The sequence below is a fragment of the Streptomyces sp. 11x1 genome, from assembly GCF_032598905.1.
In the GTDB taxonomy this organism is placed as follows: Bacteria; Actinomycetota; Actinomycetes; order Streptomycetales; family Streptomycetaceae; genus Streptomyces.
The window spans coordinates 2,919,273-3,380,645 of sequence record NZ_CP122458.1 but is presented as its reverse complement, the minus strand read 5'-3'; the positions used below and the strand labels follow the sequence as shown (position 1 = coordinate 3,380,645).

The 461,373-nt window shown below is 70.5% G+C and carries 356 protein-coding genes, 5 tRNA genes, 17 pseudogenes and 2 riboswitches (2 of these 380 running past the window's edge); of the genes and pseudogenes, 230 read left to right on the top strand and 148 right to left on the bottom strand.

What is annotated here, in order from left to right; translation table 11 throughout:
* The 19 genes from prmC to P8T65_RS14415 all read left to right on the top strand — a co-directional run.
* Nucleotides 1-175, top strand: the 3' end of a protein-coding gene (gene prmC / locus P8T65_RS14505) for a peptide chain release factor N(5)-glutamine methyltransferase (RefSeq protein ID WP_251829530.1). The gene continues 665 nt to the left of window position 1, outside the view; 175 of the gene's 840 nt are visible here — the last part of the coding sequence; the start codon falls outside the window, past its left edge; the stop codon is at nucleotides 173-175.
* Between the two features lie 59 nt (nucleotides 176-234).
* Nucleotides 235-882 carry an L-threonylcarbamoyladenylate synthase gene (locus P8T65_RS14500; protein ID WP_184899436.1) on the top strand — a complete coding sequence of 216 codons (648 nt, stop codon included), beginning with the start codon at nucleotides 235-237 and terminating at the stop codon, nucleotides 880-882.
* Nucleotides 879-1,550 carry a low molecular weight phosphatase family protein gene (locus tag P8T65_RS14495; RefSeq protein WP_037695368.1) on the top strand — a complete coding sequence of 224 codons (672 nt, stop codon included), beginning with the start codon at nucleotides 879-881 and terminating at the stop codon, nucleotides 1,548-1,550. The genes P8T65_RS14500 and P8T65_RS14495 overlap by 4 nt, the downstream gene beginning before the upstream one ends.
* Before the next feature lie 241 nt (nucleotides 1,551-1,791).
* Nucleotides 1,792-3,030: a serine hydroxymethyltransferase gene (gene glyA / locus P8T65_RS14490; protein ID WP_316725807.1), complete on the top strand. Its 1,239-nt coding sequence runs from the start codon at nucleotides 1,792-1,794 to the stop codon at nucleotides 3,028-3,030.
* Between the two features lie 141 nt (nucleotides 3,031-3,171).
* Nucleotides 3,172-4,455, top strand: a complete 1,284-nt coding sequence (locus tag P8T65_RS14485) for an MraY family glycosyltransferase (RefSeq protein ID WP_316725806.1) — start codon at nucleotides 3,172-3,174, stop codon at nucleotides 4,453-4,455.
* A 433-nt stretch (nucleotides 4,456-4,888) separates the two neighbouring features.
* Complete coding sequence (locus P8T65_RS14480; RefSeq protein WP_316725805.1) at nucleotides 4,889-5,326, top strand: hypothetical protein; 438 nt, start codon at nucleotides 4,889-4,891, stop codon at nucleotides 5,324-5,326.
* A 273-nt stretch (nucleotides 5,327-5,599) separates the two neighbouring features.
* Complete coding sequence (gene atpB / locus P8T65_RS14475; RefSeq protein WP_316731587.1) at nucleotides 5,600-6,370, top strand: F0F1 ATP synthase subunit A; 771 nt, start codon at nucleotides 5,600-5,602, stop codon at nucleotides 6,368-6,370.
* 77 nt (nucleotides 6,371-6,447) lie between these two features.
* Nucleotides 6,448-6,681, top strand: coding sequence for an ATP synthase F0 subunit C (atpE, locus tag P8T65_RS14470; protein ID WP_037695385.1), 234 nt, complete (start codon nucleotides 6,448-6,450; stop codon nucleotides 6,679-6,681).
* 41 nt (nucleotides 6,682-6,722) lie between these two features.
* Entirely contained in the window at nucleotides 6,723-7,271 is a 549-nt protein-coding gene (locus P8T65_RS14465; protein WP_217177340.1) for a F0F1 ATP synthase subunit B, read from the top strand.
* Nucleotides 7,268-8,083, top strand: a complete 816-nt coding sequence (locus P8T65_RS14460) for a F0F1 ATP synthase subunit delta (protein ID WP_316725804.1) — start codon at nucleotides 7,268-7,270, stop codon at nucleotides 8,081-8,083. Before P8T65_RS14465 ends, P8T65_RS14460 begins: the two co-directional genes overlap by 4 nt.
* Nucleotides 8,084-8,217: 134 nt before the next feature.
* Entirely contained in the window at nucleotides 8,218-9,813 is a 1,596-nt protein-coding gene (gene atpA, locus P8T65_RS14455; protein ID WP_316725803.1) for a F0F1 ATP synthase subunit alpha, read from the top strand.
* Between the two features lie 21 nt (nucleotides 9,814-9,834).
* Nucleotides 9,835-10,752, top strand: a complete 918-nt coding sequence (locus P8T65_RS14450; RefSeq protein WP_316725802.1) for a F0F1 ATP synthase subunit gamma — start codon at nucleotides 9,835-9,837, stop codon at nucleotides 10,750-10,752.
* A complete protein-coding gene (atpD, locus tag P8T65_RS14445) occupies nucleotides 10,752-12,188 on the top strand; it encodes a F0F1 ATP synthase subunit beta (RefSeq protein ID WP_059083623.1) in 1,437 nt (478 codons plus the stop codon). Before P8T65_RS14450 ends, atpD begins: the two co-directional genes overlap by 1 nt.
* A 131-nt stretch (nucleotides 12,189-12,319) precedes the next feature.
* A complete protein-coding gene (locus P8T65_RS14440; RefSeq protein ID WP_230220410.1) occupies nucleotides 12,320-12,694 on the top strand; it encodes a F0F1 ATP synthase subunit epsilon in 375 nt (124 codons plus the stop codon).
* A 133-nt stretch (nucleotides 12,695-12,827) separates the two neighbouring features.
* Complete coding sequence (locus P8T65_RS14435; protein ID WP_316725801.1) at nucleotides 12,828-13,280, top strand: DUF2550 domain-containing protein; 453 nt, start codon at nucleotides 12,828-12,830, stop codon at nucleotides 13,278-13,280.
* 466 nt (nucleotides 13,281-13,746) lie between these two features.
* Nucleotides 13,747-14,787, top strand: a complete 1,041-nt coding sequence (locus tag P8T65_RS14430) for a right-handed parallel beta-helix repeat-containing protein (protein WP_316731586.1) — start codon at nucleotides 13,747-13,749, stop codon at nucleotides 14,785-14,787.
* 468 nt (nucleotides 14,788-15,255) lie between these two features.
* On the top strand, nucleotides 15,256-16,002 hold the full coding sequence (locus P8T65_RS14425) for an IPT/TIG domain-containing protein (protein ID WP_316725800.1): 747 nt from the start codon (nucleotides 15,256-15,258) through the stop codon (nucleotides 16,000-16,002).
* Between the two features lie 152 nt (nucleotides 16,003-16,154).
* Nucleotides 16,155-17,180: an IPT/TIG domain-containing protein gene (locus P8T65_RS14420; RefSeq protein ID WP_316725799.1), complete on the top strand. Its 1,026-nt coding sequence runs from the start codon at nucleotides 16,155-16,157 to the stop codon at nucleotides 17,178-17,180.
* Nucleotides 17,181-17,197: 17 nt separating this feature from the next.
* Nucleotides 17,198-18,412, top strand: coding sequence for a peptidoglycan-binding protein LysM (locus P8T65_RS14415; protein WP_316725798.1), 1,215 nt, complete (start codon nucleotides 17,198-17,200; stop codon nucleotides 18,410-18,412).
* Nucleotides 18,413-18,531: 119 nt separating this feature from the next.
* Here P8T65_RS14415 and P8T65_RS14410 read toward each other — a convergent pair whose 3' ends face one another.
* The 3 genes from P8T65_RS14410 to P8T65_RS14400 all read right to left on the bottom strand — a co-directional run bounded on the left by P8T65_RS14410 (nucleotide 18,532) and on the right by P8T65_RS14400 (nucleotide 22,319).
* Complete coding sequence (locus tag P8T65_RS14410) at nucleotides 18,532-20,355, bottom strand: glycoside hydrolase family 18 chitinase (protein ID WP_316725797.1); 1,824 nt, start codon at nucleotides 20,353-20,355, stop codon at nucleotides 18,532-18,534.
* A 138-nt stretch (nucleotides 20,356-20,493) separates the two neighbouring features.
* A complete protein-coding gene (locus tag P8T65_RS14405; RefSeq protein WP_316725796.1) occupies nucleotides 20,494-21,135 on the bottom strand; it encodes a response regulator transcription factor in 642 nt (213 codons plus the stop codon).
* Nucleotides 21,132-22,319: a histidine kinase gene (locus P8T65_RS14400; RefSeq protein ID WP_316725795.1), complete on the bottom strand. Its 1,188-nt coding sequence runs from the start codon at nucleotides 22,317-22,319 to the stop codon at nucleotides 21,132-21,134. The genes P8T65_RS14405 and P8T65_RS14400 overlap by 4 nt, the downstream gene beginning before the upstream one ends.
* Before the next feature lie 153 nt (nucleotides 22,320-22,472).
* On the opposite strand from P8T65_RS14400, the gene P8T65_RS14395 reads away from it, so the two are divergent.
* The gene (locus P8T65_RS14395) at nucleotides 22,473-23,081 is read left to right on the top strand and encodes a hypothetical protein (RefSeq protein ID WP_316725794.1); all 609 of its coding nucleotides are present in this window, start codon (nucleotides 22,473-22,475) and stop codon (nucleotides 23,079-23,081) included.
* A complete protein-coding gene (locus P8T65_RS14390) occupies nucleotides 23,078-23,299 on the top strand; it encodes a DUF5708 family protein (RefSeq protein WP_316725793.1) in 222 nt (73 codons plus the stop codon). Before P8T65_RS14395 ends, P8T65_RS14390 begins: the two co-directional genes overlap by 4 nt.
* A gap of 89 nt (nucleotides 23,300-23,388) precedes the next feature.
* Here the strand turns inward: P8T65_RS14390 and P8T65_RS14385 are convergent, their stop codons facing one another.
* Nucleotides 23,389-23,961: a cob(I)yrinic acid a,c-diamide adenosyltransferase gene (locus tag P8T65_RS14385; protein ID WP_184899471.1), complete on the bottom strand. Its 573-nt coding sequence runs from the start codon at nucleotides 23,959-23,961 to the stop codon at nucleotides 23,389-23,391.
* A 677-nt stretch (nucleotides 23,962-24,638) separates the two neighbouring features.
* On the opposite strand from P8T65_RS14385, the gene P8T65_RS14380 reads away from it, so the two are divergent.
* The 3 genes from P8T65_RS14380 to P8T65_RS14370 all read left to right on the top strand — a co-directional run bounded on the left by P8T65_RS14380 (nucleotide 24,639) and on the right by P8T65_RS14370 (nucleotide 28,992).
* Nucleotides 24,639-25,487: a 3-hydroxyacyl-CoA dehydrogenase family protein gene (locus tag P8T65_RS14380; RefSeq protein WP_316725792.1), complete on the top strand. Its 849-nt coding sequence runs from the start codon at nucleotides 24,639-24,641 to the stop codon at nucleotides 25,485-25,487.
* A 199-nt stretch (nucleotides 25,488-25,686) separates the two neighbouring features.
* On the top strand, nucleotides 25,687-26,010 hold the full coding sequence (locus P8T65_RS14375; RefSeq protein WP_316725791.1) for an STAS domain-containing protein: 324 nt from the start codon (nucleotides 25,687-25,689) through the stop codon (nucleotides 26,008-26,010).
* Nucleotides 26,011-26,337: 327 nt separating this feature from the next.
* Nucleotides 26,338-28,992, top strand: coding sequence for an ATP-binding protein (locus P8T65_RS14370; RefSeq protein ID WP_316725790.1), 2,655 nt, complete (start codon nucleotides 26,338-26,340; stop codon nucleotides 28,990-28,992).
* Nucleotides 28,993-29,194: 202 nt separating this feature from the next.
* Here the strand turns inward: P8T65_RS14370 and P8T65_RS14365 are convergent, their stop codons facing one another.
* The gene (locus tag P8T65_RS14365) at nucleotides 29,195-29,599 is read right to left on the bottom strand and encodes a DUF3291 domain-containing protein (protein ID WP_316731585.1); all 405 of its coding nucleotides are present in this window, start codon (nucleotides 29,597-29,599) and stop codon (nucleotides 29,195-29,197) included.
* A gap of 90 nt (nucleotides 29,600-29,689) precedes the next feature.
* On the opposite strand from P8T65_RS14365, the gene P8T65_RS14360 reads away from it, so the two are divergent.
* Nucleotides 29,690-30,310: a MerR family transcriptional regulator gene (locus tag P8T65_RS14360; protein WP_316725789.1), complete on the top strand. Its 621-nt coding sequence runs from the start codon at nucleotides 29,690-29,692 to the stop codon at nucleotides 30,308-30,310.
* A 527-nt stretch (nucleotides 30,311-30,837) separates the two neighbouring features.
* Here the strand turns inward: P8T65_RS14360 and nucS are convergent.
* Nucleotides 30,838-31,509, bottom strand: coding sequence for an endonuclease NucS (gene nucS, locus P8T65_RS14355; RefSeq protein ID WP_184899481.1), 672 nt, complete (start codon nucleotides 31,507-31,509; stop codon nucleotides 30,838-30,840).
* A 395-nt stretch (nucleotides 31,510-31,904) separates the two neighbouring features.
* Here nucS and P8T65_RS14350 point away from each other — a divergent pair, with 395 nt between their 5' ends.
* Nucleotides 31,905-32,297, top strand: coding sequence for an SCO5389 family protein (locus P8T65_RS14350; RefSeq protein ID WP_316725788.1), 393 nt, complete (start codon nucleotides 31,905-31,907; stop codon nucleotides 32,295-32,297).
* A 79-nt stretch (nucleotides 32,298-32,376) separates the two neighbouring features.
* Here P8T65_RS14350 and P8T65_RS14345 read toward each other — a convergent pair whose 3' ends face one another.
* Nucleotides 32,377-33,405 carry an LLM class flavin-dependent oxidoreductase gene (locus tag P8T65_RS14345; RefSeq protein WP_316725787.1) on the bottom strand — a complete coding sequence of 343 codons (1,029 nt, stop codon included), beginning with the start codon at nucleotides 33,403-33,405 and terminating at the stop codon, nucleotides 32,377-32,379.
* Between the two features lie 221 nt (nucleotides 33,406-33,626).
* Between P8T65_RS14345 and P8T65_RS14340 the strand changes: the two genes are divergently transcribed.
* A complete protein-coding gene (locus P8T65_RS14340; protein ID WP_316725786.1) occupies nucleotides 33,627-33,977 on the top strand; it encodes an ATP/GTP-binding protein in 351 nt (116 codons plus the stop codon).
* Between the two features lie 30 nt (nucleotides 33,978-34,007).
* On the opposite strand, the gene P8T65_RS14335 is transcribed toward P8T65_RS14340, so the two are convergent.
* From P8T65_RS14335 to mce, 7 genes are all read right to left on the bottom strand, one after another.
* Nucleotides 34,008-34,874 carry an ABC transporter permease subunit gene (locus P8T65_RS14335; RefSeq protein WP_316725785.1) on the bottom strand — a complete coding sequence of 289 codons (867 nt, stop codon included), beginning with the start codon at nucleotides 34,872-34,874 and terminating at the stop codon, nucleotides 34,008-34,010.
* Complete coding sequence (locus tag P8T65_RS14330; protein ID WP_316725784.1) at nucleotides 34,871-36,160, bottom strand: ABC transporter ATP-binding protein; 1,290 nt, start codon at nucleotides 36,158-36,160, stop codon at nucleotides 34,871-34,873. Before P8T65_RS14330 ends, P8T65_RS14335 begins: the two co-directional genes overlap by 4 nt.
* 198 nt (nucleotides 36,161-36,358) lie before the next feature.
* Nucleotides 36,359-37,129 (bottom strand): ABC transporter permease, encoded by a 771-nt coding sequence (locus P8T65_RS14325; protein ID WP_316725783.1) that lies wholly within the window; start codon nucleotides 37,127-37,129, stop codon nucleotides 36,359-36,361.
* Between the two features lie 2 nt (nucleotides 37,130-37,131).
* Nucleotides 37,132-38,100, bottom strand: coding sequence for an ATP-binding cassette domain-containing protein (locus P8T65_RS14320; protein ID WP_316725782.1), 969 nt, complete (start codon nucleotides 38,098-38,100; stop codon nucleotides 37,132-37,134).
* A 266-nt stretch (nucleotides 38,101-38,366) separates the two neighbouring features.
* Nucleotides 38,367-39,305: a cellulose-binding protein gene (locus P8T65_RS14315; protein WP_013000631.1), complete on the bottom strand. Its 939-nt coding sequence runs from the start codon at nucleotides 39,303-39,305 to the stop codon at nucleotides 38,367-38,369.
* Nucleotides 39,306-39,562: 257 nt separating this feature from the next.
* Nucleotides 39,563-43,414, bottom strand: a complete 3,852-nt coding sequence (scy, locus tag P8T65_RS14310) for a polarized growth protein Scy (RefSeq protein WP_316725781.1) — start codon at nucleotides 43,412-43,414, stop codon at nucleotides 39,563-39,565.
* A gap of 276 nt (nucleotides 43,415-43,690) precedes the next feature.
* Nucleotides 43,691-44,131 (bottom strand): methylmalonyl-CoA epimerase, encoded by a 441-nt coding sequence (gene mce / locus P8T65_RS14305; RefSeq protein WP_184899498.1) that lies wholly within the window; start codon nucleotides 44,129-44,131, stop codon nucleotides 43,691-43,693.
* A gap of 152 nt (nucleotides 44,132-44,283) precedes the next feature.
* Here mce and P8T65_RS14300 point away from each other — a divergent pair, with 152 nt between their 5' ends.
* The 3 genes from P8T65_RS14300 to P8T65_RS14290 all read left to right on the top strand — a co-directional run bounded on the left by P8T65_RS14300 (nucleotide 44,284) and on the right by P8T65_RS14290 (nucleotide 48,009).
* Nucleotides 44,284-45,486: an acetyl-CoA C-acetyltransferase gene (locus P8T65_RS14300; RefSeq protein WP_184899500.1), complete on the top strand. Its 1,203-nt coding sequence runs from the start codon at nucleotides 44,284-44,286 to the stop codon at nucleotides 45,484-45,486.
* Between the two features lie 44 nt (nucleotides 45,487-45,530).
* A complete protein-coding gene (meaB, locus tag P8T65_RS14295) occupies nucleotides 45,531-46,487 on the top strand; it encodes a methylmalonyl Co-A mutase-associated GTPase MeaB (protein WP_316725780.1) in 957 nt (318 codons plus the stop codon).
* 268 nt (nucleotides 46,488-46,755) lie between these two features.
* Nucleotides 46,756-48,009 carry an MFS transporter gene (locus tag P8T65_RS14290; RefSeq protein WP_316725779.1) on the top strand — a complete coding sequence of 418 codons (1,254 nt, stop codon included), beginning with the start codon at nucleotides 46,756-46,758 and terminating at the stop codon, nucleotides 48,007-48,009.
* A 271-nt stretch (nucleotides 48,010-48,280) separates the two neighbouring features.
* On the opposite strand, the gene P8T65_RS14285 is transcribed toward P8T65_RS14290, so the two are convergent.
* Nucleotides 48,281-49,000, bottom strand: a complete 720-nt coding sequence (locus tag P8T65_RS14285; RefSeq protein WP_316725778.1) for a PepSY domain-containing protein — start codon at nucleotides 48,998-49,000, stop codon at nucleotides 48,281-48,283.
* A 190-nt stretch (nucleotides 49,001-49,190) separates the two neighbouring features.
* Here P8T65_RS14285 and P8T65_RS14280 point away from each other — a divergent pair, with 190 nt between their 5' ends.
* Together P8T65_RS14280 and P8T65_RS14275 are read left to right on the top strand one after the other, a co-directional pair.
* Entirely contained in the window at nucleotides 49,191-49,859 is a 669-nt protein-coding gene (locus tag P8T65_RS14280) for a response regulator transcription factor (RefSeq protein ID WP_184899507.1), read from the top strand.
* The gene (locus P8T65_RS14275) at nucleotides 49,856-51,292 is read left to right on the top strand and encodes a HAMP domain-containing sensor histidine kinase (RefSeq protein ID WP_316725777.1); all 1,437 of its coding nucleotides are present in this window, start codon (nucleotides 49,856-49,858) and stop codon (nucleotides 51,290-51,292) included. The genes P8T65_RS14280 and P8T65_RS14275 overlap by 4 nt, the downstream gene beginning before the upstream one ends.
* 93 nt (nucleotides 51,293-51,385) lie before the next feature.
* Here P8T65_RS14275 and P8T65_RS14270 read toward each other — a convergent pair whose 3' ends face one another.
* From P8T65_RS14270 to P8T65_RS14255, 4 genes are all read right to left on the bottom strand, one after another.
* Complete coding sequence (locus P8T65_RS14270) at nucleotides 51,386-51,862, bottom strand: MarR family winged helix-turn-helix transcriptional regulator (RefSeq protein ID WP_184899511.1); 477 nt, start codon at nucleotides 51,860-51,862, stop codon at nucleotides 51,386-51,388.
* 137 nt (nucleotides 51,863-51,999) lie between these two features.
* Complete coding sequence (locus P8T65_RS14265) at nucleotides 52,000-52,797, bottom strand: AIM24 family protein (RefSeq protein ID WP_316731584.1); 798 nt, start codon at nucleotides 52,795-52,797, stop codon at nucleotides 52,000-52,002.
* Between the two features lie 2 nt (nucleotides 52,798-52,799).
* Complete coding sequence (locus P8T65_RS14260; protein ID WP_316725776.1) at nucleotides 52,800-53,450, bottom strand: AIM24 family protein; 651 nt, start codon at nucleotides 53,448-53,450, stop codon at nucleotides 52,800-52,802.
* Between the two features lies 1 nt (nucleotide 53,451).
* Nucleotides 53,452-54,084: an AIM24 family protein gene (locus tag P8T65_RS14255; protein ID WP_316731583.1), complete on the bottom strand. Its 633-nt coding sequence runs from the start codon at nucleotides 54,082-54,084 to the stop codon at nucleotides 53,452-53,454.
* Between the two features lie 165 nt (nucleotides 54,085-54,249).
* Between P8T65_RS14255 and P8T65_RS14250 the strand changes: the two genes are divergently transcribed.
* The 8 genes from P8T65_RS14250 to P8T65_RS14215 all read left to right on the top strand — a co-directional run bounded on the left by P8T65_RS14250 (nucleotide 54,250) and on the right by P8T65_RS14215 (nucleotide 60,197).
* A complete protein-coding gene (locus tag P8T65_RS14250; RefSeq protein WP_316725775.1) occupies nucleotides 54,250-54,594 on the top strand; it encodes a DUF3817 domain-containing protein in 345 nt (114 codons plus the stop codon).
* Entirely contained in the window at nucleotides 54,591-54,890 is a 300-nt protein-coding gene (locus P8T65_RS14245) for an MTH1187 family thiamine-binding protein (RefSeq protein WP_316725774.1), read from the top strand. Before P8T65_RS14250 ends, P8T65_RS14245 begins: the two co-directional genes overlap by 4 nt.
* 174 nt (nucleotides 54,891-55,064) lie before the next feature.
* A complete protein-coding gene (locus P8T65_RS14240; protein WP_316725773.1) occupies nucleotides 55,065-55,811 on the top strand; it encodes a hypothetical protein in 747 nt (248 codons plus the stop codon).
* Between the two features lie 116 nt (nucleotides 55,812-55,927).
* Nucleotides 55,928-56,584, top strand: a complete 657-nt coding sequence (locus tag P8T65_RS14235) for a DUF4166 domain-containing protein (RefSeq protein WP_316731582.1) — start codon at nucleotides 55,928-55,930, stop codon at nucleotides 56,582-56,584.
* A gap of 47 nt (nucleotides 56,585-56,631) precedes the next feature.
* On the top strand, nucleotides 56,632-57,264 hold the full coding sequence (locus tag P8T65_RS14230; RefSeq protein WP_316725772.1) for a TetR/AcrR family transcriptional regulator: 633 nt from the start codon (nucleotides 56,632-56,634) through the stop codon (nucleotides 57,262-57,264).
* Between the two features lie 250 nt (nucleotides 57,265-57,514).
* Entirely contained in the window at nucleotides 57,515-58,024 is a 510-nt protein-coding gene (locus tag P8T65_RS14225; protein ID WP_316725771.1) for a MarR family transcriptional regulator, read from the top strand.
* A gap of 57 nt (nucleotides 58,025-58,081) precedes the next feature.
* Nucleotides 58,082-58,420, top strand: a complete 339-nt coding sequence (locus P8T65_RS14220) for a DUF3817 domain-containing protein (protein WP_184899520.1) — start codon at nucleotides 58,082-58,084, stop codon at nucleotides 58,418-58,420.
* A gap of 76 nt (nucleotides 58,421-58,496) precedes the next feature.
* Nucleotides 58,497-60,197, top strand: coding sequence for a methylmalonyl-CoA mutase family protein (locus P8T65_RS14215; protein WP_316725770.1), 1,701 nt, complete (start codon nucleotides 58,497-58,499; stop codon nucleotides 60,195-60,197).
* Between the two features lie 7 nt (nucleotides 60,198-60,204).
* On the opposite strand, the gene P8T65_RS14210 is transcribed toward P8T65_RS14215, so the two are convergent.
* The gene (locus P8T65_RS14210; protein WP_316725769.1) at nucleotides 60,205-60,906 is read right to left on the bottom strand and encodes a TetR/AcrR family transcriptional regulator; all 702 of its coding nucleotides are present in this window, start codon (nucleotides 60,904-60,906) and stop codon (nucleotides 60,205-60,207) included.
* 187 nt (nucleotides 60,907-61,093) lie between these two features.
* Between P8T65_RS14210 and P8T65_RS14205 the strand changes: the two genes are divergently transcribed.
* From P8T65_RS14205 to P8T65_RS14190, 4 genes are all read left to right on the top strand, one after another.
* Nucleotides 61,094-62,071, top strand: coding sequence for a tetratricopeptide repeat protein (locus tag P8T65_RS14205; protein ID WP_316725768.1), 978 nt, complete (start codon nucleotides 61,094-61,096; stop codon nucleotides 62,069-62,071).
* 694 nt (nucleotides 62,072-62,765) lie between these two features.
* A complete protein-coding gene (locus P8T65_RS14200) occupies nucleotides 62,766-63,401 on the top strand; it encodes a DUF6230 family protein (protein WP_230220458.1) in 636 nt (211 codons plus the stop codon).
* Nucleotides 63,402-63,566: 165 nt separating this feature from the next.
* Nucleotides 63,567-64,190, top strand: a complete 624-nt coding sequence (locus P8T65_RS14195; RefSeq protein ID WP_316725767.1) for a DUF6114 domain-containing protein — start codon at nucleotides 63,567-63,569, stop codon at nucleotides 64,188-64,190.
* A complete protein-coding gene (locus P8T65_RS14190; protein WP_316725766.1) occupies nucleotides 64,180-65,580 on the top strand; it encodes a hypothetical protein in 1,401 nt (466 codons plus the stop codon). The genes P8T65_RS14195 and P8T65_RS14190 overlap by 11 nt, the downstream gene beginning before the upstream one ends.
* A gap of 129 nt (nucleotides 65,581-65,709) precedes the next feature.
* On the opposite strand, the gene pyk is transcribed toward P8T65_RS14190, so the two are convergent.
* The 3 genes from pyk to pta form a co-directional block, all read right to left on the bottom strand.
* Nucleotides 65,710-67,140 carry a pyruvate kinase gene (pyk, locus tag P8T65_RS14185; RefSeq protein ID WP_316725765.1) on the bottom strand — a complete coding sequence of 477 codons (1,431 nt, stop codon included), beginning with the start codon at nucleotides 67,138-67,140 and terminating at the stop codon, nucleotides 65,710-65,712.
* 127 nt (nucleotides 67,141-67,267) lie between these two features.
* Nucleotides 67,268-68,479, bottom strand: coding sequence for an acetate kinase (locus P8T65_RS14180; protein ID WP_316725764.1), 1,212 nt, complete (start codon nucleotides 68,477-68,479; stop codon nucleotides 67,268-67,270).
* A 29-nt stretch (nucleotides 68,480-68,508) separates the two neighbouring features.
* Nucleotides 68,509-70,620, bottom strand: coding sequence for a phosphate acetyltransferase (gene pta, locus P8T65_RS14175; RefSeq protein ID WP_316725763.1), 2,112 nt, complete (start codon nucleotides 70,618-70,620; stop codon nucleotides 68,509-68,511).
* A 243-nt stretch (nucleotides 70,621-70,863) separates the two neighbouring features.
* Here pta and P8T65_RS14170 point away from each other — a divergent pair, with 243 nt between their 5' ends.
* Nucleotides 70,864-71,889 carry an ATP-dependent 6-phosphofructokinase gene (locus tag P8T65_RS14170; protein ID WP_316725762.1) on the top strand — a complete coding sequence of 342 codons (1,026 nt, stop codon included), beginning with the start codon at nucleotides 70,864-70,866 and terminating at the stop codon, nucleotides 71,887-71,889.
* Nucleotides 71,890-71,925: 36 nt separating this feature from the next.
* Here the strand turns inward: P8T65_RS14170 and P8T65_RS14165 are convergent, their stop codons facing one another.
* Nucleotides 71,926-72,651: a helix-turn-helix transcriptional regulator gene (locus P8T65_RS14165; protein ID WP_316725761.1), complete on the bottom strand. Its 726-nt coding sequence runs from the start codon at nucleotides 72,649-72,651 to the stop codon at nucleotides 71,926-71,928.
* A 102-nt stretch (nucleotides 72,652-72,753) separates the two neighbouring features.
* On the opposite strand from P8T65_RS14165, the pseudogene P8T65_RS14160 reads away from it, so the two are divergent.
* Nucleotides 72,754-72,999: pseudogene (locus tag P8T65_RS14160) on the top strand (pyridoxamine 5'-phosphate oxidase family protein); the annotation flags it as partial.
* Nucleotides 73,000-73,019: 20 nt separating this feature from the next.
* Here P8T65_RS14160 and P8T65_RS14155 read toward each other — a convergent pair.
* The 4 genes from P8T65_RS14155 to P8T65_RS14140 all read right to left on the bottom strand — a co-directional run bounded on the left by P8T65_RS14155 (nucleotide 73,020) and on the right by P8T65_RS14140 (nucleotide 76,723).
* Entirely contained in the window at nucleotides 73,020-73,340 is a 321-nt protein-coding gene (locus P8T65_RS14155) for a tetratricopeptide repeat protein (RefSeq protein ID WP_399103077.1), read from the bottom strand.
* Between the two features lie 200 nt (nucleotides 73,341-73,540).
* Nucleotides 73,541-74,365 (bottom strand): carbohydrate ABC transporter permease, encoded by an 825-nt coding sequence (locus P8T65_RS14150; RefSeq protein ID WP_399098902.1) that lies wholly within the window; start codon nucleotides 74,363-74,365, stop codon nucleotides 73,541-73,543.
* A gap of 5 nt (nucleotides 74,366-74,370) precedes the next feature.
* Nucleotides 74,371-75,303 (bottom strand): sugar ABC transporter permease, encoded by a 933-nt coding sequence (locus P8T65_RS14145; RefSeq protein WP_316725758.1) that lies wholly within the window; start codon nucleotides 75,301-75,303, stop codon nucleotides 74,371-74,373.
* 10 nt (nucleotides 75,304-75,313) lie between these two features.
* Nucleotides 75,314-76,723 (bottom strand): extracellular solute-binding protein, encoded by a 1,410-nt coding sequence (locus P8T65_RS14140; RefSeq protein WP_399098900.1) that lies wholly within the window; start codon nucleotides 76,721-76,723, stop codon nucleotides 75,314-75,316.
* 157 nt (nucleotides 76,724-76,880) lie between these two features.
* Here P8T65_RS14140 and P8T65_RS14135 point away from each other — a divergent pair, with 157 nt between their 5' ends.
* Nucleotides 76,881-77,438 carry a hypothetical protein gene (locus P8T65_RS14135; RefSeq protein WP_316725756.1) on the top strand — a complete coding sequence of 186 codons (558 nt, stop codon included), beginning with the start codon at nucleotides 76,881-76,883 and terminating at the stop codon, nucleotides 77,436-77,438.
* 10 nt (nucleotides 77,439-77,448) lie between these two features.
* On the opposite strand, the gene P8T65_RS14130 is transcribed toward P8T65_RS14135, so the two are convergent.
* Complete coding sequence (locus P8T65_RS14130) at nucleotides 77,449-78,138, bottom strand: response regulator (protein WP_316725755.1); 690 nt, start codon at nucleotides 78,136-78,138, stop codon at nucleotides 77,449-77,451.
* A complete protein-coding gene (locus P8T65_RS14125; protein ID WP_316725754.1) occupies nucleotides 78,135-79,895 on the bottom strand; it encodes a sensor histidine kinase in 1,761 nt (586 codons plus the stop codon). The genes P8T65_RS14130 and P8T65_RS14125 overlap by 4 nt, the downstream gene beginning before the upstream one ends.
* Before the next feature lie 515 nt (nucleotides 79,896-80,410).
* On the opposite strand from P8T65_RS14125, the gene P8T65_RS14120 reads away from it, so the two are divergent.
* The 5 genes from P8T65_RS14120 to P8T65_RS14100 all read left to right on the top strand — a co-directional run bounded on the left by P8T65_RS14120 (nucleotide 80,411) and on the right by P8T65_RS14100 (nucleotide 86,851).
* Entirely contained in the window at nucleotides 80,411-81,796 is a 1,386-nt protein-coding gene (locus tag P8T65_RS14120; protein WP_316725753.1) for a cation:dicarboxylate symporter family transporter, read from the top strand.
* 289 nt (nucleotides 81,797-82,085) lie between these two features.
* Complete coding sequence (locus P8T65_RS14115; protein ID WP_316725752.1) at nucleotides 82,086-82,520, top strand: MerR family transcriptional regulator; 435 nt, start codon at nucleotides 82,086-82,088, stop codon at nucleotides 82,518-82,520.
* Nucleotides 82,517-82,849, top strand: coding sequence for a thioredoxin domain-containing protein (locus P8T65_RS14110; protein ID WP_316725751.1), 333 nt, complete (start codon nucleotides 82,517-82,519; stop codon nucleotides 82,847-82,849). The genes P8T65_RS14115 and P8T65_RS14110 overlap by 4 nt, the downstream gene beginning before the upstream one ends.
* Before the next feature lie 177 nt (nucleotides 82,850-83,026).
* Nucleotides 83,027-85,276 carry a UvrD-helicase domain-containing protein gene (locus P8T65_RS14105; RefSeq protein ID WP_316725750.1) on the top strand — a complete coding sequence of 750 codons (2,250 nt, stop codon included), beginning with the start codon at nucleotides 83,027-83,029 and terminating at the stop codon, nucleotides 85,274-85,276.
* A gap of 144 nt (nucleotides 85,277-85,420) precedes the next feature.
* Nucleotides 85,421-86,851 carry a cytochrome gene (locus P8T65_RS14100; RefSeq protein ID WP_316725749.1) on the top strand — a complete coding sequence of 477 codons (1,431 nt, stop codon included), beginning with the start codon at nucleotides 85,421-85,423 and terminating at the stop codon, nucleotides 86,849-86,851.
* 278 nt (nucleotides 86,852-87,129) lie between these two features.
* On the opposite strand, the gene glgB is transcribed toward P8T65_RS14100, so the two are convergent.
* The 5 genes from glgB to P8T65_RS14075 form a co-directional block, all read right to left on the bottom strand.
* Complete coding sequence (gene glgB, locus P8T65_RS14095; protein ID WP_316725748.1) at nucleotides 87,130-90,291, bottom strand: 1,4-alpha-glucan branching enzyme; 3,162 nt, start codon at nucleotides 90,289-90,291, stop codon at nucleotides 87,130-87,132.
* Nucleotides 90,292-90,319: 28 nt separating this feature from the next.
* Nucleotides 90,320-91,798: a maltokinase N-terminal cap-like domain-containing protein gene (locus tag P8T65_RS14090; protein ID WP_316725747.1), complete on the bottom strand. Its 1,479-nt coding sequence runs from the start codon at nucleotides 91,796-91,798 to the stop codon at nucleotides 90,320-90,322.
* A 93-nt stretch (nucleotides 91,799-91,891) separates the two neighbouring features.
* A complete protein-coding gene (gene treS, locus P8T65_RS14085) occupies nucleotides 91,892-93,592 on the bottom strand; it encodes a maltose alpha-D-glucosyltransferase (protein WP_316725746.1) in 1,701 nt (566 codons plus the stop codon).
* A complete protein-coding gene (locus P8T65_RS14080; RefSeq protein ID WP_316725745.1) occupies nucleotides 93,589-95,727 on the bottom strand; it encodes an alpha-1,4-glucan--maltose-1-phosphate maltosyltransferase in 2,139 nt (712 codons plus the stop codon). Before P8T65_RS14080 ends, treS begins: the two co-directional genes overlap by 4 nt.
* Before the next feature lie 229 nt (nucleotides 95,728-95,956).
* Nucleotides 95,957-97,168 carry a S8 family peptidase gene (locus tag P8T65_RS14075; RefSeq protein ID WP_316725744.1) on the bottom strand — a complete coding sequence of 404 codons (1,212 nt, stop codon included), beginning with the start codon at nucleotides 97,166-97,168 and terminating at the stop codon, nucleotides 95,957-95,959.
* A gap of 345 nt (nucleotides 97,169-97,513) precedes the next feature.
* Here P8T65_RS14075 and P8T65_RS14070 point away from each other — a divergent pair, with 345 nt between their 5' ends.
* Entirely contained in the window at nucleotides 97,514-100,150 is a 2,637-nt protein-coding gene (locus tag P8T65_RS14070; RefSeq protein ID WP_316725743.1) for a glycosyltransferase family 1 protein, read from the top strand.
* Between the two features lie 312 nt (nucleotides 100,151-100,462).
* Here P8T65_RS14070 and P8T65_RS14065 read toward each other — a convergent pair.
* Nucleotides 100,463-100,864 (bottom strand): annotated as a pseudogene (locus P8T65_RS14065) (transposase family protein); the annotation flags it as partial.
* Between the two features lie 593 nt (nucleotides 100,865-101,457).
* Between P8T65_RS14065 and ltrA the strand changes: the two are divergent.
* The gene (gene ltrA / locus P8T65_RS14060) at nucleotides 101,458-102,921 is read left to right on the top strand and encodes a group II intron reverse transcriptase/maturase (RefSeq protein ID WP_316723494.1); all 1,464 of its coding nucleotides are present in this window, start codon (nucleotides 101,458-101,460) and stop codon (nucleotides 102,919-102,921) included.
* A gap of 115 nt (nucleotides 102,922-103,036) precedes the next feature.
* On the opposite strand, the pseudogene P8T65_RS14055 reads toward ltrA, so the two are convergent.
* The 10 genes and pseudogenes from P8T65_RS14055 to P8T65_RS14010 all read right to left on the bottom strand — a co-directional run.
* A pseudogene (locus P8T65_RS14055) lies at nucleotides 103,037-103,390 on the bottom strand (transposase family protein); the annotation flags it as partial.
* A gap of 112 nt (nucleotides 103,391-103,502) precedes the next feature.
* A pseudogene (locus P8T65_RS14050) lies at nucleotides 103,503-103,823 on the bottom strand (IS30 family transposase); the annotation flags it as partial.
* A gap of 92 nt (nucleotides 103,824-103,915) precedes the next feature.
* Complete coding sequence (locus P8T65_RS14045; RefSeq protein WP_316725741.1) at nucleotides 103,916-105,430, bottom strand: ATP-binding protein; 1,515 nt, start codon at nucleotides 105,428-105,430, stop codon at nucleotides 103,916-103,918.
* Nucleotides 105,431-105,509: 79 nt separating this feature from the next.
* Complete coding sequence (locus P8T65_RS14040; protein WP_230220505.1) at nucleotides 105,510-106,043, bottom strand: DUF1990 family protein; 534 nt, start codon at nucleotides 106,041-106,043, stop codon at nucleotides 105,510-105,512.
* 80 nt (nucleotides 106,044-106,123) lie between these two features.
* Nucleotides 106,124-107,785: a M4 family metallopeptidase gene (locus P8T65_RS14035; protein ID WP_316725740.1), complete on the bottom strand. Its 1,662-nt coding sequence runs from the start codon at nucleotides 107,783-107,785 to the stop codon at nucleotides 106,124-106,126.
* Between the two features lie 261 nt (nucleotides 107,786-108,046).
* Complete coding sequence (locus tag P8T65_RS14030) at nucleotides 108,047-110,113, bottom strand: M4 family metallopeptidase (RefSeq protein ID WP_316725739.1); 2,067 nt, start codon at nucleotides 110,111-110,113, stop codon at nucleotides 108,047-108,049.
* Between the two features lie 341 nt (nucleotides 110,114-110,454).
* On the bottom strand, nucleotides 110,455-110,688 hold the full coding sequence (locus tag P8T65_RS14025; RefSeq protein WP_316725738.1) for a hypothetical protein: 234 nt from the start codon (nucleotides 110,686-110,688) through the stop codon (nucleotides 110,455-110,457).
* A 74-nt stretch (nucleotides 110,689-110,762) separates the two neighbouring features.
* The gene (locus tag P8T65_RS14020; protein WP_316725737.1) at nucleotides 110,763-112,565 is read right to left on the bottom strand and encodes an ABC transporter ATP-binding protein; all 1,803 of its coding nucleotides are present in this window, start codon (nucleotides 112,563-112,565) and stop codon (nucleotides 110,763-110,765) included.
* Complete coding sequence (locus tag P8T65_RS14015) at nucleotides 112,565-114,328, bottom strand: ABC transporter ATP-binding protein (protein WP_316725736.1); 1,764 nt, start codon at nucleotides 114,326-114,328, stop codon at nucleotides 112,565-112,567. Before P8T65_RS14015 ends, P8T65_RS14020 begins: the two co-directional genes overlap by 1 nt.
* A gap of 298 nt (nucleotides 114,329-114,626) precedes the next feature.
* Complete coding sequence (locus P8T65_RS14010; RefSeq protein ID WP_316725735.1) at nucleotides 114,627-115,043, bottom strand: helix-turn-helix domain-containing protein; 417 nt, start codon at nucleotides 115,041-115,043, stop codon at nucleotides 114,627-114,629.
* Nucleotides 115,044-115,142: 99 nt separating this feature from the next.
* Between P8T65_RS14010 and P8T65_RS14005 the strand changes: the two genes are divergently transcribed.
* Nucleotides 115,143-115,796 carry an NAD(P)-binding domain-containing protein gene (locus tag P8T65_RS14005; RefSeq protein ID WP_316725734.1) on the top strand — a complete coding sequence of 218 codons (654 nt, stop codon included), beginning with the start codon at nucleotides 115,143-115,145 and terminating at the stop codon, nucleotides 115,794-115,796.
* 110 nt (nucleotides 115,797-115,906) lie between these two features.
* On the opposite strand, the gene P8T65_RS14000 is transcribed toward P8T65_RS14005, so the two are convergent.
* Nucleotides 115,907-118,081, bottom strand: a complete 2,175-nt coding sequence (locus tag P8T65_RS14000; protein WP_316725733.1) for an ATP-binding cassette domain-containing protein — start codon at nucleotides 118,079-118,081, stop codon at nucleotides 115,907-115,909.
* Entirely contained in the window at nucleotides 118,078-120,054 is a 1,977-nt protein-coding gene (locus P8T65_RS13995; RefSeq protein ID WP_316725732.1) for an ABC transporter ATP-binding protein, read from the bottom strand. The genes P8T65_RS14000 and P8T65_RS13995 overlap by 4 nt, the downstream gene beginning before the upstream one ends.
* 228 nt (nucleotides 120,055-120,282) lie before the next feature.
* Between P8T65_RS13995 and P8T65_RS13990 the strand changes: the two genes are divergently transcribed.
* The 4 genes and pseudogenes from P8T65_RS13990 to P8T65_RS13975 all read left to right on the top strand — a co-directional run bounded on the left by P8T65_RS13990 (nucleotide 120,283) and on the right by P8T65_RS13975 (nucleotide 124,096).
* Nucleotides 120,283-121,278: an ABC transporter ATP-binding protein gene (locus P8T65_RS13990; protein ID WP_316725731.1), complete on the top strand. Its 996-nt coding sequence runs from the start codon at nucleotides 120,283-120,285 to the stop codon at nucleotides 121,276-121,278.
* 38 nt (nucleotides 121,279-121,316) lie between these two features.
* On the top strand, nucleotides 121,317-122,066 hold the full coding sequence (locus tag P8T65_RS13985; protein WP_316731581.1) for an ABC transporter permease: 750 nt from the start codon (nucleotides 121,317-121,319) through the stop codon (nucleotides 122,064-122,066).
* Between the two features lie 29 nt (nucleotides 122,067-122,095).
* A pseudogene (locus P8T65_RS13980) lies at nucleotides 122,096-123,411 on the top strand (sensor histidine kinase).
* Nucleotides 123,404-124,096, top strand: coding sequence for a response regulator transcription factor (locus tag P8T65_RS13975; protein WP_316725730.1), 693 nt, complete (start codon nucleotides 123,404-123,406; stop codon nucleotides 124,094-124,096). The pseudogene P8T65_RS13980 and the gene P8T65_RS13975 overlap by 8 nt, the downstream one beginning before the upstream one ends.
* A 286-nt stretch (nucleotides 124,097-124,382) precedes the next feature.
* Here P8T65_RS13975 and glgX read toward each other — a convergent pair whose 3' ends face one another.
* A complete protein-coding gene (gene glgX, locus P8T65_RS13970) occupies nucleotides 124,383-126,638 on the bottom strand; it encodes a glycogen debranching protein GlgX (RefSeq protein ID WP_316725729.1) in 2,256 nt (751 codons plus the stop codon).
* Between the two features lie 149 nt (nucleotides 126,639-126,787).
* Between glgX and P8T65_RS13965 the strand changes: the two genes are divergently transcribed.
* From P8T65_RS13965 to P8T65_RS13945, 5 genes are all read left to right on the top strand, one after another.
* Nucleotides 126,788-128,014, top strand: a complete 1,227-nt coding sequence (locus tag P8T65_RS13965; RefSeq protein ID WP_316725728.1) for an Ig-like domain-containing protein — start codon at nucleotides 126,788-126,790, stop codon at nucleotides 128,012-128,014.
* 193 nt (nucleotides 128,015-128,207) lie between these two features.
* Nucleotides 128,208-129,467 carry an Ig-like domain-containing protein gene (locus tag P8T65_RS13960; RefSeq protein WP_316725727.1) on the top strand — a complete coding sequence of 420 codons (1,260 nt, stop codon included), beginning with the start codon at nucleotides 128,208-128,210 and terminating at the stop codon, nucleotides 129,465-129,467.
* 107 nt (nucleotides 129,468-129,574) lie between these two features.
* On the top strand, nucleotides 129,575-130,342 hold the full coding sequence (locus P8T65_RS13955) for an enoyl-CoA hydratase-related protein (protein WP_316725726.1): 768 nt from the start codon (nucleotides 129,575-129,577) through the stop codon (nucleotides 130,340-130,342).
* 564 nt (nucleotides 130,343-130,906) lie between these two features.
* A complete protein-coding gene (locus P8T65_RS13950; RefSeq protein ID WP_184899603.1) occupies nucleotides 130,907-131,410 on the top strand; it encodes an anti-sigma regulatory factor in 504 nt (167 codons plus the stop codon).
* A gap of 138 nt (nucleotides 131,411-131,548) precedes the next feature.
* Entirely contained in the window at nucleotides 131,549-132,778 is a 1,230-nt protein-coding gene (locus P8T65_RS13945) for a YncE family protein (protein ID WP_316725725.1), read from the top strand.
* Between the two features lie 105 nt (nucleotides 132,779-132,883).
* Here P8T65_RS13945 and P8T65_RS13940 read toward each other — a convergent pair whose 3' ends face one another.
* Nucleotides 132,884-133,516 (bottom strand): GNAT family N-acetyltransferase, encoded by a 633-nt coding sequence (locus P8T65_RS13940; RefSeq protein ID WP_316725724.1) that lies wholly within the window; start codon nucleotides 133,514-133,516, stop codon nucleotides 132,884-132,886.
* Nucleotides 133,517-133,768: 252 nt separating this feature from the next.
* Here P8T65_RS13940 and P8T65_RS13935 point away from each other — a divergent pair, with 252 nt between their 5' ends.
* From P8T65_RS13935 to P8T65_RS13920, 4 genes and pseudogenes are all read left to right on the top strand, one after another.
* Entirely contained in the window at nucleotides 133,769-133,981 is a 213-nt protein-coding gene (locus P8T65_RS13935; RefSeq protein ID WP_013000557.1) for an EF-hand domain-containing protein, read from the top strand.
* 388 nt (nucleotides 133,982-134,369) lie between these two features.
* Nucleotides 134,370-135,095 (top strand): annotated as a pseudogene (locus P8T65_RS13930) (site-specific integrase); the annotation flags it as partial.
* 26 nt (nucleotides 135,096-135,121) lie between these two features.
* Nucleotides 135,122-135,451 (top strand): helix-turn-helix transcriptional regulator, encoded by a 330-nt coding sequence (locus P8T65_RS13925; RefSeq protein WP_316725723.1) that lies wholly within the window; start codon nucleotides 135,122-135,124, stop codon nucleotides 135,449-135,451.
* A gap of 25 nt (nucleotides 135,452-135,476) precedes the next feature.
* Nucleotides 135,477-136,589: a hypothetical protein gene (locus P8T65_RS13920; protein ID WP_316725722.1), complete on the top strand. Its 1,113-nt coding sequence runs from the start codon at nucleotides 135,477-135,479 to the stop codon at nucleotides 136,587-136,589.
* Here P8T65_RS13920 and P8T65_RS13915 read toward each other — a convergent pair.
* The 8 genes and pseudogenes from P8T65_RS13915 to P8T65_RS13880 form a co-directional block, all read right to left on the bottom strand.
* Complete coding sequence (locus P8T65_RS13915; RefSeq protein WP_316725721.1) at nucleotides 136,558-137,778, bottom strand: FAD-dependent monooxygenase; 1,221 nt, start codon at nucleotides 137,776-137,778, stop codon at nucleotides 136,558-136,560. The genes P8T65_RS13920 and P8T65_RS13915 overlap by 32 nt on opposite strands.
* Nucleotides 137,775-139,172, bottom strand: coding sequence for an MFS transporter (locus tag P8T65_RS13910; RefSeq protein ID WP_316725720.1), 1,398 nt, complete (start codon nucleotides 139,170-139,172; stop codon nucleotides 137,775-137,777). The genes P8T65_RS13915 and P8T65_RS13910 overlap by 4 nt, the downstream gene beginning before the upstream one ends.
* Before the next feature lie 211 nt (nucleotides 139,173-139,383).
* Nucleotides 139,384-141,915 carry an FtsX-like permease family protein gene (locus P8T65_RS13905; RefSeq protein ID WP_316725719.1) on the bottom strand — a complete coding sequence of 844 codons (2,532 nt, stop codon included), beginning with the start codon at nucleotides 141,913-141,915 and terminating at the stop codon, nucleotides 139,384-139,386.
* A complete protein-coding gene (locus P8T65_RS13900) occupies nucleotides 141,912-142,739 on the bottom strand; it encodes an ABC transporter ATP-binding protein (protein WP_316725718.1) in 828 nt (275 codons plus the stop codon). Before P8T65_RS13900 ends, P8T65_RS13905 begins: the two co-directional genes overlap by 4 nt.
* Nucleotides 142,740-142,873: 134 nt before the next feature.
* Nucleotides 142,874-143,548 (bottom strand): response regulator transcription factor, encoded by a 675-nt coding sequence (locus tag P8T65_RS13895; RefSeq protein ID WP_316725717.1) that lies wholly within the window; start codon nucleotides 143,546-143,548, stop codon nucleotides 142,874-142,876.
* Nucleotides 143,549-143,560: 12 nt separating this feature from the next.
* Nucleotides 143,561-144,793: a histidine kinase gene (locus P8T65_RS13890; protein ID WP_316725716.1), complete on the bottom strand. Its 1,233-nt coding sequence runs from the start codon at nucleotides 144,791-144,793 to the stop codon at nucleotides 143,561-143,563.
* Nucleotides 144,790-145,143, bottom strand: a pseudogene (locus P8T65_RS13885) (fatty acid desaturase family protein); the annotation flags it as partial. The gene P8T65_RS13890 and the pseudogene P8T65_RS13885, both read right to left, overlap by 4 nt.
* 101 nt (nucleotides 145,144-145,244) lie before the next feature.
* Nucleotides 145,245-146,084 carry an IS5 family transposase gene (locus tag P8T65_RS13880; protein WP_316725715.1) on the bottom strand — a complete coding sequence of 280 codons (840 nt, stop codon included), beginning with the start codon at nucleotides 146,082-146,084 and terminating at the stop codon, nucleotides 145,245-145,247.
* A gap of 329 nt (nucleotides 146,085-146,413) precedes the next feature.
* Between P8T65_RS13880 and P8T65_RS13875 the strand changes: the two are divergent.
* The 3 genes and pseudogenes from P8T65_RS13875 to P8T65_RS13865 all read left to right on the top strand — a co-directional run bounded on the left by P8T65_RS13875 (nucleotide 146,414) and on the right by P8T65_RS13865 (nucleotide 149,090).
* A pseudogene (locus tag P8T65_RS13875) lies at nucleotides 146,414-147,262 on the top strand (IS5 family transposase).
* On the top strand, nucleotides 147,259-147,657 hold the full coding sequence (locus P8T65_RS13870) for a hypothetical protein (protein ID WP_230213572.1): 399 nt from the start codon (nucleotides 147,259-147,261) through the stop codon (nucleotides 147,655-147,657). The pseudogene P8T65_RS13875 and the gene P8T65_RS13870 overlap by 4 nt, the downstream one beginning before the upstream one ends.
* 149 nt (nucleotides 147,658-147,806) lie before the next feature.
* A complete protein-coding gene (locus tag P8T65_RS13865) occupies nucleotides 147,807-149,090 on the top strand; it encodes a hypothetical protein (protein ID WP_316725714.1) in 1,284 nt (427 codons plus the stop codon).
* Between the two features lie 298 nt (nucleotides 149,091-149,388).
* Here P8T65_RS13865 and P8T65_RS13860 read toward each other — a convergent pair whose 3' ends face one another.
* The 9 genes from P8T65_RS13860 to P8T65_RS13820 all read right to left on the bottom strand — a co-directional run bounded on the left by P8T65_RS13860 (nucleotide 149,389) and on the right by P8T65_RS13820 (nucleotide 158,009).
* The gene (locus tag P8T65_RS13860) at nucleotides 149,389-150,954 is read right to left on the bottom strand and encodes an NADase-type glycan-binding domain-containing protein (RefSeq protein ID WP_316725713.1); all 1,566 of its coding nucleotides are present in this window, start codon (nucleotides 150,952-150,954) and stop codon (nucleotides 149,389-149,391) included.
* Entirely contained in the window at nucleotides 150,951-151,508 is a 558-nt protein-coding gene (locus P8T65_RS13855) for a phage tail protein (protein ID WP_184899626.1), read from the bottom strand. Before P8T65_RS13855 ends, P8T65_RS13860 begins: the two co-directional genes overlap by 4 nt.
* A gap of 148 nt (nucleotides 151,509-151,656) precedes the next feature.
* The gene (locus P8T65_RS13850; RefSeq protein WP_316725712.1) at nucleotides 151,657-153,615 is read right to left on the bottom strand and encodes a putative baseplate assembly protein; all 1,959 of its coding nucleotides are present in this window, start codon (nucleotides 153,613-153,615) and stop codon (nucleotides 151,657-151,659) included.
* On the bottom strand, nucleotides 153,615-154,076 hold the full coding sequence (locus P8T65_RS13845; RefSeq protein ID WP_230220950.1) for a GPW/gp25 family protein: 462 nt from the start codon (nucleotides 154,074-154,076) through the stop codon (nucleotides 153,615-153,617). The genes P8T65_RS13850 and P8T65_RS13845 overlap by 1 nt, the downstream gene beginning before the upstream one ends.
* Nucleotides 154,077-154,093: 17 nt before the next feature.
* Entirely contained in the window at nucleotides 154,094-154,273 is a 180-nt protein-coding gene (locus P8T65_RS13840; protein WP_316725711.1) for a hypothetical protein, read from the bottom strand.
* A 19-nt stretch (nucleotides 154,274-154,292) separates the two neighbouring features.
* Nucleotides 154,293-156,197 (bottom strand): VgrG-related protein, encoded by a 1,905-nt coding sequence (locus P8T65_RS13835; RefSeq protein ID WP_316725710.1) that lies wholly within the window; start codon nucleotides 156,195-156,197, stop codon nucleotides 154,293-154,295.
* A complete protein-coding gene (locus P8T65_RS13830) occupies nucleotides 156,197-156,922 on the bottom strand; it encodes a LysM peptidoglycan-binding domain-containing protein (protein ID WP_184899634.1) in 726 nt (241 codons plus the stop codon). Before P8T65_RS13830 ends, P8T65_RS13835 begins: the two co-directional genes overlap by 1 nt.
* Nucleotides 156,923-156,938: 16 nt before the next feature.
* Nucleotides 156,939-157,364 carry a phage tail protein gene (locus P8T65_RS13825; RefSeq protein WP_037695699.1) on the bottom strand — a complete coding sequence of 142 codons (426 nt, stop codon included), beginning with the start codon at nucleotides 157,362-157,364 and terminating at the stop codon, nucleotides 156,939-156,941.
* A 102-nt stretch (nucleotides 157,365-157,466) separates the two neighbouring features.
* Nucleotides 157,467-158,009, bottom strand: coding sequence for an extensin (locus P8T65_RS13820; RefSeq protein ID WP_316725709.1), 543 nt, complete (start codon nucleotides 158,007-158,009; stop codon nucleotides 157,467-157,469).
* A gap of 2,392 nt (nucleotides 158,010-160,401) precedes the next feature.
* Here P8T65_RS13820 and P8T65_RS13815 point away from each other — a divergent pair.
* Nucleotides 160,402-160,824, top strand: a complete 423-nt coding sequence (locus P8T65_RS13815) for a hypothetical protein (RefSeq protein WP_316725708.1) — start codon at nucleotides 160,402-160,404, stop codon at nucleotides 160,822-160,824.
* Nucleotides 160,825-161,127: 303 nt separating this feature from the next.
* Here P8T65_RS13815 and P8T65_RS13810 read toward each other — a convergent pair whose 3' ends face one another.
* The 4 genes from P8T65_RS13810 to P8T65_RS13795 all read right to left on the bottom strand — a co-directional run bounded on the left by P8T65_RS13810 (nucleotide 161,128) and on the right by P8T65_RS13795 (nucleotide 163,959).
* Complete coding sequence (locus P8T65_RS13810) at nucleotides 161,128-161,286, bottom strand: DUF6760 family protein (RefSeq protein ID WP_086786782.1); 159 nt, start codon at nucleotides 161,284-161,286, stop codon at nucleotides 161,128-161,130.
* Nucleotides 161,283-161,837 carry a hypothetical protein gene (locus P8T65_RS13805; protein ID WP_316725707.1) on the bottom strand — a complete coding sequence of 185 codons (555 nt, stop codon included), beginning with the start codon at nucleotides 161,835-161,837 and terminating at the stop codon, nucleotides 161,283-161,285. Before P8T65_RS13805 ends, P8T65_RS13810 begins: the two co-directional genes overlap by 4 nt.
* Nucleotides 161,837-162,280, bottom strand: a complete 444-nt coding sequence (locus P8T65_RS13800; RefSeq protein WP_033526822.1) for a phage tail protein — start codon at nucleotides 162,278-162,280, stop codon at nucleotides 161,837-161,839. The genes P8T65_RS13805 and P8T65_RS13800 overlap by 1 nt, the downstream gene beginning before the upstream one ends.
* Nucleotides 162,281-162,381: 101 nt before the next feature.
* The gene (locus P8T65_RS13795; RefSeq protein WP_316725706.1) at nucleotides 162,382-163,959 is read right to left on the bottom strand and encodes a phage tail sheath subtilisin-like domain-containing protein; all 1,578 of its coding nucleotides are present in this window, start codon (nucleotides 163,957-163,959) and stop codon (nucleotides 162,382-162,384) included.
* 260 nt (nucleotides 163,960-164,219) lie between these two features.
* Here P8T65_RS13795 and P8T65_RS13790 point away from each other — a divergent pair, with 260 nt between their 5' ends.
* The 3 genes and pseudogenes from P8T65_RS13790 to P8T65_RS13780 all read left to right on the top strand — a co-directional run bounded on the left by P8T65_RS13790 (nucleotide 164,220) and on the right by P8T65_RS13780 (nucleotide 169,357).
* On the top strand, nucleotides 164,220-166,286 hold the full coding sequence (locus P8T65_RS13790) for a DUF4157 domain-containing protein (RefSeq protein WP_399098882.1): 2,067 nt from the start codon (nucleotides 164,220-164,222) through the stop codon (nucleotides 166,284-166,286).
* A gap of 114 nt (nucleotides 166,287-166,400) precedes the next feature.
* On the top strand, nucleotides 166,401-167,858 hold the full coding sequence (locus P8T65_RS13785; RefSeq protein ID WP_316725705.1) for a hydrolase: 1,458 nt from the start codon (nucleotides 166,401-166,403) through the stop codon (nucleotides 167,856-167,858).
* A 95-nt stretch (nucleotides 167,859-167,953) separates the two neighbouring features.
* Nucleotides 167,954-169,357: pseudogene (locus tag P8T65_RS13780) on the top strand (ricin-type beta-trefoil lectin domain protein).
* 121 nt (nucleotides 169,358-169,478) lie between these two features.
* Here the strand turns inward: P8T65_RS13780 and P8T65_RS13775 are convergent.
* The 3 genes from P8T65_RS13775 to P8T65_RS13765 form a co-directional block, all read right to left on the bottom strand.
* Nucleotides 169,479-171,557: an ATP-binding protein gene (locus tag P8T65_RS13775; RefSeq protein ID WP_316725704.1), complete on the bottom strand. Its 2,079-nt coding sequence runs from the start codon at nucleotides 171,555-171,557 to the stop codon at nucleotides 169,479-169,481.
* The gene (locus P8T65_RS13770; RefSeq protein ID WP_316725703.1) at nucleotides 171,554-172,210 is read right to left on the bottom strand and encodes a DUF4255 domain-containing protein; all 657 of its coding nucleotides are present in this window, start codon (nucleotides 172,208-172,210) and stop codon (nucleotides 171,554-171,556) included. Before P8T65_RS13770 ends, P8T65_RS13775 begins: the two co-directional genes overlap by 4 nt.
* Nucleotides 172,211-172,351: 141 nt before the next feature.
* On the bottom strand, nucleotides 172,352-173,053 hold the full coding sequence (locus P8T65_RS13765; protein WP_399098879.1) for a LuxR C-terminal-related transcriptional regulator: 702 nt from the start codon (nucleotides 173,051-173,053) through the stop codon (nucleotides 172,352-172,354).
* Between the two features lie 270 nt (nucleotides 173,054-173,323).
* Between P8T65_RS13765 and P8T65_RS13760 the strand changes: the two genes are divergently transcribed.
* From P8T65_RS13760 to P8T65_RS13750, 3 genes are all read left to right on the top strand, one after another.
* Complete coding sequence (locus tag P8T65_RS13760) at nucleotides 173,324-176,998, top strand: AAA family ATPase (RefSeq protein WP_316725702.1); 3,675 nt, start codon at nucleotides 173,324-173,326, stop codon at nucleotides 176,996-176,998.
* An 80-nt stretch (nucleotides 176,999-177,078) separates the two neighbouring features.
* Nucleotides 177,079-177,516 carry a DoxX family protein gene (locus P8T65_RS13755; protein ID WP_316725701.1) on the top strand — a complete coding sequence of 146 codons (438 nt, stop codon included), beginning with the start codon at nucleotides 177,079-177,081 and terminating at the stop codon, nucleotides 177,514-177,516.
* A 125-nt stretch (nucleotides 177,517-177,641) separates the two neighbouring features.
* A complete protein-coding gene (locus P8T65_RS13750; protein ID WP_316725700.1) occupies nucleotides 177,642-178,223 on the top strand; it encodes a hypothetical protein in 582 nt (193 codons plus the stop codon).
* A gap of 423 nt (nucleotides 178,224-178,646) precedes the next feature.
* On the opposite strand, the gene P8T65_RS13745 is transcribed toward P8T65_RS13750, so the two are convergent.
* Nucleotides 178,647-178,898 (bottom strand): hypothetical protein, encoded by a 252-nt coding sequence (locus P8T65_RS13745; RefSeq protein WP_316725699.1) that lies wholly within the window; start codon nucleotides 178,896-178,898, stop codon nucleotides 178,647-178,649.
* A gap of 1,405 nt (nucleotides 178,899-180,303) precedes the next feature.
* On the opposite strand from P8T65_RS13745, the gene P8T65_RS13740 reads away from it, so the two are divergent.
* On the top strand, nucleotides 180,304-181,566 hold the full coding sequence (locus P8T65_RS13740) for an IS701 family transposase (RefSeq protein WP_198655123.1): 1,263 nt from the start codon (nucleotides 180,304-180,306) through the stop codon (nucleotides 181,564-181,566).
* A 67-nt stretch (nucleotides 181,567-181,633) separates the two neighbouring features.
* Here P8T65_RS13740 and P8T65_RS13735 read toward each other — a convergent pair whose 3' ends face one another.
* Both P8T65_RS13735 and P8T65_RS13730 read right to left on the bottom strand, forming a co-directional pair.
* Complete coding sequence (locus tag P8T65_RS13735) at nucleotides 181,634-182,743, bottom strand: IS1634 family transposase (protein WP_316725698.1); 1,110 nt, start codon at nucleotides 182,741-182,743, stop codon at nucleotides 181,634-181,636.
* Nucleotides 182,744-183,199: 456 nt separating this feature from the next.
* Nucleotides 183,200-184,517 (bottom strand): annotated as a pseudogene (locus P8T65_RS13730) (IS1380 family transposase).
* A 260-nt stretch (nucleotides 184,518-184,777) separates the two neighbouring features.
* Between P8T65_RS13730 and P8T65_RS13725 the strand changes: the two are divergent.
* From P8T65_RS13725 to P8T65_RS13695, 7 genes and pseudogenes are all read left to right on the top strand, one after another.
* On the top strand, nucleotides 184,778-188,377 hold the full coding sequence (locus P8T65_RS13725; protein WP_316725697.1) for a LamG-like jellyroll fold domain-containing protein: 3,600 nt from the start codon (nucleotides 184,778-184,780) through the stop codon (nucleotides 188,375-188,377).
* Nucleotides 188,378-188,545: 168 nt separating this feature from the next.
* Entirely contained in the window at nucleotides 188,546-195,391 is a 6,846-nt protein-coding gene (locus P8T65_RS13720) for a polymorphic toxin-type HINT domain-containing protein (protein ID WP_316725696.1), read from the top strand.
* A gap of 16 nt (nucleotides 195,392-195,407) precedes the next feature.
* Entirely contained in the window at nucleotides 195,408-195,734 is a 327-nt protein-coding gene (locus tag P8T65_RS13715) for a hypothetical protein (protein WP_316725695.1), read from the top strand.
* A 118-nt stretch (nucleotides 195,735-195,852) separates the two neighbouring features.
* Entirely contained in the window at nucleotides 195,853-196,245 is a 393-nt protein-coding gene (locus tag P8T65_RS13710) for a hypothetical protein (RefSeq protein ID WP_316725694.1), read from the top strand.
* A 301-nt stretch (nucleotides 196,246-196,546) separates the two neighbouring features.
* Nucleotides 196,547-197,321, top strand: a pseudogene (locus tag P8T65_RS13705) (IS256 family transposase); the annotation flags it as partial.
* Nucleotides 197,322-197,367: 46 nt separating this feature from the next.
* Nucleotides 197,368-199,430: pseudogene (locus P8T65_RS13700) on the top strand (ISAzo13 family transposase).
* A 7-nt stretch (nucleotides 199,431-199,437) separates the two neighbouring features.
* Nucleotides 199,438-199,902, top strand: a pseudogene (locus P8T65_RS13695) (transposase); the annotation flags it as partial.
* A 1,365-nt stretch (nucleotides 199,903-201,267) separates the two neighbouring features.
* Here P8T65_RS13695 and P8T65_RS13690 read toward each other — a convergent pair.
* From P8T65_RS13690 to P8T65_RS13650, 8 genes and pseudogenes are all read right to left on the bottom strand, one after another.
* A pseudogene (locus P8T65_RS13690) lies at nucleotides 201,268-201,455 on the bottom strand (IS5/IS1182 family transposase); the annotation flags it as partial.
* Nucleotides 201,456-201,489: 34 nt separating this feature from the next.
* Entirely contained in the window at nucleotides 201,490-201,894 is a 405-nt protein-coding gene (locus P8T65_RS13685) for a hypothetical protein (protein WP_316731961.1), read from the bottom strand.
* Between the two features lie 320 nt (nucleotides 201,895-202,214).
* Nucleotides 202,215-202,754: a transposase gene (locus P8T65_RS13675; RefSeq protein WP_316731578.1), complete on the bottom strand. Its 540-nt coding sequence runs from the start codon at nucleotides 202,752-202,754 to the stop codon at nucleotides 202,215-202,217.
* On the bottom strand, nucleotides 202,751-203,290 hold the full coding sequence (locus tag P8T65_RS13670) for a winged helix-turn-helix domain-containing protein (RefSeq protein WP_316725693.1): 540 nt from the start codon (nucleotides 203,288-203,290) through the stop codon (nucleotides 202,751-202,753). Before P8T65_RS13670 ends, P8T65_RS13675 begins: the two co-directional genes overlap by 4 nt.
* Before the next feature lie 112 nt (nucleotides 203,291-203,402).
* On the bottom strand, nucleotides 203,403-204,587 hold the full coding sequence (locus tag P8T65_RS13665) for an amidohydrolase family protein (protein ID WP_316725692.1): 1,185 nt from the start codon (nucleotides 204,585-204,587) through the stop codon (nucleotides 203,403-203,405).
* A complete protein-coding gene (locus P8T65_RS13660) occupies nucleotides 204,584-205,723 on the bottom strand; it encodes an MAB_1171c family putative transporter (RefSeq protein ID WP_316725691.1) in 1,140 nt (379 codons plus the stop codon). Before P8T65_RS13660 ends, P8T65_RS13665 begins: the two co-directional genes overlap by 4 nt.
* Nucleotides 205,723-205,950 carry a hypothetical protein gene (locus P8T65_RS13655; RefSeq protein ID WP_316725690.1) on the bottom strand — a complete coding sequence of 76 codons (228 nt, stop codon included), beginning with the start codon at nucleotides 205,948-205,950 and terminating at the stop codon, nucleotides 205,723-205,725. Before P8T65_RS13655 ends, P8T65_RS13660 begins: the two co-directional genes overlap by 1 nt.
* Before the next feature lie 296 nt (nucleotides 205,951-206,246).
* Nucleotides 206,247-206,726, bottom strand: a complete 480-nt coding sequence (locus P8T65_RS13650; protein ID WP_316725689.1) for a hypothetical protein — start codon at nucleotides 206,724-206,726, stop codon at nucleotides 206,247-206,249.
* Nucleotides 206,727-207,524: 798 nt separating this feature from the next.
* On the opposite strand from P8T65_RS13650, the gene P8T65_RS13645 reads away from it, so the two are divergent.
* The gene (locus P8T65_RS13645) at nucleotides 207,525-208,379 is read left to right on the top strand and encodes a helix-turn-helix domain-containing protein (RefSeq protein WP_316725688.1); all 855 of its coding nucleotides are present in this window, start codon (nucleotides 207,525-207,527) and stop codon (nucleotides 208,377-208,379) included.
* Nucleotides 208,380-208,771: 392 nt separating this feature from the next.
* Nucleotides 208,772-209,524: pseudogene (locus P8T65_RS13640) on the top strand (transposase family protein).
* A gap of 123 nt (nucleotides 209,525-209,647) precedes the next feature.
* Here the strand turns inward: P8T65_RS13640 and P8T65_RS13635 are convergent.
* The 14 genes from P8T65_RS13635 to P8T65_RS13570 all read right to left on the bottom strand — a co-directional run bounded on the left by P8T65_RS13635 (nucleotide 209,648) and on the right by P8T65_RS13570 (nucleotide 225,775).
* On the bottom strand, nucleotides 209,648-210,835 hold the full coding sequence (locus tag P8T65_RS13635; RefSeq protein WP_316725687.1) for a PLP-dependent aminotransferase family protein: 1,188 nt from the start codon (nucleotides 210,833-210,835) through the stop codon (nucleotides 209,648-209,650).
* Nucleotides 210,828-211,886: an isocitrate/isopropylmalate family dehydrogenase gene (locus P8T65_RS13630; protein WP_316725686.1), complete on the bottom strand. Its 1,059-nt coding sequence runs from the start codon at nucleotides 211,884-211,886 to the stop codon at nucleotides 210,828-210,830. Before P8T65_RS13630 ends, P8T65_RS13635 begins: the two co-directional genes overlap by 8 nt.
* The gene (locus tag P8T65_RS13625; protein WP_316725685.1) at nucleotides 211,883-213,877 is read right to left on the bottom strand and encodes an aconitase family protein; all 1,995 of its coding nucleotides are present in this window, start codon (nucleotides 213,875-213,877) and stop codon (nucleotides 211,883-211,885) included. The genes P8T65_RS13630 and P8T65_RS13625 overlap by 4 nt, the downstream gene beginning before the upstream one ends.
* Nucleotides 213,861-215,123 (bottom strand): LeuA family protein, encoded by a 1,263-nt coding sequence (locus P8T65_RS13620; protein ID WP_316725684.1) that lies wholly within the window; start codon nucleotides 215,121-215,123, stop codon nucleotides 213,861-213,863. The genes P8T65_RS13625 and P8T65_RS13620 overlap by 17 nt, the downstream gene beginning before the upstream one ends.
* Nucleotides 215,124-215,178: 55 nt before the next feature.
* On the bottom strand, nucleotides 215,179-216,390 hold the full coding sequence (locus tag P8T65_RS13615) for a cytochrome P450 (protein ID WP_316725683.1): 1,212 nt from the start codon (nucleotides 216,388-216,390) through the stop codon (nucleotides 215,179-215,181).
* Nucleotides 216,387-216,602 carry an MbtH family protein gene (locus P8T65_RS13610; RefSeq protein WP_316725682.1) on the bottom strand — a complete coding sequence of 72 codons (216 nt, stop codon included), beginning with the start codon at nucleotides 216,600-216,602 and terminating at the stop codon, nucleotides 216,387-216,389. The genes P8T65_RS13615 and P8T65_RS13610 overlap by 4 nt, the downstream gene beginning before the upstream one ends.
* 276 nt (nucleotides 216,603-216,878) lie before the next feature.
* The gene (locus P8T65_RS13605; protein WP_316725681.1) at nucleotides 216,879-218,027 is read right to left on the bottom strand and encodes a glycosyltransferase family 4 protein; all 1,149 of its coding nucleotides are present in this window, start codon (nucleotides 218,025-218,027) and stop codon (nucleotides 216,879-216,881) included.
* Nucleotides 218,028-218,066: 39 nt separating this feature from the next.
* Nucleotides 218,067-218,795, bottom strand: a complete 729-nt coding sequence (locus P8T65_RS13600; protein ID WP_316725680.1) for an FkbM family methyltransferase — start codon at nucleotides 218,793-218,795, stop codon at nucleotides 218,067-218,069.
* On the bottom strand, nucleotides 218,792-220,078 hold the full coding sequence (locus P8T65_RS13595) for a glycosyltransferase 87 family protein (protein ID WP_316725679.1): 1,287 nt from the start codon (nucleotides 220,076-220,078) through the stop codon (nucleotides 218,792-218,794). Before P8T65_RS13595 ends, P8T65_RS13600 begins: the two co-directional genes overlap by 4 nt.
* 114 nt (nucleotides 220,079-220,192) lie before the next feature.
* Nucleotides 220,193-221,185, bottom strand: coding sequence for a TauD/TfdA family dioxygenase (locus tag P8T65_RS13590; RefSeq protein WP_316725678.1), 993 nt, complete (start codon nucleotides 221,183-221,185; stop codon nucleotides 220,193-220,195).
* Nucleotides 221,182-222,180 (bottom strand): TauD/TfdA family dioxygenase, encoded by a 999-nt coding sequence (locus tag P8T65_RS13585; protein ID WP_316725677.1) that lies wholly within the window; start codon nucleotides 222,178-222,180, stop codon nucleotides 221,182-221,184. The genes P8T65_RS13590 and P8T65_RS13585 overlap by 4 nt, the downstream gene beginning before the upstream one ends.
* 204 nt (nucleotides 222,181-222,384) lie before the next feature.
* A complete protein-coding gene (locus tag P8T65_RS13580; RefSeq protein ID WP_316725676.1) occupies nucleotides 222,385-223,041 on the bottom strand; it encodes a response regulator transcription factor in 657 nt (218 codons plus the stop codon).
* A 14-nt stretch (nucleotides 223,042-223,055) separates the two neighbouring features.
* The gene (locus tag P8T65_RS13575; protein ID WP_316725675.1) at nucleotides 223,056-225,035 is read right to left on the bottom strand and encodes an FtsX-like permease family protein; all 1,980 of its coding nucleotides are present in this window, start codon (nucleotides 225,033-225,035) and stop codon (nucleotides 223,056-223,058) included.
* Nucleotides 225,035-225,775, bottom strand: coding sequence for an ABC transporter ATP-binding protein (locus P8T65_RS13570; protein WP_316725674.1), 741 nt, complete (start codon nucleotides 225,773-225,775; stop codon nucleotides 225,035-225,037). Before P8T65_RS13570 ends, P8T65_RS13575 begins: the two co-directional genes overlap by 1 nt.
* A 190-nt stretch (nucleotides 225,776-225,965) precedes the next feature.
* Here P8T65_RS13570 and P8T65_RS13565 point away from each other — a divergent pair, with 190 nt between their 5' ends.
* Nucleotides 225,966-227,285 carry a sensor domain-containing protein gene (locus P8T65_RS13565; protein WP_316725673.1) on the top strand — a complete coding sequence of 440 codons (1,320 nt, stop codon included), beginning with the start codon at nucleotides 225,966-225,968 and terminating at the stop codon, nucleotides 227,283-227,285.
* Complete coding sequence (locus P8T65_RS13560; RefSeq protein WP_316725672.1) at nucleotides 227,273-227,935, top strand: response regulator transcription factor; 663 nt, start codon at nucleotides 227,273-227,275, stop codon at nucleotides 227,933-227,935. Before P8T65_RS13565 ends, P8T65_RS13560 begins: the two co-directional genes overlap by 13 nt.
* 25 nt (nucleotides 227,936-227,960) lie before the next feature.
* Here P8T65_RS13560 and pheA read toward each other — a convergent pair whose 3' ends face one another.
* Nucleotides 227,961-228,899 carry a prephenate dehydratase gene (gene pheA / locus P8T65_RS13555; protein ID WP_316725671.1) on the bottom strand — a complete coding sequence of 313 codons (939 nt, stop codon included), beginning with the start codon at nucleotides 228,897-228,899 and terminating at the stop codon, nucleotides 227,961-227,963.
* Nucleotides 228,900-229,212: 313 nt separating this feature from the next.
* On the opposite strand from pheA, the gene P8T65_RS13550 reads away from it, so the two are divergent.
* The 9 genes from P8T65_RS13550 (at nucleotide 229,213) to P8T65_RS13510 (ending at nucleotide 261,084) form a co-directional block, all read left to right on the top strand.
* Nucleotides 229,213-230,547, top strand: a complete 1,335-nt coding sequence (locus tag P8T65_RS13550) for a serine hydrolase domain-containing protein (protein ID WP_316725670.1) — start codon at nucleotides 229,213-229,215, stop codon at nucleotides 230,545-230,547.
* 147 nt (nucleotides 230,548-230,694) lie between these two features.
* Nucleotides 230,695-240,972 (top strand): non-ribosomal peptide synthetase, encoded by a 10,278-nt coding sequence (locus P8T65_RS13545; protein WP_316725669.1) that lies wholly within the window; start codon nucleotides 230,695-230,697, stop codon nucleotides 240,970-240,972.
* Between the two features lie 120 nt (nucleotides 240,973-241,092).
* Nucleotides 241,093-253,515 carry a non-ribosomal peptide synthetase gene (locus tag P8T65_RS13540; protein ID WP_316725668.1) on the top strand — a complete coding sequence of 4,141 codons (12,423 nt, stop codon included), beginning with the start codon at nucleotides 241,093-241,095 and terminating at the stop codon, nucleotides 253,513-253,515.
* A gap of 13 nt (nucleotides 253,516-253,528) precedes the next feature.
* Complete coding sequence (locus P8T65_RS13535) at nucleotides 253,529-254,509, top strand: TauD/TfdA family dioxygenase (RefSeq protein ID WP_316725667.1); 981 nt, start codon at nucleotides 253,529-253,531, stop codon at nucleotides 254,507-254,509.
* A 70-nt stretch (nucleotides 254,510-254,579) separates the two neighbouring features.
* On the top strand, nucleotides 254,580-255,800 hold the full coding sequence (locus tag P8T65_RS13530; protein WP_316725666.1) for an MFS transporter: 1,221 nt from the start codon (nucleotides 254,580-254,582) through the stop codon (nucleotides 255,798-255,800).
* A 169-nt stretch (nucleotides 255,801-255,969) separates the two neighbouring features.
* Nucleotides 255,970-256,710: a winged helix-turn-helix domain-containing protein gene (locus P8T65_RS13525; protein WP_316731577.1), complete on the top strand. Its 741-nt coding sequence runs from the start codon at nucleotides 255,970-255,972 to the stop codon at nucleotides 256,708-256,710.
* Nucleotides 256,711-256,726: 16 nt separating this feature from the next.
* Complete coding sequence (locus P8T65_RS13520; protein ID WP_316725665.1) at nucleotides 256,727-257,458, top strand: alpha/beta fold hydrolase; 732 nt, start codon at nucleotides 256,727-256,729, stop codon at nucleotides 257,456-257,458.
* Nucleotides 257,459-257,583: 125 nt separating this feature from the next.
* Nucleotides 257,584-258,600: a hypothetical protein gene (locus P8T65_RS13515; protein ID WP_316725664.1), complete on the top strand. Its 1,017-nt coding sequence runs from the start codon at nucleotides 257,584-257,586 to the stop codon at nucleotides 258,598-258,600.
* Nucleotides 258,601-259,632: 1,032 nt separating this feature from the next.
* Nucleotides 259,633-261,084, top strand: coding sequence for an ATP-binding protein (locus tag P8T65_RS13510; RefSeq protein WP_316731576.1), 1,452 nt, complete (start codon nucleotides 259,633-259,635; stop codon nucleotides 261,082-261,084).
* A gap of 646 nt (nucleotides 261,085-261,730) precedes the next feature.
* Here the strand turns inward: P8T65_RS13510 and P8T65_RS13505 are convergent.
* The 4 genes from P8T65_RS13505 to gcvT form a co-directional block, all read right to left on the bottom strand.
* Nucleotides 261,731-263,098, bottom strand: coding sequence for an L-serine ammonia-lyase (locus P8T65_RS13505; protein ID WP_316725663.1), 1,368 nt, complete (start codon nucleotides 263,096-263,098; stop codon nucleotides 261,731-261,733).
* Between the two features lie 110 nt (nucleotides 263,099-263,208).
* Nucleotides 263,209-264,474: a serine hydroxymethyltransferase gene (gene glyA, locus P8T65_RS13500; RefSeq protein ID WP_316725662.1), complete on the bottom strand. Its 1,266-nt coding sequence runs from the start codon at nucleotides 264,472-264,474 to the stop codon at nucleotides 263,209-263,211.
* Between the two features lie 18 nt (nucleotides 264,475-264,492).
* Nucleotides 264,493-264,870, bottom strand: coding sequence for a glycine cleavage system protein GcvH (gene gcvH, locus P8T65_RS13495; protein ID WP_045562486.1), 378 nt, complete (start codon nucleotides 264,868-264,870; stop codon nucleotides 264,493-264,495).
* A 119-nt stretch (nucleotides 264,871-264,989) separates the two neighbouring features.
* Nucleotides 264,990-266,117, bottom strand: a complete 1,128-nt coding sequence (gcvT, locus tag P8T65_RS13490; protein WP_316725661.1) for a glycine cleavage system aminomethyltransferase GcvT — start codon at nucleotides 266,115-266,117, stop codon at nucleotides 264,990-264,992.
* A gap of 170 nt (nucleotides 266,118-266,287) precedes the next feature.
* A riboswitch (glycine riboswitch) is annotated at nucleotides 266,288-266,386 on the bottom strand.
* Between the two features lie 211 nt (nucleotides 266,387-266,597).
* Here gcvT and P8T65_RS13485 point away from each other — a divergent pair.
* From P8T65_RS13485 to P8T65_RS13435, 11 genes are all read left to right on the top strand, one after another.
* Nucleotides 266,598-267,275, top strand: a complete 678-nt coding sequence (locus tag P8T65_RS13485; protein ID WP_316731575.1) for an AAA family ATPase — start codon at nucleotides 266,598-266,600, stop codon at nucleotides 267,273-267,275.
* Nucleotides 267,276-267,349: 74 nt separating this feature from the next.
* A complete protein-coding gene (locus P8T65_RS13480) occupies nucleotides 267,350-268,126 on the top strand; it encodes an enhanced serine sensitivity protein SseB (RefSeq protein WP_316725660.1) in 777 nt (258 codons plus the stop codon).
* 204 nt (nucleotides 268,127-268,330) lie between these two features.
* Entirely contained in the window at nucleotides 268,331-269,086 is a 756-nt protein-coding gene (locus tag P8T65_RS13475) for an enhanced serine sensitivity protein SseB C-terminal domain-containing protein (protein WP_184903718.1), read from the top strand.
* Between the two features lie 573 nt (nucleotides 269,087-269,659).
* Nucleotides 269,660-270,658, top strand: coding sequence for an ABC transporter permease (locus P8T65_RS13470; protein ID WP_316725659.1), 999 nt, complete (start codon nucleotides 269,660-269,662; stop codon nucleotides 270,656-270,658).
* 57 nt (nucleotides 270,659-270,715) lie between these two features.
* On the top strand, nucleotides 270,716-272,473 hold the full coding sequence (locus tag P8T65_RS13465; protein WP_316725658.1) for an ABC transporter substrate-binding protein: 1,758 nt from the start codon (nucleotides 270,716-270,718) through the stop codon (nucleotides 272,471-272,473).
* A gap of 69 nt (nucleotides 272,474-272,542) precedes the next feature.
* Complete coding sequence (locus P8T65_RS13460) at nucleotides 272,543-273,550, top strand: ABC transporter permease (protein ID WP_316725657.1); 1,008 nt, start codon at nucleotides 272,543-272,545, stop codon at nucleotides 273,548-273,550.
* Nucleotides 273,547-274,641 carry an ABC transporter ATP-binding protein gene (locus P8T65_RS13455; protein WP_316725656.1) on the top strand — a complete coding sequence of 365 codons (1,095 nt, stop codon included), beginning with the start codon at nucleotides 273,547-273,549 and terminating at the stop codon, nucleotides 274,639-274,641. Before P8T65_RS13460 ends, P8T65_RS13455 begins: the two co-directional genes overlap by 4 nt.
* A gap of 23 nt (nucleotides 274,642-274,664) precedes the next feature.
* Nucleotides 274,665-275,837 carry an ABC transporter ATP-binding protein gene (locus P8T65_RS13450; RefSeq protein WP_399103070.1) on the top strand — a complete coding sequence of 391 codons (1,173 nt, stop codon included), beginning with the start codon at nucleotides 274,665-274,667 and terminating at the stop codon, nucleotides 275,835-275,837.
* A gap of 62 nt (nucleotides 275,838-275,899) precedes the next feature.
* Complete coding sequence (locus P8T65_RS13445; protein WP_316725654.1) at nucleotides 275,900-276,538, top strand: trimeric intracellular cation channel family protein; 639 nt, start codon at nucleotides 275,900-275,902, stop codon at nucleotides 276,536-276,538.
* 77 nt (nucleotides 276,539-276,615) lie between these two features.
* Complete coding sequence (locus P8T65_RS13440) at nucleotides 276,616-277,470, top strand: thioesterase family protein (protein WP_230220596.1); 855 nt, start codon at nucleotides 276,616-276,618, stop codon at nucleotides 277,468-277,470.
* A 150-nt stretch (nucleotides 277,471-277,620) separates the two neighbouring features.
* Nucleotides 277,621-278,073 (top strand): hypothetical protein, encoded by a 453-nt coding sequence (locus tag P8T65_RS13435; RefSeq protein WP_316725653.1) that lies wholly within the window; start codon nucleotides 277,621-277,623, stop codon nucleotides 278,071-278,073.
* Between the two features lie 75 nt (nucleotides 278,074-278,148).
* On the opposite strand, the gene P8T65_RS13430 is transcribed toward P8T65_RS13435, so the two are convergent.
* Nucleotides 278,149-278,775 carry a TetR family transcriptional regulator gene (locus tag P8T65_RS13430; RefSeq protein WP_316725652.1) on the bottom strand — a complete coding sequence of 209 codons (627 nt, stop codon included), beginning with the start codon at nucleotides 278,773-278,775 and terminating at the stop codon, nucleotides 278,149-278,151.
* Nucleotides 278,776-278,895: 120 nt separating this feature from the next.
* Here P8T65_RS13430 and P8T65_RS13425 point away from each other — a divergent pair, with 120 nt between their 5' ends.
* The 3 genes from P8T65_RS13425 to P8T65_RS13415 all read left to right on the top strand — a co-directional run bounded on the left by P8T65_RS13425 (nucleotide 278,896) and on the right by P8T65_RS13415 (nucleotide 280,710).
* Nucleotides 278,896-279,060, top strand: coding sequence for a hypothetical protein (locus tag P8T65_RS13425; protein WP_316725651.1), 165 nt, complete (start codon nucleotides 278,896-278,898; stop codon nucleotides 279,058-279,060).
* An 89-nt stretch (nucleotides 279,061-279,149) separates the two neighbouring features.
* Complete coding sequence (locus P8T65_RS13420) at nucleotides 279,150-279,434, top strand: DUF4190 domain-containing protein (RefSeq protein ID WP_316725650.1); 285 nt, start codon at nucleotides 279,150-279,152, stop codon at nucleotides 279,432-279,434.
* A gap of 106 nt (nucleotides 279,435-279,540) precedes the next feature.
* Nucleotides 279,541-280,710: a cysteine desulfurase family protein gene (locus P8T65_RS13415; RefSeq protein ID WP_316725649.1), complete on the top strand. Its 1,170-nt coding sequence runs from the start codon at nucleotides 279,541-279,543 to the stop codon at nucleotides 280,708-280,710.
* 40 nt (nucleotides 280,711-280,750) lie between these two features.
* Here the strand turns inward: P8T65_RS13415 and P8T65_RS13410 are convergent, their stop codons facing one another.
* Nucleotides 280,751-281,470, bottom strand: a complete 720-nt coding sequence (locus tag P8T65_RS13410; RefSeq protein WP_316725648.1) for a peptidoglycan recognition family protein — start codon at nucleotides 281,468-281,470, stop codon at nucleotides 280,751-280,753.
* A gap of 60 nt (nucleotides 281,471-281,530) precedes the next feature.
* On the opposite strand from P8T65_RS13410, the gene mnmA reads away from it, so the two are divergent.
* The 17 genes from mnmA (at nucleotide 281,531) to P8T65_RS13325 (ending at nucleotide 303,022) form a co-directional block, all read left to right on the top strand.
* A complete protein-coding gene (gene mnmA / locus P8T65_RS13405; RefSeq protein ID WP_316725647.1) occupies nucleotides 281,531-282,661 on the top strand; it encodes a tRNA 2-thiouridine(34) synthase MnmA in 1,131 nt (376 codons plus the stop codon).
* 405 nt (nucleotides 282,662-283,066) lie between these two features.
* Nucleotides 283,067-283,810, top strand: a complete 744-nt coding sequence (locus P8T65_RS13400) for a class I SAM-dependent methyltransferase (protein WP_316725646.1) — start codon at nucleotides 283,067-283,069, stop codon at nucleotides 283,808-283,810.
* Between the two features lie 9 nt (nucleotides 283,811-283,819).
* Nucleotides 283,820-284,359, top strand: coding sequence for a TIGR00730 family Rossman fold protein (locus P8T65_RS13395; RefSeq protein ID WP_217185295.1), 540 nt, complete (start codon nucleotides 283,820-283,822; stop codon nucleotides 284,357-284,359).
* A 20-nt stretch (nucleotides 284,360-284,379) separates the two neighbouring features.
* Nucleotides 284,380-285,069: an SDR family oxidoreductase gene (locus tag P8T65_RS13390; protein ID WP_316725645.1), complete on the top strand. Its 690-nt coding sequence runs from the start codon at nucleotides 284,380-284,382 to the stop codon at nucleotides 285,067-285,069.
* Between the two features lie 227 nt (nucleotides 285,070-285,296).
* The gene (locus tag P8T65_RS13385; protein WP_316725644.1) at nucleotides 285,297-286,313 is read left to right on the top strand and encodes a methionine synthase; all 1,017 of its coding nucleotides are present in this window, start codon (nucleotides 285,297-285,299) and stop codon (nucleotides 286,311-286,313) included.
* A gap of 14 nt (nucleotides 286,314-286,327) precedes the next feature.
* A complete protein-coding gene (gene ligA / locus P8T65_RS13380) occupies nucleotides 286,328-288,547 on the top strand; it encodes an NAD-dependent DNA ligase LigA (RefSeq protein ID WP_316731574.1) in 2,220 nt (739 codons plus the stop codon).
* Between the two features lie 228 nt (nucleotides 288,548-288,775).
* Nucleotides 288,776-291,199, top strand: a complete 2,424-nt coding sequence (locus tag P8T65_RS13375) for a bifunctional diguanylate cyclase/phosphodiesterase (RefSeq protein ID WP_316725643.1) — start codon at nucleotides 288,776-288,778, stop codon at nucleotides 291,197-291,199.
* Between the two features lie 666 nt (nucleotides 291,200-291,865).
* A complete protein-coding gene (gatC, locus tag P8T65_RS13370; RefSeq protein WP_005480000.1) occupies nucleotides 291,866-292,162 on the top strand; it encodes an Asp-tRNA(Asn)/Glu-tRNA(Gln) amidotransferase subunit GatC in 297 nt (98 codons plus the stop codon).
* Between the two features lie 7 nt (nucleotides 292,163-292,169).
* Nucleotides 292,170-293,666, top strand: coding sequence for an Asp-tRNA(Asn)/Glu-tRNA(Gln) amidotransferase subunit GatA (gene gatA, locus P8T65_RS13365; protein ID WP_316725642.1), 1,497 nt, complete (start codon nucleotides 292,170-292,172; stop codon nucleotides 293,664-293,666).
* On the top strand, nucleotides 293,663-293,905 hold the full coding sequence (locus tag P8T65_RS13360; RefSeq protein WP_184899704.1) for a hypothetical protein: 243 nt from the start codon (nucleotides 293,663-293,665) through the stop codon (nucleotides 293,903-293,905). Before gatA ends, P8T65_RS13360 begins: the two co-directional genes overlap by 4 nt.
* 15 nt (nucleotides 293,906-293,920) lie before the next feature.
* The gene (gene gatB / locus P8T65_RS13355; protein ID WP_316725641.1) at nucleotides 293,921-295,435 is read left to right on the top strand and encodes an Asp-tRNA(Asn)/Glu-tRNA(Gln) amidotransferase subunit GatB; all 1,515 of its coding nucleotides are present in this window, start codon (nucleotides 293,921-293,923) and stop codon (nucleotides 295,433-295,435) included.
* Nucleotides 295,436-295,663: 228 nt separating this feature from the next.
* Nucleotides 295,664-297,901 (top strand): MMPL family transporter, encoded by a 2,238-nt coding sequence (locus tag P8T65_RS13350; RefSeq protein WP_316725640.1) that lies wholly within the window; start codon nucleotides 295,664-295,666, stop codon nucleotides 297,899-297,901.
* Entirely contained in the window at nucleotides 297,879-298,454 is a 576-nt protein-coding gene (locus tag P8T65_RS13345; protein WP_316725639.1) for a GNAT family protein, read from the top strand. Before P8T65_RS13350 ends, P8T65_RS13345 begins: the two co-directional genes overlap by 23 nt.
* A gap of 35 nt (nucleotides 298,455-298,489) precedes the next feature.
* A complete protein-coding gene (locus tag P8T65_RS13340; RefSeq protein WP_316725638.1) occupies nucleotides 298,490-299,113 on the top strand; it encodes a hypothetical protein in 624 nt (207 codons plus the stop codon).
* Nucleotides 299,114-299,308: 195 nt separating this feature from the next.
* The gene (locus P8T65_RS13335; RefSeq protein ID WP_316725637.1) at nucleotides 299,309-299,476 is read left to right on the top strand and encodes a hypothetical protein; all 168 of its coding nucleotides are present in this window, start codon (nucleotides 299,309-299,311) and stop codon (nucleotides 299,474-299,476) included.
* 156 nt (nucleotides 299,477-299,632) lie between these two features.
* A complete protein-coding gene (locus P8T65_RS13330) occupies nucleotides 299,633-302,737 on the top strand; it encodes an AAA family ATPase (protein WP_316731573.1) in 3,105 nt (1,034 codons plus the stop codon).
* A gap of 81 nt (nucleotides 302,738-302,818) precedes the next feature.
* Nucleotides 302,819-303,022: a DUF6191 domain-containing protein gene (locus P8T65_RS13325; RefSeq protein ID WP_184899716.1), complete on the top strand. Its 204-nt coding sequence runs from the start codon at nucleotides 302,819-302,821 to the stop codon at nucleotides 303,020-303,022.
* 8 nt (nucleotides 303,023-303,030) lie between these two features.
* On the opposite strand, the gene P8T65_RS13320 is transcribed toward P8T65_RS13325, so the two are convergent.
* Both P8T65_RS13320 and P8T65_RS13315 read right to left on the bottom strand, forming a co-directional pair.
* Complete coding sequence (locus tag P8T65_RS13320) at nucleotides 303,031-304,197, bottom strand: PQQ-dependent sugar dehydrogenase (RefSeq protein ID WP_316725636.1); 1,167 nt, start codon at nucleotides 304,195-304,197, stop codon at nucleotides 303,031-303,033.
* Nucleotides 304,198-304,381: 184 nt separating this feature from the next.
* Nucleotides 304,382-305,380 (bottom strand): aldo/keto reductase, encoded by a 999-nt coding sequence (locus P8T65_RS13315; protein WP_215449143.1) that lies wholly within the window; start codon nucleotides 305,378-305,380, stop codon nucleotides 304,382-304,384.
* A gap of 76 nt (nucleotides 305,381-305,456) precedes the next feature.
* Here P8T65_RS13315 and P8T65_RS13310 point away from each other — a divergent pair, with 76 nt between their 5' ends.
* From P8T65_RS13310 to P8T65_RS13275, 8 genes are all read left to right on the top strand, one after another.
* A complete protein-coding gene (locus P8T65_RS13310; protein ID WP_316725635.1) occupies nucleotides 305,457-306,458 on the top strand; it encodes a 2-hydroxyacid dehydrogenase in 1,002 nt (333 codons plus the stop codon).
* Between the two features lie 392 nt (nucleotides 306,459-306,850).
* Nucleotides 306,851-309,991 carry an EAL domain-containing protein gene (locus P8T65_RS13305; RefSeq protein WP_316725634.1) on the top strand — a complete coding sequence of 1,047 codons (3,141 nt, stop codon included), beginning with the start codon at nucleotides 306,851-306,853 and terminating at the stop codon, nucleotides 309,989-309,991.
* Nucleotides 309,992-310,237: 246 nt separating this feature from the next.
* Nucleotides 310,238-312,085: an acetolactate synthase large subunit gene (locus tag P8T65_RS13300; protein ID WP_316725633.1), complete on the top strand. Its 1,848-nt coding sequence runs from the start codon at nucleotides 310,238-310,240 to the stop codon at nucleotides 312,083-312,085.
* Between the two features lie 25 nt (nucleotides 312,086-312,110).
* The gene (gene ilvN, locus P8T65_RS13295) at nucleotides 312,111-312,638 is read left to right on the top strand and encodes an acetolactate synthase small subunit (protein WP_184899728.1); all 528 of its coding nucleotides are present in this window, start codon (nucleotides 312,111-312,113) and stop codon (nucleotides 312,636-312,638) included.
* 118 nt (nucleotides 312,639-312,756) lie between these two features.
* Complete coding sequence (gene ilvC / locus P8T65_RS13290) at nucleotides 312,757-313,758, top strand: ketol-acid reductoisomerase (RefSeq protein ID WP_316725632.1); 1,002 nt, start codon at nucleotides 312,757-312,759, stop codon at nucleotides 313,756-313,758.
* A gap of 229 nt (nucleotides 313,759-313,987) precedes the next feature.
* The gene (gene serA / locus P8T65_RS13285) at nucleotides 313,988-315,577 is read left to right on the top strand and encodes a phosphoglycerate dehydrogenase (protein WP_184899732.1); all 1,590 of its coding nucleotides are present in this window, start codon (nucleotides 313,988-313,990) and stop codon (nucleotides 315,575-315,577) included.
* 352 nt (nucleotides 315,578-315,929) lie between these two features.
* A complete protein-coding gene (locus tag P8T65_RS13280; protein ID WP_316725631.1) occupies nucleotides 315,930-318,863 on the top strand; it encodes an AAA family ATPase in 2,934 nt (977 codons plus the stop codon).
* Between the two features lie 13 nt (nucleotides 318,864-318,876).
* The gene (locus tag P8T65_RS13275; protein ID WP_316725630.1) at nucleotides 318,877-319,365 is read left to right on the top strand and encodes a TetR/AcrR family transcriptional regulator; all 489 of its coding nucleotides are present in this window, start codon (nucleotides 318,877-318,879) and stop codon (nucleotides 319,363-319,365) included.
* Here P8T65_RS13275 and P8T65_RS13270 read toward each other — a convergent pair.
* The 4 genes from P8T65_RS13270 to P8T65_RS13255 form a co-directional block, all read right to left on the bottom strand.
* Complete coding sequence (locus P8T65_RS13270; RefSeq protein ID WP_316725629.1) at nucleotides 319,362-320,060, bottom strand: dipeptide/oligopeptide/nickel ABC transporter ATP-binding protein; 699 nt, start codon at nucleotides 320,058-320,060, stop codon at nucleotides 319,362-319,364. The genes P8T65_RS13275 and P8T65_RS13270 overlap by 4 nt on opposite strands.
* The gene (locus P8T65_RS13265) at nucleotides 320,057-321,121 is read right to left on the bottom strand and encodes an ABC transporter ATP-binding protein (RefSeq protein ID WP_316725628.1); all 1,065 of its coding nucleotides are present in this window, start codon (nucleotides 321,119-321,121) and stop codon (nucleotides 320,057-320,059) included. The genes P8T65_RS13270 and P8T65_RS13265 overlap by 4 nt, the downstream gene beginning before the upstream one ends.
* Before the next feature lie 19 nt (nucleotides 321,122-321,140).
* Nucleotides 321,141-322,907, bottom strand: coding sequence for an ABC transporter permease subunit (locus P8T65_RS13260; protein WP_399103065.1), 1,767 nt, complete (start codon nucleotides 322,905-322,907; stop codon nucleotides 321,141-321,143).
* A gap of 554 nt (nucleotides 322,908-323,461) precedes the next feature.
* On the bottom strand, nucleotides 323,462-324,952 hold the full coding sequence (locus tag P8T65_RS13255) for an ABC transporter substrate-binding protein (RefSeq protein WP_316725627.1): 1,491 nt from the start codon (nucleotides 324,950-324,952) through the stop codon (nucleotides 323,462-323,464).
* Nucleotides 324,953-325,135: 183 nt separating this feature from the next.
* Here P8T65_RS13255 and P8T65_RS13250 point away from each other — a divergent pair, with 183 nt between their 5' ends.
* Entirely contained in the window at nucleotides 325,136-325,717 is a 582-nt protein-coding gene (locus tag P8T65_RS13250; protein WP_316725626.1) for a DUF4240 domain-containing protein, read from the top strand.
* Nucleotides 325,718-325,765: 48 nt separating this feature from the next.
* Here P8T65_RS13250 and P8T65_RS13245 read toward each other — a convergent pair whose 3' ends face one another.
* Nucleotides 325,766-326,968, bottom strand: coding sequence for a helix-turn-helix domain-containing protein (locus P8T65_RS13245; protein WP_316725625.1), 1,203 nt, complete (start codon nucleotides 326,966-326,968; stop codon nucleotides 325,766-325,768).
* A gap of 128 nt (nucleotides 326,969-327,096) precedes the next feature.
* Between P8T65_RS13245 and P8T65_RS13240 the strand changes: the two genes are divergently transcribed.
* The 3 genes from P8T65_RS13240 to P8T65_RS13230 all read left to right on the top strand — a co-directional run bounded on the left by P8T65_RS13240 (nucleotide 327,097) and on the right by P8T65_RS13230 (nucleotide 330,312).
* Nucleotides 327,097-328,023 carry a proline dehydrogenase family protein gene (locus P8T65_RS13240; RefSeq protein WP_316725624.1) on the top strand — a complete coding sequence of 309 codons (927 nt, stop codon included), beginning with the start codon at nucleotides 327,097-327,099 and terminating at the stop codon, nucleotides 328,021-328,023.
* A gap of 198 nt (nucleotides 328,024-328,221) precedes the next feature.
* Nucleotides 328,222-329,853: an L-glutamate gamma-semialdehyde dehydrogenase gene (gene pruA, locus P8T65_RS13235; protein WP_316725623.1), complete on the top strand. Its 1,632-nt coding sequence runs from the start codon at nucleotides 328,222-328,224 to the stop codon at nucleotides 329,851-329,853.
* 327 nt (nucleotides 329,854-330,180) lie between these two features.
* The gene (locus P8T65_RS13230) at nucleotides 330,181-330,312 is read left to right on the top strand and encodes a hypothetical protein (RefSeq protein WP_005479955.1); all 132 of its coding nucleotides are present in this window, start codon (nucleotides 330,181-330,183) and stop codon (nucleotides 330,310-330,312) included.
* Nucleotides 330,313-330,403: 91 nt separating this feature from the next.
* On the opposite strand, the gene P8T65_RS13225 is transcribed toward P8T65_RS13230, so the two are convergent.
* Nucleotides 330,404-332,020, bottom strand: coding sequence for a metallophosphoesterase family protein (locus P8T65_RS13225; protein WP_316725622.1), 1,617 nt, complete (start codon nucleotides 332,018-332,020; stop codon nucleotides 330,404-330,406).
* Nucleotides 332,021-332,162: 142 nt separating this feature from the next.
* On the opposite strand from P8T65_RS13225, the gene P8T65_RS13220 reads away from it, so the two are divergent.
* From P8T65_RS13220 to P8T65_RS13205, 4 genes are all read left to right on the top strand, one after another.
* On the top strand, nucleotides 332,163-333,206 hold the full coding sequence (locus P8T65_RS13220; protein WP_316725621.1) for a 3-isopropylmalate dehydrogenase: 1,044 nt from the start codon (nucleotides 332,163-332,165) through the stop codon (nucleotides 333,204-333,206).
* A 251-nt stretch (nucleotides 333,207-333,457) separates the two neighbouring features.
* Complete coding sequence (locus P8T65_RS13215) at nucleotides 333,458-334,543, top strand: branched-chain amino acid aminotransferase (protein WP_230220663.1); 1,086 nt, start codon at nucleotides 333,458-333,460, stop codon at nucleotides 334,541-334,543.
* 349 nt (nucleotides 334,544-334,892) lie between these two features.
* Nucleotides 334,893-336,497 (top strand): citramalate synthase, encoded by a 1,605-nt coding sequence (gene cimA, locus P8T65_RS13210; RefSeq protein WP_316725620.1) that lies wholly within the window; start codon nucleotides 334,893-334,895, stop codon nucleotides 336,495-336,497.
* A 553-nt stretch (nucleotides 336,498-337,050) separates the two neighbouring features.
* Nucleotides 337,051-338,430, top strand: coding sequence for a hypothetical protein (locus P8T65_RS13205; RefSeq protein WP_316725619.1), 1,380 nt, complete (start codon nucleotides 337,051-337,053; stop codon nucleotides 338,428-338,430).
* Between the two features lie 160 nt (nucleotides 338,431-338,590).
* Here P8T65_RS13205 and P8T65_RS13200 read toward each other — a convergent pair whose 3' ends face one another.
* On the bottom strand, nucleotides 338,591-339,373 hold the full coding sequence (locus tag P8T65_RS13200) for a serine protease (protein ID WP_316725618.1): 783 nt from the start codon (nucleotides 339,371-339,373) through the stop codon (nucleotides 338,591-338,593).
* Nucleotides 339,374-339,808: 435 nt separating this feature from the next.
* Between P8T65_RS13200 and P8T65_RS47250 the strand changes: the two genes are divergently transcribed.
* Entirely contained in the window at nucleotides 339,809-340,117 is a 309-nt protein-coding gene (locus tag P8T65_RS47250; RefSeq protein ID WP_399098845.1) for a phosphotransferase, read from the top strand.
* Nucleotides 340,099-340,287 (top strand): annotated as a pseudogene (locus P8T65_RS47245) (phosphotransferase); the annotation flags it as partial. The gene P8T65_RS47250 and the pseudogene P8T65_RS47245, both read left to right, overlap by 19 nt.
* A 293-nt stretch (nucleotides 340,288-340,580) precedes the next feature.
* Here the strand turns inward: P8T65_RS47245 and P8T65_RS13190 are convergent.
* Nucleotides 340,581-341,198 (bottom strand): YceI family protein, encoded by a 618-nt coding sequence (locus P8T65_RS13190; RefSeq protein WP_316725616.1) that lies wholly within the window; start codon nucleotides 341,196-341,198, stop codon nucleotides 340,581-340,583.
* A 148-nt stretch (nucleotides 341,199-341,346) separates the two neighbouring features.
* Between P8T65_RS13190 and P8T65_RS13185 the strand changes: the two genes are divergently transcribed.
* From P8T65_RS13185 to P8T65_RS13175, 3 genes are all read left to right on the top strand, one after another.
* Nucleotides 341,347-343,692, top strand: coding sequence for a polysaccharide lyase 8 family protein (locus P8T65_RS13185; protein WP_399098843.1), 2,346 nt, complete (start codon nucleotides 341,347-341,349; stop codon nucleotides 343,690-343,692).
* A gap of 165 nt (nucleotides 343,693-343,857) precedes the next feature.
* Nucleotides 343,858-345,441 carry an acyl-CoA carboxylase subunit beta gene (locus P8T65_RS13180; RefSeq protein WP_316725614.1) on the top strand — a complete coding sequence of 528 codons (1,584 nt, stop codon included), beginning with the start codon at nucleotides 343,858-343,860 and terminating at the stop codon, nucleotides 345,439-345,441.
* 56 nt (nucleotides 345,442-345,497) lie between these two features.
* A complete protein-coding gene (locus P8T65_RS13175; RefSeq protein ID WP_230220678.1) occupies nucleotides 345,498-345,692 on the top strand; it encodes an acyl-CoA carboxylase epsilon subunit in 195 nt (64 codons plus the stop codon).
* 272 nt (nucleotides 345,693-345,964) lie between these two features.
* On the opposite strand, the gene P8T65_RS13170 is transcribed toward P8T65_RS13175, so the two are convergent.
* The 8 genes from P8T65_RS13170 to P8T65_RS13135 all read right to left on the bottom strand — a co-directional run bounded on the left by P8T65_RS13170 (nucleotide 345,965) and on the right by P8T65_RS13135 (nucleotide 356,576).
* Nucleotides 345,965-346,546 (bottom strand): ATP/GTP-binding protein, encoded by a 582-nt coding sequence (locus P8T65_RS13170; protein WP_013000463.1) that lies wholly within the window; start codon nucleotides 346,544-346,546, stop codon nucleotides 345,965-345,967.
* On the bottom strand, nucleotides 346,527-347,096 hold the full coding sequence (locus P8T65_RS13165; RefSeq protein WP_230220680.1) for a DUF742 domain-containing protein: 570 nt from the start codon (nucleotides 347,094-347,096) through the stop codon (nucleotides 346,527-346,529). Before P8T65_RS13165 ends, P8T65_RS13170 begins: the two co-directional genes overlap by 20 nt.
* 98 nt (nucleotides 347,097-347,194) lie before the next feature.
* Nucleotides 347,195-347,608, bottom strand: a complete 414-nt coding sequence (locus P8T65_RS13160) for a roadblock/LC7 domain-containing protein (RefSeq protein WP_004983065.1) — start codon at nucleotides 347,606-347,608, stop codon at nucleotides 347,195-347,197.
* A 10-nt stretch (nucleotides 347,609-347,618) separates the two neighbouring features.
* A complete protein-coding gene (locus P8T65_RS13155) occupies nucleotides 347,619-350,837 on the bottom strand; it encodes a nitrate- and nitrite sensing domain-containing protein (protein WP_316725613.1) in 3,219 nt (1,072 codons plus the stop codon).
* 398 nt (nucleotides 350,838-351,235) lie between these two features.
* Nucleotides 351,236-351,811, bottom strand: a complete 576-nt coding sequence (locus tag P8T65_RS13150) for an ATP/GTP-binding protein (protein ID WP_230220685.1) — start codon at nucleotides 351,809-351,811, stop codon at nucleotides 351,236-351,238.
* On the bottom strand, nucleotides 351,792-352,190 hold the full coding sequence (locus P8T65_RS13145) for a DUF742 domain-containing protein (protein WP_009314205.1): 399 nt from the start codon (nucleotides 352,188-352,190) through the stop codon (nucleotides 351,792-351,794). Before P8T65_RS13145 ends, P8T65_RS13150 begins: the two co-directional genes overlap by 20 nt.
* Before the next feature lie 111 nt (nucleotides 352,191-352,301).
* Entirely contained in the window at nucleotides 352,302-352,715 is a 414-nt protein-coding gene (locus tag P8T65_RS13140) for a roadblock/LC7 domain-containing protein (protein ID WP_005479910.1), read from the bottom strand.
* A 9-nt stretch (nucleotides 352,716-352,724) separates the two neighbouring features.
* Nucleotides 352,725-356,576, bottom strand: coding sequence for a nitrate- and nitrite sensing domain-containing protein (locus P8T65_RS13135; protein ID WP_316725612.1), 3,852 nt, complete (start codon nucleotides 356,574-356,576; stop codon nucleotides 352,725-352,727).
* A gap of 603 nt (nucleotides 356,577-357,179) precedes the next feature.
* On the opposite strand from P8T65_RS13135, the gene P8T65_RS13130 reads away from it, so the two are divergent.
* The 9 genes from P8T65_RS13130 (at nucleotide 357,180) to P8T65_RS13090 (ending at nucleotide 361,304) form a co-directional block, all read left to right on the top strand.
* The gene (locus tag P8T65_RS13130) at nucleotides 357,180-357,359 is read left to right on the top strand and encodes a hypothetical protein (RefSeq protein WP_316725611.1); all 180 of its coding nucleotides are present in this window, start codon (nucleotides 357,180-357,182) and stop codon (nucleotides 357,357-357,359) included.
* 216 nt (nucleotides 357,360-357,575) lie between these two features.
* The gene (locus tag P8T65_RS13125) at nucleotides 357,576-358,352 is read left to right on the top strand and encodes a fumarylacetoacetate hydrolase family protein (RefSeq protein ID WP_215449166.1); all 777 of its coding nucleotides are present in this window, start codon (nucleotides 357,576-357,578) and stop codon (nucleotides 358,350-358,352) included.
* On the top strand, nucleotides 358,345-359,820 hold the full coding sequence (gltX, locus tag P8T65_RS13120) for a glutamate--tRNA ligase (protein ID WP_215449167.1): 1,476 nt from the start codon (nucleotides 358,345-358,347) through the stop codon (nucleotides 359,818-359,820). The genes P8T65_RS13125 and gltX overlap by 8 nt, the downstream gene beginning before the upstream one ends.
* A 133-nt stretch (nucleotides 359,821-359,953) precedes the next feature.
* Nucleotides 359,954-360,685: an HAD family hydrolase gene (locus tag P8T65_RS13115; protein WP_316725610.1), complete on the top strand. Its 732-nt coding sequence runs from the start codon at nucleotides 359,954-359,956 to the stop codon at nucleotides 360,683-360,685.
* A gap of 90 nt (nucleotides 360,686-360,775) precedes the next feature.
* Nucleotides 360,776-360,847: transfer RNA gene (locus tag P8T65_RS13110), tRNA-Gln, on the top strand.
* Between the two features lie 40 nt (nucleotides 360,848-360,887).
* Nucleotides 360,888-360,960: transfer RNA gene (locus tag P8T65_RS13105), tRNA-Glu, on the top strand.
* 62 nt (nucleotides 360,961-361,022) lie between these two features.
* Nucleotides 361,023-361,095 (top strand) — tRNA-Glu (locus tag P8T65_RS13100).
* 20 nt (nucleotides 361,096-361,115) lie between these two features.
* Nucleotides 361,116-361,187, top strand: a tRNA-Gln gene (locus tag P8T65_RS13095).
* A 44-nt stretch (nucleotides 361,188-361,231) separates the two neighbouring features.
* Nucleotides 361,232-361,304: transfer RNA gene (locus P8T65_RS13090), tRNA-Glu, on the top strand.
* Nucleotides 361,305-361,471: 167 nt separating this feature from the next.
* Here the strand turns inward: P8T65_RS13090 and ndgR are convergent.
* On the bottom strand, nucleotides 361,472-362,188 hold the full coding sequence (gene ndgR / locus P8T65_RS13085) for an IclR family transcriptional regulator NdgR (RefSeq protein WP_020270051.1): 717 nt from the start codon (nucleotides 362,186-362,188) through the stop codon (nucleotides 361,472-361,474).
* Between the two features lie 198 nt (nucleotides 362,189-362,386).
* Between ndgR and leuC the strand changes: the two genes are divergently transcribed.
* The 4 genes from leuC to P8T65_RS13065 all read left to right on the top strand — a co-directional run bounded on the left by leuC (nucleotide 362,387) and on the right by P8T65_RS13065 (nucleotide 365,728).
* Nucleotides 362,387-363,817, top strand: a complete 1,431-nt coding sequence (gene leuC, locus P8T65_RS13080; RefSeq protein ID WP_217179710.1) for a 3-isopropylmalate dehydratase large subunit — start codon at nucleotides 362,387-362,389, stop codon at nucleotides 363,815-363,817.
* Between the two features lie 6 nt (nucleotides 363,818-363,823).
* Complete coding sequence (leuD, locus tag P8T65_RS13075; protein ID WP_184899779.1) at nucleotides 363,824-364,417, top strand: 3-isopropylmalate dehydratase small subunit; 594 nt, start codon at nucleotides 363,824-363,826, stop codon at nucleotides 364,415-364,417.
* A gap of 287 nt (nucleotides 364,418-364,704) precedes the next feature.
* Nucleotides 364,705-364,935: a hypothetical protein gene (locus P8T65_RS13070; RefSeq protein ID WP_184899781.1), complete on the top strand. Its 231-nt coding sequence runs from the start codon at nucleotides 364,705-364,707 to the stop codon at nucleotides 364,933-364,935.
* Between the two features lie 139 nt (nucleotides 364,936-365,074).
* Nucleotides 365,075-365,728 (top strand): HU family DNA-binding protein, encoded by a 654-nt coding sequence (locus tag P8T65_RS13065; protein ID WP_316725606.1) that lies wholly within the window; start codon nucleotides 365,075-365,077, stop codon nucleotides 365,726-365,728.
* A gap of 200 nt (nucleotides 365,729-365,928) precedes the next feature.
* On the opposite strand, the gene P8T65_RS13060 is transcribed toward P8T65_RS13065, so the two are convergent.
* A complete protein-coding gene (locus P8T65_RS13060; protein ID WP_184899785.1) occupies nucleotides 365,929-366,132 on the bottom strand; it encodes a hypothetical protein in 204 nt (67 codons plus the stop codon).
* 9 nt (nucleotides 366,133-366,141) lie between these two features.
* Nucleotides 366,142-366,792: a 2-phospho-L-lactate guanylyltransferase gene (cofC, locus tag P8T65_RS13055; protein ID WP_316725604.1), complete on the bottom strand. Its 651-nt coding sequence runs from the start codon at nucleotides 366,790-366,792 to the stop codon at nucleotides 366,142-366,144.
* Between the two features lie 165 nt (nucleotides 366,793-366,957).
* On the opposite strand from cofC, the gene P8T65_RS13050 reads away from it, so the two are divergent.
* The 3 genes from P8T65_RS13050 to P8T65_RS13040 are packed head-to-tail and all read left to right on the top strand — an operon-like array spanning nucleotide 366,958 to nucleotide 369,997.
* Nucleotides 366,958-367,773 carry a 1-acyl-sn-glycerol-3-phosphate acyltransferase gene (locus P8T65_RS13050; protein WP_230220703.1) on the top strand — a complete coding sequence of 272 codons (816 nt, stop codon included), beginning with the start codon at nucleotides 366,958-366,960 and terminating at the stop codon, nucleotides 367,771-367,773.
* Complete coding sequence (locus P8T65_RS13045) at nucleotides 367,770-368,780, top strand: NAD(P)H-dependent glycerol-3-phosphate dehydrogenase (protein WP_184899790.1); 1,011 nt, start codon at nucleotides 367,770-367,772, stop codon at nucleotides 368,778-368,780. The genes P8T65_RS13050 and P8T65_RS13045 overlap by 4 nt, the downstream gene beginning before the upstream one ends.
* Before the next feature lie 59 nt (nucleotides 368,781-368,839).
* The gene (locus P8T65_RS13040; RefSeq protein WP_316725601.1) at nucleotides 368,840-369,997 is read left to right on the top strand and encodes a D-alanine--D-alanine ligase family protein; all 1,158 of its coding nucleotides are present in this window, start codon (nucleotides 368,840-368,842) and stop codon (nucleotides 369,995-369,997) included.
* Between the two features lie 109 nt (nucleotides 369,998-370,106).
* Here P8T65_RS13040 and P8T65_RS13035 read toward each other — a convergent pair whose 3' ends face one another.
* Together P8T65_RS13035 and P8T65_RS13030 are read right to left on the bottom strand one after the other, a co-directional pair.
* Nucleotides 370,107-370,628, bottom strand: a complete 522-nt coding sequence (locus P8T65_RS13035) for a DUF3515 domain-containing protein (protein ID WP_316725599.1) — start codon at nucleotides 370,626-370,628, stop codon at nucleotides 370,107-370,109.
* A gap of 20 nt (nucleotides 370,629-370,648) precedes the next feature.
* Nucleotides 370,649-370,882, bottom strand: coding sequence for an Lrp/AsnC family transcriptional regulator (locus P8T65_RS13030; RefSeq protein WP_033526900.1), 234 nt, complete (start codon nucleotides 370,880-370,882; stop codon nucleotides 370,649-370,651).
* 227 nt (nucleotides 370,883-371,109) lie between these two features.
* Between P8T65_RS13030 and P8T65_RS13025 the strand changes: the two genes are divergently transcribed.
* Both P8T65_RS13025 and thiD read left to right on the top strand, forming a co-directional pair.
* Nucleotides 371,110-372,075, top strand: coding sequence for a thiamine-phosphate kinase (locus P8T65_RS13025; RefSeq protein ID WP_316725597.1), 966 nt, complete (start codon nucleotides 371,110-371,112; stop codon nucleotides 372,073-372,075).
* Nucleotides 372,072-372,881 (top strand): bifunctional hydroxymethylpyrimidine kinase/phosphomethylpyrimidine kinase, encoded by an 810-nt coding sequence (gene thiD, locus P8T65_RS13020; protein WP_316725596.1) that lies wholly within the window; start codon nucleotides 372,072-372,074, stop codon nucleotides 372,879-372,881. Before P8T65_RS13025 ends, thiD begins: the two co-directional genes overlap by 4 nt.
* Before the next feature lie 94 nt (nucleotides 372,882-372,975).
* On the opposite strand, the gene rpmB is transcribed toward thiD, so the two are convergent.
* Nucleotides 372,976-373,161, bottom strand: coding sequence for a 50S ribosomal protein L28 (rpmB, locus tag P8T65_RS13015; protein ID WP_003993230.1), 186 nt, complete (start codon nucleotides 373,159-373,161; stop codon nucleotides 372,976-372,978).
* A gap of 246 nt (nucleotides 373,162-373,407) precedes the next feature.
* On the opposite strand from rpmB, the gene P8T65_RS13010 reads away from it, so the two are divergent.
* The gene (locus tag P8T65_RS13010) at nucleotides 373,408-375,135 is read left to right on the top strand and encodes a DAK2 domain-containing protein (RefSeq protein WP_316725581.1); all 1,728 of its coding nucleotides are present in this window, start codon (nucleotides 373,408-373,410) and stop codon (nucleotides 375,133-375,135) included.
* 201 nt (nucleotides 375,136-375,336) lie between these two features.
* On the opposite strand, the gene P8T65_RS13005 is transcribed toward P8T65_RS13010, so the two are convergent.
* Both P8T65_RS13005 and P8T65_RS13000 read right to left on the bottom strand, forming a co-directional pair.
* On the bottom strand, nucleotides 375,337-378,273 hold the full coding sequence (locus P8T65_RS13005; RefSeq protein WP_316731569.1) for a tetratricopeptide repeat protein: 2,937 nt from the start codon (nucleotides 378,271-378,273) through the stop codon (nucleotides 375,337-375,339).
* 17 nt (nucleotides 378,274-378,290) lie between these two features.
* Nucleotides 378,291-380,186 carry an HSP90 family protein gene (locus P8T65_RS13000; protein WP_316725579.1) on the bottom strand — a complete coding sequence of 632 codons (1,896 nt, stop codon included), beginning with the start codon at nucleotides 380,184-380,186 and terminating at the stop codon, nucleotides 378,291-378,293.
* A 192-nt stretch (nucleotides 380,187-380,378) separates the two neighbouring features.
* Between P8T65_RS13000 and recG the strand changes: the two genes are divergently transcribed.
* The 9 genes from recG to mutM all read left to right on the top strand — a co-directional run bounded on the left by recG (nucleotide 380,379) and on the right by mutM (nucleotide 389,486).
* Nucleotides 380,379-382,592: an ATP-dependent DNA helicase RecG gene (gene recG / locus P8T65_RS12995; protein ID WP_316725578.1), complete on the top strand. Its 2,214-nt coding sequence runs from the start codon at nucleotides 380,379-380,381 to the stop codon at nucleotides 382,590-382,592.
* 154 nt (nucleotides 382,593-382,746) lie between these two features.
* Nucleotides 382,747-383,373 (top strand): 16S rRNA (guanine(966)-N(2))-methyltransferase RsmD, encoded by a 627-nt coding sequence (rsmD, locus tag P8T65_RS12990; protein ID WP_268270170.1) that lies wholly within the window; start codon nucleotides 382,747-382,749, stop codon nucleotides 383,371-383,373.
* Nucleotides 383,374-383,399: 26 nt separating this feature from the next.
* The gene (gene coaD, locus P8T65_RS12985; protein ID WP_184903734.1) at nucleotides 383,400-383,879 is read left to right on the top strand and encodes a pantetheine-phosphate adenylyltransferase; all 480 of its coding nucleotides are present in this window, start codon (nucleotides 383,400-383,402) and stop codon (nucleotides 383,877-383,879) included.
* A 100-nt stretch (nucleotides 383,880-383,979) separates the two neighbouring features.
* Nucleotides 383,980-385,089 (top strand): cell division initiation protein, encoded by a 1,110-nt coding sequence (locus P8T65_RS12980; protein WP_316731568.1) that lies wholly within the window; start codon nucleotides 383,980-383,982, stop codon nucleotides 385,087-385,089.
* A 151-nt stretch (nucleotides 385,090-385,240) separates the two neighbouring features.
* The gene (locus tag P8T65_RS12975) at nucleotides 385,241-385,885 is read left to right on the top strand and encodes a YceD family protein (protein WP_316725577.1); all 645 of its coding nucleotides are present in this window, start codon (nucleotides 385,241-385,243) and stop codon (nucleotides 385,883-385,885) included.
* A 2-nt stretch (nucleotides 385,886-385,887) separates the two neighbouring features.
* The gene (gene rpmF, locus P8T65_RS12970; protein ID WP_007493396.1) at nucleotides 385,888-386,061 is read left to right on the top strand and encodes a 50S ribosomal protein L32; all 174 of its coding nucleotides are present in this window, start codon (nucleotides 385,888-385,890) and stop codon (nucleotides 386,059-386,061) included.
* Nucleotides 386,062-386,068: 7 nt separating this feature from the next.
* Entirely contained in the window at nucleotides 386,069-386,914 is an 846-nt protein-coding gene (rnc, locus tag P8T65_RS12965; RefSeq protein ID WP_230220719.1) for a ribonuclease III, read from the top strand.
* Between the two features lie 430 nt (nucleotides 386,915-387,344).
* Nucleotides 387,345-388,556 (top strand): IS110 family transposase, encoded by a 1,212-nt coding sequence (locus tag P8T65_RS12960; RefSeq protein WP_316723618.1) that lies wholly within the window; start codon nucleotides 387,345-387,347, stop codon nucleotides 388,554-388,556.
* Nucleotides 388,557-388,625: 69 nt separating this feature from the next.
* Nucleotides 388,626-389,486 carry a bifunctional DNA-formamidopyrimidine glycosylase/DNA-(apurinic or apyrimidinic site) lyase gene (gene mutM, locus P8T65_RS12955; RefSeq protein WP_230220721.1) on the top strand — a complete coding sequence of 287 codons (861 nt, stop codon included), beginning with the start codon at nucleotides 388,626-388,628 and terminating at the stop codon, nucleotides 389,484-389,486.
* Here the strand turns inward: mutM and P8T65_RS12950 are convergent.
* Nucleotides 389,459-389,899, bottom strand: a complete 441-nt coding sequence (locus P8T65_RS12950; RefSeq protein WP_316725573.1) for a helix-turn-helix domain-containing protein — start codon at nucleotides 389,897-389,899, stop codon at nucleotides 389,459-389,461. The genes mutM and P8T65_RS12950 overlap by 28 nt on opposite strands.
* A 152-nt stretch (nucleotides 389,900-390,051) precedes the next feature.
* A complete protein-coding gene (locus tag P8T65_RS12945) occupies nucleotides 390,052-391,038 on the bottom strand; it encodes a CAP domain-containing protein (protein ID WP_316725571.1) in 987 nt (328 codons plus the stop codon).
* A 190-nt stretch (nucleotides 391,039-391,228) separates the two neighbouring features.
* On the opposite strand from P8T65_RS12945, the gene P8T65_RS12940 reads away from it, so the two are divergent.
* The 4 genes from P8T65_RS12940 to P8T65_RS12925 all read left to right on the top strand — a co-directional run bounded on the left by P8T65_RS12940 (nucleotide 391,229) and on the right by P8T65_RS12925 (nucleotide 397,506).
* A complete protein-coding gene (locus tag P8T65_RS12940) occupies nucleotides 391,229-391,510 on the top strand; it encodes an acylphosphatase (RefSeq protein WP_316725569.1) in 282 nt (93 codons plus the stop codon).
* Nucleotides 391,511-391,911: 401 nt separating this feature from the next.
* Nucleotides 391,912-392,112 (top strand): hypothetical protein, encoded by a 201-nt coding sequence (locus P8T65_RS12935; RefSeq protein ID WP_005479841.1) that lies wholly within the window; start codon nucleotides 391,912-391,914, stop codon nucleotides 392,110-392,112.
* A 253-nt stretch (nucleotides 392,113-392,365) separates the two neighbouring features.
* Entirely contained in the window at nucleotides 392,366-395,998 is a 3,633-nt protein-coding gene (smc, locus tag P8T65_RS12930; protein ID WP_316725563.1) for a chromosome segregation protein SMC, read from the top strand.
* 92 nt (nucleotides 395,999-396,090) lie between these two features.
* The gene (locus tag P8T65_RS12925; protein ID WP_316725562.1) at nucleotides 396,091-397,506 is read left to right on the top strand and encodes a sugar porter family MFS transporter; all 1,416 of its coding nucleotides are present in this window, start codon (nucleotides 396,091-396,093) and stop codon (nucleotides 397,504-397,506) included.
* Nucleotides 397,507-397,587: 81 nt separating this feature from the next.
* Here the strand turns inward: P8T65_RS12925 and P8T65_RS12920 are convergent, their stop codons facing one another.
* A complete protein-coding gene (locus P8T65_RS12920; protein WP_316725561.1) occupies nucleotides 397,588-398,559 on the bottom strand; it encodes an LLM class flavin-dependent oxidoreductase in 972 nt (323 codons plus the stop codon).
* Between the two features lie 282 nt (nucleotides 398,560-398,841).
* On the opposite strand from P8T65_RS12920, the gene ftsY reads away from it, so the two are divergent.
* The gene (ftsY, locus tag P8T65_RS12915) at nucleotides 398,842-400,038 is read left to right on the top strand and encodes a signal recognition particle-docking protein FtsY (RefSeq protein ID WP_230220733.1); all 1,197 of its coding nucleotides are present in this window, start codon (nucleotides 398,842-398,844) and stop codon (nucleotides 400,036-400,038) included.
* 114 nt (nucleotides 400,039-400,152) lie between these two features.
* Here ftsY and P8T65_RS12910 read toward each other — a convergent pair whose 3' ends face one another.
* The gene (locus tag P8T65_RS12910) at nucleotides 400,153-400,809 is read right to left on the bottom strand and encodes a bifunctional DNA primase/polymerase (protein ID WP_316725558.1); all 657 of its coding nucleotides are present in this window, start codon (nucleotides 400,807-400,809) and stop codon (nucleotides 400,153-400,155) included.
* 427 nt (nucleotides 400,810-401,236) lie between these two features.
* Here P8T65_RS12910 and P8T65_RS12905 point away from each other — a divergent pair, with 427 nt between their 5' ends.
* The 6 genes from P8T65_RS12905 (at nucleotide 401,237) to ffh (ending at nucleotide 409,881) form a co-directional block, all read left to right on the top strand.
* A complete protein-coding gene (locus P8T65_RS12905) occupies nucleotides 401,237-402,712 on the top strand; it encodes a hypothetical protein (protein WP_316725556.1) in 1,476 nt (491 codons plus the stop codon).
* A gap of 234 nt (nucleotides 402,713-402,946) precedes the next feature.
* On the top strand, nucleotides 402,947-403,774 hold the full coding sequence (locus P8T65_RS12900; protein ID WP_316725555.1) for a hypothetical protein: 828 nt from the start codon (nucleotides 402,947-402,949) through the stop codon (nucleotides 403,772-403,774).
* 318 nt (nucleotides 403,775-404,092) lie between these two features.
* Nucleotides 404,093-405,370: an ammonium transporter gene (locus tag P8T65_RS12895; protein ID WP_316725554.1), complete on the top strand. Its 1,278-nt coding sequence runs from the start codon at nucleotides 404,093-404,095 to the stop codon at nucleotides 405,368-405,370.
* Nucleotides 405,367-405,705, top strand: a complete 339-nt coding sequence (locus P8T65_RS12890; RefSeq protein WP_003997576.1) for a P-II family nitrogen regulator — start codon at nucleotides 405,367-405,369, stop codon at nucleotides 405,703-405,705. Before P8T65_RS12895 ends, P8T65_RS12890 begins: the two co-directional genes overlap by 4 nt.
* 26 nt (nucleotides 405,706-405,731) lie before the next feature.
* Nucleotides 405,732-408,182 carry a [protein-PII] uridylyltransferase gene (locus P8T65_RS12885; RefSeq protein WP_316725550.1) on the top strand — a complete coding sequence of 817 codons (2,451 nt, stop codon included), beginning with the start codon at nucleotides 405,732-405,734 and terminating at the stop codon, nucleotides 408,180-408,182.
* 148 nt (nucleotides 408,183-408,330) lie between these two features.
* A complete protein-coding gene (ffh, locus tag P8T65_RS12880) occupies nucleotides 408,331-409,881 on the top strand; it encodes a signal recognition particle protein (RefSeq protein WP_316725548.1) in 1,551 nt (516 codons plus the stop codon).
* A 272-nt stretch (nucleotides 409,882-410,153) separates the two neighbouring features.
* Here the strand turns inward: ffh and P8T65_RS12875 are convergent, their stop codons facing one another.
* Nucleotides 410,154-411,014, bottom strand: a complete 861-nt coding sequence (locus P8T65_RS12875) for an SAM-dependent methyltransferase (RefSeq protein ID WP_316725547.1) — start codon at nucleotides 411,012-411,014, stop codon at nucleotides 410,154-410,156.
* Nucleotides 411,015-411,216: 202 nt separating this feature from the next.
* On the opposite strand from P8T65_RS12875, the gene proS reads away from it, so the two are divergent.
* The 18 genes from proS (at nucleotide 411,217) to P8T65_RS12785 (ending at nucleotide 426,257) form a co-directional block, all read left to right on the top strand.
* Entirely contained in the window at nucleotides 411,217-412,632 is a 1,416-nt protein-coding gene (gene proS, locus P8T65_RS12870) for a proline--tRNA ligase (protein WP_316725546.1), read from the top strand.
* 260 nt (nucleotides 412,633-412,892) lie between these two features.
* The gene (locus tag P8T65_RS12865; protein ID WP_033526923.1) at nucleotides 412,893-413,489 is read left to right on the top strand and encodes a hypothetical protein; all 597 of its coding nucleotides are present in this window, start codon (nucleotides 412,893-412,895) and stop codon (nucleotides 413,487-413,489) included.
* 361 nt (nucleotides 413,490-413,850) lie between these two features.
* Nucleotides 413,851-414,270, top strand: a complete 420-nt coding sequence (gene rpsP / locus P8T65_RS12860) for a 30S ribosomal protein S16 (protein ID WP_316725544.1) — start codon at nucleotides 413,851-413,853, stop codon at nucleotides 414,268-414,270.
* Nucleotides 414,271-414,272: 2 nt separating this feature from the next.
* Nucleotides 414,273-414,512: an RNA-binding protein gene (locus P8T65_RS12855; protein WP_033526925.1), complete on the top strand. Its 240-nt coding sequence runs from the start codon at nucleotides 414,273-414,275 to the stop codon at nucleotides 414,510-414,512.
* A 128-nt stretch (nucleotides 414,513-414,640) separates the two neighbouring features.
* A complete protein-coding gene (rimM, locus tag P8T65_RS12850) occupies nucleotides 414,641-415,183 on the top strand; it encodes a ribosome maturation factor RimM (protein ID WP_316725543.1) in 543 nt (180 codons plus the stop codon).
* Entirely contained in the window at nucleotides 415,183-416,016 is an 834-nt protein-coding gene (gene trmD, locus P8T65_RS12845; RefSeq protein ID WP_316725542.1) for a tRNA (guanosine(37)-N1)-methyltransferase TrmD, read from the top strand. The genes rimM and trmD overlap by 1 nt, the downstream gene beginning before the upstream one ends.
* 134 nt (nucleotides 416,017-416,150) lie before the next feature.
* Nucleotides 416,151-416,501 carry a 50S ribosomal protein L19 gene (gene rplS / locus P8T65_RS12840; RefSeq protein WP_033526928.1) on the top strand — a complete coding sequence of 117 codons (351 nt, stop codon included), beginning with the start codon at nucleotides 416,151-416,153 and terminating at the stop codon, nucleotides 416,499-416,501.
* Between the two features lie 57 nt (nucleotides 416,502-416,558).
* A complete protein-coding gene (gene lepB, locus P8T65_RS12835) occupies nucleotides 416,559-417,287 on the top strand; it encodes a signal peptidase I (protein ID WP_316725541.1) in 729 nt (242 codons plus the stop codon).
* Complete coding sequence (lepB, locus tag P8T65_RS12830) at nucleotides 417,280-418,419, top strand: signal peptidase I (protein ID WP_316725539.1); 1,140 nt, start codon at nucleotides 417,280-417,282, stop codon at nucleotides 418,417-418,419. The genes lepB (P8T65_RS12835) and lepB (P8T65_RS12830) overlap by 8 nt, the downstream gene beginning before the upstream one ends.
* Nucleotides 418,373-419,281 (top strand): signal peptidase I, encoded by a 909-nt coding sequence (gene lepB / locus P8T65_RS12825; protein WP_399098824.1) that lies wholly within the window; start codon nucleotides 418,373-418,375, stop codon nucleotides 419,279-419,281. Before lepB (P8T65_RS12830) ends, lepB (P8T65_RS12825) begins: the two co-directional genes overlap by 47 nt.
* 80 nt (nucleotides 419,282-419,361) lie before the next feature.
* A complete protein-coding gene (gene lepB, locus P8T65_RS12820; RefSeq protein ID WP_316725537.1) occupies nucleotides 419,362-420,108 on the top strand; it encodes a signal peptidase I in 747 nt (248 codons plus the stop codon).
* Entirely contained in the window at nucleotides 420,098-420,637 is a 540-nt protein-coding gene (locus P8T65_RS12815; protein ID WP_316725535.1) for an NUDIX hydrolase, read from the top strand. The genes lepB (P8T65_RS12820) and P8T65_RS12815 overlap by 11 nt, the downstream gene beginning before the upstream one ends.
* 56 nt (nucleotides 420,638-420,693) lie before the next feature.
* On the top strand, nucleotides 420,694-421,002 hold the full coding sequence (locus tag P8T65_RS12810) for a DUF2469 domain-containing protein (protein WP_005311352.1): 309 nt from the start codon (nucleotides 420,694-420,696) through the stop codon (nucleotides 421,000-421,002).
* A 127-nt stretch (nucleotides 421,003-421,129) separates the two neighbouring features.
* Complete coding sequence (locus P8T65_RS12805; RefSeq protein WP_316725524.1) at nucleotides 421,130-421,525, top strand: YraN family protein; 396 nt, start codon at nucleotides 421,130-421,132, stop codon at nucleotides 421,523-421,525.
* A complete protein-coding gene (locus P8T65_RS12800; RefSeq protein WP_316725523.1) occupies nucleotides 421,525-423,147 on the top strand; it encodes a YifB family Mg chelatase-like AAA ATPase in 1,623 nt (540 codons plus the stop codon). Before P8T65_RS12805 ends, P8T65_RS12800 begins: the two co-directional genes overlap by 1 nt.
* 34 nt (nucleotides 423,148-423,181) lie before the next feature.
* Nucleotides 423,182-424,345, top strand: coding sequence for a DNA-processing protein DprA (gene dprA, locus P8T65_RS12795; RefSeq protein ID WP_316725522.1), 1,164 nt, complete (start codon nucleotides 423,182-423,184; stop codon nucleotides 424,343-424,345).
* A gap of 271 nt (nucleotides 424,346-424,616) precedes the next feature.
* Nucleotides 424,617-425,453 (top strand): RNA polymerase sigma factor WhiG, encoded by an 837-nt coding sequence (gene whiG / locus P8T65_RS12790; RefSeq protein WP_316725521.1) that lies wholly within the window; start codon nucleotides 424,617-424,619, stop codon nucleotides 425,451-425,453.
* A 246-nt stretch (nucleotides 425,454-425,699) separates the two neighbouring features.
* Nucleotides 425,700-426,257, top strand: a complete 558-nt coding sequence (locus tag P8T65_RS12785) for a helix-turn-helix domain-containing protein (RefSeq protein ID WP_316731566.1) — start codon at nucleotides 425,700-425,702, stop codon at nucleotides 426,255-426,257.
* A gap of 49 nt (nucleotides 426,258-426,306) precedes the next feature.
* Here P8T65_RS12785 and P8T65_RS12780 read toward each other — a convergent pair whose 3' ends face one another.
* Nucleotides 426,307-426,924, bottom strand: a complete 618-nt coding sequence (locus tag P8T65_RS12780; RefSeq protein WP_316731565.1) for a M23 family metallopeptidase — start codon at nucleotides 426,922-426,924, stop codon at nucleotides 426,307-426,309.
* Between the two features lie 331 nt (nucleotides 426,925-427,255).
* On the opposite strand from P8T65_RS12780, the gene rpsB reads away from it, so the two are divergent.
* The 11 genes from rpsB (at nucleotide 427,256) to P8T65_RS12725 (ending at nucleotide 438,519) form a co-directional block, all read left to right on the top strand.
* Nucleotides 427,256-428,176, top strand: coding sequence for a 30S ribosomal protein S2 (gene rpsB, locus P8T65_RS12775; protein WP_316725520.1), 921 nt, complete (start codon nucleotides 427,256-427,258; stop codon nucleotides 428,174-428,176).
* Between the two features lie 159 nt (nucleotides 428,177-428,335).
* On the top strand, nucleotides 428,336-429,172 hold the full coding sequence (gene tsf, locus P8T65_RS12770; protein ID WP_184899862.1) for a translation elongation factor Ts: 837 nt from the start codon (nucleotides 428,336-428,338) through the stop codon (nucleotides 429,170-429,172).
* A gap of 195 nt (nucleotides 429,173-429,367) precedes the next feature.
* Entirely contained in the window at nucleotides 429,368-430,126 is a 759-nt protein-coding gene (gene pyrH, locus P8T65_RS12765) for a UMP kinase (RefSeq protein WP_045561445.1), read from the top strand.
* Between the two features lie 155 nt (nucleotides 430,127-430,281).
* The gene (frr, locus tag P8T65_RS12760) at nucleotides 430,282-430,839 is read left to right on the top strand and encodes a ribosome recycling factor (protein ID WP_045561444.1); all 558 of its coding nucleotides are present in this window, start codon (nucleotides 430,282-430,284) and stop codon (nucleotides 430,837-430,839) included.
* On the top strand, nucleotides 430,839-431,957 hold the full coding sequence (locus P8T65_RS12755; RefSeq protein ID WP_316725516.1) for a phosphatidate cytidylyltransferase: 1,119 nt from the start codon (nucleotides 430,839-430,841) through the stop codon (nucleotides 431,955-431,957). The genes frr and P8T65_RS12755 overlap by 1 nt, the downstream gene beginning before the upstream one ends.
* 109 nt (nucleotides 431,958-432,066) lie before the next feature.
* A complete protein-coding gene (locus tag P8T65_RS12750) occupies nucleotides 432,067-432,243 on the top strand; it encodes a hypothetical protein (RefSeq protein WP_316725515.1) in 177 nt (58 codons plus the stop codon).
* A 51-nt stretch (nucleotides 432,244-432,294) separates the two neighbouring features.
* The gene (rlmN, locus tag P8T65_RS12745) at nucleotides 432,295-433,401 is read left to right on the top strand and encodes a 23S rRNA (adenine(2503)-C(2))-methyltransferase RlmN (protein WP_184899894.1); all 1,107 of its coding nucleotides are present in this window, start codon (nucleotides 432,295-432,297) and stop codon (nucleotides 433,399-433,401) included.
* Nucleotides 433,402-433,425: 24 nt separating this feature from the next.
* Nucleotides 433,426-433,533: riboswitch (TPP riboswitch) on the top strand.
* Nucleotides 433,534-433,623: 90 nt separating this feature from the next.
* Nucleotides 433,624-434,703, top strand: a complete 1,080-nt coding sequence (locus tag P8T65_RS12740) for a thiamine ABC transporter substrate-binding protein (protein WP_316725513.1) — start codon at nucleotides 433,624-433,626, stop codon at nucleotides 434,701-434,703.
* A 314-nt stretch (nucleotides 434,704-435,017) separates the two neighbouring features.
* Nucleotides 435,018-436,616, top strand: coding sequence for an iron ABC transporter permease (locus P8T65_RS12735; RefSeq protein ID WP_316725512.1), 1,599 nt, complete (start codon nucleotides 435,018-435,020; stop codon nucleotides 436,614-436,616).
* Nucleotides 436,616-437,653 carry an ABC transporter ATP-binding protein gene (locus P8T65_RS12730; protein WP_316725510.1) on the top strand — a complete coding sequence of 346 codons (1,038 nt, stop codon included), beginning with the start codon at nucleotides 436,616-436,618 and terminating at the stop codon, nucleotides 437,651-437,653. The genes P8T65_RS12735 and P8T65_RS12730 overlap by 1 nt, the downstream gene beginning before the upstream one ends.
* 11 nt (nucleotides 437,654-437,664) lie before the next feature.
* Nucleotides 437,665-438,519 carry a maleylpyruvate isomerase family mycothiol-dependent enzyme gene (locus P8T65_RS12725; protein ID WP_316725509.1) on the top strand — a complete coding sequence of 285 codons (855 nt, stop codon included), beginning with the start codon at nucleotides 437,665-437,667 and terminating at the stop codon, nucleotides 438,517-438,519.
* Nucleotides 438,520-438,592: 73 nt separating this feature from the next.
* Here the strand turns inward: P8T65_RS12725 and P8T65_RS12720 are convergent, their stop codons facing one another.
* Both P8T65_RS12720 and P8T65_RS12715 read right to left on the bottom strand, forming a co-directional pair.
* Nucleotides 438,593-439,357 carry an LAETG motif-containing sortase-dependent surface protein gene (locus tag P8T65_RS12720; RefSeq protein ID WP_316725508.1) on the bottom strand — a complete coding sequence of 255 codons (765 nt, stop codon included), beginning with the start codon at nucleotides 439,355-439,357 and terminating at the stop codon, nucleotides 438,593-438,595.
* A gap of 105 nt (nucleotides 439,358-439,462) precedes the next feature.
* Entirely contained in the window at nucleotides 439,463-440,629 is a 1,167-nt protein-coding gene (locus P8T65_RS12715) for a Rossmann fold nucleotide-binding protein (RefSeq protein WP_316725507.1), read from the bottom strand.
* A 58-nt stretch (nucleotides 440,630-440,687) separates the two neighbouring features.
* On the opposite strand from P8T65_RS12715, the gene P8T65_RS12710 reads away from it, so the two are divergent.
* Nucleotides 440,688-441,562 (top strand): IS5 family transposase gene (locus P8T65_RS12710; RefSeq protein WP_316725904.1). Its coding sequence is split into 2 segments (ribosomal slippage): nucleotides 440,688-441,038 and nucleotides 441,041-441,562, totalling 873 coding nucleotides; the frame shifts between segments, so codons are not numbered across the junction.
* Between the two features lie 164 nt (nucleotides 441,563-441,726).
* On the opposite strand, the gene P8T65_RS12705 is transcribed toward P8T65_RS12710, so the two are convergent.
* The 5 genes and pseudogenes from P8T65_RS12705 to P8T65_RS12685 form a co-directional block, all read right to left on the bottom strand.
* Nucleotides 441,727-442,134 carry a VOC family protein gene (locus P8T65_RS12705; RefSeq protein ID WP_316725505.1) on the bottom strand — a complete coding sequence of 136 codons (408 nt, stop codon included), beginning with the start codon at nucleotides 442,132-442,134 and terminating at the stop codon, nucleotides 441,727-441,729.
* Nucleotides 442,135-442,243: 109 nt separating this feature from the next.
* Nucleotides 442,244-443,533 carry a hypothetical protein gene (locus tag P8T65_RS12700; protein ID WP_316725504.1) on the bottom strand — a complete coding sequence of 430 codons (1,290 nt, stop codon included), beginning with the start codon at nucleotides 443,531-443,533 and terminating at the stop codon, nucleotides 442,244-442,246.
* Nucleotides 443,534-444,105: 572 nt separating this feature from the next.
* Nucleotides 444,106-444,819, bottom strand: a pseudogene (locus tag P8T65_RS12695) (ABC transporter ATP-binding protein); the annotation flags it as partial.
* A 264-nt stretch (nucleotides 444,820-445,083) separates the two neighbouring features.
* The gene (locus P8T65_RS12690; protein WP_316725502.1) at nucleotides 445,084-446,448 is read right to left on the bottom strand and encodes an aspartate aminotransferase family protein; all 1,365 of its coding nucleotides are present in this window, start codon (nucleotides 446,446-446,448) and stop codon (nucleotides 445,084-445,086) included.
* A 19-nt stretch (nucleotides 446,449-446,467) separates the two neighbouring features.
* Nucleotides 446,468-447,001, bottom strand: a complete 534-nt coding sequence (locus P8T65_RS12685) for an Lrp/AsnC family transcriptional regulator (protein ID WP_316725501.1) — start codon at nucleotides 446,999-447,001, stop codon at nucleotides 446,468-446,470.
* 177 nt (nucleotides 447,002-447,178) lie between these two features.
* Between P8T65_RS12685 and P8T65_RS12680 the strand changes: the two genes are divergently transcribed.
* The 6 genes from P8T65_RS12680 (at nucleotide 447,179) to P8T65_RS12655 (ending at nucleotide 454,154) form a co-directional block, all read left to right on the top strand.
* Entirely contained in the window at nucleotides 447,179-448,624 is a 1,446-nt protein-coding gene (locus P8T65_RS12680; protein WP_184899909.1) for a gamma-aminobutyraldehyde dehydrogenase, read from the top strand.
* A gap of 94 nt (nucleotides 448,625-448,718) precedes the next feature.
* Nucleotides 448,719-449,876, top strand: coding sequence for a spermidine/putrescine ABC transporter substrate-binding protein (locus P8T65_RS12675; RefSeq protein WP_316725499.1), 1,158 nt, complete (start codon nucleotides 448,719-448,721; stop codon nucleotides 449,874-449,876).
* 137 nt (nucleotides 449,877-450,013) lie between these two features.
* The gene (locus P8T65_RS12670; protein ID WP_316725498.1) at nucleotides 450,014-450,751 is read left to right on the top strand and encodes an MBL fold metallo-hydrolase; all 738 of its coding nucleotides are present in this window, start codon (nucleotides 450,014-450,016) and stop codon (nucleotides 450,749-450,751) included.
* Between the two features lie 247 nt (nucleotides 450,752-450,998).
* Nucleotides 450,999-451,658, top strand: coding sequence for a YceI family protein (locus tag P8T65_RS12665; RefSeq protein WP_230220799.1), 660 nt, complete (start codon nucleotides 450,999-451,001; stop codon nucleotides 451,656-451,658).
* Nucleotides 451,659-451,750: 92 nt separating this feature from the next.
* The gene (locus P8T65_RS12660; RefSeq protein WP_316725494.1) at nucleotides 451,751-452,296 is read left to right on the top strand and encodes a hypothetical protein; all 546 of its coding nucleotides are present in this window, start codon (nucleotides 451,751-451,753) and stop codon (nucleotides 452,294-452,296) included.
* 157 nt (nucleotides 452,297-452,453) lie between these two features.
* A complete protein-coding gene (locus P8T65_RS12655; protein ID WP_316725493.1) occupies nucleotides 452,454-454,154 on the top strand; it encodes a sigma-70 family RNA polymerase sigma factor in 1,701 nt (566 codons plus the stop codon).
* On the opposite strand, the gene P8T65_RS12650 is transcribed toward P8T65_RS12655, so the two are convergent.
* The gene (locus tag P8T65_RS12650; protein WP_316725492.1) at nucleotides 454,136-454,843 is read right to left on the bottom strand and encodes a glycerophosphodiester phosphodiesterase; all 708 of its coding nucleotides are present in this window, start codon (nucleotides 454,841-454,843) and stop codon (nucleotides 454,136-454,138) included. The two genes, P8T65_RS12655 and P8T65_RS12650, sit on opposite strands and share 19 nt — an antisense overlap.
* Nucleotides 454,844-454,869: 26 nt before the next feature.
* Nucleotides 454,870-455,946: an adenosine deaminase gene (locus tag P8T65_RS12645; RefSeq protein WP_399103060.1), complete on the bottom strand. Its 1,077-nt coding sequence runs from the start codon at nucleotides 455,944-455,946 to the stop codon at nucleotides 454,870-454,872.
* Between the two features lie 232 nt (nucleotides 455,947-456,178).
* Between P8T65_RS12645 and P8T65_RS12640 the strand changes: the two genes are divergently transcribed.
* Nucleotides 456,179-457,375, top strand: a complete 1,197-nt coding sequence (locus tag P8T65_RS12640; RefSeq protein ID WP_316725490.1) for a DUF4190 domain-containing protein — start codon at nucleotides 456,179-456,181, stop codon at nucleotides 457,373-457,375.
* Nucleotides 457,376-457,460: 85 nt separating this feature from the next.
* On the opposite strand, the gene P8T65_RS12635 is transcribed toward P8T65_RS12640, so the two are convergent.
* The gene (locus tag P8T65_RS12635; protein WP_316725489.1) at nucleotides 457,461-458,054 is read right to left on the bottom strand and encodes an NADAR family protein; all 594 of its coding nucleotides are present in this window, start codon (nucleotides 458,052-458,054) and stop codon (nucleotides 457,461-457,463) included.
* A 213-nt stretch (nucleotides 458,055-458,267) separates the two neighbouring features.
* Between P8T65_RS12635 and P8T65_RS12630 the strand changes: the two genes are divergently transcribed.
* The 3 genes from P8T65_RS12630 to P8T65_RS12620 form a co-directional block, all read left to right on the top strand.
* A complete protein-coding gene (locus P8T65_RS12630; protein ID WP_316725487.1) occupies nucleotides 458,268-459,803 on the top strand; it encodes a gamma-aminobutyraldehyde dehydrogenase in 1,536 nt (511 codons plus the stop codon).
* Between the two features lie 83 nt (nucleotides 459,804-459,886).
* Entirely contained in the window at nucleotides 459,887-461,131 is a 1,245-nt protein-coding gene (locus P8T65_RS12625; protein WP_316725486.1) for a spermidine/putrescine ABC transporter substrate-binding protein, read from the top strand.
* Nucleotides 461,132-461,139: 8 nt separating this feature from the next.
* Nucleotides 461,140-461,373, top strand: partial view of an ABC transporter ATP-binding protein gene (locus tag P8T65_RS12620; protein WP_316725485.1) — the 5' end (the start) only. Its footprint extends 939 nt past the window's final position; 234 of the gene's 1,173 nt are visible here — the first part of the coding sequence; it begins with the start codon at nucleotides 461,140-461,142; its stop codon lies beyond the right edge, outside the window.

Genomic DNA, 461,373 nt, shown 5'->3' with positions numbered 1-461,373 from the left:
CACGGCGCACAGGCTCCTCCGCCCCGGCGGTGTCGTCGTCATCGAGCACGCCGACACCCAGGGCGGCCAGGTGCCCTGGATCTTCACCGAGGAGCGGGGCTGGGCCGACGCGGCCGACCACCCGGACCTCAACAACCGGCCGCGGTTCGCGACCGCCCGCAAGGCGCTGCCCTGATGAGCACGCGCCCGACGACAACCCCCCAGCAGCAGTACGTGTACGAGGAGGCTCGCTAGATGGCACGGCGATACGACACCAACGACGCGACCGACCGCGCCACCGGTCTGCGCGAGGCCGCGTCCGCCATTCGCCGGGGCGAACTCGTGGTGCTGCCGACGGACACCGTGTACGGCATCGGCGCGGACGCCTTCACGTCGGAGGCCGTGGCCGACCTGCTGGAGGCCAAGGGCCGGGGGCGCAACATGCCCACGCCCGTGCTCATCGGCTCCCCGAACACCCTGCACGGCCTCGTCACGGACTTCTCCGAGATGGCCTGGGAGCTCGTCGACGCGTTCTGGCCGGGCGCGCTCACGCTCGTCGCCAAGCACCAGCCGTCGTTGCAGTGGGACCTCGGCGACACCCGGGGCACCGTCGCCGTGCGCATGCCGCTGCACCCGGTCGCGATCGAGCTGCTGACCGAGGTCGGCCCCATGGCGGTCTCCTCGGCCAACCTGACCGGTCACCCGGCGCCGGAGAACTGCGACGCCGCCGAGGCGATGCTCGGCGACTCCGTCTCCGTCTACCTGGACGGCGGGCCGACCCCGAGCAACGAACCGTCGTCGATCGTCGATGTCACGGGCAAGGTGCCGGTGCTGCTGCGTGCCGGGGCCCTGTCGGCGGAGGAGCTCCGCAAGGTCGTACCCGACCTTGAGGTGGCGAATTGACGGCCCCTGACGCGGGGCGTGGCATATGGGACGGGGAAGAGACGCGGACCTTCACGGGGCTGCCGCGGGACACCTTCCGCATCCTCCACGTCAGCACCGGCAACGTGTGCCGCTCGCCGATCACCGAGCGGCTGACCCGGCATGCCCTGGCGGACCGGCTCGGCGACCCGCTGTGGGGCGGGCTGGTCGTCGAGAGCGCGGGGACGTGGGGGCACGAGGGGGCGCCGATGGAGGCGAACGCGGAGGCGGTCCTCGCGGACTTCGGCGCGGACGCCTCCGGCTTCACGGGGCGTGAGCTGCTGGACGAGCACGTCATCCGCGCCGACCTGGTGCTGACGGCCACCCGCGACCACCGGGCGCAGGTCATCTCCATGGGGCACTCCGCGGGGCTGCGCACCTTCACCCTGAAGGAGTTCACCCGGCTGGTCCGCGCGATCGACCCGACCACGCTGCCTCCCCTGGAGGAGGGCATGGTCGTCCGCGCGCGTGCGCTGGTCCGCGCGGCGGCGGCTCTACGCGGGTGGCTCCTCGCCCCGACCGCCGAGGCCGACGAGGTCTACGACCCGTACGGCGCGCCCCTGCCCTTCTTCCGGTCGGTGGGCGACGAGATACACCAGGCGCTGGATCCGGTGGTGACGGCACTGACGGGGGTGCCGGCTCGGGCTTGATCCGGGTGGGCGTAGTCGGCGGACGGAGTCCGGCGCAGCATCTCGAAGCCGGGAGGCCCGCCAGGGCCGAGCGCCGCGAGAGATGCGTCGGGGATCGGCTCCGGTGGTGACGGCACTGACGGGGGTGCCGGCCAGGGCGTAGCCGGCGCCGGGCTCCGGTCCGTACGGCACGACACCGGGCATCCCGGGCGTCCCGGGCCTACATTGGTGCTACGTCATCGTCGACGCCCCGGAGCGCATCATGTCGGTCACCCCTGTTCTCGAGGCGGATGTCCTGCGGCGGCAGGACCCCGAGCTGGCCGACATCCTGCTCGGGGAGCGGGATCGGCAGGCGACGACGCTGCAGCTCGTCGCCGCGGAGAACTTCACCTCGCCCGCGGTGCTGGCCGCGTTGGGATCACCGCTCGCGAACAAGTACGCGGAGGGGTATCCGGGGGCCCGGTACCACGGCGGCTGCGAGATGGCGGACGTCGCCGAACGGCTCGCCGTGGAGCGCGCCAAGGCACTGTTCGGGGCCGAGCACGCCAACGTCCAGTCGCACTCGGGTTCCTCGGCCGTCCTGGCCGCCTACGCCGCCCTGTTGCGCCCCGGCGACACCGTCCTCGCGATGGGCCTGCACTTCGGCGGCCATCTCACCCACGGCTCACCCGCCAACTTCTCCGGCCGCTGGTTCGACTTCGTCGGGTACGGCGTGGAGGCCGAGTCGGGGCTGGTCGACCGCGAGCAGGTGCGCACCCTGGCCCGCACCCACCGGCCCAAGGCCATCGTGTGCGGATCCATCTCCTACCCCCGGCACCTCGACTACGCCTTCTTCCGCGAGGTCGCCGACGAGGTGGGCGCCTATCTCATCGCCGACGCGGCCCATCCGATCGGGCTGGTCGCCGGGGGAGCGGCGCCCAACCCGGTGCCGTACGCCGACATCGTGTGCGCCACCACGCACAAGGTGCTGCGGGGCCCGCGCGGAGGGATGCTGCTGTGCGGGAGCGAGCTGGCCGAGCGGGTGGACCGGGCGGTGTTCCCGTTCACCCAGGGCGGCGCGCAGATGCACACCATCGCCGCGAAGGCCGTCGCGTTCGGGGAGGCGGCAACCCCGGCGTTCACCGCGTACGCCCATCAGGTGGTCGCGAACGCCCGCGTGCTGGCCCGGGGGCTGGCCGAGGAGGGGCTCGTGGTCGTCACCGGCGGCACCGACACGCACCTGCTGACCGTCGATACCGCGCCACTCGGGATCGAAGGCCGCACGGCCAAGGGGCGGCTCGCGGCCGCCGGGATGGTCCTGGACTGCTGCGCGCTTCCGCACGGGGACGCCCGTGGCCTGCGGCTCGGCACGGCCGCGCTGACCACCCAGGGCATGGGCGAGGCGGAGATGGTGCGGCTCGCGGCGCTGTTCGCGGGGGCCCTGCGGGACGGCGGCGACGGCAAGCGGACGCGTGAAGAAGTGCGGGACCTGGCCGGAAGATTTCCGCCGTATCCGCGCTGAGGTGGGGTAGGCGCGCCACCAGGCACAGCATCACGTGCAACCATCGTCGCTACCCGGATGTCCTCCACCGTATGCGTGCATCGTCGCGCGCATCGCTAGGGTGTGAGGCTGTGATGGCCAGCGAGACCTGTGGGGAAGCCCGTGCGTGAATACCTCCTGACGCTCTGCATCACGGCCGCGGTGACGTACCTGCTGACAGGGCCGGTGCGGAAGTTCGCGATCGTGGCCGGAGCCATGCCGGAGATCCGTGCGCGTGACGTCCACCGTGAACCCACGCCCCGCCTCGGCGGCATCGCGATGTTCTTCGGGCTGTGCGCCGGTCTGCTGGTAGCCGACCATCTGACCAATCTCAGCCAGGTCTTCGCCGAGTCCAACGAACCGCGCGCGCTGCTCTCCGGGGCCGCGCTGATCTGGCTCATCGGCGTCCTGGACGACAAGTTCGAGATCGACGCCCTGATCAAGCTCGGCGGCCAGATGATCGCCGCCGGTGTGATGGTCATGCAGGGTCTGACGATCCTGTGGCTGCCCATCCCCAGCGTGGGGATCGTCGCGCTGACCCAGTGGCAGGGCACCCTGCTCACGGTCGCCCTGGTCGTCATCACCATCAACGCGGTCAACTTCGTCGACGGCCTCGACGGTCTCGCGGCCGGCATGGTCTGCATCGCCTCCGCCGCGTTCTTCATGTACGCCTACCGCCTCTGGTACAGCTACGGCATCGAGGCCGCGGCCCCCGCCACCCTCTTCGCGGCGGTCCTGATGGGCATGTGCCTCGGTTTCCTGCCGCACAACATGCATCCCGCCCGGATCTTCATGGGCGACTCCGGTTCGATGATGATCGGCCTGGTGCTGGCGGCCGCCGCGATCTCCATCACGGGTCAGGTCGACCCGGACGTGATGGGCCTGTACGGCTCCGAGCGCAGCACGGTCTACGCAATGGTCCCGGTCTACATCCCGCTGCTGATGCCGCTGACCATCATCGCGATTCCGGCGGCCGACCTGATCCTCGCGATCGTGCGCCGCACCTGGCGTGGCCAGTCGCCGTTCGCCGCCGACCGGGGGCATCTGCACCACCGGCTCCTGGAGGTCGGGCACTCGCACAGCCGGGCCGTGCTGATCATGTACTTCTGGTCCGCGGTGATCGCGTTCGGCACCCTGGCGTACACGGTGAACTCGGCGTCCATGTGGATCGTCCTCGCCATCGCCATGTTCAGCGGGGTCGGTCTCTTCCTGCTGCTGCTGCCTCGCTTCACGCCGCGTGCGCCGCGCTGGGCGGAGCGCTTCGTACCGCCCCGCTACCGCCGCCGGACGGTCCCGGCGGCCGCCCCGGAGCCCGTCGCCGACTGGACGCCCTCCCTCGACGGCGCGACGGCGATCGGCGGCCGCAGCCACGAACCGGAACGCAGCCCGGCGGGCGCGCGCCGCTGAGCGACGGCTCCGCGCGGAGCCGTCGTCGCCCCACTCGCAGAACCGGCCGGAGGCCGTGCGCGGCACCTCGCGCACGGCCTCCGGCCGTCCGTCGTGCCGGCGGAGGGGCGGCGCATCGCGCTGACGGCAAGGTAAGAATCTGACTAACACTTTGCCGATGTCATGCGAGCACGTGACGACGCAAAACGGCCTTATACCAGACAAGTCGGCGTGGATTTTGCACAGACGGGCAGCTTCACCCTCATGTGTGACACCTGGCACAGCATTCAGGTAAAGACCTCATCAAATAGTTTGTGATACGGTTCACGAGAACCCGGGACAGAGTCGAAGGACCGCACTGCGACGGTCCGTTGGCGCGAGATTCTCGCTCGCCCCCGGGGTCTACGCTCGTCCATGACGACACCCTGCCCCCTTAGCAAGCGGAGTTGCCGCCATGCCGTCCAATGACGTCCGGACCCTCCTTCAGGCCGCCGTACCCACGGCAGCCGCCGGCGCGATCGCCGCTGTCGTCAGCGGTGAGGTCGTCGGAGGCGAGGGGGCTCTCGGCGCCGTCGTGGCCGCGGTGATCACGATCCTCTTCATGGGAATCGGGCTCTACGTTCTGCAGCGCACTGCCAAATCGCTTCCTCATCTCTTCCAGATGATGGGCCTCATGCTTTACGCGGCACAGATTCTCCTGTTGTTCATCTTTCTGTCCGCGTTCAAGAACACCACTCTGTTCCACCCCAGGGCCTTCGCGTTCACGCTCGTCGCCACCACCCTCGTGTGGATCGCCGCACAGACGCGGGCGCATATGAAGGCCAAGATCCTCTATGTCGAACCCGATGCGCCGACGGGCAACAAGCCCGAAAAATCGGGGCACTCGTCGTGAGGAGTAGGGCCGGGATAAGGGCGTGTGCGAACTCCTGCTATCGTCCGGTGCCAACTGCGGCATCGCGGGCGCGGGCATCTGAGCTGACGCCTGCTCAATCGCGAGGCTTGATGCCCCCCAGCCGCCCCCACATCCGTAACACCAGTCCAGTGCCGACCCGCGGCTGCGCGCCGCGCCGACACAACGAGGTTGCCGTACCCATGCGTCACGCCGAAGGAGCCCGTGGTGAGTGCTGACCAGACCCAGCTCGCCTTTGACTGGAGCTGTCGGATCATGTCCGACAACGGCTGTGGCTTCCCGGCTCCGGGCCTGCACTCGTTCCTCTTCAAGCCGATCGCCACGGTCGGCGGGTTCGAGTTCAACAAGGTGATGCTGCTCGCCCTCGTCACCACCCTCCTGGTGATCACCTTCTTCACCCTCGCCTTCGGCAAGGCCAAGGTGGTCCCGGGCAAGCTGCAGATGATCGGCGAGGCGGGCTACGACTTCGTGCGCCGCGGCATCGTCTACGAGACGCTGGGCCGGAAGGAAGGCGAGAAGTACGTCCCGCTGATGGTCTCGCTGTTCTTCTTCATCTGGATCATGAACATCTGGTCCGTGATCCCGCTGGCCCAGTTCCCGGTGTCGTCGATCATCGCCTACCCGATGGTCCTCGCCCTGGTCGTCTACGTGGTCTGGGTCTCGCTGACCTTCAAGAAGCACGGCTTCATCGGCTTCTTCAAGAACGTCACCGGCTACGACAAGTCGCTCGGCCCGGTGCTGCCCCTCGTGGTGGTCATCGAGTTCTTCTCGAACCTGCTGGTCCGCCCGTTCACGCACGCGGTGCGACTGTTCGCCAACATGTTCGCCGGCCACCTGATGCTGGTCATGTTCACCGTCGCCTCCTGGTACCTGCTGAACAGCTGGATGATCCCGGCGGCCGGTGTCTCCTTCATCATGACCATCGTCATGATCCTCTTCGAGCTCTTCGTGCAGGCCGTCCAGGCGTACGTCTTCGTGCTCCTCGCCTGCTCGTACATCCAGGGCGCGCTCGCCGAGCACCACTGAGCACCGCCGCTTCACAAGCCCCCAGAACGTCCGGTGGCCAACCCCCGCCGGTCCATGAAAGAGAAGGAAGAATCAGCATGGCTGCCATGGAGACCCTTGCCGCCCTCGAAGGCAACATCGGTGCTGTCGGCTACGGCCTCGCCGCCATCGGCCCCGGCGTCGGCGTCGGCATCATCTTCGGCAACGGCACCCAGGCCCTGGCCCGTCAGCCCGAGGCCGCCGGCCTGATCCGTGCCAACCAGATCCTCGGCTTCGCCTTCTGTGAGGCGCTCGCCCTCATCGGCATCGTCATGCCGTTCGTCTACGGATGATCGAGCCCTGACGAGCGAACCTTTCAACGAGAGGCACTGATGTGATCGCCAACCTGGTACAGCTGGCGGCCGGGGAAGAGCAGAACCCGCTCGTCCCGCCCGGCCCCGAGCTGCTCGTGGGCGCCATCGCCTTCGCCATCGTGTTCTTCTTCTTCTGGAAGAAGGCGCTCCCGAACATCAACAAGGTTCTGGAAGAGCGCCGCGACGCGATCGAGGGCGGTATCGAAGAGGCCGACCGCATGAAGGTCGAGGCCCAGAGCGTGCTCGAGCAGTACAAGGCTCAGCTCGCCGAAGCTCGGCACGAGGCCGCGCGGCTGCGCCAGGAGGCGCAGGAGCAGGGCGCCACGCTCATCGCCGAGATGCGGGCCGAGGGCCAGCGTCAGCGCGAGGAGATCATCGCCGCCGGTCACTCGCAGCTCGAGGCCGACCGCAAGGCCGCCGCTTCGGCGCTGCGTCAGGACGTGGGCAAGCTCGCCACCGACCTGGCCGGCAAGCTCGTCGGCGAGTCCCTGGAGGACCACGCCCGGCAGAGCCGCGTGATCGACCGCTTCCTCGACGACCTCGAGGAGAAGGCCGAGGCCACGCGATGAACGGAGCGAGCCGCGAGGCCCTGGCAGCCGCACGGACGCGTCTCGACGCGCTGACGGACTCCACGTCCGTGGACGCGGCGCGGCTCGCCGACGAGCTGGCCGCCGTCACCGCTCTGCTCCACCGTGAGGTGTCGCTGCGTCGGGTCCTGACCGACCCGGCGCAGTCCGGCGAGGCCAAGGCCGAGCTGGTCGTCCGCATCCTCGGCGGGCAGGTCGGCTCGACCACCGCCGACCTGGTGTCGGGCCTGGTGCGTTCCCGCTGGTCGCAGCCCCGTGACCTGGTTGACGCGCTGGAGCAGCTGGCCGATGTCGCCGACCTCACGGCCGCGCAGCAGTCGGCCACGCTCGACGACGTCGAGGACGAGCTGTTCCGCTTCGGCCGGATCGTCGCCTCGAACACGGAGCTGCGGTCCGCGCTGACCGACCGTGCCGCCGGTACCTCCGCCAAGCGCGAGCTGCTGCGCAGCCTGCTCGGCGGCCGCGCCAAGGCCACCACCGAGCGTCTGGTGACGCGCCTCGTGACCGCGCCGCGTGGACGTAGCCTGGAGGGGGGACTCGAGTCCCTGTCCAAGCTCGCCGCCGAGCGCCGGGACCGCATGGTCGCCGTCGTCACCTCCGCGGTCCCGCTGAGCGACCCCCAGAAGCGACGCCTCGGCGCCGCCCTGGCGAAGCTCTACGGCCGTCCCATGCACCTGAACCTCGACGTGGACCCCGGCGTCCTCGGCGGGATGCGGGTCCAGGTCGGCGACGAGGTCATCAACGGCTCGATCGCGGACCGACTCGAGGACGCCGGCCGCCGCCTGGCGAGCTAGCACCAACTTCATAGCAGTACGTACGTATGTCTGCGGCCCGGTTGGGCCGTGCAGAGGATTCACCTCTTTCAGGGGGGAGTCCCCATCCCCCCAAAGTGAAACTTCGGGCCCAACAAGGAGAGCAGGGAACCCAGATGGCGGAGCTCACGATCCGGCCGGAGGAGATCCGGGACGCGCTGGAGAACTTCGTCCAGTCGTACCAGCCGGACGCGGCCTCGCGCGAAGAGGTCGGTACGGTCACGCTTGCCGGCGACGGCATCGCGAAGGTCGAGGGTCTTCCCTCGGCCATGGCCAACGAACTGCTGAAGTTCGAGGACGGCACCCTCGGCCTCGCACTCAACCTGGAAGAGCGCGAGATCGGCGCCATCGTCCTCGGTGAGTTCAGCGGTATCGAGGAGGGCCAGCCGGTCAGCCGTACCGGCGAGGTGCTGTCGGTCGCCGTGGGCGAGGGCTACCTCGGCCGCGTCGTCGACCCGCTCGGCAACCCGATCGACGGCCTCGGCGAGATCGAGACCACCGGCCGCCGCGCCCTGGAGCTGCAGGCTCCCGGCGTCATGGCCCGTAAGTCGGTGCACGAGCCGATGGAGACCGGTTACAAGGCCGTCGACGCCATGACCCCGGTCGGCCGCGGCCAGCGCCAGCTGATCATCGGTGACCGCCAGACCGGCAAGACCGCCCTGGCCGTCGACACGATCATCAACCAGCGCGACAACTGGCGCTCCGGTGACGTGAACAAGCAGGTCCGCTGCGTCTACGTCGCCATCGGCCAGAAGGGCTCGACCATCGCCTCCGTGCGTGGCGCCCTCGAAGAGGCCGGCGCGCTGGAGTACACGACCATCGTCGCCGCCCCGGCGTCCGACCCGGCCGGCTTCAAGTACCTGGCGCCGTACACCGGTTCGGCCATCGGTCAGCAGTGGATGTACGAGGGCAAGCACGTCCTCATCATCTTCGACGACCTCTCCAAGCAGGCCGACGCCTACCGCGCCGTGTCGCTGCTGCTGCGCCGCCCGCCGGGCCGTGAGGCCTACCCGGGTGACGTCTTCTACCTGCACTCCCGTCTGCTGGAGCGTTGCGCGAAGCTCTCCGACGACCTGGGCGCGGGCTCGATGACCGGTCTGCCGATCGTCGAGACGAAGGCCAACGACGTCTCGGCGTTCATCCCGACCAACGTCATCTCCATCACCGACGGCCAGTGCTTCCTGGAGTCGGACCTCTTCAACGCCGGTCAGCGCCCCGCGCTGAACGTCGGTATCTCCGTCTCCCGAGTCGGTGGTTCCGCGCAGCACAAGGCGATGAAGCAGGTCTCCGGTCGTCTGCGTCTCGACCTCGCCCAGTACCGCGAGCTGGAGGCGTTCGCCGCCTTCGGTTCCGACCTGGACGCCGCGTCGAAGGCGCAGCTGGAGCGCGGTATGCGTCTGGTCGAGCTGCTGAAGCAGCCGCAGTACCAGCCGATGCCGACCGAGGACCAGGTCGTCTCCGTGTGGGCCGGTACCACCGGCAAGATGGACGACGTCCCCGTCGCCGACGTCCGCCGCTTCGAGAAGGAGCTGCTGGAGTACCTGCACCGCAAGGAGCAGGGCCTCATGACCTCCATCAAGGAGGGCGGCAAGATGTCGGACGACACCCTGAGCGCTGTCGCCGACGCGATCGCCGAGTTCAAGAAGCAGTTCGAGACCTCGGACGGCAAGCTGCTCGGCGAGGACGCCCCGGCCGTCAACGTCTCCAAGTGACGTAAGGAAGGGACCTGACTCATGGGAGCCCAGCTCCGGGTCTACAAGCGTCGCATCCGATCCGTCACCGCGACCAAGAAGATCACCAAGGCGATGGAGATGATCGCCGCCTCGCGCGTCGTCAAGGCGCAGCGCAAGGTGGCGGCCTCCACGCCGTACGCGACCGAGCTCACCCGCGCGGTCACGGCGGTCGGTACCGGTTCGAACACCAAGCACCCGCTGACCACGGAGGCGGAGACGGCGACCCGTTCCGCGGTGCTGCTCCTCACGAGCGACCGCGGACTGGCCGGCGCCTTCAACTCCAACGCCATCAAGGTCGCCGAGCAGCTGACGGCGCGCCTTGAGGCGGAGGGCAAGGAGGTCGACACGTACATCGTCGGCCGCCGCGGTCTGGCCCACTACAACTTCCGCGAGCGCAAGGTCGTGGAGTCGTGGTCGGGCTTCACCGACGAGCCCAGCTACGCGGACGCCAAGAAGGTCGCTGCTCCGCTGATCGAGGCGATCGAGAAGGACACGGCGGACGGCGGGGTGGACGAACTCCACATCGTCTTCACCGAGTTCGTCTCGATGATGACGCAGACGGCGCTCGACGACCGGCTGCTGCCGCTCAGCCTCGACGAGGTGGCGAAGGAGGCGGCGCCGAAGGGCGAGATCCTTCCGCTGTACGACTTCGAGCCGTCGGCGGAGGACGTCCTCGACGCCCTGCTGCCGCGCTACGTCGAGAGCCGTATCTACAACGCGATGCTCCAGTCGGCCGCTTCCAAGCACGCCGCCACCCGCCGCGCGATGAAGTCGGCCACCGACAACGCGGGCGAGCTGATCAACACGCTCTCCCGCCTTGCCAACGCGGCCCGACAGGCCGAAATCACCCAGGAAATCAGCGAGATCGTCGGTGGCTCCGCAGCCCTGGCCGACGCGAACGCGGGGAGTGACAGGTAATGACGACGACAGTTGAGACGGCCGCTGCCACGGGCCGCGTCGCCCGGGTCATCGGCCCGGTCGTCGACGTGGAGTTCCCCGTCGACGCCATGCCCGACATCTACAACGCCCTTCACGTCGAGGTCGCCGACCCGGCCGAGGACGGCGCGAAGAAGACGCTGACCCTGGAGGTCGCCCAGCACCTGGGTGACGGCCTGGTCCGCACCATCTCCATGCAGCCCACCGACGGTCTGGTCCGCCAGGCCCCGGTCACCGACACGGGTGCCTCCATCACCGTCCCCGTCGGCGACTTCACCAAGGGCAAGGTGTTCAACACCCTCGGTGAGGTGCTGAACACCGACGAGAAGTACACGGGCGAGCGCTGGGGCATCCACCGCAAGGCCCCGAACTTCGACGAGCTCGAGTCGAAGACCGAGATGTTCGAGACCGGCGTCAAGGTCATCGACCTTCTCACCCCGTACGTCAAGGGTGGAAAGATCGGTCTGTTCGGTGGTGCCGGCGTCGGCAAGACGGTGCTCATCCAGGAGATGATCTACCGCGTCGCCAACAACCACGACGGTGTCTCCGTGTTCGCCGGTGTCGGTGAGCGCACCCGTGAGGGCAACGACCTCATCGAGGAGATGGCCGACTCGGGCGTCATCGACAAGACCGCGCTGGTCTTCGGTCAGATGGACGAGCCCCCGGGCACCCGTCTGCGCGTGGCCCTCGCCGGTCTGACCATGGCGGAGTACTTCCGCGATGTGCAGAAGCAGGACGTGCTGTTCTTCATCGACAACATCTTCCGCTTCACCCAGGCCGGTTCCGAGGTGTCGACCCTGCTCGGCCGTATGCCCTCCGCGGTGGGCTACCAGCCGAACCTGGCCGACGAGATGGGTCTCCTCCAGGAGCGCATCACCTCGACCCGTGGTCACTCGATCACCTCGATGCAGGCGATCTACGTCCCCGCGGACGACCTGACCGACCCGGCCCCGGCCACCACCTTCGCCCACCTCGACGCGACGACGGTTCTCTCCCGTCCGATCTCCGAGAAGGGCATCTACCCGGCCGTGGACCCGCTGGACTCCACGTCCCGCATCCTGGACCCCCGCTACATCGCGGCGGACCACTACAACACCGCGATGCGCGTCAAGACGGTCCTGCAGAAGTACAAGGACCTCCAGGACATCATCGCGATCCTCGGTATCGACGAGCTGGGCGAGGAGGACAAGCTCACCGTCCACCGTGCCCGTCGCGTCGAGCGCTTCCTGTCCCAGAACACCCACGTCGCCAAGCAGTTCACGGGCGTCGACGGGTCGGACGTCCCGCTGGACGAGTCGATCACCGCGTTCAACGCGATCATCGACGGCGAGTACGACCACTTCCCCGAGCAGGCCTTCTTCCTGTGCGGTGGTATCGAGGACCTGAAGAAGAACGCGAAGGAGCTCGGCGTCAGCTGACGCCCGGCGACTCGTGAACAGTGGGGGGGCGAGGCCACACCTGATGGGGTGCGTCCCGCCCCCCTCTGTACTCCCTCTAGAATTGACCCAACACCCGGCCGAGGCGCCGGGTGGTGACCCGAGGAGCCACCTTGGCTGCTGAGCTGCACGTCGCGCTGGTCGCGGCCGACCGAGAGGTCTGGTCGGGCGAGGCCACTCTGGTCGTCGCGCGTACCACGTCCGGCGACATCGGCGTCATGCCCGGTCACCAGCCGCTGCTCGGTGTGCTGGAGTCGGGCCCGGTGACCATCCGTACGAGTGAGGGCGGCACGGTCGTCGTCGCCGTGCACGGCGGTTTCATCTCGTTCGCGGACAACAAGCTGTCCCTGCTGGCCGAGGTCGCCGAGCTGGCCGACGAGATCGACGTCCAGGGCGCCCAGCGGGAGCTGGAGCGCGCGAAGGCGGAGGGCGACGCCGCCGCCGAGCGCCGCGCGGATGTACGACTGCGTACGGCGGGTGCGCGCTGAGCGCAGACGCCGTGTGATGCTGTACCCCAGCCGCGGCCGGGTCCGGATGTCTTCATCCCGACCCGGCCGCGGCTGAGGCGAATATGGGTGTTTTTTACGTTCCGTTACCTAGGAGACGAGGAGGTCGGTGTCGATGGTCCTCGCTCTGACTGTGTGCGGGTCGGTGATCGCGCTCGTGGTGGTCGGGCTCTTCGTTTTCGGACTGCGCCGCCGACTCATCCAGCGCTCCGGGGGCACCTTCGACTGCAGCCTCCGCTGGGACGCCCCGGAGAAACCCGGCGGCGACGAGAACGGCAAGGGCTGGGGGTACGGCGTCGCCTGCTACAACGGCGACCGCATCGAGTGGTACCGCGTCTTCTCGTACTCGTTCCGTCCCCGCCGTGTCCTGGAGCGGGCCTCGATCGAGGTGGCCGGGCGCCGCACCCCCGAGGGCGAGGAGGAGCTGGCGCTGCTCTCCGACGCCGTGATCCTCGCGTGTCTGCACCGCGGGACCCGGCTGGAACTGGCGATGAGCGAGGACGCGCTGACCGGTTTCCTCGCGTGGCTGGAGGCAGCCCCGCCCGGCCAGCGAGTGAATGTGGCGTAGCCTCCGGCCGGAATCCCGCGGCCCCGGTGCGAGGGGCTCGCGTGTCCGGGTGTGAGGTGGCGGCGGTCGGGACCCTGTTGCCGATCAGCCGACGCCGCGAACGGCACCGGCTGATCGGGATCCAAATTCTCCACGGGGGTGCCCATCGCGGTATGTCGGCGCAGTCGCCCGTGCCTCTGCAGAAAGGCGGCAGGCAGTCCGACTCCCGCACCCCCCGGTGAGAATGGGCCGCCCACCGGTCGGATCCATTTCAGTAACCCACGCTCGCGCCGACAGCCGCGAGCGTTCTTGCATATGTCACTCGAATGGTCCATCGCCCGCACCGCTTGCCGTTGCCGCTGCGTACGTACTTCTTCACCCGTCCGGATCTCACTGGGTGCCGAGGGGCGGCGCTCCCGATCAGGTTGAACCACAACGACCGAAGGGAGAACCAGTGCTGTCCTGGAAGAACACTCGGACCTTGGCCGTGGCCACACTGCTGGGCGCGGCCGTGTCCGCTGTCGCCGCACCGGCCACCGCGTCCTCGCCCGCGCTCCGGGCGAGAGCGGTGCCGTGCGGGGACGTCGCGGAGTTGATCGAGCAGGTCAACGAGGCGAACGCGCGGGGGCGGGGAAGCATCCTGCTGTCGTCGGGATGCACCTACGCGCTCACTGCTCCGGCCCTGCCGGACGGCGCCAACGGGCTGCCGACCATCACCGGCAACGTCGCCCTCACCGGTAGCCGAGTGACGATCACCCGTCAGTCACCCACGCCTTTCCGGATCGCCGAAGTCGCTCCGCAGGGAGAACTCACCCTCAACGGGATCACCGTGTCGGGCGGCAGCGCGACCGGGAACTCCGCCACGGTCGGCGGCGGCATCCTCACCGAGGGGAGGCTCACCCTGGTCGCGAGCCGGATCACCGGCAACACTGCTTCCGTCCTCGGCGGAGGGATCGCGGTCGCGTCCGGTGCGGCGGCACGTCTCGACGGCACCACCGTGTCCGGCAACGGTGCCGGTGACGGTGGAGGCGTTCATGTGGGTGGGTCCGCGCAGCTGGACATGATCGGAGGGTCCATCCAGAGCAACGAGGCGGCGTTCCTCGGTGGAGGGCTGGCCAACTTCGGCACCACGGTCCTCAACGGTGCGGCAGTCGGGGGCAACCGCACCGAGAACTTCGAGGGCGGCGGCATCTTCACGGCTCTGGGTCCCCTCACCCTGAACGGCGCCTCCGTGAGGGGTAACGAGAGCGCCTCGTACGGCGGAGGCATCGCCAACGCCGGAAGCACCCTACGACTGCTGAGAACCCTCGTGGACGACAACGAAAGCGGCCTCGACGGCGGCGGTCTCTACCAGCAGGCAGGCACGTCCGACCTGGTCGGCGGCAGGGTCTCCCGCAATGTCGCGGGCGGCCAGGGCGGTGGGATCTTCCGAGTCGGCGGCACGGTCGTCCTGACCGGAACGCCCGTCGTGAACAACACGCCGGACAACTGCGGACCGCCGCCCGGAGTCCCCGGCTGCGCGGCGTAACGGCGGCCGGCCAAGCTCCAGACCCCCCCCGGGGGCCTGGAGCTTGGCCGGCCGGTTCGACATCAGGAGAGGTCAGGAAAGGACGGAACGTTAGTCCTTTCGGGTGATGTGAAGGATGGCGTCTTGTCACTCGATTGGATGCGTGGGTCACTAAGAGTGTGAACCGGCGGGCTGCCCATCCCCGAGCCGGGGGAACGTTCGATCAGGCAGCGCTTGCCGGTTTCTCCTTGCCCAGAGGAGATGGCGGAGGTTGCCGCCCGCTCGGCCGGGCGGGCGAGGGTGCCTGTGCGGGTTCGTTCACCCGGGCGCGGACGCACTGTTGATCAGTGCTCGCCGCATCGCAAGGAGTCGGGCAGAGGCCGACGTGCGTCCTGTCGGCGGTCCCCCCTCCTGAGGACGTCTCAGTCGATGGCTGGCCGTTCCTGCCGGTTTCTCGCATGTCCCCATCAACCAGCGAGGAGCTTCCTCATGCCGATCTCTCCGAATCAGGGTTCCACCGGGGGCGGGACCCTGGTGACCATCACCGGCACCAACCTGGCCAACACCAGCGCGGTGAAGTTCGGCGGCAAGTCCGCCACGAGCGTCACCAACGTCTCCGCGACGCAGGTCACCGCCGTCTCCCCGTCGGGGACCGGCACGGTCGGCGTCACGGTGACCACCCCGGGCGGGACCAGCAACCCGGTGCCGTTCTTCTACGTCGGCGCCCCGTTCAAGTCGTCCCTGGACGCCGACTCCGGGCCACTGGCCGGCGGCAACACCGTCACCGTCAACGGTACCGGCCTGTCGACGGCCACCAGTGTGTCCTTCGGCGGGGTCACCGCCACCCCGACCGTGACCAGTGACAGCTCCCTCAGCGTCACCGTGCCCGCAGGCGCGGCGGCCGGGCCGGTGTCGGTCAGCGTCACCACCGCGGGCGGCACCAACAACGGCCTCAGCTACACCTACGTCGACACCCCCACGATCGGGACCATCGCCCCGGACGAGGGGTCGACCTCCGGTGGGACGGCCGTGACCATCAGCGGCACCAACCTGGACAGCACGGACTCGGTCACCTTCGACGGCGTCGCGGCGCCGTTCTCGGTGATCAACACGACCACGCTGTCCGCGGTCAGTCCGCCCGGAACCGCGGGAGCGGTCGACGTGGTCGTGACCAACCCCGCGGGATCGGCCACCGCGGTCGGCGGCTTCACCTACGTCGCCGGCCCCGGTATCTGACCGGTCCTCGCGCCTCCGCGACACGGAGGCGATGAACCCCCGTCCGGGCGGCAGTCCCCCCACCGCCCGGACGGGCTCGACCTCGCGGCCACGCCGCGACGCGGCTACGCCGGGACGTGGCCGCCTCCATTCCTGCGCGAAGGAGTACAGCCATGGCTCCCCCTGTGGTCTCTTCGGTCAGTCCCAACCAGGGACCGACCTCGGGTGGTACGACGGTCACCGTGACCGGATCCGGTTTCACGGGAGTGACCAACGTCCGGTTCGGAGCCAAACCGGCCACGTCGTACACCGTCAACAGCAGTACACAGATCACGGCGGTGACTCCCTCGGGCGTCGGCAGCGTGAACGTCACCGTCAGCACCACCCAGGGCACGAGCGGCCAGGTGGTGCTGTTCACCTACGTCACGACCCCCTCCCTCTCAAGCCTGTCGCCGAATCAGGGCCCGGTGGCAGGGGGGACGACGGTGACGCTGACGGGCGCGAATCTCTCCGGTGCGACGGCGGTGCAGTTCGGCGGGGTGGCGGCCACGTCGTTCACCGTCAACAGCAGTACACAGATCACGGCGGTGACTCCCGCCCACGCTGCCGGCGCGGCGGCGGTCACGGTGACCACCCCCGGCGGCACCAGCAACGCTGCCGATCCCAACGCGTTCTTCTTCTACTCCGCGCAGCCCCTGCTGACGTTCCTCGCGCCTCCCTCCGGACCCACGGCGGGCGGCACCGCGGTCACACTCACCGGCAGCGGTCTCCTCGCCGCGACGGCGGTGCAGTTCGGCGGGGTGGCGGCCACGTCGTTCACCGTCGACAGCAGTACGCAGATCACGGCGGTGGCTCCCGCCCACGCTGCCGGCGCGGCGGCGGTCACGGTGACCACCCCCGGCGGCACCAGCAACCCGGTCTACTACGTCTACCTCAACGCTCCCGCGCTGGTCTCCCTCGTGCCTGACCTGGGGCCGACGGACACCGGTACGGTCGTCACGCTGACGGGCAACGATCTCACGACGGCGACCGCGGTCCAGTTCGGCGCCCTCTCCGCGTCGTTCACCGTGGTCTCCCCGACGCAGATCACGGCCGTTGTCCCGACCGGCCCGCCCGGGCCGGTATCCGTCACGGTGACCACACCGGCCGGCACCAGCAACGGTTTGATGTACACGCGGTTCGCCGCGCCCAGCATCTGATGCGCCGGGATCACGGGATGAGGTCCTTCCACGCCGCAGTCGTTCACGCCGATCGGTCCGTCACCTACTGCGGCACCGTCGGCACGGACCATCTGCGGACCGTGCGCGCCATGGCCGCTCTGCCCGCCACGACCCACCGCGTCGTCGAGCATCCGGGCCGTCCCGGCTCGGTGTTCGTCCTGCGCGCGGACGGCGACCTGGACTGGTACCAACCCGTCGACACCGCCCCGCCCCCGGTACGCCCCTGGGCCCCGGCACCGCGCGCACACGCTGTCGGGCAGGAACGGGAAGGGGCCGGTGCGATCACCGACGAGGTTCCGCTCACCGCCCGGGACCAGGGCACGGTGTGGATCGATGCCGCGATCCGGTTCGGTGACGGAGTGATCGGCGGCCCGATGGACACGCCCCGCAATCCGCCCCGGGTGGTGCACCACACCACCGAGTCCCCGGCCGGAGGGAAGTACCTGGAGGCGGTGGCGTCGTACCTGATCGAAGTGGCCGCCGAACCGCACCTCGTGTACTGCCCGGTCACCGACCGCGTCGGGCAGTTCGGCCCCTTGCACCACTCGGCCCGCGCCCTGCGCAACGACGGTTCTCGCCGTACGAATCGCGAGGGTCTGGTCTGTGTCCAGATCGAGGTCCTCGGGCGTGCCTCCGAGCCGTGGACCGATGCCTGGAATCCACGGGAGAAGCCGGGATGGCAGCGGATCCTGGCCGCCGTCCGCTCCTGGGAAGTGCCGGACGACTGGCCGATGGGCCCTCCCGTGGCGTACCCCCCGGGCTCGTCGGCCCGCACCCGCTCGGTGTGGCAGTCCGAGGGCGGACACTTCGGCCACTGCCACGTGCCCGGCAACGACCATGGTGATCCGGGAGCGATCGACACAGCCAAGGTCCTGTCCGTGGGGACGGGCACCGGCACTCAGGGCGGGACCCGTCCGAGGGTGAGCCTCGCCCGGGTCGTGGCGGCCGCCAAAAGGGACCCCCCGGCGCCCGGCGGTCACCGCACGTATCCGAGGGACGTCCGTCCGGTGGAGGAGGCGCTCGCCGCCGAGGGACTGCTGGAACGCCGGTATGTGGACGGCTCGTTCGGTACCCGCACCCTCGCGGCCTACGCCGCCTGGCAGCGCAGCAGAGCAGGTGGCTCGTACCGGGGCGGTGACGCCGACGGGGTACCGGGCCGGGACTCCCTGACCCGGCTCGGCGACAGACATGGCTTCACCGTCGTCGGATGAACCGAAAAGGGACGAACCCAGGACCGGTTGCCTCGCATGGCGCTCCCCCGGACACGGTCCGGGGGAGCGCCACTGGCGCCTGGTCTTCCGGCAGTCGACTGCTCCAGCCGGTAGCCGGTCTACTTGAGCCCGTTGCTGATCGCGTTCACCAGCTCTCCGTTGCTCGTGTCGCCGCTGAACTCCCAGAAGAAGGCGCCGCCCAGGCCCTGGTTCTTCGCCCAGGTCATCTTTCCGGCGATGGTGGACGGGGTGTCGTAGCTCCACCAGTTGCTGCCGCAGTGGGCGTAGGCCGTGCCCGCGATGGTGCCGGTGACCGGGCAGGAGTTCTTCAGGATCTTGTAGTCCTCGATGCCCGCCTCATAGGTGCCGGGGGCCGCCCCGGTCGCCGTGCCGCCGGGGGCGGACTGGGTGACGCCGGTCCAGCCGCGGCCGTAGAAACCGATGCCGAGCAGCAGCTTGGCGGACGGGACGCCCTTCGACTTCAGCTTGGCGATGGCGTCGGCGGAGTTGAAGCCGGCCTGCGGGATCCCCGAGTACGAGGTCAGCGGGGAGTGCGGGGCGGTCGGGCCGTCCTTGTCGAAGGCGCCGAAGTAGTCGTACGTCATCACGTTGTACCAGTTCAGATGGGTTGCGGCCCCGCCGTAGTCGGCCGCGTCGATCTTGCCGCCGGAGGAGCCGTCGGCGGTGATGGCCGCGGTGACCAGGTAGTTCGAGCCGAACTCGGCACGCAGTGCCTGGGAGAGGTTGCGGAAGGCCGCCGGCCCCGAGGTGTCGCAGGTCAGACCGCAGGCGTTCGGGTACTCCCAGTCGATGTCGATGCCGTCGAAGACGTCGGCCCAGCGCGGGTCCTCCACGACGGCCTTGCAGGACTTGGCGAACGCGGCCGGGTTCTGCGCGGCCTGGCCGAAGCCGCCGGAGTAGGTCCAGCCGCCGAAGGAGTACAGCACCTTGATGTGCGGATACTTGGCCTTGAGCTGGCGGAGCTGGTTGAAGTTGCCGCGCAGCGGCTGGTCCCAGGTGTCGGCGACGCCGCTGACGGACTGGTCGGCGGTGTACGCCTTGTCGTAGGCGGCGTAGGTGTCGTCGACGGTGCACTGACCGTTCTTGACGTTGCCGAACGCGTAGTTGATGTGGGTGATCTTGGCGGCGGAGCCCGAGGTGACCAGGTTCTTCACGTGGTAGTTGCGGCCGTAGACGCCCCACTCGGTGAAGTAGCCGAGGTTGATCTTCGAGCCGGGGTTCGGGTTCGTGCCGCCCCCGGTGGTCCGGACGGCCGCCGCGCCGCTGACCGGGCCGGTCTGGTCGGCGGTGTCACGGGCCTGGACGGTGTACGAGTAGTCGGTGCCGGCGGTCAGGCCGGTGTCCGTGTAGGTGGTGCCGGTGACGGTGGCGACCTTGGTGCCCCCGCGCAGGACGTCGTAGTTCTTGACGCCCTTGTCGTCGGTGGCTGCGCGCCAGCTCAGCTTCACCGAGGTGTTGGTGACGTCCGAGGCGGTCGGGGTGCCGGGGGCGGAGGGTGCCGCGTCGCCGGGGACGCTGGGGCCGCCGTCACAACTTCCGCCGTTGAGCTTGCAGTTGGCCGGGGAGCCTGAGCCGCTCCCGTTGAAACCGAAGGAGACGGAGGCGCCGGGGGCGAGGGTGCCGTTCCAGGACTTGTTCCTGGCGGTCCAGTGGGTGCCGGACGAGGTGACGTCCGCGTCCCAGGCGGAGGTGACCGACGTGCCGGAGGGGAAGTCCCACTCGACGGTCCAGGAGCTGATGGTCGTGGTGCCGGTGTTCTTCACCGTCCATTTGCCTTCGAACCCGGAGCCCCAGTCCTGGGGCTTGGCGTAGGTGGCGGTCGCCTCCGTGGCCGCCTGTGCGGGGGTGGCGAGACCGACCAGGCCGGCGAGGGGGAGGAGCAGGGTCGCGAGACCCGCTATGGCTCTGTGCCTGAAGCGCATGTGCGCCTCCTTGTGGGGTGTCTTGTTGCATGAGCATGACGTGGCGCAGTGGGCCGAGAATAGAAAGGTCTGGACCATAGGTCAATGGGTCTGGACCACTGCGCTCGCGCCGACACCCCCGGGCGGGGCCGACGGGGGTCAGGCACCCAACTCCTGTGCCAGTACCGCCGCTTGCACGCGACTGCGCAGATCGAGCTTCCCCAGCAGTCGGCTGACGTGCGTCTTCACCGTCGCCTCGGCCATGTCCAGCCGCCCGGCGATCTCCGCGTTGGACAACCCCTCGCCCAGGCAGGAGAGGACCTCCCGCTCCCGCCGGGTGAGGGAGTCGAGGACGGACGGATCGACCGCCGGCTCCCGTACGGGCTTGGCGGCGAACTCCGCGATCAGTCGCCGGGTGACCGCCGGGGCGATCAGGCCCTCGCCGCGCCCCACCGCCCGTACGGCCTCGATGAGGTCCCTCGCCTCCGTGTTCTTCAGCAGGAACCCGGCGGCCCCGGCCCGCAGCGCCCCGAAGACGTACTCGTCGAGGTCGAAAGTGGTCAGCACGAGGACGTCGGCCAGCCCCTCGGCGACCACCTGCCGGGTCGCCGACACCCCGTCCAGGCGCGGCATCTGGACATCCATCAGCACCAGGTCGGGCCGCAGTTCCCGGGCCAGGGCCACCGCCCGTTCGCCGTCCCCTGCCTCGCCGACCACCTCGATGTCCGGCGCGCTGCGCAGGATGAGCACCAGCCCGGCCCGTACGGCGGACTGGTCCTCGGCGACGAGCACACGGATCATGCGGGTTCTCCTTGGGCGACGGGGAGGGTGGCGCGGACGCTCCAGATCTTGCCGTGCACCGAGCTCTCGGGGCCCGCTTCGAAGGTGCCGCCCAGCAGGGCGACCCGCTCCCGCATCCCGACCAGACCGGCGCCGGAACCGGGTGCGCTCGGCCCGTCGCGGTCGCCGTACGGGCTGGTGACGGAGATGGCGAGGGAGCCGTCCGGCTGCCGCAGCACCACGCAGACCCGGCCGGGGGAGGCGTGTTTGAGGGCGTTGGTGAGCGACTCCTGGACGATGCGGTAGGCCGCCAGCTCGACGGGGGCGGGGAGGGTGCCCGCGTGGTCGGCGTCCAGGGTGACGTCGAGACCGTTGGTGCGGGCGCCCTCGACGAGGGAGCCGAGGCTGTCGAGCGTGGGCGCGGCGGACGGCTCGGTGTCGTCGCTCGAATCCCGCAGAATGCCGATCAGCCGGCGCATCTCGGCGAGCCCCGCCACGCTGTTCTCACGGATGACCCCGAGGGCCTCCTTGGAGGTGTCCGGGTCGTCGAGGGAGAGGGCGGCGGTGGAGTGGATCGCGATCGCCGAGAGATGGTTGGCGACCATGTCGTGCAACTCCCTCGCCATCCGCGCCCGTTCGGAGACGACGGCCTGGGCCCGGTCCATCTCCGCCAGCAGGGCCGTCTGCTCGGCGCGCAGCCGGGCGGCCTCGGCGGCGTCGCGGTGGTTGCGCACGATCCAGCCGGTGGCGGCGGGCATGAGGGAGACCAGACCCACGACCACCCCGATGAGCAGCGCCTCCGGTTTCCGGAAGGCCGCGATCGGGACCACGGTGAAGGCGACGGTCACCAGCCCGGAGACCCAGGGCACCCGGCGGGCCGTGGCGGGCGGGCCGTACAGCACGGCCGCGTAGACCAGGTCGGTGAACATCAGGACCGTGATCAGGTTGCCCTGGGTGATGGTGTCCAGGGTCAGCGCGGCCCATCCCACCAGCAGGGCCGTGCGGGGCATCACGCGGCGCAGCGCCTCGCAGCCCGCCGTCACGACGAGGGGCGGCAGGACCCACCAGGGGCTCTCGAACACCACGATGCCGTCCTGGGGCGTGCGGGTGTCGAGGCCGAGGCCCCACAGCAGCAGACCGCCGAGGAGTCCGGCGGCGGCGATGTACAGGTCCACGCGGTGCGGGCGGGGCGGTCGTACGGCCATGCCCTCCATCCAACACGGCACGCGCCCCCGTCGCCTGGTGCTCGCGAACGGTCCTGGACTGCATCTTTCGATGTACCGCGACTTCGTCACCGCCGACGACGATTCCGGGGGCGACGGCCGGGAGCCTGGAAGGGTGAACGAGAGGAGCGCATCGTGATCGTCGCGTTGATCATCGCCTGCGAGGTCGGCTTCTGGGTGCTGCTGGCCCTGGCCCTGGCCGTCCGCTACCTACTGAACAAGCGCCGGGCCAGTGTCGTGCTGCTGCTGTGCGAGCCCGTGCTGGAGCTGGTGCTGTTCGTCGTGACCGCGATCGACCTGAAGAACGGGGCCGAGCCGAGCTGGGAGCACGGGGTGGCGGCGCTCTACATCGGCTTCACCGTGGGCTACGGCCACTACATGATCCGGTGGCTGGACGGCCACGCGGCGCATCGCCTGGCCGGCGGGCCGAAGCCGGCGGGGCCGCCGAAGTACGGCCTGGCCAGGGCCCGCCACGAGGGCAGGCTCTGGACCCGGACGCTGGTGGCGAGCGGGGTGGCGCTGGCCCTGCTCCAGCTGGCCGTCTGGTACGTCGGCGACGACGGGAACGTCGATTCGCTGAGGTCGTTCCAGTGGGTCGCCCTGCGGGCCGCCGGTATTCACGGCCTGATCGCCCTCGCCTACACGATCTGGCCGAAGAAGGAGCCGGACGTGCGGGGGGACGGGGACCGGGACGCCGGGGAGGGCCGCGACTCCGGGTACGCGAAGGAGAGGATCGGGCGATGAGCGGCACGCCGGGCAGGACGGTCGGCCGGGCGACGAGGAACCTGGTGGAGGGGGCCGCCACCTTCGTGATCGGCCTGGTGCTGTGGCTCTTCACCGAGGGGGTGGAGGTCCCGGTGGTCACCCCGACCAAGGTCGGCGTGGTGATGATGTGCGTGGGAGGCGTCCTCGTCGTCACGGGCCTCTACCGACGGGCTCGCGGAGCGACGGGCGGCGGGTGACCGCTCCGCGAAGCCGTTGCCGCTTCGCGAGGGCCGTTGCCGTTCCGTGGGGACCGCTGCCGCTTCGCGCGAGCGCGGCCCGGGAGTGACTACCGGTCGCCGCCCGGGACCCACAGCACGTCTCCGACCTCCTTGTTCGCCGTCCTCGCGAGGATGAACAGGAGGTCGGAGAGGCGGTTGAGGTAGGTCGCGGTGAGGGGGTTCATCGCGTCGGCGTGATCCTCCAGCGCGGCCCAGGTCGAGCGCTCGGCGCGCCGGACCACCGTGCAGGCCTGGTGCAGCAGGGCCGCGCCGGGGGTGCCGCCGGGCAGGATGAAGGAGCGCAGCTTCTCCAGCTCCCCGTTGAAGCGGTCGCAGTCCGCCTCCAGCTTGTCGATGTAGAACTGCTCGACCCGCAGGGGCGGGAACTCGGGGTTCTCGACGACGGGCGTGGAGAGGTCGGCACCCACGTCGAACAGATCGTTCTGTACCCGTACGAGGACCTTGACGACCTCCTCGTCCAGCCCGCCCAGCGCGATCGCCGTCCCGATCGCCGCGTTGGCCTCGTTGGCGTCCGCGTACGCCGAGATCCGCGGATCGGTCTTGGGCACCCGGCTCATGTCGCCGAGGTTGGTGGTGCCCTGGTCGCCGGTCCTGGTGTAGATGCGCGTCAGATTGACCATGTGACCAGCGTAGTTACGCCCCGGCCGTCCGGACGACCTGTGTGCCCACTGTCACGGAGGTCGTCGTGGGGAGGGGGCCGCCGGGACGTCGCCCGTCCGCCCTCGGGCAACCAGGGGGCGAGGGGCGGCGAGACCCGGCGGGACATCGGTGAGCGGTGGGCCGAGGAGGAGTCACGAGGTCTCCTGGGTGCGGCGTCGATCGAGCCGCCGTGCCGGGGGGCGGGAGCGCGCTCGATGTCGACCGCCACGACCGGACCCTGCCCGACGACGGTCCGGCGAGGCGTCGGGCCCGCGGAACGGACCCCGCCGACGACGGTCCGGCGAGGCGCCCGCCCCGCGGAAGGGATCCCGTCCACGACTCGTCTCTCTCGCTGATCGCCGGTCAGATCGCCTGGGTCCAGCGGACGGTGATGGCCGGATTGGGGCGCGAGAGACACCCTGGGAACAATTCGGGCGAAGTGCCCCGAGGGGTGCTTCTTCTCCTGGGTGGCGTGGAGGGGCTGTTGGGCGAGGAGGTGCTCAACTGCGCCGCATGCCCCTTCGCGTGGGTGCCGCCGGTGTGATGTCCGTCTGTTGAGACGTGACTCGCGTTACTAAGCGGTCACACGGCCCCTCACGGGCGCTAGTGTCCGCCGGAGAGGCAACACATCAACAGCGTGTACCAGGGGAGTCGCACAGTGGCACGGAAGCTCGCCGTGATCGGAGCCGGACTCATGGGGTCCGGGATCGCCCAGGTGTCCGCGCAGGCGGGCTGGGACGTCGTTCTGCGCGACGTCACCGACGAGGCGCTCAACCGTGGCATCGGCGGCATCGAGGCGTCGTACGACAAGTTCGTGAGCAAGGGGAAGTTGGCGGCCGGGGACGCCGAGGCGGCGCTGGGGCGGATCACCGCCACCACCGACCTCGACGCGGCGGCCGACGCGGACATCGTCGTCGAGGCCGTCTTCGAGAAGCTGGAGGTGAAGCACGAGATCTTCCGGGCGCTCGACAAGGTCGTCCGCGAGGACACCGTGCTCGCCTCGAACACCTCCGCCATCCCGATCACCAAGATCGCGGCGGCCACCGAGCGGCCCGAGCGGGTCGTCGGCGTCCACTTCTTCTCGCCGGTGCCGATGATGCAGCTCTGCGAACTGGTGCGCGGCTACAAGACGAGTGACGAGGCGCTCGCCACCGCGCGGGAGTTCGCCGAGTCGGTCGGCAAGACCTGCATCGTCGTCAACCGTGACGTCGCCGGGTTCGTGACGACCCGTCTCATCTCCGCCCTCGTCGTCGAGGCGGCGAAGCTGTACGAGTCGGGCGTCGCCACCGCCGAGGACATCGACCTCGCCTGCAAGCTGGGCTTCGGCCACGCGATGGGGCCCCTGGCCACGGCCGATCTGACGGGCGTCGACATCCTGTTGCACGCCACCAGCAACATCTACACCGAGTCGCAGGACGAGAAGTTCGCCCCGCCGGAGCTGATGCGCCGGATGGTGGACGCCGGTGACATCGGACGCAAGAGCGGGCAGGGCTTCTACACCTACTGACGCGGATCCGGCTGACGCCGGCCCACGCGTCACGGGCGGCCCCTCCCACGCATGTGAACGCATGAGCCTCTCCGGGTTCACCCCTTGAGGTGAATTCGGTATCGGTTCGCTCACAGACGGCAACCTGTCGGTGTCAAACGCCGTCAGACGTTGCATCACCCACATCACGGAGTACGAGACGCACTCACGGGGAGCGCTTATGTACATCAGGGGCGACCACGCCGAGCTGGTCGTCGGGGGCCGCCTCGACGTACGCAGCGCGGCGGACGCCCGTACGGTCCTGCACTCGGCCGTCGACGACGGCGTCGGCGACCTGGTGCTCGACCTGTCAGAGCTGGACTCCTGGGACGCCACCGGACTCGGGGTGATCATGGGAGCCCACCGGCGGGCGGGACGGTGCGGACGGCGGCTCGTGCTGCGCGATGTGCCGCCGCAGATGCAGCGGCTGCTCGTGGCCACCCGGCTGCACCGCATCCTCGCGATCGAGGGCGGAATCGGTCTGGAGTCATTGCCCCGCGTGTGAACGCGTGTGCGGGTTCGTACGTATGGCTCCGTGTGTGCGGGACATCCGTTCGGCCTGGCCCCTCCGGTCGTCATGGGGGTCATGAGACCTGATGGACCAGAGCGGACCATGAGGGCGAAACGCACCACGCTCGCAATCCTCACGAGACTGTGATGTCTCGGACGGCGCGGGACCCCGGACTGTCGGAGATACTGTGCGAAGGTTTAGGGTTCGGCTGCCCGCTGCCAGCTACCCTCGAGCGGGTTCCGGACCAGAAGCGACAGCGCGGTGTGCGACACGGCCGGGAGGGGCTCCAGCACACGAGACGCTTTTGGGGGGCTAGGACCGATGGACCCGAACAACCGGGGACCCGCAGAGCACGGCCATGACGACGGACAGGCGCCGAGCAAGCGTCCGCCACGGGACGCGCTGACGCAGGACTTCGACCGGCACGCGCCGGCGCTCGCCCGCACCGTCCAGCTCGTCTCGGGCGACTTCCTGCTCACCGTCAACCCCGTCGACGGCAGCGAGATAGAGAACTGCCCACCGGGCGAACTGCCTGGTCAGCCCGTGAAACACACACCCGCCGAGCGTGCCGCTCTCGACCGCGCCGGCCGGCCGCCGGTGCCCCCGGGCCCCTCGCTGCCCCAGCTGCCCCTGCTCCACCGCGACGAGGAGAGAGCACGGCTCGTACGGCTGCTCGCGCGCGGCCGCTCCGTGCGCCTCACCGGAGCCCCCGGCTCCGGTCGCACCACGCTCCTCGACGCGGTCGCCCAGGACTGCGCGGATCTGGCCCCCGACGGCGTCGTCCGGCTGAGCGGTTTCCGGCGCACGGTCGACGACCTGCTGTACGACCTGTTCGCAGCCGTGTACAGCACACCCCTGTTCCGGCCCGCCCGGCAGCAGATCCTCGACATCGTGAAGGACATCGGCGCGGTCGTCGTCCTGGACGACCTGGAGTTCGGCGGGATCGCGCTCGACGAACTGCTCGACGCCACCCCCGAGTGCGCCTTCCTGATCGCTGCCACCCCCGGCATCCCGCTGCCCTCCAACGACGCGCCCCTGGAGGAGATCCTCCTCGGCGGCTTCGACCGCGCCGGCAGCGAACAGCTCCTGGAGCGTGTTGTCGGACGGCCGCTCACCGAGGACGAGGCGAACTGGGCCGGTGACCTCTGGTTCGAGTCCGAGGGCCTGCCGCTGCGCTTCACCCAGGCCGGCGCGCTGCTCAGGCAGCGGGACCGGCAGCGGGCCGGCGCGGACGCCGTCGACGAGTTCGGGGTCTTCCAGGAGGCACCGCCCGTCGACCTGCCCGTCGACGCCGTCCCGGACGGACACGACCTGCCCCTGCCGTCGCTCGCCGAGGGGGCCGCGCCCGCCGCGCTGCTCGCCTCCCGGCTGAGCGCCTCGGCCCGCGAGACCCTCAGGTTCGCCGTCGCGCTCGGCGGCGAGATCCCGCACCAGGCCCACCTGCCCGCCCTGGTGGGCGACACCCACGCCGACGCCGCCCTCGGCGAGCTGGTCGGCTGCGCCCTGGTGACACCTGTCGGCGCCCGCTACCGGCTCGCCGCCGGGGTGCGGACGCAGCTGGAGGCCGCCGGGTACGCCGACGACACGGAGGCGCGCGCCCACACCGCCGCCCAGCACTACGCCTGGTGGGCCGGGCACCCCTCGGTCACCCCCGAGCGGGTCTCGGCCGAGGCGGACGCCGTCCTGGCCGCCCTCACCGCGCTCGTGCCGACGACGGTGCCGCCCGGCGAGGACGAGGAGAGCGCCGCCGTGGTGCTGGCCCGGCAGGCGGCGCCCGCGTTCGCCGCCGGGCTGCTCTGGACCGCCTGGGAGCGTTCGCTGCGGGCCGGCGCGGAGGCCGCCGGTCTCGCCGGTGAGACCGGCGAGCAGGCCTACTTCCACCACGAGCTGGGCGTCCTCGCGCTCTGCTCCGGGCAGTTGGAGCGGGCCCGGGCGGAGCTGGAGGCCTCCATCGGGCTGCGCAACGTCCTCGCCGACAAGCGCGGCACCGTCGCCGGACGCCGGGCCCTCGCCCTGGTCGCCGACCGCTCCGGGGCGACACCGCCCGGCGGGCGCACGGCGGCGGGGGAGGAGGTGCCGGACGCCCGTCACGAGGAGTCGGCCTCACCGCCCGGGGGCGTGCCGTCCGCGTACCCGCCGCCCGGCTCGACCGGCGCGGGACTCGGTACGGCGGGCCTCGGCGCGGTCGGCCACGGGGCCACGGCGTCGAACGGGACCGGTTTCGGTACGCCGACCGGATCGGGGGCGTGGGGATCGGGCGCGGCCGGGAACGGCAAAGCCGTCTCGGCGCCGGCGGCCAAGGACACGACGCTCGTCACCCAGCGGGTGGGCTCCACGTCGCCCGCGCACCGGCTGAGCAGCCTCAAGGGCCTTGTCGGCGGTGCCCGGCGCAACCTGGTCGCGGCGGGTGCCGGTGCGCTCCTCGCGGCCGTGCTGGGCACCGTCGTGACCCTCGGCGCGACCTCCGACCGCAACGGCGACACCCCGGCCGAGCGGGTCGGCGTCAACCCGTCCGCCAGCGAGGGCACCGACGATGGTGGTCTCGTCGCGGACCGCCCCAAGGCCGGGGACGAGGACGACACCCCGGGCGCCCTGCCCGAACCGACGGACCCGGGCCCCGACGGCACCTACGGCACGTCGGACGACCCGACACCGACCGACACGGCGGGGCCGTCGGACGACCCGAGCGGGACGAAGGGGCCGTCGGGCAAGCCGACGCCGTCCCCGTCGAAGACCTCGCCGAAGCCGAAGCCGACGCCGTCCGAGACCGATGACGGGTCGGAGTCGCCCTCGTCGACCCCGACCCCCACGCCGACCCCCACGCCCACCCCCACGCCCACACCGAGCGGGGGCGGAACCGAGGACCCACCGCCGGACGACACCAACAGCGCCAGTGCGTCGACCTCCGGCGGGCCCGTCGAGTCGACCACGGCGGCGGGGGCCCCGGCCGACTCGCCCGACGGCACGGTGGCCTGACGGCAAGGGCCCCTCGTGACCCGCGTGAGCGATACGTTCTCGCGGGTGGGGCCGGCCTCCGCGCCGCCTCGCGGGTACGGCTACAGGAGCGCGGGTACGGCCACCGGGCCTCCCGGTTGCGGCCTCCGGGCCTCGCGGGTCGGGGTCTCTCCTGGCGGAAGGGGCGCCGAAGGCTTGGCCGATGGAGATCAGGGACCGGTGATCAGGAACGGCTCCGCGCCTGCTCCTCGGCGAGGCGGCGGCGGGCGTCCGACCAGGGGATGGGCAGCTCGGCCACGGGGGCCCGCCAGAAGGTGAAGACCGAGTCCTTCATCGTGGGCCGGAGGCCGATCATGATCGACCGGTGCGGTTCGGTCCTCGCGTACTCGTAGAGCGCGTCCTTGTCCTCCCACGCCGACAGCGTCCAGAACGTGCGCTTCAGGGGCTCGGCGATCAGGGAGGCGCCGTAGGCACCAGGAGCGCGGGAGACCTGCTTCCACGCGGACAGGGACTGGAGGAAGAAGCGCGGTACGTCCTTGAACGAGCGGACCTCCAGCCGGGAGGCCATGACGAACGCCTCGGTGTCCGGTGCGGGGGTGCTGACCGTGGTCCAGCGCAGGGTGGGCATGGCTGTGGCCCTCTCCGGGGAGATGTTGGATACCTTCACTATCTATGTTAGACAGTGAAGGTATCCAACTTCTAGTGCGGGGGACGACCGATGCGTATCTCCGAGCTGAGCCGCCGCAGCGGAGTCTCCGTCGCGACGATCAAGTACTACCTTCGTGAGGGGTTGCTCCCGGCCGGGCGGCAGATCTCGGCGACGCAGGCCGAGTACGACGAGAGCCATGTGCGCAGGCTTCGGCTGATCCGTGCGCTGATCGGGGTCCGGGGGCTGTCCGTCAGCACCACCCGGGAGCTCCTGGGCGCCCTGGCGGAGCACGCCGGGGACACCCACCTCCAACTGGGGCTGGCCCTCGGGGCCATCAGGCTTGCGGAGGAGTCCGCCGAGGCCCCCTCCGAGACCGGGAACGTCGACGCCCTGGTCGAGGAACTGGGCTGGAACGTGCACGAGGCCGCCCCCGCCCGCGCGGTCCTCGCCGAGACCCTGTCCACGCTGCGCACCCTGGGCGCCCCGCTCGACTGGCAGGTGCTGCTGCCGTACGCCCGCCTCGCGGAGCGCACGGCGACCCTCGACCTCGACCAACTCGACGGGATCGAGGACCCGTTGGAGGCCGCCGAGCGTGCCCTGCTGCTGACCGTCCTCCTGGAGCCCGCGCTGCTGGCGCTACGGCGCATGGCCCAGGAGAACGAGTCGGCCCGCCGGTACGCCGGCGACTAGACCCCCAGCCCGCGGAGCAGTTGGGCGCCGGCTCGTGGACGGAGGGGAACCCGGCCCCGTGCGAGCCGATCTGGTCGTGGAACTGCTGATCGGAAGGGAAGTACCCGCCGCACAGCTTCACCCGGGGCCGGCGTGGGCCCCGACGGGGGCCTCAGGGCCCGTCGGCCGTTCCCCGGGCGGCGGCGTCGGCGACCGCCTCTAGAAGCGTCCTGAAGATCTTGAAAATGCGCCCGGCTTGCCCTACTTGATGGTGATTGACATTTACCGGCAATCCAGGGTGAGTCGGGCGGCCAGAGCAAGATCTTCAGCGGTCTCCTAGGCCCTGTCGTCACATTCCCGCCTGCCCCGCGACGCCATGCACGCGCTCTCGACGTACCGGGCACTGACCCGAGTACGTCCGGTACGCCGGTCAGTGCCCGGCACGCCGAGAGCGCGCTCCCCCGGTCTCGGCTGCGCTCGACCGGGAGGTACCCCCACGACGCCGCGGGGCCGCCCTTCGGGCGACGACGGGAATGTGACGACAGGGCCTAGAACAGACGCAGTTTGTCGTCCTCGATGCCGCGCAGGGCGTCGTAGTCGAGGACCGCGCAGCCGATGCCGCGGTCGGTGGCGAGGACGCGGGCCTGGGGCTTGATCTCCTGGGCGGCGAAGATGCCGCGGACCGGCGCCAGATGCGGGTCGCGGTTCAACAGCTCCAGATAACGCGTGAGTTGCTCCACGCCGTCGATCTCACCGCGCCGCTTGATCTCCACCGCCACGGTCGCGCCGTCGGCGTCCCGGCACAGGATGTCGACGGGGCCGATGGCCGTCATGTACTCGCGGCGGATGAGCGTGTAGCCCTCGCCGAGGGTCTCGATGCGGTCGGCGAGGAGTTCCTGGAGGTGCGCCTCGACGCCGTCCTTGATCAGCCCGGGGTCGACACCCAGCTCGTGCGAGGAGTCGTGGAGGACCTCCTCCATCGTGATGATGAGCTTCTCGCCCGCCTTGTTGATGACGGTCCAGACGCCCTGCTCGTCCCCGGAACCCTCCTTCAGGGTGCAGGGCGGCGACATCCAGTTGAGGGGCTTGTAGGCCCGGTCGTCCGCGTGGATCGAGACGCTGCCGTCCGCCTTCACCAGGATCAGGCGGGGGGCCGAGGGGAGATGGGCGGTGAGCCGGCCCGCGTAGTCGACGGAGCAGCGGGCAATGACGAGACGCATGGTCGGCAACGCTACTCGACGCCGACGGGTGCGCGCGATTCGACCGCCGCAACAGCCCGCGCCCGAGTTCCCTCCTTTGCCGGCGCGCCCCGGCGGGCACCGCTCGACAGGCCCGGCGTCCCCGCCCGGCGCCTGTCGCGCACCGTCACGTCCTCCCGTCTCTCACGTGGGCCTTCGTCGTCCCCCGGCATGTGCCGCTGTCAACTCCTGTTCGGCATTGGCTGATTGTGTGCGTCACACGCCCAGTCGGTGCGCGCAATCTCCTGGTGCGGTCACGTTCGGTTGCCTACCGTAGAAACTGGAGGTCGCGAAGCGTGCACTCTGCGTGGTCGCCGACCCGATCTCCGCCCTTGTCCGTCAACCCCTGTTGTCGTGGGGGTGCGAGAGGAGTACCCATGTCGCTCGACGTCTCACCGGCCCTACTCGAACAGGCCGAGCGAGGCGAGGTCGACGAAGCCGCCTTCGTCGACTGCGTCCGGACCTCCCTGCCTTACGCGTGGGAGATGATCAGCTCCCTGGTGGCCCAGCTGAAGGTCGACGGCGGAGAGTTCGCCGACAACCAGACGCCCCCGCCGGACGAGCAGGCGCGCGGGCAGTTGCTGCGCGCGCTCGCCAGTGACGCGATTCGCGGCGCGCTGCAGCGGCACTTCGGTGTACGGCTGGCCTTCCAGAACTGCCACCGGGTGGCGGTGTTCCCACTGGACCCGTCCGCGGACGACAGGCTGGCCCGCTTCACCTCGATCCGCGGCCAGCTCCTCAACCAGTCCCCGGAACTCCGGGACTGCTGAGGGCATGACGCGCCACAGCTTGCCGCTCCCATTGCGGGAGGTGCATCGGTAACCGGGGCGGCAAGCTCTCCGCAGTGGCTCAGCCGAGGTGAGGCAGCACCTCGGCACCGAGTCGCCGTACGTTCTCCTCCGTCGCCGCCAGATCGCCGGAGCCCTCGACGAGCAGGGCGAAGCGGGAGATGCCCGTCCGCTCGCTCGTCGCCGCGAGCCGGTCGGCGCACAGCCGTGGGGTGCCCACCGGGTGCAGCCCGCAGAGGAGTTCGGTGTAGGACAGCGGGTCCCGCATCGCGCGGGCGCGGCCGTCGACGGTCACATGCGCGTCGAGGCCCTGCTTCAGCCAGCCCGGCATCGCCTTGGTGAGCGCCTCCACGGCGTCGGTGCGCCGGTCCGCGATCTGGCAGACGCCGGCCGAGACATGGGCCGCGCCGGAGATCTCCTCCGGCGAACGGCCCGCCGCCCGGGCGCAGGTGCGCCACAGCGCGACCATCTCCGCCTTCTCCTCGTCCCCGACGTGCATGCCGAGGAGCATCGAAAGACCGCGCTCGGCCGCCAGTTTCACGCTCGTCGGTGAGGTGCAGGCGACGACGACCTCCGGACCCGGGGTCTCGTCCAGGTCCTCCGCGGGCCTCGGGACGACCGGGACCTCACGGAAGCTGAATCGTTCCCCCGATGCCGACACCAAGGGCTCACGCAGCCAGCGCATGAGCAGATCGAGTGATTCCGGGAAGCCCTTCTCGTACGCCTCGAGACCGGAGCCGAACACCTCCAGATCGACCCACGGCCCGCCGCGCCCGACGCCCAGGGAGAAGCGCCCCCCGGAGGTCACGTGCAGCAGCGCGGCCTGTTCGCCCAGGGCCACGGGGTGCGTGGTGGGCAGTACGCTGACCGCCGTGCCGACCCGGATGCGCCGGGTGCGCCCCAGCAGCAACGCGGCGAGCGTGATCGCCGACGGACAGGTGCCGTACGGCACGAAGTGGTGCTCGGCCAGCCAGACCGCGTCCAGGCCCGCCTCGTCGGCCACTTCCGCGGTCCGTACCGCCCGGTGGAGCGCCTCCCCCTGGCCTTGGCCGGGGAACTGGGCGCCCAGTACAAATGTTCCTACGTGCATCGCTCTTCCTGCTTCCTCGGCTCCGACTCGGGAGCTCCCCCACCGGCATAACCCCGTGACACGTGCCGAAGACACGGCCTGGCGACGAGATTTGCGGATTGTCTGCAGAATGCGCCGGGCGGAGGGCGTTCTGAGGGGATTGGCGACGTACGCGTACCCCCACCGGGCCCGCGTAGGCTGGACACCAACCCTGCTCCCTGTATAGCCCCGTGAGGTGTCCCGTGTCCCCGCGTCGCAACCGCCCCAAGGACAATGCCTCGTCGGGGCTGTCGGGTCCGTCAGGCCGCAGTGCGGAGGAGGACCGGGCGGGCCGGTACGGCGGCTGGCAGACCAGCGAGCCCTGGCGGGGCGAGGAGTGGAGCGTGCGCCATGTGGCGGGCGCGAGCGCGGCCGGCAAGACCTACCGCTGCCCCGGCTGCGACCAGATGATCCCCTCGGGGGTGCCGCACGTCGTCGCCTGGCCCGAGCACTCGGGCGTCGACGAGCGCCGGCACTGGCACAAGGCCTGCTGGAACGCGAAGGACCGCCGTACCTCGCGGGTGCAGCGGTCCCGTAACGCGCCGAGGTTCTGACACCTCGCGGACTCCCGTCGTCGTCCTCGGTCAGACGTCCCGCTTCTCCAGCAGGGCGTACGCGCCGACGAACCCGGCCGCCACCAGGGCGAGCATGATCCACAGCGGGTCCCAGCCCGACGGGCCGGACTGGCTGATCTCCGCACCGTAGAAGACGCTGAGCTGACTCGGGATCGAGTACTCCAGCAGGAACTCCTGCACGTCCCTCAGCGACTCCGAGAACATGAAGATCGCGATGACCAGCGGCGCGAGGAAGACACCGAGCATGATGGTGATCGCGCCGGCGGAGTGCCGGATCAGCGAGCCCATCAGCAGCGACAGCAGTCCGAAGAGCGCGAGGAAGAGACTCACGCCGACCGTGGCCTTGAACCACTCCTCGCCGTCGGGGCTCGCCACGCCGCTGCCCTCCAGGATCGCCACCTGGGCGAAGCCGACGAACGCGGTGGTGACCAGGGTGACGGTGAAGGTGAGCGCGAAGAACACGATGGCCTTCGCGAACAGCACCCGGCCCCGGCTCGGGCAGGCCGTCATCGTGGTCCGGATCATCCCCGTGCCGTACTCGGACGCGGTGGTCAGCACCCCGAGCGTGATGACGCAGACGCTGCCGATCATCAGTCCGAACAGACCGAGGCCCAGCGGTGACTCGCCCTCCAGGTTCATGTCCGTGGAGGCGGCGATCATGGCGAAGAGCAGACCGAGGCCGACCACCAGGACGACGAAGACGCCCAGCGTCCACAGCGTCGAGCGGACCGACTTGATCTTCGTCCACTCGGAGGAGATCGCGTGCCCGAGGTGGGTGCGCACGATCGGGATCGGTGAGGTGTACGAAGTGCCCGGCGCGCCCTGCCAGGCGGGGGCGGGCGGCTGCTGCGCGAGGTGCGGCTGGGGCGTGCTCATCGGGCGTCCTCGGACTTCGTCAGGTCGGCGGCGGGCGCGGGGGCCGCGGGTGCGGGGGAGGGGGCCGACGCCGGGGTCGGCGCGGCGGCGGGCTGCGCGGGTGCCTGGGGCGCGGCCGGGGGCGCGGACTGGGCGTACGGGTTCGGCTGGGGCTGCGCGGGCGCCGACGCGGGCGCCCCGGGCGCCGGAGCACCGTAGGGACCGGCCGGCGGCTGGCCCTGCGGCGCCGGGTGGCCCTGCGGCGCGTACGGCTGGCCGCCCTGCTGCGGTGCCGGAGGCGCGTACCAGCCCGGCTGGCCCTGTCCGGGTACCGGCATCGGCGGCTGCGCGCCGGGCGGCAGGGGCTGCTGCAGGCCTGCCTTCTGGTCGGTCGTCGAGCGGTAGTCGACGGCGCCCTGCGTCATCCGCATGTACGCCTCCTCCAGCGAGGCCTGGTGCGGCGACAGCTCCCACAGCCGTACATCGGCGCCGTGCGCGAGGTCGCTGATCCGGGGGAGCGGCAGACCCATGACACGCAGTGCCCCGTCCTGCTCGGGCAGCACTTGGCCCCCCGCCTCGGTCAGCGCCGCCGTCAGCTTCTCGCGCTGCTGCGGTTCGCTGTCCGGGGTGCGGACGCGCGCGAAGTCGGCGGAGTTCGCCGAGATGAAGTCCTTGATGCTCATGTCGGAGAGCAGCTGCCCGCGCCCGATCACGATCAGGTGGTCGGCGGTCAGGGCCATCTCGCTCATCAGGTGCGAGGAGACGAAGACCGTGCGGCCCTCGGCGGCGAGCGCCTTCATCAGGTTGCGCACCCAGAGGATGCCCTCGGGGTCGAGGCCGTTGACCGGCTCGTCGAAGAGCAGCACCTGGGGGTCGCCGAGCAGGGCGGCGGCGATGCCGAGCCGCTGGCCCATGCCGAGGGAGAAGCCGTTGGAGCGCTTCTTGGCCACGTCCTGCAGGCCGACGACACCGAGCACCTCGTCCACCCGGCGGGCCGGGATGCCCGACAGCTGGGCCAGGGACAGCAGGTGGTTGCGGGCGTGCCGGCCGCCGTGCACCGCCTTGGCGTCGAGGAGCGCGCCGACCTGGCGGGCCGCGTTCGGCAGCTTGCGGTACGGGTAGCCGCCGATCGTCACCTGCCCGGAAGTGGGATTGTCCAGGCCGAGGATCATGCGCATCGTCGTCGACTTGCCCGAGCCATTGGGGCCCAGGAAGCCGGTGACGGCCCCTGGCCGCACCTGGAAGGAAAGGTTGTACACGGCCGTCTTGGCGCCATAGCGCTTCGTCAGGCCGACTGCCTCGATCATGCTCCGCACCCATCGAACGGTTTCGTGACGTCTCGGACTCGTCTCAGGACGTCGGGGCGCACGCCCCCGTAAGGATTAGGAGCTTATCGGTGCGCTGACGGTTCCGCCCAAGAGGAAGCAAAACCTCGCAGGTCACGGGCCGGTTGCTTTGGCATGTACGTAACCGCTGGTCAGACGCCTGATCGCCTGATCGCCTGATCACGCGTCGCGTCGCTTCAGTGTCAGATATCCGCCGAGCAGGGCCGCGGCCACCCACAGCGCCATGACGGCGAGACCGCCCCAGGGCCCGTACGGGGTGTCGTCGTCCACCGGGGTGACCACCTGCATGATCTTGCTGCCGGCTTGGTCGGGGAGGTAGCGGCCGACCTTCTCGGTGGCACCGACGTTGCCGAGGATGTTGGAGATCAGGAAGAAGAACGGCATCAGGATGCCGAGCGACAGCATCGGGCTGCGCAGCATCGCCGCGACGCCCATCGAGAACACCGCGATCAGGGTCATGTAGAGCCCGCCGCCGAAGACCGCGCGCAGCACACCCGGATCGCCGATCTCGGCCCGGTACGGGCCGAGCATCGCCTGCCCCAGGAAGAACGTCACGAAGCTGGTCACGAGCCCCACCGCGAAAGCTGGTGCGGTGGCCACCGCGATCTTGCTGAAGAGGAAGGTGCCGCGCTGCGGCACGGCGGCGAGCGAGGTCCGGATCATGCCGGTGCTGTACTCGTTCGACACCACCAGCACGCCGAACACGATCATCGCCAGCTGGCCGAGGGCCATGCCCGCGAAGCTGATGAAGGTGGGGTCGAACGAGAGCCGGTCGTCGCGGCTCAGATTGTCGAACTCGTTCTTCGACAGCAGGGAGATCAGCACGCCGAGCGCGGCGGTGACGAGCCCGGCCAGCGACAGCGTCCACACCGTGGACGCCACCGAACGGATCTTGGTCCACTCCGAGCGGACGACCTGGACGGCGGCCATGGTCAGCCCTCCCGCTTCCAGCCGGCGCCCCAGGCGGGGGCGGGCGACGGGCTCGCCACCGGGGTGCCGTCGTGCGCGTGGTACTCCACCGACTCGGCGGTCAGCCGCATGAACGCCTCCTCCAGTGACGCCTGTCGGGGGCTCAGCTCGTGCAGCACGATGCCGTGCCGGCCGGCCAGTTCGCCGATCTGCTCCGATTTCCCGCCGTCCACCTCCAGGGCTCCGTCGCCCGTCTGCACGACCATGACACCGACGGTGTGCAGAGCGTCGAGCAACTGTTCGTGCTGCGGGGTGCGGATCCGCACGTACGACCGTGAGTTCTGCTGGATGAACAGAGCCATGGAGGTGTCGGCGAGGAGCCGGCCCTGTCCGATCACCACGAGGTGGTCGGCGGTCAGCGCCATCTCGCTCATCAGGTGCGACGACACGAACACGGTCCGGCCCTGGGCCGCGAGGGACTTCATCAGGTTGCGGATCCAGTGGATGCCCTCGGGGTCGAGGCCGTTGACGGGCTCGTCGAACATCAGGATCCGCGGGTCGCCGAGCAGCGCGCCGGCGATGCCGAGCCGCTGTCCCATCCCCAGCGAGAACCCCTTCGCCTTCTTCCGCGCCACCGACGTCAGTCCGACCGTGTCCAGCACCTCGTGCACGCGGGCCCTGGGGATCCCGTTGCTCTGCGCGAGGCACAGCAGATGGTTGAAGGCGCTGCGGCCGCCGTGCATGGCCTTTGCGTCCAGGAGCGCGCCGATGTACGTCAGAGGGTCCCTCAGGCGGTCGTAGTGCGTGCCGTCGATCCGGACGTCCCCGGCCGTCGGGCGGTCGAGCCCCAGGATCATGCGCATCGTCGTCGATTTCCCGGCGCCGTTCGGCCCGAGAAAACCGGTCACGAGTCCGGGCCGCACGGCGAAAGTCAGATTGTTCACCGCGACCTTCTCGCCATACCGCTTGGTCAGCCCGTCGAGCTCGATCATGCGGTCACGCTAAAACGGCCGCAGAACCCCTGCCACCGGAGTACTGATGACCACGGTCCAGCCCCCACAAGGGCCGTGGGGAACTGCGCGACCAGCCACGTACGGCCGTCAGCCGCGCGACAACAGAAGCCCCCGAGCTCTTGGGCATCGCCATCACGGCTGGGCGGCGCCCGTCACCACCCCCGAACACCAAAGGCCCGCGCCCCCCGGAGGGGAGACGCGGGCCCGAAGGTGCCTCTTCCGGCCGTGGCCGTCAGGCGACCGTGTTACCGGGACTGCTGGGCCGGAACCCCGCGGGAGATCGGCTCGTCGTCGGTGACCGGCGTGCCCGCGGCGGCGACCGCCGCACCCGTGAGGGTCGCCAGCATCTCGCGCACGTTCGTCAGCTGGGCGTTGATCGAGTCGCGGCGGTTGGTGAGCGCCGCCAGCTCGCGCTCGGATTCCGAACGGATCCGGTCCGCCTTGGCGTTCGCGTCCGCGACGATGTCCTCGGCCTGACGCTGCGCGGTCTCCACCGTCTGGCGGGCACGGCGCTCGGCGTCGGTGCGCAGCTTCTCGGCCTCCAGCCGCAGCTGCTCCGCGCGGTGCTCGATCTCCGCGAGACGCTTCTCGGCCTTCTGCTGACGCGACGCCAGGTCGCGCTCGGACTGCTCGCGGCGCTTGGCGAGGTTCGTCTCGAAGTCGGCGGCGGCCTGCGCGGCCTTCGCACGGGTCTCCTCGAAGAGGGCGTCCGCCTCCTCGCGCTTGGACTGCGCGTCCTTCTGCGCCTCGGCACGCAGCTGCGAAGCGTCGCTCTTGGCCTTCTCGACGATCCGGACGCCCTCGTCCTCGGCCTTGGCCTTGCGCTCCGCGGAGAAGGACTCCGCGTCGTTGCGCACCTGCTGGGCCGCCGACTCGGCGAGCTCACGGTGCTGCTCGGCGGCGCGGCGGGCCTCCTCGCGCAGGTCCTTCGCCTCCTCCTCGGCGAGGCGGAGGATCTTCTCGACGCGCGCGCCGAGACCGGCGTAGGACGGCTCGGCGTCGGTCACCGCCGCCTGGGCGTTCTGCGTCTCGAGGTGGAGCTCCTCGATGCGCTTCTCCAGAGCGGTGATGCGGGCGAGAGCGGAGTCACGGTCGGAGACGAGCTTGGAGATACGTTCGTCCACCTGAGCGCGGTCGTATCCACGCCGCACAAGCTCGAAGCCGTAGGGGGAAGTGTCGCTCATGGGGTTCCTGTCGAATGAGACCGGTGAGGTGATAGGTGGAATCCTAGGGGGCGAAGCGGCGTGTCATCGAGCAGATGCACGTTTGATCTGGAGAATGACACCCCTTTTGAGTGGCCGACCATCGAAATACTTGCCAGAAACTTTGCGTAAAGGCCCTGAAAGCACAGACGGCACAGATGGCAAGCACAGAACGAGCACAAATTGATGTCCGTAGCGCCAGGGCGGGGCGGGAAGATACCCGCAACGCCCCGGCACCGCTAGCCGTCTGACGACTTGCCACCCGAACGAGTCGCACCCGCCGCGGCACCCGTCTTGACTCCACCGTCCTTGCCGCTCGACGGGGCCTCAAAAGACTCCAACGCCACCAGGACGTCCTGGACACGGGAGATCTCGGCATTGATGTCCTCGCGGCGACGGACCAGCACCTCCAGCTCGCGCTTGCCCTCCTCGACCGTCCGGCGGGCCTCGCGGATCGCCTCGGCCTTCAGCTCCTCGGCCTCGCGGACGAGCGTGGACTTCTTCTGCTCGGCCTCCTTCAGCAGGCCCTCGGCCTTCTTCACCGCGGCGATACGCACCTTGCCCGCCTCGGAGTTCGCCTCGGAAACGATCTCCTTGGCCTTGGCCGTCGCCTTCTCCAACTGCTCCTCGGCGGCCTTGATGAGCGCGTCGCAGCGATCACCGGTGGATTTCATCGTCTCGGCGGCCTCACGACGGGCCCGCGTGTGCAGCGCCTCGATCTCGGCCGTGATGCGGTCGCGCAGCTCCTCGGCCCGCTCCCTTATGGCGGTCGCGTCCCGGCGCGCCCCGACCAGCAGCTCGTCGGCGTCGGTGCGGGCCTTCTCCACCCTGGAGTTGCCCTCGACGGTCGCCTCGGCGACCAGCCGCTCGGCCTCCTTGCGGGCCGCGCCGACCATGGAGTCGGCCTGCCCCTCGGCGTCCGCGGTGGTCTGCAGGGCCTGCGTCTGCGCCTCGGTGAGCAGCTTGTCGGCCTCGGCCGCCGTCTCCGAGATGAGCTTGTCGACCTGCTCGGCGGCCTCGGAACGCCGCTTGTTGGCGTCCTTGCGGGCCTGGTCAAGGGTGTTGTCGGCCTCCTCGCGGGCGTGCGCCATGAGCCGGTCGGCCTCCGCCTCCGCCTCGGCCCGCGCGCGCTCGGCGTCGGCCCGGACCCGCTCGGCGTGCGCTTGCGCGGAGCCCACCGTCTCGGCGGCCTCGGCCCGCAGCCGCTCGGCCTCGTCGGTGGCCTCGCCGACCAGCCGGTCGGCCTTGGCGACGGACTCGGCCCGGACCCGCTCGGCCTCCTCGTTGGTCTCCCGGGTGAGCCGCTCCGCCTCGGCCGTCACCTCGGTGATCAGGGTGTCGGCCTGGGTCGCCGCGTCCGAACGGATGCGGTTGGCGTCGTCGCGGGCCTCCGCACGGGTGCGCGAGGCGTCCTGGTCGGCCCGCGCGACGGTGTCCGAGGCCTCCGTACGGACCCGCTGGGCGTGCTCGGACGCGTCGCTGCGCACCCGCTCCGCCTCGGCGATGGCCTCCGCCACCGTGCGCTCGGCGAGCGACTTGGCCGCCTCCGACTCCTCCCGGGCCTCGCGGCGCACCCGGTTGGCGTCCTCGGTGGCCCGCTCCCGCTCCGCGTAGGCGTCGGCGCGAACCCGGTCCGACTCCTCCTCGGCCTCGCGGCGCATCCGGTCCGCCACGTGCTCGGCCGTGTTGCGCAGCCCGGCGATCTCCTCCTGGGCCTGCTCGTGCAGCCCGGCGACGGAGTCCCGCACCTGCTGCGCGTGCTGCTCGGCCGCCGACACCATCTCGCCGGCCCGCCGCTCGGCCTCCTCGACCAGCCGTACGGCCTCGGTCTGGGCCTCCTCGACGCGCTTGCGCGCCGAGGCCAGCAGCTCCTCGCTCTGCTCGCGGGCCCGCAGCCGCTCCTGGTCGGCCTCCTGCCGGGCCGCGCCGAGGAGCTCCTCGGCCTCGCGGCGGCGCCGGGCGGCCTCCTCCTGCGCGGCGGCCAGCGTCTCCGAGGCCTCCGTGGCGAGCCGCTCGGCCGCGGCCTGCGCCTCCGCCCGCACCCGGTCGGCGGTGTCCTGCGCCTCGGACTTCAGCCGCTCGGCCTCGGCCGCCGCCTCCGAGCGCAGCCGTACGGCGACGGCCTCGCCCTCGGCGCGGGACGCCGACGCGTCGGCCGCGGCCTCGTCGCGCAGCCGCTCGGCCTCGGCCTCGGCCTGCGCCTGGAGCGTACGGATGCGCTCGGCGGCCTCGGACCGCAGCCGGTCGCTCTCCTCGCCGGCCTCGCGGCGGATCCGCTCGGCCTCGGCGCGGGCGTCGGCGAGCGCCTCCTCGGCGGAGGCCAGCCGTGCCTCGGCCTCGCTCTGCAGCCGGGTCAGCTCCTCGGCCGCCTCCGCCTTGCGGGCCTCGACGCCGCGCTCGGTCTCCTCGCGCAGCTCACGGGCGGCCCGCTCGGCCTCGGCCTTCAGCTCCTCGGACTGCTCCTCGGCCTCGGCGCGGTGCCGCTCGGCCTCCTTGCGGGTCCGCTCCAGCGTCTCCTCGGCCTGACGGCGCAGCGTCGAAGCGCGTTCGATGGCCTCGGTGCGGACCTTCTCGCTGTCCGCGGTGGCCGTCTGCCGCAGCTCGTCGGCGTCCGTGCGGGCCTTGGCGAGCAGCTCCTCGGCGGTCTTGGCCGCCTCCTCGATCTGCTGGACGGCCTCCCGCCGGGCCTCGGAGCGGATCCGCTCGCCCTCGGCGACCGCGTCGGAGCGCAGCTGCTCGGCCTCGCCGCGCAGCCGGCGCGCCTCCTCCTGCAGCTCGACCGTCTTGGCGCGGTACTCCTCGGTGTCGTCCTTCGCCGTGCCCTTGAGCTGTTCGGCGATGTCGTGGGCCTCGGCGCGCAGCCGGTCCGCCTCGGCCTCGGCCTCGGCGCGGATGCGCTCGGCCTCCTCTATGGCGGCCTTGGTGGTGTTGCGGGCCTCCTCGGACGCCTTGTTCAGCACGTCCTCGGCGGTCTTGGCGGTCTTGGCGAGAGCGGAGGCGGACTCCTCCGCGGTGATCGAGCGGGCCTTCTCGGCGGCCTCGGCGAGCAGCTTCTCCGCCTCGGCCCTGGCGTCCGCGACGACCTCTTCGGCGGACGCCTTGGTGACCTCGGCCTCCTTGGTGGCCTCCTCGACCAGCCGGGCGACCTGTTCCTTGGCCGTACGGGTGCGCTGCTCGTTGGTCGACTCGGCGCCGGCGACGGCCTTGGCCGCGTTCTCCTTGGCCTCCGTGACCAGCTTCTCGGCCTCGGCGCGCGCCTCGCGCAGGGCCGCCTCCGCCTCCGCCATGCGCTGCTCGGCGGTCCGGCTCAGCTCGGCGGCCTGGCGGCGCGCGGAGTCCGACTCGGTGGCGGTGGAGGTGCGCAGCTGCTCCGCGTGCTCGGTGGCCTCCTGGGCCTGCGTGGACGCCGCGTTCAGCAGCCGCTCGGCCTCGGCGCGGGCCCGGCGCAGGATCTGGTCGGCCTCGCTGCGGGCGGCCTCCGAGTCGCTCTGCAGCCGCTGGCGGGCCTCGGCGGCGAGCCGCTCGGCCTCGGCACGGGCGGCGGCCAGCGCCTGCTCGGCCTCCGCGCGCGACTCGTCGACGAGCCGGCGGGCCTGGGACTCGCTGCGGGCGCGCAGCTGCTCGGCCCACGCCACGTTCTCGTTGACGTGCGACTCGACCGTCTGCCGGCGCTCGGAGAGCTCCTGGTCGAGCTGCTGGCGACGGGTGACCGCCTCCTGGTGCAGCTCCGCCTGGAGCCGCGCGGCCTGCTCGGCGTGCTCCTGGAGGATGCGCTGCGTCTGCGCCCGGGCCTGGCTCAGCTCGCGCTCGGCGTCCGCGCGCAGCTGGTCGGCCTGCATCTGGGCCTGGCGGAGCATCTGCTCGGCCTGGTACCCGAGGTCGCCGCCGCTGTCGTAGGCGGGCCGGGACATGAGGGTGCGGCGCGCCTCGTGCAGCTTGGCGCGCAGCACCTCGACCTGGTAGCCGAGGTCCTCGGCGTGCTGGATCGCCTTTTCCCGCTCGGTCTTCAGCCGCTCCATCTCGGCCTCGAACCGAGAGAGGTGGTCGACGTCAGCCGCCGGCTCTCGCTCCTGGCGTTCGTAGCCCCGCACTGCGCGGTCCCATCCGTCCCCTGGTCGCAACCTCTGGCAAACGAGCTCCGTCCAACCGCCGAACGGGGCCCCCGGGGAATGGTGTCAGATCAACGGCGGAGCACGGGCTGCCGCCCTCACCCTCGTCCCCCGAAACCTGGACCCCGGCCCTAGGACAGGCACTGATGGATCTCCGCGCTGCCCTTGGATCCCGCTCCTCGGAAGGCGGCAGGACCCGGGCCGTCCCCCTCGAAGGCGACGGCCGACCCCAACCCTACCGGCCCATATGTACGGGGGTCAGTGCTCAGGTGACTCAACTGGCGCCGAAGTGACCAGTTCTGTCAGTACGCCATGACAATCCTTGGGGTGCAGGAACGTGATCCGTGACCCCATGGAACCGATTCGCGGCTCCTCGTACAGGACGCGTACGCCCTTGTCCTTGATCGCGGCTGCCTCACCGTCGACATCCGCCGTACCGAAGGCGATGTGGTGGACCCCCTCGCCGTTCTTGGCCAGCCACTTCGCGACGGTGGAATCCTCGCGGGTCGGCTCCAGAAGCTGCAGGTAGGAGGCACCGCCGTCGTCCGTGCTGTTGATCTTGAGCATGGCCTCGCGCACGCCCTGCTCCTCGTTGACCTCGGAGTGGTACACCTCGAAGCCGTACGTGGCCCGGTAGAACTCGACGGTGGCGTCGAGGTCGAAGCAGGCGATCCCGATGTGGTCGATTCGCGTCAGCATGGTGTCAGTGCAGCGCTCATACGACGGTTACGCAACGTGCGCGCGATCACACCGACGGCCCGGTGACGGCACGGAGTGCCACTCAGTACATTCGAAGTAAACCCTCGTTCACTCACTCCTCGGCTGTGCAAGCTGGAAGGGGATCGCACCTCATGACTGGAACGAACGGCACGACCTCGGTGATCGTCGCGGGCGCCCGTACGCCCATGGGACGGTTGCTCGGTTCGCTGAAGTCCTTCTCCGGAGCCGACCTCGGCGGCTTCGCGATCAAGGCCGCCCTGGACCGTGCGGGGATCGGCGGCGACCAGGTGCAGTACGTGATCATGGGCCAGGTGCTCCAGGCCGGGGCGGGGCAGATCCCGGCGCGCCAGGCCGCGGTCAAGGCCGGCATCCCCATGAACGTGCCCGCGCTCACCATCAACAAGGTGTGTCTGTCGGGCCTCGACGCCATCGCGCTCGCCGACCAGCTGATCCGTGCCGGCGAGTTCGACATCGTGGTGGCCGGCGGCCAGGAGTCCATGACCAACGCCCCCCACCTGCTCCCGAAGTCCCGTGAGGGCTACAAGTACGGGGCGATCCAGATGCTCGACGCGATGGCGCACGACGGGCTCACGGACGCCTTCGAGAACATCGCCATGGGCGAGTCGACGGAGAAGCACAACACCCGTCTCGGCATCGGCCGTGACGAGCAGGACTCGGTGGCCGCCCAGTCCCACCAGCGGGCCGCCGCCGCGCAGAAGAACGGCCTCTTCGACGCCGAGATCACGCCGGTGGAGATCCCGCAGCGCAAGGGCGAGCCGGTCGTCTTCAGCCAGGACGAGGGCATCCGGGGCGAGACGACCGCCGAGTCCCTGGGCAAGCTGCGTCCGGCCTTCGCCAAGGACGGCACGATCACGGCCGGCTCCGCCTCGCAGATCTCCGACGGCGCCGCCGCCGTGGTCGTGATGAGCAAGGCCAAGGCGGAGGAACTCGGCCTCACGTGGCTCGCCGAGATCGGCGCCCACGGGAACGTGGCCGGTCCGGACAACTCGCTCCAGTCCCAGCCGTCGAACGCGATTCAGCACGCCCTGAAGAAGGACGGGCTGGAAGTCGCGGACCTGGACCTCATCGAGATCAACGAGGCCTTCGCCGCCGTCGCCGTGCAGTCAATGAAGGACCTCGGCGTGTCCCCGGAAAAGGTGAACGTCAACGGTGGCGCGATCGCCCTCGGGCACCCCATCGGCATGTCCGGCGCCCGGCTCGTCCTGCACCTCGCCCTGGAGCTGAAGCGGCGCGGCGGCGGGGTCGGCGCGGCGGCGCTGTGCGGTGGCGGCGGTCAGGGTGACGCACTGATCGTGCGGGTACCCAAGGCCTGAGGCCCGTCGTTCCAGGTGTACGGGCTACTCGGATCGGAGCCGTGATGCAGGACGTCCCCACGCTGGTGGCACAGGCCAGGGAAGGGCGGCCCCGGGCCGTCGCCCGGCTGATCTCCCTGGTGGAGGGGGCGTCCCCGCAACTGCGTGAGGTCATGGCGGCACTGGCGCCGCTCACGGGCGGCGCGTACGTCGTGGGCCTCACCGGCTCGCCCGGCGTGGGCAAGTCCACGTCCACGTCGGCGCTGGTGACCGCGTACCGCAGGGCCGGCAAGCGGGTCGGCGTGCTCGCCGTCGACCCGTCGTCGCCCTTCTCGGGCGGCGCGCTGCTCGGCGACCGCGTCCGGATGTCGGACCACGCCTCCGACCCCGGCGTGTACATCCGTTCGATGGCGACCCGTGGTCACCTGGGCGGCCTCGCCTGGGCGGCCCCGCAGGCGATCCGGGTCCTGGACGCGGCGGGCTGCGACGTGATCCTCGTCGAGACGGTCGGGGTCGGCCAGTCCGAGGTGGAGATCGCCTCCCAGGCGGACACGTCCGTGGTGCTCCTCGCTCCCGGCATGGGGGACGGCATCCAGGCGGCCAAGGCGGGGATCCTGGAGATCGGCGACGTCTACGTCGTCAACAAGGCCGACCGGGACGGCGCGGACGCGACCGCCCGCGAGCTGAACCACATGCTGGGGCTCGGTGAGAGCCGTGGGCCCGGGGACTGGCGGCCGCCGATCGTCAAGACGGTGGCGGCGCGGGCGGAAGGGGTCGACGAGGTCGTCGAGGCGCTGGAGAAGCACCGGGCGTGGATGGAGGAGCGGGGGGTTCTCGCGGGGCGGCGCCGGGCTCGTGCGGCGCGTGAGGTGGAGACCATCGCGGTGACCGCCCTGCGGGAGCGGATCGGGGACCTGCACGGGGATCGGCGGCTGTCTTCCTTGGCCGAGCGGATCGTGGCGGGGGAGTTGGATCCCTATCGGGCGGCGGATGAGTTGGTGGCGGGGCTGACGGAGGGCTGACGCCGGGGTTTTCTCGCCCCCGCCGCCCCTACCCTTCCCATCCTCCGGGGGCCCACGCGCCCCTTCGCCCCCGCGTCAAAGATTCGGGGCTCCGCCCCGGACCCCGTTCGCGCAGTTCCCCGCGCCCCTGAATACCCCCGCGCGCCTGCTAACTTGGCCGTATGTTCCCTCACATGGCGTAGAGGCGGCCCCCGCCCCGCACGCGACATCACGTCGCCCCGCGGGGCTCCGGTGCCCCTCGACACGCCTCCCGTGAGGAACCCTCCGCATGTCCGCGACCTCCCCGCGGCCCTCGTACGCCGCGGTGCTCCGCATCCCGTACGCCCGCCGCACCTTCGCCGCCGCACTCGTCGGCCGGCTCTCCTACGGCATGGTGCCGCTCGCCGTGCTGCTCGCCGTGACCCGCGCGACGGGGTCGTACGCCGTCGCCGGCACCGTCATGGCCCTCTTCGGGGCCACCAGCGTCCTCCTGTCGCCCGCGAGGGCGGCACTCGTCGACCGGTACGGCCCCCGCCGGGCACTGCCACCGATGGCCTCGCTGTACGCCGCGCTGCTCGTCCTGCTGGCCGTGGCGACCTGGCGGCCGGGCGCCCCGGCCCCGGTACTCGGCGCGGTCGCGGCGGCGGCGGGCGCCTGTACGCCGCCGCTCGGGCCGACGATGCGCACGGTGTGGAGCGAACTCGCCGCGGAGCGGGGGCTGTTGCCGCGCGCGTACAGCCTCGACGGGGTCGCGGAGGAACTGCTGTTCGTGTCCGGGCCGTTGGTGGTGGGCACGGTCGTGCAGTTCGCCCCTCCGGCTGTCGCCGTGGCCATGGGGGCCGTGCTGGTGGCGGTCGGGACCTTCGGGTTCGTCGTCTCCCCGGCCGTGGCGCGCCTTCCGGGGCGGGGCGCGGTGTCCGAGAAGCCGACGGGCCGACGCCGGTCGGTCGTCACCGGCATCGTGCCGCCCGTCGTCGCGGCCGGCGGTGCCGGGCTGGCGCTCGGGGCGCTCGACCTGCTCGTGCTGGCCTTCGCCGAGCAGCGGGGCCATGGGGACGGCGTGGTGGCCTGGATCTTCGCCGCGCTGTCCGCCGGGAGCGCGGTGGGCGGGCTGCTGTACGGCGCGGTCGAGTGGCGCTCCGGTGCCCGCGTACGGCTCGCGCTGCTGACGGCGGGGCTGGGGCTCGCCCTCGCGGGTGCGGGGCTCGCCCCGAACCTCGCCGTCCTCACCGGCGCCGTCGTCTGCGCGGGCCTCTTCGTCGCCCCGGCCCTCACCACCGCGTACCTCGTCGCCGACGCCTCCGCCCCGCCCACCGCCCGCACCCGGTCCGGCGCCTGGGTCAACACGGCCGTCAACGCGGGTATCGCGACGGGGGCCGCGGCCTCCGGGCTGCTGGTGGACCGCCTCTCTCCCGCCCTCGGCTTCGCCCTGGCGGGCGCCACGGCCCTTCTCGCGGCGACCGCCGTGGGAGTGGGGAGCCGACGGGACCGCGCGACCGGGCCGGAGGCGAGAGCGGAGGACTCGGTCGCGGCGCTTTCCTGACGGGCCGTCGGGGGCCATCCCCGGCAGCGTGTGCGGGCGAGGCGTCCCCGGCCGCGTGAACGGCAGTAGGGGCACCCGGTGTCGGGTGCCCCTACCTGGGGGTGAGGAAGGCCGCGTGCCTCCGGGGGGAGGAGGCGGCGGGCTTCCCGGCGTGGAGGAGGGGCGGGCTCCCGAGGTGTGGGGGAAGGAGCGCCGGTCCTCCTGGGGGTGACGTCCGGTCGAGGGGGTCGGCCGGGACGTTCCTCCCGGTGGTTTCGTCGGACCCGAGGGATCAGTCCTCCGTGCGGTCGGCGGTGAGCTTGCCGGAGTCGAGGTTCACCCGCCAGTCGCTGCCGGTGCCGTCGGCGGCGGTGGTGTCGACCTCCCAGGCCTGGTCCGCGCTCTCCTCGTCGAGGTCCACGGAGGTCACCGTGCCCTTGCCGGCGGCGGCCTCGGCGGCCTCGGCGGCGGTCACGGAGGCGCCCTTCAGCGCGGTCCGGATCTGCTGGGTCTCGGCGGCGTCGTCACCGTCGTCGTCGTGGTCGGCGTGCGAGCCGAGGACCTTGCCGGTGCCGGGGTCGACCTGGACGCTGAACCACTTGCCGCCGCCGGTCAGCACGTCGACGTCCCAGACCAGGTTCGTGCCCTCGTCGTCGAGGTCGGCGGAGACCGCCGTACCGTCCTTGTGCTTCAGCGCCGTCCTGATCGCCTCGGCGGCCGTGACCTGACCGGCCTTCGCCTCGGCCGCGTTCTCGGCCTTGTCGTCCGCGTCCTGGTCCGTGTCGCGGGCCGCCCGGTCCTCGGCCTTGTCCCCCGCCTTGTCGTCCGCCTTGTCCTGGGCCGTGCCGTCGGAGTCGTCGTTCAGGTCGTCGCGGTCGTTGTCGTCGTTCGAGACCGACACGGTCTTCTTCGCGGGCGCCTTGTCGTCACCCGCGACCGCGATGGCGGTCGCGGTGCCGCCGCCGATCAGGGCGACGGCCGTGACGGTGGCGATGACGATGTTGCGCTTCATGGGGTTCCTCCAGGATGCGACTGGCTGCAACCAGTAACGGATGATGTCGCCGGTTGCAGAGGGTTTGTCAGGCTGATCCGGCTTGCGTGCCTCGTCTGCTTTCGACGGGAACCAATCTGGACGACCGACGCTGAAGCGGACCTGAAGCCCCCTGAAGACCGCTTCAGGTTGGGTTTGCCAAGCTGAACGCATGCGCCTGTTGATCGTGGAAGATGAGAAGCGGCTCGCGGTGTCGCTGGCCAAGGGCCTGACGGCCGAGGGGTACGCCGTGGATGTCGTCCACGACGGGATCGACGGACTGCACCGGGCGAGCGAGGGGTCGTACGACCTCGTGATCCTCGACATCATGCTGCCCGGCATGAACGGCTACCGCGTCTGTGCCGCCCTGCGCGCCGCCGGCCACGACGTGCCGATCCTGATGCTCACCGCCAAGGACGGCGAGTACGACGAGGCCGAGGGCCTGGACACGGGCGCCGACGACTATCTGACCAAGCCGTTCTCGTACGTCGTCCTCGTCGCCCGGGTGAAGGCGCTGCTGCGGCGGCGCGGCCCCTCGGGCGGTGCCTCGCCCGTGCACGCGGTCGGCACGCTGAAGGTCGACACCGCCGCCCGGCGTGTGTTCCTCGCCGAGGACGAGATCACCCTCACCACCAAGGAGTTCTCCGTCCTGGAACAGCTCGTGCTGAGAGCCGGTGAGGTCGTCTCGAAGGCCGACATCCTGGAGCACGTCTGGGACTTCGCCTACGACGGCGATCCGAACATCGTCGAGGTCTACATCAGCGCGCTGCGCCGCAAGCTCGGCTCCACGCTCATCAAGACCGTACGCGGGGCCGGATACAGACTGGAGGGCCGCTCGTGAAGCGCCGCCTGGGCTCGGTACGGGCCCGTGCCACCCTCGCCGCGACCGTCGTCGTCGCCGTGGCCCTGGTCGCCGCGGGTGCCGCCGTCCTGCTGTCGCTGCGGTTCACCCTCACCGACAAGGCGGACGCGGAGGCCGACTCCGTGGCCCGCAACGCCGCCTCGGCACTGGCGAACGGGTTCGCCTACGCGGAGCTGAGGCTGCCGGACGGCGACGAGAACCCGGTCGAGGTGTTGGACGTCGACGAGAAGCCCGTCGCGGTCGGCGAGGACGTCGAGGGCATGGACGTGACCGCCATCGACTCGGACCGGCTGAACTCCGAGACCAACGACGACGCCGACGACCGCGCGGAGGGCGACCGGGACGCCGAGGACGAGGGCACCCTGAAGGCGGGCGATGTCGCCGACGAGACCTGGTACGGCGAGGGGACCGCGACCGTCGAAGGGGCCACGGCGGACTACCGGTTCGCCGGGGTCGAGGTGGTGACGCCGGCGGGTGTGCCGCTCACCGTCTACGCGGGTGCCCCGCTCTCCACCGAGAAGGACGCCGTCGGCACCGCGCTGACCACGATGCTCATCGGGCTTCCGCTGCTGCTGCTGACCGTCGGCGGGGTGACGTACGTCGTCACCGGGCGGGCACTGCGACCCGTCGAGGGCATCCGTACGGAGATGGCGGCGATCACGGCCTCCGAGGACCTCTCCCGGCGCGTCCCCGAGCCGGACACGCACGACGAGGTCGCCCGCCTCGCACGGACCACGAACGAGACGCTGGCCGCGCTGGAGGCCTCGGTGGAGCGGCAGCGCGCGTTCGTCGCGGACGCCTCGCACGAACTGCGCAGCCCCATCGCCTCGCTGCGCACCCAGCTGGAAGTGGGCGCCGCGCACCCGGAGTTGCTGGACCTGGACGGGGCGGTCGAGGACACCGTGCGGCTGCAGAGCCTCGCCGCCGACCTGCTGCTGCTCGCCCGCCTGGACGCGGGGGAGCGGCCGCCGCCGGACGCCCGGTTCGACCTGGCGCGGGTTGTACGGGAGGAGGTGGCCTCCCGGGAGGGCGTGACCCTGGACGGCGTGGACTCGGTGGAGCTGCGCGGCTCGCGCAACCAGATCTGCCGCGTCCTCGGCAACCTCCTGGACAACGCGGACCGCCACGCCCGCGACCGGGTCGCCGTCACGCTGCGGACCACGTCCGACTGGGCGGTCCTCCAGGTGGCGGACGACGGCACGGGCGTCCCGCCGGCCGACCGTGAGCGCATCTTCGAACGTTTCGTCCGCCTGGACGAGTCCCGGGCGAGGGACGACGGCGGCGCGGGCCTGGGACTCGCCATCGCCCGGGACATCGCCGTACGCCATGGAGGCACCCTGACGATCGGCGACGCCCCGGGCGGCGGAGCCCTCTTCGAACTGAGGCTGCCGATGCGACCCCCGAGCCCTTAAGGGGCGCGGGGAACTGCGCGACCGGCCACGACGAACCCGCAGCCGACACCGACCCGCAGTCCCCCGGCGCTCGACCTCACCCCGAGCGGAGCGCTACGGCTTACCGCGGTGGCTTCGGAGATGCTCCGCGATCGGGACCAGCGACTTGTGCAGCTCCGCCATCGCCTCCTCCGACAGCAGGTCGATGAAGTGCCGCCGCACGGAGGCGACATGATGCGGCGCCACCCGCTGCATCGTCTCCATGCCGTGCTCGGTGAGCACGGCGAACAGCCCGCGGCGGTCGGACTCGCAGTTCTCCCGGCGCACCAGGTCGGCGTTCTCCATCCGGGTGATCTGGTGCGAGAGGCGGCTCTTGGACTGGAGCGTGGCGGCGGCGAGGTCGCTCATCCGCATCCGCCGCCCCTCCGACTCGGAGAGGTTCACCAGGATCTCGTAGTCGTTCATTGTCAGGCCGAACGGCTGCAGGTCCCTTTCGAGCTGGTGCGTCAGCAGCCTGTTGACGTCCAGATGGGTGCGCCAGGCGCACTGCTCCGCATCGGTCAGCCAGCGCGTGGCCGTTTCGGTCTCCATGAATGAAGTCTACCTAAAATGTTGAAAGGCGAACTAGTGAGGGTTCGTCGGTGCCACTCGTACGGACAGGTCGGGTCTTACGGGTGTGGAGCATGGCAACGCGCACACGTTCGATGTCACACTCCGCAGACTACCGCTCACAGCCCGAAGCGACGCTGGAGGTCCCCCAGCTGTCCGGGAAGGCGCGGTGCCCCCGCCGGCTGTCCGGGATGCCCGGGTACCCCACCGCCACCGGGTACGCCCGGCTCGTGCGGGACCATGCCCGTGGCCTGCTCGGCCATGAGCGTCTCGGACGACTGGAGCAGCACCGTGCCCGCCCCGACGAACTCGAACTGGTGCTCCTCGCCGGACGCCCCGCCGATGCCCGTCATCGCACGTAGACCGCCCATGACACCGGCCATGTAGCTGTGGTCGTAGTGGTGGCACGGCGAGGGGCAGTCGGCCCACCCGACCAGGGCCTGCGGGTCGACCCGGATGGGGGGTTCCATGAACACCACCGGGCCGTTGGAGGCCGCCACGAACTTGCCCGTGCCGATGAGGGTCAGAAAGCCCGGGACGATGGACTGCTTCAGCGCAAGACTTGGCTGAAAAGCGAGGAGGTTGCCCGAGCGAATGGTGAGGTTGCCCTCCTCCAAGTCATACGAATTGACGTCGAAGGCCCGGTCGGCGAGGAGCATCTTGCCGGATCCCTCGGCCACGACCCAGTCGCTCGCGTGCAGAGGCGAATGGAACGACGTACGGACGAGACCGCCGAGACGGCCGTGCCCGATGCCGTTGAACTCCATCTGGCCGTAGTAGGCGATCATCTTGCCCTTCTGCAGGAACCACTGGCTCCCCTTGAGCTCCACGCAGAAGGTGTAGTTGTTGACGTTGTCGTCGGACGGCAGCGTCATCGGGTCGTGGACGGTCGGTCCGGCGACCGGGGCCCCGTACATGCTCACAGCTTCTCCTCCGAGGCCTGGACGTACACCGCACCACTGCCGCTCAGCTCCAGCTGGAACGCCTCGCCTGAGCCCCGGCCCACCATGTCGCGCCAGCCGAGCGCGGTGGACAGCTTGTTGCGTACGTCGCCGTGGTGCGCCACGTACGCCTGCGGGTCGACATGGACCGGGCGCTGGGGGGTGATCGGGACCTCGATCACCCCGCCGTGCGCCATGACGGCTACGGCGCCGTGGCCCTTGAGGGTCGTGGTGAAAAGGCCCTGGCCCGTCACCTGACCCCGGACCATGCCCATGACGCCGCCCTGCGAGCCCATGAACATCGTGCCCTGCTGGAGGGTGCCGTCGAAGGCCAGCAGGCGGTCGGCCTCGACGTAGAGGGTCTCCCCGGTCAGGTTGATCACCTGGATGTGGTGACCGCCGTGCCCGAACAGGACCGTGCCGCTGCCCTCGACGGTCATCAGCGGGGTCGCCTCGCCCGCCACCCGGCGGCCGATCATCGACGCGATACCGCCCTGGCTGCCCTGCATGTTGGGGGTGAACGACACTTCGCCCTTGTAGGCGAGCATCGCGCCGCGCTGGCTGAACAGCCGCTGGCCCGGCAGCACGGTCGCCTCGATCATCTTCGAGTTGATCTCACGGAAGGCCATGTCAGACGTCCCCCGCCACCGTGTTGCGCTCGCTGGGCTGGACATAGACGAGTCCGTCGCCCTCGAAGCGGATCTGGAACGCCTCGCCGCCGCCCTCGCCCATGAACGTGCGGAACGTCACACCGGACTGGAAGGACTGCTGGAGGCTGCCCTGGTGCGCGATGTACGCCCCCGGGTCGACCGTCAGCGGGTACTGGTGGCTCACCCGGAGCACCACCGCCGGGCCGTCGGACATGATCGCCGCCTGGCCGTGGCCCTCGACGGTCGTGGTGAACAGGCCGTTGCCCTGCGAGGCGCCGCGCAGCCCCGTGAAGCTCGTGCCCGTACGCAGCCCGGAGTCCGTCGCGAGCAGATTGCTCGACTCCACGTACAGCTTGTCCCCCTGAAGATTCACGAGGTTGATCTCGGAGGCCCGGTCCGCGAACCAGCAGGTCCCTTGCCCGGTCACCTCCATCAACGTCATCTGTTCACCCGTGAGGCGCCGCGTCACCATCCCGCGCAGGCCCTCACCGCCGCCGCTCAGCTTCTTGAACGACATCTGACCGTCGTACGCGACCATCGAGCCGTTCTTCGCCTTGACGGCGTCCCCGGTCATGTCGACGGCCAGCACCTTGCTGCCTTGAAGTCGGAACATTGCCACGGGGTGACGTTAACCGGCCGATGGCCGGACAGGACAGGGCCCAGAGGTGGATCTCGCCCCTGAAGGGACCCCAGGGGCACCCTAGGGGGCCTCCCGGAGGCGGCGGATGTCAGAATGGGCCGAGCTTGTGCTTCCGTTCACAAAGACCGAAGGTGACCCGTGGACATAAAGACCGCCTCCGCTCTCCGCCGCCTGCGCCTCGTCTCCGCCCCCGAGGCCGTCTCCTTCCTGCTGCTTCTCGTCTGCTCGGTGCTGAAGCGGACCACGGAGTTCAACGCGGTGCCTGTGATGGGCTGGGTCCACGCCATCCTCTTCATCCTGTACTTGATCTTCTGGGCCGACGCCTGGAACCGCACGAAGTGGTCGCTGAAGACCGCCGTGCTCTACTTCGCCCTCGCCGTCCTGCCCGCCGGCGGCTTCTTCGCCGAGCGCAAGCTGCGCCGTGAGGCCGAGGACGCGGTGATCGCCGGCCGTGCCCGCAAGGAAGGGGTTGTGAACGCGTGATCGTCGCCTTCTCCGTGACCCCCCTCGGGGTCGGCGAGGACGTGGGGGAGTACGTCGCCGATGCCGTACGGGTCGTCCGTGAATCGGGGCTGCCGAACCGGACGGACGCCATGTTCACCTCGATAGAAGGTGACTGGCAGGAGGTGATGGACGTCGTGCGCCGAGCGGTCGCCGCCGTCGAAGCGCGCGCGCCCCGGGTCTCCCTCGTCCTCAAGGCCGACATCCGCCCCGGTGTGACGGACGGTCTCACCTCCAAGGTGGAGACGGTGGAACGCCACCTGTCCGAGCCGTCGTAGCGGCGTCCCGCACGCGGTCTCCGTTCTGAGAACCCGACCCCGGTCCTTTCGGACCGGGGTTTTCTCGTGCCGTGCTGTTTGAGCGATCGCTCAAATCGGAGTACGGTCCTGTCCAGCAGATTGAGCAGTCGCTCAAAAATGGCTCAGCGACGGCACTGACCTGGGGGAACGGGGATGGGGCTCTACATCGAGGCGCGAGTACGGGCGGACCTGGAGGAGGTGTGGGCCCGTACCCAGGAGCCGGCCCTCCACCAGCGGTGGGACCTGCGCTTCACGGAGATCGACTACCTCCCGCGCGGCGAGGGCGAGCCGCAGCGCTTCCGGTACGCCACCCGCGTGCTCCCCGGCCTGACGGTCGCCGGGACCGGTGTCTCGGCCGGGGAGAAGGAGCGCCCGGACGGCACCCGGACCTCGGCGTTGCGGTTCGCCTCGCCGCACCCGCTCTCCCTGATCGCCGAGGGCAGCGGCTACTGGCGCTACGTCCCGGACGGCGCGGGCGTCCGCTTCCTCACCGGCTACGACTACCGCCCCCGCTGGGGCCGCCCGGGCGCCCTCGCCGACCGCGTGCTGTTCCGCCCGCTCATGGGCTGGGCCACCGCCTGGTCCTTCGACCGCCTCCGCCTCTGGCTGGAGCGGGACATCACCCCCGAACGCGCCCTGCGGCGCTGGCTGGCCGAGGCGGTCGTGCGCGGGCTGATCGTCGTGGCCGCCTGCGCCGGGCTCGCGTACGGGGCGCTGGGGGAGCCGGCGGGCGTCCTGGCGCCGCTCGCGCTGTTCGCGACACCGGTCCTGGCCGTGTCGGCGGTGCTGGCCGCCCTGCTCGTACCGCCGCTGCCCGGCACCCCGTCCGCCCGGCGCTGTGTGCGGAAGGCACCGGCACGCGCGCGTGAGCCGCGTCTGCTCGCGACCCTGAAGGGATGACCGGCATGGATGCCACGACACCGGGGACCGCCCCGATCGCATCGACTTCGGCTCCCTCGACTTCGTCGGGCTCGCCCCTCTCCCCGGGTTCCCCGGCCTCGATCTTCCGTACGGTCATGGGGGCGGACTTCGACCGGCTCCACCCCGAGCTGCGCCGCCGCTTCTCGGTCGGACTGGCGAGCGGGCAGGCGTGCACGGGCCGGGGGGTGATGGACCGCGTCTGGCACGGGCGGGGCCTGGTGAAGCCGTTCCTCGCGCTCGGGGGCACCCGGAACATCCTCGTCCCGCGCGAGGGGCGCGACGTGCCCTTCACCATCGAGAACGTGCCGTACACCGACGGGTTCGGCCGTGAGACGGTGACCTTCGTGCGTACCTTCGACCTGCCGGGCCGGCCGCGTCGGTTCGACGCCCAGATGGTGCTCAGCCCCAAGGGCGACCGCGTTCTCGACTACCTCGGCACCCATCAGCACCTCGCCAGCGACCTGCACTTCGCGGCGGAGCCCGACGGATCGCTGCTGATCCGCTCCGGCGAGCACCGCTTCCGGGAGGGGCCGGTCGACGTCCGGGTCCCCGGTCTCATCGGCGGCGACGCCGAGGTGCGGGAGCGGTTCGACGAGCGGACGGGGCGCTTTCGGATCCAGGTGCGGGTGGTGAACCGGCACTTCGGGCCGCTCTTCGGCTATGAGGGCTCGTTCGCCGCGAGCTACCAGGACGTGCGGGTGTGCGGGGTGCGGGCCGGGTTGCGGCCGGTCCGTGAGGAGGCGCGGGCATGAGCAGGGCGCGGGTATGAGCGGGGCGACGATATGAGAGGGGTGCGGGCGTGAGCGCGGCGACGCGGACGAAGCTGTTGGAGGGCGCGCTGCGGACGCTCGTCGAGCAGGGGATCGCCAAGACGTCCGCCCGTTCGATCGCGGCGACCGCCGGGGTGAACCAGGCGCTCGTCTTCTACCACTTCGGGTCCGTGGACGAACTCCTGGCGGAGGCCTGCCGGTACGGGGCGGAGCAGCGGGTCGCCCGGCACCGGGAGCGGATGGCGGCGATCGGCTCGCTCTCCGAACTGCTGGCCTTCGGGCGGGAGATGCATGTGGAGGAGCGGGCGGCGGGGCACGTGGCGGTGCTCGGTCAGCTGCTGGCGGGGGCGCAGACGCATCCTCGGCTGGCGCCGGCGACCGCGGCGGGGCTGGACCTGTGGATCGCGGAGGTGGAGGGGGTGCTGCGGCGGGTGCTCGCGGGGTCGCCGCTCGGGGAGTTCGCCGATGCGCGGGGGTTGGCTCGGGCCGTGGCTTCGTCCTTTGTGGGGCTGGAGTTGTACGAGGGGGTTGATCCGGAGGGGGCGGGGGAGGCGTTGGGGGCGCTGGAGCAGCTGGCCGGGCTTGCCGCCGCGCTGGATGGGCTTGGGCCTGTGGCGCAGCGGGCGGTTCGGCATCAGTTGCGGCGGATCGCGGGGCGGTGAGGCGTGCGTGGTGGGGGCTGTGGGCCGCTGGGAGCGCCGGGATTTCTCGCCCCCGCCGCCCCTACCCCGTCCCATCCTCCAGGGGCTGCGCGCCCCCTTCGGCCCCCCGTCAAAGATTCGGGGCTCCGCCCCGAACCCCGTTCGCGCAGTTCCCCGCGCCCCTTAAAAGAAGTTCCCCGCGCCCCATACAGGGCGACCGAAAGGCGAGACGGGGCTGACCGGGATGTGACCGGCCGGTAAGGTCGGTGCCGTGCCGAAGCCGCTCAGCCTCTCCTTCGATCCCATCTCGCGCGCCGACGAGCACTGGAAGCAGCGCTGGGGAAGCGTCCCGTCCATGGCCGCGATCACATCGATCATGCGTGCCCACCAGATCCTGCTGGCGGAGGTCGACGCGGTGGTCAAGCCGTACGGGCTGACGTTCGCGCGCTACGAGGCCCTCGTGCTGCTCACCTTCTCGCAGAAGGGCGAGCTGCCGATGTCCAAGATCGGCGAGCGGCTCATGGTGCACCCCACGTCCGTGACGAACACCGTCGACCGCCTGGTGAAGTCCGGCCTCGTCGACAAGCGCCCGAACCCCAACGACGGCCGGGGCACCCTCGCCTCCATCACCGACAAGGGCCGCGAGGTCTGCGACGCGGCCACCCGTGACCTGATGTCCATGGACTTCGGCCTCGGCGCCTACGACGCCGAGGAGTGCGCGGAGATCTTCGCGATGCTCAGGCCGCTGCGTGTGGCGGCGGGGGACTTCGAGGAGAGCTGAGCGGGCGACCGAGGGGTGCTCGAAGATCGTGCCGGACCTGTGGCTACGCTCGTGCGTATGAAAAAGAGCGTGCTGACCCGCTACCGCGTCCTGGCCTACGTCACCGGTGTGCTGCTGGTTCTGCTGACCCTGGGCATGATCGGCAAGTACGTGCTGGAACTGGACGGCGCCGCGGACTTCACGTACGTGGTCAGCCTCGCGCACGGCTGGCTGTACGTCCTGTACCTGGTCTTCGCCTTCGATCTCGGCTCCAAGGCGAAGTGGCCGGTCAAGAAGCAGATCTGGGTGCTGCTGGCGGGCACGATCCCGACGGCCGCCTTCTTCGTGGAGCGCAAGGTCAGCCGCGAGCTGGAAGCGAAGATCGAGGACAGCTCGCTCGCGACCGCCAAGGCGTAGACGATTTCACCGCCGTGCGGACGCGCACGGCGGTCTGTCGTCGACATTTACTAGGACGTCCTAGTAAATTGGTGGTATGGACGCTGACGCCATCGAAGAGGGCCGCCGCCGCTGGCAGGAACGCTACGACTCCGCGCGGAAGCGGGAGGCCGACTTCACGACGCTCTCCGGGGACCCGGTGGAGCCCGTGTACGGGCCCCGGCCGGGGGACGTGTACGAGGGCTTCGAGCGGATCGGCTGGCCGGGGGAGTACCCCTTCACCCGCGGGCTGTATCCGACCGGCTACCGGGGGCGGACCTGGACGATCCGCCAGTTCGCGGGGTTCGGGAACGCCGAGCAGACGAACGAGCGGTACAAGAAGATCCTCGCCAACGGCGGTGGAGGACTGTCCGTCGCGTTCGACATGCCGACGCTCATGGGGCGGGACTCCGACGAGCCGCGCTCGCTCGGTGAGGTGGGGCACTGCGGGGTCGCCATCGACTCCGCCGCCGACATGGAGGTGCTGTTCCGGGACATCCCGCTGGGCGACGTCACCACCTCCATGACGATCAGCGGGCCCGCCGTCCCCGTCTTCTGCATGTACCTCGTGGCCGCCGAGCGGCAGGGCGTCGACCCGGGCGTGCTCAACGGCACCCTGCAGACCGACATCTTCAAGGAGTACATCGCGCAGAAGGAGTGGCTCTTCCAGCCCGAGCCGCATCTGCGCCTCATCGGCGACCTCATGGAGCACTGCGCGGCCGAGATCCCCGCGTACAAGCCGCTCTCCGTCTCCGGCTACCACATCCGCGAGGCCGGGGCCACGGCGGCGCAGGAGCTGGCGTACACGCTCGCCGACGGCTTCGGCTACGTGGAGCTGGGGCTCAGCCGGGGGCTGGACGTCGACGTGTTCGCGCCCGGGCTGTCCTTCTTCTTCGACGCGCACGTCGACTTCTTCGAGGAGATCGCCAAGTTCCGCGCGGCGCGCCGGATCTGGGCGCGGTGGATGCGGGACGTGTACGGGGCGCGGACCGAGAAGGCCCAGTGGCTGCGGTTCCACACCCAGACCGCCGGGGTCTCGCTGACCGCGCAGCAGCCGTACAACAACGTGGTCCGTACGGCGGTGGAGGCGCTGTCGGCGGTGCTCGGCGGGACCAACTCGCTGCACACCAACGCCCTGGACGAGACGCTGGCGCTGCCGTCCGAGCAGGCTGCGGAGATCGCCCTGCGGACGCAGCAGGTGCTGATGGAGGAGACCGGGGTCGCCAACGTGGCGGATCCGCTGGGTGGTTCGTGGTACGTCGAGCAGCTGACGGACCGTATCGAGGCCGACGCCGAGAAGATCTTCGACCGGATCAAGGAGCGGGGGCTGCGGGCGCATCCGGACGGGGTGCACCCGATCGGGCCGATCACGTCCGGGATCCTGCGGGGGATCGAGGACGGGTGGTTCACCGGGGAGATCGCCGAGTCCGCCTTCCGGTACCAACAGGCGCTGGAGAAGGGGGAGAAGCGGGTCGTCGGGGTCAACGTCCACCACGGCTCCGTGACCGGGGACCTGGAGATCCTGCGGGTCAGTCACGAGGTGGAGCGGGAGCAGGTGCGGGTGCTCGCGGCGCGCAAGGGGGCGCGGGACGACGCGGCGGTGCGGTCCGCGCTCGACGCGATGCTCGCGGCGGCGCGGGGTGGGGCCAACATGATCGGGCCGATGCTGGACGCGGTGCGGGCCGAGGCGACGTTGGGTGAGATCTGCGGGGTGCTGCGGGAGGAGTGGGGGGTGTATACGGAGCCGGCGGGGTTCTAGGGGGGCGTCAGCTCGGGGGCGCGTCGTCGGGTGCGGGCGTGTGGGGGCTGGTCGCGCGGTTCCCCGCGCCCCTGGACGGAGGGGCTTCGCCCGCTCCGTCCAGCCCTCGCAGCAGCAGGGCCGTGAAGCTCCGGGCCCACTCCTCGTCCGCCGGTTCCGCGCTGACCAGGGTGCGGTGGACCACCGCACCCGCGACGACGTCGAAGATGAGGTCGACGGTGCGGGCGGCGGTGGCGGGGTCGGACTCCGGGGGGAGTTCGCCGCGGAGCTGGGCGCGGGCGCGGCCCTCCAGGACGAGGCGTTTCTGGCGGTCGACGATGGACGCGCGGATGCGTTCGCGCAGGGCGTCGTCGTGGGTCGATTCGGCGACGACGGCCATGAGGCCGCTCTTGGCCTCCGGGCGGGCCAGGATCGCCGCGAACTGAAGCACCACGCCCTCGATGTCGGCCGCGAGGCTACCCCGGTCGGGGAGGCGCAGTTCGTCGAAGAGTTCCGCCACGGCGTCCACGACGAGTTCGTTCTTGCCGGTCCAGCGGCGGTAGAGCGTCGTCTTCGCGACACCTGCCCGGCCGGCCACGCCGCCCAGGGTCAGCCCCGACCAGCCCAGCTCGACCAGCGCCGCACGGGTCGCGGCCAGGATCGCGGTGTCCGCGGTGGCGCTGCGCGGACGGCCGCCCGTGGCGCGGGGGGCGGGGGTGCTGCTCTGCATCTGCCGACCATATCCGGCCGTTGTCCAAGTCCTGCCCGTCGTCGTGAGGCAGATCACCGCGGAGTGGGTACTGAGGGATACAGGAGAGGCTCCGGGACCGTTACGCTACGACTCGTAGCGAAAGCCTGGTGGGCTCCTGGCCCAGGATGCTTTTCACCTGCGTGCTCGGAAGGGGGAGGATGTACTCATGCAGCCACGGAACATGTCCATGAGCGGAGTCGTCGACCTCGCCGCGGTGAAGGCGGCCCAGGAGGCCAAGGCGAAGGCGGAGCAGGCGCGCGCCGAAGCGGCCCGGCAGGGCGGAGGAGGGGCGGTCTCCCCGGCCGACCTGGTCATCGACGTCGACGAGGCCGGGTTCGAGAGCGAGGTCCTGCAGCGGTCCACCGAAGTCCCCGTCGTCATCGACTTCTGGGCCGAGTGGTGCCAGCCCTGCAAGCAGCTCAGCCCGGTGCTGGAGCGCCTCGCCGTCGAGTACAACGGCAAGTTCGTCCTCGCGAAGATCGATGTCGACGCCAACCAGATGTTGATGCAGCAGTTCGGGATCCAGGGGATCCCGGCCGTGTTCGCCGTCGTCGCCGGTCAGGCGCTCCCGCTCTTCCAGGGAGCCGCCCCCGAGCAGCAGATCCGCGCGACCCTCGACCAGCTCGTCCAGGTCGCCGAGCAGCGCTTCGGGCTCACCGGCCTGGTGGTGGACCCGGACGCCGAGTCCGGCGCCCCCGTGGAGGCGGCCCCGGAGATCCCGGCCGGCCCTTACGACCACCTGCTCGAAGCCGCCGTACGAGCCCTGGATGCGGGCGACTTCGGCGGCGCGGTGCAGGCGTACAAGAACGTACTGAGCGACGACCCGGGCAACACCGAGGCCAAACTCGGCCTCGCGCAGGCCGAGTTGCTGCAGCGCGTGCAAGGTGCCGATCCGCAGGACGTGCGCAAGGCGGCCGCCGAGAACCCCGGTGACGCGCAGGCGCAGATCGCGGCGGCGGACCTCGACCTCGTCGGCGGACATGTGGAGGACGCGTTCGGGCGACTCATCGACACGGTGCGGCGCACGGCCGGTGACGACCGGGAGGCCGTACGGCTGCGGCTGTTGGAGCTCTTCGAGGTGGTCGGCGGTGACGACCCGCGGGTGGCCGCGGCGCGTCGGTCGCTGGCGCGGGCCCTGTTCTGACCTGTCCGTGACCCCTGCCTCGGCTGAGCGTTGGCTGTGACGGGCCGAGGCCCCGGGGGGCTCGTGAACAACCCCGTTCCCGGGGTGCCGGGACGGGTGGTGCGCGAGTGAGAGATTTGGCGACACAGCGATACCGCGGCCGCGCTTTACCAAATCTTGGTAATCGCGGCCGCTGTTACTGGCAGTAAGAGAAACCCGTCGTTCTGTCGGACTCTGTCCGACTGTCCGCCCATGTGTCGCCTCACTCGGTGCCACCCAGGGGCGCTGGCCGGTGCCGATGGGTCGTTGTTCGGTTATCCGTCCGTTACTAGCCAGTAACGACCCCCCTTGCGGGGGCGGCGAGAATGCACCACGATCGGCGACGCTCGGTCCTGTCCCGTGCCCCGCCAGCCAGTCGGGTCAACGGGTTTTCTGGGTCCCCACCGAGTAGAGCGGGCGACAGTGGCGCCGGCTCTTGGGCAGGGGGGTCTCCGCCAACCGCGGAGCCTGTCCAGCAGGTTGTGCGTGATGCGTGTCAGGCGCGACCAGTGGTTGTCGCTCGGGGGTGATCGCCGGTGATTCGGGCGCTTTTCGCGCCACCGAGCGCGGGCGCTCTCCTTCCCGAGGACGTAGCACTTCTCCCATCCCTGTCCGGCCGAGCCGCCGCCAAGGGGCGAGCCGGTGTCAGGAGATGTACGTCCGAGAAGGAGGAAATATGGAGTCCCAGGTGCGTGGCGGGACCAGATGGAAGCGGTTCGCTGTGGTCATGGTGCCCAGCGTCGCCGCCACGGCAGCGATAGGTGTCGCCCTCGCGCAGGGTGCTCTCGCCGCGTCGTTCAGTGTGTCGGGCCAGTCGTTCAAGGTGACGGCCGGTCAGCTCGACGGCACGGGCTTCTCGCAGTACGGAGCGCTCGACGAGGGCTACACCCTCAAGGGCGAGAAGACGGTTCACCCCGTCGCCGTTTCGGCGTTCAAGTCCGCGACGATCACCAACATGTGCCAGTCGGTCGTCACCCCGGGTGTCCCGCTGCTCGGCAGCGTCAGCCTCAAGCTGACCGCCGGTACCGGTGGCAAGAAGGTCGAGGCCGAGAACCTCTACATCGACGTCGAGGACCTTGAGGCGGACGCCGTCTTCAAGGGCATCGACATCGGTGTGGCGGCCAAGGACGCCAACAAGGGTCCGGGCATGAAGGGTGGCTCGGAGCAGGCCAACCCCTACGGGTTCGCGCAGCAGGCCGACTCGGCCTCGCTGACCGGCGTGAAGCAGACGGCGTGGGCGACCACCGCCGGAACCTTCAAGCTGAGCAACCTGAAGATGTCGCTCCACAAGGGCGTCGTGGAGTGCTACTAGGCACTCCCTGGGCGGGTGAGGGGGCCTGCGCTTCCTCGCCCGCCCGTCCCTCTCGCCGTGCGCTCCACCGCGCACGCGATCTCCGTACCTGAATTCCGTACGCCGTCCTCGTACGTGACGTACGTGAACTTCTCACAGCAACACCGTTCCAGGGAGCTGTTGTCCATGAGCGCCGAGTCCACGGGGCAGAACGAAGACTATCTCCGCGCCTTTCGGCGGCGCTTTAGCGACTGGAGGGGCTCACGTCCCTTCTGGGCGGGCCTGTTGGTCCTGCTCGGCGGTTTCCCGATCATGTACCTGCCGTACGCGAACCTCCAGATCGGCCACCTGACGCTCGCCATGTCGACGACGGGCGGTGCGGGATCCCTCATCATCGGCGTGCTGCTGGTGGTGCTCGGGGTCAGCCTCTGGTTCCAGCGGCACGTACGCACCTTCGCCGGTACGGCGGCGATCCTCCTGGCGCTCGTGTCCATCCCGGTCTCCAACCTCGGCGGCTTCGGTGTCGGCTTCCTGCTCTCCCTGATCGGCGGTGCGCTGGCCATCGCCTGGGCGCCCGGTCACGAGGAGGCGGCGGTGCCGTCCACCTACAAGACCCCGTCGCGGACGCCGGTGCCGCAGGACACGGCCCCCGAGAACACGGCACAGCAAGGTGCGGTCCCCCTGCACAAGGGCGACGCCCCGGAGCCCGCGGAAGCGGGTTCGGTGAGCGGGGCGTCGAACGGCGAGGGCGACGACCTGACAGGTACCACCCCCACGAACGGGACGAACGGGAGGCACAGTGCCGGCTGACGAGGTGACCCACGGGACTTCGGTGGGAGAGTCCCGTGCGAGATCCGGACCGCGGCACGCGGCGCCCAAGAAGCCCCTTCTCACCAGGCTGAACGTGCCCGCGGGCAAGGCGATAGCCCTGGCGGCGATGCCGACGGCGGTCCTCATGGGCATGGGCTTCACGCCCACGCTGACGCTCGCCCGCGCCGACGACCCGGCGAAGCTCAGCCTGACGGCGGACGAGTACAAGGACTGCGTGGAGGCACTGGAGGCCGCCGAGAAGGGCGCCGACGCCTCCGCCTCGCCGACCCCCACCCCGTCCGCCGAGGCCTCGGAGAGCGCCGACTCCACGGACGAGGGCAAGGACGAGGACACGTCCGCGGGCGACGACACCGCCGACCACGGCAACTCCTCCGGCGACTCGGCCACCGACGACACGACCACGGACGACTCCTCGTCGTCGGATTCAGGTTCCGACGACAACGACGGCTCCGCCTCGGACGAGTCGTCGACGGACGACAGCGACAAGTCCGCGACCGACACGGCCGGTTCCGGCGAGGCCCCCTCGGCCGACACCTCCGAGACCGGCAGCGGCGGCAACGTGCTGGAGGACATCGGCACGGCCATCGAGGACCTGTTCACGCCGGACGACAAGGAGACGGAGACCCCCGCTCCGTCCACGTCCACCAGCCCGTCCCCCTCACCCTCCCCCTCGGACGACGCCTCCGGCTCCGACGAGGACGAGAAGGACGACTCGGGCTCGGACGCCGGCAAGGACGCCAAGGACACCGCCGACAACGCCTCCGACAAGGTCGAGGACGCCGCGAAGGGCGTCACCGGCGACGCCGAGGACACGGAGAAGACGGCCGACGACGCCACCGACGACGCCACCGCCACGCCGAGCCCCTCGCCCAGCGAGAGCACGGACACGGAGGGCTGCCCCGTCGCCACGGACGACGAGAGCGGCGTCGAGAAGGGCATACCGCCGCTGCCGAACGACCCCTGGTACCTGGACGCCAGCTCGCTGCTGCTGAAGGGCGCCGACTACCAGGGCGTCGTCAAGGTGAAGACCGCCGACGGCTCGGTCAAGGAGGTGCTGAAGTACGTCATATCCGACGGCACCGACATCGGCGACCTGCACCAGACGGTCGAGGACAAGCAGGCCGGCGTGACCTACCACGTCCAGGCCGGCAAGGGCACCACGTCCACGATCCGCCAGGGCAAGACGGTCATGTACACCGAGAAGATCTCCGGCAACCTGCTCGGTCTGATCCCGGTTACCTTCGACCCGAAGCACCCGCCGCCGCTGAACATCCCGCTGATCTACTTCACCAAGGTGAAGGTCGTCCAGGCGGGCCAGTTCGGCGGAACGCTCACCGTTCCCGGCATGCACCAGTTCATGACCGACTGAGCAGCCGGTCACCCCGGGCCCGGGAGACCGGGCCCCCACAGGACCCGTTCCGGGAGCCGCACAGCACTGAGGGCGCCCCCTGTTCCCAGGAGGCGCCCTCAGCGCTGTCGTACGACGGTGCCGGCCGCGTCAGTCGCGGGCGCCGCCGCCCAGGTGGTGGACCCGGACCATGTTGGTGGTGCCCGGGACGCCGGGGGGCGAGCCGGCGGTGATGACCGCGATGTCGCCCTCGTTGAAGCGGTTGAGCTTGACCATCTCGTGGTCGACCAGGTCGACCATCTCGTCGGTGCTGTTCACGAACGGCACGACGTGCGACTCGACACCCCAGCTGAGCGCCAGCTGGTTCCGGGTGGACTCGTCGGTGGTGTACGCGATGATCGGCTGCGACGCGCGATAGCGGGAGAGCCGGCGAGCGGTGTCACCGGACTGGGTGAACGCCACAAGGGCCCGCCCGCCGAGGAAGTCGGCGATCTCGCAGGCGGCACGGGCGATCGAACCACCCTGCGTGCGCGGCTTCTTGCCCGGAACCAGCGGCTGCAGGCCCTTGGCGAGCAGCTCCTCCTCGGCCGCCGTGACGATCTTCGACATCGTGCGGACCGTCTCCAGCGGGTACGCGCCCACGCTGGACTCCGCCGACAGCATGACCGCGTCCGCGCCGTCCAGGATCGCGTTGGCCACGTCGGAGGCCTCGGCGCGCGTGGGACGGGAGTTGGTGATCATCGACTCCATCATCTGGGTCGCCACGATCACCGGCTTGGCGTTGCGGCGGCACAGCTCGATGAGCCGCTTCTGCACCATGGGGACCTTCTCGAGCGGGTACTCGACGGCCAGGTCGCCACGGGCGACCATCACGCCGTCGAACGCCATCACGACGTCCTCCATGTTGTCCACCGCCTGCGGCTTCTCCACCTTGGCGATGACGGGGACCCGGCGGCCCACCTCGTCCATCACCTTGTGGACGTCCCGCACGTCCTCGGCGTCCCGCACGAAGGACAGCGCCACCAGGTCGCAGCCCATCCGCAGCGCGAACCGCAGGTCCTCGACGTCCTTCTCGGACAGCGCGGGCACGTTGACGGCCGCGCCGGGCAGGTTGATGCCCTTGTGGTCGGAGATGACACCGCCCTCGATGACCTCGGTCCGCACCCGGGGGCCGTCGATCTCGATGACCTTCAGTTCGACGTTGCCGTCGTTGATGAGGATCTGGTCGCCGGGGGAGACGTCCCCGGGCAGCCCCTTGTACGTCGTCCCGCAGATCTGCTTGTCGCCCGGCACGTCCTCGGCGGTGATGGTGAACTCGTCACCGCGCACCAGCTCCACCGGACCCTCGGCGAAGGTCTCCAGACGGATCTTCGGGCCCTGGAGGTCGGCGAGGACCCCGATGGCCTTGCCGGTCTCGGCGGCGGCGCCCCGGACCCGGTCGTAGCGGCCCTGGTGCTCGGCGTGGCTGCCGTGGCTGAAATTGAAACGGGCCACGTTCATGCCGGCCTCGATGAGGGCGACCAGTTGCTCGTGGGAGTCGACCGCGGGGCCGAGAGTACAGACGATTTTCGAACGGCGCATGGGACGATCCTATCGGTTTGTTTCGCTACGGAATATTCCGTCTGGCGGAATGCATATGGGCGGCTCGGCGCTCAATCGTGTTACCGGCGTGTATTGCCCGGTGGTGCTCAGTTGTTCTTTTCGGAGCTCAGATGTTCTTTTCGATCAGGGCGTACGTCTGTGCCGCGATCTCCAGTTCCTCGTCCGTCGGGACCACTGCGACGGCGACCCGCGCACCGGCCGGCGAGATCAGCCGCGGCGCGTCCCCCCGTACGGCGTTGAGGTCGCCGTCCACGGCCAGGCCCAGACCCTCCAGACCGGCGACGGCGGCCTCGCGCACCGGCGCCGCGTTCTCGCCGACCCCGGCCGTGAACGCGACCGCGTCCACCCGGCCGAGCACCGCGTAGTAGGCGCCGATGTACTTCTTCAACCGGTGAATGTAGATGTCGAAGGCCAGCTTCGCCCGCTCGTCGCCCTCGTCGATTCGCCGGCGGATTTCCCGCATGTCGTTGTCGCCGCACAGCCCGATCAGACCGCTCTTCTTGTTGAGGAGAGTGTCGATCTCGTCCGTGGACATTCCGCCAACGCGCATCAAATGAAAGATGACGGCCGGGTCCATGTCTCCGGACCGCGTACCCATCACCAGCCCCTCCAAAGGCGTCAGCCCCATGGAGGTGTCCACGCACCGGCCGCCCTCGACCGCCGAGGCCGACGCCCCGTTGCCGAGGTGCAGCACGATGACGTTCACCTCGGACGGGTCCTTGCCCAGCAGTTCGGCCGTCGCCCGGGACACATAGGCGTGCGAGGTGCCGTGGAAGCCGTAGCGGCGGATGCGGTGCGCGTCGGCCGTCTCGACGTCGATGGCGTAGCGGGCGGCCGACTCCGGCATGGTGGTGTGGAACGCCGTGTCGAACACGGCGACCTGCGGGAGGTCGGGCCGCAGCGCCCGCGCGGTCCGGATCCCGGTGAGGTTGGCCGGGTTGTGCAGCGGTGCCACCGGGATCAGCCGCTCGATCTCGGCGAGCACGGCGCTGTCGATCAGGGTCGGCCGGGTGAAGCTCTGCCCGCCGTGCACCACGCGGTGGCCGATGGCGGCCAGCTCGGGGGAGTCGAGGCCGAGGCCGTCCTCGGCCAGCTCCTCGGCGACGGCTTTCAGGGCGGCTTCGTGGTCGGCGATCGGCTCGGTGCGCTCGCGGGAGGCGCCCCCGTCGGTGAGCGGGGTGTGCTTCAGCCGGGAGGTCTCCTCGCCGATGCGCTCCACCAGGCCCATGGCCAGGCGGCTGCTGTCGCGCATGTCGAGCAGCTGGTACTTGACCGAGGAGGAACCGGAGTTGAGGACGAGGACACGGGTGGCGGTCACAGCGGTCGGCTTTCTGTCGTCGGTGGGGGTCACTTGGCCGCGGCTGCGGGCACGGCCGCGCCCGCGGCCGTCTGGGCCTGGATCGCCGTGATGGCGACCGTGGTGACGATGTCCTGGACGAGGGCGCCCCGCGACAGGTCGTTGACCGGCTTGCGCAGCCCCTGGAGGACCGGCCCGACCGCGAGCGCGCCCGCCGACCGCTGGACGGCCTTGTAGGTGTTGTTGCCGGTGTTGAGGTCCGGGAAGATCAACACCGTTGCCTGGCCGGCGACTTCGGAGTCCGGCAGCTTGGTCGCCGCGACACTCGGCTCCACGGCCGCGTCGTACTGGATCGGCCCCTCGATCAGCAGGTCGGGCCGCCGGGAGCGCACGATCCCGGTGGCCTCGCGCACCTTGTCGACGTCGGCGCCCGACCCGGACGTCCCCGTGGAGTACGACAGCATCGCGATCCTCGGCTCCACCCCGAACCGCCGTGCGGTGGCGGCCGACTGGATTGCGATGTCGGCGAGCTGCTCGGCGTTCGGGTCCGGGTTCACCGCGCAGTCCCCGTACACCAGCACCTTGTCGGCGAGGCACATGAAGAAGACGGACGAGACGATGTCGGCGTCCGGCTTGGTCTTGATGATCTCGAAGGCCGGCCGGATGGTGGCGGCGGTGGAGTGCACGGACCCCGAGACCATCCCGTCCGCCAGCCCCTCCTGCACCATCAGCGTGCCGAAGTAGTTCACGTCGGACACCACGTCGTACGCCAGCTCCATGCTGATGTTCTTGTGGGCGCGGAACTGGGCGTACTTCTCCGCGAACGCGTCCCGCCACTCGGAGGTCGCCGGGTCCACCAGCATGCTGTCGCCGAGGTCGATGCCCAGGTCGGCGGCCTTCTTGCGGATCTGTTCGACTGGACCGAGGAGGGTGAGGTCGCAGACGTTCCGGCGCAGGATGACCTCCGCCGCGTGCAGCACGCGCTCCTCCGTGCCCTCGGGGAGGACCACCCGGCGCCGCTCGGAGCGGGCCTGTTCGAGGAGGGTGTGCTCGAACATCATCGGCGTGATCCGGTCGCTGCTCGGTGCCGAGACCCGGCCGCGCAGCTCGGCGGTGTCGACGTGCCGCTCGAAGAGCCCGAGCGCGGTCTCCGCCTTGCGCGGCGTCACCGCGCTCAACTTGCCCTCCATGGAGAACAGTTCGGAGGCGGTGAGGAAGGAGCCGGACTTGACGGCGACGACGGGCGTGCCGGGGGCGAGACGGGCTGCGAGGGTGAGGATCTCGTCGCTGGGCCGCTCGTCGAGGGTGAGCAGCACGCCCGCGATGGGCGGGGTGCCGGCGCTGTGCGCGGCGAGGGCGCCGATGACGAGGTCCGCGCGGTCGCCGGGGGTGACGACCAGGCAGCCCGGGGTCAGGGCGTTGAGGAAGTTCGGCAGCATGGCCCCGCCGAAGACGAAGTTGAGCGCGTCGCGGGCGAGGCCCGAGTCGTCGCCGAGGAGGACCTTGCCGCCGAGCGCGTGGGTGATCTGGGCGACGGTGGGCGCGGAGAGCGCGGGCTCGTCGGGCAGGACGTAACAGGGCACGGGCAGCGGCAGCCGCGCGTCACCGAGCCGCTCGGTTATCTCGCCGCGGTCGGCGGGCGCGACCCGGTTGACGACCATGGCGAGCACATCACAGCCGAGGCCCTCGTACGCGCGGTAGGCGTTGTGGGTCTCCGCCGCGACCGACTCGGCGGTCTGCTTGCGTCCGCCGACCACCGGGATCACGGACGCGCCGAACTCGTTGGCCAGCCGTGCGTTGAGCGACAGCTCGTCCGGGAACTGCGTGTCGGCGAAGTCGGTCCCGAGGACGAGGACGACGTCGTAGTCCCGGGCGACGGCGTGGAAGCGGTCGACGAGGGTCGAGACCAGTTCGTCCGTGCCGTGCTGGGCCTGGAGCGCGGACGCCTCGTGGTAGTCCATGCCGTACACGGTCGCCGGGTCCTGGGTGAGCCGGTAGCGGGCGCGCAGCAGGTCGAAGAGCCGGTCCGGTCCGTGGTGCAGCAGCGGCCGGAACACCCCCACCCGGTCGACCTGGCGGGTCAGGAGCTCCATCACCCCCAGCTCCACGACCTGGCGGCCGTCGCCGCGATCGATCCCGGTCACGTATACGCTGCGCGTCACGTGTGCTCTCCGTTTCATATGGTTCGACTGGTTCGGCAGGGGAGGGGTGGAAATCGCCGTCACGGCGGACGGAAACCCTCTTGACAATACCCCTGACCATGGATAAGGCGCCCATCAGTGGGGAGGGGTGCCGGGCGGGGCCGGAGGGGCGCGGCGACCCCCGGGCGGCCGTGAAACAATCGGACTGGCTCATAAGTACCAGCACCGATCAGGATGATCAGGACGAGCAGGAGACACAGCACGATGCGTATCGGAGTTCTCACCGCAGGCGGCGACTGTCCGGGCCTGAACGCAGTGATCCGGTCGGTCGTGCACCGAGCGGTCGCCCAGTACGGCGACGAGGTCATCGGCTTCGAGGACGGCTACGCGGGGCTCCTCGACGGCCGCTACCGCACCCTCGACCTGGAGGCCGTCGGCGGAATCCTGGCCCGTGGCGGCACCATTCTCGGCTCCTCCCGCCTCCAGCGCGACCGCCTGCGCGAGGCCTGCGAGAACGCGCAGGACATGGCCCACCGGTTCGGTATCGACGTACTGATCCCGATCGGCGGCGAGGGCACGCTGACGGCCGCGCGGATGCTGAGCGACGCGGGTCTGCCGGTGGTCGGCGTCCCGAAGACCATCGACAACGACATCTCGTCGACCGATCGCACGTTCGGTTTCGATACGGCCGTGGGTGTCGCCACCGAGGCGATGGACCGCCTGAAGACCACCGCCGAGTCCCATCAGCGGGTGATGGTCGTCGAGGTCATGGGCCGGCACGCGGGCTGGATCGCCCTGGAGTCGGGCATGGCGGCCGGCGCGCACGGCATCTGTCTGCCTGAGCGGGCCTTCGACCCCGCCGACCTGGTGAAGATGGTGGAGGAGCGCTTCTCGCGGGGCAAGAAGTTCGCGGTCATCTGTGTAGCCGAGGGCGCGCACCCGGCCGAGGGCTCCATGGACTACGGCCACGGCGAGATCGACCAGTTCGGCCACGAGCGCTTCCAGGGCATCGGCACGGCACTGGCGTACGAGCTGGAGCGCCGCCTCGGCAAGGAGGCCAAGCCGGTCATTCTCGGGCACGTCCAGCGCGGCGGCACCCCGACCGCGTACGACAGGGTGCTCGCCACGCGCTTCGGCTGGCACGCGGTCGAGGCCGCGCACCGGGCCGACTACGGTCGTATGACCGCCCTGCGCGGCACCGAGGTGGTGATGGTGCCGCTGGCGGAGGCGGTGACCGAACTGAAGACGGTGCCGAAGGACCGGATGGACGAGGCGGAGTCGGTGTTCTAGGTTCCAGGGCTTTCGCCGGGCTCGGGTGGGCCGGGGTCAGTAGGTGGTCGTTCGCCGCACCAGTGACCAGAAATGATCGGTGATCCCGTCCAGGTAGTCGCGGCCGGCGTCGCCCGAGTCGGTCGCGGCGGTGCCGTTGGCCCAGGTGAGGGTGGCGGCCACCAGGCCCTGGTAGTTGGTGTGCATCTCGCGGAGGACGTCCTCCAGGAGGCGTCGGTCGAGGGACAGCAACTTCGCGGTGGGGCGCACATGGGCCTGCCAGCGGGTGGTCACCGCGCTGTGGAGCAGTTCCCTGAGCTTCGGCTCGCGGCCCGTGACGGTGATCAGGTCGGGCAGGGAGAGACCCAGTACGGTGGCGAGGGCGGCGCACTGCCGGTCGGTGCCGCGCCACTCCCCGGTCTCCTCCATGCGGAGGTAGGTACCGAGTTCGAGTCCGACCGCGCGGGCGACGTCCTCGGCGGCGGCCCCCTGCGCCATGCGGTGCTCGCGCAACGTCCTGGGGGAGCTGATCAGTTCACCTGCCGAGCACCACAACACGCCCGCGAGCGCGGTGAGTTCGGGGCCGGTGGGTGAGACGGTGCCGCGTTCCCAGGCGGCGACCAGGTCCGGGGTGACGTACGGGAGGCCGTACGAGGACCGCATCTGGTAGGCGACGTGTTCGGGCCCCATGCCCAGCGCCATGCGCAGCTTCCGGGCGGCGGGGGCGTTGAAGGGCGGGGTGGGGGCGGAGTCGGCGGTTTCATGCGCTGAGCGTCGGTGCACGCGCACAACGTAGGGGCGCGGGGCTGCGGTGACTACGGACTGTTCGGCCACAAACACGGATTGTAGGAACCTACGGTTGGTGAGGTGGGTAGGGATCACCGCATGACGAAGCCGGCGAAGCTGGACGGGCACATTCGTGAGCGCCTACTGGCGCCGAATTTCTGGCACTTGGCGACGGTGGGACCGGACGGGGCGCCTCAGGTGTCACCCATGTGGGTGGACATCGAGAGGGACGGGGAGGATGCCTCCGGGCCCGAGTACGTCATGGTCAACACGTCGGTGGGGCGGGTGAAGGAGGAGAACCTGCGCCGCAACCCGAGCGTCTCCCGGTCCCATATCGATACCGAGGGTGGGTGAGGGCGACGGGGTCAGGTCAGCTCGGCCTGAGCGCGGGCTTGAGCGGCTTCAGTGGGGGCGTTGGCTCGGGTGAAGGAGTCGGCGGCCTGGAGGTAGAGAGCGCGGGCTTGGGCGGGGCGGTGAGCGTCCTGGTGGGCGAGTGCCAGGTTGCCTAGGCTCTGACCTACCCCGTACCAGTCCTCAAGTTCGCGGCAGATCTCCAGACCCCTGTCGAACGCCTTGATGGCCTCCTCTGCTCGGCCTGACTTTCCCAAGGCGGCGCCGATGTTGTTCCACGCTTTGGCCTCGCCGTGGCGGTTCTTGACGCACCGGTGGAGGTCGCGGGCGTGGATATGGGCGGTTCAAAGACTGGTACAGGACGGCCCTGGCTCTGCAAAACCTGGCGATCGTTCACGAGAACGCCCGCCGCCTCACCGACGCCCGCATCCATTGGCTCCGCGCCGCCGACGCTTTCACGCGTGCCAACGCCAGCACCGAGGCTGCCCAGGTGCGAGCCCAGGCCAGGGCCCTGGAATGACGCGGTTCATTCCGTTCATCCTTTGACCGCCCCGCCCAGAGCGAACCCCCCGCCCAACCGCCTGGCCACCCCCACATACAGCAAGATCACCGGCGTCGAATAGATAACCGAGAACGCCGCCAACTGCCCATAAACCACCGTCCCCCGATTCCCGAAGAACTCGTTGATGCTCACCGCCGCCGGCAGCTGTTCCGGGGTCAGGAGCAGCATGAACGGGACGAAGAAGTTGCCCCACATCATCACGAACGAGAAGACGGTGACGACGGCCACCCCCGGGCCCATCAGCGGTAGTACGACCCGGGTCAGGGACTGGAAGGACGATGCGCCGTCCGTCCAAGCCGCCTCTTCCAGTTCTTTCGGGACGCCGTCCATGAAGTTCTTCATCAGCCAGATGGCGAAAGGGAGTTGGGACGCGGCGAAGAAGAAGATCGTGCCCTGCATGGTGTCGATCAGATTCACCTGTACGAAGAGTGCGTAGACCGGGACCATGATCGCCGTGATCGGCAGGCTCGTCGCGAAGAGGATCGTCAGGAGGAAGGGGCGGTTCAGACGGGAGCGGAAGCGGGAGAGCGGGTAGGCCGCCAGGGCCGCGCACACCACCGTCAAGGCTGTCCCTCCGCCGCACAGCAGCAGGCTGTTCAGGAGGGGGGTGAAGGTGATCTCCGGGGTCAGGACGGCGTCGAAGTTGTCCAGGGTCACGCCGTCCGGGATTTTCACCGTCAGGTTCGCCTTCGGGTCCACCGAGGAGAGGATCACCCAGGCCAGGGGGAGGACGAAGGCCGCGGCGACGACGAGGAGACCCGCGTCCGCCGCCAGCCGTCGGGAGTTCGGGGAGGCCACGGCACTCACACCTCCGTCCGCAGCAGCCGCAGATAGATCACCGAGAACAGCGAACCCACCACCAGCAACAACAGCGCCACCGCCGTGCCGTAGCCGATCATGCTCTTCTGGAACGCCTCCTCGTACATGAAGAGGGGGAGGGTCTGGCTCTTGCCGCCCGGTCCGCCGCGCGTCATCACCCAGATCAGGCCGAAGACCGACAGGGTCTGGAGGGTGATCAGCATCAGGTTCGTGCCGATGGAGCGCCGGATCATCGGGAGCGTGATGTGCCACATGCGGCGCCAGCCGCCCGCGCCGTCCATCTCCGCCGCTTCCGTGATCTCCTTCGGGATCTCGTTCAGGGCCGCGGAGTAGACCAGCATGGAGAAGGCTGTTCCTCGCCAGACGTTCGCGAAGGAGACCGCGAGGATCGGGAGCGTGTACAGCCAGTTCTGGGTGGGGAGATGGAGCCAGTCCAGGACGGCGTTCAGGGTTCCTTCGCGTCGGAAGAAGGCGTAGAGGAGGAAGCCCGCCACCACCTCCGGGAGGACCCATGCCGTGACGACGATTCCCCCCACCAGCGTGCGGACGGGTTTCGAGGCGCGTTGCATCAGCGCCGCCAGCGCCAGCCCCAGCGTGTTCTGGCCCAGCAGCGCCGAGACGACCGTGAAGACCAGGGTCAGCCAGACCGCGTTCAGGAACGCCTCGTCCCCGAACGCCGTGCGGAAGTTCTCGAAGCCGATGAAGGAGTCCTCGGCCTGGCCGGTGAGTTGGAGGTCGGTGAAGGCGATGTAGGCGCAGTAGGCGATGGGGCCGGCCAGGAAGAGGAGCAGGAGGACGGTGGCGGGTGTGAGGGGGAGGGCCCGGGTGAGGGTGCGGACGGCGGGGCGGGGCGGGGCGGCCCCCGGCTTCGCCGCCGCCTTCGTAGCCCTCGCCCTCGTACCTGTCGGCCCCGTCATGCGGGGCCGCTCACTCTTCGATCACCTGGTCGTCCGTCGCCGCCTTCAGCTCCTCGTCGTAGTTCTTCGCCGCCTCCGCCACCGACGCGTCGCCCGTCGTCACGGATTCCATCGCCTCCTGAATGGCCGTGGAGACCTTCGGATACGCCGGGTACGCCGGGCGGTAGTGCGTGCTCGACACCAGGTCGGTGAAGAATTTGATGCCGGGCTGGGCCTCGGCGTAGGCGGGGTCCGATGCCACGTCCTCGCGGACGGCGATTCCGGAATTGGCGATGTACCACTTCTGGGCGTTCGTCTTCGACTGCATGGTCTCGATGAACTTGAAAGCGAGGTCGGGGTTGCCGGCCTTGTCGGGGATGGCCCAGGTCCAGCCGCCGGACATGCTCACCTTGCCGGGGGACTGGCCGTTCTGCGTGGGCATGTACGCGAGGCCGAGTTTCTCCGACCACTCCGGCCATGCGTGACCGCTGCCGGGCAGCCAGTCCTGGGGGAGCCAGGAGCCGTCGAGGTTGATGCCGAGTTTTCCCTCGGGGAGGAGTTCGCCGCGGACCCGGGTGGAGATGTTCGGGTCGAGGGCGTCGGAGACCTCCGGGCCGAGCTTCTCCTTGTAGACCGTCTCCACGAAGGCGAGGGCGTCCTTGAACCCTTGCGTGCCCGTCTTCCATTTCTTCGACTTCTCGTCGTACAACGGGTCGGCGCCACCACTTGTGGCACCTTCCGTGCCGTACAGGAGCATTTCGAAGCCCTGCATGGTCGCGGCCTCACCGGCCGGTTTGCCCGTGTAGACGTTCAGCGGAATGACGTCCTGGACTTTCCTTTTGATGGTGCGGGCGGCGTCGAGCACGTCGTCCCACGTCTTCGGCTGCCAGTCCGCCGGCAGGCCCGCCTTCGCGAAGATGGCCTTGTCGAACCACAGGCCGCGGGTGTCCGTGCCGTCCGGGACGCCGTACGTCTTCCCGTCCTCGGCCTTGGCCGCCGTCCTGGCCGTGTCGATGAACTGGTCCCAGTCCTTCCAGTCGGCCAAGTAGTCGTCCAGCGGCTTCAGATAGCCGCTCGTGATGTCCGAGTTGATGAGGAAGGTGTCCTCGTAGACCAGGTCCGGCGCCGTCTTCGGGGAGCGCAGCATCTGCTGCACCTTGGTGTAGTACTCCGAGTCCGGGGCCTTGATCGGGACGAGCTTCACCTTCTTGCCCGGATTCGCCTTCTCGAACTGTTTCTTGACGTCGGCGAGGAAGGTGTCCATCACCCGGACCTGGTTGTCCGTCGACTGTTTGTAGGAGACCTCCACCGTGTCCGGGTCGCTGCCGGAGCCGCTGCCACAGGCGGCGAGCGCGCCCGGTGCGGTGACAGCCAGGGCGGCGGTGAGGAGGAGGCGGAGGGGGGATCGGCGGGAGCTGGGTGCGGTGGGGCGCACGGGCACGACCTCCTGCTGGCTACGTCGCTGTGGCCTTGGGTGGTGCCCGGTGACGGTAAGGGGAGTGGTCTAGTCAGGTCAATGCGTCTGCACCGGTTCGCCGTAAGGTGCTGGGCAAGTTGCTTGAGCAGAGGCTTTGTTGTCGCAGTGGTAGGGGGCAAGGGTGCCGGAACAGGACGACATCACCGTCGGGCAGTTGTTGCTCGTCGAGTATCAGGTCGTCAAGGAGGAGCAGAAGACGCGGATCGGGTTTCGGGACAATCTGCTCTACGTCACCCTCACCGTGCTCGCCGCCGTCATTGCCGCCTCGGCGCAGGCGAGGCAGTCGGCGATGCTGCTCGCGCTGCCGCCTGTATGCGTCGTACTCGGATGGACCTACCTCGTCAACGACGAGAAGATCTCCGCGATCGGGGCGTACGTGCGGGGCGATCTCGGGCCGCGGCTCGCCCAGCTCGCCGGTGCGCAGAAAGTTTTCGAATGGGAAGTCGCGCACCGGGGCGATGTGCGCAGGAGATCGCGCAAGGTCATACAGTGCGGAATCGATCTGCTGGCCTTCTGTGTCGTTCCGCTCGCCGGGCTGTTGGTGTACTGGGTGAGCGGTGAGACCAGCGCGGGTCTCGTCGTCCTCTCCGGTGTCGAGGCGCTCACGGTCGTCGGGCTCGGGGTGCAGATCGTCCTCTACGCCAGACCCTCCGGACGGCCCGCCCCATCGGCCGGCTGACGGCGGGTGGTCAGCCCTTCACCCACCGGTACTGCAGCTCCGGCCGTCCCACCTGCCCGTACTGCGGGCTCCGGGCCGCGCGGCCCGCGTCCACCAGGTGTTCCAGATAGCGCCGGGCCGTGATGCGTGAGATGCCGACCGTCTCCGCCACCCCGGCCGCCGTCAGGCCCTCGCCCGCGTCCCGCAGGGCCACCGTCACCCGCTCCAGGGTCGGGGCGCTCAGCCCCTTCGGCAGCGCCGCCGGACCCGGGGCCCGCAGGGTCGCCAGCGCCCGGTCCACCTCGTCCTGCCCGCTCGCCTCGCCCGCTGCCGCATGGAACTCGGCGTAGCGGACGAGACGGTCGCGGAGGGTCGCGAACGTGAAGGGCTTCAGGACGTACTGGACCACGCCCAGCGAGACGCCCTCCCGGACCACCGTCAGGTCCCGCGCCGACGTCACCGCTATCACGTCCGCGTGGTAGCCGGCCGCGCGGAGCGAGCGGGCCAGCTGCAGACCGTGCACGTCCGGCAGGTGGAGGTCCAGCAGCAGCAGATCCACCGGCATCCGGTCCAGCGCACGCCGCGCCTCCGCGCCCGTGTGGGCCTTGCCGACCGCCGTGAAGCCGGGGACACGGCCGACGTACATCATGTGCGCGTCGGCGGCTACGGGGTCGTCCTCGACGACCAGGACTCTGATGGGGTCGGACCCGGCCTTCGTCATGCGTCGTCGCCTCCAGCCACCGTGGCCCGAGGGGCCTGGACATCGTCGTCGTTGTCCTGCTCCGCGGCATCATGCACCACGGAGTCCCCGGCCACGGAGTCCAGCCCCGCCGAACGTCCCTGCCCCGCCCCGTCGCCGCCGTGCGCGCCCAGCGGCAGCCGCACCTCGAACTCGGCCCCGCCCCCGGCCGCCTCCGACACGGTCAGCGTGCCCCCGTGGCGGCGCGCGGTCTGCCGTACGAGAGCCAGGCCGAGACCACGGCCGCCGGGACCGGAGGGCTTCGTGGAGAAGCCGCGCTCGAAGACGGCCTCCGCGTGGGCCGGGTCCACTCCGCTTCCCGTGTCCGACACCCGCAGCACCAGCACGGACCCGTCCGCCGTCCCGGCCCGCTCGTCCGTGTACGCCGTCACCGTCACCCTCGCCCCGACCGACCCCTGCGCCGCGTCCACCGCGTTGTCGATCAGGTTGCCCAGGACCGTGACCAGGTCGCGGGCCGGCAGGGACTCCGGGAGGAGGCCGTCGTCGATACGGCTGTCCTCCGAGACCACCAGCTCGACGCCCCGTTCGTTCGCCTGGGCGGCCTTGCCCAGCAGCAGCGCGGCGAGCACCGGTTCGCTGACCGCCGCCACGACCTGGTCCGTCAGGGCCTGCGCCAGCTCCAGTTCCGCCGTCGCGAAGTCGATCGCCTCGTCCGAGCGGCCCAGCTCGATCAGCGAGACAACCGTGTGGAGGCGGTTGGCGGCCTCGTGCGCCTGGGAGCGCAGCGCCTGCGTGAAGCCGCGCTCGGAGTCCAGCTCACCCGTGAGGGACTGGAGTTCGGTCACATCGCGCAGGGTGATCACCGCGCCCCGGCGCTGGCCGCCCGACACCGGCGAGGTGTTCACCACCAGCACCCGTTCGGCGGTCAGGAGCACCTCGTCCACCCGGGGCTCGGAGGAGAGCAGCGCGCCCGTCAGCGGGGCGGGCAGCCCCAGGTCCGCCACCGAACGGCCGACCACGTCCTCCGTCACCCCCAGCAGCTCCCGCGCCCCGTCGTTGATGAGGGCCACCCGGTACTGGCCGTCGAGCATCAGCAGGCCCTCGCGCACGGCGTGCAGGGCGGCCTGGTGGTAGTCGTGCATGTTGCTCAGCTCGGCGGCGTTCATGTTGTGGGTGTGGCGGCGCAGGCGGGCGTTGACGATATAGGTGCCGACACCACCGAGGGCCAGGGCGCCGGCGGCCACGCCCACCAGGGCCGTGAGCTGATCCTCGACGCGGTCGCTGATCGCCTGCACCCGTATTCCGGCGCTGACCAGGCCGATGACCTCGCCGTTCTCCATGATCGGGGTGACCGCGCGGACCGACGGGCCGAGCGTGCCGGTGTAGGTCTCGGTGATCGAGCCGCCCTTCTGCGCCTCCTCTATGTGGCCGAGGAAGTGCTCACCGATCCGGTCGCGGTCCGGGTGGGTCCAGCGGATGCCGTCCGGCGTCATGATCGTCACGAAGTCGACGCCTGCGTGCCGCTGCACCTCGGTGGCGTACGGCTGGAGCCGTGCCGTGGGGTCGGAGGTGTGGATCGCCGCACGGACCGACGGGGAGTCGGCGACGGTGGCGGCCACGGCCAGGGCCTGACGGCCTCCCGCCTCCTCCGCCTGGGAGCGGTCGCTGACGTACGTGAACAGCGCGTACCCGGCCACCACGGCGGCGATCAGCACCGCCTGAACGGCGAAGAGCTGACCTGCGAGGCTGCGGGGACGGAGACGGAGCGGGACGCGCATGCCCACAGTCTGCATCGCCGTGTAGGCGTGAACTAAATGAACGGAAGGGTGACCGCCCTCACAGGGAGGGAGATAGTCACTGCATCGACCCGTCCAGCACCTGGACACCGACAGGGAGCACGACTCCCGCCCCGGGACACCACGACCCGAGCCGCCGGGAGCCCGTCTCCCACCACCGGGAGCCCGTCTCCCCGCCCCGGGAGCCCCCCAGCTCCCACCGCCGGAGGCCCTCCAGCCTCCGGCCCCGGAAGCCCGCCGGCTTCCACCGCCGGGAGCGGCGGGCTCTCCCCACCCCAGGGGAGCCCCGCTCCCACCGCCGGAAGTCCCCCAGCTGCCGGCTCCGGGAGCCCGCCGGCTCCCGACACCGGGAGCCGGTCTCCCACCGGGAGCCCCAGGGCTCCCACCCGGGAACCCGCCGGTTCCCACCCCTTGGGAGACCGTCTCCCGAATTCCCCCGGACGTGAGCCGCACGCCGGAACAGCGAGCCGACGACGTCGTCGACGAGGAGGGCAGCCGTGGCCAGCACCACTCATACGGCACCTACCGCTCCCGCCAAGCGGGACCGCACGCACTACCTGTACATCGCCGTGATCGTGGCTGTGGCCCTCGGCATCGCCGTGGGTCTCATCGCCCCCGACTTCGCCGTCGAGCTGAAGCCCATCGGCACCGGCTTCGTGAACCTGATCAAGATGATGATCTCGCCGATCATCTTCTGCACGATCGTGCTGGGCATCGGCTCCGTACGGAAGGCCGCGAAGGTCGGCGCCGTCGGCGGTATCGCCCTGGTCTACTTCCTGATCATGTCGCTGGTGGCCCTGGCCATCGGTCTGGTCGTCGGCAACATCGTCGAGCCCGGCACGGGTCTCGCGGTCACCGACGCGATCAAGGAGACCGGTCAGGCGCAGGTCTCGGCCGAGGCGAAGGACACCACCGAGTTCCTGCTCGGCATCATCCCGACCACGATCGTCTCCGCGTTCACCGGCGGCGAGGTCCTGCAGACCCTGCTGGTCGCCCTGCTCGCGGGCTTCGCGCTCCAGGCCATGGGCGACGCCGGCCAGCCGATCCTGCGCGGTATCGAGCACATCCAGCGCCTCGTCTTCCGCATCCTCGCGATGGTGATGTGGGCCGCCCCGATCGGCGCGTTCGGTGCCATCGCGGCCGTGACCGGGTCCGCCGGCCTCGACGCCCTCAAGAGCCTCGCCGTGCTGATGATCGGCTTCTACGTCACCTGCTTCCTCTTCGTCTTCATCGTCCTCGGCGCGCTGCTGAAGATCGTCGCGGGGCTGAACATCTTCACGTTCTTCAAGTACCTGGGCCGTGAGTTCCTGCTGATCCTGTCCACCTCCTCCTCCGAGTCCGCGCTGCCGCGCCTCATCGCGAAGATGGAGCACCTGGGTGTCAGCAAGCCCGTCGTCGGCATCACCGTCCCGACCGGCTACTCCTTCAACCTCGACGGCACCATGATCTACATGACCATGGCGTCCCTGTTCATCGCCGACGCCATGGGTACGCCGATGGCGGTCGGCGAGCAGATCGCGCTGCTGCTCTTCCTGCTGGTCGCCTCCAAGGGCGCGGCGGGTGTCACCGGTGCCGGTCTCGCGACCCTCGCGGGTGGCCTCCAGTCCCACAAGCCGGCCCTGGTGGACGGTATCGGCCTCATCGTCGGCATCGACCGCTTCATGAGCGAGGCCCGCGCCCTGACGAACTTCGCGGGCAACGCGGTGGCCACGGTCCTCATCGGTACCTGGACCAAGGAGATCGACAAGGAGCGGGTGAACGAGGTTCTCGCCGGGCACGCGCCGTTCGACGAGGCGACGCTGCTGGACGACGGCCATGGGGCGGCTGCGCCGGCCTCCGCCGCGGCCGAGCCGGAGGGCGAGAAAGAGCTCGCCAAGGCGTGAGTGCTCCGCTGGGGCGCCGGATCAAGCGCCGGGGACTGCGGGTCGTCTTTCGGCCGCCGGTCGAGCGTGGCTGGTCGCGCAGTTCCCCGCGCCCCTGACGGGGCCCAGGGCTCCCAACACTCCGTACGGCCGGGTCCTCCCCCGTAGATCCGGCCGTACGGGACACAACCGAACAGCTTCAGAACCCCGAGTGGCCAGGTCCTCCCCCTATAGACCTGGCCACTCGGCTTTTGTCGTGTTGTGCGCGCGGTCTTGCCTTGACGTCGGCGTCAAGGAATACCGTCCTCGTATGCGCATCGGGGAGCTGGCGGAGCGGGCCGGGACGACGACGCGGGCCTTGCGGTACTACGAGGCGCGGGGGCTGTTGCCCGCGCGGCGGGCCGGGAACGGGTACCGGACGTACGACGAGGCGGATCTGAAGCTGTTGCGGCAGATCCGGACCTTGCAGGACTTCGGGTTCGACCTGGAGGAGACGCGGCCGTTCGTGGAGTGTCTGAGGGCGGGGCACCCGGAGGGCGACTCGTGCCCGGCGTCGCTGGCGGTGTATCGGCGGAAGCTGGACGAACTCGACGCGCTGATCGGTGAGTTGGTGGCGGTGCGGGCGTCGGTCGGTGAGCAGTTGGCGCGGGCCGAGCGGGCGCGGGAGCGGCTGGCGGCCGAGGCGGAGGTTCCGGGCGGTCCGGAGCCGGGGTGCGAACTCGGAGCGGGAGGCGGGGCACTGTGATCAGGGCGGCGGGTGTCGCGGAAGTGACGGACGCGGACTTCGAGGCGGAGGTGATCGGGGCGGAGCTGCCGGTGCTGGTGGAGTTCACGGCCGACTGGTGTCCGCCGTGCCGGCAGATGGGGCCGGTGCTGAGCGCGCTCGCGGCGGAGGAGAGGGAGCGGCTGAAAGTGGTGCAGCTGGACGTGGACACCAATCCGGAGACCACCCAGGCGTACAAGGTGCTGTCGATGCCGACGTTCCTGGTGTTCAAGGGCGGTGAGCCGCTGAAGGCCATGGTCGGCGCGCGGCCGAAGCGCCGGCTGCTGGCGGAACTGGACGACGTGCTCTGACATCGGCAGGAGAAGAAAACCCCCGAGCGTAATTGCGCTCGGGGGTTTTTCTTGCGTATATTTGATGGTTCGCGACTTCAGAGGAATGGAGTCGCTAAAGAAGTTCAGTGAACACAGTATATCCGGGCGGGAGTGGAATTGTCAAACACCGGCTTTTCGCATGATTCACACGATGAATTGCGGCGCGAGCAGGAATTCATCGACGGGCTGTACGCCCGCGTGGACGCCCTGCGCGGTGAGACCGAGGGCTCCGTCACGGACGCGCTCGCCCAGGGCAACACGCCCATGCAGGCCCGCCTGGAGCGGGACATCCTGGTCGCCGAGCGCTCGGGGCTGCTGGCCGCGCTGAACGCCGTCGACGGGTCGCTCTGCTTCGGCCGGCTCGACCTCGCCGACGGGGCCGTCCACCACATCGGCCGCATCGGGCTGCGCGAGGACGACACCGAGCGCACCCCGATCCTGATCGACTGGCGCGCCGACGTCGCCCGCCCCTTCTACCTCGCCACCGGTCACACCCCGATGGGGCTGCGCCGCCGCCGGCACCTCACCACCGAGGGCCGCCGGGTCACCGCCCTGCACGACGAGATCCTCGACCTCGGCGACGCGACCCGTACCGGGTACGAGGACCCGACCGGTGACGCCGTCCTGCTGGCCGCCCTCAACTCCGCCCGCACGGGCCGCATGGGCGACATCGTGCAGACCATCCAGGCCGAGCAGGACCGCATCATCCGCGCCCCGCACCAGGGGGTGATGGTCGTGGAGGGCGGCCCCGGCACCGGCAAGACCGCCGTCGCCCTGCACCGCGCCGCGTACCTCCTCTACGAGCAGCGCGAACTGCTCGCCAAACGCGCGGTTCTCGTCGTCGGACCCAACCCGGCCTTCCTCGGCTACATCGGCGAGGTGCTGCCGTCGCTGGGCGAGACCGGTGTGCTGCTGTCCACGGTCGGCGAGCTGTTCCCCGGCGTACGGGCCACCGCCACCGACACCCCGGAGGCCGCCCGGGTGAAGGGGAGCGCCGCCATGGCAGACGTCCTCGCGGCCGTCGTACGGGACCGGCAGGCGCTGCCCGACCCGGTGCTCGCCATCGAGCACGACCGGGAGATCCTCATGCTCGACGACGACCTCGCACGGGTCGCCCGCGAGCGCACCCGCGAGGCGAAGCTCCCGCACAACGCGGCCCGCGAGCACTTCGAGGGCTACATCCTCAACACCCTCACCGAGATGGTCGCCGAACGCATCGGCACCGACCCCTACGACGGCTCCAACCTCCTTGACGCCAGTGACATCACCCAGATCCGCGACGAGCTGGCCGAGAACCCCGAGGTCTGGCGAGCCATCGACCAGCTGTGGCCCCGGATCACCCCGCGCCGGCTGATCGCCGACTTCCTCGCCGAGCCGGACGCGTATCTGGAGAAGGAGGACGCCGACGCCGTACGCCGTCCCGTCACGCGCGCGTGGACCGTCGCCGACGTGCCGCTGCTCGACGAGGCGGCCGAGCTGCTGGGCGAGGACGACCGCCTGGCCCGCGCCCGTGCCGAGCGCGAGCGGGAGACCCAGATCGCCTACGCGCAGGGCGTCTTGGAGGTGTCCTACGCCTCCCGGACGTACGAGTTCGAGGACCGGGAGGGCATTGATCCCGACGGCGACGGTTCGGAGGTGCTGTCCGCCCACGACATCATCGACGCCGAACGGTTCGCCGAGCGGCACGAGGAGGACGACCACCGCAGCGCCGCCGAGCGGGCGGCGGCCGACCGGACCTGGGCGTTCGGGCACATCATCGTCGACGAGGCGCAGGAGCTGTCGCCGATGGCCTGGCGGCTGCTGATGCGCCGTTCGCCGACCCGCTCCATGACCCTGGTCGGCGACCCCGCCCAGACGGCCGAGGCCGCGGGCGTCGGCTCCTGGGCCGACATCCTCGCCCCGTACGTCCAGGACCGCTTCGAGCACACCCGGCTCGGCGTCAACTACCGCACCCCCGCCGAGATCATGGCGGTCGCGGCCGGTGTCGTCCGCGCCGAGCGGCCGGACTTCGAACCACCGAGCTCCGTACGGTCCACCGGCGTACGGCCCTGGGCGCGCCGCGTGGCGACGGGCGAACTCTCCGCCGAGGTGGCCAAGGCGGTCGCCGAACTCACGCCCGCCGAGGGGCGCCTCGCCGTGATCGCGCCGCGTGAGCTGCACCGGACCCTGGCGGCCCGCCTTGACGACGTGACGGCGGGCGCGGAGCCCGGCCTGACCCGGACCGTCGTCCTCCTCGACCCCCGGCAGGCCAAGGGCCTGGAGTTCGACTCCGTCCTCGTCGTCGAACCCGGGAGGTTCGGCACCAGCGATCTGTACGTGGCGCTGACACGGGCGACGCAGGCGCTCGGTGTCGTGTACGCGGAACAACTGCCGAAGGCGCTGGAGGAGTTGCCGACCTTGGCTTGAAGTGGGCGGGGGTGCCGAACTGCCGGGTACCGGGCAGGCAGCACCCCCGCCACCGTCACCACAGGTGCATCGGGGATCACCAACCCGTAACAGTTGGCGTCATCGTCACTGCTCGTACACGGTTCATGCGGTATGCGTGTCGGCATGGAAACACATCCGTTCGCGGCAGCTCCGGCCGGCGGCCCCGGCCTGGAATCGCTGGCCGTGGAGCCGTTGCTGACCTCGGAGTTCGACCGGGATCCGGGCAGTGTCTACGAGCGACTGCGGAGCACGTACGGCCCTGTGGCACCCGTGGGGCTGATGGGAGTGCCGGCGTGGCTGGTTCTCGACTACCGCGAGGTGCTGGAGGTCCTGCGCAACGAGAGCGTGTGGCGGCGCGACGTACGCCACTGGCGGGCTCGGGCGGAGGGGCGGCTGCCGCGGGACTGGCCGCTGCTCGCCGGGTACGAGGTCCGGCAGACCATGTTCTTCGACGACGAGGAGCACCGGCACGCACGGCTGAGCTACCACTCGGCCATGCGGCCCTTCCAGGACGGGCACTCGCCCGAGGGCTGGGAGCTGCGGGCGGCCGTCGCGCGCTACGCCGACGAACTGATCGCCGTGCTCGCCGCCGAGTCCGGCACCACCGGCTTCGCCGACCTCGCGGCGCAGTACACCCGGCCGTTGCTCCTCATGGTGACGACCAAACTCTTCGGGTGTCCCGTCGAACTCGGCGACGAGATGGTCATGGACCTGTGGCGGATGCTGGACGGCGGGCCAGACGCGGGGCCGGCGACCGGGCGGGCGCTGGGGGCGATGACACGACTGGCCGCGCACCGGCGCTCCCGCCCGGGGGAGGACCTGACCTCCTACATGCTGCTGTCCGACCCGTCGCTGAGCGACGAGCAGCTCGGGCGTGAGCTGTTCATGAACGCGGTCTATCTCAACGACATCACCGGGAACATGGTCTGCAACACGCTGCTGGAGGTGCTGCGGGGGAACGCGACCGTGCGGCGGAGCCTGTCCAACGGGCAGCTCGGGGAGACCGTGAACCGGGCCGCGCTGGTGAATCCGCCCACCGCCAATCTGTGCTTCCGGTTCGCGGCGCGTGATGTGCGGCTGGGGAACTTCCTGATCCGGGCCGGGGACATCGTGTCCCCGTCCGTCGCCGCCGCGCACCGGGATCTGCTGAACGTCGGGTCCTCGCACCTCGTCGACTCGGCCGTCAGCACGCGGGCGCATCTGGCGTGGGGGGCCGGGCCGCATCAGTGTCCCAGTGCCGCGCGGGAGTTGGCGGGGACGATCGTCACGACCGCAGTGGGGAGGATCTTCGAGCACTTCGGCCGGGCGGAGCTCACGCTACCGCCGGATCAGTTGCCGTGGCGGTCGGGGCCTGTGGTGCGGGGGTTGAAGTTGTTGCCGGTGCGTTATGAGTTGGCGGCGCACAGTTCGGTGCGGGGGATGGAGGAGCGGCGGGGTGATGTGCCGGTGGCGCCGGTGGAGGCTGTTGACGAGCCGGGGGTGGATCGGGGTGGGAGCGGGGGGTTGTTGGGGGTGTTGCGGCGGATGATGCCGGGTGGGAGGAGAGGCGGCTGACACCCGTCAGACATGGGTCTCGCCCCCGCCGCCCCTACCCGTCCCACCCCCAAGGGGCTGCGCCCCTTTGACCCCCGGGGTGCGTTGTCGGGTGCGGGTCCGGTGGGGGTTCTCGCGCAGTTCCCCGCGCCCCTGAAGGCGCCAGGCCCTGCGGGCCTGGAAAAGCAGGGGCGCAGCCGCGCTTTTCCAGGGGCGCGGGGAACTGCGCGAGAACCCCCACCGGACCGACACCTACCCACCCGCCCCGCGCGGAGCGCGAGAGGCGGGGGCGAAGTAGGTCAGGCCGGGCGGAGCCAGAGGGTGGTCAGAGGGGGGAGCGTGACGCGGATGCTGGCGGGGCGGCCGTGCCACGCCTGGGGCTCCGGCTTCACCGGGTCGGACGCCGTCACATCCGTCCCGCCGTACACACCCGCGTCCGTGTTGAGGAGCTCGCGCCACGCCGGGACGTCGTCCGGTACCCCGAGGCGGTAGTCCTCGCGCACCACCGGCGAGAAGTTGGACACCACCAGCAACGGACTCCCGTCCTCGGCGAACCGCAGGAACGCGAGGACGTTGTCGTCCGCCGAGTCCCCCGTGATCCAGGAGAAGCCCGCCGGCCGGGTGTCCTGCTCCCAGAGCGCGGGGGTGCGCCGGTACACGGCGTTGAGATCACGGACGAGGTCCCGCACCCCCCGGTGGTCCGCCTCCGCGCCGTACGCGGGATCGAGCAGCCACCAGTCCGGCCCGTGCGCCTCCGACCACTCCGCTCCCTGGGCGAACTCCTGCCCCATGAAGAGGAGTTGCTTGCCGGGGTGGGCCCACATGAAGCCCAGGTACGCGCGGTGGTTGGCGCGCTGCTGCCACCAGTCGCCCGGCATCTTCGACACCAGTGAGCCCTTGCCGTGCACGACCTCGTCGTGGGAGATGGGCAGGACGTAGTTCTCGCTGTACGCATACACCATCGAGAAGGTCATCTCGTGGTGGTGGTGCTTGCGGTGGATCGGGTCCTTGGCCATGTAGCCCAGGGAGTCGTGCATCCAGCCCATGTTCCACTTCAGGCCGAAGCCGAGCCCTCCGAAGCCGCCCGGACCCGTGTGGTGGGTGGCACGCGTGACCCCGTCCCAGGCCGTGGACTCCTCGGCGATCGTCACGACACCGGGCACCCGCCGGTACACCGTCGCGTTCATCTCCTGGAGAAAGGCGACCGCGTCCAGGTTCTCCCGGCCGCCGTGCTCGTTCGGCGTCCACTGACCCGGCTCGCGCGAGTAGTCGAGGTACAGCATCGACGCGACGGCATCCACCCGCAGCCCGTCGATGTGGTACTCCTCGCACCAGTGGACGGCGTTCGCCACCAGGAAGTTGCGCACCTCGCGGCGCCCGTAGTCGAACTCCAGCGTCCCCCAGTCGGGGTGCGCCGCCCGCGCCGGGTCCCCGTGCTCGTACAGCGGACGTCCGTCGAACTCCGCCAACGCCCAGTCGTCGCGCGGGAAATGGGCCGGCACCCAGTCCATCAGCACCCCGATCCCGGCCCGGTGCAGGGCGTCCACCAGGTACTTGAAGTCGTCCGGGGTGCCGAGGCGGGCCGTCGGGGCGTAGAAGCCGGTGACCTGGTAGCCCCAGGAACCGCCGAAGGGATGCTCGGCGACCGGCAGCAGTTCGACGTGCGTGAAGCCGAGGTCGGAGACGTACGCCGGGAGCTGTTCGGCCAGTTGACGGTACGTCAGTCCGGGGCGCCAGGACGGCAGATGGACCTCGTAGACCGAGAACGGCGCCTCGTGCGCGGGGGTCTCGGCCCGCTTCGCCAGCCACTCCTCGTCGCCCCACTCGTGGTGCGAGGCGTACACGACGGACGACGTGGCGGGCGGGACCTCCGTCCGGCGGGCCAGCGGGTCGGCCCTGAGCGTCCGGGAACCGTCCGGCCGGGTGATCTCGAACTTGTACAGCTCACCCTCGCCGATCCCCGGCACGAACAGCTCCCACACGCCCGAGGAGCCGAGCGAACGCATCGGGAAGCCCGAGCCGTCCCAGAAGTTGAAGGTGCCGGCCACGCGTACGCCGCGCGCGTTCGGGGCCCACACGGTGAAGCGGGTGCCGGTGACGCCCTGGTGGGTCATCGGCTCGGCGCCGAGCGCCCGCCACAGCTGCTCGTGCCGGCCCTCACCGATGAGATACAGGTCCAGCTCACCGATCGAGGGCAGGAAACGGTACGCGTCCTCGGTCTCCTGCTCCGTCCCCTCGTACGACACGAGCAGCCGGTACGCCTCCGGGACCTCCCGCAGCGGCAGCAGCGCCGAGAAGAAGCCGCCCCCGTCGTCGTGCAGCTCCGCCCGCAACGACCCCACGACCACGCACACGCCGAGGGCGTACGGCCGGAACGCCCGGAACACCACACCACCGGGCGCGGGATGGGCTCCGAGTACGGCGTGCGGCTCATGGTGCGTACCGGCCAGCAGCCGCTCCCGGTCACCGCCGTCCATCGCGGGGGAGAAGGCAGGCTGGGCGAGGGGGGCCCCGGGGACCTCGCCGCCGACCGGTGCGGCAACCGTGGCTCCGTTGCCTCCGTCGGCTTCGCCGAGCACCGGCTCGGCCGTGGCCTGCCTGGGGACCAGCGGATCGGGTCCGCCCGGCTCGGAGGTGGCCTGGTGGGGGACGGTCGCCCCGGGGGGAGTGGCCGACCCGGCCAGCACCGACACGGCAGCGGACGGCTCGACCACGGCCGACTCGGGAGCGGCGGCCACGGCCTTCCTCGCGCCCGCCGCCTTCGCGACCGCCTTCTTGGCGGTGGTCCTCTTCGCGGCGGGCTTCTTGGCCGCGGCTTTCTTGCTGGCGGCCTTTTTGGCTACGGCCTTCTTGGCGACGTCTGCGGCGGGCACGGCTTCTGTGGTGACATCACCGGCGGTGGTGGTGGCATCGGTGGTGGTGTTGCCGGCTGTGGTGGTCTTGGCGGTGGTCCTCTTCGCGGCGGGCTTCTTGGCCACGGCTTTCTTGCTGGCGGGCTTCTTGGCTACGGCCTTCTTGGCGACGTCTGCGGCGGCCACGGCTCCTGCGGCGACATCACCGGCGGTGGTGGTGGCAACGGTGGTGGTGTCGCCGGCCGTGGTGGTCTTGGCGGTGGTCTTCCTCCCGACCGCCTTCTTGGCCACGGCCTTCTTCGTGGCCGGGGCCTTTTTCGCCACCGTCTTCTTCGCCACAGCCTGCTTCGCCGGCGCCATCTTGGCTGCGGCGGTCGTGGTGGCGGCCTCCGCGGCCGTGACCGTGTCCTCCGTCGTCTTCTTCGCCGTCGCCTTCTTGGCCGTCGCCTTCTTGGCCGTCGCCTTCTTGGCGACGGGCTTCGCCGCCGCTGCCGTCTTCTTCGCTGCCGTCCTCTTCGTCGTCGTGGCCGTCTTCTTCACCGGGGCCGATACCTCGGCCCCGGCGGCGGGGGGCTGCGTGCTGTCGTCGGACGGCGGGCGGGGAGTCACAGGGACGGTCTCCTCGGGAGGGGTGGTGTCAGGGGGTGGTGTCGGTGCAGGGGTCCGTGGCCAGGCGGCGGACCGCGGCCAGGGGTACCGGGAGCCAGTCGGGACGGTGGCGGGCCTCGTAGATGACCTCGTACACGGCCTTGTCGGTCTCGTACGCGCGCAGCAGCACGGGATCGGTTCGCGGATCGACTCCGGCGACCTCCGCGTACCCGGAGCAGTACGCGGCCCGGCAGGCGGTCGCCCAGTCGGCGGCCGGGGGCTGCAGGGAGTGCGCCGCGTAGTCGAAGGAGCGGAGTATGCCGGCGATGTCGCGGGCGACGGGCTGCGGCATCCGCCGCTCGGCCAGCGGCTTCGACGGCTCACCCTCGAAATCTATGAGCGACCACTCCCCGGACGGCGCACGCAGACACTGCCCGAGGTGCAGGTCGCCATGGATGCGCTGCGCCGTCCACGTGTGCCCCTCCGCGGCCAGGTCGGCCAGCGCGGCGAAGGCCGTGCGCAGACCGGGCGCGTACGGCCGCAGCGCGGGGACGGCCTGCGCGGCGGCCTCCAGGCGCTCGGTCATCCCCTCGACCAGCGCCTCCAGTTGGGCCCGGCCCAGGGTGACGGTGGGCAGGACGCTGGTCAGCGCGGTGTGCACCTCGGCGGTGGCCCGCCCGAGCGCCCGCGCCTCGGCGGTGAAGTCCTCACCCTTGGACAGCATGCTCAGCGCCAGTTCCCAGCCGTCCGCCGCCCCGTGCAGGAACGGTTGCAGGACGCCCAGGACATGATGGCCGTCGGGGTCGCCGGAGCGACCCAGGTCCGCCACCATCCAGGCCACCGGCGCCGGTACCCGGGGGCAGTCCTCCTGGGAGAGGGCCAGCGGCAGTTCGAGGTCGGGGTTGTCCCCGGGCACGACCCGGCGGAACAGCTTCAGGATGAACGTATCGCCGTAGACGAGCGAGGAATTGGACTGCTCGGCGGTGGCCAGACGCGGCACCAGGCCCTCGGGGATGTCATGGCGCGTGTCCCGTCCGCAGCGCAGCTCGCCGACGCGGGCCTGGGTGCGCAGCGCCTCCAGAAGGACATCGGCGAGACGGGGGTCGTGCAGCGCCTCGTACACCGTCCGCCCCGCCAGTGGCCCCTCCGCCACATGCCCGATCAGCGCGGGCGCCAGCCGGGGCGGCAGTGTCTCGCGTACGCCGAGCAGCAGTTGGTAGCAGTCGCCGGGGTGCGTCGCGGCTCCCTGGGACGGCACCAGCGGCTGATGCGCGCGGACGAGGAGATGCAGCAGCCCCGCCTTGGACCCGCCGGGCCCGCCTGCCGCGGGGGTGCCCACCGGCAGCAGTTCCGTCGCCGCCACCAGGCTGAACCCGGTGACCGGTCGCCCTTTCCCCGCGAACCAGCGCTGCCGCGGCAGCCACTCGCGCAGCAGGGGCTCCAGCGAGGTGAGCAGCCCGGCTGAGGGTTCTGTGGGGGACGGTGGCGCGGGACTTGTCGCGGTGGAGTGCGAAGCGGCTTCCGACATGGAATCGCGTCCTTTCCCCGGGGGCGGGGTGTTCCTGTCTGCGTGCCCCGGGCGGGCCGGGGGAAACCGGCCAGCCCGGGGTTCCGGTCGGGTTTACACGGCGTCTTTCCGTAGCCGGAACCAGTAGAAGCCATGGCCCGCGAGGGTGAGGAGGTAGGGCAGTTCACCGATGGCGGGGAAGCGGACTCCGCCGATGAGCTCCACGGGGTGGCGTCCTTGGTAGGCGCGCAGATCGAGTTCGGTGGGCTGGGCGAAGCGGGAGAAGTTGTTCACGCACAGCACCAGGTCGTCCTTGTACTCGCGGAGGTAGGCGAGCACGGACGGGTTGGAGGAGGGCAGTTCGGTGTAGGTGCCCAGGCCGAACGCCGGGTTCTGCTTGCGGATCTCGATCATCCGGCGGGTCCAGTGCAGCAGCGACGACGGCGAGGACATGGACGCCTCGACGTTGGTGACCTGGTAGCCGTAGACCGGGTCCATGATCGTCGGCAGTGACAGCCGCCCCGGATCACAGGAGGAGAAGCCGGCGTTGCGGTCGGGGGTCCACTGCATGGGGGTGCGGACGGCGTCGCGGTCGCCGAGCCAGATGTTGTCGCCCATGCCGATCTCGTCGCCGTAGTAGAGGATCGGGGAGCCGGGCAGGGAGAGCAGCAGGGCGGTGAAGAGTTCGATCTGGTTGCGGTCGTTGTCCAGCAGGGGCGCCAGGCGGCGGCGGATGCCGATGTTGGCGCGCATGCGCGGGTCCTTGGCGTACTCCGCGTACATGTAGTCGCGTTCCTCGTCGGTGACCATTTCGAGGGTGAGCTCGTCGTGGTTCCGCAGGAAGATGCCCCACTGGCAGTTCGAGGGGATGGCGGGGGTCTTGGCGAGGATTTCCGAGACCGGGTAGCGCGATTCCCGTCGTACGGCCATGAAGATGCGGGGCATGACGGGGAAGTGGAACGCCATGTGGCATTCGTCGCCGCCGCTGGCGAAGTCACCGAAGTAGTCGACGACGTCCTCGGGCCACTGGTTCGCCTCCGCGAGGATGACCGTGTCGGGGTAGTGCGCGTCGATCTCCTTCCGCACCCGCTTGAGGAAGTCATGGGTTGCGGGAAGGTTTTCGCAGTTGGTGCCCTCCTGCTGGTACAGGTACGGCACCGCGTCCAGCCGGAACCCGTCGATGCCCAGGTCCAGCCAGAACCTCAGCGCCGAGATCATCTCCTCCTGCACGGCCGGGTTCTCGTAGTTGAGATCGGGCTGGTGGGAGAAGAAGCGGTGCCAGAAGTACTGTTTGCGGACGGGGTCGAAGGTCCAGTTGGAGGCTTCGGTGTCGACGAAGATGATGCGGGCGCCGGGGAACTGTTTGTCGTCGTCGGCCCAGACGTAGTAGTCGCCGTAGGGTCCGTCGGGGTCCTTCCTCGATTCCTGGAACCACGGGTGCTGGTCGCTGGTGTGGTTCATGACGAAGTCGATGATGACGCGCATGCCGCGTTGGTGGGCGGCGTCGACGAATTCCACGAAGTCGGCGAGGTCGCCGAATTCGGGGAGGACGGCGGTGTAGTCCGAGACGTCGTAACCGCCGTCGCGCAGCGGGGACTTGAAGAACGGCGGGAGCCAGATGCAGTCGATGCCCAGCCACTGCAGGTAGTCGAGTTTCGCGGTCAGGCCCTTGAGGTCGCCGATGCCGTCGCCGTCACTGTCCTGGAAGGACCGGACGAGGACCTCGTAGAAGACAGCGCGTTTGAACCAGTCCGGGTCCCGGTCCTTCTGCGGCGTGTCCTCGAAGGTGTCCGGAACGGGCTCGTTGACGATCATTGTGTGGGTGACCCCCCGATCTGCGGGTTGGACGGTCGCAGGACGGTCAGTACGTGGGCGGGCGAGCGGCCCGGTTCCAGACGTACGTAGTTGTTCCTGCCCCAGGTGTAGACCTCGCCGGTGAGCTCGTCGCGCACCAGCACGGACTCATGCCAGTCCAGGCCGAGTCGCGGCATGTCCAACGAGACCGTGGCCTCCTGGGTGTGGTGGGGGTCGAGGTTGACCACCACCAGAACCGTGTTCGAGCCCGCCCGCTTCGAGTAGACGATCACCGCTTCCTGGTCGGCGTGGTGGAAGTGCAGATCCCGCAACTGACGCAGCGCCGGGCTCCGCCGCCTGATCTCGTTGAGCTTGCCGAGCAGTGGGGCGATGGTGCGTCCGTCGCGTTCGGCGGCGTCCCAGTCGCGGGGGCGGAGTTGGTACTTCTCGGAGTCGAGGTACTCCTCGCTGCCTGGCTTCAGGGGGGTGTTCTCGCAGAGCTCGTAGCCGGAGTAGACGCCCCAGGTGGGCGAGAGGGTGGCGGCGAGGACGGCGCGGAGTTCGAAGGCGGGGCGGCCGCCCTCCTGGAGGAAGGCGTGCAGGATGTCGGGGGTGTTGACGAAGAAGTTGGGCCGCATGTAGGCGGCTGCTTCCCCGGCGAGTTCGGCGGCGTACTCGGTGAGCTCCTGTTTGGTGTTGCGCCAGGTGAAGTAGGTGTAGGACTGCTGGAAGCCGGTGGCGGCCAGGGTGTGCATCATCGCGGGGCGGGTGAAGGCCTCGGCCAGGAAGATGACGTCCGGGTCGGTGGCGTTGATCTGGGCGATGACCTGTTCCCAGAAGACGACCGGTTTGGTGTGGGGGTTGTCGACGCGGAAGATGCGTACCCCGTGGTCCATCCAGTGCCGCAGGACACGCGTGGTCTCGGCGATCAGGCCGGGCATGTCGGCGTCGAAGGCGATGGGGTAGATGTCCTGGTACTTCTTGGGCGGGTTCTCGGCGTAGGCGATGGTGCCGTCGGGGCGGTGGTGGAACCACTCGGGGTGTTTGTGGACCCAGGGGTGGTCGGGGGAGCACTGCAGGGCGAGGTCCAGGGCGACTTCCATGCCCAGGGCCCGGGCTTCGGCGACGAAGAAGTCGAAGTCGTCGAGGGTGCCGAGGTCGGGGTGGACGGTGTCGTGGCCGCCTTCGGGGGAGCCGATGGCCCAGGGCACGCCGACGTCGTCGGGGGTGGGGGAGAGGGTGTTGTTGCGGCCTTTGCGGAACGTGGTGCCGATGGGGTGGATGGGTGGGAGGTAGACGACGTCGAAGCCCATGGCGGCGATGGCGGGCAGGCGCCCTGCGGCGGTGCGGAAGGTTCCGTGGGGCTGCTCGGGGGTGCCCTCGGAACGGGGGAAGAACTCGTACCAGGAGCCGAACAGGGCCCGCTCGCGTTCCACCAGCAGGGGCAACGGCTCGGAGGAGGTGACCAGTTCCCGCAAGGGATGCCGGGTCAGGACCTCGTCCACCTCCGGCGCCAACGCCGCAGCCAGCCGGGCCGAGACGGGACGGGTGGTGTCCCGGAGCGCATCCACGGCGGCGAGGAGGGTGCCCCGACCGCTCTTGCCCTCGGGGACCTGGTCGGCGGCGCGTTCGTGGAGACGCGCGCCCTCCTCCAGCACCAGCTCGGTGTCGATGCCGGCCGGGATCTTGATGCGGGCGTGATGGCGCCAGGTGGTGACCGGGTCACCCCAGCCCTCCACGGCGTAGGACCAGAGGCCCTCGCTCGGTACGGAGACGGTGGCGCCCCAGCGGTCGGTGCCGGGGGCCAGTTCGCGCATCGGGGTCCACCCGGCCGGGCGGCCCTCCGGGTCACGGAGCACGACATTGGCGGCGACCGCGTCGTGGCCCTCCCGGATGACGACGGCCGAGACCTCGAAGGCCTCGCCCACGACGGCCTTCGCCGGGCGGCGGCCGTGGTGGACGGTCGGCCGCACATCGAGGACCGGTATACGGCCGACGGTGGGAGCGCCCAGAGTCTCCGGGGGTGTTGGAGGCACCGAGGAGGGCGCGGGCGGGTCGGTGCGCGCCCGGCGTGCGGGGCGTGCGGCGGTGCTGTCGGGTGGGGCGGGGGTGGTACTGGTCGTCGGGGGTGCTGACGAGTGGTGCGTGGCGGGCATGACCGCTCCTGTCCGCGTCAACGTGGGTGGGCGGATGAGGGTGTGGGGAGGTGGGGCCAGCGGGACGTACCGGTGGAGCCTTCCCACACAGTGCGGGTGGGCATTCCGGCACTTTGTTAACTACTCACGCGTATGTCTACACACAAGACCGGCCTCGTCCGAAGGGGTCGAGGCCGGTCACTGTAGTCGCTCTCGGTAAAGACCCGCTCACCAGTGGTGTTACGGGTTCCTACAGGCGGTCGACGAGGAGAAGCCTGTTCGGGGAGCCCGGATATCTGTCCTTGACCTTGCCCGAAACCGCACGCTTGACCAACGCCCTGGCCACCTCCGCCGGAGCGGCCCGTGGACGGTCGGCCAGATACAGGGCCGCCGCGCCCGCGGCGTGCGGTGCGGCCATGGACGTACCCGAGTGGGTCGCCCGCGCGGTGTCGCTCCGGGGCGAGGCGGAGGTGATCGACCGGCCGGGCGCGAACAGGTCGAGGCTCGGGCCCCAGTTCGAGAAGTCGGCGCGGACGTCCTTCCGGTCGGTGGCGCCGACCGTGATCGCCTGCTTGACGCGGGCGGGAGAGTAGAGGCCCGCGGCCCGTCCGTCGTTGCCCGCGGCCACCGTGTAGGTGACGCCGGAGGCGATGGAGTTGCGCACGGCCTCGTCGAGTTGGGTGTTGCCGAGACCGGCGAGGCTCATATTGGCCACGGCCGGCTTCCTCGCGTGCTCGGTGACCCAGTCGACACCCGCGATGACCTGGGCGGTCGTGCCCCCGCCCGCGTCGTCGAGCACCCGGACGGCGACGACCTTCGCCTTCTTCGCGACCCCGTACGCGGTGCCGGCGACGGTGCCCGCGACATGGGTGCCATGGCCGTTGCCGTCCTGGGCCGAGCGGTCGTTCTGCACGAAGTCCCAGCCGCTGCTCGCCCGTCCGCCGAAGTCCTTGTGGGTGATCCGTACGCCGGTGTCGATCACGTACACGGTGACGCCCCTGCCCGCCGACTGCGGCCAGGTGTAGCTCCTGTCGAGCGGCAGGCTCGGCTGGTCGACGCGGTCCAGGCCCCACGACGGCGGGTCGGGACGGCTGCCGGTGTAGGCGACCTTCGTGTCCTGGACGACCGACGCCACCCGGGGGTCCGCCGCGAGCCGCCTGGCCTGTTTCTCACCGACCGTCACGGAGTAGCCGTTCAGGGCGCTGCCGTACATATGGCGTATTTTCGCCCCGTACTTCGACGCTATGCCCTCTCCCGCCGTAGACGGGGCCCTCGTTCCCGGTTCGAGGGTGACGATGTAACTGCCGCCCACGGAGCCGGGGCCACCGGCGCCGTGGACGAACCCCTCCGGTGCGGCGTGCGCGGGCAGGGTGATGGCCGAAAGTGCCGCGGCCGTCATCACCGCCGTGAGCCCACCCGCCCGGCGCGCACTCCTGTTTCTCGTCTCTGCCGGCTGGCGCATGTCTGAGAACCCCCTCCTCGGCCCGGCGCTCCCACACCGGGGTTCACCGGAAGCCTCTCGTGCGGGGTGAAGCGCCACAAGGCCGCGCAGAGGGATGGAATCGGCCAATATCACCTGTGGGGTACATGTGGATGTTGCTGACGGGTTGCGACGAATTCAGGACTGAACGGGCCGGGGCGGACTGCCCCGCCGGGCGGCCGGGGTACGGATGCGCCGTAATTGCATACGGAGGGACGCGCCGTAGTTGCCACGGCCCCCGCGCCGCTACCGTCGGGGGGTGACGAACGGCGCACAGCGGAGTGCGTCCCCCGGCCCGTACGTCCTGGCGCGAAGGTGGAATCCTCTGTGAAGGCCATCCGCAGATTCACCGTCCGACCCGTCCTGCCCGAAGCCCTCCATCCGCTGAGCGAACTGGCGCGCAATCTGCGCTGGTCCTGGCACCCGGAGACCCGTGACCTCTTCCAGTCGGTCGATCCCGAGCGCTGGGCCGCCTCCGGCGGTGACCCCGTACGACTCCTCGGCTCCGTCTCCGTACGGCGCCTGGCCGAACTCGCCGAGGACCGGCGCTTCCTGCGCCGGCTGACCGCCGCCGCCGACGAACTGCGTGACTACGTCACCGGCGACCGCTGGTACCAGGGGCAGGCGCAGAGTGCCGAACTCCCCGCTGCCATCGCCTACTTCTCGCCCGAGTTCGGGATCACGGCCGCGCTGCCGCAGTACTCCGGCGGCCTCGGCATCCTCGCCGGCGACCACCTGAAGGCGGCCAGCGACCTCGGTGTCCCGCTGATCGGCGTCGGCCTGCTCTACCGGCACGGCTACTTCCGGCAGTCCCTGTCCCGGGACGGCTGGCAGCAGGAGCACTATCCGGTGCTCGACCCGAACGAACTGCCCCTGGTGCCGCTGCAGGAGGCCGACGGCACCCACGCCCAGGTCGGCCTCGCCCTCCCCGGCGGCCGCCGGCTGCACGCCCGGATCTGGGAGGCCCAGGTGGGCCGGGTGCCGCTGCTGCTCCTCGACTCGGACGTCGAGGAGAACGACCTCGGCGAACGCGGGGTCACCGACCGGCTCTACGGCGGCGGCAGCGAACACCGGCTCCTGCAGGAGATGCTGCTCGGCATAGGAGGTGTCCGGGCGGTGCGCACGTACTGCCGGCTCACCGGCCACGCCGGGCCCGAGGTCTTCCACACCAACGAGGGCCACGCCGGGTTCCTCGGCCTGGAACGCATCGCCGAACTCGGCGACGAGGGGCTCGACTTCGACGCCGGCCTGGAGGCGGTCCGCTCCGGCACCGTCTTCACCACGCACACCCCCGTCCCGGCCGGCATCGACCGCTTCGACCGTGAACTGGTCGCCCGCCACTTCGGCCCCGACGCCGAACTGCCGCGCATCGACGTGGGCCGCATCCTGGGGCTCGGCATGGAGACGTACCAGGGCGGCGACCCGAACGTCTTCAACATGGCGGTGATGGGGCTCCGGCTCGCCCAGCGCGCCAACGGGGTCTCGCTGCTGCACGGGCAGGTCAGCCGGGAGATGTTCTCCGGGCTGTGGCCGGGCTTCGACCCGGACGAGGTCCCGATCACCTCGGTCACCAACGGCGTGCACGCCCCGACCTGGGTGGCCCCGGAGGTCTTCCGGCTCGGCGCCCGCCAGATCGGCGACGAACGGACCGAGGACGCCATGACCGTCGGCGGCTCCGAACGCTGGGACGCCGTGGGCGACATCCCCGACCAGGACATCTGGGACCTGCGCCGCGACCTGCGCGAGCAACTCGTCGTCGAGGTACGGCAACGCCTGTACGCCTCCTGGCGGCAGCGTGGTGCGGGTACGGCCGAACTCGGCTGGATCGAGGGCGTCCTCGACCCGGACGTCCTGACGATCGGCTTCGCCCGCCGCGTCCCCTCGTACAAGCGTCTGACGCTGATGCTGCGCGACCAGGACCGCCTCATGGAGCTGCTGCTCCACCCGGAACACCCGATCCAGATCGTGGTGGCGGGCAAGGCGCACCCGGCCGACGACGGAGGCAAGCGCCTGATCCAGGAGCTGGTGCGGTTCGCCGACGACCCGCGCGTCCGCCACCGGATCGTGTTCCTGCCCGACTACGGCATGGCGATGGCGCAGAAGCTGTACCCGGGCTGCGACGTGTGGCTGAACAACCCCCTGCGCCCGCTGGAGGCGTGCGGGACGAGCGGGATGAAGGCGGCCCTCAACGGCTGTCTCAATCTCTCCGTCCTGGACGGCTGGTGGGACGAGTGGTTCCGGCCGGACTTCGGCTGGGCCATCCCGACGGCGGACGGCACGGCGTCCGAGGAGGACCAGGACCGCCGGGACGACGTGGAGGCGGCCGCCCTCTACGACCTGCTGGAACGACGGGTCGCCCCCCGCTTCTACGAGCGCGGCCCCGGCGGGCTGCCCGACCGCTGGATCGAGATGGTCCGCGAGACGCTCACCCATCTCGGGCCGAAGGTGCTGGCGGGCCGGATGGTCCGGGAGTACGTCGACCGCCTCTACACCCCCGCCGCCCGCGCGCACCGGTCGCTGACCCCGGACACGGCCCGCGAACTGTCCGCGTGGAAGGCGCGGGTGCGGGGCGCCTGGCACCGGGTGAGCGTGGACCACGTGGAGACCTCGGCGGCCCCGCTCAGCACGGCCGCCGAGCTGGGCGCGACGCTGCTGCTGCGTGTCCGGGTGGGCCTCGGCGACCTGGGCCCGGACGACGTCGAGGTCCAGGCGGTCTCCGGGCGCGTGGACACCGACGACCGCATCACCGACGCCAGTTGCGTTCCGCTGAAGCCGGCGAGCGGCCCCGACGACGAGGGCCGCTGGGTCTACGAGGGCCCGCTCGCCCTGGACCGCACGGGCTCCTTCGGCTACACGGTCCGCATCCTCCCGACCCACCGCCTGCTGGCCTCGGCCGCCGAACTGGGGCTGGTGGTGGCGCCTTCGGAGGAACTGGGGGAGGGGGCGGGGGTGCTGATGCGGTGATCCGAGCGGGCGGGGTGCGCGCCGCTCACCTCGCCCGCTGCCCGGCGGTGGAGCGACTGAAAACGTGTCGCTGAGGCCGAGGGCAGCTGGTTACGGTCGGTGAGGGGTCTGTACGGTGAGCGGCTCTGTCCCGTAATCGGTGGTGACGAAGCGTGATCAGCATCGTCGACATCGCGTGCGAAACGTCAACTCCCTTGTGGAGACTGTGTTTTCAGGGTTGTCGGCGCCGGTTGTCGAGGACGTGGTGGGCGAGGGCGAGGTAATCCACGTGCCGGCGCGGACCCGCCAGGAGTCAGTGAGCCTTTTCCAACCTCACGCTGATGCGTGGTGAAGGACGAGGACGGCCTTCACCACGTCGGTGATTCGGTTGGTGCTGCAGCGGATCTTCCGCGGGAGGCGCCAGCCCTTGATGGTGGCCATGGCCCGCTCGCCGAGGCAGCGGATCTTGGCGTGGGTGGTGTTGTGGCGACGCTGCCATCGTTTGAGGCGGCGGCCCCGAAACGGTACGCGGACGGGTCCGCCGGCGCCTTGGTATGCCTTGTCCGCCCAGCATTTGAGTCCCGCATCGGCGAGGGCTTCGATGATGCCGTGCTGCCGCGCGGCGGTCAGGTCGTGAGTCGAGCCGGGCAGAGCCGGCGAGGCCCAGAGCAGCCGTCCGAACGGATCGGTGAGGACCTGGACGTTCATGCCGTGGCGTTTGTGTTTCCCGGAGTGTGCGCCGTGAGGCGCTCGTTGTTCGAGTGGAGGTGAAAGACCGCCACCATCGCCCTGTCGCAGCAGGGCGGTTGAAGCTGGGGGCAGCCTGAACCGGGAGGTGCCGGGGAGGGCGGGAAGCAGCCCCGACAAAGCCGGGACGTGCCAGTACTGCCAGATGGTGCGGGTCCGGCAAGCGAGACGGAGAGGAGTACGCGAGGAACCGGCGTCTACGCCTCCTTAAGGCACGCCAGCTCGAACCTGGTGGATGACGGCTGGATGCGGTGCGTCCCTGCTGGATATTCGGCTGGCGGGGAACTTCCTGGGTGGTCTATTTCGGTCGCGCGGGGAGGCCACGGTGAAGTGCTGCGGGGTAGCCGTGGCGAGGCCGCGGGGGTATAGCCGGGCTCCTACTCCGACGATCGAACAGCGAGCGAACACGGGAACCGTCCCGGTTCCGCCCTCCTGCCGCGCGTCCAGTTCGGGCGGAGGGCTGGGTCCATCGTCGGCCGATCGGGCCGGGACGGGGCGGAGCCGCCGTAGTACTCCGAGCCGGGGAGAGCCCGGCACATGGGGAAGGGCGGCAGCGGTTTCGAGAAGGGAAGGAGGCTGCAATGCCGAAAGACGCACCACTGAACAGTGGTGCTCCCGAGGCCCCGTTGGGGTCTCACCAGCGAGTATCGGGGATGCAGACCAAGCTTCACCGTTGGGCGGCGGCTGACCATGGCCGCAGGTTCGACGATCTGTTCAACCTCGTATGCGACCCGGCGACGCTGCTCGTGGCGTTCGAACGGGTCGCGGGCAACCAGGGAGCCCGCACCCCGGGCGTCGACGGCCTCACAGTCGTCAACGTCGAGCGGGAACTCGGCCTCCCGGGCTACCTTGAGGACCTGCAACGCGTACTGAAGACGGGTGAATTCCGCCCGCTGCCGGTGCGCGAACGCAAGATCCCCAAGCCCGGCGGAAGCGGGAAGGTGCGCAAGCTCGGCATCCCGACCGTCTCCGACCGGGTGGTCCAGGCAGCCCTCAAGCTGGTGTTCGAGCCGATCTTCGAGGCCGACTTCCTGCCGGTCTCCTACGGTTTCCGGCCCATGCGGCGCGCACACGACGCGATCGCCGAGATCCACCGCTACGGCACCAGCGGCTATCGCTGGGTGCTGGATGCGGATATCGAGGCGTGCTTCGACTCCATCGACCACACGGCCCTGATGGACCGGGTGCGCGCGAGAGTCAAGGACAAGCGCGTGCTGCGGCTGGTCAAGGCGTTTCTCAAGGCCGGCGTCCTCACGGAGGGCGGCGGCCGCGAGGAGACCTTCACCGGCACCCCGCAGGGCGGCATCCTCTCCCCGCTGCTGGCGAACATTGCCCTGTCCGCGCTCGACGAGCACGTGATGGAGCCGTGGGAGCCGGGCGGGAGGATGTCCACCAGAGGCAGGCGGGCGCACCATCGTCTTCACGGCCGCGCGAACTGGCGCATCGTCCGCTACGCGGACGACTTCGTCGTCCTGGTCGACGGCAGCCGTGACGACGTCGCCTGCCTGCGCGAGGACATCGCCGACGTACTGCACCCTCTCGGGCTGAGGCTGTCACCGGCCAAGACTCGGATCGTGCACATGTCGGACGGGTTCGACTTCCTTGGGTTCCACATCCAGTGGCGCCGCAAGCGAGGATCGAACAAGTGGTACGTCTACACCTTCATCGCCAAGAGGCCCATCCGGCAGCTGAAGGACAAGATCCGTGCCCTGACGAACAGAACGTCGCAGCAGGACCCGGGGACCGTGCTGAAGAGGATCAACTCGATTCTGCGCGGCTGGGTCAACTACTTCAAGCACGCGGTATGCAAGACCACGCTGAAAGCCCTGGACCAGTTCGTATGGCGACGGGTGACCAGCTGGTGGATGGTGCTGCATCGCTGGAGGTGGAAGGACGTCCGTCGGCGCTTCACCGACCACAACGGCCGGTGGCACAAGCTCTCGGCGGACGGGATCGAACTGTTCCCCATGGTCTCGATTGCGGTCACCCGCTACCGATACCGGGGCAACACGATCCCCAGCCCCTGGACACTCAACCACGCTTGAACGGCAGAGACCGTGGAGAGCCCGGTGCGGTGAGAGCCGCACGCCGGGTTCGGCGAGCGGCACGGAGAAACGGACCGGTGGCAACACCAGCACCGCGCTCCGTGCCGACTCAACAGTACGGGGTGTCGGCGGCGATGCGGTCGATCGGCAGCAGGGTGCCGTCGAGGATCACGAACGCCTTCGTCCGGATCGTCTTCATCGCCTCGGCCAGGGACGGGGCGATGGCGGCCAGGGCCTCGACGGCTTCACGTATGTAGCGGTAGACGGTCGCGATCCCGATGCCGAACCCGGCAGCGAGCTGGGCGTAGGTGTCACGGCACCGTAGATGGGCCAGGGCGAGCAGTGCCTGACGTGCGGCGGGAAGGCGCCGCCACCGTGTTCCGATCTCCTGCCGCCGGGCTGTCAGTTGTCCGGTCAGGAACCGCAGGGTGCGGCTGGACAGATCAATCGAGGACGGGTGGACAAGCACGCGAAGCTCCTGGCGGACACGGGTGATCTTGGTCGAGAACCCGTCTGCCAGGAGCTTCGTCGTTGCGCAGGACAGTCCAACTCGCGGTCAGGCACCGCAGCTTGAAAAGGGCTCACTTGCGCGGACGGTTGTTGAGCTTCGTCGCGATGACATCAAGATCGTCTTGGCTGAACGTCGACAGGTTCGTGCCTTTGGGCAGGTACTGCCGGAGCAGCTTGTTGGTGTTCTCGTTGGTGCCGCGTTGCCAGGGGCTGTGCGGGTCGGTGAAGTAGACCGGGATGCCGGTCTCGATCGTGAACTGGGCGTGTACCGACAGCTCCTTGCCGCGGTCCCAGGTCAGCGATCGCCGTAGTTGCCCGGGCAGGGTGCCGACCGTTGCTGCCAGCGCGTTCTTCATCGTCACCGCTCCGTAACCGGCCAGCGGCGGCCCGTTCTAGGTCCGGGGAACCGTGCTCGACGGGTGGCGGTACTGGCGTGCGGTCCGAGCGGCTGACGGCACAGATGAGGAGTGCGTCACCAGGTATCTCACATGCCGTACAGCGTCTCCAGGTTCACCAACAGTACGTCACCGCGCCGCTTCGCGAGTTCCCTCACGTCGGCATGGAACCCGTACAGCGAGAAGAGCGCCAGAGTCACCCCGCTCGTGTCGTAGCCCTGCTCCGAGAGCAAGTCCCGGATGCGTTCCAGCCGCTGTAGGTCGGCGACTCCGCGTCGGGCCACCGTCGCCTTCGCCTCGCCCAGGAGTGCGATGCGGGCGCGTGGTGACTGGGGGCGTTCGCCGAGGGCGAGGGCGATGACGTCGACCTCGTGTTTGGTGCGGGCCGAAGGGTCGGGGACCTCCGTGGTGCCGACCGGGCCCGGGAGGCCGTCCGGGAGGACCGTGTGGGCGTAGCGGCGGGTCCAGGTGCGGGCGAGTTCTTCGAAGTGGGGGCCCAGGATCTTGGAGTTGAAGGTGGGAGTGGATGCCTTCCATGCCTCCTCAGCGAAACCCTGCTCCACGGCTGATGCCTGGGGGAGTGTGATCAGCTGGTTGAAGCGGATCACGGGATCCACCAGGGTGATGACCGGGTGGCGGGGGCGAAGGATGTCCTGTTCCCGGTGGATGTAGCTCGTGGACTCCAGGACGTCCAGCGGGTGCGCGATCGCGTTGCGCGGGCGGCCGAGGGCGGCGCCGATCTTGGTGGGCGTGGTCGCGCCCTGGGCGATGGCCGAGAGGATGTCGTAGTAGAGGGTGTGCTGGGTGATGCGAGGGTCCTCACGGAGTAGGTATTCGGTCTCCGTGCGGGAGTAGACCGCTCGGCCGGGGTCCAGAAGCGTACGGGACACCCAGGAGTCGAAACCGTCGTTCGGTGTCGGGTTCCCTGCGATGGGCTGGTAACCAGGGGCGCCGCCGAGCACGGCGTGGACGCGGAGTGCGGTGGGCAAGTCCTCGATCTGCCAGAAGCGGCGACTGGCCCGGTAGTCGAAAGCGCCCAGGCGCAGGTCGATGACCGCGCGTCCGCGTAGGGGCTTCGTGCCCGAGAGCAGCTCGTGCATGACGCTCATGGCTGATCCGCACAGGATGACGCGGGCACCGATACCCTCACCGCGCTGATGGTCGTCGTACAGCTGCTGTAGGAATCCCGGTAGTTCAGGTGAGTGCTGCAGCAGGTACGGCAACTCGTCGATGATCAGGAGCGGCACTTTCGAGCGACGCGCCGCGACGTTGATCGCGCTGTTGAGCACTGCCGGCCAGTCCGGCAGGCTCAGAGCGCCGGAGTGCAGTCCGGCGTGCGAGGCGATCACGTCGCTGAAGCGCTGCAGCGCCGGAAGGCGGCCTTCCTCGCGGATGGCGGTGACATAGAGGCCGTCGAGCGATTCCGACAGTGCCTGGAGGAGGTACGACTTGCCGTGGCGTCGTCGCCCGGACACGACGCCGAGTCGCATGGCCGGTGAGGGGTCGCCGATGAAGTCGGTCAGTAGTGCCCACTCCCGTTCGCGGTCGACCACGTCTTGGGGCTTGTCCGGGATCGGTGGATGCTGAGTCGTATGTCGTCCCATGGGGCACTTCCGTGGTCGATGCCGTCGATTCGTCTAAGTCTATGTAGACGGGATCTGTCGGCATCGACTTCGACGGAACTTACTCCTTCGGGTGATCGCACAGCCTCCGCAACACCACCCCACACCGCCGCGCATAAGCATGCTGCAACCCCCGCGTCGCCGCCCCGCCCGCCCGTGCGTACCACTTCGCGCCGCGGCTGAACGCCGTGACCGTGAGCCAGACCGTGCCGTCTCCCGTGCGGTCGACCACGAAGGCCTCCTCGCCGCATTCCGGGTGGCCCGGGAGCGTGCCGTAGGCCCAGCCCTTGCGGCGGGGCTCGTCGACGGTCCAGACCACGCGGCAGGGGGCCTTGATCACGCCGCCGAGGGTGACCGTCACGTCGACGCCGGGGGCCGCCTCGGGGGCGGACGCGCGTATGCCGACGCCCAGCGCGCGGTGCATCTCCCAGGTGCGGACGGCGTGCGCGGCCCGCTCGAACACGTCCGTGCCCTCGCCTATGCGGGAGCGGACGTGGAGGGGGTTGAAGTCCGGCGGGCAGTGACCCTCGCGAGTCGCGCCGACGGCCTCGTAGGTGAAGGGGCCCTCGGGGAGCGGGCCGGTGGTTTCGGGCATGGCGCACAGACTAGGGCGGTACCCGGAGTCGCCTTCTCTCCGGGTACCGCCCCGAGCAGCCTGGGAACCAGGCCGTGATGTCACGCCGTGACGTTGACCGCTGCCCACGTCGCGTTCACCGCGGCGTACTCCGCGCTGTTCGCGCCGTAGAGCGAGGACGCCGCGTTCAGGGTCGCCGTGCGGGCGCCCTTGTAGTTCGTGGTCGACGTCATGTACGTCGTCAGCGCCTTGTACCAGATCTGGACGGCCTTGTCCCGGCCGATGCCCGCGATCGTGGCGCCGTTGGAGGTGGGGGAGTTGTACGCGACCCCGTTGATCGTCTTGGCGCCGCTGCCCTCGGACAGGAGGTAGAAGAAGTGGTTCGCCGGGCCCGAGGAGTAGTGGACGTCCAGGCTGCCGAGCGACGACGACCAGTAGTTGGCCGACGAGCCGTCCTTGCTCGGCTGGTCCATGTAGCGCAGCGGGGTGCCGTTGCCGCGGATGTCGACCTTCTCGCCGATCAGGTAGTCGCCCGGGTCCTTGGTGTTCGCGGCGTAGAACTCGACCGCCGTGCCGAGGATGTCCGAGGTGGCCTCGTTCAGGCCGCCGGACTCGCCGCTGTAGTTCAGCCCGGCGGTGTTGGACGTCAGGCCGTGGGTCATCTCGTGGCCGGCCACGTCGATCGAGGTGAGCGGCTTGGTGTTGCCCGCGCCGTCGCCGTACGTCATGCAGAAGCAACTGTCGGACCAGAAGGCGTTGACGTACGCGTTGCCGTAGTGGACCCGGGAGTACGCGGCGACGCCGTTGTTCCTGATGCCGTTGCGGCCGAGGACGTTCTTGTAGAAGTCCCAGGTGACCTGGGCGCCGTAGTGGGCGTCCACGGCGGCGTTCTGGTCGGTGGAGGAGCTGGTGGCGGTGCCGGTGCCCCAGACGTCGTCCGCGTCGGTGAAGAGCGTGCCGGCCGAGGAGGACGTGGCACGCGCCTTGTTGTACGTCTTGTGGGCGCCGCGCGTGGGGTCGTTGAGCTGGTACGTCGAGCCGGACCGCGAGGTGCCGATGGTGACCTGGCCGTTGTACTGGCTGTTGCCGCTGCCGGTCTGGATCGCCTCCCACTCGTACAGCTTCTTGCCGGTCTCCGCGTCGGTGATGACGTGCAGCTCCTGCGGGGTGCCGTCGTGCTGGAAGCCGCCGACGACCGTCTCGTAGGCGAGGGCGGGCTTGCCGCTCGCGGCCCAGACGACCTTGCGCGGGGCCTTGTCGGCCGCGGTCTTGGTGGAGCCCTCGGCCTTGGCGGCCTTCAGCGCCTGCTTCTCGGCGGTGGCCTTGGTGACGGCCGCGGTCAGGTCGGGGACCTTGACGGTGGCGGTCGTCGCCTTGGTGACACTCTTGATGTCGCCGGCCTTCGACTCGTGGACGACCAGGTCGCCGCCGAGGACCGGGAGGCCGCCGTAGGTGCGCTCGTAGCGCGTGTGGACCGTGCCGTCCGCGTCCTTGAGGACGTCACGGACGACCAGTTCCTCCTTGGCGCCGAGGCCTATCTCGTCGGCGGTCGCGGTCGTGGCCGCGTCCGCCTCCTTGATCAGGGCGGTGCGCGCGGCGGGGGTCAGCAGGACGGGGGCCCCGGCCGGCCGGGCCTTGTCCGCGACGGGGGCGGGCTGGGCGGTGGCACCGGAGGTCAGTCCGGTGGTGAGCAGCGCGCCGGCGGCGACGGCGGTCGCGATGGCGAGCGTGGTGCGCTTGTGACGCGCGTAGAGGGGAGTCACACAAGCTCCTTATGTGGGGGAGTTCGCTGGTGCTGGTGCGGCGGGTGGAGGAAGAGTGACACCTGAGTCGTGTTCATGTCAGGAGGGGGTGATGATGTTGGCCGAAAGTCAACTGTCCGGTGAATGTTGCGGGAACATGAACGGGCGCCGCCCCGGCGGGAAGTGACCCACCGGGGCGACGCCCGTCGGCACCGGGAAGCGCGTGCCTGCTGATGTGTGCGCGGCTGCGCGCGCGGGTGCGCACAGGTGCGCGCGGGTGTCCTACGGGAACGTCAGCTTCCAGCTGTTGATGTACCCGGTGTCCCGGGCCGCGTTGTCCTGGACCCTCAACTGCCAGACGCCGTTGGCGACTTCGGAGGACGCGTTCACGGTGTACGTGGTGTTGATGTTGTCCGAGCTGCCGCCGGTGCCGTACGCCTTCAGCGTGTACGCCGTGCCGTCGGGGGCGACCAGCTGGACCTGGAGGTCACCGATGTAGGTGTGGACGATGTCCACGGCGACCGCCAGGTTCGAGGGAGCGTTTCCGGTCCGGCCGGACACCGTGATCGGCGAGGTGACCGCCGCGCCGTTGTCCGGAATCGATACGTCGGTCGTGCTCTCGAACGACGTGCCGCCGCCCCCGCCACCGCCGGGCCGGGTGCCCACGTTCACGCCCGCCCAGGCGTTGGCCACGGCCGTGTACTCGGCGGACGTGGTGCCGTACAGCTCACCGGCCGCCGCCAGGGTGCCGGTGCGGGCGCCCGCGTAGTTGGTGGTCGAGGTGAACTTGGTGGTCAGCGCGCGGAACCAGATCTTCTCCGCCTTGTCCCGGCCGATGCCGATCACCGGCAGGTTGTCCGAGGTGGGCGAGTTGTAGCTGACGCCGTTGATGGTCTTGGCGCCGCTGCCCTCGGAGAGCAGGTAGAAGAAGTGGTTCGCGGGGCCCGAGGAGTAGTGCACGTCGATCGAGCCGATGCCCGAGTACCAGGCGTCCCTGGACGAGCCGTCCTTGCTCGGCCGGTCCATGTAACGCAGCGGCGTGCCGTCGCCGTTGATGTTGATCTCCTCGCCGATGAGGTAGTCACCGACGTCGGAGGTGTTCGCCGCGAAGAACTCGACCGTCGCGCCGAAGATGTCCGAGGTGGCCTCGTTCAGACCGCCGGACTCGCCGCTGTAGTTCAGGCCGGCCGTGTTGGACGTGAGGCCGTGGGTCATCTCGTGCGCGGCCACGTCGATCGAGGTGAGCGGGTTGGCGTTGCCGGAGCCGTCGCCGTACGTCATGCAGAAGCAGGAGTCCTGCCAGAACGCGTTGACGTAGTTGTTGCCGTAGTGCACGCGCGAGTAGGCGCCGACGCCGTCACCGCGGATGCCGCTGCGGCCGTGCACGTTCTTGTAGTAGTCCCAGGTCAGCGCCGCGCCGTAGTGGGCGTCGGCGGCGGCCGACTCCAGGTTCGACGGGGCGCCGTTGCCCCACACGTCGTCGGGGCCGGAGAACAGGGTCCCGGTGCCGGACGTGCCGCGGTTGAGGTTGTTCGTGCGGTGGTTGCCACGGGCGCCGTCGGTGAGGTTGTACGTCGAACCGGACTGGGTGGTGCCGAGGGTCACCTGGCCGCTGTAGACGGTGTTGCCGGTGCCGGTCTCGACCGCTTCCCACTCGTACAGCTTGGCGCCGCTGGTGGCGTCCGTGATGACGTGCAGCTCCTGCGGGGTGCCGTCGTGCTGGAAGCCGCCGACGACCGTCTCGTAGGCGAGGACCGGCGTGCCGCTCGCGGCCCAGACGACCTTGCGGGGCGCGCGGTTGATCTCCGGGCTCTTGGCGTCCTCCGCCTTCGCGGCGCCGAGGGCCTGCTTCTCGGCCTTGCCCTTGCTGACGGTCGGCGTCAGCGACGGGACGGCGATCTTCGCCTTGGTGGCCTTGACGATGCCCTCGGTCGCGCCCGCCTTCGAGGTCTCGACGACCAGGTCGCCGCCGAGGACCGGGAGGCCGTCGTAGGTCCGCTCGTAGCGGGTGTGCACGGTGCCGTCGCGGTCCTTGACCACGTCACGGACGACGAGCTTCTCCTTGGCGCCGAGGTTCAGCTCCTCGGCCGTCTGGGCCCTCGTCGCGGTGGCCTCGCGTATCAGCTCGGCCCGCTGGGCGGGGGTGAGCTTGACCGAGGCCGTGCCGGTGGCCTTGCCCGCAGCCGACGGTGCCTTCTCCGGGGCGGCGGTGGCGGCGCCCGACTGGACGGCCGCGGCCAACAGGGCGGTGACGGCGACGAGCGCGCCGGCGGCCGTGCGCCGGCGGGCGGTGCGGCCGAAGGTGTTACCGGTGTGGGAGGTGCGTCTGTGGGACTGGCGTCTCAACACTGACTCCTTCTGCACGGCCGCGGTTCGCACGGCCAGGGGAGACCGGACGACTGGTGGCCGTCCGGGCAGAACAAGGTGTGCACTGACGAACGCGAAAACCACATGCGTGGGGGTGCCGCGCGGCACGTCACAGCGCTGCTTGTGAGGTTGCTGTGCCGCGGCTGTGGGCAGAGTGGCAGGAGATTGCGCTTCCTGTCAGGGGCGCGTCAATAAGTTGGCCGGAAATGGTCCGTTGCCCGGTTGATCATGTTCGATAAACGGAGCGTTCACCTGGTGGGGCAGAGGGCCGAGGGCGCAGGGCCGAGCGCGGAAAGCGGAGGGCGGAGGCCCGCGGAGCTGCCCTACCTGATCCGTTCCAGCGCCTCGGGGGCCGTCAGGTCGGTCAGTCCCTCGGCCAGGTGCACGTGGTCGTTGCAGAACCAGACGGCGCTCTCCGGGTGACCGACCCAGTCGTCGTCATACGTCCGGGTCGCCCGGAAGTAGACCAGGGTGAACTCGGAGAAAGTCTTGTCGTCGTGCGGCCTGCGAGGGCAGACGACGCACATCGGCGGCATCACAGGAGGCGTTCTTCTCATCGTCGTAAGGCTGTTCGGTAATCCTCGCACGGGGCCGTGCGCGTTCGTCGGACCGCACGGGCCCCGCGTCACTGTCACGCCGTCTCCTCCCCGTGCCACCGCCGCCACAGCGCCGCGTACGCGCCGTCCGCCGCCACCAGGTCGTCGTGGGTGCCTAGTTCGGTGAGGCGGCCGTCCTCCATCACCGCCACCCGGTCCGCGTCGTGGGCGGTGTGGAGGCGGTGGGCGATGGCGACGACCGTGCGGCCGTGCAGGACCGCGGCGAGGGCGCGCTCGGTGTGGCGGGCGGTGGTGGGATCGAGGAGGGCCGTGGCCTCGTCGAGGATGAGGGTGTGCGGGTCGGCCAGGACCACCCGGGCGAGCGCCAGTTGCTGCGCCTGGGGGCCGTCCGTGCGGCGCCCGCCCTCGCCGAGGCGGGTGTCCAGCCCGGCGGGCAGGTCACGGACCCAGCCGTCCGCGCCCACCGCCGACAGCGCCGCCCACAACTCCCCGTCCGTGGCCGCCGGTTCGGCGATGAGGAGGTTGTCCCGGACCGTACCCAGGAACACATGGTGCTCCTGGGTGACCAGGACCACCTGGCGGCGCAGCCGTTCGGGGGCGAGGTCGACGACGGGCACCCCGCCCACCGTCACGCTCCCGGCGGTCGGCGCGTCGATGCCGGCCAGGAGGCGGCTCAGCGTCGTCTTCCCGGCGCCGGACGGGCCCACCACCGCGAGCCGCTCTCCCGGGCGGACCGTCAGATCCACACCGCGCAGCACCTCGCCGCCCCGCTCGTACGCGTACCGGACACCCCGTACGTCGATACGGTCGTCCGCGGGCTCCGGGGTGGCGGCGGAGCCGGTGCGCGGCGCCCCGGCCAGACCCTCCACCCGGGCGAACGAGGCGCCGCTGCTCTGCAGCAGCTCCACCCGCATCAGGATCTCGTCGAGCGGGCCGCTCAGCTGCTGCAGATACAGGGCCGCCGACACCACCACGCCCAGCGTGACCGCGCCGCGCGCGAGCAGCACACCGCCGAGGAGGAGCACGAGGACCTGGGGCACGAAGTACGAGACCTCGACCCCGGGAAAGAACACCGTGCGCAGGAACAGGGTGTGGAAGCGGCGGCGCCGGGACTCCTCCAGCGCGTCCCGGCTCGCGGTGATCCGCCGGTGCTCCAGCCGCAGCGCCTCGACCGTACGGGCCCCCGACGCGGTCGCCGCGACGATCTCCGCCACCTCCGAACCGGCCGCGCCCTCCGCGAGATAACCGGCGCGCGCCCGGCGCAGATACCAGCGCAGCACCACCCCGATGCCGCTCAGCCCGACCAGCGCGCACACCCCGAGCAGCGGGTTCAACGCGAACACCGCGCCGATCAGGAACAGCGCCTGCACCGAGCTGATCAGCAACTCGGGGCCCACGTCACGCAGGGTCCTGCCCACCGCGTCCACGTCGGCCGTGCCGCGCGCCGTCAGATCGCCGGTCCCCGCCCGCTCCACGACCGACGCCGGCAGCGCCAGGGTCCGGTCCACGAACTCCTCGCGCACCCGCGCCAGCGTCCGTTCCCCGAACCGGTGCCCCACGTACCGGGCCCAGCGCGCCAGCAGCAACTGCGCCACCGCGCACAGCAGGATCGCCGCCGCGAGCCGGTCCACGACCCCGACGCCGGCCCCGCCGCGCACCTCGTCGATGATCCGCCCCACCAGCCACGGCCCGGCGAGCCCCGTGGCGGCAGCCGCCCCGTTCAGCCCCAGCACGGCCAGGAAGGCCCGCCCGTCCGCCCGCACCAGCCGCACGGTCGCCCGCCGCACGGCCCGCGCGTCGGCGATGGGCAGCCGCCCGGAGGGATGGGGGTCGAGATCAACCGCCGCTGCTTTTCTGGCTCTTGCCGCCGTCGCCATCACCGTACGACCTCCGCGTCCGTGCGCCCCGCGCCACCCGTGTCCTCCCCGCCGCGCGCCCCCTCCGGCTCTCCCGTGTCCCGTGCCACCAAGTTGCGGTAACCCGGTTCGGCGGCGAGGAGTTCGTGGTGGGTGCCGGTGGCCGAGACCTTGCCGTCGACCAGGTGGAGGACGGTGTCGGCGTGGGCGAGGACGAGGGGCGACGTGGTGGTGACGAGGGTCGTACGGCCCGCGCGGGCGGCCCGCAGCCGTCCGGCCACCCGGGCCTCCGTGTGCGCGTCCAGCGCCGAGGTCGGCTCGACGGCGAGCAGCACCTCCGGGTCGGCCACCAGCGCCCGCGCGAGCCGTACCCGCTGCCGCTGACCGCCGGAGAGATTGCGGCCCTGGGCGTCGATCGCCGAGTCGAGGCCGTCCGCGAGGCCCTGCACGATGTCCTCGGCCACCGCCGTTCGCAGCGCCCGCCCGGCCGTCTCGTCGTCGACGTCCCCGTGCCCGCCGAGCAGATCGCGCAACCGGCCCGCGAACAGGTCGGCCTCGTGGTCGGCGACCAGGATCCGTGCCCGGACCTGCGCCAACGGGATCGCGTCCAGCGGGATGCCACCCCAGGTCACCGCGGTCGGCGCGTACCGTCCGAGCCGGTCCACCACGGCCGCCGCGTCGGCCGGCCGGTCGGCGGCCAGCGCGACCAGCCGGCCGGGCGGCACCCGCACCCCCGACGTGGGGTCGTGCAGCGTCGACGGCTCGGCGGGGGCGTCCGTCGTGCCGCGGTCCGGCAGCGGCTCCAGGTTCAGGAACCGGATGACGCGCCGCGCGGCCACCACCCCGCGGCTGACCTCGTAACCCCAGTCGACGAAGTACGACACGGGCCGCACCAGCACGGTGACGTACCCGTACACCGACACCAACTCGCCCACGGTGATGGCCCCCTGCGCGGCGAGCCGGGCCGCCAGCCAGGTCACCACCGCGAGGAACAGCGTCGGCAGCCCCACCCCGAGCGCCTGCATCCAGCTGGTCACCGCTCCCACCCGGTACCCCTGCGCCCGCAGCCGCTGCGAGTCCCGGTGGAACGCGCCGGCGACGAGCCCCTTGCCGCCCAGCCCGTTGAGGACTCGTAGCCCGCCCGCGAGGTCGGCGATCCGCGCGGTCAGCACGCCCCGCCGCTCGCGGTACTCGGTCTCCGTGCCCTGCAGCCGCCGCATCATCGGCCCCACGATCACCGCGATCAACGGCATCCCCAGCAGCACGACCGCCGCGATGGGGAGGGAGACCGACACGAGCAGTCCGGCGACCACCAGGTAGGCGGCGAGTGCGCCGACCCCCGGCCCGATGACCGTCAGGGACCCGGCGATCGTCTGGACGTCCCCCACGCCGATCGTGACGACCTCCCCGGCGCCGGCGCGGCCGGGCAGCGCCGCTCCCAGCCGGACGGCGTGCGCCATCACCACCTTCACCGTGCGGAAGTTGGCGTCCATCCGGACCCGGGTCATCGTGCGGTGGCGCATGATGCTCAGCCAGGCGTTGAAGGCGCCGACACCGAAGAGGGCGGCGGTCCAGCCGACCAGGGCCCGGTGGTCGCCGGGTTCCAGTCCCTCGTCGATCGCGCGGGAGAGCAGATACGGGGTGGCCGCCAGCAGGACCATCCACACGCACGAGATGAGGGAGCCCAGGGCGGAACGGCCGGCCTGCTGCTTGACCAGCCACCACAGGTAGCGGGCGCCACCCCGGCGGTCGGGGATGCCGGGGTCCTCGTACGCGTTGATCATCGGCCCCCGATTCAGGTGTGGGACAGGTCGTGTTTCGGCTTCGGCCATGGCTGGACGGGGAGCTGGACGGTGCTGCTCACGCGGTTCCCCGCGTCCCTCTCGGACACATGGCCGCGGCGAGGCCGGTCCCGTCGTGCGCGGAGAAGACAGGCATGCTCGCGACACTGTCAGCGGCGTCCGGATCGGGCAACTGGGTTTCCATGACGTGCTCGTCGCCTCGTCGGCGGACGGTTCCTCGTGCCGGTACGACCTGCGGGAACGTCAAAGGGGCTCGCCGAAGGGCTTCGCCGGAGGGCGTTCATCCGACTCGTCGCGTTCCTGGTGGGGGCACTGCCGGGTCCGGTGCTCTGCGTGGCGCGTTCTCCTGGGCTTCGAGCAACTCGTCACCGTGCTCGGTCGCCCAGCGTCCGAGCGCCGCCATGGGCCCCTCGACGAGGCTCTGCCCCAGCCTTGTCAGGCTGTAATCGACGCGAGGTGGCGCTTCGGCACGTGCCTGGCGGTCGACCAGGCCGTTGGAGAGCAGACGACGCAGGGCGTCGGTCAGGACCTTGTCGCTGATGCCGCCGATCGCCACGCGCAGCTCGCGGCGGCGGCGCGGGCCCGGGCGAAGAGCCGCCAGCACCACGGGGTCCCAGGTGTGGGTGAGGAGATCGGTGGCGGCACGCAGCCGGCAGTCGGCGACCAACTCGTGGCAGGGGCCTTCGTGATCAGTCATCTCGTCGCCCATCATCGCGCGATCGTCACGCACCGATCGGTGCGTGACGCCTTGCCTAACGTGACTGCCCATTCGACCGCCACATGAGAGGAAGCGACGATGCGCATCGGGATCCTGGGAACGGGGACATTGGCGGCGGCCCTGGGCGAGGGCTGGGCCCGCGCCGGGCACGACGTGGCGATCGGCGGGCGGTCGCAGGGCAAGGCGGAGAAGCTCGCCGAGCGACTGGGCCACGGAGTGCACTCCGTGGCGCCGCGCGAGGCGGTCATCGGGCGCGACGCGGTGCTGCTCGCCGTGTCCTGGGACGGCGTCGAGGACATGCTGGGACTGGCGGGCGCGGCCGAAGGTCTGCTTGCGGGGACGCCGTTGATCGATCCCACGAACGCCGTCGCGCATGGAGTCGGCGAACTGCTCACCGAGCACGGCGAGTCGATGGCGAGGCGGATCGCCGGGCTCGCTCCGGGGGCTCATGTCGTCAAGGCCTTCCATCTCTTTCCCGCCGGTCAGTGGACGAGCGTTCCCGGCTGTGACCGGGCCGTCGTGACCGTGGCGATGTGCGGCGACGATCCCGCGGCACTGCGTGTCGTCGGCGAGTTGGCACGTGACGTCGGCGGGACTCCGGCGATCCTCGGGGCGCTCGATCGCGTCCGCCAGCTGGAGGAAGTGGCGGGTTTCGTCATCGGCCTGGTCTTCGCCGGCTTCGACCCCAACTCCGCGGTGCCTCGCGTGTCGTCGTCGCCTGTGCGGGACTGACCCGCTGCCCCCCATCGGACGGGGAGAGCCGGTCCGCACCCGCGTGCTCCGAGGACCGCGCGCACCGATCGCGCCATCCCGGATCGAGCGTCCGCGTCCTGCAGGGGGCGTCACGCCAAGCTGTCCCGCCAGGCCCGGTGCAGGTCCGCGAAGCGGCCCTTGCCTGCGATCAGGTCCGCCGGGGTGCCGTCCTCCACGACGCGGCCGTGTTCCATCACCAGGACCCGGTCGGCGATCTCGACCGTGGAGAGGCGGTGCGCGATCACCACGGCCGTACGCCCGCGCAGCACCGTCGCCATCGCGCGCTGGACCGCCCGTTCGCCGGGGATGTCGAGCGAACTGGTCGCCTCGTCCAGGATGAGGACGGCCGGGTCGGCCAGCAACGCCCGTGCGAACGCCACGAGTTGACGCTGACCGGCGGAGATACGGCCACCCCGCTTGCGTACGTCGGTGTCGTAGCCGTCGGGCAGCGCGGTGATGAAGTCATGCGCGCCGATGGCCTTCGCGGCGCGTTCGATCTCCTCGCGGCCCGCGTCGGGGCTGCCGATGGCGATGTTCTCGGCGACCGTGCCGGAGAACAGGAACGACTCCTGCGTCACCATGATCACCCCGCGCCGCAGCTCGGGCACCGAGAGGTCGCGCAGATCGACACCGTCCAGCAGGACCCGCCCGGACGAGGGGTCGTAGAAGCGGGCCACCAGCTTGGCGAGGGTCGACTTCCCGGCGCCGGTGGAGCCGACCACCGCCACCGTGCTGCCTGCCGCGAGGGTGAGGTCGAAACGGGGCAGGACCTCGCCGCCGGTGCGGTACGCGAACCGTACGTCGTCGAACACGACCTCCCGGCCGGGGAGTTCACGGTCCGGCACCGGCAGTTCCCTCGGCTCGGCGGGCTCCGGGACCGACGGGGCCTGGGCCAGCAGCCCGGCGATCTTCTCCAGCGAGGCCGCGGCCGACTGGTACGAGTTGAGGAACATGCCGAGCCGGTCGATCGGGTCGTACAGCCGCCGCAGATACAGCACCGCGGCCGCCAGCACACCCAGCGCCAGTGTCTCCGACGCCACCCGGTACGCGCTCCACAGTACGATCGCCGCGACCGTGATGTTGGCGACCACCCGGGAGCAGACCACATAGCGGGCCATCTCCAGGATCGCGTCGCCGTTCTTGCGCTCGTGGTGCCGGTTCAGCGCGCTGAACTCGGCGTCGTTCGCGGCCTCCCGGCGGAACGCCCGCACCGGACGGATCCCGTTCATCGTCTCCGCGAACTTCACGATCACCGCGGCGATCGCGCTGGACCGGGCCGTGTAGACGCTCGCCGCGCGCCGCTGGTACATCCGCACGAACCCGTACAGCGGTACGAACGACGCCAGCGCCGCCGCGCCGAGGCCCAGGTCGAGCCAGAGCAGCATCGCCGAGATGTAGACGAAGGCGAGGATCACCCCGATGAGTTCCTGGAGCCCCTCGTTGAGCAGTTCGCGCAGCGACTCGACGTCCGTGGTGGACCGGGAGATCAGCCGACCCGAGGTGTACCGCTCGTGGAAGTCGATGCTCAGTGCCTGCGCGTGCCGGAAGATCCGGCCGCGCAGATCCAGCAGCACGTCCTGGTTCACCCGCGCGGACGCCCCGATGAACAGGTACTGCAGTCCGCCGGCCGCCAGCGCGCACGCCAGATAACCGGCCGCCACCGCGATCAGCGGCCCGTGCCGGCCGTCCCGCAGTGCCGGTACGGCACTGTCGATGGCGTACGCCACCAGCAGCGGGCCCGCCTGCACGGCGGCCTGCTGGAGCAGGAGCAGCACACTCGCCACGATCACCCGGGTCCGCATCGGCGCGAGCAGGGAGCGCAGCAGGGCGAGGGTGGCGCCCGGGGGAGTGGGGAGGTCGTCGTGGTCGAACGGGTCTTCGGCGGGGGCGGGGGCGGCGGCGGATGCAGGAGCCCGGTGCGTGGGGGCCGCGCCCCCGGGAGGGGCGGACAGGTCGCCGTCGGGCGCGGTGGTGGGCCGGTCGCCGTCGGGCGCGGGGGTCGGCCGGTCGCCTTCGGGCGACTTCTCCAGGGACGTCACCGTGCCCGAACGCCCCGCCGGATGCCCGTTCGCCTCGCTGCCCGACACTGCGCCCGACGCTCCGCTCGAAACTGCGCGCGGATCATCGCTCGGCACCGCGCGTCGATCATCGCTCGGCACCGCGCTCGGTTCACCGCCCGGATCACCGTTGGGTTCCCCGGTCGACACGTCGTCCGGCTCCTCGTTCGGTTCCTTGTTCGGCGCGGTGGTCAGGGGCGCCGTCATCGCTCGTCCTCCTCGGTGCCGGACATCAGATGGGCGTACTCGGTGTTCGTGCGCAGCAGTTCCTGGTGGGTGCCCACGGCCGTGACCCGGCCGCCGGAGAGCAGGGCGACCCGGTCGGCGAGCAGTACGGTCGACGGGCGGTGCGCCACGATCAGCGCGGTCGTCTCCGCGAGCACCCGGCGCAGCGCGGCCTCCACCGCGGCCTCCGTGTGCACGTCCAGCGCCGACAGCGGGTCGTCGAGGACGAGGAAGCGGGGTCTGCCGACCACCGCCCGCGCGAGCGCCAGGCGCTGCCGCTGGCCGCCGGAGAGGCTGAGGCCCTGCTCGCCCACCTGGGTGGCCGTGCCCTGCGGGAGCGCGTGCGCGAACTCCGCCTGGGCGATGGCCAGGGCCCGGTCCAGCTCGGTCCCGCCCGCGTCCGGCGGGGCGCCCATCAGCACGTTCTCGCCGACGGTGGCGGAGAACAGGGTGGGTTCCTCGAAGGCCACGGCGACCAGGCCGCGCAGCGCGTCCCTCGGCATCGTGGCGATGTCCTCGCCGTCCAGGGTGATGCGGCCGGAGGTGACCTCGTGCAGGCGGGGGACGAGGGCGGTGAGGGTGGTCTTGCCGGAGCCGGTGGCACCGACCAGGGCCATCGACTCGCCCGGCCGGATGTGCAGGTCGATGCGGTCGAGGGTGGGGGCGCTGCCGGGAGCGGCGTCGGGGTAGCGGAAGGTGACGCCGTGGAACCGGAGCCCGCCGTCTCCGCCGTTCCCGGCCCCGTCCTCCCTGGCCCTGTCCTCCCCGTCCCCGTACCCGTACCCGTACCCGGTCCCGCCGTCCCCGGCCGGGCGGAGCGCCGGGGCACCGGACCCCTTGGGGTCGCCGGACTCCGGCTCCTCGTCCATCACCTCGAAGTACCGCTCCGTCGCCGTCGCCGCCTCCTGGCTCATCGCCAGCAGGAAGCCGATGGAGTCGACGGGCCAGCGCAGCGCGAGCGCGGTGGACAGGAAGGCGACCAGGGTGCCCGCCGACAGCACGCCGTCGGCGACCTGGACGACGCCGAGGACGAGGGCCGCGCCGATCGCGATCTCGGGGAGCGTGATGATGACGCCCCAGATCACCGACAGCAGGCGGGCCTTGCGCAGTTCCGTGCCGCGCAGGGTCCGGGAGAGCTCGCGGAACGCGCGCGCCTGGCTGCGGTGCCGCCCGAACCCCTTGATGATGCGGATCCCGAGGACGCTCTCCTCGACGACCGTCGTCAGGTCGCCGACCTGGTCCTGCGCGAGGCGCGCGACGGAGTTGTACTTCCGCTCGAAGACGACGCAGGTCACGATCACCGGTACGACGGGCCCGAGGATGACGAGCCCCAAGGTCCAGTCCTGGGCGAGCATGATGATCACGCCGACCACGATGGTGACCGCGTTGACCAGCAGGAACGTCAGCGGGAAGGCGAGGAACATCCGCAGCAGCATCAGATCGGTCGTCCCGCGCGAGAGGAGCTGACCGGAGGCCCAGCGGTCGTGGAAGGCGACCGGGAGGCGTTGCAGATGGCGGTAGAGATCCGCGCGCATCGACGCTTCGACCCCCGCGAGGGGCCGCGCCACGAGCCAGCGCCGCAGGCCGAACAGCAGGGCCTCGGTGAGCCCGAGGAGCAGCAGGTACAGCGCGCCGAGCCACACGCCCGCCGGGTCCCGGTCGGCGACCGGGCCGTCCACCATCCACTTCAGGACCAGCGGGATGAACAGGCCCACGAGGGAGGCGACGATCGCGACCACCGCGGCGACGGACAGCCGCACCCGCACGGGCCGCACATACGGCCACAGCCGCAGCAGCGTACGTACGGCGGAGCGTCCCGGGGCCTTCGCGGGCGGCTCGGCCCACTCGGGTTCCGCGGGCCAGGACTCAGCCCGCTCGGCGTCCGCGGGCTCGGAGGCCGCCCCTGGTTCCTCGGTCCGGTCGGGTTCCTCTGCGGTGGCACGTGTCGTGGGCATCAGCAGCGAGCCTACGGATAGCCACTGACAACGCCCACCGAGTTTTGGCCGGACCTCCATCGGTCGTGAGTCCTACGACGATCCGCCGAGCGTCCCGCGACCCGCGCCGCCGGAGGAGCGTACGGGCAGGTCGGAGCGGGTCGTACCGGCGCATCGACCGATCGGCTGATGCCCGTTCGAGCGCGATGGCCGATGCGCGCGCCCGGGTCCCGCCGGGATTCTCGGCACATGCCACACACGTCGTCCACACCCGTCATCGAGGTCACCGACCTCCGCAAGACCTACGGCGGCCGCGCCGTCGTCGACGGTGTCTCCTTCACCGTCGAGGAGGGCGAGATCTTCGGGATCCTCGGCCCGAACGGCGCCGGCAAGACCACCACCGTCGAATGCGTCGAGGGCCTGCGCGTGCCCGACGCGGGCCGGGTCCGGGTCGCCGGCCTCGACCCGGTCACCGAACACCGGGCCACTCGTCTGCTGCTCGGCGCGCAGCTCCAGGAGAGCGAGCTGCAGCCCAAACTCACCGTGCGCGAGGCGCTGGAGCTGTACTCCGCCTTCTACCCGGCCCCGCTGGACTGGCGGCCGCTCGCCGAACGCCTCGGCCTCACGGCCAGGCTCGGCACCCGGTTCGCCAAGCTCTCCGGTGGCCAGAAGCAGCGGCTGTTCATCGCGCTCGCCCTCGTCGGCGATCCCCGGATCGTCGTCCTGGACGAGCTGACCACCGGCCTCGACCCGCGCGCCCGCCGGGACACCTGGCAGCTGATCGAGGACATCCGCGCGGGCGGGGTGACCGTCCTGCTCGTGACCCACTTCATGGAGGAGGCGCAGCGGTTGTGCGACCGGATCGCCGTGATCGACCAGGGCCGGGTCGCCGCCCTGGACACCCCGGCCGGGCTCGTCCGGCGTTCGGCGGGCGCCACCGTCATCAGCTTCACGCCCTCCGCCCCGCTGGACGACCGTGACCTGAACGCGTTGCCCGCGCTCGCGGCGGTCGAGCACAAGGACGGCCGGGTCACCCTCTCCGGCACCGACGAGACCGTCAACGCCGTCCTCACCCTCCTCGCCCGCACCCACACCACCGCCCACCAACTCCGGGTCACCGACGCCACGCTGGACGACGCCTTCCTCGACCTCACCGACGAGACGACGCGGCCGCGCGGCACCGAGGGCAGGCACCGCACCGAGGGCACGCACCGGACAGAGCCGACGAAGGGAGCGGCGGCATGAGCACCGCACTCGACCGCCGTGGCGAAGGGCGCCGCGGCATGAGCACCGCACTCGTCGACACCGCCGTACTGAAGAGCGAGGTCCGCCTTTTCCGCAGGGAGCCCGGCAGCCTCTTCTGGATCCTGGGCTTCCCGACCGTCCTGCTGGCGATCCTCGGCTCGATCCCGTCCTTCCGCGAGGCCGACCCGGCCTTCGGCGGGCTGCGCCCGGTCGACGGCTACGTCCCCGTGAGTGTGCTGCTCGGGCTGATCGTCGGCGGGATCCAGGCGATGCCCCAGATCCTCACCGGCTACCGCGAACGCGGCGTCCTGCGCCGGATGTCCACGACCCCGGTCCGCCCCGCCGCCCTGCTCTCCGCACAGATGGTCCTGTACGGAGGTGCCGCCCTGGTGTCGGCGCTGCTCGCCCTGGCGGTCGGCCGGCTCGCCTTCGACGTACGGCTGCCCGAGCAGCCCTTCGGCTACGCGGTGGCCCTCCTCCTGGCCGTCCTGGTCGCCCTCGCCCTCGGCGCCGTGATCTGCGCGCTGTCCCGCACCACGAGGATCTCGGCGGCGATCGGCTCCGCCGTCTTCTTCCCGGCGATGTTCTGCGCGGGTGTGTGGATGCCGGTGCAGACCATGCCGGACGTCCTGGCCCGGTCCGTCGGACTCACCCCGTTCGGCGCGGCGGCGCAGGCACTGAACGAGGCGGCGGCGGGCGCCCGGCCCGGCTGGGACCACCTCGGTGTCCTGGTGGCGTGGACGGTGCTGCTCACGGCCGCGGCCGCACGCTGGTTCCGATGGGAGTAGGCGGGGCACCGGCCGTGCAGACTGGGGAGATGACCGCGGCGGACCGGATGATCGAGCGGCGCTGGGACCAGTTCCACCCCTGGGGGCCCTACGGGCTGCTCGGCGTCAGCGCCGTCCTCGCCGTCCTCGCCGCCGGCGAGTTGATGGCGGATGCCACCGAGTGGTACGTCGCCGGGGCCCTGATCGTCGCCGCCGTCGCGCTCCAGGTGTGGTGGCACGTCACCCGCGGCGGACGCCCACCGACCGGCTCCTACCTGACCGGCACCCACCCGTCGGGCCCCCGCCCGGCCGGTCACCGCTGCCTGACCCCGTCCCCGGCCGGGACCGGCTACTACGTCGTACGCTGGGCCATCGCCTTCGCCCTGACCTGGATCAACCCGTTCTTCGCGTTCTACGCCGCCACCGGCTACATGGACGCGGACCTACTGCCGGGCCGATGGCGACGGCTCGGGCTGTTCGCCTCCGCGGTCACCGTGGCGGGCGCGCAGTCCGGCGGGCTGCCGCCGGACGGGGCGGCCCGCTGGGCCGTCTTCGCCGCCCTGCTGGCCGCCAACTCCGGACTGCAGATGGTGATCGCCCATCTCACCGAGCAGGAGGAGCGGCGGACCCGCGAGCGCACGGCGACCATCGCCGAACTCGAACGCACCAACGCCGCCCTCCAGCAGGCCCTCGACGAGAACGCCGCGCTGCACGCCCAACTCCTCGTCCAGGCACGGGAGGCCGGGGTAGCCGACGAACGCCGGCGGCTGGCCGCCGAGATCCACGACACCATCGCCCAGGGCCGACCGGCATCATCGCCCAGCTCCAGGTCGTGGCGATCACCCCCGACCTCGCCGTCGCCCGCACCCACCTCGCCCGCGCCTCGGACCTGGCCCGCCACAGCCTCGGTGAGGCCCGCCGCGCGGTGCACAATCTCGCGCCGGTCGCCCTGGAGCACGACGGGCTGCCCGAGGCGCTGAAGAAGACGGTCGCGGAATGGGGCGAACGGACGGGCGCACGGGCCGAGTTCATCGTCACCGGCGGGGTGGAGCAGCTGCACGACGAGGTCGCGGCGACGCTCCTGCGCATCACCCAGGAAGCCCTGTCGAACGCGGCCAGGCACGCTCGCGCCGGCCGCGTCGGCGTCACCCTCTCCTTCCTCGGCGACGAGGTCATCCTCGACATCCGCGACGACGGCCGGGGGTTCGACCCCCTCGCCGTCCCCGAGCGCACCGGCACCGGCGGCTTCGGACTCGACGGCATGCGGGTCCGCGCCGAGCGCATCGCCGGCACCCTCACCGTCGAGTCCGAGCCGGGCCAGGGCACGGCCCTGTCGGCTCGCGTACCGTTGGTCCGCCATGACTGACGAGGCGCACCCGCATTCACCCCCGCATCCACCCCCGGATCCGCATCCGGAGAATCCCGTCTCCCTGCTGATCGTCGACGACCATCCCGTCGTACGGGACGGTCTGCGCGGCATGTTCGAGTCCGCGCCCGGCTTCGCCGTCCTCGGCGAGGCGTCGGGCGGCGTCGAGGCGGTGGAACTCGTCGCCGCGCTCGACCCCGACGTGGTCCTGATGGACCTGCGCATGCCGGGCGGGGGAGGCGTGGACGCCATCCGTGAGCTGACCCGCCGGGCGGCCCGCGCGAAGGTCCTCGTCCTCACCACGTACGACACCGACTCCGACACCCTCCCGGCGATCGAGGCGGGCGCGACGGGCTACCTCCTCAAGGACGCGCCGCGCGAGGAGTTGTTCACGGCGGTCCGCGCGGCCGCCGAGGGCCGCACCGTCCTCTCCCCGGCGATCGCCTCCCGTCTGGTGGCGGCGGTCCGCACCCCGCGCGCCCCCGCCCACGAGCCCCTCTCCGCCCGCGAGCGCGAGGTCCTCACACTCGTCGCCCGGGGCACCGCCAACCGTGAGATCGCCCGCGAACTCTTCATCAGCGAGGCCACGGTCAAGACCCACCTCACGCACCTCTACGCCAAACTGGGCGTGAAGGACCGGGCGGCGGCGGTGGCGAAGGCGTACGAACGCGGGATCCTCGGCTAGCCGGGGCACGGCAGCCCGCACCTTGCCGTGGCCTGATGCGCTCTTTCTCGCCCCCGCCGCCCCTACCCGTCCCATCCCCAGGGGCTGCGCCCCTTCGACCCGCTCGGTCGTCGGTCGTCCGCGGGCCCGGTGGGGCTTCTCGCGCAGTTCCCCGCACCCCTAATAGGGGCGCGGGGAACTGCGCGAACGGGGTCCGGGGCGGAGCCCCGAGTCTTTGACGCGGGGGTCGAAGGGGCGCGCAGCCCCTGGGGACGGGACGGGTAGGGGCGGCGGGGGCGAAGGAGAGTCAGTCGGCCACCCGCAGCAGCAGTACGCACCGCGCCGGTACCGTCACCGTCTCCCCCGCCCGGTGCAGCGCCCCCGGTCCCTCCCCCTGTTCCTCCCGGGACGTGTCGACGACCACCTCGTACTGCCTGGCCCACGGTGTCCCGGGCAGTACGAAGCTCACCGGACGGTCGCCGGCGTGCAGGACCGTGAGGAAGCTGTCGTCCAGGACGGGAGCCCCCCGCGCGTCGCGGCCCGGGATGTCCCGGCCCGAGAGATACATGCCCAGCGTCGCCGCCGGCGCGTACCAGTCCCGCTCGGTCATCTCCGTGCCGCGGGCGGTGAACCAGGCGAGGTCGCGCAGCCCGTCCGCCGAGTGGGCGCGACCGGAGAAGAAGGCGCGGCGGCGCAGGACCGGGTGCGCGTGGCGCAGCGCGATCAGCCGGGACGTGAGGTCGAAGAGGGCCTTCCAGGCGGGGTCCTCCAGCAGGCTCCAGTCGATCCAGCTGATCTCGTTGTCCTGGCAGTACGCATTGTTGTTGCCCCCCTGTGTGCGGCCCAGTTCGTCGCCTGCGACCAGCATCGGCACCCCCGTGGAGAGCAGCAGGGTGGTCAAGAGGTTGCGCAACTGGCGCCGCCGCAGCGCCCGTACGCGTTCGTCGTCCGTCTCCCCCTCGGCGCCGCAGTTCCAGGACCGGTTGTCGTCCGAGCCGTCCCGGTTGCCCTCCCCGTTCGCCTCGTTGTGCTTGCGCTCGTACGACACCAGGTCGCGCAGGGTGAAACCGTCGTGGGCGGTGACGAAGTTGACGGAGGCGTAGGGCCGTCGGCCGCCCCAGGCGTACAGGTCGCTGGAGCCCGACAGCCGGTAGCCGAGGTCCCGCACGTCCGGCAGCGCACCCCGCCAGAAGTCCCGGACCGCGCCCCGGTACCGGTCGTTCCACTCCGTCCACAGGGGCGGGAAGGCGCCGACCTGGTAGCCGCCCGAACCCACGTCCCACGGCTCGGCGATCAGCTTCACCCGGCGCAGCACCGGGTCCTGGGCGATGACCGCGAGGAACGGGGAGAGCATGTCGACGTCATGCATCGAGCGGGCGAGCGCGGCGGCGAGGTCGAAGCGGAAGCCGTCGACGCCCATCTCCGTCACCCAGTAGCGCAGGGAGTCGGTGATCAGACGGAGCACGTGCGGCTGCACCACGTGCAGGGTGTTGCCGCAGCCCGAGTAGTCCGCGTAGCGCCGCGCGTCGTGCTGCAGGCGGTAGTAGCCCCGGTTGTCGATGCCGCGCAGCGACAGGCTCGGGCCGCGTTCGTCGGCCTCGGCGGTGTGGTTGTAGACCACGTCGAGGACGACCTCGATACCGGCGGCGTGCAGCGCCCGCACCATCCGCTTGAACTCCCCGACCTGCTGCCCGGTCGTGCCCGACGAGGCGTACGCCGCGTGCGGGGCGAAGTAGCCGATCGAGTTGTAGCCCCAGTAGTTGCGCATGCCCCGGCGCAGCAGATGGTCCTCGTGGGCGAACTGGTGCACGGGCAGCAGTTCCACCGCCGTCACCCCCAGCTTCACCAGGTGCTCGATCGCGGCGGGGTGCGCGAGACCGGCGTACGTGCCGCGCAGTTCCTCCGGGATGCCGGGGTGGGTCATGGTGAAGCCGCGGACGTGCAGCTCGTAGATGACCGAGTCCGCCCACGGTGTCTTCGGGCGGCGGTCGTCGGCCCAGTCGTCGTCGTCATGGACGACGACGCCCTTCGGGACGTGCGGTGCCGAGTCCCTCTCGTCGCGCACCGTGTCGGCGACATGCTGCTCGGGCCAGTCCCGGACGTGCGCGTACACCTCCGGAGGGAGGGTGAAATCGCCGTCCACGGCCCGCGCGTACGGGTCCAGGAGGAGCTTCGCGGGGTTCCAGCGGGCGCCGGTCCACGGGTCCCAGCGGCCGTGCACGCGATAGCCGTACCGCTGCCCCGGCAGGACGCCCGGTACGAAGCCGTGCCAGATCTCATGGGTCAGCTCGGTCAGCCCCAGCCGGGTCTCCTCGCCCGTCGCCGAGAACAGACACAGCTCGACGGACTCCGCCCCGCCCGCCCACAACGCGAAGTTGGTGCCGGCGACCCCGTCGGGGCCCACCCGGAACCGCGCCCCCAGCGGTGTCGGCGCCCCCGGCCACACGGGCCTCGGCTCCGGCGCGGCCCCGTCACGCCGGTCGCCGTTCAGCACGGTGGCCGGACGCGCGGCCGGCACCCCCCGCGTCCCCCGTACTTCGTCCTGCTCGGCTGCGCTCGACACCTCAGGCCTCCCGCGGCTCGGTGGGCGACGGAGAAGGGGAGCGAGATGTCCCGTCACCGCTCCCCATCGCGTCGTCCTCCCAAGGGTTCTGCCCAGAGCACGCCTCGCACTCACGTTTCCCGGGGGCGTGCGCCGTCGTTGGGCCGCACGTGAACCACGCACAGAAGCACGCGCGCCGCGCCGGGGCCGCCCTGGCCGCCGCGCTCACCTGGGCCGGCCTGCTCGCCGGGGTCGCCGGATGCACCGCCGGGCCGCCGCTCACCAGCGGAAAGGCGCCCGGCGACACGATCCGGGTCACACCGGAGGACGGCAGCAAGGGCGTGCGCCCGGAGCAGCGCTTCGAAGTACGGGTGCCCAGCGGGCGCCTGGAGTCCGTCAAGGTGGTGAAGTCCCAGGACGCGCAGGAGTCACCCGTCCCGGGACGGCTTTCCGCCGACGGACTGACCTGGCGCCCCACCGGCTCACGGAAGCTCGCGCTGGCCGCCCGGTACACCGTCGACGCCGTCGCCCTCGACGGCCACGGCCGGCGCTCGGCACGGCACGTCACCTTCACCACGCACGTCCCCGACGAGCGCTTCATCGCGTACGTCACACCCGAGAACCGGGCCACCGTCGGCACCGGGATGATCGTCTCACTGGAGTTCAACCGGGTGATCGAGGACCGCGCGGCCGTGGAACGCGCCGTCGAGGTGACCGCCGAGCCGGCCGTCGAGGTCCGCCCGCACTGGTTCGGCGGGGGCCGCCTCGACTTCCGCCCCGAGAGGTACTGGAGGCCCGGCACCAGGGTCACCGTCGCCCTGCGCCTGCGCGACGTCGAGGGCGCGCCCGGCGTCTACGGCCAGCAGGACAGGACGTTCTCGTTCACCGTCGGCCGCCACCAGGTCAGCGTGGTCGACGCGGCCCGGCACACCATGCGCGTGGAACGCGGCGACGGGGTGCTCGCCACCCTCCCCATCACCGCCGGGGCGCCCAGGACCACGACGTACAACGGGAAGATGGTCGTCACCGAGATGCTGGAGGTGACCCGGATGAACGGGGCCACCGTGGGCTTCAGGAAGGCGAACGGCAAGAGCGAGTACGACATCCCGGACGTTCCGCACGCCATGCGCCTGACCACCTCCGGCACCTTCCTGCACGGCAACTACTGGGCGCCGGACGCCTTCGGCCGGGCCAACGTCAGCCACGGCTGTGTGGGCCTGCGCGATGTGAAGGGCGGCGATTCCGGCACCCCCGCAGGCTGGTTCTTCGACCGCAGCCTCGTCGGGGACGTCGTCGAGGTCGTGAACAGCGATGACAAAACGGTCGCTCCCGACAATGGCCTCGGAGGGTGGAACATGGGGTGGAAGGAATGGAAAGCGGGTGCGGCGGTGAAGTAGGCCGACATAGCGACGACATGGCACCCGGCCCGGCACCGGCAGGGGGGACGCGCGTGATCATCCAAGTTGGGACTGAACGGTGACATTCACCGAGACCCATCCATTCCGATCATCTGGTTAATGTACGTGCGTACGCGCACGCTGCGCGTAGGGGTGCGGGCCTGCTCAGGCCGTGCGAGGGGAGAACAGAGAGTTGAACGGGCGACCGATATCGGGGGCGTCGGTTGGCGCGCGTACGCGGCGGCGCAAGGGGGCCCTGGCCGTGCTGCCGGTCCTGATGCTGCTCACCGTCACCGCGTGCGGCGGAGGCGGGGGTTCGGACTCCGGCTCCGGCGGCGACAAGGGGAAGGGCTCCGACAAGAGCGCCTCCGACAAGGCGGCGGCCACCGGGCCTTCGGAGGCGGTCGTCTCCATCGCCCCGAAGAACGGCGCCGATGCCGTGGCGACCAGCGGCGCGCTCAAGGTGACCGCCGCCAAGGGCAAGCTGTCCGAGGTCACGGTCGAGAACGACAAGGGCGAGAAGATCGCCGGCGAGATAGCGAAGGACGGCTCCAGCTGGACGCCGTCCATCCACCTCAACTCGGCCACCGAGTACAAGGTGCACGCCGTGGCGAAGGACGCCGAGGGGCGTGAGGCGGCCGAGGACTCGTCCTTCACCACCCTGACCCCGAAGAACACCTTCGTTGGCATCTTCACCCCCGAGGACGGCTCGAAGGTCGGCGTCGGCATGCCGTTCTCGGTCCGCTTCACCCGGGGCATCACCGCCCCCGAGGACGTCGAGAAGGCCATCACCATCAAGACCGAGCCGGCCGTCGACGTCGAGGGCCACTGGTTCGGCAACGACCGTATCGACTTCCGCCCCGAGAAGTACTGGAAGGCGGGCACCAAGGTCACCGTCGACCTCAACCTCGACGGTGTCGAGGGCCGCGACGGCGTCTACGGCGAGCAGCGCAAGAAGATCTCCTTCACCATCGGCCGCAGCCAGGTCTCCACGGTCGACGTCAAGAAGCTCACCATGAAGGTCGAGCGGGACGGCAAGGTCGTCAAGACCATCCCGGTCACCACCGGCAAGCCCGGCATGGAGACCTGGAACGGCCAGATGGTCATCAGCGAGCGCCTGCGCGTGACCCGGATGAACGGCGATACCGTCGGCTACGGCGGCGAGTACGACATCAAGGACGTGCCGGACGCCATGCGGCTGACCACCTCCGGCACCTTCATCCACGGCAACTACTGGGGCGGCGGCGCCTTCGGCAACTACAACGCCAGCCACGGCTGCATCGGCCTGCGCGACACCCGCGGCGGCTGGGACCGCAAGGCACCGGGCGCCTGGTTCTTCGACAACTCGATGGTCGGTGACGTGGTGATCGTCAAGAACTCCAACGACCGCGTCGTCGACCCGGACAACGGCTACAACGGCTGGAACATGTCCTGGAGCAAGTGGAAGGCGTGAGGCGCCACCGCCTGAGCGTCTGAAGCAGGTCCGGAGTAGGCACGTACGGCCCCGGTGTGATGCACGGCACCGGGGCCGTTGCCGTTAGTGGCCGTTAACCTGCCTTCATGACCGTCCATCTCGAAGTCGCCGAAGGTGTGGGCACCGTCCGCCTCGACCGCCCCCCGATGAACGCCCTGGACATCGCGACCCAGGACCGCCTCAAGGAAGTCGCGGAGGAGGCGGCGGAACGGGACGACGTCCGCGCCGTCGTCCTCTACGGAGGAGAGAAGGTGTTCGCGGCGGGCGCGGACATCAAGGAGATGCAGGCCATGGACCACGCGGCGATGGTCGCCCGGTCCCGCGCCCTCCAGGACTCCTTCAGCGCCGTGGCCCGCATCCCCAAGCCGGTCGTCGCGGCCGTCACCGGGTACGCCCTGGGCGGCGGTTGCGAGCTGGCGCTCTGCGCGGACTACCGGATCGCCGGGGAGAACGCGAAGCTCGGCCAGCCGGAGATCCTGCTCGGGGTGATCCCGGGCGCGGGCGGCACCCAGCGGCTGTCCCGGCTCGTGGGCCCCTCCAAGGCCAAGGACCTGATCTTCACCGGCCGGATGGTCAAGGCGGACGAGGCCCTGACGCTCGGTCTGGTGGACCGGGTCGTCCCGGCCGACGAGGTGTACTCCGCCGCGCACGAGTGGGCCGCCAGGCTGGCGCGCGGGCCGGCGATCGCGCTGCGGGCCGCCAAGGAGTCGATCGACGCGGGCCTGGAGACCGACCTGGAGACCGGCCTGGCCATCGAGCGGAACTGGTTCTCCGGGCTGTTCGCCACCGAGGACCGCGAACGCGGAATGCGGAGCTTCGTGGAGGAGGGCCCGGGCAAGGCGAAGTTCGTCTGACGGCCAGGGAAGCACGGCGGGCATGCTTTGAGCGAGCGCGGCCGACGCGCCCTGCGAGCGGGTCGGCGCGCCTCGCCGTGCACGGCCGGCCCGGCTCGTCGCGCACGTTGGCAGGGCTCGTCAGCATGGTCGGCGCGCCTCGCGAGCACGACCGGCGCGCCTCGCCGCGCAGGGTCGTCACGGCTCGTGCGCGTTGTCGGCCCGGCTGGCGTGGCTCGTGAGCGTGGTCGGCGTGGCTCGTCGCGCACGACCGGCACGCACGGTCGGGCCGGGGCCGAAATCCGCCGTACAAGTTCCGCTGATCGACTTGCAGTTGACGCGGTGTATTACCCACGTCCCCCGAAGGAGCGGTTTATCCGAGCCTTAAGGCAGCCTTAAGGGATTCCCGCCCAAGAGACCCGACACTGACCGAAGTTCAGGTCGTTCGCGCAGGCCAGACGGGCTGTGCCGAGCAGATTGCTGCCGCTGGCATATGTCAAACGAAACCCCCGGAATGGTTGGTTCCGGGGGTTGTATTCCCGTGGAACGGCCCCGAAGAGGGCTCAGGGCGGCCATGATGGGGTCATGGCGGGGCTGGAGGGTATCGAACAGCCGCGGCGGCACGGGAGTGCGACCGCGGCGCGTTGGTCACCTGCGATCGAGGACGAACGGGCGCAGAAGGCACTGGAGTTGTTCGGCAATCCCACCGAGGGAGAGGTTCCGCTTCCGTCCCGTCCCGAGTCCGCGGCCACCGCGCGGCGGCTCGCCCAGGTCGTCGTCCTGCGCCAGTGGCGGCTGTCGCCGAAGATGACCGAGGACGCTGTCTTACTCGTCTCCGAACTCGTGGGCAACGCCGTACGGCACACCGGCGCCCGCGTTTTCGGACTCCGTATGCGCCGCCGGCCCGGCTGGATCCGCGTCGAGGTCCGCGACCCCTCACGGGGGCTGCCCTGTCTGATGCCGGTCCAGGAGATGGACATCAGCGGCCGAGGCCTGTTCCTGGTGGACAAGCTCTCGGACCGGTGGGGGGTCGATCTGCTTCCCCGGGGCAAGACGACCTGGTTCGAGATGAGAGTCGCGGACCGGTAGACAGGTCAGGATCACGGGCCCGTCGGCCCGTCACCACGCGTACCTCCGTCGAGCCGCGCACCCGGCGGCAGCCGCCACGCACCTCCGTCGATCGGCCGAATCGCCGGCATTCATGGTGAACCTCCCTATAAAGGTCGCGTGACCACCACCCGCACCTCCCTCAAGCAGCACCACCTCGTGCGGCGCGCCCTCCTCGCGGCCGCCGTCCTCGCCGCCGTCGCCGCGTGCGGCTCCGAGGCCGGGACCACCGAGCAGGAGCGGCGCATCCGGGCCGACCGGGCCGCCACCGAAGCCGAGGCCGCCGAGCGGAAGAAGAAGCAGCAGCGGACGGCCGTCCGGGGCCTGCGTGGCATGCCGCCCGTGCTGGACCCCGGGGACGTCTACGCCGCCGACCGCCCGAACCGGCTCTCCCCGGTGGTCAAGGACTTCCCCTCCCGGGTGTACGTGCCCAACAGCGAGTCCGACACGGTCACCGTCATCGACCCGAAGACCTACGAGGTCGTCGAGACCATCCCGGTGGGCCGCCAGCCCCAGCACGTCGTCCCGTCCTGGGACCTGAAGACCCTCTGGGTCAACAACAACCGGGGCCACACCCTCACCCCCATCGACCCGAGGACGGGCAAGGCGGGCAAGCCGGTCGAGGTGCACGACCCGTACAACCTCTACTTCACGCCCAACGGCGAGTACGCCGTCGTCATGGCCTCCCTCGACCGCGAACTCGTCTTCCGCGACCCGCACACGATGAAGCGGATCAAGACCGAGCCGGTCAGCTGCTACGGCGTCAACCACGCCGACTTCTCGCTCGACGGCACCTACTTCATCGTGTCCTGCGAGTTCAGCGGCGAACTGCTCAAGGTCGACACCGCGAGCATGAAGGTGATCGGGCAGCGGAAGCTGCCGTTCGAGGGGGCCATGCCGCAGGACGTGAAGATCTCACCGGACGGCAAGCGGTTCTACATCGCCGACATGATGGCCCACGGCATGTGGGTCCTGGACGGCGACACCTTCGAGGAGCCGAAGCTGCTGCCCACCGGCAAGGGCACCCACGGCCTCTATGTCGGCCGCGACTCCCGCGAGATGTACGTCTCCAACCGGGGCGAAGGCACCGTGTCCGTCTTCGACTTCACCGAGAACAAGCTCACCAAGAAGTGGCACCTCCCCGACGGCGGCAGCCCCGACATGGGCGGTGTCTCCGCCGACGGCAAGGTCCTGTGGCTCTCCGGCCGCTACGACTCCGAGGTGTACGCCATCGACACCCGCACCGGGGAACAACTCGCCCGCATCCCCGTCGGCAGCGGCCCGCACGGCCTCGCGGTCTACCCGCAGCCGGGCCGCTACTCCCTCGGGCACACGGGCATCTTCCGGTGACACATGACAGTACGACAGCGAGACCGACGTCCTGGTCGACCAGCCCTCGTCGTACGTCTCCACGACCTGCGACCACGACCTCTGCAAGACCTGGCACAAGTCGGGCTACCGGGGAATGAGCAGGATCTCCGAGCCCACCGGCCGATAGCCCGCCGACTGGAACGCCCGCACGCTGCGGGCGTTCCCCGGCGCGATCTGCGCCCACAGCGGCTCGTCGACGAGATGGCGGGCGGCATGCACCAGCGTCCGGCCGAGCCCCCGCTGCCGTACGCCCTCGTCCACCTCGACCGAGACCTCCAGCCGCCCGGCGATCCCCCGGCCCGTCGTCAGGACGCCGCCGTCCACCGTCCACACCCGTACGTCGTCACGGCGCCGCCGCGCGTACACGACGCGCGGGTGGCCCGCGTCCCGGATCTCGCGCAGCGGGAGCGGGGGTTCGCCCGGCAGGGGCGGGGCGACCAGCATCGCGTCGATGGTCTCGGCCGTACGGCCCGTCCGTTCCATGAGGGCCGCCAGGAACCGGGGGTTCATGCTCGCGGACAGCGCGTCGCACTCCATCGTCGCCAGGCGCTCGCGCACCCACCGCGGATCCTCGTCCGTGAAGACGACGGAGTGCGCCGTGAAACAGAGGACCCCCGCGTCCCGGGGGGAGTCCTGGGGGACGACGGTCGTACCGCCGTCCGCCGACGGGAAGACCCCCTCGGCCGCCGCGTCCAGAATGTCCCGCAGACTCTCCATCTCCGTACTCCCCGCACCGCCCTCGAGCCCCCACCCACTGGAAGCCCCACACTCGCAGACATGATCGAGAACGGCACCGGCCTTTTCACCATCGGGCAGCTCGCCCGCGGCTACGACGCCCGCCTGCTGGTGGGCGAAGCCTGGGTGGTCGCCGTACGGCGTGCTCGGGTGTCCGGTTAATCTGACCTGCGTCAGTAGGACTGTCGGCAGGACTGCCCGACAAGAGGCAGAGCACCAAGAAGGGGCGGATCGGTGGCGGACATCGAGGCAGCGCGCAAGGAGTTCCAGCGGATCGACGCGGACGGGGACGGGTTCATCACCGCCGCCGAGTTCAAGACCGCCCTGGCCCAGGAAGGCGACTGGAACGTCACCGAGTCGGTGGCGGAGGTCATCATCCGCACCCGCGACCTCAACGGCGACAAGCTCCTGTCGTTCGACGAGTTCTGGGCCCACCTGGACAAGTGAGCCGAGCGGCCGAGGGGCGCCCTCCGTCATGTGCGACGGAGGGCGCCCCTTCGTCGTACCGGGGTGGGGAGGGAATGGGGCAGGGCGGGACAGGGGTGCACCGGGTGATGCATGCATGTGCATACACAACAGGGGCCCGCACCCCGGGACCCCTCCCTCCCCACGATCACATAGTGGAGTGCGCGCGGGTTCGTCCATGGTGATCTGATTCGGGGAAGCTGCATTTCAGCAGGCAGACCGCGTCTTCGGCGGCATTCACCCGTTGGTGTGGGATCTCAGCAGTTACTCGCAGATTCTGCGAGTAACCCATGTAATTTCCGGGTTCGTGTCAGATTCCGAAAGTCGCGTCCTGACGCTGGTGCGCCCAGGGGCCGACGTCAGCGCGGCGGTGGATCCGGCCGCGGTGTCGGTGGAGGCAGGGCTGGCAAACGTCGTCACCCTGCAGCGCCGCCGCCAGGCCCGCATGTCCGCCACCGACGAGGAGAGCTTCTTCCTCGACACGCTCTCGGAGTACCAGTGGGCCCGGGACGCGGCCAGCCTGGCGCCGACGACGCTCGACGGCCTGCTCAAGCCGGTGGTGGAAGTCTGCGAGTACTACGGCACCGTGCCCTGGCAGCTTTCCCCACGTGAGGTCGACCGCTACTTCGCCGGCCCGGGCAAGCGGGCGCCGTCGACGCTGCGCGGGAAGATCAACAAGATCGACGCATACTTCGCGTTCCTCGAGCAGCGGTACGCCGGCGAGATCATGCGGCGCTTCGGCGCCGCCGTCGAGTCGCCGATCGACCCGTTCAACCGGCCCCGGCACCGCGGGGACTTCGGCCTGCGGATCCCGCCGTCGCAGACGGCCATGCGGGACTTCCTCGGCCGGTGGCGCGAGGACTTGCCCAACGCGCGGAAGTACCTGGTCGCCTGCCGCGACTACGTGATGACCAAGGTCGCCTACCTCTCCGGCGTCCGCACGGCGGAATTGTGCGGCGTGTGCATGGGGGATCTGCACTGGGAGCACGGGCAGTGGGGCCGGTTCGTCGTGCTGGGCAAGGGCGCGCACGGCTCAGGGCCGCGACCGCGCGAGGCGTACATGTTCCAGGAAGGCCGCGCCCTCTTGTGGTGGTACAACCTACGGTGAAGTGGAACCTTCGGATGGTGGCCGCGCAACGGGACCTGTGGCGGCCGACCGAGGTGCTGGCCGCCTTCCAACAGGTGGGGTTCACCCCCTTGCTGAGCAAGGTCGCGGCCCTGTGGGGCGGCACGCCGGTCACCGTGCGCCTGGAGGACCTGGACAAGATGTGCGCCGCGCTGAACTGCACGGTCGCCGACCTGCTCCAGGCCGAGCCGCTCGCAGACGCCCAGGCGGCGCCGGAGTCCGGCCGGCGCGCGGTCGGCGCCGAGGAAGGGCCGACCGCGGGCCCGGTACGGCCGGTGCCGCGCAGCCGTCGGGGCGCCGGGCCGCGCTCGCTCCCGCCGAACTGAGGGGACCCGGCAGCGGCAAAGGATCGTGGTCAGGGGCTGGCGCGGAGCTGCCCGGTGTGCCTGGGCCGAAGTGGTCCGCCTCGCGCTGGCGGTACGGGAGGCGGAGGGCGCCGTACGGCTGCCGGAGCCGATGCTGCGGGACCTGCCGACCAACGGAGACGCGGTGCGCCTGGTCCTGCTGCGGGCCGGACTGCTTGACCAGGCGCCGGAGCCGATGCGGTTCTCCACCACCGACCAGCCCACCACCACCTACCTCACCGCCCCGGCGGCGTTGCCGCCGTCCGTGGCGCGGTCGTGCCGCGACTGCGGCGCCTGGATGGCCGGCGGCAAACGGGGCTTCCGCTGCAAGCCGTGCCTTCACTGGCGTGAGCTGCACCCTTTGGGCCGGTGCGTCCGGTGCCTTCGGGACGGCCTGCCGCTGCGCGGCGGCCGGTGCCGCACCTGCCGTCTCTACCGGCACCTGGACGACGCGGGCCCGGCAACGGCTGGGGCCACCCAGCTGGTCATCGACCTCCCGCACGGGACTCCAGGCCAGGCCCAGTTGATCCCGGTCGCCGAACCTGCGCCGGTGGGAGACGAGGACGAGGCGGTGTCCGCCCTCCACGCCGCCCGCGGTCAGGAGCCGCTCTTCGGGATGCGGCGCGACTGGTCGCCGGTCATGGCCCGCCTGCGCCGCCGCAGCTACAGGGACCTGCCGTTGACCAGCGCGGCCCGTGCACTGACCGAGGAACTGGACCGGCTGCGCCGCGGCCGGCAGGACCCCGCGTACCGCAAGGACATCCGCACCCTGACGATCCTGGTGTACTGGCTCGGTGCCGAAACGGTCTTCCAGGAGCGCGACGTCCACGACCTCGCCCTGCTCGACCCCAACCTCGCGGCCAAACGGGTCTGCCAGTTCCTCGCCGCCCGGGGCTTGCTGGCCGAGGACCCCGAACTGCACCGGGACGCTGACCAGGTCTGGGCCGAGTCCACCATCGGCACCCTGCCGCCGACCGTCGCCGACGAGGTCCGGCTGTGGGTCAAGGTCCTGCGTGGCCAGGGCCGGCGCGAGCACGAGGTTCCAGATGGAGCTCCATCAGCCAGCAGGGCCCGACCCGGCTCGGCGGTCATGCCGGGCGCAGGGGCTCGAGCAGAGTGAGCGCCGAATGAGCCGGCTTTCCCTCCGCCGGTGGCATGGCGCTGAGGCTGCGCAGTCGTTCGTTGCGCTGCTCCAGGGCCTGGGCGGTGGTGGGGAAGAGGGTGGCGCCGCCCTGGCTGACCAGCCCTTGGTTCGCGGTCACGAACTGCCGGGTGTCGCGTTCGTAGGCGGCGAAGCCCGCGCCGTGACCCCGGTCCGCGAGGCAGCCGGCGAGCATGTACGCGCCGACGAGCGCGAGGCTGGTGCCCTGTCCGGTGAGGAACGAGGGCGCGTACGCGGCGTCGCCGACCAGCGCGACCCTGCCGCTGGACCAGCGGGGCATGCGGATCTGGCTGACCCCGTCGAAGAACAGGTCCTCCGCCTCGCGCAGGGCGGCCAGCATGCCCGGGACCTCCCATCCCGCGTCGGCGAAGACCTTGGCGACCAGGTCGCGTTGGGCCTGCGGGCCCCGGAACGCGTCCATGGGCGGCTCCGGCCGGGCGAAGTTCAGGAAGGCGTGCACCTCGTCGTCGTCCCCCACGGCATAGAGTGCCGCGGCCCTGCCCGGGGCGTTCCACATCACGGTCTCGTGGGAGAGCCCGAAGGTGTTGCGCATGGTGAACACAGCGAAGCAGTAGCCGAGGTAGCGGTGGAACTGCTCTTCGGGGTCGAACAGCATCTCCCGGGTGCGCGAGTGCATGCCGTCCGCACCGAACACCATGTCGAACGTGCGGCTGCCGCCCCCGTGGAAGGTGACGTCGACCCCGTGGTCGCTCTGGTCGAGGGTGTCGATGGAGTCGTTGAACAGGAACTCCACGTCGTCACGGACCGCCATGTACAGCGCTTCCGTCAGATCCCCGCGCCGTACCTCCAGGTCCCGTCCCGCGACGCCGCCGGTGACGGCATGCGGGTGAAGGGAGGTCACCTCGCTGCCGTCCGAATCGAGGAAGGTCAGCCGCCGCAGGTCGATGTGCGCGTCCCGCAGCCGCGGCAGGATCCCCATCCTTCGGACGACTTCCAGTGCGGTGCCGCGCACGTCGATGGGATAGCCACCCCCACGCAGGGTGGGCGCCTTCTCCACGACCGTGACCGCGTATCCGTAGCGGTTCAGCCAGAACGCGAGGGCGGGCCCCGCGATGCTGGCCCCGGATATCAGGACCTTGCGCCTCGGCGTGCTACGGACATCCGTCAGCTGATCGGTGAGGGTCATTCCTTGACTCCTTTGGGCATGGTGCGAGTGACGAACAGGGCCAGCGACGTGACGACGCCGGCTATGACGAAGCCGGTGACGTAGGCCGATTCGGCCGAGACCTCCGACCCGGAAGGGGTTGCGGCGGTGAGGAGCGCACCACCGAGCTGCCCGCCCACGGCGTAGCCGAGTACACGGCTCACCAGGATCAGGCTGGTGGCGATGCCGGTGTCCTTGGCATCGACGGCCGTGGCGGTGCTGGTCATCATCGCCGTGACGCACAGGCCGTTGGCCAGCGCGATCAGCGCCTTGCCGACGACGACGTGCCAGACCTCGGTGTGCACGGACGCCAGGACGACCAGGGAGACGGCCATCATGACGACCCCGGTGTTGACCACGGCACGCGAGCCGAAACGCCGGTCCCCGATACCGCCGAGCGGCCCGGCCAGCGTCGCGGCGACGGCGCCGGGCAGCAGGAAGAAGCCGATCTCGGTGGCGCTGGCGCTGAATCCGTACCCGTCGCCGCGCTCGTCGAGCAGCTGCGGAACGAGATAGACCGCCATCGAGGTGCCGAGGCAGATCACGAATGTCAGCGCACACGCCTTCCAGATCGCGGGCCGTGCCAGCATGTGCAGATCGATCATCGGAGAGGCCGCACGCCGTTCGACGGACACCCAACCGGTGACGAAGACGGCCAGAAACACGACGAGGGCGCCGAGCACGAGTGGTTGCGAGGCCGCTTCGGGCGCCAGCGCGAGTACGAGCATGAGCGTGACCAGTATCCCGCTCAGGAGCAGCAGGCCGGGCCAGTCGATGTCGGCGTCGTCCGACCCGCCCGGCTGGTCGGACGGCATGAGCCTGTTCACGAGCAGGGTGGCCCCGATGACCGCGATCGTGGGCAGCGCGAACATCCAGTGCCGGGAGAGCTCTTCCGCCACCGGCCCGGCCGACAGCATGCCGACCATCCCTCCCCCGACGAAGAGTCCGCTGACCACCCCGATGGCAACCTTCGACTCTCCTGGGGGCAGGTTTTTGCGCACGACGATGAACGACAGGGGAAGCGCGCCCACCATCGCCCCTTGCAGCACCTGCCCGAGCAGCAGCACGGGCAGGTTCGGGGCCAGGGCGGACACCGTGCCGCCGACCGCGACGACCGCCATCAGCCGGATCAGGACCCGTTTCCCGCCGTAGCGGTCGCCGAACTTGCCTGCCAACGGCGTGATGAGTGCCCCGGTGATGAGGAGCACGATGCTGAGCAGCGCCCCTTCGGACTGGCTCATGTCCAGTTCGCGTTCCAGGAGCGGGATCGTCGGTGACACCACCGACTCCAGAGCGCCGGTGGACAGTGCCAGTAAACCGAGGGCTCCGACAGCGGCCTTCCCGATGGGGACCGGGGGAGCCAGGGTTGTGGTCATGAGTGTCCTTTCCGTCATTGCCCGGGTGAGGAAGGGGGCAGCGGGGGGCGCGCACGGCATGTGGCGCTGCCGCCCCGCGGCTCGTGCCCGACGCGGGCAAGGGCCGCCGCGGCACGGTGTGCGCTGCTCCGCGGCCCGAGAGACGGGAGCCGATACGGGGTGGGAGCCGGGTACGGGGGCCGATGCGATGCCGGCTGCCGCCCCGGATGGGCTAGGACCAGCGGCGCAGCGTGGCCCGGGCCGGCAGCGTGACCGCCGGCAGGGCCAGGCCGCCGGCGGCGACCGCGAAGCATCCGTACACCAGCGGGGGCACGTACGGCATGTCACCGGTCACGCCGCTCATCATCGGGATCAGCGTGGCCGCGGCGATCGCGGAGCCGAGGACCACGCCCACCACAGCGACCAGCAGGCCCTCCCAGCGGAGCATCGTCATCACCTGACGCCGGGTGGAGCCGACGAGGCGCAACATGCCCAGCTCGCGGCGGCGGTCCAGGACCGTCATCACCAGGGTGTTGACCGCGGCGACGGCGGCGAACCCACCGAGGACCGCGGCCATGGTGTTGTTCATCCAGGCGCCCAGCTTCGCGTCGCGGTTCTGCTCGGTGGCGTAGCCGGAGGCGTCGGTGACCTCGCCCAGGGCGGTGAGCGACTTCTCCGAGCCGCCCCGTACCAGGAGCGTGCTGTCGAAGCCCGAGGTGACGTGCCCGGCCAGGGACGCCCGGTCCATGGTCACCGTGGCCAGGCCGAGGCCGCGGCCGTAGACCGCGACGATCTCGGGGCTGACCTCCGTCCCGTCGGGGAGGTAGAGCGGGAGCCGGTCGCCGACACCGGCGTCCGCCGAGGTCGCCAGGGTCTTGTCGATGGCGATACGCCCCTCGCCGAGCCGGTCGAGGCTGCCGTCGCGTACGTCCAGGTCCTGCACCTTCGCCAGCTCGGCGCCAGAGCCGGTGACGCCCTGGGTGGCCGCGCCCTGGAGCGACTTGAACTCGCCGGAGCCGGTCGGCACCAGCACCTGCGTGTTCAGCAGCCCGACGGCCGCCTCCACGCCCGGCGCGCGGGCGGCGCGTGCCGCCGCGTCCACCGGGAGCCCGGCCGGGTCCGTCACCACGTGGTCCGCGGTGATGCCCGCGCGCAGCTGCTTGTCGGCGGCGTGGGTCTCGCTCGTGTGCATGAACACGAGGGTCGAGGAGAAGGCCACGGCGAGCACGATCGGGGTGATCGCGGAGGCGAGGCGGCGGGCGTTGGTACGGGAGTTGGCGGCCGCGAGCTCGGCGGACGGGCCCGCGCCGCGCAGCGGGAGGCCGAACAGGCCGGCGCACAGCCGTGCCACCAGCGGGCCGAGCAGCCCGACGGCGAGCATGAAGAGCATGACGATGCCGAGGGCGGCGCCGGCCGCGTCGTCCCCGGCGGAGCGGGCGGACACGCCGGTGAGGATCGCGCCTCCGACGAGGGCGCCGACGCCGAGGAGGGTACGGACCAGACCGGGCCGCAGCCGCTCCACCGACGCGTCCGACAGCGCCTGTCCGGGCTTGATCTTCGCGGGCCGACGCCCGGCCATCCAGCCTGCGCCGAGCGCGGTGAGCAGCCCCATGACGACGGCGGCGAGCAGCGGAAGCCCGGAGACGTGCAGGTCCACGGCGCGCGGGATGGCGCCCCGGTCCTGGAGCTGCCCGAACCACCAGTGGGCGAGCCCGATGCCGGGCAGGCAGCCGATGATCCCGGCGAGCGGCGCGACGAGCAGTGCTTCGGAGGCGACCGCGCGGCGGACCTGCCGCGGGGTGGCGCCGACGGCGCGCAGCAGGGCGAACTCGCGGGCCCGCTGACCAACCGAGAGCGCGACGGTTCCGGCGGCCGTGAAGACCGCGACGATGGCGGCGATGCCGCCGAAGGAGCCGCCGATTCCGAAGAGCGTCACCTTGGCGTACCCGAGGCCCGGGTCCTCGACGGCACCGCGGTCGTCGCCGGTGTGGACCTGGACGCCGGAGCCGGCCAGGGCCTGCTTCACGGCGCCGGCGAGGGCGTCGGCGTCGGTGCCGTCCTCCGCCAGCACGACGACGGCGTCGGCCTTGCCGGGATGCCCGGCGAGCATGGGGGCCTGGGTGTCGGCGAACCACGTCAGGGCACCCGCGTCGCCGGAGTCGCGGGCGGTCTCCGCGGGGCCGGCCTCGGCGACGCCAGCGACGCGGAAGTCCTGCCGGCCGGCGGCGGTCTCCAGTACGACGGTGTCGCCGACCGCGGCGTGGGCGGCGCGGGCCGTTCCCGCGTCGAGGACGACTTCCCCCTCGCGGGGTGCGGAGCCGGTGGTCAGCGAGGTGCCGGTGAACGTGTGCGAGCCCCATCCGTGCGCGGTGAGCACACCGCCCGGAACAGTCAGTGCACGGGCGCCGGCGTCCGTCGCGCGCACCGGGAAGGTGAAGTCCGCGACGGCGGTGGCCGCACCCGGCGCCCCGGCGGCCTTCGCCGCCAGCCCGGCGTCCATCCGTGCCGTGTCCGGCAGGGGCGTCGCCTCCTTCTCACGGTCCTCGTCGTTGCCGGTGACGACGTACTTGTTCTGGTCCGCCGCCGCGACGACCAGCGCGTTCGCGTACCGTTCCGGCGGCACGGAGGCGCGCAGGCTGGTCTCGAGCAGGATTCCGCAGGCCGAGACGATCAGTGCGGACATCAGCAGCGCGAGGAAGGTCCCCGCGAAGGACGCGGGCTTGAAGCGCACGGCCTCACGGGCGAGTCCGTTGGGGCGCGTCATGCCGCCACCCCCGCCATCGCACCGGAGCGGGAGGCGCGCGAGGTGAGCACGGCCATCCGTGCCGCGATCTGCTCCGCCGAACCGCGCTCGAGGTGGTCGGCGAAGGCGCCACCGGCGAGGAACAGCACACGGTCGGCCCAGGCGGCCGCGGCCGGGTCGTGGGTGACCATGACAACGGTGGCGCCCAGAGCGTCCACCGCGTTGCGCAGCAGGCCCAGGACCTCGGCGGCGGTGCCGGTGTCGAGGGCGCCGGTGGGTTCGTCCGCGAAGATCACGTCGGGGCTGGTGACCAGGGCGCGGGCGACGGCCACGCGTTGCTGCTGACCGCCGGAGAGCTCTCCGGGCCGGCGCTTCGCCTTGTCGGCGAGTCCGACCTGGGCGAGCACCGCCTGCGCCTGGCGCCGGTCCTGGCGCTGCCCGGCCAGGCGCATGGGCAGCAGCACGTTCTGTTCCACGGTCAGCGACGGCAGCAGGTTGAACGCCTGGAAGACGAAGCCGAGGCGGCTGCGGCGCAGCTCGGTGAGCTCGTTCTCGCTCATGCCGGTGATCTCCGTGCCGCCGAGGCGCACGGATCCCGCCGTCGGCCGGTCGAGCCCGGCGGCGCACTGCAGGAAGGTGGACTTGCCGGACCCGGACGGGCCCATGACCGCGGTGAACGTGCCGCGCGGCAGGGCGAGGTCGATGCCCGCGAGGGCGTGCACCGTGCCCGCCCCGCGGCCGTACTGCCGCCGGACGTCGCGCAGTTCGACGGCGAGACCGGGCGTGGCGGCCGGGACCTCGGGCCGGTTGTCCGCCTTCTGCCGCTTGCCCCTGCGTAGCCTCATGTCCCGTCTCCCTCTCACGTGCACTTTCTGTGACGGGTGAAGAGTGCGGGGACGGCTGAGCGCCGGGCGTCATACCGGGGAGCCAATGTGGGGGTGCTACCGCGGTAGGGGGTGGAGGAGGGGCGGGGGCGGTCCTACTCGCCTGGAGCGACCAGCCCCGACTCGTAGGCGAAGACCACCGCCTGGGCGCGGTCGCGCAGGTCAAGCTTGGTCAGGACGCGGCTGACGTGCGTCTTCACCGTCTGCTCAGCCAGCACCAGCGTCTGCGCGATCTCCCCGTTCGACTGCCCGCGGGCCACCAGCGTGAGGACCTCGGTCTCGCGTTCCGTCAGGCCTTTGAGCCGCAGCGCGGGCTTGCCCCGGACGGCGGGACGCTGCCTGGCGAAGTCCGCGATGAGGCGGCGCGTCACGGAAGGGGCGAGCAGCGCGTCGCCCGAGGCCACGACGCGGACCGCCGCGATGAGGTCGGCCGGCGGCGCATCCTTGAGGAGGAAGCCGCTCGCGCCCGCCCGGAGCGCCTCGTAGACGTAGTCGTCGACGTCGAAGGTGGTGAGCATCAGGACGCGCGGCCGGTGTGTCACACCGGGTGCCGGCTCCAGGAGGCGGCGTGCGGCCTCCAGCCCGTCCATCTCGGGCATCCGCACGTCCATCAGCACGACGTCCGGGTGGGTACGTCGGCTCAGCTCGACGCCCTGCGCGCCGTCGGGGGCCTCGCCCACCACGTCGATGTCGCTCTGGGCGGCCAGCAGGGCGGCGAAGCCGGCCCGCACCATGGCCTGGTCGTCGACGATGATGACGCGCGTCGTCACGTGAAGTCCTTTTCAGTCAAGGAAGTTCAGGGGAAGTTGGGCGGCGACCCGGAAGCCGCCGTCCGGCAGCGGCCCCGTGTCCAGGCTGCCGCCTACGAGCCGCACCCGCTCGCGCATGCCGACGAGGCCGTGCCCGGTGCCGCCCACCTCGAGCGGCCCGTCGGGCGGCTGGGGCGGCGGTCCGTTGACGACCAGGACGGTGAGCCGCGCACCGTCCTGCGGATCGGACTCCGTCACCGACAGCGACACCTGCGTGCGGGCACCCGGCGCGTGCCGCACGACGTTCGAGAGGGCCTCCTGGACGATCCGGTACGCGGACAGGCCGACCGCCTCGGGCACCTCGACGTCGCAGGGGGTGAACTCCACCGGCCCGCGGGCCCTCGCCGTCACTTCCACCAGCTGCCCGATCTGCGCCAGGCCCGGCTGGGGCACGAGCTCGCCGTGCGCCTCCTCGTTGCGCAGCACGCCGAGGAGCCGTCGCATTTCGCCGAGCGACTCGCGCGCGGTCGCCGCGATGGACGTGAACTCCTCCCGCACGTCCGGCGGCAGCCTGTCGAGGCGGTACTCCGCGGTGTCCGCCTGCACCGTGATGACGGACATGTGGTGTGCCACCACGTCGTGCAGCTCGCGGGCGATCCGGGCGCGCTCCTCCAGCAGCGTCCGCCGGCCACGTTCGGCCTCGCTGATCGTCTCCTGCTCGACCAGCCTGCGCTGCGCCTCGGACCGCTCGCGCAGCGCACCGCCCAGCAGGAGCGCGACGCCCCCGAGGATGGTGAACAGCAGGCCCATGGCGCCGAAGCCATGGGGCGCGACGAACCCCAGGGCCACGTTCGCGGCGGCCGTGGCCAGCCACACCAGCAGCAGTGTCCGGCGCCGCTCGCGCAGCCCCAGCGCGAGGCAGAGGCCGACGTACCCGACGATCTCCATGGGCGGGAACGGCCACAGCAGCCGCTCCTGGAAGTCGACGGTGAGCAGGGCGAGCGCCCCGGCGACGTCCGCGACGAAGACCACGTACCAGGCCTGCAGCGGCCGTACGACGGCGAGCAGCAGCGGCGCGGCCTGCGCGACGGCCAACCCGCCGGCGACGCCTCCGGTCAGGCCGTAGTCAGCGGTGAGGACCACGATGGTCGTGGGCAGCAGGGCGACGCACAGCACGAACGCCACGGCCCACGGCAGCAGCCGCACCCATCGCCGCGAAGCCCCCGCGAGCAGTGCGCGCGGGCGTTCCACCTCCACTGAGGTCATGCGCACCAGCCTACGTGCGCCGCGACGGCGTCCGGAGTGGCGCAAGGCGTCGGCTCCTCATATGTCGGCACGCAGCGGTTCTCCCACATGTGCCGCAGGGCCTGACGGTAGGAGTCGACGAGGTCGGTCTCCGCGTAGGGGATGCCGAGGTCGCGGCAGCGGGCCTTCACCATGGACTGGGCGAGCCTCAGGTGCGGGCGGGGCATGCTGGGGAACAGGTGGTGCTCGATCTGGTAGTTGAGGCCCCCGAGGAACCAGTCGGTGAGGAAGCTGCCCCTGACGTTGCGGGACGTGAGGACCTGGAGCCGCAGGTGTCCCCACTTCTCGCCGTCGGGGTCGGGCATGTCCATCCTCGACGAAATGGGACACTCGCATAAGGTATGTACGGGCCTTGACCTGCATAAACGCCCTCTTAGAGGGCGTTTGAAGTGGGCAGATTGCCGTTTACGCCCTAGTACGTTCCTCGCCAGGTGGGTGTCGTCTCGTCCGTTATGCGCCTGGCGAGGTTGTCGATCGAGGCGATGTGGATCATGGCCTCGGAGCTGGCGGTGAGGGTCTCGTAGTCGCGGGCGAGGCGGCGGTGCATCATGATCCAGCCGATACTCCGCTCCACCACCCAGCGCCGTTTCACGACCTGAAAGCCGCGGCTCTCCGGATTCCGGTTGACGACTTCGACGTCGATTCCGAGGGTGGCGCCGTGCTCGACGACGGCATTCTTGAAGCCGGTGTCGACCCAGCTCTTCGAGATGGTCGGGTACATCTCCTTCGCCTGGTCGAGCAGGCGGATTCCCAGGGCGTTCTCCGACAGGCCCGCGGCGGCGACGGTCACAGCGAGGATGAGTCCGATCGTGTCCGTGAGGATGCCGCGCTTCCGGCCGACAATTTTCTTCGCGGCGTCCGTTCCCTGGCTGGTCACGGGCACGTTGGTGGAAGTCTTCACGCTCTGGGTGTCGATCACGGATGCGGTCGGCTCGGGCTTGCGCCCCTCTTTTACTCGCGCCAGTCCGGTCAGGTCGTAGTTGAGCTGGGCGAAGATTCCTTCGTCGCGCCAGGCGGCGTAGTAGGCGTAAACGGTGCCGTGGTTCGGGAAGTCGTGCGGGAGATATTTCCAGGGGATTCCGGTGCGGTTCACGTAGAGGATCGCGTTGAAGACGTCCCGTAAATCGACCTTGGCCGGCTGTCCGGTTGGCCTGCGGTCGAGTCGGGCCTTTCTCCAGGCCGTCAACGTCGGCTCGATCAGGGCCCATCGGGCGTCGGACAGGTCGCTGGGGTACGGCTTGCGCTCGCTCACGGCGTAGCGTGATCACGGGCGAGGCGGAGGGCTTGGTTCCGCTGTTCATTGGGCGATTCCGCGGCAACTTCAAACCAGACGGACTTCCAGGTACAGAAGCGAACGAGATGGATGGCCGAGCATTCGACCTGGGGAGCACCATTCGTCGCCTATGGGATGAAGACCCTCAAAGCAGGGCAGTGGCGAGAGCCGCATATAGGGCTTGACCTGCATAAACGCCCTCTTAGTGGGCGGTTCGTGAGTCTTTGAGCGGATCTGCTGTCGCCTGATGGTGTGGCGGCAGGGCGGAATCTGCCGGTCCGCGGCTGTTGATCTGGTGGTGTGACCGGGTGAGTGAACGCAAGCCGTACCCGAGTGACTTATCGGACGAGCAATGGTCGTTGATCGAACCGGTGATCACCGCGTGGAAGGCCCGGCACCGCTCGGTCAGCGGCCACCAGGGCAAGTACGCGATGCGGGAGATCGTGAACGCGATCCTCTACCAGGGCCGGACCGGCTGCCAGTGGGCCTATCTCCCGCACGACCTGCCGCAGAAGAGCGCGACGTACTACTACTTCGCCGCCTGGCGGGACGACGGAACCGACCAGGTCATCCACGAACTCCTGCGCTGCCAGGTCCGGGAGAGTGCCCGCCGATGAGAGGACCCGACCCTGGTGGTCCTGGACACCCAGAGTGTCCACGTGGCCGCCGGGGTCCCCGCCTCCACAACCGGCCACGACCCGGCCAAGCGGGTGCCGGGCCGCAAGCGGGGCCTGGCCGTGGACGTCCTCGGCCTGGTCATCGCAGTCGTCGTCCTCGCCGCGAACGCCCACGACAACGCCGCGGGCAGCATCCTGCTGGACCAGGTCGCCGAACACGCCGGCGGAAGTGTCCGCAAGGCCCTGGTCGACCAGGGCTTCAAGAACCAGGTCGTCGCGCACGGCGCCGGCCTGGGGATCGACGTCGAGATCGTCGAACGCGACCCGCAGGTCAAGGGGTTCGTGCCGCAGCCGAAGCGGTGGAGGGTCGAGCAGACCTACGGGATCCTGATACTGCACCGGCGCCTGGTCCGTGACTACGAGCACCGCCCCTCCTCCTCCGCCTCCCGCGTCTACTGGGCGATGACCCACGTCATGACCCGACGCCTCACCGGCGCGAACGCCCCCACCTGGCGCGAGGCGCAGGCGGCGGCAGCGTGAACATCCAGCCCCTGCTCGACGCCCTGGGCCTCCAGGAAGACGCCGCCCGGGCCCACGCGGACGACCTCCGCGCACAGATCGACGACCTACAGACCCGGTTGCGGGAGGCCGAGACGCACCTGGAGCACCTCGCGATCACCCGCACGACCGTCACCGCCCTCGCCGACCGGCTCCCCGCATCGCCGCCGGACCTGCCCGAGCACCCGGACTACCCCCGCATCCTCGCCGCGTTCAACCACACGACCGGACCGCTACGGGCCAAGGACGTCTGCGAAGCCCTCGGCCACGAACTGCTGCCGAAGCACGTCGAAGGCACCCGCGCCAAGCTGAAACGCCTGGTCAGACTCGGCATCCTCACCGAGGCCGACACCGGCAACTTCGCCAGAAAGCAATAGCCGACGGAACCTCCACCAGCGACCTCGCACCAACCTCAGCCGGAAACAGACATCAGCTCACGAACCGCCCACTAACAGTCGTCTCAGGTTCGCTCGTTAGGAAACAGGCATCCAGACAAGCGATGCAACCCGTATGCAGGAGGCCAGTGATGGCAGTCAACGCAGCGCCGTCAGGGAAAGCGCCGCCCGGGCGGTTGAGGTTAGGGGCGGCCGTCATGGTGCTGGCGACGGCGTTCGCTGTCGTCGCCTGCGGGTCGGACGCCGACAACAGTGCGGCGCCCGCCGCGACCGGATCGCACGGCGCGCACGCGAGCGGGTCGTCGGCTCCACCGCAGCCGCTGCGCGCCGGCGAGCGGTTCGTCGACCTGGAGATGGCCGAGGCATACACGCCCGCGCCGCCGGAGGGCGGCACGGACGAGTACCGGTGCCAGATGATCGATCCGGGCCTGACCGAGGCGGCGTTCCTGACCGGGACCCAGTTCACGCCGGAGAACGCGGCCATCGCACACCACGCCATCGTGTACGCGGTGCCGCCGGGCGGCGCTGCCGCGGTGCGCGAGAAGGACGCGAAGACCCCCGGCCTCGGCTGGCAGTGTTTCGGCGGGACCGGCGTGGACGGCGCCGAGGTGGAAGAGGGGGAAGCGGCGTGGGTGGACACCTGGGCGCCGGGCGCCGAGGAGACGCTGCTCGACCAGGACGCCGGCTACAAGCTGGAGCCGGGCGGCCTGCTCGTCCTCCAGATCCACTACAACCTGCTCGCGACCGACGGCAAGGCGGCCGGGTCGGACCGCTCGGCGGTGCGGTTGCGGCTGACGGACGGCACGCCGCAGACCCGGGAACTCGAGACGTGGTCGCTCGACGCGCCGACCGACCTGCCCTGCGCCGCCGACGAGTCGGGTCCGCTCCGCGACCGGGCGGCCTCGATCGCGGACGTGACGAAGCGGTTCGGGCCGGATGTCGGCGAGATGGCGGACCGTCAGGTGGAGGAGTGCAACCAGGGCGGCGCGCCGAAGCCCGGTGACACCCAGACCTGCGACCACGAGGTGGAGGCGCCGATGACGCTGTTCGCCGGTTTCGGCCACATGCACATGCTCGGGCGGGCCATGAAGGTCGAACTCAACCCGGGCACGCCGAAGGCCAAGGTCGTGCTGGACGTGCCGCAGTTCGACTTCGACAACCAGCGGCTGATGAAGCTGCCGTCGCCGGTGGAGATCGGCCCGGGAGACACCCTGCGGGTGACGTGCACGCACGACGCGGGGCTGCGCAAACGCCTGCCGCAGCTGAGCAAGCTGCCGCCGCGCTACGTGGTGTGGGGCGACGGCACCAGCGACGAGATGTGCATCGGCATCATGGCGGTCTCCCCCCCGCAAGTCCTGACGAGGCGTCGAACGTGTGTGAGCTCACTGAGGTCAACAAGCCGAAAACAGTTCTGAGCTCACACACGTCCGCACTGAACGAGGTCGAGGACGTGGGCGGTGACCGTGACGTCGGACCGGCGGACGAGGTGGGGCGTGGGGTCGGGGGGGCGGCGCCGGAGGGGGCGGCCGCGTGGACCAAGTGGCCGTGGGGAGGCCGAGGGCGGTGCAGTAGGCGAGCAGTCGGTACAGGTGGGGCGGTGGGGTGACGTCCGTGTGTCTCACCCGTCCCTCGTACGTTCCGAACGCCCACCCTGCTGGAAGGGCGTTCGGCGAGTCGTCACGGCGAGGGACGGTCGGATGCGGCGGGCAGGTGCTAGCTGTTGCCGTTGGAGCGGCCGAAGAACTCGATCTCGGCTATCGCGACCTGCTTCTCGGCGTCCGCGCCGTAGGCGGAGCGGATGGTGAACCGGACGGTCTCCGCGTCGCCGACGCGGAACTTGCGGCGCTGGCCGCCGGCGCTCTGGTCGAGGGTGAGGGTCTTGGTGGAGACGGAGCCGTCGGCGGCGGTGATCTTCGCCTCGATGCGGTGCGGGCGGGCCGACTCCGCGCGCTGGTCCGCGTTCTTGGAGACCCCCGGGGTGATCACCACGTCGAGCAGACGGATCGGCTCCTCGAAGTGGGCCTCGATCCACTCGCCCTCGCCGGACTGGGTGACACCCGGCCCCCACCACGTGTTGCTGTACGTGTCGAAGGCCAGCTGCGGCTTGTGGCCGGGAAAGGAACGGGACGCCTTGAAGCTGTCCGGGACGACCGAGGCGCGCTTGGCGAAGTGGTCGCGGGTCGCCTGGTAGGCGTCGTCGGCCTGGAAGGCGAGGGTGACGATCAGGGTCAGGACCAGGGCGCCGACCAGCCAGCTGAGGATCTGGCCGAAGCCCCGGCGCAGCCGGGGGCGGTCACCCGCCCACGGGGTTTCCGTGTTGCGGCCCGTGAGCACCCGGCGCCACCACGGCAGCCGTGCCGGTGCCTCCGCGCGGCCGGCCATCGGCATCGCGCAGCGTGCGCAGAAGTGCCGGTCCGGCCGGGTGGGGGTCCCGCACCACGGGCAGGGCACACCGCCCTCGGTGCCGAACTCCGGCTGCGGGGCGCGGACCTGGGGACGCTGCACATCGGGACGGCCCGGCAGCACGGGGGCGACGGCCGGCTCCGCGGGCGCCCGGGGCTCGGGGTCGGCCACCGGGACCAGGAGGGACCGGGCGCGGTCGGCGGCCGAGGGCGAGGGAGAGGGTGAGGGAGCAGGGGGCGGTGAGGCGGGGGGTGCGGGGGAGGCGTGCGTCGGGAGGGGGGTGGTGGGGGCCTCGTCGTCGGGGTGGGGAGCTGCCGGGGACTGGGGGTGGGCCTGGGGCTGCGGTTGGGTGTGGGCCTCCGGAGCGACGGGGGCCGGCGGGGCGGTCGCCGGGTGGGCGGCGGCGGGTGCGTCCGTACGGGGCGCCGTGCCGGTGTCCGGGACGGCGACGCCGGTGGCGGCGGCCGGGGTCGCTCCCGCCTGGGCCGTGTCGTGCGCGGTGCGGGCCGTACCGGTTCCGGCGCCCGGGTGGGCGAAGGCGTCCCAAGCGGGTTCGCCACCGGGGGTGTTGGCGCCGGCGCTGGCCGGGGCCGGGGCCGGGGCAGCGGTGGCGGGGGCCGGGGTCGGGGCGGCGGGGCGTGGGTCGCTCGTCGCGTGGGCGGTGTCCGTGCCGGCCGGGGTGTCGCTCCGAGCGCCGGAGGAGTCCGCGCGGTCGACGGTCTCGCTCCTGGCGGCGGACGTCGTGGACCGGGGCGGGGTGCCGGACCAGCCGAGTACCGCGCCGCAGGCGTCGCAGAAGGACTGGCCGGGCTCCCCGCGGGTTCCGCATTCGGCGCAGCTCTGGGCCTGGCCGGTGCCGGGGGTCGGGCTGGTCATCTCTCGGGGATCCTTTCGGCGGCGGTCACCTGGACCGTGTACGGCATGTGGGCGGGGCGGGCGGCGGCGACGAGGCTGTCCAGCCGGTGTTCGTCCGCCGGGGTGGGGTCGGGCAGGCGCAGGGCCACGTGCAGGCGCGGGCGGGGTTCGCCCGGCACCGGGCCGAGAGGGCGGGCGTCCCAGGTGGCGGCGCCGCTCTCGGTGATCTCCGGGGTCACGCCGAAGACCAGGCGTACGGCCTCGGACAGGCCGCGCCGGGTGCCGCGCACCCGGTGCAGGTACGCGGCGGCGGCCACCGCGGCGCGCAGGCGGTCCTCCGGCTCCGTGCCGTCCGTCTCGGCGCCGACCCAGCCGGCGAGCCACTGGGTGAAGTCGACGGGGGCCAGGGAGGGGGTGAAGTAGGAGTCCAGGCAGTCGAGTACGGAGAGGATCGGGGCGAGGACCTCGTCGAGGCCCCCGATGAAGCGTTGGGCGAGGTCGTCGTCGGCGAACACGGCCGGGAGCATCGTGCCGATGGGCGTGGAGGAGCCGAGGCCGTCGATGGAGCCCCTCATATGTGGCCTCCGAGTGCGCCCAGGAGCTCGGGGGGCGCGGTGCGTTGGCGGCCGCGGGTCCGTCGTGGTTGTTCGCGCCCACGCGGCGGAGCCGCATATGTAACAGCCCTGCGCCCCTTTTGGGGCTGCGCCCCGTCAAAGGCCGTCCTCACTGCTTGTCTCCGATCACGCGGACGCGGTGGTCGAAGCTGAAGACCAGGGACGGGGGTGAGAGGTCGATGCGGTTGGTGGGGTCGCCTCGTTTGCCGGTGAGGGGGTCGGCGGGGTGGAGCTGGACGTCGTCGACCAGTTCGACGCCGGGGACGCGCTGGAGGACGGCGAAGACCTCGCCGGACTGGACGGGGCGGCCGAAGGGCCAGCCCCGCCCGTCGGCGCCGCCGGTCAGCGGGTCGAGGTGGCGGTAGAGCGCGTCGTGCGCCTGACGGCGGACGCGGTCGGTGTCCACGCCCCGGAAGGCGTGCAGCGTGGCGACGACCGTGATGCCCTGGTAGAACGGCGGTCCGACGGCCAACCGCGTCCCGATCAGCCGGCGTTCGTCCAGATGGCGGGTGATGCGGCGCAACAGGGCGTCCCCGGGGACGAGTTGCTCGAAGCGGAGTCGGCCGCCCGGGTCCGGCACAGCCTGGGGGACCACCAACACCCGTACCGCGTAAGCCCCGTGCTCGCCCTCCTCGCCTTCCAGGCAGGTGATACGGGCGGTCTCGGGGGCCGCGCGGCGGGCGAGTTCCTCGTAGTCGCGCAGGGTCACGGCGCGTTCCTGGGCGCGCAGGGTGATCGGCGCCCGGACCTTCGCCTCCTCCACGGTCTCCGCGTCGACACCGCCACGCGCGGCCTCCCGGTTGACGACCTCGGAGACGTACGGCACGGAGGTGCGCAGCACCCGGATGGCGCCCCGGGCCACGTTGCCGGCCCGGCCGCCGCCGGTGCGGTAGCGCACGGCGCGGATGACGGACCCCTTGGGCGCGACGGCCCCGTACTGGCGCAGGCTCCCGTCGGGCTCCCGTACCGCCGGGCCGAAGGCGATCTCGCCGGTGGCGGAGTCCAGGGTGATGTGGCGGTCGTACGAGGTGGACGCGGCGAAGGACGGGACGACGTCCCAGTCGGTCCAGCCGTCGTGCTCGGCGGTCTGCAGCAGTACGGGCGGGGTGTCGCCGACCACGGGGAAGTGCGCGAGGCGCAGCCGCTGGCCGGGCAGGCCGGTGGACTCGCCGAGCGCCTCGTCGTACACGGTCTCGGCGTGGACGACGGTGGTGGTGCCGCCGATGGTGAAGGCCTCGGCGGCCCGGACGGTCGGCGAGGTGGTGTAGAAGGGCTGGCCCGGCAGGGGTTCGGTGACCCGACAGCGCAGCCACCCGGCCTCCTGGCCGCCGGTGCGGGACAGGGTGTGCCCGCCGGGCATGTGCAGGACGACCTCGCCCGGCCGGTTCAGGCCGCCCGTGCCGTCGCGGTCGACCTCGCAGGCCGTCCAGCCGTCCTCGGTCCACGCCTCCCAGACCAGCGGCGGCTGCCGGGGGTCCACGCCGACACCGTCGACCACGCTGTCCAGTTCCAGCACGACCGCGCAGTGCGGCACGGCGGCCGTCAGCCCGAACAGCATGCAGTCGCCGGGGCGCGGGGACTCGGCGAAGCACATCAGGTCCTTGCCCTCGGCGAGGTCGGAGGTCCGGTCGGCGACCGGCTCACCGGGGCGCTGGGTCACCAGATACCGCAACGCGCAGGGCACGACGTCGAGTTCGCGCTCGGTGGTGAAGACCACCGCCTCCTCGCTCTCGGTGCGCACGGTCGCGACCTCGGTGCCCACCGGCAGCGGCACCAGCTCCTCCTGCGGCGCCGAGAGCCAGAACGTCACGTCCGTGCGCGCGGCCGAGGGCGGGAACAGGGTGATGCCCACCAGGTCCAGGAACGCCAGGTGGTTCTTCTCCGGCACCCGGTTGAGCCGGTAGACGATCTGGTCCGCCATGTGCGCGACGGTCTCCACCAGGGTGACGCCGGGGTCGGAGACGTTGTGGTCAGTCCACTCCGGGGCCCGCTGCTGGATATAGCGCTTGGCGTCGTCGACGAACTGCTGGAAGCGGCGGTCGTCGAGGTTCGGGGAGGGCAGGGCCATCAGCGGTCGCTTTCGGGGCGGTCGGGACGATCAGGACGGTCGGCGCCCTCGGAGGGCAGGTCCGGCTCGTCGTGGGAGGGGATGACGTAGAACGGGAAGACCAGGCTGCGCGGGTTGTTGGTGCCCCGGATCGAGTAGCGGACGTCGATGAAGAGGACGCCCTGGTCGGCGCCCGCCGTCACCTCGACGTCGGTCACCTCGATCCGCGGCTCCCAGCGGTCGAGGCTCGCGTACACCTCGTGCTGGATACGGCCGGCGGTGGCCTCGTTGACCGGCGCGAACACCAGGTCGTGGATGGCGCAGCCGAACTCGGGGCGCATCGGCCGCTCGCCCGGCGCGGTGGCCAGCACCAGCCGGATGGCCTCCTCGACCTCGCGCTCCCCGCTGACCAGGGCGATGCCCCCGGTGGGCCCGATGCGCAGCGGGAACGCCCAGCCGGATCCGACGAACTGCTCGGCCATAGCGGGCCACCCTCCTTTCAGACGAACGTGTTCTCATGAGCGGCCGCCGGACGACCACGGCCACGGGCCGCGGCGGCGCGGCGGACCACGGCGGCGTGACGGACCACGGCGGCGTGACGGGCCACGGCGGCGTGACGGGCCACGGCGGCATGACGGGCCACGGCGGCGTGACGGACCACGGCGGCATGACGGGCCATGGCGCGCTGTCGGGGGCCGTCACGGGATCGGGTACAGCTTCTTGTTGACCATGACGATGCCGGTGATGTCGACGTTGGCCGCGCGCAGCGCCGCCTGCCCGACCGCGTTGATCTGCACGGTCCCGGCCGCGCTGAGCGTCGCGGCGCCCGCCGCGTTCATGGAGAGGGCGCCGACCGCGTTGATGTTGACCGCGCCGCCCAGCGACCTCAAGGCGACCATGCCCTGGCCCTGGAGGTTGAGGGGCCCGCCGCTGCGGATCGTCACCGACCGCAGCGCGCTCAGCGTCAGATCGGTCCCCGCCTTCACGGACACCGAGGTGCCGCCCGTGATGCTGACGGCCCCCTTGCTGTCCACGGTGATCTCGGTCTTCGTCCGGTCCAGGTTGATGACCAGCTTGTCGTTGCCGCTGGCGATCCGCACGCCCTGCTTGCGCAGGCCGGTCTGCTGGCTGAGCAGGTCGACCCGGTTGCCCTCGCGGTCCGACAGGGTGTGCCGGATCGCCTTCTTCTTCACCGGGTCGTGCAGCCATACGTCCTTCACGGGCGTCGGCTTGTCGACGCCGTTGTAGAGGCCGCCGATCACGAACGGATGGTCGAGCGCGCCCCGGTCGAAGGCGACCAGCACCTCGTCGCCGACGTCCAGCGGGAAGATCCCGCCGCCACCCTTGCCGCCCATCTGCACCGTCCGCGTCCAGTCGCTGACATAGGTGTCGTCCAGCCACGGGAACTGCAGCTTCACCCGGCCCTGCTTCAGCGGATCCTGTACGTCGGTGACCAGGGCGTTGGCCACACTGGGCAGCCGGGGCGCGGCGGAGGTGCCGCCGCCCGACGCCAGGCCGAACAGGGAGCGCCACTGCCGTCCGCTGACGGTCACCCAGGTCTCGTAGTGGCTGCCGTCGCCGAAGGAGTGCCGCACGGAGGTGCAGGTGTACTTGCCCTCGAACGGGGTGCCCACCTCGGTGAGCGTGACCGGCACCCCGGGCCGCAGCTGCGGGTTGCCGCGCACGGTGACCTCCAGCTCGGCGAAGGAGGAGGTGATGTCGTCCGCGAGGGAGGCGGCCGCGTGCGTGACCTCGGTCTGGAGGTCGTACGGCGTGTCGGTCTCCACCAGTTTCGCGGCCTTGAAGGCGCCGGCTGCCTTCTGCGGTGTGGTGCCGATCGCGATCCCCGGGTTGTCGTTCGCGGGGGTGGTCGCCGTGAGCTTCTTCTTCGTCGTGACGTTCCAGCCGCGCGCCTCGACCCTGCCGACCTGGTCGGCGGCCGTGACGGCGGCCCGGCAGCGCAGGATGTCCGCCCCGGCCTGGAGCACGAACGGGCTCTTCTCGCCGGGGGTGCTCGTCGGGGGCGCGCCGGACGCCGGCTTCGGCTTGACGAACTGGAACTTCCCCTTCGAGTCCAGCGACATCACCATCTCGTTCTCGTCGGCGAGCCGCGCGAGGAAGTCCCAGTCCGTCACGTTGGACTGCGAGATGAAGTCGTAGACCGTCCTGGTGCCCTCCACCTGCCCGACCGGGATGCCGTTCAGACCGGCCAGCTTGCGGGCGATGTCGGAGGCCGTCTGATTGCGGTACGCGGCCACCCTGCGCACCCGCATCAGCCGGTGGCCCGGGTCGTAGCCGCGGACGACGGTGAAGGTGCCCGTGCCGTCGTAGTCGGTCTCCATGCCGGTGACCTCGCCGGTGAGCAGCGGGTTGCCCGCGCCCTGCCCGTCGGCGACGGGCGCGATGACGACCTTGGTGCCGAACCTGACGTTCAGTTTGCCCAGCAGCAGCCCGTGCGGGTCCCGGAAGGTGAGCCGGAACGCGCCCGGCACCCCGGCCCCGAGGTCGACCCAGCCGCCGACCAGCAGATCGGCGTACTCCGGCGGCAGTTTCGCCCCGTCGAGCGTGACGTGGATGACATTGGAGAAGGACGGCTTCACCATCAGAAACCGACCTCCTCGGCGGCCGGCAGGACGAGTTCGATGCCGGTGGGCAGCCGGGTGGGGTCGTCGATGCCGTTGGCCTCCGCGATCGCCCGCCACGCTGACGCGTTCCCGTACTCCCGCCACGCCAGCGACTGCAGCGAGTCGCCCGCGACGACCCGGTGCACACTCCGCGCGGTCAGCGCGCCCGACGTCGGGTTCTGCCCCTTGGTGGTGCTGGGGATCTCGTGCAGCGACAGCCGGCAGGTGGCCCGGATCGGCACGCCGGTCGTTCCGAACAGCGAGTACGTGACGTCCACCGAACTGACGTAAGCCGTGAAGCGGGCCGTCGAGAACGACCCCCATTGGAACACCACCCAGGGTGGCGACGGCTGCTTCGCGGCGAGGCTCTTGGACGTCACCTCGCAGCACGACAGCAGCGACTCCACCTTCTTCAGCACCGTGGTGCCGCTCGGCTTGTCGGAGGAGTCGAGGAAGATCTCGACGTTCATCTGCCGGGCCTCGGGCCCCATGAACTCCGGCAGAGCGCCGTCGCGCACGGCCGCGCTGATCGTGGTCTTCCACTGGGCGCCTTGACGCAGCGTCAGCTCCGCCGGGTTGAACTCGAAGCTGAACGTCCTGATCAGCCCGCCGGGCGTGGTGCTCGTCCCGACCGGAGGCTCGTGGATGGCCAGTGTGGCCCGCACGAGGCTCTTGCCCGCGCCGCCCTTGCTGCCCTTCGCCATGTGCTGTCCCCGCCCCTCAGTCCGTGAATCCGTGGTGCGTGATCTCCAGGACCTCGGTCGCCACGCTCGGGTTCGCCGGGTCCAGGGACGGCCCCTGCCAGCTCACCGGCAGGACGTCGATCAGGCCCCAGTGCGCCACCTCCGAGCCGTCCGCGCGCAGCGCCGCGATCTGGGCGGTCGGGCGCTTCACGCCCGTCGCCACGGAGGAGATCCACGCCGCGACCTTCGCCGTGTCCGGGGTCAGCGGCCGCGTCAGCCGGATGTTCGAGAATGTCACGCGCGACGGGAACTGCCAGACGAACCCGTTGTTCCCGCCCTCCTGGCGGTGCTCGATCTCCACCGTCGAGGACAGCCCCTCGCACCCGTTGAAGTAACCGAGGCTCTCGCCGTCGATCGTCAGGGTGAAGAAGATGGTGGAGCCCGGGTCGAGATCGCGGGGCATCGGGTGGGCCTTTCTGCGGGCGGCTGCCGCCGGGTCGTACAGGTCGGTGGGCGGGGGTCGGTGGGCGGCGGTGGTCTGGGTGATCTGGGTCGGTGGTCCGGGTCAGTGGCGGGGGTCGCGGAGTTTGCCGATGCGTTCGCGGTCCATGCGGAGTTCGGTGCGGACGAGGCGGGTGACGCGGCCGATGAGCTTGTGGGTCAGTTCGTCGAGCTGGAAGTCGGTGAGGGCGCGGGGGTCGAACGGGGGTGCGGCGTCCGCCGTGGCGGAGGAGGCGGAGGAGGCGGAGGAGTTGGACGGGGAGTTGGCCGACGCGGTGCGGTGAGTCGCGGTGGCGGGGGTGGGGCCGAGGGGGGTCCGGGGGGCTCGCTGGATCGCGGCGGGTGCGGGTGCGGCGGGAGTCGGGGGTGCGGGGGTGCGGGCCGGTTCGGGGGTCGGTGCGGTGGGGGCCTGCGGGATGGTGAGGGGTGCGGGCGGGATGGCGGCCTGGCGTTGGACCACCGGGAGGGCGCGCGGCGGGGTCGGCTTCTGCGGGGTCGTCGAGGGGGTGGCGACGGCGAGGGGTACGGCGGGGCGGGCGGGCTTGTCCCCGGTGAGGCGTTGTACGGCGGGGCCGGTGCCGGGGGCCGTGGGGCGGCGCAGGGGCACGGCGGGCCGGGGGGCCTGACGCTGCGCTGCCGGGGGCGCGGTGGGGGCGGGGAGCGCCGAGGTGAGGGCGCGGGTGGGGGTGAGGGGGCGGACGGGCTGGGCCTTCGGCTCGGCTGCGGCCGTCGGCGTGCTGATTGGTTCGTGGGTGGGCCGGGTCGGGGTGTGGGGCGGCTGTGAGCTGTGGGACGGCAGTGGGCTGTGGGACGACTGTGGGCCGTGGGTGGCTGGTCGCGCAGTTCCCCGCGCCCCTTGGGGGCGGCCCTGGGCCGGGCCAATGGGTGTCAGGGGGACGGGCGGGGCCGCCGGGGTGGGACTCGGCCCTGCTCGGTGTGGTGCCGCCGGGGCGGGTGCCGTTGCTCGCTGTACGGGAGAGGGGTGGGCGAGGGGGCTCGGGGTGCCGGGGGTGGGGCGTCCGGCCAGTGGCTTCGCGTCGACGGGAGGGGCGGTGAGGGGGGCACCGAGCAGGGGGCGCTGGCGGGGGGTGGGGCTCGGGCTCGGGGTGGGGGAGGTGGGCTGAGTCGGGGGTGCCGGGGTTGCGGGGGGTGCTGGAGATGCCTGGGGCGTGGGTGTGGGCGCGGTGGGCGGCACGGGGCCGAGAGTGGGGGTGCCGAGGCCTACGCGCCGCGCGCTGGGGGCGGTGCTCCGCTGGACGGGGCGAGTGGGCGTGACGGTGGGTTGGACGGTGGAGGCTGTGCCACGGGGGGCGGTCGTTGTCCGCCGGGTGGTGTCGGCCGCGCTGCGGGTCGGCGGGGCGGCGGGGGTCCCGGAGGACGTGCCGCTCGGGCCGACTGCCGTGCTGCCGGGGCTCGTTGTCGATACGCCGCGATGGTGCGCCGCCGCGCTGTGACCGTCCGCCGTGGGGCTGGGGCTGGAGGTGGCCGTCGTGCGCTGCACGTCGACGGGGTTGGTCGCGGTGGGACGTGAGGTGAGCCCCGTCCCTCCGGGGGCCGTACGGGGGTCGGCAGGGGTGGCAGGGGTGGCAGGGCTTTCGGCGCCGGGCGGGGCCGGTGTGACGGTGGGGGCGGTCGCCGAGCGCTGGATGTCGGCCGACGGGGCGCCGGGGACGGGGGCTCGGGTGGCGGGGTCGTGGGGCACGTGGGGAGTGGTGCCGTGAAGCGTCGTCGTACGGGGTGCGGTGGCGGTCGGGTTGCCGAGACCGGCCCTTGACGGTCGGCTGTCGTGCGCCTGGGCACCGGCACCGGCCGCCGTGCCACCGGGGAGGCCGGATGCTCCTCGGGCGATGTCCGATGCGGCGTTCGGGCGGGTGACCGCCTCGCCGGTGGTGGTCGGCGCGGTACGGCTGGGACCGGTCGCTGTCCGCTGGACGTTGACCTCGGGGTGTCCCGGGGTGACCGGGACGCGGGCCGGGTTGGTGCGGGTGCCGGTGGGCCCGGTCGTCGTACCGGCCGGGCTGGTCGCCGTGGCGCTGGGCTCGCTCGGTGCCCGCTGGATGTCGGCGCCGGAGTGCCCGGGTACGCCGGGGGTGCCAACTGTGCCGCCCGATGCGGTCGTTGCCCGGTGGGCGCCGGCCTCGCCGGGACCTGAAGCGGTGGGGGTGGTGCGGCCGGTAGCCGCTCGTCGGACGCTGACCTCGCCGCGTCCGGAGGTGGTGGGGCGGCTGCCCGTGACGCCGGTAGAAGGCGTGGTCCCGGGGGCGCCGACTGCCTGGGCCGGGGGGTTCGCTGCCGTATGGGCGGAGTCCGACGCCGTACCGGCGGAGTTGGCCTGCGCACGGCCGGAGTTCGGCGTCGAATCGGTGGAGGGCGCAGAGGTTGGGCCGGAGTTCGCCTGCGTACGGTCGGAGGTCGACGTCGTACGGCCAGGGCTCGGTGTCGTACCGGCGGAGTGCGGTGCCGGACGTCCGGAGTTCGACGGCGTGCCTGCGGGCTTCGACGCCGCAGGGTCGGGGTTGGGCGTCGTGCCTGCGGGCTTCGTTGGCGTACGGCCGGGGCTCGGCGTCGTACCCGGGGTGTGCGATGCCGTGGGGCCCGGGCGGGAGTTCGCGGATGCCTGGGCTGAGTTGGGCGTCGTACCCGCGGCCGCGTCGGGCGTCGCTCGCTGGACGGCGAGTCCTGCGCGACCGGCGTCGGCGGTGGTGTTGCCCGGGGCGGCGGCCTCGGCTGTACCGGCGGAGCCACCCGCAGATGCCTCGCGCCCGACAGCCGTTGCCACAGGCGCCGTTGCCCGAGGCGTGCCGCCCGGCGTGCCGACCGAACCCTGACCTGCGTCCGCCCCGCGCTCGGCGGTTGCCGTACGCCTCGGAGCGGCGGCCGCCGACTCCGTACGCGGTGACGAGGACCCACCGGACGTCACGGGCCCGGAGGACGCATCGCTCGAAGTCGTCGGCCCCGAAGCGGTACCCGCCGGGGTGCCGGTGGACCCGGTGGACCCGGTGGCTGTGGGCAGTGCCGCCGGTAGCGTCCGGCGTTGGACGGCCGGTGCGGCGGGGGCCCTGGTCAGCGGGGTCGGACGGGTGGCCCGGGGACGCGCGGGGGTGACCCGCGGGCCGGTCGGACGGGACGGCGTGACCTGGTACGGGGCTCGCAGCACCGGTCGAGTCTCGCCGGACGCGGACGCGGACGCGGACGAGGTCTCTGGCTCGTCGCCGGCCACCGGCAGGGTGCGCGACGGCAGTTCCAGGCCGGCGACGGGTGTCGCCGACGTGGTGAGGACGTTCTTGACCAGCCCGCCCGGCGCGCCGGGCAGGACGGCGTGGGACAGGGTCCCGGTGAAGGACGGGTTCTGCCAGGTGCTCAGCCGCCCGCTGAACCCGGCGTCCGCGACAGCGGCCCGTCCGCCCCCGGTCGCCCGCTGAATCGGACCCAGACCCTCCCAACCACCGCCGGCACCACCACCACCACCACCGGCAGGAGCGGCCCCACCGGCAGGAGCGGCCCCACCGGCAGGAGCGGCCCCACCGACGGAAGCACCCTCGCCGACCGGAACGGCCCCGCCGACCGAGACACCCGCAGACGCCCCTGCACCCGAGCCCGAAGCCGAGCCCGAAGCCGAGCCCGAACCGACCCCGTCACCCGACGCACCGCCGTCGCCGTCAACCCCACCCCGGCGCGCCGCCGACCCTGCGGCGCCCCGTAGGCGATCCATGAAGCCCACGTGTTCAGCCCTCCGACCCGCCCCGTGTCACGAGGGACGCGATCTGTTCGGTGTAGCGGCGGCGGTCGTGGTGTTCGAGGTCGAGGATCTCCTCGAAGCTCCAGTGGAAGTGGAAGGCGACGTACGCGATCTCCTCGTGCAGCCGGTCGGTCGCGTACGTCACGATTCCCCCAGGCGGCTCCCGCCGAGTTCGACCTCGAAGGGCTCGGAGCAGTGGGGGCACTCCACGGCCGCGCGGGTGTGGCCCTCCGCGTTGACCTGCCGGTAGAAGTCCTGGAGGAACGCGAGGTCGGACGCGAACATGTTCTCCACGATCCCGTCGTGGACCATCGGCAGATTGCCCAGCCGGGTGATGACCCGGCCGAGCAGCACGACCGACAGGTACGCCGGGTTCTCCTGGACGCGGACGTCGCGCAGCGGGATCAGCTCGTCCCGAGCGGTGGCGAGACGCATCACGCCCTCCCGGTGGACGTTCCCCGCCTCGTCGACGTACCCGCGCGGCAATTCGAACGGGAACTCCGTCCGCAGCCGCTGCGTCACCGGCGCGACGGCCGGAGCCGGAGCCGGAGCCGATGCCGGACCCGACGCCTGAGAAGGCGCCGGGTCCGGCGCGGCGACGGGAGCGCCGGTGGTGGGGAAGGGGGACATGGCGGAAGGCGCCGCCTCCTGCCCCGTCACCGTCATCGCGCCCGCCCTGCCAGCCGTACGCCGCATTACTCGATGACCAGTTCTTCGAAGACGATGGTCACGGTCTCGGTGAGCGCGGACGCCTCGCCCGCCTTGAGAGTGCTCGCGTCGATCTTGCTGCACCAGGCGTTGCGCATGTTGTAACGCTTCACCGGGTTGTTCTGGTAATCCATCATGATGATCGACGCGTTCTTGCGCGCCGAGCCCATCTGACCGTTGATCGAGTCGTTGATCCACGTGTTGAACGCGGCCGACTGGGTCATACCGCGGACCACCGTGCACTGCCCGTTCTTCTGCACACCGGGCAGGAGGTTGACCTCGGGCCGGCCCTGCGCGGAGTTCTGCTGGTACGTGATGACGTCCTGTTCGAGGGTGAGGCCACTGACCTCCGCGAGGTACTCGACCATCACCCCGTCGATCTGCAGGCCGAAATTGTGTGAAGTAAGGGCGTCACCCGGCGCGAGACTCATCTGTTCTGTGTCCTTCTGAGGGGGCTGGGAAAGGGGCTGGCTTCAGCGGGGATGGGGCTTCAGCGGGAAAGCGGGAAGGGGCGCGGGCCGGTGGCGGCGGCCTACTCCTCCAACTCGCCGCTGCCGCTGGAGAACTGGGCCAGCCGGAAGATCACGAACTCGGCGGGCTTCACCGGGGCGATACCGATCTCGCAGATGACCCGGCCGAGGTCGACCGACTCCGGCGGGTTGGTCTCCTCGTCGCACTTGACGTAGTACGCGTCCTCGGGCCGCTGGCCGAACAGGGCGCCCTGCCGCCACTCGTTGACGAGGAACGCGGAGACGTTGCGCCGGATCCGGGCCCACAGCGCGTGGTCGTTCGGCTCGAACACCACCCACTGGGTGCCGATCAGGATCGACTCCTCCAGGTAGTTGAAGTACCGGCGGATGTTCAGGTAGCGCCAGGCCGGGTCGGAGGACATGGTGCGGGCGCCCCAGACGCGGATGCCGCGGCCCGGGAAGGCACGGATGCAGTTGACGCCGATGGGGTTGAGCAGGTCCTGCTCGCCCCGGGTGATCTGGAGTTCGAGATCCACCGCGCCGCGTACGACCTCGTTGGCGGGCGCCTTGTGCACCCCGCGCTCGAAGTCGTTGCGGGCCCAGACACCGGCGACGTGACCGCTCGGCGGGATCACCTTCGACTGGCCGGTGGCCGGGTCGAAGACCTTGATCCAGGGGTAGTAGAGCGCGGCGTACTTGGAGTCGTAGCCGGCGGTCTCCTGGCGCCAGACACGGATCTGCCGGGCGTTGAGGCCGGGCGGCGGGTCGATGACGGCGACCCGGTCGCCCATCAGCTCGCAGTGCGCGATCAGACCGAGCTGGACCGCCTTGACGGCCTCCAGGTCGATCGCGCCGCGCTGGTAGGCGGCCATCAGGTCCGGCACCGCGACCATGGAGATCTCATCCACGGCCTCCAGGCCGCCGAAGCCGGTGCGGTCGGCGGAGTCGCCGAGGTACTCGGCCGGACCCGGGTGGGCGTCGTCGGCCGCGGCGGGCGCGACGGCGGCCGGAGCGGCGGGCGCCGCCAGGGCCACGGTCTGGTTGTCGGGGCGCGCCAGCTGCGCGGCCGGCGCGGTCTCCGTGACCGTGATGAGCTTGGAGCGCTCCTTGACCTGGGTGACGACGTAGTTGCGGCCGCCCTTCTTGGCCGTCACGTCAAAGGTCTCGACCGGCTTGTCGCCGTCCTTGACGATCAGCTTGAAGCGCTCGGCGGGGCCCTCGCCCTCGGGGTCGGCGACCTCGACGCTCAGCGAGCCGCCCGCGATGGCGGTCACACTGAACGTGCCCAGCTGCTTCGGCTCGCCCGGCGGGAGCGCGGCCGGCGCGGCGGACCCCGTCACGGCGGCCGGAGAGCCGGCGGACGCGCCGTCCTGGGCCGTACCGCCCACACGGACGACGTACGCGGCGCTGCCGCCGTTGTTGAAGAACCCGTACACCGAGTGCGCGAGGTAGTAGCCGTCGGTGAACTCGCCGAAGGCGGCGACGAACTGGGACCAGTTGGTCACCAGGGTCGGCTCGTTCAGCGGACCGGTCGGGGCCAGGCCGACGAAGGCGGCCACCGAGGTGCCCACACCCTCGATGGGACGCGAGCCGCTGGCCACCTCCTCGACGTAGACGCCCGGCGACAGGTAGGACGGCATGCTCTGCTCTCCTTGGGGTACGAGACAGGTCGCCTCTCACCCTCACGCGCGAAGCGCGTGCCCCGAAACGTCCCGGAGGGCCGGGACGGGGGCACCGTCGTTGCCCGCAGGGGCACGTGCGGGGGCAACGACGGCCCGGTCTGCCCCCGGGACTGCCCCCGTGGACCTTCCGTCGCCGTGGCCGGTCCGGTGAGGCTGGTCGATCCGAGCAGGTGTCCGAGCAAGTGTCCGAGCAGGTGTCTTCGAGCCGAGGAGAACCGGTGCGAGCGCAGAACGGAGCGACCGAGAGGGAGCGGGGCCGGACGGGGGCCGCGCGCACGCCCGGACGTGTCACGCCGCAGGGGCCCGCCGCCGCGCTCCTGGCCCTGCAACGCGCCGCGGGCAACGCGGCGGTGGCCCGCGCCGTCGCGGAGCAGCGCCACCAGCACGGCCCGGACTGCGGACACGCCCCGGACCGTGCACGCGACGCGGACCGCGGACAGGACGCGCCGGTGCAGCGCTCCGCCGTGCATCAGGTCCTGCGTACCTCGGGTCAGCCGCTGGACCCCGCGCTGCGCACCGAGATGGAGGGCCGGTTCGACGGCGAGGACTTCGGCGGCGTCCGCGTCCACACCGACGCCGTGGCCCAGCGCTCCGCTGCGGAGATCGGGGCGCGGGCGTACACCTCCGGCTCCCATGTGGTGTGGGACGGCCGGGACAAGCACACCCTCGCCCATGAGCTGGACCACGTCCGCCAGCAGCGGCGCGGCGCGGTGCCCGGCACCGACGACGGTTCCGGCCTGCGTGTCTCCGACCCCTCCGACTGGGCCGAGAAGCAGGCGGAGGCCACCGCCCGGCGGGTGATGGCCGGCCCCGCTCCCGTGCAACGCGCGACGGACGGGCCGGGGCAGGAGCGCGCGGCGGACGGCCCTGGGACGGAACGCGCGGCTGACGGCCCCGGGAAGGCGGCAGCGCCGTGTGCCCCGGCCGCCGGGAACACGGTCCAGCGCAAGGGACACGAGACGCTGGAGAGCGCGGCGAACGCCCCGGCCAAGTCGCTGACCGGCCGCCTCGCGGGGTGGATCAAGGAGAAACCGGTCTCCGAGGCGGTGGCCCCGGTGAAGGAGGCCGTCCTGGCGTACGACCGGTCCACCGTCCGCGACCCGCAGCAGTGCCTGAACCAGCTGGCGGAGCTCCAGATGCTCGCCCTGCCCCTGCGCGAGGGCGCGCTCCCCGGCGACCTGCGTTATCTCGAGAACGTGCTCACCGCCGTCAGGGCCGAGATGAACGTCGTGGGCGGGCAGGCCGAGCGCGACGGGAGCATGCCCGAGGCGGCGGCCGCGCCGTACAAGGCCATGACGGACCGGGGCACCATGTGGAAGGACCCGCAGTTCGCGCAGAGCACCGTGAACTTCGACATGTCCGGCTTCGGTTACGTCCGGGAGATGTCGGAGCTGAACCGGGCCGAGCTCACGAAGGAGATCGGCGGCGCGAGCGCCAGGGCCTGGGTCAAGGACGTCAGGGCCAAGCTGGAGAACGAGCTGAACAGCAGCGTGCTCGCCCACTACACCCAGCAGGAACGGGCCGACGCGATGCTCGCCTCGGAGAAGAAGCTGAAGCCCAAGTCGGAGCTGGGCGACGCCGAGAACAACACCATGAACGTCGACGAACTGGTCCTCGGCAACGACGGCTTCGTCTTCTTCTACATCGAGCCCAGGGGCAAGACGGACCGCGCCCCCCGCTTCGGCGAGATCCGGCTGGAGCTCGGCATCGACCGGCTGGTGAGCGAGGGCTGGATCATGCTGAGCGACTTCGTCCAGCGCGACTACCCCAAACTCGTCGCCCCCGCGAACCGGCCGGACCTGCCGGAGCACAAGGCGAAATCGGGTCAGCGGGAACTCGCGCAGAAGCAGGCCGCGTACAAGCCGGTGCGCGAGTTCAAGCGGGGAGAGGTCGAGGGGGAGGCCCTGATGGGCATGGCCACCGCCTTCTCGCACATCCAGGACCCGGAGGAGCAGCAGGCGCACATGTTCGCGCGGCAGCTCGCGCTCACGGTGCCGGGGGACCAGATGGTCTACGGCCCGGAGAAGGAGCTCAAACGGCCCGAACTCCTCCACAAGAACATCCTCGTCGGCTCGGACATCATCCCCGGCCTGGTCGAGCGCACGCTCGTGGAGATCATCCGGTTCGAGCAGGCCAACCCGCCGCTGGCCCAGCGGCTCAAGGCCATGAGCGGAGCCGAGCTGATGGACTTCCTGCTCCGGGACCTGCTGCGCCCGCAGGCGATGCTGCCCAACTCCGTGGACATCTCCAGCGCCACGGTCACGAAGGTCAAGGGCAGGAGCTGACCGCCGCCTCCCACGTCGGCCGGGGTGACCGGCACCGATGCTGCCCCTTGAGGCAGGGAAGGCTGCCCCGGCGTCTCTGACCCCGCCGCCGGGCACTGCCGTAGCGTCCCGGTGGTGAGCCTTTGGACTTCCCTCGAACCCGCCTCCGCGACCGTGGACCCGGGGAGCAGTACGACCGTACGACTGCGCCTGCGCAACACCGGTGACGTGGTCGACGAGTACCGCTTCGAGCCGGTCGGTGACATCGCGCCGTGGACGACCGTGGAGCCGCAGACGCTCCGGTTGTACCCGGGGACGACGGGATCGGTGGAGCTGACGTTCGCGCCGCCGCGCACCCCGGACGCGACGGCCGGCCCGAACGCGTACGCGGTGCGGATCCTGCCGACCGAGCATCCGGAGGCGACGACGGTCCCCGAGGGGAACCTGACGATCACGCCGTTCACCGAGGTGCGGGCGGAGCTCGTGCCGCCGACGGTCAAGGGGCGGCTGCGGGGGCGGCCGAAGCTCGCCGTGGACAACCTGGGCAACACGAAGGTCACCGCGTCGGTCAGCGGCAGCGACAACGGCGACCAGCTGTCGTACGACATCCACCCGAGCAATGTGCAGATCGAGCCCGGCCGTGCCGCGTTCGTGAAGGCCACGCTGAAGCCCCGGCAGATCATCTGGTTCGGGTCCAAGGAGGAGCGGCCGTACACCTTCGCGGTGAAGCGGTCGGGGGTGACCCCGCTCGACGTCGAGGGCACCTATGTGCAGCGGAGTTTCCTGCCCGGCTGGCTCGCCACCTGTCTCGGCATCTTCCTGGCGCTCGCCATCACGTTCCTGACGCTGTGGCTGGCCTACCAGCCCAGGGTCGTCAGCGCCACCACGGAGCTGCGGGAGGCCGGCGTCAGCACGCTGGCGCCCTCGCCCACGCCGTCCCTGTCCGCCCCCGCAGAGCCGACGCCCTCCCCTCCGCCGGTCTCGTCGGCGCCCCCGCAGACGGAGGAGCCGAAGAACGACAGCGACAGCGGCGGCGGGGGCGGTGACGACGGAGGCGGCGGATCGGGCGGCGGGTCCGAGGAGAAGCCGAAGAAGGCGCCGACGGCCGCGACCGCCGTACGGCAGCTGGCCGCGTCCGACCCCGGTGGCCGGCACGTCTGCTACCGCGCCTTCGTCAAGGGCAAGGGCTGGACGGCCCCGGAGTGCGACGGCGACACGGCCGGCACGGTGGGCCAGAGCCGGCCGCTGACGGCCCTCAACATCGCGGTGTCCGGCGTCGGCGGCACCGCCAGCGCCGCCTTCGTCCACAACCCCGGCTCGACGAACGGTCAGGGCCACTACGTGGAACCCTGGTCGGGCGCGCCCGACGGCCTGGACAACTACATCGGCGACTCCAAGCAGGACGCCCCCAGCATGCTGGGCTTCACCATCAACGTCGACGAGGGCCGCCGGGGCGTCTGCCAGTCGGTGCACCAGAAGGACCGGGGCTGGCAGAACCTGGCCTGCGACAAGCCCGGCGAGGGGGAGAACTACATCTTCGGCGGCACCCTGGACAACGGCATCTGGCTGGAAGCCGTCAAGTTCACCGTGTGACAAGGCTGTCGGGGCGGAGCCGGGTGGCCTTCGGGGCAGCCCGGCCTGCCCCGGCGACTCCTGACCGTACGCGGCCAATCGCGTAGCGTCCCTCTGTGAGCCTTTGGACATCGCTCGAACCCGCCTCCGCGACCGTGGACCCGGGGAGCAGTACGACCGTACGACTGCGGCTGCGCAACACCGGTGACGTGGTCGACGAGTACCGGTTCGAGCCGGTCGGCGACGTCGCGCCGTGGACGACCGTGGAGCCGGGGACCCTGCGGCTCTACCCGGGGACCACGGGCACGGTCGAGCTGACGTTCACTCCGCCGCGCACCCCCGACGCGACGGCCGGGCCCCACCCGTACGCGGTGCGGATCACGCCCACGCAGCACCCGGAGGCCACGACGGTCCCCGAGGGGAACCTGACGATCACGCCGTTCACCGAGGTGCGGGCGGAACTCGTCCCGCCCACCGTGAAGTGACGCCTGCGGGGCCGTCCGCAGCTCGCCATCGACAACCTCGGCAACACCAAGGTCACCGCCGCCGTCAGCGGCAGCGACAACGGCGACCAGTTGTCGTACGACATCCACCCGAGCAATGTGCAGATCGAGCCCGGCCGTGCCGCGTTCGTGAAGGCCACGCTGAAGCCCCGGCAGATCGTCTGGTTCGGGTCCAAGGAGGAGAGACCGTACGCGCTCGCCGTCCAACGGGCGGGCGTGGCACCGCAGTCCGTCGACGGCACCTATGTCCAGCGGGGGTTCCTGCCGGGCTGGCTCGCCACCTGCCTCGGGGTGGCCGTGGCGCTGGCGATCACCTTCGTGACCTTGTGGTTCGCCTACCAGCCGAAGGTCGTCAGCGCCGCGAGCGACCTCCAGCAGGCCGGTACGACCACTCTGCCGAGCGCCAGCCCGTCCGCGATGGCCCCGGCGCCCACCGTCTCCGCGGCGCCGCTGCCCTCGGAGACGCCCGAGGCTCCCCAGCAGGAGGAGGAGCCCGAGCAGGCGGATCCGGGTTCCGACACCGACTCCGGTTCGGGCGGGGGCTCCGGCTCCGGATCCGGCGGCTCGGGATCCGGGTCGCAGAAGGAACCGGAGACGAAGGAGACGAAGAAGCCGTCCACCGTCAAGGGCTTCGCGATCATCGGCCAGGGCTCGGACCGCTGTGTCGACGTCACGGACGCGCAGAACGGCAAGGGCAAGGACGGCACCCCGCTCCAGATCTGGGACTGCGCCGGCTCGGCCAACCAGAAGTGGGACTTCCGGGGCGACGGCACCGTCCGCTCCCTCGGCCTGTGCATGGACGTCGCCTGGGGCTCCCGGGACGACGGCGCGGTCATCCAGCTGGCCAGGTGCAGCGGCAACCCCGCCCAGCAGTTCGTGCTCAGCACCCAGGGCGACCTGGTCAACCCGCAGGCCGACAAGTGCGTCGACGTGAAGGACAACGCCACCCGCAACGGCGGCGACCTCCAGCTGTGGACGTGCTCGGGCACGCCCAACCAGAAGTGGCGCGTGAAGTAGTCACGGTCCGAGTGGCGGGGCCGCCACCGGCGGGCGGCCCTTGCCCCGCCACCCGCCGGGCGGCCCTTGCCCTCTCGGTGGGGCGCTCCGCCTTCGGCGCGCCCCACCGGCCGCCGCCCCGCTACCAGTTGCCCTCGCCCGGCACCAGCCGTCCGGCCTTGCGGTACTCGCGCTCCGCGCCCTCCCGCAGGTCGGCGGAGGTGACGAGGCCGCCGCGTCCGGCGGCGGCATAGGCGGCGGTGACCACCGCGCTGCGGATGGAACCGCCGGCCAGCTCGAAGTCGCGGGCGACCGCCGCCGGATCCGTGTCGTCGGCGCGGGGCACGGCCGCCAGGCTGTGCCGCCACAGCGCCAGCCGCTGGGCGGTGTCCGGGAACGGGAAGTCGACCACCAGATCCAGCCGCCGGGTGAACGCCTCGTCGATGTTGGCCCGCAGATTCGTGGTCAGCAGGGCGATCCCGTCGAAGGACTCCAGCCGCTGGAGCAGATAGGCGCTCTCCATGTTGGCGTACTTGTCGTGGGAGTCCTTGACCTCCGAGCGCTTGCCGAACACCGCGTCCGCCTCGTCGAAGAGCAGCACGGCGTCGGTGCGGTCGGCCTCGGTGAAGATCCGTTCCAGGTTCTTCTCGGTCTCGCCGACGTACTTGTCGACCACCGAGGAGAGCTGCACGACATAGAGGTCCAGGCCGAGTTCGGCCGCCACGACCTCAGCCGACAGCGTCTTCCCGGTGCCCGACTCGCCCGCGAACAGCCCGAGCACCCCCCGGCCCCGGCCGCCCCCGGCGCTCAGCCGCCAGTCGCCGAGCACCCGGTCGCGATGCCGGGCGCGCAGAGCGAGTTCCCGCAGCTGGGCGAGGGGCTTGTCGGGCAGCACCAGATCGTCCCAGCCGACGTCGGGCCGGATCCGGCGTGCGTGCCGCTCCAGACCGGAGGCGGACTGCAGACGTGCCGCGAGCCGCAGATGGGCCGCGGTCACCTCGGTGCCGTCGAACGCCGCGAGGTCCACGGCCGCGCGGGCCGCCCGCTCGATCCGGTCACCGCCGAGCCGGTACGGGGCGACCGTGGCGGCCAGGTCGAACCCCGGCCCGTCCGCCCCGGCGCCGAGCGCCGCCGACCAGGCGTCCACCGCGCCCGCGGGCGGCCGGGGCACGTCCAGGACCAGCGGATCACGGTCGCACCACTGCGGGTCGTACGGCTGCGGGCCCGCGAACAGCACGGTCACATCGGCCGCCGTGAGCGCCCGGAACAACGGCCCCGGCTTCTCCGGCAACGGCGACACCACGACCGCGCACCCGCGCAGCCGGGCCTCGCGCAGCAGGCGGGGCAGGAGCGCGGAGAGCTCGTCCTCGGCCGCCGGGGGCGTGAAGTGCAGCGCCCGCGTGCCTGCCGCTTGCAGGGCGGCTCCGGCGCGCAGCAGACCGTCGCCCTCGCGGCGCTCCCGCAGGTGCACGGTGAGCGGAGCGGCGGTGAGCCGGGCGGCCAGCCGGGCCGTGAACCCGCCGTCCTCCGCGGACGAGGGCGCGGACGAGGGCGCGGCCACCGCCGACGGCGACGCGAGCGGACGGACATGGCCGACGAGCGACGCGTCCAGCGTGTCGTCGCCGAGCAGATGCGCGACCAGCCGGTCCGGCACCCGCAACCCGCGCCCGAGGAAGGGGCGTTCGGGATCCTCGACGGTCAGCAGCCCGAGCGCGCTCAGCGGCGCCGAGGGACTGAACCGGGCCCGCGCCCGCGCGAGGTGCACGGGCAGTCCGCACAGATCGAGCGCGAGCCCGACCGTGGCCCGGCGTCTGCTCACGTCGTCGTTCAGGTACCCGTACAACTGCTCGTAGGAGCGGTCCAGATCGGGCGCCAGGGCGATGAGCAGGATCCGCGTGTCCAGCTCGGTCAGCCCCAGCCGCCCCGCGAGCCGCTCCAGCGGACCGTCGGCGGGGGGTTCCCGGCCAGGTTCCGGATCCGGCCCTTCTTCCGGTTCTGCTTCCGGTCCCGGTCGCGCGTCGGCGAACACGGACGCGTCCGGCCGCGCGGACGGCTCCAGCAGATGCCGTACGCCCTCCTCGGACAGGTACAGCCCACGCAGCGGATCGCTCGCCGTCGGATCACCGGCACCGCGCTCGGCCACCAACTCGGCCACGCGCTCGCGCAGTCGGGCGAGCCGGAACAGGAGGGCATCGGTGTCCCGGGCGACGCGCACGGTCACCGCCGCCGCTCCCCGGTGATCGGCGCGGACGCCAACTGCCCCGGCCGGTGCGCGCGTTCCTCCGAGCCCTCCAGACCGCCGTCGATGCCGCGCACCCGGATCGCCGCGCCCTCGGTGACCGGGGGGCCGGCGTCGTACTCGGGGAACGCCGGGAACGGCGCGGTCACCACGAGGTCGAGGGACGGCTTCAGCTCGCCGCCCAGTGCGGACCAGATCTCGGCGAGGGACCGGGACTCGGTGTGCAGCCCGGCCACCGAGATCGGCAGGGTCAGGCCCAGCGCGCCGAGCGCGCCCGGGAGTTCGTCGGCGGGCAGCAGTTCCCGGCGCAGCAGATTGGCCAGCACCGCGGAGAGCAGCCGGTGCTCGTCCTGGGGCTGCTTCGTCCAGGCCGTCACCAGGTACGACAGCCGGAACCAGCGGGGCGGTTGACGGCGGCGCACGACGATGTCGAGCTCGTCGCGGACCGGCATGTGACCGCGCTGGCGGCGCGAGACGTCCTCACGGATGTCGTACAGATAGGTGTTGACGGCGGGCGCGTTGCGCCGGGCCGCCCAGTCGCGGGTCGGGGCCTCGAAGGAGACGTCGATGCCGGAGCCGGCCAGGGCACCACCGCCGATCAGTCCCTTGAGGACCTCGTCCACCTCGTGGATCACGGTCGTGCTCCTGTGCTCCTGCTGTGTCGGATGCCTGTCCGTCGATCCTGACCGGCGCGGGGGTCATCTCCGTAGACGCGCCGGGGACAACCGGCGGGCAGAGTGCGGTGCCCAACTGGCCGGGTTCGGCTGCCCGTTCGATCAGATGTAGCCTTCACGGAGGGCATAGGCCACCGCGTGCGCCCGGTTGCGCAAGTGCAGCCGGGTGGTGAGCCCGTGCATCACGTTCTTGACGGTGCGTTCGGAGTAGGAGAGCTTGCTCGCGATCTCGCCGGTGTCCATCCCCTCGGCCACCAGCCGTAGGACGTCGATCTCCCTCGGTACCAGGCCCGACAGGGGCGCCCCGGTGCGCCCGGCCACCGAACGCTGCAACGTCCCCACCTGGTTGATCAGCCGGCCGAGCAGATCGGCGGGCAGATCGCCGTCCCCGCGCGAGGCCGCGAGCACCGCCTGCGCCAGCCGGTGCGCGGTCGCCTCCTGCCGCCACACGATGGCCCCGACCCCGCACTCGATGACATCGAGCAGCTCCGTCTCGCGGATCGTGCTCACCACCAGCACGGCCCGCGCCCCCTCGCTGCGCACCAGCCGGCGCAGCGCGGACAGCAGCGGCTCGTCCGGGGTGTCCCCGACGAGCACGGCCACGGTGCCCGGCCGTACCTCGGTGTCGTCCACGAGGCCGATCACCGGGTGCCCCCGCAGCTGGCTGAGCACGCCGGCGCGGGAGAGCGGGTCGAGGGTGTGGACCACGACCGGGATGCGGCGCCGGGTCTCCTGGGACTCCGACGTGACGGTGGCCGCGGCCAGGGCCGTCGCCGGGTCCGTGGTCCGGAATGTGCTGCGCAACCGTTTCTCCCGTATGCACGAAATCGCCGCTCCTGCGAGGGGAGTGGCCGATGGGCTCGATTCACACTTCTGTGTGTCGTGTGCGCTGCGCAATCGTGGAGGACCACGAGATGCACCACGAGATCACTGCGGGAGGGACCACGGGCCACCGCGGGAGGGACCGCGGGACCGGCCACGGCGTTTTCACGCCGACGTCCGCGAACGGTGCACCCCGACGGGCCCTGCCCCGTCTACGGAAGCGGAAAACGACCTTCCACGAAGGAGACAGCGATGTGCCCGCCGGAACCGCTTCTCGAACGCCGTGAGGCCATGGAGCTGCTGACCGCGGAGGCAACCCGTGCCCGAAACGGCTCGGGTCGCCTGGTGCTGCTCCGGGGTGCCACCGGCACCGGCCGCACCGCGCTCCTGGAGTCCGCGGCCGAGCAGGCGGCGGCGAACGACATGCGGGTCCTGCGGGCCCGCTGCTCGCCCGAGCACACCTCCGTGCCGTTCGGCACCGTCTTCCAACTTCTCTCCCACGGCCCGGAGTTCGACCAGGTCGCGGGCGAGGCGCCGGACCCGCCGGGCACCCCGCCGCACCGGGGCAGGCCCGCCCGGCTGTGGCGCCTGCTGCGGTCCTACGCGGCCGAGTCCCCCCTCCTCGTCGCCGTGGACGACGTCCACTTCGCCGACCCCGCCTCCCGCCGCTGGCTCGTCGAGGCCGTCCGCCGCATCGACCGGCTGCCGGTCCTCCTGGTGGCCACCGAGCGCGGCCAGTACGACATCGACCCCCCGGCGGACGGTCTCGCGCACGCCCTCTCGCCCGCCCTCGTGCACACCCACACCCTTGCCCCGCTGAGCCCCGACGCCGCCGCGCGACTGGTCCGCACCGTCCACGCCGGTGCCCCGCCGGAGCGGGTCGACGCGTGCTTACGCGCGGGCGCGGGCAACCCGCTGTTGCTGCGTGCCCTGCTGTCCGACCTCCGCGACACCGACCCCGGGGCCTTCGAGGTTGCCCTTCCGGACACCTGCGCGGCGCTCTACCCGGGCAACTACGCCGCCGCGGTGTCCTGGTGGCTGGACAGCGCCGGGCCCGCGACCGTCGAGGTCGCCCGCGCACTCGCCGCGCTGGACGACACGCACGCCCGCGTACCGGGTGACGCTCGCACCTCCGCACGGGGTGACGAGAACGCCCCCTCGCCCGTCGGCGAGGGCACCCCCGTGCCGATCGACGCCGACCTGCTCGCACGCACGGCCGGCGTCGACCCCGCCCGCGTACCCGGCTGGCTCACCGCCATGACCGGCCTCGGCCTGCTGAGCCCCGACACCGAGGGCCGGCCGCGCTACGCCCACCCGCTGCTGCGGGACGCCGTGCTCGGCGGCTGGGCCGGCGCCGACCGGCAGGCCGCCCACCGCCGGGCCGCCGAGGCGATGCTGCACCGCGGTGACAGCGCCGCGGCCGTCGCCGGCCAACTGCTGCGCTGCGGCCCCGTGGGCGAAACCTGGGCGGCTGTCGCCCTGCTCGACGCCGCCGACCTCGCCGTCCGCGACGACCGCAGCGACGACGCCCTCGCCCTCCTGCGCCGCGCCCTCGACGAACCGATGCCGCCCGCCCGCCGCACCGTGGTCCTCACCGAACTGGGCTCCCTGGAGTACGCCACCGTACGGCCCGGCGCGGGCATCCCCCGGCTCGTCGAGGCGATGCGCCAGCCGGGCCCGCCCCGCGAGCGCGTCCAGGCGGCCGTCGCGCTCGGCACCGCCCTGGCCCGGCGCGGCGAGGCCCGCGCCGCCGTCGACGTGCTGCGCGGGCTGCACGACGAGCACCTGACGGACCATCCGGACCTGATCCGCACGGTCCAGACCGCCTCGGCGCTGCTCTCCGACCACGACCAGGGCGTACGGCGGGAGGTCTACCGTCGGCTGCGCGAGACCGCCGAGGCCTCCCCCCACCTGGTCGGCACCCCGGGGCAGGCGCTCCTGGTGCGCTACGAGGCCACCGCCGGCCTGACCTCGGCGGCCGCCGCGATGGACCGCGTCCGGGCCCTGCTCGCCCAGCCGGTCGACCCCACGGACGAGGTCTTCCTGCTGGGCACGGCCGCCGCGGTCGCCCAGTGGGCCGACCAGCTCGACGAGGCCGAACGGCTGGTCCGGCGCGGCCTGGACGGCCGGCGGACCTCCCTGCTGCACCCCATGCACCTGGCCCTGCGCAACGTCCGCGTCGACATCACCGCCGCGCGCGGCGCCCACGGGGAGGTCCTCGCGGACCCCGAGGTCAGGCGCGCGGTCGCGGGCCGCTCGGAGTCCGCCAACGCGCTGGCCCACGCGGTCATCGCCCTCGTGGAGAGCGACCGGACGGACGAGGCCGCGCGCCTGGCCGACGTCTTCGACCTCCAGAACGCCCACGACACCTGGGAGTTGAACCGCTTCCTCTACGCCCGTGGACTCCTCCGCGCCGCCACCGGCGACCCGGCGGCCGCCCTGGACGACTTCCTGGAGTGCGGTCGCCGCCAGGCGGCACGGGACGTGGCGAGCCCGGTCGTCACCCCCTGGCGCACCGCCGCCGCCGAGTGCCACCTCGCCCTCGGCCGCCCCCACGAGGCCCTGGCCCTGGCCGAAGAAGAACTCTCCCTGGCCACCGTCTGGAACACGCCCCGAGTGGTCGGCCGCGCCCTCACCACGCTCGCCACGGCCACCCGGGGCCACCGTGGCCTCCACCTGGCCGACCGGGCGGTGCACCTCCTCCGCCACGGCACGGAGGGCCCCGGGGAACCCGGGGCCACGGCCGCGCCGCCGGAGACCGCCGCCGCCCACCACGGGCCGGCGCTGTGGGGCGCCGACGCGTCGGGTGGCGGCCCGCTGCGGTGGGGTGCGGCGACTTCGGGCGGAGGGCCGTCGACGGGGGAGGCGGCGAGCGGCGGCGCGACCTCGTGGAGCGCCACGGCGGCGAGCGGTGGCCCTTCCCTGTGGAGTGCCTCGGCGGCGGGCGGCGCGCCCGCGAGGGTGACGGCGATGCGCGGCTGGGCACTGGGCGCGGGCCCGGTGCGAGCAGTGGGCGGCCGGCCGACGGACGGGACGTCCGCGTTCTCGTCGATCACCGGCTGGGCTACGTCCGAGACACCGGGCGGCGGCCGACCGGCAGAGGAGGCGCCGGGTGGCGGATCGACGACGGACCCATCCGGCGTCGGACGGGCCGTCACCGCGGGCGGGCGGTGGACCGCGGCGCGGGCGGACGCGGCACGCACCCCTGACCCGCGAACGACCAAGCCCGTCGCCCCGCACGTGGAACGGCCCCCCTCGCCGACCACGGCCGAGGCGGTGCCGCCGGTCGGAGACCGGCGCGGTGCGGCGTACGGTCACGGGGCGGTGTCGCCGGACGGAAACGGTTCCGCGCCGTGGGCCGGTGGCCGGGCCACGGCGGACGGCGGTGGATCGGTGGCCGCGGACGGTCGGCGGGGGATGACGCCCGATTCGTTCGCGCCCGTCGACGCGGAGTTGATACCGGCGCTCGTGGCGCAGGGGCGAGGGCTCGTCGCCGTCGGGGAGCGGGCGCGGGCCCGGGACGCGTTCCGGGAGGCGGCCGAACGCGCCGAGCGCCTCGGCGCCCACCGCATGCGCGCCCTCGCGGAGTCGGCGCTGCGCGAGGGCGGTGCCCGCCGCACGGCGACCCCGCTCACCGGCCCCTCCGCCCTGACCGCCGGCGAGCGCCGTATCGCCGAACTCGCCGCCCAGAACCGCACGAACACCGAGATAGGGCAGCTCCTCCACCTGGCCCGCCGCACCGTCGAGACCCATCTGACCAGCACCTACCGCAAGCTGGGCATCCGCCGCAGATCGGAACTCGGCGCGGCCCTCGCCGGCACCGGGGAGGCCCCTGATCCGCCTCGGCGCATCCGCCCCGTCACGCCGCCAGAAGCCCGCGACGCACCCCTATCGAAGTCGGCCGGAAGTCCGCGCCCGATTCCGTGAACCGGACGCCGGGCGGATGCGTAGGAAACCCGGAAGCACCGGAAACACCCACGCGTAGCCGACACACCCGAGGAGTACCCATGAGCAGCCCGCCCCGCCTGAACGACTGGCTGACGGAACGTCAGCCCCTCGTCCTTGGCCTGTTCCGCATCGTCCTGGGCCTGCTGTTCACCAGCGAGGGCGCGGCCACGGTCTTCGGCATCCTGGACCGCAAGGCGAGCCCGGTCGGCGACTGGCCCTTCTGGTACGCGGGAGTCATCGAGCTGACCTGCGGCGTCCTGATCCTCCTCGGCGTGGCGACGCGTGGCGCCGCGTTCCTCAGCTCGGGCATCATGGCCTTCGCCTACTTCACGGAACACCAGAAGGACGGTCTCTTCCCCCTCCAGAACGGCGGCCTCGCCCCTGTCCTCTTCTGCTGGGGCTTCCTCCTGCTGGTCTTCGCCGGCCCGGGCGCCCTGTCCCTCTCGGGCCTCACCGGCCGCGAGGCCCGCACCAGCCCCGTACGTGGAACCACGTAACCCGCTACGGAGCTTCACCACGCGGACGCGGCAGGAACGAATCGGCGCGGACGGCCGCGACCAGGGTGCGGTGCACCACCGCAGCCGTCGCCCCGAGGAGGCACCCGACGGGCGCTCGTTCGTTCATGCTCGCGACCCGGATACCGATGTCGCGGGACGGCTTCGACGCATGGCTGCGCACGCCCCTGCCGGACCTCGGCATCATCGAGAACCCGTCGGCGATGTACACGGGCTGGGCCCTGGACGGCACGGAGCCGGACTGGGAGCTGAACGCACTCGCGGACTCTCCGCAGGCAGTGGCCCTGGAGGTCTATCTGTACGACTACCACGGCGAGGCAACCGCTACCCAGACCGCCCTGCTGATGCTGGCGGGGGCGGGCCGCTTCGCCCATGCGGGCACCGAGGCACCGGTCCTGTATTGGGGCGGTGACGTCTGTCTCGGCCTGCCCGAGCACGGCGACGAGCCCCTCGCGGTCATGCTCGTGGGCAACAGCTGCGCCCGTTTCGTCGCGGCCCACCCGCTCGACACCCTGATAGGGGAACTCGCCCCCGTCGAGACCGACTTCCTCGCCGCGACCGCCGACGAGACCCCCACCGAGGCCCCGCTCACCCTCCTGCTCGACCCCGTCCTGCGCCCCTACCACCCCGCCCCGGAGCCCACGCCCCACCCCTGCCGCCCCGCGCTCCCGGACATGGAGGAGCGGTAGAGGTTGGACCCGGAGACAGGCGGCGGCATCGAATCGGGTGGCCGTGCCGACCGTGCTCACGGCTTGCCGATGTCCACCGCCCAGACACCCGTGCCGTCGTACGCCTCCGGGGTCGCGGTCAGTACCTGGCCTTCGCCCTGGCCAGCCGCCGACGCATAGACCGCGTGCGCGTGCCGCCAGTCGATGCCCGCGGCGGTCGCCTGTTCCTCGGCGGCGGCACCGCGAAGTCGAGGGGTAGGAACTCCAGGCCGGGAAGCGCCCCCACGTGCGCCACCGCACCAGGAAGCTCCGTGCCTGCCGCGAACAGACACAATGCGGGGGCGTGCCCGCGTTGCGGCGGATCCTCGACTTCGACCACGGCCAGGCCGGAGAGCAGACGGTGGCCCCTGCACAGGGCGACCACCGCCGTGTGGTCGAGAACGATCACCGGCGTTCCCCCACGCGGCCAGCCGCGATCTCCGCGCGCCAGGCCTGAGCCTCGCGCGCGTCCTCATCGGTCAGATCCGGCCGCAGGTTCGCGCGGACGTGTGCCGTCCGCTCGGCCCGTTCGTCCGCGGTGGGAGTCGCCGCGACCATGCGCTCCACGTACGCGCGAGTGCTGAGTCCGCGCTCTTCGGCCAGTGTGCGGAGACGATCCCTTATGGCTTCGTCGATCTTGATCGTGGTGTCAGCCATAGCGGGAGAATACCAATGAAGACCCCGGTCGTTGTCCGCGCTCCGAGCCTGGACTTCCCCGGCGCCCGTTCAGCACTCGATGATGTTCACCGCCAGCCCGCCCCGCGCGGTCTCCTTGCACTTCACGTACACGCGGATGACTGTTGATCATGGCGTTGGCCTGCAATTTGGCATGTCTAGGCTTGCCTTGGGGTACGCCAGAGACTTTTCGGGGACTTCTTGTCGAGGGCTGATTACAAGGTATCCCGTGCTGCGTGAGGCGCTTGCGGGGCCGGGTCCGTTGATGCTCGGGCGGCATCCGAGGGCTTCGGTGAGCCCTGCACTCGTAATGCGTAGGTCTCGGGTTCGAATCCCGAAGGCGGCTCCATGGTGAACCCCAGGTCAGGCCTTTGACCTGGGGTTCTCTGTTTTCGTTGACCTTGGATATCCGGCGAATCGGGCACTGCTGGTCTGTGCATCGAAATGCGTAGGTCTCCGGTTCACAGCTTGTGTCCGGTTTTCGGTGCACCGCTGTGACCTGCGAGTTCATGGCCCTGAGGGCTTCTGCATCGAATTCGGAGTGATCGCCGGTGGCCATCCGGTGGCCATTTGTGCAGCGTGCGTGCAGGGGGGCATCCGATCTCGGCCCTGCAGGTGCTGTCCCAGGTGCCCCTTCTTTGTGCGGTCTGCATAGTGGAGAGACTTGCCTTGGAGTCCTCAGTCCGGTGTGAAGTGGCCCGGTCTCAGATCGCGTTACCTCTCGTGCGGCACGTTGTGGCCCTGTTCCACTTTGGCCCTGGATCTCACGATTGTGCAGACCATGCATGACCCTGCGATCAACGCGGAGAGCTTGCGGAACTGGAGCCGTGCCCCGGCGTGCGCGATCCCGATCTCCTGTAGGTCAAGAACGGCACCGGCACCGGTTCCGGCCCGCAGAACACTCAGGGGCGTGATGGCCAGGTCGGCGCATGACGGGCCGTCATCGCGTAGCCGAGCACGTGACGGGAGGAGGACAGGTCGATGACCGTCGCCAAGCTCAGCTTGCCCTCGCCGGCTCGGCCGTCGGCCAGTCCTACGACGCGACCCGTTGCGCGCGTCTGCGGCACCCAACTGCACAACGTCCTCGGGTGGATGCCCAGATCCTCAGTCACTTCCGGGTTCGGGTTACCGGTCTCCGCCGCGATTCCATACCGCGCCCTAGCAGAACTCGGCGTCGTAGATGCGCTTCCTGGATGCCATGCCCCCAACTATCCCGCCGGTCACGCCTGCGTTCCGCGTAATTCAGCGTCCTAGAGTCACGAATCTGGGGTTTGACCTGCGCGGACATGGGTGAGGGCGCCTGAGAGGCGTTTCTCTAGTAGTGCTTGGTCAGGTTCACTCGCCGGTGGCGTGTCCGTTTGATCGCTTGTTCCGTTGACCTGTTGTGATGGGTGGGGAGCTTGCCGCGGTCCGGTGTGATCTGGAGGACTTCGCGGCAGAGATGTTCGAGCCGTTCGCGCGGGCGGATCAACGCCGGTGGGGAACGGTCTATCTGCGGGGCCTGCTGCTGGACGGGCGGCGCAAGTCGGTGGAACCGATGGCCGCCCGCCTGGGCGAGGACGGCAACCGGCAGGCCCTGGCGAACTTCATCACCACCAGCCCGTGGGACGCGGCGCATGTCCGCGCCCGCCTGGCCTGGCGGATGCAGCAGGTGGTCAAGCCGACCGCGCTGATCGTGGATGACACAGGCTTCCTCAAGGACGGGGACGCCTCGGCGTGTGTGGCCCGGCAGTACACCGGCACCGCGGGCAAGGTCACCAACTGTCAGGCCGGGGTGTCCCTGCACCTGGCCTCCGACGACGCGTCGGCTGCTGTCGACTGGCGTCTGTTCCTGCCCGAGAGCTGGGATCCCGCCTCGTCCAAGGCCGATCCGGGCAAGGTGGCCCGCCGCACCACGTGCGGCATCCCCACCGACGTCGGACACGTCGAGAAGTGGCAGCTGGCCCTGGACATGATCGACGAGACCAGGTCGTGGGGCATCGACGTCCCGATCGTCGTCGCCGACGGCGGTTACGGCGATACCGCAGCCTTCCGGCTGGGCCTGGAAGAACGCGGGCTCGGCTACGCGGTCGGCATCTCCACCACGACCACCGCCCACCCGGAAACGGCACGGCCGCATACCCCGCCCTACGGCGGTCGCGGCCCTCGGCCCCAGCCGGTTTATCCCGAGGCGGCCAGGACGGTGAAGAAGCTGGTCATCGAGGCCGGCAAGCAGACAGCCCGGCCGGTGCAGTGGCGGGAAGGCTCCCGCCCGGGCAGCGGCCGCAGCGGCGTCAAGCGCATGTACTCCCGCTTCGTGGCCCTGCGCGTGCGGCCCGCCGGACGCGAGATCCGCAAAGCCTGCGACGGCCCGGAACTGCCCGTCTGCTGGCTGCTGGCCGAATGGCCCGCCGACCAGCCCGAACCCGTCCAGTTCTGGCTGTCCAACCTTCCCGCCGACACGGCGCTGGCCACCCTCGTGCGCACCGCGAAACTACGCTGGCGCATCGAGCACGACTACCGCGAGATGAAGCAGACCCTGGGCCTGGCCCACTTCGAAGGCCGCACCTGGCGAGGCTGGCACCACCACGTCACCCTCGTCTCCGTCGCACACGCCTTTTGCACCCTTCAGCGCATCACCCGGTCCCCAAAAGAGACGGCGCCGGCCTGAGCCTCTACCAGGTCGCCCGCGAACTGCAGCTACTCCTCGCGGTCTGGACCGGCGCCTGCCCCACCTGTCACCGCAACATGCCAGAACCGATACCGACCTGACCAAGCACTACTAGGCGCTGCATGTTCTGGGCGATCTCGCCATAGCGGCCCTGGCGGGACAGGGCGGCCTTCACCTCCGGGCTGCCTGAGCGGAGTTTCTCGCCGACGATGTAGGCGTTGTCGCCCTGGCGGAGGTAGCGGCGGTTGCGTTCGCTGGAGAATCCCCGGTCGGTGACCCACACGATCTTGCTGAGGGTCCAGTCCCGCATGTCGTCCTTGACCTGCCGGATCAGCTTGCTGTCACCGGTGTTGCCGGGCCAGGACCAGACGCGGACCGGGATCCCGTCCCTCGTGACGGCCATCCCGATCACGATCTGCGGCAGGTCGTCGCGGGAGTCCTTCGACTTGCCGAAGGCACGGAATCCGGCCTGATCCGCGCTCTCGCCGTCCTCTTCAGCGGGTGGGCGGCCGTCCCTCAGGAGGCGGCCCTTGTCGTCGCGGGCGACGGGTCCGTCGGCTTCCTCCAGTTCGAAGTAGGTGCTGGTGGCGTCGAAGAACAGCAGGTCGACCTCGAGGTTGAGGAGGTTCGCGACCTCGTCGAACACCCGCTTCTCCAGGTCGTCGGTCACCTCGTGGAGCCAGTCCATCGCCCGGTAGCAGGCGTCGTCGTCGATGGCCGGCAGGCCCTCGACATGCACGTCGTGCGTGACCCAGTCCGCGGCGGCCAGCTTGGACGACGGAGCCAGGGCCCGGTTCGCAACCAGGGAGAACAGCACCCGCTCGGTCATCGACATGTCCCGGCGCCGGCCCCGTTTGGGCTGCCCGACCTGCCCGACGATCCTGTCGATCCTCAGCCGCCGCCAGAGATGATCGAGGACATAGGTGCCGCCGAACGGGACCGACGAGACGAACTCCAGGTCACCCGCCGCCGTCGACGCCAGTGCCTCACCCGGCTCCAGCAGCCTCGATAGAGACGCGACCAGGCGCCTCACCGCGTCCCGGTCGAGGTCGTCCTCACGGCCGAACGTGAACAGCACCTTCGGGACCGCCCGGCCCTTTACCGGATCCCACTCGTTGTGGGCCAGGTGCAGGTACCGGACCGTGCCGGACTTGTTCTCCCGCTTCGTCGTCTTCACATACACGACTCCAGACCCTACGGAGCAACTCCAGGTCAGCGCAGGCGAATCCGCAGAATCGCGTCTCTAGGCGAATCTGCCCGCGTCACCAGCCTCCAGCCCACTGACCTGCACCTCCAGCCCGGCAGGGACTCCAGAACCCCCGAATTACGCGGAACGCAGGTCACGGTCTCCACGATAGGAGGGGTGCCCGGGGTGAGTGGTGGCTCGTTGCCAGGCGGCGCGCCGTAAGCGGAGTGTGAGATGACCGTCACTGAGCCCGAATCCACCGGCTGATCCTTTCCGGATCCAGTCCTTCGCCGAGGCCGGTTGGCCGTGCGGGGCACGGCTGTGTGGGTGTGAGGCACCCGCCGCGCGCGGGTCACGGCCTGTCCGGTGTCTTTCGGATCGGGGCTGGGGCGGTGGCGGTGTCGCCCGGGGGCCGGTGGGCCGTTGGGTGCGGAGGGCGCGGGCTGGTCAGCCCATGGTGGGTGGCCGGAGGCGGACGGCGTCGAGCAGGCTCAGCCATGCCTCACGCCAGGGCCAGTGCTTGGGTAGGTGGACCGTTAGCTGGGTGCGGGCGGTGCGGGCCAGCCGTGCGGGGACGTGGACCAGGTGGGAGCGCAGGGTGGCGGTGGTGGCCCTGGCGTGGAAGCGCGAGGCCAGGGCTCCGGCGGCCCGCAGGAGATTGTGGGACATCGCCCACAGCGTGAGCCAGGCCGCGTTGGCCTGGAAGTTCCCCGAGGGCATATGGGCGAGCGGGCCCGCTTTTCCGTCCGCGATCGCCTGCTCCACCACAGCATGCCGGCGGTGGTCGAGTTCGGCCTCCAGTATGGCGAAGGGGCTGTCGGTGAAGACCGGGTGGTAGCGCCAGGCGGTGAACAACTCGCCCTGCCCCTGGGCCACGTCGGCGTTCAGCCGCCGCACCCGGCGCACGATCAGCCGGGCGGTGACCTGCTCGGACTTCTTCCGGCCGGTGAAGGCGGTGTATGCGGTCTCGGCGACCTCGGCGTCGGAGACCATCTCGCCGGTGTCGGGGTCGACGAAGGCATCCGGGTAGCGGATCGGAACCCACGCGTCCTGATCGATGCGGGCGATCGCCGCGGCGATGGAGGGGTTCATGCCGGTGGTCAGCGAGAAGTGGGCGCCGGAGCGGCGGCAGGCCGCGGCCACGTCGGCGGTGTAGAACTTGCTGTCCGCGCGCACCAGGCGAATCCCCCTCCCGCCGGTCTCCTTCGCGATCGCGAGGGCCACGGACGTCGGCGGCCTTGCCGCGGCGCAGGCGGACCGCGCCGATGACGGGCCGGGCGATCGGGGTGGAGAAGGTGGCCAGGATCGGGTGCAGGGTGCGCTGTCCCTTGAGGCGGCCGACCTCAGCGCCCTGCTTGGCCTGGCCGTACACGCGGCGGTGGGTGGGGTCGATGTCGATGAACATCACCTGCCCGGCCCCGGGCAGCAGCGGCGTGCACCGGGCCAGGGATACCAGGAAGTCGCGGTGCACACGGTGGAGTTGGCGGTTGTGGCCGTGGGTGAAGGAGCGCAGGAAGGTGCCCAGCGTGGACGGGGCCCGGACCCCGCCGAAAGCCCGGTCCATCGCGCCGTGCCGCAACCGGTCGGCGTCATCGATGCTGTCCGCCCCCGCGCACATCGCCCCCAGCAGCGACATCACCTTCGCCGCCGGATGGGCGCCGCCGCTGTTGCCGGCGCCCTCGATCCGTATCGCGGCGGCCAGGTCGGGCAGGCCGGCCCGTTCGGCAAGACGGACCAGCGGCAGCAGCCCGGCGTCGGCGATCAGGTTCGGCTCATCGAACGCGGCGGAGACGCTGGTTGGGGCGTGAGAGGATTACATTTACGAGATGCCTTGCTGCTCTTGCGATTGTGGACCCTAGACAAGCCCATCATCGCAGGTCACAAGGCATCTCTTCGTTCCAGGGCCAGCTCCGCTCGAACATCAGCCGGTGGATTCGGGCTGAGCACTCTTGGTAAAGATCCCTCCACCAGTTACCCTCCCTTCGTTCAACAAATAATCAAAAAATAAAGAACGCAGGGGGGAAGGTGCGACCAACCAGTCGCAACAGAGCCGTGCGCGGGGCGATGACCGTCGCCTCGGCCGTGCTGGTACTAGCGGGCGGTATACAGGCCGTCCCGGTCCAAGCGGCGGACACGGACACGGGGGGTTCCAGTACTCCGGCTGACGAGGGGGCACGGGGCAAGGAGTTCTGGGAGGATGACGCGCTTCCGGCCGCCACGCCCGAGCAACGCGCTTCTGAGAAGGCGGTCGCCTCCGGCAAAAGCGTTGAGATCGGCGAGTTGACGTCGCCGACCAGCCGGGTGGTAGCCAATCCCGACGGGACATTCACCGCCGAAACGGCGGCTTCGCCCGAGCGGGTCCTGAAGGCCGGTAAGTGGACGGATGTCGACACCACGCTCGTCACACGGCCGGACGGCGGCCTCGCACCGCGCGCAGCCGAGGACATCCGTTTCTCCAGCGGCGGCACCGGCGAACCGCTGGCCCGGATGGTGACGGCCGACAAGGAGTACGCGGTGTCGTCGCCGTGGGCGCTCCCGAAACCGGAGGTCGACGGGTCGTCGGCCGTGTACCGGTCGGTGCTCCCCGACGTGGACCTCGCCGTGCAGGCCCACCCGGACGGATTTACATACCACTTGGTGGTCCACACCCGCGAGGCCGCAGCCAACTCTGCCTTGCAGAAGGTGAGTTTCCCGGTCGAGGCCAAGGGGCTGTCCGTGCGCACGGACGACTCCGGCGCGGCCACCTTTGTGGATGGCTCGGGACATGCCGTGATCTCCAGTGGGTCGGCTCTTATGTGGGACGCAGGCACGACCACTGCGAAGGCCGGCAGCGCGGCGCAGAGCACCTCCACGGGTTCCGCGTTCGCCGCGGAGACTGCAGCCGACACTCTCGGCACGAGTCCCCAGTCCCGTACGGCTGTCATGGAAACAGACGTCACCAACGACGCCCTCTCCATCGTTCCGGATCAGGACTTCCTTGCCAGCAGCGCGACTTCATACCCTGTCGTTCTCGATCCTCCGGCGGTCAAAGCGACCCTGACAGGGTGGACAGCGCTGTGGTCCAACTCGCCAGGCACCAGCCTCTGGAAGACCAAGCACGCGCTCGGCGTGGGCTATGACGCGTTCGTGGACAACAAGAAGTCGCGCTCACTCTTCCAGTTCGACACCCGCAGGGTGGCCGGCAAGAAGATCGTGAACGCGACCTTCACGCCGTACGCGATCTGGTCGGCGAACTGTGTGAAGCATGACGTCGACCTCTATCGCACGAGCCAGATCTTCTCCTCGACGACGTGGAATAAGCCGCCGAAGTGGCTTGCGAAGGTCGACACGGTCTCCGCTGCCAAGGGCCACTCCTCCGACTGCCCGGACGGGGACATCGAGTTCGACGCCACGGCTGCCGTCGCGCACACCGCGAAGGCGAAGGACACTCTCACCACGCTTGGACTGCGGGCCGACGAGGGTGATCCGATCGCGTGGAAGCAGTTCCTGTCTCCGCTGGACCCTGACGCCACGTCCTCCCGCAAGCCCCGGCTGTCGATCACGTACGTGACTCCGCCGAGCAGCAAGCCCTCGTCGGTGAAGATGTCCGATCCCAAGGTCTCCTGTTCTGCTTCTTCCGCTCCGGCACAGATTCGGGACACCACTCCGCGACTGACCGCGACACCGACATCAAGCGACGCCTCCAACTCCTCACTTCGCCCCAACTTCGAGCTGTACAGAGGTAGCAGCACCACGAAGACCTCGCTCAAGCCGTCCACGTGGACGGACAGCGGCACGGCCGGAACCGTGGTTACGGCGGCCTTGGACCAGGCTGTCACCTACAAGTTCCGCGCCCGTACCGAGTACAGGTACACGTGGAAGGGCGACACCCACTCCCTGTTCGGGCCCTGGTCGAGCTACTGCTACTTCAAGGTGGACTCCAAGGGGCCGCCAGTACCGAAGGTGTCCTCGACCGTGTACAAGGAATGCGGTGGCACGGTCTGTGAGGCCGCCGACCCGGAGCTGGGCAGCGTCGGCATGACCGCCGGCTTCAAGATCGACGCGGGTGCCAGCGACGTGCGCCGTTACGACTGGTGGCTCAACGGGGCGAAGCTCGGCAGTAAGACGTTCACGGCCAACACCTCGACGTACGAGATCGAGGCAGCGCCCGACAAGCGGCTGACCAACACCTTGCGGGTGCAGACCTACGACGGGGCGGGGAACCCGAGCGCCCACTATGACTACCTGTTCAAGGTGGCAAAGGGCTCTGATCCCGTGGCGAGCTGGAAGCTGGACGACGGCAGCGGGGCCACTGCTGCGGACAGTTCAGGCAAGAACCGGCCGCTGGCGCTGACCTCGGCGTCCTGGACGGACAAGGCCCGGCTCGGTGTCGGGCTGCGAGCCAACGGCACGAACACTGCGGGCTCCACCACCGCATCGGTTCTGGACACCACCAACAGCTTCACCGTGTCCGCCTGGGCTCGGCTGACCGCGAAGGATCACATCTCCACCGTGGCAGCACAGAGCGGGACCCGGGTGGGAACCTTCCAGATCTACTACTCGCAGTCGTACGACCGCTGGATCTTCAACCGGTACTCGGCCGACACCGACAATCCGACGATCGTCCGCGCGGTGGCCAAGAAGCCGCCGGTCGTGGGCGCGTGGACCCATCTGATGGGTGTGTACGACCACAACAAGAAGCAGATCCGCTTCTACGTCAACGGACAGCTCCAGGCGACCACCGAGTTCACCACACCGTGGGCGGCGAAGGGCTCCTTCGAAGTCGGCCGCATGAAGGGATCGGGTACGTACTCGTCCTGGTTCGAGGGCGACCTCGACCAGGTCCAGGTCTGGAACCGTGTGGTCTTCGAGAACGAGATGTGGTCGATCGCCAACACACTGAACCCGGCGACCGGCAGGACAGAGCCCGCGCTTCTCGCCAACTGGGGCTTCGACGAGGCATCCGGCACCACGGCGGCGGACGCCACCGGCCGCGGCAACCCGCTCCAACTCCAGACGGGCGCAGCCTTCGCCGCGACCGAGGATCCGGCCCACGGCAACGTCCTGGAACTGGACGCCGAGAAACTGGGCAGGGCCACCTCCACCGTCGCACTGGACGAGTCCGGCAGCTTCAGTCTGGCCGGCTGGGTCAACCTGGCCACCCAGTCGAAGCTCGACGACACCACCGTCGCGCATTCCCCGAGCGTCTTCTCGCACCCGGGCGCCGAGCGGAACTCGTTCCGCCTCTGGTACCGCCAGGAGGCGGGCCAGTCCATCGGTGACTGGAACTTCGGCCGGTACGAGACGGACGTCCTGGGCGGCCCCGCCGTCGCGGCTGTCTCGGACGAGGTCAACTCGCCCGGTGGCTGGGTGCACGTCGCCGCCGTCTTCGACGCGGTGAACAAGTCCATCCATCTCTATGTGTCCGGACAACGACAGGGCGACGAAGACGGCGTCCTGAGCGAGGAAGCCTTCCAGCCCACAGGCCCTCTGATGGTCGGCGGCGCACGTCGTCACGACAACGGAGAGTGGGGCAACGCCCTGCCCGGCCAGCTCGACGACCTACGCGTGTACGCCGGTGTCCTGTCCGACGACGAGATCACGCAGCTCGCGACGGTTGACGAGCCGCCTGTGCCCGTCGAATAACCCCTCCCTTCTTCTCCGGTGGCGTACCGGGCCACGGGCCCGGTACGCCCTCACAACTCAGAATCCAGGAGCACCCCCCAAGTGTTGTCCAGGAACAGCTCACTGCTGCCCAAAAGATGGGCATGGAGCAGAGCGGGCCGACGTCGTCTGGCCGCAGTTGTCCTGCCTTTGTCATCAGCGGTCGTCGCTGGTCTGCTGAGTGCCGCACCGGCGCAGGCAGCCGCGGCGGATCGCGATCACACCGCCCTGCAGAAGGCCAAGTACGGCAAGGCCGAGCTCTTCGACCCGAAGGTCACCAAGGTCAAGGACCCGACGGAGGCCGCTGCCCGCAGGACGCTCGCCAAGGCTCGCGCGAAGGTGACATGGCCGGGAGCGTCGGCGGTGACGGTCGATCTGCCGCCGGAGAACAGCAAGAAGTCGGTCAAGGCCGCCGGGCTGCCCATCGCGCTCGCCCAGCCCAGCGACAAGGCTGCTGGGGTCGCGAAGTCCTCTGAGGCCCCCGACGAGGCCAGGGTCCGCGTCCTCGACCGGAAGACCACCGATAGGCTCGGCATCGACGGCGTGGTCTTCACGGTCGCCCGCGCCGACGGCGACACCAGTGCCGCGAGCCTCGGCGCGACGATCGACTACAGCTCCTTCGCCGATGCCTACAGCGGCAACTGGTCCTCCCGGCTGCGTCTCGTCCAGCTCCCCGCGTGTGCTCTGGGCACGCCGGAGAAGGCGGAGTGCCGCAGGACCACTCCGGTGGCTTCGGAGAACGACGGCGAGGCCGAGACGGTCACCGCGCAGATCACCACGCCGAAGGCGACCACGGCCGGTACGAAGACCCGGACCGCGATGGCCGCCAAGCCCGCCGCCATGGTCATGGCCCTGTCCGCCGCGGCCGGCTCGGACCAGGGCACCTACGAGGCCACCCCGCTGGCGGCCTCCTCCACCTGGTCGGCCGGCGGTTCCAACGGCGACTTCACCTGGAACTATCCGCTGGAGACTCCGCCGGCCCCGGCCGGCCCGGCGCCCAACCTGTCCATCGGCTACTCCGCGCAGAGCGTGGACGGCCGCACCTCCTCCACCAGCGCGCAGTCGTCCTGGATCGGCGAGGGCTTCGACCTGTCGACCTCGTACGTCGAGCGGGCGTACGGCAGTTGTGAGGACGACGGCCAGGACAAGAAGTACGACCAGTGCTGGAAGGAGGACAACGCCTCCCTCGTCCTCAACGGCAAGTCGACGCCCCTGGTGAAGGAGGGCGGCAAGTGGCGGCCCAAGAGCGACGACGGCGAGCGGATCGTCCACGACACCGGCGCCGTCAACGGCGACGACGGTGACACCGGGGAGAACGGCGACAAGGGTGAGTTCTGGACGGTCACCTCGACCGACGGCACCCAGTACGTCTTCGGCAAGAACCGGCTGCCCGGCTGGAGTTCGGGCAAGCCGGAGACCAACTCGGTGTGGACGCTCCCGGTCTTCGGCGACGACTCCGGCGAGCCCGGGTACTCCTCCGGCGACTCCTTCTCCGGCCGCGCCAAGACACAGGCCTGGCGGTGGAACCTCGACTACGTCGTGGACCCCCACGGCAACGTCATGACGTACTGGTACGACAAGGAGCTCAACCACTACGCCAAGAACGGCACCACCGGCAACGGCACCGAGTACGTGCGCAACGGCTGGCTCAAGCGCATCGACTACGGCCAGCGCACCGACACGATCTTCTCCACCACCCAGCCCGCCGCGGCCCGCGTGAAGTTCACCGTCGCCGAACGCTGCCTGCCGGTCTCCGGCGGCGAGAGCTGCGGCTCGCTGACCTCGTCTAATCGCAACGCCTGGCCGGACGTCCCGTTCGACCAGATCTGCGCCGCCGGCAAGCCCTGCACCGACCAGCCCAGCCCGGCGTTCTTCACCCGCAAGCGCCTGACCGACGTCACCACCCAGGTGCACGACGGCTCCGGCAGCGCCGAGAGCGACTACCGGGCGGTCAACGCCTGGCACCTGGGGCAGACCTTCCCCGACCCGGGCGACGGCTCGGATGCCGGCCTGTGGCTGGACTCCATCAAGCGCACCGGCAAGGCGGGCACCGACGCCTCCCTGCCCGCGGTCACCTTCAGCGGCATCCAGCTGCACAACCGTGTCGACCGCACCGGCGACGACGTCGCCCCGTTCATCAAGTGGCGAGTCCGTACGGTCACTTCGGAGACGGGCTCGAAGCTGACGGTGAACTACTCCAAGGAGGACTGCGTCGCCGGCAGCGACGTCCCCTCCAAGCTGGACGCCAACACCCGGCGGTGCTATCCGGTCAAGTGGATCCCGCCGTCCAACCCGACGCCGGGCACCGACCCCAAGCCGCGCACGGACTTCTTTCACAAGTACGTCGTCACTCAGGTCACCGAGTCAGACCCGACCGGCGACGCCCCGCTGAAGCAGACGGACTACACCTACAGCGGTGGCGGTGCGTGGGCGTACGACGACGAGTCGCCCATCACCCAGGCCAAATACCGCACCTGGGGTATCTGGCGCGGCTACCAGAAGGTGACCACGACCTCCGGTGAACCTTCCAGCACCCAGTCGAAGTCCATATCCCTCTACTACCGGGGCATGGACGGCGACAAGCAGTCCGACGGCACCACCCGCAAGGAGACGGTCACCGACTCCAAGGGCGTGGTGAAGACGGACGCGGAGCAGTTCGCGGGCCAGCTGCGCGAACAGATCACCTACAACGGCGCGAATGGTCCCGAGGTCTCCGCGACCGTCAACACGCCCTGGTCCCGCACCACCGCCACGGACAAGCACTCCTACGGCACGGTCAACGCGTACATGGTCCGCACCGAGACCTCGGTCTCCCGCACCGCGCTGTCGGGCGGCGGAGAGGCGACGACGGCCAAGACGACGACGTACGACCCGACCAGCGGCCTGCCGCTGAAGGTGGAGACGGACGCGGCGGGCGAGAAGGACTGCACCGTCACGGAGTACGCCACCAACACCGCGGCGTGGATTCTCACCCTGCCCAAGCGGGTGGAGAAGGTGTCCACCGGCTGTGCCGCGACCCCGAAGCGGACCGGGGATCCGAAGACAACAGACGTGATCTCGGATGTGCGGACGTCGTACGACGACCAGAACTGGGGGAAGTCGCCCACGAAGGGCGATGTGACCCGGGTCGAGAGGGTGACCGGCTACGACGGTTCCACGGCCAAACTCCAGACCGTCAACACCACCAAGTACGACGCGCTCGGCCGTGTGACGGACTCCTACGACACCAGAGGCACCCGGGTCTCGCACATCGAGTACACCCCGGCCGCCGGAGGACCGCTCACCAAGACCGTCGAGACCAACGCGCTCAACCACGCCACCACCAACGAGATCGCCCCTGACTGGGGAGTGCGTACCTCGACCACCGACCCCAACGGCAACCGCACAGAACTGGCGTACGACAGCTTCGGGCAGCTCACCGATGTGTGGCTCGCCAACCGGGACCGCGCCGCCGGCCAGACGGCCAGCTACAAGTTCGAGTACAAACTGCAGAACACGGCCGCCTCGTGGGTGGCGACCAAGTCCCTGAACAACGACGGCACCACCTACCAGACCACCTACGAGATCTACGACGCACTGCTCAGGCTGCGCCAGACACAAGCACCCGCCGCGTCCGGCGCCGGACGGATCATCACGGAGACCAAGTACGACACCCGTGGTCTGACTGTCGAAACGTCGACCGACTACGTCGACACCACCACGCCCTCCGGCAAGCTCGCCACACTGCTCACCGCAGCGCCGGCAGGTACGGAAACGGTGATCGACGGCGCCGGGAGGGTGACGATCGAAAAGGTCCTCGCCAACGGCAAGGAGTTCTCACGGACCAAGCACACCCATGACGGCGACTCCACGCTCGTAGAGCCCCCGGCGGGGGCCTCGGCCATCCGGGAGAAGGTCGACGCCCGAGGTCGCACGGTCGAAAAGCTGGAGTACGACGGCAACGCCGTGAGCACCAAGTTCGCCCGGTTCACCTACGGATACGACCACGCCGACCGGTTGACCAGCGTCAAGGACGACGATGGCAACACCTGGGCGTACGGATACGACTTCCTGGGCCGCAGGGACAGCACCACGGACCCCGACGCCGGTGGAAGCTCGTCCGAGTTCAACGATCTCGACCAGGTCGTCTCCACGACCGACGCACGCGGCAAGTCGATCGGCCTCACGTATGACGTACTCGGCCGCCCGACCGGCCGACTCGACGGCAAGATTCCCGTGGTCAACGGCCAGCCTGCCCCCGAGGACTCCAAGTACCTGGCGCGCTGGACCTACGACTCCATCGCCAAGGGCGAGTTGACGTCGGCGATCAAATACGTCGGCGGCAAGGGCGGCAGCGTCTACGCCCAGACCAACGCCAAGTACAGCAAGACCTACCAGGTCCTCAACGAGCAGTACACGATCAGCAAGACCGAAGGAGCCCTGGCCGGATCCAACGGAACCTGGACCATCGCCAACGCCTACAACCTCGACGGCACGCTGCAGAAGCGGACCATCCCCGCGATGGGCGGCCTCGCGCAGGAGGTGTTGACGTACGGCTACACCGAGCAGCGCATGCCCGACACCCTCCAGGGCCTGACGGGCATCGTCCAGAACACCGACTACCTGCCTGCCGGTGAGCAGATCCGCACCACCCTCGGCGTCTCGCCGCTCGCGGACTGGACGGAGATCAACCGCAGCTACGAGACCGGCACCAAGCGCCTCGCGCGCCAGAGCGTGGTCTCCGAGACCCACACCGGCACGGATTCCGACGTCCACTACCGCTACGACACGGCCGGCAACCCGATCGAGGTCGAGGACAAGGCCACCAGCCCCAGCGACCGGCAGTGCTTCACCTTCGACGGCCACCGCCGTCTGAAGACGGCCTGGACGACGACGGCCGACTGCGCCACCGCACCCGCCAAGACGAACGTCGGCGGCCCGGGTCCGTACTGGCAGTCGTTCACCTACGACAGCGCGGGCAACCGCAAGACGGCGACCGACCACCTGGCCGACGCCACCACCTCGTACACCTATAAGACGCCCGATCAGCCCCGCCCGCACGCCCTGGCCTCCACCGAGACCAAGAACACGGACGGCACGGTCACCGGTACGACCAGCTACACCTACGACTTGGCCGGCAACACCGACATGCGGACGCTGGGTGGAAAGCCGCAGGACCTCGACTTCAATGCCGAGGGCAGCCTCGAGAGAGTCACCGAGGCGGACAAGACGGCGACGGAGTACCTGAACGACGCCGACGGCAACAGGCTGATCCGCCGGGACACCACCGGCACCACGCTCTACCTGGGCGAAACCGAACTGAGGCTGGACAAGGCGAGCGCCAAGGTCGAGGCCACCCGCTACTACAGCCACAGCGGGCAGACCGTGGCGGTGCGCACGACGGCAGGGCTGACCTGGACCGCCGCTGACCACAACGGCACAGCGAGCGTGCAGGTGGACGCCGCCACCCAGGCCGTCACCCGGCGCCAGATGAAGCCGTTCGGCGAAGACCGGGGCCAGGCCGCCAAGGCGTGGGTGGGCGAACGGGGCTTCGTCGGTGGCACCAAGGAGCCGACCGGCCTCACCCACCTCGGAGCACGCGAGTACGACCCGTCCACCGGGCGCTTCGTCAGCGTGGACCCGGTCATCGACCTCACCGACCCCCAACAGGTCAACGGCTACTCCTACAGCAGCAACAACCCGGTCACCTTCGCCGACCCCGACGGTAAATTCCGTGCCTCCGCCATCCTGCTTTTCCTGGCCCGCCAGGTCGGAAAGGCCATCGCTGCGGCCCAAGCCGTCCTCATGAGCCAGTCGGGCTCATCCAGTTCGGGTGGTATGACCACCGGAGGAAGCGCCAACTACGCGTCATCAGGCAGCAGTTCGTGCATGCCGCCCAGAATCTGCGGCAACGTCGAACCGGCGGATCCCAGATCTGTGGGTAGCTGGAAAGACGTTGCGGGAGGCATCGGAGATTTCTTCGCCGAGAGCGCGGATGTGGCCGAGTTCGCCACCGAGCCCTGGTGCTGGAGCGGCACAAACCCGGACTGCGGTGGTACCCAGGACAGCTATCAGGAGCTGGTTGAGGGGTTCGGCGCCGATCCTGACTCTGACGTGTATCAGGGGACGAAGACCGTCATGGATGTCGGGTCGGTGTTCGCCGGTGGTTTCGGTATCGGAAAGTTCGCCCTGAAGCAGCTCTTCAAGAAGCAGCTGCGGAAGCAATCCAAGGACAGAGAAAGGAGAAGAGAGAAGGAGGGCAGCGGCTGCACCAAGTGCTTCCTCGCTGGTACGGGCATCCAGATGGCTGACGGCTCCACCAAGGACATCGAGGACGTCGAGGTCGGCGACGAAGTTCTGGCGACCGATCCGGAGACGGGCGAGACGGGTTTCCGCAAGGTAACGCACCTCATCATCACCGAGGACGACAAGCACTTCAACGAGCTGTCCATCGCTACCGAGGACGGCGTCGAGAAGCTGACGGCGACATACGAGCACCCGTTTTGGTCTCCGTCGGAGCAGGACTGGTTCGATGCCGGTGACCTCGCGTCGGGCATGAGTTTGCTCACTGACAAGGGTGACACCGTCGTCGTCACCGCGAACCGCGCGTACGAGGACAACGTCCGCACGTACAACCTCACCGTCGATGACCTGCACACCTATTATGTGCTGGCGGGCGAGACGCCTGTATTGGTGCACAACGCGGAGCGGTGCCCGGTCGGGGTTGATGATGCCTGGCATGAGGGAACTTTTGAGAATCCGAGAGGAAGTTTCCAGTACCACTGGGAGAAGCACGGCAAGTCATTGGACGTCTCGCCCGAAAAGTACTTGCAGGATTCAAAGGACTGGGCGGCGAAACTGTCCGAACCGGGAGGGAAGAAGGGATACAATGCAAAGAGGATGCCGTTCGATGACGGAAAATGGGGCGTTAAGTACTCAAATCCAGACGGGGGTATGGGCGGGATAGTCGGGCCTGACGGGCGAGTTGTTTCCTTCTGGTACGACGATGCCCACTAGGCGGGAGGAGCGCGTGATGCTCAGTTTCATGGACGCCTACGCTCTTTGGCGTAGCCTCCCTTTCCCTCGGAGTGGATTGAGTAGCGACCTGATTCTGGCGCGCAGCGATCTAGCGGAAGCCGACGAGTATGTGACGACGGTGATCCGCTACGTGGAACGCGGTGTCTTCAAGCCAGCGCCGGTCGACGTTCTTGCGACGCTTCAAGAGTTGATGCAGCGAATCGACCGCATCAGTGAGGCGGCATCGGACGACGACCGGGCCATCGCCCGTTCACAGCACGCGTATGCGGCGCTACTGAGCCTCGTATACCGGCAGTTTCTCGAGGTGGGGCGTTCAGGTTGAGAGGGTTGAGGGTCCGCCGGGACAGCCCGGCGGGCCCTCAACCCTTCAGTGCGGGGAAACTCTTGCGGCGCAATCACCAGCAGCGCTACGAAAAGCCGCAGATGGTGATGAACGCCCCTTGGGGATCATCACCGTTGACCCAGTCGCCGAGCTCAGAGGAATCGTGCAGGGCATTCGAGACGCCGCCGAGGAATCGTGCGGAGTCGAGTCCGTCGAGCGGGATCTCGAACGCGCGCTCGATGTCTTGAAGTCGAATCCCGGCTCCAGGGGGGCATTCGAGGAAGTGCTCGTCTCAGTGATCGATTCGCTGGGGGACGGTGCCGTCGAGCTGATCTCATTCAGCATGCATGAACTGAGATGGCAGGCAGTTAAGGAGGCGGTCACAGCGAGGATTTCCGACCCCCGGCGGAATGTCAGCAACCTTCGCCTCTATGGGGCCATGTTGGACGCTTTCTCCGACTCATGGAGAGATCGTGATCTCTACGCGAGATTCGATCGACAGGACGGATGACGCACGCTTGTGAGCGGGCAGCCCCATCGGATGACCGGTGGGGCTGCGGTCTCTCCAGCGAAAAAGAAAAAGTCGATACCCGCGAGCTGACGTACCGTTCCGCTCAGCCTTGCAACACCGGAAACCCCCGAGGTGTCACGGCCGGCAGCGCCAATGCCACCGTGCAGGGGTCGTGCACCCAGGCAGGCGGATGGTGTCCCGCCGAGTGGTGTAGCAGCGATCTCTGCATAGCCCCTGGTCATGAGGCGGCCATCGCGCAACTCTCCGAGTAGCGAAGCTCGTTGAAACGAGAGGTGACGCGATGGCCTTGTCCCAGCATGACTTACTCCGCCAGATGGAGTCACTGCGTACGGCGGACGGAATCGAGTTGATCAGGGCCCTGGCCCAGAGGATCCGGCAGGAACTCATCGAAGCCGAAGCCACCGCCCACATCGGCGCCGAGCCCGGCGAGCACACCGAGACACGCACCACGATGCGCAACGGGCACCGGGAGAAAGTACTGACCACGGGCCGGGGACCTGGACCTCGCGATCCCCAAGGTCCGCACCGGGTCGTTCTTCCCGTCGCTGCTGGAACGCCGGCGCCGCATCGACCAGGCCCTCTACGCCGTCATCATGGAGGCATACGTCCAGGGCGTCTCCACCCGCAGCGTGGACGACCTGGTCAAGGCCCTCGGCGGCGACACCGGCATCTCCAAGAGCGAAGTCTCCAGGATCTGCGGCGACCTCGACACGGAGCTGAGCGTGTCCCGCACCCGCCCCCTGGACCACACCCGCTTCCCCTACATCTACCTGGACGCCACCTACTGCAAGGCCCGGGTCAACCACCAGATCGTCTCCCAAGCCGTGGTCGTCGCCACCGGCATCACCGAGGACGGCGGACGCGAGGTCCTCGGTCTGATGGTCGGCGACAGCGAGACCGAGGTGTTCTGGTCCGAGTTCCTGCGCTCGCTGCGCGAACGCGGCCTGACCGGGGTCCGCCTGGTCATCGCCGACCACCACTCAGGCCTGGTCAAGGCCGTCCGCAAGGTCATGCTCGGCGCCGCCTACCAGCGCTGTCGCGTTCATTGGACCCGTACGCGAACAAGGTGTTGCTTCCTGAGCCCGGTCTCGTTGACCTGGTATGGCGATCAAGGACGCGGTGCTGGCTCAACTCGCCGTTCGGTTCGAGGTGTTGCTGCCCCACCTGAACGAGCGGCAGCGTCGACTCGCGCTGGCGACTGAGGCGAGATTGCTGGGCCACGGCGGGGTGCGGGCCGTGGCCAGGATCGCCGGGGCGAGCGAGAGCACCGTACGCAAGGGCGTCTTCGAGTTGGAGGCGGGCGGCGAGTTGCTGGCGGAAGGTCGGATCCGTAGGCCGGGCGGCGGGCGCAAGACCGCGACCGAGCTGGATCCGGGGCTGCTGCCCGCCCTGTTGAGCCTGGTCGAGCCGGATGAGCGCGGCGATCCGATGTCGCCGCTGCGCTGGACGACGAAGTCGCTGCGGCGTCTTGCGGCGGAGCTCACGAGGCGAGGGCACCGTGTCTCGCCGGTGACCGTCGGCCAGCTTCTGCGGGAGAACGGCTTCAGCCTGCAGGCGAACGCCAAGACGCTGGAAGGAGACCAGCATCCGGATCGGGACGTGCAGTTCCACTACATCAACGATCAGGTCAAGCAGTTCCAGGCCGCGGGCGAGCCGGTGATCAGTGTCGACGCCAAGAAGAAGGAGATGCTCGGGCAGCTGCCGAACACTGGACGCGAGTGGCGGCCCAAGGGCGAGCCGGTCCAGGTCGAGGACCACAGCTTCTTCACCGGGCCGAAGGGCGAGACTGCGATCCCCTACGGTGTCTACGACCTGGCCGCTGACACCGGATGGGTCAGCGTCGGAGTCGATCACAACACCTCTGCCTTCGCCGTGGCCACGATCCGCCGCTGGTGGCAGGCCCGCGGTCAGCTCGACTACCCGGCCGCCACCCGGCTGCTGATCACCGCGCCTGGAAAGCGGAACTTGCCGCGCTCGCCGCCGAAACGGGGCTGGCGATCACGGTCTGCCACTTTCCGCCCGGCACCTCGAAGTGGAACAAGATCGAGCACCGGCTCTTCTCCCACATCACCATGAACTGGCGCGGTAGGCCGCTGACCAGCCACGAAGTCATCGTGAACGCGATCGCCTCCACCACCACCCGCAGCGGGCTGCGTGTCCAGGCTGAGCTCGACACCCGCTCCTACCCGCTCGGCGTCGCCATCAGCAAGGCCCGTATGAAGGCCCTGCCCCTGGAACCCCACAAGGCTCGCGGCAGCTGGAACTACGCGCTCCACCCCGCTCCCCTGACCACCGCGGAGCCGCCACCGCCGGGAAGCGGGCCGACTGCAACGGTGCCGGGACGCAGAAGAGTCCTGGACCTGCTGGACGACCCCCGCCTGACCGGGATGAGCGCCACCGAACTCGACGATGTGACGGCTCAGCTCGCCCCCGCCCAGGAGGCGGAGCGGGAGCGGCGTTGCTTCCAGCAGCGGGGCGGACCGCGTCGCAAGGCGGCCGCCGACCACGGTAAGCCCCTCTTCACCGGCCGCGACCGCATCCTGCTGCCCCTCCTATACCTGCGTCAGGTCTGTCCCCAACGCGTCCTGGCAGAGATGCTGGAGGTCACCGACCGGGTCATCAGCCCGGTGATCACGGAAACCCGTCGCCTCCTGGACGGTCACAAGGTCAAGGTGGAACCGACAACACTGCTGTTCACCGAGCCGGACCAACTGATCGGGTTCCTCAGCACCGGGGCCCTTCCTGCCCGAAGCCGTGCGTCTGTGCCCGAAGAGCTCTGCGAGCCGACCCTGACCGGGATGAGCCGCACGGACCTGCAGAAACTCATCGAACGCCTCGCACCCCGTCAGGCCGCCCTCGTCGAGGGGCGCCGTCACACCCAGCGCGGCAGACCTCGTCAACCGGGCACGCGCGGTGGCGTGTTCGCCCAGAAGATCACCGACCCGGAGCGTGTCCTGGCAACCGTCCTGTTCCACCGTCGCGTCTGCACTGGCGAAGTACTGGCCGAGCTGTTCCGAGTGAACCGGAGCACCATCGGCAACGCCTTCCGCGACGTCCGCCCCCTCCTCGATGCGGATGGGTTCCACCTGCCACCGGCCCCGGTCAAGCACCACACCGCCGAATCCCTGCTCGCCTCCATCTCGACGACAAAACAGCCGAGTTGATTCTTTACGGGTCCATTTCCTGCGCAACGTCTTCGCGGTGATCCCCAAGGACGCCGCGGAGATGGTGGCCGCGACGATCCGCACGGTCTTCGCCCAGCCCACCGCCGAGGCCGTCCGCACCCAGCTCGACACCGTCGCCGACATGCTCGGACGACAGTTCCCCAAGGCCAAAGCGATGCTCCTGGAGGCCAAGGTCGACCTGACCGCCTTCGCGGACTTCCCCGAACGACATTGGAAGAAGATCCAGTCGACCAACCCCCTGGAACGGGTCAACCGGGAGACCAAGCGCCGCGTCGACGTCGTCCAGATCTTCCCCAACCCCGACGCCCTCGAACGCCTCACCACCGCCGTCCTCATCGAGCACGACGAATGGATCGCCTTCCCCCGCCGCTACCTCCCCGAAGGCAGCATGGACAAGACCTATCCCGCTAAAGATCAACCCGGCACGCTTACACCACTACAGGGGACATGACCGGTAGGCGAGTAGGGGCACTGGCCCAAAGGCGACTTCCTGCTGTCCCGTGATCGGCTCAGGCGACGCGGAGAGATTCAGCGTTCGGATCACTGCTCGCGCAGCAGTGCAGGACTCCCGACCAACTGTGCACAGTTGGTCGGGAAGGGATACGTCCACCAGCACAAAATGACACCGGCGCCCCGCTTGAGCGTGATGTTTTCCTTGCGACTATCGGTACCCTCGCACGACGACGATGCTGTCTCGGCGACGCCGACAGGAGAGGCTGTGGGAGGCCGACAATCTGGGTGACCGGTTCCTGCCACCCGCGGTGCTCGTCTCGGTGGCCAGCCGGTGGCCGGACGCCTTTGGACGACGTATAAAGAGGCAGCACCGACCAGCCCGCCGCACATGCTCTGATCAGGCAGAACGTCACTCAGCAGCACGACCGGGCGCCACGCAACACGAACCCTCACGGTCTCGTAATGCGTAGGTCTCGGGTTCGAATCCCGAAGGCGGCTCCAGGGTGAACCCCGGGTCGGGCCTCTGACCTGGGGTTTCTTGTTTTAGTTGACCTTGGAATTCGGGCTAATCGGGCACGGGCGGTCTGTGCATCGCAATGCGTAGGTCTGGAGTTGACGGCCAGTGGCGGTTGCGTATCGCAGGGCTGTGACCTCGGCATTTGTTCATGGCTGTCGATCTCCCCGGCCCCGTCCAGTTCGAGCTGGTGGCCATTTGGTGGCCAGGCGTGCAGACGTCGTGCGGATGGCTCCCCGGTCAGCCTCGCGGTTGCCGCATGAGAGTTGTGCCATCCAGACAATCGCACGGCCGGCCAGGTTTCCCGGGGTATGGGCGAGGACGCGCTGCTTCACTATCGGCCGTCCCAATCGTCGTCGAAACGTCGAGATCCACCGGAAGCAGATGACGGGCCCCTCGCGAGAGGTGGATGACCGAGTTCCGCATCGTCCACGCCCTGGCTCGGTCGGCTTTCAAGCGTCGGCGGGGCCGAACCAGATGGCGTACCTCGGACACGAGGAACTCGCTGTAGTGCAGGGCCGACCCCAGTGCTCCGGCGTGAGTGCTGTGTCGCGTCCGGTGCCGGCTTGCGCCATCGCCCGAAGCAACAGCCGGAAGGCGAGGTCAGGGGTGCAGTGCCGGGCGCACTCGGCCAGGTCGCGCCTGACCGCCTCTGGCACGAACCGGGCCCTGGGATCTCGGCGAGGACCGCGTCCGCCAGCTCCTCGTCGTCGCTCTTGCCAGGAGCGGTGGACGGGTGAACGCTGTCCCCCGCGTTCCTGGCCAGCCAGGCGCCGCACAGCGCGATGGGCGTCTCCATCCACTGCGCCCCGACGTGACACCGGTAGCCCTCCGGAGCAGAGCGCCGGTGTCGCCCGCCACGGCGGTGGGCCGGGTGCGGGACGGCCGACCGGCAGACGGACCCGCACGTTGTTCAGCACCGGGATGAGCTGAGGGCTGGCGGCGGCCTGCCCGGCGGTCAGGACGATCGCCATCGGCCGACAGCACCGGTCGGCGGCCAGGTGAATCTCGGAGGTCAGCCCGCGGCGGGACCGGCCGCTCCCCGGCACGCGGGACATCGTGCGCTTCAGCTCACGGCCGTCGACTGTTCCGCAGCGGCGAGCACTGATAGCGCAGCCCCTTGCCCACGATCCGGAACCGCTCGCGACCGGCCGCAGAGAACGGGTTGGGTAGCTCGAACACCTGACGGCGCTCCGGGGCCAGGGCGGCGATGATCAGCAGGATCCGGTACCGACCGCCACACGCGTGGGTGTGCGCGGCGTCCACCTCGGACGGCCCGAGCTCGAACTCCACGCGCTCGCCGACGGGTTCGCTCAGCGCCTTCATCTTGTACAGCAATGTGGTGTCACGCCAGGCGACCTCGACGTCGTACCCCAGGCTGTCCGATGCCTCCCGGTCGCCGTTGATGACCGCGGCGTACCCGACCGCCAGCGCACCTGCAGTCCGTCGGGGTGGCGTGGCTGGCGTGTTCGGCAAGTTGCCAGCTGCTTTTTCGGGCCACCGGGGCGAGTAAGGCGCGTACGTAGTCCTGCATGCGGCGGCGTGGTTCGATACGGCCGAAGTGGTGGCCGATGGTGGTGAAGAGGTGGTCCAGGTCGCGGTCCCAGCTCTCGGCTGCCCGTTCGGTGATCACGACCGGAGGCTTCCCAGGCCTGGGGCGACCTTGCCGTCGTGGGCACTCCTTCGAGGGGTGTGCGGGCAGAAGCCGTCCGTGACGGCATCCTGCCCGCTACAATCCCACCGCTCGACGTTTCCCCAGGTCAAGCAACGAAGTACTGCTGGAGTACAACTGAGGATTAATGCGTGATGTCGCCGGGGCTCGTGGCGAGGCCAGTGCCGATGAGGCAGCCGGTGATGATGGTGGGCCGGTACTGGATCTGACGTAGGCCCCGGCGGACTGCGTTGACCAGGTGCGTGTAGTCGGCGAAGGCGATGTTGGCCAGGCTGGTGCGCCGCAGGCTGGACCAGATCCCCTCCACGGGGTTGAGGTCCGGTGCATAGGCCGGCAACTGGAACACCGTGAGCCAGTCCCGGGCCGTGATCCAGGCGCGCATCGCGTGACTGAGGTGCAGGCCGACGTTGTCCCAGACCAGCACGATCGGTCCGCCGAGCTGAGAGTGGGCGGCTGCGAGCAGGTCCCGTAAGTCCTTCCAGGAGAAGCCCTTGCGGCCGTCGGCCCACCGGTCACCGGTGTGCCGGAAGACCAGCCGCGGCCGCTCGCCGGGCTTGTAGCAGCACAGAGCGGCCACCGACAGGTGGCGTCTGCTGCCGCCGTTGACCCGGATCACTGGGGTGACGCCTTGGCGGGACCAGGTGCGGGCCGTGTGCGGCGTCAGCGAGAACCCGGCCTCGTCGGCGAAGACGGTCCAGGCGCCGAGCGCCGCCGCGGTGGTTCCACGGCCGGCCACGTCTCCTTCACCCACGTCGCGACCGCCGTGTCGTCACGCTGCACCGCCCTGCGGGCGGGAACCTGGGGCGACCAGCCGTGCCGGTGCAGCAACAGGCACACCCCGGGCCCGGTGTAGCTCTTGTGGAACATCCGCCCGATCAGCGTCCGGATCCGCGCGAGCGTCCAGCGCTCGTCAGGCCAGCCGTGCGCCACCGCCCCCAACGCCAGCGCCGCCTCCAGCTTCACGAACAACTCGTTGCTGAGCCTGGGCAGGGACGCCAGCCCCTTCGACACCAGTCCCGCCTCACCCCGCTCGGCCCACTCGCGCCGCCAGCGCTGCACCGAGCGCACATGGACCCGCAGCACCTTCGCCACCTCGGCGTTGTCGCTACCGGCCGCGAACATCTCACCCGCCACCAGACGGACATGCTCGCGAAATGCCCTCCGCTCGGCAGTCAGCCCACCACCCTGCGCGTACCTCATAACCGTGGTGTACCGCGACGATCACGACCTGTCAGCATCCCACGACATCACGCATTACAATTCAGTAGGGGTCTGAGCACCGCTCGGAGACAGACACCTTCATATCTATTCATTATCTGGTCACCAAACGCCCAGCAGTGAATACATGCCGTATTTGGCGGAGGACGCCCAACTCGGTCAAAGGGTTGCCGTCGACGACGACGAGGTCGGCTCGCATTCCGGGCACCAGTACGCCGACATCGTCCAGCCCGAGTGCACGGGCGGCGTTGACGGTGGCCATGTCGAGAATCTCGGTGTGCTCAAAGCCGAGAGAGGAGAAGAACTCGAGCATGCCGACGTAGTCGCCGAATCGCGCTCCCGGAACACCGGCGTCTGTGCCAGCGATGAACTGGACGCCTGCCCCGCGCATCTCCTGAATGAGTGCGGCCATCGCTTTGGCGCGTTCGGGCCCCATCTGTTCGAGGAATAACTGCCAGTCCCCTGAGACACAACGGCAGACGGAGACGTTGTTGTCGACGATTTGCTGGGTGATCGTAGGGTCGTAAACGATGCCCTCTGCGGTGCGCCAAGAACAGTGTTCAATGGTGCGGACGCCGGCAGCCACGCAATGACCGATGGTCTCGGTGCCGTGAGCGTGAGCGGCCACTCCCAAGCCATGCAGTGCTGCTTCATCGACGATCAGGCGCAGTTGGCGAGGAGTGAACTGCGCCTCCCACATACGCGGACCGTTCGGGGTTAGTGCGCCACCGGAGGCCATCACCTTGATCACGTCGGCACCGATTGCTGCGTTGTGCGCGATCTGGGCCCGGATATCGTCGTCCGTGGTCACCTCGCCGCCCAGAAAGCCGCAATGACCACCGTGCGAGGTCAAGGGCGCGGTCGCTGCGACGATACGGGGCCCGAGCGTGGCCCCGGAGTCGATGGAGGAACGCAACGCCACGGTGAGCCCGTCTCGGTCACCGAGATCCCGAACAGTTGTCACCCCTGCAGCCAGCAGCTGTTGAGCGCGCTTCGCCATGGCGGTGGAGAGTTCGCCCGGGTCGGCGTTCGTCACAGCGCTGACCGGGTCTGAGCCCGCGTCGAAGGCCAGATGCACGTGGCAATCCATCATTCCGGGCAGCACAGTCGCTCCCGGACACCGCAACCGAGGCACTTGTGTGTCCACTGACGCTTCCAGTTCGGCGGCGGTGCCGACGGCGGCTACGACACCGGACTCGATGAGCACGGCGCCGTCGACGGTCAGCTGGTTCGCGGGTCCGGCGATGACAAGATCCGCAGTGATCAGTACCTCGTTCACGACTTCCTCTCGCGTAAGGCGTGGGATATAGAGATGAGTTCACGGGCATCGGCGCCCAAGTCGTTGCTGGTCGGGGATGCGACACGAGCGGCGGACAACTCGGTGTATGGGGACTCGATCGGCGGCTTCAGGGCCAGCGCCTCGGTGATGTGACGAGCGAGACGGTCGGACGGGGTACTGGCTAGGTCGGCGTCTGGAGCGACACGTGTCAAGTAGGGGCTCAGGCGAACCAGTCCGTCGCGGCATTCGATGAGCCGACGATAGAACCGTTGCTCGTGGGTGGGACGTCGGCGAAAACGGTGCCACTTGGAATCGGTCGGTGCCTGGTTCAGGACGAGTTCTGGGTAGGCGCTGGTGAGGACCGTCCATAGAGGAGTGAGGTCCTGGTGCATACGGCGATGGTGCGCAATCGAACGCAGGCGAGTGACCAGTTGCACAAAGGCCGAATAGCAGATTCCGATGAGAGTGGCTCCCATGGCCCAGTTGGAGATGGACCAGTTCACTGTATTGAACGACTCGTGCGACCCAGGTTCATTGATGCGTAGAAACACCAGGATTGTTCGGTTGACGGCGCTGATCGTCAGCCCGAAAAGCCCCAGGGCCATGCTCAATAGGCCGATTGCGAGGTATCGGGACGCTGCCTGCCCGTAGTGCAGGGCCCAGAGCGCGGAGGTCAGATACCCGTAGACGAAGTAGACGTTGCCGATGATGTAGAACGAGGCGATGCTGGGCTCGGCCAAGTGTGGGCTACTCAACGAGTGATCGCGTATGGCCTGAGGCGTGGTGATCATGGAGATCGTCAGAGCGATCAGCACCCCACCGAGGAGCCCGATGTTGATCCTGAGACGCCGAAGATACGAGGCATCCTTGCCTCGCAGAGAGATGCCGAAAAAGAGGATAAGGGCACACAGGCCGGATGCGTAGATCGCGTTGAACGCCACCTTGCCGACACCGGCAGTGGTGACCGAGTCTATGGCGCCGTTTACTTCAGGAAGGCTGAGCACCTCCCCGCCCAGCAGCATGAGCAAAGCTGCGACAAGGAAGCGAAGTACCCTGTCGTGCGGGGCGCGTGCGAGGTCGAAACCCTTCCAGAGCACGCCGATGCTCAGCAATGTGATCAGAGGTACCTGGAACATCACATCCACCCCCAGCGGGGGTTCAGTGCGGACCGCAGCGGAATGAGAGCCGGGTCTTCGGGAGTGCGGGGAGTGACGTAGTCGATGACGACCGCCCATTCCTGGATAGTGGTCGCCACCAGTTCGGCCTCGCGCTCGTAGTCCTCGGTATAGCAGGTACGGCGGAAGCCTCGTGTGGTCAGGTCGTGTGGGAAGTCCGGACCGAGATCGGGGAGGTCCTCAGGCATGTCACCGTCGTCCTCGTGATCGGCGAGGATATGACCCACCTCGTGCAGGATTATGTGATCCTGGTGTACACGGGTTGTCTCCTCTTGATAGAAAATCACATCCTCGTTCGGCCGGGACATCCAGAGTCCGAACGGCCCAGGGACCGGAAGCGCCCAGGGAACCAGCCGTATGGGCTTGCGCAGGTGCTCACCGAGCCTGAGACATAACTCGTCCACTCGTAACGGAGGTTGAATGTCAAGCTCTCGAAGGATTCGTTTGCAGTAGCGTCGAATGTCGCGTTCGTGCGCGGCCACGTTTACTCTTCTCGTTGCTCGGTACGGGACTCGAAGTCACCGTCCTGATCGAGGATCTCTATCATCTTCAGTAGCTGTTTGCGCATGGCGGGTGTCATCGAACCCGCCCGCATAGCGATCGCACGCACCTGATGATCGGCGAGTCGTTGCCGCAACAACTCGCTCTCGGGGTCTTCTTGTGCGACCAACCACTGCACCGTGATGTGCGGCGTCCCCGGTGGCCGGTGGTCGTCGAAGAACTTTGCGAGCCCCTCCAGGACGCTCAACGTCGGGTTGGTGTGTGAACCGTTGCGGAGCATCGCCAGATAACTACGGGACAAAGTCGAAGGATGTGACGGATCGACCGTGACGGCCTTCGCCACCTCAGCAGTGGAGTACTCCCGCTGTCGACCGTGGGCGTCGGTCCATCGGGCCATCGCAAACAGTGAGTTCAGACGTCCGGCCAGCGACTGCTGCTGTGCCTGGTCATCCGCTGGATTCATGTATGACCACACTCCTGGCATCGGATCGACCCGTTGCGCCATCATGATGATACAGCGGCTAGATTGCGCCATGTGTTGGACAGCTTGTTTCCATTCTTGACCACAACTGCCGCCCAGTGCCAATATTTTGGATGCTTCGCCAAGTTCTGAGCTTCGGATGTGCAATGGATGTGGCGCTCGCGAGAGGGCCTCCGCGCCTCAGACGGCGAAGCCGTAGGTGGTTCACTTCATTCGGAGGCGTTCACTTGCCGCCCCGGATGCGGTTCTCGCCGCAGCGGCCGTTCACAACGGCCACCCCCCCCACGCACACACGTGACGGCAAGAGGATGACTATGGGCCATGCTCAACGCGGTGTACCGACCGCGGCCTTGGCTGGGTTATTGCGAGACCGGGCGAAGCCGGAGCCGGCAGAGTGCTGGGCAGTCGCTAGCAGAGTCGTCGGCCACATGCGCCTTGATTCGGGCTCGGCATCGGCCAAATCGTGACTGCATACCGACCTGGGTCGACGAGTACATCTTCGCGGGGGTCTGTTAGCGCCTCGGCGCCGACCTGGCCAGTTCCTGCGCCGCCCGAGTCGCCGAGCCAAGCAGTGCTCCGCATCCTGTTTCCCTACCTGCTGCTGCTCAATGGGCTGGCTGCCAGGTCTTTCGCACTTCGGTGACACGAGCACATGATTCTGTCAAGTGATCATTGCAGCTGAGGCTTCACGGAAGATCCTGCCTGACGCCCGAATAATTCCGCGCCGTCCGGAGCATCTGGGTCGGGCGCCGCCAAGGACACCGCATTACCCATGAACGAGTGAAGCCGAGCATAGGAGAGAATTCATTGTTTCGTCTGCGCCTCACGGTTGAGGACCTTTCTCGCGTCCGCTTCATCGGCTCTGTTGGGCCGGATCTCGAAGCGCATTTCGCCGAGATCAGATACACGGATGTACAACCGGACGAGTTCGCAGAGTGGCGCATGAAGGTGCGAAGAAGATTACGGCGCGCGGCTGCAAACGGTGTGGTCAGCGGCCAATCCTCGCGTCGTTCGCCGAGTGCTGCACCACCCCATACCGCTCCGCGCCGCTTCGGCGCTGCGGCCGTAGAGCCCTTCTGGGGGCGCATACGGGAGTACCTGGAACTGGAACGTGAGACGCGCGGACGTGACATCCTCTCCGGTGGCGTAGGCAGCATTCTAAATGAACTGCATCCGTCCATCAGCTGGCATGCTCCTTTCCTTGAAGTGGATAACCAGCAGGAAGGGGAGGTGGCCGAGCTTCTCGGGGAAGGGTTGGTTATTGCGCCATCGCTGTTCGCGCCTGCCCCTGTGGTCCTCGCCCCGGAGAGGGGTAGGCAGGGCGCTCCCGTCCTCGTCTACAACGTGATGCTGACGGCAGAGTCGGCGGCCGCGCTCTGGCAGCAGCATGAAGAGGATCGGGTTGGCGCTCTGGGCGAACTTCTTGGCCACACGCGCGCGAATGTCCTGGGATCCTTACGATCGCCCAACTCCATCGGAGAGATATCGAGCCGTCTCGACCTCTCTCACCCCTCCGTCAGCAAACATCTGAGTGTTCTGCGCAGGTCCGGACTGGCCGCAGCGGAGCGCCGGAGCAACCTGATTGTGCATCGACTGACCCATCTCGGTGAGGCGCTTCTCGGTCGACCGGACTGATCGCGGACCGTGCGTGATGGTGTGTCACCTGCACGGTGGCAAATGCCGATCGGGCCAGGAGCAAGGTGGGCGTGCGATGGCCTGACGCTCCATCAGGTTATTGCGGTCCGGCGTACCTGCGTGAGGGCCGTTGGCGCTACGTCTCCTGGGGGACGTCTCGGACGACGTGCGAATGTCGCATCTCTAATCTTCCGCTCTGACCTCAGGCGGGTGGCCAGAGGCCGGCACTGGCTGTGACCTGTTCGCCGGACCACCGCGAAGGCGAGAGCGACCAGTGAGCTCTTTCAGCGTGGCCACTGATCGGGTGACGGGATCGATGCCCCCAACGCACGAGGCTTCCGTGCCGTTGGGGGAGGTGTTCGAAGTCTCAGCCCACAGGCAGAGGAGCCGCGTTGGTTCCGTATTCTGCCGCACCCGACCTGCCTCACGCCCTGGTCGAGTGGGTCACGATGCTCATCGTCACCCGCGAGGGTGATCGCCGCTGCAAGTTCCCACCGCACCAGCGTGCCCTGGTCGGCCTGGTGTACCTGCGTCGGCACGACACTCTCGCCCCAGTTCGCTGCCGGGTTCGGCATCTCCGTCGGCACCGCCCACGCCTACACGACAGCGGTCGTCGACCTGCTCGCCGGGCGCGCACCTGGCCTGCTGCGCGCTCTGCGCGAGGCCTACCCGGACTGCGTCCTGCTTGACGGCACCCTCGCGGAGCGCGACCGGGTCGGCGACAGTCGGGACAGTTTCTCCCACAAGCACCGCCGACACGAGGTAAACGTTGCAGGTGGTGACCGACCTCGTCGGGCGGTTGCTGTGAATCTCCCCGACGCTGCCCGGCCGCGCGCACGATCTCACTGCGGCCCGCGCCCACCGGATCATCCGGATCTGCGAACGCCAGGGCCGTTCCCCTCCTCGCCGACCGCGCCTACATGGGAGCCGGCCCCTGGGTGACGACACCCCTCAGACGCCCGCCGGGCCGCAACCGCACGCCGACCCAGCAAACCGTCAACCGAGCGCTGTCCACAGCTCGGGCACCGGTCAAGCGCGGCGTCGCGCGGCTGAAGTCGTGGCGGATCTTCCGCAGGCCCCGGTGCAGTCCCAATCGAACGTCGTCAATCGCTGCGGTCGTCCTCACTTTGGAGCGGCAGCGCTGAAAAGCTCAGTGTCCACGCCGGGCCTTTTGAGCACAGCGTCGCGGTACACAACTCGAGCAACGTCGCTCTGCTCCTGAGACGTTCCGGTTGCGCGGTTTCAGCGACGGAGCAGCAGACCAGGTCTCAGGTGAACGCCTTGCCCAGGCGGCGCATCCCCTCCTCGATGTCCTGGAGCCCATGACTCGCGAAGGAGAGGCGTAGCGTGGTCGGGTCCGGTGGCCCCGCGAAGAATGGTGCTCCGGGTACGTAGGCGACCCCGTGGTCCACGGCCCGGGGCAGCAGCGCCCCGGTGTCGTGGCCTTCGGGTAGCTTGGCCCACAGGAACATGCCGCCGTCGGGGCGACTCCAGGTGCTGCCGAGGGGCAGTGCGCCCGGCAGCGCCGTGAGCATCGCCGCGCAGCGGTCCCGGTACAGCGCGCGGGCGTGGTCCAGGCGAGCGTCGATGTCGTGTGTGCCCAGGTAGTGCGCGGCGGCAGCCTGATCCACGGTCGAGCTGTGCAGGTCCGCCGCCTGCTTGGCGAGGACACATGCCTGACGCAGGGCGGGCGGTGCACAGATCCAACCGAGCCTGAGGCCCGGGGCGAGGATCTTGGAGAGGCTGCCCACCAGCACGCTTCGATCATGCGCGCCTTCCTGGGCCGTCACCCAGGGCAGGCGCGCGCCATGGAACCTGAGTTCGCCATACGGGTCGTCCTCGATGATCCAGAAGCCCTTGGTCTCGGCCAACCGTGCCAGGGCCTCGCGGCGGGCCAGGGCGAGGGTGCGTCCGGTGGGGTTCTGGAAATCGGGAACCAGATAGAGGAGCCGGGGCCGATCGCGCTCCACGACGTGGGCGAGGGCGTCGATGTCGATGCCGTCGTCGTCCGTGCGTACGGAAATCACGCGCGCGCCCGCGTAGCCGAAGCACTGGAGGGCGGCGAGATAGGTGGGCTCCTCCACTGCGACGGTGTCGCCGGGCTTCAGCAGGGCCGTCGCCAGGAGGGCCAGGGCCTGCTGGGCACCGGTGGTGATGACCAGGCGGTCAGGTGGGACGGACAGTCCGCGTTGGGTCAGCCGGTCGGCGAGCAGTTCTCTGAGACGGGGGTCGCCGTCAGTGACGGAGTACTGGAGCGCGCGGAGCGGGTGTTCGGTCAGCGCATGGTCGTAGGCGGTGCGCAGTCCCTCGATGTCGAGGAGCTCCGAGGCGGGCAGCCCGCCGGCGAAGGAGAGCACGTCAGGGCGGTTCGTGAGGGCCAGTGCCTCGCGAATGACGGAGCTTCCGGTGGTACCGGACCGGTGGACCAGTCCGGGTGGGGGCACACGGCTAGGCATGAGGTTCGCTCCTGTCGCTTCCGTCAGTGGAGTCCTTCTCCAGCCTCTCCATGACGTCCGCCATGAACGTGGTCGTGGTGCCGTGGCCACCCATGTCCGGGGTGGCCACGTCGCTGTGCACAGTGGCGGTGAGTGCGCGGCGCAGCGCCAACGCCGCCTCAGAATGGCCGAAGTGGTCGAGCATCAGGGCTGCTGCGGTCGCTGTGGCGTAGGGGTTGGCGACGCCCTTCCCGGCGATGTCGGGTGCGCTGCCATGCACGGCCTCGAACAGCCCGTAGCCGGTCTCCGGGCAGATGCTCGCGCTGGCGGCGAGGCCGAGTCCGCCCATGAGGGCGGCACCGATGTCGCTGACGATGTCCCCGAAGAGATTGGAGGCGATGACGCCCTCGTACGGGGACGGATCGCGGACCAGGTGGTAGCAGAAGGAGTCGACGTACTCCTCTGCCCCCCTCAGCTCGGCGAAGTGGGTCAGTTCGGTTCGGAAGATCTCCTGCCACAGCTGGCCCGTATGCGGTACGGCGTTGCTCTTGTGGACGAGAGTGACGCGCTCACGACCGCTGTCCCTGAGGGCGCGCAAGCAGTACCGGACGAACTTCTCGACGGTCTCGCGGGTGTAGACACACTCGTCGATCGCCACTGCTGTGCGCCCGCTCTGCGCCACGGTGCCGCCGACGCCGACATAGAGGCCCTGGGTGTTCTCCCGGAACAGGTCGACGGTTTGTCTGGTGTCGCGTGGAGTGAAGGGACGGTGGTTGACGTACAGGTCGAGGCCTCGACGCAGGCCCAGCAGGATCTCGCGGCCGTGGGCCATGTCAGGGATCCTGGGGTCGCCCAAGGCGCCGAGCAGGATGGCTTGGTAGTCGGTGGTGAGCAGGTCGAGGGCTCCCGGCGGCAGGCCGACGCCTTCGTCCAGCCAGCGTTCCGCGCCCCAGTCGAAGGTCTCGTAGGTGAGATCCAGCCCGAAGCGGTCGTCGAGCAGGGTGAGGGCGGGCAGCACGGCCGGAACGACCTCCAGCCCGATCCCGTCTCCGGGGACGACGGCGATCCTCATGCCCGCGCTCCGTCGGAAAGCATCTCCTCGACGGAGCTGAGGCGGCCCGCGATGGCACTCGCGGCGACGACGTAGGGGGAGGCCAGATAGACCTGTCCCGGGCCCGAGCGTCCAGGAAAGTTGCGGTTCTGGGCGCTGATGGTGACTTCGTCCGATCGCTCGGAGACGCCCGGCCCCGCGTTGATGCAGGCGCCGCAGGAGGGAGGCAGGACGGTGACGCCAACCTCTGCGAACAGGTCCAAGTAACCTCGCTCGGTGGCGTGTGCCAGCACGGCCTCGCTGCCGACCTGGATGTACGCCTGGACGCCGGCGGGCACGGTTCGTCCTCGGTCGCGGGCGATGGCGAAGACGCTGGCATACATGTCCATGTCCTCCGCCTTGCCACCGGTGCACGAGCCGCCGTACGCCTTGTCAACGCGGACCTCCTCGCGTAAGGACGTCAGAGGAACGGCGTTACGTGGATCGCCGGGCAGGGCGACCATCGGTACAACGGTGCCTATGTCGACGGTGACCACGGAGGTGTAATGAGCGTCGGGGTCTGAGAACGGTGCGGTATCGAGGATGTCGAGAGGCGCGGGCAGGGTGCGGCCGGCCAGATGGGCTCGGGTGATGTCGTCGGCCTCGAACAGCGCGGTCATGCCTCCGGCTTCCACTGCCATGTTGCACAGGGTGGCGCGCTCGTCCACGCTCAGCCCGGCGGATCCGGGGCCGGCGAAGAGCAGTACCTTGCCCAGCGTCTTGCTGCCCTGGATCTCCGGGTGGGTCAGCAGGTTGAGCATGACGTCCTTGGCGCAGACGCCGGGGCGCAGAGCGCCGTCGAGTTCGACGCGGACCACGGCGGGGACCTTCACCAGGATTTCGCGGTTGTACCAGGCGTTGGCGATGTCGGTGGCGCCCACCCCGAATGCGAGGGCACCGACCGCTCCGGCCGTGCAGGTGTGGCTGTCGGTGCCGATGATCACGTCGCCGGGCCGCGCAACGGCCTCCAGGATGTGGTTGTGGCAGATGGCGCGGCTGCCGCCGTTGTCACCGGGGCCGATGAAGTGCCCCTGGCCGAGGGCGGCGAACTCCCGCTGTCTGAGACCCAGGTCCTCGACACGGGCGACCAGTTCGGAGCCGTTCGGCCGGCGCTTGAGAACGGGGGCCGCCAGCGAGAGGTGATCCTGGAAGAAGTAGCAGCTGTCGGGCTGTTCCAGCCGCGCGGTGGGTCCGAACTGCTGGACGAACATGCCTGCTGCCATGGGAGTGACATACTCGTGCGAGAATCGGACATCCGCCCGGACGAAGTACGACTCGCCGACGCGCACCGAAGCGTCGTCCGGGAGTGCGTTGCGGGGGGAGAGCGCGCCCTGGAGTATCTTCTCCACGACGTTGAGCGGGCGGGCCGGGTCGAATCTCGGGGTGATGCGGATGCCCTGGCGGTTGAAGCCGAACAGTCCGCCGAAGTGCACGATGGCGCGCTCGATGTCATTGGCCCGCCGGGTGAACGCCTCCAGGGGCAGTTGCTCGCCGGCGAGCAGGGCTTCCAGTAAATCGAGGTCAGTGCAAGTGACGATGCCGACGTTGCGGCAGTTCTGCTCATAGATGCGTTCGAATGTGTGGGCGAAGACAACCTCGACACCCGCGTACTTCTCGGCGTAGACGGCATGCTCGCGGGACGAGCCGCAGCCCTTCGCCTCTCCGCTGACGATGATCTGAGGCGCGAAGGCCTTCAGCGCGCCCTCGGTGACCTTCTTGTCCCGCAGCCCCAGGTAGGCGTAGTCGCCGAGTTTCTCGTCGTACCAGTAGCAGCACCAGCCGGGGATGATCTCGTCTGTGGAGATGTTGTTCATCAGCGGCGCACGCAGCAGTTCGGCTGGGCTGGGGCCCTGGGTTCCCGACAGCTGGGCGGCCACCATGTCGGTGTCCTCGGTGAGGACGAGGACGTTGCCGCGCAGGCCGATCCGGCGCTTCGGGACCGCCTCGTCCGAGGCGTTACTCCGCTGTCGCAATGATCTGCCTTATCTGCTCGTCGCTGAGAGGGCCGCGGTGGGACTTGGCGGCGGCCAGGATCTTCTTGAGGAAGGAGGCGTCGGCGCTGTCGTAGCCGTGGACGGTGAGCCAATAGCGGACGTTGTTGGTGCCGGACGCCTCGTCGACGAGAACCTCCTGCTCGCGCCCCAGATAGCTGGCTGGGACGCTGGAGTAGACGCTGTCCTTGACCAGCGTGTTTCCCTTCTGGTGGGCTTTGAGGATCGCGGACGCGTGGACGCCGGCACTGGTCTTGAACACGTCCCGGCCCAGGGCCGGGTAGTTCTGCGGGATACCGACCTCCAGGACCTCGGAAGCGTAGGCGCCGTACTCCACGAGGGCCTTCAGGTCGTAGCTGCCGTGCGCGTCGAGGTGGCTGTTGACCACAAGCTGGTCCAGGGAAGCGTTTCCGGCGCGCTCGCCGATGCCCAGGATCGTGCCGTGCACCCGTGCGCAGCCCAGAGCCAGGGCGGTGAGGGAGTTGGCCAGGGCGAGACCGCGGTCGTTGTGGCCGTGCCATTCCAGGGCGACGGGCTGCTCCCACCGCGCGAAGTACCGGCGCGTCCAGTGGATGAGGGCGGCCGTGCCCTCGGGCCGTGCCGCGCCCACGGTGTCGCACAGCGTCAGCCGGGTCACGCCGGAGTCGACGGCCGCGTCGTAGACCCGCTCCAGGACGTCGGGGGTGCAGCGCACCGCGTCCTCCAGGACCAGGACGAAGTCGACGTCGTTGCCGTGGCAGGCGGCGGCTGATCGGACGATGTTGCGCTGGATGGCGGTGATGTCCCAGTCCTCGACGTATTGCCGGATGGGGCTGACCCCGATGAACACGTACGCGTCCACGGGGCTGCCGACCCGGTCCGCGATGTCGCGGATCGCGTCGATGTCCGCCGGGTGGGTGCGGCCTGCGTATCCGGGGACCAGGTCGTACCCGGAGTCGAGCACATGCCGGGCGAGTTCTGCGCACTCGTGCAGTGCGGCAGGGTCGGACCCGGGGAAGCCCAGGTCGGCGGAGCGCACACCGGCCCCTGCCATGTGGTCGACGAGCACCCGCTTCTGCTCCAGGGAGGGGTTTGTGACATGCGGCGCCTGGAGGCCGTCGCGCAGGGTTTCGTCGAAGAAGATGCCGGAGTACGCCGGGGGCTGCTCGGTGGGATCGACGTCCATGGTGTTCCAGTTGAACCAGACGTCGGGACTGAGCTGCGCGTTCCGGTCGGTCCTGTTGTTCACTGCGACCTCCGCGTTGCTGGAATCGGGCCCTCCGCAGGTACGGCGGTGGGGCAGTTCAGGCGGGAGTGAGCGAGACGGGCAGGCTGCTCATGCCCGTGAGGAAGTTGGAGTAGATTCGGCGCTCGTCACCGGTCTGCTCGATGCGGGCGACCCGGTCGCGCAGAGCGTCGAGCATGGCGGTGATCTCGGCCCGGCCGAGATAGGCGCCGAGGCAGAAGTGCGGGCCGTAGCCGAGGGAGAGGTGCTTGTTCGGGGTGCGGGCCAGCCGGAAGACCTCCGGGTCTCCGAAGACCGTTTCATCCTGGTTCGCGGCGCACAGCCACAGGGTGACCAGATCGCCCTCGGCGATCGTCTGGCCGTGCAACTCGACGTCCTCGGTGGCCACTCGCCCGAAGTGCAGCGTGGGCGTCGTCCAACGCAGCACCTCGTCGGTGGCCTGCTGGGCGGTCGCGGTGCCGTCCTTGAGGGAGAGCCACTGCTCCGGATCGTGGGCCAGCTCGCGCACCGCGCCGATCATGGCCAGGCGGCTCGTCTCGTCGCCGCCCATGATCAGGCTGTAGCAGTTGAGGACGATGGCGTCGTCGTCGAGGGTGACCGTCCCAGCGGGCTCGGTAGCCATCAGGCTGATGACGTCGTCCCCGGGGTGGGCCCGCCGGTGTGCCACCAATTCGTGGAAGTAGAGGAGAAGTTCACCCCGAGCGAGCCGGTCTTCGCCGGCTTGCGGGTCGGCGTAGTCGGACGCCAGCGCGGACTTGGTGAGGCCGAGGACCGTGTCCCGGTCGGACCGGGGAACAGCCAGCAGGTCGCAGATGGTGGCCAGGGGCACATACGAGGCGATGTCCCGGGCGAAGTCGCAGTGCCCGCGCTCCACCGCCTCGTCGACGAGACGGCGGGTGGTCTCCCGAACTTGGCGGACCACGCCGTCCAGGGCCCGCGGGGAGAAGGCCTTGAGCAGCAGGTTGCGCAGCGCGGTGTGATGCGGACCGTCCGTGACGGCGAGCATGCTGCCGGCGCCGCTGTCGCCGCCCTGCAACATGGTGGTGAGCACGTTTCCCCGCTCGGACGTGAACCGGGCCGAGTCGCGCAGCACTTTGGACACGTCCGCGTGCCGGGTCAGCACCCAGAAGCCCGGGGTGTCGTCCGTACCGGGGTGCCAGTGCACCGGGTCGTTCTGGCGCAGTTCGGACCAGACCTCGTCGAGGCCGCCGGGGGCGAGGTGCGTGACCGGGTCGGTCAGATCCGGTACCGCGAGGGAAGGCGTGGTCACGAGGCCGAACCCGCCGCCTCGACCAGGGATGCGGGACGCATGTCGATCCAGTTCTCCTCGACGTAGTCCAGGCAGGCCTGTCGGGAAGCCGCGCCATAGACCGTCTCCCAGCCGGCGGGCACCTGGGCCGACGCGGGCCACAAGGAGTGCTGCCCCTGGTCGTTGACCAGGACGATGTACTCTGCCTCGTCGTTCTCGAACGGGTTGCTCATGGGAATCCCTCTCAGTGACCGCCGAAAAGGCAGGGTCCTACGCGGGTGACGCGGATGCGGGCCAAGGCCCCTGTATGCCGGGGCAGCGACGCGGAGGATCGGCGGCTGCGCCGCCCGGAACCGGTGAACGTACGGCTCTCCGCACCGGGGGAAGTGCGGACAGCCGTACCCTCTTATCGTTGATCGGCCCGCATGCCCCCGGCAAGATCTTTCTTCTGAGGGAAAAAGGCCAGCTCACGGCCAGTGAACGAGAGTTGGGAAGAGACCCCGTCAGGGTCAGAGAATCCCGGTGAGTTCGAGTCCGGGGGTGAGCAGACGGGTCAGGTGGTGCGCGGAGACGTCCCAGGTCCACTCCCGTTCAACCCACCGCCGTCCCTCTCGTCCCATGGCGGCCCCGTCGGGGGTCGTTAGGAGCCGGATGACGGCACGGGCGACGTCTGGTACGTCCCGGCCGTCTACGACCGTGCCCGTACGACCGTCGAGCACGGCGTCGGGGGCGCCGCCGGAGTTCCCTACCACCACGGGAAGGGCGCTCGCCGCGGCCTCTAAGTAGACGATTCCGAGCCCTTCGGCCTCCAGACCGGCCCGGCGGGTCCGGCACGGCATGGCGAAGACGTCGGCGGCGGCGTAGTAAGCCGGTGTCTCCGCGTGGCCCACCCCGCCGACGAAGACCACGGACTCCTCGGGGTACCTGCCGGCGAGACGCCGCAGCCGGCCCTCGTCCGGTCCCTGGCCGACCACGAGCAGCACCGCGTCGGGCACCGCGCGCCGGATCAGCGGCAGGGCGCGGATCAGTGTGTCCTGGCCCTTGCGAGGCACCAGGCGGGACACGCTCAGCACGACCTTGCGTCCGTGCAGGTCGTGCCGGTCGCGTATGGAACGGCCCTGGTCCGCCGTCAGCTCCGGCCGGAACTCCGTCAGGTCGACGCCCGGCACCAGACGACTGAGCCGGGCCCTGGGGCCCAGCGCGGGAGCGATGCGCGCCCGTGTGTACTCGCCGAGATAGGTGACGACATCCACGCCGTCGCCTATGCGCCGCAGTACACGGCGTGCTCCGGGGACCCTGGCCCACCAGATCTCGTGCCCGTGTGTGGTGGCGACGAGCCGTTCGACTCCGCCCCGGCGCAGGGCGGGGGCCATCGCCGCCAAGGGGGCCGCCGCGCCGAACCACACCCGGTCGCAGCCGTGCTCCCGCGCCAGGTGCAGTGCGCGTGCGGTGACGCGGCGCGTGGGCAGCAGCATGCGGCTCGGGTCACGGACTACGGGGAACGGCAGGGTGGCGTCGAACGCGTTCGAGCCCGGCTCCGACGAGGTGTAGACGATCACGTCATTGCGGGGCATACGGGTGGCCATGGCGTGGACGAACGTCTCGATGCCGCCCTGCCGGGGCGGGAAGTCATTGGTGACGATGAGTGTGGTGCTCAAGGCTGCTGCTTCCTCAAAGCCCCGCAGTGGCGGGGAGCGTCAGACGGTGAACAGGTAGTTGCGGACGTCGTGGCGGATCCCGGAGACTTCCGTCCAGCCGCCCTTGGCCCAGCGGTGGGGCCGGTAGCCGTACCGGCCGAGGTGTTCGAGGACCACCTCCGATCCGGCTCCGTACTTCGCCAGGTGGCGGTCCTCGATCTCCAGCAGGAGCGCCGGAAGATGTCGTCGCAGGGTCTGCCGGCCACCGTCGAGTACGGCGGGTTCGGCGCCTTCGACGTCGGCCTTGACGAAGGCGACCTTCTCCAGACCCGCACGTTCGACAAGCTGGTCGAGGGTGTGCACCTGGGTCCGCACCGGCCGGGCCGCGGCGAACTCGGCGTTCGGGCCAGGGCCGTGGGAACCTTCGGTGAGATAGGCCCGCCCGTGCACCGGCAGACCACGACGTAGGGGCAGGCTGACAGTGCCCTGGCCCGCCCGGGCCCCGAGGGCCGTGTGGTGGACTACCACGTTGCCGCTCCCCAGGCCGCGGGAGGCCAGGCGCAGCCAGCGGGCGGGCCCCGGCAGTGGCTCTATGCTGTGGACCCTGCCGGTCGGGCCGACCAGGGACGACAAAGGCCAGGTGTACAGGCCGTACTCGGCCCCGATATCGACACAGGTGTCCCCGGGGCGGACCAGTTCACCGAGGCCCGCGACCTCGTCCTCGACGAAGGAGACGCGGCTGGCCAGCCGGTGCAGGACACGGGCCACCGCGCCCGTACGACGGCTCACCGGGTCTCCCCGGCCATGATCAACCGTGTGCTGGCGGCACTGCGTTCGGCCACGACGGTCTCACCCGCACGACCACGCCCCGTCGAGGTGGAGAGCCGGGCCCAGATCACGAGCAGCAGCGGCAGGGTGAAGTAGCCGAACCGGGTGGCGGGCGCGAAGAGGAAGGCGACGCACAGGCCGAGCGCGAGCCGGTCGGCTGCGGCCACGGCGTCGGTCGGTGGACGCACGACGAGCGAGCACGCAACCGCCACTCCGCCGCACAGCAACAGCAGGACGGCGGCGTACCAGCCCGCCGGGCCCAGTTCGGCGAGCAGCCGTCCCGGCAGCGGGCTGGCCGCGGGTGTCGCCACGGCGCCGCGCCCGACGGGGAACGCGAAAACCTGCTCCGCCAGCGGGCCGGGCGACACCAAGGCGACCGGCAGCATCAGGGCGAGGATCCCGGCGAGCCAGGCCCCGACGCACCGCAGGGCCGCCCGGCTTCCCGCGTGGCTGCCGATCAGCGCGGCTGCCACTACCAGAGCGGGCACGGCGGTCCACTTGAGCGAGCAGGCTGCGGCGAGCACGAGCCCTGCGGCCCCGGGCTTACGACCGGCCGCGAGAGCGAGCCCCAGCCAGCACAGCCCCGCGAGCGGCAGATCCACGCCACTGACACACAACGGAAGGGCCACGAGGGGTGACGCGACCAGCACGGCCAGGGCGGTCGTGGAGGCGGACCGGCCCGGTGGACCGGCGGTGCGTGCAGGGCGCAGCACCGCGCGTCCCGCAACCAGGCAGACCAGCAACACGAGCGCACACCACAACCGGGCGTCGCCCAGCAGGCGGGCCGGGGCGGTGGTGTCGTCAAGGAGACCACCGGGGAGCCCGAACAAAGCCATCCCGGGCAGGTAGGGGTTGTAATCGGTGACCGTTTGGGGGTCGGCCAGGTAGGGCGTGCCGTGGTGTAGGAGGAGGGTGGCCGAGCGTTCCACCACGCCGACCTCGCTCTGGGCCTGGCCCGTCCAGATCAGGTACAGGAACGGCACGGCAACCGCGCCGGTCAGCGCCGAGGCGACAGAGAGGGCGCGGGCCCGCGGCCGGGGCAGTTGGAGCGCGAAGAGCGCCGCGCCGAGGTAACCGGCGGCGGCACTCAGCCCCCAAGCCCGGTGTGTCGGCAGCGTGGAGAACATCACGAGCCCCATGGCCCAGCAGGCGGCCCCCGCCCAGCCGATGATCCACAGTCTCCGCCGGCCACCGGGGACGCGGATCGGGGATGTACGAACGACTCGGGCCAGGGGCGTGATCATCGATGTTCCCACCTGTGGATTCGGCACACCTTCATTGCAGCCGGGAACGGATCCACAGTCATGACAGGTAGGTCGAGACCCCATGGTGGGGTTTCCCCCACCATGAGGGCCGGATCAGCGCAGGCTCGGGTTGACGTACAGGTCCGACATGGCGACGAGGACGCGGCGGTCGCCCTGGAACGGCTCCCGGGCGTGGGTGGCAAGGAAGTTGTCGACGACGAGGACGTCACCGCGCTGCCAGGGAACCGAGACCGCGTTGTCCTGGTAGAGGCGTCCGATCAGGTCGACGGCCTCGTCCTCGATGGGAGTGCCGTTACCGTAGAAGGCGTTCCGGGGCACGCCCTCGGGGCCGTACTCTCCAAGGAGATAGCCAGAGACCTCGCCGGGCAGGGCGGAGATGTGCCACAGGTGGGCGTGGTTGAACCAGACGGTCTCCCCGGTACGTGGATGGCGGGAGACAGCCTGCCGGACCGCACGCGTGCGCAGGCCGTCCTCGCCGAGCCAGGCGAACTCGGTGTGCGAGGCCCGGCAGTAGGCCTCGACCTCGGCCCGGTCAGTGGTCTGGAAGACCACCTGCCAGGGGATGTCGAGGACGGGGCTGTAGTTGCGCACGTAACTGACGCCGTGGCGTTCGAAGCGCTCGCGCAGTTCGGCGGGGATCTTCGGCAGGACGGCACGCTCGCTGGCGACCGGTGTCGCGCCACCGACGCGGGAGGGCCGATCACCGTAGAAGTACAGCAGGCTGGGCCAGTTGTGGGAGTACGACATCTCGTGGTGGAAGGCGATCCACTGGTCCGCACTGAGCTCGGTCGAGGTGAAGACTTTGTCGGCGATCTCGGTGCGGGGAGCGGCCCGTTCGAGATAGTCGAGCAGTTCGGGCGAGAAGGCGCGGGCAGCGGCTCCGAACTCCTCGGGACTGTGCACCTCGAAGCCGCGGAACAACAGCGCACCGTGCCGGTCGAGTTCGGCGGTGAGTCGGTCGCGGTTGGCGGCGATCCAGTGGTCCAAGCGCAGTCCGCGCTCGACGGCTTCGATGCGCAGCAGGAAGGGTTCGGGGTGCTCGGGCTCCGTGTGGACCGGGCCGGCGGCAAAGGTGGACGTGGTCATATCGCCGCCTGCGCACGAGTCGATCCGACTGGATCGCACATGGCGGCCAGGATGCGCCGCGAGCCTTCGAAGGGCTCTCGGGCATGTGCGGTGATCATGTTCTCGACGAGCATGACATCGCCGCGTTCCCAGTCGAACCCGGTGGTCGCGGCATTGAAGGCGGCACGCAACTCGGCGATCGTCTCGTCCTCGATGGGTGTCCCGTCGCCGTAGAACGTGTGGTACGGCAGGTCCTCGTCGCCGAAGGCGGCACGCAGCCCGGCGCTGACCTCCTCGGGCAGGGAGGTGACGTGGAAGAACAGAGCGTGGTTAAACCAGGTCCGCTCGCCGGTCTTCGGGTGCCGGTGCACGGCCGGCCGGACCTGACGGGTTCTCAGCTGGTCGCCTTCACACCACTCGACGGAGATGCCCGCAGCCGTGCAATAGGCGGCGACCTCGGCGCGGTCCTCGGTCTGGAAGGTCTCCTGCCAGGACAGACTGATGCCAGGGATGTAGTTGCGCACGTACTGCACTCCGAGGCGTTCGAACTTCTCGACGGTGGCGGGGCTGAGCGCCGCTAGGACGCGGCGCGAGTCAGCCAACGGGGTACGGCCGCCCCGGTCGGCAGGCCGCTCGCAGCAGAACACGATCCGCAGGGGCCAGTTGTCCGTGTACGACTGCTCGTTGTGCAGCAGGATGTGCTGGTCGGCCGGATGCTCGGTCGACGTGTAGATGTTGTCCTCGACATGGGTGCGAGGCGAGGACCGCTCCCCGTACGAGAGCACCTCGTCGGAGAGCGCGGCCATCACCGTGCGGAACTCTGCGGCGTTGGCGACGCCGAAACCGCGGAACAGTACGGCGCCGGCACGGTGGGCCAAATCGTCGACGAGTTCTTTGTGGGCGCGGATCCACCTGGGCAGATCCGCGTCCGGGGCGTCGGCCCGGACCAGCGCCGGCAGCACCCGCCCGTCCCATTGCGGCGACACCGTCGCGGGTACGTCGTTCAGCTGTGTCATGAAAGGGTCTCCACATCGATGGCAGCGAGAGGTCGGGCGGCGGCTTCCTCAATCGCTCCGGCCGTCCCCACACACACGAGTGCGGTCAGCCGTACCCCTTCATCCTTGATCCTTCGTGCCGACAGCGGCAAGGTGTTTCCCTGCATCGAAACACCGCAGCTCAAAGCCGGTTCACCGGCCGTGTCCGACACGGCGGGGGCGGAGTCAGACTCGGCCCCTGGCGCGCAGGTAGTCGAGCACCGCGAGTACCCGCCGGTTGCCGTCCGGGGAACCGGGGATGCGGAGCTTGCTGAGGATCGATGTCACGTGTTTCTCCACGGCGCGGTCCGAGATGCCCAGCCGGCCGCTGATGCCCGAGTTGGAGAGGCCGACGGCGACCAGTTCGAGGACCTGGTGCTCGCGGTCGGTGAGCAGGTCAGTGGCCGGGCGCCGGAACCGGCCGCCGAGTATGTCCCGGTACAGCTCGGTATCCAGCACGATCTCCCCGGCTGCGACGCGCTGGAGCGCCGCGAAGAAGTCGCTTACGTCGCCGACTCTTTCCTTGAGCAGGTAGCCGACCCCGCCGTCGACGTTGTGCAGCAGTTCGCGGGCGTATTCGGTGTCCAAGTACTGCGAGAGCACGAGGACGCCCGTGCCCGGGCAGTGCTCAAGGATCTGTCGGGCCGCCCTGATCCCTTCGTCAGTGTATGTGGGCGGCATGCGGACATCGGTGATGACGACGTCAGGTGTGGCCTCCCGGACGACGCGCAGGATGTCGGTAGCGTCATCCAGGGCCGCCACGATCTCGACGCCCCGGTCCTCCAACAGGCGTGCCACTCCCTGCCGCAACAGCGCCGAGTCCTCGGCGATCACCACTCGCACAGCGGTTTCCTCCCCTAGTCACGCACGTTGATTGCCGCGACGCCGTCCCGCCGAAGCAGCCGACCCGTTGCTGTCAGCCCCACCGCGGCACCCACACCGAGGCAAGCGAGCACCAGCAGGCTCAGCGCCCCCCACGGCACGCTGACCGCGACCGTGTCGTATCCGGCCGCCAGCGAGGCGCGGTACGCCCCGAGACCCAGGGCCACCACGACCGCCGCGACACCCGCTGCCATCGCGGTGGTGATCAGCGTCTCCCACACGGCCACGCGACGGACCTGCTCCTCGGCCACCCCGATCAGACGCATGCCGACGATCTCCCGGCCCCGCCTGCTGTACGACATCACGAGTGTGCTGGCGACGGAGACCAGGGCGTACAGCGAGGCCGGTCCGGCCAGCACGACCAGGACCAGGGTGTTGAGCCTGCCCTGTTCGTCCGTGGTGGTGTCGAACCACTGGGTGGTCGGGGTCACGGTGACCTGGCCGGAGCCGAGACGGTTCGCCAGATCGAGAGCGACGTCGTCGGTCTGGCTCGCCGATGCACCGTCCAAAAGCACCGTTGCCCGCTCGGGCCGGTGCGCCCCGGCCCGAGCGGGCGGCAGGAGGACCTGGGAGAGCGTCGCGCCCGCTTCGATGATCGCGACCACCTTGCCGGTGGCCGCTTTCTGGCCGTAGAGCCCGTAGGTGATCCGGGTGCCGACGTGGTAGCCGTACCAGCCCGCGTACTCGCGCGACACGGCGATCTCGCCGGTGGCCAGCTCCTTGATCCGGCCCTCGACCACGTCGACGCGGTGCGTGCGGGCGAAGGCGGGCAGGTCCACGGCGGCGCCCCTGTCCTGCCGGACGGAGGTGCGGTCGGCGACGGCGACGCCCATGCTCGCGGGCGCGGACACGGCAGTGACGCGCGAGTCAGCGCGCAGGGCGGTGAGCGTCTTCGGGGCGAGCCCGTCCTCGCCGACGGGTTCGACGATCAGCTGCCCGGCCGTACGGCGCTGGTCGTCCGCCTTGACGGTCGCCCCGGTGGTGGACAGAACGGAGGTGAAGATCCCGACGACGGCGACGATGGCGAGGACGGGCCCGGTCAAAGACGCGGTGCGCAGCCGTGCCGTACTGAGCGAGGCCACAGCCAGTTGGGCGGGCACCGAACGGGTCCGGCGCAGTGCGAGGGCCAGTAGCCGGGTCAGCGGGGTCAGGTAGAGGGGGCCGAGCAGGGAGGCGGCCAGGGTGAGCGCGAGGGTGCCGAACAGGGCCAGCGGGGTGGCGCCCTCCGCGTTCGTGCCCGGGGCCAGGCCCACCATGAGGGCGCCTGCGGCGAGCAGGATCAGCCCCATCGTCCAGCGGCCGCCGGTCATGGTCCGCGCGTCCAGATCGGCCTCGCGCAGCGCCTCGGTGGCGTGCAGCCGCGCGGCCCGGCGGGAGGCGGCGACCGCTCCCAGCAGGGCCATCAGCAGACCGGCCCCGGAGGCGATCACGAGCGGCACGGCCAGCGACGCGTCCTTCAGGTCGACCGGTGCCAGGCCGGTGCCGTTGAGCCCGGCCAGGGCGAGCGGCGTGGTGAGAACAGCGAGCAGACAGCCCACGGCCGCCGCGGGGACGGCTACCGCGAGGCACTCGCCGATCACCATGCGCCGCACCTGGGAGGAGCCGGCGCCGACCAGCCGCAGCAGTCCGAGTTCACGACGGCGCAGCGCGATGCTCAGAGCGCAGGTGCCGGAGATGACGAAGACGGTGACGAACAGGCAGATCACCCCGGCCAGTACCAGTACGGTCTGGATGCCCCCCAGGTCGATGCCCCCGTCTGTGACCGTGTGGGCGTGGCCCTCACCGTCCGGCAGGGTGACCGCCGCACGCCCCGTCGTCGGCTGTGACACGCCGAAGGTGGCGCCCAGCGCGGCCGAGGACACGGCGATCAGGGCCACGCCGAGGACCAGCGCGACGAACGTCCCGAGGAACAGCGGGAAATGGTGACGTACGGAACGTACGGACAGGCGCCACATCAGTTCTCCCAGCGGGTGAGCCAGGCGGTGACCCGCTCGACGTCGGGGTGGTGCAGCTCGTCGACGACTCGCCCGTCCACCAGGTAGTAGGCCCGGTCCGCCGCCGCGGCTGCCACAGGGTCGTGGGTCACCATGATCACCGTGCCGCCGTCCCGGTCGACGAGGTCGCGCAACAGGGCGATGACCTGGCGGCCGGTGGCCCGGTCGAGCGAGCCGGTCGGTTCGTCGGCGAACACGACCTCCGGCCCGGCCGCGATGGTCCGTGCGATGGCGACGCGCTGCTGCTGGCCGCCGGAGAGCTGGGCGGGGCGGCGGCCGGAGATGTCCTTCAGGCCAACCCTGTCGAGCGCGCCGAGCACGTCCGCGCGCTTCGGGTGTCGGCCGGCCAGCCGCAGCGGCAGTGCGACGTTCTCGTACGCCGTAAGCATCGGCAGCAGGTTGAACTGCTGGAAGACGAAACCGATGCGGCGGCGGCGCAACTCGGTCAGGGCGCTTTCGTCGCAGGCCGTCAGATCCGTGTCCCCGAGCAGTACGCGCCCGGTATCGGGCCGGTCCAGCCCGGCGGCGCAGTGCAGCAGGGTGGTCTTTCCGGAGCCGGACGGCCCCATGACCGCGGTCATGGTCCCGGTCGGGAAGTCCATCGACGCGTTGTGCAGCACGGGCCCCGGACTACCCGGATAGGTCTTCGAGACGGACACCAGCTGGGCTGCCGACACCGTTGTGCCGGAGAGAAGTGACATGCCATCCAGCACATCACCCGGGCCCCGGGCCGCGCAGTGGGCCTGAGGGGAGACCTGAAGGGGGGGTTTCCCCTACCGACAGCTCCTCTGGGTAGCACTACAGTTGCCTGTGAGCACGAGCGGGGCTCCGCTCATGGGGCGCGCGTGCACGGGGGCGGCGCGGGTAGGGAAAGGCGCGGCATTGTCCTCCATGTCCTCCGTGACGGGTCCCTCCGGCCCGGGCGATCCGGACGTACCGAACTTAGCCGTCCGGGAGGCGCTCGCCCGTCGGCCGACGCGGTTCCTGATATCCCTCTGGCCGCTGCGCTGTTGGGTCCATCTCCTGGGCGGCGCGCTGTTCGGAGCGGGCATCCTGGTGAGCCTGGTGGTGCTGGTCTCCCTCGGGGTGGTGCTCTCGGTGGTGGGTGTGGGTCTGCTGCTGCTCGCCTGCACCGCGCTGCTCGGCGTACCGGTAGCGGCCGTGGAGCGGCGCAGGCTGTGCCTGGTCGAGCCCTCACGGCTGGCCAATCCGCACGTACCGAGGCCCGAGAGCGGGTCACGACGGCTGCGGTACCTGTTCACCGAGCGAGCCACCTGGCGCGAGCTGGGCTACACCGCTCTGCTTGCGGTGGTCTTCACCGGGGCTGGTCTCGGCGTGGCCGTTCTGCTGGTGTTCTCCTGCGTTCTGCTGGTGACTCCCGCCCTGGTGTGGGCCCTGGCTCCGGAGACAGTGATGGTGATCCCGGGGCACGCGATCCCCGATCCCCTGGCGGCCGTGCCGTTCATGCTCGTGGGCATGGCCTCGCTGGCCGGCTCCGCCTACGCCGCGGGCTGGCTGACCGTGGCCCAGGTGCGCACGGCGTGGTTCCTGCTGGGGCCGCGCGAGGATCAGGCGAACAAGAAGGTCGTCGAACTGACCCGCTCGCGGGCGCGGCTCGCGGACGCGTTCGAGGCCGAGCGCCGCCGGATCGAGCGGGATCTGCACGACGGAGCCCAGCAACAACTGGTCGCGCTGACCATGACGTTGGGGCTGGCGGAGCTGGAACTCAAGGACGCCAGTCCCGAGGCGGCCGAGCTGATCTCCCGGGGCCGTGGCGAGGCCCGTCGCGCCCTGGACCAGCTTCGGGACCTGGTGCGGGGCATCCACCCCCAGGTGCTGACCGATCATGGACTGGCCGCGGCCGTGGCGGAGGTCGCGCTGCGCACCTCCCTCACAGTGACCGTCGACATCGATCTGCCGCGCCGACTGCCCACCGTGGTGGAGACGACGGCGTACTTCACCGTCACGGAAGCGTTGACCAACGCGGCGAAGCACAGCGGGGCAACGCGGATCGACATCACAGGCCGTCTGGAGCACGATCGGCTTATCCTGCTGATCACCGACGACGGGCGGGGCGGGGCCGATCCCGCCAACGGCACCGGTCTCTCCGGGCTCGCGGACCGCCTGGCGATCCTGCGGGGCCGACTGCTGGTCTCAAGTCCCGTCGGCGGTCCGACCCAGCTCCGGGTGGAGGTCCCGTGCTCCGCGTAGTCCTGGCCGAAGACGCCGTCCTGCTTCGTGCCGGCTTGGTCGAGTTGCTCAACCGCAGTGGCCACGAGGTGATGGCGGCGGTGGGCGATGCCCGGGCGCTGGCTCAGGCCGTGGACACCCACCAGCCCGACATTGTGATTACCGACGTACGGATGCCCCCCGGGTTCCGCGACGAGGGCCTGAAGGCGGCGCTGGAACTCCGCGCCCGGCACGAGCGGTTGCCCGTCCTGGTGCTGTCCCAGTACGTCGCGACGGCCTATGCGACCCAGTTGCTCAGCGGCGGCGGACCGGGCTCGGCCGGGCTCGGGTATCTGCTCAAGGACCGCGTGGGCGAGGTCTCCGAGTTCCTGGACACCCTCCGCCGCGTCTCTGAGGGGCAGACCGTGATCGACCCCGAGGTGGTCCGGGTGCTGCTGACGCAGCAGACCGCGAGCAGGCCGCTGAACCGGCTGACCCCACGCGAGCGCGAGGTACTCGCGCTCATGGCCGAAGGGTTCAACAACCAGACCATCGCTCACCGGCTGAGTGTCACCGAGGCCTCGGTGGTGAAGCACTCCAGCAACATCTTCATGAAGCTGGACCTCGACCCGGTGGAGGGAAACCGCCGGGTGCTGGCCGTTCTGGCCCACCTGCGGGGCGAGACGAGCTGAGCCCGGAGTCAGTCGCTCGGCCCTGTCACTCCCGCCCGTCCTGAATACGCGTCAGCCAGTCCGCCGCCTCGGTGAAGGCACGGTCGCCACCGTCTCGCCGGGACACCGGCCGGGGGTCCGGGACAGGGTCACCCGCCCTGGGATAGGACCCCAGGAACCGCACCTTCGGGGCGATCCTCTTGAGCCCCATCAGGGCCTCGCCGACGTGCCGTTCGGACACATGTCCCTCCGCGTCCATGACGAAGCAGTAGTTGCCGAGGCCACCGCCGACCGGCCGGGACTGGATGAGCAGCAGGTCGACCGCGCGCACGGCGAGTTGCTGAAGGAGTTCGAGCAACGCGCCGGGCCGGTCCGCGCTCAGCCAGACCACCACGGAGGTACGGTCGTGGCCGGTGGGCGCGGACGGACGGGCTGGGCGGCCCACGAGCACGAACCGGGTCTCCGCGCTTGCGTCGTCGTGGATGTCCGTGGCCAGCGGCTCCAACCGGTAGCGAGCGGCGGCGACCTCGCCCGCGAACGCGGCGTCGTACCGGCCCTCTTGCACCAGCCGCGCGCCATCGGCGTTGGAGGCGGCCGATTCCCAGATGGCGTGCGGCAGATGGGCGCCCAGCCAGCGGCGCACCTGCGGCTGGGCCACCGGGTGGCCGGTGACGGTCTTGATGTCCTCGAGCGTGGTGCCCGGGCGGACGAGCAGCGCGAAGGCGATGGGCAGGCGCACCTCGCGGTAGATCATCAGAGGCCTGCCGTGGGCGAGTTCGTCGATGGTGCCAGTCACACCGCCCTCCACCGAGTTCTCGATGGGGACGAGGGCGGCTTCGGCCTCATGAGCCCGGACCGCGTCGAGGGCAGCGGAGACGGACACCATAGGAACCAGTTCGCGCGTAGCGGCTTCGGGGAGAGTGTGCAGAGCGGCCTCGGTGAAGGTTCCCTCGGGGCCGAGATAGGTGTATCGGGGAGCCGACATAGCCATCACCCTACGGCTGGGGCGACGGACCGACTGGACGAAAAGGGTAGGAACGGGCTTGACGAAAGGGCCGTGACCTGCGGTCTTTCCCTCCGGGGAAACACCTTGTCGCTGACGCACGCCTGGATCAAGGTGGAAGGGGTACGGGCATCCGCACCCTCGGAGGGGCTGACCGTACCCAACCGGGCGTAGGACCAGCGAACCGGTTGCCCCTCCAGTGGCCGCTGTGGACTGCTCCGTCGGCGTGCCCCGAGCCGCACCGCGTGACCCGCAGGTCGGCACCGATGACCGATGGAAGACCGATGGGGGAAAGATGGAAATCCGGTACGTCGCCGAACTGTTGCGCACACTCGCCGAGGACCATGCCGTGCCGGGGGCACAACTCGCCGTCGACACCGGTTCACAGGTCCTGTCCGTGGCCACGGGCGTGCTGCGCGAGGGGTGTCCACAGCCGGTGGAGACCTCCTCCGCGTTCGCTTTCGGCTCGGTGACGAAGGCCTTCACCGCCACCCTCGCAGTCCAGCTGGCGTCGGATGGCGATATCGAACTCGACGCCCCTGTCGCCGAGTTGCTGCCCAACTGGCGGGTTCCACAGGTCTCGGCGCTCGCCCGGGTCACCCTACGGCATCTGCTGTCGCACACCTCCGGTCTGGTCTCGGACCATCAGCTGGGCGACCCCATGGAACGGTCGCTGGCCCACTACGCGGCGAGTGTCGCCGGCCTGCCGCTGCTCTTCGAGCCTGGCAGCCGGTTCTCTTACGCCAACACCGGCTACAACGTCGTCGGACGGCTCGTCGAGGAAATCACCGGCCTGCCATGGGACGCGGCGCTGCGCGACTTCCTGCTGGTGCCGCTCGGCATCACGCCGCACATCCCGCGCACTCGGGCTGACTCGGCCCGCACCTCGGCCAGTGGCCATGTGGTGCAGCCGGGCGGGCGCGCGGCCACCCCTGTCGACCTCTTCCTGCCTGCCACGTGGGCTCCGGCCGGAGGGCTCGCGGGCAGCGCGGAAGACCTGCTCGCGCTGGCCCGGCTGCACACCGGCGCCCACCCGAGGGCCGCCCGGCTGCTGGATGCCGAGCACCGGGCGGCGATGCACCGACCCCAACTGGACGCCGACGCCTTCGGTCTGGCCGACGGCTGGGCTCTGGGCCTGGGGCGCTACGGCGCCGACGACGGCTGGCTGGGCCACGACGGCACCGTCGATGGCTCCACCTGTCATCTGCGCTTTCACCCGGAGACGGGGATGGCTGTGGCGCTCACCACCAACTCCACCACCGGAACCCTTCTGTGGCCCGAGCTGGTCACACGGCTGCGCGCACAGGGCCTGCCCGTCGCGGACTACGACTCCCCGCTGCCGTCATCGCGGACCGCCGCCCCGACCGTCGACGCTTGCCGCGTGCTGGGCGACTACGCCAACGGCGACACCCTGTTCTCGGTGCGCCCGCACGGGAGCGGGGTCCGCCTCAGCGACCGCACCGGCCTGGTTGCCAACCTGAGCCTGCACGACCAGATGGTCTTCAGCGCCCGCCGCGTGGACTCGGGCCATGCCCCCTGGTTCGGGCGGTTCCTCGTCGACGGCGACAACGGCACGGCCCTCATGCAGCTCACCGGGCGCTCGGCCACCCGGGTCGCCACGGCGGCGTAACGCCCTCCGGCGCACGCCTTCCGGTTCTCCGTATCTCAGCACTTCACGTCTTTCACCTCACGTCTTCTTCGTCGACGTCCCTCTGGCGCTGCGCCGCCCAGCGGCATCTCCACGCGCCCTCACGTCATCCCCCATGGAGGCACAGTCTTGACTCGCGCTGGAGCACCGGCCGGACGTCCGCCGCGCCAGGACGTCGAGTACTGGCGGCGGCGGCTGGCCGGTATCCCGCCCCTCGACCTCCCCACCGACCGCAGACGTTCGGTCGTACGGTCGACGGAGACGTCCACCTACGCCTTCGAGGTACCGCGCGCCACCGCCGAGGCCCTACGCGCCCTGGCAGACCGGCAGGACAGCGACCTGCGGGCGGTGTTCGTCGCAGGGATCCAGGCGCTGTTCACCCGCTACTTGGGCCAGTCCGACGTGGCCGTCGGCACCCTCGCGCCGCGCACGTCGCACACCGTGGTGCTGCGCACCGAGGCCGGGGCCCACGACTCGTTCGAGGACCTCGTCACCCGAGTGAGGGACACGGCGCAGGAGGCATTCGCCCACGACGTGTCGCTGGCGCGGCTCGTCGAGGAGCTTGCGCCGGAGCAGGACACCAGTGTGACGCCGTTCGTGCAGGCCATGGTCGTCGTACGGGACGGGGAGCAGGCCACCGCCGCGTTCGATCCGCTGGACCTGGCGCTGGAGGTGGCCGTCGTGGACGGAGCCCTGCCGGTGTCCGTCCACTACAACTCAGTCCTGTTCGACCATTCGACCATCGTACGGATTGTCGGGCATCTGACCGTGCTGCTGGCCGGTGCCGCCGTTCAGCCGGAACTGCCCGTCTCCGCCCTGCCGATGCTCTCCCCGGGCGAGTTCGAGCAGGTGGTCCACGGTTGGAACACCACCGAGCGGTCCGTGCCCACCGGCACCTTTCCCGACTTGTTCGCCGCTCAGGTGCGGACGCGGCCCGACGCCGTCGCCGCCCTGGACGAATATGGTCCGCTGACCTACCGGGAACTGGACGAGCGGTCCAGCCGTATCGCCCACCACCTCCTGGATCTCGGCGTCAGTCGGGGCGACCTGGTCGGGCTGTGCGTGGAGCGCGGTACCTGGCTGGTTGCCGGGATGCTCGGCGTGATGAAGGCCGGCGCCGCCTATGTGCCGCTCGATCCGAACTATCCCGAGGAGCGGCTGGCCTACATGCTGCGCGACTCGGGCGTCGGGTATGTCGTGACGCAGGAGACCGTGGCCGGCGGACTGCCGCCCACCGACGCCGTACTCGTGCCCGTGGACCGCGACCATGCCGTGCTGGACCGCCGGCCCGTCACGGCACCTGAGGTCGCGCTCACCCCCGAAGACCTCGCATACGTCATCTACACCTCGGGATCGACCGGCCGGCCCAAGGGCGTCCTGGTCACGCACCGGGGCATCGGCAACCTCGTGGCCGCCCAGACCGAGGCGTTCGATGTCACTCCGGACAGCAAGGTGCTCCAGTTCGCGTCGGCCAGCTTCGACGCCGCGTTCTGGGAGATCTGCATGGGCGTCCTCACTGGCGCCTGCCTGGTCATGGGCTCCGAGGAGTCGCTCCAGCCGGGCGAGCCACTGGCCGCGTACACCGCCAAGCACGGCGTCACGCACGCCACGCTGACCCCGACCACGGTCGCGGTGCTCCCGGAGGGTCGGGGCCTGCCAGCCGGCGCGACCCTGGTGGTCGCGGGCGAGGCGGCCACGGGCGACCTGGTGGACCGCTGGTCGGCGGGGCGACTCATGATCAACGCGTACGGGCCGACGGAGACCACCGTGTGCGCCACGATGAGCGCTCCGCTCAGCGGCGCCGAGGTGCCGCCCATCGGCAGCCCCATTGCCAACACCCGCGTTTACGTACTGGACGATCTCCTGCGCCCGGTGCCGGTCGGCGTTCGGGGCGAGCTGTACATCGCGGGTCCCGGGCTGGCCCGTGGTTACCACGGCCGGCCTGGCACCACGGCTGAGCGGTTCGTCGCCGACCCGTTCGACGCGCACGGGAGCCGGATGTACCGCACCGGCGACGTCGTGCGCCGCCGGGCGGACGGCACCCTGGAGTATCTGGCACGGGTCGACGACCAGGTCAAGGTACGTGGGTTCCGCGTCGAACTCGGTGAGATTGAGAGTCTGTTGACGCGCCGCGGTGACGTGGCGCAGGCGGTGGTGGTCACCCACAACACCAATTTGCTGGCCTATGTGGTGCCGTCCGGTCGCGTCCGCCCGACCGGCGGCGAACTGCGCGAATACCTGGCCGTCCAGCTTCCGGAGTACATGGTCCCGGCGGCGATAACCGTGCTGGACGCGCTGCCGCTGACACCCAACGGCAAGGTGAACCGTCTGGCGTTGCCGACCTTGGAGGCGCCGCGCGACGGGGGACGGGGGCCGGGTTACGAGGCGCCGCGCAACGCCGTCGAGGAGACCATCGCGAACGTCTGGGCCGAGGTCCTGGAAGTGGAGCGCGTCGGCATCCACGACGAGTTCTTCGCCCTCGGCGGCAACTCGCTGCTCTCCGTGCGCGCTGCATCCCGGCTGCGCCAGGCCCTCGGCATCAGGCTGTCGCTGCGCGTGCTGTTCGACTCACCCACGGTGGCCGCGCTCGCCGAGCTGCTCTCCTCGGCCGAGGAGAGCGCGGAAGCCGCCATCCCGGTGATCTCCCGCGAGGGGCTGCTGCCCATGTCGTACGGGCAGCGCCGACTGTGGTTCCTGGAGAACTTCGCGCCGGGCAGCGCCGAGTACCACACGGGATTGGGTCTGCGGCTGACCGGAGCCCTGGATCTCGACGCCCTGCGCGACGCCATGCGCGACCTGACAGCGCGTCACGAGGTGTTGCGGACCACGTTCGGCGCGGTCGGCGGCCAGGGTGTGCAGGTGGTCTATCCGTCACTGGACCCCCAGTGGCAGAGCGTCGACTTGTCCGGGGTGCCCGAGCGACTGCGTGAGGAGCGGCTGCGGGAACTGGTCCGCGCGCAGATGGCACGCCCCTACGACCTGCAAACCGGCCCTCTGGTCCGAGTGTTGCTGGTTCGGCTGGCGGAACGGGAGCACGTCTGCGTCCTGGGCGTCCACCACATCGTGACCGATGGCTGGTCGTCCGGGGTGATCGCCCGGGAGCTCAGCGCGCTGTACACGACCCGGGTCCGCGGCACCCGTCAGGAACTGCCGGACCTCACCGTGCAGTACGCCGACTTCGCGGCCTGGCAGCGCGGACGTACCGAGGGCAGTGCCCTGGTCGGCCGTCATCTGGCGTGGTGGCGCGAGCGGCTGGCCGGTGTCACCCCGCTTGACCTGCCCACCGACCGGCCACGCCCCGCGGTGCGTTCGACGACGGGTGCCGAGTACCACTTCGAGCTGCCGTCCGGCCTGACGGCCAGGGCCCGGGAGCTGGCCGCACAGCGGGGCGCGACTCTCTTCATGGCCCTCACCGCCGCGGTCAAGGCGGTCTTCGCGCACTGGTCCGGGCAAGAGGACATCGCGGTCGGCACAGCCACCTCGGGGCGCGGCCACCGCGAGCTGGAGCAGCTGGTGGGCTTCCTGGTCAACACGGTCGTCCTGCGTACCAGGGTCGAGCAGCGGATGTCCTTCGGCGAACTGCTGGACCGGATCAAGGAGACGGTGCTCGACGCCTTCGCGCACGAGGACGTGCCGTTCGAGCAGGTGGTGGAGGCGGTGCAGCCGGAGCGGGACACCAGCCGTACTCCGCTGATCCAGACCATGGTCGTCCTCCAGAACACCCCGCGCGGTGACGTCCGGATGCCGGAGGTGGAGTACGAGCCCTACCCGGTGGAGCACGGCGCCGCCCCATTCGATCTGACGGTGGAGTTCACCGAGGCCGACGACCGGCTTTATGGCCGGATCATCTACAGCACCGCGCTGTTCGACGAGGCGACCGTCGCGCGGCTGGTCGGCAACCTCACCGTGCTGCTGGACGCGGCGGCCGACTCCCCCGAGCAGGAGGTGAGCGCGCTTCCCCTGCTCACCGAGGCCGAGCACGCCCGCCTGGTGCACGGCTGGAACGACACGGCCCGTCCGCTGCCCGAGAACACCCTGCCCGAACTGTTCACCGCGCAGGTCGCCCGGCAGCCCAACGCGGTGGCCGTCTCCTTCGGTGACACCGACCTGACCTACCGGGAGCTGGACGAGCGCGCGGACCGGCTCGCCGGCCGACTGCTCGCGGCCGGTGCCGGTCCGGGGCTGCTGGTCGGCCTGTGCCTGGAGCGCGGGACGGACGCGGTCGTGGCCATGCTCGCCGTCCTCAAGGCGGGCGCGGCGTATCTGCCGCTCGATCCCGGCTATCCGGCCGAACGGCTCTCGTACATGCTCGACGACGCCAGGGTGCGCCTGCTGCTCACCCAGCGGCGACTGCGCGAGCGACTCCCCGACACCGACGCCGCGATCCTCGACCTGGACGAGCTCGGTGATCCAGGCGACTCGGATGTCAAGGGCGCGGAGGCAGGCGGTGACGTTTCCCGGGTCGCGGTCTCGCCGGACGACCTGGCATACGTGATCTACACCTCCGGTTCGACCGGCGGCCCCAAGGGCGTGCTGACCTCGCACCACGCGGTGGTGCGGTTGGCGCACCAGTCGGGGATCTTCGACCTGGCGCCCGGGGACACCGTCGCCCAGTTGGCCTCGCTGTCCTTCGACGCCGCCACACTGGAGGTGTGGGGGGCGCTCCTGAACGGGGCCCGGCTTGCGGTGCACCCGCCGACGACGCCTACCGGCCAGGAGCTGAAGACCTTCCTGACGCGGCACCAGGTGACCCATCTCGCCATTGCGGCCGGCCTGTTCGCCCACGTGGTCGACGACGATGTGACGGCCCTGAGCGGGCTGCGTCAGGTCGTGGCCGGTGGCGACAAGCTTTCGCCCGAGCATGCCGCCCGGGTCCTGGCGGTCCACCCGGGTCTGCGGCTCGCCAACGGCTACGGCCCGACCGAGGCCACCTCGCTGGCCACCACCTACCGGCTGGTGCTCGGCATGGACCCGGCGACCCCGGTGCCGCTGGGCACTCCGGTCGGCAACACACGGGCCTATGTACTGACCGCTTCGCTGAGGCCCGCACCGGTCGGTGTACCGGGTGAGCTGTATCTCGCGGGCCCGGGGCTGGCCCAGGGCTACCTGGGGCGGCCCGCCCTGACCGCGGAGCGGTTCGTCGCCGATCCGTTCGGGGAGCCCGGAAGCCGAATGTACTGTTCGGGCGACCTGGCCCGGCGCCGGGCCGACGGAGTGCTGGAATTCCTGGGGCGTGCCGACCGCCAGGTGAAGATCCGCGGCTTCCGGATCGAGCTGGGCGAGGTCGAGAGCGCCTTGAAGCGGCACCCTGATGTCACGGACGCGGTCGTGGTCGCGCACGAGGACGCTCCGGGCCGCCGTCGGCTCGTCGCCTATGCCGCCGGGACGCCCGCCCTTGACGGCGAGGTGCTGCGTGCCCATCTCGCCGCGACCTTGCCCGAGCACATGACGCCCGCCCTGTTCGTACCACTGGAGCGGCTGCCCCTGACCTCCAACGGGAAGGTCGACCTGCGCGCGCTGCCCGGCCCGGAGGTTTCGGCGCTGCGGCCCGGTGCCGAGTACACAGCTCCGGAGGACGGCCCGCAGGCAGTGCTGGCCAAGGTCTGGTCGCAGGTCCTCGGGGTCGAACGGGTCGGCGCCCACGACAACTTCTTCGAACTGGGCGGCGACTCCATCCTGTCGCTCCAGGTGGTCTCCAGAGCACGGCAGGCCGGTCTGCACCTCACCTCGCGGATGATGTTCGTCCACCAGACGGTCGCTGCGCTGGCCGCGGCGGTCGGCACGGTGGCGGACGAGGAGCCGGCCGCCGAGTCCGTCAAGGTTTCCGGGCCGGTCGCTCTCACGCCGATTCAGCGCCGGTTCTTCGAGGACCACCGCGAGGGGCCGGACCACTACACCATGTCGACGCGGGTCGCCCTGGCCCCGGATACGGACACCGCCCTGCTGGAACGAGCCCTGGCCGTCACGGTGGCCCACCACGACGCGCTGCGGATGCGTTTTCGCCGTACGGGCTCCAATTGGACACAGGAGTACGGCGAGACACCCGACGCGGCCATGCTGCTGACGGTGCGTGACCTGTCCGGTCTGGACGAGGCCGACTGGGAGAGCGCGCTGGAGGAGGCCGCGGCGGCAGCCCGCCTGGCGGTGGACCTCAGCGCGGGCGTCCTGGCCCGCGGTGTGTTCTTCCGACTGGGCGCGGGACGGCTGCCGGTGCTCTTCCTCACCGCGCATCACCTGGTGATGGACGGGGTCTCCTGGCGAGTGATCCTCGAAGACCTGTCGACCGTGTATGCCCAGCTCACACAGGGCCTGGCAGCCGGGGCACCGAGCAGGACCAGCAGCTACCAGACCTGGGCGGCACGGCTGGCCGAGCACGCCCGGGCCGGTGGCTTCGACGCCGAACTGCCGTACTGGCGGGAGGTGACGGACCGGGCGGCCGGGGTGCCGCGCGACGGTGATGCGCCGAACACCTTCGGCTCGGCCGAGGTGACCTCCGTACTGCTGGGCCGGGAGGAGACCCGTGACCTGCTCCAGCGGGTTCCGGCCGCCTACCGCACGCAGATCAACGACGTGCTGCTCACCGCGCTGGGCCGGGTGCTGGGTCGCTGGGCAGGTGCGCCGGTGACCATCGCCCTGGAGGGGCACGGCCGCGAGGACCTCTTCGACGGCGTCGACCTGTCCCGCACCGTCGGCTGGTTCACGACTGCCTTCCCGGTCACGCTCGACGTGCCCACCACGGATTGGGGCGCCGCCCTGAAGGCCATGAAGGAGAACATCCGGGCCGTCCCGGGCCACGGCCTCGGTTACGGCGCCCTGCGTCATCTGCCGGGCCCGGACGGGCGTCCCCGGTTCGGCGACCCGGTGCACGAACAGCAGGTTAGCTTCAACTACCTGGGGCAATGGGATGGCTCTGCGCAGCGGGACGGGCTGGTGCGCGGCCGTCTGGAGCCTCTGGGCCGCGAACAGGCGGACGGGCTGCCACGTCCGCACCTGATCGACATCGTGGCGGCCGTGAGTGACGGGGAGCTGCGCGTCGACTGGATCCACTCGCCCGGAAGCCACGCCACGGCGACCGTCGAGCGGCTGGCCGGTGAGTTCCTGGCCGCGCTGCGCGACCTGGTCCAACATTGCCTGGCCGACGGCAGCGGCGGCGCCACGCCCTCCGACTTCCCGCTGGCCGGGCTCGACCAGGCCGGAGTGGACCGGGTCGTCGGTGACGGCCGGAACGTGGCCGATGTGTATCCGCTGACGCCGATGCAGGCGGGCATGCTCTTCCACACGCTGTCCGACCCCGAGGGCACCTCGTACGTAGAGCGGATGACCTATGTCCTCGACGGTGTGCGGGACCCGGAGGTGCTGTCCGAGGCGTGGCAGCACACGGCCGACGGGCTGGAGGCGCTGCGCACCCAGGTCGTCTGGGAGGGCGTGGAGCGGCCCCTGGCCGTGGTGCGCCGTCGGGTCGAGCTTCCGGTCGACCAGGTCGACTGGCGTGGCCTGTCCGCTGTGGAACAGGAGGAGGCTCTGGGGCGGATGTGGGACGAGACGCCGCGACTGGACATGAGGACGGCGCCGTTGGCCCAGCTCACGCTGATCCGGCTGACGAACGACTCGGTGCGGGTGGTGTGCGCCTTCCATCATCTGCTGTTCGACGGCTGGAGCATGTTCAGCGTGCTGACCCAGGTACACGACGCGTACACGGCGCTGGCCGCGGGCCGCACGCCGGCGCTCATGTCCCGGCAGCCGTTCAGGGCGTACGTGGAGTGGCTGGAGCGGCAGGACGGCGCGCAGGCGGAGGAGTTCTGGCGCGGTCGGCTGGCCGGGTTCACGACACCGAACGCACTACCGTACGACCGGCTCCCGCCGACCGGCCACACATCCCGTTCGACGGCCCGGCTGTTCGCCCGGCTCTCGCCCGAGGACTCGGCTGCCCTGGCCGCGTTCGCGCGTACGCACCGGCTGACCCTCAACACCTTGGTGCAGGGCGCGTGGGCGCTGTTGCTGTCCCGTTGCTCAGGCGAGCGGGACGTCGTGTTCGGCGCGACCGTGTCCGGCCGCCCCGCGGACTTGACCGGCGTCGACTCGATCGCGGGCATGTTGATCAACACGCTGCCGGTGCGCGTCGGCATCGGCGAAGAGGCCGCCGCGGCCTCGGTGGCCGACTGGCTCACGGCACTTCAGCGGGAGCAGGTGGAGGCGCGGCAGTACGACTACGTCCCACTGTCCCGAGTGCGGGACTGGAGCTCCGTGGAACGCGGCACCGGGCTCTTCGAGAGCCTGGTCGTCTTCGAGAATTACCCGAGGGACGTCCATGCCGAGGACGGCGACGGTCCGCATCTGCGGGCTCTGACCGGTATGGACATCACTCACTTTCCGCTGAACCTGCTGGCCTACGACGCCGAGGAGTTGGCCTTCACGCTGGCCTACGATCCGGCGCTGTTCGACGAGGACACCGTCGCGAACCTGGCCCGGAGCTTCACCACGCTGCTGACCGGACTCGCCGCCGACCCACAACGGTCGCCGGCCGAGCTGCCCGCCCTCTCGGACGACGAGGTCGAACAGGTCGTACGGGAATGGGGTCATGGTCCGCGCACCAGGCCGGTCGACGGGACGGTGCACGGCCTGGTCGCTCGGCAAGCGGCCGCCACACCCGACGCGACGGCACTGTCGTACAGTGAAGTAGCGGTGAGCTACCGGGAGTTGGAAGAACAGGCCAACCGGTTCGCCCATCACCTGATCTCCCTGGGCGCGGCCCCGGGCGGTGCCGTGGGCGTGTCGGCGCTGCGGGGTCCGGACCTGGTGGTCGCGCTGCTCGCAGTCCTGAAGACGGGCGCCGCGTATGTGCCGGTTGACCCGGCTTATCCGGCGGACCGTCGGGCGTTCATGCTCCGGGACTCGGGGGCCGGGGTCCTGGTCAGCGACGGCTTCAGTGAGACACCCGAGGTGGCCGGGCTCACCGTCACGCGGCTGGATCTGCCGTCCGTGGCGGGGCTGCCCGGGACGGCGCCCGACACGCGGGTGTCTGGCGACGACCTCGCGTACGTCATCTACACATCCGGCTCGACGGGCCGCCCCAAGGGGGTGGCGGTCGAGCACCGCTCGGTGCTGAACCTGCTGGCCCACTCCCCGGCCTCGTTCGGCCTGGGCGCGGGCGAGGTGTGGTCGGCGTTCCACTCGTATGCCTTCGACGTGTCCGTCTGGGAGATGTGGGGTTGCCTGACCACCGGCGGTCGGCTCGTGCTCATCCCCCAGGACTGGTCGCGCGAGCCACGTGCTGCCTGGGACCTGCTGCATACCGAGGGCGTCAGCGTGCTGAGCCAGACGCCGTCGATGTTCCGCACCCTGGTGGAGGACGGCGCCCCTACGGCCACTGCGGTCGAGTTGCCGAAGCTGCGGTGGGTCTTCCTTGCGGGTGAGGCCCTGGAGCCCAAGCACCTGTCGGCCTGGTTCGACCGCCACGGCTCTGGGGGCGCGCGGGTCGTCAACGTGTACGGGCCCACCGAGGCGACCGTGTACGTGACCTATCAGGAGATCACCGCCGACGACGTGGCGGCCGGCGGCCCGCTGCCCATCGGGCGGCCACTCCCCGGCTACCAGGTGCTGGTTCTGGACGAGGCGTCCGCGCCGGTCCCGGCCGGGGTGACGGGTGAGTTGTACATCGCGGGCGCGGGGCTGGCCCGGGGCTACCTGAACCGCCCGGAGCTGACGGAAGAACTCTTCCCCGGGCATCCCTTCGGCGAGTCCGGGGAGCGCGTGTACCGATCGGGCGACCTGGTGCGTTGGCGTTCCGACGGGACCCTGGTCTACCTGGGGCGCCGGGACGGACAGGTCAAGATCCGGGGCTTCCGCATCGAGGCCGGTGAGGTCGAGGCCGCGCTGGTGAGCCTCCCGGCGGTCCGGGACGCGGCGGTCGTGGCCCATACGGACGGCGAGCGCACGGTGCTCGTGGCCCATGTGGTAACAGTCGACGGCTCGGCTCCCGACGCCAGCGAGGTGCGGAGCCTCCTGGCCGGGCGACTGCCGGAGTTCATGCTGCCGACCGTCGTCAACCGGCTCGACGAACTGCCGCTCACCCCCAGCGGCAAGGTCGATCGGCGAGCCCTTCCGGCGCCGTCGGTCCCGAACGACAGCCAGGGGGCCCGTATCGCGCCGCGCACGGTCACCGAGGAGGCCGTGGCCGAGATCTGGGCGGAGCTGATGGGCTCCGGCCCGGCGGGGATCCACGACGACTTCTTCACCAATGGCGGCGACTCGCTCCTCGCGATCCGGGTCGTCTCCCGTCTCAACACGGCCTTCGGCCTGGGCCTGTCGCCCCGGGTCCTGTTCGACCGGCCGACGGTCGCCCTGATCGCACACGAGATCGAGGAACGCGTCCTCGCGGAGCTGGAGGAGGGTGGTCCCACTCCGTAGCCGGGGCGGAAAGCCAGTCCCCCGCCCCGGGTGAGGCCCACCCGGCCTGCCCCCCCCACCCGCTCTGTGGCCCCCCGGCTGATTCGTCCCGGGGAGGTGCACGACTTCTAGGAGTTCTCCATGAGCATGCCGTCTTCCCATGAGGAGCGCATCGCCGCGCTCCCCGAGCATCTGCGCGAGGCCCTTGCCCGACGTCTGGCGGGCCGCGGCGGTTCCGAGCCCGAGATCCGTCGCGCCGACCGTTCCGGCCGGCTGCCGATGTCGTATGGCCAGCAACGCCTGTGGTTCATGGAGGACTTCGCTTCGGGCGGCTCCGACTACAACCTGGCGCACGCCCTGCGACTAACCGGCATGCTGGACGCCGGAGCGCTGCGCGCCGCCGTGGGTGACCTGATGGCCCGCCACGAGGCACTGTGCACCACCTTCCAGGTGGTCGACGGCCAGGGAATACAGGTACCGCACTCCGAAGCGGCGCCCCAGTGGTCGGACGCCGATGTCTCGGATCTGCCGGAGGACCGACGCGAGGCCGCTGCGCGCGAGCTGGTGCGGGCGGAGATGGCACGGCCCTACGACCTGGCGCACGGCCCGCTGGTCCGGGTCCTGCTCGTGCGGCTCTCCGCCTCCGAGCATGTGTGCGTTCTGGGCATGCACCACATCGTCACGGACGGTTGGTCGATGGGCATCGCGGCCCGCGAACTGGGCGAGCTCTATGCCGCGCGGCTGGCCGGACGCACCGCCGAACTCGCCGAACCTTCCTTGCAGTACGTTGACTTCGCCGCCTGGGAGCGGGAGCGCCTGGAGAATGACGGCGCCACGAAGGTCGCGTGGTGGCGGGAGCGACTCGCGGGCCTGGAGCCGCTGGAACTGCCCACCGACCGGCCTCGCCCGGCCGTGCGTACCTCGGCGGGCGCGGCGTACACCTTCGAGGTGCCCGCCGAGACTGTCACATCGGTCCGTGAGATGGCGCGGGAGCACGGGGCGACGCTGTTCATGGCGCTCACGGCCGCTGTCCAGGTGGTGCTCGCCCGGCACTCGGGCCAGGCGGACATCGCGGTCGGCACCTCCTCGTCAGGGCGCGGCCGCCCGGAGCTGGAGAAGCTCGTCGGATTCCTGGTGAACACCGTGGTGCTGCGCTCCCGAGTGGAACCGGACCTGACCTTCGGCGAACTCCTCGCACAGGTGAAGGACACCGTCCTCGACGCCTTCGCCCACGACGACGTGCCGTTCGACCGGCTCGTGGAGGCGTTGGCCCCGGAGCGGGACCCCAGCCGCACCCCCCTGGTCCAGGCGACGGTCGTACTCCAGAACGCGCCGACGGGAGCCGTGGAGTTCCCCGGGGTGACGCTGACGGAATACCCGCTGGAACGCCACGCGTCACTGACCGATCTCACCCTGGAGTTCGAGGAGCGTGGCGACATGCTCCTCGGTCTGGTCGAGCACAGCACCGAACTGTTCGACCGGGCCACCATCGAACGGCTGACAGGGCATCTGCTCACCCTGCTCGCGGGAGCCGCCGCCGAACCGGGGCGGACCATCCAGCAGCTGCCCCTGCTCACCGACGGCGAGTACCACCAGCTGGCCGAGGAGTGGAACGCCACCGGCACCTCGTCCGTGGCACCGGCTCTGATCCACGAGCGGGTGGCTCAGCAGGCGGCCCGCACTCCGAAGGCCACGGCAGTCGTCGCCGACGACGGCGAACTGACGTACCGCGAGCTGGAGGAGCGGGCGAACCGGCTGGCCCATGTCCTGCGGCAACAGGGCGCCAGACCGGGCACGCTCGTCGGCCTCGGCGTCGGACGCGGTACGCACATGGCCGTCGGACTGCTCGGCATCCTCAAGGCCGGTGCCGCCTATGTGCCGCTCGACCCCGACTTCCCGGCGGACCGGCTGACATACATGGTGGCGGACTCCGGAGCCCCGCTCCTCGTCACCGACGCCGGGGCCCGCGTCCTTCTGCCGGCCACGGACGCCACGCTCATCGACCTGGACGCGGACGCGGAGCGACTGGCCGGGGCCCCCACCGACGCTCCCGTCTGCGAAGTGTCGGCCGACGACCTGGCGTACGTCATCTACACCTCGGGCTCGACAGGGCAGCCCAAGGGCGTCGCCGTCGAGCACCGGAACGTGCGCCACATCTGCGCCGCCTGGGACGAGCGGTACGGCCTGACCGAGGCCAAGCTCCGCTTCATGTCGGTCTCCAGCCTGTCGGTCGACCTGTTTTTCGCCGATCTGATCCGCTCCCTGCCGTTCGGTGGCACGCTGATCATCGCCTCCAAGGACGTGACCACCGATCCGCCCGCGCTGCTCGACCTGATCGAGCGGACCGGAGCCACCGGCATCGAGATCGTGCCCACGCTGATGAACGCCGTCCTCGCCGAGGCCGACCGCCGCACCGGTGGCCTGCCGCCACTGCGGCTGATCTCCGTCGGTTCGGAGGGCTGGCGTGTCGCGGACTGCCGGACACTGCTGGACCGGGTGGGTCCGGACACCGTCGTGATCAACGCTTACGGCGGCACGGAGGCGACCGTCGACTCGACCGTGTTCCTCGCCACCGCGGACACCCTGCGCGACGGCGTGTATGTCCCCATCGGACGTCCCCTGCCCCGTACCCGGGTGTATGTGCTCGACGCGGAGATGGGTCTTTGCCCGGTGGGCGTGCCCGGCGAGATCTGGATCGGCGGTGACGGCGTCGCCCGCGGCTACCACGGACGGGACGAGCTGACCGCGCAGCGGTTCGTGCCCAGCCCGTTCGTCCCCGGCGACCGGCTCTACCGCACCGGCGACCGGGCGCGCCATCTGCCCGGAGGGGACTTGGAGTTCCTCGGCCGGGCCGACGACCAGGTCAAGATCCGGGGCTTCAGGGTCGAGCCGGGTGAGGTGGAGACGGCACTTCTCACGCACTCTGCGGTGGAGCAGGCCGTGGTGGTGGCTCGGCAGGAACCCGCGGGCACGCTCCGCCTCGTCGCCTATGTCGTCACGAGCCGGGCGGTGAGCGCGGCGGAGCTGCGAGCGCACCTGAGAGACCCGCTGCCGGACTACATGGTCCCGGCCGTGTTCTCCCGGCTGGAGCACTTGCCGCTGACGCCGGGCGGCAAGGTCGACCGCCGCGCACTGCCGGAACCGGACGCCCAGGCGGGCCCGGGGGACGAAGAGTACGTGGCACCGCGCACCGCCGTGGAGAGACTGCTGGCCGAGACCTGGGCCGAGGTGCTCCGCGTCACGCGGGTGGGCGTGCACGACAACTTCTTCGAACTCGGCGGCGATTCGATCATGTCCATCCAGGTCGTCGCCGGCGTGCGCGACCGGGGTCTGCGGCTCACCTCCAAGCAGCTCTTCCTGCACCAGACCATTGCCGCGCTGGCGTCCGTGGTCAAGGCCGACGAGGGCAGGACACCCGCGGCCCCTGCCCAGGGCCCGGCCGCCGGAGCGGTCGAACTCGCGCCCATCCAGCGTTGGTTCCTCGACACCCATACCGTCGACCCGGCCCACTACGCGATGTCCGCGCACCTCGCGCTGGCGCCCGACACCGACACCGAACTGCTCCACCGCGCCCTGGCCGCGGTGGTGGCCCACCACGACGCCCTGCGCATGCGGTACGTGCGGCAGGGCGAGCACTGGCTCCAGGAGTACGGCCCGTCCGCCGTGCCTTCCGGTCTGCTCGCCGAGCACGACCTGGCGGGGCTGGCCCCCGAGGCGCGGAAGCGGGCCATGCAGGAGGCGGCCGAAGTCGCTCAGCGCTCGCACGACCTCGCGGACGGCGCCTTGGTGAAGGGCCTGCTGTTCCGGCCGGGCGGGGACGAGGCTCCCTCCCTGTTCCTCGTCGTGCACCACCTGGTGGTCGACGGCGTGTCCTGGCGGCTGATCCTCGACGACCTGGCCACGGCGTACGCGCAGCTCGCGGCCGGTGAGACCGTGGCGTTGCCGCAGCGCACCACCTCCTACGGCCGCTGGACCGAGCGGCTCACCGCGCACGTCCGCTCCGGTGGCCTGGACCACGAGGTCGCTCACTGGGCTGCCGTCGACCTGGGCAGCGCTCCCGCACTGCCCAGGGACCGGGACGGCCGTAACGCCGTCGCCCACGAACGGACCGTGGCGGTACGGCTCAGCCGAGAGGAGACGGACGCGCTGCTGCGCCAGGTCCCAGCGGCGTACCGCACCCGCATCAACGACGTTCTGCTGACCGCGCTGGGCCGGGTCATGGCCGACTGGGTGGGCGACGACCGGGTGATCGTTGGCCTGGAGGGTCACGGCCGCGAGGAGCTCTTCGACGACGTCGACCTGTCCCGGACGGTCGGCTGGTTCACCTCACACTTCCCGGTGGAGCTCCGGCTGCCCCGCGCCGCTGACTGGGGCGCGGCCCTCAAGTCGGTCAAGGAGCAGGTCCGCACCATCCCGGGCAACGGCCTGGGCTACGACGCCCTCCGTTTCCTGTCCGAGCCCGGCACCCCCGGGCACGCGCTGCACGCGCACCGTCTGCCGGGCATCAGCTTCAACTACCTAGGCCAGTGGCAGGGCGTGAGCGGCGGAAACGGACTCGTCCGCGACCGGCTGCCGTCGCTCGGCAGGGAGCACGCCACCGACGAGACCCGCCCGTATCTGCTGGACGTGATCGGTCTCGTCGACGACGGGCGGCTCCAGGTCGGCTGGACCTTCTCGGACCAGGTGTTCGCGCCGGAGACCATCGATCGGCTCGCCGAGGACTTCCACACCGCCATGCGGGCGATCGTCGCGCACTGCGTGACGGAGACCAACGGTGGCGCCACTCCGTCGGACTTCCCGCTGGCCGGGCTGGACCAGCAGACGCTGGACCGGGTCGTCGGCACCGCCCGGAACGTGGAGGACGTCTATCCGCTGACTCCGGCACAGGCCGGGATGCTGTTCCACTCACTGGCCGACCCCGATCTGCCCGGCTACTTCGACCAGATGGTGTTCACGTTCGACGACGTGACGGACACGGAACTGCTGGCTCGCGCATGGCAGGTCGTCACCGACCACTTCGAACTGCTCCGCGGCAGGCTGGTGTGGGAGGAGGTGCCCCGCCCTCTCGTGGTGATCGAGCGGGAGGCCCCGCTCCCCGTCCAGCACCTCGACTGGCGCGACAAGCCGGAGGAGAAACAGGCGGCCGCGCTGGAGGAGTTCCTGACCGCCGACCGGGCTCGGGGGCTGGACCTCTCCGTGGCTCCCCTGGCGCGTCTGACACTGATCCGCACGGCGGACACCCGGGTGTGCGTGGTGCGCAGCTCGCACCACGCGCTCCTGGACGGCTGGAGCACGTTCCGGATGCTGAGCGGTCTGTCCGCCGCCTACGAGGCGCTGGCCGCCGGCCGGCAACCGGCGCTGCCCGTCGGCCGGCCGTTCCGGGCGTATGTCGAGTGGCTGGAGTCCCGGGACCACACCCAGGCGGAGCACTACTGGCACGAGGCGCTGAAGGGATTCGAGGAACTCACCCCGTTGCCGTACGACCGGCGGCCCGCCCCCGGGCACAAGGCCCAGTCGACCGAGCGACTGCTGCGCGAGCTGTCGCGGGCGGCCTCCGAGGAGGTGTACGCCTTCGCCCGGCGGTACGGGTTGACCGTCAACACCGTGGTGCAGGCGGCGTGGGCCCTGCTGCTGTCCCGCTACAGCGGCCGTGACGACGTGATGTTCGGCGCCACCGTGTCGGGCCGTCCGGCGGATCTTCCCGGAGTGGACTCGATCGTCGGCATGACGTTGAACACCCTGCCCGTGCGGAGCGTCGTGGACGGCACGGCGCCGGTGGCGCGGTGGCTGGAGCAGGTGCAGCGGTCCCAGTCGGAAGCGGCGGAACACTCCTACCTGCCGCTGTCCCGTATCCAGGCCCTAGGCTCAGGGGAGAGCGGGGTCCCGCTGTTCGACAGCTTGGTGAACTTCGAGAACTACCCCATGACCGACCGCGCGGCGGCCGACCAGGGGCTGAGGCTGCGAGACCTGCGCAGTGTCGAGACGACCAACTTCCCCTTGATCCTGCGCGCCCACGCGGGCGAGGTGTTCGGCTACTCGCTGGCCTATGACCCGACCCTGTTCGACGAGGCGACTGTGGCGCGTGCGGCACAGCACTTGGAGAACCTGCTGACCGGGCTTGTCGCGGACGCGGAACGCCCGGTGGCGGACGTACCGCTGTTGTCGGACACCGAGTACGACCAGGTGGTACGGAGCTGGAACGCACGCGCGGTGGTCGAGGGCGAGGGCGAGTTGCTCCATGAGCGGTTCGACCGGTGGGCTGCGCTCAGGCCCGACGCGGTCGCCGTCGTCAGTGACGAAGGAACCTTGACGTACCGGGACTTGCACGAGCGGTCCAATCGTCTCGCCCATCACCTGATCTCCCTGGGCGCGGGCCCGGGTCAGCTGGTGGGTCTTTCGGTACGGCGCGGGCCGCTGATGCTGCTCGGGTTGCTCGGCATCCTCAAGGCGGGCGCCACGTACGTACCGCTGGACGCTGCCTACCCCGCCGAGCGGCTCGCGTTCATGATGAGCGACTCCGGCATGCAGATCCTGCTCACCGAACGCGCGCTGCGGGACGTCCTGCCGGTCTCAGGCGTCGTCGAGGTGGAACTGGACGGGGAGGACGGCGACCTGACGACGGCCGCGGCCCTGCCCGTGACCGCTCCTCGGGTGACGCTGACTTCCGACGATCTGGCCTACGTCATCTACACCTCGGGTTCCACCGGCCGCCCCAAGGGCGTGATGGTGACGCACGGCAACGCCGCGAACCTGCTGCCCTGGCTGGAGCATGCCTACCCGGTGACCCCCGAGGACCAGGTACTGCTGCGCACATCGATGAGCTTCGACGTGTCCGTCTGGGAGTTGATGTTGTCGCTCCTCTCGGGCGCCACGGCACACGTGGTCTCGTCGGAGGTCTCCCGCGACCCCGCGCGTCTGCTCGAAGTGATGGAGCAAGGGGGTATCACTGTCGCGCAGTTCGTGCCCTCCCTGCTTGGCGCGGTACCGCTACAGCGGCGCCCGAGCGCCCTGCGCCGCCTCTTCGTGGGCGGCGAGCCGTTGCCCAGGTCGCTGGCGGACACGGTCAGTTCAGCCTGGAAGGTGCCGCTGACCAACAAGTACGGGCCCACCGAGGCCACCATCCAGATCACCGTGTCGGATCACGAGGCGGGGGACACCTGCGAAACCGTGCCGATCGGCGGTCCCATCGCCAACGCGTCCCTGTACGTGCTGGACCCTGCGCTGCGGCCGGTGCCGGTGGGGGTGGCCGGAGAGCTGTACGCGGCCGGGCCGGTGCTGGCCCGCGGCTATCTGCGGCGGCCCGCGCTGACCGCGGAACTTTTTGTGGCCTGCCCCTTCGGGCCCCCGGGCGCGCGCATGTATCGGACCGGCGACCTGGTCCGTTGGCGGGCCGACGGCCGTCTGGAGTTCATCGGCCGCACCGACCACCAGGTCAAGGTGCGCGGTTTCCGGATCGAGCTGGGCGAGATCGAGGCGGCCCTGGACCGGCAGGCCGCGGTAAGGCAGGTCGCGGTGACGCTGCGGGAGGACGTTCCGGGCGAGCGCCGTATCGTCGCCTACCTCACCTCCGAGCGTGCGTTGTCCAGCCGGGAACTGCGGGCCGAGCTGGCCAAGTCCCTGCCGGACTACATGATCCCTGAGGCGTTCGTCCAGCTCGACCGGCTGCCCCTGTCCCCCAACGGCAAGGTCGACACCAAGGCGCTCCCCGCGCCGGAGGTGTCCCGGGAGCAGACGGACGAAGGCTTCGCGGCCCCACGCACGCCGCTGGAGGAGACCCTGGCGGGCATCATGGCCGAGGTCCTCCACTTGGAGAGGATCGGGGTCCACGACAACTTCTTCGAGCTCGGCGGCAACTCGATCTCCTCCATCCTGGTGGTCTCCCGCGCCCACAAGGCAATCGGGCAGCGGATCTCACCCAGGCTGCTGTTCGACGCGCCCACGGTCGCCCAGTTGGCCGAGGCGCTGGAACCGGAGCCGGAGGCCGAGGACGAGTCGACACCAAAGTCCGGCGCGGAGTCCGGCGACAAACCGGCCATCCCCACCGTGCCCCGGGACGGCGTGCTGCCGATGTCCTTCGGCCAGCAACGCCTGTGGTTCCTCCAGGACTTCGACGAGAAGAGCACGGAGTACCACTCGACGGCGGCTGTACGGCTGTCCGGAACTCTGGACGAGGCCGCGCTGCGCGCGGCCCTGGGCGATCTGACCGCCCGGCACGAATCCCTGCGCACCACCTTCGAGATGGCCGACGGCCAGGGCGTTCAGATCGTGCACCGGGAGCTCGCTCCCGACTGGGACACCGTCGACCTTTCCCATCTGGCGGACGAGCGTGAACGGGACCGGCGGATGCGGGAGTCGGTGCGGGCCGCGGTGAATCGCCCGTACGACCTCCGGCGGGGACCGCTGGTGCGGGTACTGCTGGTGCGCCAGGCCGCCGACAGGCACGTCCTGGTCCTCGGGATGCACCACATCGTGACCGACGGCTGGTCGATGGGCATCATCGCTCAGGAGTGGGGCGAGCTGTACGCCACGTGGACCGGCCGGACGCCGGCCGGACTGCCCGACGTCCCGGTCCAGTACGCGGACTTCGCTGCCTGGCAACGCGCACGCCTGGGCGCCGGCGGGGTGCTGGAGTCCCAGCTCGCATGGTGGGAGGAGCGGCTGCGCGGCATCGAACCGCTGGAGCTGCCGACGGACCGGCCGCGCCCCGCGGTGCGGTCCGGTCGAGGCTCGTCGTACGCCTTCGAGGTACCGGGGGCGGTCGTCGACCAGTTACGCGAGGTGGCAAGGGACCACGAGGCGACCCTGTTCATGGCGTTGACCGCCGCCGTGAAGGTGGTTCTCGCCCGGTATACGCGACAGGACGACATCGCCGTCGGCACCGCGACCGCCGGGCGCGGCAGCGCGGGACTCGACCGGCTGGTGGGCTTCCTGGTGAACACGGTCGTGCTGCGCTCCCACATCGACGGCACACAGTCCTTCGGCAGCTTGCTGTCCCGTCTCCGGGAGACCACACTCGACGCCTTCGCCCACGAGGAGGTGCCCTTCGAACGCGTGGTGGAGGCCGTCGGGCAGAAGCGCGACACCAGCCGCACCCCGCTGTTCCAGGTGATGGTCGTCCTGCAGAACACCCCCGGCGCTCCCTTGGAGCTGCCCGGCCTGCACACGGACGGCCTGGACATGACCCGGGACACCGCGCTGTACGACCTGACCCTGGAGTTCGAGGAGACAGAGGACGGCGTACGGGCCGTCGTGGAATACAGCACCGACCTGTTCGACGAGGCCACGGTGGCCCGCTTCGCCGAGCACCTGGGCGTGGTCCTGGCCGCCTGTGCCAAGGCCCCGCAGCTGGCGGTGTCCGAGCTGCCGCTGCTCACTCCGGCCGAACGGGAACTGGTCGTGCGGGAGTGGAACGCGTCCGAGGACATCGAGGTCGCCGGCACCTGCGTCCCGGAGCTGGTCGCCGCAAGTGCGGCGGAGACTCCCGACGCGATCGCCGTCACGTGCGGCACCGAGCATCTGTCGTACCGGGAGCTGGACGAGCGGGCCAACCGCCTCGCCCACCACCTGCTGTCGCTGGGCGCGGGCCCGGACGTCCTGGTCGGCCTCTCGGTCGAGCGCGGTACGGACATGGTGATCGGCATGCTCGGCATCCTGAAGGCGGGCGCCGCCTACGTCCCGCTCGACCCCGCGTACCCGGCCGACCGGTTGGCACACATGGTCCAGGACGCGCAGGCCAAGATCCTCGTGACGCACCACGGCCTCCAGGACAGATTGCCCGCCTCCGAGACGGTGGTGGTCGACCTAGACGACGAGTCGATCAGCCGACTCCCGAAGACGGCGCCCGCCGTGCGGCAGTCCCGGACCGACCTCGCCTACGTCATCTACACCTCGGGGTCCACCGGCCGTCCCAAGGGCGTCGCCGTCGAGCACGGCTCGGTGCTGGACCTGTTCGCGGGCACGCGGCCACTGTTCGGTTTCGATGCGTCGGACGTGTGGACCGTCTTCCACTCGTACGCCTTCGACTTCTCGGTCTGGGAGTTGTGGGCCTGCCTGACCACAGGTGGCCGTGCCGTGGTCGTGCCCCGGGACGTGGCCCGCTCCTCCGAGGCGCTGTGGGCTCTGCTCGCGGACGAGGGTGTGACTGTGCTGAACCAGACACCTTCGATGTTCGGCGAGTTGGTGGCGACCGCGGCGGCCGAGGACGCCTCCGCGCTGCCCCGGCTGCGGTGGGTGGTGTTCGGCGGCGAGGCGCTGGAGCCCAAACACCTGATGACCTGGTTCGAGCGCTACGGCTCGCCCGGCACCCGCCTGGTGAACATGTACGGCATCACCGAGACGACCGTGCACGTGACCTTCCAGGAAGTACGCCCCGAGCACGCGACCACCGGGAGCCGTGTCCCGGCCGGTCGGCCCCTGCCCGGCTACCGGGTACTGCTGCTCGACCCGTCGGGTACCCCGGTGCCGGTCGGAGTCCCCGGCGAGATTCACGTCGCAGGCTGCGGGCTCGCCCGCGGGTACCTCCACCGTCCCGAGCTGACTGCCGAACGCTTCCCGGTCAACCCATACGGGAAGCCGGGGGAGCGAATGTACCGATCCGGCGACCTCGCCCGCTGGCGTGCCGACGGCACCCTGGAGTACCTCGGCCGCTGTGACGACCAGGTCAAGGTGCGTGGCTTCCGGATCGAGCCGGGCGAGATCGAGACGGCGCTGGTCCGCCACGACCAGGTACGCGAGGCCGTGGTGGTCGCCCGGCCGGACGGGGGCGGACACCGCAGACTGGTCGCCTACGTCGTGGCGGACGGCGAGATACCGGCCGCTGAACTGCGTACGCACCTCGCCGGCACGCTGCCCGACCACATGGTGCCCTCGCTGTTCGTGTCCCTGGACACCCTGCCACTGTCACCGACCGGAAAGGTCGACCGGCGCGCTCTTCCCGAGCCCGAGGCGCGCACCGAACCGGCCGACTTCGAGGCCCCCCGCGACCGTACCGAGGAGGTGCTCAGCGGGATCTGGGCCGAAGTGCTAGGTGTACCGCGGGTGGGCGTGCACGACAACTTCTTCGAACTCGGTGGGGACTCGATCCTGGCGATCCAGGTGGTCTCCCGGGCCCGACAGGCCGGTCTGACGGTGACGTCCCGGATGCTGTTCCTGCACCAGACCGTCGCTGCGCTCGCCACGCAGGCCGCCGCGACGGCTGCGGACCGCTCGGCCCCCGCAGAGGCTGACGTACCGCACGGCCCGGCCGAACTCACCCCGATCCAGCGCTGGTTCTTCGAACGGCATCCCAGCGGGCACGACCAATACGCGATGTCGGTACGGGTCGAGCTGGCGCCGGACACCGACACCGGGCACCTCAGGCACGCGCTGCGGGCGGTCGTCGACCACCATGACGCGCTGCGTGCGCGGTTCGTCCGGCAACCCGACGGAGTGTGGACGCAGGAGTACACCGCCCCGGGACCGGTCTTGGAAGACGGGCTGCTCCACGAGTGCGTGTTGTCTCGCGCCGACTCCGCCGAACAGCAGAGCCGCGCCGCGCACGCGGCAGCACTGGCTGCCCAAGAGGCCCTCGACCTGGCGGCAGGAGCGCTGGTCAAGGGCATGCTGATCCGGCCAGGTGGCACCGGCGCACCGCAGCTGTTCCTGGCCGTGCACCACTTGGTGATGGACGGAGTGTCCTGGCGGGTGGTCATGGAGGACCTGGACACGGCGTACGCGGCACTCGCAACAGGCAAGGAGGCCCAGCTCCCGCCCAGGACGACCAGCTACCAGCGATGGGCTGCCCGCCTGGCCGAGCATGTCCGCTCCGGGGCCCTCGACTCCGAGGTGGCTTACTGGGAGGCGGCCGCAGCCGGTTCCCGCCCCATACCGCGGGAGGGCGACGCCCCGAACACGTACGGCACGAGCACGGCGGTTTCCCTGGCCCTGAGCGCGGAGGAGACCGACGTACTGCTCAAGCAGGTGCCCGGGCTCCACCGCACACAGATCAACGACGTGCTGCTCGCGGTGGTCGGCCGAGTACTCGGCGACTGGGCGGGCAGATCGGTGACGGTCGCCCTGGAGGGACACGGTCGCGAGGAACTCTTCGACGACCTCGACCTGTCCCGCACGGTCGGCTGGTTCACCACGATCCACCCGGTCACTCTCGACGTGCCCGACGGAGACTGGGCTACCGCCCTCAAAGCCACTCGCCGGGCCCTGCGGAAGGTACCGGGCCGCGGCCTCGGGTACGGGGCGCTGCGCCACCTGTCATCCCCCGACGCCCCGGGACACGCGCTGGCGGCCTTGCCCGAGCCGCAGATCAGCTTCAACTACCTGGGGCAATGGGAGCTGTCCGGCAACCAGGACGGCCTGATCCGTGGCGGACTCGACGGCCTTGGCCAGGACCGCGCGCCGGAGCAGGTGCGCCCACATCTCATCGACATCGTGGCAGCCGTCGCCGACGGAGCGCTCCGATTCGACTGGATCCACTCGCCCGGAAACCACGACACAGCGACCGTCGAACTGCTGGCTCAACGAGTTCTCCTCGGCCTGAGGCAGATCGTCGACCAGGTCCGCACCGACTGAAGGGAGTCTTCACATGACTCGCTATGTCCTGAACGACACTGAGACAGCGGCGATCGGCGCCCTGGCGGACCGAGTGCGGGACGAACTCGAGGGCTGGGACCCCTTGCTCCACGTCGACCGGATCAGAGCGGAGTCGGAGCGGCTGCCGGTGGGCCTACGTCAGTTCCTGGCCATGGCCCGGACCTCGGAAGAGGCCGTCATCCAGGTGGCGAACCTTCCCGTCGACCCACAGCTCGTACCTACCCCGGCCAGCTGGCAGGTGGCCGAGAAGGAGGCGGCAGCGGTCCGTGAGGAACTGGTGCTGCTGCTGGTTGCGGGCGCGCTCGGTGATCCCTTCGCCTGGGCCAGCCAGCAAAACGGCCGTCTGGTCCACGACGTGTGCCCCTCTCGCGGCCAGGAGGCCTCGCTGACCAGTGCGAGCAGCGAGACCGCGCTGACCCTGCACACGGAGGACGTCTTTCACGCCTGCCGGGGCGACTACGTGGCTCTGATGTGCTTGCGCAACCCCGACCAGGTGGGGACGACGGTTGCGAGCCTGGACCGCGTCGCACTGCCGGCGCACCTGCGAAAGGTGCTCCAGGAGGACCGGTTCCGGTTCTACCCCGACGACTCGCACGTACCCGAACCGAGGTATGCCCAGGGCCAGCCGCTGGGCCGGGACGCACGCCCGCACGAGGTGGCGCCGGTTCTGTTCGGCCCCCGCGACACTCCGTACCTGCGCATCGACGGGGACTTCACCGAGGCGCTGCCGGGCGACACGGAGGCAGAGCAGGCGCTGCGGGAGTGCGTGGACCTGCTGGACGCGGCGGCCGAGCGGATCGTGCTGGAGGCGGGTGAGCTCGCCTTCCTCGACAACTACCAGGTGGTGCACGGCCGGGACGTCTTCGTACCCCGGTACGACGGCACGGATCGCTGGCTGAAGCGGACAAGCGTGGTGCGGGATCTGAGGCGGACGTATGTGCACACGCGGAGCCGTACCCGAGTCCTGGGCTGACGTCCTGAGCCAATACACGAGGGCCGGGCACCGTCACAGGCGCCCGGCCCCGAACTCCGAGGGAGCCGTTGTGACCCGCCCACAAGCCGGACGGAGAGACTTCACCCTGCTGTGGACGAGCCAGGCAGCGGCTGAACTCGCGTACAGCACGTCACTGATCGCACTTCCCTTGCTGGTTTTGACCGTGACGGGTTCACCGACTCAGGCCGGTGTCATCTCGTTCGTCGACGCCGCCGCAACCCTGCTGGCCGGGCTCCCGGCCGGAGCCGTCGCGGACCGGTTCGAACGACGGTCGGTCCTCCTGTGGTGCGAGGGCATCCTGACGGTGATCTTCGGCGTGGCATCCCTGTCCCTGTGGCTCGGTACGGCCTCGATGACCTTGCTGGTTGTCCTCGCGCTTCTCAACGGCGCGGCCACGGCCGTGCTCTTCGCGGCAGGCACCGCCATGGTGCCGACCCTCGTGCCGCCGGACGGCCTGACCCGCGCGGTCTCGATGAACTCCGCGCGCACCTACGCCGGCCAGCTCATCGGCACCTCGGCGGGAGGAGCCCTCCAGGCGGCGAAGAACGCATTGCCGTTCGTCGCCGGTTGCGCCGCACATGCCGTCGGATTCGTCCTACTGCTGTTCCTCAGACCGGGGCCGCCCGCCGACCGCACCGAGCGCTCCCAGGGTCGGCAGGGCCACGACCTGCTGGACGGCATCCGCTGGATTCGGGCGCACCGCTTCCTGGCTCACGGCCTGTTCTATGCGACGGTCACCAACTTCTTCTACGGCGCCGTCTACTTCGTGGTCATCGCCTCGGCGAAGACCAGCGGCATGAACTCCGGCCTGGTGGGCGCGATGGCGGCGCTGCTGGGCGTGGGGGGGCTGCTGGGGGCACTGGCGGTACCGCTGCTCCAACGGATCCTGACCGGCGCCCGGCCTGTCTACGCGGTGCTTTGGCTGTTCACGCTCGTTACCGCTGGCATCGCGGTACTCCCCGGCGGATACACGCCGGGAGTACTGCTGGGCATCTGTGCTTTCACGGCGCCGACGGCGAGCGCGTACTTCACCACGTACCAGTTGCGGCTCACTCCGGACAGCCACCGGGGACGGGTGATGAGTGTGGCCAACGTCTGCGGGGGCGGCGCCGGTGCGGTGGCGCCACTTGCGGGAGGCACGCTGTACGACTTGTGCGGCCGAGCCCCGACCTTGCTGGGCTGCGCCGCCGCATTGGCGGCGGTGGCCCTTTCCGCTCTATTCAGCAAGACGTTGCGAGCCGCTCCCCAGCTGTCGGACGTGGCGTCATGAGCGTACGGACGAGATTCACGGCTTTTCGTATATCAGGGCACAACTCTCCAGAATGAGTCGTCAACCTGTGTTGGTGACGGGCACTTCGAGGAGTCGCGGCACAGGAGTGAGGACGGAACGGGAATTCGTTATGGCCAGTCTGTTTCTTACACTTGGGGACTTGTCGCGTGTGCGCTTTCTCGACACCCTCGGCATGGACTTCGAAACTCGCTTGGCAGAACTTAGACTGATGGAGCCGAGGCTCGACGACCTGTCGGAGTGGCGCCGCAAGGTCAGGAGAAAGTTACGCCGGGTCTTGCCCCAAGCTTCGGAGCCTCCGGACCGAAGCGTCTTCCGCAAGTTGGCGGTGGAGCCCTTCTGGTATCGAATCCGTAATCACCTGGAGCAGGAGCGGGCCGCCCTGGCCCGAAAAGTACTCACCGGCGGCGTCGAAGAGGCTCTCAACCACCTCCACCCTGCGATCACCTGGAAAGCCCCATTCCTGGAGATAGGCGACGGCAACGGACCGGAAGAGCTGTGTCTCACGGGCGAGGGCATGCTGCTGGTCCCCTCGCTGTTCGCACGAGGTCCGCTTTTCCTGCCTGCGAAGCCGGACCGGCCAGGTCTGCCCGCTGTCGTCTATAACGTAGAACTGGACATTGATACTGCGGCCACCCTCTGGCAGACAGACGAGGAGGACACGGCTGCTGCCCTGCGCGACTTGCTGGGTCCCACGCGGGCCGGTGTCCTGGAATGCCTACGGGTGCCCGGTTCGACCGGCGATATATCACGCCGCCTGCACATCTCCAGCCCGTCCGCAAGCAAGCACGTGAGCGTGCTGCGAAGAGCTGGCCTGGTCCGCACCGACCGTACGAGCAACCTGGCGGTACACCGCCTCACCGACCTCGGCGAAGCCGTCCTCCGATCGTGAAGCTGGCGAAGAACGCATGACCAACAACCAAGCATGGCTCACCACGTACAGGCCGAGGCCTACCGCTCCCACCCGGCTCGTAGTGTTTCCGCACGCCGGTGGCAGCGCGAGCTTCTATCGCCCCTGGGCCGATCTTCTCCCTCCGACATTCGAGCTTCAGATCGTCCAGTACCCCGGCCGTGAGAACCGCATGGCAGCCCCCATGATTGACACTATGGAGGCTCTGGTGGCCGCCGTAGCCGAGGCTCTGGTCACCGACTCCCGAAGAACCGTCCTCTTCGGCCACAGCTTGGGAGCGTCAGCGGCCTACGAGGTCCTGCGCCTGCTCCAGCCTATGGGTGTCCCCATAACCCGCCTCTGCCTCTCATCGCGTGAATTCGCTCCGGGAACAACGCCATCGCGCCCGGCCACCCCTCGTACGGACGCCTCACTGATGCGCTCGATTACCAGGCTGGGGGGTACCCCTGCCGCAGTACTGGAAGACCCCGACCTGCGGGCGATGCTCCTGGACATAGTCCGCAACGACTACCTGCTCCTCGACCGCTACCACTTGGCTCCGCCCGCTGAACCGCTCCCGGGCATCGAGCTTTCGACGCTGACCGGCGCCCAGGACCCCGAAGTACGCCCGGGCCGCATGAAGGCCTGGTCCTCCACGACCACAGGCCCGCATTCTCACCACGTGTTCCCTGGCGACCACTTTTACCTCACAGCTCACACTCCTCAGATTCTGAAACTGATTACAGCCTGACCTGGCAGTACAGGCGCGCCGGATCGCAGTCGCAGACCGCGCCTGACCGTTGTTCCGTTCTCCCTCAGGCTGCTTCACGCCCCACGGCGAGTCCTGTCCGGCTCAGCCGTCGAAAGACACAATCCTTGGCAGAAAGGGCGAATCCCTTGTTGAACCGGCGAAAGATCTGCGTGCTCGCTACGGCGGCGCTCACTGCGGCACTCGGCCTCGTGCCAGTCGGTACGGCTCAGGCGGCGGCCTGTCAATGGCAGAAGGCGGAGTGGGAACTGCCATCCACCACGACTAGCGGCACGCTGTACGCAAGCGACGGCGGCCGATACGGAGTCGGCGTCACCGGAACGCGGTCCACCACCTGGCCTCACGGCTACAAGGAGAAGCAGGGGACGCTGTGGGACAACGGAAAGGTCGTGTTGCGGCTGCCCGCGACCACGCCGTCGGACGTCAACGCGGCGGGCCTGATCGTGGGCAATGCCATCGTCAACGGCAAGTTCACAGGCGTGACGGTGAGCCGCACCGGGACGACGGCTGTGCTGCCGTCCAATCCGAACTGGGATGGCTCGTCAGCCCACGCGATCAACAACGCCGGTGACATCGCCGGGACCGCCTCAGTCGGCTTGAAGCAAATCCTGGTGGTGTGGCCGGCGAGCGCACCGGGAACCTACCGCGAACTGGCTGCCCCCGAGGCCAGCACCCTCATCCCCACCGACATCGACGAGCAAGGCAGGGTCGTCGGGTACACCGACTCGGAGGGCTTCGTCACGGACACCAACCGTCAGTGGCACACGCTCGCCGCGACAGGCTCCAACGGCAAGGGCACTCCGTGGGCGATCCGGGACGGGCGCGTTGTCGGCAGCATGGACAATGACACAAGTTACGCTGCGGCCGAATGGAATGCTCAGGGTTCACTGGTCCGGACCATCAGCAATGGCGCCATCTCGGCAAAGGCCATCGGTGGGAAGGGGGCCGTGGGCGGCCAAGCGTTCGTCAGCTCGACTCCACGGGCTGTCCTGTGGCGTGATGGCGTGGTCGCCGACTCGTTGTCCGGGGTCTCGGACTACTTCATACTCAAGGCGATCAGCACCGACGAAAAGACTCTCATCGGGGACGATGTCTCCCGACCCGTGCAGTACACCTGCTCTTGACGCCTGAGGTCGGCAGCCCTCGCCGAAGGGGGCTGCCGGTTCCCCGTCTGAAGGCCTCGACGAGACTGCATATCCAGGATTTGGGGTTCGGCAGGCGGTTCAAATAGCCAGCCTGGCTCCGGAATGTCCATCGAACTCTCCATGAAGGCCAATCAGGGTATCGGCGACCCCGAATATCCGATGCCCTGTTCGGCGCGTTTCAATTACTCCTTGACAGGGGAGGGTGGTAGGTGGCGGCACGGCCTCGGCACAGGCTCCTGGCATGTTTCGAACTGCGCCCAGCGTCCCAGGGGGTTGGCATCTTGATGGCGAGCTGATGGAGATGAGTCCTGCGTTCGCCGCCTTCCTCGATCTGGGGGAGTGGTCCGTCACGGCCGGTGTGGCGCCGGTGCCGGACGAAGTCAAAGAGCAGGCGGCTTCGAACACAGGGATGTTGACTGTCTCGGCGACAGGGTCGTGCAAGCCCTCGTCGTAACGGAGCAACCAGCGCATGATGACACCGGCGCCCCCGTCTGAGGCATTTCCTTGCGGCTGTTGGTACGCGACGATGAGGCTGTCTCGGCGACGCGGACAGGAGGGGCTGTGGGAGGTAGACAACCCGGGCGATCCGGTTCCTTGCCACCTGCGGCACCTGTCCCGGTGGCCAGCCGGTGGCCGGACGCCTTTGGACGACGTAATACGAGGTAGCACAGACCAATCAGCCGCACATGCTCTGATCAGGCACGACATCGCTCGGCGGCATCAGGCGTTATCCGGCAACACGATCCCTCACGGTCTCGTAATGCGTAGGTCTCGGGTTCGAATCCCGAAGGTGGCTCCATGGTGAACCGCAGGTCAAGCCTATGCGTCGCTTCCGTCTGCCGGCGTCGTTGAAGCGAGCCGGACCTCAATGCGCACATCGCCTGAAAGCAGTGGCACGAGTGTTCGTCTCGCGAGATCCGGAGGCGTTCAGCGGATCGAGGTGACGTATAGGTCTAGCTATAATAACTGCACCCATACATAGGAGCTGGTGCTGTGGACAAGCCCGCCGAGATGTTCGACCGTGTCTTCGAATGGGTCGAGCTGACTCGGTTCGCCACCCTGCCGGGCCCGCGGGCCACGCTGGGCGTGGTCTCCGGTCGCCGCCGACAGGGCAAGACCTTCCTGCTCGACGCCGTCGCTCGTGCCAGTGGCGGCTTCATGTTCACCGCCACCGAGACCACCGAGGCCGACGCCCTGCGTCAGTTCGGTGAGGCACTGGCCCGTTACCGCGGGCAGTCCACTCCGTTCCGTTTCGCGCACTGGGACGAGGCGGTCGCGGAACTCATGCGCATCGCCGACGCGGGCGGCCCCACCGTGGCGGTCATCGACGAGTTCCCCTTCCTCGCCAAGGCGTCTCCCTCCCTGCCTTCGATCATTCAGCGTGCTCTGGACCCTGCTGCCCAGCACACCAACACTCCCGTGCGCCTGCTGCTGTGCGGTTCCGCACTGTCGTTCATGGGCCGGTTGCTGTCCGGCAATGCTCCGCTGCGTGGCCGAGCCGGCCTCGAACTCGTGGTCCCGACCCTGGACTTCCGGCTCGCGGCCGAGTTCTGGCAGATCGACGACCCGCGCACCGCGCTGCTGACCAATGCCATCGTCGGCGGCACGCCCGCCTACCGCCGTGAGTTCACCCAGGGCGACACCCCGGCCGGGCCGGACGACTTCGACGACTGGGTCGTCCGAGCCGTCCTCAACCCGGCGCGTCCGCTCTTCCGAGAAGCCCGCTACCTTCTCGCCGAGGAGCCCGAACTTCACGACACCGCGTTGTACCACTCGGTACTGGCAGCCATCGCCGCCGGTAACGCCGCTCGTGGCGGCATCGCCGACTACCTGGGGCGCAAGTCCACCGACCTCGCCCACCCGCTGAGCGTTCTTCAGGACGTCGGCATGATCACCCACGAAGCCGATGCCTTTCGCCGCAATCGCTCCGCGTACCGCATCGCCGAACCGCTCGTCACCTTCTACCACGCGGTCATGCGCCCGGCCTGGGGCGATCTGGAACGCCCCGGGCGGGCGTCCGACGTATGGCGCCGGACCCGGGCCACCTTCCGCAGCAAAGTCGTCGGTCCGCACTTCGAGCAGGTCTGCCGGGAATGGGCCCGCTGGCATGCAGCACCCGAGACTCAGGGAGGACACGTCACACGCGTCGCCGGCGGAACTGTCAACGACCCGGCTGCCAGGACCAGTCACGAGGTCGACGTCGCAGTCCACGGCGAGAGCCAAGAGGGTCGACAGATGCTGCTCGCCATCGGCGAAGCGAAGTGGAGTGAGGTGATGGGAGCCGGCCACCTGGAACGCCTCCGGCACATCCGTTCCCTCCTGATCAAGAACGGCACGGCTACCGAGGCAACGAGGCTCTACTGCTTCAGCGGCACCGGCTTCACCGATGAGCTGAATCACCTGGCAAAGAGCGACCCCACGCTTCAACTGATCGACCTGCCCCGCCTCTACCACGGAGAGTGACTCCCGATCTGCAGCGCGGGGGACCGGCCGACCGCACCGGCCGGCGGACCCGCATGAGGAGTCCGGGCTATTCGGTGGTTGAACGGTCGCGTGTTGGGCGACGGGTTCCGGGCCGAGCCGCAACTGCCGGTGGTACTCCCTCCGGACGGTGAACTGCGGCTACTTGCTGAGGCGTCGACGAGACTGTGGCGCAGCTGCGGGGCCTTGAGTGTCGCGGGATCGAATACGACTCCGTCGTCGCTCTCAGTAGCGGCGATGGCCGCGATCCTGTGGATGATCTCGGTTTCTGTGCCTGGGAACGGCAGATCGCGGGCCGAGAGCAGGGCCTGACGTGGCTGTGCTGTCGTGAAGGTAGGGGACGGGCTGGCCAGTCGCTGCTCCAGGCGCGAGATCTTCGCAGCACACATGTATCGAATGGTGCCCCTCTGGCGAGGCCAGGGGATCGATTTGATACATCCCGATGGTGGGGCGGAGTTCCCCTTGTTGCCCATGTGTCACGAACCCGCAGGTCAGAAGCCAGTACCCTGGGATTTCCCAGGGACTTTCACGCCTGTCCGAGGGGCTTTCCAGGGGCTTTCCGCCGCGTAAGCAGGGAAGGCCCCGACAGCGCTGAAAGATACGAACGCGCTGGTCAGGGCCTCCTTCCTCAGCACTCGATGATGTTGACCGCCAAGCCCCCGCGCGCCGTCTCCTTGTACTTCACGCTCATGTCGGCGCCGGTCTCCTTCATCGTCTTGATGACCTTGTCGAGGGACACCTTGTGGGTGCCGTCGCCCCGCATCGCCATACGCGCGGCGGTGACGGCCTTCACCGCCGCCATGCCGTTGCGTTCGATGCAGGGGATCTGGACGAGGCCGCCGACGGGGTCGCAGGTGAGGCCGAGGTTGTGTTCCATGCCGATCTCGGCGGCGTTCTCGACCTGTTCGGGGGAGCCGCCCAGCACCTCCGCCAGCGCGCCCGCCGCCATGGAGCAGGCGGAGCCGACCTCGCCCTGGCAGCCGACCTCGGCGCCGGAGATGGAGGCGTTCTCCTTGAAGAGCATGCCGATGGCGCCGGCCGCGAGCAGGAAGCGCACGACGCCGTCCTCGTCCGCGCCGGGCACGAAGTTGATGTAGTAGTGGAGGACGGCGGGGATGATGCCGGCCGCACCGTTCGTCGGAGCCGTCACGACCCGGCCCCCGGCGGCGTTCTCCTCGTTCACGGCCATCGCGTAGAGCGTGATCCACTCCATGGCGCGGGCCGACGGGTCGCCCTCGGCGCGCAGTTGGCGGGCGGAGACGGCCGCACGGCGGCGGACCTTCAGACCGCCCGGAAGGATCCCCTCACGGGTCATGCCCCGGGAGACACAGGCCTGCATCACCCCCCAGATGTCCAAAAGCCCGGAGCGGATCTCCTCCTCCGTGCGCCAGGCCCGTTCGTTCTCCAGCATCAGCGCGGAGATGGACAGGCCCGTCTCCCCGGTCAGGCGCAGCAGTTCGTCGCCCGTGCGGAAGGGGTACTTCAGGACCGTGTCGTCGAGCTTGATCCGGTCCGCCCCGACGGCCTCCTCGTCGACGACGAAACCGCCGCCCACCGAGTAGTAGGTCTTGGACAGGAGTTCGGCGCCGTCGGCGCCGTGGGCCCAGATCGTCATGCCGTTGGCGTGGTAGGGCAGCGTCTCGCGCCGGTGCAGGACGAGGTCCTCGTCGAAGGCGAACGGGATCTCGTGGTCGCCGAGGAGACGGATGCGACCCGATGCCTTGATCGCCTCCACGCGGTCGTCGGCCGACTCGACGTCCACCGTGCGCGGTGAGGCGCCCTCCAGACCCAGCAGCACGGCCTTGGGGGTGCCGTGGCCGTGACCGGTCGCGCCCAACGAGCCGTACAGCTCGACGCGTACGGAGGCGACGCCCGCGAGCAGTTCCTCGTTGCGCAGCCGGCGGGCGAACATCCGGGCGGCCCGCATCGGGCCGACCGTGTGGGAGCTGGACGGGCCGATGCCGATCGAGAACAGGTCGAAGACCGAGATGGCCACGGTGACTCCTCAGAACGGGGGAGGGTTGTGCAGGGGGTGGGGCACCGCGCTCACTTCCCAGTGTGCGCGGTGCCCCGGAAAAGCGGGACTACGGGCCGGTGAAGCCCGGGTTACTTCCCCAGCCCCGGGTAGAGCGGGTGCTTGTCGGCGAGTGCCTTGACCCGGGTCTTGAGCGCCTCGGCGTCGTAGGCCGGCTTGAGCGCCTCGGCGATGACGTCGGCGACCTCGGTGAAGTCCTCGGCGGTGAAGCCGCGGGTGGCCAGCGCGGGCGTGCCGATGCGCAGGCCGGAGGTGACCATCGGCGGACGCGGGTCGTTGGGGACCGCGTTGCGGTTGACGGTGATGCCGACCTCGTGGAGGCGGTCCTCGGCCTGCTGCCCGTCCAGCTCGGAATGGCGCAGGTCGACCAGGATCAGATGCACGTCGGTGCCGCCGGAGAGCACGTCGACACCGGCCTCACGGGCGTCCGGGGCCGTCAGCCGCTCCGCCAGGATCCGCGCGCCCTCGACCGTGCGCCGCTGGCGCTCCTTGAACTCCTCCGACGCGGCGACCTTGAAGGACACCGCCTTCGCCGCGATGACGTGCTCCAGCGGGCCGCCCTGGAAACCGGGGAACACCGAGGAGTTCAGCTTCTTCGCGAACTCCTTCTTCGCCAGGATGATGCCGCCGCGCGGCCCGCCGAGCGTCTTGTGGGTCGTGGAGGTGACCACGTCGGCGTAGGGCACCGGGTTGGGGTGCAGCCCGGCCGCGACCAGACCCGCGAAGTGCGCCATGTCCACCCACAGACGGGCGCCGACCCCGTCGGCGATCCGGCGGAACTCCGCGAAGTCCAGCTGACGCGGGTACGCCGACCAGCCCGCGATGATCACCTTGGGCCGGTGCTCCTTGGCCAGGCGCTCCAGCTCCGCCATGTCGACCAGGCCGGTCGCGGTGTCCACGTGGTAGGCGACGACCTCGAACTGCTTGCCCGAGAAGTTCAGCCGCATGCCGTGGGTGAGGTGGCCGCCGTGCGCCAGGTCCAGCCCGAGGATGGTGTCGCCGGGCTGGGCGAGGGCGAACAGCGCGGCCTGGTTGGCGGAGGCGCCCGAGTGCGGCTGCACGTTGGCGTACTCGGCGCCGAACAGCTCCTTCACCCGGTCGATGGCGATCTGCTCGGCGACGTCGACATGCTCACAGCCGCCGTAGTAGCGGCGGCCCGGGTAGCCCTCGGCGTACTTGTTGGTCAGGACCGACCCCTGCGCCTCCATGACCGCCACCGGAGCGAAGTTCTCCGAGGCGATCATCTCCAGGGTGGACTGCTGACGGTGCAGCTCGGCGTCGACGGCGGCCGCGACGTCCGGGTCCAACTCGTGCAGGGGCGTGTTCAGAAGCGACATGCGTACGACCTCGTCTTCTCAGCCGGCGGTGTGGGCGACGTACTCGTCGGCGGAGAGCAGGTCGTCCGGCTCCTCCGCGACGCGCACCTTGAACAGCCACCCGCCCTCGAAGGGGGCGGTGTTCACCAGCGACGGGTCGCTCACGACGTCCTCGTTGATCTCGGTGATCTCACCGGAGACCGGCGAGTACAGGTCGCTGACCGACTTCGTGGACTCCAGTTCGCCACAGGTCTCGCCCGCGGTCACCGTGGAGCCCACCTCGGGGAGCTGGGCGTAGACGACATCGCCGAGCGCGTTCGCCGCGAACTCCGTGATGCCGACCGTCGAGACGCCGTCCTCGGCGACCGACAGCCACTCGTGCTCCTTGCTGTAGCGCAGCTGCTGGGGGTTGCTCATGGCCTGAATTCTCCTGTACGCGAGGGAGTGGTGATGAAGGGGGGACTGCTGAAACCGCTGTTGAGCAGCGCGAATGTGCCCAGTGTCACGCTCGGGCCGGGCCGCCGCGCGCCCAGTGTCTACTTCTGGCGCTTGTAGAAGGGCAGCGCCACGACCTCGTACGGCTCGTGGCTGCCCCGGATGTCCACGCCCACACCGGCCGTACCCGGCGCGGAGTGCGCGGCGTCGACGTACGCCATCGCGATCGGCTTGCCCAGCGTGGGGGAGGGGGCGCCCGAGGTGACCTCGCCGATCACCTGGCCGTCGGCGACGACCGGGTAGCCGGCGCGCGGCACCCGGCGGCCCTCGGCGACCAGCCCGACGAGGACGCGCGGCGGCTCGTGGTTGGCGTGCTCGGCGGCCTCGCGCAGGGCCGCGCGGCCCACGAAGTCGCCCTCCTTCTCGAACTTCACGACCCGCCCGAGCCCGGCGTCGAAGGGCGTCAGCGCGGTCGACAGCTCATGCCCGTACAGCGGCATGCCCGCCTCCAGCCGGAGCGTGTCCCGGCAGGACAGCCCGCACGGCACCAGGCCGACGCCCTCGCCCGCCTTCGTCAGCGCCTGCCACAGCTCGACCGCGTGCTCCGGCTTCACGAACAGCTCGAAGCCGTCCTCGCCGGTGTAGCCGGTGCGGGCGATCAGCGCGGGCACCCCGGCGACCGTGCCGGGCAGCCCCGCGTAGTACTTCAGGCCGTCGAGGTCGGCGTCGGTGAGGGAGGCCAGGATCCCGGGCGACTCGGGGCCCTGCACGGCCAGCAGCGCATAGGCGTCCCGGTCGTCGCGCACCTCGGCGTCGAAGCCGGCGGAACGCTCCACGAGCGCGTCCAGCACCACCTGGGCGTTGGAGGCGTTCGCGACGACCAGGTACTCGGTCTCGCCCAGCCGGTAGACGATCAGGTCGTCGAGGATGCCGCCGTCCTCGCGGCAGATCATGGTGTAGCGGGCACGGCCGACGCCGACGCTGCCGATGTTGCCCACGAGGGCGTGGTTCAGGAGAGTTGCGGCCTGCGGTCCGGTCACCGTGATCTCGCCCATGTGGGAGAGGTCGAAGAGGCCGGCCTTCGTGCGGACGGCGAGGTGCTCGTCCCGCTCGGAGCCGTAGCGCAGGGGCATGTCCCAGCCCGCGAAGTCGGTCATCGTCGCGCCGAGCGAGCGGTGCAGGGCGTCGAGCGCGGTACGGCGCGGTTCAGTGGTGGAGCTGCTGCTCATCGGATTCTGCTCCCAGTGCAAGACAGGCGACAGGCGAGGGAAAGTCCTCCCCATCTGTCATCGGAACCTGAGAGGTTCACCACGACCGTACGTACCGGTGGTCGTGACTTGCACCGTGGGTGGAGCCGGCCCCCCGTAAAGGAGAGGTGCGGCCCGCTTTTCAGATGTGCCTCGCCCGCGCGGTATCTGGGCCTGAGAGATTCAAGGGAGGTACTTGCTCCTTCGGCGCCCCAGCGATGGACTGCTGGGAGCTCTCCCGCGCGGATTCAAGCGGCCGGTATGCAGTTGGCGCGGACATCATTGCACGCATCGACGCGGGGCGGCAGGGGGAGCTTCGAGAGGTGGGGGACGACGGAGGGGAGCCGGGCACAGCGGTCCGTAGCACTCTTGTGGCCATACGAGGACTGAATCAGGAGGGATCGGGCATTACCTTTTCTTTACGGTCTGTGGGGATGGGACCTCCATACCCCGGGGAGGACGATCACGGTGAACAGGACCAGGGCGTACGCGACGACCTCGGGTGTCGCGATGCCCAAGCAGCCCATCGCACCGGCCGGTGCGGCCTGCGGCCCGTTCCCGAGGGCGGTCGTCCGCGACCTCCGGGGGCGGTCCGGGCGCAGTCCCCACGAGCTGTCCTTCGGGCCGGACGACCTGGTGGTCGTCACCGGGCTCCCCGGCAGCGGCAAGTCGACCCTGATGCGGCGGGCCGTGCCCGGCACTCGCATCGATTCCCAGGACACGCGCGACCGCTTCGACGACCGCTTCGCCCGCCATCTGCCGTACGCCGTCTACCGCCCCTTCGTGCGCCTCGCGCACTACGCCGGGCTGCGACGCGCCCTCCGCTCGGGGGAGGGCGTGGTCGTGCACGACTGCGGGGCACAGGCGTGGGTGCGCAACTGGCTCGCGCGCGAGGCCCGCCGCCGGGGCGGCACGCTGCACCTGCTGTTGCTCGACGTCACTCCCGGCGAGGCCCGGGACGGGCAGCGGGAGCGGGGCCGGGGCGTCTCCCGGTACGCGTTCGCCCGGCACCGGGGGGCGATGACCCGGCTGCTTCGGGCGGTGGAGAAGGGGAGACTGCCCAAGGGGTGCGGGGCGGCCGTCCTCATCGACCGGGCCGCCGCCGATGTCCTGAAGCGGATCGACTTCCCACGCTCCTGAGGGGCGCGCCCCCGCCCCGGGAGCAATTAAGGTGCAGGGACAACAGCATCACGGAGCAAAGCGGTAGGCAGCAGATGGACTTCCCGGCGGACTTTCCGGCACAGGCGTATCCCCATGGGCACGGCGGATGGCCCGGCAACGAGCTGGAGGAGGTGCTGTCCGCCTCGCTCGGGGTGCCCCAGGCAGGGGCGCGGATCGTGGAGGTGCTGGCCCGCAGCTTCGTGTGGGTGCCGCTGCCGGAGGGCGGCGGCCCGCAGAGCGGTCAGCTCGACCTGCCGACCATGGAGTTCGACGGGCAGGCGTACGTGCCGGTCTTCAGCTCCGAGGAACAGTTCCGGCAGGTCGTCGGCAACCACATGTCGTACACGATCGCCCCGGCCGTCGAGTTCGCGCGGGGTCTGCCCCCGCAGGTCGGACTCGCCCTCAACCCCGACGGAGTCGTGGGCATCCCGCTGCCGCCGCCCGCCGTGGCCGAGCTGTGCCGGGCCGGCCGGACCCCGCTGGACGGAACGGCGAGCGGTGCGCGGGTCCGCCTCTTCGAACCGGACTGGCAGGAGGATCCGGTGGACTTCCTGGCCGCGGCCTCCGCCGAGTTCGCCGGCACCGGAGTCGTCCTCTCCGCCCGCCGCTGCCTCGCCACCGTCGAGACCGCCGACCCCGTGATGTTCATCGGCGTCGAGCTGGTCTCCTGGGAGGCGGACCGCTCCCTCCCCCTCGCCGCCCTCGGCCGGGTCCTCACCAAGGCGCCCGTCCCCTGGCCGGTCAACATGGTCTTCCTGGACGTGGCCCAGGACCCGGTGGGCGACTGGCTCCGCGAAAAGGTACGCCCCTTCTACCAACAGGGCTACTGACCAGCGCGCCGAAGGGGCGCGGGGCTGTGCCCTATGCGGCTCCGCCGCGTGGGCGCGATCAACCCCGCACGACCCGCGGTCCGCAGGTCACCGCAACCCCCGAGCCCTGACCGGCTCAACCTGTCCACCACCTAAGCTGTTCCCAAAACCAAGGTCCAACACCGAAGGGCGGCCAACGTGAGCGGCAGCGGCAACGTCGAGCACATGCTGCGCCAGGTGACGCCGGGGCGTTACGACGCCTACGAGGCGCTGCTGCGTGCCCTCGCCACCCCGTCCTCCGGCCAGATCTGGATGCTGCTCTGGCACGGCCAGGCGGGCTCCCCGGACGCCCAGTACGGGAACATGGAAGTCGACGGGTTCAACTACGCCCCGTGTGTGACCTCCGCCCAGGAGCTCTCCGCCAGTGGCTGGAACCGCAGTTACGAGGTGGTCGACGGCCTCGACGTGGCCCGCACCCTCTACCCCGACCACTACGGCCTCTGGCTCAACCCGCACGCGCCGGGCGGCGGCGTCGGCATTCCCTGGCTCGACCTGCGCCGGATCGCGACCGGCCTGGAGCGGCAGCCCGCCGGCCCCCTCAGACTGTCCGAACCGGCCATCGAGATCCCGCAGTTCTACGCCCTGCTGACACAGAACGCCCACCGCACGCCCGCCGTGCGCTCGCTGCGCCGCGCCTGGGTGCAGCCCGCGCTCGGCGCGCCGTACCTGGCCATCGGCCTCGACGTGTACGACACCTCGCCGCCGGCCGTCGACTCGGTGCGGGCGATGATGCAGCAGTCCGTCGGCGCGGTCCCGGACGGGCTGCCCGTCTCCACCGTCGCCATGTCCGACGAGTACGACCCGGTCGCCATGTGGCTGCGCGCGGGCGCCCGCCCCTTCTACGACCGCGAGGCCCACGCCCCGGCCCCCGCCCAGGCCCCGGCCGCAGGGTACGGCTACCCGGGGCCGCCCTCGTACTGACGCCCCCGGCCTCCGCCGAGAGTGCGTGCTCTTCGCTCACGCACCGCTTCCCACAGCTGTGCTCTTCTGGTGTTCGCTGCGCGCTCCGGCGCCCCGACCGCCCTCACGGCTCGGGCGTGCGGGGCCGCCGGGGGAATCGTTCGAAACTCGACCGCACCCGCGAAGCGCCCACAAGTTTGCACAGGTGAAGGCCGGGGCGGTTTGTCGGGGTCCGGCGTGCACCCGTGGTGACGCGGATGCGCTCTCCGGTCTGTGAGACGCGGTCCTCTCCTTGACGCACTCTTCGCGCGTAGAGGGCCGCGGATGGCCATGGATTCCGGCGATTCACCCCATATGCCCCGACTGTCTCCCGTCCGGGAGGCGCTACCCCGTGTTCGGATAACGGAATCCCCGGCGCCGCATCACGGTTGTGCATACTTTCCCCGCCAGATCTGGCGGGTGATCGCGGAGACGTTGAAGACTCCCCCAGTCAGATGCGGGATCGACGGATCCCGTGATCGATGGAAAGTCGACAAAGCCGTAATCCGCGGCGGGTGAAGGCCGGTTACCACCGGCGAGGAGGGTCGGGTCACTGTGACCGCACCGATCGAGACCACTGGGGCGCAGACCGACGCTCAGCCCGAAGCCGTGCTGGAAGGTGTCGAGGCCGAGAAGATCGAGGGCCGTTCCCTCGGTCAGATCGCCTGGACCCGCTTCAAGCGCGACAAGGTGGCGGTCGCCGGCGGCATCATCGTCGTCCTGCTGATCCTGATCGCGGCCCTCTCCCGGCCCCTGCAGTCGCTGCTCGGCCTCGACCCCAACGCCTTCAACCAGGACCTGATCGACCCCAACACCTCCCTCCCCAAGGGTGACTTCGGCGGGATGAGCTGGGACCACCCGCTCGGTGTCGAGCCGAAGTTCGGCCGCGACATCCTCGCCCGCATCCTGGAGGGCTCCTGGGTCTCCCTGGTGGTGGCCTTCGGCGCGACGCTCCTGTCGAACGCCATCGGCGTGGTGCTGGGCCTGGTCGCCGGCTACTACGGCGGCCGGGTCGACACGATCGTGAGCCGGCTGATGGACACCTTCCTGGCGTTCCCGCTGCTGCTGTTCGCCATCGCCATCTCCGCGACGCTCCAGGGCGGCGCCTTCGGCCTCGAAGGACTGCCGCTGCACATCTCGGTGCTGATCTTCGTCATCGGTTTCTTCAACTGGCCGTACATGGGGCGCATCGTGCGCGGTCAGACCCTGGCGCTGCGCGAGCGGGAGTTCATCGACGCCTCGCGCGGGATGGGCGCCGGCGGCCCGTACGTCCTGTTCAAGGAACTGCTGCCCAACCTCGTCGCGCCGATCATCGTCTACTCGACCCTGCTGATCCCGACCAACATCATCTTCGAGGCGTCGCTCAGCTTCCTCGGGGTCGGGATCCAGCCGCCGCAGGCATCCTGGGGCGGCATGCTCAACCAGGCGGTCGACTTCTTCGAGGTCGACCCGCAATACATGATCGTTCCCGGCCTCGCGATCTTCATCACGGTGCTGGCCTTCAACCTTCTCGGTGACGGCCTCCGGGACGCCCTCGACCCCCGCAGCCGCTGACGTCTGCGGTCTGTCGTCCCACACAACTGTCCAACTACGAAGGGGAAACCGACCATCATGAGAAGGTCAGCAATGGCCGCGGTCGCGGTTGCGAGCGCCGCCGGACTGCTTCTGTCCGCCTGCAGCAAGGCGGATGACGGCACGGACGACGCCCCCAAGGGCGCCGGCGCCAACGCCGCGACCAAGGGTGTCGTGAACGAGTCGACGGAGAAGGGCGGCACGGTCACCTACGCCAGCACCGACACCCCCGAGTCCCTCGACCCGGGCAACATGTACTACGCGTACGGCTTCAACTTCAGCCGCCTCTACGCGCGTCCGTTGATGACGTTCAAGCCCGGCCCCGGCGAGAAGGGCAACGAGCTCGTCCCCGACCTGGCCGAGAGCGCGGGCACGCCCAGCGACGGCGGCAAGACCTGGACGTACAAGATCCGCCAGGGCGTCAAGTTCGAGGACGGCACCGTCGTCACCTCGAAGGACGTCAAGTACGCGGTCGAGCGCTCGAACTTCGCGCGCGACGTGCTCTCCTCCGGCCCCAACTACTTCCAGCAGCTGCTGGAAGGCGGGGACAAGTACAAGGGCCCGTACGAGGACAAGAACGAGGCGGGCATCTCGTCCCTCGAGACGCCGGACGACAACACCATCGTCTTCAAGCTCAACAAGCCCTTCGCCGACTTCGACTACCTGGCGAGCATGCCGCAGACGGCTCCGGTGCCGAAGGCCAAGGACACCGGCGTCGACTACACCAAGAAGGTCGTCTCCACCGGCTCGTACAAGTTCGAGAAGTACGACGAGGGCAAGCAGATAGTCCTCGTCCGCAACCCCGAGTGGGACGCCAAGACGGACCCGCTGCGCAAGCAGTACCCGGACAAGATCGTGGTGAACCTGAAGGTCAACAAGGCCACCATCGACAAGGACGTGATGGCCGGCGACACCATGATCGACATCCAGGGCACCGGTGTCGACGCCCAGACCCAGGCCCAGGTCCTCAAGGACAAGGACGAGCTGGCCAACACCGACAACGCGCTCGGCGGCCGTCTGGTCTACACGGCGATCAACACCAAGGTCGCGCCCTTCGACAACGTCGAGTGCCGCAAGGCCGTCCAGTACGCGATCGACAAGGTCGCCGTGCAGACCGCGATGGGCGGCCCGATCCGCGGCGACATCGCCTCCACCGTGCTGCCGACCGACGTCACGGGCTACGAGAAGGCCGACACGTACGCCACTCCGGACAACAAGGGTGACGTCACCAAGGCCAAGGAGCACCTGAAGGCCTGTGGCAAGGAAGGCGGCTTCAAGACCTCCATCTCCGCCCGCACCGACCGTCAGGGCGAGGTCGACGCGGCCACCGCGATCGTCGAGGCGCTGAAGAAGGTCGGCATCGAGGCCGACATCAAGCAGTACCCGTCGGGCAAGTACTTCTCGGACTACGCGGGCGTGCCCGCGTTCAACAAGAAGAACGACATCGGCCTGATCATGATGCAGTGGGGCGCCGACTGGCCGACCGGCTACGGCTTCCTGCAGCAGATCGTGCACGGCAAGGCCATCGGCGAGTCCGGTAACACCAACCTCTCCGAGCTGGACGACCCGGCGATCAACAAGCTGCTGGACGACGCGATCGGCAACACCGACGAGGCCGCCCGCACCGCCGCGTACACCGAGGTCGACAAGAAGGTCATGGAGCAGGCCGCCATCGTGCCGCTGACCTACTTCAAGGTCCTGCTGTACCGCTCGCCGTACGCCACCAACCTGGTGTCGTCCTCGGCCTTCAGCGGTCAGTACGACTACCTCAACATCGGTGCCAAGGAAAAGAAGTAGCCCCGGAAGGCAGGTGAAGGCATTGGCGCCCGCGGGTGAGCACACCCGCGGGCGCCGGCGCCGGTCCTCGTGATCTCGTACATCATCCGCCGGACGATCGCGGCGGTGATCCTGCTGCTCGTCGTCACCGCGGTCACCTTCGGCATCTTCTTCATCCTGCCGAAGCTCGCCGGGCAGACGGTCGACCAGCTGGCACAGCAGTACATCGGCAAGAACCCCACGCCCGAGGACATCGCGGCGGTCAAGCGGAACCTGGGTCTGGACCTGCCGGTCTACGAGCAGTACTGGAACTTCATCAAGGGCATCGTCTCCGGTGCCACGTACGACCTCGGTCCCACCACGGTCCGCTGCGACGCGCCCTGCTTCGGCTACTCCTTCAAGGACCACCTGGAGGTCTGGCCGCAGCTCACCAGCCGCCTTCCGGTGACCATCTCGCTCGCCTCCGGCGCCGCCGTGCTGTGGTTGCTCGGTGGCATCACGGCCGGTGTCATCTCGGCCCTGAAGCCAGGGTCGATCTTCGACCGGGCCGCGATGGGCGTGGCGCTCGCGGGCGTCTCCCTGCCGATGTTCTTCACCGGACAGCTGGCCCTGCTGCTGTTCAGCTACAACCTGGAGATCTTCGGCAGGACGTACGTCCCCTTCACCGAGAACCCCTCGCAGTGGGCCAACACCCTCTTCCTGCCGTGGTGTTCGCTGGCGCTCCTCTACTCGGCCATCTACGCCCGGCTCACCCGCTCGGGCATGCTGGAGACGATGAACGAGGACTTCATCCGCACCGCGCGGGCCAAGGGCCTGCGCGAGCGCAAGGTGGTCGTCAAGCACGGTCTGAGGGCCGCGCTGACCCCGCTGGTGACCGTCTTCGGCATGGACGTCGGTCTGCTCCTCGGCGGTGCCCTGATCACCGAGAGCGTGTTCTCTCTGCACGGCATTGGTGAGTACGCGGTCCAGTCGATCAGCGCCAACGACCTGCCCCCGATCCTCGGGGTGACCCTGCTCGCGGCGTTCTTCGTCGTCTTCATGAACCTTGTGGTGGACCTGCTGTACGCCACGATCGACCCGCGGGTGAGGCTCTCGTGACCGAACTGTCCAAGACCGGGGCCGCCGTCGGCGAGCCCGCACGCGCCGGGGACGCCCCCGAGGCGTTCCTCGAAGTGCGTGACCTCAAGGTGCACTTCCCCACCGACGACGGTGTGGTCAAGTCCGTCGACGGTCTCTCCTTCCAGCTGGAGAAGGGCAAGACCCTCGGCATCGTGGGCGAGTCCGGCTCCGGCAAGTCGGTCACCTCGCTGGCGATCATGGGCCTGCACCGGCTCGGCGCGCGCGGCAAGAACGTGCGGATGTCCGGTGAGATCTGGCTCGACGGCAAGGAACTCGTCGGGGCGAGCCCCGACGAGGTGCGCCGGCTGCGCGGCCGCGAGATGGCGATGATCTTCCAGGACCCGCTGTCCGCGATGCACCCGTACTACAAGGTCGGCAGCCAGATCGTGGAGGCGTACCGCGTTCACCACGACGTCAGCAAGAAGGTCGCCCGCAAGCGCGCCATCGAACTCCTCGACCGCGTCGGCATCCCGGAGCCCCACAAGCGGGTCGACGGCTACCCGCACGAGTTCTCCGGCGGTATGCGCCAGCGCGCCATGATCGCCATGGCCCTGGTCAACAACCCGGAACTGCTGATCGCCGACGAGCCCACCACCGCGCTCGACGTGACCGTCCAGGCACAGATCCTCGACCTGATCCGGGATCTGCAGAAGGAGTTCGGCTCCGCGGTCATCATCATCACGCACGATCTCGGCGTGGTCGCCGAGATCGCCGACGACATCCTCGTGATGTACGGCGGCCGTTGCGTGGAGCGCGGCCCGGTCGACGACATCTTCCACCAGCCCCAGCACCCCTACACCTGGGGCCTGCTCGGCTCGATGCCGCGCATCGACCGCGCGCAGACCGACCGGCTCATCCCGGTCAAGGGCCAGCCGCCGAGCCTCATCAACGTCCCCTCGGGCTGTGCCTTCAACCCGCGCTGCCCCTACGCGGACGTTCCCAAGGACAACGTCACCCGCACCGAGCGCCCCGAGCTGCGCGAGGTCGGCGGCCGCCACTTCACCGCCTGCCACCTGTCGCAGGAGGACCGTACGCGGATCTGGACCGAAGAGATTGCGCCGAAGCTGTGAGCGAGACTGAGACCCGGGCCGCCGTGCCGGCCCCGCGCGCCGACGCCGACGAGAAACCGCTGCTCAGGGTCGAGGGCCTGGTCAAGCACTTCCCCATCAAGAAGGGCCTGCTCCAGCGGCAGGTCGGGGCGGTCAAGGCCGTCGACGGCATCGACTTCGAGGTCCGCCGGGGCGAGACCCTCGGCGTCGTCGGCGAATCCGGCTGCGGCAAGTCGACCATGGGCCGGCTCATCACCCGTCTGCTCGAACCCTCCGGCGGGAAGATCGAGTTCGACGGCACGGACATCACGCACCTGAACACGGCCGGCATGCGCCCGCTGCGCCGCGACGTGCAGATGATCTTCCAGGACCCGTACGGCTCGCTGAACCCCCGGCACACCATCGGCACCATCGTCTCGGCGCCCTTCAAGCTCCAGGGCGTGGAGCCCGAGGGCGGGGTGAAGAAGGAGGTCCAGCGCCTCCTGGAGCTGGTGGGACTGAGCCCCGAGCACTACAACCGCTACCCGCACGAGTTCTCCGGCGGTCAGCGCCAGCGCATCGGCATCGCCCGCGCGCTCGCCCTGAAGCCCCGGATGGTCGTGGCGGACGAGCCGGTCTCCGCGCTCGACGTCTCGATCCAGGCCCAGGTCGTCAACCTCATGGACGACCTCCAGGACGAGCTCGGCCTGACGTACGTGATCATCGCGCACGACCTCTCCGTCGTCCGGCACGTCTCCGACCGCATCGCGGTGATGTACCTCGGCAAGATCGTCGAGCTGGCCGACCGGGACTCGCTGTACGCGGCGCCGATGCACCCGTACACCAAGGCGCTGCTGTCGGCCGTGCCGATCCCGGACCCGTCGCGCCGGGGCACCAAGAGCGAGCGCATCCTGCTCAAGGGCGACGTGCCCTCGCCGATCGCGCCGCCGAGCGGCTGCCGCTTCCACACCCGGTGCTGGAAGGCGACACAGGTCTGCAAGACCACCGAGCCGCCGCTCGCCGAGCTGAAGCCCGGTCAGCGGGTCGCCTGCCACCACCCGGAGAACTTCGAGGACCAGCAGCCGCAGGACGTCGTCCTGCTGACGGCCGCGAAGGAGGCGGGCGAGCTGGTACCGGACACGGTGAAGCAGACGGAGACGCCGGAGGAGCCTGAGGCGTCGGAGGCACCGGCGGACCCGGAAGAGCCCGCGGCGTCCGAGGAGCCCGGCAAAGACTGACGCCAGACGGTGTGCGCCTTGCATTGCAAGGTGCACACCTGTTTGCGGGGCAGAATGTACGGGTGTCCCCATACCCGCTCGACCTGATCGGCATCTTCGTCTTCGCCATCTCCGGCGCACTGCTGGCCGTCCGCAAGAACTTCGACATCTTCGGCATCGCCGTCCTCGCCGAGGTCACCGCGCTCGGCGGCGGGCTGTTCCGCGACCTGATCATCGGCGCCGTACCGCCGGCCGCCTTCACCGACCTCGGCTACTTCCTCACCCCGCTGCTCGCCGCCCTCCTCGTCTTCTTCCTCCATCCGCACGTGGAGCGCATCCAGACCGGCGTGAACGTCTTCGACGCGGCCGGACTCGGCCTCTTCTGCGTCGCGGGCACGACGAAGGCGTACGACTACGGCCTCGGCCTGACCGCCTCCGCCGCCCTCGGCCTCGCCACGGCCGTCGGTGGCGGTGTGCTGCGGGACGTCCTCGCCAACGAGGTGCCCTCCCTGCTGCGCTGGGACCGCGACCTGTACGCCGTGCCCGCGATGGTCGGCGCCGCGACGGTGGTCCTGTGCATCCAGCTCGATGCCCTCACCCCGCTCACCTCCGCCCTCGCCGCGATCGCGGCGTTCGTGCTGCGCCTGCTGGCGATGCGCTACCACTGGCGGGCCCCGAGGGCGTGGAACCGGCGGTCGTCGGCCGTGGAGGGGGAGGCGTAAGGGCCGAGGCGTAAGGGCCGGGGCCACCCCACGGCATAAAGCTACCGCTTAGTAATGAGCTGTTGTACGGTTCATCCATGCCCGAAGCAGCTTCCGTACAGGCCACCGTCGGCGACAGCGAGTTCGACCGGGACACCGCGGTCACCCGGCGGGTCCCCGGCGTCTACGACATCGACCTCTCCGCCGGCTGGACGATCATCGGCGCCGTCAACGGCGGCTATCTCCTGGCCGTCCTCGGTCGCGCCCTCGCCGACGCGCTCCCGCACGACGACCCGTTCACGATCTCCGCGTACTACCTGACCGCGTCCCAGCCCGGCCCCGCGGTCGTCCGCACGGACGTCGTCCGCACCGGCCGGACCCTGTCGACCGGCCAGGCCTCCCTCTTCCAGTACGACGACGAGGGCCGCGAGATCGAGCGGATACGCGTCCTCGCCTCCTACGGGGACCTGGACTCCCTCCCGGACGACGTCCGGACGACGGCGAAGCCGCCCGCGATCCCGCCGATCGAGCAGTGCTTCGGCCCGCAGGACGCTCCCGGCCCCGTCCCCGGCGGCTCCGCCATCGCCGACAGGCTGTTCCTGAAGCTCGACCCGGCGACGCTGGGCTGGGCCCTGGGCGCACCCTCCGGCAAGGGTGAGATGCGGTCCTGGTTCGGGCTCGCCGACGGCCGTGACGCCGACCCGTTCTCCCTGCTCCTCGCGGTGGACGCGCTGCCACCGACCGCCTTCGAGATGGGTCTGAAGGGCTGGGTGCCGACGGTCGAGCTGACCGCGCACATTCGGTGCCGCCCGGCGCCGGGACCGCTCCGGGTCGCCATCACCACCCGCAATCTCGCCGGGGGCTTCCTGGAGGAGGACGCCGAGGTCTGGGACAGCGCGGACCGACTGGTCGCCCAGTCACGGCAGTTGGCGAGGGCCAGGCTGTCGGACTGAGTCGCCGGTCTCCGGGCGCTGGGCCGAGGACCGTTGGTGACCGCTCTGCCCTTCGCACAGGGTCGGCACAGCGCGAACCCAAGCGAGGCCCAAGCTGCCTTGATTCGATGCCGCTCACGAACTCCCCCGTCGGTCTTGGAGTTGTCTCTCATGAAGCGTGCACGTCTCGGCCCCGCCGTCGCCCTGCTGGCGGCCGCACCTCTCTTCCTGGTGGCCTGCGGCTCCAGTGACTCGGCGTCGTCCACCTCGATCAAAGGCAACTCGGGCGCGCGGCAGAGCTGTCAGCCGCCCTCGGGTGCCCTCTCGGGCACACCTTCCGGCGCTCCTTCGGCCAACGGGCAGGCGTCCGGTGCCCCTTCGGGCCCACCCTCCGGTCAGTCGTCGGGCGCGCCCAGCGGTGCGCCGGGCGGTGGCGGCCAGAACGGCGGCCCCGGTGGCGGTGGCGGCTGCGGTGGTCCGGGCGGCGATCAGGGCCAGGGCGGTCAGGCGCCGAGCGGGGCGCCGAGCGGGGCGCCGAGCGGGGCGCCGAGCGGGGCGCCGAGCGGGGCGCCGAGCGGCGTACTGAGCCAGCAGGCCTCGGCGTCGGTGTCCGAGGGCAGCTGACCGGTCGAGTGCGGAAGGCGGAGGGCGCGCCCCGAACGCGGGGCGCGCCCTCCCTCGCGCGTGCGCGGAGGTCTGTCAGTCCAGCCAGTGGTGACAGCCGATGCTGATCAGCCGCATCCGTCGGCCCGCCAGCCGGGTCACCCGCAGGCGCTCCTCCTCCGGCTGGCCCCGGGCCTCCAGGAACAGTGAGGCGGTCATCAGCATCTGGTCGACGTACAGGCCCGCGAGCATCAGCCGGTCGTCGTCCGTCCACCCCGCGGTCTCCGGCCGCTTGGCCAGCTCGCCGCGCACCTCCTCGGCGAACCGGGTCAGTTGGCCCTGGATGGCGTCCCGCACCGGCTGGACCCCGCTGTGCCGTTCGCGAGCGATGAACCGGACGTGTGCGGGGTACCCGTCGACATGGCGGGCGATCAGCTCCACGGCGCGCTCGACGAGTTCGTCACTGTCGCCCACCGCCGACATCAGGTCCGCGAGCACGGGGTGCAGACTGCCGAGCACCTCCTCGACCAGCGCGACACCGAGGTCCGCGGTCGACCGGAAGTGCCGGTAGAACGCGGTGGGGGCGACGCCCACGGCGCGGGTGACCTCGCGAAGTCCCAGGCTGCTGAGGCTCTGCTCCTCCAGCAGGGCCAGCGCGGCGTCCATGAGCGCCCGCCGGGTCTTCTGCTTCTGCGCCTGCCGGACGCCGAAAGTGTGACTCATGCCATGCAGTTAACAACTGTTCTCCGTAATCGCAAAGCCGGGCAGCGCGCTAGACTTGGAAGTCAGTGAACAATTGTAACTACAACCGTTCACCCAACTGTAACGAGAGGCGTTCCCACGATGTTGTTCCTCGTCGCCGCACTTCTTCTGCTGGGTGTCGTCCTGGGCACCGTGGCTCATGTGCCGCCGACCGTCTCGACCGTGCTGGCCGTCGGTATCGCCCTCTGGCTGGCGATCTTCGCGTACCGCGAGCGCCACGCCCGCCGCAGCCGCGGCACGCACTGACCGTCCGCCGCGACGGCCACCGCCACAGCGGCAGCCACCGCCACCGTCGAACGACCGTCCGCCGAGAACCCGTTGGGAGCAGATCGACCATGCAGCTCACCGCCGCACGTCAGCAGACCGGAACCACCACGTCCCGTCCCCGGGGCCGGGACGCCGACGGCATGGCCGTCGCCTCCTTCGTCCTCGGCCTGCTGGGCCTCCTCGTGCTCAACCTCTTCCTCGGCCCCATCGCGATCGTCCTCGCGGCGGTGGCCCTCAAGCGCGGCACGACACGACGGGGCCGCGCCTTCCTGGGCCTCGGCCTGGGCGTCGCCGACCTGATCGTCCTCGCCACCCTGATGCAGACGACGAACACCGTCTCCTGGAGCATCTGACGGTCGAGGGCCGAGAGCGCGGCCGGGAGCACCAGGTGCTCTTACGGCCAAGTCCGGGCCGCACCGCTGAGGCCACCCGAACACGGCCCCGTAGAATCGGCTCACCATGGCTTACCTCGACCACGCGGCGACCACCCCGATGCTCCCCGAGGCGGCAGAGGCCCTGACCGCCCAGCTGAGCGTCACCGGCAACGCCTCCTCGCTGCACGCCTCAGGCCGCCGAGCGCGGCGCACCGTCGAGGAGGCCCGCGAGACCCTCGCCGAGGCCCTCGGGGCCCGGCCCAGCGAGGTGGTCCTCACCTCCGGCGGCACCGAGGCCGACAACCTCGCCGTGAAGGGGCTCTACTGGTCCCGCCGCGACGCCGACCCGGCCCGCACCCGGGTCCTGGCCAGTCCCGTCGAACACCACGCGGTCCTCGACGCCGTCCACTGGCTCGGCGACCACGAGGGCGCCACCGTCGAGTACCTCCCGGTCGACCCGTACGGCCGGGTCCACCCCGAAGCCCTCCGCGAGGCCGTCGCCCGCAACCCCGACGACGTCGCCCTGGCCACCGTCATGTGGGCCAACAACGAGATCGGCACGATCATGCCGGTCCGCGAACTCGCCGACGTGGCCGCGGAGTTCGACGTCCCGCTGCATGCCGACGCGGTCCAGGCGTTCGGTCAGGTTCCGGTCGACTTCGAGGCCTCAGGGCTCGCCGCGATGACCGTCTCCGGTCACAAGATCGGCGGCCCGTACGGCATCGGCGCGCTGCTGCTGGGCCGCGAGTACAGCCCCGTACCCGTGCTGCACGGCGGCGGCCAGGAGCGCCATGTCCGCTCCGGCACCCTCGACGTCCCGGCCGTCGCCTCCTTCGCGGTCGCCGGCCGACTGGCCGCCGAGCAGCGCGAGTGGTTCGCCCGGGAGATCGGCACCCTGCGCGACGCCCTCGTCGAGGCGGTCCGTACGGCGGTGCCGGACGCCGTGCTGGGCGGTGACCCGTCCCCCGCGGGACGCCTTCCGGCCAACGCGCACTTCACGTTCCCCGGCTGCGAGGGCGACTCCCTGCTGCTGCTGCTCGACGCCCAGGGCATCGAGTGCTCCACGGGGTCCGCCTGCACGGCCGGCGTCGCCCAGCCCAGCCATGTCCTCCTCGCCACCGGCACCGACCCCGAGCTGGCCCGCGGCACCCTCCGCTTCTCCCTCGGCCACACCTCCACGGAGGCGGACGTCGAGGCGGTCGCGAAGGCGATCGGCCCCGTGGTGGAACGCGCCCGCACCGCGGGCCTGAGCTGAGCCGATCAGGACCCGGAACCGGGTGCGGGCCCGTCGAGGGTCAGGCCGGCGTCGACGCCCCGGCCTTCGCCGCCGCGCGCACCAGCTTCATGTAGCGGTCCCAGTCCCATCCCTCGCCCGGGTCCGTGTGGTCCGTCCCCGGGACCTCGACATGGCCGAGGATGTGCTCGCGGTCGAGCGGGATGTCGTACCGGGCGCAGATCCGGGCCGTCAGCCGTGCGGAGGCCTCGTACATCTCGTCGGTGAAGTCCTCGGGCTTCTCGACGAAACCCTCGTGCTCGATGCCGACACTGCGCTCGTTGTAGTCGCGGTTGCCCGCGTGGTACGCCACGTCCAGTTCGCGGATCATCTGGGCGACATGACCGTCCTTGCGGACGATGTAGTGCGCCGCCGCGCCGTGCGCCGGGTCCTGGAAGACCTTCACCGCGCTGTCGAAGCTGCCCTGGGTGACATGGATGATCACCATGTCTATGCCGAAGTCGTCCGGCCGGTCCGCCAGTCGCCAGTTCGCGTCCGACGCCGCCACCCACTTCGCACCCGTGTAGTCGACCTCGCCGTCCTTGCGCGGCTTCGCGACCCCCGGCACCCGCCACCACGCGCGCGTCAGCTCGTCCCGCGCCACCACGGCCGTACCGACGGCGGCCACGGCCGTGCCGATGAGCAGCGCGCGGCGGCCGACGCGGCGATCCGCGTCCCCGCCGCCGGAGGCGCTCGCTCCGCCGCTGCCGGAACCGTTCGTCGAAGCCCTTCTCGTTCCCACGAGACCGTCAACGGATACTCGCGGGCTCCGGTTCCCGGAGCCCCGTACCCTGGAAGGGTTATGACTGAGATCTCGCAGCGCCCCCGCCCCCTCCGTGTCCTCGCCGCCATGTCCGGCGGGGTCGACTCCGCCGTGGCCGCCGCCCGCGCGGCGGAAGCCGGGCACGACGTGACGGGCGTCCATCTGGCGCTCTCCGCGAACCCGCAGTCCTTCCGGACCGGCGCGCGCGGCTGTTGCACGATCGAGGACTCCCGGGACGCGCGCCGCGCCGCGGACGTCATCGGCATCCCCTTCTACGTCTGGGACCTCGCCGAGCGCTTCCGTGAGGACGTCGTCGAGGACTTCATCGCCGAGTACGAGGCCGGGCGCACCCCGAACCCCTGCCTGCGCTGCAACGAGAAGATCAAGTTCGCGGCCCTGCTCGACAAGGCCCTCGCCCTGGGCTTCGACGCCGTCTGCACGGGCCACTACGCCCAGGTGATCGTGCGGGAGGACGGCACGCGGGAGCTGCACCGCGCCTCCGACATGGCCAAGGACCAGTCCTACGTCCTCGGTGTGCTCGACGACCGGCAGCTCGCCCACGCTCTGTTTCCCCTCGGCGACACGGTGACGACGAAGGACGAGATCCGCGCGGAGGCCGAGCGCAGGGGACTGGCGGTCGCCAAGAAGCCCGACTCCCACGACATCTGCTTCATCGCCGACGGCGACACCCAGGGCTTCCTCGCCCACCGGCTGGGCCGCTCCGAGGGCGACATCCTCGACGAGTCCGGCAACGTCCTGGGCACCCACGAGGGCGCCTACGGCTACACCATCGGCCAGCGCAAGGGCCTGCGCATCGGTACGCCCGCCCCCGACGGCAAGCCGCGCTACGTCCTCGACATCTCCCCGGTGGACAACACGGTGACGGTCGGCCCGGCCGCCGCCCTCGACGTCGACGCCCTGACCGCGATCCGCCCCCGCTGGTGCGGTGCGGCCCCCACCGGCCCCGGGGCCTACACGGCCCAGCTGCGCGCCCACGGCGGCGAGACCGAGGTCCGCGCGGAGCTGGTCGACGACGAGCTCCAGGTCCGCTTCACCGAGCCGGTCCGGGGCGTGGCCCCCGGTCAGGCGATCGTCCTGTACGACGGCACGCGTGTGGTGGGGTCGGCGACGATCGCGTCGACCACGCGCGCGCGGGCGGGCGTGGTGTAGCTCCACGGCCACGATCGTCCCCCTCCGGGTAGCCGTCCGCGCGTGCGCGGCGCAGGCTGCTTGGTGGGCTCGTCGAGCCCAGCCGGAGGCCCTGACGGGCCGCAGGGGGGGGGGACGTAGGAGGCCGTGATGACAGCCATAGATCCGTCCGGGCAGCCGGGAAACCCGTCCGAGCGGCCCGAAAACCCCTCCGGGGGGCCCGAAAACCCCTCCGGTCGGTCCGGGAACCCCTCTAGGCAGGCCGGGAACCCGTCCGAGCAGTCAGGGAACCCGGCCGAGCGGCCCGGGAGAGCGTCCGGGCAGGCCGTGGACCCGTTCGGGAGGGGTTCCGGACGCGGGCGTCAGTTCAGGAACCGGCGGAGTCTCACCCACCGCGTCCGCTACGCGCTGCGTCACCCCCGGCGCGTGCCCGCGCACGCCCGGCGGGTCGCGCGGGACACCTGGCTTCAGCTCAAGCACCGCGACCACATCTCCTACTACCGGGCCGTCATGGCCGCCGACACGGCGCGCAGCCCGGAGGCCGCCGTCGGGCACAACCCGTCGGTCGAGAAGTGGGAACGCATGGGCCGGATGCAGTTCGAGTACCTCCTGCGGCACGGCCTGGAGCCACGGCACCGGATGCTGGAGATCGGCTGCGGGAACCTGCGGGCCGGGCGGCTGTTCATCGACCACCTGGACACCGGCAACTACTACGGCATCGACATCTCGCCGGCCATCCTCATGGAGGCGCAGCGCACCCTCGCCCGAGAGGGTCTGCAGGCCAAACTCCCGCATCTGGCGCTCGTCGCCGACCTCACCTTCTCCTTCCTGCCCGCCGGGCACTTCGACGTCGTCCACGCGCACAGCGTGTTCTCCCACTCGCCGCCGCACGTCATCGAGCAGTGCCTCGCCCACGTGGGCCGCGTCCTCGCCCCGAGCGGCTTCTTCGACTTCACCTTCGGCCGCACCGAGGGCGCCGAACACCAGGTGCTGCACGAGGACTTCTACTACCGGACCGAGACCCTCGTCGAACTCGCCCGCACATACGGCCTGTCCGCCCGCCTGATGGACGACTGGGAGGACCTGCCGCACCGCCAGTCGAAGATCCGCGTGACGGTGGCGGAGGAGCCCGGTGGACCGGCGGACCCCGGTGTCGGTGCCGCCCCCTAACGTGGACGCATGAACATCTGTGTCTTCCTCTCCGCCGCCGACCTCGCCGACCGCTACACGGGCCCCGCGAAGGACTTCGCCAAGCTGATCGGCAAGGGCGGACACACCCTGGTGTGGGGCGGTTCGGACGTCGGGCTGATGAAGGTGGTCGCCGACGGTGTGCAGGAGGCGGGCGGCAGACTGCTGGGCGTCTCCGTCGAGTTCCTGTCGGCGAAGGCACGGCCCGGCACCGACGAGATGGTGGTCGCCAGGGACCTGGCCGAGCGCAAGCGCCTGCTGCTGGAGAAGGCCGACGCGGTCGTCATCATGGTCGGCGGCACCGGCACGCTCGACGAGGCGACCGAGATCCTGGAGCTGAAGAAGCACGGCCACACCGAGATGCCGGTGGTCCTGCTGAACACCGCCGGTTTCTACGACGGGTTGAAGGAGCAGTTCCGGCGCATGGAGGACGAGGGCTTCCTGCCCCGCCCGCTCACCGACCTGGTCTTCTTCGCGGAGGAGCCGGTGGGGGCGATGGCGTATCTGGAGGAGAGCCGGGGCGTCGCCTGAGGCCGTGCGAGCATGACCGCATGGCTACTCATGTGATCACCGGGGCGGGTTCCGGCATCGGCGCGGCCGTCGCCCGACGGCTGCACGAGCGCGGCGACGACCTCGTGCTGCACGCGCGCGACGCGGGGCGGGCCAAGGAACTGGCGGCGGAGTTTCCGGGGGCGCGGACCCTGGTCGGCGATCTGGCGGACCCGGACAAGCTGTCCTGGGCCTTCTCCCACCAGACGCTGCCCGACCGGGTGGACTCGCTGCTGCACATCGCGGGTGTGGTCGACCTCGGCGCGGTGGGCGACCTGACCCCGAAGACCTGGCGGCACCAGCTCAACGTCAACCTCGTCTCGCCCGCCGAGCTGACCCGTCACTTCCTGCCCCCACTGCGGGCCGCGCGGGGGCACGTGGTGTTCGTCAACTCGGGCGCGGGGCTCAACGCGCACGCGGACTGGTCCGCCTACGCGGCCTCCAAGCACGGGCTCAAGGCACTCGCCGACTCCCTGCGCTGGGAGGAGCACGGCAACGGGGTCCGGGTGACCACGGTCTATCCCGGGCGCACCGCGAGTCCCATGCAGGCGAAGGTCCATCAGCAGGAGGGCAAGGAGTACGACGCCTCGCGGTGGATCGCGCCGGAGTCGGTCGCCACGACGATCCTCATGGCCCTGGACCTCCCCCGGGACGCCGAGGTGAACGACCTCACGGTCCGCCCCGGCGCCTGACAACTCGGGGGGTGCGTGTTTCGTCGGCGGGTGCGGGTGAGCGGGGCTTCTCGCGCAGTTCCCCGCGCCCCTGAAAAGACGGGGCTGCGCCCCAGCCTTTTCAGGCCCGCAGGGCCTGAATCCTTCAGGGGCGCGGGGAACTGCGCGAGAAGCCCCACCCCGCCGCACCCGACAACACATCCGACGCCCCGGCCAACGCCCCCGCAGGGAGCCGTACGCTTCGGTGCGTGAGCGAAGACTTCAGTTTCGGCCCGGCCACCGGCGTGGGATCCATGCCGGGCGGGGACGCCCGAGAAGCCGCCAAGACAGTCACCGGCACCTTCGAGTGGCCGGAGACAGGCATGGCGCACCTCCCCGAACTCCCCGCCCGAGGCCCCGGCGCCGACATGATCGGCAGAACCGCCGGCCTGCTCGTCGAGCTGTACGCCCGCGTGGAACCCAGCGGCTGGCGCATCGGCGACCGCCCGGGCCGGGACACCAAGCGGGCCAGGTCGTGGCTGGGCGAGGACCTCGACGCGCTGGAGGAGTTCACCCAGGGGTACGAGGGCCCGCTGAAGGTCCAGGCCGTCGGCCCCTGGACCCTCGCCACCGCGCTGGAGCTGAAGAACGGTGAGGCCGCCCTCTCCGACCCCGGCGCCTGCCGCGATCTCGCCGGCTCGCTCGCCGAGGGCCTGCGCCAGCACCTCGCCGAGGTGCGGCGGCGCGTCCCCGGCGCCCGGATCGTGCTCCAGCTCGACGAGCCGTCCCTGATCGCCGTCCTGCGCGGCCAGGTCAAGAGCGCCAGCGGCTACCGCACCCACCGCGCCGTGGACCGCCAGCTCGTCGAGGCCACCCTCAGGGACGTCATCGGGGTTCACGCGGAGCACGGGCCCGTCGTCGTGCACTCCTGCGCCCCCGACGTACCCTTCGCGCTCCTGCGCCGCGCCGGTGCCACCGGTATCTCCTTCGACTTCACCTTGCTCACTGAGCGTGACGACGACATGATCGGGGAAGCGGTGGAAGGAGGCACGAAGCTGCTCGTCGGTGTCGTGCCGACCACCGAGGGGGCATTGTCAGAGGCTGCCGGTAGCGTCATGGGGGTCAGGACGCTGTGGCGCAGGCTGGGACTGCATCCGGGGCTGCTCGCGGAGGCGGTCACGGTCACTCCGACGTGCGGACTCGCGGGGGTCTCCCCGGCGTACGCACGCCGGGCGCTCGCCCACTGCGTCAAGGCGGCGAGATCCCTCGCGGACAACCCAGAGTGACGGAGGACAACACGGTGGCCGGCGACAAGGACGCACAGCCCACATCGGTGCCCGCCGAGGCGGCGGTGCCCGCCGAGGCCCGCGAGAAGCACGCGCGGCTCGCCGAACAGATCGAGGAGCACCGCTTCCGGTACTACGTGAAGGACGACCCGATCGTCAGCGACGCGGAGTTCGACGAACTCCTGCGCACGCTGGAGGCGTTGGAGGACGAGTACAGCGAGCTGCGCACCCCGGACTCGCCGACGCAGAAGGTGGCCGTCGAGTACGAGACCGACCTCGCCGAGGTCGAGCACCGCGAGCGCATGCTCTCCCTCGACAACGTCTTCGACGACGAAGGGCTCGCAGCCTGGGCCGAGCGCGTCGCCAAGGACGTCGGCACCTCCGACTACCACCTGCTGTGCGAGCTCAAGATCGACGGCCTCGCGGTGAACCTGACGTACGAGGACGGCAGGCTCACCCGAGCCGCCACCCGGGGCACCGGCCGGACCGGCGAGGACATCACGCCCAACGTCATGACGATCGCCGAGATCCCGCACCGGCTGAAGGGCGACCGCGTCCCTGGGCTCGTCGAGATCCGGGGCGAGGTCTACTTCCCGATGGAGGCCTTCCAGGGCCTCAACGAACGCCGGGTGGCGGCCGGCGAGAAGCCGTACGCCAACCCCCGCAACTCCGCGTCGGGTTCACTGCGCCAGAAGGACCCCAGGGTCACCGCGACCCTGCCGCTGCACATGGTCGTCCACGGCATCGGCGCCCTGGAGGGCTTCGACGGCGGCTTCACCCGCCTCTCCCAGGCCTACGACCTCCTCAAGTCGTGGGGCCTGCCCACCGCCGAGCACAACAGGGTGGTCGACGACCTCGACGGCGTACGGGAGTTCATCGCCTACTACGGCGAGCACCGTCACTCCGTGGCGCACGAGATCGACGGCGCGGTCGTCAAGCTCGACGAGATCCGGCTCCAGGGCCGTCTCGGATCGACGGCCCGCGCACCCCGTTGGGCGATCGCCTACAAGTACGCGCCGGAAGAGGTCAACACCAAGCTCATCGACATCAAGGTGGGCGTCGGCCGCACCGGCCGGGTCACCCCGTACGCCCAGGTCGAGCCGGTCACGGTGGCGGGCTCCGAGGTCGAGTTCGCCACCCTGCACAACCAGGAGGTCGTCAAGGCCAAGAACGTCCTCATCGGCGACACGGTCGTCATCCGCAAGGCCGGGGACGTCATCCCCGAGATCCTCGGGCCGGTCGTGGCGCTGCGCGACGAGAACGAGACGCGTCCCTTCGTGATGCCGAGCGAGTGCCCGGAGTGCGGGACGCCGCTGCGCGCGATGAAGGAGGGCGACATCGATCTGCGGTGCCCCAACGCCCGTAGCTGTCCCGCCCAGTTGAGAGAGCGGGTCTCGTACCTGGCGGGCCGGGAATGCCTGGACATCGAGCACTTCGGCGGTGTCGCCGCCGCGGCCCTGACCCGCCCGCTGGAGCCGGCCGACCCGCCCCTGGTCGACGAGGGCGATCTCTTCGACCTCACCGTGGAGAAGCTGCTCCCCATCAAGGCGTACGTCCTGGACGCGGACAGCGGCCTGCCCAAGCACGACCCGAAGACGGGCGAACCGAAGGTCGCCACGCCCTTCGCCAACAAGGAGGGCGGGCCCCGGAAGAACACGCTCGCGCTGCTCCAGAAGATCGAGGAGGCCAAGAGCCGTCCGCTCGCCCGCTTCCTCAACGGGCTCTCCATCCGCCACGTCGGACCGGTCGCCGCCCAGGCCCTGGCCCGTGAATTCCGTTCGATCGAGCGGATCGAGCAGGCCACGGAGGAGGAACTCACCGCGGTCGACGGGGTCGGCGCCATCGTCGCCACGGCGCTCAAGGAGTGGTTCGCCGAGGAGTGGCACCGGGAAATCATCCGTAAGTGGAAGGCGGCCGGAGTCCCTTTGGAGGACAAGGGCGCCGGCGAGGACGAAGGTCCCAGGCCCCTCGAAGGGCTGACGGTCGTCGTGACCGGCACACTCGAACACCACACGCGCGACGGGGCCAAGGAGGCGCTGCAGAGCCGGGGCGCCAAGGTGACCGGCTCGGTGTCGAAGAAGACCTCCTTCGTCGTGGTCGGTGAGAACCCGGGTTCCAAGTTCGACAAGGCGATGCAGCTCAAGGTGCCCGTCCTGAACGAGGACGGATTCGCCGTCCTGCTCGAACAGGGACCGGACGCGGCCGCGGAAGTCGCGCTCCCGAGCGAGGAGTAGGGGTTGAAGGCCACCCGTTCGGCGCATACCAGATGCATACGGGTGGCCGGTCGCATTCGGGCAACCGACACCGACCGCTGCCCGTGGAAGCCTTGTGCGGCCTACTGTTGAGATGTGCGCCTGCCGTGCCCGGACGCGTGGCGGGTTCTCGGACGCGGTGTCGCCCCGGGTAGTCCGGGAGCAACGGGCCGCGTGGCGTGGGCACCGCCGGCTGTGAGAGGGACGGGAATGGAACCGACCGAGAGCGTCGCCCCGGACTCGCGGCTGCGCCTGCGCCGGGTCTCCGGGGCCTGGCGACGGGGCCGCTCCCTGCTCATGGGAGAACGCCCGTTCGGGGGAGGTCGCGAGTCCGGACCTCGGGAGCCGGGCAGCCGGGGACCCATGAGCCCGGATCTTGGGAGCCGGGAGCGGGGACCCGGCCGGGCGACGGGGACGGAGCCCAGGACCGGGGTCACCTGGCCGCCGGGCCGTGCGGGAGCGAGCGCACGCGGCCCGCTCGTACCGGGCCCGGCACAGCTCACCTCCGGCACCGCGGTCGACGCGGGCCGGGCGCCCGCCCTCACCGGCTCGCTCGGCGAGAGCCGCGGCCACGAGCTACCGGGCCACGAAGCCGACCGGCACCTGTCCTGGCCCGCACTGCCCGCCGTGATCGTGGGCCTGGCCGGCGCCATCCTGGGCGCCGGGTTCTACCGGGCGTTCGCGGGGCAGCACGCCCTCTTCCCGGCCGGAGCGGTCGGCTGGTCCCTCGCCCTGCTCACCGGCATCATCGTCGGCCACCTCGTCGCCATGGGCCGCGCCCGCTGGTGGGGCGGCACCGGCTCCGGAGCCGCCCTCACTCTCGCCGTCCTGCTGCTCTACGGCTGGGTGGCCGCCGGCATGGTCAGCCTCACGGTCGTCGTGCTCGTCGGCGTCGCCCGCCGGGGGCGCTGGCGCCAGGGCGTGCTGCACGGCGCGGTCGACATCCTCGGCATCGGCGCCGCCGCGCTCGTCCTGCGGGTCTTCGGCCGGGTCCCCTCGGTGGAACGCCCCTGGGACCCGGACAGCTGGAACCTCTACTCGGCGCCCCAGGTGGCCCTGGTCGCGATCGCCTATCTCGTGGTCAGCCGCGTCCTGCTCTGGTACCTGGCCGCACCGCGCGGCGGTCTGCCCACCGTCGCGCGCACGGCCCTGGTCAGACAGGGTCTCGTCGCCGTCGCGCTGCTCGGCATCGCCCCGCTGATCTGTGTCGTCGCCCTCGCCCAGCCGCTGCTGCTGCCGCTCTTCGCCATCCCCCTCATCGCGCTCGACTCCACCCTGTGGATCGCCCGCGCCCGGGCCGAGGAACAGCTGCGCGACCCGCTCACCGGACTGCCGAACCGTCAGTGGCTGCTGGAACGCACCTGGACCGCCCTGGACGACGCCGAACGCATCGGGGCGAGATCGGCACTGATGCTGATCGACCTCGACCGTTTCCGGTCCGTCAACGACACGCTCGGGCACCTCGCGGGTGACCGGCTGCTGTTGCAGATAGCCGACCGGCTGCGGGTCGCCCTGCCCCGCGGAGCGGAGGCCGCGCGACTCGGCGGCGACGAGTTCGCCGTCCTGCTGCCCGTCGCCGACTCCACCACGTCCGCGTCGCGCGTCGCCCGCAACCTCGTCGCCGCGCTCGGCTCACCGCTCGACCTCGACGGGCTCACGCTCGTCCTGGAGGCCAGCGCCGGGCTCGCCGTCTTTCCCGACCACGCGCTCGACGCGGAGGGGCTGCTGCGGCGGGCGGACGTGGCGATGTACCAGGCGAAGCGGGACCGTACGGGTGTCGAGGTCTACGAGTCCAAGCGGGACTCCAACACCCCGGACCGGCTCGGTCTGCTCGGCGACCTGCGGCGTGCGCTGGACGCGCACGAGGTCGAGCTGCACTACCAGCCCAAGGTCCGCTTCGACGGGCAGGTCGCCGGTCTGGAGGCGCTGGTGCGGTGGGTGCATCCCGAGCGGGGGAAGGTACCGCCGGACGAGTTCATAGCGATCGCCGAGTCGTCCGGGCTGATGCCGCATCTGACGGAGTACGTCCTGGAGACGGCCCTCGCGCAGGTGGCGAGGTGGCGGGCGCAGGGGCTCCACGTGCCTGTCGCCGTGAACGTGTCCCCGCGTGACGTCCACACCCCCGGGTTCGCGGGGGCGGTGGCCGCGCGCCTCGCCCGGCACGGGGTGCCGGCCGGGGCGCTTCAGCTGGAGATAACGGAACACGTGCTCCTGGAGGACCCGCAGCGGGCCGCGGACACGCTGGCCGGGCTGACCGGGCACGGGGTGAAGATGTCGCTCGACGACTTCGGGACCGGGTACTCGTCGCTGGTGCACCTGCGGCGGCTGCCGGTGAGCGAGCTGAAGATCGACCGGTCGTTCGTGGCGCGGCTGGCCATCGACAACGAGGACGCGGAGATCGTGCGCTGCACGGTCGATCTCGCGCACTCGCTGGGCCTGCTCGTCGTGGCGGAGGGCGTCGAGGACGACGAGACGTGGGAGCGGTTGCGGGACCTCGGGTGCGACGCGGTGCAGGGGTGGCTCGTCGCTGCCGCGATGCCGCCGGAGGAGGCCACGGCGTGGCTGCGGGCGCGGGGGTCTCGGGGGTGGCAGCGGCCGGCGGCGGCGTTGCCGGCCGCTACGGCCGAGGAATAGCCGGGGGGGCGCCTGATGGCTCGGGGGTTCGGGTGGGTTGGCGGGTGCGGCTGAGGAAGAGCGCGCCTGATAGCTCGGGGGTTCGCGTGTTTGGCGGGTGCGGGTCCGGTGGGGCTTCTCGCGCAGTTCCCCGCGCCCCTGAAAAGCAGGGGCTGCGCCCCATGCTTTTCATGCCACAGCCCTGTCGCCTTTCAGTCCCGCGGCCTCGTGGCTTTCCAGTCCCGTAGCCCCGCCGTCTTCCAGGCCCTCAGCCCTGTCGTCGCCTTTCATGCCGCGGCTCTGTCGCCTTCCTGTCCCGTAGTCCCTTCGCCTTCCTGTCCCGTAGTCCCTTCGCCTTCCTGTCCCGTAGCGCCGCCGTCTTCCAGGTCCTCAGCCTTGTCGTCGCCTTTCATGCCGCGGCTCTGTCGCCTTCCTGTCCCGTAGTCCCTTCGCCTGCCAGTCCCGCAGCCGTGCCACCCTCCAGTCCCGGAGCCCCCCGCCTTTCAAGCTGCCGGGGCATGGTCTTTCAGGGGCGCGGGGAACTGCGCGAGAAGCCCCACGCGGCCGAGGTCGCCCGATTACAGTGCACCCCGAGCTACTGGGCGCCCGGCCCAGCGGCGCGGCCAGCGCCCCGCGCCCCATAGGATTGGCGCCAAACCACACACACTCACCCCAGAGGATCGCTGCATGCCTGGCATCACGCGCGAGGAGGTCGCCCACCTCGCACGGCTGGCGCGTCTGGAGCTGAAGCCCGAAGAACTCGAACACTTCGCGGGCCAGCTGGACGACATCATCGGCGCGGTCGCCCGCGTCAGCGAGGTCGCCGACCAAGATGTACCGCCGACCTCGCACCCGCTGCCGCTGACGAACGTCATGCGCGCGGACGAGGTCCGTCCGTCGCTCACCCCCGAGCAGGCGCTGTCCGCCGCCCCGGCCCAGGAGCAGCAGCGTTTCAAGGTGCCGCAGATCCTGGGGGAGGACTGATCACGTCATGACCGACAGCATCATCAAGCTCACCGCGGCGGAGATCGCCGCGAAGATCGCCTCCGGCGAGCTGACCGCCGTCCAGGTCACCGAGGCCCACCTGGCCCGGATCGAGGCCGTCGACGAGAAGGTGCACGCCTTCCTGCACGTCGACCGCGAGGGCGCCCTCGCCCAGGCCCGCGCCGTCGACGAGAAGAAGGCCAGGGGCGAGAAGCTCGGGCCGCTCGCCGGTGTCCCGCTCGCGCTCAAGGACATCTTCACCACGGTCGGGGTTCCCACCACCGTGGGTTCGAAGATCCTTGAGGGCTGGATCCCGCCGTACGACGCCACCCTCACCAAGCGGCTGAAGGACGCGGACGTCGTCATCCTCGGCAAGACCAACATGGACGAGTTCGCCATGGGGTCCTCCACCGAGAACAGCGCCTACGGGCCGACCGGCAACCCCTGGGACCTCACCCGTATCCCGGGCGGCTCCGGCGGCGGTTCCTCCGCCTCGCTCGCCTCCTACCAGGCGCCCCTCGCCATCGGCACCGACACCGGCGGTTCCATCCGCCAGCCGGCCGCCGTCACCGGCACCGTCGGCGTCAAGCCGACGTACGGCGCGGTCTCCCGCTACGGCATGGTGGCGTTCTCCTCCTCCCTCGACCAGGGCGGGCCCTGCGCCCGTACGGTCCTGGACGCGGCGCTGCTGCACGAGGTGATCGCCGGCCACGACCCGCTGGACTCCACCTCCATCGACGCCCCGGTCCCGCCGGTCGTCGAGGCCGCCCGCAACGGCAGCGTCGCCGGGATGCGCGTCGGCGTCGTCAAGCAGTTCCGCGGCGAGGGCTACCAGGCCGGTGTGGTGCAGCGGTTCGACGAGTCCGTCGCGCTGCTGAAGGAGCTGGGCGCCGAGATCGTCGAGCTGGACTGCCCGTCGTTCGACCTGGCGCTGGCCGCGTACTACCTGATCGCACCGAGCGAGTGTTCGAGCAACCTCGCCCGCTTCGACGGATTGCGCTACGGCCTGCGGACCGGTGACGACGGCACCAACTCCGCCGAGGCGGTCACCTCCCTCACCCGTGAGGCCGGCTTCGGCCCCGAGGTGAAGCGCCGCATCATGCTCGGCACGTACGCGCTCAGCTCCGGCTACTACGACGCGTACTACGGCAGCGCCCAGAAGGTCCGTACGCTCATCACCCGGGACTTCGAGAAGTCGTTCGAGAAGGTCGACGTCATCGTGTCGCCGACCACGCCGACCACCGCCTTCCCGATCGGCGAGCGCGCCGACGACCCCATGGCGATGTACCTGGCGGACCTCTGCACCATCCCGACCAACCTCGCGGGCAACGCCGCGATGTCCCTGCCCTGCGGCCTCGCGCCGGAGGACGGGCTGCCGGTCGGACTGCAGATCATCGCCCCGGCCCTCAAGGACGACCGCCTTTACAAGGTCGGCGCCGCCGTCGAGGCCGCCTTCGTGGAAAAGTGGGGGCACCCGCTTCTCGAGGAGGCTCCGTCGCTGTGAGCAAGACACTGTCCAAGGCCAAGGACTTCCAGAAGTCCAAGTCCGGTACGTACGTGTCCATCGCCACCACCGCCTTCGGCGCGTGGGGTATCGCCAAGCGGATCAAGAAGGCTCGCGCCGAGCAGGACACGCTGCGGCTGATCGACGCGTCCGTGGCCGCCATCGGCATCGTCACCGGCCTCGCCGTCCTCTACCGCGAACTGAAGCGGCTGGGCGACGACGACGTCCTGCTGGGCTGAGAGGGAAGTAAGACCGTGACCACCACGACCGACCTGGTGTCGTACGAGGACGCGCTGGCGTCGTACGACCCCGTCATGGGCCTCGAGGTCCATGTCGAACTCGGCACCAAGACGAAGATGTTCTGCGGCTGTTCGACCGAACTCGGTCAGGATGCCAACACGCAGACCTGCCCCACCTGCCTCGGCCTGCCCGGCGCGCTCCCGGTCGTCAACGCGATCGGCGTCGAGTCGGCGATCAAGATCGGCCTCGCGCTGAACTGCGAGATCGCCGAGTGGTGCCGCTTCGCCCGGAAGAACTACTTCTATCCGGACATGCCGAAGAACTTCCAGACCTCCCAGTACGACGAGCCGATCGCCTTCAACGGCTACCTCGACGTGCAGCTGGAGGACGGGGAGACCTTCCGTGTGGAGATCGAGCGCGCACACATGGAGGAGGACACCGGCAAGTCGACGCACGTCGGCGGTGCCACCGGCCGCATCCACGGCGCCTCGCACTCGCTCCTCGACTACAACCGCGCGGGCATCCCGCTCATCGAGATCGTCACGAAGCCGATCGAGGGTGCGGGCGAGCGCGCTCCCGAGGTCGCCAAGGCGTACGTCCGTGAGCTGCGCGAGGTCATCAAGGCGCTCGGCGTCTCCGAGGCCCGGATGGAGATGGGCCAGATGCGCTGCGACGTGAACCTGTCGCTGCGCCCGCACGGCACCGAGAAGTTCGGTACGCGTTCGGAGACGAAGAACGTCAACTCGCTGCGGTCCGTCGAGCGCGCCGCCCGCTTCGAGATCCAGCGGCACGCGGCCGTGCTGTCGTCCGGCGGGACGATCATCCAGGAGACCCGGCACTTCCACGAGGACACGGGGTCCACGACCTCGGGCCGTGTGAAGGAGGAGGCCGAGGACTACCGGTACTTCCCCGAGCCGGACCTCGTACCGGTGGCCCCCTCGCGTGAGTGGGTCGAGGAGCTGCGGGCCGCGCTGCCCGAGCTGCCGCTGGTCCGCCGCAACCGGCTCCGTGAGGAGTGGGGCATCAGCGGCACCGACATGCAGGCCATTCTCAATGCCGGTGCGCTGGAGCCGATCGTCGCCACCATCGAGGCCGGGGCGGACGCCGCCTCCGCCCGCAAGTGGTGGATGGGCGAACTGGCCCGCAGCGCGAACGAGTCGGGCAAGGCGCTGGACGAGCTGGCCATCACGCCGCAGCAGGTCGCCCGCGTCACCGAGCTGGTCACGAAGGGCGACCTGAACGACAAGCTCGCCCGGCAGGTCATCGAGGGCGTCCTCGCGGGCGAAGGCACCCCGGACGAGGTCGTCGACAAGCGCGGTCTGAAGGTCGTCTCCGACGAGGGCGCCCTGACGACGGCGGTCGAGGAGGCCATCGCGGGCAACCCTGCCATCGCGGACAAGATCCGCGGCGGCAAGGTGGCCGCGGCCGGTGCCCTGGTCGGCGCGGTCATGAAGGCCACGCGCGGCCAGGCGGACGCGGCTCGCGTCAAGGAACTGATCCTGGAGAAACTGGGCGTCAGCGCGGGCTGAACGCGACAGCGGGTCACTGCGTATCCCTGAGGGCGGCACATCACGGCGATGGGCCGCCCTCAGGCGTGTCACTGCGGTGACGCGGGGCGACAGAGTGCCGCCGTTTGTCCTGTGAGGTGTCTCCCATCCCATGTGAGGAGACCCTCAAAGGGGCCAAACGATCACATTGTGGTGCAACAGTTGCCGGGAATCACTCAGGCCTCCTCCCCCCCCTCAGGAGCACGATCCGTGGCAGCCCTCGCGCGCTGGTGTGTCCGGCACCGTCTTGTCGCCGTCCTACTGTGGCTTCTCGCCTTCGCCGGCACGGCCGCCGGCGCCGCCGTTGCGGGAGCGGCGTACTCGAACGACTACAAGACCCCCGGAACCGAGTCCAGCCGCGCCACCGAGCTGCTGAACGAGGGCTTCCCGGGCGTCAGCGGGGACAGCGCCACCGTCGTCTGGCACACGAGCGAGGGGGCCGGGAGCGTGCGGGCCGCAGCCGTCGAGCAGACGATGATCCGCACCCTCGACGAGATCGCCGAGCTGCCCGGCGTCGCCGCCGTGACCGACCCCTACGACGGCGCCGACGGCGGCCGGATCAGCGAGGACGGCCGTACGGCGTACGCCACGGTCACCTTCGATCAGCCGGCCGAGGACGTGGACAAGGCGCAGGCCGAGGCCGTCGTCGACACGGCGAAGTCCGCCGAGAGCGACGGGCTCCAGGTGGAGCTGGGCGGCACGTCGATCGGGCTCACCGAGTCCTCCGGCGGTCACCTCGCGGAGATCGTCGGTGTCCTCGTCGCCGTCGTCGTCCTCCTCCTGGCGTTCGGTTCGCTCGCCGCCAGTCTGCTGCCGATCGCGACCGCTCTGGTCAGCGTGGGCACCGCCTACGCGGGGATCACCCTGCTCGGGCACGCGATGACGGTCGCCGACTTCGCGCCCATGCTGGGCACCCTCATCGGCCTCGGCGTCGGCATCGACTACGCGCTGTTCATCGTGACCCGGCACCGCCGAGGGCTGAAGCGGGGCCTGTCCGTCGAGGAGGCCGCGCGCAGCGCCGTCGCGACCACCGGACGGGCCGTGGTCTTCGCCGGCGCCACGGTCTGCATAGCCCTGCTCGGGATGCTGATCCTGCGGCTCGGCTTCCTCAACGGTGTCGCGATCGCCGCCTCCCTCACCGTGGTCCTCACCGTCGCCGCCTCCGTGACGCTGCTGCCGGCCCTGCTGTCGTTCATCGGCATGCGGGCACTGAGCCGCCGCGAACGCCGCCGCCTTGCCGAGCACGGCCCCGAGCCCGAGCTGCCCACGGGCTTCGCCGCCCGCTGGTCCGCCTTCGTCGAACGGCACCCCAAGAAGCTCGGCGCCATCGCCCTCGTCGTCATGACCCTGCTGGCCCTGCCCACCCTCGGACTGCGCCTCGGCACCTCCGACCAGGGCAACGACCCGAAGGCGACGACCACCCGCCAGGCCTACGACCTCCTCGCGGAGGGCTTCGGGCCCGGTGTGAACGGCCCCCTGACCCTGGTCACCGAGGTCGACGGCGCCGCCGACAAACTCGCCCTCGACAACCTCGACACCACGCTCAGGGCCACCGAGGGCGTCTCGGCGGTGACCCCGGTGACCTTCAGCGCCGACGGCGACACCGCGTACCTCACCGTCGTACCCGACTCCTCCCCGCAGTCCGCCAAGACCAGCGAGCTGGTCGGACGACTGCGCGACGAGGTGCTGCCGCGTGCCGAGACCGGCACCTCCCTCGATGTGCACGTCGGCGGGATGACCGCCGGATACGACGACTTCGCGGACGTCATCGTCGGCAAGCTCCCGCTGTTCGTCGGCGTCGTCATCGGCCTCGGCTGTCTGCTGCTCCTGCTCGCCTTCCGGTCCATCGGGATACCGCTCAAGGCCGCCGCGATGAACGTGGCCGCCGTCGCCGCCGCGTTCGGCGTGGTCGTTGCGATCTTCCAGTGGGGCTGGGGGAGCGAGCTGCTCGGCCTCGGCCGGGCCGGGCCCATCGAACCCTTCCTCCCCGTGATCATGGTCTCGGTCCTCTTCGGCCTCTCCATGGACTACCAGGTCTTCCTGGTCAGCCGGATGTACGAGGAGTGGCTGGAGACCGGCGACAACCGGCGCGCGGTCCGGGTCGGCCTCGCCGAGACCAGCCGGGTCATCAACTCCGCGGCGGTCATCATGATCTCCGTCTTCCTCGCCTTCGTGCTCAGCGGCGACCGTGTGATCGCCATGTTCGGCATCGCGCTCGCCGCCGCCGTCGCCCTGGACGCCTTCGTCCTGCGGACGCTCCTCGTCCCCGCCCTCATGCACCTGCTCGGCGGCGCCAACTGGTGGCTGCCGCGCTGGCTCGGCCGCCGCATGCCCCGCATCAGCATCGAACCGCCCGAGACCCGCGCCGCCCATGAGAGGCTCGCGGACGTCGTGGTGGAAGACGTGGAGAAGGAGCGGCCGAAGGATGTACGCGATATCCCTGGGTGACGACGGAGCGCAACTGCGGCTCCTGGAGCCCTGGCACGCCGAGGAGTTCCTCGCCCACCTGGAGCGGGGACGGGACTTCATCAACCAGTACGTCCCCTTCGGGCAGACCGCCACGGACGTCGAGGGCGCGCGTGCCGTCCTCCAGCGGTACGCCGACATGCGCGCCGCCGACACCGGCTCCCTGCACGGGATCTGGCTGGACGGCAAGCTCGTCGGCGGGGTCCTCTTCCTCAACTTCGACGCGGAGAACGCCAACTGCGAGGTCGGCTGCTGGCTGGAGCCCGCCGGCACCGGACGGGGACTGGTCACCCGCGCGATGCGGATCCTCATCGACTGGGCCGTGGACGTCCGGGACATCCACCGCGTCGAATGGATCGCGGCCTCCGGCAACACGGCGAGCCTGAACGTGGCACGGCGGCTCGGCATGGTCAGGGACGGTGTGCAGCGGGAGAGGTATCCCCACCGGGGTGTCCGGCACGACTTGGAGATATGGTCCGTCCTGGCGCCCGAATGGCGTGCGGAACGCGCCCGCGACAGTCACAGCGAGCGTTAAGAAACCTCTCAGACAACATTCGTACGGTGCGAGGTATGGGAACCAAGACAGCTGACGAGACCGGGGCCGACACGGGCGCCGAGGCCAGGAACGACGACGAGTCGGTGAAGGGCACGGATGTCACCAAGGAGGACGCGGCCCGGGAGGAGACCGTGACGCGGGCCGACGACTCGGTCGAGACCGACGGCTCCGACGCCTCCGACGCCTCCGGCGAGGCCGCAGAGTTCGACGAGGAGTTCCCGCCGGCCACCGCGAAGGCGACGCCGGGCGTCGGTCAGGGTGCCGCCGGCATCGTGTCGGTGGTGCTGGGCCTCGTCTCCCTGACGGGCGGCTGGGTCGGCACCGTCGCCTCCGCGCGTGAGGAGATCACCGGGCAGCTGGAGATGCAGGCCGCGACGAACGCGACCGTCGCCACCCAGCTCCAGGCCGTCTACGGCGACGCCTGGCAGGCCTCCGCCCTGTGGGGCGGCATCTTCGCGCTGGTCGGCCTGATCGTCGGCGTGGCCGTGCTGGTGCGTCCCGCGTTCGGCGACCCCGACCAGGTACAGGCACCGTGGATCAAGTCGGTCGCCTGGGCCGGTGTCTCGGTCGGCTTCATCGGGCTGGTGCTGGCCGCCCTGAAGTACTCCGACATCCTGCTCGCACTGCCGAAGACCTGACGCGCCCGCCCGGGCCGGGCGGAGCGGCTGCTTCTGAGGGGCCTTAGGCCCGCCGTAGGCATACCTACGGCGGGCCTAAGGCCCCTCCCGCGTGCAAGATGCGGAACTCTCCCGATGTGACGCACCCCCCTCACGGACGAAGGTTGAGTCATCGCGGCAAGCGAGCCGAGACCGACGCTTCACGAGGGGTAAGAGATGTTCGAGTACGAGCTCCAGCAGATCCGTTCCGCCGAGCTGATCCGCGAGGCCGAGCAGTACCGCCGGGTCCGCGAGGCCCGCCGCGCCCGCCGCGAGGAACGGGACACGGAACACGGAGGGCACGCTGAACGCCCACGCAGGCTCCGCTTCCTCCGCGCCGCGTGAACGCGGGGCGTGGGGGACATGGGGCGTGAGCCCATGCCGCCGAGGGGTGCGGGGAACCGCGCGAGCGACCCCGCACCACCCACGGCCGCCCCACAACCGGACGCCCCGGGCTCTGCTGCGGGAATATTCGGTGCCCGAGTGTCCGAGGGCCGTGCGATGCTCGGCGCTGTGGAGACCAGGTCCGTCAGTCCGGTGTTCGTGGGGCGTACCGACGAACTGAAGGTGTTGCGCGAGGCATTGACCCGCGCCGATGGAGGCGCCGCGAACGCGGCGGGGAACGGGGGAGACGGGGAAATCGGGGGCGGCGGGGGCGGCGGCCCGCAGGCACTGCTGCTCGGCGGGGAGGCCGGGGTCGGCAAGACCCGCCTGGTCGAGGAGTTCACCGGGGAGGCCGCGCGCGGGGGCGCGGTCGTCGCCCTCGGCGGCTGCGTGGAGATCGGTGCCGACGGCCTGCCCTACGCACCCTTCTCCACCGCGCTGCGCGCCCTGCGCCGCAGCCTGCCCGACGAACTGGCCACCGCGGCCGCCGGCCAGGAACAGGAACTGGCCCGGCTGCTGCCCGAGTTGGGCGAGACCCCGCGCGCACGGCACGACGAGGAGGGCACCGCGCGCCTCTTCGAACTCACCGCCCGCCTGCTGGAACGCCTCGCCGCCGACCGCACGATCGTCCTCGTCCTGGAGGACCTGCACTGGGCCGACGCCTCCACCCGCCACCTCCTCTCCTACCTCCTGCGCACGCTGCGCACCGGCCGCCTCGTCGTCCTCGCCACCTACCGATCCGACGACATCCACCGCCGCCACCCGCTGCGCCCCCTCCTCGCCGAACTCGACCGCCTGCGCACCGTCCGTCGCGTCGAACTGCGCCGCTTCAACCGCGCCGAGGTCGGCCACCAACTCGCCGGCATCCTCGCCACCGAACCCGAACCGGAGCGCGTGGACGAGATCTTCGACCGCTCCGACGGCAACGCCTTCTTCGTCGAGGAACTCGCCGTCGCCGTCCACGACGGCGGCTGCCCCGGCCTCACCGACTCCCTGCGCGACCTGCTCCTCGTCCGCGTCGAACGGCTCCCCGAGGACGCCCAGCGGATCGCCCGCATCGTCGCCGAGGGCGGTTCCACCGTGGAGTACGCCCTGCTCGCCGCCGTCGCCGGGCTCCCCGAGGACGACCTCATCGAGGCCCTGCGCGCTGCCGTCGGCGCCAACATCCTGCTCGCCGCCCCCGGCGGCGACGGCTACCGCTTCCGCCACTCCCTGGTCCGCGAGGCCGTCAGCGACGACCTGCTGCCCGGCGAACGCTCCCGCCTCAACCGCCGCTACGCCGAGGCCCTGGAGGCCGACCCGGCCCTCGTCCCCACCGACGGCCGTGCCACCCGCCTGGCCAGCTACTGGTACCACGCCCACGACGCCGCCAAGGCCCTGCCCGCCGTCCTCGACGCCTCCGCCGAGGCCCGCTCCCGGCACGCCCACGCCGAGCAACTACGCCTCCTGGAGCGGGCGATGGAGCTGTGGGACACCGCCCCCGAACCCGTACGAGCCTCCCTCCGCCCCGTCGACTACACCGAGGTCTACCCGCCCTGCGGCTGCGACCCCGCCACCACCCCGCTGCACTACCTCGACCTCATGGCCGAGGCCGCGGTCGCCGGACGGCTGTGCGGAGAGCGGGAACGGGCCATGCGGATCACCCGGCGCGCACTGGACCTGCTCGCGGACGGGGGCGACCCGCTGCGCACCGCCTGGTTCTGGGTCCAGCGCTCCATGCTGACCGAGGGTCTCGCCCGGGGCGACGGCTGGAAGGAACTCGCCACCGCCCAGGAACTCGTCCGCGGACTGCCGCCCTCCGAGGTGCACGCCGAGGTGCTCTCCCGGGTGGCCGGCTGGTCCATGCTGCACGCCCCCGGCCCCGACGCCCTCTCCGACGCCCAGCGCGCCGTCGACTACGCCCGCATGGTGGGCGCCGAGGACATCGAGCTCAACGCCCGCCTCACCCTCGGCGGCCTGATGGTCGACGCCGGTGACGTCGAGACGGGCATCGAGGTGATGGAGGAGGTCCGCCGCCGGGCCCTCGAACGCGGCCCCGCCGCCGTCGTCGGCCGCTCCTATGTGAACATTCCGTCCTGCCTGGAGGGCATCGGACGCTCTCAGGAAGCCGTGCGCCTGCTGAAGGAAGGCATCGACGTCACCCGACGCCGCGGCCTGCTGGAGTCCGAGGCCTGGGTCTGGGGCAACCTCGCCGAGTCCCTGCTCTCCCTGGGCCGCTGGGACGAGGCCCTGGAAGCGGTGCGGAAGGCCCAGAACGTCGTCTCCAGCCACAAGCCCCGAGGCCTCAGCACCCTCATCCACGCCTCCGTCGCCCTCGCCCGCGGCGACGTCGCCGCGGCCCGCGGCCAACTGGCCGCCGCCCGCGGCCATTACGGTCACCACAACCCCATGCCCCAGAACGACCTGCCGCTCTCCTTCCTCGCCCTCGGCATCGCCGCCGCCGAGGGCCGACTCATGGACGCCCGCACGGAACTGACCCGCGTCCTCGACACCGGCTTCGCCGTCGGCACCCAGCGCTACGCCTGGCCCCTGCTGCTCACCGCCGCCACCGCCGAGGCCGACACCCGCGCCCTGGCGGCCACCGGGCCCGGCCGCGCCGAGGTCCTCGACCGGATCTTCACCGCGGTCAGGAAGCTCACCACCGACTCACCGATCTGGCTCGCCCACGAGTGCTGGGTGCGAGCCGAACTCCAGCGCGCCGAGGGCACGACGGCCCCCGACGTCTGGTCCGACGTCGTCACCGCCTTCGAGCCCCTGGAGCGGCCCTACGACCTCGCCCGCGTCCGGCACCGCCTCGCCGAGGCCCTGCTGGCCGACGGCACCGACGACGAGGCCCGGGACCGCGCGACGGAACTCCTGCGGCTGGCCGCCGCCGTCGCCGACCATCTCGGCGCCCGCCCCCTCGCCGACGAGGTCGCCCTCCTCGCCCGCCGGGCCCGCCTCGCCCTGAGCCGCGCCCCCGAGCCGGCTCTCACCCCCGCCGACCCCGTGGCCGCGCTCGGCCTCACCGACCGGGAGGACGACGTCCTCCGCCTGGTGGCCGCCGGCCGCACCAACCGCCAGATAGCCGAGGAACTCTTCATCTCCCCGAAGACGGCGAGCGTCCACGTCTCCAACATCCTCGCCAAGCTCGGCGTCTCCAGCAGGGGCGAGGCGGCGGCGGTGGCCCATCGTGTCGGACTGGCTCCGGCGGGGGCCGGAGAACGGCTGGCAGCGCGATGATGGTGGGGAGGACCGCCGAGGCTCCGCTGTTCGACTGGGACCGACCGCCCGCCGCCTCGTGGCCCTGGGGAAGGGAACACGGTGTTCAACGCTTTCGAGGAACTGTTCGCACCTGGCCGCAAGCACACCCGTGACGAGGAGAACCGGCTGGCACTGACCCGCGAGGACGTCGGGGACAACGATCCGGGACGCGGACCGATAGACCTCGCGTCCGGGAAGGTCGTCGTACGCCCGCCCGAGCCCGTGGAAAAGGAGGCCGAGTCCGGCACGGCAGCCGAGGAGTAGGGGGAGGCCTACGTCACCTCCAGCTCCAGGATCTTGTCGTCGCCCTCCTCCGGGGAACCACGGCCGTCCGTCTCGCTGGTCACCAGCCAGAGCCTGTCACCGCCGGCGGAGACCACGGTGCGGAGTCGGCCGTGGTCGCCCTCCAGGAAGGCCTGCGGCTCGGCGGCGGTCTCGGTGCCGTCGAGGGGGATGCGCCACAGCCGCTGGCCGCGCAGGCCCGCCATCCAGACCGAACCCTCCGCTATGGCGATCCCGCTCGGGGAGGCCTCCTCCGTGCTCCACACGGCCACCGGATCGACATAGCCGGACTCGCCGCCCTCACCCTCCACCTCCGGCCAGCCGTAGTTCCCTCCGGGGCGGATGTGGTTCAGCTCGTCCCAGGTGTTCTGGCCGAACTCCGAGGCGAACAGGCGCTGTTCGGAGTCCCATGCGAGGCCCTGGACGTTGCGGTGGCCGTAGGAGTAGACGACGGAGTCGTCGAAGGGGTTGCCCGGAGCGGGCTGTCCCTCCGGGGTCATACGGAGGATCTTGCCGCCGAGGGACTTCTTGTCCTGGGCCAGGGGGCCCTCGTACCGTTCGCCCGTGCTCGCGTACAGCATCCGGTCGGGGCCGAAGGCGAGGCGGCCGCCGTTGTGGTTGGTGCCCTTGGGGATGCCGCGGAGGATGGTGTCGGGGGCGCCGAGCTGTTCGCCGGCCGGCTTCTCGGGGTCGTACAGCATCCGCACGATGCGGTTGTCGGACTCCGAGGTGAAGTACGCGTAGATCATGTGGTCGGAGGCGTACTCCGGGGAGACGGCGATGCCCATGAGGCCGCCCTCGCCCGCCGGGGCGACGCCGGGCACCTCGCCGAGCTCGGTCCGCTTGCCGGTCTTCTCGTCGATTCTGCTGATCGTGGCCTCGTCACGGGAGGAGACGAGGAGGCCGCCCTCGGGGAGGGGCGCGAGGCCCCAGGGGGTGTCGAGATCCTCGGCGACGGTGCGGACGACCTTCACCGAGCCCTTCGCCGGGGGCGCCTCGTCCGCCGCCCGGTCGGGTGGGGACGAACCGGCACTGCTGCTGCTCGGGGGTGAGCTGCCTGCCGCGTCCGGCTTCTCTCCGTCCTCGGAGGAGCAGCCGGTCGTCACCAGGAGCACGGCTGCGGCCAACGCGGCCGTCACCACTCGACGTTGCACCATCACGATCCCTTCGGCGTGGAACTTCTACTTGTCTTACACCGCGAGTGCCCCACAAGTTCCACCTCCGCCCGAACCAGCGGATCTTTCACCGATGCCGATGCCGATGCCGATGCCGATGCCGATGCCGATGCCGATGCCGATGCCGATGCCGATGCCGATGCCGATGCCAGGCCCGGGGTGGGCCTCAGTCCCAGGATCCCCGCGCGGGCGGAAGACCCGCCACCTCGGCCAGGTCCTCCGGGGTCAGCCGCAGTGCGTGGGCCGCCGCGTTCTCCGTCACCCACCGCGCCTGCTTCGTGCCCGGCACCGGGACCACATGGGGCCCGAGGGACAGGATCCAGGCCAGGGCGACCTGGGCCGGGGTCACCTCCGCCCCGTGCCGGGCCGCGACCCGGCGCAGGCCGACGACGAGGGGCTGGTTGGCCGCCATCATCTCCGCGGTGAAGCGGGGGTGACGGGCACGGAGGTCGTCCGGCTCGAAGCCCCCGCCCGGTGTCAGGGTGCCGGTGAGGAAACCGTTCCCCAGAGGCATGGCGGCGAGAAAACCGATGCCGCGGGCCACGCACCAGGGGAGGAGGGCGTCCAGGGCCTCGCGCGACCAGACCGACAACTCCGCCTGCACCGCGCTCACCGGGAAGACCTGCTGGACCCGCTGGAGCTGGCGCAGCGTGGTGTCGTGCACGCCCGCCCCCGGCCGCCGGCCCGCCCGCGCGCCCACCGCGCAGAGGCCCAACGCCCGCACCTTCCCGGCCTGTACGAGTTCCGCCATCGCACCCCATGTCTCCTCCACGGGCACCTCGGGGTCCGCCCGATGAAGCTGGTAGAGGTCGATGACATCGGTCTGGAGCCGGCGCAGGGAGGCGTCACAGGCACGCTTCACATAGCCGGGACGGCCGTTGGCCACGATGTGCTGCTCGCCCACCAGCAGGCCCACCTTGGTGGAGACGAAGGCCTCCGCGCGGCGCTCCTTCAGTACCCGGCCCACCAGCAGCTCATTGGTGAAGGGGCCGTACATGTCGGCCGTGTCCAGCAGTGTGGTGCCGAGGTCGAGGGCCCGGTGCACTGTCCGCATCGACTCGTCGCCCCGTTGCCGTGACCCGGTGTACGCCCAGCTCATCGGCATGCACCCGAGTCCTACGGCCCCCACCTCGAGCGTTGCCGCGCCGATCGTCCTGCGCTCCACCTGGTCGTGACCCTCCCTCTCCCGAACCCCCAACCTAACCTCTGCCGTAGCGGGTACCTGACATAGCCTCCGGAGCATGACTGCTGACGCGACTGCCCACCCGGTCCCGGACGTGACCGCCGACGTGTGGCTCTCCATCCCGCCGGACGAGATCGAAGGGCTCCCGCAGGGCCCCAACTACCTCTTCTGGGACGGGGGCGAGGACGGCACGCAGCCCTACCCGGGCGACCCCGCCGACTGCGTCCTGTACGTGGTCCCCTACATGAAGCGCCGGGGAGTGGCGGGCAACCCGCTGGCGTCCATGCGGAGCCTGCGGGTCGTCCAGACGCTCACCGCGGGGGTCGACGACATCACCGCCCGGCTGTCGGTGGTCGCTCCCGGTGTCCAGCTGTGCAACGCCCGCGGAGTGCACGAGGCCAGCACGGCCGAACTCGCGCTCACTCTGACCCTCGCCTCGCTGCGCGGCGTCCCCGACTTCGTCAGGGCCCAGCAACAGGAGCGCTGGACGGGCGACTTCCGCCCCGCGCTCGCCGACAGGACCGTGCTGATCGTCGGTTACGGCGCGATCGGCGCCGCCATCGAGGAACGGCTCGTACCCTTCGAGGTTGCGCGGGTGGCGCGCGTCGCGCGCTCTGAGCGCACCACGGCGCGCGGACCGGTGCATTCGTTCACCGAACTGCCCTCCCTGCTGCCGCAGGCGGATGTCGTGATCCTGTCCACGCCTCTCACGGAACAGACGAAAGGCCTGGTCAACGCCGATTTCCTGGCCCATATGAAGAACGGGGCCCTCTTGGTGAATGTTGCCCGCGGAGGCGTCGTCGACACCAAGGCACTGCTGGCGGAACTGGACAACGGCAGGATCACCGCGGCGCTCGACGTCACCGACCCCGAGCCGCTGCCGCCCGGGCACCCGCTCTGGCGCGCGCCCGGGGTGCTCATCAGCCCGCACGTCGGTGGCCCCACGTCGGCCTTCCTGCCGCGTGCCAAAAGGCTGTTGGTGGACCAGTTGGGGCGTTTCGTGAACCGGGAGCCACTGCGCAACGTGGTCCTTACGACAGGCGAGACGGACGACGTGTAATCCACTTCGAGCACCCTCCGCATTCCTTCGGAAGCGGAACGTGCTCGTGTTGCCGAAGGTGGTCACTGAGCGTAGAGGAACTATGTCCCTGAGTGACGAGACTGGTGTATCGTCCCCGACAGGGGCTGCGCCGCGCACCGTTCGGCGCCGGGGACGGACTTGAGACAGCGAGGGGGGCGACGGGCGATGCACGGCCTATGGGCGAACGATCCGACGCGGCGGAGCCGCCGACGGCGGCCCTGGCGAGCTGCGACGCGGAGGCACCCGCACGGGAGCCACGGCGGCCGCGGCGGTCACGGTCAGTACCGCAGGCACAGCAGCCGCAGAAAGCACACGCACCCGACGCAGCGCGACCGGCGGGACACGGGAGCGGCGCTCACCGGGGAGACCCCGTGAGCCCCCGCCCGACCACCGCCTCCACGCTGGACCGCACGCTCCGGGCCGCCAGGCCGCTGTCCGGGTCGCAGTCGACCGGCGGGCGATCGCCCCGCCGTGGCGGCGCGAGCCTGCGGGCCCAGCTCGTCCTCGCCCTGCTCTGCGCGGCCTACGCCGTCGGTGCCGCGTTCGGCTGGGGCAATGAGCAAGTCGCCTTCTTCATGGGCGACTTCGGGCTCAGCGCCGCCGCGGCGGCCGCGGCCGTCTCCTGCTTCCGCTACGCGCGCACCCGCCGCAGCAGCTTTCGACCCGCCTGGCTGCTGTTCGCCCTCTCCTCCGCCATGGCGGCCCTGGGTAACGGCGTCTGGGGCTGGTACGAGGTCGTCCTGGAGCGGCCCGTGCCCGAGCCGAGCTACGCGGACCTGTTCTTCCTCTGCTTCGCGCCACCCGCCATCGTCGGCCTGCTGGTGCTGGCCAAGAGGCCGGTGACCAAGGCCGGCTGGGTCTGCCTCGCCCTGGACTCCTGGCTCATCGGCGGTTCCCTGGTCACCCTCTCCTGGAGCCTCGCGCTCGCCCAGAACGCGCAGCTGGAGGACTCCAACACCGCGCACACCGCGCTCTCGCTGGCCTACCCGCTGCTCGACATCGCCCTGGTCAGCATGGTGCTCGCCCTGCACTTCCGCCGGTCCTCGATGCACCGCTCCGCGGTCAACACGGCGATCGGCGCCCTCGCGCTCACCGTGATGTGCGACGCCCTGTTCACCTCGCCCCTGTTGCACACCAGCTACCAGTCCGGCCAGCTCCTCGACGCCGGCTGGTTCGCGGGTTCCCTGCTCCTCGCCTACGCCCCCTGGGCCGGCCGGCGCGGTGGACAGACGGACGAGGGCGGGCACGGGCGCGTGGTGCACGAGCACATCCCCGGCCAGCGGCCCGACGTGCGCGCGGCACACCGGCACGAGGCGCAGCCGGGCCACCGGCACGACGGCGCTCAGGGAGGGCACGTCCACGTGCTCCTCCAGGGAGGAGGTCACAGTCGCTATCCGGCCAACCGCCCCATCGCCGGATCCCTGGCCGCGCTCACTCCTTACCTGGCCGCCGCCGTCTGCACCCTGGGCATCCTCTACAACGTCCTCAACGGCCGCAGCGTCGACCGCGTGGTGCTCATCACCGCCTGCACCGTCGTGCTCGCCCTCGTCGTCCGCCAGGGCATCATGCTTCTGGACAACATCACGCTCACCCAGGAACTGGCCCAGAAGGAGAACCACTTCCGCTCCCTGGTCCAGGGCTCCAGCGACGTCATCATGATCGCCGCGCCGAACGGCATCCTGCGCTACGTCAGCCCGGCCGCCGCCGGGGTCTACGGACGCCCCGCGGAGGATCTCGTCGGCAAGGAGCTGGCCTCGATCATCCACCCCGAGGACCTCGGCTGCGTCGTCCACGAGGTGCGCCGCTTCCTCGCCGCGGACCCCGCAGAGGAGCCCACCACCCGTATCGAGTGCCGGTTCAAGTCCGGCGGCGGGGGCACCTCCCGGTCGAGCGAGGCCGTGAGCGGGGGAGGCTGGCTGAACGTGGAGTCCACGATCAACCGCCACCACGGCGGCCTCATCTTCAACAGCCGGGATGTGACCGAAAGAGTGCGCCTGCAGGCCCAGTTGCAGCACAACGCCGAGCACGACCCGCTCACCGACCTGCCCAACCGCGCCCTGTTCACCAAGCGTGTCCAGCAGGCCCTCTCCGGCCGCCGCTCCTCCGACCGGGGCGTAGCCCTGCGCAACACCGCGGTCCTCTTCATCGACCTCGACGGGTTCAAGGCCGTCAACGACACCATCGGGCACCAGGCCGGGGACGAACTGCTCGTCCAGGCCGCCCGCAGACTCCAGGACGCCGTCCGGCAGGGGGACACCGCCTCCCGCCTCGGCGGGGACGAGTTCGCGGCCCTGATCGTCGGTGACGGGTCCCGCGACCGCGCCGCCCGGGAACAGCACATCCTGGAGCTCGCCGACCGGCTCAGGGTCGCCCTCTCGCAGCCGTACACCATCGACGGCAACAACGTCCGGGTGGCCGCCTCCATCGGGGTCTCCTTCGCCGAGCCCGGCCTCGGCGCGGGCGAGCTGCTGCGCAACGCCGACCTCGCCATGTACCGGGCCAAGGCGTCCGGCAAGGGCCGCGTCGAGCTGTACAAGCCACAGATGCAGCAGGACGTCGTACGCAAGGCCGAGCTGGCCACCCGGCTGCGGGCCGCGCTGCACGACGGCGAGTTCATGCTGCTGAACCAGCCCGTCGTGGAGCTGGAGACCGGCCGGATCTCGTCGGTCGCCACGGCGGCCCGCTGGCGCTCGTCCCAGGGGGTGCTGTTCACGCCCGCCGAGTTCCTGCGGGTCTCCGAGGACAGCGACAAGACCGCCGAACTGGGCCGCTGGATGCTGGAGCAGGCCGTCGAGCAGGCCGCCGACCGCCTCACCAACGGCCTCAACGTCCCGGTGTCCGTCCGGATGAGCGCCCGGCGCCTGCTGGACCGTTCGCTGCCCCCGGGCTCGGTGGAGGCGCTCCTGACCCGCCACGGGCTGCCCTCCGGCTCCCTGGTGGTCGAGCTCTCCGACACCGAGCTCAAGGGCCCGCTCGACGAGCTGGAGCGCCGCCTGCACCATCTGCGGCGGCTCGGCGTCCGGATCGCCCTGGACGGCCTCGGCAGCGGCCACGCGCCCATCACGGCACTGCGCCGGCTCCCGGTCGACGTGCTGAAGCTGGACCGGAGCCTCGTCGAGGGCATCGTGGAGTCCACCCGACTGCACAAGATCACCCGGGGGCTGCTGCGCATCGCCGACGACCTGGGGCTCCAGTCCGTCGCCGACGGCGTGGACCTGCCCGAGCAGGTGGTCGTCCTGCGTGCCATGGGCTGCACCCACGGCCAGGGCGCGGCCTTCTCCGGACCGCTGGACGAGTACCGGCTCCGCCGGGCCCTCTCCCTCGGGCACTACCCGGTGCCCGGAGGACCCGCCGAACCGGCGTTCGCGGGGGGTGCGAGAGAGTCCGAGGGACGTGTCGGGGGTGAGCGGGCATGGCGGGGCGCGGGGGTGTACACAAGTGGTGTACCCGCTGTCTACGGAGGCGGAAGTGCCCTTCGCTCACATAATGAGACTCCCGTCCCACCCGCTTGACACGTGGTGCGCGCGAGGGAGAGGGTCAGTGCCATGCGCACCCGAATCCTCGTACTTGGAAAGCGCGTCGGCTGAAGCTGGGACCCACCGGACGGCGATCCGGAATCCCCAGCGACCGTACCCGACGCGCTCCCCTCGCTTGCCTCGTGGCAAGGAGGGGTTTTTTGTTGCACGGGCACCAGTCGGCGCGAGCCGCACACCGCACGAACCTCGCAAAACACCCTCAGCATCGAGAAGAGAATGCCGATGACCGAGCAGGCCACCGGGGCCCACCATCCGCAGCCGCGGCCCCGATCCGGAGGACCGACCACCCCCGTCGAGCACGTCACGGGTGCGCAGTCCCTCATCCGCTCGCTTGAGGAGGTCGGGGCCGACACCGTATTCGGCATCCCCGGGGGCACCATCCTGCCGGCGTACGACCCGATGATGGACTCCAAGCGGGTGCGGCACGTGCTGGTCCGCCACGAGCAGGGCGCCGGCCACGCGGCCACCGGTTACGCGCAGGCCACCGGCAAGGTCGGGGTGTGCATGGCGACGTCCGGGCCGGGCGCCACCAACCTGGTCACCCCGATCGCGGACGCGCACATGGACTCCGTCCCGCTGGTCGCGATCACCGGACAGGTCGTGTCGAAGGCGATCGGTACGGACGCCTTCCAGGAGGCGGACATCGTCGGCATCACCATGCCGATCACCAAGCACAGCTTCCTTGTCACCAAGGCGGAGGACATCCCCAAGGCCATCGCGCAGGCGTTCCACATCGCCTCCACCGGCCGCCCCGGTCCGGTCCTGGTCGACATCCCCAAGGACATCCTCCAGGCGAAGACCACCTTCAGCTGGCCGCCCGCCATGGACCTGCCCGGCTACCGGCCCGTCACCAAGCCGCACGCCAAGCAGATCCGCGAGGCCGCCAAGCTGATCACCGCCGCCAAGCGGCCCGTGCTGTACGTCGGCGGCGGTGTCATCAAGGCGCGGGCCACGGCCGAGTTGAAGGTGCTGGCCGAGCTGACCGGCGCCCCCGTCACCACCACCCTGATGGCGCTCGGCGCGTTCCCCGACAGCCACCCGCAGCACCTGGGCATGCCCGGTATGCACGGCTCGGTGGCCGCCGTCACCGGCCTGCAGAAAGCCGACCTGATCGTCGCGCTCGGCGCCCGCTTCGACGACCGGGTCACCGGCAAGCTGGACAGCTTCGCGCCGTTCGCCAAGATCGTCCACGCGGACATCGACCCGGCGGAGATCGGCAAGAACCGCGCGGCCGACGTGCCGATCGTGGGTGACGCCCGCGAGGTCATCGCCGACCTCATCCAGGCGGTGCAGAAGGAGCACAGCGAGGGCGGACAGGGCGACTACAGCGCTTGGTGGAAGGACCTCAACCGCTGGCGCGAGACCTACCCGCTCGGCTACGACCAGCCCGCCGACGGCTCGCTCTCCCCGCAGGCGGTCATCGAGCGCATCGGTCAGCTCGCGCCCGAGGGCACGATCTTCACGGCGGGCGTCGGCCAGCACCAGATGTGGGCCGCCCACTTCATCCAGTACGAGAAGCCCGCCACCTGGCTGAACTCCGGCGGCGCCGGAACGATGGGGTACGCGGTCCCGGCCGCCATGGGTGCCAAGGCCGGCGCCCCGGACCGGACCGTCTGGGCGGTCGACGGCGACGGCTGCTTCCAGATGACCAACCAGGAACTGACCACCTGCGCCCTGAACAACATCCCGATCAAGGTCGCCATCATCAACAACGGCGCCCTCGGCATGGTGCGCCAGTGGCAGACGCTGTTCTACAACCAGCGCTACTCCAACACCGTGCTGCACAGCGGGCCGGACGACGTCAACCCCAACGCCCGCGGCACCCGCGTCCCCGACTTCGTCAAGCTGTCGGAGGCCATGGGCTGCTACGCCATCCGCTGCGAGTCCCCGGACGACCTCGACAAGGTCATCGAGGAGGCGAACTCGATCAACGACCGCCCGGTCGTCGTCGACTTCGTCGTGCACGAGGACGCGATGGTGTGGCCGATGGTCGCCGCCGGCACCTCCAACGACACGATCATGGCCGCCCGGGACGTCCGCCCCGACTTCGGCGACAACGAAGACGACTGAGAGCCGTAGGTAAAGGAACCCGACCATGTCCAAGCACACGCTCTCCGTCCTGGTGGAGAACACCCCCGGCATCCTGGCCCGGATCGCCGCCCTGTTCTCCCGCCGCGGCTTCAACATCGACTCGCTCGCGGTCGGTGTCACCGAACACCCCGAGATCTCCCGCATCACCATCGTGGTGACGGTGGTCGAGGAACTGCCCCTGGAGCAGGTGACGAAGCAGCTCAACAAGCTCGTCAACGTCCTGAAGATCGTCGAACTGGAGCCGGGCTCCGCCGTTCAGCGGGAACTCGTTCTGGTGAAGGTGCGCGCCGACAACGAGACGCGCTCCCAGATCGTCGAGATCGTCCAGCTGTTCCGCGCCAAGACCGTCGACGTCTCCCCGGAGGCCGTCACCATCGAGGCCACCGGATCCAGCGACAAGCTGACCGCCATGCTCAAGATGCTGGAGCCGTTCGGCATCAAGGAGCTGGTCCAGTCCGGCACGATCGCCATCGGCCGCGGTGCCCGTTCGATCACGGACCGCTCGCTGCGCGCCCTGGACCGATCGGCCTGACGCACGAGACGGGCGGCCGACGACGCGCGGCCGCCCGTATGCCGAGACCCGCAGACCTTCATTCCGCCCGCCGTCATACGGTGGGACGCAACACCTGCACTCAAGGAGAGAACCCAAAGTGGCCGAGCTGTTCTACGACGCTGACGCCGACCTGTCCATCATCCAGGGCCGCAAGGTCGCGGTCATCGGCTACGGCAGCCAGGGCCACGCCCACGCGCTGTCCCTGCGCGACTCGGGCGCGGACATCCGCGTCGGTCTGCACGAGGGCTCCAAGTCCAAGGCGAAGGCCGAGGAGCAGGGCCTGCGCGTGGTGACCCCGTCGGAGGCCGCCGCCGAGGCCGACGTCATCATGATCCTCGTCCCGGACCCGATCCAGGCCCAGGTCTACGAGGACCACATCAAGGACAACCTCAAGGACGGCGACGCGCTGTTCTTCGGCCACGGCCTGAACATCCGCTTCGGCTTCATCAAGCCTCCGGCCGGCGTCGACGTCTGCATGGTCGCCCCCAAGGGCCCGGGCCACCTGGTCCGCCGCCAGTACGAGGAGGGCCGCGGCGTTCCGTGTATCGCCGCCGTCGAGCAGGACGCCACGGGCAACGCGTTCGCGCTGGCGCTCTCGTACGCCAAGGGCATCGGCGGCACCCGCGCCGGCGTCATCAAGACCACCTTCACCGAGGAGACCGAGACCGACCTCTTCGGTGAGCAGGCGGTTCTCTGCGGTGGTACGGCCGCGCTGGTGAAGGCGGGCTTCGAGACGCTGACCGAGGCCGGTTACCAGCCGGAGATCGCGTACTTCGAGTGCCTGCACGAGCTGAAGCTGATCGTCGACCTCATGTACGAGGGCGGCCTGGAGAAGATGCGCTGGTCGATCTCCGAGACCGCCGAGTGGGGCGACTACGTCACCGGCCCGCGGATCATCACGGACGCCACCAAGGCCGAGATGAAGAAGGTCCTCGCCGAGATCCAGGACGGCACCTTCGCGAGGCAGTGGATGGACGAGTACCACGGCGGTCTGAAGAAGTACAACGAGTACAAGACCCAGGACTCCGAGCACCTGCTGGAGACCACCGGCAAGGAGCTGCGCAAGCTCATGTCGTGGGTCAACGACGAAGAGGCCTGATCCTGTGAGGCCGGCCGTGGCGGGGTTCACCCGGTGCCACGGCCGGCCTTGTTTCACGTCCGGGTGATCCTTCCGCGGTGGCGTGAGGCGATGCCCCCGACGCCACTACACTGCAGCACTACATACGCGTCGGGCCCACAGCGTCGTGCGTCTTCCACGCGGACACCACCCTCCACCGCCTGCGGCCGTCGGGACGGCCGTCCGCAGCATTGGACTTGTGAGGACTCACGTGAGCTCGAAACCAGTCGTACTGATCGCTGAAGAGCTGTCGCCCGCCACCGTCGACGCGCTGGGCCCGGACTTCGAGATCCGGAACGTCAACGGAGCGGACCGAGCCGAACTGCTTCCGGCCATCGCCGATGTCGACGCGATCCTGATCCGCTCGGCCACCAAGGTCGACGCCGAGGCGATCGCCGCCGCGAAGAAGCTGAAGGTCGTCGCGCGTGCCGGCGTCGGCCTGGACAACGTGGACGTCTCCGCCGCCACCAAGGCCGGCGTGATGGTCGTCAACGCCCCCACCTCGAACATCGTGACCGCCGCCGAGCTGGCTTGCGGTCTGCTCCTCGCCACCGCCCGCCACATCCCGCAGGCGAACACGGCGCTGAAGAACGGCGAGTGGAAGCGCAGCAAGTACACCGGCGTGGAGCTGGCCGAGAAGACCCTCGGCGTCGTCGGCCTCGGCCGCATCGGTGCCCTGGTGGCCCAGCGCATGTCCGCCTTCGGCATGAAGGTCGTCGCCTACGACCCCTACGTGCAGCCCGCGCGCGCCGCGCAGATGGGCGTCAAGGTGCTGTCGCTGGACGAGCTGCTTGAGGTCTCCGACTTCATCACCGTCCACCTGCCGAAGACCCCCGAGACGGTCGGCCTGATCGGTGCCGAGGCGCTGCAGAAGGTGAAGCCCTCGGTGCGCATCGTCAACGCCGCGCGCGGCGGGATCGTCGACGAGGCCGCGCTGTACTCGGCGCTCAAGGAGGGCCGGGTCGCGGGCGCGGGCCTCGACGTGTACGCCAAGGAGCCCTGCACCGACTCGCCGCTGTTCGAGCTGGACGAGGTCGTCTGCACCCCCCACCTCGGTGCCTCCACCGACGAGGCGCAGGAGAAGGCGGGCATCGCGGTCGCCCGTTCGGTGCGCCTCGCCCTCGCCGGTGAGCTGGTCCCGGACGCGGTGAACGTCCAGGGCGGTGTCATCGCCGAGGACGTCAAGCCGGGTCTGCCGCTCGCCGAGCGGCTCGGCCGGATCTTCACCGCGCTGGCCGGTGAGGTCGCGGTCCGCCTCGACGTCGAGGTGTACGGCGAGATCACCCAGCACGACGTGAAGGTGCTGGAGCTGTCCGCGCTCAAGGGTGTCTTCGAGGACGTCGTCGACGAGACGGTGTCGTACGTCAACGCCCCGCTGTTCGCGCAGGAGCGTGGCGTCGAGGTGCGGCTGACCACCAGCTCCGAGTCGCCCGACCACCGCAATGTCGTCACCGTGCGCGGCACGCTCGGCAGCGGCGAGGAGGTGTCGGTCTCCGGCACGCTGGCCGGGCCGAAGCACCACCAGAAGATCGTCGCGGTCGGTGAGTACGACGTGGACCTCGCCCTCGCCGACCACATGGTCGTCCTCAGCTACGTGGACCGTCCCGGTGTCGTCGGCACCGTGGGGCGCGTCTTCGGTGAGGCCGGTATCAACATCGCCGGGATGCAGGTCGCGCGGTCCACCGCCGGTGGGGAGGCGCTGGCGGTGCTGACCGTGGACGACACGGTTCCGCCGGCGGTGCTCGCCGAGGTGGCCGAGGAGATCGGGGCGACGTCGGCGCGGTCGGTCAACCTGGTCTGAGGTCGCTGCTTCGCGCGAGGCGGGGCCTGGTCACCTGAGGTGGCTGGGCCCCGCCTTTTGCGCCCCCGCCGCCCCTACCCGTCCCTCCCCCACTCTCGGCTTCGCTCGAGCGGGAGGTGCCCCCACCAAGGGGCTGCGCCCCTTCTGACCCCAGACGTCCGCCCGGTGGGGCTTCTCGCGCAGTTCCCCGCGCCCCTTGAGGGCCTGCGGCCACTCAGGGGCGAAAGCACGGGGCGCAGCCCCTGCTCTTCAGGGGCGCGGGGAACTGCGCGAGACGCCCCCACGCACCCGCACTCGACGATCCACCCCACGGTCGAAGGGGCGCAGCCGGGCGGCATGCCAGGATGGCCGCGTGGCTCAGAGCATCGTGCACGCGCCGTTCGTCGGGCGGGACACCGAGATGGCCCGCCTACGGGACGTGCTGGACCGCGCCGGCGGAGGCGAACCCCGGGCCGTGCTGGTCGCGGGGGACGCGGGGGTCGGGAAGAGCCGGACCCTGGCGGAGGCCGCGGCGTACGCGGCGCGCAACGGCACCGTCGTCCTCACCGGGCACTGCGTGGACCTCGGCGACGTCGGTCTGCCCTATCTGCCGTTCACCGAGATCCTCGGCGCCCTGGCCGCGGACGAACGGTTCGCGCCGCTCCTCCAGGCGCACCCGGCGACCGGCCGCCTCCTCGGCGGCGGCGCGGACGGCGGGGACCGGCTCCAGCTCTTCGAGGGCATCGCCGCGCTGCTGACGGACCTCGCCGGCACGACCCCCGTCCTGCTCGTGCTGGAGGACCTGCACTGGGCCGACCAGTCCTCACGGGACCTGCTGCGCTTCCTGCTCAGCCGGGCCGTGCTCCAGCGGCCCACCCCCGGCGCCCCGGCCCACCGCCTCGCCGTCTTCGCCTCGTACCGCGCCGACGACCTTCACCGCCGCCACCCACTGCGCCCCCTGCTCGCCGAGCTCGTGCGGCTGCCCGCCGTGGAACGGCTGGAGCTGCGGCCGATGCCGGACCGGGAGGTCGCGCGGCTGGTGCGGTCGCTGCGCGCCGAGCCACTGCCCGAGACCACGGTCGGCCGGATCGTCGAGCGGGCCGAGGGCAACGCGTTCTACGCGGAGGAACTGCTGGCCGCGACCGCGGACGAGCCCGGCGCGGTGCTGCCGAGCGGACTGGCCGACGTCCTGCTGATCCGGATCGAGCAACTGCCCGTCGCCGCCCAGCAGGTGCTGCGCACGGCGGCGGTCGCGGGCCGCAGGGTCGAGCACGAACTGCTGCGGGACGCCGTACAACTCACCGACGACGAGCTGGAGTCGGCCCTGCGCGAGGCGGTCGGTCGGCAACTGCTGCTGCCGGGGCGGGGATCGACGTACGAGTTCCGGCACGCCCTCACCCGGGAGGCCGTCTACGCGGATCTGCTGCCGGGCGAACGGGTGCGCCTGCACGGGGTGTTCGCCAAGCTGCTGGCCCGCAGGGGCCGGGCGGGGGAGAGCGCCGAGCGCGCCCACCACTCGCGCGAGAGCCACGACCTCGCCGACGCACTGACGGCGTCCGTCGAGGCCGCCGACCACGCGCACGGCATCGGGGCGCCCGCCGAGGAGCTGCGGCAGCTGGAGGGCGCCCTCGAACTGTGGTCGTCCGTGGACGCCGGGGCCAGGCCCGGGGACCTGGACACGGTGACCCTGACCCTGCGCGCCTCGGCCGCCGCCGCGCGGGCCGGGGAGAACCACCGCGCGGTTTCCCTCTCCCGCTCGGCGCTCGCCGGAGCGGGCCCCGACGCGGACTCCGAACTGGCCGCCCGGGTGCGTTACACGCTCGCCGGTGACCTGATGCGCGTGGACCATCTGGACGCCGCGTTCCGGTACAGCAGCGAGGCGTTGGCGATGATCCCCGCCGAACCCCCGTCCCGTACCTGGGTGTGGGCGGCGGCCACGCATGTCATGGCGGCCCGGTACGTCGGGGAGGACGAACTGGCGGCGCGGGTGGCGCGGGAGGCGCTGGACGTGGCCGAGCGGCTCGAACTGGCCGATGCGCAGGCCGATCTGATCATCTCCGTGGTGAGCCTCGACTCCCGCCGCAACCGGCGTACGCAGCAGGGCCGCGTGCGGCTGCGTGAGGCCCGTGAACTGGCCCGTGGCGCGGGCAACGTCCCGGTGGAGATGCGGGCCCTGTTCAACCTCGCCGTCGGCTGTTTCGAATCCGGCGACCTCGACGACTGCCTCGCCTGGCTGTCCGAGGGACTGGACCGGGCGGGCCGCGCCGGTCTGCTCTCCTCCCCGTACCCGGTGGAGATGCGTTACCTCCACTCCCTCTGCCTCTACACGCTGGGCCGCTGGGACGAGTGCGTGCGCTCGGCCGCCGACGCCGACCGGCTGCCCGCGGACGCCGGCTACGCGGTCGGTCCCGCCCTGTACGTGGCCCTCGCCCGGGGCGACGAGAGCGCCGTCGACCGGGCGCGGGCGCTCCTGGAGGGGCCGTACGACTTCATGGCGGCCCTCGTCGCGGGCATCATTCTCACGGAGGCGGCCGTCCTGCGGCACGACGCGCAGGCCGCGGTCGAGCAGTTCCGCACGAGTGTCGGCGTCCTCACCGAGCAGGTCGGGGCCCGGCCCGACGCGACCGTCCGGTTCGCCGCCCTCGTGCTCGGGGCGATCGCGGACGCGGTGGCGGAGCGGCGCTCCGCAGGGGACGAGGAGGCGGTGCGGCGCTGGGCCGCCACGGGGGAGGAGCTGGTGCTGGCCGCGCGGATCACCGCTGCCGAGGGCGAGGACGGGGGTCGGCAGGGTCTGGAAGGGCTGGCCTGGCTGGCGCGCGCCGAGGCGGAGTGGACGCGGATACGGACCGGGCCCGATGTGGAGGCATGGCGGGCGGTGGTGGACGCGTTCGCGTTCGGTGATCCGTACGAGCGGGCGCGGTGCCGGCTGCGGCTGGCGGAGGCCCTGCTGGCGGCGGGGGAGCGGCAGGAGGCGGCGGCCGAGGCGCGGGCGGTGGGGGAGACCGCCGACCGGCTGGGCGCCGTGGCGCTGCGCTCGGCCCTGGACGCGCTGGTGCGGCGGGGGCGGCTGGGTGAGGCCCCGGGGGACGGGGGCGTGCCCGCGCTCACCGCGCGGGAGAGCGATGTCCTGCGGCTGCTCGCGCTCGGCCGGACCAACCGGCAGATCGGCGAGGAGCTGTTCATCACCGGGAAGACGGCGAGCGTCCATGTGTCCAACATCCTCGCCAAGCTGGGGGCGACGAGCCGTACGGAGGCGGTGGCCATCGCCTACCGGCAGGGGCTGATCACGGCCGGCACGCCGACCTGATCACGCTGACGCCATGGGACACCGTGAGGATCTCCTCGAAGGCGCCGAGCGCTGTCTGCTGGAGAAGGGGTTCGCGCGCACGACGGCGCGTGACCTCGTCCGGGAGCCGGGGACGAACCTGGCGTCCATCGGCTGTCACTACGGCTCGAAGGACACGCTGCCGGCGCAGGCGTACGTGGCGATGGTCGAGGAGGTCTCGGGCACCTTCGAAGGCGGTGGGGCGGTCGGCGGCGACAGCGAACCCGGCTCGGTCGAGCGGTTCCGCGAGGTGTGGGCGAGCGCCGTGGAGAGCATGCGGGCACCGGGCTCGATGTGGCGGCTCACCATGGAGGTGCCGGCCATGGGGGACCAGTTGCCGGAGGTGCGCGAGCATCTGGCGCGGGCCCAGCGCGAGGCCGCGCGCGGGGCGGAACCCCTCGGTGAGGGCCGCGGCGTCGGGTGCGGTGTCGGGGGCGAAGGCCAGGTGATGGGGGCGGCGGGAGGGCGGGACGGAAGCGTCTAGGCCACCGCGGCCCGCGCCGGGACGATTCTTCCGGCGCGCATCTCGATCGAGCGGTCCGCGAAATGGCGTACGACCGCGCGGTCGTGGCAGATGAAGAGGTACCCGAGGTTCAGCTCGTCCTGGAGGTCGGCCAGCAGGTTGAGGACGCCGGCCCGGATGGACGGGTCCAGGGCGGACACCGGCTCGTCGAGGACCAGCAGACGCGGCTGGGACGCCAACGCCCGTGCGATGCCCACTCGTTGGCACTGACCGCCGGACAACTCGTGCGGGAAGCGGTCGCCGAGGGCCGGGTTCAGGCCCACCCGGTCCAGGAGCGCGGCGACCCGGGCGGGGCCCGTGGCGTCCCAGCGGCCCTGGACGCGCAGGGGCTCCGCCACCGCTTCCCGGACGCGGTGGCGCGGGCTGAGCGAGCCGTACGGGTCCTGGAAGACCGGCTGCATACGGGGCCGGAGCGGCCGCAGCCCGCCCTCGGTGAGCGACGTCAACTCCCTCCCCTCGAAGTGGACTTCGCCTCCGTCCGGGCGGCGCAGGAGGAGCACGGCGCCGACCGTGGAGGACTTTCCGCAGCCGGACGGGCCGTTCAGGGCCAGAGTCTCGCCCGCCTCCACCGCGAAGGACACCCGGTCGACCGCGGTGACCGGTCCGTAGCGGACGACCAGGTCGCGCACGTCGAGCAGGGGGGTGGTTGGGTTCACGCGGGCTCCAGGAACAACTCGGTCGCGGGGTGCGGGACTTCGTCCCATCGGTGGCAGGAGACCTCATGGCCCGCCGCGGCCGGCCACGGCTGCGGTTCCTCACCCCGGCAGCGGTCCTCGGCGAGGGGGCAGCGCGGCGCGAAGGCGCAGCCCGGGGGGAGAGCGTCGGGGGCGGGCGGGGAGCCGGGGACGGAGGGCAGCCGGCGGCGACGCCGACCGGCGGGGCGCGCGCCCTCGCCCTCACCGTCACCGTCGCGGTCGGCTTCGTCCGGCGGCAGCGAGGCGAGCAGGCCCGCCGTGTACGGCGCCAGGGGGCGGTCCCACACGGCCGCCGCCGGGCCCTGTTCGACCTGACGCCCGGCGTACATGACCAGCATGCGGTCGGCGTGCTCCCGGACCGCGCCGAGGTCATGGGTGACCAGCACGAGCGCGGCGCCGACCGCCTCCCGCTGCGCGGCGAGGACCCGCAGCACCTGTTCCTGGAGTTCCGCGTCGAGCGCGGTCGTGGGCTCGTCCGCGACGACGACGTCCGGTTCGTTGATCGTCGCCATGGCGATCACGGCCCGCTGGCGCATACCGCCGGAGTACTCGTGCGGATACGCCCGTGCCCTGCGCGCGGCGTCGGGGATGCCCACCCGGTCGAGCGCGGCGACCGCCCGGGCCCGGGCCTCTTTGCGGGAGACGCGCGCCACCGACCGTACGGCCGCGGCGAGTTGGTCGCCCACCGGGTGCACGGGGGAGAGCGCCGACAACGCGTCCTGGGGGACCAGGGCGATACGCCGGCCCCGCTGGGCGGCGAGATCCGCGTCCCCGCGCAGCCGCACGGTTCCGCTGCTCGTCGCACCCACCGGCAGCATCCCGAGCAGCGCCCGGGCCGTGAGGGACTTGCCGGCGCCCGACTCGCCGACCAGGGCGAGCACCTCGCGCGGCCGGACGTCGAAGGACAGCCCGCGTACGACCTCGACTCCGCCGAACGCGATCCGCAGATCACGGACCCAGAGCAGGGCGTCGGTCTCCGGCGGCACGGGAGACGCCGCCGGCACGCCGGATGCCGTCGGCATGGAGGACTTCGGCGTCACTTCAGACCTTGGCTGCGACTTCAATGGAACCCTTCACCTTTCCCCTGTGTGCACGAGCGGGCCTGCGCGTTTGGCGGCGCCCCGTCCGCGACTGGGCGTACGCCGCCCCGGACACCGCGATACCGGCGAGCAGGGCGAGGGCGACCGCCGGTGCCAGGGCTGCCCACGGCGCGCGTTCCACGTACGCGCGGGACTCGTCGAGGAGCAGGCCCCACTCCGGGGTGGGCGGTTGTGCTCCGAGACCCAGGAAGCCCAGGGACGCGAGGGCCAGGGCGATGCCCGGCAGGCGCAGGACGGCGTGGCGGGCCACGGGCGCGGCGACCGACGGGAGGACGTGCCGGGTGAGGATCCACCACGGGCTCGCGCCGATGGCCCGTTGGGCGGTCAGGAACGCGGACGCGCGGACCTCCTGCACCAGGGCCGCCGCGTGGGCGGACAGGGCGGGCCAGGAGATCAGGGCCACGGCGAGGGCCGCGCCGCCCGTGCCGGGACCGGCTGCCGCGGCGACCAGGATGCCGACGATCACCGGGGGCAGCGCGTTGGCGATGTCCGCCGCGCCCGCCGCGACCCGGGGGAGGAAGCCGAGCGCCAGGGAGACGAGGAGGCTCAGCGCGCAGACCGCCGTCGCCGTGCCGACCGTGGCGGCCGCGCCGTGGCCGAGTCGGGCCAGGACGTCGCGGCCGAGCCCGTCCGTCCCGAGCGGGTGCGCCCACGACGGGGGGAGGAGGCGGGCGGTGGTGTCCACGGTGTACGGGTCGCGCAGCAGACCCCAGCCGATGGTGACCAGGAGGACGGCTGCCAGGGTCAGCGGTACCGCGGGGTGGACACGGACCGGGCGGGGCGGCGGCAGGGTGAGGCCCGCGTCGCGCAGGGCGGGGCCGAGCAGGCGGCGCCGGGCGAGGGCGGCCAGGGCGCCCGCGACCAGGCCCAGGGCGAGGAGGGCGAGGACCGCGCCCTGGAGGAGGGGGAGGTCCTGGGACTTGGCCGCGCCCAGGGCGGTACGGCCGATGCCGGGCACCGCGAACACCATCTCCACGGCGACCGCGCCGCCGGTGAGGCCGACGGCGACCATGCCGAACTGCGGTACCAGGGGCGGCAGTACGCGGCGCAACGCGGCCGCCGCGACACGGGCCCGGCTCACGCCCGCGCCCCGCCACAGCTCCACCCAGCGTTCGTCGAGCACGGCCGGCAGCGCGTCCGCGACCAGACGGCCGAGCAGACCGCCGGCCGGGACACCGAGGGCGATCGCGGGCAGCACCAGGTACTGCGGGCCCGCCCAGCCGGACGTCGGCAGCCAGCCCAGCCAGACCCCGCAGACCAGCAGTGCCACCGTGGCCAGCAGGAACTCGGGGACGGCGGCGAGCATCGCGGCGAACGCGCCGGCCGATCCCCGGCCCCGTACGAGCACCGGGGCGACCAGCGCGCAGGCCAGCAGGAGTGCGACGGCGAAGGCGGTGCCCATCAGGGCGAGGGAGACCTGGAGGCCGGAGACGACCGAGGGCAGCACGTCCGTGCCGGACACCCAGGACGTGCCGAGGTCGCCGCGCAGCAGCCCGGAGGCCCAGTCCCCCAACAGGGAGAGGGGGCCCGCACCGAGGCCCAGGTCCGCGCGGATCGCGGCCAGCGCCTCGGGCGTCGCCTCCTGCTCGGCCGACCGGGCACGCAGCACGGTCAGCGCGGGGTCACGCCCCGACAGCCACGGCAACAGCCCGACGACGGCCAGCACCCCGACGAGACAGCCGAGACGGGTGAGCCCGGCGGGACCGATGACGGGTCCGACGAGGCGTTGCAGCCGCCCAGGCCCGGACTCCCGGCTGCGTCGGCTCCGTCGCGCCGTTTCGACCGGCCTCGCCGTAGGCAGGTCCACGTGCGGCGTTTCGGCGGACTCCCCTGGAGAAGGGACCGCGTGCGCCGTCCCGTCGGACGCCGCCGTGGGTGAGCCGACAGCTCCCGCCGCCGAACGGTCCTCACCCGCTGTTCCGGCCGGCTCCCCTGCCGTTCCGGTCGGCTCACCCGCGGTCCGGTCGTCCCAGGCGGCCTCGCCCAGGTCCGCCACGGCGCGGTTCTCCTGCCTCCCGACCGTCACCTTCTCGACGCCCGTGCTTCCCGCGCCCGTGCTTCCCGCGCCCGTGCTTCCCGCGCCCGTGCTTCCCGCGCCCGTGCTTCCCGCGCCCGTGCTTCCCGCGCCCGTGCTTCCCGCGCCCGTGCTTCCCGCGCCCGTGCTTCCCGCGCCCGTGCTTCCCGCGCCCGTGCTTCCCGCGCCCGTGCTTCCCGCGCCGCGAGCGCCGCGCGTCGCCTCCATCGGTTCCCCAGCGGACGTGCTCACTTGACGTAGGTGTCCGCCGTGACCAGCTCCCGCTCGCGCGGGTCGTGGGCCGCGTCCACGACTCCGGCCGCGTCGCCCTGGATGACGCGCTCGTGGAGCATCGGCACGGCCGCGTCGGTGCCGAGGACGGCGGCCTCGGCCTCGATGACCGCCCTGCGGCGGGCGTCACCGGCGGGCGTGTCGGAGGCCCGGTCGAGGGCCGCGTCGACGGTCTTGTCCGCGAGCTGGGAGAGGTTGAAGGAGCCGTCGGAGGCGAAGTCACTGTAGAGGTACGCGGCCGGGTCGCCGGAGTCGAGGACGGTGGCCCGGGAGAGGATGAAGGCGTCGAACTCGCCCGCGAGCGCGTCCGACTCGATGTTGGCGTACTCGCGCACGTCGAGCTTCACCTTGAACCCGGCCTTCTGCAGCTGCTGTTGCAGCGTGGCGGCGACCTCGGGCAGCTCGGCGCGGTCGGTGAAGGTGCCGATGGTGATCGACTTTCCGGACGGGTCACCGGCCTTGGCGCGCTCGACCGTCGAGCGCAGGTCGGCGGCCCAGGGCAGCGCGGGCCCCAGCAGCCCCTTCGCCACGTCGGCCCGCCCCTCGTACACGCCCTTCACGATCGACTCGGCGTCGACGGCCTCGCGGGCGGCGGCGCGCAGCGAGGCGTCCTTGAACACGCCCTTCTCGGTGTTCAGGTAGAGGGTGTTGGTGCGGGGCATCGGGACCTCTGTGATCAGGTCCTGGTCGAGCACGGCGGCCTGCGACACCGGCACCGCCTCGACGATGTCGGCCTCGCCGGTGCGCAGGGAGGCGGCGCGGGCGGTGCCGTCCGGCACGAACTTCACGTCGATGCCGGGGGCCTTGGCCTTGTCGCCCCAGTAGTCGTCGTAGCGGTCGAGGGCGGCGGAGGCGGTGCCGTTGACCTCGGTCAGCTCGAAGGGGCCGGTGCCGGCGCCGAGCGGGTTCACCGTCTTCCCCTTGTACGCCTTCGCCGCGAGGATCGACAGCTGCGGCGAGCTGAGGCGCTGCGGGACCAAGGGGTCCTCGACCGCCGTGGTGACGGTGACGGTGTCGCCGTCGGCCTTCGCCGTCAGGTCCACGCCGTCGAGGATGCGGGGCTTGGGGGAGGCGGTGGCCGCCTCGGTGAGGGAGTTGACGACCGCATCACCGGTGAGCTTCGTACCGTCGTGGAACGTCACACCCCGCCGGATCGTGAACGTCCACTTCTTGCCCGAGCGCTTCCAGTCGGTGGCGAGCGCGGGCTGCGCGTCCCCCTCGGCGTTCAGGTTCACCAGGGTCTCGGCGGTCGACCAGCGCGACAGCTTGAACGCGTCGTCGGAGAGCGGCGACAGGCCCGAGCGGGGCGGCAGCATCATCGCGATCCGTATCCGCTTGCCCTCGCTCCCGGCATCCTCTGGGCCCGTTGCCGAGAAACAGCCCGTGAGCAGGGCCGAGGTCGCGGTGGTGACCGCGGTGAGCGGGACGAAACGGGCCGGGACGCGCACGGGACACTCCGAGTAAGGGCGTGGTCAAAGATTCAACGGGCCTGACCGTAGCACGATGACAATCATTTTCAGAAGAGCGCTTTGCGCCACCGGTAAGCCGCCACGTGCCCCGCCTTCCGGCCCGGTCCTCGCCCGGAACCGCAGGTCGGCCGCGTTGTCAGTGCCCCCTGTCATGGTGGGGACGTGGACGACGAGACCTTCTGGGACGTGATCGAGGACTGCCGACGGGCGACACCGGACCCCGACGAGCGGTTGGAGTGGCTGTGCGAGCGGTTGCAGGCCCGGTCGGGGAACGAACTGCTGCGGTTCCAGGAGGGCTTGGACCGCGTGTTGGCCCCCACGCTCACCTGGGACCTGTGGGGCGCGGCCGACCGGATCATGGGCTGGTGCTCCGACGACACCTTCTTCTACTTCCGGCTCTGGCTGGTCGGCCTGGGCAGGGACGCGTTCGACCGGGCCGTCCGCGACCCGGACTCCCTGGCCGACGTGCCCGGGGTGCGGCGGCTCGCGGGCCGCCCGCCGCAGGACCGGGAGGACGAGGAGGTGCTGGAGTGGGAGGAGTTGGACTATGTCGCCGTGCGGGCCTGGGAACACGTCACGGGTCGCACGGAGGAAGACTTCTATGACGCCCTGGAGAGCCTCGTCGGCGGCGACGCCGACCTCACGGATCCGGCCGGCGAACGCTGGGACGCCCGCGACGACGAGCAGTCGCACCGCCGTCTGCCGCGTCTCAGCGTGCTGTTCCCGCTCATACAGGTGAGTTGACGTTCCCGGAAGACCTCACCGCCGCGCCCCTTCACGGCCGTGTGCTCCTCACAACCGCGACCCCTTCAGCGCCATGTGCAGCAGCAGCCGGTCCTCGCCGTCGGTCAGCCGTAGGCCCGTGAGCTGCTCGACGCGGGAGAGCCGGTAGTAGAGGGTCTGCCGGTGGATGCCCAACTCGGCCGCCGTGCGCCCTGCTTGGCCCGCGTGGTCGAGGAAGACCTCGGCGGTGCGGGCCAGTTCACGGTGGGCGGGGGCGAGGAGGGCGCGGACGGACGGGTCCTGGGGGAGGCCGGGAGGCAGCGCGGTGAGCATCCGGTACGGGCCGATGGAGCGCCACTCGGCGATCGGGCCCAGCCGTGGCTCGGCCAGCGCCGCCCGGGCGGCCGCCGAGGCCTCCCGCCAGTCGGTGCCCAGTTCTGCGAGGCCCGCGCGTGCCCCGGAGACGCCCGCCGCCGCGTGCGCGCCCGCGCGTTCCAGCAGCCGGGCGGCGGCGGTGAGCGCCGGGGCCGGAGTGTCCGCCGAGCGGAGCCGTACCAGCAGGGCCAGGCCCTGGCCCGCCGCGCCCCACGGCACCGTGCACAGCGCGGTCGCCCCCGGCACCGTACGGAAGGACGGCGCTTCCTCCGGGTCGGTGTACGGCCAGGGGGCCACGCACACCAGCGTGTGGACGCCGTCGCCGCGAGGGCCGAGGGCCGCGCGCAGCTCCGCCACGGCCATATCGCGCTCCCAGTCGCGCTCGGCGGTCAGGACCGCGCGCAGCTCCCGGGTGAGATCGGCGCCGGCCTGCGCCTCGTCCGCGAGGAGGGCGCCGATGCGCGAGGTCACCGCCATGGCGGCGGACAGCTGGGCGGCCGTCGGGCCCGGGTCGCCGTCCAGGAGCCAGACGTAACCGAGGACGACCCCCCGATGGCGTACCGGGAGGCAGATCCGCCCCCGGAGCACCCCCGCCTCCGGTGTCGGCGGGATCCGGACCGGGCCCGTCGCCCGGGTGATGCCGAAGCCCTCGAACCACTCCCGTACCGCCGTCGTCGAGCGGCGGGTCAGGATCGAGCGGGTGCGGACCGGGTCCAGGGCCGACGGATCCAGCTCGCCCTCGCTGTCGTACGCGCCGAAGGCGATCAGCTCGAAGTCGCGGTTCTCCAGCGTCGCCGGGGCGCCGAGCAGCGCGGAGATCTCGTCGACGAGGTCCTGGTAGTCGCCCACGGGGTGGGGGCTCGAGCTTTCCGGCGTCACCCGGGCATTGTCGCGCATCCGCAAGCGGCCTTCATACATCTGTCTGAGATCTGCGGCACGGATACGTGACAGCTGTCGATGGTCGGCGAACGGGGGGATCCTTAGGTTTCACGGTGGTTCTATCTGCTGGTTTGTGGAGGTGCCCCGTGCTGGGTCCCGTGATTCTCGCCGCGTCGCGCAGCGACCGGATACGACGCCTGATCTCGGCGGCGCCCGTGACCAAGCAGGTCGTCGACCGCTTCATCGCGGGTGAACGCGTCGACGACATCGTGCCCGTCATCCGGGAGCTCACCGGCCGGGGTCTCGACGTGACGCTGGACGTCGTCGGCGAGGACATCACCCGTCCGGAGCAGGCGGCCGCCGCGCGTGACGCCTATCTGGAGCTGATCGACCTGCTGAAGGAGCTGGAGCTCGGCGAGCGCGCCGAGATGTCCGTGAAGCTCTCCCTCTTCGGCCAGGCCCTCGACGGCGGCCACGAGCTCGCCCTCGCCAACGTCCGCCCGGTCGTCGAGGCCGCCGCCGCGATCGGCACGACGGTCACGCTCGACGCGGAGGACCACACCACCCTCGACTCGATGTTCGCCATCCACGACGAGCTGCGCCGCGACTTCCCGCAGACCGGCTGCGTCATCCAGGCCTACCTCTTCCGCACCGAGGCCGACGCCCGCCGCCTGGCGGAGAACGGCAGCCGGGTGCGGCTGGTGAAGGGCGCCTACAAGGAGCCCGCCGACGTGGCCTTCCAGCAGAAGGCCGAGATCGACAAGGCGTACGTCCGCGTCCTGAAGATCCTCATGGACGGGGAGGGGTACCCGATGATCGGGTCCCACGACCCGCGCCTGATCTCCATCACGCAGGAACTCGCCCACCGCGCCGGACGCAAGCTCGACGAGTACGAGTTCCAGATGCTGTACGGCATCCGCGGCGACGAGCACCTGCGGCTCGCCGCCGAGGGACACCGGATGCGGGTCTACACCGCGTACGGCACGGACTGGTACGGCTACTTCATGCGCCGCCTCGCGGAGAAGCCCGCCAACCTGCGGTTCTTCCTCCGCGCCATGGTCAGCAAGGGCTGATGCGTCGGATGAGCGGCGGCTGAGCCGGACCCGGTTCCGTGGAAAGGAGTTACGGAACCCGTGACTCCGCCCCGAAGGGCTTCTCCCGAACTCGGCGAGACGAGTTCGGGACGGTCAAGCCCTGACCACTGCTCACCATACGCAACGGCTTCAGCTTCCCCCGGCTGAAGCCGGGGAACAACCCGGAAGAGGTAACCCATGGACGCTGTGACCCAGGTCCCCACCCCCGTCAACGAGCCGGTGCACGGCTACGCCCCCGGCTCGCCCGAGCGCGCCCGGCTGGAGGTCAAGCTGAAGGAACTGGCCGAGAACCCGATCGACCTGCCGATGACCATCGGCGGCGAGCGGCGGATGGGCGGCGGCGACCGCTTCGACGTGGTGCAGCCGCACAACCACAAGGCCCGTCTCGGCACCTACGCCAACGCCACCGCCCAGGACGCCCAGGACGCCGTCGACGCGGCCCTCGCCGCCGCGCCCGCCTGGCGTGCGATGTCCTTCGACGACCGCGCCGCGATCATCCTGCGCGCCGCCGACCTCCTCGCGGGCCCGTGGCGCGAGACGCTGGCCGCCTCCACCATGCTCGGCCAGTCGAAGACCGCCCAGCAGGCCGAGATCGACTGTCCCTGCGAACTGGTCGACTTCTGGCGCTTCAACGTCAAGTACGCCCGCGACCTGCTCGCGGAGCAGCCCCCGGCCAACTCCCCGGGCGTGTGGAACCGCCTCGACCACCGCCCGCTGGAGGGCTTCGTCTACGCGATCACCCCGTTCAACTTCACGGCCATCGCGGGCAACCTGCCGACCGCCCCGGCGCTGATGGGCAACGTGGTGGTCTGGAAGCCGTCCCCGACGCAGACGCACGCCGCCGTCCTGCTCATGCGGCTGCTGGAGGAGGCGGGCCTGCCCAAGGGCGTCATCAACCTCGTCACCGGCGACGGCATCGCGGTCTCCGAGGTCGCCCTCGAACACCCCGACCTCGCCGGCATCCACTTCACCGGCTCGACCAAGACCTTCCAGTACCTGTGGAAGACGGTCGGCGCCAACATCGAGAAGTACCGCTCGTACCCCCGGCTCGTCGGCGAGACCGGCGGCAAGGACTTCGTGGTCGCGCACCCGAGCGCCGACCGCGCCGTGCTCAAGACCGCCCTCACCCGCGGCGCCTTCGAGTACCAGGGCCAGAAGTGCAGCGCGACCTCCCGGGCCTACATCCCGGCGTCGATCTGGAACTCCGGCTTCAAGGAGGAGTTCGCCGCCGAGGTCGAGTACCTGACCATGGGCGACGTCACCGACCTGTCCAACTTCATCGGCGCCGTCATCGACGAACGCTCCTTCGCCAAGAACAAGGCCGCCATCGACCGCGCCAAGTCCGACCCGACCTGCACGATCGTGGCCGGCGGCTCCTACGACGACTCGGTCGGCTACTTCGTCCGCCCGACCGTCGTCGAGTGCACCGACCCGACGAACGAGGTCTTCACCACCGAGTACTTCGGCCCGTTCCTCGCCGTGCACGTCTACGAGGACGAACGCTACGAGGAGATGCTGACCCAGATGGAGTCGGTGTCGGCGTACGCCCTGACGGGTTCCGTCATCTCGGGCGACCGCGCGGCCACCGCGTACACGATGGACAAGCTCCGCTACGCGGCCGGCAACTTCTACATCAACGACAAGTCCACCGGCGCCGTCGTCGGCCAGCAGCCCTTCGGCGGCGGCCGGGCCTCCGGCACCAACGACAAGGCCGGCGCCCCCCAGAACCTGATGCGCTGGACCCTGACCCGCGCCATCAAGGAGACCCTCGTCCCGCCGACCGACTACTCGTACCCGCACATGGGCTGACACCGGCCACCGACAGCGCGCCCGGTCCCTCCGCGACGGAGGGGCCGGGCGCGCTGTCGCATACGAAGGAATCGAGAAACCGCAGGTCAGGGCGGTGTGACTCAATCCACCGTCTCAGATAGTAGGAAGTCCGACTAATTGTGGAGACAGATGCGCCGCGCTCGCCTAGCTTTGTAGGAGCCGAACGTCTCGCTCGATCCAGCGAATGGCGGTCGTGAGCCGGAGCCCTAGGCAGGCAACCCCTGCGGCCCCGCTCCCCGCCCCATCCGGCGTCTCGCTTCCCTCCCGTTTCCGTACTCCGGATTGCCTCGAAGGAGTCGATTCCCCATGGCCGAGACGACCGTCCGCCGCCGAGTCCGTCACGTTTCCCGGACCACCGAGTCCGACCGCAAGAACGCCGCGGCCGCCCTCCAGCGCGCCCTCGACCGCCGGGACAACGGCGGCTCGACCGGGCACTGAGCCCACCCACCCGCCGGGAGCCGCACCCGTTCGGGGTGCGGTGCGGCCGTGGGACGACGACCCGCGCGCCGCGCCGCACCCCGGAACAGACTCACGTGCCGCGCCGCACCTCGAAGTGGTCGACGCGGTCGCCGTTCTGGGCCAGTGCCGACACCTTCAGGGCCGGTCGCGCCCCGCTGACCGCTTCCACCGAGAGCAGCGAGAAGCCCCGGTAGCGCACCCGCGACCACTCCACCGTCTCCGGCTTCGACGCGCGTGACCTGGTCCACTCGAAGGTCTCGACGGCCTCGTGGCGGGTGACGTGTCCCTCGTAGCTCTCCTTCACGCCGGACGGGAAGCCGTACAGATCGCGACCACCGCCGCCCGCCGTCACGTACACGACGCCGTCCCGGGTCGGGTCCGTCGACGCCCCGATGGGCACCGGCCTGCCGACCTCGCCGCCCTTGACGGCGTCGGTGCGCTCGTAGACGTGGTTGTGGCCGTTGACCACCAGGTCCACCTGGTGCTTGTCGAACAGCGGCGGCCACGCGTCCCGGACGCCGCCGTCGGAGGCGTGCGAGGACGTCGAGTAGGCGCAGTGGTGGAAGAAGACGACGATGAAGTCGATGCCCTTCGCGGCCCGCAGCTCCCCCAGCTTCCTGTCCAGCCACTCGGTCTGCTTGCCGCCCGAGTAGCCGAGGTTGGCGGGGATCTCGTACGACACGTCGTTCGCGTCCAGCGCCACGAAGCCGACGTTGCCGTAGGTGAACGCGTACACCCCCGGCGCCGCACGGGGGTCGAAGCCGTTGTCCGGGAGGGACCAGCGGGCGAGCTGACCGCCGTAGCCGTCCGGCGAGTACCAGGCCTCCATGTCGTGGTTGCCGGTCGTCACCATCCACGGCACGGACCTGGCCACCGGTTCGTTCTGCTTGAGGAACAGGTCCCAGAACCCGGGGTCGTAGCCGTCCGACTCGACCCCCTTGCCGTTGCCGTTGGCGTAGCAGATGTCGCCGGCGTGGAGGTGGAAGGCGGGCTTCTGACGGACGATCAGGTTGTCGTTCGCCGCCGCCGCCTTTCCGACGCCCTGGTCGCCGAACGCGGTGAACACGAACGTCTCCGGCGCGGCGGGTGCCGTACGGAAGGTGCCGATCGTGGAGCGGTGGGCCGGGTCGGCCGGGTCGAAGCCCTCGTGGCCGACGCCGTAGTAGTACGTGGTGCCGGGGCGCAGGCCGTCCAGGGCCGCGTGCAGGTAGTACTGGTCGAGCTCCAGGCGCACGCCCTCGACCCCCGGCGTGTGCAGGTCGCGGACCTCCGCCTCGACCTTCCGGGTCAGCTCTTCGGGCCTCGGCCCCACCCGCACGTACGGCTTCTTCACCGCGAACGGCACCTGCCAGGAGATCCGCATCCGGGTCTTCGGGTCCGAGCCGAACGCCAGATGGCGGCCGAAGGGGGTGACGGCGGAACCGGGCGCCTTGGAGGTCGCGGGCGACGGGGCCGAGGTCGTCGCGTTCGGCGAGGCCGGCGAGCCGGATCCGCCGCAGCCGGTCAGCAGCCCGCCGGCCGCCAGCGAGCCCGCCGTCACCAGGGTGCGGCGCCGGGAGAACTTCGTACGCAGGTACTCGTACTGCTCGGCCATGCTCATCCGGCGCGCGAGCCGCGGCGGGATGCCGAAGTCGAGTACGGGAGCTCCGGGGGGTCCGGGGGGTGTGTCCCTGGAAGGGTGGGTCATGCTCTCGAAGTTCCCAGCGAATCCCAACACCCGCCCCCCGTACGGGTGAACGCGTGGTGACGTGTGGGCAGCGTCACCCGATCGCGCGTCCGTATCGCGGACACCTCGTGTCATCCCGTGGGACAAGGAGTACGGTGCCGTCATGTCTCGCAGCCTCAATCTCGCAGTGATCCCCGGTGACGGCATCGGTCAGGAAGTCGTGGCCCAGGGGCTCAAGGTCCTCTCCGCCGTCCTTCCGCAGGATGTGAAGCTGGAGACCAAGGAGTACGACTTCGGCGCCAAGCGCTACCACGCCACCGGTGAGACCCTCACCGACGCCGACCTCGACGCGCTGAAGCGGCACGACGCGATCCTGCTCGGCGCGATCGGCGACCCGAGCGTCCCCTCCGGGGTCCTGGAGCGCGGCTTCCTGCTCAAGCTCCGCTTCGCCTTCGACCACCACGTGAACCTGCGTCCCTCGAAGCTGCTCCCCGGTGTCGCCACCCCGCTCGCCGGCCAGCCCGAGATCGACTTCGTCGTGGTCCGCGAGGGCACCGAGGGCCCCTACACCGGCAACGGCGGCACCATCCGCAAGGGCACCGAGCACGAGGTCGCCACCGAGGTCTCCGTCAACACGGCCTTCGGCGTCGAGCGGGTCGTGCGTGACGCGTTCGCCCGCGCCCAGGCCCGCCCGCGCAAGAAGCTCACCCTCGTCCACAAGAACAACGTGCTGACCTTCGCCGGTCACCTGTGGACGAACATCTTCAAAAAGGTGGCCGAGGAGTTCCCCGAGGTCACCACCGACTACATCCACGTCGACGCGGCCACGATCTACCTGGTCACCGACCCGGCCCGGTTCGACGTGATCGTCACCGACAACCTCTTCGGCGACATCATCACCGACCTCGCCGCGGCCGTCTCCGGCGGCATCGGCGTCGCGGCCTCCGGCAACATCAACCCCTCCGGCGAGTTCCCGTCCATGTTCGAGCCGGTGCACGGCTCGGCCCCGGACATCGCCGGCCAGGGCAAGGCCGACCCGTCCGCCACGGTCCTCTCCGTCGCCCTGCTCCTGCGCCACCTCGGCCACGAGTCCGAGGCCGCGCGCATCGAGGAGGCCGTCTCCGCCGACCTCGCGGAGCGCGTGGGGAAGCCCGCCCGTTCGACGGCCGAGATCGGCGACGCGCTCGCCGTACGAGTAGCCGGCTGACCCGCCGCGCCCACTCGAAATCTTTCGAAGCCGCCGGGTCGCTACCGCACCCGGCGGCTTCCGCATGTTCCCGCCGGGTGCCACCATCATCCCCTGGGTCGCATTCACGCCGTTTTCTTCCGCCGACTCCGCTTGCGATAATCGAACGCGGGGCCGCCGAATGAGGGAATGCTCGGACGTCCTAGCACTCGCCACTGGCAGTACGGATGTGAGCGCGGCCCGTCACAACAACCGGTGAAGGACACCCACTCATGACGCCCACGATCGAGCTCAAGCCCTCCGCCAGTCCGCTCTCCGACGCAGAGCGCGACGCGGTCCTGGCCAACCCCGGTTTCGGCCGCCACTTCACCGACCACATGGTCGTCATCAAGTGGACCGAGGGTCGTGGCTGGCACGACGGCCAGCTCGTTCCGTACGCGCCGCTCTCCCTGGACCCGGCCACCATGGTCCTGCACTACGCGCAGGAGATCTTCGAGGGCCTGAAGGCCTACCGGCAGCCGGACGGCTCCGTCGCCACCTTCCGCCCGGAGAAGAACGCCCGCCGCTTCCAGGCGTCCGCCCGCCGGCTCGGCATGCCCGAACTGCCGGTCGAGACGTTCATCGAGGCGTGTGACGTGCTGGTGCGGCAGGACCAGGCCTGGGTCCCGGCCCACGGCGGCGAGGAGTCCCTCTACCTCCGTCCCTTCATGATCGCCACTGAGGTCGGCCTGGGCGTCAAGCCGGCGGGCGAGTACCTCTTCCTCGTCATCGCCTCCCCGGCCGGCGCCTACTTCCCCGGCGGGGTGCAGCCCGTCTCCATCTGGGTCTCCGAGGACCACGTCCGCGCGGTGCCCGGCGGCATGGGCGACGCCAAGACCGGCGGCAACTACGCGGCCTCCCTCCTCGCCCAGGCCGAGGCGGCGGCCGAGGGCTGCGCCCAGGTCTGCTACCTCGACGCGGTCGAGCGCAAGTGGGTCGAGGAACTCGGCGGCATGAACCTGTACTTCGTGTACGGCGACCGCATCGTCACCCCCTCGCTCACCGGCTCCATCCTGGAGGGCGTCACCCGTGACTCCCTGCTGACGGTCGCCGCGGACCTCGGCTACGCCGCGGAGGAGGGCAGGATCTCCATCGACCAGTGGCAGGCCGACTCCGAGAGCGGCGCCCTCACCGAGGTCTTCGCCTGCGGTACGGCCGCCGTCATCACGCCCGTGGGCACGGTCAAGCGCACCGGCGCCGCCTGGCAGCAGTCCGGCGGCGAGCCCGGCCCCGTCACCCTCAAGCTCCGCGAGGCGCTGCTGAACATCCAGCGCGGCACGGTCGAGGACAAGCACGGCTGGATGCACGAGCTGGGCTGACATCGACGGTGTGTGCGGTAACCGTGAGGTGATCAGCACGCTGTTCGCATCCTGAGACGGACGGTGAGGGCGGGGGCGGTCTGTGCCAGACTGCCCCCGTGCTCTCGTTCGCCATGATTATTGGCAGCAGGCGCGCCGGTCCGCAGTGACCGCCACGTACGACCAGGTACGGGTGGACACCGTCGTCCTCGACCCGCGCGCAGACCTCTCGCACCCGCGAGGGGTTTTTCGCTTTTCTGGCCCACCTTCAGCCGGGAGCGCAGCGCGAGGGACCATTGGGGACGGTGGAGCCGGTCATTCCGGTACAGACCGAGATCCAGCGGGATCCAACAGCAGGAGCCTTGACACCATGACGGAAACCAGCGAACTCGACGACTCCTTCCACGTCTTCGACACCACCCTGCGCGACGGTGCCCAGCGCGAGGGCATCAACCTCACCGTCGCGGACAAGCTGGCCATCGCACGGCACCTGGACGATTTCGGCGTGGGCTTCATCGAGGGCGGCTGGCCCGGCGCCAACCCGCGCGACACCGAGTTCTTCGCCCGCGCGCAGAAGGAGATCGACTTCAAGCACGCCCAGCTGGTCGCGTTCGGCGCCACCCGCCGCGCGGGCGGTAAGGCGAGCGAGGACCCCCAGGTCAAGGCCCTGCTCGACTCCGGCGCTCCGGTGATCACCCTGGTCGCGAAGTCCCATGACCGTCATGTGGAACTCGCCCTGCGCACCACCCTCGACGAGAACCTGGAGATGGTCCGCGACACCGTCGCCCACCTCCGTGCCCAGGGCCGCCGGGTCTTCGTCGACTGCGAGCACTTCTTCGACGGCTACCGGGCCAACCCCGAGTACGCCAAGGCCGTCGTCCGCACCGCATCCGAGGCCGGCGCCGACGTGGTGATCCTCTGCGACACCAACGGTGGCATGCTCCCCGCCCAGGTCCAGGCCGTCGTCGCCACCGTCCTCGCCGACACCGGCGCCCGCCTCGGCATCCACGCCCAGGACGACACCGGCTGCGCGGTCGCCAACACCCTGGCCGCCGTCGACGCGGGCGCCACCCACGTCCAGTGCACCGCCAACGGCTACGGCGAGCGCGTCGGCAACTCCAACCTCTTCCCGGTCGTCGCCGCGCTGGAGCTGAAGTACGGCAAGAAGGTCCTCCCCGAGGGCGCTCTGCGCGAGATGACGCGGATCTCGCACGCGATCGCCGAGGTCGTCAACCTCACTCCCTCCACCCACCAGCCGTACGTCGGTGTCTCGGCCTTCGCGCACAAGGCCGGCCTGCACGCCTCCGCGATCAAGGTCGACCCGGACCTGTACCAGCACATCGACCCCGAGCAGGTCGGCAACACCATGCGGATGCTGGTCTCCGACATGGCGGGCCGCGCTTCCATCGAGCTCAAGGGCAAGGAGCTGGGCGTCGACCTCGGCGACGACCGCGAGCTGGTCGGCCGGGTCGTCGAGCGGGTCAAGGAGCGCGAGCTGCGCGGCTACACCTACGAGGCCGCCGACGCCAGCTTCGAGATCCTGCTGCGCGACGAGGTCGCGGGCAAGCCGCAGCGGTACTTCCGTACGGAGTCCTGGCGGGCCATCGTCGAGGACCGCCCCGACGGCAGCCACGCCAACGAGGCCACGGTCAAGCTGTGGTCCAAGAGCGAGCGCATCGTCGCCACGGCGGAGGGCAACGGCCCCGTCAACGCGCTCGACCGCGCCCTGCGCGTCGCCCTGGAGAAGATCTACCCCCAGCTCGCCAAGCTGGAGCTGGTGGACTACAAGGTCCGCATCCTGGAGGGCAAGCACGGCACCAACTCCACGACACGGGTGCTGATCTCCACGACGGACGGTACGGGTGAGTGGTCCACGGTGGGCGTCGCCGACAACGTGATCGCCGCGTCGTGGCAGGCGCTGGAGGATGCGTACACCTACGGGTTGCTGCGCGCGGGCGTGGAGCCGGCGGAGTAGGTCCGGGCGGGAGGGGGTGCGGTGCGTTGTCGGGTGCGGGTGGTTCGTGGTTGCTCGCGCAGTTCCCCGCGCCCCTAAAGACCCAGGCCCTGCGGGCCGGGAACCCAACGGGGGTGCCGTCCTGGAAGCCAGCGCGGGGGTGCGCCCCTGAAAAGCGACCGGGCCCACCCCTGAAAAGTGGCGGGGCTGCAGGGGGAAAGCGACGAGGCTGCGGGGATGAAAAGCACGGGGCGCAGCCCCTGCTTTTCAGGGGCGCGGGGAACTGCGCGAGGAGCCCCACCGGGCTGGCACACGACAACGCACCCCCAACTTCCGCAGACCTCGACACGCTCCCTCGGTGAAGCTCACCGCCACGGCGGCCGGCAGCACCACCGCCTGCGGACCACAGTCGCTCAGCACCACCGACACCGCCGGCGCACCGATCACGGCGACGTCTCCCCGCAGGCCCTCACGCCACGAAGCGAACATCCTCGCAGTCACCGGCACCGAGGTACTCGCGATCCCATTTGATCGAATCGTCCGTTTTCCTGGCGATCGAGGTAGCTTCGAAGATATGAAAGGCGTACCGAGTCGACGTCGTCTCCTCCTCCGCCTAGTGATCGCGCCGCTCGCCGCGGCGACCCTGGCGGTGCTGGCGGTCGGTGCGCCCGGCGCACACGCGGCCACCGACCTGTCCACGGTGGCCGCGGCCCTGCGCGAGGGCCCCGTCTATGTCGACCCGGCCGCCACCGACCTGCTCTCCTCGACGGACGCCGAGGCCCTCGCGGACAAGATCGAGGACGCGGACGAGCCGATCTTCGTGGCGGTCCTCCCGGCCGGCCACCCCACCGAGGACCTCTTCCAGAACCTCCGCACCGAGACGGGCATCACCGGTCTCTACGCCGTCCGCCTCGGCGACCGCTTCGACGCCCGCGCCGACAGCAGCGTCCTGAGCCAGGACGCCGTCGCCAACCTGGTCACCGCGGTCCAGGGCGCCGGCGATCCGAAGGCCCAGCTCAACGACTTCGTGGACGACGCCCTGCGCAGCAACCCGGGCGGCACGGCCCCGTCGAGCTGGAGCGACGGCGCCGACGCGGGCGTGGACGCCGGCGCCCTGGCGGCGGCGGGCGCGGTCGTGGTCGCGGGCGGCGTCGGCGCGTACGCGCTGGTCCGCCGAGGACGCCGCCGCAAGGAGGAGGAACGCCGCGAGGCGCTGGCCAAGCTCGCCGTGGTGGTCGACGAGGACATCACGGCCTTCGGCGAGGAACTGGAACGCCTGGACTTCCACCCCGCCGAGGCCGGCGCCGACGACGCGATGCGCGCCGACTACGAACGGGCCCTGGACGCCTACGAGAAGGCCAAGTCCCTCATGGCGGCCGCCACCCGCCCCGAGGAGGTCCGCGCGGTGACCCAGACCCTGGAGGACGGCCGCTTCTCCCTGGCCCAGCTCGCCGCCCGCAGAGCGGGCCGCCCCCTGCCGGAGCGCCGCGCCCCCTGCTTCTTCGACCCCCGCCACGGTCCGTCGGTCGCGGACGTCCTGTGGGACCCGGGCGTCGGCACCGCACGCGAGGTGCCGGTCTGCGCCGCCGACCAAGCCCGCCTCGCCGACGGCCAGGACCCCATGATCCGCGAGGTGGAGACGGTCTCCGGCGCCCGCCGCCCGTACTGGGACGCCGGCCCGGCCTACGGCCCCTGGGCGGGCGGCTACTTCGGCGGCGGCATCCTCCCCGGCCTGCTCGTCGGCACCATGCTCGGCAGCATGATGGCCACCCCCTCGTACGCTGCCATGTACGGCTCCGGTTACGGCGACTTCGGCGCGGACCCCGGCTATGGCGGCGGCGACGTCTCGGGCGGCGACTTCGACACGGGCGACTTCACCGGCGGCTTCGGCGGTGGTGACTTCGGCGGAGGGGGCGACTTCGGAGGCGGCGGCGACTTCGGCGGAGGCTTCTGAGAATCGCCCCGGGCCGGGCCCGCCCCGAACGCCGGACCGGCCCGGCCCGGACACACAGACACGAACACGGGCCCGGCGCTGGGAGCCGTCGGGCCCGTGGACGTCGTACGAGGTCATGCGAGGTCGTGCGAGAGACGACGGGCGCTGTCGCGGAGCCTCGTCAGAGAGCCGCCGCGGCCGCCGCGATCTGCGACGCGAAGGTCGACACCTCGCTGTAGACACCGGGGGCGTTGGGCTGGGCGCAGCCTATGCCCCAGCTGACGATGCCGACCTGGATCCACTGGTTGGCGTTGTCCCGGCGGAACATCGGACCGCCGGAGTCGCCCTGGCAGGTGTCGACGCCACCCGCCGCGTACCCGGCGCAGATCTCCTCGGCTGCGATGAGCCCGCCGTAGCCGCTGTAGGAACGACACGTCGCGTCGCTCACGAACGGCACGGTCGCCTTGCGCATGTATCGCTGCTGCGCGCCGCCCTGGGTGGCCGCGCCCCAGCCGGCGACCGTGAAGGTGCCGGAGTTGTACGCGGTGGTCGTGGCGATCTTCAGGGTCGGTAGGTTGATGGGCGAGGCGAGCTTGATGAGCGCCCAGTCCTTGCCGTCGCCGTTGTAGCCGGGGGCCCGGTAGACCTTGGTCGAGCGGACCTGGACCCGGCCGCTGGTGCTCTGGAGGTCCACGACACCGGCCGTGGCCGTGATGCTGGTGTTGTTGCCCGTCGCGCCCACGCAGTGCGCGGCCGTGAGCACGATCTGCTGGGTGTACAGGGAGCCGCCACAGCCCATCGACAACCGGACCATGAACGGGAACTCGCCCTGCGCGGCCCGCGTTCCGCCGACCACCGGCGCCGGCGCGGCCGTCGCCGCCGACACGGGCTGCAGGCTGGCGATCGCGAGCGCGGCGGCACCGACAGCCGCACATCTCTTCAGGGCGGTGATGAGTCGCTTCAACGTGATGCCTTCCGTGGGGGGTTGACATGCGATGAGTCGTTCGATGACACGTACTGCCGAACCGCAGATATGGCATAGGCATGCCAATGAGACGACAGGAAATCGCCTCCGATGGCATGCCCAGGTCAATTTCTGTTGCAGGATTATGAGAACGTCGGCACCGCGCACACAAGAGGTACGAACCAGCCAGCCCGCTTCCCGCCCACGGCCGATCAGCGAACCCTCCCGCGAGAAACGGAGTGCGACGGCGCCGGAGGAGTGCGCACACTGACCTGGTGATCGACACCTCGACCGAGCTCGTACGCGCCCTGATCGCAAGCCAGTTCCCGCAGTGGGGTGACCTCCCGGTCAGAGCCGTCGACCGGCAGGGCTGGGACAACCGGACCTTCCGGCTCGGGGACCGGCTCGCGGTGCGTCTGCCCAGTGCGGAGGGCTATGTGGCCGCCGTGGCCAAGGAGGATCGCTGTCTGCCCGAGCTTGGCCCGGCACGTGCCGTTGCCCGTGCCGGAGCCGGTCGCGGTCGGTGCGCCGGGCGCGGGATACCCGTTCCCGTGGTCGGTGCGGCGCTGGCTCCCGGGGGAGACGGTCGAGGTCGCGACGGGCGTCGACCGGCCGCCGGACGTCACTCGTACTTCCGTGGCTGCCATCCCAGCGTCTACGGCGACGAGGTCGAGGCGGCCCTGGAGCGGCTGGCGGACTCCGTCGACGTCGCGGCCTGCCGGACCGTGGGGGCCGAGGCGCTGACCTCCGCCTGGCCCTCCGCGCCGACCTGGTTCCACGGTGACGTCTCCGTCGGGAACCTGCTGACCACGCAGGGGGCTCTCTCCGCCGTCATCGACTTCGGCTCCTCCGGCGTCGGCGACCCCGCCTGCGACCTCGTGATCGCCTGGAACCACTTCACCGGCGAGGAGCGGAAGGTCTTCCGCGAGGCCGTCGGCCTCCCTGACGACGCCTGGCGACGGGCCCGGGGCTGGGCACTGTGGAAGGCCCTGGTGAGTACGGCGGGACTGTCCAGCCCCGACCCCGAGGGCCGACAGCGCCGCGTGCTCGACCAGGTGCTGGAGGACGCGGTCGTCCAGGGCGTACGGACAAGGCCGAGCCCTCGCCCTCCGACTGCCGCGTGGGCAGTCGGAGGGCGAGGGCTCGGCGGGCGTCGCAGCCGCGTGTCAGAGCGTGTCGGAACCGCGCGGCCGGATCGCCGAAGAGGTCACGCGTTCCGGATCGCCGAGATGTCGAAGGTGAGCTTGATCTTGTCCGACACCAGGACGCCGCCCGTCTCCAGCGCCGCGTTCCAGGTCAGACCCCACTCGGAGCGCAGGATCTCCGCCTTGCCCTCGAAGCCGACGCGCTCGTTGCCGAAGGGGTCCTTGGCGGCGCCGTTGAACTCCAGGTCGATGGTGAGCGGCTTGGTCGTGCCCAGGATGGAGAGATCGCCGGTGATGCGGTAGTCGTCGCCGCCGAGGGCCTCCGCCTTGGTGGAGCGGAAGGTCATGGTCGGGAACTCCTCCGTCCGGAAGAAGTCCGCGCTCTTCAGGTGACCGTCCCGGTCGGCGTTGCCGGTGTCGATGCTCTCCATCTTGACGTCGATGGAGGCGGTGGACAGGGACGGGTCCGTACCGTCCAGGTGCAGGCTGCCGGAGAAGTCCAGGAAGGCGCCCTTGACGTTGGTGACCATGGCGTGGCGGGCCGTGAAACCGATCGTGGTGTGGGACGCGTCGATCGAGTAGTCGCCGGTCAGCGCGGCGAGGTCGGGGTTCACCGCGGAGACGGTCGCCGAGGTGGTGGCGGTGTCGGTGGTCGAGTTGCTGCGGCCGAAGATACCCATGACGTGACTCCTTGAGTGATGTCGTTCAATGTTCAACGAACTGAACACGGCCCACCGTAGACCTATTCCGTTCAATTTTCAACCGTGTCGATTCAGTGATCATTGTGTCACGCGTTGTTGATCCGGTGGCTCCCGAGTGGTACACGGCATGGCCATGACCCCCACACGCCGGACCGTCCTGCTCCTCGCCGCGACCCTGGCGGCCGCGACCGCTCCCGGCCCCGCCCACGCGGCCGAGGAGTACGACACCCTCCGCCGCCGCTGGCTCGCCATCGCGCTCGGCGAGGGCTACGACCCCACCGCCGAGCCCTACGCCACCCGCCTGCGCGAGACCGGCGACCTCGCCCACGCCTTCCGCGCGGCCATGGCGCCCACCGCGAACTCCCTCTGGCCGGGCCACCCCTTCGACCCGCCCGCGGGAATCACCCAGAGCTACAGCCGCCTGTGGACGATGACCCAGGCCTACCTCCAGCCCGGCACCGGCCGTACCGGCGACACCGCCCTCCTCGCGGACGTCCTGCGCGGCCTCGACCACCTCACCGCGACCGTCTACCACCCCGGTACCACCCGCTACGGCAACTGGTGGGAGTGGCAGATCGGCAGCCCGCGCCTCCTGCTGGACATCGTCGCCGCCCTGTACGACGAACTGACCCCCGCCCGCATCGCCGACGCCTGCGCGGCGATCGACCACTTCATCCCCGACGCGATGCTCCGCGACTACAGCGGCACCTCCACCGGCGCCAACCGCGTCGACCTCTGCCGCTCCGTGGCCCTGCGCGGCATCCTCGGCCGCGCCCCCGAGAAGATCGCCCTCGCCCGCGACGCCCTCTCACCCGTCTTCCCGTACGTCACCCGGGGGGACGGCCTCTACGCCGACGGCTCGTTCGTGCAGCACACCTGGGTCGCCTACTCGGGCACGTACGGGCAGGTCCTGCTCGACGGACTGGGCCGGCTCCTCGCGCTGCTGGCCGGGTCGAGCTGGGCGGTCACGGATCCGAACCGGCGGACCGTGCTCGACGGCGTGGAGCGGGCCTTCGCCCCGCTCGTCCTCGACGGACTGGTGATGGACAGCGTCAACGGCCGTGCTGTCAGCCGGGGTTACCTCAAGGGCGACGACCGGCACATCATGCGCAGCGACCACTTCCATGGTCAGGGGATCATCGCCGCGATCGCGCTGCTCGCGCTCGGTGCCGGCCCCGCCGAGCGCGAGCGGTGGCACGGGCGGATCAAGGGGTGGATCGAACGCGACACGGTGACACCGATCCTCACGGCGCGACAGTTCGGTGTCGCGGACCTGGCCCGGCTGCACGCCGTTGCCGCCTCCCCGGTCGCCGCCGCGCCCGAACCCGTCGGCCACCGCCTCTTTCCGGCCATGGACAGAGCCGTCCACCGCCGCCCCGCCTTCACCGTGAACATCGCCATGGCCTCCGACCGCATCGCCCACTACGAGTGCGGCAACGGCGAGAACCCGCGCGGCTGGCACACGGGTTCGGGGACCACCCTGTGGTGGGCCGAGGGGCACGGCGACCAGTACACGAACTGGTTCTGGCCCACCGTCGACTGGTACCGCCTCCCCGGCACCACCGTCTCCACCAAACGGCTCGCCGACCGGGAGGGCGGTGAATGGGGCGCGCCGAAGCCCGCCGTCCGCTGGGTCGGCGGTACGACCGACGGCGAGTACGCGGCCATCGGCCAGCACCTCGCCGGCCTCGGCTCCACGCTCCGGGCCCGCAAGTCGTGGTTCTGCGTCGCGGACGCCGTCATCTGCCTCGGGGCGGGGATCACGTGCGCGGACGGGGCGCCGGTGGAGACGGTGGTCGACAACCGGAACCTGGGGGAGCCGGGGCAGAACGGCGCCACGGCGGCTCCCCAGCCGCTGGTCCGAGGCCGCCGCTGGGCACATCTGGACGGCCACGGCGGCTGGGTCCTCCCCGACGCGCGGTCGGACGGCGCCCTGCGCACCCTCCGCGAGGACCGCACCGGAGCCTGGTCCGACATCAACACCGGCGGTACGACCGAGCGCCGCACCCGGCGCTGGCAGACCCTCTGGCTGGACCACGGCACCGATCCGGTGAACGCCGACTACGCCTATCTGCTCATGCCCGGAGTGTCCCGCCACGCCGTCGAGGCCCGTGCCGCCGACCGGCGCTGGTTGTCGATCTTCACCAACGACAGCACGAGCCAGGCCGTCCACGTCCCCTCGCTCGGGCTGATCGCCGCCAACTTCTGGAGGCCCGGTACGGCGGGCCCGCTCACGGCGTCCGCCGGGGCGAGCGTGCTGGTCCGCCGCCGGGGGAGGAGCGCTACCCTCTGCGTGAGCGAACCGGCGCGCACGGGCGAGCCGGTGGAGATCATCTGGAGTGGCCCGTTCCGTACGGTGACCCGGGCGGACGACCCGGTCGAGGTACTGGAGTCGGCCCCCGGTCGGCTACGGCTCCGCATCACCCCCGGCACGGCCTGCGCCACTCACACCTGTGACCTGATTCTCCCCTGACAGGTCCGAGCCGCCTTTGTGTGACTCCTACAAGCCCCACACCCCCTGAGCAGTCGGTTCGACTGCATGGCGACGAGCTTCTGTTCAGGGGTACCAGGAAAACACGCCGGAGACTGTACGGAGTCGACGGACCGCTTTCCTCGCTCGGCTTCGTAAGGTCACTACATGACCGTTTTGGATGAGGCACCGGGTGAGCCGACGGACGCGCGCGGGCGAGTGGCCGAGCTGCACGAGATTCGTGCCCAGGCGTTGGCCGGCCCCAGCGAGAAGGCGACCGAGGCGCAGCATGCCAAGGGCAAGCTGACCTCCCGGGAGCGCATCGAGCTGCTGCTGGATGCGGGTTCGTTCAACGAGGTCGAGCAGCTGCGCCGGCACCGGGCCACCGGGTTCGGTCTGGAGGCCAAGAAGCCGTACACCGACGGTGTGATCACCGGCTGGGGCACGGTGGAGGGCCGTACGGTCTTCGTCTACGCCCATGACTTCAGGATCTTCGGCGGAGCGCTGGGCGAGGCCCACGCCACGAAGATCCATAAGATCATGGACATGGCCATCGCGGCCGGTGCGCCGCTGGTCTCGCTCAACGACGGCGCGGGCGCCCGGATCCAGGAGGGTGTCTCGGCGCTGGCGGGCTACGGCGGCATCTTCCAGCGCAACACCCGGGCCTCGGGCGTCATCCCGCAGATCTCGGTCATGCTCGGACCCTGCGCCGGTGGCGCGGCATACTCGCCCGCCCTCACGGACTTCGTCTTCATGGTCCGCGAGACCTCGCAGATGTTCATCACCGGCCCGGACGTCGTCAAGGCGGTCACCGGTGAGGAGATCACCCAGAACGGCCTGGGCGGCGCGGACGTGCACGCCGAGACCTCCGGCGTGGCGCACTTCGCCTACGACGACGAGGAGACCTGCATCGCCGAGGTGCGTTACCTGCTGTCGATGCTCCCGCAGAACAACCGGGAGAACCCGCCGCGTGTGGAGTCCTCCGACCCGGTGGACCGCCGCAGCGACGTCCTCCTCGACCTGGTCCCGGCCGACGGCAACCGGCCCTACGACATGACCAAGGTCATCGAGGAGATCGTCGACGACGGCGACTACCTGGAGATCCACGAGCGCTGGGCCCGCAACATCATCTGCGCCCTCGGCCGGCTCGACGGCCAGGTCGTCGGCATCGTCGCCAACCAGCCGCAGTCCCTCGCGGGCGTCCTCGACATCGAGGCCAGCGAGAAGGCCGCGCGCTTCGTGCAGATGTGCGACGCCTTCAACATCCCGATCATCACTCTCCTGGACGTACCCGGCTTCCTCCCGGGCGTCGACCAGGAGCACGGTGGAATCATCCGCCACGGCGCGAAGTTGCTGTACGCCTACTGCAACGCGACCGTGCCCCGGATCTCGCTGATCCTGCGCAAGGCGTACGGAGGTGCCTACATCGTCATGGACAGCCAGTCCATCGGGGCCGACCTCACCTACGCCTGGCCCACCAACGAGATCGCCGTCATGGGTGCCGAGGGCGCCGCCAACGTCATCTTCCGGCGCCAGATCGCCGAGGCCGAGGACCCCGAGGCGATGCGGGTCCGCATGGTCAAGGAGTACAAGGCCGAGCTGATGCACCCCTACTACGCGGCCGAGCGCGGCCTCGTGGACGACGTGATCGACCCCGCGGACACCCGCGCGGTCCTCATCCGCTCTCTGGCGATGCTCCACACCAAGCACGCGGACCTGCCCTCCCGCAAGCACGGCAACCCGCCGCAGTAACCCGCCGGATCCTTCGCGGTACCCCTGCGGAAACCTCATCCACGGAGACTGAATCCATGAAGCTGCCTGATATTCGCGTCGAGAAGGGCCACGCCGAGCCGGAGGAAGTGGCCGCGATCACCGCGCTGCTGCTGGCCCGAGCGGCCGCACGGCCGACCGAGGCCACCCCGGTCCACCGCGGCCGCCTCCGCGCGGGCTGGCGCCGCCTGGAACGCGAGCCGGGTTTCAGGGCGCCGCACAGCTGGCGCTGAGCCTTGGCTTGAAAGGGCCCCTTCCGAAAGGAGGGGGTCCTTTGGCGTGTGGGGTCGGGTGCGGCTCCGGCGGGGCTTCTCGCGCAGTTCCCCGCGCCCCTGAAAAGCCGGGGCTGCGCCCATGCTTTTCAGGCCCGCAGGGCCTGTGTCTTTCAGGGGCGCAGGGAACTGCGCGATCAACCCCCCAACCCGCACCCGACCCACAACGAAGGGGACCCCTCCCGGAACAACAGGAAGGGGTCCCCTTTCGTACTCGGCTGAGCGCCGCAGGCCTACCGCAGGCGAGCCATCAGCGCGTGCTCGACCAGGGTGATCAGGGCCGACTTGGCGTCCGAGCGGTGGCGGGCGTCCGTCGTGATGATCGGGGTGTCCGGGCCGATCTGCAGCGCCTCACGCACCTCGTCCGGGTTGTAAGGCTGCTGCCCGTCGAAGCCGTTCAGGGCGATGACGAAGGGGAGCCCGCTGTTCTCGAAGTAGTCGACGGCCGGGAAGCAGTCGGCGAGACGACGCGTGTCCACCAGGACGATCGCACCGATCGCGCCCCGCACGAGGTCGTCCCACATGAACCAGAAGCGGTCCTGCCCCGGCGTGCCGAAGAGGTACAGGATCAGGTCCTGGTCGAGGGTGATACGGCCGAAGTCCATGGCGACCGTGGTGGTCGTCTTGTCCCCGGTGTGGGTGAGGTCGTCGATGCCCGCGGACGCGGACGTCATCACGGCCTCGGTACGCAGCGGGTTGATCTCCGAGACGGCCCCGACGAACGTGGTCTTGCCCACGCCGAAGCCACCCGCCACCACGATCTTCGCCGAGGTGGTGGAGCGGGAAGGACCGCCGCTAGAGCTTGCGAAGTCCACTGAGCACCCTTTCGAGCAGTGTCACGTCTGGCTGGCCGCCGGCGTTCTCGTCGCCGCCGGGCTGATGGATGGCGACCAGGCCCGCCTCCGCCAAGTCGGCGACGAGGATCCTGGCCACGCCGAGGGGGATGGTCAGCAGCGCCGAGATCTCGGCGACCGACTTGATCTCTCGGCAGAGGTTGCAGATCCGCTGATGCTCGGGCAACTGGCCCTGCATCTGGTGCGGCTGCGCGGTGGTGTGCACCAGCGCCTCGATGGCGAGCTGGTAGCGCGGCCTGGTGCGGCCGCCCGTCATGGCGTACGGGCGCACCAGGGGGTTGTGCGCCGCCCCCGCGGGCGACGGCTCGGGGCTGCGGCGTTGCGGCTGCACGGGCTGGATGCGCGGCGCCGGCGGCTGGTCGTACGGTGAAGGACCGGGGCCCTGCGGTGCGTACGGCTGCTGACGGCTCGGTGCGGAGGGGAAGTTGTACCGGTTCTGGTCACCCTGGCCCGGCCCCTGACCAGGGTAGGACCAGTTGCCCGACGATGAACCGCCTGGTGGTGTTGCCACGTTCTCTCCTCCTCCGACTGTGCTGGCATCCATGGCTCATTGGAAGCCGCGTCCCGAAACCTTACGGCCCCGGGACGCCAAAACGCACCGTCTGACTGTTAGTTGAGCAGGCTGCCCTGGAGCTCCGCACGAAGATCGGGCGTCAGGACCGTACCGGCACGATCCACCAGAAGCGCCATCTCGTACCCGATGAGACCGATGTCGGCTTCCGGATGTGCGAGTACGGCGAGCGAGGAACCGTCGGAAATGGACATGATGAACAGGAATCCCCGCTCCATCTCCACGACCGTCTGATTGACGCTGCCACCTTCGAAAATGCGGGAGGCACCCGCGGTCAGAGAGGTCAGACCCGACGCGACGGCCGCCAGCTGGTCGGCACGGTCGCGGGGAAACCCTTCGGACATCGCCAGAAGGAGTCCGTCGGCGGAGACCACCACCGTGTGCGACACCCCGGGGGTGTTGTCCACGAAATTGGTGATCAACCAGTTCAGGTTCTGTGCCGCCTGGCTCATCGGGCTCACACTAACGCTCCTGGTTGTAGGTGCTGTCAGGACCGAAGCCCTGGCCGTTCGTTTCACTGCCTGCGTTGCGCCCACGCTGGACACCTCGGCGCAGGTTGCTCAGTCTGCCCCGGACGTCCTCGGGAGCGCGGGAGATCTGTGGACCTCCCTGCGGGGTCGTCTGGGCGGCTCCCTCGACCAGGTTGGCCTTGGGCACCCGCCGCGGCAGACCGGAGGAGGTGACCCCGCCTGCCTTGGGCTTCTTCAGCTGGGAGGCCTGCTGCCAGCGCTCGTCGTTGGCCGAGCGCCAGTCGCCGTTCGGTCCCCCGGCCGTCGGCTGGTCCTGGGCCACTTCCTGCCGTCCGGTCGCGGCGCCCGCGCTCGTGCCGCCCGCGCTCGCGGTGGAGCCGCGGCGGGGAAGGCCGGCGTCGGTCAGCGTGTGGCCGGCGGAAGGGGTGGATCCCGGACGGTCGAAGCCTACGCGGTCCGGCTCCTTCACGTCAGCGGCCTGCGCAGATTCCGGTTCCGGAGCGTACTCGGAGCGGTACGAGCTCTGGTAGTCCTGCTGCTGCGGCCAGTCGTCCTGATAGGACTGCTCTTCGAAGCCCGCGTACGTCTCCGGGGCGTTCGCGGCGGTTGCCGCGTGCTCCTCCTGGACGGACTCCGCATAGGCGGGCTCAGGATAACCGCCGGTAGCGGTGAACGTGTCGTTCCCGCCCGGCAGGTGCCCGTTGCCGTTCGCCACGCCGTTGTTCTGGTCGAAGTACGCCTCGTCGTACGACGGCTGCTGCGGCTCCTCGTACGCCGTCTGCTGGTCGTAGGACCGCTGCGGGTCCACGTACGCGCTCGCGCCGTTGTCGTAGGACGGCTCGGGCGACTGGAAGTCGTCGCCGTAGCGCGGTGCCTCGGCCCCGGGCAGCTGCGGGCTCTGGTGCGCCTGGGACTCCAGGGCCGCCCGACGCTCCTCACGCATCAAGGAACGGCCCACGGGGTCCAGGTCGCGGATGTCGTCCGGAACCTCGTACCGGCTGTCGTCGAAGCCCAGCTCGGCGGCGGTCCGCATCGGGGCGATGCCCGGCTGCTGGAACGAGTGCTGCTCCGGGATGATCTGCGAGACCGTGAACTCGTCGCCCTGCGGCTGGTGCTGCTCGCCACCGCCACCGTGGGTGATGACGTCGGGCAGCATGACCAGCGAGGTCGTACCGGCCTGCTCGCCCGAGGGGCGGAGCTGGACCCGGATGCCGTGCCGGTCGGACAGCCGGCCGACCACGAACAGACCCATGCGCTGCGAGATCGCGGCGTCCACGGTGGGCGGGTTGGCCAGCTTGTGGTTGATGTCCGCGAAGTCCTCGGCGGTGAGGCCGATGCCCTTGTCGTGGATCTCGATCATCACGCGGCCGTCGGGGAGACGGGTCGCGGTGACGCGGACCTTGGTCTGCGGGGAGGAGAACGTGGTGGCGTTCTCCAGGAGCTCGGCCAGCAGGTGCACGAGGTCGGTCACGGCGCGGCCGTGGATCTCGGCCTCCGGGACGCCGGAGAGCTCGATGCGCTCGTACTGCTCGACCTCGGAGGAGGCGGCGCGCAGCACGTCGATCAGCGGGACCGGCTGGTCCCAGCGACGGCCGGGCTCCTCGCCGGCGAGAACAAGGAGGTTCTCACCGTTGCGGCGCATACGGGTCGCCAGGTGGTCCAGCTTGAAGAGGTTCTCCAACTGGTCCGGGTCGGCCTCGTTGTTCTCCAGGTCGGTGATCAGGGTCAGCTGGCCCTCGATCAGCGACTGGTTGCGGCGCGAGAGGTTGGTGAAGATGGCGTTGATGTTGCCCCGCAGCAGGGCCTGCTCGGCGGCGAGCCGGACGGCCTCGCGGTGGACCTGGTCGAAGGCGCGGGCGACTTCGCCGATCTCGTCCGTGGTGTTGATGGGGATCGGCGCGACCCGCGTGTCGACGCGGCCGGGGTCGGTGCGCGAGAGCTGGTCGACCAGCATCGGCAGACGCTGCTCGGCGATGCCGAAGGCGGCGTTGCGCAGCTGGCGCATCGAGCGGCTCATCTGGCGGGCCATGATCCCGGCGATGATGAACGCGGCGAGCAGGGCGACGATGACGATGGCGCCGTTGATGTAGGCGTCGCGCTGGGCGTCGGAGGCGATCTGGCCGGCCTCGGACACCGCCCTGTTGATCAGCTCGGTCTCGACCTCGCTGTAGCCCTCGAACTTCAGCGTGGAGGCCGCCATCCAGTTCTGGTAGGTGACGCCCTGCTTGGCGAGGTCCGCGGGGGAGGCGCCGCTGCCGATCGCCTGGACCATCTTCAGCATGGTGTCCGGCGGCGCGACGTAGTCCGGGTCCTTCGCGGCGGCCTCGGCCGCCTGCTTCTTGCCCTCTTCGGTCTTCTGCGCCATGACGGACTCGAGCCGCGCGGCGTCGGCCTCGGTGCCGCCGGAGATGTACTCCTGCACGGCGATGTTCTCCAGGTACGCGTACGAGGTGAACGCGGTGACCTGCTGACGGAAGACCCTCTCGTCCTCGCTGGGCCGGACCAGCAGGTGGGTGCCGATCGAGCGCTGCAGAGAGGCGGCGCCCTTGGCGAGCGTGACCGCGTAGACCGTACGACCGTACGCGGTGATGTTGCCGGTACCGAGGCCGAGCTCGTTGGAGAACTCCGCCAGGAGGTGCTCGACGGTGACGTAGCCCTCTTCGGTCTGTACCGGGTCGGCGGCCCGGGTGAAGGCCGTCTGCCGGAGTTTCTCCAGCGACGGCTCGGCCTCCTCGACCAGGCGCAGACGGCGCTCCAGGCCCTGCCCGGCGGGCATCCCGACGACCTCGGCGTGGAAGGCATCCGCCTTCTCGTCGGTGAAGGCGCGGGCGTCCTTGACGACCTCGCTGTCCCGGTCGCCGTCCAGTAGCGGCTGGGCGGAGAGGTCACGCTCGTTGAGCAGCGCCTCGGCGTAGATGCCGGCGGCGGCCACGATCTTGGCGACCTTCTCGGCGTCCTTGGCCTCCTGCCAGGTGTCGATCGAGCCCTTCACCTGGAAGCCGCCCATGACCAGGCCGACCAGCACGGGTATGAGGAGGATCGCGTTGAGGCGAGTGGGTACACGCCAGTTGCGGGGGGAGAGACGACTGCCGCTGGGCGCGGGAGCTGCCGTCGGCTCCGGTCCGGTCACTTGTGCGGGTGCCGCTCCGCGCGGCGGCGGGGTGAAGTTGCCCCGCGCCGACGGCTCGGGACCTTTCTTGCTTCGCCTCACTCGACCAACAACCTCTCGGCGCCGGCACCTACGTCGTGCCGCGGGTGACTCCACGCCCTAGTACGTCTTTGACTAATGGGCAGTTCAGGCATTCCAGCACGTCACGCTGAGGACTTCCAAACACTGGGAGGCAACGATTCCGCGTGATGTAAGTCCCAGATAAAACGGTCATAAAGAGCGAGCCCCGGCAAAAAGCGGGGGCATTGTGAGCGCAGCGGCACTGATCGACCGCGACGCGTGGTCGTACCACCCTATTTCTCTGTCGAAACGTTATGAACACCGGGGCCGACCGTGTCAAAGGACACAGCCGGCTCCGGTGTAACTACGACAACTGCCGTATGACGTTGTGGACTTGGGTCCTGTTTTGGGCCCAGTCGTGGCGCTTCGGCGCCTGTTCCCTAGCGCAGCCGCGCCATGAGCGCGTGCTCGACCAGGGTGATCAGGGCCGACTTGGCGTCCGAGCGGTGGCGGGCGTCCGTCGTGAGGATCGGGGTGTCGGGCCCGATCTGCAGAGCCTCACGCACCTCGTCGGGCGTGTACGGCTGGTGCCCGTCGAAGCCGTTGAGGGCGATGACGAAGGGCAGGCCGCTGTTCTCGAAGTAGTCGACGGCCGGGAAGCAGTCGGCGAGACGACGGGTGTCGACCAGCACCACGGCACCGATGGCGCCGCGGACCAGGTCGTCCCACATGAACCAGAAGCGGTCCTGCCCCGGCGTGCCGAAGAGGTACAGGATCAGGTCCTGGTCGAGGGTGATACGGCCGAAGTCCATGGCGACCGTGGTGGTCGTCTTGTCCCCGGTGTGGGTGAGGTCGTCGATGCCCGCGGACGCGGACGTCATCACGGCCTCGGTACGCAGCGGGTTGATCTCCGAGACGGCCCCTACGAACGTGGTCTTGCCCACGCCGAAACCGCCCGCCACCACGATCTTCGCGGAGGTGGTGGCCCGTCCCGCTTCAGAGCTTCCGAAGTCCACTGAGCACCCTTTCCAGCAGAGTCACGTCCGGAGCGCCACCGGCGTTCTCGTCGCCACCGGGCTGATGGATCGCGACGAGTCCGGCCTCGGCGAGGTCCGCGACCAGGATCCGTGCCACACCGAGCGGCATGGACAGCAGGGCCGACACCTCGGCCACCGACTTCACCTCGTGGCAGAGGTGGCAGATCCGCTGGTGCTCGGGGAGCAGCCCCATCAGGTGCGCGGGGTCTGCCGTCGTGCTGATCAGCGCCTCGAGGGCGAGCTGGTAACGCGGCCGCGTCCGGCCACCGGTCATGGCGTACGGCCGTACCAGCGGCTGGTCGCCCTCGTCTCCGTACGGCTCTGCGTACGGATCGTGAGGAGCGGTGGGCGGGGTCATTGATCCTCCGGGCGGGACAGCAAGTCGGTCAGTCGTGCCGTCTGACGGGGGCCGGTGGGGGGACTGTGTCGGCCGGACGGTGATGTGGTGAGTTCTGTGGATCCGCAGGCGTCAGTGGAGCAGACTGCCTTGGAGTTCGGCGCGCAGGTCGGGCGTGAGCACGGCGCCCGCGCGGTCGACGAGCAGCGCCATCTCGTAACCGACCAGGCCGATGTCGCACTCGGGGTGGGCGAGGACGGCCAGGGACGATCCGTCGGAGACGGACATGAGGAAGAGGAATCCGCGCTCCATCTCGACCACCGTCTGGGCCACGTCCCCGCCCTCGAAGATCCGGGAGGCCCCGGCCGTGAGCGAGGTGAGTCCCGAGGCGACGGCCGCGAGCTGATCGGCACGGTCGCGCGGAAAACCTTCCGACATCGCCAGAAGAAGACCGTCGGCGGACACGACGACGGTGTGGGACACCCCGGGGGTGTTGTCCACGAAGTTGGTGATCAACCAGTTGAGGTTCTGTGCCGCCTGGCTCATCTGGCTCAACTAACGCTCCTGCTGGTGAGTGGGGCTCGGGAAGCTGCCGGTCTGGCCGTTGCCGGCCTGTCGACCCTGCGCGATGCCCCGACGGAGATTGGTCAGCCGGCCGCGAACGTCGTCAGGCGAACGCGAGACCTGCGGACCGGTTTGGTGCTGTTGCTGCTGAGCCGTGCCCGGCACGAGGTTGGCGCGCGGGACCCGGCGCGGCAGGCCGGAGGTGGTGACCCCGCCCGCCGAGGGTTGACGGGCTCGTTCGGCCTGGCGGACCAGGTCGTCGTTGGGAGTGCTGCGCCAGTTGGAGGAGGCCGACGCGGCGGGAGCGGCAGGACGCTGGGGAGCGGTCGCAGGACGCTGGGGCGCCGGAGCGGTGTGCTGCTGAGGCGCGGAACCGTTGCCCTGCTGCTGATGACCGCCCTGGCTGTTCTGACCGTTCTGGCCGCCCTGACCGTGGAACCAGTTGGTCTCCAGCGTGTCGTACAGCGGTGTACGGCCGTCCATCGGGCCCGTCGCCGGGGGCAGTGCCTCCGGCTCCGGCGGGCGCGCGGGACGCTGCGGGGGCACCGGGGGACGCTGCGGCGGAACCGGCGGTCGGGGCGCGCCGTAGTTCTCGCCGTTGACCTGCGGCCGCTCGAACTGGCCGGTGTCCTGCGGGTTCTGCCGCCCCGGCGCACCGTACTGCCCGGTGCCCTGCGGGTTCTGCCGGCCCGGAACCGGGAACTGGCCCGTGCCGGAGCCATCGTAGCCCGGCGTGGCGAACTGGCCGGTGGAGGACGGGTCCTGCGGGGCGCCGCGGGACGGACCGTTGGGCGCCGGCGGAGCACCGGCCCCGCCGAACACGTCGGAGCGGACGTAGGAGCCGGTCCCGTTCTGCGGGGTGCCCGCACCGGGGCGTCGGCTGTCGAAGTCGCCCTGCGGCGCATGCGGGAAGTCGTTGGACGGGCCAGGACCCTGGTGGGGGTCGACGCGCGGCATCGGGGCGGTGACGTCCGGCTGCTCCTCGTGGCCGCGCGGGGCGTCCAGCGAGGCGCGCGGCACCTGCGGCTGCGCGTTCTCGTCGCTCCAGCTCGGCCGCGCCGGGGAGTTGCCACCGGGCAGCTCGGCGCGTGCGCCACCGCGGCCGGGCAGCTGCGGGCGACGCCTGCCGGAACGTTCCTTGCCCTGCTTGGGCGGCACGGCGCCGGGGCCGTTGTCGGCCCCGGCCGGCCGTCCCGCACCGGTGTCACCGGGCCCGGCCGGGCGCAGGCCCGCGCCGGTCGGGAAGCCGCTCTGGCGTCCGGAGTCGTCGAAGTTCTCGAAGCCGCCCGGACCACCGGTCCCGGCAGCCTGCAGTCCCTGCGGGGCACCCGGCGCCTGACCGCCGCCGAACCCACCGCCGCCGAACCCACCGGCACCGGCACCCGCCGGAGCCGGCCGGCCGGCCTGCGGGGGCGCCGGCGGACCACCCTGCGGCCCACGCGGGGCGCCGGGGTTGCCGAAGCCGCCAGGGCCACCGGGGTTGCCGGGCAGCGCGGCCCGCGGACCCTGGCCCGCGCCGACCTGCCCACGCTGCGGCGCTCCGCCCAGGAGGCCACCACCGGCGGAGGGGCCGCCGAGCGGCGGACCCGACTGGTTGCCCGCCTGGCGACGCGCGGCCGCGGCACCGGCCGCGGCCTGCGCGGCGGCGGGGCCACCGGTGGAGGGGGCACCCTGACCGGACTTGCCCGGGGTGGGCTTCTTGTTGCCCTGGGCCACGTCGACGGGAAGCATGACGAGCGCGGTCGTACCGCCAGAGTCGGACGGACGCAGCTGGATACGGATGCCGTGGCGCTGCGACAGCCGGCCGACCACGAACAGACCCATGCGGCGGGAGACCGAGACGTCCACGGTGGGCGGCGAGGCGAGCCGCTCGTTGATCGCCGCGAGGTCCTCGGGGGAGAGGCCGATACCGGTGTCGTGGATCTCGATCAGCACCCGGCCGTCGGGCAGGGCGTGACCGGTGACCTTGACCTTGGTCTGCGGCGAGGAGAAGGAGGTGGCGTTCTCCAGCAGCTCGGCGAGGAGGTGCACGAGGTCGTTGACCACGCGGCCGGCGACCTCGGTCGTCGGCACGGAGGCCAGTTCGATGCGCTCGTACTGCTCCACCTCGGACGCGGCGGCGCGGAGCACGTCGACCAGCGGGACCGGACGGGTCCAGCGGCGGCCGGGCTCCTCACCGGCGAGGACGAGGAGGTTCTCACCGTTACGGCGCATGCGGGTGGCGAGGTGGTCGAGCTTGAACAGGGAGGACAGCTGGTCCGGGTCGGCCTCGCGCGACTCCAGTTCGGAGATGAGCGACAGCTGACGCTGGATGAGGCCCTGGGAGCGGCGCGAGAGGTTGGTGAACATCGCGTTGACGTTGCCCCGCAGGAGGGCCTGCTCGGCGGCGAGGCGGACGGCCTCGCGGTGCACGTCGTCGAAGGCCGCGGCGACCTGGCCGATCTCGTCCCGGGAGTGCACACCGACCGACTCGACGGAGGTGTCGACGTCCTGCGGGTCCGACTCCGAGAGCTGCTTGACCAGCTCGGGCAGCCGGTCCTGGGCGACCTTGGTCGCGGTGTCCTGCAGCCGCCGCAGCGAGCGGATCATGGACCGGGCCACGACGAAGGCGCCGACCAGGGAGACACCGAGCACGAGCAGGATGAGCGCACCGGAGATGATCGCCTCTTGCTCGGCGTCGGCGCGCAGGTTGCGAGCGGTCTGTTCCATCTGCTCGAGGAGCGAGCCCTCGATCTTCTTCATCTGCTCGATCTTGGCCGACGAGTCGTCGGTCCAGTCCCGGTACGAGCGGTTGTCCTGGCCGCCCAGACCGCCGGCGCTGGCGAGCACCCGGTCTGCGTAGAGGTCGGCGGCCTCGATGGTGGGGCTCGCGTCGTCGATCGGCTTGGTCAGCTCCTCGGCACCGGATCCGTAGATGTCGGAGAAGGTGCTGCGGTCCGACTCCTCGTTCGACAGCGCCGAGTTCGCGTAGAGCCGGTCGTTCTCGGAGAGCTTGCCGGCCTTGTCGTCGGTGGCGGGGAGCGCCGCCGCGATGACCGCGCGCTGGATGGAGGCGTACTCCTTCGCGGAGGAGAAGGCCGCCAGGGCACGGGTCCGCTTGATCATGTCCGGGTTGCTGGTGGCCTCGGCCATGTCCGTGGACAGGTCCAGCAGCTGGGAGATCAGTCGGTGGTAGGCCTCGACCGTCTGCGTGGAGTTCTTGGGGTCCACGTAGGCGTTCTTGCGGATGGTGCTGAGGTTGTAGAGCTCGCGCACCACCCGGACGAGGCTGTCGCGGACGCCGGGCATCTTCGCGGTGGTGCTCGCGGCATCGGCGGCCTGGGTCGCGTCGGTGAACTGGATGCGGGCCTGGTCCGTCTTCTCGCGGGTGCCCTTGACGGTGAAGTCGGTGGCGTCCAGACCGTGCGCGAGGGGACCGGCCGACAGGTCGCGCTCCTGCTGGAGCGCGGCGGCGAGTTCGGTCGCCTGCTTGGTCATGTCGGTCAGCAGCCGCATGTTGTCGAGCTGCTGGATGTCGTCCACGTTGTCGCCGATGCGCAGGGCACCGAGCGAGGTCGCCGCCACCACGGGGAGCGCGAGCAGCGACACGAGACGGGTCGAGATGCGCCAGTTGCGCAGGGCTATTCGGGAGCCGTTGCCGACTCCGGTCTTGGTGCCGCCCTTGGGCTTCCCGGGCGGCACGGGAGCAACTGACGAGCCGGGGCGCCCGGAGCGCTCCCCGCCGTCGCCGATCTCCGCCGGACCCGGGTTCTGGGCGTGCTGGGGGGAGGAACCGTTGCCGGTTCCGTTGTGTGGCTCCGGCTCCGCCGAAGCGCTGCCATCCCTCTTGAAACGTCCCTGCACTAGCGTCGCAACCTCTGGACCAGGCGCCCCACCGCGTGAACGGCGGGACGGTGTCGGCGTCTTCGGGGGCGCCCTGAATACGTCCCCAATTGGTGGTCGTGAGTGACCGGCGCTGGCTCCCCCTTCCACCGCCACCAGGCGCTGTTCTTGCGCCTCTGCGCGCCGGCACGATCCGGCGGCGGTCCGTGGAATTCCAGCACAGTGCCGGATCTCCAACAAGGCCAATGGGTAACGGTCTGTTCACTGTGACAGACTGTGAGGGCTACGTCACCAGGCGTGGAAGGTGTTTCCGTTCATTACGGACATACCCGTGCGATCCAGGGGTATGAGTGGGGTGTCCCAGTCGCCATGATCAGGAGCGGAATGCGTGCTTCAGGTCGCTTATGTCCGTTTCGAGGGGGCGAGTTGATGGCCGGGATTGCCCGTTTTACCCATGACTGAGTGAGCAAACTCACACGCCGATCATGCCTTCTTCACGACTTGACCCGGGAATCGGATGTTTAGCCTGACGCTTTACAGGGATGGCGAATCCGACAACCCGCGCTTGTGGGACGGCCCTTCCGGCCCGCCCGGCGCCCGTACACGACGAGGTCCAGGACAACAGTGAAGACGACGACGATGTTCCGCACGATAGCCAACCCCCGGCGCACGACCCTGGCCCATCTCGAAGACGCCGAGGACCTGCGTACGCCGGAGCAGGAGCACTCCGTCGACCTCCCCTCCGTGACCGCCAACCCCCGCCGGACGGTCCTGATGACCATCCCGGTCCTGGCAGCGGAGTAGTTGCAGGCTCAAGTACGCGCGGAATCCGCCGATCACTCAAGTCGGTTCCGGTGAAGAATCGGCGGATTCCTGTGAGGGCTCCGCGGAAGGGCGCCCGGCACGTGCCGGGCGCCCTTCCGCGCGACTGCCGGGTCAATACGCGAGGCGGCCACCTCGCCCCGCGTTAGCCTGGACCGTCAGACTCCAGCCAGCTCAGTTAAGGGGCGCAAGCATCCCGTGCGCATCGCCAGGTTCTCCATCGACGGGAACGTAGCCTTCGGCGCGGTCGAGGGCGACAAGCCGGACGAGCTCGTCCTCGACATCATCAAGGGCATCCCGTTCGCGGACTTCGAGCTCTCCGGGACGAAGGTCCCGGTCAACAAGGTCAGGCTGCTGCCGCCGGTGCTCCCCAACAAGGTCGTGGCCTTCGGCCGCAACTACGCCGAACACGCCCGCGAGCTGGGCAACGAGGTCCCTGACGCCCCGTTCGCCTTCTTCAAGCCCGCCACCTCGGTGATCGGCCCCGGCGACGAGATCCAGTACCCCTCCTTCTCCGAAGACCTCCACCACGAGGCCGAGCTCGCCGTGGTCATCGGCCGGATGTGCCGCGAGGTCCCGCGCGAACGCGTCAAGGACGTGATCTTCGGCTACACCTGCGCCAACGACATCACCGCCCGGGACGTCCAGAAGCGCGAGAAGCAGTGGGCCCGGGCCAAGGGCTTCGACACCTCCTGCCCGCTGGGCCCCTGGGTGGAGACCGACCTCGACCCGAGCGACCTGACCATCCAGCTCACCGTCAACGGCGGGCAGCGCCAGCTCGGCCGGACGAGCGAGATGATCAACTCCATCGAGGACCTGATCGTCAACATCACCGAGGCCATGACGCTGCTCCCCGGCGACGTGATCCTCACGGGCACCCCGGCAGGGGTCGGCCCCCTCAACGTCGGCGACGAGGTCGCCGTCACCATCGAAGGCATCGGCACTCTCACCAACAAGGTGATCAAGCGTGGCTAACGGCTCCGTCCGCGTACGTTTCTGTCCGTCCCCGACCGGCAACCCCCATGTGGGCCTGGTCCGCACGGCCCTGTTCAACTGGGCGTTCGCCCGCCACACCGGCGGCACGTTCGTCTTCCGCATCGAGGACACCGACGCGGCCCGCGACTCCGAGGAGTCCTACGAGCAGCTCCTGGACTCCCTGCGCTGGCTGGGCTTCACCTGGGACGAGGGGCCCGAGATCGGCGGCCCGCACGCGCCGTACCGCCAGTCGCAGCGCATGGAGACGTACCGGGAGGTGGCCGAGAAGCTCAAGGACGCCGGCCACGCCTACTACTGCTACTGCACCGCCTCCGAGCTGGAGGAGCGCCGCGACGCCGCACGCGCCGCCGGGAAGCCCTCCGGCTACGACGGCAAGTGCCGCGAGGTCACCCCGGAGCAGAAGGCCCAGTACGAGGCCGAGGGCCGTGAGCCGATCGTCCGCTTCCGGATGCCCGACGAGACGATCACCTTCACCGACCTGGTCCGCGGCGAGCTGACCTTCACCCCGGAGAACGTGCCGGACTACGGCATCGTCCGCGCCAACGGGGCCCCGCTCTACACGCTGGTCAACCCGGTCGACGACGCCCTGATGGAGATCACCCACGTCCTGCGCGGCGAGGACCTGCTCTCCTCCACCCCCCGCCAGATCGCCCTCTACAAGGCGCTGATCGAGCTGGGCATCGCCAAGGAGGTCCCCTCCTTCGGCCACCTGCCGTACGTGATGGGTGAGGGCAACAAGAAGCTGTCGAAGCGCGACCCGCAGTCCTCGCTCAACCTCTACCGCGAGCGCGGCTTCCTCCCCGAGGGCCTGCTCAACTACCTCTCCCTGCTCGGCTGGTCGCTCTCCGCCGACCAGGACATCTTCACGATCGAGGAGATGGTCGCCGCCTTCGACATCGCCGACGTGAACCCCAACCCGGCCCGCTTCGACCTGAAGAAGGCCGAGGCGATCAACGCCGACCACATCCGTCTGCTGGATGTGAAGGAGTTCACCGAGCGCTGCGCCCCCTGGCTGAAGGCCCCCTTCGCCCCCTGGGCGCCGGAGGACTTCGACGAGGCCAAGTGGGAGGCGATCGCCCCCCACGCCCAGACCCGCCTCAAGGTCCTCTCGGAGATCACGGAGAACGTTGATTTCCTGTTCCTGCCGGAGCCGGCCGAGGACGAGGCCAGCTGGACCAAGGCCATGAAGGAGGGCTCCGACGCCCTGCTCCGCACGGCCCGCGAGAAGCTGGAGTCCGCCGACTGGACCTCGGCCGAGTCACTGAAGGAGGCCGTCCTGGCCGCCGGCGAGGCGCACGGCCTCAAGCTCGGCAAGGCCCAGGCCCCCGTCCGCGTCGCCGTCACCGGCCGCACGGTCGGCCTCCCTCTGTTCGAGTCCCTGGAGATCCTGGGCAAGGAGAAGACGCTGGCGAGGATCGACGCGGCGCTGGCCAGGCTGGCCGCGTGACGCGCGCCCGCGGCGCTCTTGTGTGACGAACGGCGCAGGTGAGGGGCGGCACTCGGAGGACCGGGTGCCGCCCTTCGTCGTCCCGTCTCCCGTCCTCCGGACAGGACGGCCGCCCTGCGGCTACCGTCGGATCATGGACATCAAGGCGGTGCTCTGGGACGTCGACGACACCCTCTTCGACTACACGGCGGCCGACCAGGCCGGAATGCGGGACCATCTCACCGCCGAGGGCCTGCTGCCCGGGCACGAGTCGGTCGAGGAGGCCCTGACCCGCTGGCGCGACCTCACCAGCCTGCACTGGCGGCGGTACGCGGCGGGCGAGGGCGACTGGGAGTCCACCCGCCGCGACCGGGTGCGCGATTTCCAGGGCCGGCCCCTGACCGACGCGGAGGCCGACGCCTGGTTCGAGCGCTACGTCGCGCACTACGAGCGGGCCTGGTCGCTCTTCCCGGACGTCCTGCCCGTGCTCGACGCCCTCGCCGCCAGCCACCGGCACGCGGTCCTCTCCAACTCCAGCCTCCCCGTCCAGGAACGCAAGCTGCGCACCCTCGGGGTGTGGGACCGCTTCGAGACGGTGCTGTGCGCCGAACAACTGGGTGTCCACAAGCCGGCCGCCGAGGCCTTCCACGTCGCCTGCGAGGCCATGGAACTGCCTCCGCACGAGGTCGCGTACGTCGGCGACCACCCGGAGATCGACGGCCGGGGCGCCGCCGACGCCGGTCTGCTGTCCGTCTGGATCGACCGCGGCGGTCTCTACGCGACCGTCGACCCGCCCCTCGGGCCGCACCGGATCGCCACCCTCGCCGAACTCCCCGCGATCCTCGGCTCGGATACCCGTTTTGGAGCGCCGTCCACCTTCGGGTAATGTTCTTTCTGCGCCGCCGGAGAGCGGGCCGAAAGGCCGGAACCGACGGAGCGAACTAGAACAAGATCCCCTCAGGGGCTTGCGTTCCAGTGGCCTATGGTGTAATTGGCAGCACGACTGATTCTGGTTCAGTTAGTCTTGGTTCGAGTCCAGGTAGGCCAGCTCGCAGAGCTCATCTGCAGGCGGAGATCAACTCCGCGAAGCCCCCGTTGTGTAGCGGCCTAGCACGCTGCCCTCTCAAGGCAGTAGCGCCGGTTCGAATCCGGTCGGGGGTACAGATCCTTCCCGCGGGGAGAGTTCGGGTCGCACCCGCTCACCTCGATGCAGGATCGCTAGGGCCCCCGTTGTGTAGCGGCCTAGCACGCCGCCCTCTCAAGGCGGTAGCGCCGGTTCGAATCCGGTCGGGGGTACTGACTGGTCTAAACCATATTGGTCTATGGTGTAATTGGCAGCACGACTGATTCTGGTTCAGTTAGTCTTGGTTCGAGTCCAGGTAGACCAGCTCGGACCTGCGGCGGTGCAGTACTCAACGCTTGCAGGATCCATGCCCCCGTTGTGTAGCGGCCTAGCACGCCGCCCTCTCAAGGCGGTAGCGCCGGTTCGAATCCGGTCGGGGGTACGTTTCAGGAAGGCCCTCCACTTCGGTGGAGGGCCTTCTTCGTGCGTCAACTCGCCGTACGGGGAAAGGAGTTCGACGTCGACGGCCCAGAGGTCGCGCGTACGAGAAGAGGCCTGCCGCGGCGTTGAGGCAGGCCTTCTTCGTGGTCGGTCGGGAGCTTCGAGGGATCAGCCTGTGCGGCGCAGGGCCTCCGAGAGGCGACCCGCGGCGTCGATCACCGCCTGGGCGTGCATACGGCCGGGATGGCGGGTGAGGCGCTCGATGGGACCGGAGACGGAGACCGCGGCGACCACACGGTTCGACGGCCCGCGCACGGGGGCGGAGACCGAGGCCACGCCCGGCTCGCGCTCGCCGATGGACTGGGCCCAGCCCCGGCGCCGTACGCCCGAGAGGGCGGTGGCGGTGAAGCGGGCGCCCTGGAGGCCGCGGTGCAGGCGCTCGGGCTCCTCCCAGGCCATCAGGATCTGCGCCGAGGAGCCGGCCTTCATCGTCAGGGTCGAACCGACCGGGACCGTGTCTCGCAGGCCGGACAGGCGCTCCGCCGCGGCGACGCAGATGCGCATGTCGCCCTGGCGGCGGTAGAGCTGCGCGCTCTCGCCCGTCACGTCCCGTAGATGGGTGAGCACCGGGCCCGCTGTCGCGAGGAGGCGGTCCTCGCCGGCGGCCGCGGCCAGCTCGGCCAGCCTGGGGCCGAGGATGAAACGGCCCTGCATGTCGCGTGCCACCATGCGGTGGTGTTCCAGAGCCACGGCCAGGCGGTGGGCCGTGGGTCGTGCGAGTCCGGTGGCGCCGACCAGACCCGCGAGGGTGGCCGGACCGGACTCCAGGGCGCTCAGGACCAGGGCCGCCTTGTCCAGAACGCCGACGCCGCTACTGTTGTCCATGCAACGATACTTGCGTCTCACTCTGTGAAACGCAAGTTCAATTTCGCGTGGACCTTGCCACTCTGGAAGCAGAACAACAACGGCTCGCGGACCGACGAGCCCGGCGGCCGGCGCGCGCCACGAGGGGATACGCGCGCTCGCCACCTCCGATATCTCTAGTTGGGCCGGCGCGCAGGCGCGTCGGCCGGAGGGAAAGCGATGGGTAGGACACTCGCGGAGAAGGTCTGGGACGACCATGTCGTCCGGCGCGCCGAGGGCGAGCCCGACCTCCTCTTCATCGACTTGCACCTGCTGCACGAGGTGACCAGCCCCCAGGCCTTCGACGGTCTCCGCAAGAGCGGGCGGAAGGTTCGCCGGCTCGACCTGACCATCGCGACCGAGGACCACAACACTCCCACCCTCGACATCGACAAGCCCATCGCGGACCCGGTCTCCCGTGTCCAGCTGGAGACGCTGCGCGCGAACGCCGCCGAGTTCGGTGTGCGTCTGCACCCGCTGGGCGACGTCGAGCAGGGCGTCGTGCACGTCGTCGGCCCGCAGCTGGGTCTGACCCAGCCCGGTATGACGGTCGTCTGCGGCGACTCCCACACCTCGACGCACGGCGCCTTCGGCGGTCTGGCGTTCGGTATCGGCACCTCCCAGGTGGAGCATGTGCTGGCCACGCAGACGCTGCCGCTGGTCCGCCCCAAGACCATGGCGATCACGGTCGAGGGTGAGCTGGCCGAGGGCGTCACCGCCAAGGACCTGATCCTGGCGATCATCGCCAAGATCGGTACGGGCGGCGGCCAGGGCTATGTCCTGGAGTACCGGGGCCCCGCCATCGAGAAGCTCTCGATGGAGGCCCGCATGACCATCTGCAACATGTCGATCGAGGCCGGTGCCCGTGCGGGCATGATCGCTCCCGACCAGACGACCTTCGACTACCTCAAGGGCCGTCCGCACGCCCCCGAGGGCGAGGACTGGGACGCGGCCGTCGCGTACTGGAAGACGCTGAAGACGGACGAGGACGCCGAGTTCGACGCCGAGGTGATCATCGACGGCGCCTCCCTGTCGCCGTTCGTCACCTGGGGCACCAACCCCGGCCAGGGCGCGCCGCTTTCGGCGTCCGTCCCCGACCCGGCTTCGTACGAGGACGCTTCGGAGCGCCTCGCCGCCGAAAAGGCCCTGGAGTACATGGGGTTGGAGGCCGGCCAGCCGCTGCGCTCCATCAAGGTGGACACCGTCTTCGTAGGTTCGTGCACCAACGGCCGCATCGAGGACCTGCGCGCCGCCGCCGAGCTGGTCAAGGGCCGCAAAGTCGCCGACGGCGTACGGATGCTGGTCGTCCCCGGCTCCGCGCGGGTCGGTCTGCAGGCCGTCTCCGAGGGCCTGGACGTGGTCTTCAAGGAGGCCGGCGCCGAGTGGCGGCACGCGGGCTGCTCGATGTGCCTGGGCATGAACCCCGACCAGCTGGCCCCCGGTGAGCGCTCCGCGTCCACCTCCAACCGCAACTTCGAGGGCAGGCAGGGCAAGGGCGGCCGTACCCACCTGGTCTCGCCGCAGGTCGCCGCCGCGACCGCCGTCCTGGGGCACCTGGCGTCCCCCGCGGACCTGACCGACGTCGACACCCCCGCGCCCGCTGGAGTCTGAACAGCCATGGAAGCATTCACCACGCACACCGGCCGGGCCGTCCCGCTGCGCCGCAGCAACGTCGACACCGACCAGATCATCCCCGCCCACTGGCTCAAGAAGGTGACCAGGGACGGCTTCGAGGACGGGCTGTTCGAGGCCTGGCGCAAGGACGAGACGTTCATCCTCAACCAGCCCGAGCGACGCGGCGCCACCGTCCTGGTCGCCGGCCCCGACTTCGGCACCGGCTCCTCCCGTGAGCACGCGGTGTGGGCGCTGCAGAACTACGGCTTCAAGGCCGTCATCTCCTCCCGCTTCGCCGACATCTTCCGCGGCAACTCGCTCAAGAACGGCCTGCTCACGGTCGTCCTGGAGCAGAAGATCGTGGACGCGCTGCAGCAGCTCACGGAGAACGACCCCGAGGCTGAGATCACCGTCGATCTCGAGGCCCGCGAGGTGCGCGCCGAGGGCATCACCGCCTCCTTCGAGCTGGACGAGAACTCCCGCTGGCGGCTGCTGAACGGGCTCGACGACATCTCCATCACCCTCCAGAACGAGGCCGACATCGCCGCGTACGAGGCCAAGCGCCCCTCCTACAAGCCGAGGACGCTGAAGGTCTGATCCACAGCGCGGACCCATCCCTCGGGCGGGCCGCGCAAGGCGGATTCCAGCCACCGCGACACCCTCAGGTACCCCCAATCGGGCACGGTTGGGGGTACCTGCATGTCCGGGTCCGGGCACCTTCGAAGTCATCTGCAGAAAGGTTTCAACTCCCCTAGTTACAAAGGTGATTGCCGGGGTACGCGCATCATGGTGAGGCATCTGCCCGGGGTGCTCCGGGGGCCCCGGGGAGACGGCAGTTGCCCCCTGCGCAGGCGACAACTCGCCCCAGATGGCACAATCTGTGCATGGAACACGACGGCCAACTCGAGCTCTATGCGGCGGTCGCGAGCCAACTCAAGGAAGCGCACGCAAGGGTGCGCGCACTGCAAGTCCCGGAGGGCGTACGCATGGCGCTGACCCGGAAGCTGCTGGTCATTACGGCCGTGGCCAAGCACGATCTCGCCGACGCGGCAAGGCGTCTGGAGAGCTTCACGACGGACCTCGACGCTGGGCGAATGCCCGCGGAGGAACGCTGAAGGAACTCCATGACCGTCCGAGTTCGTTGCGGCACAAGGGTGATAAGCCCGTTTCGTGTTTGATTTGCGGTATATATCTGCCTAACGTGCGAAAAAGCTTGAACACTATCGTTCGGGCGATGTCTCCGAAGGGGAAGACGTGAACAAGGCGCAGCTCGTAGAAGCGATTGCGGACAAGGTCGGCGGGCGTCAGCAGGCCGCCGACGCGGTCGACGCCGTTCTGGACGCCATCGTCCGCGCGGTCGTCGGCGGGGACCGGGTGTCGGTCACCGGCTTCGGTTCGTTCGAGAAGGTCGACCGGCCTGCCCGTTACGCCCGCAACCCGCAGACGGGTGAGCGGGTTCGGGTCAAGAAGACCTCCGTGCCGCGTTTCCGCGCGGGTCAGGGCTTCAAGGACCTGGTGAGCGGGTCGAAGAAGCTTCCCCGTGGTGGCGAGGTCGCGGTCAAGAAGGCGCCCAAGGGCAGCCTGAGCGGTGGGGCTTCGGCGACGGTCAAGAAGGCGGCGGCGAAGAAGACCACCGCCAAGAAGACCACCGCCCGCAAGACCACGGCCGCCGCCAAGAAGACGACGGCCGCCGCGAAGAAGACCACGGCGAAGAAGGCAACCGCCAAGAAGGCCACCACGAAGACGGCGGCGGCGAAGAAGACGACCGCCAAGACGACGGCGGCGGCGGCGAAGAAGACCGCGGCGAAGAAGGCCCCGGCCAAGAAGGCCACCGCGAAGAAGGCGCCGGCCAAGAAGTCGACGGCTCGCAAGACGACCGCGAAGAAGACGGCCGCGCGTCAGGCCTAGGGCGCCGGGTACTCACACACACGCGCCGGGCCGGGTTCCTGAATGGGGAGCCCGGCCCGCGGCGTGTTCTGGGGCAGAGCAGGGAGGAAGGGCAGAGGCGCCTGTTCGCCGTGGGGGACTTGTTCGCGGGCGGGTGCGGCTGGTGTGGTTGCTAGCGCAGTTCCCCGCGCCCTTTGGGGCGCGGCTTGGTGCGAGTCTGTTCAGAAGGTCTGCAAGGTGATCAAGGTGATGCGCAGGCTCTCCGCCTCGCCCTCCGTCTCGATCCTGACGCGCTGGCCCGGGCGCAGCAGGCGCAGGGCGCCCGCGTCGAAGGCCGGGGTGTCGAAGGGGAGCGGGGTGCCGTCGTCGAGAAGGACCTGGCCGCTGCGGGTGGCGGGGTCGTAGGTGTACGCGGTGGCCTGCATGGCCGCAGCCTACTGGCCGGGGATCAGCAGGCGCGCGGCCGCCGCGGCCGTACGGGGGCCCACGCCGAGGCCGAGGGCGGCGCGCAGGTCGTCCCCGGTGTCGACGTCCTGGCGTACGGAGTCGACGTCGGCGAGAGCGAGTTCCACGGCACCGGAGCGGCGGTGGCGTCGACGGGAGTCGGGGCCGAAGGCGGGGGAGAGGTCATGGCCGGGGGTCGCGGCGAGCAGGGTCGTACCGGTGCCCGCGGCATCGGGGAGAAAAGCGCGGGGGAATTCGGCGGCCGCGTTCAGTACGCGGGTCAATTCCCCGGAGCGCAGAGCGGGCAGATCCGCGTTCAGCGCCACCACAGGGCTTTGCGGGCGTACACCGCGCACGACGGCCGCCGCGTGCCGCAGAGCGGCGTTCAGGCCGTCCCCGGAGCCCTCGTGCGGATCCTCGGGGACGGTGCGGGCGCCCAGGGCCGCCAGCTCGCGCGCGGCCAGCGGGTCGTCCGTGACCACCACCACACTCCGGACCGCCGCGGCGGCCAGGGCCGCTGCCACCGTGTCCTGCGCGAAGGCGAGGGCCAGACCGGGGCGCACCCCGTCGTCGGCGGTGTCCGAGAGCCTGCTCTTGGCCCGCGCCAGGGGCTTCAGGGGTACGACCAGGGTCCACTGCACGGGCGTTCCGTCCCTCTCTTGTCGCGGCCATTGTCACCTGGGCGCAATGGACGGCCGCAGGGCGGGGCGTACGGTGTTCTCGACAGACCGGCAGCCCGGGGCGACACTTGTGCGGCTCCGGGCCCCCGGAGCAGGCCCTGGGAAGTCCTAGAGGAAGGTGTCCGCGTGCCCCGCCGGAGAATCGGCTTCTGGTACCGCCTCGCCGCGGTGATCGCCAAACCACCCCTGGTGGTGCTGATCAAGCGGGACTGGCGTGGAATGGAGAACATTCCGGCCGAGGGTGGATTTATCACTGCCGTGAACCACAATTCGCATGTCGATCCCTTTGCGTACGCCCATTATCAGTACAACAGCGGCCGGGTTCCGCGATTTCTCGCGAAGAGCGGTCTCTTCGGCAAGGGATTCATCGGCGCCGTCATGCGCGGCACCGGTCAGATCCCCGTCTATCGCGAGAGCACCGACGCGCTGAGCGCGTTCCGGGCCGCGATCGACGCCGTGGAGCGCGGCGAGTGCGTCGCCTTCTACCCCGAGGGCACCCTCACCCGCGACCCGGACGGCTGGCCGATGACCGGCAAGACCGGTGCGGCGCGGGTCGCCCTGCAGACCAGGTGCCCGGTGATCCCCGTCGCCCAGTGGGGCGCCAACGAACTGCTGCCGCCGTACGCGAAGAAGCCGAACCTCCTGCCGCGCAAGACCCACCACGTCCTCGCGGGCCCGCCCGTGGACCTCTCGCGCTTCTACGGCCGGGAGATGAGCCCCGACCTGCTGAGGGACGCGACGGAGGTCATCATGGCCGCCATCACCCACCAGCTGGAGGAGATCCGCGGCGAGAAGGCCCCCGCGACGCCGTACGACCCCAAGCGGGAGCGGATCGAGCAGCGGCGCAGGAGCGCCCGGGCTGTGCTCGACAATGGGAAGCGGCAACAGCACAGCCCGGTCCAGCGGGCCCAGGAACATCAGGAAGAGGGGCAGGGCAAGTGAGCAAGCCGGTCAAGGCGGCCGTGTTCAGCGCCGGTTCATGGGGTACGGCCTTCGGTACGGTGCTCGCCGACGCCGGGTGCGAGGTCACCCTGTGGGCGCGCCGTCCGGAGGTCGCGGACGCGATCAACTCCACTCGGACCAACACCGACTACCTGCCGGGCCTGGAACTCCCGCAGAACGTGCGGGCCACCACGGACCCGGCCGAGGCCGCCGCCGACGCCGATTTCACGATCCTGTCCATCCCCTCCCAGACCCTGCGCGCCAACCTCGCCGAATGGGTGCCCCTGCTGGCCCCCGGCACGGTCCTCGTCTCGCTGATGAAAGGCGTCGAACTCGGTTCCGCCATGCGGATGAGCGAGGTGATCGAGGACGTCGCCAAGGTGGGTCAGGACCGCGTCGCCGTCGTCTCCGGGCCCAACCTGGCACGGGAGATCGCCTCCCGCATGCCGGCCGCCTCCGTGGTCGCCTGCACCGACGAGGCGGTCGCCCAGAGGCTCCAGACCGCCTGCCACACGCCGTACTTCCGCCCGTACACCAACACCGACGTCGTCGGCTGCGAGCTGGGCGGCGCGGTGAAGAACGTCATCGGTCTCGCCGTCGGCATCGCGGACGGCATGGGCCTCGGCGACAACGCCAAGGGATCGCTCATCACCCGCGGTCTCGCGGAGACGACCCGGCTCGGTCTCGCGATGGGCGCCGACCCGCTCACCTTCTCCGGACTCGCGGGCCTCGGCGATCTGGTGGCGACCTGTTCCTCGCCGCTTTCCCGCAACCACACCTTCGGCACCAACCTCGGCAAGGGCATGACCCTCCAGGAGACCATCGCGGTCACCAAGCAGACCGCCGAGGGCGTCAAGTCCTGTGAGTCCGTGCTGGACTTGGCCCGCCGGCACGGTGTCGACATGCCCATCACCGAGACGGTCGTCGACATCGTCCACGACGGCAAGCCGCCGGTCGTCGCCCTCAAGGAAATGATGTCGCGCAGCGCCAAGCCGGAGCGACGCTGAGCGAAAGCGACCGTTCGGGCACTGACTCGCGCCCTACCACCGGGTACTCTCGTCGCGATATGAGCAGCGAGAACCTCCCCCAGAGCCCTGAGCAGCCGTCCCGCAAGCCGCGCGTGGCCGTCGTCTTCGGCGGCCGCAGCTCGGAACACGGGATCTCCGTGGTCACGGCCGGCGCCGTACTGCGAGCCATCGACCGGACGAAGTACGACGTCCTGCCGATCGGCATCACGCGGGACGGCCGTTGGGCGCTCACCGCCGACGAACCGGAGCGGATGGCGATCACCGACCGCCGTACGCCGAGCGTCGAGGAGCTCGCCGAGTCCCGGGAGGGCGGCGTGATCCTGCCCGTCGACCCCGCCAACCGCGAAGTCGTCTACAGCGAGCCCGGTTCGGTGCCCAAGGCCCTCGGCGAGGTCGATGTCGTCTTCCCCGTCCTGCACGGCCCGTACGGCGAGGACGGCACCCTCCAGGGCCTTCTGGAACTCTCCGGCGTCCCGTACGTCGGCTCGGGCGTCCTCGCCTCGGCCGTCGGCCAGGACAAGGAGTACATGAAGAGGGTGTTCACCTCCTTCGGGCTCAAGGTCGGCCCGTACGTGGTGATCAGGCCGCGCGAGTGGCAGCTCGACGAGTCGGCCGCCCGCAAGAAGATCATCGATCTCGCCGGTGAGCACGGCTGGCCCCTCTTCGTGAAGCCCGCCCGCGCGGGCTCCTCCATCGGCATCACCAAGGTCGACGACATCGTCGGCCTCGACGAGGCCATTGCCGAGGCCCAGCGCCACGACCCGAAGATCCTGGTCGAGGCGGCCCTGCGCGGCCGGGAGATCGAGTGCGGCGTCCTGGAGTTCGAGGACGGCCCGCGCGCCTCCGTCCCCGCCGAGATCCCGCCGCCCGAGGCCCACGCCTACTACGACTTCGAGGCGAAGTACATCGACTCGACCCCGGGCATCGTCCCGGCCCCGCTGACCCCGGAGGAGACCGCCGAGGTCCAGCAGCTCGCGGTCGACGCCTTCGAGGCCGCCTCCTGCGAGGGTCTGGTGCGCGCCGACTTCTTCCTCACGGAGGAGGGCGACTTCGTCATCAACGAGATCAACACGCTCCCCGGCTTCACACCGATCTCGATGTACCCCGCGATGTGGAAGGCGAGCGGGGTGGAGTACGGCGAGCTGGTGGACCGCCTGATCCAGGCGGCGCTGCACAGGTCGACGGGCCTGCGCTGACCCGAGCCCCACAAGGGGCGCGGGGCTGTGTCGATGTGCGGCTCCGCCGCGTGGGCGCGACCAGCCACGACGGCGTCGCAGCCTCCAGACGGCCTCCTGAGGCACCCCCTCAGGAGGCAACCCCTTCAGGAACCGCCTTCTTGATGGCGGGCGCCAGCCCCACCAGGATCGGCGAGGTGTCGTCCCTGGCCCGATCCGCGGTCACCGACACCTCCACATACACGGAGCGATTGGCCGTGGTGAAGCGGTAGGCGCCCCCGTCCCGCTTCTCCATCAGCCAGTCCACCCCGTCGACGGCCCCGGCGACCGCGTCGGCGTCCCGTCCCTCCGCCACCCCTGGGTCGACCATCTTGGGCGGCCGGGGCACCCCACAGCGCAGTATGATCACCGCGTCGCCCCAGCCCGCCGTCAGCGAGGAGGCGGGCTGAGGATCCCGGCGGCCGAGACCGTCCACCGTCCGCGGCAACACCTCGTCCAGGTTCCGGCACAGTTTCGTGGCGGCGGCCCCCGGGCTGGGAACCGCCGCCGAGCCGCTGTCGTCTGCTGAGGAGCAGCCCGCGACGGCGATCAACGAAACAGCCAGGACGGGCAGCCCGCGACGAGCGGGGCCCCGGTGACGCAACGAGTTCACCGGGCAAGGGTAGACGGGGGCTACAGGTGAACGACCGGGCAGGTCAGGGTACGGGTGATCCCGTCCACTTGCTGGACCTTCGCGACCACCAGCCGGCCGAGGTCGTCGACGGTGTCGGCCTGGGCGCGCACGATGACGTCGTACGGGCCCGTCACGTCCTCGGCCTGGATGACCCCAGGGAGCTTGCTGATCGTGTCGGCGACGGTCGACGCTTTGCCGACCTCCGTCTGGATCAGGATGTACGCCTGTACCACGGAACCTCCAGGGCGGCCACGAGGATCATGTGGATCATGTCGGGAAAAGGAACGCCACGGTATCGCGTCGCCGAGCGCCAGGGGGAGACCCCGGGGGGCCGCGCCGCACGCACCGGGGTGCGGGGACGACGGAAGTTGACGGTCCACTCGACCGTACCGAGGACGAGAACGGCCCGCGACCGGGCGCCTGTGACACTGGAAGCGGCACAAGAAGGGGCGATACGACGATGAAGGGCACCGTGGGAGAGCTGGGGGAGTTCGGGCTCATCAGGGAGCTCACCTCCCGGCTCACCACCACCCCGGCGGTCCGGGTCGGCCCCGGCGACGACGCCGCCGTGGTGGCGGCGCCGGACCGCAGGGTCGTGGCGAGCACCGACATCCTCCTGGAGGGGCGGCACTTCCGGCGCGACTGGTCCACGGCCTACGACGTGGGGCGCAAGGCCGCCGCGCAGAACCTCGCGGACATCGCCGCCATGGGTGCCGTGCCCACCGCGCTGCTGCTCGGCCTGGTCGCGCCCGTCGACCTGCCGGTGACCTGGGCCACCGAGCTGATGGACGGCCTGCGTGACGAGTGCCAGGTGGCCGGAGCTGCCGTGGTCGGCGGTGACGTCGTCCGCGGTGACACCATCATGATCTCGATCACCGCGCTCGGTGATCTGCGCAACCACGAGCCGGTGACCAGGGCGGGCGCCCAGCCCGGCGACGTCGTGGCCGTCACCGGCTGGCTCGGCTGGTCCGCCGCCGGGCACGCGGTGCTCTCCCGGGGCTTCCGCTCGCCGCGCGCCTTCGTGGAGGCCCACCGGCGCCCCGAGCCGCCGTACCACGCGGGCCCCGCCGCGGCCGCCCTCGGCGCGACCGCGATGTGCGACGTCAGTGACGGGCTGATCGCGGACCTGGGACACATCGCCGAGGCGAGCAAGTGCCGGATCGACATCCGCTCCGGTGCGATCGACATCCCCACCCAGATGCACGACATCGGTCAGGCCGTCGGCGTCGACCCCCTCCAGTGGGTGCTCACCGGCGGCGAGGACCACGCGATCGTGGCCACCTTCCCGCAGGACGTGAAGCTGCCCGCGCGGTGGAAGGTGATCGGCGAGGTGCTCAACCCCTCCGCGTTGCCGCAGGTCACCGTGGACGGGGCGCCCTGGACCAGCAAGGGCGGCTGGGACCACTTCGGGGACATCGAGTCATGAGTCCGGCTCCCCCGCGGGTCCTGACGGTGGCCGGGTCCGACTCCGGGGGCGGGGCGGGGATCCAGGCCGATCTGAAGACGATGCTCGCGCTCGGGGTGCACGGCATGAGCGTCGTCACGGCGGTCACCGCGCAGAACTCCCTCGGTGTGCGGGGCGCTTGGGAACTGCCGGTGGAGGCGGTGCGCGCGCAGTACCGCAGTGTCGTCGACGACATCGGCGTCCAGGCCGTCAAGACCGGCATGCTCGCCTCCGCCGAACTCGTCGAGACCGTCGCCGATTTGCTGGCCGCCACGGACGCGCCGGTCGTCGTCGACCCGGTGGGCGTCTCCAAGCACGGCGACCCGCTGCTGGCCGCCTCCGCGCTGGACTCCGTACGGACCCGGCTGCTGCCGGTGGCCACCGTGGCGACGCCGAACCTCGACGAGGTGACCCAACTCACCGGGGTCACGGTCGAGTCGGAGGCCGGTATGCGCGAGGCGGCCGAGGCCGTGCTGGCGTACGGGCCGCGCTGGGCCCTGATCAAGGGCGGCCACCTCCCCGGGGAAGCCGTCGATCTGCTCACCGACGGCTCCGAGGAGCACTGGCTGCGGGCCCCCAGGTACGACAACCGGCACACCCACGGCACGGGCTGCACCCTCGCGTCCGCGATCGCCTCCCACCTCGCCCTGGGACGGACCGTGCCGGAGGCCGCCCTGGCCGCCAAGGAGTACGTCACGGGGGCGATCGCCGCCGGGTTCGCGCTCGGCGGGGGGATCGGACCGGTGGACCACGGGTGGGCCCTCGGGCGGGGCGCTCGGCCGGCTTGATCCGCGGTGTGTCAGGGACAGCAAAAAGCCGGTCCACTCCAGGTGGACCGGCTCGATGCAGCGAACCAGCAGTGGCCGCGCGCTTAGCTGTGCGTCAGCGCGAGACCTTGCCGGCCTTGATGCACGAGGTGCAGGCGTTCACGCGCTTCGGCGTCCCGCCGACCACGGTACGGACGCGCTGGATGTTCGGGTTCCAGCGACGGGACGTACGGCGGTGCGAGTGCGAGATGTTGTTGCCGAAGCCCGGCCCCTTGCCGCAGACGTCGCAGTTGGCAGCCACGGGTCACTCCAAAGACTTCAGATGCACTTACGGATGATCCCGGCAGGCCGGGATCGAGATCAGAGATCTGAGTGGCGTTGCCAGGGGAATGGCCCGATGTGGATCGGGCAACCGGAGCAGCATACAACGACTGCGCCAGTACAACGAAACTACCATGGCTGCTCAGGAGCACTGCCCCGCCCCCTTCCGGCGGACACCCCTCCAAGGTCTACTCTGCGTCCATCCCAGCAGCTCAAGGAGGCGCAGGTGCCGCAGGTGCCGCAGACATTCTTCGATGCTCTCGCGGTGCGCACCTGGTGCGGACTCGCGCTGGCGGCGCTGGGACGCGCGCGCGAGGAGATCGACGCGATCAACGTGTACCCGGTGGCCGACGGCGACACCGGCACCAACCTGTACCTGACGATGGAGTCGGCCGCCGGGGCCGTCGAGGCGGTGTTCGCGGGCCACGAGACGGCGGGTCCGCCCGTCGGGGAAGGGCGGTACGCCGGAGGGGGCCCGTCCGCCGGAGCGGGGCAGCCCACACTCGCCGAGGCCGCGCGGGCCATGGCGCACGGCGCGCTCATCGGTGCCCGGGGGAACTCCGGGACGATCCTCGCCCAGCTTCTGCGGGGCATGGCCCAGGTCCTCGCCGACGACGGCGAGGCGCCCCGCACCGACGGCCGGGGGCTGCGGCTCGCCCTGCGGCACGCCGCCGACTCCGCCCGGGACGCCGTCGCGCACCCGGTCGAGGGCACGGTGCTCACGGTAGCCTCCGCCGCCGCCGACGCGGCCGGCGACGCCGAGGACGACTGCGGGACCGTCGCCCGTGCCGCCTACGAGGGCGCCGGCCGGGCCCTGGCGGCGACCCCCGCCCAGCTGGCCGCCCTGGCCCGCGCCGGCGTCGTGGACGCGGGCGGACGGGGCCTGGTGGCGGTGCTGGCGGCGCTGGTGGAGACGTTCACGGGGGAGGCGCCGAGGGCGGTGGCCGTGCCCGCTGTGCACGCGCGCGTGGCCGTCGCCGAAGCCGTGGCGGAGGTCTGCGACGGGGACGACCGGCCCGAGGCGGGCGGCCCGGCCTTCGAGGTGATCTACCTCCTGGAGGCGGAGGACGCGGCGGTGGCCCGACTGCGGCGGTGCCTGGACGAGCTCGGGGACTCCCTCGTCGTGGTCGGCGGCGACGGGCTGTGGAACGTCCATGTGCACGTCGACGACGCGGGGGCGGCCGTGGAGGCCGGGGTCGAGGCCGGGCGGCCGTACCGGATCCGGATCACCCACTTCGGGGCCGAGGACGCCCACATGACCGGCGAGGCCGGGCGGCAGCCGCGCGAGCGCGCCCAGCGGGCCGTGGTGGCCGTCGTGCCGGGGGAGGGGCTGGCCGGGCTCTACGCCGAGGCCGGCGCGACCACGGTGCTGGCCCGGCCCGGGGAGCCGCCCGCCAGCGGCGAGCTGGTGGAGGCCGTACGACGTGCCCACGCGCGTGAGGTGGTGCTGCTGCCCAACGACGCGGATCTGCGGCACACTGCGGCGGCCGCCGCCGAGCAGGCCCGCGCCGAGGGTGTCCGGGTCGCCCTCATCCCCACCCGCTCGGCCGTCCAGGGCATCGCCGCCCTCGCCGTCCACGAGCCCGACCGGCGCTTCGACGAGGACGTCGTCTCCATGACCTCCGCCGCCGGTGCCACCCGGTACGCCGAGGTCGTCATCGCCGAGCGTGAGTCCTGGACCATGGCGGGCATCTGTCAGGCCGGTGATGTCCTCGGTCTCGTCGACGGGGATGTCGCCGTCATCGGCTCCGACGTGACGGTGACCGCGGCGGCGGTGGTCGACCGGATGCTGGCGGCGGGTGGTGAGATGGTCACGCTGGTCCTGGGGGACGAGGCGCCCGCGGAGGTCGTGGAGCACGTGGAGGCCAGGGTGCGTGAGGGGTATCTGGCGGTGGACACGGTGGTGTACCGGGGTGGGCGGCAGGGGGCGTTGCTGCTGATCGGAGTGGAGTAGCGACTCCTTCGCCCCCGCCGCCCCGGACCCCGTTCGCGCAGTTCCCCGCGCCCCTAATAGGGGCGCGGGGAACTGCGCGAGAAGCCCCACCAGGCCACGGACGACCGACAAGCGAGCGGGGTCGAAGGGGCGAAGCCGAGAGTGGGGGAGGGACGGGTAGGGGCGGCGGGGGCGAAGGACATCGGAGGCGCCCCCGGCCACTCAGCCCCGCTCCGTCGCCTCCAGCAGCCGCCCCGCCTCCACCCGCCGAGCCACCACCGTCTCCTCGCCGTCACTCCCGTCCGCGAACACGGACAACACCTCCCGGGCCCGCGCGGCCGCCGCAGCACCCCGCCGAAGGTCCACCTCCAACCACCCCGCCGCCAGCTCCGCGGCGGTACGCGCGTCGACGAAGTCCGGCCCCAACGACCCGTACACCGACACCGCCCGCTCGACGAACCCCAACGCCTCCTCGAAGACCGGCCCGAACGAGGCGAGTTCCGCGTCCTCGGCCACGGACCGGGCGAGCAGGTCGCCGAACTGCCGGTAGGTCTCGCCGAGCTCCGCGAAGATCCGCCGCCGGTTCTCCTCCCCGGTCACGTCGGACAGGGCCGCCTCGCAGCCCGCCACCGCGTCCCCCATCAGCTCCCGGGCCTCGTCCAGGTCCGCGGGCCCGGGAGCCTCACCGCTCTCCCGCGCCGCGTACCACGCCCGCGCCCGCAGCGCCCGCACGTACCCGTGGACGTTGCCCAGCTCGCCCCAGAGGTCGACCGCGCGTGCGTACGCCCGGTCGGCGTCGGCGGACAGCCCCGCGCGCGCCAGCGCCTCGGCGGCGAGATGGGCGAGCATGGCGTGGTCGCGCTGCTCGGGCCAGTGCCGGGCGATGTCGGCGGCCCGCAGCCAGCGTTCCGCCGCCTCGCGGTGCTCGCCCAGCTCGGTGTGGCAGTCCCCGAGCCACCACAAGGTCTGCGCGACCGCCCCGTCCCCGTGGGTCTCGGCCGTGAGGTCGGGGAGCGCCGACTCCAGCACCTCGGCCGCCTCCGCCCACCGCCCCAGCCGCAGCAGGAACCCGCCGAGCAGGTGCCGGGCCCAGGAGCCGAGCGTCGGACCCTCGCCCGCCTCGTCGGCCCAGTGCGCCGCCTCCAGGGCCTGCTCGGCGGCCTCCTCGACCCGTTCACCGGAGCCCAACAACTCGGCCAGCTGGAGGCGCAGCTGGGCGTGGCCCACCAGCTCCAGCTCGGACCCGCCGTGCTCCAACGCCGCCCGGGCCGCCCGCTCCGCGGTCGCCAGGTCCCCCAGGTGGTGCGCCACCCCGGCGAGCCGCGCCTCGTACTGCACCGCGAACCACGGCAGCCCCGCTGCCACGTACCGTTCCGCGGCCTCCGCGAACAGTTCGGCGGCCGTCTCGGCGTCACCGCCGCGCGCGGCCAGTTCCCCGAGCATGCCCCGCGCCTCCGCGGCCCGCGAGGCCAGCCGTACGTCCTCCGCGCGGCGCGGCTCGACGAAGTCCGCCAGCTCCCGCACGGCCTCCTCGGCCAGGGCCACCGCGTCGGCCTCCTCGGACTCGTGCGTCCGCTGCACGAGTATCCGTGCCCGCCCGACCAGCACGGAGGCCGTCTGCGGCGCGCCTGTCCCGCCGGCCGACCAGAGGGCGAGGATCCGCTCGTACGGCTCGACCATCAGCTCCACGGCGGCGTCCACCTGGCCCGTGAGGGCGTGGACGTTCGCGGCACGCGCGCGTGCCGCCAGTGCCTCGCCGGGGTCGCCCGCCGCCTCGTACATGTCGGCCGCGCGTTCGAAGAGAGGGCGGCCCTCCGGCCCGAGGCCGATCGCCTCGTGGTCCACGATCTCCGCGCGGTCCCAGGCGTCCAGCTCCGCGCCCTCGGTGTCGGCGGCCCGCGCCACGGCGGCCCAGGCCTCGACGGAACCGGGGTGCAGGGACGCCGAGAGCCGCCGCGCCTCGGCGAGGAGCGCGGGCAGGCCCTGGGGAGCGGCGGCGGTCTCCGTGTTCTCCCCGGCGGCGGGCTGCCGGGGCGCGGGCACGGTCACGGCGGTCCGCTTCGCGCGCACGCCCAGCGGCAGCCGATCCAGCAGGGGGCGCCGGTCCATCCGCTCCCGAACGTGCGTGCTGACGTACGCCGTGCCGTTGCGCGCGTCGAAGAGCGCGGCCAGCGCGAAGGCCTCCTCGCGCGCGTGCGAGGCCAGTTCGCGGGCGGTCCACTCCCGGCCGGCGGGACCGGGGACGCTCTGCTCGCCCAGCCCGCGCGCGGTGAGGCGGTCCATGAGCAGGGCCACCACGCTCAGGTAGTCGAGCTTGCTGCGCGGGTCGCCGGAATCGGTGAAGTACGCCGGACGCTCGGCCAGCAGCTCCAGGCCGCGCGCCTCGTTGCCGGTCAGGGCGCAGAACTCCACATGGTCCGCGTACGCGCCCCGCATGCTCTCCATGGCCCGCACCATCCGGAAACCCCGCAGATGGTGGGCCCGCGCCTCGTCCGGGCGCCCCAGGCGCAGCAGCGGCACCAGCGAGGACGCGAGGACGGTGTGCGGCTCGTGGGCGCAGGTGTACTCGCCCTCCAGGACCGGCGCCCACAGCTCCAGCGCCTCGGCGTCCTCCCGGCGCCGCGCCCGCCACCAGCCCTGCCCGTGCAGCTCGCAGGCGTGGCAGTCGGCCATCGTGTCCCGGTCGGCGGCCAGCCACGCCCCGTACGCCCGCTCGGCCCGCTCCAGGTCACCGATGTGCGCGGCCACACTGAACTCGGCGCTGCGCACGGCCCGTTCCGAGTGCCCGGCGAGCCGGTAGCGGTGCTCCATCTCGCCGAGCCACTTCTCGATGGAGGCCAGCGGAATGTGCGGCTGGTTCAGCATGCCGGCCGACATCCACTTGAACACCCAGTGCAGGGAGTGGATCTCGTACTCGTCGAAGTCCTCCGGCCGTTCGTCCCACATGCGCAGCAGGCGCGCGAAGGGGACGAACATCTTGGCTTTCTCGGAGCTGTAGTTGTAGACCTTCAGCTGGTGCCCGAGCGCCTCGATCACGGCGAGCGGCTCGTTCAGCTTCTCGGCCTCGGCGAGCAGCCGCTCCGCGCGCGCGTTGCGCGCCGGGCCCTCCGGCTGCTCGTGGTTCTCCGCCATGGCCCGGCGGAGTTCGTCGAAGTCCATGGAGTCCACGAGGTCGGTCACCGGCGACCACCCTCCCCGAAGCCCGGACCGGACCCGTTGCCCGGACCGGCCCCCGGATCGGTGTGCGTGGCCCACTCCAGGAGGCCGATGAAGGCGCGGTTCAGGAGCGCCGAGTCGGCGGGTCTGAGCGGCCGCTGGGCCATCAGCAGGGCCTGCCCGTACAGGGACTCCGTGGCCGTACCGATCAGCTCCCGGTCGGTCAGCGAACTGATCCGCCGGACCAGCGGGTTGAGATGGTTGAGCACCAGCCGCGCACGCGGCGCGCTGCCCCGCAGCGAACCCAGGATGCCCGCCCACAGATCGTCGGCCTGCTCCTCCGCCTCCGCCCGTGCCTGCTCGTGCCGGGAGGACCGGTCGTCCAGGTGCAGCGCGGGCACCGAGAGCGGATGGAAGGCTCGCAGCACCACGTCGCAGCCCAGGGGGTCGAGCTTCGCCCGCGCGGCCGACAGGAAGCCCGCCAGCGCCAGCTCCTCGTCCGGGTCCGGCACGTCCAGGTGCGCGGTCACCGTGTCGGCGTCCAGCTCGGCGACCACCGTCCCCGGACGCACGGACGGCAGCGCCTCGACCAGCTCGCTGTCGTACGTGTAGCCGCCGTTGACCACCCCGACGCCCTGCGCGGACGCGATCGGCGCGACCTGCCGGTACTCCTCGACCGTCCGCGTGAAGTGCACCACCGGGTGCCGCTGCGCGAACTCCTCCAGCGACAGCCGCCCGTCGGTGGTCTCGAAGGGCAGCCACGGCAGCATGGTGCGCAGCATCTCCCTGTCGTGCCGCGCCAGCGACTTCACGCCCAGGTAGTGCACCGACAGGAACGCCGCCAGCCGCTCCGGATCACCCGCGGCGAGCCCCGTGAGCCAGCCCCGGATCCGCTCGCCGAGCGCCTCCCGCACGGCCGCCAGCGTCTCGTCCTCGTACAACGACTCCCGCGACGCCGTGGGCCGCAGGCTGTCCGTGTCGAGGACACAGCGCACGAAGAACGCCCAGTCCGGCAGCAGCTGTTCGGCCCGCTCGGTGAGCAGCATGCCCTTCAGATGCACCCGGTGGCTCGCCCGCTGCGCCGGGCTGACGGCGGTCGGCAGGACGTACGCGACGCCCCGGATCCCGGCCAGCGGCACGTCCAGCTCGATCGAGTCCAGCGGCGTGAACCCGAACAGGGCGTGACAGTGCCGGGCCAGGGCCACCCGCCGGCCGGCCGGGGAGGCGTACGCCCGGTCCCAGGGCGCCGGCAGATCGGTGACCGCCTCCTCGCCCACCCGTACGTCGTACGGCAGCAGCGACCCGAAGTCCCGCGCCAGTGTCAGCACACGCGCGGGGGAGAGCCATTCGGCGGCCCCGGGCCGTGCGACCAGATGCACGGTCGTACCCGGTTCGGGGCGCGCCTCGTCGGGCAGTGTCCGCACGGTGTACGAGCCGTCGTCGGCGGCCGTCCACTCCACGGGTGGCGCGTCCGGCGTACGGGCGCTGCGGCTGACCACCCGGATGCGCTCGGCCACCACGAAGCAGGCGAGCAGTCCGATGCCGAACTGTCCCAGGAAGTCCGAGCGGACCTCCTGGATGCCTCCGTCGTCCCGCTTGGAGCTGCGGCCGATCGTGGCGAGCAGGTTGTGCACATCGGTCTCGGTGAGCCCGATGCCCGAGTCCTCCACCCGCAGCGTGCCGGCCTCGGCGAACAGCCGTACCCGGGCGGGCGCGTCGGGCTGCTCGGCGCGGCGCGCGGTGATCGCGTCCACCGCGTTCTGCAGCAGTTCGCGCAGATAGACCTTCGGACTGGAGTACAGGTGGTGCGAGAGCAGATCCACCAGGCCACGCAGATCGACCTGGAACGTGTGAGGCGACTGGGGCGCCTGAGGAGTCTGGGGTGCCTGGGATGACTGTGAGGTCATTGAATCCATCGTCGCAGCGCCGGTGGGAAGGGATTCTGGCGACGGCGGCGGGGTCGGGCGGTCCCGTCGGACGGTGACCGCGGACGGCGGCGGCAGGGCCTGACTGCTGGGCCCCGGGAGTGCGTCATCCTAGGCGCGAACGACCCGCCTGACCAGCGGATTTCAAGGACGTATACGGGATTGTCAGTGGCGTGGTGTGCAATGGATCTCGTGCCCGCGCTCGAAGAACCGCTCAAGAACACGCTCGGCGCCGCCACCGCGAAGGTGATGGCCGAGCACCTCGGCCTGCACACCGTCGGCGATCTGCTGCACCACTACCCCCGCAGATACGAGGAGCGCGGCCAGCTCACCCACCTCGCCGACCTGCCGATGGACGAGCACGTCACGGTGGTCGCCCAGGTCGCCGACGCCCGCCTGCACAGCTTCGCCTCCGCCAAGGCCCCCCGGGGCAAGGGGCAGCGCCTCGAAGTCACCATCACCGACGGCAGCGGCCGCCTCCAGCTCGTCTTCTTCGGCAACGGCGTGCACAAACCCCACAAGGATCTCCTCCCCGGCACCCGCGCCCTCTTCGCCGGCAAGGTCTCCGTCTTCAACCGCCGCCTCCAACTGGCCCACCCGGCCTACGAACTGCTGCGCGGCGACGACGTCACGGAGACCGTCGACACCTGGGCCGGCGCCCTCATCCCGATCTACCCGGCCACCGCCAAGCTGGAGTCCTGGAAGATCGCCAAGGCCGTCCAGACCGTGCTGCCGAGCGCCCAGGAGGCCGTGGATCCCCTCCCCGACTCCCTGCGCGAGGGCCGGGGCCTGGCCAACCTCCCCGAAGCCCTCCTGAAGATCCACCGTCCGCACACCAAGGCCGACATCGAGTCCGCCCGGGACCGCCTCAAATGGGACGAGGCCTTCGTCCTCCAGGTCGCCCTGGCCCGCCGCCGCCACGCCGACACCCAGCTGCCCGCCGTCGCCCGCCGCCCCGCCCCCGAAGGGCTCCTCACCGCGTTCGACGCCCGCCTCCCCTTCACCCTCACCGAGGGCCAGCAGAAGGTCTCCAGGGAGATCTTCGACGACCTGGCCACCGAACACCCGATGCACCGGTTGCTCCAGGGCGAGGTGGGCAGCGGAAAGACCTTGGTGGCCCTGCGCGCCATGCTCGCCGTCGTCGACGCGGGCGGGCAGGCGGCCATGCTCGCGCCCACCGAGGTGCTCGCCCAGCAGCACCACCGGTCGGTGACCGAGATGATGGGGGAGCTGGCCGAGGGCGGAATGCTGGGCGGCGCCGAGCACGCCACCAAGGTCGTCCTGCTCACCGGCTCGATGGGCGCTGCCGGCCGTCGGCAGGCGCTGCTCGACCTGGTCACCGGCGAGGCCGGGATCGTCATCGGCACGCACGCGCTGATCGAGGACAAGGTCCAGTTCCACGACCTGGGCCTGGTCGTGGTGGACGAGCAGCACCGCTTCGGCGTCGAACAGCGCGACGCCCTGCGCGGCAAGGGCAAACAGCCGCCCCACCTCCTCGTCATGACGGCCACCCCCATCCCGCGCACGGTCGCCATGACCGTCTTCGGCGACCTGGAGACCTCGGTCCTGGACCAGCTGCCCGCCGGCCGCTCACCCATCGCCAGCCATGTCGTGCCGGCCGCCGACAAGCCCCACTTCCTCGCCCGCACCTGGGAACGCGTCCGCGAGGAGGTGGCGAACGGCCACCAGGCGTACGTCGTCTGCCCGCGCATCGGCGACGACGTCGACGAACCCGGCGACCCGAAGAAGGCCGGGATGTCCCCGGAGGGCGAGGCCGAGAAACGCCCGCCCCTCGCCGTCCTCGACGTGGCCGACCAGCTCGCCAAGGGCCCCCTCCAGGGCCTGAAGGTCGAGGTCCTGCACGGCCGGATGCACCCCGACGACAAGGACGCGGTCATGCGCCGCTTCGCCGCCGGTGAGACCCAGGTCCTGGTCGCCACCACGGTCATCGAGGTCGGTGTGAACGTCCCGAACGCCACCGCCATGGTGATCATGGACGCCGACCGCTTCGGCGTCTCCCAGCTCCACCAGCTCCGCGGCCGGGTGGGCCGGGGCTCCGCCGCCGGCCTCTGCCTCCTGGTCACCGAGATGCCCGAGGCCAGCGCCGCCCGCCAGCGCCTGGGCGCCGTCGCCTCCACCCTCGACGGCTTCGAACTCTCCCGCATCGACCTCGAACAACGCCGCGAGGGCGATGTCCTCGGCCAGGCCCAGTCCGGCGCCCGCACCAGCCTCCGCATGCTGACCGTCATCGACGACGAGGAGATCATCGCGGAGGCGAGGGAGGAAGCGGCGGCGGTGGTCGCGGCCGACCCGGACCTGGAGCACCTCCCGGCGCTGCGCACAGCCCTGGACGCCCTCCTGGACGAGGAGCGGGAGCAGTACTTGGACAAGGGCTGAGCTGCAGCGCTCCCGAAGGGGCGCGGGAACTGCGCGAGCAACCACGAGGGACCCGCGGTGGCTTACGCCGCTCGGCAGGCACCCCACCAGGCGAACCCGCCGCCGTCCCGCAGCCGCCCACGGCAGAACGCGCCCCTCCCCTCCGACTGCCAGACTGGACCCACAGTCGCCTCCTCCTCACCAAGGACCCAAGATGACCCGCGTGATCGCCGGCGCCGCCGGCGGACGCCGCCTCGCCGTCCCGCCGGGCAACGGCACCCGCCCCACCTCCGACCGCGCCCGCGAGGGCCTCTTCTCCACCTGGCAGTCCCTCCTCGGCGGCCCCCTGGACGGCGAACGGGTCCTGGACCTGTACGCCGGCTCCGGTGCCGTGGGCCTGGAGGCACTCTCCAGAGGCGCGGCCCACACCCTGCTCGTGGAGGCCGACGCCCGCGCCGCGAAAACCGTCCGCGACAACGTCAGATCGCTCGGCCTCCCCGGCGCCGAGGTGAGATCGGGCAAAGCCGAGCAGATCATCCAGGGCCCGGCGCCGGACGAGCCGTACGACCTCGTCTTCCTGGACCCCCCGTACGCCGTCTCGGACGACGATCTTCGGGAGATCCTGCTCACACTCCGTACCGGGGGCTGGCTCGGCGACGAAGCCCTCGTCACCGTGGAGCGCAGCACCAGAGGCGGTGAATTCGCCTGGCCGACCGGTTTCGAAGCCATCAGGGCCCGTCGCTACGGCGAGGGAACGTTTTGGTACGGTCGCGCCGCCTCTACGTGCGAAGACGCACGATGACCGGACCGGAGAGCGAGGGACCTCAAGTGCGCCGTGCCGTCTGTCCCGGGTCGTTCGACCCCATCACCAACGGACACCTCGACATCATTGGCCGCGCCTCCAAGCTGTACGACGAGATCTACGTCGCGGTGATGATCAACAAGTCCAAGAAGGGCCTCTTCGAGGTCGAGGAGCGGATCGAGCTGATCCGCCAGGTCACCGCCGAGTACGCGAACGTACGGGTGGAGGCCTTCCACGGACTGCTCGTCGACTTCTGCAAGCAGCGCGACATCCCGGCCATCGTCAAGGGCCTGCGCGCGGTCAGCGACTTCGACTACGAACTGCAGATGGCCCAGATGAACATCGGCCTGTCGGGCGTGGAAACCCTCTTCGTCCCCACCAACCCCACCTACAGCTTCCTGTCGTCCTCCCTGGTCAAGGAGGTCGCGACCTGGGGCGGCGACGTCTCCCACCTGGTGCCCCCGCTGGTCCTCGAAGCGCTGGCCGAGCGACTGAAGCGGGACTGAAGCGGGACTGAGCGGACGAACGTCCCCCGCTGGCCGTACAGTCGACCCGACCGTCTCCAACACAGCTGTAGAGAGTGGCGAGCACACGGTGGACCACACGGTGGACGTGCAGAAGAAGCTCGACGAGATCGTCTCGGTGGTCTCCGGCGCCCGGGCCATGCCCATGTCGGCCTCGTGCGTGGTCAACCGCGCCGAACTGCTCTCCCTGCTCGACGAACTGCGCGCGGCCCTGCCCGACTCCCTCGCCCAGGCACAGGAGCTGATCGGCGATCGGGAGCACATGGTCGAGCGGGCCCGGCTGGAGGCCGAGCGGATCATCGAGAACGCGCACGCCGAGCGCGGCTCCCTGATCTCCGACACCGAGGTCGCCCGTCGCTCCCAGAACGAGGCCGACCGCATCCTCGGCGAGGCCCGCCGGGAGGCCGAGGAGGTCCGCGCCGAGGCCGACGACTACGTCGACTCCAAGCTCGCCAACTTCGAGGTCGTCCTCACCAAGACCCTCGGCTCCGTCGGCCGGGGCCGCGAAAAGCTCCTCGGTACCGGCCCGGGAGCCGACGAGCGGGGATACGAGAACCCTGAGGACGACGATGCCCCCGAGCGCAGCCATGACCCCGAGACCCTGCGCCGCGACGCGGACGCCTATGTGGACGCCAAGCTCGGCGCTTTCGAGGCCGTCCTCGCCAAGACCCTGGAGGCCGTAGGCCGCGGCCGGCAGAAGCTGCACGGCCGGATCGCCACCGACGACCTCGGCGCCCTCGCCCTGAACGACGACGGCACCTCCCCCCGCCCCACCAGCGACGCCGACTACCTGGCCGAGCTCGCCGCCTTCTCGGACACCCCCGCCCAGCAGTCCCCGTCCGTGCCGGAGCAGCCGTCGTACGGGCAGCAGCAGGACTCCTACGCGGCGACGGCGTACCAGCAGAACCCGTACGGCTACCAGCAGCAGTACGCGCAGCCCCAGCAGTCCGCCGACCCCTACGGCTACCAGCAGGCCGACCCGTACGCGGCCGGGTACCCGCAGCAGCCCGCGTACGACCCGAACCAGGGGCATATGGATCCGCAGGGGCACCCGGACCAGCAGGGGCACCCGGACCAGCAGGGGCACCAGGGGTACGCGCAGCCGCAGGGGAACCAGCTCGACGAGACCAGCCTCTTCGACACCACCATGATCACGGCGGAGCAGTTGCGCCGCTACGAGCAGGGCCGCTGACAGCGGATTGGGCCGATAGCGAAAGGTCCAGTATCCTGGCTCTTCGGTCGCGCGTGCGTTGATGCTGTCCGCAACAGACGCCCGCGATCGAGCGCTGCCCGGAACACCAGGGGCGGCGCCCTCCTCCGAGCTCCGAAGACCGAAAGCAGAAATGGCTCTGAACGCCCGCCTCGACCACCGCAACCCCCTCGTGTTCGACACGCACGAGCTGGGTCGGCGGCCCGGTGCGCAGCAGCGCCTGACGCGTTCGGTCGACGCTCCCAAGGAGCTCGGGATCAAGGGGGTCGTCGGAGTGCCGGAAGGCGCCCCGGTGGAGCTCGAACTCCGTCTGGAGTCGGTCATGGAAGGGGTGCTCGTCACAGGCACCGCTCGTGCCGACGCCAAGGGGGAGTGCGTAAGGTGTCTGGAGCCGCTCGAGCTGGAGCTCGAAGCGGACTTCCAGGAGATGTTCTCGTACCCCGACGCCGATGAGCGGGGCCGCGTGATCGCGGAACCCGACAGCGACGCCGAGGACGACGAGGACAGGCTCTTCCTCGAGGACGGCCTGTTCGACCTCGAACCCGTGCTGCGCGATGCGGTGGTGCTCGCACTGCCGATGCAGCCGGTGTGCCAGGACGACTGCCCCGGCCTGTGCTCCGAATGCGGAGCCCGGCTCGCGGACGACCCGGACCACCACCACGACGCCGTCGACATCCGTTGGGCGGCACTGCAGGGACTCGCCGGTTCACTCGAAGACGGCGAGAAGGACGAGATGAGCGGCGCCGAATCCGGTGTCGACGAGAAGCAGGAGAAGTAGCCGTGGCTGTTCCGAAGCGGAAGATGTCGCGCAGCAACACGCGCCACCGCCGGTCGCAGTGGAAGGCTGCGGTCCCCACCCTGGTTGCGTGCGAGCGCTGCCACGAGCCCAAGCTGCAGCACATCGCGTGCCCGTCTTGCGGCACCTACAACAAGCGCCAGGTCCTCGAGGTCTGAGCGGCTGGTGAGAGGCACTGTGTCCAGCCCCAAGAAGGCGGATGACGCCAAGGCGGAGACCAACGCCAAGAAAAAGGCGGAGAACACAGCCTCGTCCCACACGCTTCTGGAAGGGCGGCTCGGCTATCAGCTCGAGTCCGCCCTTCTGGTGCGTGCGCTGACGCACCGTTCGTACGCGTACGAGAACGGCGGTCTGCCCACCAACGAGCGCCTGGAGTTCCTCGGGGACTCCGTACTCGGCCTCGTGGTGACGGACACGCTGTACCGCACCCACCCCGACCTGCCCGAAGGCCAACTGGCCAAGCTGCGGGCCGCGGTGGTCAACTCTCGTGCGCTGGCGGAGGTGGGCCGCGGGCTCGACCTCGGCTCCTTCATCCGGCTCGGCCGCGGTGAAGAAGGCACGGGCGGCCGGGACAAGGCGTCCATCCTCGCCGACACCCTCGAAGCGGTGATCGGCGCGGTCTATCTCGACCAAGGGCTGGACTCGGCGGCGGAGCTGGTGCACCGCCTGTTCGACCCACTGATCGAGAAGTCCTCGAACCTCGGTGCCGGCCTGGACTGGAAGACCAGTCTCCAGGAGCTCACCGCGACCGAGGGGCTCGGCGTGCCCGAGTACCTGGTCACGGAGACCGGCCCCGACCACGAGAAGACCTTCACCGCTGCCGCCCGCGTCGGAGGCGTCTCGTACGGCACCGGCACCGGCCGCAGCAAGAAGGAAGCGGAGCAGCAGGCGGCCGAGTCCGCCTGGCGTGCGATCCGCGCCGCGGCGGACGAGCGGGCGAAGGCGGCGGCCGAGGCCGTGGCTCTGCCCGACGAGCCCGCGGAAAGTCCTTCGGACACGGCCCCGGCGTAACGGCTCCGCCGGGTGCGGTGCGGTGTGGTGGGGGCGCGTGGTCGGGTGCGGGTGGGTGGGGGCTGGTCGCGCAGTTCCCCGCACCCTGAAAGCCCAGGCCCTGGGGGCCTGGGAAAAGCACGGGGCGCAGCCCCTGCTTTTCAGGGGCGCGGGGAACTGCGCGAGAAGCCCCCACCCACCCGCACCCGACCCACGACCTCACGCCCATTACCTTCTTCGTAGAGCCCGGTTCGGGTTCGTGGCCATCGGGGCCGGTATGACTCTTTGCCCCTGTCCTTGATGATCCGGGGGGTGCTGTCACTGGTCCCGGCGGCACCGGTTGATCGCTGATGGAAGCGTGTCCGCCCATGGGCAGGGCTGCGTAATGTGGCTGCCGATCTCCGGTGTCCCGGCAGGCCACCCATTGTGCCGGGAGGGGAGGGAAAGCCCGGTGACCAGCAACGACTTCCCATCGATCGATGTCTTCTGCGCCCTGGACGTCGGCAAGTCCGAGCATCACGGCACGGCCCTGCTGCGTGATGGCCGCACGGCCTTCGACAAACCGCTGCCCAACAACGAGCCCCAGCTGCGCGAGCTGTTCAACCGCCTGGGGCGCAAGGGGAAGGTCCTGGTCGTGGTCGACCAGCCGGCCTCCATCGGCACCCTGGCGGTCACCGTCGCCCGCGCCTGTGGATGCGAAGTCGCCTACCTGCCCGGCCTGTCGATGCGCCGGCTGGCCGATCTGCACCCCGGCACCGGCAAGACCGACGCTCGCGACGCCTACGTCATCGCCGATGCCGCCCGCACCATGCCCCACCTGCTGCATTCCATCGATCCCGACGAGAGCGTGCGGGCCGAACTGACCATGGTCCTGGGCCACGACGACGACCTCGCCCAGGACGCCACCCGCACCTCCAACCGGCTGCGCGGCCTGCTCACCTCCGTCCACCCCGCACTCGAACGCGTCCTCGGGCCCCGCCTGCGCCACCCGGCCGTCCTGGCCCTGCTGCAGACCTACGGCTCCCCCACCCAGCTGGCCCAGGCCGGCACCGAGCAGATCGCGCAGGTCATGCTCCAGGCCGCCCCGCGGATGCGCAGCGCTCACACCCTGGCCGACCAGATCACCACCGCCCTGGCAGAGCAGACCGTGCAGGTTCCCGGCACAGCCTCGGCGGGGGAGATCGTCTCCGGTCTGGCCGAGGCCCTCGCCGTGCTCCTCAAGCGCCGGGACGTCCTGGAGACGCGGGTCGCCGCACTGCTGGAGGCCCACCCTCTCGCGAAGGTCCTGACCTCCATGCCCGGGGTCGCGGTCAGGACCGGCGCCCGCATCCTGGCCGAGGTCGGCGACGCCAGCGCGTTCCCCACCGCCGCCCACCTGGCCTCCTACGCGGGACTGACCCCCACCACACGCCGCTCCGGAACCTCCATCCGGGGCGAAGGACCACCCCGCGGCGGCAACAAGACGCTCAAACGGGCCCTGTTCCTGGCCTCGTTCGCTTCCCTGAGCAGCCCCGAATCGCGGGCCTACTACGACAGGAAACGCGCGGAGAAGAAGCGCCACAACGCCGCCCTCATCTGCCTCACCCGCCGCCGCGTCGACGTCCTGCACGCCATGCTCAAACACCGCACCCTCTACCAGCCCGGGCACGAACAAACAGCCTGACCAAGCCCACAGCCCTTGACCGAACAGATAGAAGCACCCCCCCACCCCCCGCTCTCCCCGGAGGACCCCGTGCCAGAACTCCCCGAGGTCGAGGTCGTGCGGCGCGGTCTGGAGCGATGGGTGGCCCATCGGACCGTCGCCGACGTCGAGGTCCTCCACCCCCGGGCGATCCGTCGGCACCTGGCCGGCCCGGAGGACTTCGCGCACCGGCTCAAAGGCCATCGCATCGGCGAGCCCAGCCGCCGGGGGAAGTACCTGTGGCTGCCCGTGGAGGACACCGGCATCGCCGTCCTGGCCCACCTCGGCATGAGCGGCCAACTGCTCGTGCAGCCGCACGACGCGGCCGACGAGAAGCACCTCAGGATCCGCGTCCGCTTCGCGGACGACCTCGCCACCGAACTGCGCTTCGTCGATCAACGCACCTTCGGCGGACTGTCGTTGCACGACACCACCCCGGACGGTCTGCCCGACGTCATCGCGCACATCGCCCGCGACCCCCTCGACCCGCGGTTCGACGCGGAGGCCTTCCACCAGGCGCTGCGGCGGAAGCGTACGACGATCAAACGGGCCCTGCTCGACCAGTCGTTGATCAGCGGAGTCGGCAACATCTACGCGGACGAGGCGCTCTGGCGCGCGCGGATCCACTACGAGCGCCCCACGGCCGGTTTCACCCGCCCCCGCACCACCGAACTCCTCGGCCATGTACGGGACGTGATGAACGCGGCCCTCGCGGTGGGCGGCACCAGCTTCGACAGCCTCTACGTCAACGTCAACGGTGAGTCGGGGTACTTCGACCGCTCGCTGGACGCGTACGGCCGTGAGGGACTGCCCTGCCGCCGCTGTGCCACGCCGATGCGGCGGCGGCCGTGGATGAACCGGTCCAGCTACTTCTGCCCGACGTGTCAGCGGGCGCCACGCGTCGCGTCGTAGCGCTCGCGGGACCGGAGCACCTCCTCCATGCGGCCCTCCACGAAGGTGATGAGGGACAGCAGGCGCTCGGAGATCTCGCGGCCGAGCGGTGTGAGGGTGTAGTCGACGCGTGGCGGGTTGGTGGGCTGCGCGTCGCGGTGGACGAGGCCGTCGCGCTCCAGGGCGTGCAGGGTCTGGGAGAGCATCTTCTCGCTGACGCCGTCGACGCGGCGGCGCAGCTCGTTGAAGCGGAGCGAACTCTCGTACAGCGCGCCCATCGTGAGCGCGCCCCAGCGGCCCGTCACGTGCTCCAGGGTGCCCCGCGAGGGACAGTTCCTGGCGAACACGTCGAAGGCGAGGTCGTCGAAATCCACAGCGCCCGTACCCGCGGCGGCCCGCTTGGACGTCACGCCGGTCTGCGCGGCTGATTCCATACCACCGAGGATACTCCGGCACAGCGCTGGCCAGAAGACCGCACTAACTGGTGGTTAGTGGACGGTAGGGGAGGGGGTGGCGGGCCTGCCAGGGGTAGGCGGGCCGGCCCAGGGAAGGCGGGCCGGCCGGACCGGGCGGGTGCCGTTCGGGCCTAGTAGCCGAAGTCCTGCGTCCACCACGGTCCGCCGTCGCCCAGGTGGACGCCGACCCCGAGGGTCTTGAAGTCGCAGTTCAGGATGTTCGCCCGGTGGCCGGGGCTGTTCATCCAGGCCTCCATGACCGCTTCGGCGGTGGCCTGGCCGCGGGCGATGTTCTCGCCGCCGAGGCCGGTGATCCCGAGGGTGGCCGCGCGGTCCCACGGGTCGGAACCGTCGGGGTCGGTGTGGTCGAAAAACCCGCGCAGGGCCATGTCCTCGCTGAACGCCTCGGCCAGTTTCGCCAGGTCGCTGTTGGCCGCCACCGGCTGGCAGCCCGCCTTGGCCCGCTCCTCGTTGACCAGCAGGAGGACCGCGGCCTCGGCCTGGGTCTCGGAGGAGAGCTCCGCCGGAGAAGTGGAGTCCTTCTCCTTGCCCTTCTCCTTCTCCTTGATGGGCTTGTCGGAGGGCTTCTTGGTCTTCTGGGAGCCGGAGCCCTTGTCCGCATCCTCGGCGGGCTTCTTCTCGGACGGGGGCGTCGAGGGGGCCGGGGTGTTCGACGGAGAGGCCGCGCGCTCGGCGTCCCGGCTGGTGGACTCGTCCTCGCGCTGTTGCTGCGCGGCGCCGTCCGTACCGCCCTGCTGAGTGGCCGCACCCGTCGGCGAGCCGGCGGGCACCACCGTCTCGTTGGCGTTGCCACCGCTGATCGTGTACTGGTCGCCGCCCGGCAGCACCCCGGTGGCCACCGCGACGGTGCCGAGGGCGACGGCGGCGGAGACACCGAGGAGACCGGTCTTCACAGGCGTCACGGTCTTCTTCTTGCGGCGGCGCGAGCCACCGTTTCGCGAAGCAGCCTGGGCGTCGGCCTCCAGGAACGCGGCGAACCCGTACAGGTTCTCCGGACCGTAGTGCGGCTCCTCGGGAACGAAGCCCCTGTCAGTGACCCCGGCGGCGCGGCCCCCCCTGGCGGCGCGGCCGGCGGCGGAGCGTCGGTGGCGTCCCATGTCTTGGCCTTCCTCGTCCTTGCGGTGTCCTGCGGTCAACGTTGGGGAGTTCGTCAACGTTGTGATCGTCGTCTTCACGAATCTCACACGAAGGAGTGAGTTTCATATGAGATTCATTGGGTGGGGACGGTACAGCATGGCGCCTGGGGAGGGAGAGACCCGGGAGACATTGGCCCGTTAGCGTGCAGTCATGAGCGAGGATGTACGACTGGTCGCCTGGGTGCGTGGGCGGGTGCAAGGTGTGGGTTTCCGCTGGTTCACCCGGGCCAGGGCGCTGGAGATCGGGGGCCTGAGTGGTTTTGCTCTCAATTTGGCCGACGGGCGGGTCCAGGTGGTCGCCGAGGGGCCGCGCGAGGCGTGCGAGGGACTCCTGGAGTGGCTCCAGGGTGACGACACGCCCGGGCGCGTGGCGGGTGTGACCGAGATCTGGGACACACCGCGTGGGGGGTACGAGGGCTTCGCCATCCGCTGATCCCCCCGAGGGGGTGAGTCGCGCGGGAGCGGAGGGGAGCGCCACCGGCATATGCCAGGAGCATGCACAAACCAGAAATGTGCAGGTGATTGCCAAGACAGGTTTGTCATGGCAGGCTCCGAAGAGAGGAGGATCCCCTCGCTCCGCCGGTCAGGAGAGGTCCCGGAATCACCGCAGCGTCGCCCGTTCGGGGCCGCGCGGCAGAGGGATGCCCGCCATTGCGGGGCGTGATCGTGTTGACCGTCAAACTTTTTGGTGAGACGCTAAAAGCAACCCCGCGCACCTTAGCTGTTTGGCATGAAGACGGCAGCAAAAACTCAACAGTGCCAAGCAATGCGGGTGCGATTCCCTCACGACCCACACCGCTTCGGTCGGTCACTCAGTGTGGAGGACCATCCATCATGGCAAAGGCGCTTCTCGGTTACGTCGGCGGCTCCGACCCGCGACTCCTCGCCGAGATGCGACGGCTCCAGCAGCGTGTCCAGGACCTGGAATCCGAGCTCGGACGCATCCAGGCGGAGAACGACGCGCTGACGGCTGCCGCTTCTCACGACTCGCTCATGGAGCTCGACGCACGCCAGGCGGAGCCTGCGCTCACCTGATCACTGCATCGCACCACGACAGACAGCAGTGGTTGGGCTGCCCGTATCAACCGCTAAGTTGTCAGATCTGCAAGGGACGCCTTCTCTCGAGGCGTCCCTTCTTTCTGTCCCCGAGCCCCGGCTCGGCTCCTGACTCCCCGCCTCGGCCCCCGACCCACCTCACCCTCATTAACGTCTGATGTGCCCTGCACGTTCATGGGCGAAACCGCGGGTTCATGGAGTGAGACAAGGCCGGAAGGTAGAGTCCAGCGCCGTGCACCTCAAGGCCCTGACCCTCCGTGGGTTCAAATCGTTCGCCTCGGCGACCACGCTCCGGTTCGAACCGGGCATCACGTGCGTCGTCGGGCCCAACGGTTCGGGCAAGTCCAACGTCGTGGACGCGCTCAGCTGGGTCATGGGCGAACAGGGCGCCAAGTCGCTGCGCGGCGGCAAGATGGAGGACGTCATCTTCGCCGGCACCACCGGGCGCCCCCCGCTCGGCCGCGCCGAGGTGTCGCTGACCATCGACAACTCCGACGGGGCCCTCCCCATCGAGTACTCCGAGGTCACGATCACGCGGATCATGTTCCGCAACGGCGGCAGCGAGTACCAGATCAACGGCGACACCTGCCGACTCCTCGACATCCAGGACCTGCTCTCCGACTCCGGCATCGGCCGTGAGATGCACGTCATCGTCGGCCAGGGACAGCTGGACTCCGTCCTGCACGCCGACCCCATGGGCCGCCGCGCCTTCATCGAGGAGGCCGCCGGCGTCCTCAAGCACCGCAAGCGCAAGGAGAAGGCGCTTCGGAAACTGGACGCCATGCAGGCCAACCTGGCCCGCGTCCAGGACCTCACCGACGAACTCCGCCGCCAGCTCAAGCCGCTGGGCCGCCAGGCCGCCGTCGCACGCCGGGCCGCCGTCATCCAGGCCGACCTGCGAGACGCCCGCCTGCGCCTGCTCGCCGACGATCTCGTACGCCTCCACGCCGCGCTCCGTACGGAGGTCGCCGACGAGGCCGCGCTGAAGCAGCGCAAGGAGGCCGCCGAGACCGAGCTGAAGAAGGCGCTCCAGCGGGAGGCCCATCTGGAGGGCGAGGTGCGCCGGCTGGCCCCGCGCCTCCAGCGCGCCCAGGAGACCTGGTACGAGCTGTCGCAGCTCGCCGAGCGGGTGCGCGGCACGATCTCCCTGGCCGACGCCCGGGTCAAGAGCGCCACCTCCGCGCCCGCCGAGGAGCGGCGCGGCCGCGACCCGGAGGACATGGAGCGCGAGGCCGCCCGCATCCGTGAACAGGAGGCCGAACTCGAAGCGGCCCTGGAGGCCGCCGAGCGCGCCCTGGAGGACACCGTCGAGCACCGCGCCGACCTGGAGCGGCAACTCGTGGTCGAGGAACGCCGGCTGAAGGATGTCGCCCGCACCATCGCCGACCGCCGCGAGAGCCTCGCCCGGCTGAACGGCCAGGTCAACGCCGCCCGCTCCCGCGCGGCCTCCGCACAGTCCGAGATCGACCGCCTCGCCGCCGCCCGCGACGAGGCGCGCGAACGCGCCGCCGCCGCCCAGGAGGAGTACGAGGCGCTCAAGGCCGAGGTCGACACCCTCGACGCCGGCGACTCCGACCTGGCCGAACAGCACGACGCCGCGAAGCGCGCCCTGGCCGAGGCCGAGACCGCCCTCGCCGTCGCCCGCGAGGCCACGACCACGGCCGAACGCCGCCGGGCCGCCACCCAGGCCCGCCACGAGGCCCTCGCCCTCGGCCTGCGCCGCAAGGACGGCACGGGCGCGCTGCTCGCCGCGAAGGACCGGCTCGGCGGAGTGCTGGGCCCGGCCGCCGAACTGCTGACGGTCACCCCGGGCTACGAGATCGCCCTCGCGGCGGCCTTCGGCGCGGCGGCCGACGCGATCGCGGTGACCTCACCCTCCGCAGCGGCCGAGGCGATCCGCCTGCTGCGCAAGCAGGACGCGGGCCGCGCGGCCCTGCTACTGGCAGGAGCACCGGACGACGTGGCGCCGTCCTCGGGGACAGCGCCTCAAAGGGGCGCGGGGAACTGCGCGACCAGCCACGACGGGCCCGCGGACGAAAGACGACCTCTCCCGGCATCCCCTCCCGCGCACTTCGCCGCAGACCTGATCCGGACCTCCTCCGACCTCACACCCGCCGTACGCCGCCTCCTGCACCGCATCGTCGTCGTGGACACCCTCGAAGACGCCGAGGCCCTGGTCTACGCCCGCCCCGACCTCACCGCCGTGACCGCCGAAGGCGACCTGCTCGGCGCACACTTCGCGCACGGCGGCTCGGCCGGGGCACCGAGCCTGCTGGAGGTGCAGGCCGCCGTCGACGAGGCGGCGGCCGAGCTGGAGGAGCTCGCCGTACGGTGCGAGGAGCTGGCCGAGGCCCAGCGGCACGCGGTCGAGCTGCGCCGGGAGCGGGCCGGGATCGTGGAGGAACTGGGGGAGCGGCGCCGGGCGGGCGAGCGGGAGAGGTCGGCGGTCGCGCAACAGCTCGGGCGGCTGGCCGGGCAGGCGCGGGGCGCCGCCGGGGAGGCGGAGCGGTCCACGGCCGTCGCCGCACGCGCCCAGGAGTCGCTCGACAAGGCCGTGGAGGACGCCGAGGAGCTGGCCGAACGGCTCGCGGTGGCCGAGGAGATGCCCGTGGAGGAGGAGCCGGACACCTTCGTACGGGACCGGCTCGCGGCGGACGGGGCCAACGCGCGGCAGACCGAGATGGAGGCACGGCTCCAGGTGCGGACCCACGAGGAGCGGGTCAAGGGGCTCGCGGGGCGTGCGGACTCCCTCGACCGGGCCGCGCGCGCCGAGCGCGAGGCGCGGGCGCGCGCCGAACAGCGCAGAGCGCGGCTGCGGCACGAGGCGGCCGTGGCCGAGGCCGTCGCCTCCGGCGCCCGGCAGCTGCTCCGCCACGTCGAGGTCTCCCTCACCCGCGCGGAGCGGGAACGCACCGCCGCCGACGCGGCCAAGGCACGCCGTGAGCAGGAGCTCGCGCAGGCCCGCAACGAGGGGAGGGACCTCAAGGCGGAGCTGGACAAGCTGACCGACTCCGTCCACCGGGGCGAGGTGCTCGGCGCCGAGAAGCGGATGAGGATAGAGCAGCTGGAGACCAAGGCGCTGGAGGAGCTGGGCGTCGAACCGGAGGGGCTGATCGCGGAGTACGGGCCCGACCAGCTCGTACCGCCGTCGCCGCCTGCGGAGGGGGAGGAGCTGCCGGAGGACCCGGAGCACCCCCGCAACCAGCCGAAGACGTTCCACCGCGCCGAGCAGGAGAAGCGGCTGAAGGCGGCCGAGCGGGCGTACCAGCAGCTCGGCAAGGTCAATCCGCTGGCGCTGGAGGAGTTCGCGGCGCTGGAGGAACGGCACAAGTTCCTCAGCGAGCAGTTGGAGGACCTGAAGAAGACCCGTGCCGATCTGCTGCAGGTGGTGAAGGAGGTCGACGAGCGGGTCGAGCAGGTCTTCACCGAGGCCTACTGGGACACCGCGCGGGAGTTCGAGGGCGTGTTCGGCCGGCTCTTCCCCGGCGGCGAGGGACGGCTGATCCTCACCGACCCGGACAACATGCTCACCACCGGTGTCGACGTGGAGGCCCGGCCGCCGGGCAAGAAGGTGAAGCGGCTGTCGCTGCTCTCGGGCGGGGAGCGGTCGCTGACCGCCGTCGCCATGCTGGTGTCGATCTTCAAGGCGCGGCCCAGCCCGTTCTATGTGATGGACGAGGTCGAGGCGGCGCTCGACGACACCAACCTCCAGCGGCTGATCCGGATCATGCAGGAGCTGCAGGAGGCCTCGCAGCTGATCGTGATCACCCACCAGAAGCGGACCATGGAGGTCGCCGACGCGCTGTACGGCGTGTCCATGCAAGGCGACGGTGTCTCGAAGGTGATCAGCCAGCGGCTGCGTTAGGCGGGTCCGAGCGGGGGTAGGCGCGGCTGGTCCAGCAGATCATCAGGCCCGTTCCCCCGACATCGGCGACGTGCTCGCCGAGGAGTACAGACGTGACCAGCACAGCGCAGCCCAGGGCAGGAGCTCGGGGCGCTCAGCCCGACCATCTCTCGCACGTGATCTTCATCGCGGCGGCGGCCGCGATGGGCGGCTTCCTCTTCGGCTACGACAGTGCCGTGATCAACGGCGCCGTCGAAGCCATCCGCCACCGCTACGACATCGGCTCCATGGCCCTGGCGCAGGTCATCGCCGTCGCCCTGATCGGCTGTGCCGTGGGCGCGGCCACGGCGGGCCGGATAGCCGACCGCATCGGCCGTATCCGGTGCATGCAGATCGCGGCCGCCCTGTTCACGGTCAGCGCCGTCGGCTCCGCGCTCCCCTTCGCGCTGTACGACCTCGCCTTCTGGCGGATCGTCGGCGGCTTCGCCATCGGCATGGCGTCCGTCATCGGCCCCGCCTACATCGCCGAGGTCGCCCCGCCCGCCTACCGGGGCCGGCTCGGCTCGTTCCAGCAGGCCGCGATCGTCGTCGGCATCGCCGTCTCCCAGCTGGTCAACTGGGGCATTCTGAACGCCGCCGACGGCGACCAGCGCGGTGAACTGCTCGGCCTGGAAGCCTGGCAGATCATGCTCGGTGTCATGGTCGTCCCGGCAGTGCTCTACGGCCTGCTCACCTTCGCGATCCCCGAGTCGCCGCGCTTCCTGATCTCCGTCGGCAAGCACGAGCGCGCCCGTGAGGTGCTCACCGAGGTCGAGGGCGGGGACGTCGATCTCGACGCGCGGGTCGCCGAGATCGAGTCGGCCATGAACAGCGAGCACAGGTCGACCTTCAAGGACCTGCTCGGCGGCAGCTTCCTCTTCAAGCCGATCGTCTGGATCGGCATCGGCCTGTCGGTCTTCCAGCAGTTCGTCGGCATCAACGTCGCCTTCTACTACTCCGCGACGCTGTGGCAGTCCGTGGGCGTCGACCCCAGCGAGTCGTTCTTCTACTCCTTCACGACCTCGATCATCAACATCGTCGGCACCGTCATCGCGATGATCTTCGTCGACCGGATCGGCCGCAAGCCGCTCGCCCTCATCGGCTCCGTCGGCATGGTCCTCGGCCTCGCCCTGGAGGCATGGGCCTTCTCCTACGACCTCGTCGACGGCAAGCTCCCCGCCACCCAGGGCTGGGTCGCCCTGATCGCCGCACACGTCTTCGTCCTCTTCTTCGCCCTCTCCTGGGGAGTCGTCGTCTGGGTCATGCTCGGCGAGATGTTCCCGAACAGGATCCGCGCCGCCGCCCTGGGTGTGGCGGCGTCCGCCCAGTGGATCGCCAACTGGGCCATCACCGCGAGCTTCCCGACCCTGGCCGACTGGAACCTCTCCGTGACGTACGTGATCTACACGGTCTTCGCCGCGCTCTCCATCCCCTTCGTCCTGAAGTTCGTCAAGGAGACCAAGGGCAAGGCGCTTGAGGAGATGGGCTAGCCCCACCTCCCGTACCCCTCCGCCGTCCCGGCCCGACCACCGAGCGGGCCGGGACGGCGGCTCTCCGGGGACGTGGGGCGGTCAGTCGGCGAGACGCGGCAGCACCCGCTCGGCGAACAGGCGCAGTCCCCGCCAGCCCTCCTCGACCGGCATCCCGCCGACCAGCGGATGCAGGACGTAGTTGTCCAGGCCCAGCGCCACGCACTCGTCCGGCGTGACGATCCGGTACACGCCCTCGGCGCGCAGCTCCGCCACCGTCGCCGCGCCCGACCGCACGGCCGACCGGATGTCGACCGACTGCCAGGAGGCGTACGTCCGCGCCTCGTGCAGGAAGTGCCGGCCGTACTCGGCCCACGCCCGGTCCGGGTCCTCCGCCACGTGCAGCAGGGGTGTCTCGGCAGCCGGCATCATCGTCCAGCCCTCGGTGCCGTACTCGACGAGCCGCTCCTTGTAGTACGCCTCCAGCTCCGGCAGGTGCGCGCTCGGGAAGAAGGGGAGCCCCAGGCGTGCCGCCCGGCGGGCCGCCGCCTTCGAGGAACCGCCGACCAGCAGCAGCGGATGCGGCTCGGTGCCCGGGCGCGGGGTGACCCGGACCGTGCGCCCCCGATAGGTGAACGGCTCGCCCGTCCACGCCCGGAGCAGCGTCTCCAGCACCTCGTCCTGGAGTTTGCCCCGCTCCTTCCAGTCCACGTCGAACTGCGCGTACTCCTCCGGCCGGTACCCGATCCCAGCGACGGTCACGAGCCGCCCGCCGCTCACCAGATCCAGTACGGCGATGTCCTCCGCCAGCCGCAGCGGATCGTGCAACGGCCCGATCGCCGCCGACACCGTCACCGCGATCTGTCGTGTAGCCCCGAACACCGCCCCCGCGAAGACGAACGGCGACGGCAGCCAGTTGTTCTCGACCCCGTGGTGCTCCTCCGTCTGCACGGTGCTGACGCCCTGCACGTCGGCGTACGCGGCCATCTCGACGGCGGCCCGGTAGCGGGCCCGGAGCGAGGCGGGCGTGGCGCCGGGCTCGACCAGGTTGAAACGGACGACCGTGACGGGCATGGGACCCCCTTCGGACGGCTGTGAAGGGGGACGTTAGCTGACGAGGTGTCAGGTTTCTAGGGGAGGGTGTGTGACGGCCCACTGCATGGGCCGTCACACACCCTGGGGACGCTTCTCTGCGCACCCGACGGGCCCCTCCGCATACTGGTCCCGTTGTGACTCCGCCCCTCAGGGGCTTCCGTCCGACGAGATGCCGGGCGGCGGGCCAGCCCGGCCCGTGGGGGTAACCCCGACGTGCCCAACGAACCGTCGGACGGGAGGTCACGCCATACTGGCCTAGTTATGGAACTCATCCTTGCTGTAGTCATCGCCGTGGTCGTGCTCGGCGTGCTGGGCGGGCTCGTCGTAGGCAGCCGCAGGAAGAAGCCGCTGCCCCCGGCTCCCCCCACGACACCCGACATCACCGCCCCTCCGGCCGAGCCGCATGTCGGCGACGAGGCCGAGACGCCGCGCGACGAACCGCGCCGGACGATCGAGGAGGTGGATCTCCCGGACGGTTCGGCGTCGGCGCCCGTGGCCGTCGAGGAACCGCCCGCCCCCGAGATCGAGATCCCCGAGCCGACCGCCGGCCGTCTGGTACGGCTGCGCGCCCGGCTCTCCCGCTCACAGAACGCGCTCGGCAAGGGGCTGCTGACGCTCCTCTCGCGCGAGCACCTCGACGACGACACCTGGGAGGAGATCGAGGACACCCTCCTCACCGCCGACGTCGGCGTCCAGCCCACCCAGGAACTGGTCGAGCGGCTGCGTGAGCGAGTGAAGGTCCTCGGCACCCGCACCCCGGCGGAGCTGCGCACACTGCTGCGCGAGGAACTGCTGAAGATCCTCGTCCCCGAGTTCGACCGGGCGGTCAACACCGACTCGCCGCTCGACACCCCGGGCATCGTGATGGTCGTCGGCGTCAACGGCACCGGCAAGACCACCACCACCGGCAAGCTCGCGCGTGTCCTCGTCGCCGACGGCAAGAACGTCGTCCTCGGCGCCGCCGACACCTTCCGCGCCGCCGCCGCCGATCAGCTCCAGACCTGGGGCGAGCGCGTCGGTGCCCGTACCGTGCGCGGCCCCGAGGGCGGCGACCCGGCGTCCATCGCCTTCGACGCCGTCAAGGAGGGCATCGAGGAGGGCGCCGACGTCGTCCTCATCGACACCGCCGGCCGGCTGCACACCAAGACCGGTCTGATGGACGAGCTCGGCAAGGTCAAGCGTGTCGTCGAGAAGCACGCGCCGCTGGACGAGATCCTGCTCGTCCTCGACGCCACCACCGGCCAGAACGGTCTCGTCCAGGCGCGGGTCTTCGCCGAGGTCGTCGACATCACCGGCATCGTCCTCACCAAGCTCGACGGCACCGCCAAGGGCGGCATCGTCATCGCCGTGCAGCGTGAGCTGGGTGTGCCCGTCAAGCTCGTCGGCCTGGGAGAGGGAGCGGACGACCTGGCGCCGTTCGAGCCGGAGGCGTTCGTGGATGCCCTTATCGGCGAGTGACAGGCGGTGGCCACCTGCGGGAACCCGTAGGTGGCAGGGAAGAAGCGCCCGCCCCCAAGGTGCAGTTGGGGACGGGCGCTTCGCTGTGTACGGACAGCGGCCGGCCGGCCGGGGTCAGGCCCGGGAGCGGTGGGCCACGTAGGCCAGGGTGCCCAGCAGCAGCCGCGCGGCCGGTGGCCTGGTCGCCGAGTCGAGCGCGGGGGAGCGGAGCCAGCGGACCGGGCCGAGGCCCCCGCGGTCGGACGGTGGGGCGGTGACATGGGTGCCGGGGCCGAGACCGCGCAGGTCCAGGGCGGAGGGGTCGTCCCAGCCCATGCGGTAGAGCAGGGAGGGCAGCTCGGCGGCGGCGCCGGGGGCGACGAAGAAGTGGGCGCGGCCCTCGGGGGTGGCGATCACGGGGCCGAGGGGTAGGCCCATGCGTTCCAGGCGGACCAGCGCGTGCCGCCCGGCCGACTCGGCGACCTCGATCACGTCGAACGAGCGGCCCACCGGCAGCATCACGGAGGCGCCGGGGAAATCGGCCCAGGCCTCGGTCACCTCGTCGAGCGTCGCTCCGGCGCGGAGGGGAGGCGCGAAGCCGAGGGGGTGTGCGCCGGGCGCGGAGCAGGCCGTCCTGCCGCACGAGCACGCGCCCGCAGCCGTCCGCGCGCCGGGGACGACGTCCCATCCCCAGAGGCCGGTGAACTCGGCCACCGCCGTGCACTCCGAGGAACGGCCGCGTCGACGCGTGCCGGATCGCATCTCCCGGATGCCGCCGATCGTGAAGCCCATGCCCCCTCCAACGGGTCCAGCGCGCGAGTGGTTACGCGACGGAGTCAGAATGCGACGCTCTGCTTCCGCAGGGGGCGGCGCACTGCGGCACCCCGGGTGGCGCGGTCGCCGACGCGCGCCCCTCAATGCATCGCTACGCCCACTACCGGCCGTCCTGTGTCAAGTGAATCGCGGACGGGTCACCGTTAGTTCATTCGAAGGGGTGGCGAATGGTGGCGTTTCTGGAATCGCCGTGGCCGGACGCGTGATCGTAGGATTACTTTGAGTGCACGAGGTCTGGGGACGTGCACGCTCGTGGGTATGCCGGAGGCAAGTCGTCTTTCCGTTCGATGGGTGACGGGGGTCGGACGTACGGCGTGGTAACCGGCATTCTGGTAGGGCTTGGCGCACACAGCGCACAAGTGGGTTCAGGGATGGGGGCGTTCCAGTGGGCGGCAACGGCGGAAGCGGCACGAACGCTGAGAAGCGCCCGAACGAACTGCTCGGTTCGTGGTTCGTCCGCAGCGGATGGTCCAAGGGCGAGCTCGCCCGGCAGGTGAACCGCCGGGCCCGTCAGCTCGGCGCCAACCACATCTCCACCGACACCTCGCGCGTACGCCGGTGGCTCGACGGGGAGAACCCGCGCGAGCCGATCCCGCGGATCCTGTCCGAGCTGTTCTCCGAGCGGTTCGGCTGTGTCGTCGCGGTGGAGGACCTGGGGCTGCGCGCGGCGCACCAGTCCCCGTCCGTCTCCGGCGTCGACCTGCCCTGGACGGGCCCGCAGACCGTGGCGCTGATCAGCGAGTTCTCGCGCAGCGACCTGATGCTGGCGCGGCGCGGCTTCCTCGGGAGCTCGCTCGCCCTCTCCGCGGGCCCGGCCCTCATCGAGCCGATGCAGCGCTGGCTCGTCCCCTCGCCACCCGCCCCGCGCGCGGAGCCCGAGCCGTCGCCCGCCGCGCGCCGCGCCGGCCGGCTCTCCCAGCCGGAGCTGGACCTCCTCGAATCCACGACGGTGATGTTCCGGCAGTGGGACGCCCAGTGCGGCGGCGGTCTGCGCCGCAAGGCGGTCGTCGGCCAGCTGCACGAGGTGACCGACCTCCTCCAGGAGCCGCAGCCCGAGGTCACCACCCGGCGACTGTTCAAGGTCGCCGCCGAGCTGGCCGAGCTGGCCGGCTGGATGAGCTACGACATCGGCCTCCAGCCCACCGCTCAGAAGTACTTCGTCCTCGCCCTGCACGCGGCGAAGGAGGCAGGCGACAAGCCCCTCGGATCGTACGTCCTGTCCAGCATGAGCCGGCAGATGATCCACCTCGGCCGGCCCGACGACGCGCTGGAACTGATCCATCTCGCCCAGTACGGCAGCCGCGACTGCGCGAGCCCGCGCACCCAGTCGATGCTGTATGCGATGGAGGCCCGCGCCTACGCCAACATGGGCCAGCCCGGGAAGTGCAAACGGGCGGTGCGGATGGCCGAGGACGTCTTCTCGGACGCCGAGGAGTGGGACGACCCGGACCCCGACTGGATCCGCTTCTTCAACGAGGCCGAGCTGCACGGCGAGAACAGCCACTCCTACCGCGACCTCGCCTATGTCGCCGGCCGTAGCCCCACCTACGCCTCCCTCGCCGAGCCCGTGATGCGCCGGGCCGTCGACCTCTTCGCCACGGACACCGAACACCAGCGGTCGTACGCGCTGAACCTCATCGGCATGGCCACCGTGCACCTGCTCCAACGTGAGCCCGAGCAGGGCGCCGCCATGGCCAAGGAGGCCATGGACGTCGCGCGCAAGGTCCGCTCCGAGCGCGTCAACACCCGCATCCGCAAGACCGTCGACACCGCCGTACGTGATTTCGGCGGTCTCGCCGAGGTCGTCGACCTCACGGACCAGCTCGCCGTCCACCTCCCCGAGACCGCCGAAGCGGTCTGACCCGGCCCGGCACCACGCCAGGGCCCCTTCCGCGCCGGCCGCGGCCTGCCATCCCGAACTGCCCGACTCGGCTCCCCCATGCCAGGTCATCGGATGGTCTGCCGCGGTCGGTCTTTCTTGTTCGCCCGGCTTCGTCGTACGCGCGAGCCGGGTTGTCTGCAAAGGTTGCGGTGCGATAACCACCGTCGCGGTTGGCGTCAGTGGCCCTGCGCGAAATGGGAATAGGAATCCGGCATGTCTCGCATTCGGGTCGTTACTTCTTCGGGGGAGGCCCGCATTGGGGTGGAGCGGCATTTGCGGATTGACACAGGTGTTGCAGCACTGGCAACCTCTCCCCTGCGGGTCGGAACCAAGCGGCCTGTTTTGATGACGTTCGACCACGTCATCTCTCACGGGGAACGGGGAATTCTTTCCATGTGCAAGAAGACATCGCTTTCGGTAGCTTTGACGGGCCTCGTGGCGGGTCTGTTCGTCACGCTTCCGGCTTCCGATGCGAATGCCGCCACGTGGACAACGCACACAAAGAAGTACTCGCAGACGAAGAGCTTCTACTCCAAGCCGCTGAAGCGCTGTGTCCGCACCACTCTGTCCGGTAAGGTGACCTTTAAGTACGGTTACATTGTGGGTCGACACACCTACAAGGACATCAAGGTCATCGAGCCGAAGATGGCGACCAAGGTCCTGACCAAGTGCTCGGGTGGTAAGGCCGCCACCACCACGAAGATGGAGATGACGCAGCGCTGGTACGAGAGCCGTAAGTGCGAAATGGAGGTCGGGGTCTCTGCGGGTGCCCCGTGGAGCATCTCGGTGACCCCGACGGTGGAGTGTGGCTCGCGCAAGGCCGGCACACGCAAGTCCGTATACGGCAACAAGAACAAGACTTACACGCAGTCCAACACCGGTCGGCCGTTGTATTTCAAGGGCAAGCTGGAGATCCGGCACTCGCCCACCGCCAAGTATGACCGGAGGTTCTGCATGTCGGGTCGTCCGACAGTGCAGGCGTACGTCAAGAACAACTCCGATGCTTGGTCGCAGACGATGAAATTCTGCTTCAAGCGGTAAAAGCGGGAAGTGGACAGAAAGTTGAAGCGGGTTCCTGGTGTCGCATCCTGACACGGGGGACCCGCTTTTTTTGGTGCGGCCGGCGGAGGGCTTCAGGTGAGTGGCTGTCTGGGGCGGATGGTGCAGGGAAAGGTCTCATCGAGGTAACGGAGAAAGTTCCCGCAGGGCCGGGGTTTTACAGGGACGTAACATCAGTCGCCGGTTGGTTACATCCTTGAAATGTTCCGTAGCGTCGATCGAAACCGGGTTTGGTGAGTCTGGGGCGCATCTTGGCCCCAACGCCCGCACGGGCCGTTCCAACGACGAGGAGTACCGGCATTGAACGGCACAGATACCGGATTCGTATTGATCAGTGCAGCGCTCGTCATGCTGATGACGCCCGGCTTGGCCCTCTTCTACGGCGGCATGGTGCGGGCGAAGAGTGTGCTGAACATGTTGATGATGTCCTTCATCTCGCTCGGCATCGTCACCGTTCTGTGGGTGCTGTACGGCCACTCCCTCGCCTTCAGCGGTGACTCGGGTGGCTTCATCGGCAACCTGGACATGATCGGGCTGAAGGGCGTGAACGCCGACAGCACGATGGAGAGCTTCACCGGCAACGACATCTCGTTGTTCGCCTTCTCCCTCTTCCAAATGCTGTTCGCCGTCATCACGGCCGCCCTGATCAGCGGTGCTCTCGCCGATCGTGTCAAGTTCGGCGCTTGGATGATCTTCATCGGCGTGTGGGTCACCGTGGTCTACTTCCCGGTCGCCCACTGGGTCTGGGGTGGCGGCTGGCTGGCTCAGCTGGACCCGGCCGTGATCGACTTCGCCGGTGGTACCGCTGTCCACATCAACGCCGGTATCGCTGCCCTCGCTGCGATCCTGGTCGTGGGCAAGCGCGTCGGGTTCAAGAAGGACCCGATGCGTCCGCACAACATGCCGCTGGTTCTGCTCGGCACCGCTCTGCTGTGGTTCGGCTGGTTCGGCTTCAACGCGGGCTCCGAGCTGGGCGTCGACGGCACCACGGCACAGATGGCCATCAACACCCAGGTCGCCACTGGCGCTGCCATGCTCGGCTGGCTGATCTACGAGCGCATCCGCCACGGCGCGTTCACCACGCTCGGTGCCTGCTCCGGCGCGGTCGCCGGCCTGGTCGCGATCACCCCGTCCGGCGGCAACGTCAACATCTTCGGAGCCCTGCTCATCGGTGTCGTCGCGGGTGCTGTCTGCTCCTGGGCCGTCAGCCTCAAGTACAAGCTGGGTTACGACGATTCCCTCGACGTCGTCGGTGTCCACCTGGTCGGCGGTGTCCTCGGCACCCTGATGGTGGGCTTCCTCGCCATCGACGGCAAGGGCGGCGGTAGCCAGTTCCTGTCGCAGGCCATCGGCGCCTTCGCCGTGATGGGTTACACCTTCGTCGTGACCTGGGTTCTTGCCTTCGCCATCCAGAAGACGATCGGCTTCCGAGCCTCCGAGGACGACGAACTCGGCGGTATCGACCAGGCCGCCCACGCCGAGACCGCGTACGACTTCAGCTCGGCCGCCGGTTCGCACATCTCCGCCAGCACGAGCAGCGTCGCTGCCACCACTGAGAGCAAGAAGGTCGAGGCATGAAGCTGATCACCGCGGTCGTCAAGCCGCACCGGCTCGACGAGATCAAGGAAGCCCTGCAGGCCTTCGGGGTGCACGGACTTACGGTGACCGAGGCCAGTGGGTACGGTCGGCAGCGGGGACACACCGAGGTGTACCGCGGCGCCGAGTACACGGTCGACCTGGTTCCCAAGATCCGGATCGAGGTTCTGGCCGAGGACGACGACGCCGAGCAGTTGATCGACGTCATCGTCAAGGCCGCCCGCACCGGCAAGATCGGTGACGGCAAGGTCTGGTCCCTCCCGGTCGAGACGGCCGTACGGGTCCGGACCGGCGAGCGCGGCCCGGACGCGCTCTGACCGAAGAGAAGAACAGGAGTCGCTGGGTGACGAGTACGGACGTACGTACGGATGCAGAGGACTCGGGACCCAGCGGCTATGCGGCGGCCCGGCTGCGCCTCCTCCAGGAGGGGGCGCGGTCCGGGCCGCCGCGCCGTTCGGCCCTGGCCGAACTGACCGACGACTGGCTGGCCGGCCTCTTCGGGGCGGGAGCCGCCGAGCCGCGCGGGGTCTCCCTCGTGGCCGTCGGGGGATACGGGCGCGGCGAGCTCTCGCCCCGCAGCGACCTCGACCTGCTGCTCCTGCACGACGGGTCCGACGCGGAGGCGGTGGCCGCGCTGGCCGACCGCATCTGGTACCCCGTCTGGGACCTGGGGCTGGCCCTCGACCACTCCGTGCGCACCCCCGCCGAGGCCCGCAAGACGGCCGGCGAGGACCTCAAGGTGCAGCTCGGGCTGCTGGACGCCCGCCACATCGCCGGTGATCTGGGCCTGACCGCCGCACTGCGGACCTCCGTCCTCGCCGATTGGCGCAACCAGGCACCCAGACGTCTGCCGGAGCTCCAGGAACTGTGCGCCGAGCGGGCCGAACGGCAGGGGGAGCTGCAGTACCTGCTGGAACCCGACCTCAAGGAGGCGCGCGGCGGGTTGCGTGACGCCACCGCCCTGCGCGCCGTCGCCGCCTCCTGGCTCGCGGACGCCCCGCGCGAGGGGCTCGCCGACGCCCGGCGCCGCCTGCTCGACGTCCGGGACGCGCTCCACCTCTCCACCGGGCGCGCGACCGACCGGCTCGCGCTCCAGGAACAGGACCAGGTCGCCGCCGAGCTGGGGCTGCTGGACGCCGACACCCTGCTGCGCCAGGTGTACGAGGCGGCGCGGGTCATCTCGTACGCCAGTGATGTCACCTGGCGTGAAGTGGGGCGCGTGTTGCGTTCGCGCGCCGTGCGGCCCCGGCTGCGCGCCATGCTCGGCGGGGGCAAGCCGGCTCCCGAGCGGTCGCCGCTGGCCGAGGGTGTGGTCGAGCAGGACGGTGAGGTCGTGCTCGCGCGCGCCGCCAGGCCCGAGCGGGACCCCGTGCTGCCCCTGCGCGCCGCCGCCGCTGCCGCCCAGGCCGGACTGCCGCTGTCCCTGCACGCCGTACGCCGCCTCGCGGCCACCGCCCGGCCGCTCTCGACGCCCTGGCCGGCGGAGGCGCGCGAGCAGCTCGTCACCCTGCTGGGCTCCGGGCGTCCGACCGTCGACGTCTGGGAGGCGCTGGAGGCCGAAGGGCTCATCACCCATCTGCTGCCCGACTGGGAGCGGGTGCGCTGCCGGCCGCAGCGCAACGCCGTGCACATCTGGACCGTCGACCGGCACCTCATCGAGACCGCGGTGCAGGCCTCGGAGATGACCCGCCGGGTGCACCGGCCGGACCTCCTGCTCGTCGCCGCGCTGCTGCACGACATCGGCAAGGGCTGGCCCGGCGACCACTCCGTCGCCGGCGAGATCATCGCCAAGGACGTGGCCGCCAGGATCGGCTTCGACCGCGACGACGTGGCGGTGCTCTCCACCCTCGTACGGCATCATCTGCTGCTCGTCGACACCGCCACCCGGCGTGATCTGGAGGACCCGGCCACCGTCCGCTCGGTGGCCGACGCCGTCGGATCGCCGGGCACGCTCGAACTGCTGCACGCGCTGACCGAGGCGGACGCGCTGGCCACCGGCCCCGCCGCCTGGTCGTCGTGGCGCGCCTCCCTCGTCTCCGAACTCGTCCAGCGGGTCGACGCGCTGTTCGCCGGGGACGAGCCGGAGGAGCCGGAGCCCGGTGAGACCAGTGCCGAGCAGGAGCGGCTCGCCATCGAGGCGTTCCGCACGGGCGGGCCGGTGCTGTCGCTGCGCGCGCAGACGGAGGCCCCGGCCGAGGAGACGGACGACAAGGCGGACCCCGAGCCGCTCGGGGTCGAACTGCTCATCGCCGTGCCCGACCAGGCGGGCGTGCTGCCCGCGGTCGCCGGCGTGCTCGCCATGCACCGGCTCACCGTGCGCACGGCCGAGCTGCGCAGCTTCGACCTCCCGGACGGCGTCGAGGGCTCGGTCCTGCTGCTGAACTGGCGGGTCGCCGCCGAGTACGGCTCGCTGCCCCAGGCGGCCCGGCTCCGCGCCGACCTCGTCCGGGCGCTCGACGGCTCCCTGGACATCACCGGGCGGCTCGCCGAGCGGGACGCGGCCTACCCCCGGCGGCGGGGCGTGGTCGCGCCCCCGCCGCGTGTCACGGTGGCCCCGGCGGCCTCCCGGCACGCCACGGTCATCGAGGTCCGCGCCCAGGACGCGCCCGGGCTCCTGCACCGCATCGGACGGGCCCTGGAGGATGCGCACGTTCGCGTGCGCAGCGCGCACGTCAGCACGCTGGGCGCCAACGCCGTGGACGCGTTCTACGTCACCGGACCGAAGGGGGCGCCGCTGCCGGGCGACGAGGCCGCGTCCGTGGCGCGCAAGCTGGAGGAGACCCTGCGCGGCTGACCACGTCGGGTACGGGACCGCCCGGTTCTGTACCCGACGCGGCCGGGCTCCGTCACCGTTGTCCACAGGGGTGGAGACCTGACCACACCCAGACAGATACCCTGGAGGGCAGCCCACCCTGCCCCCGACTCCGAGGACCGACACCGCCGTGTTCGATACGCTCTCCGATCGCCTCTCAGCGACTTTCAAGAACCTGCGCGGCAAGGGGCGCCTTTCCGAGGCCGACATCGACGCCACGGCGCGCGAGATCCGCATCGCGCTCCTGGAGGCGGACGTCGCCCTGCCGGTCGTCCGGGGCTTCATCAAGAACGTCAAGGAGCGCGCGCTCGGCGCCGAGGTCTCCAAGGCGCTCAACCCGGCCCAGCAGGTCCTCAAGATCGTCAATGAGGAGCTGGTCGGGATCCTCGGCGGCGAGACCCGCCGTCTGCGCTTCGCCAAGCAGCCGCCGACCGTGATCATGCTCGCGGGTCTCCAGGGTGCCGGTAAGACGACCCTCGCGGGCAAGCTGGGCCGCTGGCTGAAGGAGCAGGGCCACTCGCCGCTCCTCGTCGCCTGCGACCTCCAGCGCCCGAACGCCGTCAACCAGCTCAGCGTGGTCGCCGAGCGCGCCGGTGTCGCGGTCTACGCCCCCGAGCCGGGCAACGGCGTGGGCGACCCGGTCAAGGTGGCCAAGGACTCCATCGAGTTCGCGAAGTCGAAGGTCCACGACATCGTGGTCGTCGACACGGCGGGCCGCCTGGGCATCGACCAGGAGATGATGCAGCAGGCCGCCGACATCCGGGACGCGGTCTCCCCGGACGAGATCCTCTTCGTCGTCGACGCGATGATCGGTCAGGACGCCGTCAACACGGCGGAGGCCTTCCGGGACGGCGTCGGCTTCGACGGCGTGGTCCTCTCCAAGCTCGACGGTGACGCCCGCGGTGGTGCCGCCCTGTCGATCGCCTCGGTCACCGGCAAGCCGATCATGTTCGCGTCGAACGGCGAGAAGCTCGACGAGTTCGACGCGTTCCACCCGGACCGGATGGCCTCCCGCATCCTCGACATGGGTGACCTGCTCACCCTGATCGAGCAGGCGGAGAAGACCTTCAGCCAGGAAGAGGCCGCCAAGATGGCCTCCAAGCTGGCGTCCAAGAAGGGGCAGGACTTCACCCTCGACGACTTCCTGGCCCAGATGGAGCAGGTCAGGAAGATGGGCAGCATCAGCAAGCTGCTCGGCATGCTGCCCGGCATGGGGCAGATCAAGGACCAGATCAACAACATCGACGAGCGTGACGTCGACCGCACGGCCGCGATCATCAAGTCGATGACCCCGGCCGAGCGTCAGGAGCCGACGATCATCAACGGCTCGCGCCGCGCCCGTATCGCCAAGGGCTCCGGTGTCGAGGTCAGCGCGGTGAAGAACCTCGTCGAGCGGTTCTTCGAGGCCCGCAAGATGATGTCCCGCATGGCCCAGGGCGGCGGCATGCCCGGGATGCCGGGGATGCCCGGCATGGGTGGCGGTCCCGGCCGGGCCAAGAAGCAGCCCAAGCAGGCCAAGGGCAAGCAGCGTTCGGGCAACCCGATGAAGCGCAAGCAGCAGGAGCAGGAGGAGGCCGCGCGCCGGGCCGCCGCGGCCCAGGGCGGCGCCTTCGGACTGCCGGGCCAGCAGGCCGGTCAGGACTTCGAGCTGCCGGACGAGTTCAAGAAGTTCATGGGCTGAGGCCCGGGACGGCGGACGCCGCGTGACCGGCCGGGGGGTGTGGCCGGGCGCGCGGCGCCGGGTTGCCGTGTGCGTGGACGGCATGGGTGTGGTGTCGCTCGTGGTGCTCCTGCTGGCAACTCCCGTACGCGGATGTGTTGTTCCCCTGGACGATGCGTCAGGTTAGGCGCGCGGCACGGCATTTGACCAAGGGAAAGCGCTACCGGCCCGCTTTCTTCACACCATTCGCAACACCGTTCACACCCGCGTCGGAAGAGGTGGCGAAGACCTTCTCAGGGCGTCCGTGCGATGAGGTAGCGGAAGACGTTCGGCATCCAGACCGTCCCGTCCCGACGGCGGTGCGGATGCAGCGCCTCGGTCAGTTCCTTGTCCACCTGGTCCTGGTCCGTGGCCCCGATCGCCGCGTCGAAGAGCCCGGTCGACAGCAGCCCTCGCACGGCGTTGTCCACGTTGGCGTACCCGAAGGGGCAGGCCACCCGTCCGGAGCCGTCCGGTTTCAGACCGGCCCGCTGGGCGACCTCCTCCAGGTCGTCCCGCAGCGCCGGACGCCAGCTGCCGGTGCTGCGCAGGGGATCGGCGAGCTTCGTGGCCACGCGGAGCACGGCGGACGTGGTGCAGCGCTCCGGTGGGCCCCAGCCGGCGAGGACCACGGGGGTGCCGCGCTCCGCGAGCGGGGTCGCGGCGGCGAGCAGTTCGCCGAGCCCCTCGGAGTCCCCGGCCAGAGAGCCGATCGGCTCGAAGGCGGTCACCAGGTTGTAGAGCGGTTCATCGGGCGCACGGGCCACGTCCTCGGGGGCACCTTCGACGACCCGGGTGGCGGCGCCCGCGCGCGTGCCCCAGGACTCCGGCCGCAGCCGTTCCCGTGCCAGTGCCGTTCTCTCCGGAGCCGCCGAGTCGACGCCGGTGGCCGCGGCTCCCCGCCCCGCCGCCATCAGCAGCGCGAGCCCCGACCCGCAGCCGAGGCCGAGCAGCCGCGTCCCGGTACCGACGTCGAGCCGCCGGTACACGGCTTCGTACAGCGGTACCAGCATCCGTTCCTGGATCTCCGCCCAGTCACGCGCGCGTGCACACCGGTCCACGCGGGTTGCCCTTCCCGCGCGAGGCAGTTGCTGCCGCACGAGCGTAGGTGTCATATCGAAAGCGCCCCAATCCGCCGTGAGTTGCCGTTGCCGGATTTCCTGGCCCCCGTGGCAGTGCGCGCTCGCACTCCCCCCGTATGCCAGGTAACTCCGCACCCGGCGAGTCGTCCAGGGGTCTCGGACACCGTTCTGCGAAGTGTCCAGGGATGGAAAAAAGAATTCACATCGCCGCAATATGCCCCCGTACCATTCGGCCATGGCAAAGGCACCCGTTCTCACGCCGCGTGCGCACGACTTCCCGCGCTGGTACCAGGATCTGATCACCAAGGCCGAACTGGCCGACAACGGTCCGGTGCGCGGCACCATGGTCATCCGACCGTACGGGTACGGCCTCTGGGAGCGGATGCAGCAGGAGATGGACGCCCGGATCAAGGAGACGGGCACGCAGAACGCGTACTTCCCGTTGCTGATCCCGCAGTCGTACCTCACCCGTGAGGCCGAACACGTCGAGGGCTTCGCGCCCGAGCTGGCGGTCGTGACGCACGGCGGCGGCAAGGACCTCGAAGAGCCCGCGGTGGTCCGCCCCACCTCCGAGATGATCATCAACGCCTCCTTCTCGAAGTGGGTGCAGAGCTACCGTGACCTCCCCCTGCTGATCAACCAGTGGGCCAACGTGGTCCGTTGGGAGCTGCGCCCCCGCCTCTTCCTCCGCACGAGCGAATTCCTCTGGCAGGAGGGCCACACGGCGCACGCGACGTACGAGGAGGCGCGCGACTTCGCCGCGCACATCCATCGGGAGGTCTACGAGGACTTCATGGTGAACGTCCTCGCGATGGACGTCGTCCCGGGCCGCAAGACGGTCAAGGAACGCTTCGCCGGCGCGATCAACACCCTCACGCTTGAAGGCATGATGGGCGACGGCAAGGCGCTGCAGATGGCCACCAGCCACGAACTCGGCCAGAACTTCGCCAAGGCCTTCAACACCCGCTACCTGTCGAAGGACGGCACGCAGGAACTCGTCTGGCAGACCTCCTGGGGATCCACCACCCGCATGATCGGCGCCCTGGTGATGATGCACGGCGACGACGCCGGCCTCCGCGTCCCGCCCCGGCTGGCCCAGGTCCAGGCCGTCGTCGTCGCGATCAAGGGCGACGACGCGGTTCTGGCCAAGGTCCGCGACCTCGGTGCGAGGCTGAAGGCGACGGGCGTCCGCGTCCAGGTGGACGACCGCACGGACGTCCCGTTCGGCCGCCGAGCCGTCGACTGGGAGCTGAAGGGCGTGCCCGTACGCATCGAGGTCGGCCCCCGTGACCTGGAGAACGGCACCGCGATGCTCGCCCGCCGCATCCCGGGCGGCAAGGAGCCGGTCGCGCTCGACTCGCTCGTACACCTGCTCCCCACCGTCCTGGAGGAGGACCAGGCGCTCCTGCTGCGGCAGTCGCGCGAGCGGCGCGAGTCCCGGACGACCGAGGTGTCCACGCCCGACGAGGCCATCGAGGCGGCCACGGCCGGCGGCTGGGCGCGGATCCCCTGGTCGACGCTGGGCGAGGACGGCGAGAACCGGCTCGGGGAGCACGCGGTGACGGTACGGTGTCTGGTCGCCGAGGACGGGTCGGTGCCCGACTCCTACGACGCACCCGGTAACGTCGCCGTCGTGGCGCGCGCTTACTAGAGCACCCCGTTCCGCCGGGAGAGCGACCGAAACGTCCCTTGCGCATCTGCCGAACTCAGGTGCCCCGGCGCGCGGACCTCGTCTACGCGCCGGGGCGTACGTGTGCCTACGTACCGCCTTGTGGCGAGCTGCGAGGCTTCTCCGCAGATCAGCGCACCCGCCCTCGTCAGGGCGCACTAGTGGCAACTGACGGGTACGTGCAAATTATTTGGGATGGCCCGGAATCGGAACACAGGGGCACTCAGGCTCGTTGCCATTACGTGAGCACGACACAGACACCACCTGTTCTCGCCGCAGAACTGGCACAGGCGTGGGCCGACATTCAACGGCACCACCCCGAGCTGCCGGATCTTGCCGCTCCCGAGTCCCTGATCGGAGAGTCGTCGTCCGCTTGCGGGCACGAGCTCTCCTTCGAGCGACTGCTCCATGAGGCAGTCCATGGCATCGCCGCCGCGCGTGGGGTCCGCGACACCTCACGCGCCGGCCGCTACCACAACCGCAGATTCCTCGCGATCGCCGAGGAGCTCGGCCTCGACCACCCCGAGGAGCCGCATCCCAGCAGCGGTTTCTCGCTGGTCACGCTCAATCCCGAGGCCAAGCGTCGCTATCGCCCGACCATCGACAGACTGCAGCGCGCCCTCAAGGCCCACACCGCCGCGACCTCCGCGGACACGGCCCGCAGCTTCCGGGGCCCGGCCGCCCGGCACGGCTCCTCCGGTGGCGGCGTCCGCGTCAAGGCCGTGTGCGACTGCGGACGCAACGTCCGCGTGGTCCCGTCCGTACTCGCCCAGGCCCCCATCGTCTGCGGCGGCTGCGGCAAGCCCTTCCGGATCCCGGAGGTCGTGGGCGCGGCGTGAGGCGAGGGCGAGCCGAGGAGACGGCGAGCTGAACAGACGGCTGCTCGTGGCAGCCGTATCCGGTTCGCGGTCGGTCTGTGGTCCGCCCTCGCCGCGGGCAGTCGTGCCGCTGGACGTGGCACGGGTGGATGCGGGCGGCACCCGGTGAACGAGTCCCTGCCGGGTGCCGCTTCGGCATGACCGCGTGCACGCCCGGTAAGAGGCGAACCCCAGCGTGTGGCACAATGGCTAGCTGTACTCGACAGTCGCACAGGACCCCTCTCTCCTCCGGCTGACGCGTCCATCGGGCACTCGGGTACCGCAACCCCACGCGGCTCTCTCGCCGTGCCCAACCACGTCAAATCCAGGAGAACCCACTCCCGTGGCAGTCAAGATCAAGCTGAAGCGTCTGGGCAAGATCCGTTCGCCTCACTACCGCATCGTCGTCGCCGACTCCCGCACCCGCCGTGACGGCCGTGCGATCGAGGAGATCGGCAAGTACCACCCGACGTACAACCCGTCGGTCATCGAGGTCGACGAGGACCGCGTCGCGTACTGGCTGGGTGTCGGCGCGCAGCCGACCGAGCCCGTGCTCGCCATCCTGAAGAAGACCGGCGACTGGCAGAAGTTCAAGGGCGAGCCCGCCCCGGCGCCGCTGCTCGTGGCTCAGCCGAAGTCCTCGCGCCCGTCGTTCGAGGCCCTGGGCGGCGACGACGAGGGCAAGGGTGAGGCGATCACCCAGAAGAAGAAGGCCGACAAGAAGGACGAGGCATCCGCCGAGTCCGAGTCGACCGAGGCCTGAGCATGCTCGAGGAGGCTCTCGAGCACCTCGTCAAGGGCATCGTCGACTACCCCGACGATGTGCAGGTCGCTTCCCGCAACCTGCGCCGCGGGCGCGTACTCGAGGTCCGGGTCCACCCCGACGACCTCGGCAAGGTGATCGGCCGTAACGGCCGTACCGCCCGTGCCCTGCGTACCGTCGTGGGCGCTATCGGCGGCCGCGGTGTCCGTGTCGACCTCGTCGACGTGGACCACGTCCGCTGACGAACATCGCAGCACCGGCTCGGGCCGGGGAGGGCCACTGGGCCGTCCCCGGCCCGTAGTCGTATGCGTGGCATGAGTCCCATGCGTTGTATGAGTTGTATGAGTCGTATGACAGGAGATCGAGCACAGTGCAGCTCGTAGTCGCACGGATCGGCCGCGCCCACGGCATCAAGGGCGAGGTCACCGTCGAGGTCCGCACCGACGAACCGGAACTCCGGCTCGGCCCCGGCGCCGTCCTGCTCACGGACCCCGCCTCGACGGGCCCCCTCACCATCGAGACCGGCCGTGTCCACAGCGGTCGGCTGCTCCTGCGCTTCGAGGGCGTCCGGGACCGCAACGCCGCCGAGGCCCTCCGCAACACCCTGCTGATCGCGGAGGTGGACCCGGAGGAACTGCCGGAGGAGGAGGACGAGTACTACGACCACCAGTTGATGGACCTGGACGTGGTCACCAAGGACGGCGTCGAGGTCGGCCGGATCACCGAGATCTCGCATCTGCCCTCCCAGGACCTGTTCATCGTCGAACGGCCCGACGGGAGCGAGGTGATGATCCCGTTCGTCGGGGACATCGTCACCGAGATCGACCTGGAGGAGCAGAAGGCGGTCATCGACCCGCCGCCCGGTCTGATCGACGACCAAGCGGAGATCGCGTCCTCCCGGGACGAGTCCTGATGCGGCTCGACGTCGTCACGATCTTCCCCGAGTACCTCGAACCCCTGAACGTCTCCCTCGTCGGCAAGGCCCGCGCCCGTGGACAGCTCCAGGTGCACGTCCACGACCTGCGGGAATGGACGTACGACCGGCACAACACGGTCGACGACACCCCGTACGGCGGCGGCCCCGGCATGGTCATGAAGACCGACCCCTGGGGCGACGCACTCGACGACGTGCTGGCTCAGGGATACGAGATGGGATCCGCCCGGCCCGCGCTCATCGTCCCCACCCCCAGCGGCCGCCCCTTCACCCAGGCGCTCGCCGTCGAACTCTCCGAGCGCCCCTGGCTGGTCTTCACGCCGGCGCGCTACGAGGGCATCGACCGGCGTGTGATCGACGAGTACGCCACCCGCATGCCGGTGTACGAGGTGTCCATCGGTGACTACGTCCTCGCCGGCGGTGAGGCGGCCGTCCTCGTCGTCACCGAGGCCGTGGCACGACTGCTGCCCGGCGTCCTCGGCAACGCCGAGTCCCACCGCGACGACTCCTTCGCGCCCGGCGCCATGGCCAACCTTCTGGAGGGGCCGGTGTACACCAAGCCGCCCGAGTGGCGCGGCCGGGACATCCCCGAGGTGCTGCTCAGCGGCCACCACGGCAGGATCGCGCGCTGGCGGCGGGACGAGGCGCTCAAGCGCACGGCCGCCAACCGGCCCGACCTCATCGAGCGCTGCGACCCCAAGGCCTTCGACAAGAAGGACCGCGAGATGCTCTCCATCCTGGGCTGGGCGCCGGATCCGGAGGGGGTGCCCCATGGCCGATTTTGGCGGCGGCCCGAGGGCGTGGAAGAATAGGCCGCTGTTGTGCGTCGTCCGGCGCGCGCCCCTGCCACAGGGGGACACGACGCCCGCCCCGACCCGGACAGCATCCTCTCGTAACACCTAGCTCCCGCCTATGACCTGTGGCATGGGCGAAGAAAGCAGACGAAATGTCTCACCTGCTCGACTCCCTCGACTCCGCGTCGCTGCGGAGCGACATCCCGGCGTTCCGCCCGGGTGACACCGTCAACGTCCACGTGCGCGTCATCGAGGGCAACCGCTCCCGTGTGCAGCAGTTCAAGGGCGTCGTCATCCGTCGCCAGGGCGCCGGTGTCCGCGAGACCTTCACGGTCCGCAAGGTCTCGTTCTCCGTCGGCGTCGAGCGCACCTTCCCGGTGCACACCCCGATCGTCGAGAAGATCGAGCTCGTCACCCGCGGTGACGTCCGTCGCGCCAAGCTGTACTACCTGCGCGAGCTGCGCGGCAAGGCGGCGAAGATCAAGGAGAAGCGCGACAACTGATCGCGCGTTCGAGTCACAAAAGGTCGTCACACCGGGGCCGGATACGATCTGGCCCCGATGGACACCGAAGCACAGCAGCACATGGAACGCGACCGTTCCCCCCGCCCTTCCGGCGCCGAGGTCTCCGAGGAGATCTCCGACACAGGAGGGTCGGAGGAGCGGTCGCGTTTCGCGTGGGTGGACCGGACCACCGCGCGGGTGCCGGGCGGGGGATACACCCTGACCGTGCTGATCTGCCTGCTTTTTCTGGCGCTCTTCAGCAACTTCGTGATGCAGCCGTTCCAGATTCCCAGCAGCTCCATGGCCGACTCATTGAGGATCGGGGACCGCGTTCTCGTAAATAAGTTGGCGTACCGTTTCGGATCTGAGCCGCGGCGCGGTGACGTCGTCGTGTTCGACGGCACCGGCTATTTCGGGAACGCCGACTACGTCAAGCGCGTTGTCGGCGTGGGGGGAGACCGGGTGGTCTGCTGCGACCAGGAGGGGAGGCTTGAGGTGAACGGCCGGTGGGTCGACGAGTCGTCGTTTCTGTACCCGGGCGACAGCCCGTCGAACGTACCCTTCGACGTGGTCGTCCCCGAGGGCGGACTGTTCCTCCTCGGCGACCACCGCAGTGACTCCAGTGACTCCCGTGACCATCTCGGGTCCCCTGGCGGCGGCATGGTCCCCCTGGACTCCGTGATCGGCCGGGCCGAGTGGATCGTCTGGCCCGCCGACCACTGGACGCGTCTGGACCGCGCCGACGCGTACGCACGCGTGCCCGCCGTCGGCGGTGCGCATGGGTAACCGCGGCAAACCCCGCGGTGCCGCTCCCAGCACCCCGGCCGACAATCTGCTGCCCACCGGTACGCGCCGCTCCGGCGGCGCCGCCCGGCCGAGCCGCGTCGAGCGACGCAAGCTCGCGCGCAAGATCAAGCGGCGCAGACGGCGTTCGGCGGTCAAGGAGATCCCGCTCCTCGTCGGTGTCGCCGTCCTGATAGCCCTCGTCCTCAAGACCTTCCTCGTCCAGGCGTTCGTGATCCCGTCGGGCTCCATGGAGCAGACGATCCAGATCGGCGACCGCGTCCTGGTCGACAAGCTCACGCCCTGGTTCGGCTCCAAACCGACCCGTGGGGACGTCGTCGTCTTCAAGGACCCGGGCGGCTGGCTGGAGGACGAGCAGACGACGATCACCACCGAGGACCCGATCGTCATCAAGCAGATAAAGGAAGGCCTGCAGTTCATCGGCCTGCTCCCCTCCGACGACGAGAAGGACCTGATCAAACGCGTCGTCGCGGTCGGCGGAGACACCGTCAAGTGCTGTGACACCCAGGGTCGCGTCACGGTCAACGGCATGCCCCTGGACGAGACGGCGTACATCCACCCCGGCAACCAGCCCTCGACCCAGCGGTTCGAGGTGACCGTGCCGCAGGGCCGCCTGTGGGTGATGGGCGACCATCGGGAGAACTCTGCCGACTCGCGCGCCCACCAGTCCGACGATTCGAAGACGGCTCAGTTCGGCGGTACGGTGCCGGAGGACTCCGTCGTCGGTCGGGCGGTCGTCATCGCCTGGCCGGTCGGTCACTGGGGGCAGTTGGAGGAGCCTGACACGTTCTCCGCCGTGCCGAGCGGGTCGACCACGGCCCTCGGCGCTTCGCATAGGGTGGCCCCCGCGGATCGAAACGGATTGATCCCCCTCCCGACCCCTGCGGAACTCCCGCTCGTTATGGGAGTGGTGGGCCTGCACCGGCTGTGGCGCGGGCGGCGGTACGGAGTGAGGAGTGGATGTGGGGGATTTGGCGGTCGGCGCACGGTCCGGACACGGTGGTTCCGAAGAACGGCCGGAGCGATCCGACGAGGCGGCTTCCCCGGCCGCGGAGAACGTGGAGGACGTGGAGAACGCGGTGAATTCCGAGGGGCCCGCAGGCTCCGGGAGTGACTCCCCGGACGGCGACGCGACGGACGGCGAGGACGGCGCCCGGACCTCGGCCGGCGACGGCGACCAGGACGAGCGGCCCAGGAAGAAGCAGCGCTCCTTCTGGAAGGAACTGCCGATCCTGATCGGCATCGCGCTGGTGCTCGCGTTGCTGATCAAGACGTTCCTGGTGCAGGCGTTCTCCATCCCCTCCGACTCGATGCAGAACACCCTGCAGGAGGGCGACCGGGTCCTGGTCGACAAGCTCACCCCGTGGTTCGGCTCGGAACCCGAGCGCGGCGAGGTCGTCGTCTTCCACGACCCGGACGGCTGGCTGGACGGCGAGCCGACGCTGGAGCCCAACGCCGTGCAGCGGGTCCTCGGCTGGATCGGCCTGATGCCGTCCGCCGAGGAGAAGGACCTCATCAAGCGGGTCGTCGGCGTGGCCGGCGACACCGTGGAGTGCAAGGGCACCGGCCCGCTCAAGGTCAACGGCAAGGCGCTGAACGAGCCGTACGTGTACCCGGGCAACACCCCCTGCACCGTCGACGACACCGGCGGCCAGTTCAAGGTGAAGGTGCCCGAGGGCAAAATCTGGGTCATGGGTGACCACCGGCAGAACTCGCTGGACTCCCGCTACCACCAGAACGACAGCAACAAGGGCATGGTCCCCGTGAGCCAGGCCGTGGGCCGCGCCATCGTGGTCGCCTGGCCTCCCACCCGCTGGTCCACGCTGCCGGTTCCCGACACCTTCGACCAGAACCTGAGCGCCGCCGCCCCCGGCGCGCTCGGCCTCGCGGGCGCGGTGCCGCTGGTGCTGTGGCGCCGACGTCGCCTTCTGGCCACCGAGAGCCCGAGGGTTTCTGGCACGCGTACCGCCGGGTAGGGTGCCGTCCCAGATCGCCGATCTTCCGCGGCCCGCCCGGCGCCCCGGAGGGTCGATTCTCCGACCTGGGGAGCACTGGGATGAGCGGGACGACAAGTCGAACGGACGAGGGCCACGGACGGCTCGGCAGCAAGCTGTCGGGGCTGGCCGTGGCCCTCGGCTGTGTCCTCTTCCTGGGCGGCTTCCTGTGGGGCGCGGTCGCCTACGCGCCCTACACCGTGCCCACCGACTCGATGTCGCCCACCATCACCTCCGGGGACCGCATACTCGCCGAGCGGGTGGACGGGTCCGAGATCAGGCGCGGTGACGTCGTGGTCTTCCGGCAGGAGACCTGGGGCAACGCCCCCATGGTCAAGCGCGTCGTCGCGGTCGGCGGGGACACGGTCGCCTGCTGCACCGACGGCAAGCTGACCGTCAACGGCAAGCAGATCGACGAGGGTTACCTCCCCGAGGGCGAGCAGGCCGAGCTGACCGGGATCCCCGAGATCACCGTCCCCAAGGGCCGGCTGTTCCTCCTCGGCGACGAGCGCAGCGGCTCCCTGGACTCCACCGCCCACCTCACGGAGGCGGGCAACGGCACGGTGCCGCGCAGCCATGTGGACGCGCGCGTGGACGCCGTCGTCTGGCCCATGGACGGCATGCTGGCCCGCCCCACGGGCTTCGAGAAGCTGGGCGCGCTGTCCTCTCCGGGTCCGCTGCGGCTGATCACCACCGCGCTGGTCGTGGGCATGGTGCTCGTGCTGGGCGGCGCGGCCTACGGGCCCGTCGCCAAGCGGTTCGGCGGACGCGGCCGTACGACGCAGCCGGAGCCGGCCGGTGTCGGCTGAGGGCACGGTCGGGGGCGCAGGGGACACGTACGAGGGCGGGCTGCGCAAGGTGGCCCGGGTGATCCTGCTGGATCCCCGGGAGCGCGTCCTGCTGCTGCACGGGCATGAGCCGGACGATCGGGCCGACGACTGGTGGTTCACGCCGGGCGGCGGTGTAGAGGGCACGGAGACCCGGGAGGAGGCCGCTCTGCGGGAGCTCGTGGAGGAGACCGGGATCACTGACGTAGAGCTCGGCCCCGTGCTCTGGCGGCGGATGTGTTCCTTCCCCTTCGCCGGCCGCCGCTGGGACCAGGACGAGTGGTACTACCTCGCCCGGACCCCCGAGGCGCACGAGGAGGTCGTGCCCGTCGCCGCGGGCCTCACCGAGCTGGAACGGCGCAGTGTGGCCGGAGCGCGCTGGTGGACGTGCGGGGAACTGGCCCGGACGCATGAGACGGTGTACCCGACCAGACTCGCCGAACTGCTTCGCACACTGCTCGACGAGGGTCCCCCCGCCAGACCTGTGGTCCTCGACACCGAAATTGTCTAGGGGCTCGCGGGACTGGCGCACAATGGTGGGATCGCACGGCTGAAGGGGAACATGCCATGAGCGCCGAGGACCTCGAGAAGTACGAGACCGAGATGGAGCTGAAGCTCTACCGGGAGTACCGCGATGTCGTCGGTCTGTTCAAATACGTGATCGAGACCGAGCGGCGTTTCTATCTCACCAATGACTACGAGATGCAGGTGCACTCGGTCCAGGGTGAGGTGTTCTTCGAGGTGTCGATGGCGGACGCCTGGGTGTGGGACATGTATCGACCGGCTCGCTTCGTGAAGCAGGTGCGGGTACTCACGTTCAAGGACGTGAACATCGAGGAGCTGAACAAGAGCGATCTGGAGCTGCCGGGCAGCTGAGAGTGGCTCGGGGTGAGGTGCCGTCATGCGTGTGGGTGAGGAAGATATCCACAATCGGCAGTTTGTCCACCAAGATCCACTAGCGGGCTGAGCTGCCCTCAGTGTTGGCGCCGGAGGTGGTGCCGACATGAGCGAGGCACGAGGTGACGGGGCCCGAGGCAACAATGCCCGGGGCGCGCTGGGTAAATACGGCGAGGACCTGGCCGCGCGGCGTCTGGTCGAGGCCGGGATGACGGTCCTGGAGCGCAACTGGCGCGGCGGGCGGTCCGGCGAGGTCGACATCGTGGCGCGTGACGGCGACGCGCTCGTCGTCTGCGAGGTGAAGACCCGTAGGGCCGGCCCCTTCGAACACCCGATGGCCGCGGTCACGCCGACCAAGGCGGAACGACTGCGCCGCCTCGCCGAACGCTGGCTCCAGGAACACGGGGGGAGCCCGCCGGGCGGCGTCCGCATCGACGTCGTCGGCGTCGTCCTCCCCGACCGCGGCGCCCCCGTCGTGGAACACGTGAGGGGAGCGGCCTGATGGGATTCGCCCGCACGTGCTCCGTGGCCCTCGTCGGCGTCGAGGGGGTCGTGGTCGAGGTCCAGGCTGACCTGGAACCTGGCGTGGCGGCCTTCACGCTGGTGGGACTGCCGGACAAGAGCCTGACGGAGAGCAAGGATCGGGTCAGGGCGGCGGTGGTGAATTCGGGTGCCGAATGGCCGCAGAAGAAGTTGACCGTGGGCCTCAGCCCGGCGTCGGTGCCGAAGGCAGGCAGTGGCTTCGACCTGGCGGTGGCCTGCGCGGTGCTGGGGGCCTCCGAGCGGATCGATCCGAGGGTGCTCTCCGACATCGTGATGATCGGAGAACTCGGCCTCGACGGACGGGTCCGGCCGGTCCGGGGCATCCTGCCCGCGGTCCTGGCCGCCGCCGAGGCCGGATACGAGCAGGTGGTGGTGCCGGAATGCGCGGCGGCGGAGGCTTCGCTGGTGCCTGGTGTCTCAGTACTGGGCGTGCGCACCCTGCGGCAACTGATCGCCGTGCTCGCGGACGAACCCGTGCCGGACGAGGAGCCCGACGAGGGACGCCCGGACCCACTCCTGGCAGGGCTCCGCCTGCCGGGCACGGGAGCTGCCACCGGGATGCACACGGCGGGGGCCGCGCAGCGGGACCTGGGCCATGACCTCGCCGATGTCGTCGGTCAGCTCGCGGCCCGGACCGCCGTGGAGGTCGCCGCGGCAGGTGGGCACCACCTCTTCCTCGAAGGCCCGCCGGGCGCGGGCAAGACGATGCTCGCCGAGCGGCTGCCGACCATCCTGCCGAAGCTGGCCAGGGAGGAGTCGCTGGAGGTCACGGCGGTCCACTCGATCGCCGGCCTGCTCCCTGCGGGGAAGCCGCTGGTCGACGACGCGCCCTACTGCGCACCTCACCACTCGGCCACGATGCAGTCCCTGGTCGGCGGCGGTCAGGGGGTCGCCCGCCCGGGAGCGGTCTCTCTCGCCCACCGCGGGGTGCTCTTCCTCGATGAGACCCCCGAGTTCGGCAGCCAGGCGCTCGATGCCCTGCGGCAGCCGCTGGAGTCGGGGCATGTGGTCATCGCGCGCAGTGCGGGCGTGGTCCGGTTCCCGGCGAAGTTCTTGATGGTCCTTGCCGCGAATCCCTGCCCCTGTGGCAGGTTCTCGCGGACGGACGATCTCTGCGAGTGCCCGCCCGCGTCGATCCGCCGATACCAGGCCCGGCTCTCCGGGCCGCTGCTGGACAGGGTCGACCTGCGGGTCGAGGTCGACCGGGTCACCCGGACCGAGCTCACAAGGCGTGGGGCTCGGGGCGAATCCACGGCGACGGTGGCCGACCGCGTGCGCTCGGCCAGGGAGCGTGCGGCCGAACGTCTGCGGGGCACACCCTGGCGGACCAACAGCGAAGTACCGGGGCGCGAACTCCGCAACCGGTGGCACGCGGCCCCGGGTGCGATGGACGAGGCAGAGCGCTGCCTGGAGCGGGGTGTGCTGTCCGCGCGCGGACTGGACCGGGTGCTCCGGGTCGCCTGGACCATCGCCGACCTCGTCGGCCATGACCGCCCTGACGCGGCGGACGTCAACCTGGGTCTGCAACTGCGCACCGGGGTCCCGCGTGGGGTGCCGATGGCGATCGGCGCGCTGACGTGAGGCCCGAAGCGTGTGGTGGATCGGTGGGCGTGCCATGACGGGCGGCGTAGAGGTGCCCGAGGGCGAGCGGCTCGACCGGGCCTTTCTGGCCCGAGTCCTCGAACCCGGTGACGAAGTCGGCGGGCGATGGCTGCGGGAGTTCGGGGCCCGGGAGGTGGTGCGGAGAGTCTCCCGGGGTGGGCCACCGCTGCCCGAGGCTTCCGAGAAGCGGTGGGCGGGCCTGTGTGCCCGGGCCGCACGTGCGGATCCGACGGGCGACCTCGCCCGGGCGCAGGACGCCGGAGTCCGTTTCCTCATCCCCGGGGACGGGGAGTGGCCCGGGCAGCTTGATGATCTCGGGGACGGGCGGCCCTTGGGGTTGTGGGTGCGGGGGAAGGCCAACGTGCGGATGTGGGCATTGCGGTCGGTCGCGGTCGTGGGGGCGCGGGCCTGTACGGAGTACGGCGCACACATGGCGGCGTCCCTGGCCGCGGATCTCGCCGAGCGGGGGTGGGTGGTGGTGTCCGGGGGCGCGTACGGCGTGGACGGCGCCGCGCACCGGGGCGTGCTCGGGGTCGGCGGCGCGACCGTCGCGGTGCTGGCCTGCGGGGTGGACCGGCCGTATCCCCGGGGACACGTCCAGCTGATCGGCAGGATCGCGGAACAGGGGCTCGTGGTCGGGGAGTTGCCGCCCGGGGAGCACCCGACGCCGAGCCGCTTCATCCAGCGGAACCGGGTCATCGCCGCGCTCACCAGGGGCACTGTGGTCGTGGAGGCGGCCTACCGCAGTGGCGCGCTGGTCACGGCGCGGGCGGCACAGCGGCTGGGCCGGTTCGCCATGGGGGTGCCGGGCCCCGCCACCTCGGCGCTCTCGGCCGGCGTGCACGACCTGCTGCGGGGTGACGCCGTCCTCGTCTCCGACGCCGCCGAAGTCGTCGAGCTGGTGGGTGACATGGGAGAGCTGGCGCCTGACCGCAGAGGTCCCGTCCTCCCCCGTGACCTGCTGGAACCCGGCGCGCGCCAGGTGCTGTCAGCGTTGCCGGGGCGGGGGAGCGCGGCCCCCGAGGAGATCGCGCGCGGCGCGGGCACGACCGTGGACGACGCGGTCGGGAGACTGTACGAACTGCGCGCACTCGGTTACGTCGAACGACACGGCGACGGCTGGAAGTTGACACGCCAGGCGATGATCTCCGTCTCGCCCGATCGGAGGTCGGGTTGACGGAGCGTGTTCGGCCGTCCGGGGGAATGCCGACGGCCTTGCCGTTTCCGGCAGTTGACGCGCCGAAGCGGTCGCACCCCGCGATCGTCGAGCCCTGGTGGGGGGCCAGCGGAACGTATCTGCGCATCGGCGATCCCTCGGCCTTCGCGCACTGCGACTCCCCAGTCACGCTACGCTCACGAGGATTCCGACTCAGGACAGGCAACTCGACATCAGACCGACAGCTCACCCAGGCACCCCCAGTTCACGGCAGAACGGCACAAGGCGACGAATGCCCCAGCACACCTCCGGGTCTGACCGGGCGGCGGCACCCTCCACCGCTCGCGGCACCGTGCGCCCGCCCGCCCCCTCGACACTCGACGAGCTGTGGCGGACATACAAGACGACGGGCGACGACCGGCTGCGCGAGCAGCTGATCCTGCACTACTCACCGCTGGTGAAGTACGTGGCGGGCCGGGTGAGCGTCGGCCTGCCGACCAACGTCGAGCAGGCGGACTTCGTCTCCTCCGGGGTCTTCGGGCTCATCGATGCGATCGAGAAGTTCGACATCGACCGGGAGATCAAGTTCGAGACCTACGCGATCACCCGGATCCGGGGCGCCATGATCGACGAACTGCGCGCGCTGGACTGGATCCCCCGGTCGGTGCGGCAGAAGGCCCGCAACGTCGAGCGGGCCTACGCCACGCTGGAGTCGCGGCTCAGACGCACGCCGAGCGAGGGCGAGGTCGCCGCCGAGATGGGAATCGCGGTCGACGAACTGCACTCGGTCTTCAGCCAGTTGTCGCTGGCCAACGTGGTGGCTCTGGAGGAGCTGCTGCACGTCGGGGGCGAGGGCGGCGACCGGCTGAGTCTGATGGACACGCTGGAGGACACCGCCGCGGACAACCCCGTCGAGGTCGCGGAGGACCGGGAGCTGCGCCGTTTCCTGGCACGTGCCATCAACACGCTGCCCGAGCGCGAGAAGACCGTCGTCACGCTCTACTACTACGAGGGGCTCACTCTCGCTGAGATCGGGAACGTGCTGGGGGTCACCGAGAGCCGGGTGAGCCAGATCCACACGAAGTCCGTGCTGCAGCTGCGGGCGAAGCTGGCGAGTTTCGGCCGTTGACCCTCTCGATCCGGCCGAATGTCGGGTGCGGTCCGGGGCAGAGGGGTGGGTTTGTGGCGCGGGTGTGGGGCGGTGGCTGCGGGCCCCGTGGGTGGCGTAGGGCCGTCCATGGTCGTCGGAAGGGCGTCGGACGTCCGTCCGGCGGCCGTCGGAAGGACGTCGGCCAGGGCGCTTCGGGAGAGGCACTCCCGTGGGTGGCGGTCCGTCCGTAAAGTGGATGTCGTGCCAAGGATTCGAGCGGCCTCCGTGGCCGAGCACCGGTCGATGCAGCGAGCCGCCCTGCTGGACGCGGCTCGATCGCTGTTGTCCGAGGGTGGGACGGAGGCGTTGACGTTCCCCGCGCTCGCCGAACGTACGGGGCTGGCGCGGTCGTCCGTGTACGAGTACTTCCGCTCGCGGGCGGCCGTCGTCGAGGAGCTGTGCCAGGTCGACTTTCCCGTCTGGGCGGCGGAGGTCGAGGCCGCGATGGCAGCGGTCGAGCGGCCCGAGGGCAAGGTCGAGGCGTACGTCCGCAAGCAGCTGGAACTGGTCGGGGACCGGCGGCACCGGGCCGTGGTGGCGATCTCGGCGAGTGAGCTGGACGCCGGCGCGCGGGAGAAGATCCGGGCCGCGCACGGAGGGCTCGTCGCGATGATTGTGGAGGCGCTGGCGGAGCTCGGGCAGGCTGAGCCCCGGTTGGGTGCGATGTTGCTCCAGGGCGTCGTGGACGCGGCCGTGCGGCGGATCGAGCTGGGGGCCGCGGAGGATCCGGCGACGATCACCGAGGCTGCCGTGGGGATGGCTCTGCGGGGTGTGCGGGGCTGAGCCCTCTCGGCCGGACCGTTCGGGCCGTCGGGCCTTCGGGCGCCTGCGGCTACGCCAGGGGTAGCAGGCGTGAAGGGCCCCGACGGAGCAGCCACGGCGGGAGCAGTGAGAGCGGGTCCAGGTAGCTGTCGCCTCTGCGCAGGCCCCAGTGGAGGCATGCGGTCGGGCAGTGGGACGGGGTGGCCTCCAGGGTGCCCAAGGGGGTGCCCGCCGTCACCGCGTCGCCCTTCTTCACCGAGGTCCGCACCGGTTCGTAGGTCGTGCGCAGGGGTGGGTCGCCGGTGCCGGTCAGTTCGATCGAGACGACTCCCCGGCCCGCCACCCGGCCGGCGAACGCGACGCGTCCCGGGGCCACCGCGCGAACCGGGGAACCGGCCGGTGCGGAGAGGTCGACGCCCCGGTGGCCTCGTGCGTAGGGGGTGGGCGGAGGCTCCCAGGCCCGGGCCACCAGGGGGCGCAGGCCGACGGGCCAGGCGCGCGCCACGGCGGGGACGGGCTCCACGGCGGGGACGGGCTCCACGGCCCCCGGTGCCGCCGGGGTGGCGTCCTGTCGCGGGGCCGCGCGGGGCGCGGTCGTCCAGGCCGTGAGCAGGAGCGCCGGCAACAGGCACAGCAGCAGGGCCCGCCACGGGCGGACACGTCGCGGGGAGGTGCCCCCGTGAGGCATCTGGTGAGGCATCTTGCGACTCATCTCGTCAGGCATCTCGTCGGACATGGGGGAAGCGTCCCGCGAGTGGCGCGATCATGGCCGGGAGCTGTGGACTACTCGTCGGTTGTGGATAACGGCGTCACCCGGGGCCTCGCGGGTCCCGTACACTTCTGGTGGCGATCCGGGTCACCGGGTCGACTTCGCACGCCCCGGTACGAGGTCCGTCAGATTCGTCGGACGGTCCGTATCAGCGCCCCTCGGTCCTCAGTGGCAACGGCGCATCGCGGGCGTCAGGCGCGGGAGCCGTCCGGTTCTCGCGGCACAACCGAGAAATTCAAGGAGAACGGCCATGGCCGTCGTCACGATGCGGGAGCTGCTGGAGAGCGGCGTCCACTTCGGTCACCAGACCCGTCGCTGGAACCCGAAGATGAAGCGCTTCATCTTCACCGAGCGCAACGGCATCTACATCATCGACCTGCTCCAGTCGCTGTCGTACATCGACCGCGCCTACGAGTTCGTCAAGGAGACCGTCGCCCACGGCGGCACGGTCATGTTCGTCGGCACGAAGAAGCAGGCGCAGGAGGCCATCGCCGAGCAGGCCACCCGCGTCGGCATGCCCTACGTCAACCAGCGCTGGCTGGGCGGCATGCTCACCAACTTCTCGACCGTCTACAAGCGTCTGCAGCGCCTCAAGGAGCTCGAGCAGATCGACTTCGAGGACGTCGCGTCGTCGGGTCTGACCAAGAAGGAGCTCCTGGTCCTCTCGCGTGAGAAGGCCAAGCTGGAGAAGACCCTCGGTGGTATCCGCGAGATGCAGAAGGTGCCCAGCGCCGTCTGGATCGTGGACACCAAGAAGGAGCACATCGCGGTCGGCGAGGCCCGGAAGCTCAACATCCCGGTCGTCGCCATCCTTGACACCAACTGCGACCCCGACGAGGTCGACTACAAGATCCCCGGCAACGACGACGCGATCCGCTCCGTCACGCTGCTCACCCGTGTGATCGCCGACGCGGTCGCCGAGGGTCTCATCTCCCGCTCCCGCGTCGCCACCGAGGGCAAGGGCGACAAGGCCGCGGGCGAGCCGCTGGCCGCCTGGGAGCGCGACCTGCTCGAGGGCGAGAAGAAGGCCGACGAGGCTCCGGCCGCCGCTGAGGCCCCGGCTGCCGCTGAGGCTCCGGCCGAGGCCGCTGCCGAGGCCCCCGTCGCCGAGGCCCCCGTCGCCGAGGCTCCGTCCGCCGAGGCTCCGGCCGCGGACGCCGAGCAGGCCTGACCTTCACGGTCGTAGGGCTGTCGACATGACGGCGGGTGGCGCCGAGCGCGCCACCCGCCGTTCACCTGCAGCCCGTAGATCTTCGGCGGGCGCCCGCCCTACGAGCGGCGGCGGACGCCGACTTCGAGACTTCGAACTCCGAGAAGAGATTCACAGATCATGGCGAACTACACCGCCGCCGACGTCAAGAAGCTCCGCGAGCTCACCGGCGCCGGCATGATGGACTGCAAGAAGGCGCTGGACGAGGCCGAGGGCAACGTCGACAAGGCCGTCGAGGCCCTGCGCATCAAGGGCCAGAAGGGCGTCGCCAAGCGCGAGGGCCGCTCCGCCGAGAACGGCGCCGTGGTCTCCCTCATCGCCGACGACAACACCTCCGGTGTCCTCGTCGAGCTGAAGTGCGAGACGGACTTCGTCGCCAAGGGCGAGAAGTTCCAGGCCGCCGCGAACGCCATCGCCGCGCACGTCGCCGCGACCTCCCCGGCGGACCTCGACGCCCTGCTCGCCTCCGAGATCGAGGCCGGCAAGACCGTCCAGGCGTACGTCGACGAGGCCAACGCCAACCTCGGCGAGAAGATCGTCCTCGACCGCTTCGCGCAGTTCGCCGACGGCTTCGTCTTCGCCTACATGCACCGCACCATGCCCGACCTGCCTCCGCAGATCGGTGTCCTGGTCGAGCTGGACAAGGCCGACGCCGACCTCGCCAAGGGTGTCGCCCAGCACATCGCCGCCTTCGCGCCGAAGTACCTCTCCAAGGAGGACGTGCCGGCCGAGGTCGTCGAGTCCGAGCGCCGCGTCGCCGAGGAGACCACCCGCGCCGAGGGCAAGCCCGAGGCCGCCCTGCCGAAGATCGTCGAGGGTCGCCTCAACGGCTTCTTCAAGGACGCCACGCTGCTCGGCCAGCCCTACGCGCTGGACAACAAGAAGTCCGTCCAGAAGGTTCTGGACGAGGCCGGTGTCACCCTGAAGCGCTTCACGCGCATCAAGGTCGGCATCTGAGTCCGTTACGCGACCAGCGCCCGGCCCCGATAGGGTCGAGTGCAGTCGTTCGTGTACGCCGCCCCGTGCGCGCGTGACGCGATGCGGACGACAGCAGATCTGACGAGGAGGCCATTGCCGCGCATGGGATGCGAACACCACCCCACCGGCAATGGCCTTCTTCGTATGTGCGACACGTAAAGAGGCGAGATCTCCATGACCACCAAGCCCCAGAAGAGCGACGACGGCAAATTGAGCGGCCGGTTTCTGCTGAAGCTGTCCGGAGAGGCGTTCTCCGGGGGCGGTGGCCTCGGCGTCGACCCCGACGTGGTGCACGCGATCGCCCGGGAGATCGCGGCCGTCGTACGCGACGGCGCGGAGATCGCCGTCGTCATCGGCGGCGGCAACTTCTTCCGCGGCGCCGAACTCCAGCAGCGCGGCATGGACCGGGCCCGCTCCGACTACATGGGCATGCTCGGCACGGTCATGAACTGCCTCGCCCTCCAGGACTTCCTGGAGAAGGAGGGCATCGACAGCCGCGTCCAGACCGCCATCACCATGGGCCAGGTCGCCGAGCCGTACATCCCGCTGCGCGCCGTGCGCCACCTGGAGAAGGGCCGTGTGGTCATCTTCGGCGCCGGTATGGGTATGCCCTACTTCTCCACCGACACCACCGCCGCGCAGCGCGCCCTGGAGATCGACGCCGAGGCGCTGCTGATGGGCAAGAACGGCGTGGACGGGGTCTACGACTCCGACCCCAAGACCAACCCGGACGCGGTCAAGTTCGACTCCCTCGGCTATGGCGAGGTGATCACCCGCGAGCTGAAGGTCGCCGATGCCACCGCGATCACGCTCTGCCGTGACAACAAGCTCCCGATCCTCGTGTTCGAGCTTCTCAAGGAGGGCAATATCGCGCGGGCCGTCAAGGGTGAGAAGATCGGCACTCTCGTGGGTGATCAGGGAAGCCGGGCCTGACCGGGTCCTTCCCCTGCCCGGGGGACGGAGCCTGACCGGGGGATGGACAATGTCCTGCCGGTCGGGAACCGTGCAGGAACAAGACGCGACGCAGCCGGCCGCCGACCAGACCAAGTACAGCTGCCGGGCCTACTCAAGACACGCAGGAGCAAGTGGTGATCGAAGAGACCCTCCTCGAGGCCGAGGAGAAGATGGAGAAGGCCGTCGTGGTCGCCAAGGACGACTTCGCCGCGATCCGCACCGGTCGTGCGCACCCGGCGATGTTCAACAAGATCGTGGCTGACTACTACGGTGCGCTGACGCCGATCAACCAGCTCGCCTCGTTCTCGGTGCCGGAACCGCGCATGGCCGTGGTGACCCCGTTCGACAAGACGGCCCTGCGCAACATCGAGCAGGCGATCCGCGACTCCGATCTCGGCGTCAACCCGAGCAACGACGGCAACATCATCCGGGTGGTGTTCCCCGAGCTGACGGAGGAGCGCCGCCGCGACTACATCAAGGTCGCCAAGAGCAAGGCGGAGGACTCCAAGGTGTCCATCCGCTCCGTCCGCCGCAAGGCCAAGGACGCGATCGACAAGCTCGTCAAGGACGGCGAGGTCGGCGAGGACGAGGGCCGTCGTGCGGAGAAGGAGCTCGACGACACCACCGCGAAGTACGTCGCTCAGGTGGACGAGCTGCTCAAGCACAAGGAAGCGGAGCTCCTCGAGGTCTGATGAACGACTCTTCCTGGGGGGCGCCGCCACAAGCCGGGTACTGGGCGCCGACCGACCGGGGACCTGTCCAGGGGCATGCCCCGGCGGGTCCCACGTACGATGCGCCTGAGGCCCAGCAGACTCGCCCCATGCCCATCGTGCCCGATGTACCCGCGCATGGCGGGAACCAGGACGACGACCGGGGGGCCGCTCGGCAGGCCGGTCCCCCGTTCCGCGACGAGACGCCGTCGGCGCAGCCCCACGGGGCGGCGTCGCAGAAGCCGGAGCCCATGCCCGACGCCCCGCAGCCCGCCCCGCAGAAGAAGAGCGCGGGCCGTGACCTGGGCGCCGCCATAGGGGTCGGCGTCGGACTCGGTGTGGTCATCGTCGCCTCGCTGTTCATCGTCAAGGCGGCCTTCGTCGGGGTGATAGCGGTCGCCGTGGTGGTGGGGCTGTGGGAGCTCACCTCGCGCCTGGCGGAACGCAAGGGCATCAGGGCGCCCCTCGTGCCGCTCGCGGTCGGCGGGGCGGCCATGGTCGTCGCCGGCTATGTCCGCGGGCCCGAGGGGGCCTGGGTGGCCATGGCGCTCACCGCGCTGGCCGTCCTCGTCTGGCGGATGACGGAACCGCCGGAGAACTATCTGAAGGATGTCACGGCAGGGGTCTTCGCCGCCTTCTACGTGCCGTTCCTGGCCACGTTCGTCGCGCTCATGCTCACCGCCGACGACGGGCCGCAGCGGGTCCTGGTGTTCCTGCTGCTCACCGTCGTCAGCGACACGGGCGCGTACGCCGTCGGCTGGCGCTTCGGCACGCACAAGCTGGCGCCGCGCATCAGTCCCGGCAAGACCCGCGAGGGGCTGCTCGGCGCGATCGCCTTCGCCATGGTCGCGGGCGCGCTGCTCATGGAGTTCGTCATCGACGGCGGTGCCTGGTGGCAGGGACTGCTCCTCGGTCTCGCCGTCGCGGCCAGCGCCACGCTGGGCGACCTCGGCGAGTCCATGATCAAGCGGGACCTCGGCATCAAGGACATGGGCACGCTCCTGCCGGGCCACGGCGGCATCATGGACCGCCTGGACTCGTTGCTCCCGACGGCCCCGGTGGTCTGGCTGCTGCTGGTGCTGTTCGTGGGCTCGGGCTGACCGTCGATCGAGCACGCTGAGGTGAGTGGGCCCCGTCCTGGTTCCAGGGCGGGGCCCATTCTCCGTAGCCCCCTCGCGAGATCGGCAGACGTCGATAGAGTCCGTGTCCATGGGGAGAGCGCGGGTGGGGGACGACGGCAGGTATCACGGCGATCTGCCGTGCCGATGGTGCGAGACACTCATCGACCAGGCGGGCCGGCGCAAGCCGCGGTTGTACTGCCGTATGTCCCATCGCTGGAAGAACTACGGTGCGTGGGTCGTGGGCGTGGTGGGCGGAGTCTTCTGAACCGACGACTGGCCGGGGCCATACAAATTGATCTGCGACACTGGGTGGGTTATGCCGAAGCCCGGAGAACTCACATTCGTCGCCCCCCGCGGAGCCAAGAAGCCGCCGCGGCATCTTGCTGATCTTTCGCCTGTGGAGCGGAAGGAGGCTGTTGCCGCGATCGGGGAGAAGCCGTTTCGCGCCAAGCAGCTGTCGCAGCACTACTTCGCGCGGTACGCGCACGACCCGGAGCAGTGGACCGACATCCCCGCGGGTGCGCGGACGAAGCTCCAGGAGGCGCTGCTTCCGGAGCTGATGACGGTCGTGCGGCATCTGTCGACGGACCAGGAGACCACGCGCAAGACGCTGTGGCGGCTGTTCGACGGGACGCTCGTGGAGTCGGTGCTCATGCGGTACCCGGACCGGGTCACCATGTGCATCAGCTCGCAGGCCGGATGCGGGATGAACTGTCCGTTCTGCGCGACCGGTCAGGCCGGGCTGGACCGAAATCTGTCCACCGCCGAGATCGTCCATCAGATCGTGGACGGGATGAGGGCGCTCAGGGACGGTGAGATTCCCGGCGGGCCCGCGCGGCTGTCCAACATCGTCTTCATGGGGATGGGCGAGCCGCTCGCCAACTACAACCGGGTCGTCGGGGCCATTCGCCGGCTCACCGATCCGGAGCCGGACGGGCTGGGGCTGTCGCAGCGCGGGATCACCGTGTCCACGGTCGGACTGGTGCCCGCCATCCACCGGTTCTCCGACGAGGGCTTCAAGTGCCGGCTCGCCATCTCCCTGCACGCGCCGGACGACGAACTGCGCGACACCCTCGTCCCCGTGAACACCCGGTGGAAGGTGCGCGAGGTCCTGGACGCCGGATGGGAGTACGCGGCCAAGTCCGGGCGTCGGCTGTCCATCGAGTACGCGCTGATCCGGGACATCAACGACCAGGCATGGCGCGGTGACCGGCTGGGCCGGCTGCTCAGGGGCAAGCCGGTGCATGTGAACCTGATTCCGTTGAACCCGACTCCGGGCTCCAAGTGGACCGCCTCCCGGCCCGAGGACGAGAAGGCCTTCGTCGAGGCCATCGCCGCCCACGGCGTGCCGGTGACCATCCGGGACACCCGGGGCCAGGAGATCGACGGGGCGTGCGGTCAGCTCGCGGCGACCGAGAGGTAGTCTGAGACCCGTACGTACATATTCATATTCCGACAGGGGAGCGCCACAGCGCTGAGAGTGCGGCATTCGGGCCGCAGACCCTCTGAACCTCGCCCAGGTCATTCTGGGTAGGAAGTTCGGTCATCACTCAAGCTGTTGCGCCCTGCCCGGGACCCTCGAAGCGACGAGGGGCCCGGGCAGGGCCGCGTCTCTTCCTGGTCACCTCCAGGAGGATTGAATTCAGTGGGCATCACCAGGAGAGCAACGGTTCTCGTCGTCGGCCTCGGGCTCGCCGCGCTGTCCGCGTGCGGCTCGTCCTCGGACGACACCGGCGCCGGCGGCACCAAGACCGTCACCGTCGTCAGCCACGGCTCCTTCGCCTACTCCAAGGACGTGCTGAAGGCGTTCGAGAAGGAGTCCGGGTACAAGGTCAAGGTACTGAAGAGCGGCGACGCAGGGCAGGCCGTCAACCAGGCCATCCTGACCAAGGACAACCCGCAGGGCGACGTCTTCTTCGGCGTCGACAACACGCTGCTCTCGCGAGCGCTCGACAACGGCCTCTTCCAGTCGTACGAGGCGAAGGGGCTCGACAAGGTCGGGGCCGAGTACCAGCTGGACAAGGACGAGCACCGGGTCACGCCCATCGATTCGGGTGACATCTGCGTCAACTACGACAAGGCGTACTTCGAGAAGAACAAGATCGAGCCGCCGAAGACCTTCGACGATCTGATCAAGCCCGAGTACAAGGACCTTCTCGTCACCGAGAACGCCTCCACCTCCTCGCCGGGACTCGGCTTCGTCCTCGGTACGGCCGCGAAGTACGGCGACGGAGGCTGGGAGGGTTACTGGGAGAAGCTCAAGGCCAACGGTGTGAAGGTCGTCGACGGCTGGGAGCAGGCGTACTACCAGGAGTTCTCCGGATCGACGGACGGCAGGAAGGCCGGGGGTGACCGGCCGCTCGTCGTCTCGTACGCCTCCTCGCCGCCCGCCGAGGTCGTCTACGCGGACCCGCGCCCGAAGACCGCGCCGACCGGGGTCGCCGAGGGCACCTGCTTCCGGCAGATCGAGTTCGCGGGGCTGCTGAGCAACGCGAAGAACGCCGAGGGCGGCAAGGCGCTGATCGACTTCCTGATCTCGAAGCGCTTCCAGGAGGACATGCCGCTCAACATGTTCGTGTACCCGGTGGTCGAGGGAGCGTCCGTGCCGGCCGAGTTCACCGAGTACGGGCCCGCGGCGAAGGACCCCGAGACCATGGCGCCGGAGAAGATCGCCGAGAACCGTGACCAGTGGGTCAAGTCGTGGACCTCCCTCGTACTGAAGTAGTCAAGGCGGCCGAGGCAGCCGAGGCAGCCGAGGCGGCCGAGGGCGTCGGGGCGGCCGAGGGCGTCGGGGCGGCCGAGGGCGTCGGGGCGGCCGAGGGCGTCGGGGCGGCCGAGGGCGTCGGGGCGGCCGAGGGCGTCGGGGCGGCCGAGGGCGTCGGGGCGGCCGAGGGCGTCGGGGCGGCCGGGGACGTCGGGGCGGCACAAGCCGTAGCGCGTCGATCTCGTCCGTCCCGTCGACCCCGTCGACCCCGTCGACCCCGTTCACCCCATCCTCCCCGTCCTGGTCGGTCGGGCGGGGCGGCTCGGGTCGGTCTCATGGCGGTGCCCGTCTTCTTCTTCGGGGTCTTCTTCGCCTACCCCGTCGCCGCGATCGTCGTCCGGGGGCTCAAGGCGGAAGGCACCTGGCACCTCGGGCGGATCGGGGAGGTGCTGGGGGATGCCGGCATCCGGCACGTGCTCTGGTTCACCACCTGGCAGGCGCTCGTGTCGACCGCTCTCACGCTGGCGATCGCGCTCCCCGGCGCGTATGTGTTCGCGCGCTTCGATTTCAGGGGCAAGGACCTTCTGCGGGCGGTCGTGACCGTGCCGTTCGTCCTGCCGACCGTGGTCGTCGGGACCGCGTTCCTCGCACTGGTCGGGCGCGGCGGGCTCTTCGACGAGCTGTGGGGCGTACGGCTGGACACGACGGTCTGGGCGATCCTCCTCGCGCATGTGTTCTTCAACTACGCGGTCGTCGTACGGACCGTCGGCGGGCTCTGGTCGCAGCTCGACCTGCGGCAGGAGGAGGCCGCGCGGATGCTCGGCGCGTCCCCGTTCGCGGCCTGGCGCAAGGTGACCCTCCCGGCGCTCGCGCCCGCTGTGGCCGCCGCCGCGCTGATGGTCTTCCTGTTCACCTTCACCTCGTTCGGGGTGGTGCAGATCCTCGGCGGGCCGACGTTCTCCACCCTCGAAGTGGAGATCTACCGGCAGACCTCGGAGATCTTCGACCTGTCCACCGCCGCCGTGCTGACGCTGGTGCAGTTCGCCGCGGTCGGGCTGATCCTCGCCGTGCACGCCTGGACCGTACGGCGGCGGGAGACCGCCCTGCGCCTGGTGGACGCCTCGCTCACCGCCCGGCGACCGCGCGGGGCCGGGCAGTGGGCACTACTGGGCGTGGTCCTCATGACGGTCGTCGTGCTGATCCTGCTGCCGTTGGGCGTGCTGGTGGAGCGGTCGCTCGACGCACCCGGCTTCGGTTACTACAAGGCGCTGACCAGTGACGAGAGCGGAATCTTCCTGGTCCCGCCGATCGAGGCGGTCGGGAACTCGCTGCGCTACGCGGCCGCCGCGACCGCCATCGCCCTGCTCGTCGGCGGACTCGCCGCCGCCGCGCTCACCCGGCGGGCGGGCCGGCTCGTGAGGGGCTTCGACGCGCTGCTGATGCTGCCGCTCGGGGTGTCCGCGGTGACCGTCGGCTTCGGGTTCCTGATCGCGCTGGACGAGCCGCCGCTGGACCTGCGGTCGTCCTGGATCCTGGTACCGCTCGCCCAGGCCCTGGTCGGCGTCCCCTTCGTGGTGCGCACCATGCTGCCCGTCCTCCGCGCGGTGGACGAACGGCTGCGGGAGGCGGCGGCCGTGCTCGGGGCGTCGCCGTGGCGGGTGTGGCGCGAGGTCGATCTGCCCCTGGTGCGGCGGGCCTTGCTGGTCGCGGCCGGGTTCGCCTTCGCCGTGTCGCTCGGGGAGTTCGGGGCGACCGTCTTCATCGCGCGCGCCGACAATCCGACGCTGCCGGTCGCCGTGGCACGGCTGCTCGGACGGCCCGGCGAGCTCAACTACGGCCAGGCGATGGCCCTTTCGACGATTCTGATGGTGGTGTGCGCGGTGGCCCTGCTGGTGCTGGAACGCCTCCGTACCGATCGGACGGGGGAGTTCTGATGGTGCTGCTCAGGCTTGAGGACGCGACCGTACGGTTCGACGGGCGGTCCGTGCTCGACGCGGTCGACCTGGAGGTCGCCGAGCACGAGATCGTGTGCGTGCTGGGGCCCAGCGGCAGCGGCAAGTCGACGCTGCTGCGGGTGGTCGCCGGGCTCCAACTCCTCGACGGCGGACGGGTCTCGCTCGACGGGCAGGACCAGCGCGGCGTGCCTGCCCACAAGCGCGGTGTCGGCCTGATGTTCCAGGACCACCAGCTCTTCCCGCAGCGGGACGTGGCGGGCAACGTCGCCTTCGGGCCCCGAATGCACGGCGCGGCGAAGGACGAACGCGCCGTACGAGTACGGGAGTTGCTGGAGCTGGTCGGGCTGCCCGGGGCCGCGCGTCGGCGCGTCGGGGAGCTGTCCGGGGGCGAGCAGCAGCGGGTGGCGTTGGCCCGGGCCCTCGCGCCGCGCCCCCGGCTGCTGATGCTCGACGAGCCCCTCGGCCAGCTGGACCGATCGTTGCGGGAGCGTCTGGTCGTCGAACTCCGGGCGCTTTTCGGTGAGTTGGGGACCACCGTGCTGGCGGTCACGCACGACCAGGGCGAGGCGTTCGCGCTGGCCGATCGGGTCGTGGTGATGCGGGACGGGCGGATCGCCCAGTCCGGTACGCCCCTTGAGGTGTGGCGGCGGCCGGCCGACGAGTTCGTGGCCCGTTTCCTCGGCTTCGACAACGTGGTCGACGCGACGGTGACCGGGCAGGCGGCGGACACGGCGTGGGGCAAGGTGCCGGTGCCCGAGGGCTCACCGCAGGGGGCGTGTGGGCTGCTCGTGCGGCCCGCCGGCGTACGACTGGTGGACGTGGCGGACGGGCTGCGCTGCACGGTGGCCGCGCGCACGTTCCGGGGCACGCATGTCGCCCTGCACCTCCAGCCGGAGGGCGCACCACGGCTGGAGGCGGCGTGCGCCCTGCGGGACGCGCCGGAGCCCGGGGACGAGGTCGGCGTGCGCTTCGACGCGGCCGAAATCGTCGTGCTGGGGGCCGTTCCCGCCGCATAAGGTGCGGCACCATGGCGATGCGTACGCAAGAACCCCGGGCGCGGCATGAGCGCTACTGTGCCGAGATCGAGCTGCAGGTAAGGAAGTTGCGGGACCTGGTGACCTCCGGCGCGGATCTGTCGGCGACCGTGCCGACCTGCCCCGACTGGTCGCTGGAGCAGTTGCTGCGGCACACCGGCGGCGCCCTGCGCTGGGTCGAGCTGAACGTACGGACCCGGGCGAAGGAGGAGGTCCCCGAGGCGGACGTCCCGCTGTACGACGGACCGGAGCGGCAGGGGGACCCGGCCGCGCTGGACGCCTGGCTGGCCGAGACCGGCGAGATGACCGTGGCCACGTTGCGCGAGGCGGGCCCCGAGGCGCCCGTGTGGTCGTGGGGGTGGGAGCACAGTGCGGGGTTCTGGGCCCGCAGGATGGCCCACGAGCAGGTCGTCCATGGAGCCGATGCCGCGCTCACCGTCGGACGGGCGGTCGAGGTGGCACCGGAGATCGCCGCCGACGCGATCGACGAGTGGCTGGAGATAGTGGAGTTCGCGCAGCGGACCATGCCGCACGACGAGGCGGCCGAACTGCGCGGTCCGGGGCGCAGCATCCACCTTCACGCCACCGACACCTCCGCCGAGGTCGACGCCGAGCGGAGCGAGATGGGGGTCCCCTCGCCCGAAGGGTGGGGGAGGGTGGTCGAGCTGACCGAGGACGTGGTGCGCTGGCGGCGCGGCCATGAGAAGGCGACGGTCGCGCTGCGCGGCCCGCTGACCGAGGTGCTGCTCGCCTTCTACCGCCGACTGCCGCCGGACGGTGGTGAGTTGCAGGTGCTGGGGGACCGGGAGCTGCTGGACTTCTGGCTGGAGCGGGCCACGTTCGGGTGAGCGCGCCCCGGAACGGCCGGTGGCCCGTAGCCCGCGGTGAAGAGGCACGGGCCACTGCCCTGGGGAACAGGGATCAGCGTGTGGAGGCCCCACGCCGCCGCATGCTGTAGTACACGGCACCGGCGCCGAGGGCGACCAGGGCGGCCGCGGCACCGGCGATCGTGCCGGTGTTGGATTCGGCGCCGGTCTCGGCGAGGTCGGAGTCGCCTTCGGGGGAGGGGGCGTTGTCGCCGTCCGAACCCGCGGTCGCGGTGCCCTCGGACTCCGACGCGGTGGGGGACGTCTTGGTCCGGGACGGCTCGCCCTCGTCCTCGTCCGTCTCCTTGCCCGTCTCCTTGTCTTCGTCCTTGCCGTTGTCCTTGTTCTTGTCCTTGTCCGTCTTCTCGTCGGTCGAGGGCTTCTTCGGGGCCTTCTCGGCGGCCGGCGGGGTGATGGCCTCGGCCGTGCAGGCCTCCGCGGGGGCCACCAGGATCGGCAGGTCCTCGTCGACGTAGTCCTCCGCCTCGACGTGGATGCGGTACTCGGCGTTCGGCTCCCAGTCCTCGTCGAAGGTGACGGTGACGCCCTTGGCGGTGGAGTCGACGATCGTCCGGCTGCCGACCATGCGCAGGTCGGCCCCGTTGTTCTCCAGGTAGACGCTGATCTCGGCCTTGACGCCCAGCGGGTCCACGTCGGTCACCCGGATGACCCCCGTGTCGCCCTCGCACTCGGCGACCGCGGAGAAGTCCTTGATGGTGGATGCCATGGCGTTGCCCGCGACACCGAGCACGAGTGCGGCGGCGGCGAAAGCAACACCGATGGAGCGCGAAGTCCGCGCGCTACGGGGAGATATGGACACGTTTGCCCTTCAAGGGAAGCACAGGGGAGTGGGGGTGACGGAGGGCCGCTGGGGGAGCGGCTTCCCCATGTGCCTCACAGGTTTATAAGCGCGCCATAAGCGATGTCAATCCGAAGAAGTGTTTGGACGGTCCCCAGAAGTGTTTGGACGGTCCCCGAGACGCGCCAGGGCCTCCGGTGCCTCCTCGATCCGGTCGACCAACGCGATCCGGGCCTCCATCGAACGGCCCCGCGCCAGCGATCGCAGCAGTGGCCAGGTCGGCAGCCTCTCCGTCCAGTGAGCCCGGTCGACGAGCACCATGGGGGTCGGTTCGCCGCGCGACTCGTAGTAGTTGGGGGTCGCGTTGTCGAAGATCTCCTGAACGGTTCCGGCGGCTCCGGGCAGGAAGACGACGCCGGCGCCGCAGCGGGCGAGAAGGCCGTCCTCGCGGGTGGCGTTGGCGAAGTACTTGGCGATGTGCGAGGCGAACGGGTTCGGCGGCTCGTGGCCGTAGAACCAGGTGGGGATGCCGACGGAGGCGCCGCCCCTCGGCCAGCGGGTGCGCACCTCGAATGCGGTGCTCGCCCAGTCGGTGATCGACGGCGTGAACTTCGGTGCCTTCGCCAGCAGTCGCAGCGCCTCGGTGAGCATCTCGTCGCCGTACGGGGCCGCGTAGGCGCCCAGGTTCGCCGCCTCCATCGCGCCCGGCCCGCCGCCGGTGGCGACCGTGAGACCCGAGCGGGCCAGGGTGCGGCCGAGGCGGGCGGCGCCCTCGTACTCCTCGGTGCCGCGCGCCATCGCGTGGCCGCCCATCACCCCCACCACCCGGGCCTTGGAGAGGAATTCGTCGAGGGCGTCCGAAACGGAGTCGTCGTGGACGGCGCGCAGCATGGAGGCGTAGACGTCCCGGTCGGCCTTGGTGCGCTGGAACCAGGCGTACGCGCGGGCGTCGGGTGTGGCCTCGTAGCCGCCGTCGGACAGGGACGCGAAGAGTTCGTCGGGGGAGTAGAGCAGGCCCCGGTACGGGTCGAAGGGCAGACCGGGGACGGGTGGGAAGACCAGGGCGCCGTCCGTGCGTATCTTCGCCGCCGCCTCCGGGCGCATCGGGCAGCCGAGGAAGACGGCCTCCGCCGTGTCGGTGGCGAACAGTTCACGCGTACGGTCCGTCAGATCGACGGCCTGGACGCGGAATCCGGCGAGTGTGCCCCGTGCCGAGACGGTCGCGTCGAACTCCTCGATCGTCTCGATCTCGTGGTCGTCGTGGTGGGCCGCGTGGGCGGGCATCGTCTGCACCCGTCCATGCTAGGGCGTGTGTCGAAAGTGGATCTTGAGCATGAGATGATCTTGATTCGTGGCACGTGGAGATCTGACGGACGCGCAATGGGCGGTGCTGGAACCGCTGTTGCCGAAGGGCGTGAAGCCCGGACGGCCGCCGACGTGGGCCAGGCGGCAGCTGATCGACGGCATACGGTTCCGGGTCCGCACCGGCATCCCTTGGCGGGACCTGCCCGCCGAGTACGGGCCGTGGGGCCGGGCGTACGACCTGTTCCGCCGGTGGCAGAGGGACGGTACCTGGCATCGGATCTTCACCGCGCTGCAGGCCCGGGCCGACGCGAAAGAGCTGATCACCTGGGACATCAACGTCGACTCCACGGTGTGCCGGGCCCACCAGCACGCCGCCGGGGCGAGGAAAAAGGGGAGCTGCAGAAGGAGCCGCCCGGCGGCGTCAGCGTCGAGCCGGACGACCACGGGCTCGGGCGCTCGCGCGGCGGTCTGACCACCAAGCTGCACCTGGCCGTCGAACAGGGCCAGAAGCCCTTGTCGATCGTGATCACGGCCGGCCAGCGGGGCGACTCCCCGCAGTTCGAGCCTGTCCTGAACAAGGTCCGCGTCCCGCGTCCTGGGCCGGGCAGGCCGCGCACCCGACCCAATCGCGTGCGCGCCGACAAGGCGTACGCCTCCCGGAAGAACCGCGCTTACCTGCGGCGGCGCGGGATCCGCTGCACCATCCCGGACAAGGCCGACCAGGCCCGGAACCGCAAGAAACGAGGGTCGCGCGGCGGCCGTCCGCCGAAGTTCGACCCGCAGGACTACAAGGCTCGGCACGCGGTCGAGTGCGGCATCAACCGCCTCAAAAGACACCGGGCCGTGGCCACGAGATACGACAAACTCGCGGTCCGCTACGAGGCGACCGTCCTCGTAGCGGCTATCAACGAGTGGCTGTGACCAGCACTTTCGATACACGCCCTAGGTCGCTCCGCCGGGTTGGCCGGGGTGCCCAGGGGTGGGGGGCGATCAGGTGCGGCGGGTGCGCGTGGGTGGGGGGTTCTCGCGCAGTTCCCCGCGCCCCTGACGGGCGCGGGGTACGCGGCGGGTGGACCGGCGAGCGTTCAGCCCTCGATCGAGGACGGGTCCATCCATACGACCTCCCAGGTGTGGCCGTCGAGGTCGTCGAAGGCGCGGCCGTACATGAAGTCCATCTCCTGGACCTTCTCCGACGCGGTGCCGCCGGCGGCGACCGCCTTCTCGACCAGTTCGTCGACCTTCGCGCGGCTCTCGGCGCTCAGACAGAGCAGCACCTCGCTGGTCTTCGAGGCATCCGCGATCTCCTTCTTGGTGAAGGTCGCGTAGAACGGCTTGGTGAGCAGCATCGCCATGATGGTGTCGCTGATCACGACGGAGGCCGCGTTCTCGTCGCTGAACTGGGGGTTGAGCGAATAGCCGAGCTCCGTGAAGAACTTCTTCGAGGCGTCGAGGTCGTTCACGGGCAGGTTCACGAAGATCATCTGCTGGTACATGGCGGGGTCGCTCCTGTATCTGTCGTATCCGTTTCGGTCCGTTCGGAGGGGTAGACCGAGGGCCTCGGCGAAACTCATCGCCGCGCGCGAACTTCTTTCGTACGAGTTCTCAGGCGGCCAGCGGTAGCGCCGCCAGCTGGGCGATCGTCCAGGTCAGGGTGCCGAACACGGCGAGCAGGGCGCCCGCGCGGAGCAGGGCCGTCTGCCGGGGCAGGGCGCGGGGCGCCCCCAGCCGCACCAGCGCGGCCATGGTGTCCGCGCGGGCCCGCCGGGCCTCGACGGCGGCTGTCGCGAGGGTGAGCACGGCGCAGCCGGCGACCACGAGCGCGCCCAGCAGGGTCAGCGGGCCGACCGTGGGGCGTACGCCTGAGGCCAGCGTCACCATGGCGTACGCGCCGGAGGCCACCGCGCAGACCACGCCGAGCGGGCGACCGATGCGCCGGGCCTCCTCCTGGAGCACGCGCCCGGCGAGGAGCCGCCGTGCGCCGGGGCGTACGGACTGGAGCAGGCGTCCGGTGAGGTGGGTGAGGCCGGGCCCGGTGAGGACCAGCCCCAGGGCGGTGAGCAGCCAGCCGCCGAGGACGCCCGCGGGGCTGTCGGCGAAGCCGCCGGGGAGGGTGAGACCGGAGTGTTCGCCGGACCGGCCGGCGTAGGTCTCCAGGGCGAGGCCGACGGCGAGCACCGTGATGCCCCAGGGGAGGCCGCCGGGGGCCGGGCGCGGAGCCGGCGGTTCCGTCGGCTCATGAGCGGTCTCGGAGACGGTCCCTTCCTCGTTGTCCGGCTCCTCCTCGTACCTCGTGGCACCCGCCGGGGGCGCGGTGCGCCGGCCGATGGCGAAGGTGTCGTACGCCATGAAGCGGGTTCGAGGGCCGGTGGGCCGGGTCCTGGTGTCCTTGGGGCGCAGGACGAGTGCGGTGGTGACGGAGGCGGCGGCCGGGACGACGGCGAGGAGGGTGAGGGCGGCCGGGAGGGGCAGGGGCCGTCCGGCGGCGAGGACGTCCATGGCCGCGCCGTCGAAGGGGAGGCCGGTGAGGTCACCGCGCAGATGGAGGAAGAAGAGGAGGGCGAGGAGGGAGCCGAGGACGGTGGACAGGGCCGTGGTGACCGCGGAGATGGCCATGAGCCGGCTGGGGCCGAGGCCGATCGCGGAGAGGCCGGGGCGGGGGCGGGTGCCGGGGTCGGTGCGGGCGACCGTCACCGCGAAGTACACGGTGGCGGCGGCGGGTGCCGCGCACCAGGCCAGGCGGAGCACCGAGCCGGACGGGGCGTCCGGGTGGGCCATGGCGTGACCGAGGGCGCAGAGCAGCAGGAAGCCGGTGCCGCCGGCGGCCGCGGCCACCAGGAGCCGGCGGAGCTGGACCACGGGGTGGGCCCGGCGGGCTAGACGGAGAGCGAGCACGCCGCCCGGCCTTCCCCGTCGGCGGCGGAGGGCCGCGCCGCCCCGGCCGACTGACCCTCGGCTCCGCCGGACTGCTGGGTTTCCCCTTCGGCGGGGGGCCGGGTTTCTCCTTCGGTGGCGGGGCGTACGACTTCTGCGGTGGGGGCCGGTTGTTCGTCGGCTTGGGCGGGCTGCCGGGTGGCGTTCTCGGCGGGTGGCTGGGCTTGTCCTTCGGTGGGCGGCCGGGCCTCTCCTTCGGCTGCGGGGCGGACCACTTCGGTGGCGGGGCGGTCGGCATCCATGGCGGGGGCCGGGCGACCGTCGGCTCCGCCGGACTGCTGGGGTTCCCCTTCGGCGGGGGGCCGGGTTTCTCCTTCGGCGGGTGGCCGGGCATCCCCCTCGGCTGCGGGCGAAGCCGCCTCCGGCGTGGGGGAGGGGGGAGGCTTCGGGGCCGTGGCCTCGGGCGGGGTCGCCGTGGTGGGGGGCGTTGTCGTGTCGGGGGTGGGCCCGTTCGGTGTCGTGGTGACTGGGATACCGGCCGAGGCGGTGCGGGGCGGCGCGGGAGGGGGGCCGGTGGGGGTGCGGCGGTCGGTGCGGGGCTCGGGGGGCGTGGTGGCGGGCAGGTGAACCGTCTTCACTTGGCGGCCGTCCAGGAGGGACACCGTGCGGTCTGCCAGGGCCGCCGTGTCGGGGTCGTGGGTGGCGAGGACGACCGTGATCCGGTGGGAGCGGGCCGCCGTGGTGAGCGTGCGCAGGACGTGGGTGTGTTCGGCCCGGTGCAGCGGGGCGGTCGGTTCGTCGGCGAAGAGGACCGTGGGGGCGCAGACGAGGGCGCGGGCCAACACCACGCGCTGGCGCTCCGACTGGAGGAGGGCGTGGGGGCGCTTGCGGGCCTGGTCGCGAATGTCGAGGCGCTCCAGCCACTCCAGGGCGGCGGCCTTGGCGGCCCGGCGCCCGGTGCCGCGCAGCATCAGCGGCAGGGCGGTGTTCTCCCAGACGTTCAGCTCGGGGACGAGGACCGGCTCGGGGTCGATCCACCCGAAGCGGTCGAGCCGCAGCCGTTCCCGGGCGAGCGCCCTCATCGTGTGCACGGGGACGCTGTTGAACCACACCTCTCCCCGCTGGGCCCGCAACTGTCCGGACAGGCACCGCAGGAGCGTGGTCTTGCCGCTGCCGCGCGGGCCGGTGACGGCGAGGATCTCGCCCTCCCGGACCCCCATCGACACACCGTGCAGGGCGGGCGTGCCGTCGTGCGCGTAGGTCAGACCACGTGCCCAGAGCACGTCGTTGTCCGGCGGGGCCACCATGGGCGTACACCTCGGTTCGGATCAGGATTGCCGGGGGAGCCCCCCGTCCGGGGGAACGAAGGCAGGGCCGATCGGTTACAGAGGCACGCTAGGGAGTCGGGGCGGCGCGGGGCGGACAGCACACGGCCCGGGGCGCCCCCATCTCACTCGGATGGGGGCGCCCCGGGCCGCGAGAAGGGCGGTTCACGCCCCGCCGCCGGAGGGCGGCGAGGCCGGAGACCGTGGCGGTGGGGCGTGACAGGTGCGGCGCCCGCACCGGATTGCCTACAGCAGGGTCCACGCCTCCGTCAGCGTCGCGCGCAGGATCTGTTCGATCTCGTCGAAGGTCGACTGGTCGGAGATCAGCGGCGGGGCGAGCTGGACGACCGGGTCGCCGCGGTCGTCGGCCCGGCAGTAGAGGCCGTTCTCGAACAGCTTCTTCGACAGGAAGCCGTAGAGGACCCGCTCGGTCTCGTCGTCGTCGAAGCTCTCCTTCGTCGCCTTGTCCTTGACCAGCTCGATTCCGTAGAAGTAGCCGCTGCCGCGGACGTCGCCGACGATCGGCAGGTCGTGGAGCTTCTCCAGGGTGGACCGGAAGGCCGCCTCGTTGTCGAGGACGTGCTGGTTGAGCTTCTCGCGCTCGAACAGGTCGAGGTTGGCGAGGCCGACGGCCGCGGAGACCGGGTGGCCGCCGAAGGTGTAGCCGTGCAGGAAGGTGTTGTCACCCTTGTAGAAGGGCTCGGCTATGCGGTCCGAGACGACACAGGCGCCGATCGGCGAGTAGCCCGAGGTCATGCCCTTGGCGCAGGTGATCATGTCCGGGACGTAGCCGAACTTGTCGCAGGCGAACATCGTGCCGAGCCGGCCGAAGGCGCAGATGACCTCGTCCGACACCAGCAGCACGTCGTACTGGTCGCAGATCTCGCGGACCCGCTGGAAGTAGCCGGGCGGCGGCGGGAAACAGCCGCCCGCGTTCTGCACCGGCTCCAGGAAGACGGCCGCGACCGTCTCGGGGCCCTCGAAGAGGATCTGCTGCTCGATCTGGTCGGCGGCCCAGCGGCCGAAGGCCTCGGGGTCGTCGCCGAAGATCGGGGCGCGGTAGATGTTGGTGTTGGGGACCTTGTGCGCGCCCGGCACCAGCGGCTCGAAGGGGGCCTTCAGCGCCGGCAGGCCGGTGATGGACAGGGCGCCCTGCGGGGTGCCGTGGTAGGCGACGGCACGGGAGATGACCTTGTACTTGGTCGGCTTGCCCTGGAGCTTGAAGTACTGCTTGGCGAGCTTCCAGGCGGTCTCGACCGCCTCGCCGCCGCCGGTGGTGAAGAAGACCTTGTTCAGATCGCCGGGCGCATGGGAGGCGATACGTTCCGCCAGCTCGACGGCCTTCGGGTGGGCGTACGACCACACCGGGAAGAAGGCCAGCTCCTGCGCCTGCTTGAACGCGGTCTCCGCCAGCTCGGTGCGGCCGTGGCCGGCCTGGACCACGAAGAGACCGGCGAGACCGTCGAGGTACCGCTTGCCCTTGTCGTCGTAGATGTACGTGCCCTCGCCCCGGACGATGGTGGGGACCGGGGAGTTCTCGTACGAGGACATGCGGGTGAAGTGCATCCACAGGTGGTCGTACGCGGTCTGGCTGAGATCCTTGGGGCTCACGGGTATCGCGTCCTCACGGTTATCGGGTTCCCCACATATAGGTCTGCTTCTTGAGCTTGAGGTAGACGAAGCTCTCGGTGGAACGGACGCCGGGCAGTGTCCGGATGCGCTTGTTGATGACCTCCAGGAGGTGGTCGTCGTCCTCGCAGACGACCTCCGCCATCAGGTCGAAGGAGCCGGCGGTGATCACGATGTACTCGACCTCCGACATGGCCGTCAGGGCGTCCGCCACGGGATCCAGATCGCCGTCGACGTTGATGCCGAGCATCGCCTGCCGCCGGAAACCCACGGTGAGCGGGTCGGTGACGGCGACGATCTGCATCACGCCCTGGTCGAGCAGCTTCTGGACGCGCTGGCGCACGGCCGCCTCGGAGAGGCCGACGGCCTTGCCGATCGCGGCGTACGGCCGACGGCCGTCCTCCTGCAGCTGCTCGACGATGGCGAGGGAGACGGCGTCCAACTGGGGAGTGCCGTTCCTGGGCTCCCTGGGCTCCCTGGAGTCCTTGGAGTCCTTCTGGTCTGAGCTTCGACTGGCCACGGGCACACTGTGCACGACGTCTCGACAGTTCCGCAAGGCTGAACCGATGAAATTCGTTGTTTACGAGGTCGTAGCTTGCGGATTTCGCAGTCGGCGAGGTGTTGGGGGTGTTGAAAACGTGGGGCGGCGGATTAGGGTGGTGTCTCAAGGGATGGACACCCCAACCTGGACACCGAACCTGGAGGGCCGGCAGTGAGCACCGAGCTGGGTCGACTGCGCACGCTACGAAACTACGTCGACGGGGAATTCCGTGACGCCGTCGACGGACGGACCACCGAGGTGGTCAACCCCGCGACGGGCGAGGCCTACGCGACCGCGCCCCTGTCCGGTCAGGCCGATGTCGACGCGGCGATGGCCGCCGCCGAGGCCGCGTTCCCGGGCTGGCGGGACACGACCCCGGCCGAGCGCCAGAAGGCCCTGCTGAAGATCGCCGACGCGTTCGAGGAGCGGGCCGAGGAACTCATCGCGGCGGAGGTGGAGAACACGGGCAAGCCCATCGGGCTGACCCGCTCCGAGGAGATCCCGCCGATGGTGGACCAGATCCGCTTCTTCGCGGGCGCCGCACGGATGCTGGAGGGCCGTTCGGCCGGCGAGTACATGGAGGGCATGACCTCGATCGTCCGCCGTGAGCCGGTCGGTGTCTGCGCCCAGGTCGCGCCGTGGAACTACCCGATGATGATGGCCGTGTGGAAGTTCGCGCCGGCGATCGCCGCGGGCAACACGGTCGTGCTGAAGCCGTCGGACACGACGCCCGCGTCGACCGTCCTGATGGCCGAGATCATCGGAGCGATCCTGCCCAAGGGCGTCTTCAACGTCATCACCGGCGACCGTGACACCGGCCGGCTGATGGTCGAGCACCCGGTCCCGGCCATGGCGTCCATCACCGGGTCCGTGCGGGCCGGCATGTCCGTCGCCGAGTCCGCGTCCAGGGACCTCAAGCGGGTCCACCTGGAGCTGGGCGGCAAGGCGCCGGTCGTCGTCTTCGCCGACACCGACATCGCCAAGGCCGTCGAGGACATCTCGGTGGCGGGCTTCTTCAACGCCGGGCAGGACTGTACGGCCGCGACCCGTGTCCTCGTCCAGGAGGGTATCCACGACGAGTTCGTGGCCGCGCTCGCGAAGGCGGCGGCCGAGACGAAGACCGGGCAGCCGGACGACGAGGACGTGCTGTACGGCCCGCTCAACAACCCCAACCAGCTCAAGCAGGTCGCTGGGTTCATCGAGCGGCTGCCGGCCCACGCCAAGGTCGAGGCCGGTGGCCACCAGGTCGGTGAGAAGGGGTACTTCTACGCGCCGACCGTCGTCTCCGGGCTGAAGCAGGACGACGAGATCATCCAGAAGGAGGTCTTCGGGCCGGTCATCACCGTGCAGTCCTTCTCCGACGAGGGACAGGCCGTCGAGTGGGCGAACGGCGTGGAGTACGCGCTGGCCTCGTCGGTGTGGACGAAGGACCACGGGCGGGCCATGCGGATGTCGAAGGCGCTGGACTTCGGGTGTGTGTGGATCAACACGCACATCCCGCTTGTCGCGGAGATGCCGCACGGCGGGTTCAAGAAGTCCGGGTACGGCAAGGACCTCTCGGGTTACGGGTTCGACGACTACACGCGGATCAAGCACGTGATGACGTCGCTGGACTGAGGGTTCGGTTGTCGGCTGAAGGTTCGTCGTGGTTGATCGCGCAGTTCCCCGCGCCCCCGTAGGGCCTTCGGCCCATCGGGGCGCGGGGGCCCGTATGTTCACGCGTCGCTCCCTGCTGGGTGTGGGGGCGGCTTTCGGCGCACTCGCCGGGTGCGGTGTGCCCGCCGCCTACGTGGCGCCCGGTGACCGGGCCGGGGTCGACCTCTCGGCCCGGGACAAGCGGCTGAGCTGGTCGAACTGGCCGCTCTACATCGACACGGACGACGAGGACGACACACAGCGGCCGACGCTGGAGGCGTTCGAGGAGCGCACCGGGATCGCCGTCGACTACGTCGAGGAGATCAACGACAACGACGAGTTCTTCGGCAAGATCGGCCCGGCTCTGATGAACCATCAGCAGACCGGCCGTGACCTCGTCGTCGTCAGTGACTGGATGTGCGCCCGGTTCGTACGGCTCGGCTGGGTGCAGGAGATGGACCGGGCCCGGCAGCCCAACGTCGGCCGCCATCTCGATCCGCAGCTCAGGTCGCCCGCCTTCGATCCGGGCCGGGCCTGCACGGTGCCGTGGCAGTCGGGGATCACCGGTATCGCGTACAACCGGCGGAAGGTGGGTCGCGAGATACGCCGGGTCGCCGACCTGTGGGCGGACGACCTCAAGGGGCGGGTCACCCTGCTCTCCGGTCTGGACGAGGCGTTCGCGTTGCTGATGCAGGCCAACGGGGTCGATGTGACCCGCTGGACGGCGGACGACTTCCACACCGTCTGCGACCAGGTCGCCTCCCGCGTCCGCGCCGGCCACATCCGCCGCTTCACGGGCAACGACTACATCAAGGACCTCTCCAGCGGAGACGTCCTCGCCTGCCAGGCCTACTCGGGGGACGTGATCCAACTCCAGGCCGACGACCCGGACATCCGGTTCGTCGTGCCCGAGGAGGGCGCCGAACTCTGGTCCGAGTCCCTGATGATCCCCAACCTCGCACGCCACAAGGCGAGCGCCGAGCGCCTCGTCGACCACTACTACGACCCCGAGGTGGCCGCCGAGCTCGCCGCCTGGGTCAACTACGTGTGCCCCGTCCCGGCGGCCCGCGACGTCCTGGCCTCGGCCAAGGACCGGGAGACCGCCGCCCTCGCCGAGGACCCCCTGATCTTCCCCGACGACGCGATGCGCGCCCGGCTCGCGGTCGCCCGGGACATCACCTCCGGGGAGCGGCACGAGTTCGCCCGGCGGTGGAACGGGATCGTGGGGCTCTAGGGACGGGCGGTGTGCCGCTGAGGGGTCACCTCCGGGGCGGTACCGGCGTTGGGGAAGGCGGGGGAGGGCCGTCGTGCGGCCGAACCGTCGGGTGGTCCTCTCCGACCTCGTCGGTATCGAGAGCAGGAGGGGCCGTCATGCGGCTGACCGACCATGTCACGCTCGTCGCCAGCGGAGCGTACGGATTCGATCTGAGCGACGCGTTGGACTGCCACGTCTATCTGGTGAGGGGCGCCCGGCACAGTGTGCTCGTGGACGCCGGAGCGGGGCGGTCCGCCGAGGCGATCGTGCGCGCGGTGCGTGCAACCGGCGCCGACCCCGGTCATCTCCTTCTCACCCACGGCCACGCCGACCACGCGGGCGGAGCCGCCGCGCTCGCCGAACGGCTGCCCGGACTGCGCGTGCTGGCCGGCGCCGAAGCCACGGGCTGGATCGCGACAGGCGACGAAGCGGGCGTCAGCCTGGACCGCGGAAAGGCCTCCGGGTACTACCCGGCCGACTACACCTTCGCCCCCTGCCCCCGGGTCGAGGCGCTGGCAGACGGCGTGGAGATCGACCTCGGTGGCGGCGTGGTCCTGCGGGCCGTCGCTACGCCCGGGCACGCGGACGGCCACCTCTGCTACCACCTGCGCACCCCCGACCACCAGGCACTCTTCTCCGGGGACTGTGTCTTCACAGGGGGACGCGTCTCCCTGCAGAACCTGCACGACTGCCGGGTCCCCGAGTACGCCGCCAGTCTGACCCGGCTGGCCGCGCTGGACGTGGACGCGCTGTTGCCCGGCCATCACGAGATCTCGCTCGCGCGGGCCGGACGGCACCTGGCGGCGGCCCGTGACACCCTCGCCCGTGGACTGCTGCCGAAGAGCACCACATGACTCCGTAGTGACTCGGTAATGACTCCGTACGACTCTGTGCGGACTTGGGTGAATACGCCTGACTTCCTTTCTCTTCAGGCCGTTCCGGGGGTAATTGGGGCGAGTGAATTCGTGGCGACTCTGTGGAGATAATGCAACGGTCCGGCGCGTGGTGGCGTTTTATCGGCCTTTCGTGGTCGATTCGCACCGGGCGGATTCATCGACCAAGGGTTGCGGCGCATCTCGTCGTGCCGTAGTTACGTGAATCATGAACCTGTTCACCCGTGCTGCGTCCCTGCGCCGCCCGGCAGCCCCCACAGCCTCGCGACTCCCCCACGAGTCCGGGGCATTCGCTCCCGACGGCACGTCCGACCCCGCCCTCACGATGCTGACCGGCGAATGGATGATCGACGCGGCGCACAGCCGTATCGGTTTCTCCGTCCGGCATGCCCTGGTCACGACCGTGCGAGGCGCGTTCACCGAGTATCAGAGTCGACTCTATTTCGACGGCCGTGATCCTTCGCGTTCGCGGGCCGAGATAGTGCTGTCCACCACGTCGGTCGACACCGGGGTGGAACAACGTGATGCCCATTTGATGGGTCGCGATTTCCTGGATGCCGCGACCTATCCACGTATGCGCTTCGTCAGTACGGCGGTGCGTCTCGTGGGCAACGATGTCTACCGCATGGCCGGTGAACTCACGATCAAGAGCACCACTCGTCCCGTCGATCTGGAACTCACCTACATAGGCCACGTCATGGACCCGTTCGGATACGAGCGGGTCGGTTTCGACGGGACCACCACCATCAATCGCTCCGAATGGGGCCTCACCTACAACCAACGGCTCGCGGAGGGCGGCGCCATGGTGAGCGAGAAGGTGCGCCTGCAGTTCGACATCGCCGCGATCCGCTCGGCCCCCGGCGGCTGACGGTCCGTCGCGAACCCGTGCTCCCGTGGGGGCCCGACACCTGTCGGGCCCTCGCTTTTGAACACGTTCAAGCTGGGGCGTACGCTCACGGCATGAGCGACAGAGCCGCCCTGTTGAAGGGCATCCGTGCATGGTTGGTCTTCTTCGTCGTCTGTCTGGTGCTGAGCGGCGCCACAGCCTTCCCGCTGGTCCACGAGCTGCGCTGGACCGAGGAGTTGCTGCGGTCGCTGTCCGTCGGGGAGTACCTGCCGGGGCTCGTGGAGTGGATCGAGCGGGTGCGGGCGGGACTCGACGAGGCCGACGCCACCTACCCGTTCCTCCTGTACGGCACGGACTGGCTGGCCTTCGCGCACCTGGTGATCGCGGTGTCCTTCTACGGCCCCTACCGTGACCCGGTCCGCAACATCTGGGTTATCGAGGTCGGCATGATCGCCTGCGCGGGCATCATCCCGCTGGCCCTGATCTGCGGGCCGATCCGCGACATCCCCTTCTGGTGGAGCGTGATCGACATGTCGTTCGGGGTCTACGGGATCATCCCGCTCCACGTCGTACGGCGGCGGATCAAGCGGCTGGAGACCCTCACCGGTGGATGGGACCGAAAAACTGTTATCCCGGCCGTCTCCACACCGTCTCCGTAGGCACCCCTGTCTCCCCACATGCAGGAGCGAGCCGTATGAGCAGTGTGAGCGGTGTGATCTCCGCCTCGGAGGTTCCCCAAGCCGCAGCGATGGCTGAGAAGGTACGGAACACAGCCGAGTGAACAGAGTGAGCCCAGCGGGATCGAAGGGGACGTACGTGGAGGGGCGGCAGTGGCGGTCCACCATCGCGGCCGCGCAGGCGGGGGACCGGCGCGCCCTCGACGAGCTGGTCGAGGGCTGGTTGCCGCTCGTCTACAACATCGTCGGTCGAGCCCTCAACGGCCATGCCGACGTCGACGACGTCGTGCAGGAGACCATGCTGCGCGCCGTCGACAACCTCGACACGCTGCGCGATCCGGACAGCTTCCGTTCCTGGCTGGTCGCGATCGCGATGCGACAGATACGGGACCGGGCACGCCGCCGCACCGCCGACCACCTGGACGACCACGACGCCCACGGCGCCGCCGACTTCGCCGAACTGACCGTGCTGCGACTGCAGCTGGAAGGGCAACGCAAGGAGGTCGCGGAAGCGGTCCGCTGGCTCGACGGCGAGGACCGGCAACTGCTGTCGCTGTGGTGGCTGGAGGTCGCGGGCGAACTCACCCGGCGCGAACTCGCCGCCGCCGTCGGTGTCAGCCGGCAGCACGCCGCCGTCCGCGTCCAGCGGATGAAGGCCCGGCTGGAGACGGCGCGCGGCATCGTCCGTGCCCTCGACGCCTCCTGCTCCGACCTGGGCCGGGTCACCGCACACTGGAGCGGGCAGCCCGATTCGGTGTGGCGCAAACGCATCGCCCGGCACATCCGTGGCTGCGCCCGCTGCGACGGCCACGGCCGCCCCGATGAGGTCGTCCCCGCCGAACGGCTCCTCGTCGGGCTCGCCCTGGTCCCCGTCCCCGTGGGTTTCACCCTGTCCCTGGCGTTCGGCGGCAAGACGGCCGTGGCGGCGACGACCGCGACCGCCTCCGTGAGCTGGTCCGCCAAGGTGATCGGTGCCCTCACCAAGCCCGCCGTCGCGGTGACGGCGAGCGCGACGATGGTCGCCGGGGGCGCGTACGTGGTGACGCAACCCCCCGGGGACGGGCCCACGCAGGCCGCGCCGACCGCGCTGAGCACGGCCCGGGGACCCGCGCCCCCGGAACCCCGCATCCCGTCGCGCTCCGCGTCGCCGTCGTCCTCACCGTCCCCCTCGGCTTCCCCGTCGCCGAAGAAGGAGAAGGAGAAGGAGCCGAAGACCCTGTACGGCACGGTCGTCGACGTGGCGGACCGGGCGCCGGACCCGGACACCCCGCCCGCCGCCCTCCCGCGCCGGCCCGAGTCCGGCATCACCAGCAGCGGTGGCCCGCGGACCGCGATGAACCACCGGGGCGACAACGTGACGTTCACGGGCCGGGGGTACGTCCTGGTCCGCTGGCAGATCTTGCCCCAGTACCGGCCGGGCGGACTGGTCATGCCGGCCTGGACCGGTCTGGAGGGCAAGCTCTTCCACGTCGCCTCGGGCGGCGGCCTCCGCATGGACGACCCGACCTCCGCCGACGGCAGGACCTCGAGCATGGGCGGCCCCGACACCGGCTACACCGTCCTGCCCGAGGGCACCCAGCAGATGTGGCAGAACGAGTACTTCTACCTCGACGGCACGGTCACGCTCACCCAGAACGAACGCGGTGCCGACTACAACATCACCGTCGCCCCCTCCACCTGGGACGCCGTGACCGAGGACATCACCATCGGCCCCGACCGGGGGGCCATCCGCTTCGGCCTCGTCCGCGACGACGGCAAGGACTCGGCGCCGGTGCCGCAGTACGTCACACGGGAGAGGCCGGCGGACGCGGCGACCGTGCCTCAGCGGTCCGAGGTGTAGCCCTCACCGCTGGCTCTGAGGGTGCACAGGGCGTCGACGCGGTTGGTGGTGATCGAGTCGACACCCCAGGACAGCAGACGGCGCATGGAGCGTCGGGTGTCCGGGGTCCAGGCGGAGAGGAGATAGCCGTCCCGGTGGACACGGTCCGCCAGGGGGCGGGTGAGGAGGCCGAAGCGGTAGTTCAGCCAGCGCGGACGGATGGCGTCGAGCAGGGCGGGACGCGGCGGGGCGGAGGTCTTCCAGGTCAGGGCCAGCTCGGCCGCGGGAGCGGCGGCGCGGACCGCGAGCACGGTCTGCGGGTCGGCGCTGTAGTAGACACGGGCCTCGGCGTCGCACTCCCGCACGACGCCGAGGATCTGTCGCACCGCCCGCGGGTTCACCGCACCCGGCAGATCCACCATGACGCGGCTGCCCTCGGTGGCGAGCAGCGCGTCGGCGAGTGTCGGCACCCCGTCGGCCGTCAGCCCGCGCAGCTCGGCGGCGGACAGCGCGGCCAGCGGCCGGTCCACCTCCCACAGGCGGTTCAGCGTCGAGTCGTGGAGCAGGACCGGCACCCCGTCACGGGTCGTCCGTACATCGAACTCGACGACGTCCGCGCCCAGTTCGAGCCCGGCCCGCAGGGAGTCGAGCGTGTTCTCGCGGTGGCGGTAGGGGGCGCCGCGATGGGCGACGGCTGTCACGGTGCGCATGGTGGTGGTTCCCGGTGCCGATCGGATCAGGGGGTCAGCCAGGCCGACGTGTAGGTGTCGATCTCGGCGGTCACCCGGGCCTTGCCGGGCTCGTCGAGGAAGGACGCCTCCACCGCGTTCTTCGCGAGCGCGGCCACCCCCTGCTCGTCGAGGTCGAGGAGGCGTGCGGCCACCGCGTACTCGGTGTTCAGGTCGGTGCCGAACATCGGCGGGTCGTCGGAGTTGACGGTGACCAGCACACCGGCCTCCACGAACTCCTTGATGGGGTGCTCCTCGAGGGTCCGGACCGCTCGGGTCGCTATGTTCGAGGTCGGGCAGACCTCCAGGGCGATCCGCCGCTCGGCGAGATGGGCCAGCAGCTTCGGGTCGCGGGCCGCGCTGGTGCCGTGGCCGATGCGCTCCGCGCGCAGTTCGTTCAGCGCGTCCCAGATCGTCTCGGGTCCCGTGGTCTCGCCGGCGTGCGGCACGGAGTGCAGCCCGGCCGCGATCGCCCGGTCGAAGTGCGGCTTGAACTGCGGCCTCGGCACGCCGATCTCGGGTCCGCCGAGGCCGAACGACACCAGCCCCTCGGGGCGCAGCCGGTCGTCGGTGGCGAGCCGCGTGGTCTCCTCGGCTGCGATTGGCCCCGCCTCGCCGGGAATGTCGAAGCACCACCGCAGGACGGTCCCGAACTCGGCCTCCGCCGCCTTCCGGGCGTCCTCGATCGCGTCCATGAACGCCCGCTCCTCGATCCCGCGACGGGTGGAGGAGTACGGGGTGATGGTCAGCTCGGCGTACCGCACCTGCTGCCGGGCGAGGTCCCGGGCCACCTCGAACGTCAGCAGACGGACGTCCTCCGGGGTGCGGACGAGGTCGACGACGGACAGGTAGACCTGGATGAAGTGGGCGAAGTCAGTGAAGGAGAAGTAGTCCGCGAGGGCCTCGGGGTCCGTGGGCACTTGGGAGTCGGGGTGGCGGGCGGCCAGTTCCGAGACGATGCGGGGGGAGGCGGAGCCGACGTGGTGCACATGCAGTTCGGCCTTCGGCAGACCGGCGATGAAGGCGTGCAGGTCGCGGGCGCCGGGGACGGCGGCGGTGTCGGCGACGGCGGGGCTCAGGGGCACGCCCTGCGCGGTGCGGCGGTCGGTCAAGGTTCCTCCCCGGGAACGGCGTCCGCCCCGGACCGTGGTCTGCTGCGGGGGACGCGGGTGATCGGCTGATCGGTGACTCGGGGATCATCGTAGGCGGCCGTCCACACATCTAACCCCGGGCCTTAGCATGACCGAACGTACAGCTGAACGCGTCCGACGGAGAAACGACGCGGAACGGCACGGAACGTCACAGGGGGACCCGCTCATGTCAGCCGACGAGGCACCGATTCCGGAAACACCGGCCGCTCCACAGCCGGCCCCGTGGGCGTCCCCACAGGGCGACACCGCGCTACCGCCGACGGTGGTCGACGGCACCACGCTGCCGACGGTGACCGACGACGCCGCCCCGCTGACCGTGGTGGACGGCGCGACGCTGCCGACGGTGACCGACGACGCCGCCCCGCCGACCGTGGTGGACGGCGCCACGCTCCCCACGGTGACGGAGGACGCGGTACCGACTCCGACGGTCGCCCTCGACAAGCCGAGCACGCCGACGGGGTCCACCGGCTCCGCCCACTCCACCAACTCCGCCGACGCAGCGGGCTCCGCCGAGACCGCGGCCCCGGTTCCGCCCGCGTGGTCGGCTCCGGGCGCGTCCACCGCACCCGCGCCTCAGGCTCCGTACGATCCCTGGGCCGCGCCGGCCGACACCCCGGCGCAGGGCAACCCTGCCGCCTCTCCTACCCCTCCCTCCCCTCCCGCGCCCTCGCCGCACGACCAGATGACGGTGCTGTCCGCTCCCGGCGCGTTCGCACCCCCGGGTGACCGGCAGCCGACGCCAACGCCCGCCCCGGCCCCCAATCCCTTCGCCCCGCCCGCGCCCGGCGCGACCGAGGCACATCAACCACACCCCGCGCCCCACACGTCCTACCCGACGCCCATGGCCTCCGCGCCCTACGGCGCCCCCGGCGCCGCCGTACCTCCCCCGCCCATCGGCCCCGAAGGGCCGGGACAGGTTCCGTACGGATACCCCCAGTACCCGGGGTATCCGGGTGCGCAGGCCCATCACGGCGCCGGTTACCCCGGCCCGGGAGCGGGCTACGCCTGGCCCGTCCTGACGCCGCCGCCGAGCAACGGGATCGGGATCGCGGCCATGGTGCTCGGCATCTGCGCCGCCGTGCTGTTCTGTCTGTGGCCGTTCGCGATCCTGCTCGGGATCATGGCCATGATCTTCGGCTTCGTCGGCCGGGCCAAGGCACGCCGGGGCGAGGCGACGAACCCGGGGCACGCCCTGGCCGGGATCATCTGCGGAGCCGCCGGCATCCTGCTCGGCATCGGCTTCATCGTCCTCATCGTCCTGGCGTCGGAGAACGACGGCTACGACTCCGACACCGACCCCTTCGACGACAGCTACTCGACGTCGCTGTCCCTGGTGCTGCCGGTGAGGGAAGGCGGCGTGTAGGCGCCTCGAAGGAGCGCCCCGTCAGGGGCGCGGGGAACTGCGCGGCGAACCCCCACGCACCCGCAGCCGCCCACCGCCCTTCGTGTCACCCCCGGATGGCGCCCCCGGCAGACAGCGGAGCGCCCCCGCTCGCCAGTCTCTCCCGGGCCGCCATCAGCGCGAAGCCCAGCAGATTGGGGCCCCGCCACCGCGCGGGGTCCATGGCGCGCTCGTCGTCCGCCGCGAGCCCGATGCCCCAGACCCGGTCGACGGGGCTGGCCTCGACGAGCACACGGTGGCCGGTGCCCAGGAGGAACGCCCGCAGGTCGGCGTGGGCGGCGAACTTGTGGAAGCTTCCCTCTACGACGATGCCGAAGCGCTCCCGCTCCCACAGAGCCTCGTCGAAGCCGCGCACCAGCCGCCCGACCTTCTTGGCCTGCGCGGGGCCCGACGCGGCCACGGCCTTGCGCTCCGCCTCCGGATCCTGGAACAGACGGGCCTTCGAGGCCATCATCCAGTGCTCGGCCGTCGCGTACTCCACGCCGTCCACCGTGAACGGTGACGGCCACCACTGGCTCAGGCAGCTCGCGCCGATCCGGCCGTCCGGCAGGGGGCGGTGCCCCCAGAAGTGCAGGTACTTGACCCTCGCCCCCGTGCGGACCGCTTCCGTCAGCGTGTCCCAAGAATCGATCTTCTCCATGCCGACGAGTCTGGCAGGAACCACTGACAAACCGTCCTCGATTTCCTGTGCCGACTGGACACCTGGTCGACAGATTCCGTCGCGTAACCAAAAGGCAACAACGGAATCACTTGTTGGTGCCGCCCAGCTCTGTCAGGATCGGCACTCAAATCGAGCTGGAGCTACGCCACCCGCCCCCGAGGGACAGAGGGGGCACCGGCGGAGGAGAGCGACATGCAGAACCCGGGCACCGCCACCCCGGAACGATTCCCCGCACACGACCGCTTCGCGGTCGGCGCGCAGTTCGTCGCCGGCCGCCCGACCAAGGGAACGTCGGGCCGCACCCACGCGGTCGTCGACCCCGCGACCGGCGACGAGGTCCTCACCTACGAGCTGGCCGGACCCGACGACGTGGACGCGGCCGTCGCCGCCGCCCGCGCGGCGTTCCCCGGCTGGGCCGCCACCACGCCCGGCGAGCGGTCGGACGCGCTGCACCGCCTCGCCGCGGTCCTGGCCGACCGGGCGGAGGAGTTCGCGCGGGCCGAGTCCCTGCAGTGCGGCAAGCCGCTCAAGCTGACGCGCGAGTTCGACGTGCCCGGCACCATCGACAACACGGCGTTCTTCGCGGGCGCCGCCCGTCACCTGCAGGGCCAGTCGGCGGGCGAGTACTCGGGGGACCACACCTCGTACGTACGCCGTGAACCCATCGGCGTCGTCGGTTCCGTCGCGCCCTGGAACTACCCGCTGCAGATGGCCGCCTGGAAGATCCTCCCGGCGATCGCCGCGGGCAACACGATCGTCCTGAAGCCCGCCGAGCTCACCCCGCTCACCTCGTTGCTCTTCGCGCAGGCCGCCACGGACGCCGGCCTCCCCGACGGCGTGATCAACATCGTCACCGGCACCGGCAAGGTGGCCGGCGAGCACCTCGTCGGCCACCCCGATGTGGTCATGACCTCCTTCACCGGGTCCACGGCCGTCGGCAGGCGCGTCGCCGAGATCGCCACCGCCACCGTCAAGCGCATCCACCTGGAGCTCGGCGGCAAGGCCCCGTTCGTGGTCTTCGACGACGCCGACCTGGAGGCCGCCGTCCACGGCGCGGTCGCGGGTTCCCTCATCAACACCGGCCAGGACTGCACGGCCGCCACGCGCGCGTACGTGCAGCGGCCCCTCTACGAGGAGTTCGTCGCACGGACGGCCGCCCTGATGGAGACCGTCCGGCTCGGCGACCCCTTCGCCCCGGGCACCGACCTCGGCCCCCTGATCTCGCACGTCCAGCGCGACCGGGTCGCCGCCTTCGTCGAGCGGGCACGCGCGTACGCGCGCGTGGTCACCGGCGGTGAAGCGCCCGGGGGAGAGCTGGAGAACGGCGCGTACTACCGGCCCACCCTGATCGCGGACGCCGCCCAGGACAGCGAGATCGTCCAGGCGGAGATCTTCGGCCCGGTGCTCGTGGTCCTGCCCTTCGACAGCGACGACGAGGGCATCCGGCTCGCCAATGACACCCCGTACGGACTCGCCGCCTCCGCCTGGAGCCGGGACGTGTACCGCACGGGTCGCGCCACCCGCGAGATAAAGGCCGGGTGCGTGTGGGTCAACGACCACATCCCGATCATCAGCGAGATGCCGCACGGCGGCTACAAGGCGTCCGGCTTCGGCAAGGACATGTCCGCGTACTCGTTCGAGGAGTACACCCAGATCAAGCACGTCATGTTCGACAATACGGCGACCGCCAGGAAGGACTGGCACCGCACGATCTTCGGGGACCGCTAGTCAGCCCGGGGACCGGCCGCCCGACCCCCGGCCGGTCCCCGCCCACCCTCCCGAAAGGGCACGTCCGAAAGGGCACCACGCGCATGGAGCAGTACGAGCCCGACCGCCTCTCACCGGCCCAGGAGGCCGCCGTACGGCGCAGCCTCACCGGCGGCCACGCCGCGCTCAGCCGCCGTTCGCTGCTGCGCGCCGGAACGGGCGGCGCACTCGCGGTCGGCGGGCTCGGGGCGCTGAGCGCCTGCGGCATCCCCGCGGCGAAGAGCACCTCGGGCGGCTCGTCCGAGGACCACTCGGCCAAGGAGAAGGAGGTCAACTTCTCCAACTGGACCGAGTACATGGACGTCGACGACAGCGGCAAGCGCCACCCCAGCCTGGACCAGTTCACCCGGCGCACCGGCATCAAGGTCAAGTACACCGAGGACATCAACGACAACGTCGAGTTCTTCGGCAAGATCAAGCCGCAGCTCGCCGCGGGCCAGGACACCGGACGCGACCTCATCTGCGTCACCGACTGGCTCGCCGCCCGGCTGATCCGCTTCGGATGGGTCCAGAAGCTGGACGCGTCCAACCTGCCGAACGCCTTCATGAACCTGTCCCAGCAGTTCCGCAGCCCGGACTGGGACCCGGGGCGGGCCTACTCCTACCCCTGGCAGGGGATCTCGACCGTCATCGCCTTCAACAAGAAGGCCCTGGACGGCGAGGAGGTGAGGTCCGTCTCCGACATGCTCGACAACCCCAAGCTGAAGGGTCGTATCGGCTTCCTCTCCGAGATGCGCGACAGCATCGGGATGACCCTGCTCGACATGGGCAAGGCCCCGGCGACGTTCGGCGACGACGACTACGACGCGGCGATCGCCCGCCTGCAGAAGGCCGTGGACAAGGGCCAGATACGCCGCTTCACCGGCAACGACTACACCTCCGACCTGACCAAGGGCGACCTCGCGGCCTGTATTGCGTGGGCCGGTGACGTCGTCCAGCTCAGGGCCGACTCCCCGGACGTCGACTTCGTCATCCCCGACAGCGGCTACATGACCTCGACCGACAACCTGCTGATCCCGAACAGGGCCCGGCACAAGACCAACGCCGAACGGCTCATCGACTACTACTACGAGCCGAAGCCCGCCGCCGAACTCGCCGCGTACATCAACTACGTGTGCCCCGTCGACGGAGTGAAGGCGGAGCTGGCCAAGATCGACCCGGACGCGGCGAACAACCCGCTGATCATTCCCGACGCGGCCATGGCGGCCAAGTCCCACGCCTTCCGCTCCCTCAGCAGTAAGGAAGAGACGGCGTACGAAGAGAAGTTCGCGAAGCTGACAGGGGCGTGACGAGGACGATGACCAGCAAGAAGAGCAGCAAGAACGCCGCGGACGACGGCAGCGGCGACGTCCGCCTCTCCGGCATCGGCAAGACCTACGGCTCCTTCACCGCCGTGCACCCGCTCGACCTGACCGTGCCGGAAGGTTCCTTCTTCGCCCTGCTCGGCGCCTCCGGCTGCGGCAAGACCACCACCCTGCGCATGATCGCGGGTCTGGAGGAACCTTCCTGCGGAAGCGTCCGGCTCGGCGAT

Coding starts and splice junctions, on each gene's coding strand:
- P8T65_RS47250 (WP_399098845.1), top strand. CDS start 339,809: ATGTGGCCGCCGTGGCCAAGGAGGATCGCTGTCTGCCCGAGCTTGGCC.
- atpB (WP_316731587.1), top strand. CDS start 5,600: ATGTCCGACAACGGCTGTGGCTTCCCGGCTCCGGGCCTGCACTCGTTC.
- P8T65_RS13670 (WP_316725693.1), bottom strand. CDS start 203,290: ATGAGGTACGCGCAGGGTGGTGGGCTGACTGCCGAGCGGAGGGCATTT.
- P8T65_RS13070 (WP_184899781.1), top strand. CDS start 364,705: ATGGAACACGACGGCCAACTCGAGCTCTATGCGGCGGTCGCGAGCCAA.
- lepB (WP_316725541.1), top strand. CDS start 416,559: ATGGACACCGAAGCACAGCAGCACATGGAACGCGACCGTTCCCCCCGC.
- thiD (WP_316725596.1), top strand. CDS start 372,072: ATGAGTCCGGCTCCCCCGCGGGTCCTGACGGTGGCCGGGTCCGACTCC.
- P8T65_RS14205 (WP_316725768.1), top strand. CDS start 61,094: ATGCAGCCACGGAACATGTCCATGAGCGGAGTCGTCGACCTCGCCGCG.
- P8T65_RS13550 (WP_316725670.1), top strand. CDS start 229,213: ATGGAAATCCGGTACGTCGCCGAACTGTTGCGCACACTCGCCGAGGAC.
- P8T65_RS13595 (WP_316725679.1), bottom strand. CDS start 220,078: ATGATCACGCCCCTGGCCCGAGTCGTTCGTACATCCCCGATCCGCGTC.
- P8T65_RS12735 (WP_316725512.1), top strand. CDS start 435,018: ATGGCGGTGCCCGTCTTCTTCTTCGGGGTCTTCTTCGCCTACCCCGTC.
- pheA (WP_316725671.1), bottom strand. CDS start 228,899: ATGTCGGCTCCCCGATACACCTATCTCGGCCCCGAGGGAACCTTCACC.
- P8T65_RS12975 (WP_316725577.1), top strand. CDS start 385,241: ATGGCTCTGAACGCCCGCCTCGACCACCGCAACCCCCTCGTGTTCGAC.
- pyk (WP_316725765.1), bottom strand. CDS start 67,140: ATGCGCCGTTCGAAAATCGTCTGTACTCTCGGCCCCGCGGTCGACTCC.
- P8T65_RS14320 (WP_316725782.1), bottom strand. CDS start 38,100: ATGATCGAGCTCGACGGGCTGACCAAGCGGTATGGCGAGAAGGTCGCG.
- pruA (WP_316725623.1), top strand. CDS start 328,222: ATGGACGCTGTGACCCAGGTCCCCACCCCCGTCAACGAGCCGGTGCAC.
- tsf (WP_184899862.1), top strand. CDS start 428,336: ATGGCGAACTACACCGCCGCCGACGTCAAGAAGCTCCGCGAGCTCACC.
- P8T65_RS14100 (WP_316725749.1), top strand. CDS start 85,421: ATGGAAACACATCCGTTCGCGGCAGCTCCGGCCGGCGGCCCCGGCCTG.
- P8T65_RS13465 (WP_316725658.1), top strand. CDS start 270,716: ATGAGAAGGTCAGCAATGGCCGCGGTCGCGGTTGCGAGCGCCGCCGGA.
- P8T65_RS14005 (WP_316725734.1), top strand. CDS start 115,143: ATGCGCATCGGGATCCTGGGAACGGGGACATTGGCGGCGGCCCTGGGC.
- P8T65_RS13890 (WP_316725716.1), bottom strand. CDS start 144,793: ATGACCTCAGTGGAGGTGGAACGCCCGCGCGCACTGCTCGCGGGGGCT.
- P8T65_RS13430 (WP_316725652.1), bottom strand. CDS start 278,775: ATGAGTCACACTTTCGGCGTCCGGCAGGCGCAGAAGCAGAAGACCCGG.
- P8T65_RS12635 (WP_316725489.1), bottom strand. CDS start 458,054: ATGGAGAAGATCGATTCTTGGGACACGCTGACGGAAGCGGTCCGCACG.
- P8T65_RS13145 (WP_009314205.1), bottom strand. CDS start 352,190: ATGACCCCGCCCACCGCTCCTCACGATCCGTACGCAGAGCCGTACGGA.
- P8T65_RS12780 (WP_316731565.1), bottom strand. CDS start 426,924: ATGCCTCACGGGGGCACCTCCCCGCGACGTGTCCGCCCGTGGCGGGCC.
- P8T65_RS14290 (WP_316725779.1), top strand. CDS start 46,756: ATGTCCGCGACCTCCCCGCGGCCCTCGTACGCCGCGGTGCTCCGCATC.
- atpE (WP_037695385.1), top strand. CDS start 6,448: ATGGCTGCCATGGAGACCCTTGCCGCCCTCGAAGGCAACATCGGTGCT.
- P8T65_RS14020 (WP_316725737.1), bottom strand. CDS start 112,565: ATGGCGACGGCGGCAAGAGCCAGAAAAGCAGCGGCGGTTGATCTCGAC.
- P8T65_RS14260 (WP_316725776.1), bottom strand. CDS start 53,450: ATGGCCTTCCGTGAGATCAACTCGAAGATGATCGAGGCGACCGTGCTG.
- P8T65_RS12810 (WP_005311352.1), top strand. CDS start 420,694: ATGAGCGCCGAGGACCTCGAGAAGTACGAGACCGAGATGGAGCTGAAG.
- P8T65_RS14170 (WP_316725762.1), top strand. CDS start 70,864: ATGCGTATCGGAGTTCTCACCGCAGGCGGCGACTGTCCGGGCCTGAAC.
- P8T65_RS14270 (WP_184899511.1), bottom strand. CDS start 51,862: ATGGAGACCGAAACGGCCACGCGCTGGCTGACCGATGCGGAGCAGTGC.
- P8T65_RS13955 (WP_316725726.1), top strand. CDS start 129,575: ATGACCGTCCATCTCGAAGTCGCCGAAGGTGTGGGCACCGTCCGCCTC.
- gatA (WP_316725642.1), top strand. CDS start 292,170: ATGACCGACAGCATCATCAAGCTCACCGCGGCGGAGATCGCCGCGAAG.
- treS (WP_316725746.1), bottom strand. CDS start 93,592: ATGATCGTCAACGAGCCCGTTCCGGACACCTTCGAGGACACGCCGCAG.
- P8T65_RS13275 (WP_316725630.1), top strand. CDS start 318,877: ATGGGACACCGTGAGGATCTCCTCGAAGGCGCCGAGCGCTGTCTGCTG.
- P8T65_RS14090 (WP_316725747.1), bottom strand. CDS start 91,798: ATGTCGGAAGCCGCTTCGCACTCCACCGCGACAAGTCCCGCGCCACCG.
- P8T65_RS14360 (WP_316725789.1), top strand. CDS start 29,690: ATGCGTATCTCCGAGCTGAGCCGCCGCAGCGGAGTCTCCGTCGCGACG.
- P8T65_RS14000 (WP_316725733.1), bottom strand. CDS start 118,081: ATGACGGCGCCCCTGACCACCGCGCCGAACAAGGAACCGAACGAGGAG.
- P8T65_RS13520 (WP_316725665.1), top strand. CDS start 256,727: ATGACCAACAACCAAGCATGGCTCACCACGTACAGGCCGAGGCCTACC.
- P8T65_RS12665 (WP_230220799.1), top strand. CDS start 450,999: ATGAACCTGTTCACCCGTGCTGCGTCCCTGCGCCGCCCGGCAGCCCCC.
- P8T65_RS13440 (WP_230220596.1), top strand. CDS start 276,616: ATGCCCGAAGCAGCTTCCGTACAGGCCACCGTCGGCGACAGCGAGTTC.
- P8T65_RS13860 (WP_316725713.1), bottom strand. CDS start 150,954: ATGACCAGCCCGACCCCCGGCACCGGCCAGGCCCAGAGCTGCGCCGAA.
- gcvH (WP_045562486.1), bottom strand. CDS start 264,870: ATGAGCAACCCCCAGCAGCTGCGCTACAGCAAGGAGCACGAGTGGCTG.
- P8T65_RS13245 (WP_316725625.1), bottom strand. CDS start 326,968: ATGCGCGACAATGCCCGGGTGACGCCGGAAAGCTCGAGCCCCCACCCC.
- P8T65_RS14045 (WP_316725741.1), bottom strand. CDS start 105,430: ATGGGACGACATACGACTCAGCATCCACCGATCCCGGACAAGCCCCAA.
- P8T65_RS13510 (WP_316731576.1), top strand. CDS start 259,633: ATGTTCGACCGTGTCTTCGAATGGGTCGAGCTGACTCGGTTCGCCACC.
- P8T65_RS13230 (WP_005479955.1), top strand. CDS start 330,181: ATGGCCGAGACGACCGTCCGCCGCCGAGTCCGTCACGTTTCCCGGACC.
- P8T65_RS12640 (WP_316725490.1), top strand. CDS start 456,179: ATGTCAGCCGACGAGGCACCGATTCCGGAAACACCGGCCGCTCCACAG.
- P8T65_RS14130 (WP_316725755.1), bottom strand. CDS start 78,138: ATGACGAAGGCCGGGTCCGACCCCATCAGAGTCCTGGTCGTCGAGGAC.
- P8T65_RS14240 (WP_316725773.1), top strand. CDS start 55,065: ATGGGGCTCTACATCGAGGCGCGAGTACGGGCGGACCTGGAGGAGGTG.
- P8T65_RS13795 (WP_316725706.1), bottom strand. CDS start 163,959: ATGCCGTCCTACCTGTCGCCGGGCGTCTACGTCGAGGAGGTGGCCAGC.
- P8T65_RS13185 (WP_399098843.1), top strand. CDS start 341,347: ATGGCCATGACCCCCACACGCCGGACCGTCCTGCTCCTCGCCGCGACC.
- ltrA (WP_316723494.1), top strand. CDS start 101,458: ATGCCGAAAGACGCACCACTGAACAGTGGTGCTCCCGAGGCCCCGTTG.
- P8T65_RS13905 (WP_316725719.1), bottom strand. CDS start 141,915: ATGACGCGCCCCAACGGACTCGCCCGTGAGGCCGTGCGCTTCAAGCCC.
- leuC (WP_217179710.1), top strand. CDS start 362,387: ATGGGTAGGACACTCGCGGAGAAGGTCTGGGACGACCATGTCGTCCGG.
- P8T65_RS13740 (WP_198655123.1), top strand. CDS start 180,304: ATGGGTGGGGAGCTTGCCGCGGTCCGGTGTGATCTGGAGGACTTCGCG.
- P8T65_RS14390 (WP_316725793.1), top strand. CDS start 23,078: ATGAGCGGCACGCCGGGCAGGACGGTCGGCCGGGCGACGAGGAACCTG.
- P8T65_RS13535 (WP_316725667.1), top strand. CDS start 253,529: ATGACTCGCTATGTCCTGAACGACACTGAGACAGCGGCGATCGGCGCC.
- P8T65_RS13650 (WP_316725689.1), bottom strand. CDS start 206,726: ATGAATCCAGCGGATGACCAGGCACAGCAGCAGTCGCTGGCCGGACGT.
- P8T65_RS13755 (WP_316725701.1), top strand. CDS start 177,079: ATGAGCAGCCCGCCCCGCCTGAACGACTGGCTGACGGAACGTCAGCCC.
- P8T65_RS13950 (WP_184899603.1), top strand. CDS start 130,907: ATGGCGGGGCTGGAGGGTATCGAACAGCCGCGGCGGCACGGGAGTGCG.
- P8T65_RS12800 (WP_316725523.1), top strand. CDS start 421,525: ATGGGATTCGCCCGCACGTGCTCCGTGGCCCTCGTCGGCGTCGAGGGG.
- mce (WP_184899498.1), bottom strand. CDS start 44,131: ATGCTGACGCGAATCGACCACATCGGGATCGCCTGCTTCGACCTCGAC.
- P8T65_RS13115 (WP_316725610.1), top strand. CDS start 359,954: ATGGACATCAAGGCGGTGCTCTGGGACGTCGACGACACCCTCTTCGAC.
- P8T65_RS14365 (WP_316731585.1), bottom strand. CDS start 29,599: ATGCCCACCCTGCGCTGGACCACGGTCAGCACCCCCGCACCGGACACC.
- mnmA (WP_316725647.1), top strand. CDS start 281,531: ATGACTGAGATCTCGCAGCGCCCCCGCCCCCTCCGTGTCCTCGCCGCC.
- P8T65_RS14145 (WP_316725758.1), bottom strand. CDS start 75,303: ATGACGGGGCCGACAGGTACGAGGGCGAGGGCTACGAAGGCGGCGGCG.
- P8T65_RS14415 (WP_316725798.1), top strand. CDS start 17,198: ATGAGGTCCTTCCACGCCGCAGTCGTTCACGCCGATCGGTCCGTCACC.
- pyrH (WP_045561445.1), top strand. CDS start 429,368: ATGACCACCAAGCCCCAGAAGAGCGACGACGGCAAATTGAGCGGCCGG.
- P8T65_RS13855 (WP_184899626.1), bottom strand. CDS start 151,508: ATGAGGGGCTCCATCGACGGCCTCGGCTCCTCCACGCCCATCGGCACG.
- nucS (WP_184899481.1), bottom strand. CDS start 31,509: ATGCGTCTCGTCATTGCCCGCTGCTCCGTCGACTACGCGGGCCGGCTC.
- P8T65_RS13415 (WP_316725649.1), top strand. CDS start 279,541: ATGGCTTACCTCGACCACGCGGCGACCACCCCGATGCTCCCCGAGGCG.
- P8T65_RS14040 (WP_230220505.1), bottom strand. CDS start 106,043: ATGCCCGAAACCACCGGCCCGCTCCCCGAGGGCCCCTTCACCTACGAG.
- P8T65_RS13475 (WP_184903718.1), top strand. CDS start 268,331: ATGCTGCGCCAGGTGACGCCGGGGCGTTACGACGCCTACGAGGCGCTG.
- atpA (WP_316725803.1), top strand. CDS start 8,218: ATGGCGGAGCTCACGATCCGGCCGGAGGAGATCCGGGACGCGCTGGAG.
- P8T65_RS13005 (WP_316731569.1), bottom strand. CDS start 378,273: ATGGACTTCGACGAACTCCGCCGGGCCATGGCGGAGAACCACGAGCAG.
- P8T65_RS14010 (WP_316725735.1), bottom strand. CDS start 115,043: ATGACTGATCACGAAGGCCCCTGCCACGAGTTGGTCGCCGACTGCCGG.
- P8T65_RS14315 (WP_013000631.1), bottom strand. CDS start 39,305: ATGAGCGACACTTCCCCCTACGGCTTCGAGCTTGTGCGGCGTGGATAC.
- lepB (WP_316725539.1), top strand. CDS start 417,280: ATGGGTAACCGCGGCAAACCCCGCGGTGCCGCTCCCAGCACCCCGGCC.
- P8T65_RS14080 (WP_316725745.1), bottom strand. CDS start 95,727: ATGCCCGCCACGCACCACTCGTCAGCACCCCCGACGACCAGTACCACC.
- P8T65_RS14285 (WP_316725778.1), bottom strand. CDS start 49,000: ATGAAGCGCAACATCGTCATCGCCACCGTCACGGCCGTCGCCCTGATC.
- P8T65_RS14450 (WP_316725802.1), top strand. CDS start 9,835: ATGGGAGCCCAGCTCCGGGTCTACAAGCGTCGCATCCGATCCGTCACC.
- P8T65_RS12805 (WP_316725524.1), top strand. CDS start 421,130: ATGAGCGAGGCACGAGGTGACGGGGCCCGAGGCAACAATGCCCGGGGC.
- P8T65_RS13335 (WP_316725637.1), top strand. CDS start 299,309: ATGTTCGAGTACGAGCTCCAGCAGATCCGTTCCGCCGAGCTGATCCGC.
- P8T65_RS13660 (WP_316725691.1), bottom strand. CDS start 205,723: ATGTTCCAGGTACCTCTGATCACATTGCTGAGCATCGGCGTGCTCTGG.
- P8T65_RS13435 (WP_316725653.1), top strand. CDS start 277,621: ATGAAGCGTGCACGTCTCGGCCCCGCCGTCGCCCTGCTGGCGGCCGCA.
- lepB (WP_316725537.1), top strand. CDS start 419,362: ATGAGCGGGACGACAAGTCGAACGGACGAGGGCCACGGACGGCTCGGC.
- P8T65_RS14405 (WP_316725796.1), bottom strand. CDS start 21,135: ATGATCCGTGTGCTCGTCGCCGAGGACCAGTCCGCCGTACGGGCCGGG.
- P8T65_RS13310 (WP_316725635.1), top strand. CDS start 305,457: ATGACTGCTGACGCGACTGCCCACCCGGTCCCGGACGTGACCGCCGAC.
- P8T65_RS13990 (WP_316725731.1), top strand. CDS start 120,283: ATGCCACACACGTCGTCCACACCCGTCATCGAGGTCACCGACCTCCGC.
- ndgR (WP_020270051.1), bottom strand. CDS start 362,188: ATGGACAACAGTAGCGGCGTCGGCGTTCTGGACAAGGCGGCCCTGGTC.
- P8T65_RS14025 (WP_316725738.1), bottom strand. CDS start 110,688: ATGAGAAGAACGCCTCCTGTGATGCCGCCGATGTGCGTCGTCTGCCCT.
- P8T65_RS14460 (WP_316725804.1), top strand. CDS start 7,268: ATGAACGGAGCGAGCCGCGAGGCCCTGGCAGCCGCACGGACGCGTCTC.
- P8T65_RS14235 (WP_316731582.1), top strand. CDS start 55,928: ATGGGGGCGGACTTCGACCGGCTCCACCCCGAGCTGCGCCGCCGCTTC.
- P8T65_RS13160 (WP_004983065.1), bottom strand. CDS start 347,608: ATGAGCCAGGCGGCACAGAACCTGAACTGGTTGATCACCAATTTCGTG.
- P8T65_RS13395 (WP_217185295.1), top strand. CDS start 283,820: ATGAACATCTGTGTCTTCCTCTCCGCCGCCGACCTCGCCGACCGCTAC.
- P8T65_RS13330 (WP_316731573.1), top strand. CDS start 299,633: ATGCTCGGCGCTGTGGAGACCAGGTCCGTCAGTCCGGTGTTCGTGGGG.
- P8T65_RS12875 (WP_316725547.1), bottom strand. CDS start 411,014: ATGACACCTACGCTCGTGCGGCAGCAACTGCCTCGCGCGGGAAGGGCA.
- P8T65_RS13800 (WP_033526822.1), bottom strand. CDS start 162,280: ATGAGTCTCGCGCCGGGTGACGCCCTTACTTCACACAATTTCGGCCTG.
- P8T65_RS12630 (WP_316725487.1), top strand. CDS start 458,268: ATGCAGAACCCGGGCACCGCCACCCCGGAACGATTCCCCGCACACGAC.
- rplS (WP_033526928.1), top strand. CDS start 416,151: ATGTCTCACCTGCTCGACTCCCTCGACTCCGCGTCGCTGCGGAGCGAC.
- P8T65_RS13040 (WP_316725601.1), top strand. CDS start 368,840: ATGAGCAGCGAGAACCTCCCCCAGAGCCCTGAGCAGCCGTCCCGCAAG.
- P8T65_RS13865 (WP_316725714.1), top strand. CDS start 147,807: ATGGCAGTCAACGCAGCGCCGTCAGGGAAAGCGCCGCCCGGGCGGTTG.
- P8T65_RS14335 (WP_316725785.1), bottom strand. CDS start 34,874: ATGAGCACGCCCCAGCCGCACCTCGCGCAGCAGCCGCCCGCCCCCGCC.
- P8T65_RS13900 (WP_316725718.1), bottom strand. CDS start 142,739: ATGAGGCTACGCAGGGGCAAGCGGCAGAAGGCGGACAACCGGCCCGAG.
- P8T65_RS14400 (WP_316725795.1), bottom strand. CDS start 22,319: ATGGCCGTACGACCGCCCCGCCCGCACCGCGTGGACCTGTACATCGCC.
- P8T65_RS13750 (WP_316725700.1), top strand. CDS start 177,642: ATGCTCGCGACCCGGATACCGATGTCGCGGGACGGCTTCGACGCATGG.
- P8T65_RS14265 (WP_316731584.1), bottom strand. CDS start 52,797: ATGTACGGGGCCCCGGTCGCCGGACCGACCGTCCACGACCCGATGACG.
- P8T65_RS14220 (WP_184899520.1), top strand. CDS start 58,082: ATGAAAAAGAGCGTGCTGACCCGCTACCGCGTCCTGGCCTACGTCACC.
- P8T65_RS13585 (WP_316725677.1), bottom strand. CDS start 222,180: ATGACACAGCTGAACGACGTACCCGCGACGGTGTCGCCGCAATGGGAC.
- P8T65_RS14500 (WP_184899436.1), top strand. CDS start 235: ATGGCACGGCGATACGACACCAACGACGCGACCGACCGCGCCACCGGT.
- P8T65_RS13630 (WP_316725686.1), bottom strand. CDS start 211,886: ATGAGGATCGCCGTCGTCCCCGGAGACGGGATCGGGCTGGAGGTCGTT.
- P8T65_RS12890 (WP_003997576.1), top strand. CDS start 405,367: ATGAAGCTGATCACCGCGGTCGTCAAGCCGCACCGGCTCGACGAGATC.
- P8T65_RS14435 (WP_316725801.1), top strand. CDS start 12,828: ATGGTCCTCGCTCTGACTGTGTGCGGGTCGGTGATCGCGCTCGTGGTG.
- P8T65_RS12920 (WP_316725561.1), bottom strand. CDS start 398,559: ATGCCCGTCACGGTCGTCCGTTTCAACCTGGTCGAGCCCGGCGCCACG.
- P8T65_RS14115 (WP_316725752.1), top strand. CDS start 82,086: ATGCGCATCGGGGAGCTGGCGGAGCGGGCCGGGACGACGACGCGGGCC.
- rpsB (WP_316725520.1), top strand. CDS start 427,256: ATGGCCGTCGTCACGATGCGGGAGCTGCTGGAGAGCGGCGTCCACTTC.
- P8T65_RS12660 (WP_316725494.1), top strand. CDS start 451,751: ATGAGCGACAGAGCCGCCCTGTTGAAGGGCATCCGTGCATGGTTGGTC.
- atpD (WP_059083623.1), top strand. CDS start 10,752: ATGACGACGACAGTTGAGACGGCCGCTGCCACGGGCCGCGTCGCCCGG.
- P8T65_RS13565 (WP_316725673.1), top strand. CDS start 225,966: ATGTCCTCCGTGACGGGTCCCTCCGGCCCGGGCGATCCGGACGTACCG.
- P8T65_RS14325 (WP_316725783.1), bottom strand. CDS start 37,129: ATGGCCGCCGTCCAGGTCGTCCGCTCGGAGTGGACCAAGATCCGTTCG.
- P8T65_RS13575 (WP_316725675.1), bottom strand. CDS start 225,035: ATGTGGCGCCTGTCCGTACGTTCCGTACGTCACCATTTCCCGCTGTTC.
- P8T65_RS13850 (WP_316725712.1), bottom strand. CDS start 153,615: ATGGCCCTGCCCTCCCCGAACCTCGACGACCGCCGCTTCCAGCAGTTC.
- P8T65_RS14200 (WP_230220458.1), top strand. CDS start 62,766: ATGGAGTCCCAGGTGCGTGGCGGGACCAGATGGAAGCGGTTCGCTGTG.
- P8T65_RS13480 (WP_316725660.1), top strand. CDS start 267,350: ATGGACTTCCCGGCGGACTTTCCGGCACAGGCGTATCCCCATGGGCAC.
- P8T65_RS14210 (WP_316725769.1), bottom strand. CDS start 60,906: ATGCAGAGCAGCACCCCCGCCCCCCGCGCCACGGGCGGCCGTCCGCGC.
- P8T65_RS12750 (WP_316725515.1), top strand. CDS start 432,067: ATGGGGAGAGCGCGGGTGGGGGACGACGGCAGGTATCACGGCGATCTG.
- P8T65_RS12730 (WP_316725510.1), top strand. CDS start 436,616: ATGGTGCTGCTCAGGCTTGAGGACGCGACCGTACGGTTCGACGGGCGG.
- P8T65_RS13915 (WP_316725721.1), bottom strand. CDS start 137,778: ATGACCCTCACCGATCAGCTGACGGATGTCCGTAGCACGCCGAGGCGC.
- P8T65_RS12725 (WP_316725509.1), top strand. CDS start 437,665: ATGGCGATGCGTACGCAAGAACCCCGGGCGCGGCATGAGCGCTACTGT.
- P8T65_RS13265 (WP_316725628.1), bottom strand. CDS start 321,121: ATGCCGACGGCATCCGGCGTGCCGGCGGCGTCTCCCGTGCCGCCGGAG.
- P8T65_RS14410 (WP_316725797.1), bottom strand. CDS start 20,355: ATGCGCTTCAGGCACAGAGCCATAGCGGGTCTCGCGACCCTGCTCCTC.
- P8T65_RS12755 (WP_316725516.1), top strand. CDS start 430,839: ATGAACGACTCTTCCTGGGGGGCGCCGCCACAAGCCGGGTACTGGGCG.
- P8T65_RS14370 (WP_316725790.1), top strand. CDS start 26,338: ATGGACCCGAACAACCGGGGACCCGCAGAGCACGGCCATGACGACGGA.
- P8T65_RS14255 (WP_316731583.1), bottom strand. CDS start 54,084: ATGTTCCGACTTCAAGGCAGCAAGGTGCTGGCCGTCGACATGACCGGG.
- P8T65_RS14300 (WP_184899500.1), top strand. CDS start 44,284: ATGACTGGAACGAACGGCACGACCTCGGTGATCGTCGCGGGCGCCCGT.
- P8T65_RS13180 (WP_316725614.1), top strand. CDS start 343,858: ATGACCGTTTTGGATGAGGCACCGGGTGAGCCGACGGACGCGCGCGGG.
- P8T65_RS13805 (WP_316725707.1), bottom strand. CDS start 161,837: ATGCGGCGTACGGCTGGCAGGGCGGGCGCGATGACGGTGACGGGGCAG.
- P8T65_RS13840 (WP_316725711.1), bottom strand. CDS start 154,273: ATGGCCCGTCATGCCGCCGTGGTCCGTCACGCCGCCGTGGCCCGTCAT.
- dprA (WP_316725522.1), top strand. CDS start 423,182: ATGACGGGCGGCGTAGAGGTGCCCGAGGGCGAGCGGCTCGACCGGGCC.
- P8T65_RS13140 (WP_005479910.1), bottom strand. CDS start 352,715: ATGAGCCAGGCGGCACAGAACCTCAACTGGTTGATCACCAACTTCGTG.
- P8T65_RS13715 (WP_316725695.1), top strand. CDS start 195,408: ATGCTCAGTTTCATGGACGCCTACGCTCTTTGGCGTAGCCTCCCTTTC.
- P8T65_RS13635 (WP_316725687.1), bottom strand. CDS start 210,835: ATGCCTAGCCGTGTGCCCCCACCCGGACTGGTCCACCGGTCCGGTACC.
- P8T65_RS14350 (WP_316725788.1), top strand. CDS start 31,905: ATGTCGCTCGACGTCTCACCGGCCCTACTCGAACAGGCCGAGCGAGGC.
- recG (WP_316725578.1), top strand. CDS start 380,379: ATGGATCTCGTGCCCGCGCTCGAAGAACCGCTCAAGAACACGCTCGGC.
- gatC (WP_005480000.1), top strand. CDS start 291,866: ATGCCTGGCATCACGCGCGAGGAGGTCGCCCACCTCGCACGGCTGGCG.
- P8T65_RS12910 (WP_316725558.1), bottom strand. CDS start 400,809: ATGGGCTTCACGATCGGCGGCATCCGGGAGATGCGATCCGGCACGCGT.
- P8T65_RS14385 (WP_184899471.1), bottom strand. CDS start 23,961: ATGGTCAATCTGACGCGCATCTACACCAGGACCGGCGACCAGGGCACC.
- P8T65_RS13340 (WP_316725638.1), top strand. CDS start 298,490: ATGGGAACCAAGACAGCTGACGAGACCGGGGCCGACACGGGCGCCGAG.
- P8T65_RS13825 (WP_037695699.1), bottom strand. CDS start 157,364: ATGCCCCGCGATCTCGACCCGGGCTCCACCATCTTCTTCACCCTGACG.
- P8T65_RS14375 (WP_316725791.1), top strand. CDS start 25,687: ATGTACATCAGGGGCGACCACGCCGAGCTGGTCGTCGGGGGCCGCCTC.
- P8T65_RS13025 (WP_316725597.1), top strand. CDS start 371,110: ATGAAGGGCACCGTGGGAGAGCTGGGGGAGTTCGGGCTCATCAGGGAG.
- P8T65_RS12855 (WP_033526925.1), top strand. CDS start 414,273: ATGCTCGAGGAGGCTCTCGAGCACCTCGTCAAGGGCATCGTCGACTAC.
- P8T65_RS14075 (WP_316725744.1), bottom strand. CDS start 97,168: ATGCGCCAGCCGGCAGAGACGAGAAACAGGAGTGCGCGCCGGGCGGGT.
- P8T65_RS13940 (WP_316725724.1), bottom strand. CDS start 133,516: ATGGAGAGTCTGCGGGACATTCTGGACGCGGCGGCCGAGGGGGTCTTC.
- P8T65_RS14215 (WP_316725770.1), top strand. CDS start 58,497: ATGGACGCTGACGCCATCGAAGAGGGCCGCCGCCGCTGGCAGGAACGC.
- P8T65_RS13610 (WP_316725682.1), bottom strand. CDS start 216,602: ATGAGCAACCCGTTCGAGAACGACGAGGCAGAGTACATCGTCCTGGTC.
- P8T65_RS13205 (WP_316725619.1), top strand. CDS start 337,051: ATGAAAGGCGTACCGAGTCGACGTCGTCTCCTCCTCCGCCTAGTGATC.
- P8T65_RS12935 (WP_005479841.1), top strand. CDS start 391,912: ATGGCAAAGGCGCTTCTCGGTTACGTCGGCGGCTCCGACCCGCGACTC.
- P8T65_RS14345 (WP_316725787.1), bottom strand. CDS start 33,405: ATGCACGTAGGAACATTTGTACTGGGCGCCCAGTTCCCCGGCCAAGGC.
- P8T65_RS13845 (WP_230220950.1), bottom strand. CDS start 154,076: ATGGCCGAGCAGTTCGTCGGATCCGGCTGGGCGTTCCCGCTGCGCATC.
- gcvT (WP_316725661.1), bottom strand. CDS start 266,117: ATGAGCAGCAGCTCCACCACTGAACCGCGCCGTACCGCGCTCGACGCC.
- P8T65_RS13320 (WP_316725636.1), bottom strand. CDS start 304,197: ATGGTGCAACGTCGAGTGGTGACGGCCGCGTTGGCCGCAGCCGTGCTC.
- P8T65_RS13910 (WP_316725720.1), bottom strand. CDS start 139,172: ATGACCACAACCCTGGCTCCCCCGGTCCCCATCGGGAAGGCCGCTGTC.
- P8T65_RS13175 (WP_230220678.1), top strand. CDS start 345,498: ATGAAGCTGCCTGATATTCGCGTCGAGAAGGGCCACGCCGAGCCGGAG.
- P8T65_RS14480 (WP_316725805.1), top strand. CDS start 4,889: ATGCCGTCCAATGACGTCCGGACCCTCCTTCAGGCCGCCGTACCCACG.
- P8T65_RS12705 (WP_316725505.1), bottom strand. CDS start 442,134: ATGTACCAGCAGATGATCTTCGTGAACCTGCCCGTGAACGACCTCGAC.
- whiG (WP_316725521.1), top strand. CDS start 424,617: ATGCCCCAGCACACCTCCGGGTCTGACCGGGCGGCGGCACCCTCCACC.
- P8T65_RS13540 (WP_316725668.1), top strand. CDS start 241,093: ATGAGCATGCCGTCTTCCCATGAGGAGCGCATCGCCGCGCTCCCCGAG.
- P8T65_RS14280 (WP_184899507.1), top strand. CDS start 49,191: ATGCGCCTGTTGATCGTGGAAGATGAGAAGCGGCTCGCGGTGTCGCTG.
- glyA (WP_316725662.1), bottom strand. CDS start 264,474: ATGTCGCTTCTGAACACGCCCCTGCACGAGTTGGACCCGGACGTCGCG.
- P8T65_RS13375 (WP_316725643.1), top strand. CDS start 288,776: ATGGAACCGACCGAGAGCGTCGCCCCGGACTCGCGGCTGCGCCTGCGC.
- ilvN (WP_184899728.1), top strand. CDS start 312,111: ATGTCCAAGCACACGCTCTCCGTCCTGGTGGAGAACACCCCCGGCATC.
- P8T65_RS12670 (WP_316725498.1), top strand. CDS start 450,014: ATGCGGCTGACCGACCATGTCACGCTCGTCGCCAGCGGAGCGTACGGA.
- glyA (WP_316725807.1), top strand. CDS start 1,792: ATGTCGGTCACCCCTGTTCTCGAGGCGGATGTCCTGCGGCGGCAGGAC.
- P8T65_RS13345 (WP_316725639.1), top strand. CDS start 297,879: ATGTACGCGATATCCCTGGGTGACGACGGAGCGCAACTGCGGCTCCTG.
- P8T65_RS13060 (WP_184899785.1), bottom strand. CDS start 366,132: ATGCAGGCCACCGCGTACACCTACGACCCCGCCACCCGCAGCGGCCAG.
- P8T65_RS12900 (WP_316725555.1), top strand. CDS start 402,947: ATGTCTCGCATTCGGGTCGTTACTTCTTCGGGGGAGGCCCGCATTGGG.
- proS (WP_316725546.1), top strand. CDS start 411,217: ATGGCAAAGGCACCCGTTCTCACGCCGCGTGCGCACGACTTCCCGCGC.
- cimA (WP_316725620.1), top strand. CDS start 334,893: ATGACGGAAACCAGCGAACTCGACGACTCCTTCCACGTCTTCGACACC.
- P8T65_RS13835 (WP_316725710.1), bottom strand. CDS start 156,197: ATGGTGAAGCCGTCCTTCTCCAATGTCATCCACGTCACGCTCGACGGG.
- P8T65_RS14425 (WP_316725800.1), top strand. CDS start 15,256: ATGCCGATCTCTCCGAATCAGGGTTCCACCGGGGGCGGGACCCTGGTG.
- P8T65_RS13590 (WP_316725678.1), bottom strand. CDS start 221,185: ATGACCACGTCCACCTTTGCCGCCGGCCCGGTCCACACGGAGCCCGAG.
- P8T65_RS13975 (WP_316725730.1), top strand. CDS start 123,404: ATGACTGACGAGGCGCACCCGCATTCACCCCCGCATCCACCCCCGGAT.
- P8T65_RS12945 (WP_316725571.1), bottom strand. CDS start 391,038: ATGGGACGCCACCGACGCTCCGCCGCCGGCCGCGCCGCCAGGGGGGGC.
- P8T65_RS13570 (WP_316725674.1), bottom strand. CDS start 225,775: ATGTCACTTCTCTCCGGCACAACGGTGTCGGCAGCCCAGCTGGTGTCC.
- P8T65_RS12650 (WP_316725492.1), bottom strand. CDS start 454,843: ATGCGCACCGTGACAGCCGTCGCCCATCGCGGCGCCCCCTACCGCCAC.
- P8T65_RS14195 (WP_316725767.1), top strand. CDS start 63,567: ATGAGCGCCGAGTCCACGGGGCAGAACGAAGACTATCTCCGCGCCTTT.
- P8T65_RS14125 (WP_316725754.1), bottom strand. CDS start 79,895: ATGCGCGTCCCGCTCCGTCTCCGTCCCCGCAGCCTCGCAGGTCAGCTC.
- P8T65_RS13000 (WP_316725579.1), bottom strand. CDS start 380,186: ATGGATTCAATGACCTCACAGTCATCCCAGGCACCCCAGACTCCTCAG.
- P8T65_RS13225 (WP_316725622.1), bottom strand. CDS start 332,020: ATGACCCACCCTTCCAGGGACACACCCCCCGGACCCCCCGGAGCTCCC.
- leuD (WP_184899779.1), top strand. CDS start 363,824: ATGGAAGCATTCACCACGCACACCGGCCGGGCCGTCCCGCTGCGCCGC.
- P8T65_RS13745 (WP_316725699.1), bottom strand. CDS start 178,898: ATGGCTGACACCACGATCAAGATCGACGAAGCCATAAGGGATCGTCTC.
- P8T65_RS13420 (WP_316725650.1), top strand. CDS start 279,150: ATGCAGCTCACCGCCGCACGTCAGCAGACCGGAACCACCACGTCCCGT.
- P8T65_RS14330 (WP_316725784.1), bottom strand. CDS start 36,160: ATGATCGAGGCAGTCGGCCTGACGAAGCGCTATGGCGCCAAGACGGCC.
- trmD (WP_316725542.1), top strand. CDS start 415,183: ATGCGGCTCGACGTCGTCACGATCTTCCCCGAGTACCTCGAACCCCTG.
- P8T65_RS12625 (WP_316725486.1), top strand. CDS start 459,887: ATGGAGCAGTACGAGCCCGACCGCCTCTCACCGGCCCAGGAGGCCGCC.
- P8T65_RS13220 (WP_316725621.1), top strand. CDS start 332,163: ATGTCTCGCAGCCTCAATCTCGCAGTGATCCCCGGTGACGGCATCGGT.
- P8T65_RS13760 (WP_316725702.1), top strand. CDS start 173,324: ATGTGCCCGCCGGAACCGCTTCTCGAACGCCGTGAGGCCATGGAGCTG.
- P8T65_RS13190 (WP_316725616.1), bottom strand. CDS start 341,198: ATGGGTATCTTCGGCCGCAGCAACTCGACCACCGACACCGCCACCACC.
- P8T65_RS13985 (WP_316731581.1), top strand. CDS start 121,317: ATGAGCACCGCACTCGTCGACACCGCCGTACTGAAGAGCGAGGTCCGC.
- P8T65_RS13925 (WP_316725723.1), top strand. CDS start 135,122: ATGGTGGCCGCGCAACGGGACCTGTGGCGGCCGACCGAGGTGCTGGCC.
- ftsY (WP_230220733.1), top strand. CDS start 398,842: ATGGAACTCATCCTTGCTGTAGTCATCGCCGTGGTCGTGCTCGGCGTG.
- P8T65_RS14015 (WP_316725736.1), bottom strand. CDS start 114,328: ATGATCAACGCGTACGAGGACCCCGGCATCCCCGACCGCCGGGGTGGC.
- P8T65_RS14420 (WP_316725799.1), top strand. CDS start 16,155: ATGGCTCCCCCTGTGGTCTCTTCGGTCAGTCCCAACCAGGGACCGACC.
- P8T65_RS13995 (WP_316725732.1), bottom strand. CDS start 120,054: ATGCCCACGACACGTGCCACCGCAGAGGAACCCGACCGGACCGAGGAA.
- P8T65_RS13390 (WP_316725645.1), top strand. CDS start 284,380: ATGGCTACTCATGTGATCACCGGGGCGGGTTCCGGCATCGGCGCGGCC.
- P8T65_RS13300 (WP_316725633.1), top strand. CDS start 310,238: ATGACCGAGCAGGCCACCGGGGCCCACCATCCGCAGCCGCGGCCCCGA.
- P8T65_RS13655 (WP_316725690.1), bottom strand. CDS start 205,950: ATGCCTGAGGACCTCCCCGATCTCGGTCCGGACTTCCCACACGACCTG.
- P8T65_RS13425 (WP_316725651.1), top strand. CDS start 278,896: ATGTTGTTCCTCGTCGCCGCACTTCTTCTGCTGGGTGTCGTCCTGGGC.
- P8T65_RS13830 (WP_184899634.1), bottom strand. CDS start 156,922: ATGGCGAAGGGCAGCAAGGGCGGCGCGGGCAAGAGCCTCGTGCGGGCC.
- P8T65_RS13215 (WP_230220663.1), top strand. CDS start 333,458: ATGACGCCCACGATCGAGCTCAAGCCCTCCGCCAGTCCGCTCTCCGAC.
- P8T65_RS12950 (WP_316725573.1), bottom strand. CDS start 389,899: ATGGAATCAGCCGCGCAGACCGGCGTGACGTCCAAGCGGGCCGCCGCG.
- meaB (WP_316725780.1), top strand. CDS start 45,531: ATGCAGGACGTCCCCACGCTGGTGGCACAGGCCAGGGAAGGGCGGCCC.
- P8T65_RS12675 (WP_316725499.1), top strand. CDS start 448,719: ATGTTCACGCGTCGCTCCCTGCTGGGTGTGGGGGCGGCTTTCGGCGCA.
- rlmN (WP_184899894.1), top strand. CDS start 432,295: ATGCCGAAGCCCGGAGAACTCACATTCGTCGCCCCCCGCGGAGCCAAG.
- P8T65_RS12940 (WP_316725569.1), top strand. CDS start 391,229: ATGAGCGAGGATGTACGACTGGTCGCCTGGGTGCGTGGGCGGGTGCAA.